At 58.0% G+C, this 461,373-nt stretch carries 399 protein-coding genes, 1 tRNA gene, 3 pseudogenes and 1 riboswitch (2 of these 404 running past the window's edge); of the genes and pseudogenes, 201 read left to right on the top strand and 202 right to left on the bottom strand.

Annotation, left to right across the window (positions count from 1 at the left end; genetic code table 11):
* Nucleotides 1-1,030: the 5' portion of a DUF5666 domain-containing protein gene (locus tag XX99_RS12815; RefSeq protein WP_050059777.1), read on the bottom strand. The gene continues 428 nt to the left of window position 1, outside the view; only the first 1,030 of its 1,458 coding nucleotides appear in the window; it begins with the start codon at nucleotides 1,028-1,030; its stop codon lies beyond the left edge, outside the window.
* Nucleotides 1,031-1,257: 227 nt separating this feature from the next.
* On the opposite strand from XX99_RS12815, the gene XX99_RS12810 reads away from it, so the two are divergent.
* From XX99_RS12810 to XX99_RS12775, 8 genes are all read left to right on the top strand, one after another.
* Entirely contained in the window at nucleotides 1,258-1,854 is a 597-nt protein-coding gene (locus XX99_RS12810) for a ribosome maturation factor RimP (RefSeq protein WP_050059776.1), read from the top strand.
* A gap of 80 nt (nucleotides 1,855-1,934) precedes the next feature.
* Entirely contained in the window at nucleotides 1,935-3,599 is a 1,665-nt protein-coding gene (nusA, locus tag XX99_RS12805) for a transcription termination factor NusA (protein ID WP_050059775.1), read from the top strand.
* A 143-nt stretch (nucleotides 3,600-3,742) separates the two neighbouring features.
* Nucleotides 3,743-7,144: a translation initiation factor IF-2 gene (gene infB / locus XX99_RS12800; protein ID WP_050059774.1), complete on the top strand. Its 3,402-nt coding sequence runs from the start codon at nucleotides 3,743-3,745 to the stop codon at nucleotides 7,142-7,144.
* Between the two features lie 295 nt (nucleotides 7,145-7,439).
* Nucleotides 7,440-7,739, top strand: coding sequence for a DUF503 domain-containing protein (locus XX99_RS12795; protein ID WP_050059773.1), 300 nt, complete (start codon nucleotides 7,440-7,442; stop codon nucleotides 7,737-7,739).
* Between the two features lie 80 nt (nucleotides 7,740-7,819).
* The gene (gene rbfA, locus XX99_RS12790; RefSeq protein WP_050059772.1) at nucleotides 7,820-8,200 is read left to right on the top strand and encodes a 30S ribosome-binding factor RbfA; all 381 of its coding nucleotides are present in this window, start codon (nucleotides 7,820-7,822) and stop codon (nucleotides 8,198-8,200) included.
* A gap of 33 nt (nucleotides 8,201-8,233) precedes the next feature.
* Nucleotides 8,234-9,220, top strand: coding sequence for a DHH family phosphoesterase (locus tag XX99_RS12785; protein ID WP_050059771.1), 987 nt, complete (start codon nucleotides 8,234-8,236; stop codon nucleotides 9,218-9,220).
* 102 nt (nucleotides 9,221-9,322) lie between these two features.
* The gene (locus XX99_RS12780; RefSeq protein ID WP_050059770.1) at nucleotides 9,323-11,068 is read left to right on the top strand and encodes an ArnT family glycosyltransferase; all 1,746 of its coding nucleotides are present in this window, start codon (nucleotides 9,323-9,325) and stop codon (nucleotides 11,066-11,068) included.
* A 264-nt stretch (nucleotides 11,069-11,332) separates the two neighbouring features.
* A complete protein-coding gene (locus tag XX99_RS12775; protein ID WP_050059769.1) occupies nucleotides 11,333-12,310 on the top strand; it encodes a GNAT family N-acetyltransferase in 978 nt (325 codons plus the stop codon).
* Between the two features lie 15 nt (nucleotides 12,311-12,325).
* Here the strand turns inward: XX99_RS12775 and XX99_RS12770 are convergent, their stop codons facing one another.
* The 4 genes from XX99_RS12770 to XX99_RS12755 form a co-directional block, all read right to left on the bottom strand.
* The gene (locus XX99_RS12770; protein ID WP_050059768.1) at nucleotides 12,326-12,505 is read right to left on the bottom strand and encodes a hypothetical protein; all 180 of its coding nucleotides are present in this window, start codon (nucleotides 12,503-12,505) and stop codon (nucleotides 12,326-12,328) included.
* The gene (locus XX99_RS12765) at nucleotides 12,505-12,909 is read right to left on the bottom strand and encodes a DUF6677 family protein (protein WP_050059767.1); all 405 of its coding nucleotides are present in this window, start codon (nucleotides 12,907-12,909) and stop codon (nucleotides 12,505-12,507) included. Before XX99_RS12765 ends, XX99_RS12770 begins: the two co-directional genes overlap by 1 nt.
* A 56-nt stretch (nucleotides 12,910-12,965) precedes the next feature.
* Nucleotides 12,966-14,147 carry a M24 family metallopeptidase gene (locus XX99_RS12760; RefSeq protein ID WP_050059766.1) on the bottom strand — a complete coding sequence of 394 codons (1,182 nt, stop codon included), beginning with the start codon at nucleotides 14,145-14,147 and terminating at the stop codon, nucleotides 12,966-12,968.
* A 134-nt stretch (nucleotides 14,148-14,281) separates the two neighbouring features.
* The gene (locus tag XX99_RS12755; protein ID WP_050059765.1) at nucleotides 14,282-14,899 is read right to left on the bottom strand and encodes a DsbA family protein; all 618 of its coding nucleotides are present in this window, start codon (nucleotides 14,897-14,899) and stop codon (nucleotides 14,282-14,284) included.
* Nucleotides 14,900-14,996: 97 nt separating this feature from the next.
* Between XX99_RS12755 and XX99_RS12750 the strand changes: the two genes are divergently transcribed.
* The 4 genes from XX99_RS12750 to XX99_RS12735 all read left to right on the top strand — a co-directional run bounded on the left by XX99_RS12750 (nucleotide 14,997) and on the right by XX99_RS12735 (nucleotide 18,416).
* Nucleotides 14,997-15,401, top strand: coding sequence for a vitamin K epoxide reductase family protein (locus tag XX99_RS12750; RefSeq protein ID WP_050059764.1), 405 nt, complete (start codon nucleotides 14,997-14,999; stop codon nucleotides 15,399-15,401).
* A 340-nt stretch (nucleotides 15,402-15,741) separates the two neighbouring features.
* Complete coding sequence (locus XX99_RS12745) at nucleotides 15,742-16,998, top strand: cupin domain-containing protein (RefSeq protein ID WP_050059763.1); 1,257 nt, start codon at nucleotides 15,742-15,744, stop codon at nucleotides 16,996-16,998.
* Between the two features lie 281 nt (nucleotides 16,999-17,279).
* Nucleotides 17,280-17,852: a carboxymuconolactone decarboxylase family protein gene (locus XX99_RS12740; RefSeq protein WP_050059762.1), complete on the top strand. Its 573-nt coding sequence runs from the start codon at nucleotides 17,280-17,282 to the stop codon at nucleotides 17,850-17,852.
* 24 nt (nucleotides 17,853-17,876) lie between these two features.
* Nucleotides 17,877-18,416 carry a carboxymuconolactone decarboxylase family protein gene (locus tag XX99_RS12735; protein ID WP_050059761.1) on the top strand — a complete coding sequence of 180 codons (540 nt, stop codon included), beginning with the start codon at nucleotides 17,877-17,879 and terminating at the stop codon, nucleotides 18,414-18,416.
* Between the two features lie 57 nt (nucleotides 18,417-18,473).
* Here the strand turns inward: XX99_RS12735 and XX99_RS12730 are convergent, their stop codons facing one another.
* Genes XX99_RS12730 through XX99_RS12720 form a run of 3 tightly spaced genes read right to left on the bottom strand, consistent with a single transcriptional unit; the run spans nucleotide 18,474 to nucleotide 22,767 of the window.
* Complete coding sequence (locus XX99_RS12730) at nucleotides 18,474-20,975, bottom strand: heterodisulfide reductase-related iron-sulfur binding cluster (RefSeq protein WP_050059760.1); 2,502 nt, start codon at nucleotides 20,973-20,975, stop codon at nucleotides 18,474-18,476.
* A 35-nt stretch (nucleotides 20,976-21,010) separates the two neighbouring features.
* The gene (locus XX99_RS12725; RefSeq protein WP_050059759.1) at nucleotides 21,011-21,961 is read right to left on the bottom strand and encodes an electron transfer flavoprotein subunit alpha/FixB family protein; all 951 of its coding nucleotides are present in this window, start codon (nucleotides 21,959-21,961) and stop codon (nucleotides 21,011-21,013) included.
* Nucleotides 21,958-22,767, bottom strand: a complete 810-nt coding sequence (locus XX99_RS12720; RefSeq protein WP_231581322.1) for an electron transfer flavoprotein subunit beta/FixA family protein — start codon at nucleotides 22,765-22,767, stop codon at nucleotides 21,958-21,960. The genes XX99_RS12725 and XX99_RS12720 overlap by 4 nt, the downstream gene beginning before the upstream one ends.
* Nucleotides 22,768-22,858: 91 nt before the next feature.
* On the opposite strand from XX99_RS12720, the gene XX99_RS12715 reads away from it, so the two are divergent.
* Nucleotides 22,859-24,793 (top strand): alpha-amylase family glycosyl hydrolase, encoded by a 1,935-nt coding sequence (locus tag XX99_RS12715; RefSeq protein ID WP_050059757.1) that lies wholly within the window; start codon nucleotides 22,859-22,861, stop codon nucleotides 24,791-24,793.
* Between the two features lie 2 nt (nucleotides 24,794-24,795).
* On the opposite strand, the gene XX99_RS12710 is transcribed toward XX99_RS12715, so the two are convergent.
* Complete coding sequence (locus tag XX99_RS12710) at nucleotides 24,796-25,995, bottom strand: GGDEF domain-containing protein (protein WP_050059756.1); 1,200 nt, start codon at nucleotides 25,993-25,995, stop codon at nucleotides 24,796-24,798.
* A 196-nt stretch (nucleotides 25,996-26,191) separates the two neighbouring features.
* Between XX99_RS12710 and XX99_RS12705 the strand changes: the two genes are divergently transcribed.
* On the top strand, nucleotides 26,192-27,832 hold the full coding sequence (locus XX99_RS12705) for a hypothetical protein (protein WP_156185964.1): 1,641 nt from the start codon (nucleotides 26,192-26,194) through the stop codon (nucleotides 27,830-27,832).
* Complete coding sequence (locus XX99_RS12700) at nucleotides 27,829-29,151, top strand: MFS transporter (protein ID WP_231581320.1); 1,323 nt, start codon at nucleotides 27,829-27,831, stop codon at nucleotides 29,149-29,151. Before XX99_RS12705 ends, XX99_RS12700 begins: the two co-directional genes overlap by 4 nt.
* Before the next feature lie 10 nt (nucleotides 29,152-29,161).
* Here XX99_RS12700 and XX99_RS12695 read toward each other — a convergent pair whose 3' ends face one another.
* Together XX99_RS12695 and XX99_RS12690 are read right to left on the bottom strand one after the other, a co-directional pair.
* On the bottom strand, nucleotides 29,162-29,974 hold the full coding sequence (locus tag XX99_RS12695) for an SDR family NAD(P)-dependent oxidoreductase (RefSeq protein ID WP_050059755.1): 813 nt from the start codon (nucleotides 29,972-29,974) through the stop codon (nucleotides 29,162-29,164).
* On the bottom strand, nucleotides 29,967-31,007 hold the full coding sequence (locus XX99_RS12690) for a galactitol-1-phosphate 5-dehydrogenase (protein WP_050060115.1): 1,041 nt from the start codon (nucleotides 31,005-31,007) through the stop codon (nucleotides 29,967-29,969). The genes XX99_RS12695 and XX99_RS12690 overlap by 8 nt, the downstream gene beginning before the upstream one ends.
* Before the next feature lie 176 nt (nucleotides 31,008-31,183).
* Here XX99_RS12690 and XX99_RS12685 point away from each other — a divergent pair, with 176 nt between their 5' ends.
* Both XX99_RS12685 and XX99_RS28085 read left to right on the top strand, forming a co-directional pair.
* A complete protein-coding gene (locus XX99_RS12685) occupies nucleotides 31,184-31,762 on the top strand; it encodes a DNA-3-methyladenine glycosylase I (RefSeq protein ID WP_050059754.1) in 579 nt (192 codons plus the stop codon).
* Entirely contained in the window at nucleotides 31,666-32,109 is a 444-nt protein-coding gene (locus XX99_RS28085; RefSeq protein ID WP_082125526.1) for a fibronectin type III-like domain-contianing protein, read from the top strand. The genes XX99_RS12685 and XX99_RS28085 overlap by 97 nt, the downstream gene beginning before the upstream one ends.
* Before the next feature lie 107 nt (nucleotides 32,110-32,216).
* Here XX99_RS28085 and XX99_RS12680 read toward each other — a convergent pair whose 3' ends face one another.
* Nucleotides 32,217-33,599, bottom strand: a complete 1,383-nt coding sequence (locus tag XX99_RS12680) for a hypothetical protein (protein ID WP_231581318.1) — start codon at nucleotides 33,597-33,599, stop codon at nucleotides 32,217-32,219.
* A 362-nt stretch (nucleotides 33,600-33,961) separates the two neighbouring features.
* On the opposite strand from XX99_RS12680, the gene XX99_RS12675 reads away from it, so the two are divergent.
* The gene (locus XX99_RS12675; RefSeq protein WP_231581317.1) at nucleotides 33,962-37,468 is read left to right on the top strand and encodes a TonB-dependent receptor; all 3,507 of its coding nucleotides are present in this window, start codon (nucleotides 33,962-33,964) and stop codon (nucleotides 37,466-37,468) included.
* 26 nt (nucleotides 37,469-37,494) lie between these two features.
* A complete protein-coding gene (locus tag XX99_RS12670) occupies nucleotides 37,495-38,436 on the top strand; it encodes a metallophosphoesterase family protein (RefSeq protein ID WP_050059751.1) in 942 nt (313 codons plus the stop codon).
* Nucleotides 38,437-38,570: 134 nt separating this feature from the next.
* Here XX99_RS12670 and XX99_RS12665 read toward each other — a convergent pair whose 3' ends face one another.
* The 4 genes from XX99_RS12665 to XX99_RS12650 all read right to left on the bottom strand — a co-directional run bounded on the left by XX99_RS12665 (nucleotide 38,571) and on the right by XX99_RS12650 (nucleotide 42,395).
* The gene (locus XX99_RS12665) at nucleotides 38,571-38,996 is read right to left on the bottom strand and encodes a GNAT family N-acetyltransferase (RefSeq protein WP_231581315.1); all 426 of its coding nucleotides are present in this window, start codon (nucleotides 38,994-38,996) and stop codon (nucleotides 38,571-38,573) included.
* A 235-nt stretch (nucleotides 38,997-39,231) separates the two neighbouring features.
* The gene (locus tag XX99_RS12660; protein ID WP_050059750.1) at nucleotides 39,232-40,155 is read right to left on the bottom strand and encodes a DMT family transporter; all 924 of its coding nucleotides are present in this window, start codon (nucleotides 40,153-40,155) and stop codon (nucleotides 39,232-39,234) included.
* Nucleotides 40,155-41,555 carry a galactokinase gene (locus tag XX99_RS12655; protein WP_050059749.1) on the bottom strand — a complete coding sequence of 467 codons (1,401 nt, stop codon included), beginning with the start codon at nucleotides 41,553-41,555 and terminating at the stop codon, nucleotides 40,155-40,157. The genes XX99_RS12660 and XX99_RS12655 overlap by 1 nt, the downstream gene beginning before the upstream one ends.
* 78 nt (nucleotides 41,556-41,633) lie before the next feature.
* Nucleotides 41,634-42,395 (bottom strand): DeoR/GlpR family DNA-binding transcription regulator, encoded by a 762-nt coding sequence (locus tag XX99_RS12650; protein WP_050059748.1) that lies wholly within the window; start codon nucleotides 42,393-42,395, stop codon nucleotides 41,634-41,636.
* Between the two features lie 418 nt (nucleotides 42,396-42,813).
* Here XX99_RS12650 and XX99_RS12645 point away from each other — a divergent pair, with 418 nt between their 5' ends.
* Together XX99_RS12645 and XX99_RS12640 are read left to right on the top strand one after the other, a co-directional pair.
* Entirely contained in the window at nucleotides 42,814-46,071 is a 3,258-nt protein-coding gene (locus XX99_RS12645; protein ID WP_231581313.1) for a TonB-dependent receptor, read from the top strand.
* A 31-nt stretch (nucleotides 46,072-46,102) separates the two neighbouring features.
* A complete protein-coding gene (locus XX99_RS12640; protein ID WP_050059747.1) occupies nucleotides 46,103-46,921 on the top strand; it encodes a glycerophosphodiester phosphodiesterase in 819 nt (272 codons plus the stop codon).
* Between the two features lie 100 nt (nucleotides 46,922-47,021).
* Here XX99_RS12640 and XX99_RS27255 read toward each other — a convergent pair whose 3' ends face one another.
* Nucleotides 47,022-47,183 (bottom strand): hypothetical protein, encoded by a 162-nt coding sequence (locus XX99_RS27255; RefSeq protein ID WP_156185963.1) that lies wholly within the window; start codon nucleotides 47,181-47,183, stop codon nucleotides 47,022-47,024.
* Between the two features lie 517 nt (nucleotides 47,184-47,700).
* Nucleotides 47,701-47,925: a hypothetical protein gene (locus XX99_RS12635; protein ID WP_050059746.1), complete on the bottom strand. Its 225-nt coding sequence runs from the start codon at nucleotides 47,923-47,925 to the stop codon at nucleotides 47,701-47,703.
* 429 nt (nucleotides 47,926-48,354) lie between these two features.
* On the opposite strand from XX99_RS12635, the gene XX99_RS12630 reads away from it, so the two are divergent.
* The 6 genes from XX99_RS12630 to XX99_RS12605 all read left to right on the top strand — a co-directional run bounded on the left by XX99_RS12630 (nucleotide 48,355) and on the right by XX99_RS12605 (nucleotide 55,905).
* On the top strand, nucleotides 48,355-49,512 hold the full coding sequence (locus XX99_RS12630) for a carboxypeptidase-like regulatory domain-containing protein (protein WP_050059745.1): 1,158 nt from the start codon (nucleotides 48,355-48,357) through the stop codon (nucleotides 49,510-49,512).
* A 286-nt stretch (nucleotides 49,513-49,798) separates the two neighbouring features.
* On the top strand, nucleotides 49,799-51,055 hold the full coding sequence (locus tag XX99_RS12625) for an MFS transporter (protein ID WP_231581312.1): 1,257 nt from the start codon (nucleotides 49,799-49,801) through the stop codon (nucleotides 51,053-51,055).
* A 209-nt stretch (nucleotides 51,056-51,264) separates the two neighbouring features.
* Entirely contained in the window at nucleotides 51,265-51,831 is a 567-nt protein-coding gene (locus XX99_RS12620; RefSeq protein ID WP_156185994.1) for a sigma-70 family RNA polymerase sigma factor, read from the top strand.
* Nucleotides 51,828-52,754 (top strand): anti-sigma factor, encoded by a 927-nt coding sequence (locus XX99_RS12615; RefSeq protein WP_050059743.1) that lies wholly within the window; start codon nucleotides 51,828-51,830, stop codon nucleotides 52,752-52,754. Before XX99_RS12620 ends, XX99_RS12615 begins: the two co-directional genes overlap by 4 nt.
* Nucleotides 52,755-53,133: 379 nt before the next feature.
* Entirely contained in the window at nucleotides 53,134-54,996 is a 1,863-nt protein-coding gene (locus XX99_RS12610; protein WP_331386720.1) for an FAD-dependent oxidoreductase, read from the top strand.
* 33 nt (nucleotides 54,997-55,029) lie between these two features.
* Nucleotides 55,030-55,905 (top strand): arylamine N-acetyltransferase family protein, encoded by an 876-nt coding sequence (locus XX99_RS12605; protein ID WP_184084872.1) that lies wholly within the window; start codon nucleotides 55,030-55,032, stop codon nucleotides 55,903-55,905.
* An 87-nt stretch (nucleotides 55,906-55,992) separates the two neighbouring features.
* Here XX99_RS12605 and XX99_RS12600 read toward each other — a convergent pair whose 3' ends face one another.
* Complete coding sequence (locus tag XX99_RS12600; RefSeq protein WP_231581309.1) at nucleotides 55,993-57,774, bottom strand: alpha-L-fucosidase; 1,782 nt, start codon at nucleotides 57,772-57,774, stop codon at nucleotides 55,993-55,995.
* A gap of 252 nt (nucleotides 57,775-58,026) precedes the next feature.
* Nucleotides 58,027-59,085, bottom strand: coding sequence for a LacI family DNA-binding transcriptional regulator (locus XX99_RS12595; protein WP_231581307.1), 1,059 nt, complete (start codon nucleotides 59,083-59,085; stop codon nucleotides 58,027-58,029).
* A gap of 139 nt (nucleotides 59,086-59,224) precedes the next feature.
* On the opposite strand from XX99_RS12595, the gene XX99_RS12590 reads away from it, so the two are divergent.
* Nucleotides 59,225-59,611, top strand: coding sequence for an efflux RND transporter permease subunit (locus XX99_RS12590; RefSeq protein ID WP_050059738.1), 387 nt, complete (start codon nucleotides 59,225-59,227; stop codon nucleotides 59,609-59,611).
* A 189-nt stretch (nucleotides 59,612-59,800) separates the two neighbouring features.
* On the opposite strand, the gene XX99_RS12585 is transcribed toward XX99_RS12590, so the two are convergent.
* Genes XX99_RS12585 through XX99_RS12575 form a run of 3 tightly spaced genes read right to left on the bottom strand, consistent with a single transcriptional unit; the run spans nucleotide 59,801 to nucleotide 65,560 of the window.
* Entirely contained in the window at nucleotides 59,801-63,019 is a 3,219-nt protein-coding gene (locus tag XX99_RS12585) for an error-prone DNA polymerase (RefSeq protein ID WP_050059737.1), read from the bottom strand.
* Nucleotides 63,012-64,526 (bottom strand): DNA polymerase Y family protein, encoded by a 1,515-nt coding sequence (locus tag XX99_RS12580; protein WP_050059736.1) that lies wholly within the window; start codon nucleotides 64,524-64,526, stop codon nucleotides 63,012-63,014. The genes XX99_RS12585 and XX99_RS12580 overlap by 8 nt, the downstream gene beginning before the upstream one ends.
* Complete coding sequence (locus tag XX99_RS12575) at nucleotides 64,523-65,560, bottom strand: P-loop NTPase family protein (RefSeq protein ID WP_050059735.1); 1,038 nt, start codon at nucleotides 65,558-65,560, stop codon at nucleotides 64,523-64,525. Before XX99_RS12575 ends, XX99_RS12580 begins: the two co-directional genes overlap by 4 nt.
* Between XX99_RS12575 and XX99_RS27720 the strand changes: the two genes are divergently transcribed.
* Complete coding sequence (locus XX99_RS27720) at nucleotides 65,559-65,888, top strand: hypothetical protein (RefSeq protein WP_197081883.1); 330 nt, start codon at nucleotides 65,559-65,561, stop codon at nucleotides 65,886-65,888. The genes XX99_RS12575 and XX99_RS27720 overlap by 2 nt on opposite strands.
* Nucleotides 65,889-66,296: 408 nt before the next feature.
* Here XX99_RS27720 and XX99_RS12565 read toward each other — a convergent pair whose 3' ends face one another.
* The 8 genes from XX99_RS12565 to XX99_RS28495 form a co-directional block, all read right to left on the bottom strand.
* Entirely contained in the window at nucleotides 66,297-66,539 is a 243-nt protein-coding gene (locus tag XX99_RS12565) for a DNA polymerase ligase N-terminal domain-containing protein (protein WP_050059733.1), read from the bottom strand.
* A gap of 171 nt (nucleotides 66,540-66,710) precedes the next feature.
* Nucleotides 66,711-68,957 carry a xanthine dehydrogenase family protein molybdopterin-binding subunit gene (locus tag XX99_RS12560; RefSeq protein WP_050059732.1) on the bottom strand — a complete coding sequence of 749 codons (2,247 nt, stop codon included), beginning with the start codon at nucleotides 68,955-68,957 and terminating at the stop codon, nucleotides 66,711-66,713.
* 10 nt (nucleotides 68,958-68,967) lie between these two features.
* Nucleotides 68,968-69,972 (bottom strand): FAD binding domain-containing protein, encoded by a 1,005-nt coding sequence (locus tag XX99_RS12555; RefSeq protein ID WP_050059731.1) that lies wholly within the window; start codon nucleotides 69,970-69,972, stop codon nucleotides 68,968-68,970.
* 15 nt (nucleotides 69,973-69,987) lie between these two features.
* Complete coding sequence (locus XX99_RS12550; protein ID WP_050059730.1) at nucleotides 69,988-70,638, bottom strand: (2Fe-2S)-binding protein; 651 nt, start codon at nucleotides 70,636-70,638, stop codon at nucleotides 69,988-69,990.
* A gap of 24 nt (nucleotides 70,639-70,662) precedes the next feature.
* Complete coding sequence (locus XX99_RS12545) at nucleotides 70,663-71,220, bottom strand: nucleotidyltransferase family protein (protein WP_050059729.1); 558 nt, start codon at nucleotides 71,218-71,220, stop codon at nucleotides 70,663-70,665.
* Nucleotides 71,217-72,335 carry an XdhC family protein gene (locus XX99_RS12540; RefSeq protein ID WP_050059728.1) on the bottom strand — a complete coding sequence of 373 codons (1,119 nt, stop codon included), beginning with the start codon at nucleotides 72,333-72,335 and terminating at the stop codon, nucleotides 71,217-71,219. Before XX99_RS12540 ends, XX99_RS12545 begins: the two co-directional genes overlap by 4 nt.
* A 21-nt stretch (nucleotides 72,336-72,356) precedes the next feature.
* Nucleotides 72,357-74,006 (bottom strand): xanthine dehydrogenase family protein molybdopterin-binding subunit, encoded by a 1,650-nt coding sequence (locus XX99_RS12535; protein ID WP_311732229.1) that lies wholly within the window; start codon nucleotides 74,004-74,006, stop codon nucleotides 72,357-72,359.
* Entirely contained in the window at nucleotides 73,961-74,656 is a 696-nt protein-coding gene (locus XX99_RS28495) for a xanthine dehydrogenase family protein molybdopterin-binding subunit (protein WP_311732230.1), read from the bottom strand. Before XX99_RS28495 ends, XX99_RS12535 begins: the two co-directional genes overlap by 46 nt.
* A 724-nt stretch (nucleotides 74,657-75,380) precedes the next feature.
* Here XX99_RS28495 and XX99_RS12530 point away from each other — a divergent pair.
* A complete protein-coding gene (locus XX99_RS12530) occupies nucleotides 75,381-76,295 on the top strand; it encodes a cation diffusion facilitator family transporter (RefSeq protein ID WP_050059727.1) in 915 nt (304 codons plus the stop codon).
* A gap of 47 nt (nucleotides 76,296-76,342) precedes the next feature.
* On the opposite strand, the gene XX99_RS27250 is transcribed toward XX99_RS12530, so the two are convergent.
* Complete coding sequence (locus tag XX99_RS27250; RefSeq protein WP_156185962.1) at nucleotides 76,343-76,651, bottom strand: hypothetical protein; 309 nt, start codon at nucleotides 76,649-76,651, stop codon at nucleotides 76,343-76,345.
* Nucleotides 76,652-77,081: 430 nt separating this feature from the next.
* On the opposite strand from XX99_RS27250, the gene XX99_RS12525 reads away from it, so the two are divergent.
* Nucleotides 77,082-80,777: a TonB-dependent receptor gene (locus XX99_RS12525; protein ID WP_050059726.1), complete on the top strand. Its 3,696-nt coding sequence runs from the start codon at nucleotides 77,082-77,084 to the stop codon at nucleotides 80,775-80,777.
* A gap of 175 nt (nucleotides 80,778-80,952) precedes the next feature.
* Here XX99_RS12525 and glmS read toward each other — a convergent pair whose 3' ends face one another.
* Nucleotides 80,953-82,833: a glutamine--fructose-6-phosphate transaminase (isomerizing) gene (glmS, locus tag XX99_RS12520; RefSeq protein WP_050059725.1), complete on the bottom strand. Its 1,881-nt coding sequence runs from the start codon at nucleotides 82,831-82,833 to the stop codon at nucleotides 80,953-80,955.
* Nucleotides 82,834-82,908: 75 nt separating this feature from the next.
* Nucleotides 82,909-83,160, bottom strand: coding sequence for a phosphoribosylformylglycinamidine synthase subunit PurS (gene purS / locus XX99_RS12515; protein WP_050059724.1), 252 nt, complete (start codon nucleotides 83,158-83,160; stop codon nucleotides 82,909-82,911).
* 104 nt (nucleotides 83,161-83,264) lie between these two features.
* Here purS and XX99_RS12510 point away from each other — a divergent pair, with 104 nt between their 5' ends.
* Nucleotides 83,265-83,810, top strand: a complete 546-nt coding sequence (locus XX99_RS12510; protein WP_050059723.1) for an inorganic diphosphatase — start codon at nucleotides 83,265-83,267, stop codon at nucleotides 83,808-83,810.
* 138 nt (nucleotides 83,811-83,948) lie between these two features.
* Here the strand turns inward: XX99_RS12510 and XX99_RS12505 are convergent, their stop codons facing one another.
* The gene (locus tag XX99_RS12505) at nucleotides 83,949-85,253 is read right to left on the bottom strand and encodes an APC family permease (protein ID WP_082125521.1); all 1,305 of its coding nucleotides are present in this window, start codon (nucleotides 85,251-85,253) and stop codon (nucleotides 83,949-83,951) included.
* A 225-nt stretch (nucleotides 85,254-85,478) separates the two neighbouring features.
* Nucleotides 85,479-86,453, bottom strand: coding sequence for a hypothetical protein (locus XX99_RS12500; RefSeq protein ID WP_050059721.1), 975 nt, complete (start codon nucleotides 86,451-86,453; stop codon nucleotides 85,479-85,481).
* 225 nt (nucleotides 86,454-86,678) lie between these two features.
* On the opposite strand from XX99_RS12500, the gene XX99_RS12495 reads away from it, so the two are divergent.
* A tRNA-Ser gene (locus tag XX99_RS12495) sits at nucleotides 86,679-86,771 on the top strand.
* A 159-nt stretch (nucleotides 86,772-86,930) separates the two neighbouring features.
* On the opposite strand, the gene XX99_RS27245 is transcribed toward XX99_RS12495, so the two are convergent.
* The gene (locus XX99_RS27245) at nucleotides 86,931-87,161 is read right to left on the bottom strand and encodes a hypothetical protein (protein ID WP_156185961.1); all 231 of its coding nucleotides are present in this window, start codon (nucleotides 87,159-87,161) and stop codon (nucleotides 86,931-86,933) included.
* 122 nt (nucleotides 87,162-87,283) lie between these two features.
* Here XX99_RS27245 and XX99_RS12485 point away from each other — a divergent pair, with 122 nt between their 5' ends.
* The 3 genes from XX99_RS12485 to XX99_RS12475 all read left to right on the top strand — a co-directional run bounded on the left by XX99_RS12485 (nucleotide 87,284) and on the right by XX99_RS12475 (nucleotide 93,412).
* Entirely contained in the window at nucleotides 87,284-87,712 is a 429-nt protein-coding gene (locus XX99_RS12485) for a hypothetical protein (RefSeq protein ID WP_050059719.1), read from the top strand.
* Nucleotides 87,713-88,058: 346 nt separating this feature from the next.
* Nucleotides 88,059-88,676, top strand: a complete 618-nt coding sequence (locus tag XX99_RS12480; protein ID WP_156185960.1) for a hypothetical protein — start codon at nucleotides 88,059-88,061, stop codon at nucleotides 88,674-88,676.
* 20 nt (nucleotides 88,677-88,696) lie between these two features.
* Nucleotides 88,697-93,412 (top strand): RHS repeat protein, encoded by a 4,716-nt coding sequence (locus tag XX99_RS12475; RefSeq protein ID WP_050059717.1) that lies wholly within the window; start codon nucleotides 88,697-88,699, stop codon nucleotides 93,410-93,412.
* Between the two features lie 1,705 nt (nucleotides 93,413-95,117).
* Here the strand turns inward: XX99_RS12475 and XX99_RS12465 are convergent.
* Nucleotides 95,118-95,756: a putative peptidoglycan-binding domain-containing protein gene (locus tag XX99_RS12465; RefSeq protein ID WP_050059715.1), complete on the bottom strand. Its 639-nt coding sequence runs from the start codon at nucleotides 95,754-95,756 to the stop codon at nucleotides 95,118-95,120.
* Between the two features lie 27 nt (nucleotides 95,757-95,783).
* On the opposite strand from XX99_RS12465, the gene XX99_RS12460 reads away from it, so the two are divergent.
* On the top strand, nucleotides 95,784-96,017 hold the full coding sequence (locus tag XX99_RS12460) for a hypothetical protein (RefSeq protein ID WP_050059714.1): 234 nt from the start codon (nucleotides 95,784-95,786) through the stop codon (nucleotides 96,015-96,017).
* A gap of 82 nt (nucleotides 96,018-96,099) precedes the next feature.
* On the opposite strand, the gene XX99_RS12455 is transcribed toward XX99_RS12460, so the two are convergent.
* From XX99_RS12455 to XX99_RS12340, 27 genes are all read right to left on the bottom strand, one after another.
* A complete protein-coding gene (locus XX99_RS12455) occupies nucleotides 96,100-96,372 on the bottom strand; it encodes a hypothetical protein (protein ID WP_050059713.1) in 273 nt (90 codons plus the stop codon).
* Nucleotides 96,373-96,428: 56 nt separating this feature from the next.
* The gene (locus tag XX99_RS12450; RefSeq protein WP_050059712.1) at nucleotides 96,429-98,390 is read right to left on the bottom strand and encodes a phage tail protein; all 1,962 of its coding nucleotides are present in this window, start codon (nucleotides 98,388-98,390) and stop codon (nucleotides 96,429-96,431) included.
* Nucleotides 98,390-98,851: a DUF6950 family protein gene (locus XX99_RS12445; RefSeq protein WP_050059711.1), complete on the bottom strand. Its 462-nt coding sequence runs from the start codon at nucleotides 98,849-98,851 to the stop codon at nucleotides 98,390-98,392. The genes XX99_RS12450 and XX99_RS12445 overlap by 1 nt, the downstream gene beginning before the upstream one ends.
* Nucleotides 98,851-99,411, bottom strand: coding sequence for a hypothetical protein (locus XX99_RS12440; RefSeq protein ID WP_050059710.1), 561 nt, complete (start codon nucleotides 99,409-99,411; stop codon nucleotides 98,851-98,853). Before XX99_RS12440 ends, XX99_RS12445 begins: the two co-directional genes overlap by 1 nt.
* Nucleotides 99,412-99,819 (bottom strand): hypothetical protein, encoded by a 408-nt coding sequence (locus tag XX99_RS12435; protein WP_050059709.1) that lies wholly within the window; start codon nucleotides 99,817-99,819, stop codon nucleotides 99,412-99,414.
* 30 nt (nucleotides 99,820-99,849) lie between these two features.
* Nucleotides 99,850-100,068, bottom strand: a complete 219-nt coding sequence (locus tag XX99_RS12430) for a hypothetical protein (protein WP_050059708.1) — start codon at nucleotides 100,066-100,068, stop codon at nucleotides 99,850-99,852.
* A gap of 71 nt (nucleotides 100,069-100,139) precedes the next feature.
* Nucleotides 100,140-102,542, bottom strand: coding sequence for an SGNH/GDSL hydrolase family protein (locus XX99_RS12425; protein ID WP_050059707.1), 2,403 nt, complete (start codon nucleotides 102,540-102,542; stop codon nucleotides 100,140-100,142).
* A gap of 63 nt (nucleotides 102,543-102,605) precedes the next feature.
* Nucleotides 102,606-104,972, bottom strand: a complete 2,367-nt coding sequence (locus XX99_RS12420; RefSeq protein WP_050059706.1) for a coiled-coil domain-containing protein — start codon at nucleotides 104,970-104,972, stop codon at nucleotides 102,606-102,608.
* Nucleotides 104,969-105,478: an HK97-gp10 family putative phage morphogenesis protein gene (locus XX99_RS12415; protein ID WP_050059705.1), complete on the bottom strand. Its 510-nt coding sequence runs from the start codon at nucleotides 105,476-105,478 to the stop codon at nucleotides 104,969-104,971. Before XX99_RS12415 ends, XX99_RS12420 begins: the two co-directional genes overlap by 4 nt.
* Entirely contained in the window at nucleotides 105,471-105,632 is a 162-nt protein-coding gene (locus XX99_RS27240) for a hypothetical protein (RefSeq protein WP_156185959.1), read from the bottom strand. The genes XX99_RS12415 and XX99_RS27240 overlap by 8 nt, the downstream gene beginning before the upstream one ends.
* A 200-nt stretch (nucleotides 105,633-105,832) precedes the next feature.
* Nucleotides 105,833-106,201: a hypothetical protein gene (locus tag XX99_RS12410; RefSeq protein ID WP_050059704.1), complete on the bottom strand. Its 369-nt coding sequence runs from the start codon at nucleotides 106,199-106,201 to the stop codon at nucleotides 105,833-105,835.
* A gap of 62 nt (nucleotides 106,202-106,263) precedes the next feature.
* Nucleotides 106,264-106,728 carry a phage tail protein gene (locus XX99_RS12405; protein WP_050059703.1) on the bottom strand — a complete coding sequence of 155 codons (465 nt, stop codon included), beginning with the start codon at nucleotides 106,726-106,728 and terminating at the stop codon, nucleotides 106,264-106,266.
* Between the two features lie 63 nt (nucleotides 106,729-106,791).
* Nucleotides 106,792-107,049 (bottom strand): hypothetical protein, encoded by a 258-nt coding sequence (locus tag XX99_RS27235; protein WP_156185958.1) that lies wholly within the window; start codon nucleotides 107,047-107,049, stop codon nucleotides 106,792-106,794.
* A gap of 14 nt (nucleotides 107,050-107,063) precedes the next feature.
* Nucleotides 107,064-107,435: a tail completion protein gp17 gene (gp17, locus tag XX99_RS12395; protein ID WP_050059701.1), complete on the bottom strand. Its 372-nt coding sequence runs from the start codon at nucleotides 107,433-107,435 to the stop codon at nucleotides 107,064-107,066.
* Complete coding sequence (locus XX99_RS12390) at nucleotides 107,432-107,782, bottom strand: phage head closure protein (protein ID WP_050059700.1); 351 nt, start codon at nucleotides 107,780-107,782, stop codon at nucleotides 107,432-107,434. Before XX99_RS12390 ends, gp17 begins: the two co-directional genes overlap by 4 nt.
* Nucleotides 107,779-108,456 (bottom strand): head-tail connector protein, encoded by a 678-nt coding sequence (locus XX99_RS12385; protein ID WP_050059699.1) that lies wholly within the window; start codon nucleotides 108,454-108,456, stop codon nucleotides 107,779-107,781. Before XX99_RS12385 ends, XX99_RS12390 begins: the two co-directional genes overlap by 4 nt.
* A complete protein-coding gene (locus tag XX99_RS12380; RefSeq protein ID WP_050059698.1) occupies nucleotides 108,456-108,635 on the bottom strand; it encodes a DUF7302 family protein in 180 nt (59 codons plus the stop codon). Before XX99_RS12380 ends, XX99_RS12385 begins: the two co-directional genes overlap by 1 nt.
* A gap of 38 nt (nucleotides 108,636-108,673) precedes the next feature.
* Nucleotides 108,674-109,915 carry a phage major capsid protein gene (locus tag XX99_RS12375; RefSeq protein ID WP_156185957.1) on the bottom strand — a complete coding sequence of 414 codons (1,242 nt, stop codon included), beginning with the start codon at nucleotides 109,913-109,915 and terminating at the stop codon, nucleotides 108,674-108,676.
* Between the two features lie 148 nt (nucleotides 109,916-110,063).
* On the bottom strand, nucleotides 110,064-110,801 hold the full coding sequence (locus XX99_RS12370) for an HK97 family phage prohead protease (protein ID WP_050059696.1): 738 nt from the start codon (nucleotides 110,799-110,801) through the stop codon (nucleotides 110,064-110,066).
* Complete coding sequence (locus XX99_RS12365) at nucleotides 110,794-112,512, bottom strand: phage portal protein (protein WP_050059695.1); 1,719 nt, start codon at nucleotides 112,510-112,512, stop codon at nucleotides 110,794-110,796. The genes XX99_RS12370 and XX99_RS12365 overlap by 8 nt, the downstream gene beginning before the upstream one ends.
* Nucleotides 112,513-112,559: 47 nt before the next feature.
* Complete coding sequence (locus tag XX99_RS12360) at nucleotides 112,560-114,221, bottom strand: terminase large subunit (RefSeq protein ID WP_050059694.1); 1,662 nt, start codon at nucleotides 114,219-114,221, stop codon at nucleotides 112,560-112,562.
* 516 nt (nucleotides 114,222-114,737) lie between these two features.
* Nucleotides 114,738-115,091, bottom strand: a complete 354-nt coding sequence (locus XX99_RS28655) for an HNH endonuclease (RefSeq protein WP_082125520.1) — start codon at nucleotides 115,089-115,091, stop codon at nucleotides 114,738-114,740.
* 3 nt (nucleotides 115,092-115,094) lie between these two features.
* Nucleotides 115,095-115,265 (bottom strand): hypothetical protein, encoded by a 171-nt coding sequence (locus tag XX99_RS27230; RefSeq protein ID WP_156185956.1) that lies wholly within the window; start codon nucleotides 115,263-115,265, stop codon nucleotides 115,095-115,097.
* Nucleotides 115,266-115,270: 5 nt separating this feature from the next.
* A complete protein-coding gene (locus XX99_RS12350; RefSeq protein WP_050059692.1) occupies nucleotides 115,271-115,471 on the bottom strand; it encodes a hypothetical protein in 201 nt (66 codons plus the stop codon).
* 173 nt (nucleotides 115,472-115,644) lie between these two features.
* The gene (locus XX99_RS12345; RefSeq protein ID WP_050059691.1) at nucleotides 115,645-116,130 is read right to left on the bottom strand and encodes an RNA polymerase sigma factor; all 486 of its coding nucleotides are present in this window, start codon (nucleotides 116,128-116,130) and stop codon (nucleotides 115,645-115,647) included.
* Nucleotides 116,127-116,255 (bottom strand): hypothetical protein, encoded by a 129-nt coding sequence (locus XX99_RS28350; RefSeq protein ID WP_260315352.1) that lies wholly within the window; start codon nucleotides 116,253-116,255, stop codon nucleotides 116,127-116,129. The genes XX99_RS12345 and XX99_RS28350 overlap by 4 nt, the downstream gene beginning before the upstream one ends.
* A complete protein-coding gene (locus XX99_RS12340; RefSeq protein ID WP_050059690.1) occupies nucleotides 116,252-116,491 on the bottom strand; it encodes a hypothetical protein in 240 nt (79 codons plus the stop codon). Before XX99_RS12340 ends, XX99_RS28350 begins: the two co-directional genes overlap by 4 nt.
* Before the next feature lie 605 nt (nucleotides 116,492-117,096).
* On the opposite strand from XX99_RS12340, the gene XX99_RS12335 reads away from it, so the two are divergent.
* From XX99_RS12335 to XX99_RS12305, 7 genes are all read left to right on the top strand, one after another.
* On the top strand, nucleotides 117,097-117,312 hold the full coding sequence (locus XX99_RS12335) for a MarR family transcriptional regulator (RefSeq protein WP_050059689.1): 216 nt from the start codon (nucleotides 117,097-117,099) through the stop codon (nucleotides 117,310-117,312).
* A gap of 100 nt (nucleotides 117,313-117,412) precedes the next feature.
* Nucleotides 117,413-117,736 (top strand): hypothetical protein, encoded by a 324-nt coding sequence (locus XX99_RS12330; RefSeq protein ID WP_050059688.1) that lies wholly within the window; start codon nucleotides 117,413-117,415, stop codon nucleotides 117,734-117,736.
* Complete coding sequence (locus XX99_RS12325) at nucleotides 117,729-118,901, top strand: helix-turn-helix domain-containing protein (RefSeq protein WP_050059687.1); 1,173 nt, start codon at nucleotides 117,729-117,731, stop codon at nucleotides 118,899-118,901. The genes XX99_RS12330 and XX99_RS12325 overlap by 8 nt, the downstream gene beginning before the upstream one ends.
* 10 nt (nucleotides 118,902-118,911) lie before the next feature.
* The gene (locus XX99_RS12320) at nucleotides 118,912-119,907 is read left to right on the top strand and encodes an ATP-binding protein (protein WP_050059686.1); all 996 of its coding nucleotides are present in this window, start codon (nucleotides 118,912-118,914) and stop codon (nucleotides 119,905-119,907) included.
* Nucleotides 119,908-120,269: 362 nt separating this feature from the next.
* Entirely contained in the window at nucleotides 120,270-120,536 is a 267-nt protein-coding gene (locus XX99_RS12315) for a helix-turn-helix domain-containing protein (protein WP_050059685.1), read from the top strand.
* Nucleotides 120,537-120,805: 269 nt separating this feature from the next.
* A complete protein-coding gene (locus tag XX99_RS12310) occupies nucleotides 120,806-121,009 on the top strand; it encodes a helix-turn-helix transcriptional regulator (RefSeq protein WP_050060111.1) in 204 nt (67 codons plus the stop codon).
* 159 nt (nucleotides 121,010-121,168) lie between these two features.
* Entirely contained in the window at nucleotides 121,169-121,372 is a 204-nt protein-coding gene (locus XX99_RS12305) for a helix-turn-helix domain-containing protein (protein ID WP_050059684.1), read from the top strand.
* Here XX99_RS12305 and XX99_RS12300 read toward each other — a convergent pair.
* Entirely contained in the window at nucleotides 121,359-122,567 is a 1,209-nt protein-coding gene (locus tag XX99_RS12300; RefSeq protein WP_050059683.1) for a tyrosine-type recombinase/integrase, read from the bottom strand. The two genes, XX99_RS12305 and XX99_RS12300, sit on opposite strands and share 14 nt — an antisense overlap.
* A 344-nt stretch (nucleotides 122,568-122,911) precedes the next feature.
* Between XX99_RS12300 and XX99_RS12295 the strand changes: the two genes are divergently transcribed.
* The 9 genes from XX99_RS12295 to XX99_RS12255 all read left to right on the top strand — a co-directional run bounded on the left by XX99_RS12295 (nucleotide 122,912) and on the right by XX99_RS12255 (nucleotide 136,807).
* Nucleotides 122,912-124,117 (top strand): AlbA family DNA-binding domain-containing protein, encoded by a 1,206-nt coding sequence (locus tag XX99_RS12295; RefSeq protein WP_050059682.1) that lies wholly within the window; start codon nucleotides 122,912-122,914, stop codon nucleotides 124,115-124,117.
* Between the two features lie 299 nt (nucleotides 124,118-124,416).
* Nucleotides 124,417-125,505: a PAS domain-containing sensor histidine kinase gene (locus tag XX99_RS12290; RefSeq protein ID WP_050059681.1), complete on the top strand. Its 1,089-nt coding sequence runs from the start codon at nucleotides 124,417-124,419 to the stop codon at nucleotides 125,503-125,505.
* Nucleotides 125,498-126,151 (top strand): response regulator, encoded by a 654-nt coding sequence (locus XX99_RS12285; protein WP_082125518.1) that lies wholly within the window; start codon nucleotides 125,498-125,500, stop codon nucleotides 126,149-126,151. Before XX99_RS12290 ends, XX99_RS12285 begins: the two co-directional genes overlap by 8 nt.
* Nucleotides 126,152-126,503: 352 nt before the next feature.
* Nucleotides 126,504-129,971, top strand: a complete 3,468-nt coding sequence (locus XX99_RS12280; protein ID WP_082125517.1) for a TonB-dependent receptor — start codon at nucleotides 126,504-126,506, stop codon at nucleotides 129,969-129,971.
* A 40-nt stretch (nucleotides 129,972-130,011) separates the two neighbouring features.
* The gene (locus XX99_RS12275; RefSeq protein WP_050059679.1) at nucleotides 130,012-131,028 is read left to right on the top strand and encodes an acetamidase/formamidase family protein; all 1,017 of its coding nucleotides are present in this window, start codon (nucleotides 130,012-130,014) and stop codon (nucleotides 131,026-131,028) included.
* A gap of 51 nt (nucleotides 131,029-131,079) precedes the next feature.
* Nucleotides 131,080-132,225, top strand: a complete 1,146-nt coding sequence (locus XX99_RS12270; RefSeq protein WP_050059678.1) for an alpha/beta fold hydrolase — start codon at nucleotides 131,080-131,082, stop codon at nucleotides 132,223-132,225.
* Nucleotides 132,226-132,397: 172 nt separating this feature from the next.
* Nucleotides 132,398-135,472, top strand: coding sequence for a TonB-dependent receptor (locus XX99_RS12265; RefSeq protein ID WP_221302446.1), 3,075 nt, complete (start codon nucleotides 132,398-132,400; stop codon nucleotides 135,470-135,472).
* 178 nt (nucleotides 135,473-135,650) lie between these two features.
* The gene (locus tag XX99_RS12260; RefSeq protein ID WP_050059677.1) at nucleotides 135,651-136,433 is read left to right on the top strand and encodes a ferredoxin--NADP reductase; all 783 of its coding nucleotides are present in this window, start codon (nucleotides 135,651-135,653) and stop codon (nucleotides 136,431-136,433) included.
* Nucleotides 136,434-136,507: 74 nt separating this feature from the next.
* Nucleotides 136,508-136,807 (top strand): hypothetical protein, encoded by a 300-nt coding sequence (locus XX99_RS12255; protein WP_050059676.1) that lies wholly within the window; start codon nucleotides 136,508-136,510, stop codon nucleotides 136,805-136,807.
* Between the two features lie 78 nt (nucleotides 136,808-136,885).
* On the opposite strand, the gene XX99_RS12250 is transcribed toward XX99_RS12255, so the two are convergent.
* The 4 genes from XX99_RS12250 to XX99_RS12235 are packed head-to-tail and all read right to left on the bottom strand — an operon-like array spanning nucleotide 136,886 to nucleotide 139,442.
* Entirely contained in the window at nucleotides 136,886-137,758 is an 873-nt protein-coding gene (locus tag XX99_RS12250) for a LytR/AlgR family response regulator transcription factor (protein ID WP_184084925.1), read from the bottom strand.
* A gap of 25 nt (nucleotides 137,759-137,783) precedes the next feature.
* Complete coding sequence (locus XX99_RS12245; protein ID WP_231581305.1) at nucleotides 137,784-138,344, bottom strand: zinc ribbon domain-containing protein; 561 nt, start codon at nucleotides 138,342-138,344, stop codon at nucleotides 137,784-137,786.
* 25 nt (nucleotides 138,345-138,369) lie between these two features.
* A complete protein-coding gene (locus XX99_RS12240) occupies nucleotides 138,370-138,759 on the bottom strand; it encodes a hypothetical protein (RefSeq protein ID WP_050059675.1) in 390 nt (129 codons plus the stop codon).
* Nucleotides 138,756-139,442 (bottom strand): RNA polymerase sigma factor, encoded by a 687-nt coding sequence (locus XX99_RS12235; RefSeq protein ID WP_375782548.1) that lies wholly within the window; start codon nucleotides 139,440-139,442, stop codon nucleotides 138,756-138,758. Before XX99_RS12235 ends, XX99_RS12240 begins: the two co-directional genes overlap by 4 nt.
* Before the next feature lie 195 nt (nucleotides 139,443-139,637).
* On the opposite strand from XX99_RS12235, the gene rlmB reads away from it, so the two are divergent.
* The gene (gene rlmB / locus XX99_RS12230) at nucleotides 139,638-140,450 is read left to right on the top strand and encodes a 23S rRNA (guanosine(2251)-2'-O)-methyltransferase RlmB (protein ID WP_050059674.1); all 813 of its coding nucleotides are present in this window, start codon (nucleotides 139,638-139,640) and stop codon (nucleotides 140,448-140,450) included.
* Nucleotides 140,447-142,366, top strand: coding sequence for a M1 aminopeptidase family protein (locus XX99_RS12225; RefSeq protein WP_050059673.1), 1,920 nt, complete (start codon nucleotides 140,447-140,449; stop codon nucleotides 142,364-142,366). Before rlmB ends, XX99_RS12225 begins: the two co-directional genes overlap by 4 nt.
* A 3-nt stretch (nucleotides 142,367-142,369) precedes the next feature.
* On the opposite strand, the gene XX99_RS12220 is transcribed toward XX99_RS12225, so the two are convergent.
* Nucleotides 142,370-143,239 carry an SMP-30/gluconolactonase/LRE family protein gene (locus XX99_RS12220; RefSeq protein ID WP_050059672.1) on the bottom strand — a complete coding sequence of 290 codons (870 nt, stop codon included), beginning with the start codon at nucleotides 143,237-143,239 and terminating at the stop codon, nucleotides 142,370-142,372.
* Between the two features lie 96 nt (nucleotides 143,240-143,335).
* Between XX99_RS12220 and XX99_RS12215 the strand changes: the two genes are divergently transcribed.
* Nucleotides 143,336-144,112, top strand: a complete 777-nt coding sequence (locus tag XX99_RS12215; RefSeq protein ID WP_050059671.1) for an SDR family NAD(P)-dependent oxidoreductase — start codon at nucleotides 143,336-143,338, stop codon at nucleotides 144,110-144,112.
* Nucleotides 144,113-144,163: 51 nt separating this feature from the next.
* Here the strand turns inward: XX99_RS12215 and XX99_RS12210 are convergent, their stop codons facing one another.
* Nucleotides 144,164-144,763 carry a TetR/AcrR family transcriptional regulator gene (locus tag XX99_RS12210; RefSeq protein ID WP_050059670.1) on the bottom strand — a complete coding sequence of 200 codons (600 nt, stop codon included), beginning with the start codon at nucleotides 144,761-144,763 and terminating at the stop codon, nucleotides 144,164-144,166.
* A 140-nt stretch (nucleotides 144,764-144,903) separates the two neighbouring features.
* Here XX99_RS12210 and XX99_RS12205 point away from each other — a divergent pair, with 140 nt between their 5' ends.
* Together XX99_RS12205 and XX99_RS12200 are read left to right on the top strand one after the other, a co-directional pair.
* Nucleotides 144,904-146,520, top strand: coding sequence for a DHA2 family efflux MFS transporter permease subunit (locus tag XX99_RS12205; RefSeq protein ID WP_050059669.1), 1,617 nt, complete (start codon nucleotides 144,904-144,906; stop codon nucleotides 146,518-146,520).
* A 100-nt stretch (nucleotides 146,521-146,620) separates the two neighbouring features.
* Nucleotides 146,621-148,045 (top strand): sigma-54 dependent transcriptional regulator, encoded by a 1,425-nt coding sequence (locus tag XX99_RS12200; protein ID WP_050059668.1) that lies wholly within the window; start codon nucleotides 146,621-146,623, stop codon nucleotides 148,043-148,045.
* 70 nt (nucleotides 148,046-148,115) lie between these two features.
* On the opposite strand, the gene XX99_RS12195 is transcribed toward XX99_RS12200, so the two are convergent.
* From XX99_RS12195 to XX99_RS12190, 3 genes and pseudogenes are all read right to left on the bottom strand, one after another.
* Entirely contained in the window at nucleotides 148,116-149,678 is a 1,563-nt protein-coding gene (locus XX99_RS12195; RefSeq protein ID WP_050059667.1) for a GGDEF domain-containing protein, read from the bottom strand.
* Between the two features lie 307 nt (nucleotides 149,679-149,985).
* A complete protein-coding gene (locus XX99_RS28080; RefSeq protein WP_231581363.1) occupies nucleotides 149,986-150,219 on the bottom strand; it encodes a fibronectin type III-like domain-contianing protein in 234 nt (77 codons plus the stop codon).
* Between the two features lie 177 nt (nucleotides 150,220-150,396).
* Nucleotides 150,397-152,003: pseudogene (locus XX99_RS12190) on the bottom strand (glycoside hydrolase family 3 protein); the annotation flags it as partial.
* A gap of 463 nt (nucleotides 152,004-152,466) precedes the next feature.
* Here XX99_RS12190 and def point away from each other — a divergent pair.
* Complete coding sequence (gene def / locus XX99_RS12180) at nucleotides 152,467-153,054, top strand: peptide deformylase (RefSeq protein ID WP_050059665.1); 588 nt, start codon at nucleotides 152,467-152,469, stop codon at nucleotides 153,052-153,054.
* A 245-nt stretch (nucleotides 153,055-153,299) separates the two neighbouring features.
* On the opposite strand, the gene XX99_RS12175 is transcribed toward def, so the two are convergent.
* The gene (locus XX99_RS12175; RefSeq protein WP_184084878.1) at nucleotides 153,300-153,989 is read right to left on the bottom strand and encodes a hypothetical protein; all 690 of its coding nucleotides are present in this window, start codon (nucleotides 153,987-153,989) and stop codon (nucleotides 153,300-153,302) included.
* An 817-nt stretch (nucleotides 153,990-154,806) separates the two neighbouring features.
* Between XX99_RS12175 and XX99_RS12170 the strand changes: the two genes are divergently transcribed.
* The 4 genes from XX99_RS12170 to XX99_RS12155 all read left to right on the top strand — a co-directional run bounded on the left by XX99_RS12170 (nucleotide 154,807) and on the right by XX99_RS12155 (nucleotide 159,880).
* Nucleotides 154,807-155,421 carry an ECF-type sigma factor gene (locus tag XX99_RS12170; protein ID WP_050059663.1) on the top strand — a complete coding sequence of 205 codons (615 nt, stop codon included), beginning with the start codon at nucleotides 154,807-154,809 and terminating at the stop codon, nucleotides 155,419-155,421.
* Complete coding sequence (locus tag XX99_RS12165) at nucleotides 155,411-158,215, top strand: serine/threonine-protein kinase (protein ID WP_050059662.1); 2,805 nt, start codon at nucleotides 155,411-155,413, stop codon at nucleotides 158,213-158,215. The genes XX99_RS12170 and XX99_RS12165 overlap by 11 nt, the downstream gene beginning before the upstream one ends.
* 69 nt (nucleotides 158,216-158,284) lie before the next feature.
* Complete coding sequence (locus XX99_RS12160; protein ID WP_184084881.1) at nucleotides 158,285-158,974, top strand: rhodanese-like domain-containing protein; 690 nt, start codon at nucleotides 158,285-158,287, stop codon at nucleotides 158,972-158,974.
* A gap of 342 nt (nucleotides 158,975-159,316) precedes the next feature.
* Nucleotides 159,317-159,880 carry a sigma-70 family RNA polymerase sigma factor gene (locus XX99_RS12155; RefSeq protein ID WP_050059660.1) on the top strand — a complete coding sequence of 188 codons (564 nt, stop codon included), beginning with the start codon at nucleotides 159,317-159,319 and terminating at the stop codon, nucleotides 159,878-159,880.
* A gap of 349 nt (nucleotides 159,881-160,229) precedes the next feature.
* Here XX99_RS12155 and XX99_RS12150 read toward each other — a convergent pair whose 3' ends face one another.
* The 6 genes from XX99_RS12150 to XX99_RS12125 form a co-directional block, all read right to left on the bottom strand.
* Nucleotides 160,230-161,390 (bottom strand): acyltransferase family protein, encoded by a 1,161-nt coding sequence (locus XX99_RS12150; RefSeq protein WP_050059659.1) that lies wholly within the window; start codon nucleotides 161,388-161,390, stop codon nucleotides 160,230-160,232.
* Between the two features lie 353 nt (nucleotides 161,391-161,743).
* Entirely contained in the window at nucleotides 161,744-162,034 is a 291-nt protein-coding gene (locus XX99_RS12145; protein WP_050059658.1) for a putative quinol monooxygenase, read from the bottom strand.
* A gap of 126 nt (nucleotides 162,035-162,160) precedes the next feature.
* On the bottom strand, nucleotides 162,161-164,710 hold the full coding sequence (locus XX99_RS12140; RefSeq protein ID WP_050059657.1) for a beta-glucosidase: 2,550 nt from the start codon (nucleotides 164,708-164,710) through the stop codon (nucleotides 162,161-162,163).
* Nucleotides 164,711-164,821: 111 nt separating this feature from the next.
* The gene (locus XX99_RS12135) at nucleotides 164,822-165,919 is read right to left on the bottom strand and encodes an alpha/beta hydrolase (RefSeq protein WP_082125516.1); all 1,098 of its coding nucleotides are present in this window, start codon (nucleotides 165,917-165,919) and stop codon (nucleotides 164,822-164,824) included.
* Between the two features lie 27 nt (nucleotides 165,920-165,946).
* Nucleotides 165,947-166,627, bottom strand: coding sequence for a hypothetical protein (locus XX99_RS12130; protein WP_156185953.1), 681 nt, complete (start codon nucleotides 166,625-166,627; stop codon nucleotides 165,947-165,949).
* Complete coding sequence (locus XX99_RS12125; RefSeq protein ID WP_050059655.1) at nucleotides 166,624-166,965, bottom strand: PadR family transcriptional regulator; 342 nt, start codon at nucleotides 166,963-166,965, stop codon at nucleotides 166,624-166,626. Before XX99_RS12125 ends, XX99_RS12130 begins: the two co-directional genes overlap by 4 nt.
* Before the next feature lie 200 nt (nucleotides 166,966-167,165).
* Here XX99_RS12125 and XX99_RS12120 point away from each other — a divergent pair, with 200 nt between their 5' ends.
* The 3 genes from XX99_RS12120 to XX99_RS12110 all read left to right on the top strand — a co-directional run bounded on the left by XX99_RS12120 (nucleotide 167,166) and on the right by XX99_RS12110 (nucleotide 169,457).
* A complete protein-coding gene (locus XX99_RS12120; RefSeq protein WP_050059654.1) occupies nucleotides 167,166-167,951 on the top strand; it encodes an ABC transporter ATP-binding protein in 786 nt (261 codons plus the stop codon).
* Nucleotides 167,952-168,088: 137 nt separating this feature from the next.
* Nucleotides 168,089-168,835 carry an ABC transporter permease gene (locus tag XX99_RS12115; RefSeq protein ID WP_082125515.1) on the top strand — a complete coding sequence of 249 codons (747 nt, stop codon included), beginning with the start codon at nucleotides 168,089-168,091 and terminating at the stop codon, nucleotides 168,833-168,835.
* A 16-nt stretch (nucleotides 168,836-168,851) separates the two neighbouring features.
* On the top strand, nucleotides 168,852-169,457 hold the full coding sequence (locus tag XX99_RS12110) for a TetR/AcrR family transcriptional regulator (protein WP_050059652.1): 606 nt from the start codon (nucleotides 168,852-168,854) through the stop codon (nucleotides 169,455-169,457).
* A gap of 91 nt (nucleotides 169,458-169,548) precedes the next feature.
* Here the strand turns inward: XX99_RS12110 and XX99_RS12105 are convergent, their stop codons facing one another.
* Nucleotides 169,549-171,417: a hypothetical protein gene (locus tag XX99_RS12105; RefSeq protein ID WP_050059651.1), complete on the bottom strand. Its 1,869-nt coding sequence runs from the start codon at nucleotides 171,415-171,417 to the stop codon at nucleotides 169,549-169,551.
* A gap of 679 nt (nucleotides 171,418-172,096) precedes the next feature.
* Here XX99_RS12105 and XX99_RS26730 point away from each other — a divergent pair.
* Nucleotides 172,097-172,513 carry a MarR family transcriptional regulator gene (locus tag XX99_RS26730; protein WP_082125514.1) on the top strand — a complete coding sequence of 139 codons (417 nt, stop codon included), beginning with the start codon at nucleotides 172,097-172,099 and terminating at the stop codon, nucleotides 172,511-172,513.
* A 243-nt stretch (nucleotides 172,514-172,756) separates the two neighbouring features.
* Entirely contained in the window at nucleotides 172,757-174,166 is a 1,410-nt protein-coding gene (locus tag XX99_RS12095; RefSeq protein ID WP_231581303.1) for a chloride channel protein, read from the top strand.
* A gap of 122 nt (nucleotides 174,167-174,288) precedes the next feature.
* Here XX99_RS12095 and XX99_RS12090 read toward each other — a convergent pair whose 3' ends face one another.
* Nucleotides 174,289-177,084 (bottom strand): PIG-L family deacetylase, encoded by a 2,796-nt coding sequence (locus tag XX99_RS12090; RefSeq protein ID WP_197081881.1) that lies wholly within the window; start codon nucleotides 177,082-177,084, stop codon nucleotides 174,289-174,291.
* Nucleotides 177,085-177,378: 294 nt separating this feature from the next.
* On the opposite strand from XX99_RS12090, the gene XX99_RS12085 reads away from it, so the two are divergent.
* A complete protein-coding gene (locus XX99_RS12085; RefSeq protein ID WP_050059648.1) occupies nucleotides 177,379-177,792 on the top strand; it encodes a nuclear transport factor 2 family protein in 414 nt (137 codons plus the stop codon).
* Between the two features lie 189 nt (nucleotides 177,793-177,981).
* Here XX99_RS12085 and XX99_RS12080 read toward each other — a convergent pair whose 3' ends face one another.
* The gene (locus XX99_RS12080) at nucleotides 177,982-178,935 is read right to left on the bottom strand and encodes a carbohydrate kinase family protein (protein WP_050059647.1); all 954 of its coding nucleotides are present in this window, start codon (nucleotides 178,933-178,935) and stop codon (nucleotides 177,982-177,984) included.
* Between the two features lie 96 nt (nucleotides 178,936-179,031).
* On the opposite strand from XX99_RS12080, the gene XX99_RS12075 reads away from it, so the two are divergent.
* The gene (locus XX99_RS12075; protein ID WP_050059646.1) at nucleotides 179,032-180,054 is read left to right on the top strand and encodes a YncE family protein; all 1,023 of its coding nucleotides are present in this window, start codon (nucleotides 179,032-179,034) and stop codon (nucleotides 180,052-180,054) included.
* 7 nt (nucleotides 180,055-180,061) lie between these two features.
* Here the strand turns inward: XX99_RS12075 and gabT are convergent, their stop codons facing one another.
* The 5 genes from gabT to XX99_RS12050 form a co-directional block, all read right to left on the bottom strand.
* Entirely contained in the window at nucleotides 180,062-181,420 is a 1,359-nt protein-coding gene (gene gabT, locus XX99_RS12070) for a 4-aminobutyrate--2-oxoglutarate transaminase (protein WP_050059645.1), read from the bottom strand.
* 30 nt (nucleotides 181,421-181,450) lie between these two features.
* Entirely contained in the window at nucleotides 181,451-182,923 is a 1,473-nt protein-coding gene (locus XX99_RS12065; protein WP_197081880.1) for an aldehyde dehydrogenase family protein, read from the bottom strand.
* A 10-nt stretch (nucleotides 182,924-182,933) separates the two neighbouring features.
* A complete protein-coding gene (locus XX99_RS12060) occupies nucleotides 182,934-184,391 on the bottom strand; it encodes an APC family permease (RefSeq protein WP_050059643.1) in 1,458 nt (485 codons plus the stop codon).
* Between the two features lie 59 nt (nucleotides 184,392-184,450).
* Nucleotides 184,451-185,821 (bottom strand): aspartate aminotransferase family protein, encoded by a 1,371-nt coding sequence (locus XX99_RS12055; protein ID WP_184084887.1) that lies wholly within the window; start codon nucleotides 185,819-185,821, stop codon nucleotides 184,451-184,453.
* 82 nt (nucleotides 185,822-185,903) lie between these two features.
* Nucleotides 185,904-186,143, bottom strand: a complete 240-nt coding sequence (locus XX99_RS12050; RefSeq protein WP_050059641.1) for a hypothetical protein — start codon at nucleotides 186,141-186,143, stop codon at nucleotides 185,904-185,906.
* A 325-nt stretch (nucleotides 186,144-186,468) separates the two neighbouring features.
* On the opposite strand from XX99_RS12050, the gene XX99_RS12045 reads away from it, so the two are divergent.
* The 6 genes from XX99_RS12045 (at nucleotide 186,469) to XX99_RS12020 (ending at nucleotide 193,861) form a co-directional block, all read left to right on the top strand.
* A complete protein-coding gene (locus XX99_RS12045) occupies nucleotides 186,469-187,548 on the top strand; it encodes an ABC transporter substrate-binding protein (protein WP_156185952.1) in 1,080 nt (359 codons plus the stop codon).
* Between the two features lie 49 nt (nucleotides 187,549-187,597).
* A complete protein-coding gene (locus XX99_RS12040; protein WP_050059639.1) occupies nucleotides 187,598-188,713 on the top strand; it encodes an ABC transporter ATP-binding protein in 1,116 nt (371 codons plus the stop codon).
* Nucleotides 188,679-189,578: an ABC transporter permease gene (locus tag XX99_RS12035; RefSeq protein WP_082125512.1), complete on the top strand. Its 900-nt coding sequence runs from the start codon at nucleotides 188,679-188,681 to the stop codon at nucleotides 189,576-189,578. Before XX99_RS12040 ends, XX99_RS12035 begins: the two co-directional genes overlap by 35 nt.
* Nucleotides 189,575-190,408, top strand: coding sequence for an ABC transporter permease (locus XX99_RS12030; protein ID WP_231581302.1), 834 nt, complete (start codon nucleotides 189,575-189,577; stop codon nucleotides 190,406-190,408). Before XX99_RS12035 ends, XX99_RS12030 begins: the two co-directional genes overlap by 4 nt.
* A complete protein-coding gene (locus tag XX99_RS12025) occupies nucleotides 190,408-191,811 on the top strand; it encodes a flavin monoamine oxidase family protein (protein WP_050059636.1) in 1,404 nt (467 codons plus the stop codon). The genes XX99_RS12030 and XX99_RS12025 overlap by 1 nt, the downstream gene beginning before the upstream one ends.
* Nucleotides 191,812-191,893: 82 nt before the next feature.
* On the top strand, nucleotides 191,894-193,861 hold the full coding sequence (locus XX99_RS12020; protein ID WP_050059635.1) for an NAD(P)/FAD-dependent oxidoreductase: 1,968 nt from the start codon (nucleotides 191,894-191,896) through the stop codon (nucleotides 193,859-193,861).
* A 25-nt stretch (nucleotides 193,862-193,886) separates the two neighbouring features.
* Here the strand turns inward: XX99_RS12020 and XX99_RS12015 are convergent, their stop codons facing one another.
* Together XX99_RS12015 and XX99_RS12010 are read right to left on the bottom strand one after the other, a co-directional pair.
* Nucleotides 193,887-195,293, bottom strand: a complete 1,407-nt coding sequence (locus XX99_RS12015) for an APC family permease (RefSeq protein ID WP_050059634.1) — start codon at nucleotides 195,291-195,293, stop codon at nucleotides 193,887-193,889.
* Nucleotides 195,294-195,427: 134 nt separating this feature from the next.
* Nucleotides 195,428-199,138, bottom strand: coding sequence for an outer membrane beta-barrel protein (locus XX99_RS12010; protein ID WP_050059633.1), 3,711 nt, complete (start codon nucleotides 199,136-199,138; stop codon nucleotides 195,428-195,430).
* A 323-nt stretch (nucleotides 199,139-199,461) separates the two neighbouring features.
* Here XX99_RS12010 and XX99_RS12005 point away from each other — a divergent pair, with 323 nt between their 5' ends.
* A complete protein-coding gene (locus XX99_RS12005; RefSeq protein ID WP_050059632.1) occupies nucleotides 199,462-199,938 on the top strand; it encodes a GNAT family N-acetyltransferase in 477 nt (158 codons plus the stop codon).
* Nucleotides 199,939-199,950: 12 nt separating this feature from the next.
* On the opposite strand, the gene XX99_RS12000 is transcribed toward XX99_RS12005, so the two are convergent.
* From XX99_RS12000 to XX99_RS11985, 4 genes are all read right to left on the bottom strand, one after another.
* Nucleotides 199,951-200,685: a hypothetical protein gene (locus tag XX99_RS12000; RefSeq protein ID WP_050059631.1), complete on the bottom strand. Its 735-nt coding sequence runs from the start codon at nucleotides 200,683-200,685 to the stop codon at nucleotides 199,951-199,953.
* Nucleotides 200,686-200,783: 98 nt separating this feature from the next.
* Nucleotides 200,784-202,112 carry a hypothetical protein gene (locus tag XX99_RS11995; RefSeq protein ID WP_050059630.1) on the bottom strand — a complete coding sequence of 443 codons (1,329 nt, stop codon included), beginning with the start codon at nucleotides 202,110-202,112 and terminating at the stop codon, nucleotides 200,784-200,786.
* 59 nt (nucleotides 202,113-202,171) lie between these two features.
* Entirely contained in the window at nucleotides 202,172-204,559 is a 2,388-nt protein-coding gene (locus XX99_RS11990; RefSeq protein WP_050059629.1) for a PAS domain S-box protein, read from the bottom strand.
* A gap of 341 nt (nucleotides 204,560-204,900) precedes the next feature.
* The gene (locus XX99_RS11985; RefSeq protein WP_231581300.1) at nucleotides 204,901-205,440 is read right to left on the bottom strand and encodes a YybH family protein; all 540 of its coding nucleotides are present in this window, start codon (nucleotides 205,438-205,440) and stop codon (nucleotides 204,901-204,903) included.
* Nucleotides 205,441-205,597: 157 nt separating this feature from the next.
* Between XX99_RS11985 and XX99_RS11980 the strand changes: the two genes are divergently transcribed.
* The 3 genes from XX99_RS11980 to dxs all read left to right on the top strand — a co-directional run bounded on the left by XX99_RS11980 (nucleotide 205,598) and on the right by dxs (nucleotide 210,030).
* Complete coding sequence (locus XX99_RS11980) at nucleotides 205,598-207,028, top strand: dicarboxylate/amino acid:cation symporter (protein ID WP_050059627.1); 1,431 nt, start codon at nucleotides 205,598-205,600, stop codon at nucleotides 207,026-207,028.
* Entirely contained in the window at nucleotides 207,018-207,914 is an 897-nt protein-coding gene (locus XX99_RS11975; RefSeq protein WP_050059626.1) for a DMT family transporter, read from the top strand. The genes XX99_RS11980 and XX99_RS11975 overlap by 11 nt, the downstream gene beginning before the upstream one ends.
* A 226-nt stretch (nucleotides 207,915-208,140) precedes the next feature.
* Complete coding sequence (gene dxs / locus XX99_RS11970) at nucleotides 208,141-210,030, top strand: 1-deoxy-D-xylulose-5-phosphate synthase (RefSeq protein WP_050059625.1); 1,890 nt, start codon at nucleotides 208,141-208,143, stop codon at nucleotides 210,028-210,030.
* A 93-nt stretch (nucleotides 210,031-210,123) separates the two neighbouring features.
* Here the strand turns inward: dxs and XX99_RS11965 are convergent, their stop codons facing one another.
* The gene (locus XX99_RS11965; protein WP_050059624.1) at nucleotides 210,124-210,678 is read right to left on the bottom strand and encodes an SRPBCC family protein; all 555 of its coding nucleotides are present in this window, start codon (nucleotides 210,676-210,678) and stop codon (nucleotides 210,124-210,126) included.
* Between the two features lie 210 nt (nucleotides 210,679-210,888).
* On the opposite strand from XX99_RS11965, the gene XX99_RS11960 reads away from it, so the two are divergent.
* On the top strand, nucleotides 210,889-212,406 hold the full coding sequence (locus XX99_RS11960) for a DUF4139 domain-containing protein (protein ID WP_050059623.1): 1,518 nt from the start codon (nucleotides 210,889-210,891) through the stop codon (nucleotides 212,404-212,406).
* Nucleotides 212,407-212,547: 141 nt separating this feature from the next.
* Here XX99_RS11960 and XX99_RS11955 read toward each other — a convergent pair whose 3' ends face one another.
* Nucleotides 212,548-213,099: a fasciclin domain-containing protein gene (locus XX99_RS11955; protein ID WP_050059622.1), complete on the bottom strand. Its 552-nt coding sequence runs from the start codon at nucleotides 213,097-213,099 to the stop codon at nucleotides 212,548-212,550.
* Nucleotides 213,100-213,339: 240 nt separating this feature from the next.
* On the opposite strand from XX99_RS11955, the gene XX99_RS11950 reads away from it, so the two are divergent.
* The 7 genes from XX99_RS11950 to XX99_RS11920 all read left to right on the top strand — a co-directional run bounded on the left by XX99_RS11950 (nucleotide 213,340) and on the right by XX99_RS11920 (nucleotide 221,871).
* Nucleotides 213,340-213,864, top strand: a complete 525-nt coding sequence (locus XX99_RS11950) for a DUF2127 domain-containing protein (RefSeq protein WP_231581298.1) — start codon at nucleotides 213,340-213,342, stop codon at nucleotides 213,862-213,864.
* A gap of 360 nt (nucleotides 213,865-214,224) precedes the next feature.
* Nucleotides 214,225-214,668 carry a division/cell wall cluster transcriptional repressor MraZ gene (locus XX99_RS11945; RefSeq protein WP_050059620.1) on the top strand — a complete coding sequence of 148 codons (444 nt, stop codon included), beginning with the start codon at nucleotides 214,225-214,227 and terminating at the stop codon, nucleotides 214,666-214,668.
* 21 nt (nucleotides 214,669-214,689) lie between these two features.
* Complete coding sequence (rsmH, locus tag XX99_RS11940; RefSeq protein ID WP_050059619.1) at nucleotides 214,690-215,604, top strand: 16S rRNA (cytosine(1402)-N(4))-methyltransferase RsmH; 915 nt, start codon at nucleotides 214,690-214,692, stop codon at nucleotides 215,602-215,604.
* 294 nt (nucleotides 215,605-215,898) lie between these two features.
* The gene (locus XX99_RS11935) at nucleotides 215,899-216,414 is read left to right on the top strand and encodes an FtsB/FtsL family cell division protein (RefSeq protein ID WP_050059618.1); all 516 of its coding nucleotides are present in this window, start codon (nucleotides 215,899-215,901) and stop codon (nucleotides 216,412-216,414) included.
* A gap of 105 nt (nucleotides 216,415-216,519) precedes the next feature.
* Nucleotides 216,520-218,901, top strand: coding sequence for a penicillin-binding transpeptidase domain-containing protein (locus XX99_RS11930; protein WP_231581296.1), 2,382 nt, complete (start codon nucleotides 216,520-216,522; stop codon nucleotides 218,899-218,901).
* A 73-nt stretch (nucleotides 218,902-218,974) separates the two neighbouring features.
* Nucleotides 218,975-220,483, top strand: a complete 1,509-nt coding sequence (locus XX99_RS11925) for a UDP-N-acetylmuramoyl-L-alanyl-D-glutamate--2,6-diaminopimelate ligase (RefSeq protein WP_050059617.1) — start codon at nucleotides 218,975-218,977, stop codon at nucleotides 220,481-220,483.
* Nucleotides 220,480-221,871, top strand: a complete 1,392-nt coding sequence (locus tag XX99_RS11920) for a UDP-N-acetylmuramoyl-tripeptide--D-alanyl-D-alanine ligase (RefSeq protein WP_050059616.1) — start codon at nucleotides 220,480-220,482, stop codon at nucleotides 221,869-221,871. The genes XX99_RS11925 and XX99_RS11920 overlap by 4 nt, the downstream gene beginning before the upstream one ends.
* A gap of 8 nt (nucleotides 221,872-221,879) precedes the next feature.
* Here XX99_RS11920 and XX99_RS11915 read toward each other — a convergent pair whose 3' ends face one another.
* Nucleotides 221,880-223,283, bottom strand: coding sequence for an amidase (locus XX99_RS11915; protein ID WP_050059615.1), 1,404 nt, complete (start codon nucleotides 223,281-223,283; stop codon nucleotides 221,880-221,882).
* A complete protein-coding gene (locus XX99_RS11910; RefSeq protein WP_082125572.1) occupies nucleotides 223,280-226,657 on the bottom strand; it encodes an FG-GAP-like repeat-containing protein in 3,378 nt (1,125 codons plus the stop codon). The genes XX99_RS11915 and XX99_RS11910 overlap by 4 nt, the downstream gene beginning before the upstream one ends.
* A gap of 109 nt (nucleotides 226,658-226,766) precedes the next feature.
* Here XX99_RS11910 and XX99_RS11905 point away from each other — a divergent pair, with 109 nt between their 5' ends.
* The 3 genes from XX99_RS11905 to XX99_RS11895 are packed head-to-tail and all read left to right on the top strand — an operon-like array spanning nucleotide 226,767 to nucleotide 230,162.
* Nucleotides 226,767-227,876, top strand: a complete 1,110-nt coding sequence (locus XX99_RS11905; protein WP_050059614.1) for a polysaccharide biosynthesis protein — start codon at nucleotides 226,767-226,769, stop codon at nucleotides 227,874-227,876.
* Nucleotides 227,873-229,030, top strand: a complete 1,158-nt coding sequence (gene neuC / locus XX99_RS11900) for a UDP-N-acetylglucosamine 2-epimerase (RefSeq protein ID WP_050059613.1) — start codon at nucleotides 227,873-227,875, stop codon at nucleotides 229,028-229,030. Before XX99_RS11905 ends, neuC begins: the two co-directional genes overlap by 4 nt.
* A 16-nt stretch (nucleotides 229,031-229,046) precedes the next feature.
* Nucleotides 229,047-230,162 carry a DegT/DnrJ/EryC1/StrS family aminotransferase gene (locus tag XX99_RS11895; RefSeq protein WP_050059612.1) on the top strand — a complete coding sequence of 372 codons (1,116 nt, stop codon included), beginning with the start codon at nucleotides 229,047-229,049 and terminating at the stop codon, nucleotides 230,160-230,162.
* A 17-nt stretch (nucleotides 230,163-230,179) separates the two neighbouring features.
* Here the strand turns inward: XX99_RS11895 and moaA are convergent, their stop codons facing one another.
* The 5 genes from moaA to XX99_RS11870 all read right to left on the bottom strand — a co-directional run bounded on the left by moaA (nucleotide 230,180) and on the right by XX99_RS11870 (nucleotide 236,356).
* Complete coding sequence (gene moaA, locus XX99_RS11890) at nucleotides 230,180-231,232, bottom strand: GTP 3',8-cyclase MoaA (RefSeq protein WP_082125510.1); 1,053 nt, start codon at nucleotides 231,230-231,232, stop codon at nucleotides 230,180-230,182.
* Nucleotides 231,233-231,320: 88 nt separating this feature from the next.
* On the bottom strand, nucleotides 231,321-232,163 hold the full coding sequence (locus XX99_RS11885) for a class I SAM-dependent methyltransferase (protein ID WP_050059611.1): 843 nt from the start codon (nucleotides 232,161-232,163) through the stop codon (nucleotides 231,321-231,323).
* Between the two features lie 9 nt (nucleotides 232,164-232,172).
* Complete coding sequence (locus tag XX99_RS11880) at nucleotides 232,173-234,347, bottom strand: beta-galactosidase (protein ID WP_231581295.1); 2,175 nt, start codon at nucleotides 234,345-234,347, stop codon at nucleotides 232,173-232,175.
* A 46-nt stretch (nucleotides 234,348-234,393) separates the two neighbouring features.
* Nucleotides 234,394-235,863: a glycoside hydrolase family 30 protein gene (locus XX99_RS11875; RefSeq protein ID WP_050059610.1), complete on the bottom strand. Its 1,470-nt coding sequence runs from the start codon at nucleotides 235,861-235,863 to the stop codon at nucleotides 234,394-234,396.
* A gap of 217 nt (nucleotides 235,864-236,080) precedes the next feature.
* Nucleotides 236,081-236,356, bottom strand: a complete 276-nt coding sequence (locus XX99_RS11870) for a hypothetical protein (protein WP_156185951.1) — start codon at nucleotides 236,354-236,356, stop codon at nucleotides 236,081-236,083.
* Between the two features lie 425 nt (nucleotides 236,357-236,781).
* Between XX99_RS11870 and XX99_RS11865 the strand changes: the two genes are divergently transcribed.
* Complete coding sequence (locus tag XX99_RS11865; protein WP_050059608.1) at nucleotides 236,782-237,744, top strand: quinone oxidoreductase family protein; 963 nt, start codon at nucleotides 236,782-236,784, stop codon at nucleotides 237,742-237,744.
* 90 nt (nucleotides 237,745-237,834) lie between these two features.
* The gene (gene rpiA / locus XX99_RS11860; protein WP_197081879.1) at nucleotides 237,835-238,554 is read left to right on the top strand and encodes a ribose 5-phosphate isomerase A; all 720 of its coding nucleotides are present in this window, start codon (nucleotides 237,835-237,837) and stop codon (nucleotides 238,552-238,554) included.
* Nucleotides 238,555-238,745: 191 nt separating this feature from the next.
* On the opposite strand, the gene XX99_RS11855 is transcribed toward rpiA, so the two are convergent.
* Entirely contained in the window at nucleotides 238,746-239,027 is a 282-nt protein-coding gene (locus XX99_RS11855; protein WP_050059607.1) for a hypothetical protein, read from the bottom strand.
* Nucleotides 239,028-239,259: 232 nt separating this feature from the next.
* On the opposite strand from XX99_RS11855, the gene XX99_RS11850 reads away from it, so the two are divergent.
* Entirely contained in the window at nucleotides 239,260-239,439 is a 180-nt protein-coding gene (locus tag XX99_RS11850; protein ID WP_050059606.1) for a hypothetical protein, read from the top strand.
* A 201-nt stretch (nucleotides 239,440-239,640) separates the two neighbouring features.
* Nucleotides 239,641-239,871, top strand: a complete 231-nt coding sequence (locus tag XX99_RS11845) for a hypothetical protein (protein ID WP_050059605.1) — start codon at nucleotides 239,641-239,643, stop codon at nucleotides 239,869-239,871.
* A 58-nt stretch (nucleotides 239,872-239,929) separates the two neighbouring features.
* Here the strand turns inward: XX99_RS11845 and XX99_RS11840 are convergent, their stop codons facing one another.
* The 6 genes and pseudogenes from XX99_RS11840 to XX99_RS11815 all read right to left on the bottom strand — a co-directional run bounded on the left by XX99_RS11840 (nucleotide 239,930) and on the right by XX99_RS11815 (nucleotide 246,833).
* A complete protein-coding gene (locus tag XX99_RS11840) occupies nucleotides 239,930-240,634 on the bottom strand; it encodes a mechanosensitive ion channel family protein (RefSeq protein WP_050059604.1) in 705 nt (234 codons plus the stop codon).
* A gap of 22 nt (nucleotides 240,635-240,656) precedes the next feature.
* Nucleotides 240,657-241,907, bottom strand: coding sequence for a hypothetical protein (locus XX99_RS11835; protein ID WP_050059603.1), 1,251 nt, complete (start codon nucleotides 241,905-241,907; stop codon nucleotides 240,657-240,659).
* A gap of 36 nt (nucleotides 241,908-241,943) precedes the next feature.
* Nucleotides 241,944-243,626, bottom strand: a pseudogene (gene treS, locus XX99_RS11830) (maltose alpha-D-glucosyltransferase); the annotation flags it as partial.
* Nucleotides 243,627-243,804: 178 nt separating this feature from the next.
* Nucleotides 243,805-244,773 (bottom strand): quinone oxidoreductase family protein, encoded by a 969-nt coding sequence (locus XX99_RS11825; RefSeq protein WP_050059601.1) that lies wholly within the window; start codon nucleotides 244,771-244,773, stop codon nucleotides 243,805-243,807.
* Between the two features lie 90 nt (nucleotides 244,774-244,863).
* Nucleotides 244,864-245,676, bottom strand: coding sequence for a hypothetical protein (locus XX99_RS11820; protein WP_050059600.1), 813 nt, complete (start codon nucleotides 245,674-245,676; stop codon nucleotides 244,864-244,866).
* Nucleotides 245,677-245,846: 170 nt separating this feature from the next.
* Nucleotides 245,847-246,833 (bottom strand): glycosyltransferase family 2 protein, encoded by a 987-nt coding sequence (locus tag XX99_RS11815; RefSeq protein ID WP_050059599.1) that lies wholly within the window; start codon nucleotides 246,831-246,833, stop codon nucleotides 245,847-245,849.
* 410 nt (nucleotides 246,834-247,243) lie between these two features.
* Here XX99_RS11815 and XX99_RS11810 point away from each other — a divergent pair, with 410 nt between their 5' ends.
* The 3 genes from XX99_RS11810 to XX99_RS11800 all read left to right on the top strand — a co-directional run bounded on the left by XX99_RS11810 (nucleotide 247,244) and on the right by XX99_RS11800 (nucleotide 252,128).
* The gene (locus XX99_RS11810) at nucleotides 247,244-250,654 is read left to right on the top strand and encodes a TonB-dependent receptor (RefSeq protein WP_050059598.1); all 3,411 of its coding nucleotides are present in this window, start codon (nucleotides 247,244-247,246) and stop codon (nucleotides 250,652-250,654) included.
* Nucleotides 250,655-250,827: 173 nt separating this feature from the next.
* Nucleotides 250,828-251,241: a VOC family protein gene (locus tag XX99_RS11805; protein ID WP_050059597.1), complete on the top strand. Its 414-nt coding sequence runs from the start codon at nucleotides 250,828-250,830 to the stop codon at nucleotides 251,239-251,241.
* Between the two features lie 182 nt (nucleotides 251,242-251,423).
* On the top strand, nucleotides 251,424-252,128 hold the full coding sequence (locus XX99_RS11800; protein ID WP_050059596.1) for a helix-turn-helix transcriptional regulator: 705 nt from the start codon (nucleotides 251,424-251,426) through the stop codon (nucleotides 252,126-252,128).
* Between the two features lie 84 nt (nucleotides 252,129-252,212).
* Here the strand turns inward: XX99_RS11800 and XX99_RS11795 are convergent, their stop codons facing one another.
* The 4 genes from XX99_RS11795 to XX99_RS11780 form a co-directional block, all read right to left on the bottom strand.
* Complete coding sequence (locus tag XX99_RS11795; protein WP_050059595.1) at nucleotides 252,213-253,274, bottom strand: threonine aldolase family protein; 1,062 nt, start codon at nucleotides 253,272-253,274, stop codon at nucleotides 252,213-252,215.
* A 51-nt stretch (nucleotides 253,275-253,325) separates the two neighbouring features.
* The gene (locus tag XX99_RS11790) at nucleotides 253,326-255,425 is read right to left on the bottom strand and encodes a S9 family peptidase (RefSeq protein ID WP_050059594.1); all 2,100 of its coding nucleotides are present in this window, start codon (nucleotides 255,423-255,425) and stop codon (nucleotides 253,326-253,328) included.
* 138 nt (nucleotides 255,426-255,563) lie between these two features.
* Nucleotides 255,564-258,332 (bottom strand): TonB-dependent receptor, encoded by a 2,769-nt coding sequence (locus XX99_RS11785; RefSeq protein ID WP_050059593.1) that lies wholly within the window; start codon nucleotides 258,330-258,332, stop codon nucleotides 255,564-255,566.
* Nucleotides 258,333-258,386: 54 nt separating this feature from the next.
* Nucleotides 258,387-258,698: a hypothetical protein gene (locus tag XX99_RS11780; RefSeq protein WP_050059592.1), complete on the bottom strand. Its 312-nt coding sequence runs from the start codon at nucleotides 258,696-258,698 to the stop codon at nucleotides 258,387-258,389.
* 223 nt (nucleotides 258,699-258,921) lie between these two features.
* Between XX99_RS11780 and XX99_RS11775 the strand changes: the two genes are divergently transcribed.
* Nucleotides 258,922-259,548, top strand: a complete 627-nt coding sequence (locus XX99_RS11775) for a trimeric intracellular cation channel family protein (protein ID WP_050059591.1) — start codon at nucleotides 258,922-258,924, stop codon at nucleotides 259,546-259,548.
* A 2-nt stretch (nucleotides 259,549-259,550) separates the two neighbouring features.
* Here the strand turns inward: XX99_RS11775 and XX99_RS11770 are convergent, their stop codons facing one another.
* Both XX99_RS11770 and XX99_RS11765 read right to left on the bottom strand, forming a co-directional pair.
* Entirely contained in the window at nucleotides 259,551-260,333 is a 783-nt protein-coding gene (locus XX99_RS11770) for an ABC transporter permease (RefSeq protein ID WP_050059590.1), read from the bottom strand.
* Nucleotides 260,326-261,018 (bottom strand): ABC transporter ATP-binding protein, encoded by a 693-nt coding sequence (locus tag XX99_RS11765; RefSeq protein ID WP_231581294.1) that lies wholly within the window; start codon nucleotides 261,016-261,018, stop codon nucleotides 260,326-260,328. Before XX99_RS11765 ends, XX99_RS11770 begins: the two co-directional genes overlap by 8 nt.
* 98 nt (nucleotides 261,019-261,116) lie before the next feature.
* Between XX99_RS11765 and XX99_RS11760 the strand changes: the two genes are divergently transcribed.
* The 4 genes from XX99_RS11760 to XX99_RS11745 all read left to right on the top strand — a co-directional run bounded on the left by XX99_RS11760 (nucleotide 261,117) and on the right by XX99_RS11745 (nucleotide 264,810).
* Complete coding sequence (locus tag XX99_RS11760; protein WP_050059589.1) at nucleotides 261,117-261,782, top strand: DUF4142 domain-containing protein; 666 nt, start codon at nucleotides 261,117-261,119, stop codon at nucleotides 261,780-261,782.
* Between the two features lie 80 nt (nucleotides 261,783-261,862).
* Nucleotides 261,863-262,633: a TPM domain-containing protein gene (locus XX99_RS11755; protein WP_231581292.1), complete on the top strand. Its 771-nt coding sequence runs from the start codon at nucleotides 261,863-261,865 to the stop codon at nucleotides 262,631-262,633.
* Nucleotides 262,634-262,675: 42 nt separating this feature from the next.
* The gene (locus XX99_RS11750) at nucleotides 262,676-263,257 is read left to right on the top strand and encodes a LemA family protein (RefSeq protein ID WP_311732232.1); all 582 of its coding nucleotides are present in this window, start codon (nucleotides 262,676-262,678) and stop codon (nucleotides 263,255-263,257) included.
* Between the two features lie 170 nt (nucleotides 263,258-263,427).
* Nucleotides 263,428-264,810: an HD-GYP domain-containing protein gene (locus XX99_RS11745; protein WP_184084893.1), complete on the top strand. Its 1,383-nt coding sequence runs from the start codon at nucleotides 263,428-263,430 to the stop codon at nucleotides 264,808-264,810.
* Between the two features lie 134 nt (nucleotides 264,811-264,944).
* On the opposite strand, the gene XX99_RS11740 is transcribed toward XX99_RS11745, so the two are convergent.
* The 3 genes from XX99_RS11740 to XX99_RS11730 form a co-directional block, all read right to left on the bottom strand.
* Nucleotides 264,945-265,295: an STAS domain-containing protein gene (locus tag XX99_RS11740; protein ID WP_050059586.1), complete on the bottom strand. Its 351-nt coding sequence runs from the start codon at nucleotides 265,293-265,295 to the stop codon at nucleotides 264,945-264,947.
* Nucleotides 265,296-265,308: 13 nt separating this feature from the next.
* A complete protein-coding gene (locus XX99_RS11735) occupies nucleotides 265,309-265,773 on the bottom strand; it encodes an ATP-binding protein (RefSeq protein ID WP_050059585.1) in 465 nt (154 codons plus the stop codon).
* Nucleotides 265,774-265,981: 208 nt separating this feature from the next.
* A complete protein-coding gene (locus XX99_RS11730) occupies nucleotides 265,982-267,520 on the bottom strand; it encodes an APC family permease (protein ID WP_231581291.1) in 1,539 nt (512 codons plus the stop codon).
* A 20-nt stretch (nucleotides 267,521-267,540) separates the two neighbouring features.
* Here XX99_RS11730 and XX99_RS11725 point away from each other — a divergent pair, with 20 nt between their 5' ends.
* Together XX99_RS11725 and XX99_RS11720 are read left to right on the top strand one after the other, a co-directional pair.
* Nucleotides 267,541-268,839 (top strand): magnesium transporter MgtE N-terminal domain-containing protein, encoded by a 1,299-nt coding sequence (locus XX99_RS11725; RefSeq protein WP_050059584.1) that lies wholly within the window; start codon nucleotides 267,541-267,543, stop codon nucleotides 268,837-268,839.
* Nucleotides 268,840-268,912: 73 nt separating this feature from the next.
* The gene (locus XX99_RS11720) at nucleotides 268,913-270,154 is read left to right on the top strand and encodes an Nramp family divalent metal transporter (RefSeq protein WP_050059583.1); all 1,242 of its coding nucleotides are present in this window, start codon (nucleotides 268,913-268,915) and stop codon (nucleotides 270,152-270,154) included.
* A gap of 34 nt (nucleotides 270,155-270,188) precedes the next feature.
* Here XX99_RS11720 and XX99_RS11715 read toward each other — a convergent pair whose 3' ends face one another.
* From XX99_RS11715 to XX99_RS11695, 5 genes are all read right to left on the bottom strand, one after another.
* Entirely contained in the window at nucleotides 270,189-270,650 is a 462-nt protein-coding gene (locus XX99_RS11715) for a (deoxy)nucleoside triphosphate pyrophosphohydrolase (protein ID WP_082125509.1), read from the bottom strand.
* A complete protein-coding gene (locus tag XX99_RS11710) occupies nucleotides 270,631-271,446 on the bottom strand; it encodes an ABC transporter substrate-binding protein (RefSeq protein WP_050059582.1) in 816 nt (271 codons plus the stop codon). The genes XX99_RS11715 and XX99_RS11710 overlap by 20 nt, the downstream gene beginning before the upstream one ends.
* A gap of 139 nt (nucleotides 271,447-271,585) precedes the next feature.
* The gene (locus tag XX99_RS11705) at nucleotides 271,586-273,856 is read right to left on the bottom strand and encodes a TonB-dependent receptor (protein ID WP_082125508.1); all 2,271 of its coding nucleotides are present in this window, start codon (nucleotides 273,854-273,856) and stop codon (nucleotides 271,586-271,588) included.
* Nucleotides 273,857-273,997: 141 nt separating this feature from the next.
* On the bottom strand, nucleotides 273,998-274,387 hold the full coding sequence (locus tag XX99_RS11700) for a DUF2946 family protein (RefSeq protein WP_231581289.1): 390 nt from the start codon (nucleotides 274,385-274,387) through the stop codon (nucleotides 273,998-274,000).
* Between the two features lie 97 nt (nucleotides 274,388-274,484).
* Nucleotides 274,485-275,642 (bottom strand): VWA domain-containing protein, encoded by a 1,158-nt coding sequence (locus tag XX99_RS11695; RefSeq protein WP_050059579.1) that lies wholly within the window; start codon nucleotides 275,640-275,642, stop codon nucleotides 274,485-274,487.
* 244 nt (nucleotides 275,643-275,886) lie between these two features.
* Here XX99_RS11695 and XX99_RS11690 point away from each other — a divergent pair, with 244 nt between their 5' ends.
* Nucleotides 275,887-276,648 carry a CAP domain-containing protein gene (locus XX99_RS11690; RefSeq protein ID WP_050059578.1) on the top strand — a complete coding sequence of 254 codons (762 nt, stop codon included), beginning with the start codon at nucleotides 275,887-275,889 and terminating at the stop codon, nucleotides 276,646-276,648.
* On the opposite strand, the gene XX99_RS11685 is transcribed toward XX99_RS11690, so the two are convergent.
* Nucleotides 276,645-277,199, bottom strand: coding sequence for a carboxymuconolactone decarboxylase family protein (locus tag XX99_RS11685; protein ID WP_050059577.1), 555 nt, complete (start codon nucleotides 277,197-277,199; stop codon nucleotides 276,645-276,647). The genes XX99_RS11690 and XX99_RS11685 overlap by 4 nt on opposite strands.
* 221 nt (nucleotides 277,200-277,420) lie before the next feature.
* Between XX99_RS11685 and XX99_RS11680 the strand changes: the two genes are divergently transcribed.
* Nucleotides 277,421-277,891, top strand: coding sequence for a hypothetical protein (locus tag XX99_RS11680; RefSeq protein ID WP_050059576.1), 471 nt, complete (start codon nucleotides 277,421-277,423; stop codon nucleotides 277,889-277,891).
* 93 nt (nucleotides 277,892-277,984) lie between these two features.
* Here the strand turns inward: XX99_RS11680 and ahcY are convergent, their stop codons facing one another.
* Nucleotides 277,985-279,427, bottom strand: coding sequence for an adenosylhomocysteinase (ahcY, locus tag XX99_RS11675; protein ID WP_050059575.1), 1,443 nt, complete (start codon nucleotides 279,425-279,427; stop codon nucleotides 277,985-277,987).
* A gap of 69 nt (nucleotides 279,428-279,496) precedes the next feature.
* Between ahcY and XX99_RS11670 the strand changes: the two genes are divergently transcribed.
* The 3 genes and pseudogenes from XX99_RS11670 (at nucleotide 279,497) to XX99_RS11660 (ending at nucleotide 281,040) form a co-directional block, all read left to right on the top strand.
* Entirely contained in the window at nucleotides 279,497-280,426 is a 930-nt protein-coding gene (locus tag XX99_RS11670) for an ArsR/SmtB family transcription factor (RefSeq protein WP_050059574.1), read from the top strand.
* A gap of 41 nt (nucleotides 280,427-280,467) precedes the next feature.
* Nucleotides 280,468-280,746, top strand: a pseudogene (locus XX99_RS28075) (type II toxin-antitoxin system RelE/ParE family toxin).
* Between the two features lie 12 nt (nucleotides 280,747-280,758).
* Nucleotides 280,759-281,040 (top strand): HigA family addiction module antitoxin, encoded by a 282-nt coding sequence (locus XX99_RS11660; RefSeq protein ID WP_050059573.1) that lies wholly within the window; start codon nucleotides 280,759-280,761, stop codon nucleotides 281,038-281,040.
* Between the two features lie 247 nt (nucleotides 281,041-281,287).
* On the opposite strand, the gene XX99_RS11655 is transcribed toward XX99_RS11660, so the two are convergent.
* Nucleotides 281,288-281,701: a type II toxin-antitoxin system HicB family antitoxin gene (locus XX99_RS11655; protein ID WP_050059572.1), complete on the bottom strand. Its 414-nt coding sequence runs from the start codon at nucleotides 281,699-281,701 to the stop codon at nucleotides 281,288-281,290.
* A gap of 85 nt (nucleotides 281,702-281,786) precedes the next feature.
* Here XX99_RS11655 and XX99_RS28070 point away from each other — a divergent pair, with 85 nt between their 5' ends.
* The 5 genes from XX99_RS28070 (at nucleotide 281,787) to XX99_RS11630 (ending at nucleotide 288,070) form a co-directional block, all read left to right on the top strand.
* Nucleotides 281,787-281,996, top strand: a complete 210-nt coding sequence (locus XX99_RS28070) for a hypothetical protein (protein WP_050059571.1) — start codon at nucleotides 281,787-281,789, stop codon at nucleotides 281,994-281,996.
* 39 nt (nucleotides 281,997-282,035) lie between these two features.
* A complete protein-coding gene (gene aroF, locus XX99_RS11645; protein WP_050059570.1) occupies nucleotides 282,036-283,091 on the top strand; it encodes a 3-deoxy-7-phosphoheptulonate synthase in 1,056 nt (351 codons plus the stop codon).
* Between the two features lie 19 nt (nucleotides 283,092-283,110).
* Nucleotides 283,111-284,337, top strand: coding sequence for a beta-propeller fold lactonase family protein (locus XX99_RS11640; RefSeq protein ID WP_231581287.1), 1,227 nt, complete (start codon nucleotides 283,111-283,113; stop codon nucleotides 284,335-284,337).
* Nucleotides 284,338-284,477: 140 nt separating this feature from the next.
* Nucleotides 284,478-286,916, top strand: a complete 2,439-nt coding sequence (locus XX99_RS11635; protein ID WP_050059569.1) for a phosphoketolase family protein — start codon at nucleotides 284,478-284,480, stop codon at nucleotides 286,914-286,916.
* Nucleotides 286,913-288,070 carry an acetate/propionate family kinase gene (locus XX99_RS11630; RefSeq protein ID WP_050059568.1) on the top strand — a complete coding sequence of 386 codons (1,158 nt, stop codon included), beginning with the start codon at nucleotides 286,913-286,915 and terminating at the stop codon, nucleotides 288,068-288,070. Before XX99_RS11635 ends, XX99_RS11630 begins: the two co-directional genes overlap by 4 nt.
* Before the next feature lie 120 nt (nucleotides 288,071-288,190).
* Here XX99_RS11630 and XX99_RS11625 read toward each other — a convergent pair whose 3' ends face one another.
* The gene (locus tag XX99_RS11625) at nucleotides 288,191-289,063 is read right to left on the bottom strand and encodes an RDD family protein (RefSeq protein ID WP_050059567.1); all 873 of its coding nucleotides are present in this window, start codon (nucleotides 289,061-289,063) and stop codon (nucleotides 288,191-288,193) included.
* A gap of 50 nt (nucleotides 289,064-289,113) precedes the next feature.
* Between XX99_RS11625 and XX99_RS11620 the strand changes: the two genes are divergently transcribed.
* Nucleotides 289,114-290,073, top strand: coding sequence for a stage II sporulation protein M (locus XX99_RS11620; protein WP_050059566.1), 960 nt, complete (start codon nucleotides 289,114-289,116; stop codon nucleotides 290,071-290,073).
* Between the two features lie 25 nt (nucleotides 290,074-290,098).
* Here the strand turns inward: XX99_RS11620 and XX99_RS11615 are convergent, their stop codons facing one another.
* The 5 genes from XX99_RS11615 to XX99_RS11595 all read right to left on the bottom strand — a co-directional run bounded on the left by XX99_RS11615 (nucleotide 290,099) and on the right by XX99_RS11595 (nucleotide 295,681).
* Entirely contained in the window at nucleotides 290,099-290,575 is a 477-nt protein-coding gene (locus XX99_RS11615; protein ID WP_050059565.1) for a nuclear transport factor 2 family protein, read from the bottom strand.
* Between the two features lie 159 nt (nucleotides 290,576-290,734).
* Nucleotides 290,735-292,693, bottom strand: a complete 1,959-nt coding sequence (locus tag XX99_RS11610) for a M1 family aminopeptidase (protein WP_050060093.1) — start codon at nucleotides 292,691-292,693, stop codon at nucleotides 290,735-290,737.
* Nucleotides 292,694-292,772: 79 nt separating this feature from the next.
* The gene (gene lpxB / locus XX99_RS11605) at nucleotides 292,773-293,963 is read right to left on the bottom strand and encodes a lipid-A-disaccharide synthase (RefSeq protein WP_050059564.1); all 1,191 of its coding nucleotides are present in this window, start codon (nucleotides 293,961-293,963) and stop codon (nucleotides 292,773-292,775) included.
* A 101-nt stretch (nucleotides 293,964-294,064) separates the two neighbouring features.
* Entirely contained in the window at nucleotides 294,065-295,261 is a 1,197-nt protein-coding gene (locus XX99_RS11600; protein ID WP_050059563.1) for an alpha/beta hydrolase family protein, read from the bottom strand.
* A gap of 204 nt (nucleotides 295,262-295,465) precedes the next feature.
* A complete protein-coding gene (locus tag XX99_RS11595) occupies nucleotides 295,466-295,681 on the bottom strand; it encodes a hypothetical protein (RefSeq protein ID WP_050059562.1) in 216 nt (71 codons plus the stop codon).
* 104 nt (nucleotides 295,682-295,785) lie between these two features.
* On the opposite strand from XX99_RS11595, the gene XX99_RS11590 reads away from it, so the two are divergent.
* Entirely contained in the window at nucleotides 295,786-296,361 is a 576-nt protein-coding gene (locus tag XX99_RS11590; RefSeq protein WP_050060092.1) for an elongation factor P, read from the top strand.
* Between the two features lie 382 nt (nucleotides 296,362-296,743).
* Here XX99_RS11590 and XX99_RS11585 read toward each other — a convergent pair whose 3' ends face one another.
* The 3 genes from XX99_RS11585 to XX99_RS11575 all read right to left on the bottom strand — a co-directional run bounded on the left by XX99_RS11585 (nucleotide 296,744) and on the right by XX99_RS11575 (nucleotide 301,818).
* Nucleotides 296,744-297,538, bottom strand: coding sequence for a glucose 1-dehydrogenase (locus tag XX99_RS11585; RefSeq protein WP_050059561.1), 795 nt, complete (start codon nucleotides 297,536-297,538; stop codon nucleotides 296,744-296,746).
* Between the two features lie 448 nt (nucleotides 297,539-297,986).
* On the bottom strand, nucleotides 297,987-299,756 hold the full coding sequence (locus tag XX99_RS11580; RefSeq protein WP_050059560.1) for an SIR2 family protein: 1,770 nt from the start codon (nucleotides 299,754-299,756) through the stop codon (nucleotides 297,987-297,989).
* A gap of 106 nt (nucleotides 299,757-299,862) precedes the next feature.
* On the bottom strand, nucleotides 299,863-301,818 hold the full coding sequence (locus tag XX99_RS11575) for an ABC transporter ATP-binding protein (protein WP_050059559.1): 1,956 nt from the start codon (nucleotides 301,816-301,818) through the stop codon (nucleotides 299,863-299,865).
* Between the two features lie 179 nt (nucleotides 301,819-301,997).
* Here XX99_RS11575 and XX99_RS11570 point away from each other — a divergent pair, with 179 nt between their 5' ends.
* Nucleotides 301,998-302,351: a hypothetical protein gene (locus XX99_RS11570; RefSeq protein WP_050059558.1), complete on the top strand. Its 354-nt coding sequence runs from the start codon at nucleotides 301,998-302,000 to the stop codon at nucleotides 302,349-302,351.
* A 46-nt stretch (nucleotides 302,352-302,397) separates the two neighbouring features.
* On the top strand, nucleotides 302,398-303,582 hold the full coding sequence (hemW, locus tag XX99_RS11565; protein ID WP_050059557.1) for a radical SAM family heme chaperone HemW: 1,185 nt from the start codon (nucleotides 302,398-302,400) through the stop codon (nucleotides 303,580-303,582).
* A gap of 1 nt (nucleotide 303,583) precedes the next feature.
* Here hemW and XX99_RS11560 read toward each other — a convergent pair whose 3' ends face one another.
* Genes XX99_RS11560 through XX99_RS11530 form a run of 7 tightly spaced genes read right to left on the bottom strand, consistent with a single transcriptional unit; the run spans nucleotide 303,584 to nucleotide 312,105 of the window.
* On the bottom strand, nucleotides 303,584-304,714 hold the full coding sequence (locus XX99_RS11560) for a glycosyltransferase (RefSeq protein ID WP_184084896.1): 1,131 nt from the start codon (nucleotides 304,712-304,714) through the stop codon (nucleotides 303,584-303,586).
* 8 nt (nucleotides 304,715-304,722) lie between these two features.
* Nucleotides 304,723-306,084 carry an O-antigen ligase family protein gene (locus tag XX99_RS11555; protein ID WP_050059555.1) on the bottom strand — a complete coding sequence of 454 codons (1,362 nt, stop codon included), beginning with the start codon at nucleotides 306,082-306,084 and terminating at the stop codon, nucleotides 304,723-304,725.
* Nucleotides 306,071-306,961, bottom strand: a complete 891-nt coding sequence (locus tag XX99_RS11550) for a polysaccharide biosynthesis/export family protein (protein WP_050059554.1) — start codon at nucleotides 306,959-306,961, stop codon at nucleotides 306,071-306,073. The genes XX99_RS11555 and XX99_RS11550 overlap by 14 nt, the downstream gene beginning before the upstream one ends.
* Nucleotides 306,958-309,291: a GumC family protein gene (locus tag XX99_RS11545; protein ID WP_050059553.1), complete on the bottom strand. Its 2,334-nt coding sequence runs from the start codon at nucleotides 309,289-309,291 to the stop codon at nucleotides 306,958-306,960. Before XX99_RS11545 ends, XX99_RS11550 begins: the two co-directional genes overlap by 4 nt.
* 12 nt (nucleotides 309,292-309,303) lie before the next feature.
* Nucleotides 309,304-310,290, bottom strand: coding sequence for a GHMP family kinase ATP-binding protein (locus XX99_RS11540; RefSeq protein WP_050059552.1), 987 nt, complete (start codon nucleotides 310,288-310,290; stop codon nucleotides 309,304-309,306).
* On the bottom strand, nucleotides 310,287-311,096 hold the full coding sequence (locus XX99_RS11535; RefSeq protein ID WP_082125503.1) for a sugar phosphate nucleotidyltransferase: 810 nt from the start codon (nucleotides 311,094-311,096) through the stop codon (nucleotides 310,287-310,289). Before XX99_RS11535 ends, XX99_RS11540 begins: the two co-directional genes overlap by 4 nt.
* Nucleotides 311,074-312,105, bottom strand: a complete 1,032-nt coding sequence (locus tag XX99_RS11530) for an NAD-dependent epimerase/dehydratase family protein (RefSeq protein WP_231581284.1) — start codon at nucleotides 312,103-312,105, stop codon at nucleotides 311,074-311,076. Before XX99_RS11530 ends, XX99_RS11535 begins: the two co-directional genes overlap by 23 nt.
* A gap of 270 nt (nucleotides 312,106-312,375) precedes the next feature.
* Between XX99_RS11530 and XX99_RS11525 the strand changes: the two genes are divergently transcribed.
* The 3 genes from XX99_RS11525 to XX99_RS11515 all read left to right on the top strand — a co-directional run bounded on the left by XX99_RS11525 (nucleotide 312,376) and on the right by XX99_RS11515 (nucleotide 315,186).
* Nucleotides 312,376-313,383 (top strand): glycosyltransferase family 2 protein, encoded by a 1,008-nt coding sequence (locus XX99_RS11525; RefSeq protein ID WP_082125502.1) that lies wholly within the window; start codon nucleotides 312,376-312,378, stop codon nucleotides 313,381-313,383.
* Between the two features lie 131 nt (nucleotides 313,384-313,514).
* The gene (locus XX99_RS11520) at nucleotides 313,515-314,321 is read left to right on the top strand and encodes a WecB/TagA/CpsF family glycosyltransferase (RefSeq protein ID WP_184084899.1); all 807 of its coding nucleotides are present in this window, start codon (nucleotides 313,515-313,517) and stop codon (nucleotides 314,319-314,321) included.
* A gap of 31 nt (nucleotides 314,322-314,352) precedes the next feature.
* Entirely contained in the window at nucleotides 314,353-315,186 is an 834-nt protein-coding gene (locus tag XX99_RS11515; protein ID WP_082125500.1) for a transaldolase, read from the top strand.
* On the opposite strand, the gene XX99_RS11510 is transcribed toward XX99_RS11515, so the two are convergent.
* The 3 genes from XX99_RS11510 to XX99_RS11500 are packed head-to-tail and all read right to left on the bottom strand — an operon-like array spanning nucleotide 315,133 to nucleotide 317,419.
* Nucleotides 315,133-315,756, bottom strand: coding sequence for a D-glycero-alpha-D-manno-heptose-1,7-bisphosphate 7-phosphatase (locus tag XX99_RS11510; RefSeq protein ID WP_050059549.1), 624 nt, complete (start codon nucleotides 315,754-315,756; stop codon nucleotides 315,133-315,135). The genes XX99_RS11515 and XX99_RS11510 overlap by 54 nt on opposite strands.
* Nucleotides 315,699-316,343 (bottom strand): SIS domain-containing protein, encoded by a 645-nt coding sequence (locus XX99_RS11505; protein ID WP_050059548.1) that lies wholly within the window; start codon nucleotides 316,341-316,343, stop codon nucleotides 315,699-315,701. Before XX99_RS11505 ends, XX99_RS11510 begins: the two co-directional genes overlap by 58 nt.
* 50 nt (nucleotides 316,344-316,393) lie before the next feature.
* The gene (locus XX99_RS11500) at nucleotides 316,394-317,419 is read right to left on the bottom strand and encodes a glycosyltransferase family 2 protein (RefSeq protein WP_050059547.1); all 1,026 of its coding nucleotides are present in this window, start codon (nucleotides 317,417-317,419) and stop codon (nucleotides 316,394-316,396) included.
* A gap of 217 nt (nucleotides 317,420-317,636) precedes the next feature.
* Between XX99_RS11500 and XX99_RS11495 the strand changes: the two genes are divergently transcribed.
* The 3 genes from XX99_RS11495 (at nucleotide 317,637) to XX99_RS11485 (ending at nucleotide 321,700) form a co-directional block, all read left to right on the top strand.
* Nucleotides 317,637-319,301 (top strand): lipase maturation factor family protein, encoded by a 1,665-nt coding sequence (locus XX99_RS11495; protein ID WP_050059546.1) that lies wholly within the window; start codon nucleotides 317,637-317,639, stop codon nucleotides 319,299-319,301.
* Between the two features lie 45 nt (nucleotides 319,302-319,346).
* The gene (locus XX99_RS11490; protein WP_050059545.1) at nucleotides 319,347-320,762 is read left to right on the top strand and encodes a phytoene desaturase family protein; all 1,416 of its coding nucleotides are present in this window, start codon (nucleotides 319,347-319,349) and stop codon (nucleotides 320,760-320,762) included.
* A gap of 80 nt (nucleotides 320,763-320,842) precedes the next feature.
* Nucleotides 320,843-321,700, top strand: coding sequence for an NAD(+)/NADH kinase (locus XX99_RS11485; RefSeq protein ID WP_050059544.1), 858 nt, complete (start codon nucleotides 320,843-320,845; stop codon nucleotides 321,698-321,700).
* A gap of 2 nt (nucleotides 321,701-321,702) precedes the next feature.
* Here the strand turns inward: XX99_RS11485 and XX99_RS11480 are convergent, their stop codons facing one another.
* The 4 genes from XX99_RS11480 to XX99_RS11465 form a co-directional block, all read right to left on the bottom strand.
* On the bottom strand, nucleotides 321,703-323,973 hold the full coding sequence (locus XX99_RS11480; RefSeq protein WP_050059543.1) for a PQQ-binding-like beta-propeller repeat protein: 2,271 nt from the start codon (nucleotides 323,971-323,973) through the stop codon (nucleotides 321,703-321,705).
* 215 nt (nucleotides 323,974-324,188) lie between these two features.
* Nucleotides 324,189-324,821 (bottom strand): hypothetical protein, encoded by a 633-nt coding sequence (locus XX99_RS11475; protein ID WP_050059542.1) that lies wholly within the window; start codon nucleotides 324,819-324,821, stop codon nucleotides 324,189-324,191.
* Nucleotides 324,818-326,728 (bottom strand): two-component system sensor histidine kinase NtrB, encoded by a 1,911-nt coding sequence (locus XX99_RS11470; protein ID WP_050059541.1) that lies wholly within the window; start codon nucleotides 326,726-326,728, stop codon nucleotides 324,818-324,820. The genes XX99_RS11475 and XX99_RS11470 overlap by 4 nt, the downstream gene beginning before the upstream one ends.
* A gap of 163 nt (nucleotides 326,729-326,891) precedes the next feature.
* Nucleotides 326,892-328,292, bottom strand: a complete 1,401-nt coding sequence (locus XX99_RS11465) for a sigma-54-dependent transcriptional regulator (RefSeq protein WP_050059540.1) — start codon at nucleotides 328,290-328,292, stop codon at nucleotides 326,892-326,894.
* Nucleotides 328,293-328,381: 89 nt separating this feature from the next.
* Here XX99_RS11465 and XX99_RS11460 point away from each other — a divergent pair, with 89 nt between their 5' ends.
* The 5 genes from XX99_RS11460 to XX99_RS11440 all read left to right on the top strand — a co-directional run bounded on the left by XX99_RS11460 (nucleotide 328,382) and on the right by XX99_RS11440 (nucleotide 333,000).
* Nucleotides 328,382-328,723 (top strand): rhodanese-like domain-containing protein, encoded by a 342-nt coding sequence (locus XX99_RS11460; protein WP_050059539.1) that lies wholly within the window; start codon nucleotides 328,382-328,384, stop codon nucleotides 328,721-328,723.
* Nucleotides 328,724-328,777: 54 nt separating this feature from the next.
* Complete coding sequence (locus XX99_RS11455) at nucleotides 328,778-329,767, top strand: hypothetical protein (RefSeq protein WP_050059538.1); 990 nt, start codon at nucleotides 328,778-328,780, stop codon at nucleotides 329,765-329,767.
* Between the two features lie 88 nt (nucleotides 329,768-329,855).
* Nucleotides 329,856-331,232 carry a dipeptidase gene (locus XX99_RS11450; RefSeq protein WP_050059537.1) on the top strand — a complete coding sequence of 459 codons (1,377 nt, stop codon included), beginning with the start codon at nucleotides 329,856-329,858 and terminating at the stop codon, nucleotides 331,230-331,232.
* 99 nt (nucleotides 331,233-331,331) lie between these two features.
* On the top strand, nucleotides 331,332-332,363 hold the full coding sequence (gene mgrA / locus XX99_RS11445; RefSeq protein WP_050059536.1) for an L-glyceraldehyde 3-phosphate reductase: 1,032 nt from the start codon (nucleotides 331,332-331,334) through the stop codon (nucleotides 332,361-332,363).
* A gap of 4 nt (nucleotides 332,364-332,367) precedes the next feature.
* Nucleotides 332,368-333,000 (top strand): molybdenum cofactor guanylyltransferase, encoded by a 633-nt coding sequence (locus tag XX99_RS11440; protein ID WP_050059535.1) that lies wholly within the window; start codon nucleotides 332,368-332,370, stop codon nucleotides 332,998-333,000.
* 68 nt (nucleotides 333,001-333,068) lie between these two features.
* Here the strand turns inward: XX99_RS11440 and XX99_RS11435 are convergent, their stop codons facing one another.
* Nucleotides 333,069-334,079 carry a carboxypeptidase-like regulatory domain-containing protein gene (locus XX99_RS11435; protein WP_050059534.1) on the bottom strand — a complete coding sequence of 337 codons (1,011 nt, stop codon included), beginning with the start codon at nucleotides 334,077-334,079 and terminating at the stop codon, nucleotides 333,069-333,071.
* Nucleotides 334,080-334,449: 370 nt separating this feature from the next.
* Between XX99_RS11435 and XX99_RS11430 the strand changes: the two genes are divergently transcribed.
* The 7 genes from XX99_RS11430 to XX99_RS11400 all read left to right on the top strand — a co-directional run bounded on the left by XX99_RS11430 (nucleotide 334,450) and on the right by XX99_RS11400 (nucleotide 342,636).
* Entirely contained in the window at nucleotides 334,450-335,220 is a 771-nt protein-coding gene (locus XX99_RS11430) for an ABC transporter ATP-binding protein (protein ID WP_050060090.1), read from the top strand.
* Between the two features lie 11 nt (nucleotides 335,221-335,231).
* Nucleotides 335,232-335,714, top strand: coding sequence for a lipocalin-like domain-containing protein (locus XX99_RS11425; RefSeq protein ID WP_050059533.1), 483 nt, complete (start codon nucleotides 335,232-335,234; stop codon nucleotides 335,712-335,714).
* 121 nt (nucleotides 335,715-335,835) lie between these two features.
* The gene (locus tag XX99_RS11420; RefSeq protein ID WP_050059532.1) at nucleotides 335,836-337,059 is read left to right on the top strand and encodes a multidrug effflux MFS transporter; all 1,224 of its coding nucleotides are present in this window, start codon (nucleotides 335,836-335,838) and stop codon (nucleotides 337,057-337,059) included.
* A 39-nt stretch (nucleotides 337,060-337,098) separates the two neighbouring features.
* Nucleotides 337,099-338,748, top strand: coding sequence for an NAD+ synthase (locus XX99_RS11415; RefSeq protein WP_050059531.1), 1,650 nt, complete (start codon nucleotides 337,099-337,101; stop codon nucleotides 338,746-338,748).
* 26 nt (nucleotides 338,749-338,774) lie between these two features.
* Nucleotides 338,775-339,782 (top strand): DsbA family protein, encoded by a 1,008-nt coding sequence (locus XX99_RS11410; protein ID WP_050059530.1) that lies wholly within the window; start codon nucleotides 338,775-338,777, stop codon nucleotides 339,780-339,782.
* Between the two features lie 199 nt (nucleotides 339,783-339,981).
* The gene (locus XX99_RS11405) at nucleotides 339,982-341,427 is read left to right on the top strand and encodes a M48 family metallopeptidase (RefSeq protein ID WP_082125497.1); all 1,446 of its coding nucleotides are present in this window, start codon (nucleotides 339,982-339,984) and stop codon (nucleotides 341,425-341,427) included.
* 195 nt (nucleotides 341,428-341,622) lie between these two features.
* Nucleotides 341,623-342,636, top strand: coding sequence for a hypothetical protein (locus tag XX99_RS11400; RefSeq protein ID WP_050059529.1), 1,014 nt, complete (start codon nucleotides 341,623-341,625; stop codon nucleotides 342,634-342,636).
* A gap of 244 nt (nucleotides 342,637-342,880) precedes the next feature.
* Here the strand turns inward: XX99_RS11400 and XX99_RS11395 are convergent, their stop codons facing one another.
* Together XX99_RS11395 and XX99_RS11390 are read right to left on the bottom strand one after the other, a co-directional pair.
* Nucleotides 342,881-343,114 carry an anti-sigma factor family protein gene (locus XX99_RS11395; protein ID WP_050059528.1) on the bottom strand — a complete coding sequence of 78 codons (234 nt, stop codon included), beginning with the start codon at nucleotides 343,112-343,114 and terminating at the stop codon, nucleotides 342,881-342,883.
* The gene (locus XX99_RS11390) at nucleotides 343,111-343,752 is read right to left on the bottom strand and encodes a sigma-70 family RNA polymerase sigma factor (protein ID WP_050059527.1); all 642 of its coding nucleotides are present in this window, start codon (nucleotides 343,750-343,752) and stop codon (nucleotides 343,111-343,113) included. Before XX99_RS11390 ends, XX99_RS11395 begins: the two co-directional genes overlap by 4 nt.
* Here XX99_RS11390 and XX99_RS28345 point away from each other — a divergent pair.
* The 5 genes from XX99_RS28345 (at nucleotide 343,751) to XX99_RS11365 (ending at nucleotide 353,886) form a co-directional block, all read left to right on the top strand.
* Nucleotides 343,751-344,221, top strand: a complete 471-nt coding sequence (locus XX99_RS28345) for a cupredoxin domain-containing protein (protein ID WP_082125496.1) — start codon at nucleotides 343,751-343,753, stop codon at nucleotides 344,219-344,221. The genes XX99_RS11390 and XX99_RS28345 overlap by 2 nt on opposite strands.
* A 176-nt stretch (nucleotides 344,222-344,397) precedes the next feature.
* On the top strand, nucleotides 344,398-346,854 hold the full coding sequence (locus tag XX99_RS11380) for a lytic transglycosylase domain-containing protein (RefSeq protein WP_156185949.1): 2,457 nt from the start codon (nucleotides 344,398-344,400) through the stop codon (nucleotides 346,852-346,854).
* Between the two features lie 235 nt (nucleotides 346,855-347,089).
* On the top strand, nucleotides 347,090-347,539 hold the full coding sequence (locus tag XX99_RS11375) for a Fur family transcriptional regulator (RefSeq protein ID WP_050059524.1): 450 nt from the start codon (nucleotides 347,090-347,092) through the stop codon (nucleotides 347,537-347,539).
* Nucleotides 347,540-347,734: 195 nt separating this feature from the next.
* Nucleotides 347,735-350,296 carry a multicopper oxidase domain-containing protein gene (locus XX99_RS11370; protein ID WP_050059523.1) on the top strand — a complete coding sequence of 854 codons (2,562 nt, stop codon included), beginning with the start codon at nucleotides 347,735-347,737 and terminating at the stop codon, nucleotides 350,294-350,296.
* Between the two features lie 44 nt (nucleotides 350,297-350,340).
* Nucleotides 350,341-353,886, top strand: a complete 3,546-nt coding sequence (locus tag XX99_RS11365) for an outer membrane beta-barrel protein (protein WP_050059522.1) — start codon at nucleotides 350,341-350,343, stop codon at nucleotides 353,884-353,886.
* 54 nt (nucleotides 353,887-353,940) lie between these two features.
* Here the strand turns inward: XX99_RS11365 and XX99_RS11360 are convergent, their stop codons facing one another.
* The 4 genes from XX99_RS11360 to XX99_RS11345 all read right to left on the bottom strand — a co-directional run bounded on the left by XX99_RS11360 (nucleotide 353,941) and on the right by XX99_RS11345 (nucleotide 361,329).
* A complete protein-coding gene (locus tag XX99_RS11360) occupies nucleotides 353,941-355,644 on the bottom strand; it encodes an ATP-binding protein (RefSeq protein ID WP_050059521.1) in 1,704 nt (567 codons plus the stop codon).
* Nucleotides 355,641-359,996 carry a cobaltochelatase subunit CobN gene (cobN, locus tag XX99_RS11355; RefSeq protein ID WP_050059520.1) on the bottom strand — a complete coding sequence of 1,452 codons (4,356 nt, stop codon included), beginning with the start codon at nucleotides 359,994-359,996 and terminating at the stop codon, nucleotides 355,641-355,643. The genes XX99_RS11360 and cobN overlap by 4 nt, the downstream gene beginning before the upstream one ends.
* A 106-nt stretch (nucleotides 359,997-360,102) precedes the next feature.
* A riboswitch (cobalamin riboswitch) is annotated at nucleotides 360,103-360,293 on the bottom strand.
* 81 nt (nucleotides 360,294-360,374) lie between these two features.
* Nucleotides 360,375-361,097 (bottom strand): CbtA family protein, encoded by a 723-nt coding sequence (locus XX99_RS11350; protein ID WP_050059519.1) that lies wholly within the window; start codon nucleotides 361,095-361,097, stop codon nucleotides 360,375-360,377.
* A gap of 10 nt (nucleotides 361,098-361,107) precedes the next feature.
* On the bottom strand, nucleotides 361,108-361,329 hold the full coding sequence (locus XX99_RS11345; RefSeq protein ID WP_050059518.1) for a CbtB domain-containing protein: 222 nt from the start codon (nucleotides 361,327-361,329) through the stop codon (nucleotides 361,108-361,110).
* 250 nt (nucleotides 361,330-361,579) lie between these two features.
* On the opposite strand from XX99_RS11345, the gene XX99_RS11340 reads away from it, so the two are divergent.
* Nucleotides 361,580-362,194, top strand: coding sequence for a histidine phosphatase family protein (locus tag XX99_RS11340; protein WP_050059517.1), 615 nt, complete (start codon nucleotides 361,580-361,582; stop codon nucleotides 362,192-362,194).
* A 45-nt stretch (nucleotides 362,195-362,239) separates the two neighbouring features.
* On the opposite strand, the gene XX99_RS11335 is transcribed toward XX99_RS11340, so the two are convergent.
* Entirely contained in the window at nucleotides 362,240-362,509 is a 270-nt protein-coding gene (locus XX99_RS11335) for a DUF3311 domain-containing protein (RefSeq protein ID WP_082125494.1), read from the bottom strand.
* On the bottom strand, nucleotides 362,490-363,623 hold the full coding sequence (locus XX99_RS11330) for a GGDEF domain-containing protein (RefSeq protein ID WP_231581362.1): 1,134 nt from the start codon (nucleotides 363,621-363,623) through the stop codon (nucleotides 362,490-362,492). The genes XX99_RS11335 and XX99_RS11330 overlap by 20 nt, the downstream gene beginning before the upstream one ends.
* 627 nt (nucleotides 363,624-364,250) lie before the next feature.
* Here XX99_RS11330 and XX99_RS11320 point away from each other — a divergent pair.
* Both XX99_RS11320 and mtnA read left to right on the top strand, forming a co-directional pair.
* Entirely contained in the window at nucleotides 364,251-364,541 is a 291-nt protein-coding gene (locus XX99_RS11320; RefSeq protein WP_050059514.1) for a YXWGXW repeat-containing protein, read from the top strand.
* A gap of 147 nt (nucleotides 364,542-364,688) precedes the next feature.
* Nucleotides 364,689-365,747, top strand: coding sequence for an S-methyl-5-thioribose-1-phosphate isomerase (mtnA, locus tag XX99_RS11315; RefSeq protein ID WP_050059513.1), 1,059 nt, complete (start codon nucleotides 364,689-364,691; stop codon nucleotides 365,745-365,747).
* Between the two features lie 56 nt (nucleotides 365,748-365,803).
* On the opposite strand, the gene XX99_RS11310 is transcribed toward mtnA, so the two are convergent.
* Complete coding sequence (locus XX99_RS11310; RefSeq protein WP_050059512.1) at nucleotides 365,804-366,097, bottom strand: hypothetical protein; 294 nt, start codon at nucleotides 366,095-366,097, stop codon at nucleotides 365,804-365,806.
* A gap of 26 nt (nucleotides 366,098-366,123) precedes the next feature.
* Between XX99_RS11310 and XX99_RS11305 the strand changes: the two genes are divergently transcribed.
* Both XX99_RS11305 and XX99_RS27225 read left to right on the top strand, forming a co-directional pair.
* On the top strand, nucleotides 366,124-366,870 hold the full coding sequence (locus XX99_RS11305; protein WP_082125492.1) for a CoA transferase subunit B: 747 nt from the start codon (nucleotides 366,124-366,126) through the stop codon (nucleotides 366,868-366,870).
* Nucleotides 366,871-366,962: 92 nt separating this feature from the next.
* On the top strand, nucleotides 366,963-367,208 hold the full coding sequence (locus tag XX99_RS27225; protein ID WP_156185948.1) for a hypothetical protein: 246 nt from the start codon (nucleotides 366,963-366,965) through the stop codon (nucleotides 367,206-367,208).
* 3 nt (nucleotides 367,209-367,211) lie between these two features.
* Here the strand turns inward: XX99_RS27225 and XX99_RS11295 are convergent, their stop codons facing one another.
* The 3 genes from XX99_RS11295 to XX99_RS11285 form a co-directional block, all read right to left on the bottom strand.
* On the bottom strand, nucleotides 367,212-367,724 hold the full coding sequence (locus tag XX99_RS11295; RefSeq protein ID WP_050059510.1) for an SRPBCC family protein: 513 nt from the start codon (nucleotides 367,722-367,724) through the stop codon (nucleotides 367,212-367,214).
* Nucleotides 367,721-368,185 (bottom strand): MarR family winged helix-turn-helix transcriptional regulator, encoded by a 465-nt coding sequence (locus tag XX99_RS11290; RefSeq protein ID WP_050059509.1) that lies wholly within the window; start codon nucleotides 368,183-368,185, stop codon nucleotides 367,721-367,723. The genes XX99_RS11295 and XX99_RS11290 overlap by 4 nt, the downstream gene beginning before the upstream one ends.
* Nucleotides 368,186-368,369: 184 nt before the next feature.
* Nucleotides 368,370-369,074: a CoA transferase subunit A gene (locus XX99_RS11285; protein WP_050059508.1), complete on the bottom strand. Its 705-nt coding sequence runs from the start codon at nucleotides 369,072-369,074 to the stop codon at nucleotides 368,370-368,372.
* A gap of 255 nt (nucleotides 369,075-369,329) precedes the next feature.
* Here XX99_RS11285 and mscL point away from each other — a divergent pair, with 255 nt between their 5' ends.
* Together mscL and XX99_RS11275 are read left to right on the top strand one after the other, a co-directional pair.
* Nucleotides 369,330-369,782, top strand: coding sequence for a large conductance mechanosensitive channel protein MscL (mscL, locus tag XX99_RS11280; RefSeq protein ID WP_050059507.1), 453 nt, complete (start codon nucleotides 369,330-369,332; stop codon nucleotides 369,780-369,782).
* Nucleotides 369,783-369,784: 2 nt separating this feature from the next.
* Complete coding sequence (locus XX99_RS11275) at nucleotides 369,785-370,522, top strand: RNA methyltransferase (RefSeq protein WP_050059506.1); 738 nt, start codon at nucleotides 369,785-369,787, stop codon at nucleotides 370,520-370,522.
* Nucleotides 370,523-370,704: 182 nt separating this feature from the next.
* Here the strand turns inward: XX99_RS11275 and XX99_RS11265 are convergent, their stop codons facing one another.
* From XX99_RS11265 to XX99_RS11215, 11 genes are all read right to left on the bottom strand, one after another.
* Nucleotides 370,705-371,466, bottom strand: coding sequence for a bestrophin-like domain (locus tag XX99_RS11265; RefSeq protein WP_050059504.1), 762 nt, complete (start codon nucleotides 371,464-371,466; stop codon nucleotides 370,705-370,707).
* Between the two features lie 3 nt (nucleotides 371,467-371,469).
* Nucleotides 371,470-373,164, bottom strand: coding sequence for an alpha/beta hydrolase-fold protein (locus XX99_RS11260; protein WP_050060087.1), 1,695 nt, complete (start codon nucleotides 373,162-373,164; stop codon nucleotides 371,470-371,472).
* A gap of 170 nt (nucleotides 373,165-373,334) precedes the next feature.
* The gene (locus XX99_RS11255; protein ID WP_050059503.1) at nucleotides 373,335-374,147 is read right to left on the bottom strand and encodes a MerR family transcriptional regulator; all 813 of its coding nucleotides are present in this window, start codon (nucleotides 374,145-374,147) and stop codon (nucleotides 373,335-373,337) included.
* Between the two features lie 293 nt (nucleotides 374,148-374,440).
* The gene (locus XX99_RS11250; RefSeq protein ID WP_050059502.1) at nucleotides 374,441-376,057 is read right to left on the bottom strand and encodes a S10 family peptidase; all 1,617 of its coding nucleotides are present in this window, start codon (nucleotides 376,055-376,057) and stop codon (nucleotides 374,441-374,443) included.
* Nucleotides 376,058-376,297: 240 nt separating this feature from the next.
* Nucleotides 376,298-376,792 carry a DinB family protein gene (locus XX99_RS11245; protein ID WP_050059501.1) on the bottom strand — a complete coding sequence of 165 codons (495 nt, stop codon included), beginning with the start codon at nucleotides 376,790-376,792 and terminating at the stop codon, nucleotides 376,298-376,300.
* A gap of 125 nt (nucleotides 376,793-376,917) precedes the next feature.
* Nucleotides 376,918-378,219 (bottom strand): UDP-N-acetylglucosamine 1-carboxyvinyltransferase, encoded by a 1,302-nt coding sequence (gene murA / locus XX99_RS11240; RefSeq protein ID WP_050059500.1) that lies wholly within the window; start codon nucleotides 378,217-378,219, stop codon nucleotides 376,918-376,920.
* A 133-nt stretch (nucleotides 378,220-378,352) separates the two neighbouring features.
* Nucleotides 378,353-378,745, bottom strand: coding sequence for a type II toxin-antitoxin system death-on-curing family toxin (locus XX99_RS11235; RefSeq protein ID WP_050059499.1), 393 nt, complete (start codon nucleotides 378,743-378,745; stop codon nucleotides 378,353-378,355).
* Nucleotides 378,745-378,972, bottom strand: coding sequence for an AbrB/MazE/SpoVT family DNA-binding domain-containing protein (locus XX99_RS11230; protein WP_050059498.1), 228 nt, complete (start codon nucleotides 378,970-378,972; stop codon nucleotides 378,745-378,747). Before XX99_RS11230 ends, XX99_RS11235 begins: the two co-directional genes overlap by 1 nt.
* 66 nt (nucleotides 378,973-379,038) lie before the next feature.
* Complete coding sequence (locus XX99_RS11225; protein ID WP_050059497.1) at nucleotides 379,039-380,163, bottom strand: VWA domain-containing protein; 1,125 nt, start codon at nucleotides 380,161-380,163, stop codon at nucleotides 379,039-379,041.
* Nucleotides 380,164-380,271: 108 nt separating this feature from the next.
* Complete coding sequence (murQ, locus tag XX99_RS11220) at nucleotides 380,272-381,246, bottom strand: N-acetylmuramic acid 6-phosphate etherase (RefSeq protein ID WP_050060086.1); 975 nt, start codon at nucleotides 381,244-381,246, stop codon at nucleotides 380,272-380,274.
* A gap of 112 nt (nucleotides 381,247-381,358) precedes the next feature.
* Nucleotides 381,359-382,480 carry a serine hydrolase domain-containing protein gene (locus XX99_RS11215; RefSeq protein WP_050059496.1) on the bottom strand — a complete coding sequence of 374 codons (1,122 nt, stop codon included), beginning with the start codon at nucleotides 382,478-382,480 and terminating at the stop codon, nucleotides 381,359-381,361.
* Between the two features lie 34 nt (nucleotides 382,481-382,514).
* On the opposite strand from XX99_RS11215, the gene XX99_RS11210 reads away from it, so the two are divergent.
* The 5 genes from XX99_RS11210 to XX99_RS11190 all read left to right on the top strand — a co-directional run bounded on the left by XX99_RS11210 (nucleotide 382,515) and on the right by XX99_RS11190 (nucleotide 385,918).
* Nucleotides 382,515-383,462, top strand: coding sequence for a serine hydrolase (locus tag XX99_RS11210; protein ID WP_050060085.1), 948 nt, complete (start codon nucleotides 382,515-382,517; stop codon nucleotides 383,460-383,462).
* A 179-nt stretch (nucleotides 383,463-383,641) separates the two neighbouring features.
* Nucleotides 383,642-384,529, top strand: coding sequence for a hypothetical protein (locus XX99_RS11205; RefSeq protein ID WP_050059495.1), 888 nt, complete (start codon nucleotides 383,642-383,644; stop codon nucleotides 384,527-384,529).
* A gap of 88 nt (nucleotides 384,530-384,617) precedes the next feature.
* On the top strand, nucleotides 384,618-385,202 hold the full coding sequence (gene lepB, locus XX99_RS11200) for a signal peptidase I (protein WP_050059494.1): 585 nt from the start codon (nucleotides 384,618-384,620) through the stop codon (nucleotides 385,200-385,202).
* Nucleotides 385,203-385,287: 85 nt separating this feature from the next.
* Nucleotides 385,288-385,506, top strand: a complete 219-nt coding sequence (locus tag XX99_RS11195) for a hypothetical protein (protein ID WP_050060084.1) — start codon at nucleotides 385,288-385,290, stop codon at nucleotides 385,504-385,506.
* Nucleotides 385,496-385,918 carry a PIN domain-containing protein gene (locus XX99_RS11190; protein WP_050059493.1) on the top strand — a complete coding sequence of 141 codons (423 nt, stop codon included), beginning with the start codon at nucleotides 385,496-385,498 and terminating at the stop codon, nucleotides 385,916-385,918. The genes XX99_RS11195 and XX99_RS11190 overlap by 11 nt, the downstream gene beginning before the upstream one ends.
* Before the next feature lie 7 nt (nucleotides 385,919-385,925).
* On the opposite strand, the gene aroA is transcribed toward XX99_RS11190, so the two are convergent.
* The 4 genes from aroA to hpt form a co-directional block, all read right to left on the bottom strand.
* Entirely contained in the window at nucleotides 385,926-387,230 is a 1,305-nt protein-coding gene (gene aroA / locus XX99_RS11185; RefSeq protein WP_050059492.1) for a 3-phosphoshikimate 1-carboxyvinyltransferase, read from the bottom strand.
* A 120-nt stretch (nucleotides 387,231-387,350) separates the two neighbouring features.
* Nucleotides 387,351-389,162: a SpoIIE family protein phosphatase gene (locus XX99_RS11180; protein ID WP_231581281.1), complete on the bottom strand. Its 1,812-nt coding sequence runs from the start codon at nucleotides 389,160-389,162 to the stop codon at nucleotides 387,351-387,353.
* Between the two features lie 174 nt (nucleotides 389,163-389,336).
* Nucleotides 389,337-390,107 carry a deoxyribose-phosphate aldolase gene (gene deoC / locus XX99_RS11175; RefSeq protein ID WP_082125488.1) on the bottom strand — a complete coding sequence of 257 codons (771 nt, stop codon included), beginning with the start codon at nucleotides 390,105-390,107 and terminating at the stop codon, nucleotides 389,337-389,339.
* A gap of 25 nt (nucleotides 390,108-390,132) precedes the next feature.
* Complete coding sequence (gene hpt, locus XX99_RS11170) at nucleotides 390,133-390,687, bottom strand: hypoxanthine phosphoribosyltransferase (protein ID WP_156185944.1); 555 nt, start codon at nucleotides 390,685-390,687, stop codon at nucleotides 390,133-390,135.
* A 130-nt stretch (nucleotides 390,688-390,817) separates the two neighbouring features.
* On the opposite strand from hpt, the gene XX99_RS11165 reads away from it, so the two are divergent.
* Complete coding sequence (locus XX99_RS11165) at nucleotides 390,818-391,609, top strand: prolipoprotein diacylglyceryl transferase (RefSeq protein WP_050059491.1); 792 nt, start codon at nucleotides 390,818-390,820, stop codon at nucleotides 391,607-391,609.
* Between the two features lie 163 nt (nucleotides 391,610-391,772).
* Here XX99_RS11165 and XX99_RS11160 read toward each other — a convergent pair whose 3' ends face one another.
* A complete protein-coding gene (locus tag XX99_RS11160; RefSeq protein WP_050059490.1) occupies nucleotides 391,773-391,952 on the bottom strand; it encodes an Rcat domain-containing protein in 180 nt (59 codons plus the stop codon).
* Between the two features lie 164 nt (nucleotides 391,953-392,116).
* Nucleotides 392,117-394,651: an EAL domain-containing protein gene (locus XX99_RS11155; RefSeq protein WP_050059489.1), complete on the bottom strand. Its 2,535-nt coding sequence runs from the start codon at nucleotides 394,649-394,651 to the stop codon at nucleotides 392,117-392,119.
* A 545-nt stretch (nucleotides 394,652-395,196) separates the two neighbouring features.
* Here XX99_RS11155 and XX99_RS11150 point away from each other — a divergent pair.
* On the top strand, nucleotides 395,197-396,081 hold the full coding sequence (locus tag XX99_RS11150; RefSeq protein ID WP_050059488.1) for an ornithine cyclodeaminase family protein: 885 nt from the start codon (nucleotides 395,197-395,199) through the stop codon (nucleotides 396,079-396,081).
* On the opposite strand, the gene XX99_RS11145 is transcribed toward XX99_RS11150, so the two are convergent.
* Together XX99_RS11145 and XX99_RS11140 are read right to left on the bottom strand one after the other, a co-directional pair.
* Nucleotides 396,063-397,460: an APC family permease gene (locus XX99_RS11145; protein ID WP_221302449.1), complete on the bottom strand. Its 1,398-nt coding sequence runs from the start codon at nucleotides 397,458-397,460 to the stop codon at nucleotides 396,063-396,065. The two genes, XX99_RS11150 and XX99_RS11145, sit on opposite strands and share 19 nt — an antisense overlap.
* Before the next feature lie 42 nt (nucleotides 397,461-397,502).
* A complete protein-coding gene (locus XX99_RS11140; protein WP_050059487.1) occupies nucleotides 397,503-399,101 on the bottom strand; it encodes a glycosyltransferase family 39 protein in 1,599 nt (532 codons plus the stop codon).
* 105 nt (nucleotides 399,102-399,206) lie between these two features.
* On the opposite strand from XX99_RS11140, the gene XX99_RS11135 reads away from it, so the two are divergent.
* The gene (locus XX99_RS11135; RefSeq protein WP_156185943.1) at nucleotides 399,207-399,665 is read left to right on the top strand and encodes a hypothetical protein; all 459 of its coding nucleotides are present in this window, start codon (nucleotides 399,207-399,209) and stop codon (nucleotides 399,663-399,665) included.
* Nucleotides 399,662-400,087 (top strand): type II toxin-antitoxin system VapC family toxin, encoded by a 426-nt coding sequence (locus XX99_RS11130; RefSeq protein WP_050059485.1) that lies wholly within the window; start codon nucleotides 399,662-399,664, stop codon nucleotides 400,085-400,087. The genes XX99_RS11135 and XX99_RS11130 overlap by 4 nt, the downstream gene beginning before the upstream one ends.
* A 25-nt stretch (nucleotides 400,088-400,112) precedes the next feature.
* Here XX99_RS11130 and uvrC read toward each other — a convergent pair whose 3' ends face one another.
* Nucleotides 400,113-402,020: an excinuclease ABC subunit UvrC gene (gene uvrC, locus XX99_RS11125; RefSeq protein WP_050059484.1), complete on the bottom strand. Its 1,908-nt coding sequence runs from the start codon at nucleotides 402,018-402,020 to the stop codon at nucleotides 400,113-400,115.
* A 318-nt stretch (nucleotides 402,021-402,338) separates the two neighbouring features.
* Between uvrC and XX99_RS11120 the strand changes: the two genes are divergently transcribed.
* Complete coding sequence (locus tag XX99_RS11120) at nucleotides 402,339-403,112, top strand: OmpA family protein (RefSeq protein ID WP_082125486.1); 774 nt, start codon at nucleotides 402,339-402,341, stop codon at nucleotides 403,110-403,112.
* A gap of 83 nt (nucleotides 403,113-403,195) precedes the next feature.
* Here the strand turns inward: XX99_RS11120 and pyrE are convergent, their stop codons facing one another.
* The 6 genes from pyrE to XX99_RS11085 all read right to left on the bottom strand — a co-directional run bounded on the left by pyrE (nucleotide 403,196) and on the right by XX99_RS11085 (nucleotide 410,762).
* Entirely contained in the window at nucleotides 403,196-403,804 is a 609-nt protein-coding gene (pyrE, locus tag XX99_RS11115; RefSeq protein ID WP_050059483.1) for an orotate phosphoribosyltransferase, read from the bottom strand.
* Between the two features lie 48 nt (nucleotides 403,805-403,852).
* Nucleotides 403,853-404,941: a CPBP family intramembrane glutamic endopeptidase gene (locus XX99_RS11110; RefSeq protein WP_050059482.1), complete on the bottom strand. Its 1,089-nt coding sequence runs from the start codon at nucleotides 404,939-404,941 to the stop codon at nucleotides 403,853-403,855.
* Nucleotides 404,938-407,820, bottom strand: coding sequence for an excinuclease ABC subunit UvrA (gene uvrA / locus XX99_RS11105; RefSeq protein WP_050059481.1), 2,883 nt, complete (start codon nucleotides 407,818-407,820; stop codon nucleotides 404,938-404,940). Before uvrA ends, XX99_RS11110 begins: the two co-directional genes overlap by 4 nt.
* A gap of 574 nt (nucleotides 407,821-408,394) precedes the next feature.
* Nucleotides 408,395-409,228 (bottom strand): OmpA/MotB family protein, encoded by an 834-nt coding sequence (locus XX99_RS11095; protein WP_082125485.1) that lies wholly within the window; start codon nucleotides 409,226-409,228, stop codon nucleotides 408,395-408,397.
* Complete coding sequence (locus tag XX99_RS11090) at nucleotides 409,225-410,013, bottom strand: flagellar motor protein (protein WP_050059478.1); 789 nt, start codon at nucleotides 410,011-410,013, stop codon at nucleotides 409,225-409,227. The genes XX99_RS11095 and XX99_RS11090 overlap by 4 nt, the downstream gene beginning before the upstream one ends.
* Nucleotides 410,014-410,273: 260 nt before the next feature.
* A complete protein-coding gene (locus tag XX99_RS11085) occupies nucleotides 410,274-410,762 on the bottom strand; it encodes a hypothetical protein (RefSeq protein WP_050059477.1) in 489 nt (162 codons plus the stop codon).
* A gap of 281 nt (nucleotides 410,763-411,043) precedes the next feature.
* Between XX99_RS11085 and XX99_RS11080 the strand changes: the two genes are divergently transcribed.
* From XX99_RS11080 to XX99_RS11070, 3 genes are all read left to right on the top strand, one after another.
* The gene (locus XX99_RS11080) at nucleotides 411,044-412,975 is read left to right on the top strand and encodes a putative bifunctional diguanylate cyclase/phosphodiesterase (RefSeq protein WP_050059476.1); all 1,932 of its coding nucleotides are present in this window, start codon (nucleotides 411,044-411,046) and stop codon (nucleotides 412,973-412,975) included.
* A 315-nt stretch (nucleotides 412,976-413,290) separates the two neighbouring features.
* Nucleotides 413,291-414,169: a flagellar motor stator protein MotA gene (gene motA, locus XX99_RS11075; protein WP_050059475.1), complete on the top strand. Its 879-nt coding sequence runs from the start codon at nucleotides 413,291-413,293 to the stop codon at nucleotides 414,167-414,169.
* Between the two features lie 24 nt (nucleotides 414,170-414,193).
* Complete coding sequence (locus tag XX99_RS11070) at nucleotides 414,194-415,150, top strand: flagellar motor protein MotB (protein ID WP_082125484.1); 957 nt, start codon at nucleotides 414,194-414,196, stop codon at nucleotides 415,148-415,150.
* 18 nt (nucleotides 415,151-415,168) lie between these two features.
* Here the strand turns inward: XX99_RS11070 and XX99_RS11065 are convergent, their stop codons facing one another.
* The gene (locus tag XX99_RS11065) at nucleotides 415,169-415,504 is read right to left on the bottom strand and encodes a PilZ domain-containing protein (protein WP_050059474.1); all 336 of its coding nucleotides are present in this window, start codon (nucleotides 415,502-415,504) and stop codon (nucleotides 415,169-415,171) included.
* A 564-nt stretch (nucleotides 415,505-416,068) separates the two neighbouring features.
* Between XX99_RS11065 and XX99_RS11060 the strand changes: the two genes are divergently transcribed.
* The 38 genes from XX99_RS11060 (at nucleotide 416,069) to flgL (ending at nucleotide 450,009) form a co-directional block, all read left to right on the top strand.
* On the top strand, nucleotides 416,069-416,776 hold the full coding sequence (locus XX99_RS11060) for a response regulator transcription factor (protein ID WP_050059473.1): 708 nt from the start codon (nucleotides 416,069-416,071) through the stop codon (nucleotides 416,774-416,776).
* A complete protein-coding gene (locus XX99_RS11055; RefSeq protein ID WP_156185942.1) occupies nucleotides 416,766-417,491 on the top strand; it encodes an ATP-binding protein in 726 nt (241 codons plus the stop codon). Before XX99_RS11060 ends, XX99_RS11055 begins: the two co-directional genes overlap by 11 nt.
* A gap of 73 nt (nucleotides 417,492-417,564) precedes the next feature.
* A complete protein-coding gene (locus XX99_RS11050) occupies nucleotides 417,565-418,752 on the top strand; it encodes a sigma-54 interaction domain-containing protein (protein WP_082125567.1) in 1,188 nt (395 codons plus the stop codon).
* Between the two features lie 63 nt (nucleotides 418,753-418,815).
* Complete coding sequence (locus XX99_RS11045; protein WP_050059470.1) at nucleotides 418,816-420,066, top strand: sensor histidine kinase; 1,251 nt, start codon at nucleotides 418,816-418,818, stop codon at nucleotides 420,064-420,066.
* Nucleotides 420,063-421,439, top strand: a complete 1,377-nt coding sequence (locus XX99_RS11040; protein WP_050059469.1) for a sigma-54-dependent transcriptional regulator — start codon at nucleotides 420,063-420,065, stop codon at nucleotides 421,437-421,439. Before XX99_RS11045 ends, XX99_RS11040 begins: the two co-directional genes overlap by 4 nt.
* Nucleotide 421,440: 1 nt before the next feature.
* On the top strand, nucleotides 421,441-421,791 hold the full coding sequence (locus XX99_RS11035; protein ID WP_050059468.1) for a flagellar basal body rod protein FlgB: 351 nt from the start codon (nucleotides 421,441-421,443) through the stop codon (nucleotides 421,789-421,791).
* Nucleotides 421,792-421,793: 2 nt separating this feature from the next.
* A complete protein-coding gene (gene flgC / locus XX99_RS11030; protein WP_050059467.1) occupies nucleotides 421,794-422,243 on the top strand; it encodes a flagellar basal body rod protein FlgC in 450 nt (149 codons plus the stop codon).
* Between the two features lie 21 nt (nucleotides 422,244-422,264).
* Complete coding sequence (gene fliE / locus XX99_RS11025; RefSeq protein WP_082125483.1) at nucleotides 422,265-422,561, top strand: flagellar hook-basal body complex protein FliE; 297 nt, start codon at nucleotides 422,265-422,267, stop codon at nucleotides 422,559-422,561.
* Nucleotides 422,562-422,573: 12 nt separating this feature from the next.
* Nucleotides 422,574-424,163 (top strand): flagellar basal-body MS-ring/collar protein FliF, encoded by a 1,590-nt coding sequence (gene fliF, locus XX99_RS11020; RefSeq protein ID WP_050059465.1) that lies wholly within the window; start codon nucleotides 422,574-422,576, stop codon nucleotides 424,161-424,163.
* A complete protein-coding gene (fliG, locus tag XX99_RS11015) occupies nucleotides 424,160-425,182 on the top strand; it encodes a flagellar motor switch protein FliG (RefSeq protein ID WP_050059464.1) in 1,023 nt (340 codons plus the stop codon). Before fliF ends, fliG begins: the two co-directional genes overlap by 4 nt.
* Nucleotides 425,172-425,840, top strand: coding sequence for a FliH/SctL family protein (locus XX99_RS11010; RefSeq protein ID WP_050059463.1), 669 nt, complete (start codon nucleotides 425,172-425,174; stop codon nucleotides 425,838-425,840). Before fliG ends, XX99_RS11010 begins: the two co-directional genes overlap by 11 nt.
* Nucleotides 425,837-427,144, top strand: coding sequence for a FliI/YscN family ATPase (locus XX99_RS11005; RefSeq protein ID WP_050059462.1), 1,308 nt, complete (start codon nucleotides 425,837-425,839; stop codon nucleotides 427,142-427,144). The genes XX99_RS11010 and XX99_RS11005 overlap by 4 nt, the downstream gene beginning before the upstream one ends.
* A 61-nt stretch (nucleotides 427,145-427,205) precedes the next feature.
* On the top strand, nucleotides 427,206-427,643 hold the full coding sequence (locus tag XX99_RS11000; protein WP_050059461.1) for a flagellar FliJ family protein: 438 nt from the start codon (nucleotides 427,206-427,208) through the stop codon (nucleotides 427,641-427,643).
* Nucleotides 427,644-427,900: 257 nt separating this feature from the next.
* A complete protein-coding gene (locus tag XX99_RS10995) occupies nucleotides 427,901-429,700 on the top strand; it encodes a hypothetical protein (RefSeq protein WP_156185941.1) in 1,800 nt (599 codons plus the stop codon).
* Nucleotides 429,701-429,729: 29 nt separating this feature from the next.
* A complete protein-coding gene (locus XX99_RS10990; RefSeq protein WP_082125482.1) occupies nucleotides 429,730-430,293 on the top strand; it encodes a flagellar hook capping FlgD N-terminal domain-containing protein in 564 nt (187 codons plus the stop codon).
* Nucleotides 430,294-431,535, top strand: a complete 1,242-nt coding sequence (locus XX99_RS10985) for a flagellar hook protein FlgE (protein WP_050059458.1) — start codon at nucleotides 430,294-430,296, stop codon at nucleotides 431,533-431,535.
* Nucleotides 431,536-431,876: 341 nt separating this feature from the next.
* Entirely contained in the window at nucleotides 431,877-432,182 is a 306-nt protein-coding gene (locus tag XX99_RS10980; RefSeq protein ID WP_231581280.1) for a FliM/FliN family flagellar motor switch protein, read from the top strand.
* On the top strand, nucleotides 432,179-432,631 hold the full coding sequence (locus XX99_RS10975; RefSeq protein WP_050059456.1) for a flagellar biosynthetic protein FliO: 453 nt from the start codon (nucleotides 432,179-432,181) through the stop codon (nucleotides 432,629-432,631). Before XX99_RS10980 ends, XX99_RS10975 begins: the two co-directional genes overlap by 4 nt.
* Before the next feature lie 26 nt (nucleotides 432,632-432,657).
* Entirely contained in the window at nucleotides 432,658-433,521 is an 864-nt protein-coding gene (gene fliP / locus XX99_RS10970; RefSeq protein ID WP_231581277.1) for a flagellar type III secretion system pore protein FliP, read from the top strand.
* Between the two features lie 2 nt (nucleotides 433,522-433,523).
* Entirely contained in the window at nucleotides 433,524-433,793 is a 270-nt protein-coding gene (locus tag XX99_RS10965; RefSeq protein WP_050059455.1) for a flagellar biosynthetic protein FliQ, read from the top strand.
* Nucleotides 433,790-434,560: a flagellar biosynthetic protein FliR gene (gene fliR, locus XX99_RS10960; RefSeq protein WP_050059454.1), complete on the top strand. Its 771-nt coding sequence runs from the start codon at nucleotides 433,790-433,792 to the stop codon at nucleotides 434,558-434,560. Before XX99_RS10965 ends, fliR begins: the two co-directional genes overlap by 4 nt.
* A 6-nt stretch (nucleotides 434,561-434,566) precedes the next feature.
* Nucleotides 434,567-435,718: an EscU/YscU/HrcU family type III secretion system export apparatus switch protein gene (locus XX99_RS10955; protein ID WP_050059453.1), complete on the top strand. Its 1,152-nt coding sequence runs from the start codon at nucleotides 434,567-434,569 to the stop codon at nucleotides 435,716-435,718.
* Complete coding sequence (gene flhA, locus XX99_RS10950) at nucleotides 435,715-437,787, top strand: flagellar biosynthesis protein FlhA (RefSeq protein ID WP_050059452.1); 2,073 nt, start codon at nucleotides 435,715-435,717, stop codon at nucleotides 437,785-437,787. The genes XX99_RS10955 and flhA overlap by 4 nt, the downstream gene beginning before the upstream one ends.
* Nucleotides 437,788-437,824: 37 nt before the next feature.
* Nucleotides 437,825-438,622: a FliA/WhiG family RNA polymerase sigma factor gene (locus tag XX99_RS10945; RefSeq protein WP_050059451.1), complete on the top strand. Its 798-nt coding sequence runs from the start codon at nucleotides 437,825-437,827 to the stop codon at nucleotides 438,620-438,622.
* Nucleotides 438,615-439,583 (top strand): flagellar motor switch protein FliM, encoded by a 969-nt coding sequence (locus tag XX99_RS10940; RefSeq protein ID WP_050059450.1) that lies wholly within the window; start codon nucleotides 438,615-438,617, stop codon nucleotides 439,581-439,583. The genes XX99_RS10945 and XX99_RS10940 overlap by 8 nt, the downstream gene beginning before the upstream one ends.
* Before the next feature lie 5 nt (nucleotides 439,584-439,588).
* On the top strand, nucleotides 439,589-440,389 hold the full coding sequence (fliN, locus tag XX99_RS28065) for a flagellar motor switch protein FliN (RefSeq protein WP_050059449.1): 801 nt from the start codon (nucleotides 439,589-439,591) through the stop codon (nucleotides 440,387-440,389).
* Nucleotides 440,390-440,403: 14 nt separating this feature from the next.
* Nucleotides 440,404-441,312 (top strand): hypothetical protein, encoded by a 909-nt coding sequence (locus tag XX99_RS10930; RefSeq protein WP_082125481.1) that lies wholly within the window; start codon nucleotides 440,404-440,406, stop codon nucleotides 441,310-441,312.
* Between the two features lie 15 nt (nucleotides 441,313-441,327).
* Nucleotides 441,328-442,086 (top strand): HDOD domain-containing protein, encoded by a 759-nt coding sequence (locus tag XX99_RS10925; RefSeq protein WP_184084911.1) that lies wholly within the window; start codon nucleotides 441,328-441,330, stop codon nucleotides 442,084-442,086.
* Nucleotides 442,087-442,325: 239 nt separating this feature from the next.
* Nucleotides 442,326-443,063, top strand: coding sequence for a flagellar basal-body rod protein FlgF (gene flgF / locus XX99_RS10920; protein ID WP_050059446.1), 738 nt, complete (start codon nucleotides 442,326-442,328; stop codon nucleotides 443,061-443,063).
* A gap of 114 nt (nucleotides 443,064-443,177) precedes the next feature.
* A complete protein-coding gene (gene flgG, locus XX99_RS10915; protein ID WP_050059445.1) occupies nucleotides 443,178-443,969 on the top strand; it encodes a flagellar basal-body rod protein FlgG in 792 nt (263 codons plus the stop codon).
* Nucleotides 443,970-443,981: 12 nt separating this feature from the next.
* A complete protein-coding gene (locus tag XX99_RS10910; RefSeq protein ID WP_156185938.1) occupies nucleotides 443,982-444,572 on the top strand; it encodes a flagella basal body P-ring formation protein FlgA in 591 nt (196 codons plus the stop codon).
* Between the two features lie 2 nt (nucleotides 444,573-444,574).
* Complete coding sequence (locus XX99_RS10905) at nucleotides 444,575-445,312, top strand: flagellar basal body L-ring protein FlgH (protein WP_231581276.1); 738 nt, start codon at nucleotides 444,575-444,577, stop codon at nucleotides 445,310-445,312.
* Between the two features lie 5 nt (nucleotides 445,313-445,317).
* The gene (locus XX99_RS10900) at nucleotides 445,318-446,475 is read left to right on the top strand and encodes a flagellar basal body P-ring protein FlgI (RefSeq protein ID WP_050059442.1); all 1,158 of its coding nucleotides are present in this window, start codon (nucleotides 445,318-445,320) and stop codon (nucleotides 446,473-446,475) included.
* Nucleotides 446,476-446,886: a hypothetical protein gene (locus XX99_RS10895; RefSeq protein ID WP_050059441.1), complete on the top strand. Its 411-nt coding sequence runs from the start codon at nucleotides 446,476-446,478 to the stop codon at nucleotides 446,884-446,886.
* 70 nt (nucleotides 446,887-446,956) lie between these two features.
* Nucleotides 446,957-447,241 (top strand): flagellar biosynthesis anti-sigma factor FlgM, encoded by a 285-nt coding sequence (gene flgM, locus XX99_RS10890; protein ID WP_050059440.1) that lies wholly within the window; start codon nucleotides 446,957-446,959, stop codon nucleotides 447,239-447,241.
* A gap of 58 nt (nucleotides 447,242-447,299) precedes the next feature.
* Nucleotides 447,300-447,722: a hypothetical protein gene (locus XX99_RS10885; RefSeq protein ID WP_050059439.1), complete on the top strand. Its 423-nt coding sequence runs from the start codon at nucleotides 447,300-447,302 to the stop codon at nucleotides 447,720-447,722.
* A 14-nt stretch (nucleotides 447,723-447,736) separates the two neighbouring features.
* Nucleotides 447,737-449,101, top strand: coding sequence for a flagellar hook-associated protein FlgK (flgK, locus tag XX99_RS10880; RefSeq protein WP_184084914.1), 1,365 nt, complete (start codon nucleotides 447,737-447,739; stop codon nucleotides 449,099-449,101).
* Nucleotides 449,102-449,106: 5 nt separating this feature from the next.
* On the top strand, nucleotides 449,107-450,009 hold the full coding sequence (gene flgL, locus XX99_RS10875; RefSeq protein WP_082125480.1) for a flagellar hook-associated protein FlgL: 903 nt from the start codon (nucleotides 449,107-449,109) through the stop codon (nucleotides 450,007-450,009).
* Nucleotides 450,010-450,302: 293 nt separating this feature from the next.
* On the opposite strand, the gene XX99_RS10870 is transcribed toward flgL, so the two are convergent.
* The 8 genes from XX99_RS10870 to XX99_RS10835 form a co-directional block, all read right to left on the bottom strand.
* Nucleotides 450,303-450,770, bottom strand: coding sequence for a flagellar export chaperone FliS (locus XX99_RS10870; protein WP_082125479.1), 468 nt, complete (start codon nucleotides 450,768-450,770; stop codon nucleotides 450,303-450,305).
* A gap of 9 nt (nucleotides 450,771-450,779) precedes the next feature.
* Nucleotides 450,780-452,195 (bottom strand): flagellar filament capping protein FliD, encoded by a 1,416-nt coding sequence (gene fliD / locus XX99_RS10865; RefSeq protein ID WP_050059435.1) that lies wholly within the window; start codon nucleotides 452,193-452,195, stop codon nucleotides 450,780-450,782.
* A 164-nt stretch (nucleotides 452,196-452,359) separates the two neighbouring features.
* Nucleotides 452,360-453,538: a flagellin N-terminal helical domain-containing protein gene (locus tag XX99_RS10860; RefSeq protein ID WP_050059434.1), complete on the bottom strand. Its 1,179-nt coding sequence runs from the start codon at nucleotides 453,536-453,538 to the stop codon at nucleotides 452,360-452,362.
* 334 nt (nucleotides 453,539-453,872) lie between these two features.
* A complete protein-coding gene (locus XX99_RS10855) occupies nucleotides 453,873-454,931 on the bottom strand; it encodes an ABC transporter substrate-binding protein (RefSeq protein ID WP_082125477.1) in 1,059 nt (352 codons plus the stop codon).
* The gene (locus tag XX99_RS10850) at nucleotides 454,921-455,703 is read right to left on the bottom strand and encodes an ABC transporter permease (RefSeq protein ID WP_050059433.1); all 783 of its coding nucleotides are present in this window, start codon (nucleotides 455,701-455,703) and stop codon (nucleotides 454,921-454,923) included. The genes XX99_RS10855 and XX99_RS10850 overlap by 11 nt, the downstream gene beginning before the upstream one ends.
* Nucleotides 455,700-456,491, bottom strand: a complete 792-nt coding sequence (locus tag XX99_RS10845) for an ABC transporter ATP-binding protein (RefSeq protein WP_231581272.1) — start codon at nucleotides 456,489-456,491, stop codon at nucleotides 455,700-455,702. Before XX99_RS10845 ends, XX99_RS10850 begins: the two co-directional genes overlap by 4 nt.
* A 2-nt stretch (nucleotides 456,492-456,493) precedes the next feature.
* Complete coding sequence (locus XX99_RS10840; RefSeq protein WP_050059431.1) at nucleotides 456,494-457,252, bottom strand: ABC transporter permease; 759 nt, start codon at nucleotides 457,250-457,252, stop codon at nucleotides 456,494-456,496.
* A 163-nt stretch (nucleotides 457,253-457,415) separates the two neighbouring features.
* Entirely contained in the window at nucleotides 457,416-458,795 is a 1,380-nt protein-coding gene (locus XX99_RS10835) for a glycoside hydrolase family 18 protein (RefSeq protein WP_050059430.1), read from the bottom strand.
* 227 nt (nucleotides 458,796-459,022) lie between these two features.
* Here XX99_RS10835 and XX99_RS10830 point away from each other — a divergent pair, with 227 nt between their 5' ends.
* Nucleotides 459,023-459,292, top strand: a complete 270-nt coding sequence (locus tag XX99_RS10830; protein ID WP_156185936.1) for a CsbD family protein — start codon at nucleotides 459,023-459,025, stop codon at nucleotides 459,290-459,292.
* A gap of 17 nt (nucleotides 459,293-459,309) precedes the next feature.
* Here the strand turns inward: XX99_RS10830 and XX99_RS10825 are convergent, their stop codons facing one another.
* Complete coding sequence (locus XX99_RS10825; RefSeq protein WP_221302450.1) at nucleotides 459,310-460,773, bottom strand: DUF58 domain-containing protein; 1,464 nt, start codon at nucleotides 460,771-460,773, stop codon at nucleotides 459,310-459,312.
* On the bottom strand, nucleotides 460,770-461,373 hold the 3' portion of the coding sequence (locus tag XX99_RS10820; RefSeq protein WP_050059428.1) for an AAA family ATPase. The gene runs 374 nt beyond the window's last position; 604 of the gene's 978 nt are visible here — the last part of the coding sequence; its start codon lies beyond the right edge, outside the window; it ends in the stop codon at nucleotides 460,770-460,772. The genes XX99_RS10825 and XX99_RS10820 overlap by 4 nt, the downstream gene beginning before the upstream one ends.

The raw sequence follows: 461,373 nt of genomic DNA, 5'->3' as shown, positions 1-461,373 counted from the left end.
GCTCGAGCGTCACTGCGATGCAGTTGGAGAGGAGGGCCGCGAGCTGCGCCTCGTTGTCGAGCGCCGCCAGTACATTGTCGGGCACGATGACCACGCCGCCCGGACTCGCCGTCGCGTCACTCATCGCTTGCGTCCACAGCGCCTCTTTCCATTTCGCGGGGCGATGTACGACATAGAAACGAAAATCTATCTTGGAGGGATCCGCTGAGGGAAGATCCTTCTGATATTGCGGAACGAGACGGCTGCCCACGCCGCTGACGTAGTTCTGAATGTTTTCATCGGGCACGATCTCGAGCGCCCAGTTCCAATGCCACTTCAGATTGCCCGGAACATGATGTTCGTAGTCAGGCTTCTCGATTTCCGGCTCTGATTTTTCGCGGAACTTTTTCTCCTTATCCTCGATCTTTAGCGGGGACAAGGTGAGAGAAGTGGCGGACAGCGAGTTGTCCGGCCGGCGCGTGGCCTGGTACTCGACCCAGACATTCGTGCCGATATGGTCTGGGGAGAAAGGGCTGCCGTCCTCGGAAGCAAGCTTCGTCTGAGGCGTCAACTGGAGGGGGTATCCATCGATCCAGACGGTTCCCGACCAACTTTGCCCGTCTTGATGAAGCTGCGGAGTTTCCTCGATCAACCCCGCGCCTTCCAGCTTGCGTTTGTTGCTGTCCACGGACTCGGGAAAGGAGTGGATGAGCGTAGCCGTAAATCCGCCGGTCCGCTTATCGACTGTACCCTCCACATGGACATGCGATCCCACATGTAAATCCGTGTCGATCGGGCCAATACTTGTGCTGAGAAAGCCGCCAGGGTCGTGATTGACATACGTTACTTCGTGCTGGGTCTTCGCATCCCAAACGACATGGCGGGCGCCTACGTCGAATTCGTGCGCCGAGGCGATGTTGGTTACGTAGCCGTCAAAAGTTGTGGGTAGCTTGGAAGCGTAGACATTCGGCGAAAAGCCGATGATCAAAATGCCTAAGAGAATGCTTGCAGGGCGAACGTGAACGATCATGAGCCAGCGATAAAATAGCATACCTGCTGGGTACCGCTTGTTAAGTTTGGCCAAGGCCTGTCGGCCGGCAAGGAGTCAATGTCATGCAGATTGAACTCTATTGACAAACGGCGTAGTCTGTAAGAGCAGACGAGTTTGTCCGTGCCTGGCCCGTGAGTTTCCGGCAGCCTCGGAGAGATGAGTGGGCTTATAGCCCACTTTTTATTTGGCCTGAAGAATCTCCGTCAAACTCGCCAGCTGAACTGCCTATGGCCCTCAACCTTGACCAAATTCGCGTCCTTGCCCAGCGTGTCGCGGCCTCTCACGGCCTCGACCTCGTCGAGGTGGAGTATCAGGGAGCTGCGAAGTACCGGACTCTGCGTATTTTCATCGAGAAGAATGCGGAAGAGCGGGCCAAGCTGGCGGCGAAAAGCGGGGAAGCATCCGACGAGAGCGCTCCGTTACCGGAGGGCTTCAAGACGGAGCAACTGGCCGGTATTACACACGATGACTGCACCGCCTTCAGCCGCGATTTTGGAACCGTTCTGGATGTCGAGGAGCTGGTGCCGGGTGCGGAATACACTTTGGAAGTTTCGTCGCCAGGACTGGACAGAAAGCTCTATTCTGCAGCCGATTACCAGCGTTTTTCCGGCAGCCTGGTCAAGCTGCAGACCTTTACGGCAGTGTCTGGGAACCGGCACTGGCAGGGCAGAATCGCCCAGGTGGGCGATCGAGGCATCACAGTTGATTTAAGCGCCCTTAAGCAAAAGGGCAAAGGGAAAAAGGCCAATCAGGCGGTGAATAAGGATGCGGTCGAGATTGAATTCTCGAATATCGAGAAGGCCAGCCTGATTCCTGAGTTTTAACTTTGTCCGGCGTTTGATCCGGGCGTGAATCTTTTGGCCGCGGGGATGCGGCCAACCGAAAAGAGAACCGAGAGAGAAATATGGCAAGCGCGCTGTATCAGAGCATCGAAATCCTAAGCCGCGACAAGGGCATCGACCCCGAGATCGTCGTGGGAGCAGTCGAGGACGCCATCGCCCTCGCCACGCGCAAGTATTACAAGACGCAGGAGAATATGCGCGCCGAGCTGGACAAGGACTCGGGCGAGATCCGTGCCTATGTCTATAAGACGGTGGTCGAAACGCCGGAGCTGATCGAAGACCCGGTGAACCAGATTGCGCTCGATGCCGCGCGGGAACTGGCTCCCGAGGTCGAGATCGGTGGCGAGATTCGCTACTACAAGCCGACTGATGTGCTGGGGCGTATTGCCGCGCAGATGGCCAAGCAGGTCATCTTCCAGAAGGTGCGTGAGGCCGAGCGGGACACGGTATTCAACGAGTACAACCACCGCGTAAACGAGGTGCTGAATGCGACGGTCAAACGGGTCGAACTGCAGGACGTGATCTTCGACCTGGGCAAGGCCGAAGCGCGCATGCCGCGCCGGGAACAGTCCCGTCTGGAGCAGTTTGCCGTAGGCGAGCGGGTGCGCGTGGTTCTGCTGCGCGTCGACCGCGCTGCCAAGGGGCCGCAGGTGATCGTCTCCCGTGCAGCGAAGGAGCTGGTGCAGAACCTCTTCCAGAGCGAAGTGCCGGAGATCTATGACGGCACCGTGGTGATTCGCGCCATCGCCCGCGAAGCCGGCGAGCGAACCAAGATCGCGGTCATGTCCCGAGATAAGGATGTGGATCCGGTCGGCGCCTGCGTCGGCATGAAGGGCATGCGTGTCCAGTCCATCATTCGCGAGCTGCGCGGCGAGAAGATCGACATCATCGAGTTCAGCGAAGAGATCACCACCTTCGCCGAGAAGGCATTGCAGCCTGCCAAGGTGAGCCGGGTCAGCATTACCGACCTTGGCGAAAAGCAGCTGGAAGTGATCGTCGACGATACACAGCTCTCCCTGGCGATTGGAAAGAAGGGGCAGAATGTTCGTCTGGCGGCGAAGCTTTTGGAGTGGAAGATCGACATCAAGAGCGAAGAAGAGAAGCGCCAGGAAGTCGAGCAGCAGATGCAGGGTGTAGGTGGTCCGGCGACGGCGATCGAGCAGGTCAGCGAGCTGGGCGAACAGATCATCCAGAAGCTGGTGGCTGCCGGTATCACCACGGTCGAGGCGCTGGCGGACATGACTCCCGAACAGCTGGAAGAGATTCCAGGGATTGGCGAGAAGACATTGGAAAAGATCAGCATAGCGGTACGCCATTACTTCGGACAGTACGAAGAGGGTGAAGATCGTCCGGCTATCGTCGCCGCAGCTTCGAGCGAAGACAGCGAGGCGGCAGCTGCAGAGGCTGCTTCCAACGCCAGCCTGGATGAAGAAGAAGCGGCTCTCAAACTCGACCTGACCCAGGACGACGGCGAGGATGACGTTGAAATCGATACAGAAGGTGCGGCCGATGAGGGTTCGGGCCTGATCGATGACGATGTTGCCGAGGAGCAGATTGGCGAGATTACCGAAACCGGCGAAGGCGCAGACGATAACGGCGCCGAGGCGGTTGCGCCCGGCGGTCACGATACCAGCCACCGGCTTCGGGAGACCGCGGTTCTCGAAGATGTAGCGGAATCGGCAGAATTGCAGGAAGAAAGCGATCACAACTCGGGAAATGGCGCGTAATATGCGCCACTTCTCCACGTTTCGGGCTCAGAAGATCGATGCGAATCGCGGTTTTCGAGCCATAATAGATAGATCGTCAAACCCCGCAGCCAAGAGGTTGTTATGAACAGCTAGAGGCTTTGGGAGCAGGTACAAAGGGGCGGATGAGTAAAGTTCGAATCAACGATTTAGCGCGTGAACTGGAAGTGAAGAGCAAGGCGATCCTCGACGTGCTCGATGACGTAGGCGTTACCGAGAAGAAGACACACTCCAGTTCGCTTGAGCTCGATGAAGCCGAGCGTGTGCGCACACATTTTCAGCGCGGAAGATCTGGCGGTGCGAGTGCCAATCGCGCCAACGACAATGCTTCGGCCAAGCCGAAGATTGACTGGTCGCGCGTGTCCAAACCTGGCGACGTGCTCAAGGCGATCCAGCAGAGAAAAGAAGAGGCGGCTGCGCCACCGAGGCCCGTTGCTCCGGTTCAAGCTGTTCCGCCCTCCACACAGGTTAGACCCGCCAATCCGGCTGTGGTCACCACCTCTGCCAACGCTCGCCCTGTGGTCTCTGTACCTCCGGTGTCTGCGGCTCAAGCTCCACGCCCAGCAGGAACGGCAACGGTTGCAGCAGCGCCTCCTGCGGCTGCGAGCTCACCCGCAGCAACGCCAGCGGCAGCCAGCCCTTCGGCACCGTCCCCAGCCGTTTCCAACGGGGGTTCCTCAAGTCCTGCTCCGGCTCGTACCGGTGGTCCCGGCCTCGGCACTCCGAATGCGGCAACTCCCAATGTGACAGCTCCGGCTGTAACAACATCAGGCATGCCAACCTCGGGTGTGGCAGGTCAGGATCCGTCGAAGCCAGCTCCGCGGCGCATTGTTCCGCAGCCACGGCAGGCAGCGCCGATTGTCGCGCCGCCTCCGACGCCTGCGATTGCCGCCAAGCCCCCGGCTGGGCCGGTCGTTGCCAAGCCTCCGGTTGGAGCAGTTGCTCCGGTAGCAGCCACTTCAACGGCAGCTACCCCGGCAGAATCAAGACCCGCAGTCAGTGCCGCGGTCCCGGCTGCTCCGGTAGCGGCTAAGCCTCCCGTGGTTGCCGCTGCACCCACGGCCACAGCTCCCTCTACTTCAGCGCCGGCATCTACACCTGAAGCTCCCGCCGCCGCTGCTGAAACTCCGGAAGCTCCAGCGGCAGCTGCGCCCGCTCCGGCGGTGCCGACGGTCGCGCCACGCCGTGTCATCATGCCGCAGACCGGACCGCGGCCGGTTTATACCGCGCCTCCACCGGTTCCGGTTTCACAAAGACCCAATCTGGCACCCAGCGGGCCAACCGCACAGGGCGGTCCTGGCGGATCGATCCAGCGTGGACGTCCGATCTTCGATCGCCGGCCTTCGGGCGGTCCTGGCGGTGGTGGACCCGGCGGTCCTGGCGGTTACGGCCAGCGTCCCCAGGGTGGCCCTCCGGGAGCTCCTGGCGCACGGCGCCCGATGCATCCGACCCGCACTCAGCCTGGCGGCGGACCTCCGGGAGCACGTCCCGGCTTCGGTCAGCGTCCCGGCATGGGAGCGCGTCCCGGCTTCGGCCCGCGCCCTGGCCCCGGCGGCGCACCTGGACTTTTGCCGCCTGGCGGCGGTGAGGCACCGCGTCCGCAGCGTCCGGGACCTAACGCCCGCCGTGGACGGCAGCAATATCCGAAGACTAAAGAAGGCCCGATGAAGGGCTTCTCTCCGCCGTCAAGATTTGGCGGGGCGGTTGTTCCAGCTGAGCCTTTGCCGATCACCCGGACCATTACAGTGACCGAAGGCATCAGCGTGAAAGACCTGGCTGAGAAGCTGGGTGTGCGCGGCAAGGATCTGATCGCCACGTTGCTGATGCGCGGCGTATTCGTCACCGTCAACCAGTCGCTCGATGCGGAGCTGGTCAAGGATGTGGCGCATCAGTTCGGCGCCGACACCGAGATCATCACCTTCGAAGACCAGATGGCGAACGAAGCCATCGAAAATGTGCTGGCGCAGGAAAATCCTGACGAGCATGAGGTCACCCGTCCGCCGGTGGTCACGGTCATGGGCCACGTCGATCACGGTAAGACCTCGCTGCTCGATGCCATCCGCGAAACTGACGTAGCTGGCGGAGAAGCTGGAGGCATTACCCAGCACATCGGCGCTTATAAGGTGAAGATCAACAAGGAAGGCTCTCCGGCATTTGGCCGCGAGATTGTCTTCCTCGATACGCCGGGTCACGAAGCCTTTACCCGCATGCGTGCGCGCGGCGCGAAGGTCACCGATATCGTCGTCATCGTGGTTGCAGCGGATGACGGCGTGATGCCGCAGACGCTCGAAGCCGTGGATCACGCCAAGGCCGCGAATGTGCCGATCATTGTGGCCGTCAACAAGATCGATAAGCCCGATGCTCAGCCAGATCGCGTGAAGCAGCAGTTGGGCGATCGCGGGCTGGTTCCCGAAGCGTGGGGCGGTTCGACGGTCTTCGTCGATGTATCGGCGAAGAAGAAGCAGAATCTCGATCTGCTGCTGGAAATGATCTGCCTGGTCGCCGATCTCGGCAACCTCAAGGCAACTCCGGGACGCTCGGCGGTCGGAACGGTCATCGAAGCCAAGCTGGATCGCGGACGCGGTGCGGTGGCATCGGTGCTCGTACAGAACGGAACGCTGCGCAACCAGGACAGCTTCATTGTCGGCAACACCTTCGGCAAGATCCGCGCCATGTTCGACGACCGAGGTCGTGCGATCGAAGTGGCAGGACCCTCGACACCCGTAGAAATTCTGGGTCTCGAGAGCATGCCGGAAGCGGGCGACACGTTCCTGGTCACGGCGGATCGCGACAAGGCCAAGGTCATCTCGCAGTACCGCAAGATGAAGGAGCGCGAGTCGCAGCTGGCCAAGTCCTCCCGCGTCTCGCTCGAAGGGCTTGCCGAGAAGATCAAGGAAGCCGGCATCAAGGAACTGCCGATCATCATCAAGGGCGACGTCACCGGCTCGGTTCAGGTGCTGGCCGACTCGCTGCAGAAGATGTCCACCGAGAAGGTGCGCATCAAGGTCATCCACTCCGGCGTGGGTGCGATCACCGAGAGCGACGTGCTGCTGGCTTCTGCGTCGAATGCGATCATCATCGGATTCAACGTGCGGCCGGACCGCAAGTCGGCCGATCTTGCCGAGCAGGAAGATGTCGAGATTCGCTTGCACTCGATCATCTACGAGCTGCAGGACGAGATCACCAAGGCCATGCTCGGACTGCTGGAGCCGGTCTTCAAGGAGAACCACCTCGGTCGCGCGGAAGTGCTCAACGTCTTCCGCATTCCCAAGGTTGGTACCATCGCCGGTTGCCGGGTTCTCGACGGCGTACTCAAGCGCGACTCGGAAGCGCGCCTGATGCGTGGCGGAGAATCAGTCTTCAAGGGCAAGATTTCTTCGCTGAAGCGCTTCAAAGACGATGCCAAGGAAGTCACCAACGGCATGGAGTGCGGCGTGGGCATCTCAAACTTCACCGACATCCAGGTCGGCGACACCATCGAGGCTTTCGTAACCGAGAAGGTGGCGGCGGAGTTGACGGCGAGCTAGGTCGGCTAAGAAGCGGCTAGCGAAAGTCCGGTCAGCTAAGAAGCGGTTAGCGAAAAGGCGGTCAGCGATCCTTCGGTCAGCTCAGTGCTGATCCGGTATCGCTGGCCGCTTTTTGTTGAGTATCAGTTGCGCTGGCTCACCGCTGGCATGGGCCAGCGACATTATTCTGAGCGCCAGCGAAAAATCTCGGCGATGTTGGTTGGTCGCAGCTCTGAGATTCTGAATGACGAACAAAGAGCGGAGTTACGAGTCTGTGCAGCCCTTCGATATCCTGTATTAGAAATGGGAGGCGAAGATGCCGGTTGCTGCGATGACCATCGAGCTGCGCATTGAGCATGCACAATCGCTGAAAGACCGGCGGCAGGTCGTCCGAAGCTTGAAGGAAAAGCTTGGTTACGGCTTCAATATCTCAGTCGCCGAGCTGGACGAGGCAGTTACCTGGCGCTCCGCGACCATCGGGATTGCCGCTATCTCCGGTTCGCGCGATTATCTCACTGGGCAGATGCAGCAGGTCGAGGCCGCGGTGAACCGCATCGCCAACGATTTGGGCGCCATCGTCGCCGATGCGTGGTGGGACTTTTTGGAAGATGCGTAAGTGGTTTTATTTTCAACGAGCCGCTTTGTCAGGCATCTTTCATCTGATATTCTCAGAAGTTTAGCTAGGGGAAGTTTTAGATGCCGGAACAGAGGGCTCGGAAGTACCATCAGGATCGTGTCGCGGAGACGCTTCGCGAGGAAATTGGCGCAATGATCGAAGGTGAGCTCTCCGATCCGCGTATCAGCTTTGCATATGTAACCCAGGTGCTGTTGAACCCCGGTGGTAAATCGGCCCTAATCTATGTCGCGGTCGACGGCGGCACCGAGGAAGAAGCGAAGACCATCGATGGGCTGATGGCCGCGCGCGGATACATCCGCCATGAGCTCTTGGAGCGCACCGGGAAGAAGCATGTGCCGGATTTGACCTTCCACATCGACCGTTCCGAAAAAATGAAGGCTCGAATCGATGAGCTGCTGGGCCGCCAGCGCCGGCGCCAGAAGGAAGCGCCGAAGGAATAGTTCGTCCGAGTAGGAGTTTAGGGCCCATACCTGATGCAGAAGTTCGATGACATCCACGCGGTTCTCCAGGCCATCCACGGTGGCGAGCGGTTCCTGATCTCCGCGCACGCGCGGCCGGATGGAGACGCCGTCGGATCGATTCTGGCTTGCGGCATGATCCTGGATCAGCTGGGGAAGCAGGTGGATATGGTGTCATGCGACGGCGTGCCGCTGATCTATCGCGGTCTTCCGTGCGCCTCGTCCATCCGCCAGGTGGAGTGTGTGGAGGGCGACTATGACGCGGTCATCCTGCTGGAGTGCGACGGCATCGAGCGTTCCCGGCTGCAGGGGCTCGAAGACCGCTTCATCATCAACATCGACCATCACGTAAGCGGCCGTATTTTTGGCGCCATCAACTGGATCGACAATGACGCCTGCGCTGTTGCGGAGATGGTCTACGATCTGGCTACCCTGGCTGGAGTGCGCGTAACCACCGAAATGGCGACCTGCTTGTACACGGCGGTGCTCACCGATACCGGTTCTTTCTGCTACGCGGGCACCGACGCTCATACGTTTGAGCTGGCCGGCGATCTGGTGCGCCAAGGGGCAAACCCGACCACCATTGCGCAACATACTTATTTCTCGAACCCGACTTCCAAGATGCTGCTTTTAGGAGCTGCGCTTTCGAATCTGCGGCGCGAAGGGCGACTGGCCTGGATGTGGGTCACCCACAACGACATGATGCGGACCTCGGCTGCCGAGGAAGACTGCGAAGGATTGGTGAACTACGCGATTTCGATTTCCGGGGTCGATGTCGCCGTATTTTTGCGCGAGCTTCCGAATCGACGCGTGCGTCTTTCGATCCGCAGTAAGGGATCGATCGACGTGGCGGGCATCGCGGAGGGGCTTGGCGGTGGCGGCCATCTGCATGCGAGCGGCTGCACCATCGACGGGCCATTGTCTGCGGCGGAAAGCCGTATCCTGGATCTCCTACGGGCGACAGCGCGCAATTCCATGCACTCCGCGGGCGTTGTCGTATGAGCTTCGCCCCACGATTCCGCCTGTAAGACCTGCCGCCTTTACTCTGTTACTCGACTCAATCTGTTAGCCTTGTCGGGAGTTCCTTTCGAGATCAAGAGAACAGTGGGTATTTCTTCCAGAATCAAAGCTCTATCGCAGAATCCAAATAGTCTGCTGGGTCGTTTTCCGTCGCTCGCGACAACCCTCGAAGCGGCTACGCTTTTTATCCTGACTTCGTTCTTTCTCTTTTACGGACTGGTGCCGATTTTTGGCGGCGCCGGCATCGGGCTGGTGGGGGCCGATGAGCCCCGATATGCCCAGGTGGCGCGGGAGATGTTGGCGCGGCGCGACTACGTCACGCCGATCCTCTGGGGCCGGCCGTGGCTGGAAAAGCCCGCTCTCTACTATTGGCGGGCGATGTTTTCCTTCCGGGAGTTCGGCGTGCATGACTGGTCGGCGCGTCTGCCTTCGGCCAGCTTTGCGTTCATTCTCGTAACTCTGATTTATCTCCACATACGGCGATTTCGTCGCGGCGGCCAGCTCGACGCTGCGCTCATTACGGCGGCTTCGGCGGGTATTATCGCCTTCGCCCGGGGCGCTTCGACGGATATGCAGTTGGCTGCGCCGCTCTGTATCGGGATGCTCGGTTGGTATGCCTGGTACGAGACCGACAGCAAGTTCTGGCTCTTCGACCTGTATTTCTTCGTTGGCGCTGCGACGCTGGCCAAGGGACCGGTGGCGCCTTTTCTCGCGCTGGTGATCCTGATTGCGTTTGCGGCGCTGCGGCGCGAATGGTCGATCTTGCGAAGGACTATCTGGTGGCCGGGCGTGGTTCTTTATCTGGCCATGGTGCTGCCGTGGTTTATTGCGGTTCAGAAGCGCAACCCCAATTTCCTGCACGTTTTTTTCCTTGAGCACAATCTGGAACGCTTCGCCACCAATCGCTTCCAGCACGAGCAGTCTTTCTGGTTCTATCTGCCAATCGTTTTGCTTTCGCTGACCCCGTGGGCAGTCATCGCCATTGCCGCTTTCAGCGATGCGGTCCGAGGATCGATTGCGGAGTGGCGAGCGAGACGCGCCAAGGGGCATTACATGGGAACCTTTCGCGCCGGCGATGCCTTTCCGGAGTTTCTGGTGCTCTGGGCATTGGTTCCCATCGTCTTCTTTTCCTTCTCGCAGTCCAAGCTTCCCGGTTACATCCTGCCTTCGATCCCTCCTCTGACCATCCTGACCGGCGATTATCTCAACCGCATGCGCGAGCGCGGGTTAAAGGCATGGCTCCTTATCCCCCATGCGCTGTTGACCGGGCTGCTGACGGCATTTGTGATTCTTCTGCCACTGCATTTGCAGCATCCCGAGGCCATGCCTCCGGCGAGCGCGGTGATTGCGGGAGCAATGACCGCATTTGCGGCAGCGGTCTTTATTCTCATCACCGTCTATCGCTTTGGGCTGAAGCGGCTGCGGATCGCGACCATGGTGCCTTTAGTCATCATGCTGCTTTACCTTTTCGGCGTAGGGCCGTTTTTTGGCATCCATGCCATAGCGGGTACAAAGCGAAACATTACCCTGATCGATCTCACTTATTCCGCGCGGCCTTTGGCAAAGATTATCGACGAGATTTTGCCTCCGGGTGGGACTGTGGCTGTATACAGGGTGCGCCGAGACGTGGAGTATGGTCTCTCGTTCTATCGCAACCATGAGGTCGTGAACTACGAGCATGACGGGGTTCCGCCTCAGCAGCATTTGCTCATTGTTCGCGGGAGTTATGTCGATCAGCTGAATCACCTGTTACAAGGTCGAACCTACGAGCCGCTTTTCACGTATCCAGCACAAGACTTAATTGTGTACTCTGTTTCCACTGCCAAATAAGCGCCTTGTCCCGAGGCGGCTGCCGTACTTGGAATATCTTCGAGATGTGCGAAGTGAAATCAGTAATTTGCACCTTCAGGATGGCATAGCTCGTCTATCTCAACAGGTGACGAAGATGGATTTCGGGCGGAGGCGGCATAGAACGCTCCGTTCCGTTGCTGGATTTGGCGGATGCAGCCTTTCATTCTCAGCACCTCATTGATGCCGGAGGCAAGGATCGCGTTAACGGCAAACGTCCCTTTGCCTTAACATCGAAATACTGCAATGACTCCCGCGCTCCAACTCGAAATTCTCGATTTGCGGCACTTCTCCGCTGCCAGCCTACGCTCCCTGCTGGAAGCTGAAGCGCGGGTATGGAGCGAACGGCTGGAGTGGGATTATCGGGCGTCAGCGAATCTGTTGCTGCAGTATCTCGATTCCCGCGTGCTGCCGGGGTATGTTGCTATCGAGGGCGGACGGATCTCCGGATACGTCTTTTGTGTTTACGAAGATCACAAGGCAGTAATCGGAGATGTCTTTGCGGTGCCCCCGCATAACTCCGATGCCACCGCTACCGAAGTTGAGAACCGGCTGCTGGAAAACCTGATCGAGCTGCTGCAGAATTCGCCCGGTGTGGACCGCATCGAGTCGCAGCTGTTGCTTCATCCCCATGGATTGCACATCGGTGTTTTTCGTTCTGCAGGATTCGAGACTTCCAAGCGTCTCTTTCTGCGTCTGTCCGTCCGGGACAAAACAGGTCCGCGCATCGTGCGCAAGCTGCCCGACGACCTTGTCATGCGGCCTTGGAAAGACGAGGACTTCAACCCAGCGGCCCATCTGATATCCACAGCCTACGAAGGCCATCTGGACAGCCATATCAACGACCAATACAGGAGCGTGGCTGGTTCGCTCCGCTTTCTGCATAACATTGTGCGTTTTCCCGGTTGCGGCTTCTTCGACCCCGCAGCTTCGCGGGTTCTGGTGCGGCCGGGCAGTCATGAGTTGGCCGGAGTACTGCTCTGCTCGCGGGTCCGCGAAGATGTAGCGCACATTACCCAGCTCTGCGTTGCCCGGCCTTACCAGGGCCGCGGTTGCGGCCGCATTCTGATCGATGCGTGTGTGGACGACATCCGTCGCCGGGAGTTTCGGGCGCTGACTTTGACCGTCACCGAGGGGAATGAAGGCGCGGTTTCTCTGTACCGCCATGCCGGCTTCGTGGAGATGCACAGCTTCGATGCGGTTCTGTGGGAACGAAAGAAATAGTGATTGAGTGTCCGGCTAGCGCCGGATAAGCCACATCGCCCAACTGGCGGCAATCACCACTCCGACAAACATCACCCAGCAGTAAAGGCCATAGCGAACCATCGCCTTTGGAGTGGACCGCTGCGTAATCCCGAAGACTACCGAGGCGAAGGTGGCGAAAAGAAGAACGGCGGTGAAGTGTGTGGGAGCGAACATCAGATTTTCCTGCCGATCCGCAGGTTATGCGCGTCTACGGCGGAGATAAAGTTCAGCAAGCCTGCCACCACGATGAACTTGGTGCCGTAGTCTGCGGTGGCAATCTGTACCGCGCCGTGACCAAGGTCGAGAAAGCGTCCCAGCGCATAAAACAGGCCGTTGCCCAGATCGCCGGCAAAGCCGAGCATATCCAGAACGTCACCGGTGTTGGGCAGATAGAGCTTGCCCTGCATCGCGATGCCCAGCCAGAACATCGTCGCGATAGACACGAAGAGCAGCAGGCCGCGGAGCCAGCGGCCAGTCAAAACATGGCCTGCTCCGGGAACCAGCCAGCCTACGATCAGCGCGGAATATTGAAAGCCCTGCGTCTGGGTCTTCGCGGGCACTTGAACCTTGGAGGCCATCTCTTTCTTGAATATACAGGATGCGGCGGCTTTCACGCCTCCGGCGAGAGTCGACTCTAGATTCTCACCAGCTCCTGTTGAATGCGGCCGGTGGCCGAGGCCCTTTCCGCGGTGGTGATCATGTTCAGCTCGCTGCGTATGCCGAAGGTATCGAGATAAACGCCTGGCTCCACGGAAAAGCAGGTGTTAGGCAGGATGAGGCGCTCGTCGTGGGTTTCCAGGTTGTCGAGGTGAGCGCCGCTGCCGTGGATATCGTTGCCGATATTGTGGCCGGTGCGATGGGTGAAATACTGGCCGAAGCCGGCCTCCTGGATGACTGCGCGTGCGGCATCGTCGGCCTGCCATCCAGCGATGGGCTCCCTGGCGTAAAATGCATCCTTGACGGCTTTGACGGCCGCATCGCGGGCGCCTTTGACAACTTCGAAAACTCTCTTCTCGCGCTCGGATGGCTCGCGGCCGACCACGCCCGTCCAGGTGATGTCGTAGAAGCAGGTGCCGGGACGATTCTTGCGCCCCCAGATATCGATGAGCACGAAGTCGCCGTCGTGGATCTCCTTTGACCCTTCGGCGGTCGGCTCGTAATGAGAGTCGGAGCTGTTTGCGTTGACGGAAACATTGGGGCCGTTTTCCCAAACCAGGTCGGAGCGGCGCATCGCCTCCGAAAGCCATTGCACGATGTCGTACTCCGTGACTCGCTGAGGATTGCCATTTGCAGGACGAACCCGCCGCCCGATCTCGCGAAAGCCTTCGGCGAGGATCTGGTCGATGGCTGCCTGAGCCTCGTAGTGACTGGCAATTTGCTCTGGAGTCAAAATCGCTTCGAAGCGGCTGACCAGGTCGGCCGAGCTCACAATATTTTTTCCGAATTCGCGCAGGACCTCGACGGTGCCTGCGTCGACCATCGAGACGTACATGATGGCATTGCGCGGCGAGTACTGCATGGCTAGCGTGGTGTAGGGCTGAAGCATGGCGTCGAGGCCGGTCTCGAGCTCCTGCCACGAGGAATACACACCCTTCGATCCAGGCAGGGAATCCAGTCGTCCGGATTCGATGCGGTGCACCAGCTTACGCGGCTCTCCTTCTGCGGGAATCACATAGTACCAGCGACGGGTGACGTGCGCATTCGCGGGCAGGCCGAGGATGCGGTAAGAAATGGGATCCCGATGGTGGTGATCGTAGAAGAGCCAGGCATCTATGGCCTGTTCGCGAAGAGCGGCTTGGATAGCGTCGATCTGCATGAGAATCTCCCGTGAAGCCCAAGTCTAACCGAGCCCCGTTACGGAAGGTCTTCTTGTGAGGCGAATTTCAAGCGGGTGCATTGCCTGGAGAGGAATGCACCCATCCGCCGCCGGAGCGGCGGCTTCCTGGTCTCTTACTTCTTGCCGTGGCCGGTTTGGGCCACAGCTTGATCGAGCGCGGTGTAGAGCTTGTTGAAATCTGTAACCTCGGTATAAGGCGCAGCTCCGCCGCTGCGGTCGGTCACGATCCAGACGGTCGGGGTCTGATGCACGCCAAGACGCACTCCCAGCGCATAGTCGGCCTTCACTTCCGCCTCCAGCTTGCCCTGGGGATCGAGGACGAAGGGCAATGCCACTCCGTGCTGCTGCGCGAACTTATCCGTAAACGAGCGGAGATCGTCCTTAGTCTCGATGCTGGACTGGCTGGCGAAGACTGCATCCCGGTAATCGTTGCCAAGCTTCTTGGGCTGGGTGTCGAACCAGCGGGCGTTGACGGCGGCCTGGAAGCTCCACACGTGCATCTGCAGCGGGAAGTCATGGCGTATCCACGGTACGTGGTACTTGGCAGACGCATCCTTGAGGACGGGGTTCTGCCGCGCACACATGGGGCACTCCAGATCGGCAAATTCGAACAGCGAAACATGAGAGCCCGGGGACGGCTTCAGGGGAGACATATCCTGCTGGGCGTGGCTCAATTGGCTGCTCAGCGCGAGAACAGCACCGGTAAGGAGAATGGCAACATTGCGTAGCATACGGTGATTTAATCTTATCTCTTTGGTGGGTTGTCTCGCGAGCCAGCCCGCGACGTCAAAAGAATATCGACGAAGCACGAAGGAGAAGGTCAACCTGATGCGATTTTTGGTGTTTTTTCTCGCCTTGGCCGGAGTAATTGTTTCCAGTCTCGCGCTGCATGTTCACTACTCGTATGATGTGCAGCCCTGCGATATCAATGCGCACTGGGATTGCGGGATCGTGAATCATAGCCGCTACGCGGAGATCAAGCATATCCCGGTCGCCGCGATCGGCATCGCCGGATATGTTGCCCTGGGAATATTGGCTCTAGCAAGGCGTCGCGGGGTGGTGCTTCTGGGCGCGCTCGCAGGTCTGGGATTCGCGCTCTACCTGAGCAATATTGAGGCTCACAAGCTCGAGGTCTGGTGCCTCTACTGCGTCATCTCGCAAGGAATTATCGCCCTCATTACGCTTTGTTCGCTGGCTTGGATGTTTATGGGCGGTTCTCGAACTACGGTCTGAGGAAGGGGCGCCGTTCGCTTGCAAAAATGCGGCGATAAGGAAAGCACAAAGGCTCGGAGGTATCTGCCAATATCCGCGGCTCGACTCCGGTGTGCTCCTCCCGGCCAGAAATTCTTTGCGCCCCCGAAGATTTAGCCAGTAGCTTTGAACGAACCCAGCCCCGTCTGTTGATGTAGCGGAAGTTAATGCCCTCTTCCCGCCTTACGGGATAGAAAGGCAGCAATAGCCGCCGATATATTCTCTACGTTCGGCGGCCGCTGGGAGACCGCGCTCCGAGTATGGAAGGCCCCCGAACAACAGCAATGTACACAAAGATGAAGGCGCAATCGGAGGAAGCAGCATGGCAGAGCAAGACAGCAAGGACGGGTTGAGCAGACGGACATTTCTGGGAAGGAGCTCAGCGGTGTTGGCCGCAGCAGCTTCTTTGCCGGTGGTGGCGGCGGCGCAGCAGACGATGGATAAAAGCAAAGACACCCATACCGGTGTCAATGAGCAGCAGCCGGGGCCTAAGAATTCCGTCCTGGACAGCGCCGAGCCCGACTCCGTTTGGCCGCCGACTACCGATGCGGGGGGGCAGCCGCCGTTCAAGTACCCGTTCAGCTATGCCCATAAGCGAGTCGAAGCGGGCGGTTGGACACGCCAGGTGACGGTGCGCGACATGCCTATATCGAAGAAGATGGCCGGCGTGGAGATGCGGCTGGTGAGCGGCGGCATCCGCGAACTGCACTGGCACGTAGGCGCCGAGTGGGCGTTTATGACCGCCGGAAGCGCCCGCATCACGGCCGTTGACGCGAAAGGCCGAGGTTTCGTCGAGGATGTCCACGAAGGTGATTTATGGATCTTCCCCGGCGGCGTTCCACACTCGATTCAGGGGTTGGGCCCTGACGGATGCCAGTTCCTGCTGGTCTTCAACGACGGCAATTTCAACGAATTTGAAACCTTTCTACTGACTGACTGGCTGCACCATACTCCGAAGGAAGTGCTTGCCAAGAATTTCGACACTCCCGAATCGACGTTCGCGAATGTTCCGTCCCGGGAGCTCTTCATCTTCCAGCGCGACCTGCCGCGGCCGCTCGAGGAGGAGAAGAAAGAGGTCTATGCCGCGACCGGCCCGGTTCCCGACAGCTTTGCTTTCTTTACCGACAAGATGAAGCCGACCAAGGTGACCGCGGGCGGAAGCGTGAAGATCATCGATCAATCTAACTTTCCCGCTACCAACATCGCGGCGGCCATCGTGACGCTCAAGCCGGGCGGCTTGCGCGAGCTGCACTGGCACCCGAATGACGACGAATGGCAGTATTACGTGAAGGGGACCGCGCGTATGACGGTCTTCGCCGCGGGCGGTCATGCACGCACGATGGATTTCCATCCCGGCGATGTGGGCTACATCGAGCAATCGAAGCCGCACTTCATCGAAAACATCGGCGACACCGATCTGGTCTTCCTCGAGGTTTTCCCCACACCGGATTATCAGGACATCTCGCTCGGCGAATGGCTGGCTCATACCCCGTCGCGTCTGGTCGATGAGCATCTGGGAACAGGCGAAGACTTCCTTCGCAAGATCAGCAAAAAGGAAGTGGTCATCACACCCGAATAGCTTTTGGGAGTGCGAGTGCGTTTGTTGTACGTTTTCCTTATTACGACGTATGTTCTTTTTGGACGAAGCCGCCAGATTTTCTGGCGGCTTTTTCCATTGCGGAATAGATCTCAATCCAGTTTGCGGTTCGGGGCGGCGGTCTCAACCTTACGGTGGATGCCCGCCCCCACGGCTCTCGCGTAGGATGCTCTTCTGATTTCGCCTTCGATGGAACTTATCAATAACCGAAAACCGGGCGGGTTGTCGGCCAGGTCCTCACACTCCTGAAAGGAAACAAGTCTATGCCACATATTGCATTGCCAGAGGGGCTGCCCGGAATCCGTGGAGCCATGGCTTTTCGCCCGGAAACAGCAAAGCCGCTCAACGAGCTCGTAGAGATATTGCTCCTTGGTCCGAGCACGCTCACGCCCGCCGAGCGCGAGTTGATCGCGACCTATGTCTCCTATCTGAACGATTGCCACTACTGCCAGAGCGCGCACGGCGCGATTGCGGCGGCTCATCTCAATGGGGATGAAGACCTGGTCAAGCAGGTGAAGGCCGACTTTCATTACGCCGCTATCTCAGAAAAACTGAAGACACTCCTGGTGATCGCGGGCAAGGTGCAGCGCGGCGGCAAAAACGTGACTGCGGAAGATATCGCAGACGCACGCAGCGTAGGAGCAACCGACCGGGAGATTCACGATACCGTGCTGATTGCAGCGGCATTCTGCATGTACAACCGCTATGTCGACGGCCTGGGGACAACACAGCCGCAGGACGAAGCACTCTATCGCGAGCGCGGCAAGCAGGTGGCCCGCGACGGGTATATCAGCGTGAGCAAAACGTATCTGCCCACGGAAGCGTTGGCGCGCTAGAACAAACTACCTTGAGGAGAAATCATGGCACACATCGCGCTTCCTGAAGGACTGCCGGGCATTACCGGAGGCTTCGCGTTTCGTCCGGAGACAGCAAAACCGATGCGGGAGTTGGCTGACATCCTGCTTCACCAGCCGGGCAGTCTGAGTGGGGGCGAGCGCGAGCTGATCGCGACCTATGTCTCCTCAAAGAACGATTGCTATTTTTGCCAGACCAGTCACGGCGCGGCTGCAGCCGCTCATCTGGGTGGAGACGCCGTGGTCAAACAAGTGACTGCGGATTTTCAGCGTGCGCCGATTACTCCGAAGCTGAAGGCTCTGCTGGCGATTGCCGGCAAGGTGCAGATCGACGGAAAGCAAGTGACACCGGCAGACATTGCCGAGGCGCGCAGCCAGGGAGCAACCGATCTTGAGATTCACGATACGGTCCTGATTGCAGCGGCGTTCTGCATGTACAACCGCTATGTCGACGGGTTGGGCACCTGGCAACCAACAGATCAGACGATGTACGCCGAGATGGGTAAGCAACTTGCGCAGCGCGGGTACTCGGCGCCCCCTCGTTAGTTGTCTGCGATTCGAATGGAGCGCGGCGGCCATCAGGCCTTGATCTGGGCCTGAGATTTAGGCCTGCGGATTTTTTGACTTAGGCTGCCACTTCTTTCGCTCGGGCGGCTGAGTCGATGGTTCCGGTTCCGCCTTCGCTCCTTCATCCGCTTTGTTTTCGAGCGAAGCTGCATCGGCGATAGGTGTTGTGGGACCGTTCTCTGGGCTGGTTGCAGAAGCTTTGGGTGTCCACTTCTTCCGTGCTAGTAATGGAGGCGGTGCTGAAGCAGTGCTCGGCGTGAGAGCTCCTGCTGGAGGCGCTTGGGCTTCAGTTTTTGCTGCTGGCTCTACTTGAGTTGGCGCAGTCGTGCGTGCGTTCGGCTGCCATTTTTTGCGCTGTACTGTTTCTGCCGGCAGCGGAATTTCATTTGCTGCAATTGGATTGGCCGCTGATTGCTCTGCGACTACGGGCTCTTCTTGAAGGATCGCCGGTGCGGTTTCAACATCTATGTTCGCGGATGACGGTGCAGCTTCAATGAGCGCGACAGAAGCAATGCCGGCTTTCTTCTGCACGCCTTCCAGCAGCAATTCTGCGATGTCTTTTACTACGATCTCATCCGCATCGCCCTTGCCGGGCGTGCTGTTCAACATGCTCTTGCAGAACGGGCATCCGACGGCGAGCGTCTTCTGCTGACCGGCGTCGGCCAACCGCTGCTTGACCTCGCGAAAACGATTTTCGGAAATTCTCTCGGAGCCCGCTTCTTCTTCCTTCCAAAACTGTGCGCCACCAGCGCCGCAGCAGAAGGAGTTCTCGCGATTGCGATCAAGCTCTCTCACGTCATTGCTCAAGACATGAAGCAGATTTCGCGGCGCTTCGTAGACGCCATTGTGGCGGCCCAGGTAGCAGGGATCGTGGTACGTAATGCTGGCGTCCAGCGGATCGGAAGCTAACTTACCATTCGCGACGAGAGACGCCAAATATTCACTGTGGTGCATGACCGGGTAATCGCCGCCGATCTGCGAGTATTCTTTGCCGATCGCATTCATGCAGTGCGGGCAGCTGGCTACGATGAGTTTGGGCCTCGCTGCATTGAGCGTTGCCACATTCTGGTCGGCAAGCTCGCGATAGAGATGCTCGTTGCCGGCGCGGCGTGCGCTGTCGCCGGTGCAGCATTCTTTCTTGCCTAACACTGCGTAGTTCACCTTCGCGTGGTTCAGCAGTTGCACGAAGGCTCGCGCCGTCTTCTGTGCCTGCGGATCATAGCTTGCCGCGCAACCGACCCAGTAGAGCAGGTCGGGCGCAGGATTCTCCTCCGTTGTCTTGACGTCGAGCCCTTCAGCCCATTGCATCCGCCGATCGTGATTGATGCCCCAGGGATTTTTCGCGCGCTCCATGCCGCGAAAGGCGCTCTGCAGCTGCATAGGAAACTCGCCTTCCATCATCACCTGGTTGCGGCGGATGTCGATGATGTCCAGCATCTGCTCGTCTTGCACCGGACAGACTTCCATGCAGGCGCCACAGGTGGTGCAGGCCCAGGCAGCTTCTGGAGTGAGTGCGAACTGGAGTAGTGGCTGCGGGCTTTCTGCGCCGGACGATTGTTTCGATAGCCGGTTCAGCTCCATGCGCTTGTTGATTTCAAGCGCAGCCGGGCTCAGCGATTTGCCGGTGGCCGTGGCCGGGCACACATCCTGGCAGCGATTGCATTGAATACACGCATAGGCATCGAGCAGTCGAGGCCATGCGAGATCCTCCAAACGCTTTGCACCGATCTGCTGGTCTTCTACTTCAAGGTTGATCTCTACGAGAGGCAGCACGCCGCTCGGCTGCCGGCGGGCCAGCAGATAATTTGCCGGGGCCATGAAGATATGAACGTGTTTCGTGTAGGGAAAATACGCGAGGAAGACAAGAACGCTGCCCAGTGCGCCCCAGTATCCGAAGACTCGCCAGGCTTCGGCATTCTGCGCGTCGAAGAGATGCGAGAGCGCCGTGGCGAATGGCTGCCACCGGTCTGGACCGTCCGCAGCGATGCGTGCTCCCGCTCCGATGGCGCGGCTGCCAACGTGAAACAGGATGAACGCCGAGACGATGATCGAATCCCGCGTGATGTAGCCGTGCTGGATGTCTGGATGGAGGAGCGTTTTTTCGTTGAAACGGAAATCGTGCCGTGCGGGGATCAGGAAGCGGCGAACAACGAGAGCGATCACGCCGATGAGCACGAGCAGGCTCAGGATATCGGCGACGAAGTTATAGATTGCTCCCGGCGTCGTTGCTGATGAGATGGCGAATGGTACAAAGCCTTCGATCGCATCGGCGAGATTCACCAGCAGATAGAAGACGAATCCGTAAAAGATGAATGAATGAAAGAAGCTGACCGCTGTCCTTTTGCGGAAGGTGCGGGACTGACTTAGGCTGGTGACGATTGCATACCAGAGGCGAGCAGGGAAGCGGTCGGTGCGGCTTTCCGCGTCGCCGCGCCCTCTGCGAATATGCAGGTAGAGCCGGTAGAAACCGCGTGCTCCGATAACCAGCGTGATCGCTGCAAAGAGGAGGAACGCGTATCTCTGTCTGAGAGGAAGCATGAACCTGCGTTTCTAAATCGATCTAAGCTGAAGCACTACTTGCGCAGGCCGTCGATCAGGGCCGGCACAATCTGCTGCACATCGCCTACGATGCCGTAGTCCGCCACTTTGAAGATGGGAGCGTCGCCATCCTTATTGATTGCGACAATGATCTTGCTCTTGCTCATGCCGGAGAGATGCTGCACCGCGCCGGAAATACCAATGGCGATGTACGCCTTGGGCTGCACTGTCTTGCCGGTCTGACCTACCTGCTCGGAGTATGGCCGCCATCCGGCGTCGACAATCGCGCGAGTTGCGCCCACCGCGGCGCCAAGTTGATCGGCCAGTCCCTCAACCAGTTTCGTAAATCCGTCGGCGCTTCCTACGCCCCGGCCGCCGGCGACGACGATATCCGCTTCACTCAGAGAAATACGCGCGGTCTTCTCCAGCGATCTTCCGATTACTTTTACGCGCCGCTCCGGCAGGTTCAAGTCCACATCGAATTGCTCGGCATGGTTGCTGCCCGGAGCCGCCGCAGCAAAGGATCCCGGCTTCACCGTCGCGACGATGGTCTTGGCCGGCGTCTCGATCTTCTCCGTGACGCGCGCAAGATAGGTGTAGTGCTGGGCGGAGACTGCATCCTTCGCGAAGCGAAGGGAAGTGACATCCTCGAGCAGCGCAGCGTCGAGCCTGACGGCAACCCTGGGGCTATATTCGCGGCCGCTGCGGCTGCCTCCGATGAGGACGGTGTGAGCCTCTCCTTCGGATGCTATCTGCGCGACTGCGGCAGACCACAACTCCGCGTCGTATTGGGCAAACTGGGCTCGATCTGCAACCAGCACCTGATCCGCGACGAGCGCGGCTTCGGCGGCTGCTCCCACGACATCCTTGCCGAGAATGAGAATTGCGATCGGCCCTTCGCGGCCGAGTTCGCGTGCGCACGTCACTATCTCATAGGTGCTGCGGCTTAATTTTCCATTTGCATGTTCAGCGGCGATAAGGATCATGCAATCACCCGGGCTTCGTCACGCAGCAGGTGCAGAAGTTCCGTTGCCGCCGCTGCTGCGTCTTTGCCATCCAATATTTTGCGCAGCCGTTCTTTCACCTGGATCTCTTCCCCCGTGATCTTGACCATCGGTTGCACCTGGAATTGCTCGAGCGTTTCGCTGCGTAATTCTTTTTTCTTGGCCTTGAGGATGTTCGGCAGCGTGGGGTAGCGGGGATCGTTCAAACCTTGCTGCGTGGTAATCACAGCGGGCAAGGCAACAGAAAACTCCTCGCGGCCTTCGTCGACGTCGTGCTTTCCGGTGAGCGTGCTGTCCTGCAGGCTGAGAGCGCTGGTCCACGTCACCTGCGGCCAATTCAGCCGCTCCGCCGTGGCCGCGCCGAGCGCCTGGCTATCCCAGTCGGCCTGCTGTCCTCCGCAAAGGATGAGCTCCGCCTGCTCCTGCCGGGCAATCTCGGCCACGACCTTGCTGAGGGCGATAGGATCGAGTGCAATCTCCGTCTCGACATGAACGGCGCGGTCGGCTCCCATAGCCAGCGCGGTTCGCAGTGCCTCACGAAGCCGCGCGGGGCCTACGCCGACAGCGATCACCTCGGCGTCGATGCCACCTTCGCGCAGGCGGAGCGCTTCCTCCAGGCCGTACTCATCCATGGTGTCCATCACCAGCTTGCTGTTCGCCAGATCGACTGCGCCATCCCGCGTGCGCACGCTCTGCTCGGCGTCCAGGACCTGGCGAATCAGGGTCATCATCCGCATTTCCTTCACTCCGTTCAATCCACCGATGATGGTAGCCGTAACCTCTGCCACCGCACAACTTTGACAGGGATGCGCGGAGCGTGAGCAACAGTTATCCAGCGCTTTTCACGAAATTCATCAAGGGATCTCGGGAAACTGAGGTATGCTCCCGCGTACCGAGGTCCTTCCCATGATCGATCTGAGTGAAGTGGGTGCCTTTCCTGCCGTTACTGGAGCGAATCAGTTCAGCGTTCGCTTCGGCATCTATCTTCCCGGCATTCATTCGAGCGATCAATTCGAGGTGATTGCGCGGGTCATTCACAGCGAAGACCGCTTCGATCCCAGCATTCCTCCCGTGAATTTTTCTTTGGCATGGCAATCGGGCCATCCGCTCGATCTATGGACGGTAACCGTTCCTCTGACTCCAGTGGCGGGCACACACATCGGGTTGGCGGGAATGCATCTGTATCGGTATGAGCTTTGGTGGACGCCGGTCGGCGGAACTCGCCAGTTGGTGAGCCCGTGGATTACCGATCCATTCGCTCGCGATGCCGAAATCGGAAACATGGCGGCGTTCGATGTGGGACCGGCCCCGGCGCCTTTTGCTTGGGCGGACAACGCTTACAAAACACCTGAGCTGGATGACCTGATCGTCTACGAGCTGCAAGTCGAGGAGTTCAACGACACCTTCGACGGTGTGACCGACCGGCTGGTCTATCTTAAAAGTCTCGGCGTCAATTGCGTCGAGCTGATGCCGGTCACCAGCATGAAGCTCGATTTCGATTGGGGCTACGGCCCGCTTTATTATTTTGCGCCGAGCATGCGTTTCGGCGGTAGCGTTGCCTTGAAGCGGCTGATTAACGCCGCGCATGAGCAGGAAATGGCCGTGATCCTCGATGTTGTTTACGAACATGTGGACACGCTGTTTCCGTATTACTGCGTCTACAACGACCTGGCCAATACCACCGGCGCGCCGAAGGTGGCGAATCCGATGATGGATGGCTGGAACATCTATGGATTCGGTCCGAAGCCGGACTTCACCATCGCGTTCACGCAAGATTACTTTCTCAATGCCAACCAGCAATGGATCGACGAATATCATGTCGACGGCTTCCGCTACGACGAGGTGACGGACCTCTACGTTCCGCCCATGGATGCGGGCTACCGGACGCTAGTGGAGCAAACTTATCTTCATTCACTCACCGTGCCGCGGTTTCAGGGAGGGGCTGGCGGCTACAGCCGCATCATTCAATGCGCGGAAGCTCTCGACAGCGCGCAGACCGTGCTGGCGCAGACTTACACCAACAGCGCGTGGCAGAACGGTCTGCTCTATCTTGCCGAGGCGATCGCATCCGGTACGCCACCGGCCGATAGCTACGCGCATCAGCTCGATCCGAGCTTTATGGGGTATCCCGCGACGACAGAGGCTGTGGATGCCGCAGGGAACGCGATCCAGATGCCCGTTGCACCCTTTCAATACCTGGAATCTCATGATCACAGCCAGTTAATTGTCTATGTTGGAACGGGCGGCGACGCGAACGATCCTACGCCGGAAGGCGACCGGAGCCTGTTTTTCAAATTGCAGCCCCATGCCATCGCGCTTTACACACTGCAGGGCATTCCCATGCTCTGGCAGGGGCAGGAGTTTGCGGACAACTACAACCTTCCGGACAGCGGCCTCTCCAGGGTTCATCTCCAGCGGGATATGCACTGGGAGTACTTCTACGACTCGTACGGCTCTCCGCTGGTGAGCCTTTATCGTCGGCTTGGATCGTTGCGCCGCAGCGTGCGTGCCTTACGCAGTCGCTCGTCTTACTACTACTGGCAACAGTCTCTGCAAGGAACAGAAGTCATCATCTACTCGCGCCATGCGGCGGCGAGTGGCACGGATGCAGAATCGTGGGCGCTGGTGCTGCTCAACTTTGGCGGTACTGCAAGCACGGGCGCCGCGCCATTTCCGGTGGCCGGGACGTGGCGTGAGATGGTGGACGATTCCTTCCGTGCAACTCCATACGAAGTTGCGCCAGTCACAGATGGAGGTTCCGTCAGCGTGACGGTGCCGTCGAACTACGGACAGGTCTGGGTCAAAGTCGCCTAGATTTAGGTAGCGAGCAGCTCGGATTGTGGGTCGGCAATCGCGGCTATATTTTCGGCTGGAGTCTGATGAGAAGTAACTGCGTTGCGGCCGGCGCGTTTGGATGCATAGAGAGCATCGTCTGCCTTCTTCAACAGGGATTCGATCGTGTCGGAGGAGTCGCCGACGGCAACCCCGAGGCTGGCGGTGACTTGTATTCCGGCGGGCATCCCGCGAAGAGCTTCCACTCGCATCCGCATCCGCTCCGCTGCCGTCGATGCGTGGAAGGGATCGGTGTCGCGCAGCATCACGATAAACTCTTCACCGCCAAAGCGCGCCAGCGCGTCTGAGCCCCGGGTTCCAGCCTGGAGTGCGGCGCTTACCCGGCGGATCACCTCATCTCCAACAGGATGGCCATGGGCATCATTGATTCGCTTGAAATAGTCAAGATCGATCAGCACCAGGCCGGTGCCTTTGCCGTAGCGGCGGGCGTAAACCAGCTCTCGCTGCAGCGCTTCTTCAAAGGCCCGGCGATTCAGCAGGCCGGTCAATCCGTCCGTAAGCGCCAGCGCCTGCAGGTTATCTCGCTGGCAGCAGAAAGAAAGCCAGATGAGGCTGAGACCTGCTCCGATGCCGAAGGTGAAATTGAAAAAGATGAAATATGCCTGGAAGGGATCGGCGTGCATGATGCCATGCTGGGGCGGACGCACGGTAGCGGCTACGATACGGAAGATATGAATCACGGCAACTGCGGCCATCAGATACCCGGTGGTGCGAATGGCCGAACGTAGCGCGGTATTCCTGCTGCGAAACAGCACGACGGCGGTCATCATGGCCTGGATCGCATCCGCCGTATCGCTAACGTAGATGCGAGTGCGGGCGTGGGCGTGAATCGCGCTGCAAAACAGCAGCCCTGAGAAAACTGCAACGCCTGCAGCGATGCTGAGATATGGATGCTGCGTCTTATGTTCCAGCGTCTCTTCGACTGCGAAACGGAAAAGAACGAGGGCCGCGAAAACGGAGACTTGGGGCAGCGCGGCGGAGAAGAAGGCCGGCGCGAAGGGTTGACACATCGCCAACAGCAATCCAGCGAGGGCGACGCAAAACGCCCGCCTGACCCACCTGACACCGTTCAGGCCAGCCGCGTTCCTCTCGATTGCACTGCAGGCAATGATGAACAGCATCAGCACGACGGCGTATCCGGCTAATAGATGCCTCATGGACATGCTTTTGTCCAAGCTCCTTCGGGCGCTATGTTCTTCAAAAAATAGAAGTGTCTCCAGCATGTCACGACTGGTTTGCCGCCGTCACGGGCAAAGTAGGGGGTAACGAAAAAAACAATAGGTGGAGCCACATCGTGCAACGCCGCCGGACGTGAGTTGCAGCCGGAAAGAGGCATCCGTCTAAACTCGGAAGATACCCATGATGGTGCGCCGAGTCTCCCCCCGAAATTTTCTCTGGTATCGTAAACCGGCTTTCCTGCTGGCCCTGCTCGCGGCCCTGGTGGCGTTCGTTGTTCAATCCGGAGAGCTGGGAACCGCCGATACTCAGCACCGCCTGCAATCCACCCATGCCCTGTGGACCTTTGAGCCGCCGGTCTTTCCTCAGGAGTATCCGGAATTCGGCATTCATGGCCGCGGAGGAAAGCTGCAAAGCTGGTACGGCATCGGCCAATCTTTGCTCATGCTGCCGGCTGACATCGCCGGAACATATATCGAGCGCCTTCCCGTCTTCGCCCGATACAACGGAAACGATCCCAGCGTGCGTGACATCGTCGTCAGTTACAGCACCAATATTTTCGTCACGGTGATAACGGCTCTGGTCTGCTTCCGCTTCCTGCTAAGCCTGGGCTTTGCGGTTGATCATTCCGTGGCCGGCGTGTTGGCTATGCTGTTCGCCACAACCCACCTGCACTACACGCAGAACATGATGGAGAACAATTACATCTTTCTGCTCACGCTCACCGGATTCTGCTATCAATATCGTTGGCTATGCACCGGCAGTCGCCGCGCGCTTGTCCTCGGATCAACTGCTTTCGGTCTCAATCTGCTTACCCGGCTGACCACGGGATTGGATCTGCTGGCCGGGGGCCTCTTTGTGCTTCTCGTGCTGGCCTGCCAAGGCGTGCGCGGAAACGATCTATGGAGTCGCATCCGGATCTATCTGACCACTGCGATCCCGATATACATCTTTTTCGGGCTGATCGATCGCCTCTACCAGTTCTACCGCTTCGGCTCGTTTTTCAGCACGTACCTGGGCATTTACGCCCAGGAGGCGAAACAGCGAAATCCTGCTCTGCCGGTCAGCTATCCCTTTGAGAAGCCTTTTCACACGGGCTTCTTCGGAGCTCTCTTCGCTCCGGAAAAATCAATCTTTCTCTTCGACCCCTTACTCATTCTTGCAATCTTGGTCGCTGTCGTCGGATGGAGGCGGTTCACTCCCGCCGTGAAAGCTTATGTCCTGACTACGGCGCTGCTTCTTCTCGCCTACATCAGCTTCTACGCGCGCTACACGGTGTGGAGCGGCGACTTCGCCTGGGGCGACCGTTATGTTTCGACGGCCGTGGAGTCGGCGTCTCTGCTTGCCGTTCCGCTGCTGCTGCGATTTCGTCGAGCAATAGGCAGGCCGGTCTGGATCGCAGGAATTGCGCTGCTGGCGATCAGCATTGTTATCCAGATCGCTTCACTGGCCTTCTGGCTGCCGCTGGAAATTTACCAGATGGAAACGCTGGGACATCCCACATTCGTCGTCGGGCTGCGCTTCGAGAACATCCTTGCATTTGCATTCGGCAAAATGAACGCGTGGGGACTGACGAACGCGGCGATGACGCAAGATCCGTGGGACTATGTCCACATCACCACCTGGAACGTCCTGCCCTTCCTGCTGAAGCGCAGCGGGATTGCGCCTGCGTGGGTGGTTAACGTCTCGCTAGTAATCTGGTACGCGGGACTCGCGGCCGTGGCATGCACGTTGTTCGCGCTTCTCCGCACGCTGGGCCGTTCAGAGAAATGCGCAGAGACGTCTCCAGCCGCTACACTGCTGCAGGAACGAGGGCATCGTTGACCACTGTAGACCGCCGCGATTCGAAATCTCTATCGCCGTACCGCTGGAACATTGCGTGGTTGCTGGGGCTGGGAGTCCTGGTGAACTACTTCGATCGCGTCAACCTGTCGGTTTCGCACGAAGCACTCATCACCACATTCGGAATTTCCAACATCGTTTTCGGATATCTCTCCGGGGCCTATAACTGGACCTATGCTCTCTGCCAGCTGCCCATTGGCGTATTGCTCGACCGGTTTGGTGTGAAGCGCGTCGGGCGCATCAGCACCTTTCTTTGGAGCATCGCCTCATTCGGCGCGGCGACTACTCCCAACCTTGGCGGATTTTTTGCGGCGCGCCTGGTGCTCGGCGTTGGAGAGGCTCCGACATTTCCTGCGAATGCCAAAGCGATCGGCCAGTGGTTTCCTGCGAAGGAGCGAAGTTTCGCCACGTCAATCTTCGATGCTGCGGCTAAATTCTCGTCAGCCATCGGCGTGCCGCTGATCGGCTTCATGCTGCTCAGCGTGGGATGGCGAATGAGCTTCGCCGTGACCGGCTTGATCAGCCTGGGCTACTTCCTGCTCTTCGTAAAAGCCTATCGCGATCCCGAAGACCAGGCGCAACGAGGCGGTGTCGGACAGACCGCTTCGGCAGATACCACGCAGTCTTCCGATGTCGAGTTGCGCATGTCGGCGGAGTCGTCCTCCTCTCTCGGCTATCTGTTAAGGCAGAGAAAGGTGCTGGGCCTTGCGCTCGGCTTCGGCTCCTATAACTACATCTTTTATCTGCTGCTGACCTGGCTCCCGAGTTATCTCTCCGCAGCTCTGCACATCGATCTCCGGCATTCTTTTCTCTATACGGGAGTGCCGTGGCTATGTGCGACGGTTATCGAGCTAATCGTTGGCGGCTGGCTGGTCGATTTTCTGATTGCGCGCGGGTGGGACGCCAACCGCGTGCGGAAGATCACGCTGATCGGGGGGACCGCATTTGGTCTGGGTATTCTAGGCGCAGCCCATGCACACGATGCGACTCAGGCTCTGCTCTGGATCAGCATTTCCATCAGCGGATTGTCTGCGGCAGCGCCGGTTGGCTGGTCGATTCCGTCGCTCATTGCCCCGCGTGGCAGCGTGGGCAAGGTAGGCGGCATCATGAATTTCTCGAATCAGCTTTCCGGGATTGCTGCGCCTATCGTTACCGGATATGTCGTCTCGGCGACGCATTCTTTCGCATGGGCCTTTGCTATTTCCGCCGGCTATCTGCTGGTCGGCATCGCCGGCTACATCGTTCTCCTGGGACGGATCGAACGGGTACCCGATCAATCGGCAGCCTTGCGGTCCATTTAGGATCTGGCTTTTAAGCTTTATTTCCGGACGATAAAGGTCGATTCACCGTAGCCCGCATGGCTCCAGTGGAGATACCGCCATCGACGAGCAGAGTCTGGCCGGTGACGTAGCGACTGGCTTCGGAAGCGAGAAAGACAACCGCGCCGTCCAGATCATGCGGCTGTCCGGGGCGCTTCACCGGTATGCGGTCGATGAGGTAGTCGACCCACTCCTGATCTTCGTAGAGCACCTTGTTCTGCTCGGTGCGGAACCATCCGGGGGCCAGGCAATTCACGGTGACGCCATGCTTTCCCCAATCGTCGGCGAGGCTCATGGTGAGCTGGCGAATGCCGCCCCGGCTGGCGCCGTAAGGGGCAAGGCCCGCGTAGCCGAAGACGCTGGTCACGGACCCGATATTCACGATGCGCCCGTAGCCTTTGGCGATCATGCGACGCGCCACGGCCTGCGCGACAAAGAAGCTTCCGCGAAGATTGGTATCAACGACGTGGTTCCAGTCGTCCCACGTGACATCGAGCGCGGGCTTGCGCACATTGCAGCCGGCGTTATTCACCAGGATGTGGATTTGCCCGAAGGCCGCCTCGGCCTCCGCGGCCATGCGCTCGATGCTCTCCTGATTCTTTACATCGAGTTCGAGAGAAACGGCTCGCCGCCCTAGCGCATGGACCTCCTTTTCGAAGGAAGCCAGAGACGCGCGATCGCGGCTGGTGAGCACCAGATCCGCGCCAGCCTTGGCCAAGGCCATGGCAAAGTATTGGCCCAGCCCGCGGCTGGTTCCGGTGACGATGGCCACCTGTCCACTGAGATCGAAGAGAGAATTATTCATGGTGTGGCGTCAGCACAATCTTCATCAGGTTCGGCTCGCGTGCATGGAGCCGATCGAACCAGCGTGGACCGTCTTCCAGAGATGCGACTGCGGTAATCAAAGGCTTGACCTGAATCTTTCCACTCGCCATCAGTTCGATGGCCTCCGGATATTCGCCCGACGACGCGCAGGAGCCCTGCAGCCGGATCTGCCGGCTGACCACCTTCTGCAAAGGAAGCGTGACTTCGGGCGTGATGTTGCCGATCAGAGTGACCGTACCGCCTTTGCGAACGCAATCGATCGCTGCCGATATGGTTTCGTTCCTGCCTACGGCCTCGAGAACCATATCGACACCATTGCCGTCGGTGAGCCGCATGATTTCGGCAAACAGCTCGGAGCCGGATGCATGAATGACCTCGGTCGCGCCCACGCGGCGAGCCATATCCAGCCGGGTAGCGTCGACATCGGTGATGATGACTCGCGAATAGCCTGCGGCCTTCGCGGCTTGCAACGTGAGCAGGCCAATCATGCCAGCTCCGATCACCAGTGCGGATTCCCCGTCAGTCACTGGAGTCAGCTTCACCGCATGCATCGCGACCGAAACCGCCTCCAGCATCGCGGCTTCGACGAATGGAATCGTATCCGGCAGCCGATAGGCGATACGCTGCGGGATGGTGATGAATTCTGCGAATGCGCCTGCACGGCGGTAATCGGTGCAGGATACGCCGATTACCTGGCGGTTATTGCAGAGATTGACTTGTCCCCGGGCGCAGAACTCGCAGCGGCCGCAATAAACGGTGGAGTCGAAGGTGACCCGGTCGCCGATAGAGAAATCTTTCACCTCGGCTCCGACAGAGATGACAGTCCCGGCGGCCTCGTGTCCCATGACGATCGGAGGAATGCGTCGTCCCGACGAGCCATCGTAGCCATGCACATCGCTTCCGCAGATGCCGCAGGCTTCCACCTTCACCAGCAATTCGTCCGCTCCTGCAGCAGGAACGGGCACGTCAACGATATCGAAGTGGTTGTATTCGGAGAGAAGTAAGGATTTCATGCAATCGCTCGGAATTCCGGTTGAGGGGCGCTCGCGAGAACGCTCGGTCTGCTGCCAGAAAAGCTTTTCTTGACCACCAGAATACCAAAGCTCCGCTACCCTTTTTCTCAGATCGCGGCGTGCGTACACTGGCACGGTATGTTGAACCACGAACTTTCTTTTCTCCCAGGAGGGATATGAGCGCCGCGTCCACGTCCAAAGGTACCGTCCGCCGCTGTGCCTGGTCCGAGAGCGATCCTCTCCTGCGCGCCTATCACGACGAGGAGTGGGGAGTGCCGGAATACGACAGCCGGGGCCTCTGGGAGAAGCTAATGCTGGATGGTTTCCAGGCGGGCCTCTCGTGGCTCACCGTTCTGCGCAAGCGCGATGCTTTTCGTGAGGCATTCAAGGATTTCGATCCGGAGCGGGTCTCGCGCTTCAAGGAGAGCGATGTTGCTCGGCTGCTGACGAATGCCGGCATCATCCGCTCTCGCGCCAAGATCGAAGCGACGATTGGCGGAGCGCGCGCCTACCTGGAGATGCAGTCCGCTGGGGAAGACTTTTCTGAGTTCGTATGGAAGATGGCGGGTGGCAAGCCGATCCTGAACAAGGGCGACGTTCCGGTTAAAACGCCACTGTCCGAAGAGATGTCCAAGTCGCTCAAGAAGCGCGGCTTCAAATTCGTCGGGCCGGTGATCGTCTACGCCTGGATGCAGGCGACCGGGATCGTCAACGATCACTCCGCGAGCTGCTTCAGGCGAAAAGAGATGCGGTAACAAAGACGGGGCCCGGGTGGGAAACCCTTGGCCAGCGGTCCAGCCGTTGTCAAATTTATCGCGACGGCGATGAGGTCGTCGAAGCATATCTCATCCCGCCGCAAACACCCGGCAATCCTCTCCGTGCGCTGCGAGGCTTCCAGCGCGTACACGTAGCTAAAGGGGCAACTGAGCATGTCAAGCTGATTCTGCAGCCTCGCGACCTGAGTTTTGTGAACGAGGCGGGCGATCGCCTGATTGAGCCGGGTGCGTATGAGTTGGTTATCGGCGACGGACAGCCTCAGACACAAGCTGCGACCACCAGTGCTCAGTTCACGATCGATGGAGAACAGAAGCTTCCGGAGTAGATGTGAACGAGTGTTGTTCACCCGAACTGGAGCGTGGACCGAATCGGGTCAACGCTCTAGTTCGAACTGGAAGTTCAGGCTCGCATCGGGAAGGTTTCTGCGAAGCGCTACTGGGAGTAGACGCGAGTGGCGATGACCTGCGCGCCGGGAGCTGTCGCCCCGATGCTGCTGGTTTCTATCAGCAGCTCGAATGGCTTGATCGTTCCATTCGGCGAAGTCGCCTGCTGCAGGATTGGATTCATCAGCTTGGAATCGAAGAGCGCATCGGCGGCGGCCTGGGTTGCCGCCATATTGAGTCCCTGAATGATCAGGACATGTCCGGCGCCATCCAGCCCGGGCAAAAATGCAATCGAACCATATGTGCGGTTCGATTCCGGGTCGGTGCCATTTCTATAGAAATGCTGCTCCGCGCCGTTTGGATGTTCGTTCTGCACATAGGACTGATCCACTTCCGGCGCGTACTCGAGATTGAAATTGAGCCTCTTCTCGAAAAGCGCAACCCAGGGATTGGTGTGCTTGGATCCGATGAGGATCACGTTCGCATTCTTTATGTCTTCCGCCGTAATCGATCGTGCGTAACGGATCTGCGCTCGATTGGCGATGAACTCTGGAAGACGGGTCAGCCGGGAAGTAATGTCGAGAGAAACGACGCTGGTATAACGCTGGCGGCGGAGATCATTGAAATTGCGCGGATCGATTCCCGGGGGAGCCTTCAGCTCCGAAAGATAGGACTGGTTCGCATACTCTTCCACGCTTACCAGATGATCGGTGAGGTTTTCGATGATGCCCAGGCCGCTATCGCTGGCTACGATCAACGTATTGCGATTGGGTTGAAATACCTGGGACCAGATCGCATGCTCGGGGCTTTGCGCAGCGCTTGATGGGGCGCCCGACCTCACCAAGATCCATGCCAGCGCGGTCAGAAGTATGCCTGCGGATAGCCCTAGAAGCGCTGCAACCCACACTGGATTCCATTTAGGCCGAGGGGTTGCGGTCTCCTGTAAGTCCTTCGGAGTGGCGGCAGCATCCGGGGGATGAGTTTCGCGGCTCGCGAAGTGCACAGGAGGCTGGAAATCGGAACTTTCCGTCTCTGGTTCTGGGAATTCGAAATTGTTCTCAAAGACGGGGAGATAGCCGCCACGCGGTATCGCAATCCGTAGCGATTCGTCGCGTCCCTCGCCTTCGAAGTATTGATCGAGACGCTTGCGCAGCAGGCGCGCGTAACTTCTTACGATATTGTCTTCGCCAGGATTGTAGCCTTCGGAACGATTGAAGACCTGAATGCCGATACGTTGTTCCGTGACCTCATGCGCTCGATCCAGCAGGTACTGCTCGCAAACGTACAGCAGAAACTTGGGCAGCAGCTCGGACTTGTTGAGGCCTTTGCTCGCCGCCACGCGGCACGCAAGCTGCCACTCCGGCTTGGCGAGAAGCCTATTGGCCTCGACCTCTGCAATGTCTTCCTCGAGTAGCACGGCGTGACTCGACATGCGAGCTGGCGGATCTGCGATGCCGTTAGCCCTGCCAAAAGGCTCGCGTGGCCGATCTCCGTGCGACCGTTCTCGATCGCTCTCCATGAGTTTCAATATAGCGGGCGTGGATGAAATTCCTGTAAACAGAACAACCCCGCATCGCTGAATCTCCCCAAAAAATAGGGGGGTAAAGGGGGGTACACACACAGTGTGAGGCGGAAGAGCACCGTAGATCACCCTTTTTTTCCTTTTAGACCACCGGTCATGATCATTCCATCTGTCCCCCAGGGCATGACCCGCTGGCCGGCTGCTGAACGGTTATCTCTACGAGGCCCCGATCACTCTTGAACCAACACAGAGAAAGAAACCTGGAGCGAATTGTGAAACGTTTTGTTCTTACGGCAGCGATGGTCTGCCTGCTATTCCTTAGTGCCGCACCCCTTTTTGCACAATTTGAAACTGCCTCCGTGCTGGGCTATGTGCGTGACACGTCCGGCGCTGTTGTCTCTGACGCAACGGTGTCCCTAATCAGCCAGGAAACAAAGCTGTCCGTTACGGTCAAGAGCAACGCTCAGGGCGCGTACGAATTTCCCGATGTCAAAGTAGGTGAATATAAGGTTACAGCGAGCGCAGGTGGCTTCGACACCAGCTCGACTGAGTCGTTCGTCGTGACAGTCAATGCCAAGCAGCGCGTCGACGTAATGTTGAAGATCGGATCGGCAAATGTAACGGTAACTGTAAATTCCGCCGCGGATCTGCTGGAAACGGATTCAAGCGAACGTGGCCAGGTCATCGGCACCCGCGAGGTCGAAAACCTTCCGCTGAACGGCCGCGCCTATGCCGATCTGGCGGCGCTTGTCCCCGGCGTTCGCCGTAACGTTCTCGAGAACACCACCGACTCCAGCCGCGATGCCAGCTTTAACGTCAACGGCCAGCGCAGTGAGTTCAACAACTTCCTTCTCGACGGTATCGACAACAACGCGTACGGCACCTCGAATCAGGGATTCTCGAACCAGGCAATTCCACCCTCGCCGGATGCCATCAACGAGTTCCGCGTCGAAACCGACAACTACAGCGCGGAATATGGACGCTCTGCCGGCGCTGTAATCAACGTCAGCATTCGCAGCGGCTCAAACCAGTTCCACGGCAAAGCCTACGACTACATCCGTAACACGGTCTTCAACGCAGAAGGGCCCTTCACCCCGCCGAACGACCCACTCACCGGCAAGCCGCTAAAGCCGATTCTGATCCGTAACCAGTTTGGCGGAACCTTCGGCGGACCCATCTGGAAGGATCGCACCTTCTTCTTCGGCGACTACGAAGGAACTCGTCAGTTGGTCCACGCTATCAACCAGGCGACCGTACCGACGGCCGATCAGAGCGGCATCAGTGCCCTGGCCAAGACGAATGGCGGCTTCACGTTTCTCTCGGGGAAAAGCACCGAAAGCGGCGCAGCCGTTCCGTTGCTCAACCCGCTTACAGGGCAGAAGTATCCGAACGGCGTCATCCCTTTCAACGACCCTTCCGTCTCGTCGTTTGCTAAGGGTGTGCTTGCGGCCCTTCCCGCACCCAATGTTCCCGGCGATCCTTTCGCCAATAACTATGCTTCGCTCCCGCCCGACACCATCAATGACGATAAGGGCGATATCCGCGTGGACCAGACCTTCAGCGCAAAGACGACAGCGTTCATTCGCTATAGCGAGCATCAGGGCAAAATTGCCGCCCCACCGAATATTCAGGGACCCGCAGGCGGCAACAGCAACGGCAACGTGAACATCTTCAACCAGCAGATTGCCGGTGGCGTCACCCACACCTTCAATCAGAACTCCATTCTCGATGCGCGCTTCGCTTTCACCCGTACCGATGGTGGCAAGTTCCCCTACGGTCAAAACATGGCCAGCCTGATGGCCGGCATTCCGGGTCTGCCCACCGATCCCGCCGTAGTTCGCAGTCTCAACGTTCAGAGCGTTAACAACTACTCTCAATTCGGCAATCAGGGCAGCAATCCGCAGTTTCAGGATCCTTACATCTTCAATCCCAAGGCGAACTACACCCGGATCGTTGGCCGGAGCACGTACAAAGTCGGTTATGAGTATCAATCCATCTTCACTACCATCGATGACTTCAATCCGGTTTATGGACAGGACACCTACAACGGCGGCTACAGCTTCACCGGAGCTTCCTCCAGCGTTCTGAGTGGATCTGATAGCGGCACCAAGGAAGCCGTTGCTCTCGCCGATTTTCTCTTTGGCGCGCGCGATACCTTCCAGCTCAATAACTTCGTCCACGTCCACCTGAATCAGCGCATGAACTTCATGTACCTCCAGGATGACGTTCGGGTGAATTCGCGTCTTACCGTGAATGCCGGCCTTCGCTACGAGTTGGTCACTCCGCAGTGGGAGTCGAACAACCTGCTCTCCAACTACGACCCGACGACACAATCTCTCATCCAGGCCAAGTCCGGCTCCATCTATGATCGCGCCCTGGTCAACATGCCGAAGCTGGACTTCGCACCGCGCATTGGCTTCGCCTACTCTGCGACTCCCAGAACGGTGATCCGCGCCGGTTACGGCCTCAGCTACGCACAGTTCAACCGGGAAGGCGGCGAGAATCTTCTTGTCTATAACCTGCCCGCCATCGTCAATACGAACATCGTGCAGGGCCCACAGTTTGCCAACCCCGGCGTGCTCGGCAAGCAAGCTGCTCTTGCGGAGTGCACCGCCACTCAAGCCGCTGCACCTTACAGTCCGGCGGATCAGACTCCTTGCTTCCGCACGACGGCCCAGGGATATCCCGGAGGCTTCACCAGCCCGTCGAATGTCACCGCGGCCAGCAATTTGACCACCCAGGCTCGGTATATCCCGAAGAACCTGCCGACTGGTTATGTTCAGGCTTATCACCTCACGGTCGAGCAGCAGCTCGGACCTTCGACTACTTTCGATTTGGCCTACGTCGGATCGCACGGCGTAAAGCTTGAAACCCTGGCCGATCTCAATCAGTCCATCGCCAATCCGGTGACCGCTACCTGCAACGCGCAGGTAAACACTGGCTGCCTGTCCCTTGCGCAACGCCGTCCGATTCAGACCTTCACCACCATTGAAGAGACGCTTCCCGCCGGCCTCCTGCACTACAACGCCCTGCAGGCCAAGGTCGAGCACCGTACCGGCCATGGTCTCTACCTGCTCAACTCCTTCACCTGGTCTAACGCAATCGACAACGCTGCAGGTCACCTCGATACGCCGGACAACGACAACTCCCGTATCAACCTCGCCAATCCGAAGGGGGATATCGGTCCTTCCGCTTACAACCAGCCGCTGAACGACATTCTTTCGGGTGTCTACGACCTGCCTTACGGCAAAGGCCGGACCTGGGGTACCGCTGCTCCTCTTTGGGCGCAGGAAGCCCTTGGAGGCTGGCAGCTGACTGCCATCAACAGCCTCAGCAGTGGCTTGCCGGTCAACGTCAGCTACTCGCCGAACAGCTTCCAGCAGACGAGTCCGCTTCTGGTGCAGCGTCCGAACCAGGTATTCGGCAATCCTGTCATTCCCAAGAGCAAGCGCGTCAAAATCAACGGTAATCAAGACATCCTTGCTTTGAATTCGGCGGTTTATAGCCTTCCTGGACCGAATCAGCCGTACGGCAACGTGGGTCGTAACTCGGTTCGTTTCGATCCCTTCTACCAACTCGATATCGGACTGCATAAGAACTTCGCAATCACGCCCGAGCATGTCAACTTTGACTTCCGCGCCGAAGCCTTCAATGTGCTTAACGTGACCAACTACGCTTTCCCGCAAAGCACGGTTGGTTCCAGCAGCTTCGGTGTCGTCGCCGCGGCATCTACCTTCCCGGCTCGTGTTCTGCAGTTCGCCGGCAAGATCGTTTTCTAACTGCAACTCTCCGGAGGTCGTCACAGATGGATCGCAGGCAATTCACCACCCTCGGCGCCGCATCGCTCGGCAGCGTGCTTGTCCAGAAGCTCTGGGCGGAGCAGGTGCGGACGACGGCCTCCTCGGAGAAGTTTTACTTCGCCCTCGTTGCGGATACCCACATCATCGACAACTTCTACGTCAAAGGCAGTGAGAACGGCGTCGAAGATAACGAGAGCATCCTGGTCACCACGCCGCGTATGACCGCGGCGCGGGACCTCATCAACTCGCTGAGTCCTGCCATCGAACAGGTCTTCCTGATAGGCGACTATTTCCATAACTACCCGTCGACCGACTACGACTTTTACTTCAAGAACACCACGCGCCTGGATAACGCTAAGGTCATCTCCGATGGATTCAAGATGCCCGTGCATCTGGGCTTCGGCAATCATGACTACGATGTTCATCGCGTTCCGCGGGAGATGAGTCACCGGCTCTTCAAGGCCAAGTTCAACGCCGAGCCCTATTCCGTCCTCGATTACAAGGGATACAAGTTCATCCACCTGAATAACTTTCTAGGCAGCACGCAGGACAAGGCATCGACCGATTTCAATCCGGGCATCGGCTCCCTTGGTGAGGAGCAGCTGCAGTGGTTCGAGGCGCAGCTGGCGCAGCGCAAGCCGACTTTCGTGTTCATCCACTATCCGTTGATTCAGGACAAGCCCACGGAATTCGGCGACTACGGCGTGCAACCGCTTCTGCGCAAGTACCAGGACAATATTCAGCTGGTCGTCTCGGGCCACATGCATAAGTGGATCGACTTCGCGCACACCTACGGTCCGCAGCATTATGTAATGGCAGCGACTCGCTATGATCCCAACGCCTACATGCTGATGGAAGTGGACACCAGGCGCGGCACATGGCGCTTCATGAATCAAAGCCTCGTCGAGTGGTCGACTCACTACAGCAAGCCTTATCGAGAGGCTTAGGCCGCGAAAAACAGGGCGGAGGATCGATTCTTGCATCGATCCTCCGCCCTGGCGCTTGTCCCACACGCGAGCGGATTACTTCATTGATAATTGATCGGCACGTGGAGAAATGAGGCAGCGGATCGCTGCCCGGCCTATTGAAGACGCTCCATATATCTGTCACAGGGTGACGCGAAGCGAAAATCCAGACGCAGATAGAAGGTCTGAGCGTCGTGCGTGATGAGGGCCACCCTCTTCAAATGTTTCAAGTCCGGATGCTCAAGGACGGAACGGATCAACCACGATCCCAGGCCCTGCCTTCTGTACATTTCCAGGATGTAAACGTCGCAGAGGTAGGCATACGTGACGTAGTCGGTGATTACCCTGGCGAAACCGATCTGGCTTTCGCCTTCTTTCAGTGAAAAACAGAGAGAATGACGAAGCGCGCGCTCGAGAGTCTCCCGGGTCAGCTCCGCCCACCACTTTGCCTGCTCCAGAAACCCGAAAACCGTATCGACGTCAAGGCATGCCGGATCGGTCGAGATTACAAAGTCATTCTGTTTACGGCGAAAATAATTCACATTCCTCAAGGCGATCTTGGCCTGCTCCTCTCGCTGGCATCGATAGGCTCTACGCATAGACCAATGCAAAGCGGTTCAAAGGAGAAGGATAATCTTTTTCACGCCGGACGGGCGCTGGTCTGTTAAAAATTAACAATCGCGGCTGTTGATAATGGGCTCTGATGCTATAGATTTTTTTACCAAACCACAGCATCGGCAATCCCTGGAAATGGCAGCCGGAAATAGCGGGCCGGCGTTACAACGCGCAGTCGAACCGGAACAGCACGGCTGTGGCGAGGAGAACGATCGCCGATCCAGCCAGCGCCCGAGGCGCAAGCCGCTCTCCAAGAATGCTGAATGCCAGCGCTATGCCGAAGAGCGGCGTTAAGTAGAGGGAAGCAGACGCGATTACCACGTCCACGGACCCCAGCGCTTTGAGAAAAAGTATCATCGACAGTCCGTAAAAGAAGACCGCGAGATATCCGAAAGCGGACCATTGCGTCAAGGTCAGATGTGCCAGGCTGCCGAGGCAATGTCGATCAAGAGCCACTAGAATCGGCAGGCTGAAGACCGTGGTGGATAAATAGCTGAAGAATAGAATCTGCGGCGCCGAAAATTGGTTCAGAAGGCGTTTCGAATAAACGTTATAAAACGCCGATCCGAGACAGCCTGTAACGATCAGAAGGTTTCCGGCAAATTCATGAGGTTGCATTCCTGCGCCGGTCGCGCGCCGCAACGGAGAAAGCAAGAGAACTCCCGCCAGTCCCAGCACTAAAGCGCCGACCCGCAGTAGCGAGAGGCGTTCCCGCAGCAGCCAAACGGCGATGACGGCGCCGAAGATCGGAATCAGCAGGCTGAGTATGGCTCCGTTCGAGGCAGTAGACCAGCTCACCCCAAGCGTCATGCCTACCTGCGCGACAAGCTGGCCGCCGATGCCGGCGAGGAAAAAGCCCCGCCGAAGCCGCCAGGCGGCCTGGAACTGTTGCGCTACCGCTCCACGGATAGATAGAAGACCCAGGCCGAGAACAGTGGCGACATAAAGGGGGAGGAGCGCGGTAGCGAGCGGTGAAAGACCGGTTACCAGGAGTTTGACCGCGACGCCCTGTCCCGCCCACAGGAGGTTCGCCGCTATTAGCAGCAGAATCGGCGCAGCCGCGCGGTTGTCCCGGGGCCAGCGCACTATCGCATTCCTGCAAGAGGAGAAAGCTGCAGGCTGCGAACTCCAAATGCGTCGACTCCTTCGGAGCTTCCTGAAAAAATGTGAGGCATCGTACCTCGCTCCGCCGCGTATTCCTCAGCGATCCGGCGGATGGACTCCCGGTCGCCGGTTCGGCCGAGGATGGCCACCACGCCGCCACTCCCGCCTCCAGTCATCTTTGCGCCGAAAAAGCCGGCCTTGAGCGCACGGGACACCAGCTCATCGCAGGCGTCGGAGCCCAGGCCGCATTCGGCATAGGCGGCATGCGACTGGCAAAGGATCTCGCCGATCAGCCGGGCCGTCGCCTCCGACGGTTCCGCACTCAGAAGCGCGCTTACCATCTGCACGCGAAGATTCTCCTCCGTTGCATATCGAACCGCGGCGCGGACGGGATATTCCGTTTCCGGATGAATGCGCGTAAAGGGATCGACGTGTTCGCCACCCTTGGCCAGAAACTCGCGTCCGGTCATCGACTCGGGCAGCCGGCGCTCATACCTAGCCCGAAATTCGGAAGGTGCAAGATTCGACAGATGGCCTTGCCACCGGGAGTCGGTCCACCGCGGTATTTCCGACTCTGGGTCCGGCGTCACTTTAATGCCATCGAGGTCGCAAAGGAGCTTATATCCGACGAAGGCAGCGGCGCGCGCTGCTTCGTAGGCAAAGCCGCTTGTAGAGCGGGGAGCCATGGAGTCGATGCCCCAGATGCGAAGTCCGGCCGGCAGCCTCACGGGAGGGAAGTGCTGGCACGGTTGACAGAGTAGAGGAAGAAGATGGTTTTCCTGCCCCAGCACGATCGCTGCTTGGTCCATGATGCCGCACGCGGCACCGACGACCACGTTTTCCACCCACTGCCCAGCCGTCGCCAAAGCGACTCCGTCCATGGGTTGACCCCATGCCGCCGATGCTGCTTTAAGCGCTGCTACTTCGAGCGCGGCCGAGGAGCTTACGCCTTTATTGGGCGGCAGGTCCGATGAGATGAAGAGATCGATCCCGCCTTGAGTTCCGCATCTGTAGCGGCTTCGCAAAAAGTGGAGCGCGCCGGCCACATAGCCGGCCCAGCGGGAATGCCCGTCTTTGTTGTAACGGAGACGAAAGCTATCGAGGTCGTCGCAATCCTCGGTCAGAAGGTCGATTGAGGACGCCCAGCCAAACCGGGCGGCGCCAGGATTGAGGATGCGGATGACATCGTCCGATCGAGGCTGGGCTGCGATCCAGACGGCCTCGTTGAGCAGGCCCTGCAGGACCATGCCGCCGGTGTAGTCGACGTTGCCGCCCATCACATCCAGGCGGCCGGGAGCTCGCGCTACCCAGATCGGCTTCTCCGGTGCAAAGAAGTCGTGTGCCGCAACGACACTGGCAACCTGGTCTTCGAAGTGACGCAATTCCGATTAGCTTTCGACAGAAGATGGCAATCTCCCATCAGGTTATCGAATTGCTGTACACACAACGTTAATAGAAGCTCACTCGGCGACCTGCACCTGCGCAATTCGTTTGAGCCGGGCGAGATCCTCGGCGGAAATGCCGTTGTCGGTCAGAACGAGATCGCAATCTTCGACTCCGCAGAGGCGGTAGGTCGCCTCGGTCCCGACCTTGCTGCTGTCCACCACCAGAACCTTTCGCTTTCCCGCCTGGAGCAGTTCGCGCTGCGCGTCAGGATCGTGAACCATAACGCCGCGGGTGAAAGAGATGGAGGCCGCACCGAAGATCACTGTGTCTGCGTAGATCGAGGTCAGGCTCCGTCCGACGGCGTGTCCGATGAGGTCGTGGCTGCTCGATCGATAGACTCCACCGGTAAGTTCGACACGAATGTCTTCCGCTGAAGACAGCTCCTCAAGGACGGCCAGCGAGAAAGTAAAGACGACGACGTTGCGCCGCGCCCGCAGCTCCCGGGCTACATAAAGAGTGGTGGTTCCCGAATCGAGGACCACCGACTCACCATCGTGGACGAGCGCCGATGCTGCAGCGCCGATACTGCGCTTGGCGTGAGACATCTTCTGCAAGCGTTCGAAGAAGCTTCGTTCCGCGCCTCGCCAATGCTCGATCCGCGCGCCGCCAGGAATTCGGATAACCTGCCCGGCCTCCACCAGCTTTTGCAGATCGCGCCGGATGGTCATCTGCGAGACGTGAAATGCCTCTGCGATCTCACCGATCGATGCAGAAGTGTTCACTTTTAACATCTGAACAATGGAATCTAATCGGGAACGCTCAGTAATCTCACTCATTTGGCCCGTTCTCAAGTGCAGATTTCAGCCGCAACTCCAGTATCTTACGCTGCTTGTTGGAATAAGCGGCAAAGAAGAGCTCTCTTCTCCTATAGGGCACCATGTCACTGTTTTTCAGCTCTCGATATGTAATTTTTTATCATTAACCGATCTAAATTTGTCCCTTATTAACATCCGTCGGTTATGTTTCACACATCGCAATTGAATCGCAGCGGGCCTGATGCCTGTCGGTGGCTCAGTCGCGGTCAGATTGCTTCCCGGTCTAACTCCGCTACAAACACACCTTCGAAATTCTGAGGTTCATATGAATTGCGTCTCGCTCGCCCCTTCAGTGACTGCCAGTGTGCCCTCCGGAAATATTCGCCGAACGGGCGGACGTCTTGGCCGCTCTGTCCTTCAGGCCATCTGCGGATGGGCCTTGCTTCTTTTTTTGGCTTTTCCCGCTGCTCTTCTTCACGCCCAGACCTTCTATGGATCGATGAACGGCGTGGTGAAAGATCCCAGCGGCGCCGTCGTGCCGGGCGTAGTCATCACGGTGCATGAGACCACCACCTCCACGGAATACAAAACCGTCACCAACAAGAGCGGCAGCTATCGCATCTCCTTCCTGAAGCCCGGCGGCTATACAGTCCGTTTCGAGAAGGAAGGTTTCGTCCAGTACGTTACCGACCCGCTCGACCTCGTTTTGAACCAGGACCTGGTCGTCGACGAGATGCTGAAGGTGGGAGCAACGGCCGAGGTCGTTACGGTTACCGATGCGGGAAGCGCTCTGAACGACACCAATCCGCAGGTGGGCGGTGAGCTCAGTACTCAGGAGCTGATCGATCTGCCCGAGGTTACGAATACTCACGGTGCGAATGAGTTCCTTATCACCAAGACCTTCGCGGGCGCAGGCAGCGCCACTGCGGACTACTCCAACGTGAACGACCTCACGCTGGGCGGCGGAAGATCGGACTCGAACCCGCTTATCATTGACGGCCTGCCCAGCAATATGGGCGTCGACGGAACCTACGGCTTTGTTCCTACTCCGGACTCCACCGAAGAGCTGCAGGTGCTCACTTCGCCCTTTTCGGCGCAGTACGGACAGAGCGGCGGCGGCGCCGTGCTCACCACCACCAAATCGGGCACCAACCGCTTCCACGGCAGCGCGTTCGAGTCCTACAGCTCGCAGGATCTTGTCGCGCTGAACTATTTCACCGCTCCCCACACGGTCGTCAACCCATCGTCATTCCATTATTTCGGCGGATCGGTCGGCGGCCCGGTCTGGATCCCCAAAGTTCTTGACGGCCGCGCACGCCGTCTCTATTTCTTTACGGACTGGGAAGACACCCTGAGCCATGCAACTTCGCCTTTCAACTCAGTCGTTCCGACGGCGGCAGAGTTAAGCGGAGACTTTTCCGGCACCTCACCTCTGGGTGGTCCAACAAGTGCGATCTATGACCCCCTGACGACTGCCATTGTCGGTGGAAAAGTTGTCCGGACACAATTTCCCGGCAACGTCATTCCCAAGTCGCGGATCGATCCCGTAGGCGCGAATATCGCCTCCTTTTTCCCGCAGGCGAACTGCAGCTTCAATAACGATAACTATTGCATCAATCCGACTGCGGACAGCAGCTATCTCTATAACACCGATCGCGTCGACTATAACTACTCCGACTACGACCACATCTGGGCGAAATTCTCTCGCGATGGTCCGACGAACCAGCCCACCGTTGAAATTCCAAACGCCGCCAACCCCTCGGCACTGGGCGGATGGGTTGACGACCACTATGAGACCTCGTGGAGCCATATCTTTTCCCCCCGGATTTCCAATGAGGCGCGCTTCGGCTACGTCTCGGAAGAAAACTTCAGCTCCCCGATTCCTGTGAACTCAAGCTCCATTGGACTCAAGGGAGTTCCGCTCACGCAGTTTCCTTCTGTCTCGACAACCGAATATGCCAGTTTCGGCGCAGGCTCTTTTGAAAGAACCCGCGATGGTCATTACATCCTGAATGATGCGCTTGCGCTGCAGTTTGGCCGCCACAACCTCTCTCTGGGCGGTGAATTCATGCGCTACGGCTACAGCTACTACGTTCCAGGCGTTCTTAGCGGTAAATACACCTTTACCGGAACCTTCACCACGGAAGGCGCACAATCCGGAATCGGCCTCGCCGATCTCCTGCTGGGCCTGCCCGCAACCACTTCGATTAGCACGACAAATACCGTCTTCCACGAAAACCTGAACTACTTCGCGGGCTACGCCCAGGACGATTATCGAATTACCGAAAAGCTCACCCTCAACATGGGAATTCGCTGGGAGTTCGACGGCCCCTACTCCGAAGAGCACAACAATATGTATACCTTTGACCCGTCCGTCATCGATCCCGCCACGAAGAAGCAAGGCGGAATCCTCTTCGCCGGCTTTAACGGGGCGCCTCACAGCCTGATCCCCAATGTCTATACCGGAATTCTGCCGCGCATAGGCTTCAACTACCACGCCTTTCGCAATACCGTTGTGCGTGGCGGCTACGGTATTTATGAACTACCAAGCATAGGCTTCGGCACGGCAGGCTTTACATCGACCTCAACGGTCAACGCAACCTTCCAAAGCTCCAACACCGTTACCCCTGCTTATGAGCTTTCGCAGGGAGTTCCTGCATATTCTCCCAATGTCGGCCCCAATGGCCAGCCACTGATTCCCACCAGCCTCACCAAGCCGACCTTCAGCCCCACGGAGCTGCCGCGGACGGCGATCCTTCCCTACCTGCAGGAGTGGCAGCTTGGCGTCCAGCAGGATTTTGGCCATGACTGGATTGCCGAGGTCGACTATGAAGGCAATCACGGCGTGCATCAGCCGATCGAGCTGCCCGTCAACCAGATTGCTCCATCCCCGGGCTGCTGCAACGGAGTGGCCAATGCGCAGAGCCTTCGCCCCTATCCTCAGTTCCTTACCGTAACTTCACTGGTCAACGGCGGCGCATCGGCCTACGCGGCCCTGCTGGCAACCCTGACCCATCGCTGGACCAACGGCATCTCGGTGCGCGCCGCTTATACCTGGGCTCACGGCCTGGACGATGTCGATGCTCCGAGGTATTCCAACGCCATTGGAGTCCAGAATGTCTACAACCTGCGTGCGGAGTGGGGAACGGCCATGACCGATATCCCCCAGCGTTTCTCGCTCTCCGCGGTCTATGAGCTTCCCGTGGGCTCAGGCGGCAGGTTCGTTGCGCACACCCCGGTGCTCTCGCAGGCCATTGCGCACTGGAAGGTCAGCACCGTAGCCCAATTCCAGAAAGGCTATCCTTACAACGTCTCGCAGGGAAATACGCTGGGCCTCTTCTCCGGAGCTCAGTACGCCACCAAGCTGGGCAATCCCGACATCGCGCGCGGATCGCGCACCATCGAAAACTGGTTCAACACGGCAGCCTTTGCGATCACTCCTCAAGACACGCTCGGCAATGCCCCGCGCGCCTCGCTCTACGGCCCCGGACAAAATGTATGGGACCTCAGCCTGATGCGGGACATCCCGATCCGGGAACGCGTCAGCTTCACCTTCCGCGCCGATGCGCATAACGCCTTCAATCATCCGCAATTTGACGGACTGGGAACCTCTCTGACCAATCTGGCAACCTTCGGTCACGTCACAGGCGCAGAGGATCCGCGCATGTTGCTCCTTGTCGGCCGTTTTCGCTTCTGAACCGCAGTATTCCAACCTACAAAAGGACAAAATGCGTAACTCAATCCTGCCGCTCCTCCTCTGTTCCACGCTCGCAACCGGCGTCTCTTTTGCGCAGACCGCCTGGACACCGTCGGAAGACGGAAAGAAGATCAAGGTCATCTCGCACCGCGGCGAGCACCTGCACCATCCTGAAAACACCATGCCCGCATTTCAGGCTGCGATCGATGCCGGGGCCGACTACTTCGAGCTGGACGTCCGGACCACCTCGGACCATAAGTTCGTCATCATGCACGACAGCACCCTGGACCGGACCACCAACGGCACCGGCGAAGTCTATAAGCACACCTTCGACGAGATCCGGGCACTCGATGCGGGAGCCAAGTTTTCGCCCGCTTTCGCAGGGACCAAGGTGCCGACGCTTGACGAGGCCTTCGATCTTGCCCACGGAAAGATCAACGTCTATGTCGACACGAAATATGCCGATCCCCAGCAGCTGGTCGACACCATCGTGAGCCATGACATGCAGGACCATGTCGTGATCTACGGAAATCCCTTCTTCCTTTACGATGTGCATAAGATCAACCCGGCGCTGAAGGTCATGCCCGAGGCTCTCAGCCCGGATATCTGCAAATTTCTCGTGCGTGGCATGCAGCCCCAGGTTCTGGCCTTCGACGCCAACGATTTCAAAGATGCGGTCATCGATTGTGCCAAGCAGGCGAATGCGAAAATCTACGTCGACAGGCTGGGCGATGCGGATAACGCCGAAACCTGGCAGAAAGCCATCGACGCCGGAGCGGACGGCATTCAGACCAATCTGCCTGCGGAGCTAGCCACCTATCTGCGTGCGCACAACATGGCCACTCACTAAGAAAGAGGCGGCTGCTCGGGAGCCTGTGCGGCTCCAGGGCAGACATATTTCTCCGTCTTGTTGATCGTTTGAACGAGAAAAGGGCGCGGTGCCAGCATCTTCAATCACTGGTTTCGCGCCCGTAGTTTTTTTTGACCGTCAAGCTATAGGTCGCGGTCAGGGAGTTGTTCCCCGATGTTCCGTTCACTGCGATCGAGTATGTTCCGCGGAGTTGAATTCCTGATCCGCCGCAGCCGATCACCACAGCTGCAGTCAGAAGCATCAGGGCTAGCGCCATACCGAGTCCGATGTACCGCCAGCTCTGGCGTCTTCTGCCCACAGCGTAAGCCCGAAGAGAGCTTCGGCTTCGAGAGACGCTAACGTGTGGTTCTGCGTGGCCTAACTTGCCGGCCGAGCTGGATACCTAGAAGTTGTCCTGTAATTTCGCTGTTATTGGTTATCTCGCTGGTAGGGTCTGGCGTTGGAGCGCTTCCATGCTCCGACCGAGACCGAAAAGATATCGATAAGGATGAGATTGCGTTTCGTTCCCGGCAATACGTTTAGTGGGATCTGAACAGGGTGATGATGCAGGGCCTGAGGATGGCCGATGCCCACATCACTTTAGGAACGGCGCTGAGGGAGTCGCGCGCCATTCCCAGATTGTTGAGACGAGCGGAGCGGGGAAACTCCGTTGCTTGGATGGCATTTCGGACTGCACCCAGGCTAGAGAAACAAAACTCGTGCGTCAGGCACTCTTTTTGCACACAACCCGAAGCCATCTGCCCGAGCCATCAAAAAAGCTATTTGGTAGCTTTTTTTTGCGCGGCCCATCTTCTCCGCTGAGCGTCGGCGATTCGCTTGCGCGCTTCCGGGCTGAGTATTCTCTTGACTCCCGATGTTTTGAGGCCGCCCGATGTTGTGCCCTTCGCCGTCCCATGACCATTGGTGCCCGCCAGTAAGGCGCGAGCCTGGGTCAAACGGGATATCTCCTCATCAATTGCTGCCAGTACCTGTGTGGTTTCCATACGCCTCCCATTAGTCACAACCATTTACGTCATTTCTTGCACACGGTTGTCTCGCCCCCTATCCTAACGGAATATGCATCGAATTTCGCGACAAAATCCCTTTTAAGTATTTTTAGGGAACCAAGTTGAGCTTCCTCAACTATGCTCAGCCTGGCCAGAACCTAGCTGGCGGAGGAGGAATGATCGGTCGCAACCTACCTTTGGACAGGCCAATTTTGACTACGGCGAAGAAATCATCCACTCATCTTCTGTCTGCAACCTCCGTCTAACCTATCGGTGGCTGTTGTGCTGGAAGGCTGATCCCGCCGACCTCTCAACTGATAGATCTCTGCAAACAAGTGGGTTCAGGTCTTGTGACAGCACCATTTCATGTACTGTTGGAGACTCTCTCTGCAGGCATCACTTGTGAAATGCTTGAAGGGACCGAGGGTGGAGCTGATCGCAATTGAAGCAAATCTGGTTCGCAAGTTGAACGGTCCTCGCCTCCGATTTCACAGGGGGATTCCGATCCTCATGTCATTGGCGATCTGCTGGCCGGCGACCTGCGCATGGCCGCAGCAGCAATCGGCATCTGGGCTAGATATGGCATCGGACGCATCTTTTTCAAGTGCACCCGAAGCCCGGCAAGCTCCTGCGCAACAAGCACCTAGCCAGTTTTCAGGCAGCGTTCACGGCACCGTAGTTGATCGAGAAGGAACGGTTTACGAGGGTGTCCGGGTACAGCTCGCGGACACAGTTTCACTTGGCCAGTCTCCGCGGGAGGCGACAACCGACAGCTACGGAAGCTTCGTTTTCACCGGTCTTCCTCCTGGCCCATTCGAGCTCACCATCTCGTCCAAAGGGTTTGCCACTCAGGTAATTTCCGGTTCCCTGAACCTTGGCCAAAGTTATGATGTACAGCCGGTGGTATTGCTGGTCGACACAGCTGTGAGCCAGGTGCGGGTAACGGCCTCGCAGCAGGAGATAGCACTGGCGCAGTTCAAACAAGAGGAAAAGCAGCGGGTCTTTGGCGTTATCCCAAACTATTTTGTTACTTATGCGCCCCATCCCGCTCCTCTTAGCACAAAGCAAAAATTCGATCTGGCCTGGAAGTCATCTATCGACCCGGTTACTTTCGTGGTAGCTGGAGCCTTCGCGGGAATCGAACAGGCCGCCGGCAGTTTCAGCGGATACGGGCAAGGCGCACCGGGCTATGCAAAACGGTTTGGCGCCGTTTACGCTGACAGCTTCATCAGTACGATGATGGGCGGGGCCATATTTCCGGCCCTCCTGAAGCAGGATCCTCGATATTTTTACAAAGGCACCGGATCTACTCGATCACGGGTGCTCTATGCCATCTCCATGTCGGTCATGTGTAAGGGCGACAATGGCCGGTGGCAGGTGAATTATTCTGGCATCATCGGCGGCCTTGCAGCGGGCGGCGTTTCGAACCTCTACTATCCGGCGAGCAATCGCGACGGTGCGGCCCTGACCTTCGAAAATGCACTTATCGGTGTTGCGGGCAGCGCGGTGCAAAATATCTTTCAGGAATTTTTTGTCCGCAAGCTCACTCCTAAAATTCCGAACTATGAATTGTCGAAGCCGTAAAGCGGCAGAAACTTGTTAGATCGGCCTGAGAAAAACCTCGGCCCGCATGAAAGAAAACAGGGGAGTGTTCGATTGACTCCTCAGCCACGGCGCGTTCCCGGCCGCTCCTGATGGCCCGATATGATCAATAGATCCCAGAGATCTGACCCGAGAGAAATTGCAACCGAATACGAACAGTTTCATCTGAAGCGTATCAACTGGATTCAGGCCTGCCACGTCAGATGCGTATTCATGCAACGTCTCGAGGATCTCAACAGTTGCGCATAGAAAGAGACGGCTTTGTACGGTGGCTTTGATCCCTTCGTTCTTTGCACGCACCTTTAGAGCTTTTCGCTATCGCGATTTCCGCATTATGTGGATGGGCGCGTGTGCTTCCACCATTGGCACCTTCGTGCAGCAATTTGCGCAGAGCTGGTTGGTATACGACCTCACGAAAGATCCGTTCTTTCTTGGCTTGGATCTTTTTTTAGGTCAGTTGCCGATCATGATGTTTTCGCTCTTTGGCGGAGTATTCGCAGATCGCATGGATCGGCGAAAGATGTTGCTCACCTCGCAGTACATACAGATGGCATGCGCCTTCCTGCTGGCACTGCTATTCGCGACCCACGTGGTGAAGGTCTGGCACATCCTCACACTTTCTTTTGTGGTGGGCTTAGGACAATCGTTTGGGGGGCCGGCTTATTCGGCACTCCTGCCCACATTGGTCGAACCTGTTGACTTGTCCAATGCGATCGTTATGAATTCCATCCAGTTCAATCTCGCGCGAATCATTGGCCCGACGATTGGAGGCTTGGCTTACACTGCGCTTGGTGCGACCTGGTGTTTCGCTCTCAATGGCGTCTCTTACATCGCGGTTATTGCGACCCTCCTTTTAATCCAAGTTAAATTCGTTCCACCAAAAACCCGGGAGCGAGTCATGACCAGCATGGGGGAGGGTATCCAGTTCATACGGCAACGCGCCGGGATGAGTTCTTTGATCGTGCTCGCATTTTGTACGACACTCTTTGGCTTTTCCTTGAACGGATTCTTACCGGTCTTTGTGCAGACCATCTTTCATCGGGGGCCTGAGACATACACGCTGTTATTGGTCTCATCCGGAGCCGGTTCGATATGTGGGGCGCTTGCTGTAGCGGCAATGGAAAAGACAAAAGGACAAAGACATCTGACGCTGCTGATCCTGATTGGGCTCGGCATCGTAACAGCCGTTTTTGCCCAATCGAAGTGGCTTCCGCTTTCATGCGTTCTGCTCTTCCTAGGCGGAGGAGCGATCATCGCTTCTGCTTCGCTGATGCTGTCCCTCGCGCAGCTCATCGCAACCGACGCGATACGCGGCCGTGTGATGAGCGTTTATAGCTTGGCTTTTCGTGCGGGAATTCCTCTCGGCAGTCTGGCACTCGGGAAGCTGATTCCTGTCTTCGGCATTTCAACTTCTCTCGCAGCTGCGGGAGTGGCGTTGGTAGCCGTTTCGGTATATTTCCTCTTTGCAACGCGAGACGTACTTAGCGCCACTCCATACGCCTCGATCGATGCCCGGATCGATTGAGTTATTGAAAATCGGCGTCCGCAGGCCAGCCGGGTTCAGCCTTCGGGGATTCATATCCCCCTTGACTTATCAATGCATCGTCGATCCTCGCTCAATCATCTCAAGTCAAGCCGCCCTCTTGGGGTTCATTGAGATATCCAGATTGACGGAGGTGTCCCTTAAACGGTGCCCTAGTACAAAATGATCGATCCGTAGAGAATGCAAGAATGATGTCTCAGGAAATCGCCGAATGCGACGAGGCCAGTGCTTTTGGGCTGGAGTATCTGGACGCGCTTTATGGCTATGCTCTGGTGCTGACGCGAAATCGCACAGAAGCAGAAGATCTGGTGCAGGAGACATATGTGCGTGCTTTGCAGGCGCGTGAGCGGCTTCGCAATGACAGCAATATCAAAGGCTGGTTTTTTGCTATCATGCGAAATCTTTGGCTGAATCAGCTGCGAAAGCGAAAGTCCAATCCCGCCCTCGTCGAGGTGGATGGCCAGGAGGGCGGAGCTGATTATTTGCCAGCCAATGACCGTAGCTCGCATGAGATTCTCATCGGTAAAGAGGATGCGCGGCAGGTCCAGATCGCCATTGGGCAGCTTTCTACCGAGTTTAGGGAAGTCATCATGCTGCGCGAGCTTGAGGAGTTGTCCTATCAGCAGATCGCTAGTATCTTAGACTGTCCGATAGGTACGGTAATGTCGCGGTTAGGACGAGCACGAGCAAAACTGCGTACCCTGTTAGCCCCGACGTGGGGTAAGCCCGTAGATTCTGGAAAGGCCGCCCGATCATGAAAGACCATCAAGATTATAAAAATACGATTCAGTTACTTGTCGATGATGAGATCAAAGGCCAAGAGCGCGAAGATCTGCTCAGTCATATCGAATCCTGCGCCGACTGTCGTGAGATATGGGAAGAGGAGAGGGCTCTTTCGCAGCGAATCAGGGCTTCCCGCCCGCAAACCCAGGTGCCGGCAGCTTTACGCGAGAGAATCGAAAAAGAGATCGCCGACTTTTCAAAGAGAGAGAGTAATTCTTACAGCATTGATTCGGCGAAGGCGTACAGTAAAAAGCCGTCCACTCCCACTTATTGGAAGCCGCTTGCGGCTGCTGCGGTGTTTTGCATCGTAGTCGGCGGGATGCTGTCTTTTTCTTACTGGCGACGCCAGGATCGCGCCATGAGATTTGTCGAGGCGGCAATGGCAGATCACAGTAAATCTGCAGATGACGCTTTTCTTGACGTGAGTTCCGACTCTCCTCAAGTCGTTTCTTCCTGGTTTTCTCAACGAGTCTCGTTCCCATTTCGAATGCCGAACGCAGGTATCGCCTCCGATGACCGGGCGAAATACAAACTGGTGGGCGGACGGCTCGTCAACTTCGGTGGCGAACGCGCAGCTCTCCTGGTATTTAAGGTGGGAAACAACCGAATCAGCCTGCTAGTGGCCTCCGATAAGCTCGCAAAAGCGAGTGGGGGGAAGGTCTCTCTTTCCGATGGACTAAGGTTTCATGCCAGAGACATCGACAATCTCCATATTGCTACATGGAATAACAAGGGATTAACTTATGCGCTCGTTTCATCCATGGTCATGGGAAACGGCAGCTCCTGTTCCAGGTGTCACAATGCTTCTCCGTCGGCGACCGCTCCAAGCAAAGATATGACGTCTTCGCTAACGGCGAAACGGGCAATTTTAGAATCATCATGGACGATCGCGCAGTAAAAAAACACGCATGCCGGTTTAGAGCGATGGTGATATCTCTGGTACTGAGAGAGCGATTGTCAGTTCGATTCGCCTGAGTTATCAATTTTTCGCATAGTAGCGGAAACTACTTTTCGCCTTCTACTCGCCTGAGTATCGAAGGCCATGCCCGGAATTGACTCACATCGAATCCTGAAACGGATATCCCCGCAAAGACCCCCTCAGTGAATGAGGCCGGAGATGCCTTGGTCGTCTCGAGAAATCGAGAATTCCGTTGGTCCTGCGAGGAATAATTCTGGCATCCGTGTGTTTTCCCAATAAGGTGAGCTACGGATTGGACAAGCGCTTTCGCTTTGAGCGCTAAAGCGGACTGGCGTCCAAAAATGCGCAGCAGTGTTAAGTGTCACAATTTCGTCCACCTACGCGTGCATATGTGGATTTAAAGATATCGAGGCTTTTCGTGATTCAGACGGATGTACTTATTATCGGGAGCGGTCCGGCAGGCTTGACTGCGGCCTTAGCGTTAAGCACTTACGGTATCAACAATCTCGTTGTTACAAAATATCGATGGCTTGCGGACACGCCTCGCGCGCACGTTACGAATCAACGTACAATCGAGGTCCTTCGCGATTTTGGCCTGGAAGCAGAAGCGCTTTCGCAGGCCACTCCCATGAAGGATTTGCCGTCCCTTGTATTTTGTTCTTCTTTGGCCGGCGAAGAATTCGGCCGGCTTCACGGCTTCGGTGCTCACCCATCACGCAGGTCAGAGTATGTTGCGACGAGTCCCTGTGAGCTTATGGATCTGCCGCAGAATCTTTTAGAGCCGATCCTGGTCAAAGCCGCGGCCGCTCGAGGGACAGACATACGCTTCGGGACAGAATACGTTTCTCATGTCCAGGATGAGAGTGGCGTAACGGCGACTGTTCGCGATCGTCTCAGCGGCGAGTCATACGAGATTCGAGCTCAATATCTTATTGGCGCGGATGGAGGGCGCAGTAAGGTAGCGGAAGACATTGCGCTGCCTATGGAAGGAACGATGGGCAATGCCGGCAGCTATAACATCGTTTTTCATGCTGATCTTACAAAATATGCGGCGCACCGGCCCGGACTACTTTATTTCATCCTGCAAAGTGGCCTCGAGAAAGATGGATTAGGTATCGGGCTTATCCGGCTGGTCCGTCGCTGGTATGAATGGATGCTGGTGAGTGGATACGATCTGAATGGCCCTGCTCCTGACCTCTCCGAGGCGGAAGCGATCCGCTTAGTTCGCAAGATGGTGGGCGACCCTGAGTTAGCGGTGAAGATCACATCGACATCGTTATGGACCGTCAATAATCAATACGCCACTTCGTATCGGGATCGCCGGGTATTTTGCATGGGGGATGCTGTGCATCGGCATCCGCCGAATAATGGTCTGGGGTCGAATACCTCAATGCAGGACGCCTACAATCTGTCCTGGAAGCTTGCTTTCCTGATTCAAGGGAAGTCAGGCGCTGGACTATTGGACAGCTATAGCGCGGAACGCGCGCCAGTCGGCAAGCAAGTGGTGCTGCGTGCCAACAAGAGCATCGAGTCGTATCTGCCGGTGTTTGAAACCATCGGACTTCTCGCTCCAGGGAACGCAGCCCAGAAACAAAGTGCAATCGACGCGCGCAAAGCCGCGACCTCAGACGGGCTTGCACAGCGTGAACAAATTCGCGTGGCAGTTGCGAATAAGACACATGAATATAACGCCCATGGCGTCGAGATGGGACAGTTCTACAGCTCTTCCGCGGTGGTTTCAGACGGAGTGCCTGTTCCTCAATATGAGGACGATCCTGAACTCTACTTCCACCCTACAACTTCTCCTGGCGCGCGTCTGCCGCACGTATGGCTGCAGCGCGATGGAAAGGCTGTATCGACATTGGACATCGCTGGAAAGGGACGTTTTTCTATTTTCACGGGCATCGACGGCAGGTTTTGGGCGAAGGCTGCTGAAGAATCCAGCAACGTGCTTGGCTTTGCGATCACCGTCTGCATAATCGGCCCCGGTCAGGAGATCACCGATCTCTACGGAGATTGGGCTCTGGCAAGAGAGATGGAAGAAGGTGGCTGCCTGCTGGTTCGTCCGGATGGATTCGTCGCCTGGCGAGCGCAGAAACCCGCGTCAAACGTAAATGAGGCACAGAGATTGCTTCTGCAGGCGCTGCGGCAGACACTTAGCTTGCAAGTTGAATCTGAGCAGGACGCCACATCCGCCCGCAGTCTAGAGGTTTTTGCGTAAGTGGGCTTGGACCACGCGACAATTAACGCATACTTGAAGCGCATCGGCGCGGAAAGGCCAGATCGTGCCGATGCTGCCGCATTGCGATATCTCCAGGAGCGGCATGTACTTTCCGTGCCATTTGATAATCTCGCTTTCCATCTGAACGAATCTGTCCCGCACTCTGTGGAGGCGGTCGAGAAGATTGTGTACAGGAGACGCGGAGGTTCTTGTTTCGAGAACAACACCGCATTTGCTCTTCTACTCCAGGAACTCGGCTTTCACGTCGCACTGGTTTACGGTCGAAACTATAGAGATCAAATGCTCTGCGAGCAAATAGGCCACGTTGCGCTCTGGGTGCAGGAGCAAACCTCGCCGTTGTCCGAGCCCGCAGCAGGCCGGCAAGCATTGTGTTGGAAAAGCCAAGAGGCATGGCTCGTCGATGTTGGACACGGCAGCAATAGTAGAACGCCCTTGCGTTTTGATCTGCGGACGCCTCAGGCCGACGCCCATGGAAGCTACCTGTTGTCCGACGCGCCTGAAGGGGATATCGATGTCTTGGTAAACGATAGCCCTATCTATCGCCTCGAGATCAGGCCTCGAGACGCCGAGTTTGGTATACCCAGTGTGTGGTGGCATCGCACCGCGCCGGAATCTCCATTCGCCACTCGCCTGATGTGTGTTCTGCCTCGAGAAAGAGGACGTGCCACGCTTTTCGGTAATTTGCTGATCCTGCAAGAAGATGGTCGCACGACTAAGAAGCGGCTGAATACCGAATCGGATTTGCGCGAGGCTTATCTATCCTGCTTCGGTATGGAATTCGATCGGTTGCCGTCGTTACAAATCTCGCCGGGAGTGGAAGCTAAACAAGTCACCCAACCGATTGAGGTTCGAGTCTCTCGGGATCGATTTGGTTTTCCTAACGACTAAGTTCAACGCAATGTGGGCCACGCGGGACGCCCAGTTGATTCCCTCGACCTGATGTCGCGAAATCGCACCGCCCTCGATCTTAGTTGCTCACGCAAGAGATAGTTTTATTGCGGCAGCATGGTTATTCGCCGAGTGGAATTGAGGGGGAAGCTGCACGCGCAAGCCTTGGGGTGTTTGACGCCACTTGATTTTGGCATCGGTTCCCAAGACTGAAACGTTCGCGACCTTCGGTGCATTTGTTCCGGATGCTGTCCCCAACGAACTAACTACGACCTCTTCCGTCGGCCAACCTAAAATGAGGGCATATAAATTGGTCTTTGCCTTGTTTTGCGTGAAGCGAATATCTTTAGGTCCGAGCTTCGCGATGCTATTGCCCTGGAAGGAGCCGCTGGTTATCGTATCCGGGCCCTCGCCATAAATTGTCCATGGTCTCGTTGCATAGATTGCTTCGCCGTTGATTCTGATCCAGGCACCGATCTGATCGAGAACAGCCATTTCCTTGCTGTCGATGGTACCGTCAGGCTTTCCGGGGACGTTCAAGATGAAAGTGCCATTCTTACTGACCGTGTCGATCATCCAGTGCAGGGCGTCGCGCGGAGACAGATAGCCGCCGTATTCGCCGGGCTTGTCGTAGAGCGCACGGTTGTAATGCCAGTCTCCGATACAGGTCTCTGACTGCCAGGCGTAAGGCATGATCTGGTTGGTCAGGCCCCGTTCGTAATCCGCAACTACGGACTTGGCGAGGCGATCGGGAACCTCTTTGATGTTCACCACGGCCTCCATCTTCCCGCCGCGGGTTTTCAGGTTATGGTTGTAAAAATAAGCGCCGATATTCATGCCGCCCCATCCGAGCGGGAGGAGCGAATTGTCAAAGTAAAGTAAATCGGGATCGTGCTGATCGATCAGGTCGCGGGTGCGATCGTAGAAGTTCTTCACGAATGAAGCGTCAGGGAGAGCCTCGAACGGATGCTTGGGAGCATAGAGCTGTTGCGGGTCATAGCCCTGCCACCATTCTCCCTGCCCTTGCGTCACGGTCTTGTTCCCATCATAGGGAACTCCCGGGGCTGCTCCCGATGCATCGTCTGCGCCGTGCGCGGTTTGAAACCACCACCAGTTCCGGGCCTGATGCACGGTAACGCCGAAGCGAAGATCCTGCTTCCGTGCCGCCGCCGCCCAGGCGCCTATGACGTCGCGATGCGGCCCGATGTTGGCTGAGTTCCAGGGATGAAATTTCGAATTCCAAGCATCGAGTCCATCGTGATGATTGGCCAGCGCGAGGAACAGTCGCGCACCTGCATCTTTGTAGCGTTGGATCAAGGCATCCGGCTCCCAATTCAGAAGGGTCCACTGCGGACACAGGTCCTTGTAGCCGAAGCGTGAAGGTGGGCCATAGTGCTGGGATTGGTAACGGTATTCTCGCGAGTTCTGCGTGTACATATTGCGTGCATACCAGTCGCCGGCTTCCGGCACGCACTGTGGGCTCCAATGGGCCCAGATCCCGAACTTCGCATCGCGATACCATTCCGGCGCGTCATACTGCGAGAGAGAATCCCATGTTGCCTGATAGGGACCCTCCCCCGCGAGGCCGGAAATGGGAGCATCCATAGGGACGCCGTCCCAGGAATCTCCTGGAGTGGGAAGGCTAGGCGGTTTGCCCCACGCGGACGGCTTCCATGTTTTTTCATCGAGTCTTACAGGGACGATCTTGCCGTCAGCTACGACGTAAAACACACGCTTTTCAGGCGGGGTAGCGCAGAAATCTGCATAGTCCTGACTGAGTGTGTGAAAGCCTTGCGGCATGGTCTGTGCCGATGCGACATTCCATCCCAGAGCGGGCGCTATCTTGGCCGCTGCTCCAACGGCAACCAATTTGCAAAAGTCTCTCCGCTGCACGAATCCCCCTTGAGAACACTTCGGCAGCGCAAAGCGACACAGTGGCCGTCACCGCTGTCGAGCCACGCTCGTCCCTCGCAACTATAGGCAATCGATTGAAGCGGTGTCAACGATACAGTTATCGTTAATTAAAGGAGCTTTATGAAATGCAGCTTGTTGCAGGCCAGCGCGCGGATGCTGACGTGTTTTACCAGTTGACTCCATCTTTCCTTTGCCTGAATTGGCCTCTCAGCGGGATTTCGCATTCTTGCTGACAGGCGTCTTGCGTCGATTCGCTTTGCCAGGCGTGGTCCTCTCGGTCGATAGACGCGCGACCAGAGACGGGTCGAGGATGATACTCATCGGCTGCGGGGGAGTCTTCGCCCCTATGGCGTTGAGCAGGATATTGGCAGTACGCTCGCCGATCATCGAGGTGTGCTGATCAACGCTGGATAGCGGAACGCGGAGAGAGGTGTTGTAGTGCAAATTTCCGCAGCCGATCACCGCGATGTCTTCGGGGATGCGTAAGCCGGCGTCTAGAATGGCCTGCATGGCGCCAATGGCCAAGGGGTCGTTATAGGCAAATACGCCATCGGGGCGGCGCTTACGGTCGAGCAAAAGGCGCATGGCCTCAGATCCCTGTCGAATGCTGTCCGTGTCGACACTCGATCTGGAAACGACCAGATCCGCGATGAAGGGCCGTTCACGATTTGCCAGGGCTCGCTTATAGCCTTCGAACCTGCGCGTTCCCGTGCTGTTATCCCGGCCCCGGATATGGGCCACGGTTCGGCACCCGACATCGATCAGGTGCTCTGTTGCGATCTGGCCTGCCACCTCGTCGTTCACACCGACAAAGTTAGCTGAAATTCCAGGAATCTCGCGGTCAATGAGAACATAGGGCACTGTCCCGCGAGTCAGACGCTCAAAGGCAGCTGTCGCTTGGCCGCATGAGGCCACGACCAGTGCATCCAACTGGCGTGCCATCAACTGCTGAATCTCGCGGCCCTCAAGCTCTGGATTTTCTTCAGAAGAAGAAATGATGAGCGAGTATCCACGCTTTGCGAGAACCTGCGAAAGAGCCTTCGCAATTTCGGCAAAAAACGGGTGCAGGAGATCGGGCACGATGATGCCTATCAAATAGCTGCGGCCGGTCACCAGGCTGCGCGCCATTAGATTAGGCTCGTAGTTCAACTCTTTGACACGTTTCAACACTCTTTCGCGAGTGTCCTCGGCAATATCGGGGTGATTGCGAAGTACCTTGGAGATAGTGACAATGGACAGCCCAAGATCCTTGGCAATATCCTTCATGCGAACAGTCATACATCGCACTATACAGCGGAAGGAAGCCAGCAGAATAGAAGGAGAAGTGCACCGCATTGCGGGTGCATGGAAGAGCCAGCCCTGATCCCGATCTGATGGTTGCACATAGTCAAACGTGGTGAACGTCATGAGTAAGGTCGCCGGCGTGAAAGACCTTTGCCTCTTCCGCATCATCGGTCAGCCCAACCTCACCTTCACAGTTGACCGCAAGGCCGCCGCGCGCTGGGGCATCAATGTCGCCGATATTCAAGATGCGCTTCAGACCGCGGTCGAAGGCGCGGTACTCCGGCTGCGACCCATCATGATGACCGTGCTGGTGGCTACATTAGGACTCTTGCCGGCCGCAATGTCCCACGGTATCGGCTCCGATTCGCAGCGTCCCTTTGCTATCGTGATCGTTGGAGGTCTCATCTCCGACCTCGTGATGAGCATCTTCTTACTCCCAACGCTCTATGTCTGGATCGCACGCGACAATGATGTTCTGCCCATGCCGGAGATGGAGTTTGAAAACTAGCGCGGTCCCATGGCCCTTCGTCATCGGACTATGCCACGTCGTGACATCGCGGATAGGAATTTGGGGGAGCGTATCTCCGGCGTCATCGCCCGCGTACTCAGTCTCCAAGGAGAAGAATAGCTATGACCAACTGGGTTCAGGTGTTCACGGCGAGGCTTCGCAAGCCAACGTTTGATCTAGTCAGGTTTGCTAATGAAAATCATGCGAGTAGACTTCGAGTGCCTGATCGGAGAGCGAATATAGCCGCCACGCCTTGACATGAATCACCGAGTCCTGGTTCTGCAGCTGTCCTTCTACCAGCAGAAATTTGCTGCGTGTTACCAGCAGACGGTCTTGGTCATACAAATCGGGCGTGACGATTACGTTGGCGATACCGGTTTCGTCTTCCATCGAGATAAAGATGAATCCCTTGGCTGTTCCAGGGCGCTGTCTTGCGACAACGCAGCCTGCCGTACGGATAAACTCTCCATCTTTACGGTGCACCAGCTCCTTTGCTGACAGAATGCCCTGACGGCTGAGCTCGGGACGGCGATAGTGCATGGGGTGTTTGCCTGTGGTCAAGCCGGTGCCCGCGTAGTCGGCCACCAGGCGTTCTTCCGTGCTCATCTGGCGTAGGGGAAGTGTTTTGCTGTCATCCTTCAGCCATTCGCTTTGCTGCCGGAGCAAGGGGCCTTCCACTTTTCCTGCGCGCTCCACCTGCCACAGAGCATCGCGGCGATGTGCAACTCCATCAATCTTGTTCAGCGCTCCAATGCGGGCGAGCAGCACGAGATCTTTTCTATCCAGCGCGGGAACGCGCAGCGCGAGATCTTCCCCCGAGCGAAATGGGCCGCCTAGGGTGCGCGATTGAACGAGAGCTTCGGCATCCTGCCTGCGCAACCGCCTGACATAACGAAGGCCCATGCGCAGCGATAATGATCCGTCGGCTTCATGCTCGACGGTGCATGGCCATTCGGAAACCTGCGCATCAATCGGTTTCACTTTCAAGCCATGCCGTTGAGCATCTTTCACCAGCACAGCGGGCGAGTAGAAGCCCATGGGCTGGTTATTCAGGATGGCGCAGGTGAAGGCAGCGAGATATTTCACCTTAAAGTAGGCCGACGTATAAGCAATGCGCGCAAACGAAGCGGCATGGGATTCGGGAAATCCATAGAGCGCGAAAGAGCTGATGTTTTGTACGATCGTGTCCTGCGTTTTGGCATCGAGTCCATTCGCCGTCATGCCCGCGCGCAATTTGCCTTCAAGATCTTTCATTCGCTCCCAGCTGCGCCGCATGCCCACGGCACGGCGCAGTTGATCTGCCTCCGCGCCAGAGAAATTCGCCACCGTCATGGCCATGCGCAAAAGCTGCTCCTGAAAGAGCGGCACGCCGAGTGTGCGCTCTAACACGGTCACTAAAGAAGGGTGCGGATACGTGACTTCTTCCTTTCTCTGCCTGCGTCGCATGTAAGGGTGCATCATCTGCCCGACAATCGGGCCGGGACGGATAATCGCGACCTGCACCACCAGGTCATAAAATTTCTCCGGATGATTGCGCGGCAATGAAGCCATCTGCGCGCGGCTTTCCACCTGGAACATGCCGATGGTGTCGGCGCGCTGCAGCGTTCGATAGACCTCATCATCTTCGGGTAATTGCGCTGGATCGGCGGTCTGCCCATAGTGCTGTGGGATCAGCTGCGTGCAGTCGTGAATGACTGCCATCATGCCGAGGCCGAGCAGATCCACCTTGATGATGCCGAGATCGGCGCAGTCTTCCTTATCCCACTGCACGACGGTGCGGCCGGGCATGGAAGCCCGCTCCAGCGGAACAACCTGATTGAGCTGGCCCTGACAGATCACCATGCCGCCCGAATGCTGCCCAAGATGACGCGGCAGATCTTGAATGCGCATGGAGAGCTCGAGATACTTGGCCATGCGCGGATGGTTGATATCGAAACCGGCATCGCGAAAAGAATGGGCCATGGTTTCGCCTTTGCCGCGCCACTCCCATTGGCCGGTAAGGCTCGTCAATCGCGACAACGTCTCTTCATCGAAGCCAAGCGCCTTGCCGGTTTCGCGCGCAGCCGATTTACCGCGGTAGGTGATGACATTGGCTGTCATCGCGGCGCCGAGCTCGCCGTAACGCCGATAAACGTATTGAATCGCCTGCTCGCGTTTCTCCTCCGATGGCAGGTCGAGATCGATGTCGGGCCATTCGCCGCGGCTCTCGCTGAGAAAACGCTCGAAGAGCAGATTCATGCCGACGGGATCGATGATGGTGATCTCGAGTGCATAGCAGACCGCGGAGTTGGCAGCGCTGCCGCGGCCCTGGATGAGAATGCCGTTGCTCTTGCAGTATTTGACGATGTCCCAGACGATGAGAAAATATCCGGCAAAGCCCAGCTTCGCAATCAGCGTCAGCTCACGATCCACCTGCTTCTTGGCTCGCTCCATTAAATCGGGATCGTTCTTCGGTCCGTAGCGGAGCCGGACGCCTTCATCGACGCGGTTGCGTAAAAAGCTGTCCATGGTCTCACCGTCGGGCACTGGATAACGCGGAAACTCATAACCCAAGTCGTTCAGCTCGAAGGGAAGGCGGGAAGACAGCTCGGCCGTATTTTCGACTGCTCCGGGAATATCGCGGAAGAGAGCCGCCATCTCTCGCGCGTGGCGCAGATGGCGCTGGCTGTTGAGTGTGAGCAGGCGACCGGCCTCGTCCAGTGTTGTATGGTGGCGGATTGCGGTGAAGAGATCCAGAACTTCGCGGTCGTATGTAGTTGCATAGCGAACGCCATTCGTAGCCAGCACAGGCAGCTTGAGGGATGTCGCAATGCGGATCGCAGCCTGATTGCGCCACTCCTCTTCGCGCTCGCGATGGCGCTGCAGCTCGACGTAAACATTCCTGCGCCCGAAGATGCGTATCAGCTTCTCGACCGTCTCACGTCCAGCCTCTTCTCCACCGCGTATAAGAGCTGCAGCGAGCGGTCCTTCATCACCGCCGGTGAGGCACACCACCCCGGCCGCGTGTTGATGAAGATCCTCGATGGACGCTGCGCCTTCGCTCTTTGTCTTCTCGCGCATCTTGAACTTCGTAATGAGTTGGCAGAGGTTCTGGTAGCCTTCCCTCGATTCGCAGAGCAGCGGCAGGCGCACAGGCTCCGCCTGATGCTGGTGCGGCAGCCATGCAGGAGGAGCGAGACGCGAGCCGAAGCTGGAGACAGCAATCTCCGCACCAACATGCGCGCGGATCTTGTTCATCTGCGCGCTGTGATGAAAGCGCGCAGAGCCATAAAAGCCGTTGCGGTCGAGCAGGGCCATCGCCGGCATCTCCAACTCGCCGGCTCGCTCGATAAGCTGTTCCGGCTGCGAGGCTCCTTCAAGAAAACTGAATGCGCTGGCGGCGTGGAGCTCTACATAGCGGTCAGTCATAGAGCGCCGTCATCTTCCAGCAGTTGGCCATCTGATCTCTCACGATGCAGCAGCGCAACAGCGCACTATCCTGTGCGCGCGCCTCGATATCCCATTGCTCCACGCCCCACAATGTTGGGTTCCACCAGTCACCGCTGGCAATCCATGGACCGTATGCCCGGTTCACAACATATGATTTATCCCTGAAAACGAAAGCTTTCGGATGTCTCCCCTGAACCGTAACAAGAATGTTCTCCAGCGGACGCAGCCTGCGCGTTGCAGACTGTAGAGTGCTCGGGGAATGCACCGATGGAGAGTCAGAGGGAAGAGTAAAAGGCTCGATGCGAAATGCTTCGGGCCGATGCGTGTCCTGAAGCACCGCGCGGCCTACATTTTCTTCGCCGACTATGGCGCGAATGCGCGCCAGGGTCACGTCGAGCCGCGCCGGCTCCGGCAGCTGCGGCGAGAACAATCCCAGCTGCACCTTGCTGGTGCTGCCCGGCTCCGCTGTCAGCGTAAGAGCCAGGATCGCAGCCAGTAGTGGATGCGCTTCGAGATCGAGATGGAGCAACTTGATCCAGAGCTGCTTGTCGTTGGCTGGCAGCGCGGGACGAACCGTGCGCGTGTGCACAGCACCGCCTTCCAGCATCAAAGTAATGCTGACCGAGGCCAGCGCCAGCACGCGTGATTTCGCACGCAAAATGAGTTGATCGAGCATCACGCTCACAACGAAGAGCAGAGCGTCGAGCAATTCCACCGGGGATTCCAGCTCCATGTGCTCTTCGAGCGTGAAAGCCGGCTCGACCGGCTGGAACAGGTGCGGCATTTCTCCACGCGCCAGCTGGCGCAAACGTCTACCCTGCTGACCCATGCGGGAGATAAGTTCTTTTTCTGGCAGCGCAGCCAGCATGCCCAGTGTGCGGATTCCCCATGCGGAAAAGGTCTCCGCCTGCTCGTCGGTAAGATTTAGGATGGCTAGCGGCAGCGGTGCGAGCGCCGCGCTTTCCTCACCTGCGGGAACGATCTGAACTGCGGACCGCAGCGATAGCCCACGAGCGAGTGCGACAGCTGTTTCGAAATTGCTGCTCATGGCCACGCAAGCGGCTACGCCCAGCGAGCGGACACGGGTAAGCAGATTGCGCGCCAGCGATTCGGGCTTACCGAACAGGCTCTCCGTCCCGGCAATGTCGAGGCCACAGAGAAATGCGCCGTCTTCGTTCCTGTCTTCCACGCGCGGTGAAAATGCGCCCGCGCATTCCAGCAGCACGGTCTTCACCGCTGCTTCTTCTTTCTCTGATCGCGCCAGCATGCTCACCGCAGAGAAAGTATCGACTTCCACCTTGGTCATGCCACGCGTCAACCCCAGGCTGCGCGCTCTCCTGTTGAGCGAGCAGACATGCTGCAAGGGCGGCTCGCCTTCCATCACCACACATGGCTTCTCGCGCAGCTCCGGCCGCAAACGAAGCAGCGCCTGCGCGGGAAACTCCTTGGCATAAAGGCAGGCATAAAGCTCATTACGTCCACTCATCTGGGACCTGCCCACGTTGTCCGGCTTTGCCAATCCGCCGTGCTTACGCTTTGCGGCGGCTTGCGCAGCGAGACGACATTGCTCGGCTCCTGCGTAAACCGGCGCCGCACCACTTCGATGCGGTGCCTGATTCCAGTAAAAACGGTGGCTTCCTCACCGCGCGCGTCGCCAGGTTGAAGGCGCAGCAGCAGCTCTCCGCTGCTCTTGGCACAGGAATGTTGCGTGAGCAGCAGAATGCTGGCCTGGGTTCGCTCGGCGGCCGCACGATAGCGAAACCATGTTGCGAGCGGCACGCGCAAGGCATGCTCCGGGGCGATGCCACCCATATCCAGAACGATGGCGCTGAAACCGCCGGCCTGTAAGAGCAGGTCAGTCACGCGGAGCGCCTGCTCGATGCGCGACCATGGCCTGGCAGGCGAAAGCGGCTTCTGGTTTCGCTGCACTACAGGCTTCATATTCGGCTCGAACACTTCCTTCTGCCGCCGAACACGGCGCTGCGGCTCTGCGCACCGAGGCGCAAGGGACTCGGGTTGCAGCAGGCCCCCGACTGCATCGGAGAGTCCTTTGACCTCATTGCGCGGATGCAATCCGAAGCCGCCACCGTGCAGCCCTTTTTTGGCAGCAGGAGCGACGAGATATGTCTTCGGCAGCGAGAATCCAGGCTGTTCTGGCGTTAATGGCTGAAGCGGTGGCTGCACTCCACACCGCACCCAGAGAAGCCGGCACAGATCCACACCGGCGGCCGCTGCCGATTCAGGATCGAGCGCATCGGAGACGTCGATCCAGGCACAGACCTTGCCGGCCTGCGTCATGCCGGCGAGAAAAGACAGAGCCAAGGAAACGCGCCCGGAGCACTCCGAACCAACCACTTCGGTAATGGCTCCGAGCGGCAGGCCACCCTCGAGCAGTGCATCGATCGCCGGAATGCCCGTAGCTGCAACCGGCCGAATCGTTCGAGGCGCCGGCGTGAGCGCGGAGGGTATCCGGTGGGCAAGGGCGGCTTCGATTTGCAGGCGAACTGTGGCGGCAGGCATGGTTTCTTCGCCTTATGTTCGCTTTCGAAGCTCTAGCCTGTCAATCCATCTTTGCTACAATTTCAGGGCAAAGCGTTCCGATCTATCTGAAAATAAGCGCGCAATTTTGCTCAGAAAATTTACCCGACAGATTATGACCGCCAGTGTAAACAGGTTGCTAGTAGAGGTCGGATTACTGCTCTATGAGGCTATAACGCCGCTTGGTAAACCTGCTACGGAAAGTCGATCGATGCACCCTGAGACGTCTGAATCCGAGGCGTTGCTCCTCGGCTTTGGCGGATTTGATATGCCAACCTTGCAAGATGATTGCGAACATCGGGTGGAATAGGTGTGTGCCAGAAACGTAAACGTATGGTTTGCCCATATTGACTTGCCGGTGTTTGATCCCGCGAAGAAATGGTTTTAGTTAACTTATCTCGTCGAAAAGCCTAGTTTGCTGCTTGTATCTGTCCTTGGGGCTTGTCCAATCTCGAACAATTTCGCTCATAGTCCTTTCAGTGCCGGCACTGTTCGGCAGTTCTTCTAAGACGCACTTGTCGGGGCTGCTTTTGGCAAACGAATCGACTTGCTTCGAGAGTGTCCAAATAGGGCGTGAGGCATTTCCGGCGCTGTTGATTCTGGCGAGCGTCCAGCCACCTTTCAACCTTTCTCCATGTAGCGTAAATCGCAGGACGCCCCCGCGCAGAGCGTTTTGGATATTTTCAGATTCCAGCTGTGGCTCCCAAGTTCCGCGATCCTAGAGCATGATGGGACCTGTCTCATGCACGCCCTCGAACAGCAGGTTCGCCCTGCTGTGATCCTCCATCTCGATGGCTTTACGAATCGCCCCGGCACAGCAACTAGGCCCCTCCGGAAGCGCCCAGCTCAGCAGCACTCCGTTCCACTCCAGCCTGAGGTCGTAATGAAGGCGCGTTGCATGATGTTTTTTCATCGCATAGGCGCGCTCGCGAAGAGCACGACTATTGGTTTGTGCTTCCATATCGCAGCGTCTTCCTCCTTCCTATCGGCATCTCTTGGCAGAGACCGAAACATCCTGATCTCTCCTCTTAACCTGTGTGCGGAGTGATCCTTGAAGTGTCCACTATGACTTTCGTGGGCACCCTAATGAGTGTGTCTAAGCAGCTTGCGCTTTTATAACCCTCATGAAGCTCTATGCCACGCTGAGGCTCTTAGGAGCAAGTAAGTCTTCGATCCGTATTGGCAAATTACGCACGCGGACGCCGGTCGCGTGATATACGGCGTTGGTGATTGCCGCAGCAATGCCCGCAAGACCGATCTCTCCCACACCTCGAACTCCGAGAGCATTTAGCTTGTAGTCGGGATAATCAAGGAATGTGACGTCGATCTTCGGGGAATCGGCATTCACAGCCATCACATAGTCGGCGAGGTTATTGTTGATGGGCGCGCCGGAACGCGGGTCGTACATCGTTTCCTCAAACATTGCCATGCCAACACCCATCACAACCGCGCCCTCGATTTGATTGCGTGCTGGAGCGGGGTTTATGATGCGGCCCGCGTCAATCACTGTGACGACCCGGCTTACACGCAAACGTGCGATCTCCGGCTGCCATGTGATTTCAACAAATTGGGCGCCGTAGGAGTGAAACGAGTATTTCGGCTTCGCCTCTCCAAATGTTCCCTGAGACTTCCCGGACCCTGAAACCGACTTCACTCGCGCGATGCGCAATATCTCAGACATCGGCACCGTGCTTGCCGACTGCCCTTTCAGACGGATAGTCCCATCGATGAATTCGAGATCATCCGGCTTCTTGTCTTTGAAGGGAGAGCCATCTGATTTCACTGCGGCAAGCAGGACAGATTTTGTTGCGTTCTGCGCAGCTTCAAGCACAGATGGAGTTACGGATGCAGTGACCCACGAGCCCCCGGAAATCGGACCGGGAGGCAGCGCCGAATCTCCAAGGACCACTTCGATCTTATTTACCGGAATTCCAGTTTCATGACTGACAACCTGCGCGAGCACTGTATATGTGCCGCCTCCGATGTCCTGCGTACCGCAAGCAACGCGCGCGGAACCATCCTGCCGTAACTCTACAGTTGCTTCCGTCTCCGTCCGCGCGGCTAGCCACGAACAAGCTGCAACGCCCCATCCCAATGTGACGCCGTCCTGTTTTATCGAACCTATTTCGGGCGTCCGACTGGACCATCCAAACTTCTCTGCGCCCACGGTCAAGCATTCCTTCATATGACGCGAAGAGAAAGGGATCTCGAGGCTTTCGTCGACTTCCGGCTCATTTTTTAACCGCAACGCAACTGGGTCCATTTTCAGCGCGATCGCCAACTCATCCATGGCGGATTCCAGTGCATAGAGGCCCGGAACGGCTCCCGGACCGCGCATTGCTGTTGGATTGCCAACATTCCGGCGTGCGAGGCCGCCTGTCACTAACAAATTCGGAGTGCTATAGATGAAGGGCGTTATCTCTCCGCATCCTTCGTCATAGTCATCGAGGATGGAGGTGTGATTGACGTAATCCTGCCCGACGGCCGTCAATTTGCCGTCAGGCGTTGCCGCCAACTGAATGCGCTGATCGATAGCGGGACGATGCCCTACGCTCTGGAACATCATCTGCCGGCTGACCACGAGCTTGACTGGACGCTCGAGGTTGCGCGAACATGCAGCGGCCAGAATGCTTTGTGGCCACGGCCATAGCTTTCCGCCGAAGCCGGAGCCTAGAAATCTGGTGATGACCTGAACCTGCTCTGTGGGCACTCCAAGCATCTGCGCGAGCACATCACGGTGGTTCACGACCGCCTGAGACGTCTCATAGAGCGTATATTTCTGACCGTCATAGACTGCGACAGAAGCATGCAGCTCGATCGGGTTATGGGTTTCTACCGGAATGGTGTAGATCTCGTCTACTTTGACTTGTGCCGACTGCAATGCCGACGCCGCATCCCCGCGTTTGCTCTTCTGATCAGGCTTCTCTGTGGTCAGAGGGGAGCCGAGGAGCTTTTCGCTCACATCCGGCTTCTGGCGGCTATAGGTCACCCTTACACTTTCCGCCGCAGCACGAGCCTGCTCCACGGTTTGCGCGACAACGACAGCCACATACTGACCGTAGTAGCGGACGACATCATCCTCAAGCGGAGGACGCTTTTCATCGAGGATGAGGGAAAAACCCGTTGCCGGAGGAACCCGATAAAGCGGCCCGATATTGGCCCGATGATAAATCGCGACCACGCCGGACATCTTCTCCGCTTCTGACAAATTTAGATTGGTGACTGTGCCATTTGCGATTGTGGCGCATACCGGCCATGCATAGAGAAGCCCCGGGAAATGATGATCCGAAGCATACTTGGCAATCCCGCTGACTTTCAGGGGGCCGTCGACGCGCGGCGTTGAAACTCCAATGATTTTGGACTCGGTTATCTCTTGCATCGTAGCCTCTTTATGCCGCTTGGCTCGCCTGGCTCATCGCGTGCACCAAGCAACGCTTTGCTAGCTCAATCTTGAAACCATTTTGACTTTGAGGCGTTGCGTCACGCAGAACGATCTCCGCGGCATCACGAAAATTTTCGGCAGTAGCAGATTTTCCTCGCAAAGCAGCTTCGGCTTCTGTTGCTCGCCAGGGCTTCGTACCCACCCCACCCATGGCAATACGGATGAAGTCGATCTTGCCGCCTTCCTGCTTCATCACAATGGCAGCGGAAGCCAGCGCAAATTCATAGGAAGCACGGTCACGCAGCTTCAGATATGTGCTTTTTGCTCCAGTGGGGAGCTTCGCCAAAGTCACGTGGGTAATAAGGTCTCCTGGCTCAAGAACGGTCTCACGCTCAGGCGTTGTTCCAGGAACCAGATAAAACTCGGCGATCGGAACAGCACGCTGACCCTTCGTTCCTTGGATGTGTATCACTGCTTCCAGCGCGGTGAGCGCAACGTTTTGATCGGAAGGGTTCGTCGCAATGCAGTGCTCGCTGGTGCCAAGGATCGCTAGCATCCGGTTATACCCACCGATCGCCGAACAGCCGGAACCCGGCTCGCGCTTGTTGCATGCAGTTGCTGTATCCCGGTAGTAGACGCAGCGTGTTTTTTGCAGCAAATTGCCCGCCGTTGTAGCCATATTGCGCAGCTGCGGAGAAGCCCCGGAAAGCAGTGCTAGGGAAAGCACCGGATATTGCTCTTTTACGATTGGGTCGTGAGCCACGTCTGCATTGCGGGCAAGAGCCCCAATACGGAGCCCGCCATCCTGAGTTTTCTCAATGCGATCGAGAGAAAGGCCATTGATATCGATGAGTTGTTTCGGCCGCTCTACATTCAGCTTCATGTAGTCGATCAGGTTGGTTCCACCTGCGATGAAGCGGATATCTGCGCCGTTCTGCGCTGTGTTCGCTGCCGCCTGTGCTTTCACTGCGTCCGGTATATTCCTTGCTGCTACCAGTTTGAAGAGTTCCATTCCGTGGCTCCTTCTCTATGCTGTGTGCCGAATGGATTGCACTGCGGCGACGATGTTCGGATATGCGCCACAACGGCAGATATTGCCGCTCATTGCCTCTTTCACATCTGCATCTGCCGGTCCCCATGGCTCCTTCAGCATGGCAACGGCCGACATGATCTGTCCCGAGGTGCAATACCCGCACTGAAAACCATCATGCTCCACAAAAGCTGCCTGCATCGGATGCAGGTTTCCAGGCTGCCCTAGTCCTTCGATAGTTTCAATTGCGGCAGTCTGCAACATCGCGGCAAAGGTCAGACAGCTATTCACGCGACGGCCATTTACGTGAACAGTACATGCGCCGCACTGACCGTGATCGCAGCCTTTTTTGGTCCCTGTGAGATGCAGCGTTTCGCGCAATGTATCAAGCAGCGTTGCCCGAGGATCGATCTGCACGGAATGTGTCTGGCCATTTACCTTTAAAGTAACCGGCACGGTTCCTGGAATCGCCTGAGCGGCTTCGACATGCGTCTGCGCTTCAGCAACCGAGGCATGGGAAGCGAGTGGAACAACAGTGCCTGCTGCTGTCGCTACGCTCGCTGCCCCCACATGCGACAGAAAGGCTCTGCGGCTCAGCTTGCCTAACGAGGATGCCGGTTCTTTTTCGTCCTTTTCGTCAATCGCCATATTTCTCTCCTGTTGCTCTCGTCGTTAGCTGAATAATGCGCGTGCTTGTTCTACATCTCGCACTGTATCTACGTCCAGCTCTCCGCCCGGCAAACCGACCGTCCGTGCGGATTGCAACAAATCTTTTGCCCCGATGTCGCCTCTCAACTTCACGAGCAGAGGAAACATCGACTGCGGAAAGTAGGCGGGTACTCCGCGTCTTCCCGCATATAAAGATGCGGTTGTTTCGCCGGTCATCATTAACTTCCGCAGATGGCTTGCAGTAACCGCAGGCATATCGCAGGTCATTACCATCGCGCCATCGACATCGCGAAGAGAACGGATGCCGACATTGATCGATGTTCCCATGCCTTCTGCCCAATCATCGTTGATGACCACATCCGATCCGTATAAGTTACAGCTCTTCCCGACTAGCTCTGCAGAAAAGCCCAGAACCACAACGATGGGCAAACAATTTGCCTCTATTGCCACCCTTACCGACCGTTCCAAAAGATTCTCTTTTCCTATCATCACCAACTGCTTCGGCTCCTGCAGTCGGGTGGAAGAACCTGCGGCGAGAATCACTGCTCCTGTGCGGCTCATGAAACATCCCTCGCACAATATGTCCGCAGATATCGCGATGCACCGCCTTCCAAAACATGTCGGGCCACATCCTCTGCGGAGAGGCTTCGCACATTTTTCAATCGTCCCGCGTGGCATGCTTGGATCTCAGCGATCACGGCAAGTGCAATGGCATCTGGCCCTTCACCGCCAAGGTCGAGACCCACCGGCGCACTGATCTGTTCGCAGCAACCCTCCACGGAGCAACCAAGACGTGCAACAGCTTCTGCAATAAGTAAGGAACTGCGATGACGCGCACCCAGCACGCCAAGATATTTCGGACGCCGAGGTAAAAGTGACGCCAGGAGCTCTCGGTCCTGTTCATAACTATGCGTCATGATCACTACCGCATCATCACTTTGTATTTCACGCAACGAGTCAGATGGGGTGCGAATTACCGATACATGTTGTGCGGAAGGAAAGCGCTCTGCTTTGGCGAGCTGTGCCCGTCCATCCATCACTGTAACGCTCCAACCCATCAGCGCAGCCATGCTTACGAGAGGCTTCGCATCATCTCCTGCCCCCAGCACAAATAACCTAGGCGGACCAACCAGCTGTTCAAAAAAGAACTTATCCTGCGACGGTTCAAGGCTGTGCACGGCGCACTTTCTGGCATATTGCGCTGAGCTCTCACTCCACCCCTTGGATACGAAAAGCACGTCGCCTCGGCCATCGAACACCGCGCGCGCCATTTTGCGCTCTTTCGCAGGCAGAAAGGTCAGAATTGTTCTCTCGTGACCGCGAAGAGTGTTCTCCAGAGCTTCCATCAGGGCACGGCACTCCGGAGTTTCAGCCGGCTCGAAAAGAACGTCGATCGCACCGCCGCAGCCCAGTCCGAAAGGAACTTCAGCGGAGTCGTCGAAGAGAGTGGAATAACGCTCCATTACTGCACCATTCCTCACCAGCCATTCGGCTTTGCGAAGAATCTCCGTCTCGAGGCAGCCGCCGCTGATTGTACCGGCGTACTCGCCTCCGCCGCGCAACAGAAGGCGTGCTCCCGATTGCCGGTAGCTCGAGCCTTCCACGCGTACAAGCGTAGCCAGCACCGAGCTTCCGCCCTGCTGCCACAACTGAACGATTTCGCGGCGCTCTCTCATTGCCATAGTAGCTCCAATGGATCAGGCAACGCCCAGTAGATCTTCAATGCGCACCGGGAGGGTCCGGACTCGCACGCCGGTCGCATGGTAGACGGCGGCAGTAATCGCCGGCGCAATGCCGGCGAGGCCGATCTCTCCAATTCCGCGTGCACCGTATTCTCCCATGACCGGATCCGGTATATCGAGAAAGTGAATGTCGATATCAGGATGATCCGCGTTCGTCGGAACGATGTAATCTGCAAAATTATCGTTGATTGGATGCCCATCGCGAGGATCGTACATCGTCTCTTCGAAGAGTCCCATTCCGACGCCCATGACGATGGCTCCGGCCATTTGGTTCGTGGCCGTCCGTTTGTTGATGATACGACCGCCATCGATTACGCTTACCACCCGGCTCACGCGAAGACGAGCAATCAAGGGGTTCCATTCAATCTCTACAAACTGCGCGCCAAAGGAGTGGGTGGAAAAGTTTTTGGCCCGCGGGTCGGCACCCAGGCCTCCGGATTGTCCTCTACCATCGGCCGTACCGACATTGGCCATGCGAAGAATGTCCTGGTAAGGAACGCCCGAAGCTGCGGATTGATTCTTCTCGTGAACACGTCCTTCGCTCAAGGCCAGATCAGCAGGATCTTTTCCTGCAAACGGCGATCCTTTGGCCTTGGTCGCCACGGTAAGAACCACTTTTACCGCAGCATTTACCCCTTCAACCACAGAAGGAAGGATCGTAGCTGTTGCGGTTGACCCGCCGGAGGTCGGTCCGGGCGGCAAGCTGCTGTCACCAAGAACCACTTCGATATTCTTTATGGGAATTCCGGTCTTGTCGCTAGCAATCTGAGCCATCACGGTATAGGTTCCCGTGCCGATATCCTGTGTCCCAGAGCTGACGCGGACGGTACCGTCGCTGCGAAGGCTGACAGCTGTCTCGCTAACTCCGCGACTTGCTCCCCAGGACGCACATGCCATTCCCCATCCGAGGATAGCGTCCCCTTTCCGCATGGAGCCGATGGCCGGCGTGCGGTTCGACCAGCCAAATTTTTCCGCGCCGATCTGCAGACATTCCTTCAAATGGCGGGAAGAAAATGGCTTGTTTTTCTCTTCATCGGTAAGCGTATCGAGCGAAAGACGTAGCTCGACTGGATCTTTGTTCAGCTTGATTGCAAGTTCGTCCATCGCCGATTCCAGAGCGAACAGCCCAGGCACTGCGCCTGGACCACGCATCGGTGTCGGTGTGCCGACATTGCGGCGCACCAGCGCGGAAGTGACTTTCAAGTTGGCGGTACTGTAGAGGAATGGGGTTGCTTCTCCGCAGTTCTCGCGTACGTCGTCCCCGAACGAAGTGTGGTTGCGATAGTCATGCTGCAGTGAAAGGAGCTTGCCATCTGCAGTAGCTCCGAGGCGAATGCGTTGCTGGGTGCGCGGCCGGTGGCCCACATTCGAAAACATCATCTTGCGGTTGAGAGTGAACTTGACCGGACGATTGAGCTTCCGCGCTGCGGCTGCAGCAAGAGCGGAATGCGGCCACGGAAAAAGTTTGCCTCCGAAGCCTGAGCCGATGTAACGCGAGATGATTTCGACGTTTTCCTTCGATTCTCCCAGAACCTGCGCCAAAACGGTCTGATGATTCATCACCCCCTGCGACGACTCATAGAGCGTATATTTCTGCCGTCCCATACGGCAACCGTCGCATGCATCTCCATGGGATTGTGCGTTTCTACGGGAGTGATGTAGGTCTCATCGACCTGCACTGGAGCGGATATGAAAACACCTTCACTATCGCCACGCTGACTTAGCACGCGTGGGCCGCCGGGCTGCCCTTCTGCAGGCAATGCGTCGCCTAGTGAAGTTGCAACGTTGAATTTGTCCGGATCGTAATCGACGCGCACTGTGCCGGCGGCCGCTTGCGCCTGCTCGAAAGTTTCAGCTACAACTGCTGCAACATATTGACCCCAGTAGTACACGGTCTCGTCCTCGAATGGAGGGCGGTCTTCGCTGTTTCGTCCGCCGGAAGCATTGCGATAGAGCGGCATGATGTTGCCGTGATGCAGTACCAGCAGAACGCCGGGCATTTTCTCCGCTTTGCTGCTATCGATGCGTCGAATCCGGCCGCTGGCGACAGTCGCGCGCACGGGAAATAAGTAGACCATACCGGGGAAGTGATAGTCGGAAGCGTAGAGCGCGTTTCCACTGGTTTTTGCAGTACCGTCGATGCGAGGCAAGTCCGCCCCGATAATGGCGGACGGAGGATTCGGATGCATCGCCTCAGGCGAAGGAGCAGGACCTTTGTCGGACTGAATAAACTCGACAAATTCGCGGAACAGCATAGAGAACATCTCCTGCGATCATGCGGGTTATTCGTACATTTCTATTGACCGTTTGACTTACTCGGCGGCAGGCTCAATGTTAAACCTCCAGGAATTATAGTTGGCGGATGAAAAGCAAGGAAAATCAAACAACTATCAAGACCCAAAGGCGAGGAAAGAACACTTTCATCAAATGAAGGTCTTCTAGGGGCTCTCGTTTCTCTAGAGCCCTACCGATTTGAGCTTTGATGCGTCGGTGACCGGGGGCGATCGGTGGCAGATCATGCGGTATGTCCATGTCGATGGGATCTCCGTCGACTTCGATGACCGAAGCGTTTTTTGCTCGCCCGCGAGAAACTGGTACATCGTTCGAGCTGAAGAATGTTGTAGCTTCCTTTCGGAGTAGAAGTTTTGGGGTTAATCTTCTATTTCTCCACGATCTTGAGATGTCCCTACGGTTCGGGGCGCTCAATCGCTTTCTTTCTTTTTAGGCCGAGAAGTTCGAGAGTAGGGCACGGAATGAAGCGAGTAGGGGAGGCGATCTTTCTCGTCTTCTCTTAAGGGATGCTCTCTAAAGAATCATGCTCCTTTTCCTTTTAGGATGTCTGGGGAGGATTCTCGTTGTGATCCTCATTGTGAACGCGTGTCTCCGTCGCTAGGCGCATTTGGGAAGTCTTCAGGGGCCTGAACCCGTAATAAAATCGGAGCTGGACTAAAATTTGCACTTGTCTGGTAAAACGGCGCGGTGGTCGACACTCAAAAACTCGAAGCTCAGGTGCAGAGCGGGCTTAGATCGTCGCTCCTCAGCATTGTCGCAAACGCTCTTCTCGCCATGTGCAAGTGCGCTGCCGGCTTCCTCGGGCACTCGTTTGCCCTAGTGGCTGACGGCATCGAATCCCTTTCAGACGTTTTCAGCTCCGCTGTTGTCTACTTCGGCCTGCAGTACGCCATCAAGCCGCCTGACAAAGAACATCCCTATGGACATGGCAAGGCCGAACCTGTGGCTGCGACGGTCGTTGGCCTGGCTATGGCCGCGGCCGCTGTCTTGATCGCGGTCGAGAGCGTTTCTCTTATTCGCACGCCTCACCCGCTCCCCGTCAGGTATACGCTTTGGGTTCTATTAGCCGTCTTCGCGATAAAGCTCTTGCTCTCCCGCTATGTCTCCCAAGTCGCCAATAGCATCGACAGCACCGCGGTCAGGGGAGATGCCTGGCATCATTTGAGCGATGCAATCACATCGCTTTTCGCTTTCGTAGGAATCTCGATTGCGTTATGGACCAAGGATGCCAGCGCAGACGACTGGGCAGCTCTTTGCGCATCGTTTGTCATCCTATTCAACGCCTGGCGTCAGATCCGCGCGCCATTTGCAGAGATTTTAGATACCGCCCCACCGCCTGAGATCGAGCGCCATGTAAGGGAAGTAGCGGCATCAGTCGCTGAGGTCATTGGGCTCGACAAGTGCTTTGTCCGGAAGGTCGGCTTCCAGTATTACGTAGACCTTCACGTCGTGGTTAGAGGCGACCTGACAGTTCGATCTGGGCATTTAATCTCGCATCAAGTGGAAGACCGAATTCTCGAAAGGGTGGAACGAGTCGCCAAAGTACTCGTGCACATCGAACCCGAGGAAGAGCTTCTTCAACCATCCCATAGTCAGATGTAACTACCAGAGTTCCATAATGCCGCGGTTGCACATCTGGTCGTTGAATATCATACGGTCGAAAGTGTTCCTACTTTACCTTCCGCCGGAGAGTTGCGAAGCAACGCCGGTAAATGTTCGCCTCCGGCGTAGGGCGTCTTCGTATGCGAAACACCATCGACGCTACGGAGGAGTTTTTGTGCTACTGCGGCACCGTTCATCATTAAATGAAACGCGTAAACCAGGAGCCGGCGAAACCCTATCTTAGACATGCACCAAGCTGCGAATCGATCCAGGTTTCCGAGTTTCTGCTTCAGGCTGGCAAGGCTGCCGATCAGCGCCACACGCGCGGTTGATGTCAGCCCAGTTTGTGAAACCATTCCTAACATCTAACAATAACTGCGACAAATTCCTTGAAGGAACATAGCACAGCATAGATAAGACTGGCTTATTTCGATCTTCTGGTTGTGCGCTAGTTTTTATGCATATCAAAATATATAGTTCTTCGTCATAAACAATTCAGAATAGCCAATGATATTAGCCATAAAACGTCAGTAATCCCGCGCGGTTTGATCTCATTAAACTGCGCAGTCATCTATTTATTTCGAAGTGCGAAATATAGTTGACAGTTCTGATTTGACTTATCTATATCTTCACGCTGAGCAAGGTTTTCTAAGAACGACTAGTTGGGAGTTGAAGGAAGTTATGAGGCTGAGAAACACCACGCAAGAAAGAATCCTAAAATCAAACTTTTTACGGATACGCTTTGTTTTTGTCTGTCTACTTACGTCTGCGGCCACGAGCGCGTTCATGCCATCCACCTTTGCCCAGGTGATTAGCGGTACCATCTCTGGAACCGTGCAGGACTCAAGCGGTGCGGTCATCCCCAATGCCTCGGTTGTTCTCACGAACTCGGCCACAGGGGACCATCGCACCATTACGAGCAACAGTGCAGGACTGTTTTCCTTCGCCGGCTTGCCTTCTGGAGACTTCTCCATCAGCATCACGGACTCGGGATTTCAGACTTTTACCGAGAATGGCATTCACCTCGATCCTGGCGACAGCCGTGATCTGACGAATCTCAAGCTGCAAATTGGTGCGGCCAACACGGTTATCACGGTCCAGGCGCAAACATATATCCCGCTCGACACGGGCGAGAATTCTCATCTGATCACTGCTGAACAAATCCAGCATCTCTCCGTCGAAGGGCGCGATGTCACCGAGCTTCTCAAAACCCTGCCGGGCTTTGCGATCGGCGGCCAAAACAACACGAACGTCAATAATTCGGCTCCCGATGCATCGCAAGTCAGCTCCGGAGGCTTAATCGGCAGTTATTCAGCCAACGGCAATCTTGGAACCGGCAACAGCCTGAAGTTGGACGGCGCGAACATCACGGACCCGGGCAGCAACAATCTCGCTTTGCAGACGGTTAACTACGACGAAGTCGCCGAGGTTAAAGTGCAAACTTCCAATTTCGGTCCGGATATCTCTCAAGGGCCGGTGGTAGTTAGCGCGGTCACCAAATCCGGCACGAACCAGTTTCACGGATCGCTCTACACCTATGCTCGGACCTATCAGCTTGATTCGTCGGATGCGCTCAACGGGCCAACGGGGCAAACGAAGGATCCCGATCGGGAAGTGTATCCAGGCGGTACCCTCGGCGGCCCCGTGCTGGTCCCCGGAACGAACTTCAATCATAGTCGCGCTCTCACCTTCTTTATTGGTGGAGAAGACTATGCGCAACGAAACGTATATGCCTACGGAAATGCCGGTAGCGCTCTGGTGCATGCCCTTGTGCCCACACCGGCGATGCGGGGCGGGGACTTCAGCGCGGCTGCGATCCAGAACTACCTAGGGTCCAGCCTCTACAGCAACCCGGCCTATGCTAATGTCGCGACTGTTCCTACCTATGCCAAAGGCGACATTGCCGGCTCGCCTACGCTAGTGAATGGCCAGCTTCCATCTTCGCTTCAGGATCCGGGATTTAAATACATCATGAGCACGTATCCTATCCCGAACAACGTGCCCACGGCATCGAATCCTTACAATTGGCAGAGCGTTGATTACATCAATAATGACAATTGGCAGGCAATCTCCCGGGTTGACCTGGCTATTTCTCAGCGCAATCATTTCTTCGCACGCTACAGCGTCCAGCGCGGCACTTCGGGTGAACCTGCGGCAATCTTCTACAATCCGAACGGAGTCAACACACCGGGCGGTGGCTCGTCTAGTACGAATTCAGAAGCGGCAGCTGCGAACCTTGCCACGGTCATCACCCCTACCCTGACGAATCAAATATTCGCAAACCTTGTTTACCTGAATCTTGTATTCTCCAGCAACAATCCCAGCGCCTTGACGGGTTTTCCTTATCAGGGAGCCTTCGCGAATGGCCGTCATGTGCTGCCCCAGTTGCAGGCATACAACTCGCCTTCAGGATCCGGTGGTCTGCCTCTTGCGATCACCCCTGACTACACGCTAAGCCCGATTTTTACGCGCAAATTTATCCCCGAATTCGGAGACAACCTGACGAAGGTCTGGGGGAAACACACGGCGAGCTTCGGCGTCTACAGCGCACGCACCACAAACAATCAGACCAACGACAATGTGGCCACCAATGGCGCGATCACGAACTACTTCCTGCCCGGCGCCGGCCAGCCGCTTGTCGACCTGCCCTTGCCGGGCCAAAGCACGGGCACCTCTTACACCCTCTCGGGAAACTATGTGACCGACGAGCTCGAGGGTTTCGTTGGCGGATATAGCCAACAAAACATCCTTCCGGATGTCAATCTCTACTTCTGGAATATATCCTTCTTCGCCAATGATTCGTGGAAGGTGACGCCCAGGGTAACCGTGAATGTGGGATCGCGCTTCGAGCATCTGGGGCTCTGGAACGATTCCTATGGCAACGGCGTCGTCACTTTCAACCCCGCCCTCATCGTCAGTGGCGCTGCCACTTCGCCTTACCCTGGCTTCCTCTGGCACTCCATTGACCCGTCTATCCCTAATTCCGGCAATAACTCTTATCCTCTCTTTGTCGAGCCTCGTTTCGGGGTGGCATGGGACATTCACGGGGATGGCAAGACCGTCCTTCGCGGTGGATGGGGCGAGTATCGCGGTCACGACTCCTGGAACGACACGTCTCCATCAGTCGGACTTACCCAGCATGCCACCACGGTGTCCTACGCAGCCTCTTCTCTGAAGGCAATCAGTCAGCAAAATGTCAACCCTGCCAGTGGTCCATTGCCAAATGTCGATAGCTTTGCAACCACAGGAGCGGTTTTCGGCACAACAAGCGGTGATCGTGAGGAACCGCTGACTGATACATATAGCCTCAACCTCAGCCAGGTATTGCCGTCGCATATGATCTTCGAACTCAGCTATGTTGGGGATAACAGCCGGTTTTTAATTAACGGGGGCAGCACCCAGACTGTCGCCTTGGACAACGTGAACGCGATCCCGATAGGCGGCTTGTATAAGCCAGATCCAGATACGGCGAGTCCAAACTTTGGAAAAGTTCTAACTCCAACAGGAACCAATACGGGCAGTACAAATCAGTCCACGACTGCAGGCTCTGCAAGCGCCCAGCAGATCAATGAGTATCGACCGCTCAACACGCCATCGGTCCAATATTCGGCCATTAATGTAACCAATCACAATCTATTCTCAAATTACAACGGCCTGCAGGTGGGTATCGGTCGCCAGACCGGACACGTTTTGTTCAACATCAACTACACCTTCTCAAAGTCTCTTGGCGTTCGGGGTGCAGGCGCGAACGATGCAAACGGCTTTCCCGGGGATCCATTCAACCTACATAACAACTATGGCTCCGAGAGCTTCGACCGTCGCCACATCTTCAATGCGAGCTACACCTTCTTGGTGGGCAATCCTATTCAGAACCGGGTCCTTGGCGGGTTTGCCAATGGGTGGGAGCTATCCGGTATCACCAACATTCAATCAGGCGGGGATATCTCAGCGATCACAACGCCGAACCTCAGCCCGTCCGGCACTATCGGCCCCATCAACCTTCCGAACGTCACGCCGACCACGGCCAATCCAAACGCCATCACCGTAAGCAACACCGTGTACTTAGGTACAACGGATGTGGACCTGCAGCCCACCATTCTCTGCGATCCACGCGCTGGTAGGTCGAAGGGGCAACTTATGAATCCCAACTGCTTTGGATTACCCAACCTTCTGCACAATGGACAGTATCAGCTGCCCTTTCTTTCTGAACCAGCGTTCTTCAACAGTGATCTGAGCGCGCAAAAGTCTTTCCATGTCGTGCGCGAGCAGATTCTCCAGCTCCGCATCTCTGCATTCAACTTCTTGAACCATCCCTTGAATACAATCTCTAACTCTTTCAACAATCAGTTCCAGCTAAACTTCACAAACCCCAATAGTAGCGCCTTTGCTCAGAACGCAAGCAACGGCAGCCTTGGGTTTGGCACCGATCCTTACAAGACCGGCCGGCGCATTGTTGAACTAATGTTGAAATACAACTTTTAACTTCAAATACCCGTTGCGGAAAGATAGCTAAACCTCAGGGCAAGCTATCTTGCCGCGCCAGGAAGACCTTCAGAGTTGCCATCATTGATGAACAGTGGTGGACATTGATATACAGATCCAGTTCGGGATTATTATGCTGCCCGTCTCCAGCAGCACAACACATCAATAACGAGAGCTATTCCACAGTCACCGATTTGGCCAGGTTCCGTGGCTGATCGACATCGCAGCCTCGGCGAACCGCTATGTGGTATGCAAGCAACTGCAAGGGAACGACCTCGAGGACCGGCAACAGCAGTTCGGGCGCGCTCGGCACGTAGAGGACGTGATCCACTAACTGCTTGATCTCTTCATCCCCCTCGATGGCGACCGCGATTACCTTGCCGGAGCGTGCCGTGACTTCCTGAATATTCGAAAGCGTTTTTTCGTAGCGCAGGCGGGAGTCGCGATTGTCGTTGTCCTTGGTAGCCAGGACGACAACCGGCAGTGTTTCATCGATGAGCGCGTTCGGGCCGTGCTTCATCTCGCCGGCAGGGTAGCCTTCCGCGTGAATGTAGGAAATCTCTTTGAGCTTGAGCGCGCCTTCGAGAGCAATGGGATAGTGAATGCCGCGGCCTAGAAACAGAAAATCGCGCGCGGTCGAGTAGGTTTTGGCCAACTGCTCGCAGACCGAGTCCACAGTGCGCAGAATCTCCTCGACCTTGCCGGGCAGAAGACTGAGCGATTCGAGCAGGCGGCTACTCTCTTCGGTCGAGATCGTCTCGCGCTTTTGGGCCAGATGCACGGCGAAGAGAAAGAGCGCAACCAGCTGAGCGGTGAAGGCCTTTGTCGAGGCGACACCGATCTCCGGTCCTGCGTGGGTGTAGATGGTCCCATGTGCCTCGCGCGCGATCATGGCTCCAACCACGTTGCAGATGGCGATGGTCTTCATGCCCTTGGCAACCATCTCCCGTTGCGCGGCAATGGTATCGGCGGTCTCACCGGACTGCGTGATGAGTAGCCCGAGCGCGGAGGGATCGGCAATAGGGTCGCGATAGCGATATTCGCTGGCGTAATCGACCTCGACCGGTACGCGGGCCAGTCGTTCGATCATGAATTTGCCTGCGGTGGCAGCGTGCCAGCTGGTGCCGCAGGCCGCGATGTTGATCTTGGTTGCGTTGCGGAAATCATCCTCGGTGATCTTCATCTCGCTGAGGTAGACCTTGCCGGTATCGAGCGAGATGCGGCCCAGCGTGGTGTCGCGGATGGCGCGAGGCTGCTCGAAGATCTCCTTGAGCATGAAGTGCTTGTAGCCGCTCTTTTCGGCCTGGATCGGATCCCACAGAATGCGCTGTACTGGACGCTCGACATGCTCGCCAGCGAGATTGGTGAGCTGTACTCCGGCCTTGGTGAGGATGGCCACATCGCCGTCGGCCAGAAAGTAAAGATCGCGCGTGTGGTGCAGGATGCCGGGCACATCGGATGCGACGAAATATTCGCCTTCGCCGAGACCGATGACCGCGGGAGGACCGTTACGCGCGGCAACGATTTTGTCTGGATCGTCGGCCGAGATAACACCAATCGCGTATGCCCCAGTCAGCCGGCGAGCGGCGCGGCGCACGGCTTCTTCGAGAGGCATAGTCTTGCCGGATTCCGCAGCCGAGGAGAGTTCCTGCTCGATGAGGTGAGCAATGATTTCCGTATCTGTCTCGGTTACGAATTTGTGCCCTTCGGTGATGAGCTCATGTTTCAGCGCGAGGTAATTTTCGACGATGCCGTTATGCACCACCACCAGGCGGCCGCTGCAGTCGCGGTGCGGGTGGGCGTTCTCTTCGGTAGGACGGCCGTGCGTTGCCCAGCGTGTGTGGCCGATGCCGAAGGTGCCATGCAGCGGATGCTCGCGGATCACCTCTTCGAGATTGCGCAGCTTGCCCGGGGCACGGCGCAGCTCCAAATCCGATCTCGGACTGCCCACAGCGATGCCCGCTGAATCGTAGCCGCGATACTCCAACCGGCGAAGACCTTCAATGATGAGGGGAACTACGGGTTTGTTGCCGACGTAACCGACGATGCCGCACATCGCATCATTATAGGCGGCGGGTCGCGGTCAATATCTTGTAATCCTAACGTGCGGTCCTGCACCAGAAGTCGGGCGTCAGTTGGCGTCTTCCAGGTGAAAGGTAAACTGCTCGATGACCGGATTGGTGAGCACGTCCGTGGCAATGCGCTCCACCTCGGCTTTCGCCGCAGCGGCGTCCAGGGAATCGCTGAGCGTTAATACGAAGTATTTCCCCTGGCGCACCTCTTCGATTCCCTGATACTGCATCTTCGTAAGGGCGCCGTGAATGGCCTGCCCCTGCGGGTCGAGAACGGTTTGCTTGAGGGTTACGTAGACATGAGCCTTCATCGTGACTGATTATAAATGCTGAGACTGGTTGAAAACACGGCTCGAAGATCGCCCACGAGCGACGTACGCAAATTCAGAGACAGAAAGATCGGGAAACGGAACATATGGTCAATTATCTGGAATTACCCGTAGGCGACAAATCGCCTGAAGTCGTCAACGCGGTTATTGAGATTCCCGCCGAAGGCATCAACAAATACGAATACGATAAGCAGCTGCACGTCTTCCGGCTGGATCGCAACCTGTATTCGCCCGTGCACTATCCCGGCGACTACGGCTTTATTCCATCGACGTTGAGCGACGACGGCGACCCGCTGGACGTGCTGGTGCTCGTCGATGCCGCCAGCTTTCCGGGCTGCGTGATGCAGGTACGCCCCATCGGCCTGCTGGAGATGCTGGATCAGGGCGTTCTGGACGAGAAAGTGCTGGCCGTGGGCAAGAACAATCCACGCTACACCGATGTCTGGAATTATTCCGAGATTTATCCCCACATGCTGAAGGAAATCACCCACTTCTTCTCCATCTATAAGGACCTTGAAGGCAAGCGGGTGGAGATTCACGGCTGGCATGATGCCGCCTACGCCCGGGATCAGGTCATCAAGGCCACCAAGAATTTCGAAGACAACAAAGCAGCCCAGGCAGCGAAGAAGTAGGACTGGCCGTCCAGGCTCCCGCGCTTCGCGCCGTTGCCGTGAGGTGAGTGCGACCGGTGTTGATACAGCGTCCAGACAAAAGCGCCCCGGGCTTCCGGGGCGCTTTGTTTGCAGGAGATTTTTTACGCGGCCGCCGGTTCAGTCGCCCGAAGACGCGACCGGCAGTTCTTTCGGCGTCGGTCGCCCCGACCACACGCTGCGCGAAATCCAGTAGCAGACAGGTCCTGCCGCTGCTACCAGCAGGCCGAAGAGTAGAGCGGGCATGTGTCCCATGCGTTCATCGCGCGACGCGAACGCGGCGTACACGATGAGCGCGGTCGGCATCACTCCGAGCGCAATCGCCATCGCGAGGTTCCCGGCGCGGAAGGGCCGCTCCAGATTGGGCTCGCGGATGCGCAGCACCACCAACGCTACGAATTCCAAGATCAGGCTCGCGCCATAGAGAATCAGGTCGATGGAGATGAGGCGCTCGAAGCTGAACTGCAAGGCCAGCGCCCAGGCCGTCCCGCAGACCAGCAGCGCGATCCACGGCACCCCGAAACGGTTACGCGCGGTCATGAAAGAGGGAAGCATGCCATCCTCGGCCAGGGCGACAGGCAGCCGCGCATAGGACATCATGAGCGCATTGAACATGCCGAGGCCGGTGATGGTGCCGCCGAGCACGATGGCCACGCCCAACCACGGTCCGGCCAGCGTGGTTGCCGCGTCCGCCCAGGAGCCCGTAGTGAACTGCGCGATTGCCATTCCGGCAAAGGCCATGGCGGCCAGCGGGAGGACGTATGTCAGAGCAACGACCCCGGCGCTCATCAGCATCGCGCGAGGATAGTTCCGCTGCGGATTGTCGACCTCTTTCGCCACCGTCGACGCATTGTCCCAGCCCATGTAATTCCAGAGAGCGACCAGAATCGCGGTCGAAAGTCCTTCACCCGTGCCTGCCTTGCCGCCGGGTGGAGATGTCCATACCGCGTTGCCATGCAGATGCCATCCATGCCAGGCCGCGGCTGCCACCAGGATTACGAATGGCGCAAGGAGCGTGACGAAGAGCGCGATCGATCCATCGCCTACCGCCGGCGCGCCGCGCAGGTTCCAAAGAACGCAAAGCGCGATCAAAGCCAGCTCCCACATCGTTCCTCGTGACCCTGCGGTCCACGCCGGAAAAAGCCGGCTGAGATAAAGCACGAAAATGGTGGGATAGATCGCCATGTCGAAGATGCTGGCGGTGAGCGAGAGCCACGCTTCCTGGTATCCCCAGAAGGGCCCCAATGCGCGCCGCACCCAGACGTAAAATCCGCCCTCATCGGGCAGCGCGCTGGCCAGCTCGCCGATCATCAGCGCGGTAGGGAAGCTCCACACCAGGGGAAGGATAAGCAGGATGGCGAGAGCTTTGAGATATCCGGCGCCCCCGAGAATGTCTTCAATCCCGTAAGGACCGCCTGAGACCATGAAATACGTGGCAGCGGCAAGCGGAATGAGCCGGAGGAGGCGGCTTTTTTTGGTTGGCGAGGCGGTATGTAGTAAGCGGGTGACTTCCCTGTTCTCCAGTCAAAAGATTATCGCGGAACGACGGGCCGGCATGAGGAAATATTGGAAAAGATGCAGCAAAGCCCCGCCGGGATGCGACGGGGCTTTGGGTGTGGTTTCTAACGTTCTGAAGCCAGCGGATGGAAACTACGATGCTTTGCGGGCTGCCGATCCGGTAGAGGAAACATAGCCCGGATAAACGCTTTGCACCCGGCCGAAGAGCTGCACGCGCCCCTCGCGATTCGCCTCTTCCCACGCGTCTTCGGAGCGAAGGGTAGAGGTTGCTGCAGGAGTGGCTTCTTCGTAGTCCACGATGCCGTGATTGCGCTCCAGAATCTGCTCCGCATCTGCATTCAATCCCCCGGCGTCAACCGTGACAATCGCGCCGCCGCGCGCGATCCTGGACGACAGCTGCCGTGCGTGCGTGGAGGGAATACCCATGCCGAAAAAGGCGCTCTCGAAAGCTGCACTCGAATAGGCAAAATCGTATTCGGGAAGGATGCCGATATGTCCTTCGCCGGTTCCGAAGTTGGTGCTGGTCTTGTCCACAATGTTATTGCTGGTAATCCGGCTGCTGTCGCTGTCTCCGCCGAAGACATGCTTGAGCTTTTCCCACCAGTTTGTCTGCCCGCTCTTGCGCTCCTCATGAAATCCGCCAGTCGACGGATACGCGACCGCACCCTGCGAAGGCAGCGGCGCCGAAGGATTCGGATGCAAAGTGCTGGGCAGCGTGCTCTGAATCGTGTGGGGAAGGGTACTGGGGATGCTGCTCGGAATCTCCGCGCCGGGGATGGGTCCAGGACGATCCGCGCCCGAATTGACCGTGCCCCCGCCAGTCGAAAGCCCCGCCGGTGTCACTGCGCTTGAATCCGATGCCGCACCAGAGACGGTAGACCCTGCGCCCGGAGCATTCGGGCCGACGACGGGCCGCAGCTCTTGTTCGTCCGCGATGGTTTGAGCTGAGGATGAGGATGCTGCTCCGGAATGAAAGGCCGCGCCTATTTCGCTGGGACGAAATCCTGCGGTCAACAAATCGTCGATGGCGCGCTGCGCGTCTTCGCCCTGAGAAAAGTAGCCTACAACGCTGCGACGAGAAGAACTGCCCAAATTGCCGGTTGCCATGATTGACCCTCGAGTCTGAAAATTTATCTCCGCGGCCAGGATCGAAGCCGCAGATTCGAATTCCGCTGCAGAATCTCTTCGGTCAATTGCCGCACAGCATTGTAAGATGCGGGGCGGAACGCGGCAGAGTTCCTCCACGCGCAAAAGTTTGCCCGGAATGGGCCAGGAAAACGATATGGGTGAGGGAATCGCCTCAATCTCCTATATACTTGGGGAGAAATAGCCGGAGAGATGGCCGAGTGGCTGAAGGCGGCGGTTTGCTAAACCGTTATAGGGTCAAAAGCTCTATCGGGGGTTCGAATCCCCCTCTCTCCGCCAGAAACCTTCCTAAATCTCCTAGAATCAAATAAATACAGGGAAATAAACGAGTTACATCGGCCTTCGGTGTTCTCTATATTCTCGATTTTACCCTCCATTTCCCAACTTTCTATCGAAAATCCGTACCACGCGGGAAAAGCCGTACCACGTCATTCCTCTTCAGTAGAGACCGCCTCGCCTGGCGGCGTCGGAAACATTCCCTTCTTTGATCGAATCCTTCCGATCGTCGACCGCCATCTCCAGCCTTCCAATGAGATCGCCCTCGCCCGGATAGTCCCGCCGCCTACGATCCGCAGCCAGCGCCGCATCGCCCGCGCCCGCCTGCGCCAGATGCAGGCCGAGCTCTCTCCCTGCCCCGACTCCACAGTCAGCCCGGCGACCGACGATCACATCATCTCGCTTCTTCTCATCGAGAGGGCGCTCCCGATCGTGGACCGCGTTCTCGCTAAGAAGAATCCAACTCCGGATACTGCAACCTCTCCTTGGGCTGGTCGACAGCTGGGAGGACGGAAATGAGGTACACCATCGCTCAGCTCTACTCAGACATGGAGCGCTATCACGTCAAGGAGCTCTACATCGACGGAGTGCTCGGGCGGCTGCACGTATCACGCGATATGCTCGGGCAGCTCGTGCGGGATGGGTTCACTTCCGATGAATACGCATCGAATCCGGACACCACGTCCCCCTGGCTGCTCGAAGTTCAGGATGGAGTCGGGGTATTGAGGGCGAACCCCGGCGGCAAGCGTAACCGTGACGGGACGCGCGGCGGTGTGCGCATCGCTGGTCTGCGCGAAAGCAGGGCTCATAGGGACCGAACGAAGAATGGCCTGAGTAGTACACGGCGCATGTACCAGGACCGCAAGCCAAGCAGCGATGCTCCGCTGGCCGAGCAAATACAGAGCGTCCGGTCACGGCGAGCGGCGCGTTTGGCTGGTAGGTAAGTGCGGCAATCAACATAACGACAAACATCCCCGGCTCATCGTCGGGGCTGTTTTATGAATATTCCATAACAATCCGCAAATTATTCGAATGTCGCGAAGGGTTTTGGCGGAGCCTTACGATTCTCAAGGGTATACACAAATTTAAGCGTTTTCTGCGGCACACCCCCAAGCCAAAGAGACTGCTCCTGGAGATCGAGTGCAAGTGTGTGCGAAAAAGCTGCGCCTTTGTTTTGCTATTCTTTTGTGCCTCGGATGTGTCCTTTCACCTGCCATCAGTTTCGCCCAAACAAATAGCCTTCAGCAGCTTCTCTCGAAAGCGAACCAGGCTTTCTCGGCGGGGAGCACGGTGTCGTCGATTGCGCTGACCGGCCAAGTAGAAAGCCATATCGGCTCCAGTCAAGAGAACGGCACGATCACGCTGACGGCGCGAGCCGATGGCTCGTCGAGTCTTCAGATGCAACTCGCTTCAGGCGAAAAGACGGAGAGCCAAGACACATTCGCGAACGGTCACACTTGTTCTTGGTCCGGCCCCGACGGCGTGTCTCATACGACTGCGGGGCACAATTGCATCGTTGCCCCTGCCTGGTTCTTTCCTGAAATAGCGCTCTTCAGCGCACAGCTACCCGCTAGCGGCACCTTCAGCCTTTCATCAAACGCGAACGGAAGTAAGCTACCTCTCCACTGGGTGATGCTATCTCCCACCTCAGCGAGCGCCGACCTGACGCAACTGCTGGCCCATATCGGAGTCTACGATCTGGAATTCGACCCCTCAACTTTTCTTCCAGCGACGCTTTCGTATGCAGCCCATCCCGACGATAACGCTTGCATCGATATCCCCGTTTCGGTCGCCTACTCAGACTACCGGGCCGTCAACGGTGTGAATATTCCCTTCCGAATTCAGCGTTATTTCAACGGTGTTCTCTCATTGGACATCACTGTCTCAACTGCCTCGATCAATCAATAACTTCCTGAGAGAACACGATCATGCGATTCTTGAAAGCGCTCTACGTCTGCCTTGTCGCGTTTGGACTCTTCAGCGTGGCTCATGCTCAGGTCACAGGGATTTATGAATTCGGCCCATTTGACACTCCGGGATTCGACACCATCAATCGTGGCAATCTGAACGTTCACTTTTCCATTCCGATCTTTAGCAAGCCTGGGCGAGGTGGCACGAATTTCGTATACGCCCTTAACTACGACGGGCTTGTTTGGAGCCCACGATCATCATCTGGGCTTCCTGGCTGGACGCCAGCCCCTGCGTGGGGGTGGACAGATGCAACAAATGCTGAATGGGGCTACCTCACATACAGCGTCAGCTTGCAATCTTGCACCACGCCATCAGTGCCACATCTTAATGAATTTCTTTCGAGCTACAGCAACTACGTTTATCACGATAACAAGGGCAACAGCCATGCGATTCCGTTTGCCTTCGTCAATACCTGCGGGAACACCGGCAGTCCTACCGGCACCGGAACCTATGCGCTGACGGACAATTCCGGGCTCTCGATTTACCGCGTGAACAACAGCTTCACCATCTTCACAAAGTCTGGCGCTGAATTCTCTGTGCCTGTCTACTCCAGCTTTAATGGCTATCAAGAACAAATCTCCCCAGGCTCTGGCGTCTATACGGACACCAACGGCAATCAAATTTCAGCATCATCCGCTGGCGTATTTACCGATACGATGGGCAAGACCGCGCTCACCGTTTCTGGAGCAGCGCCGAGCCCTGTACTTTACAAGTACACCGACCCAAATGGAAATAGCCAAACGGTCACGGTGAATTACGAAAGCTACACTGTCCAAACAGCTTTTGGGGTCAATGGTATTTCCGAATATAGCCAGTCCAGCATCCCGTTGGTGAGTTCCATCGTTTATTCAGGAGACGGTAGCTCTTATTCGTTTACCTACGAGCCGACACCCGGCAATCCCTCTGCCGTCACTGGCCGGATCGCCAGCATCAAGCTGCGCACCGGAGGAACAATCAGTTACGCCTATACAGGCGGCACCAACAACACGGGCATCGAATCGGATGGAACTATTCCCACCCTGACACGAACGACATCAGATGGCGCTACAACCTACACACGTTCCGGAATCAGCAGCACGCAATCAGGCACCACCTCAACGGACCCTTACGGGAACACCACTACGTCCAATTTTCTCGTGAACTCGGCTGGATATTTCTACGAGTTTGATCATGCTGTTTACGCCGGGGCAGCGAGCGGCACCCCGCTCGCCGAGGTGACAACCTGCTATAACGTCGCAACGAACTGCGCGAGCAGTAATGTGAATTCGGGATTTGCCTCGATCGTGACGACAGGCTATCAGAACGGCACAGCTATTTCGGTCGATACTCAGAACTACACTGGTCCCGAATTGTTGTCCTCCGACGGCAATGCGAGTTCGACTACAACCTATAACTACAATACCTACACCGGTCCCAACGGTATACCCTTCTACCGCGTCGCCTCGGTTATAGCCTCTTCACAGGGGAGTAATTACCAAGAAACGACATACGGCTACGATGAGACCGCACCAACTACATTCTCCGGTTCTCCAGCACCTGTCGCAGTTTCAACTCAACGCGGGAACGTAACCTCTGTTCATCAGTGGATCAACTCGTCCGGTGCGACGCTGAATACCACCAACGCGTATGACACAACCGGAACGTTGTTGTCGAGCACTGGACCAACGGGCATGACCACCTTCGGCCATGACAGCACGGGAACTTTCACGACTAGCGTGACTCCGCCAACACCTTCCAGCGGCGTGACACTGACAACTTCTGCGCAGTACGATCCGAACACAGGATTGCTCAGTAGTACGACTGACCCAAACGGAACTCAGGTGAGGTATAGCTACACAGGAATGCTGGACCCGCTGCAAGTCACTAACCTTGACAGCAGTGGAAACATGGTGGGAGAGACCTATTATAGTCACGAATCAATCAACCAGATCGGGGTATACAACTACCAAAGCGCGAGTGTCCGTGGGGGTGTCGAACCACTGCTGGACGGATATGGAAGAATAACCCGGGCTGCGTTGCTTAATGGCCAAGGTGCCAATCCGTACTATCAGCAAGACGCCTGTTACGACGCTGACGGAAGAATAGCTTTTCAGTCCTATCGCTATCCGGGAACCGGGTGGGGAATGCCGATGGTCTGCTCTGGCGCAGGCGATACTTACAGCTACGATGCACTGGGCCGCGTCACCAAAGTGACACATGGTGACGGCACCGCAGTGAGCTACATCTACAACGCCAACGCGGTCAAGACCACGGACGAAAACGGCGTCAGCCGCATCTACCAACTCGACCCTCTTGGCCGAACCACCAGCGTTTGCGAAATATCAGCAAACAGCACGATGCCCAATTCTGGTTCGCCAGTAAGTTGCGGAGCCACTATCCCAGGGACTGGCTTTTTAACGTCGTATTCCTATAGTCTGCCCAACCATACAACAACCGTGACCCAAGGCGTCCAGACGCGCGTCTTTCAGACGGATTGGCTTGGACGGACAATCATGACACAGGAGCCGGAAAGAGGAACCACGACGTACAGCTACTCTTACAACAGTCAAGGGCTCGTAGTCACACGGGCACGCCCCGCCCCCAATCAAGCGAGCGCATCTACACTGCTAACTACCACGTTTCAGTACGACAGTATGGGAAGGCTTACCGAGAAAAGCTATAGCGACGATGAGGGACCAATCTTCTACGGATATGACATTCCGCAAGTCGTCTTCGAGCCTGTTCCTGCCAACGCATCTTTAAGAGTTGTTGTGCCATTGAGCAATCAGGCAGGCAGGATGGCGTGGACCTGTCATGAGAACTCTGCGCAAAATGGATGCCTGACACAAAATGCATTTAGCTATGACGCAATGGGGCGAGTATTGAATAAGTGGACAGCAGGCCCCGGTTACATGGCGGCTCAAGCGCCAGTACGTGCGCAGATATATACATACGACTGGTTGGGCAATATCCTCACAGCTACCAATGACAATGCCGTGACGTTGACGACCAGTTACACCGTCGCGAACGAGGTCAGCAGTATCACCAGTTCATTGAATGATGCAACGCACCCACCAAACCTTGTGTCATCGATTACGAACGGACCATTTGGGCCGGTCAGCTTTTTACTTGGTAACGGACTGTCCGGTTATAACACTTACGACTCGCTAGGTCGCCTGAACGGGAAATGGGTGTGCACCGGCAATAATCCACAACCTGCTTGTTCCGCTTCGAGCATGGTGAATGGATTCACCATGACCTGGCAGGGGCAGCAATTGAAGAGTTCGACAGACTCCGTTCTTCCTGCAAATGGCGTCTATACCTACGATGACTTCAATCGTCTCTCTCTGACAAACTACGTGGGCTCCAACTATGAATTCAATGAAGTATACGACCGCTATGGAAACCGTTGGCAACAAAATACGGTAGTAGGAAACGGCGGCGAACCTCAGATTTCCTTCGATTCAACGACGAACCGCGTCAACACCGGTGGCTACGTGACGGATGCGGCTGGTAACGTGACTTATGATGGATTTCACTCTTACAGCTTTGATGCAGATGGCAATGTTTTGACCATTGACAATGGCCAAACGGAGACATACACCCGCGATGCTTTCGGGCATATCGCTCGTGCTGATTTTCCTGCAAACATCGCAACCCCAATCGAGTTTTATTGGAGTCCGTCTGGACAGTTAACTACGACCTGGACTCCTAATGTGAACCAACTCATTGAGGGTATGTACTATTGGGGAGGGACTGAGATCGGGGCTTACGCTGATAATGCAATGCATTTTGAACATAAAGACTGGGTCAATACGACGCGGATGACCACCTCCTATAATGGCAGCGTGGAGGCGACGTTCGATTCACTTCCTTTTGGAGACGGCTACACGGACCATGGAGCAAGCTGGGACTATTACCATTTCGGCGGAATGATGCTCGACAGCCTTGCCTTGACACATCTGAGCCAGTTTCGTCAGTACTCCGGGACCCAAGGGCGCTGGCTCTCCCCCGATCCCTACAGCGGAAGCTACGACTTCACCAACCCACAAAGCATGAATCGCTACAGCTATGTGCTAAACAATCCACTCGCCTTCATTGATCCGTCGGGGTTGGAAGTCGTGGATTGTCCGCCAGGCACTGACGATGGAACCATCTGCGTCGACGCGCCGTCTAGTGGTGATCCTGACCCTGGCCCTGAGCCTGACCCGCCGCCCCCCGGACCAGGTATCCCTTCTCAGCAGCCTAGCGGTGGTGGAACGAGACCTTCCGCCCCAAACAACGGGACGACCTGCCCTGCCGTTCCATTCAAAATCACGGGTGTCGCCCCAGGACAAGCGCCCGGTACAACCGCGATCAGTCAAACGCCTCGGGGCGGCATACCTAACGGCGGAGTAGCCATTAAGCCAGGCAACTTCGGTGTAGGAGGTATAAACGGCTCTAACCGGAGCGTATTCCTTGGAATGACGTTCACGGTGAACTGGAGCGGTACTACCGTGCCTTCTGGTATCCCGACTCAAGGGCCATTCTTTCCAGTCGACAATATTGGGCCGGCCTCAGTGCGCAATGCTCCGGGAAACGCTTTCGATGTCTATAACTATCCGTCTTTCAAACAGGCGTTTGCCTCAACGAGAACGGCCATGGTTACGACGTACATTCCAGCCAATACTGCGGGGGTCAGATGCCCACAATAGCTCTCTGCATCGCTATGATTCTGATGTGTGTTTGTTCTTCCGCGCAAGGACAGAACTGTGCCCTCTCCGGCACGAAGGCGTGGAACTCAGAACTCCGCAACATCGTTGCGGACTGTCCTGAAAAGTTCAGTTCACCAAGCGAACGCTTTGTTCTACGGATCGGTAATGAAGGAGCCCTGTCGCTTTGGACAACGTCCGAGCAAAAGCAGTTCCAGTGGGATGCTCCGAGGCTTGAACCTCCCGCAATGATCTCTTGGTCTCCTGGGTCAGGCACGTTTTTTCTGAACGATGGGGACGGCTCCGGCATGTCTAGCGCCTTTCGTCTGTTCAGGCTGAACGATAACAGGGTTGAAGAAGATACATCCATCGAGCGAGCAGCGGTCTCCCTTTACCGTAGCAGGGCACACTGTAATCCATCCGCCGCTGATCCTAATGTATGGGGCTTTGGCTGGGCCGACCATGGTAGGCAGATTCTCTTGCTGGTACAGCCAACGGTAAACGAGCCATGCGGAACGCCTGAAGACTTCATTAGCCTCATAGTTCGTGAACATGACGGCACTATTGTGAAGACACTGTCTAAGGCGCAGACCAAAGCCAGGTTTGGCTCGATGCTACCGTCTACTATGTTTCTCAAGTGACTCTGCAAGCCCCAAGCAAAGGGAGGATTACCTGCACGGGGCCAGCAATGTTTACAGGTGTTGGTGGAAATCAAGCGAAGTATACAGGCCACAGCGGGGCACTATATTCCATTTTTCCTGACAAAGTTGGAGGGTCTATCCCAGGAGGCGCTTTTGGAACGGTAGCTGTTCAGAATGGCTTTTTAGGACTGAGCACTCGCCAACTCCGAACTTATGGGACTCAGATTTTCATCACTCCAAGCAATCAGGGATTGATTAGTCAGTACGGAGGGCCGACTGGTCCATTGTCGGTTTCTGATTACGGGGATGTAAACATCCAAAATACTCCAGGAGTAGCCTTCGACCTATACCGTTTCCCAACTGTGACTGCCGGAAGGCAATTTGGGCGGCAAACAATGAATACAACGATCAGCTTCCCAGCCGCGTCTGGCGGAAGTTGCCCAGCCGGTTTTACTAAGGTTCAGTGATGAAATATCTAATACTTATCATTCTGTCGTTGCTGTTAACAGGGACATCGCGGGCGCAGTGTTCTGGCCCTGTCAGGACGCACGCGAATCTTCACTGGAGCGAAGAAGCAAAGGTTAGCTCTCCGGATCGTGTATGGGAGGTAAAGGTCCATCCCGTTCTGGATGCGGATGAAAACAGGTCGCCTGTCACTATCCGCAAGTGTGGAGAGTCGAAATCGTGGCCGCTCTTTACGCTTCAGCGGAGCGCGGAGGTGTTCTGGAGTCCCGATAGCAAGCATGTCCTTGTAGTCAACCAGCCCTTGAGCGGGACGAACAGGTTACTGCTCTTTCCCGTGCCAGGATCTCCTGCACAGACGAGCGAACCCGCCTCAGACGACCTCGACAAAACGGTCACTGAGACGCTGGCAGAACGGCTGGGGAAAGGTAAGCATGTCCAGTTCTATCTGCCGACGCTGGTTTCTTGGAGGGATAGCAGCATGTTACTGGCAGTGGGTGGGGAGACATACCTTGGGGACTCTGGTCCTCTAGACACCTACTGTTACGGGTTGCGAATAAACAGTAGCACACTGCACGTCGAGAGTGTGTTGTCGGAGAGGGAGCTTAAGGCAAGCACCGGACATGCCTGTCATGTGTCTCCCTAGACATCTCAGCAGCAAGGCCGTCTCTTCGAAGAGACGGCCTTGCTGTGTCTGTGGTGTTGACCCCAAGCCACGCATCCACACGATTGAGCCACCCCTTCAAAAACCGCTGATCGGAGGGCATTGCGGCCACGAGATCCCTGTAATACTGCCCCACCTCTACACAGAACTGATTGAGCAGCAGAGTCGGATTCAGGTCGTTAACCGCCTGAAGCGTGACCAGGCCAACATGCCCGTCAACCACGATAGGCTTGCCCAGCTTTGTCACGGCCTGTTGCAGAAGCTTGATCGGCTTCACGATCCAAGCGTTTACTCCTAACGACAGCACGGCGGTCGCCAGCGCCTGATCGTTGATGTCGGCGATCCGCATCGGAGTCGCATAGGTTTTCTCATATACCTGCTCCGCAATAGCGAGCGCGGCATCACGGTTCACCTTTGCCGGGTCATAGTAGCCCTGAGCAATTAATTCTGGATGAGACGCGGAGGCGAGTCCGAAGCGGGTTGGGCCACCACGGTCGCCGGGGATGGTGGTTATATTCCCGAGGAGGCGCGAATCTTCCTGCTTCAAAACGAAGTCTATAGCAATCTTGAGATTAGACATGGGGTACTCTTGGGGTAGGAGAATTTAATGCAAACTACAGAGATACTTGCGGCGATCGATGAGGAAATCGCTCGGCTTCAGCAAGCAAGGAACCTGATTGGCGGTAGTTCGAGGTCGTCAGAGCTCACCAAACTCGGCCATGGAACAGGCAATGGACTAGCCGCTGCGAAGAAGAAACGGACTTTGAGCCCTGAAGCTCGCAAGAGGATTGCTGATGCTCAAAAGAAACGTTGGGCAGCGGAAAAGAAGGCAGCTAAGTAGCCGTTTCCGTACACGCATGCCGCGAAAAGAGAAACGGCGCTATCCCCGAAGAGACAGCGCCGTGTGATGTGTTTTTCCGTTGTTACGAATGCGTCTGCTTGAACAACTCCCAAACCACTGCGACAACCGTGCTGATTCCAGCACCAGAACCGAGCACCCAATACTTCCATCGGTCAAGACGCTTCACGTCGGATTCGACCTTTGTCAGTCGGCCTGGTTGCCCATTACCCAAAACTGAGTACATCTGCGACTCAAGCGTCGAGATACGGTTTTCAGAGGAGATGGAGAACTCGTCGAATCGTTCGCGGAGAGATCGAATTTCGGAGAGGATGAGTTCGGCGATGTCAGGTGGCATGGGTATGTTCCTTGGAGTCGAATGGTGGAGTCGTGGGCCGGTATACCCAGCCATTTTTAGAAAGTGATCGAAGCTTCGACGGTCGGGGATGTAGCGCCATTCGCCCGTACCGCATAAATTTCGACGTTGTAAGTACCGCTGCCCAGTGGAGCGATACCGGATTGTGTATTGGTCTGCGGCACAGAGCCAGCGCTGATCCAGGTAGTCCCGCCGCTCACCATGTACTGAATCGCAGTCGAAACGACGAAGGCATCGTCTGATGGCGTCCAGGACACGAGAATGCCGGAACCCGATGCGCCGAGTCCAAAGCTCACGCTCTGATGGCTCAGGGTAAGATTGGTCGGAGGGTCGACAGTGTACGGAGGAATCAGAGTCAACGCAGGTACATCATCGATCGTCTGCTCCTCGGTCACTGACCATTCGTAGATCGAAGGATCGGTCTGGTTAACCGTAATGGACGTGCCCAAGGAAGGCGTGCCGTCCTGTGTAGTCACGCTCAAACCAGCCTTATTGACCTCGAGCATCTGGTTGTCCCACCCGATGCCCGCGAAGGTGAAGGTCATGACATCGGTCGGCATCATCCGGTACGCAGCCAGCGTCATCGGCAGCGTGGCCGTTTGCTGGAAGCGGTTCCGCATCAAGTCAACCTTGGCCGCCCGTTGTGCAGTCGCGACCGAAATGCACGCTTGCTGGTTCAGGTCCTTGTAGAGAGTGCGACCGCCATCCTCAGCGAGGAACGCATCGGACGTGAATCCGTGCAATGCGTCTTGCGCATAGTAGGGATAATCCGTAGGCTGCCACGCGAGGTTGAAAAGGTTCGCAGTTGAGCCGTCAAAGAATCCGTTCGAGTCGTATAGGTTGCCAGCAACCGAATAGGGAAACCACGGAGCCACATAGGTGCCCTTCACGCGGTTGTACAGGTCGCGGATGCTCCTGTTCGGCGATAGTTGCGGTGTGCCGGTCAGTGCTGACTGATCGAATGTGAATGAAGGTCCCTGGAAGTAGGCTGGCCAAATGTAATACTGTCCACCGACTCTCGATATCCGGCCCGCAGCGGCGGGCATCATCTGAGCGAGGATGTCGCCCGGCGAAGAACTGGTGTCTCCGGTCCAATTACAGGTCCACTGTGACTCCGTCGCGCCACCCTCGGTGGCTGGGTTCGCGAGTGGTATCTGTTCGTCGCAAACGTTAGCCGCACCGATCAACTGATCGGTGTTGATCTCGGAGGCCGCCGCTCCCAATCCCCAGATAGGATTCTGGAGTACGTCAGCAACGCATAGAGCCCAGTTATCGGTGAAACCGGTTGTGCCGGTACGCGGGTCGAGGATGTCATTCTTTCCCTGAACCACAAACCGAATCTGCGGCTGTTGCGGGAACATGTTCGCGTCGTATTCGATCTTGAGGTAGACGTAGCAGCAGCCACCTACCCAAGGCGATCCGTTCGACGAGGCGGCCCAGGTTGGATCGTTTGCTGTCAAGGATGCGATGACATCACCTTCTACCTGGTCACCGAAACGAGCCTCGCAAAAGACTAGACCGCCGAAGTTGTAGTGCGAGCCATCGGGGCCGACATACGTATTGCTGTTGGCTTGGCCTCCAAAGTTGATACCGTTGCGAGTTGTATTCGCATTACTGCCAACCTCCCAGAAGACCTTGCGACCATCGAGGTACAGACTCTGGATCGCATTTACTTCATGCGCTGCGAGCACAATGACAAAGTTGAATTGATCGTGGTGACTCCCGGTGGTCGACAGATAAATCATCGATCCGCCTACCTGCCGGGTTCCGTAGACGATGGGACGGTATGCGGCTGGCTGTCTAACTGTGACCGCATTGCCTTGGTTCCCAAGTAGAGCGGTCGCAATGGCACCGGCCTCCATACTGATTCCACCAAGCGCGAGCGAGGCAATCGCTTTGTCGAATAGTGGCGACCCGACGAGGGCCGGGTCGAAAAACGCAGCGGTGCCGAGCGCCGCCGCGCCACCGAGAAGAACCGCTCCTTCGATCGCACGGCTCACTAAGCTACCCTCCAGGCGCGTTTTACTTTAGAGATTGAGACACGGTGCAGGCCGTCCTCGGCGACGACGACAACATGGCGACCGTTGAGATGTACGAGACCAGCGACAAGATTGCCCGCGTCCTCCACTACGACGAGGTCACCGCGCTGCGCCATGAGGGGATACTTCCACTCGCTAAGGCCGAACTTATTCGCGCAGTACGCGGCGGCGTCGGCTACCGTCGATCCACCTGTGATCGCTTTGATCGTCGCGAACGCAGAAGCTTGGTCGGTGTACTTTCCACGGAAGTCGGCGGCGATATCGACCCCGGTTTGAACCTTGATCCCATCGGCAGCGGCGAGACAGCAGTCCCACTCGCCCCACTTAAAAGGTTTGTTCGCTACTTCCATCAGCCAGGGATGGTACAGGCGGGTATGCCAGTGGTTGTCTTTGTCTGATCCGATACGTTTGATATTTACCATTACGAGGTGCCCCACTTCAGGGCCAGGAAGTTCAGTTGCGGCACCCAAATCATGCTGATGTCGGTCGGGAAATCAATCTGTTGGTCCGCATTGGTGAGTCGCCGCATCTGACCGCGCTGGAGGTTAATCATCGAACTTTCGAGCGCCAGGGAGATGGTGATTGAGTCCACACCGGGAGTTATGCTCGGCTGATCCACCCAGCCTCCGAACATGCAGGTAGGTGTGCCGATGATGTTGTTGTTCGGGTCGAGGAATGCCAGATAGAGGTTAGCTGTCGCGCCGAGTTGAATGTCGGTGAGTGATTCTTTAAGCAGGTTTGGATCGATACCTGAGAGGGTTACCGATGTTCCATAAGCTTGAATGTCCGTTCCCTCGTTGACCGTGCTCAGGCTCGCTAGATCACCGACACCTAGCCACGTCTGACCGTTCCAAGCGAGATTGAATGGTGTCGAGGAGACGTACACCGTCTGCGACTTGAACGTGATCTGAAGCAGGAAAGCGATGCTTACCTGATTGCTGACCAGTTGAGCTTGATTGAGCGTGTCTACGTTGCGGGGCATCTATCGGTACTCCACGAACTGGATCGACATGGTCGTGTGGAGAGCATTGCTGATCGACCATGTCCGCTTGTTGTTCGCGAGCCTGAATAGGCCTTGCGGATTCTTGAGGATGATCTGTGAGGCATCCGCCGGGGTCTCACGCAAACTAGGCCAGATGCTGATAGCAGCATCGCCAGCGCCGTCAGAGTTGACCTGGTCAAGAACTCGATGAAGCCGAAATCCGACCTGGATCGCATCGCCAGGCAGGAGAAGGCGAAAGCGATTCGGCGTCCAGCCGCGTGTGTAGAGAGTTGTTGTGCCTGCGGTGTTGAAGCCGGTGCCGCCGTCCGTATTCGCGACCGGAGTGCCAGACGGATTACCTTGCGGCGTGACGTACAGCGGATCACCGACCATCACAGCGTTTGACATACCGCGAAGCTCCATGAGCATGGAAGTCCACTACGCGGCCTGCGTCCTTGTAAGCGGCGGAAGCGTCGCGGTAGCCGACCACCAATCCGCGCCCGGCCACGACTGCGTTTGCGTTGTCCCCGTGAAGGGAGAGCGAACAGTCGCGACCGTGTCGTTGACCTCGAACGTGATATCGCGGAAACCGGGTTTAGTCGGCATCGAGACGAGGTTGACCGTGCTCGATCCGACAGTGATCGAAGAAATGCTCATGTTGAAGTGGTCCTTACGGATGGCCGGAGCGGCTGCGTGGTCGGTGGATCAGAGGGTGATGGGGATAGAGACTAAATCTTGGTCACCCACGTCCCTGCATTGCAGAAGGTTGCGTGGCCGTCCTTCGAAAAGACCCAAGCACCACTTGTCGGGCACGCTCCTGATGGCGCGGTGGCAGGCCCAGAGACCCCACCGTTCGGTGTGATGACTCCAGCGACGCCCATGTTTCCGTTGCCGTCGTCCAGAACGCTTAGGATTGTGTCCACTTCTCCGGTATTCATGCGCACTCGAAAGTGAGCATCGAGGCAGTTCAGGAAATCGCCACCCGAAGCTGGCGTATGGACGCAGAAGTCGTTACGACTATTCGCACCGAATACGACACCCGAGTAGTGAGGGTCTGACAGGCCAATGGTGCCAGCGAGATTCAGTCCGTTGCCCGTCTGCCATCCGTAGAAACCTTTCTGTGACGGAATGCCTGGAACCTGATTCCAAACGTATCCCGGTGGTCCAATGAAGCCGCTTACGGCAGGGGAGGTAACGCCGACCACTCCGGGATTCAATCCGGTATCTCCGAACGTTGGATTGATAGGTTGTCCGTGCATCACATCGGTTAGCGCGTTCAGGATCGTGTGCGCCGAGTCAAGATTGCCGCCGTCATTCATGTGGATGTTGTCGTTACCCAACCACCAGCATCCCGTAGTGCAGGAAGTTCCCCAACGGTTTGTCTGATCCACCACAGGCAGGTTTAGAGATTTCGCATAGGACGTGAGATAGGCAAACTCAGGCTGGCTGGCGATAACATCGAGTCCCGGACGATAGGCGAGCACTACAGGAGCGCAAGCCGATCCGCAGTTGCCCTTCGCAAGCTCGTAGCTGAAGGTCGATTGGACATTGGCCTCATATTGCGCAAGCGAGTATCCCAAACCCACATCGTTTGTGCCCATCGCATAGATGACAAGCTGAGCGCTTCCGGTCGTCGTGAATCCGTTGTTGATCAGGCTCTCGAAATCGTTGTGTCCAGCAAACCACTGCGACGGTGCGCCACCTGTGGCAAGGTTGTGGACACGCACGCCAGCCACGCCACCGCCCGTTGATGGGCGGCCTTCGATGCCGTAGACGTAGCAAGGAGCAGTCGTGCAGGTCAGCGTGAGAGTGTGATTCGTGTACGCCGCGATAGGCGTTGATGTTGCAACACGAGCAATCGGAGTGGAGTTCGAAGCGCCACATGCCGTACCGGAAGCAACTCCGTCGATCGCAATGCTCAACGCTCCGGAGGATGTGGTGTCGCCGCAATACACACGCGCAATCGTGTAAGGTAGACCTCCCGCATTCCACGTCAAGACTTGCCCCGCGCTCATTTGGAGCAAACTGGCTGCGCTCGATCCTGAAGGAGAGGAAAACTGCGGACCAAGGATCGTACTCTGCGCGGTCGTTCCGGTGATCGTGTAAAGTTCGGGGTCGGGAATGGCGCAAGACAACGCTTGTGCGAAAACCGGCTGTAGACCTGTGCCACCATAACCATATTGCGCTTGCAGGGCGATGCGAATCTGTTCCGCCTGCCGGTTCTGAGAATACTGAGGCACTGCAATGTTAGCGGGGCTGCAACTTCCCTGAGCGACACTGTTCGCCTGATCTCCACGCCATAGCGAGTCGCCTTGAATGATGACATCCATACCTGCGGACGGATAGTCACCTTGGTACACCTGGGCTGAGTGCAGGTAGCGCCACAGGTTCTGCAATTGACCGGGGTTGTCGCTGACTGTTTTGTATTCAGTGGATGGCAAGTTGTTCACCGAAGGCACATTCAGGTTTCCTGTCATCGTGCCGCCCGCCAGAGGAACCTTGGTCGTATCCGTTGCCGAGGGAGCGAGAGGCAGGGTGATGTTCATCTGGTAGTTGCGCGTGAACTGTGTGGCGCTCGTCTGCACCAAAGCGACAACTGCATCATCAGCGGTAGTTCCCACTGTGACGGTGCCGACAGTAATCGTCGGAGCCTGACCTGCTGGGCCGGTCTGAATCAAGGTTTGCGCCGCGAGGTTCGGCTGATACTGGTCGAAGTCGCAGACACCGGACGCGCACCATGCAGATGTCGTGGTGTTGGCAGAGGGCTGCACACATCCATATCCAGGACCGAGAAGCTGGTTTCCCGATACGTTATCAACGACGGTCACCGCGAAGCAGACATTCTGCGGAGCAGTCAGATTGGTGTCCGCCAGATTGAGACTGAACGCACCATTTGTAACGGTGGCGGATACAGGAGACGATATCGCCTGACCGTTTCCGTTGACCCTGAAGGAAGCGGCAGCCCCAGCAGAGGTTACCGGAGCGAAGGAAATCGTTCCGTTCACGACGGGGTTCCCGCTGGAGTCGGTGAGGTGTGAACCGTTGACGGTGACATAACCGGCAGGGGCCTGAGCCATCAGGGGAGCGATGCACAGACACACGAATGCGAAGAGTTGGAGGAGCTTTTTCATGGAGGGAGGTGTTCCTGTTGCTTATCGCCGGGAGGCGGGATGCGCGAAATACGCTCGGTTACATTACCTAGTGGAGAGTGGAACTCGACGGTTTCGATCTTGTACCGCAGCGACGGAGGCGGCGACGCTTGAGGGTAAGTAACGGCTCATCGCACGATGTACCGCCGCTTCGGTTGCCGCTGGATCGGTTGATCCGCGAGCGTCGATGCTTATGTTGTGATTCGTCGATCCACCGAGTTGGTTGTTGGGTATGATCGTGCCTGCAGAGTGCGGCCAGAAGACTTCGGGGCCTGCCTCACCGATCATGGCTGGTCGATTGGCCACAACATCGCCACCAGCAGCGAAGAAGCCCTGCAGCGGAATGGAGTCGAGGACGGAGCTAACGGCGGATGAGGTCGTGCTCAGCGCTTGTGATGTCATGCTCGGGGCTGTTCCACCGCCGAAGATGCCGCGCACGAAGCCTCCGATTTCACCGGCAGCACCGGATATAGCTCCGCCCGCGCCACTAGCGATGCGGACGTAGAAGGGATTTGCAGAACTGCCATCGGCCTTCTGCGAACCGAAGCCGAGCGACGAGAAGAGCGATCCCTCCGTTGCTTGCAATCCGCGACGGGTGAGGTCGGTAAAGACCGAATGTCCAGCCGCTTCAAATTGCCTACGGGCTGTGTTGCCGCCCCGATCACGAGTCGTGAGCACGTTGACCAGCGTGTCGTTAAGTGTCCCCACCGAGTTCGAGAAGAATCCCGTGATCTGCTGTGAGGCATTCGTCCAGGCCTGGACCATCTGATTGATAGCCATACTCATGGAGCCGGTGACCGTATTGGCACTGGTCGCTTGCTGATCCTGGAGCACCTGGGTGCTGCGCTGGCCGTTCAGTGCGGCGATCTGATTGTTGAGCGCCGCGCTCTGCGCATTCTTATCGAGTTGCGAAAGGCCGGGGTCGTTCGCAACGTTGCCCAATGCGTCCTGCAACTGGGAGAGTGACTGCTCATATTCCTGCGTGTGAAGTGCCGCCTGAATGTTCGCGGCGTCGAAGGCAGAGATACGCCCCGTTGCCACCTCCATCTGCAGTGAAGCTTCGGCGATGGCCTGGGCGTTCTGCCTCTGAAGCTCGATACCTTCGTTCAAGTTCTTCAGGTAATCGGTGGCCGTCTTAGAAGACGACTGGATCGAGGAGCGATCCGTGACCGAAAGGTCATTGGTATCGAGGGGCTCGGCGGAGGTCTTCGCGAAGGCATCTTCGCCACGGCGATTCTCCGCACGTACCTGGGCGATATCCTTGTTCGCTTCGTCGAGTGCCGAGGTGTACGACTTCGAGCCTCGCTGTGCCATCGCCGCGCGAGAGATCCAGAAATCAGCCTCTTGGCTGAGGGTCAGACCTTCTGCGGATTTCAGATCGTCTAGCTGTTGGTGCCATTGCTGAACGATCTGTTCCTGCAGAGCCTTCTGTTGGTCGGCGAACTCTTTAGACGCCTGGATAGACTTCTCGCGGGCGGTCAGCTTGACGTTATCGGTCTGAAGGTTCGCCTGATCTTGCTGATTGTTGAGCAGGTCAAGCTCTCCAGCGTCTATGTTGATATTCGCCTGCTGGTTTCCTGCGTATTCCTCACCGGCACCAGCACCAACCCGACGCAGAGTCAAGTCAGACTGAAACGAGCGAATCGCATCTTGCCGCCTTTGCGTGAGCGCGGCCTGCGCTTGCTGCACGGCGGGAGAATTCGTGTCGCCGCCTGCATTGTGTACCGCCTGATTATAGGCATGCCCGAGATTCGCAAGCTCTTGGTTCCAATAATTGACCTGGCCGGATACGGCGGCGGTCGGAATCTGGTTGGTGAAGATGCCACCCAGGATCGAAACCTGATTGGACTTGAGCAGTTGCTGTATCTGCTGATTATCCCGATCGAGACTCTGAGCCAGCTTATCGGCGTTGATCCGCGCCTCGTCGAGCGTGAGGGCAAGAGTATTCTCATGACGGCCAGATAGCTTGTCGATCTGCGCCTGGAGTGTGTCATTAGTCTTGCGGAGCTCGTCGTTCGCGAGGAGACTGGACGTGCTCAGTTCACGGAAGCCGTTCAGGAGCGCTTGCGGGACCTGATTCGCTTTCCGAATGAACTCGTTGAGTTCAGTACCGAGGCGAACGAGCAGACCGGCAAACGCCAAACCACCAATCAACGGAAATGCCGTCTGGAGAGCTTTTCCAACACCGGGAATCATGGTGATGAACCGCTCGACCGCGCGGACATTGTTCGCCATTCCGCCTTCGAGGGTGCGGATTGCAGCAGAACTAGCCTGCATGGAAGAAACGGTCGAGTGACCGGCTCCGCGAGCCTTCCCAGCAAACGTGTCGATCTGACGTTGAGCGTCCTTGATCGCGGCGGAATACGAGGCGCTGTTCAGGACTAAATTGACTGTTACGCCTTGGGTGCTCATAGTCCTCGCTTCTTCGCTTCCTTATCGATCTCTGTTTGGAGAGTGGTGATGATGGCCGATGTGACTTCCTGGCGCGACTGCTCCCAGGCTTCGGTGACGAAGGGATGAGCCTCGACCGTGCCAACCTGCTGGCCGGGACCGGAGACCTTGCCGGTTCGCTTGTTGATACGGCTCCTGCCGCCTCGAATCAGGCGGTGACCTCGGGTGACCCAAAGTGCCACGTGCCGGGTTAGGCTATCCGGGCCGACGATTGCGGCGAGATTTCCCTGATCGCTACGTGTGTTCCGGATCACGATGTCAGCGGCCATCGCGCCGATTGGCAATGCTGTTCCCGATGGAAGCTCGGGCCGGACCGGCGTCCTAGCAACGATGGCGGACTGCTCGATGATGGCACCGGCGCGGAGCGCGGTGCGGACGCAGCGATCGGCTGCTGTGGTCCCCATCTCGGTCAGCCTCTGTTGAAGCTGGTCGAGCCCCTGGATGTCGATGGTGAGTCCGTCAGCCAATGTTCGTCCTCATGAAGTGAGCCATCGTGAGCCGGAGTTCATCGGCGATGACGGTGCGTTTGCGCCGCTTACGTTTCATCTGCTCGGGAGCGGCAGCCTTGGGCACGCTCAGCATGAAGTCGCTCGGTGAGAACGGCTCTTTCGGTCTTGCCATCGAGAAGTTCGCCGTGACCGCCGTCAGCTGCGCGACAAGAAATTCGTGGGTCTGTAGTTCGCGCTCGCGGCGCTTGACCAGCGCGTCCAGCTGGCGAGGTGTCAGAGAGTAGAACTCTTCCGACGAGAGCTTCAGATCGTATCGGGCAATCGACCAGAGCCGGAGCCATTGCTCCTCGCGGGTGAGAGGCTTTGCCGGGACTACTCGCCCGGCTGAGCTTCCCCCGGTTTTTCATCCGTCGCGGGCATGGCCATCGCGTACGCGATGTCAATGCACTTGGCGATCAGCCAGACAGTATCGAGACGAACCAGCTTGGACGCGTCCTCAAATGCGAGGTCCGGGTGAAAGCGCTGCACGCCGCAGACAAAGAATGCCTTCACGAGTTCAAAACTCAGGCTCGGCATGTGGCGCAGGATGCATACATCATGGCCTGCCCGCTGGAGAGCGGATTCCGCCTCGGCGAGCGCGGCGAAATCCAGACACAACGTATAAGTGGTGCCATCGATCTGGATGGGAAACGTCGGGAGGGTGGGGTCTGCGGGAGTGTCCGCGACTTTGCGCTTTGGCATGGAGATTTCTCCTTATGATTTGGGAACAAGAAGCGCCGGAGCGACCGGCGACCCATAACTGATTAGCTGCCGGTCGTCAGCGTGACGGGGCCGGACACCTTCAACGTGACGGACCACGAGATGGCCTTTGAAACATCGACGGTGAAGTCGCGGGATTCGACCAGCGCCGAGAAGGTATAGGTGTCGCCGGTAGTGGTCTGACCCAGCGCGAGAGGCAGGACCAGCTTAAAGTCGTACTTCGATCCCGATGCGAATGCGGCTTCGACCGCTACCTGACCAGCGTCGGTAGATACGCGGTTGCCGTCGAGACGAAGCGAGCCGTTATTCCGGATCGTGGTAATGAATTCCTGATCCGCGTTCGACTGAAAGTTCGTTACGTCATCGGTGCCCCATTGTGCGCCGCTGATGCCGGACGTTTTGATTTCGCCCACGAGTGTGAAGGTTTCGGTACCGGTCGAGCCGGTTACCCCGCCGATCGACAGAGCACTGCCGCGACCCGATTGGGCCTTCGATCCTGTATAAGACATGGTTCGTTTTCCTTGTGCCCTGGGTGGGCGGAGAGTTAGCCGGAGGACCCGGCGGAGATGGGACTAACTACGGGAAGGTGGTTCCAGATGCAAGGTCCAGCCATTGATGTCCTGGGAGAACAACGAGACGAGAACCTTCAGGCGACGCCACCCGCCGCGATGGATGGAGATGAGCATCGAACGAAGTTCATTTCCAGCAACGGGAGGATCACCGAATTCAGAATGACCGCTGAGGATGATCGTTGAGCCGTGTAGGTCGAATGATGCAATTTCCGCTACGGGCTTTTCGTCAATATGCAGCCAAGTACCCTTTTGTTTCACAACACTTTTTCGCTTCATAGGTCGTATAGAACGAAGAATTCGACAGTCGCGATGTAACGCAAGAGGTCTTGCGCGAAGCTGTCGGACTGGTTCAGGAGTTGCGCCGCGAAGGTGGCAGCATTCTCATACCCGTTGAGCACCGAGATGACTGCTGCGCGGAGCGTGACGGCATCGTTATAGTCCGCCGCCCAGCAATCGATTTGCACACGAGCCTTCACCAGCCCAGAGGTGTCGAGTGTCGGATCGGTGATCGTGCCGACGATGCGATAGGTCAGCGCGGTCGCCGTCGTGTTGATCGGCAGCACTACCGGATAGATGTTCGTGCCGGTGATGGTCGTAATCTGCGTTGCGCTCGACAGAACGGAATAGAGATCGGTCTCGATCATTCAGCGGCGTCCAGTTCGTAACAGATCGCGATGAGTTCACGATTGCGCTGATTCGTATTCAAAAGCGCCTCGATGTTGTAGACGTGCATGACGCCGGTGGTCGCTTCGGTGTAAACGATGCGCATCTGTGGCTGAATCACGACGGATGAGGTCCACCGGATGGTGATCCGGTGCGTTACTTTGGAGACAAAAGCGCTCGTCTCGTACAGAAGCTGCGACCGCTGAAAATCGATCTCTGCCCAGCAGGTATAGATCGTTGTCCATGTCTGCTGCGGCTGGCCTAACGAGTCCTGCGTCGTAGCCTGCTGCTGGATTTGAATCCGGCGATTGAGTTTGCCCGCGATCATGGCCGGTACTCGAAGACTTGCAACTTCTCCGTATCGAGAAGGGCTTGCACGCCAAGGGGAATATTCTTAAGGTTCAACTCCGATGAACCTTCACGATGCTCATACCAGTGGGCGATGAGAAGAAGCATCGCCATCACGATGGTCTGCGGGCAGGTGTTGACGTCTACTCCGTCACCGTAGCTTCCAGCAACATAAGTGATCTTCACGCCGCCGGGCTGATACACATTCACGCTTGGCCAATAAAAACCCTTCGCGGGCACAATGCGGGCTGGCATCGACGTCGTGTCCACCACATAGGTGGATGGATCGAGCGTCTGAGTCGTGCCGGTTGGATCAACGTAAGTGATCGAGGTGACACTGACGGTGCGCGGCCTAGGCAGGTCGATGGCGATGCGGCCCCAAAAGTCGGCATAGTAAGGCCAGTCGCTGCGATAGCGTGGATTGACCGTACCGTCCGGGTTGTACCAAAGCGGAAAGTAATCGAGCGTCCGCAGCCAGGTCTGATTGAAAAACGCGCGATGCGTGTATTTTTCGCAATACTGCCGGGCTGCCGTGATGAGGGCAGCGATTAGAACATCGTCATCCGAAAAGTCCACGCGCAGATGTTGCTTCGCGAGGGAAAGCGAGACCGGCTCCGCTGCGGGCGGAGTGACGAGTTGAAGGGACAGAGGCATTATCGAGTGGCTTGCTCACGCTTACGCTTGGCGGGTTGCGGCACAACGTCGAGAGCAACTGCTTTGCCCTCGCGGATGAGGCGTTGGCCGAGATCGTCGCCGACCTCGAATTTGTGTCCGGCGAAGACCGGCGATGCCGACGACGGGTCGGTGAAAGTCTGAGTGATCTGAATCTTCATAGGGGGATGGGAGCGCCATCGCTGACGCTCCCTCGGTTTTAGGCGTGGGTGACCATCTTCAGGACAGGGTGAGTGCCCGCATCCACGCTGGTGCCAGACAGACGGGAGTAGGCCAGGAAGCCGGTCGCCAGCTTGTCGGCAAAGCGCTCATCGAGGCGCTTCACGAAGAGCGGACCGGAATCCCTGATGACATAGCCCTGGTCATACGCACCGAACAACACACCGGTAGCGCCCGCGACATTGGCCGCAGCCATGGGCTGCGAGATCACGATCTCGTGGCCGAGGATCGAGTCCAGGCTGCCGGTGTTCGGGTTCGGGATGAAGAACGGACGACCGAAGCCGTCGAGCAGGCCCATGAGGTAGCCACGGGTCTTGTTGTTCATCGCCCACTTCGCGTTCGGCAGGTATGCCGGATCGAGGTTCTCCCACGTTGCCACAAAGTCGGAGTAAACCGGGCCGGTCGCGGCGGCGGTCGTCGCGCCGAGAGTCGCACCGGCGACGATCGAAGCGAAGTTGCTGCCGTTACCGTTGATCAGGTAGGTTTCAACACCACGCATGTAGCGCAGGCCAATCTTGTTGCGCAGGAAGGCTTCGAGGTTTGCGCTGGGATTTGAGACGATCTGCGCATCGAAGTCCGCGAGTTCCTGCCACGTCACGGTGATGAGAGTGGCGATGGTGTCGGTTGACTGAAGAGTGATCGTGCCGAAGGACGGATCGGTGTCCGTGATCGACGTGTCCTCGGTCAGGGTCACGAGCGTGTTGCCGGAGTCGTTGATAGAAGAAATCTTCAACGGCGCGGCGTTGCCGGGAGTCGACTTCTTGAAGACCTCCCCAGCCAGGCTGCCGATGGCCTTCTGCGCGTCCCACACGAGCGGACCAAGCTGGCCGATCAGGACGCCCCCAGTGGCCGCGCCGCCGGTCGTGATATCGCGCTGTTCGCGCAGGATCGCACGCTCTTCAGGTTCCATCTCCGAGCGGTCTGCGCCGGTCAGGTACTTGTGCAGGGCGGATGCGCGGATGCGATCGCGCTGCTCGCGCTCATTCCCATCAACATTGGCACCGGGGTTGCCGCGCGGGGGACGCTGGGTGCTGCGGGTTTCTGCTTCGAGCGCTTCAACCTTCTCAATGCGGGCAATGTCAGCTTCCATCTGCTCGACATCGCTCATCATAACGTCGAACTTGGCCCGCTGCTCATTGGTGACGTTCTCAGCGAGAACGATCTGCTGTGCTTCTGTGATAAGCCGGGTGCGGCTCTCGCGAAGCTCTTTAAGATTTGGCATGGTATGTCCTTTTGCGCCGAGAGGATCGGCGTCTTGGGTGGTTTGTGTGTAGCGAGACAGTGGAGCGGCGGGCACCACTTCTTTGCGGCCAGCGGAGACGAAGCAATCGAATGCATCGACGGGAGTCGATCGTCGCAGCTGGGTAAATCTAAGCTTTGGTGCGGGCCTGCGCGAGTCTCAGGCGCATTTCCATCTTGTGTTTCATGGCTCGCTTACTGCGCATATCGGTGCACCGGCATTCGGGAGCGCTGCAAGTCTCGTCGCTGCATTTCTCGCAGTTACCCGCAGTGCATTCCGGGCATGTGCAGGAACAGAAGGAATCGGTGGCGACATCGTCCCCGTCATCGTCCCGCTTCTGCAGCCTGGAGCGAAGCTCCTTCGGTGCAGAGCGGAGTGAAACAGATGTATCCGGGTACGCGGGCTCCGAGGTAATCGTGACCTCATACAAGGTCACGTCGAGCAGTGTGCGAAGCGGCGTGCCGTCTTCGAGTGAAGTCCAGACATCGGAGTTCGTGACGAAACCGAAGCTACATCCATCGATGTCACCGCGTTCGAGGGAGACCGCGAGATCGCGAGCGACGCTCGTGTCAGGCAGAACGCAGGTGAACTTGAGGCCGATGTTGTCTACTTCGAGGGTCAGTGTGCCGGACTTCGTGCGTCCGAGCACCTTTCCCGAAGAGTGGTTGTACAGGCAGAGGACATCGGGCTGCTCGGTCAGGCTACGAGTAAACGCCGTAGGCGACACCATCTCGTTCCATCCCCCGAAGTCCACAGAGAGCAGGTTGAAGACGGCAGAGTATCCAGTGATCGAGCGGGAGCCGTCAGCGTTCTGTGCAACTCTTAGCTCGCGGGCTGGGATGTGTCGCAGTTCGAGTTTCTTATTCATTCGATGTTCCTGGAGTCAGGGCGGAGATGGCTCGCGATGCGGCGATCTCGCGGGTGATATTGGCGTGGATCGAGCGCACGGCTTTCGTGAATTCTGTCTGCGCGAGACTGTCGATCTCTGCATCAGTGACGGATTCCGGCCACTTGGCTGCACGCTTCTCGATGGCCTTGAGCGCATCATCAATAACACCGTCTGCGGGATCGGCAGAGCCGGTAAGCGGCAGGCCGTTATGCTCGATCGAAAGGTTCGCAATCGAGCGCAAAACCGGCTTGAATATGGTCGAAATAGCTTCGAAATCGCGCTTATTGCGATGTGCAAGGCGTCCCATGCCGTCGCGAAAGACCGTGATGCAGCTTCGAGTAAAAGTGCCGAGAAGGTTGCGCTCTTCAGGCGTCGTCGTGACCTGTGGATCGCTGTTGATCGGCTGGTCCTGGAGGCTTTCGGTGTCGAGCAGGCGGGCCGCGTTCTGCATGTTGACGGGCACCAGGTAGACATCTAGTTCCGGACCACCGGGATTTTCCCCGAGTTCCAAACGAACATCATTCGCTGAGTACCAGCCCCAATTTCTGCCGGTAGCGTAACCATCCATGGTCGTCTTGAAGTCGCCGCGCAGACGCTCGGTCACATCGAAGCTGATGAAGTAACGCCCAGAATTGCGTCCAGCGCTCGGCAGCAGCTTGCGTGCGATCTCCGCTTCGATGCGACAGAGATAGGGCCGAAGCGTATCCGTCACGAAGCTCAAAGACATCTGCTCGTGGTTATTGTTCGACAACCGACTGGTGTCGCCGACCATGTTCGGCGGGACACGGAACAATGCAGCGATCTCGGTGCGTTGGAACTGGCGAGTCTGGAGAAACTGCGAATCCTCCGGCGAGAGGCCGATCGAGTCATATTTCCAATTGCCCGGCAGGACAGCGGTAGAGCCTTGTTTGTCTCCGGCCTGCGTCGAAAGCCATGTCTCCCGGACCGCTTTCAGTTCCTCGTCTGACAGATCAGACTCGGTCGATAGTACGCCGCCTGGTTTCGAACCATTGCCGAAGAATCTGGCCCCAAATTTCTCAGAAGCGCGAGCCAGGCCGATGCCTTGGCGTGCAAGCTGAATCGGTGACAGCCCGTGCAGCCCATCGAAGCTGAATAGGGGTATATGCAGTATGTCGGCGGTCCGGATGTACCGCACGTCCCCGGCGTTCATACCGTCGGTGGTCTCGTAGACTAGCTTTCCGGACGAGAGCCGTACCGCGCGGGTAAGCTGTGGATGCAGAGGCCAGAGGGCGATGACTCGCCCACCGGCGTCACGTTGAATCTGTGCGTAGGCGTTGCCCGTGAGGGCCAGAGAGCCGACCAACGACTCCCAAAATGTGAACGCCGCCATTTCCTCGTTCGGCTCGACGGCTAGCAAGTAGGCGAGCGGATGGTCTGCGGCTTCGTGCTTGCCACGTGCCTGGCGCTCATAAACCTTGAGCGGTAGACTCGCAACCGATTCAGCGAGCACCCGAACGCATGCGTAGACGGTGATCTGCTGGAGAGCCGTGTGGACACCAATGGTCTCCCCGGCTGCAGTGGGTTCACCGCCGGACATCGCCGCCCACAGTCCAGCCGAATTGATCGGCACGTCGGGGTTATTGAGCGGATCGCCGCGCAGTTCCAACGATGTGACCTTGGGCTGGCGCAGTTCACCAACAAGCTTAGAGCTGACTGTCCGAATTCCCACGAGGTCCTAAATGTTTTCTGATTAAACGGAAAGTTTATCTTGCAGGGCTAAATTGCGAAGGGTCTGAAACGCTTCTTTGGTGTAGTTGTGGCAGCACGCGATACCGCCATGATCGCGGCTACCGCCGCATCGATCTTCTGCTCAGGCTTTTCTTTACCCGGCTGAATCAAATTGCCGCGACGCAGCGCGATCACGTTCGAGATCGAGTTCTGCAGGACAGGGTCTCCGTTGTGGCGGATGTGTTGCTGGACGATGAGTTCCTGAAGCAGCTTCATCGGGTTCGTCATGCTGATCGCCCGCTGCAGTAATTCGACCTGAGCCACATTCGGAAACAGCTTCGCGATGTCCTGTTCGATAAATGCGGAATTGAACGGATCGAATATGAACTCAGCTAACTTATATTTGGCCGCGTACCCTTCGATGACCTCAAGTATGGCGTCCTTATCGACCACGTTCCCGTCGTTTACATGCAGCAGGCTTTTGGCTGCCCATTGCGCGTACACCGGGTTGTTCGAAACTGCCTCCTCCGACGTGAAGCAGTCAGAGAAGACGTAGAAGTGAGGGTGGCCGTCTATCTCTCGACGAAACACTGTGGACATCGCAGACAGGTCGATTTTTTGAGAGAGATCGATTGCTACCCAGCAATCTTCTCCGGCGAAATCATCCATCTTCACCGTGTCGGTACATGCCCGCCACTTCTCAAGAGAGAAGTATGCAGAGGACGCGCCGACTGTTATATCCAGGTGCTTTGTAGCAAAGCTGGCGTACTTCGCTGGATTATTGATCGCACTGAGTTGCTGCGACCGAAGGTAATCCATGGTGACGGAAATACCCGCGTTAGGATTCGCCATCCGCAGCGCAAGGTCCGACTTCCAATCAACGCCATCGTCGATAGTCCATATCGCGGCGAAGAGTTCCTCGTCTTCGACCGTGCCATACAGGACTTTCTCTGCTTGTAACTGAAGTTCACGGCACGGATTCTCAGTGCCGAATCCAGCCGTACTCACACTTACGAGCAGCGCTTGTTCGCGTGCGCCGGTTCCCGTCTCAAAACTTTCATAAAGTGCCAGGTCACGAAGCTGGTGAGTCTCATCGATGACACCGAATGAGACATTCGACCCATCCTTGGGGCGGCCAATTACTGGCTCGGCCTTGGAGTTAGTGCCGGGGCAAACTATTGAGGCTGCGTTGACTTCGCAGCCGGTGAACTCCCGTATCTCAGGAGTCATAATCAACATCTGCCTGGCAGCGTTGAAAATTTCCTTGGCCTGCTTAAGGTTCGAGGCTCCGCAGAAGCATTCAGCGCCTGTCTCCCCATCGAAGAGGAGATGGTAGATCAGCAGTCCGGCCATCATTAGGGACTTGCCTTGCTTACGGGGAATGACCAGCGTTACCCGACGATACTTGCGTGTGCCGTTGTCCTTGCGAAGCCAACCGTAAAGACTGGTGACCACCCAACACTGCCACGGCTCTAGAAGGAGCTTTTTACCTTGGGCTGCCCACCGTCCCTTGACGTGAGGCAGCATCTGGATGATGTTGCATACTCGCTCTGCCTGATCTGCATGATAGAAGTAGGGGAAGGTCGGATCGCTTTGACGCTCGAATAGCTCTTTGGACCTTCTGCAGGCTTCCTTGATTTGCTTGGACGCCGGGATGGTGCCGGTCAGTACAGCATCAATGTAGGATCGTGCTCTTTCCGTGTGGGTCATGCGGGAGGGGCGGCCTCGGAGGAAGAAGGATCGCCGCCATGTCCGTCGAAGGCTTATCTTTAGCGGGTACCGACACTCGGGAGCGAGCGATCGGTGTCATTCCAAGTTGCTGGAGCGAACTGAGCAGCAGATGCTGCTCCATCGCCTTGATGCTGCCGGATCGCAGTTTCGCGATTAGTTGGCAGACCATCTCTAGGAGGACTCGATCCGATCCGAACAACACATCAGGAGGAACCTGCCTGGATACTTCCTTCCAGATGGCCGCTTGCTCGGGACTGAAATACTTTGGAGCCGCGCCGAGTTTTTTGGTCGGCTTCGGTTCATATTTGCGGTGACCGTATCTGCCTGGTTTGGCCTCAAGTGCGCCGGATAGAGCAAGCTGCGCCGTCGTTTTTCGTGTCGCACCTTTTACATTTGGCATGGGCTGAAAACTTTGATTAACGGTTGCGCGTTTTTTGAACCGGGGCGTGGTCTATAGATTCGAAAGGACTTACGGATTTTGACCCCATACCCCGGTCAGGCGGTCGGTTCTAACTCTTCGTGGCAGTCGTGGCACACACTGAGTAGGTTACTGAGCATGAGACGGAGATGAGGATGAGTCTTGATCTTCGAAAGGTGGTGTACTTCAGTTGCGGCGGTGATGCGCTGCTTAGTCTGGCAGTGTTGACACAGGTATCTGTCGCGCTTGAGCGCTTGACCCCTGACGCGTTGCCAATCGGCATCATAACCGCGTGCGCTACTTGACCCACGCCAGCGTTCCCGTTGTTTTCGATCTTGTTGGCCGAGCGATGCGTGATCGACGCAGTAACCTGAATCGGTCAACGCGGCACATCCCGCCTTTCGGCAGGGCCGCTTTGCTCGTACAGGCACTGATTACTCCTGTTTTCCCTTGTAAAGGGCGAGACCTGCGCTGGTCAGCGACGAGCCGACCTCGAACGTATGCAGCCCGTGGAAAACAGCTACTGCCGCGCCGGTCATGATAATAAGGATCGCCCAGACGTGCTCAGGCACGGCTTCGAAAAATGCTCTGAGTTTATCGATCATGATGATTACAGCGCTTTCTTGATCTCGGCTTCGACGGTCTTTACGTCAGCAAAGACGGTCGTTACGTCGGTCTTCACGGCTTCAGTGATCTTGTCATCGATAGACTTCAGTTTCGCTTCGGCTGCGGCAACGCGGGATGCGAGGCGGGTGTGTTCAGCGATGATGAGCATGAAAGCAACGATTGCGACGAGGATGAGTATGTGCATGGTCAATCGATTAGGTTAAGTCAGTAAGCTTGAGGATGGACCCCGGCGGTCGCAACCACCGGGGCGGGATTTCCCGCGTCAACCACCACGGAGGATAGGGGGAGCGGAAACGTCTCTCTGTAGATGAGTACAGATTTGTGAGTCTGGATTGTCGTTTCTATCAGAAGAAAAATTCAAGCAGCAGGATTGTACTTGACCTTGATCCGATGCAGGAGACGACGGAGCTCTTGAGGAGTGCAATCAAACCGCTGGGCTGTGAGGGAAAAGTCCTTGTCTATAGCGGTCCAATACAGGACAGCACGCTCCTTCATCGTGTACTTCCTCAAGTCCACATGGATAGCGTCGAATGAGACTGTGGTAGGTTCGGGCAGCTCGCCGGGCATGTCCGTGCTGCGGCGCTCCAGGGATGCCATGTCATTACGCACCAGGTTTGTCGCGATGGACTTGATCCAGGGTTTTAAGCTCCCACGAGAAGGATCGTACTCCCCGAGCTTATGCCAGAAGCGCAGCATTGTTTCTTGACCTGCGTCTTCAGGATCGCTGTGACCGGCGTATCGAGATACGTATGCACCGTATGAGCTGACGGCTTGAAGGAGTTCACCAAGGACATTGGGATCGGTCACGTACCGCGCGTACAGCTTATCGAGGTCCTTGATCATGCCTGCATCTCCGGCAGTTCTGCGAGGAGGACGGGATCAACGTTGGACAGGAGGGCCTTGATCTGCTCATCTGTCCAGCCGCTCAAGCGCAGCTTGGCGATCAGGCGTTGCAGGGATGCGCTCATGCCCGCACCTCGATCACGGGGCACGAGAACCTGTACGCGGCGACGATCAACATCGCGGCCATGTCACCGGCAGCGTTGGCTTCGATCACGCGATGATCGGGGCTCAGGGATTGAGGCTTGGGCAGACCCCGGTATACAGGGGCTGCGGCGAGAAGGATGGAATCGGGCAGGGTGCGCCACTTCGGGATGCGGCTGGCTGGCTGTTTGCGCTTGGTGCTGGGTTTGGATTCAGGCATTTTTGTTTTGCCTCCTTAACCAGCACTCGGAAGATGGTTTTCAAAAACTAACTGTGATTTTTTGGCGCAGGTGGGCGGCGGGCGGCAGCCGTCTCTGCTTTTGCCGTTGTCTCTGGGGCAGGATCGTAGTGAGCCTTCAGGCGAACGTAGTCCTGTACCCGTCTTTGCTTTTGCTGTTGCCTTTCCCCTGAAAGGGGAAGCGAGCCGCTCTCTTCTACTCTCTTTAAGCTCTATTCCTACGCACACTGTGCGTAGGTGGTTACGCACAGTGTGCGTAGGTGGTTGCCCATTGTGCGTAACCGGCAGGTGTCAGATACGCACCATGTGCGTAGCCGGTTGGGCCTGACAAACCCCGTTAAACACCCCTGACGCACCTGCCCAATACGCCATCCGTCAGCCGGTTCCATCCACCAGATAAACGCAATCTATAACTGCAACTTGTTTTCTCCTAAGTAGTCACATAGGTGTAAGGAGTTTTTCTCCCGGTTACTAACAAGCTCTCCGACGAGAATAACCACCTAATAATTGGGATACTGCCTCGCCCCCCGGTATTAGCACTTATTGGGGCCGCGATAAGGACCCTGAACTTAAAGGACCTGACTACTATGCCGAAGCTCACTCCTACCGAACGACTCATCTCTCTCGTACTCCGCGAAGGCCCCATGACGGTTGGCGCTATTCTCGACTCCACCGGTACTACGCCGCAGAACATCGTTAAAATCCTCCGGTCGATGGTTAGCGCCGGTATCATCGTCCGCAACGCATCGACAGAAGCCTACTCCCTCACCACTCCCTATACTCCTTCGACTCCCTCCGCATAGCACCATAGGGGACGGGATTACCCGTTCCTAACCACACAGTCCATCACTGGCCGCTGGCCACACAACACCTCTCAGAGAGAGGACGGGAGAGCTTTGTCCTATGAGCTACAACGTTGACGCACGACCGTTTTTCCAGATTCTGCATAACCTTATCCGGCAGGATGAGCTCGACTACGATCCTGTGGAGAGGGTGTTCGGAGTCCTTTTATCCGCCTCTGTCGATGAGTGGGGTAAGTCATTCCCCCAGGGATTGACAATGGCCGAGCTCGAAATCGTGACGCGGATGAGTAGGCGTGAGGTCGCGTATGGACTCGCCGCATTAGAGTTAGCGTTTTCCAACGATCCACGGTATATCCATGAGACGGTGATCGATAGCTCCCTTAAGTACTCTCTCCGCCTCAAGGATGAGGGATCAAATGGCTGAGTCAACCACCGAACATAAGCTTGCCACCTTGCATGGTGTCGTTGTCGGCCAGGACAGGCACCGCACCGGCATGATCTGGGCGTGGGAACGTCTCCCGCGCCTGGTGGAACTGGGAATGGATCGTGCGGAGCGCGATGCTCTAATGGCGATCATGGCGTTCACCAAGATCGGCGATGGTACCGAGGCTTGGCCATCGCAGAAGTCACTTGTTCAGTTGTCTGGTTTGAAGAAGTCGGCGCTGAACGAAGCTTTGGCTAACTTGGAACAGGCTCAGATCATCAAGCGTGAGGTTCGTCCGCGTCCGCAGAACACCCGTTACAAGGTCCTGCCTGAGCAGAATGGACTGGTCTGGAAACAGGTAGTCCGTTCCACGGATACTCCGGGAGACGGAGTATCCGCGCGGCGGAATATCCGCCAAACGGACATTGATACTCCGGGAGACGGAGTATCCGCGCGGCGGAATATCCGCCAAACGGACATTGATACTCCGCGCGGCGGAGTATCGATACTCCGCCAAACGGACATTGATACTCCGCGCGGCGGACACGAACAAGTGTATTTAACAAGTGGAGTTAAACAGGTGTATCCAACACGTGCAACTGCAGGCCGGTCGCCGGAAGACTCCGAACCTTCGATACGTGTGAATCAGGAGATGGAAGAACCTACCGAACCGCTGACCTCAACCCGTGGCAAGTTCGGTGCTGTAATGCAGAGGCCCAAGACAGTCCTGAGACCGACAGGCAAGTTCGCGACCGGGCAGACAACAACTCCTGCTCAATCGTCTAAGCCTGCTCAAACCGTACCTCCTGTACAGAGCACGCCTGAACAGGAGCTGGCCAACTGGTACTTCCGCCTGATCGGGAAGCCGAGCCGTGAAGCCGGAGCCAGCCGGACGACCTGGGCACCGATCTTCCGGAGCCTGATCGACGAATACGGTACAGAGCGCATCAAGCTGACGGCTGAGTATGGAGACGCCGATATCAATGCCGAAGGGCACGGATGGGCTGCTCAGATGGCTCGCTTCTCTGGCTGCTCGGCTACTTGGTTCCGGGAACACTTCGCTTCGATGGACCGAGCACGCCAGATCAAGACGGCCAAGCCGCAGCAGGCCAGCACGCCTGTCGCACAACTGAAACCGCACGTTCCCGACTGGAACGAAATTTAAGGAGACCACCATGAGCATGATCACCGCCCCTACAAACATCTGGTCCGAGCGCGGCCACGAGTGGAAGATGGACACGGCCCGTCCTCACCGCCTCATTCGCACCACAGACGGGATGACGATCCACCCAGATCATGACTTCCTGTACACGCCCGAGTTCATCGCTTTCGTCGAGTCGGAGACCGAATGGACCACCGGCGAAGACTGGATCAAGCCGCCTAGTGAGCACCGGGAAGGAATCGGCATGGGTACAATCGAGTGCCCGAACTGCAAGGGCAACAAGTACCGCTGGTTCCGGCAGGAGGGCAAGAACACCAGGCTGGTGGGTGTCGCTTCGGTGCGGTGCATCTGCTGGCTCAATCGCAACTACTGGCTGAACTGGAACAAGGCCATCGATGGACGCTTCCGCCATGTTCGGTTTGCGACGCTGGCACCGCTCGAAGCCAATCATGTCCGCCTGTCGGTTGGACGCCAGCAGAAGATCATCGACTGGATCAAGGCCAACCCAGAATCCTCGTACCTTTTGTACGGAACTTACGGCAGCGGCAAGACGCACATCTCCGTCGCGTTGCACGATTACCACCTGCGCAAGTGGCTCCCGATGAGCATGTACGGTAATCGCGTTTATTGCCCCGTGATGCGTGCCGGTGTCGGTGAGCTGCTCGACCAGCATCACGCGTGGAAGATGCGCGGCGAGAATCACAACGTGCCGCGCCCGAGCATTGACGTAGCGCTTATCCGGGACATCGTTGCCCAGGGTGATAGGCCGGTGTTGATCCTGGACGAGCTGGACAAGTTGGGTGGCAAGCCTTCGGAGTTCAAGCTTGAGACACTGTTCTCGCTAGTCGATAAGACCTACGCCGCGAATGGAATTGTGATCGCTACGTCGAACCGCGATGTGAAGTGGTTCATCGACACGTGGGGGGAAGCGCTGGGTGGTCCTGTCCTGCGTCGTATCACGAACGAAGGCAGCGCGAAGAAGATTCGGTTTGAGGATCAGCCAGCCTGAATCATAGTTGCCGCGTAGCCGTTCGGAGAGCGGGCTGGAGCCTCACCGAATACGGTTGAACTTTACGTGAAGAAACTTCGTCTTCAACCAAGGGTGTTTTTGAGTCTCGGTGAATTGTGAAATAACAGCTAGTTTCCTGGTGCCGCCTCCCACTTAGGTAGTACTTTTCCACAGATGTGCTACCGAGGACTTCGATCGAAGCCCTCGAACAAATCACCGTTGATCTTCGAAAAAGTTCGAGCAGCGCATCGGACAACGCCGAACAATCACCGAGGATATTCATAGCCAAATGGCTGAAATTCCCCAGAATATCCACATATTTTGATCGAGATTTATCTCAACGCGATTGCTAGGATTGCGCCATGCACAACCTCGCTGAACGTCCCACAGCCGGTGAAGTACTCATCCTCCCACGTTCCTCAACGAATCCAGCGCTCGAACGTCACTACACGGTTGCAGAGATCGCGAAGCTTTGGAACATCTCTCGACAGACCTTAACCAAGTATTTTGCGGACGAGCCCGGTGTCTTGAAGCATGAGAACACGCCTTCCCGGTATCTCAGGTCCTATTGCACCCTGCGAATCCCGGAGAGCGTAGTCATCCGTGTTCACACGCGGCTCAAGCGCTAGGAGCTTTGTATGGGAGCGCCGCCAAGAGCCAATTCTGCACGAGGGCATTGGATGGTATAGTCGACCCAACCCGTTGGTCTTCGCTGGACCCTCGGTTATGGATCACTAGACTCAACTTGATTTACAGAAATGGGAAGGAAAGGCCCTGGCAAAGTCCGGGGCCTTTCCTTGTCTAAATGGCGATCCCGCGATAGGGAACATGAACTTTGCGGTAATTCATAAGCCAGTTTTCCGGGGAAGCATGGGCATTGACCCTCATGGGCGCTGTGATGAAGCTGCTGAAAATCCGAGACGTGCTCGAACGTATCCCGGTATCGCGGGCACACATCTACAATCTGATCGCGGAAGGGAAGTTCCCGCGCCAAATCAAGCTCGGTGGCACTGGCGCGTTCTGGGTCGAGTCTGAAGTTGAGGCCTGGATTCAGGGGCACATCGACGCCGCCGATGCTCGAATCGGTGTTCGAAAACGCTAAGGCGGATCGAAAAGACCTCCGGTATCCTTCTAATCTTTCGAGACGCTATTTGAGAAAGCCTTGAGGCGTCTGCGCCCAGCACAGTCAACCTAGAGCCTGACATGAACTTTGCGGTAACTCATAATTCAGTTTTCCGTGGCAGCATGGGTATTACCCCTCATGGGCGTTATCGAGAAAATCAAGAGTACCGGTCACATGATGACGGTGGACGAACTGTCGGACCTGATCAGCATCTCCAGCAAAACCCTCTATGCGAAAGTCAAAGCCGGAACAATCCCGGCCACACGCATAGCCGGGTCGATCCGGTTCGATCCGGCCCTCGTCGCCGATTGGCTGGAGCGTCAGACCGTCAACGCCATTTGATCGCATTGATGCGATCCTGGACGTGCTTGCCTTCGGCGGGGCGGAGATAGCGCATCACACTTTCGAGGTCTGTGTGGCCGGAGAGCGACATCACGGTGCGAAGGTCGAGTCCGTTGCGCAACAGCGTGGTGATGAAGGTCGCCCGGAACTTATGCAGGAACCAGTGTTCGCACTCGCGCCGAGCCACGCAACCCTTGCACGATCCGCAGTTGAGCCCGGCGTCCCGCGCCAGCACCTTTAATCTGCGCAGCAGGTGGCCGTCAGGAACATCGACTTTCCCGCCCTTTGATCCGAAGACAAGCCGGGCTTCCAGATCATTTTCACGATACGAAAATAGACGAGTCATCAGGTCAGCATTGACCGGAAGCTCGCGCTCTTCAGCGTCCTTCACCTTGAATCCCCAGCGCGGCTTCGATTGAACTTTGAGTGTTCCTCTGACCTTGTTCAAGTCCGTCCACTCCAGATGCATCACTTCCTGCTCCCGCAGACCGCAAGTCAGGAGCACGTCAAAGAGCAGCTGGTCATATTCCTCATCGAGTGAGCCGAAGAACGTGGACAATTCGTCAGGCTCGAAAACTTCGGGGAGGGTCTTTTCGAAGCGCGGTTTCGATCCAGCAATCTCCTTAACGGCGTCGGCATCCAGCTTGAGGAATCTCAGGAATGATCTGAGATGTCCGTGCCGGTTGCTGACCGTGCGATCCGAGAGCTTGCGTTTACGCATTGCAGCCTGAAACTGAGTGACGTCTGCGCTCGTGATCTGGTCGGCGTATTGTTTGCCGGTGACGGTGATGAAGTCTCCGATCGTTCGACCGTAGACCTCGGAAGCCTCCAGCGAGCCCCGAGCCTCGGCAGCCTCTTTGAACTGCTTCAGGGCGCTCTGGAGGCTGATCCGCTTCTCCTCCTCAATCACCCTGATACCGGTCTGCTCGGCTTCGATTCGGAGCGCAGCCTTGCGCTGCGCTGTGCGAAGGGCAGCAAGAGCTTCGGAAGGTCCACCGTTCACCCGGGTCCAAACCGTCTTCGATCCCTGGAACGAGCGCAGCTCATAGTGACCGATGGGGAATTTCTGTTCGCTGTCACCCACTAGCGCAATATCGGGCTTCACTTTTCCATTCGCGGCCATGACTGCCGGATATCGCTTCCATCCCTGTGTCGTCTTGACCTTGCGATACAACTTAACGGCTCTGTTGGCCATTTTTCTTGACATCTCCTCCGGGGAAATCGTACCTTGATCGTACCACGGAGGAAATACATGCAAAATAAGCCTAAAAATGTACTTAGTGGTGGACTCCCCCTCTCTCCGCCAGCATCCTCCCTGAATTCTTCATTCTGCTTTAAATCCAGCAAAACAAAGACAATATGGCTTACGTATTCTATGCGTAAAACGCGCAAGATGCGCCTTCGTAAGGGTGGTGAGGCTGTTTTGCATTACTAAATGGTGCGTGTATTACTAAGCCTTTCGGGGTTGATCCGAAGAAGGCGGCATCTTGGATATGCAAGGATTAGTGCTGCGAGAAGGTTACCTCCGGGGAACGAGTGATGCTGCCTGCACGATTCAAGGACATAACGGCTGGGGATATCCTGCGATTGGTTACAGACAAGATCGCAGAACAAAAAACCATTGAGTTTAAGGAAAAGCTCTCCATCGGAGGCAGAGAAGAGACAGCGGAATTTCTCGCAGACATCTCCTCCTTCGCCAACGCATCCGGCGGAGACATAATTTTCGGCATATCCGATGAACGAGATGCCAGCGGCAATCCCACCGGCATTCCCGCGAAGATAGTAGCCCTCCAAATCGAAAATGCATCAAGCGAATGCAATCGTATAGAGCAGATCGTTGAGACTGGATTACAGCCACGCATCCCAGTTTTCCACGTGAAGGCTATAGACATACCCGAGCATGGACCTGTGATCGTTGCAAGGATCGGAAAAAGCTGGGTTGCTCCCCACATGGTTACCTATGGGAACCGCTCAAGGTTTTATTCCCGCAACAGTAGCACTGGCAAGGTACAGCTCGATGTCCAACAGATAGGGGCTGCCTTTGCCGCTCAACGTGACGTCGGGGAGCGCCTGCGGGCGTGGAAAGCCGGAAGAATCGCGAAGGCAGTTGCAGACGATGGCCCGATAGCGTTGCACGGTTCTAGAATTCTTTTCCATTTCGTCTCCGCAAGAGCACTAATAGGCGAACAAACGTTCCCCAGAATATTTGAGCAGACAATATGGCAACAGCATCAGGTCTACCGCTTAATGAGCCTGAGCATGGAGACTGAGCGCTATAACGCTGACGGGTACCTCGTTGTCTCAAAATTGACAGATGACGGGTTGCAGTCATACTTGCAAATATTTCGTGACGGCAGCCTCGAGTATGGTGATTCGTATTCACTTGCTGGTGGCGAAGATATCTCAGGCAAGGAGCTGGAAGGGAAAATCAAACGCACATTGGTACATGCTCTCGCCCTGTTGGAGCGATTAGAGACAGCAAATCCAATCTACACATCTGTCACACTGATAGCTGTGAAGGGACGGCGACTAAAATTGCCCTCCTTCGGAGCGGACTTTCGCGGATTCAGCGAGGCCTTTGATCGGGATTTGATTACATCGCCCGATGTTCTATTGCAAAATCTATCCGAGGGGCAACCGTATCCAACCTCATTACGACCCGTGGTTGATTCTATTTGGCAAGCCGCTGGACTGGCCGCCACGCCTTTCCTCAGGCAAGATGGCACATGGTATGACCCAACGTAGCTAACTATTCGTACAAAATACGTATGCTGAGAGTTCACATTACCGTAGAGTTTGGCCCTATCGAACTGAGCGCGTGAACTGCCCAGCCACTTGTCCAAATAATCTTGCAGCCCGGGTAATATGCCAGTAATCTCATATTCACGAACCCGTCACGATTCCGGAAGGAATCGTGTCATCTCTTCCACCGAAAGCATAATTTCAAAGCAAATTAGCCGGGCCGCCGGTTCCCGGCAGTTCTTTATCCGCCCAGGGGATCAAGGCGGTTTTTTAAACTCACAGGATTTTGAAGTGAGGTTGAAATGCAGACTCATTGGAATTCTTTGCCGGTGGATTCACCTTTCGGGGGAAACCCCGATTCGGATCGGGCGTATCTGGAACTCTTGATTGAGCACAGCCCGGTTGCGATTGTAATTCTTAACTCCGCCCATCAAGCCGAGCAGTGCAACCCCACCTTTGAGCGCATGTTCGGTTACACGCGCGCGGAAATCGTCGCCCGCAATTTTGATGAACTCATTGCCGCGGAAGAGACCCTAAACGAGGCGCGGGAGTGCACGCTATCCGTCTTGCACGGCGAAAAGATGCATCTGGTCACACGCCGCCGCCGCAAGGACGGTCTTTGGATCGATGTCGACGTTCACGGCATCCCGCTGGTCATCGACGGCGTATTGCGCGGCGTCTACGGGCTCTATATCGACATCACCGACCGGACGCGCGCGGAATCCTCACTGCGTCAGCTCTCGCTTGAACTCATGCACCTGCAGGAAAAAGAGAAGCGCCGCATCGCTCGTGAATTGCATGATGCGACATCTCAGGAGCTTGCGCTCTTGAGTATGAGTCTAGGCAAATTGCAGCGCAAGCTAGGCTCCGAAGATCGCGAGTTGGTGGAACTGGTCGACAACATTAAAGAGCTCACGCGCCAGTGCACACAGAAAATCAGAAGCGCGTCCTACTTGCTGCACCCGCCGTTGCTGCAGGAAGCGGGCCTGATTCCCGCGATCTCCTGGCTGGCCGAAGGCTTCGCTGAGCGAACCGGGATTCGCGTGAATGTGCGCATTTCGTCTAAGCTGGGTCGGCTGGCGGAGATCGCGGAATTAGCCATCTTTCGCGTAGTCCAGGAGAGCCTCAGCAACGTGATTCGCCACTCCACCAATAAAATCGTCGACATCCGGCTCTCCCGGCGCACAGGGAGCATCGAGCTCAGTGTCACAGATCGCGGACGCCAGCATCGCGGCGCGGCGATTGCCGACCCAGTACGTTCCCACGGCGTGGGCATCGCCGGCATGCGGGAGCGCATGCAGGAACTGGGCGGCCATCTGCAGGTGCGCTCCGTAAGCGGCGGCATGACGGTCGTTGCATCTCTCCCTGCGGGGGTGCGTGCGAGTGCGTAAGCTGCGAATCGTGGTCGCGGACGACCACCCGTTGATGCGAAGAGGCATTTGCGATTTGCTGGAAGCGGAGCCCGGCTGGCAAGTGGTGGAAGAGGCGACCAACGGTCGAGAGGCCGTCGAGGCTGTCGCAAAAGCTAAACCCGATGTCCTGGTCATTGATCTGGCGATGCCCGAATTGAACGGGTTGACCGCGACGAGAGAGATCCTTCGCTCGTTCCCAAAGGTCGAAGTGGTGCTCCTGACTATGCACAATACCGACCAGGCGATCCGTGAGGTGTTGGAAAGCGGGGCGCGCGGATATGTGCTGAAGAGCGACGCAGAGCAGGATCTGGTCACAGCGGTGAAAGCCGTGTCGGATGGAAAACCGTTCTTTACTCCGAATGTCGCTGAGGTGGTCCTCAAAGGATATCTCTACCGCAATAAAAAAACGGAAGTGAAGGACCAGCTTCCTGAACTCACCACCCGGGAACGCGAGGTCGTACAGCTGCTTGCGGAAGGCAAGGGCAACAAAGATGTTGCTGTCGCCATGCAGGTCAGCGTAAAGACCGTCGAAGCGCATCGCAGCAACATCAATCGCAAGCTTTCGATCCGCTCTACCTCCGACCTCGTCCGCTATGCGGTGCGCAACGGCATCGTCGCTCCTTAAGATTGCGCAATCGAACACCCCCTCCACGCCTATGCCACTCCGCCGTCGCCGTCCCTAGGGGTTACTAAGGGATAGTTTCCCAAAAAACAGGGAATCTCCTAATTGTCCCCGATGGACCTCGGGTCCACTATCGAACCACGCCTTAATAAATCTGTAACGTGTGAGCTCGGATGCCGATGGCACCCTTCCGCCGAGCTGCATCGTTCCAGCATAGAAAGATCGTCAGATGCGCATGACGCTCGGAGAGCTCCGGGCCTAGATCAAAAACTCAAACCCTCTGTCGCGGAGGACCCCTTTCGAATCGCTGCGCGACCTATGTCTCGGTGTCCCAATTTTGGATTTTGGAGATTCTATGCAGCGCAATAAAAGGCGAATTTCAAGCCTCATAAGTTTCTTTCTTTCGGCTGGCCTGTGTTTATCGTCGGGACTTGCCTCCGCTCAAACCCAGACTACCGGTTCGATCACCGGCCGCCTCACCGACAGCAGCGGAGCAGTGATCTCAAGTGCAAACGTCACATTGACCTCCCGAGCTACCGCGACGCAGAGCAGAACCACGACCGACCAGACAGGAAACTACCGCTTCAATCTGCTGCCTCCCGGAACGTACGAGCTGCGCTTCTCCGCAGCTGGATTTAAAACCGGCGTGCCCGGCGATGTCACCGTCACGGTTACAGAAACCAGCACCGTGAGTCTTTCGCTGTTGCCGGGTCAACAGCAGGAGACGGTACAAGTTCTGGCCTCGGCACAGTCTTTACAGACTGAAAACGCCACGCTGGGCACTACGGTTCAAGGTTCCACGATTCAGTCTTTGCCCCTGACTGAGCGCAACTACACGCAGATTCTTACTCTCTCTCCGGGCGTAGCGGGCAACGTCAACGACGCGGCGCAGCTCGGCAGAGGAACGATCGACGTCTATGTGAACGGCGCCAGCAACATCAGCAACAACTTCGTCATGGATGGCGCGGACATCAACAACTTCGGTAGCGGCCGCGGGGGCGATTTCGTGCAGCAAGGCGGCATCCCGATCCCCAACCCCGACGCCATCGAAGAGTTCAGGATTCAGACCACACTCTACGATGCAGGCTTCGGACGCGACGCCGGAGCCAACGTCGAAGTCATCACCAAGACCGGCACCAATCGGTTCCATGGTGCAGCCTGGGAGTTTTTCCGCAACAACAAGCTCAATGCCAACGATGCCTTTCTCATCTCGCAGGGCTTACCGCGTCCGGACATGAAGCAGAACCAATTCGGCGCCGCTATTGGTGGGCCCATCGTGCGCGATCGCGTTTTCTTCTTCGGCTCGTACCAGGGCACGCGGCAGATCAACGGCCTCAGCCCGAGTTCGTTTTCCAGCAACACCCTCCCCGCGCTCACATCCGACCGTTCGGCAGCAGCTATCGGCAGTATCTTCTGCAACCAGCCCACTCAGTTTGGCGGCGTTCAAGTTAGCTGCGACGGCACGAATATCAATCCTGTCTCACTCTCCTTGCTCAATCTCAAAAACGCAGACGGCAGCTATCTGGTTCCCTCACCGCGAACTGCAACGGCTGGCTCGCCATATGGATTTTCCTCTTACAGTATTCCCGGAAACTTCACCGAAGATCAGGTGCTGGTAAATACCGACTATCAGCTTTCGGAAAAGCACCGCCTGAGTGAGCGGTACTTCTACTCCCGCGACCCGCAGCTCGATCCCTTCAGCAGTTGCAGTCCAGGTTGTCCTCCGGGCTTCGCATTGAAGACGCAGTTCACTAACGACACGGGCTTGCTAAAGCTGACATCGGCTCTTACACCAAACTTCCTGAATGAAGGCTTCGTCGCCTTCATCCGCAACACCGGCGTTCTTAACAGCCAGTCCTCGATCACCGATTCCTCGCTGGGTATCGCTCCCGGCGATCCCGGCTTCCCCTTCCTGCCGGTCACCATCATCCAGGGTCTCTTCAGCTTGGGCGGTGGCTTCAATGACTTCTCAAACTCAGCCGTAAATACCTATCAGGCATCGGATCAGATTTCCTGGTCACACGGCCGCCATAATATTCGTGCGGGATATGAGTTCGAGCGCCAGATTTTTAACTTTGAAGATCCAGGCCCGCGTCGCGGGGAACTAGAGTTCCTTACCTTTTCCGACTTCCTGCTTGGTCAGAGCGCCGCGCAGAATGGAAGCGGCCAAAGCAATATCTTCTTGAGCTACGGAATCGCCGGTGACATTGTGAAGGACTTTCGCGCCGTCGATATGGCCTCCTTCGTCCAGGACGATTTCAAGATCCGTCCGAATCTGACTCTTAACTATGGTCTGCGTTGGGAGATCAACAGTAACATCAGCGAAAATGGCGGACGCATCAGCAATGTCTTTCCTCAGCTTGTAGCGCAGACACCGGCAACTGCGGCCGGAACCTACGCCGGCTATGTCATTCCGTCTAACTTCCCCAGCTCGGTTTCCGTTCCTACAGGAATTGATCGTCTTTCGGGCAAGTCGGTAACGAATCAAGATATGCCCCTGCATAACTTCGGTCCCCGCTTCGGTTTCGCCTGGCAGCCGGGTAACTCGTCACGCACCGCGGTGCGCGGTGGCTATGGCGTCTACTACACACGCCCCAATGGAAACGCAACATTGCAGGTGCTGACGAGTCCGCCGTTTGTCTCCATTCGCGAATTGATCGGTGCGGGCAACGGTGCCGCTACATTCCAAAATCCCTACAATCCCGCGCCCGTGCCCGGTTCGTTTCAAGCACGTACGCCAACCTCCCAGCTTGCGGCTGACATTATCGCCGATAACTACGACTCGCCGATGACCCAGCAGTACAATCTCGACGTGCAGCAGCAGCTGTCACAGTCCACGGTATTCGATCTGGCCTATGTCGGCACCCGTGCGACGCGCCTGCTCGAGGGCCGTAATATCAACGAAGCAGTGCTCGCCAGTTCTTCTGATCCAGTGAATGGGGTAACTACGAACACTGTCGCGAATGCATTTGAACGTGTCCCTTACACGGGCTTTGCACCGGGCGGCCTCACCCGCATCGAGTCCTATGGCACCTCGATGTACAACAGCATGCAGGTCAACCTGCGCCGGCAGATGAGTCATGGAGTCCTGGTCCAGGCTGCTTATACCTGGAGCAAGGCCATGACCGACGTGCAGGGATCGGGTGAAAACGCGGTCTTTGAAGGTGGCAGCGGCGACAGCAACAACTCCGACGACCGTCGTCAGCGCTACGGCCCCGCAGCTTTCGACCGCACCAACCGCGTTGTGCTCGCCTATCGGTGGGAATTGCCTCAGCTCCACGAGGGCAATGGCATACTCCGTCAGGCAGTCAATGGCTGGGCGGTCTCAGGCGTAACCACCATTCAGAGCGGAGACCGCCTTACCATCACGGATGCAACCGCGGGCTCGATTTACGGCTCTGTCAGCACGGCGCGCGCTCAGCTAAGCCCGGGAATCACCAACGATAACATCGAGACGAAAGGATCCCTTCGCAACAGACTGAGCAGCTATTTCAACGATGATGCTTTCTGCACCACATCTGCCGCCAACCCCAACCCGAACTGCGGACTTCCCATCATTGGAGACGGAACTGGCTACGGCAACAGCAGCGTCGGCGTGGTGCGCGGTCCCGAACAAAACAACACCGATCTCACGGTCTCCCGCGTCTTCAAACTCTTTTCGGAAAAGCGTACTCTGGATTTCCGGGGCGAGTTCTTCAACGCCTTCAACCACGTTCAGTATGCAGACCCCGCTACCGCCTATGGAGCGGCTAACTTCGGATTTATCCAAAGCACCTCGGTAGCGCCGCGTATTATCCAACTAGCGGCGAAAATTCAGTTCTGACTCGGGGCAAGCAGAGCTTGCCAATAGATAGGGGTACTCGATGAAGAAAGTTTTCGCTGCGGCGGCGCCGCTCCTGCTTGCAGCCGTTGCCGCTGCCCAGACTGCGCCGATCACGCTGCCTGCTACTCCATCCACTGTCGTCTGGGGTTATTACTCGGCAAAAGCCAAGCCGGTAATTACAGTTCACTCTGGCGACACCGTGCACATACAGACGCTGTCTACCTGCGGTCCTAATGACCGCCTGGAAGAAGAAGGCGTCGCCGCCTCCGATATCCCTTCCTATAACGCAGATATCTATCGCGAGGTAAAAGACAAGGGCCCGGGTGGACATATTCTGACCGGCCCCGTCGACATCGCTGAAGCTGAACCAGGCGATGTGCTGGAAGTACAGATCCTGAAGATCGATATCGATGTGCCCTGGGCTTGCAACGGCTTCGGAGCCGGCCGTGGCTTTCTACCCAATGACTATCCGTATGGTAAGTCTAGAATTATTCCGCTCGATCGCACCAAAATGATTGGACACTTTGCCCCCGGTATCGATATTCCGCTGCATCCATTCTTCGGCAGTATGGGAGACGCGCCCCCTCCTTCCGCGGGCCGCATCGATAGCGCGCCGCCGTGGATGCACGCCGGCAACATGGACAACAAGGAGCTGGTTGCAGGCACTACGCTCTACATTCCGGTGCATGCCAAGGGCGCGCTCTTCGAAGTAGGGGACGGCCACGCGGGGCAGGGGAACGGCGAGGTCGATATTACTGCGATGGAAACCTTTCTCAGCGGAACGTTTCGGTTCATCGTGCACAAAGATCAACATCTGCTATGGCCGCGGGCAGAGACGCCGACCAGCTACATCAGTATGGGCTTCAGTCCCGATCTGAAGGAGGCTACAACTCTTGCGGTGCGCGACATGATTAACTTCTTGGTCGAACAAAAACATCTCAGCCGCGATGACGCATATATGTTGACCAGCGTTGCCATAGACGTCGATATCACACAGCTTGTCGATGGCAATGTAGGCGTGCACGCCATTTGTCCTAAGAACATCTTCACCAAATAAGAGGTCCGAAGCAGAATCATCATGAAATACCGTCTTATAACTCCCCCGCCGATGCCCCAGCGCATCGGCAGCCTCTTGTCTCGAAGATCCTCAAAATTTCCTGTCTCTTTGTTGCTGGTCTTGGCATCTTTAGGGTATCGAAACACTGGGTTTGCTCAGACTGCTCCGACATGGCCCCAGCCCAGAGAAGCTAACTACATTGCAAAGGACTTTCACTTCAAAGATGGTTCTACTATGGCCGAGCTGCGCTTGCATTACCGCGTTCTCGGACAGCCGCATCGTGATAATAGAGGGCATGTAGATAACGCTGTCCTTATCCTGCATGGCACCGGTGGCGCGGGCACACAGTTTTTGGGTCCGGGCTTCGCCGGCGTTCTATTCGTTCCAGGCGGCCTTTTGGATGCATCGAAATATTTCATCATTTTGCCTGATGACATTGGGCACGGAAAATCGTCGAAGCCGAGTGACGGTATGCATGCTCACTTTCCACAATACGATTACGACGACATGGTTCTCGGCGAATACCTTGTCGTAACTCAAGGTCTCGGACTCGATCATCTTCGGCTGATCATGGGCACCTCCATGGGCTGCATGCATTCGTGGGTTTGGGGAGAAACCTACCCCGGCTTTGCGGATGCGCTGATGCCGCTGGCCTGCATGCCTGTACCCGTTGCAGGCCGAAACCGCATGACACGGGAGATGGCGATCGATGCGATCATCAGCGATCCCAGCTGGATGGGAGGCGAGTACAAGACCCAGCCTCGGCAGGGATTGAAGACCGCCGCCGACATGCTTATCATCATGGGCTCCTCGCCTCTGCAGATGCAGAAGAACTATCCCACGCGCGACGCCGCTGATGCATACTTGAAGAAGACCTGGGCGTCTGACCTCGAAACGTTAGATGCGAATGACTTCCTCTATCAGTTCAACTCCTCACGGAACTATGATCCATCGAAAGATCTGGAAAAGATCGCAGTCCCGGTGATGGCGATCAACTCCGCCGACGACTTCATCAACCCCCCGGAGCTGGGCATCGTTCCGAAAGAAATTCAGCGCGTGCCGAAGGGAAAGTTCGTGATTCTGCCCATCACGGATGCAACTCGGGGACATGGCACCCATACGCTGCCGGCTATCTGGTCGCAGTATCTCGCCGAGCTTTTAGCGGAATCCGAACCAGCCGCTTCGACATCAAACTAATTTTGCGGCATTTCTTCCTGTGATGAGTGAGTTGCTCTCCGCAACTCGAGTCAATTGAATCAAATCGAAAAGGGACGTACTTCAATGCGCCTGCCCCGTCAGCCGCGCGTTGCAGTACCCTTCCCTAAATTAAACACGTAACCGTAAATGTGCCAAATTTTTGGGGGTTATCTTGAATTACCGCATCAGAGTTATCGCGAACTTTGTCCTTATCTTCTTCATAGGTGCGCTGCTGGGTCATGCTCAATCGACCGCAACCATTTCCGGCAGCATCGCCGATCCTTCAGGTGCAATTGTTCCGAATGCGCAAGTTATCGTGAGAGCGTTGTCGACCGGTGTCGACCGGGTAGTGACTTCCGATTCGGCCGGAGACTACACCGTTCCTTCTTTACAGCCCGGCAACTATAGTGTGACTGTCACCGTATCGGGCTTTGCGGACTACAAACTCACCAGCGTCACCCTGGGTGTCGATCAGAGCGTGACCGCAAATGTGAAACTCGGGTTGGCGTCTGCAGGCGAGGTGATCCGCGTACAGGGCGCCGCGCCGATTCTCGATGCGCAAAGCATCACCGTGGGTCAGGTAATCGATCAAAAAACTGTGCAGGAAATCCCCCTGAATGGCCGGCATTTCCTTGACCTGACGAACCTCACCCCGGGAACCGTGATTCCACCGGTCACCGGCAGTCTCACCGTAGCCAGCCGCGGCCTTGGTGCGAGCTCGTTTGACACCGCTGGGCAGCGCGAAGACTCCGTAAACTTCATGATCAATGGCATCAACTTAGACGACGCCTTTCTGAACCAGATCACTTTTCAGCCATCGATCAATACCACTGCTGAGTTCAAAATTTCCAACTCCACTTATTCCGCAGAATACGGCCATGCCTCTGGATCGATTGTGAACGTAGCGACTCGTTCGGGCACGAACAGTTTTCACGGCGAGGCGTTCGACTATCTCCGCAACAACTACTTCGACGCGCGCAACTTCTTCAACCGCAAGCCTGCACGGCAAAACTCTTTCATCCGCAATAATTTTGGCGGAGCATTCTCGGGGCCTATCTTCAAAGACCGCACCTTCTTTTTTCTGAGTTATGAAGGTCTGCGCCAGCACCAAGCTCTTCTTTTCAACGGAGATGTATTGAATCCCGCGCAGCGGGCCGCGTTTGCCGCAAGTCCCGCGGGCGCCGCGTACGCACAGTTAATCAATCTCGTACCTGTGGGCAACAACGCGACCGGAAATGTCTTCCAGGGTTCGCAACCGGGGCCGGTAAAGACCGATCAATTCTCCGGGGATCTATTCCACACTATCTCTGCGAAAGACAACCTTCACGCCTACTATGCTTGGCAGCAGGATTCGCGTACCGAGCCTAATCTTCAAGGCAACACCGTGCCCGGCTTTGGCGACCACCGCACCGCGCACCGCCAGGTCGCAACACTGAACGAGGTTCACATCTTCTCGTCGAGTTTAGTGAATGAGGCGCGCCTCGGATTCAACCGCATTGCCATCTCATTTGTGCCCAATACACCCGAAAATCCTATGAATTTCGGCATCGATAATGGTGTCACTTACAACGCCGCTCTACCCCAAATTACAGTGCAGGACATAGGCCTTAATTTTGGCGGACCCTCGGCTCAGCCGAACGGACGCTTTGATACCACCGGTATTTTCTCCGATACGCTCTCATGGAACTACGGAAAGCACACCATCAAGACGGGCGGTGAATTTCGCCGCTTCATCAACGATAATTTGTCGCAAACTGCGGGCACTCTCACCTTCAGTACTACCGCGAATTTCATCGACGGCATCGCCAGCGCTTTCGCTGTAACACCGACGCAGTTCACCAGCCGGGTCTTCGAGAACTCGCTGGGAGCCTTTGTCTCCGACAACTACAAGGTCACGCGGCGCTTCCAGGCGGAGCTGGGTTTTCGCTATGAATGGAACGGCACGCCGACAGAAGGCGGTGGCCGTTTTGTGAACTTCGATCAATTCAGCGGTACGCTCACACCTGTAAGTGAAGCCTACAATCAGAACTTCAACTATGAGCCGCGTGTTGGCTTCATCTATGATTTTCGCGGCAACGGACAGACGGTCCTGCGTGGTGGCTACGGCCTCATGGCGGATGAACCGGTCACCGATGTCATTACCGGTTTGGCCGGCAATCCTCCCGATGCCAACCCAGTGAGCGAGAGCGGATCTCTGCCAGTAGGTACGCTCTATCAAAATGCGCAGTTCGCCGCGCTTGCGCCAAACGCGGTCAACCCCAAGCTGACGAATGCGTATACCGAAAGCTACAACCTGAATTTGCAGCAGCAATTGGGTCAGGACTACGTGTTGGAGCTGGGCTACATTGGTTCCGAAGGCAAGCACCTCCGCATCCAGCGCGACATTAACCAGTTCATTTATCCAGAAGGCGCGGCAACGCGGCCTTTCGCCTCGATTCCGACTACCGCGACAATCCGGCCCGGATCCAATCTGGGCAATATCGCCTACATCGATTCGGATTCGCTCTCCGATTACAACGCCCTATGGCTGACGGTGCGCAAGGCTTTCTCGCACGGTATTCAAATCAACTCCACCTATACCTGGTCCAAGTCCATGGACATCAACTCTCTCGGTTCTGAGGGCGTGTACTCGCTGCAGAACAATTTCGACCCTAAGGGCGACTATGGTCTCTCGGACTTCGATGCCCGCAATCACTTCGTCTTTTCCGGCACCTGGAACCTGCCCTTCCACGGCAATCGTCTTGTCGACGGCTGGCTGCTGGCCAATATTACCCAGTTGCAAAGCGGCAATCCTCTGAATGTGACGACGAACTCCACTTTTAACGGCACGTCGGGAACCATCCGGCCGACCGTGATTGGTCAGTACAGCACCGGCCGCGGCGCAATCCTGTCCGACGGCAATGTATCGTTCATTCATGGCGCCGCATGCTCCACGCCTGTCGCCGGGTGCTCCTTCTTCGCGCAGCCAACTGGTTTCGGCGATCTCCAGCGCAATGCTCTGACCGGTCCCGGCTTTGCCGATTCGGATCTTTCGCTGCAAAAAACGACGAAGCTGGCAGAGGGAGCGGCGCTCGTGACGCGCGTCGATGCCTTCGACCTGTTGAACCACGCCAACTTCGGCAACCCCACCTTAACCGCGACAGGCGCTGCCACCAGCACCTTCGGACAGATATCCTCAACTCGCACGGCTGTCGGCGATGCCGGTTCGTCACGGCAGCTGCAATTCGCCATGCGCGTCCAGTTCTAGTTAACCTTTGTCCTTAACCGGAAGAGGCAGCGCTTCGGCGCTGTCTCTTCCGGTTGTAGGCAGATCCGTTGCTGGCAAGAATGGACACAAATTCAACGCATCGACCGTCAAACCGTTGGAGGAGTCGCTTAGGCTTTCGTACACTGGAATCTAGAAATGTGAAAGCAGGTTCACGCCTTTGGCTCGACAACTCTATACTGCTCGTCTTGAAAACAAGCTTCTACTCTCGGAGCGCGCCCAGTGCTACCATCTCGAATTTTCCGCGCCCGAACTGCCGGCCTTCGATTTCCTTCCCGGACAGTTCGTCTCGATGGTGGCCGAAGACAGCCACGGCAAACAGCAGACGCGTGCTTACTCGATTGCCTCCGCGCCTTCCGCGAACAAATTTGCCGTATGCGTCAACCGGGTCGAAGAGGGATTCTTTTCCAACAAGCTTTGTGACTTCGAGCCGGGCGCCGAGGTCCACTTTCATGGTCCGCATGGCCTCTTCACATTGCGCAAGCCGCTCACCGACAGCATCTTCATCGCCACCGGCACGGGAGTAGCTCCCATGCGCGGCTTCGCCGAATATCTTTTCCCTGAGAGTGGGGAAGATCGCAGCGAGGGCCGCCACATCTGGCTCGTCTATGGCACCCGTCACGAAACCGATCTTTACTACCAAAAGTATTTTCAAAAGCTGGCTGCAGAACGCCCCAACTTTCATTACCTCTCCACGCTGAGCCGTCCGCACGAAGGATGGGAAGGGCTGCGCGGTTACGTGCAGGATCATGTCGCGGAGATCGTCACCCGCCGCGCTCATGAAAATCATCGCGCCGATGTTGTTTCGACCGCTGCCGAACCACGCGGCTACGATATTCACGCCTACATCTGCGGCCTGAACGAGATGGTCTCCGGCAACCGCGATCGCCTGATGGAGCTTGGCTGGGAGCGCAAGCAGGTGATCTTCGAGCGCTACGACTAGAGGAATTCAGCCGTTCCCGGAGAGATCCGTCATACGATGGTTCCTGCCCCTGCAAACCAGGGAGGGATACGACGATGACGAGAAATCTCCGCGCGCTCTTGGTTGTGGTTTTGGTATTTCTTCTGGGATGGCAGCTGCACACTCACCGAACCGTGCAGGCGCAGGCCTCGGACGACAACGTCCGATATCAGCTGCAGAGCGTCGGCGGAGATAGCACCCTGACCCTCTACTATCCCAGCACCCAAACTATCTACGTTTATCCGGGGGCGGTGGTCGGCAACTCGATCCTGAGCTGCGCCTTCATGTACAAACTGGGCAAACCAGGGGAGCAGATACAGCGCGTCCAATGCCCCATCGCCACAATCAAATTTTAGTAAGCGAAAGGATGATTTCTCTGCCCTGAGCGGACAGAAAATGCGTTGATTTAAGCCTTAGTTCGTTTAAGCAATTGACTAAAGCTTGAAAAGCTCGCGCAAACGCTTGGTCTGAGCTCGGCTCACGGGAATTTCCGTCTGCTTTTTGTCGTCCATGCGCAGCTGATAGCTGCTCTTGAACCATGGCACCACTTCTTTGATGTGGTTGATGTTCACCACAAACGACCGGTGTGCCCGCCAGAAAACATTTGGATCGAGCAGCTCCAGCAGCTCTTCCAGGGTGCGGCATTTCGACTGGCCCTCGATCGTCGGCGTGACCACCGAGATGATGCCTTCGTCGATCGACGCAAAGCAGATATCCTTCTGGTCCACCAGCAGCAGACGGCTTTGCGCCTGCAGTACGATCTTGCCGCTATGGTGACGCGGACTCAACTGCTGCTGCTCGATCAGGCGAATCAGCGCGTCGATCTTCAGATCGCTGCCCTTGGTGCCGTCGTTACGAATGTGCGGCTCGGCTTCTGCCTGCGCAATTTCCTGCAGGCGCAGACGGGCGCGGTCAAGAGCCTGCATCACGCGGTTCTTGTCGAAGGGCTTGAGCAGGTAGTCGATAGCATTCACATCGAAGGCGCGCACCGCATACTGATCGAACGCCGTGGCAAAAATGATCTGCGGAATGGGATCGCGGTGCTCGATCAGTTGCTTCAGGACCGCGAAGCCGTCCAGCCCGGGCATCTGCACATCGAGGAAAACGACATCCGGCTGGTATTCGCGAATCAAGTCCACGGCCTCGATGCCGTTGGCGCCCTGTGCCAGGACCTCAACGTTGCCGGTCGTATCGAGCAGATACTTCAGCTCTTCACGAGCCAGCTGCTCGTCGTCGATGATCAGCGCCGTGATGGGTGCGGATGAGGCCAAGCTTTGAGTATAGGAAGCGAAGCCGCGCGCGTCCAGCGTAGCCACTAGGATTGCCGCCTTCTCATCGGCTGAATGCCTGGAGCCGCGCCGGAGGATGATCCGCCGCGAGATCGTGTCCGCAGTGTACGCAGTAGAGATCGGTGATGCGGGCAGTCCTATAGCAGTTTCCGCAGCAGGCGGTTACCTGGTAGGAACATTGCGGGCAATAGTGATAGCTACCGTCGATGTGCGTGCCGCAGGATGGGCAGGAAGAGAGGATCGGCTGCCGTAGCAGGAAGTAGAGAACCGCTCCGATGCCGCCCGGCATGACGACGCAGACCATCCAGAGACGAGTGCTCATGCCGCGACGCGGCGCATCGTTACTGATATAGCCAATCATCAGCACGTAAAGGGAGGCCAGCGCTCCCCACGAAATAAGGAGATAGAAGCGGAGCGCTGTCGGAAGCGGGCTGGGGTTGTGACGGTGTTGGGGTACGATCACCCAAAAGTAATACTCGGTTAATGCGAAAGCCGCCAAGGCTCCGGCGATTGCCCATCGCGGAATGAGACGCAGATCGTCCGTAAGCTCAGCGTCCATTTTCATATCGCGTTTGGGCCCCAGCGTATCCCGTGTACTGTCCATCGTTAAAGCCGATCCTCAACAGGATTCAGTGACCTTCTCGGCCGCTCGATTCTCGATGCCGCCAGGTGACCACCAGCGCTGCGAAAATCGTAGAAAAAAAAGTGACTACCAAAGAAATTGCCAGTGCCGGGGGGTCTTGAAAATGCTCTCCTCCGAACAAGTCATCCGCTACCACCCAGATTGCCGGTGTAAGCAGCATGACGAGCGTTCCCACCGCAAGAAGAATTAGCCCTACCTGGCGGCGTGAGCGCAATTTGGCCGCCCGCAGTTCGTTGGCGGCTGCCATTACTGTGCGACGGGTGCGCTGCACCACCAGCATGTTCGCTTCGACATCGAGACCTGCCAGTGCACGAACCAGATCCGGATCTACGGATGTTCCTGCGGGGCGAGGCTCGCCTGTACCTGGAGTATTCACCTGGCCTCCAGCGCCGGTTGCTGCGCCATCCGCGGCTTGAGCGAGGCCAGGCCCCGATAGAGGCGTGACTTCACCGTAGAAAGGGGAGATCGAGTTACCTGAGAAATTTCATCAAGTGAAAGCTCCTCATGGAATCGCAGCACTAGAACTTCGCGATGCAAAGGATCGAGTGTCAGCAGCGCCTCGGCGACGCGCTCCGCATTTTCACTGCTCTGATATTGGTCGAATGGATTCGGATCGTTGCTCGGGACCTCGAAGGGGCGCTCGTCCCCATCGTTTTCGCACATCTCTTCCAGGCTTGCCATTGTGCGCTTCCGGCGAAAGTCGATGACCAGGTTGCGCGCGATGGTGAAAAGCCAAGTGTCGAAACGCGCCGCGCCGTTGTATTGCGTACCGCGGGTCAGCACTCGCATCCATGTTTCCTGAAAGAGATCTTCCGCTATCTCGCGATTGCCGGTGAGGAAGAGAAGATAGCGCAACAAACGATGCTGATATTGCAGGATCAGGCGATCGAGCAACTCCGCATCGTGCCGCTTCAAGCCCTGCGCGATCAGGACGTTTTCAGTGCGTGACTGTTCTATCAGCGAAATCGAAGCGGTGCTCATCTCATTTTCAGAGACGGATGAAACTCCGCCAAGGACGCTCTTTGCTACAAGATTCTCGAGATTGCGGACGAAACTCATGGGGCGTTCCTTGTGCCTGTCGTGTCAGGACGGAAAGCGAAGTCGTGAGCCCATGAGAAAGAATTCGCTAACACATCTATTATGAAGCGGATGCGCGAGCCATCGCAAGTGCTTCATAATATTTGCTTCCGCCTTCACGAGATGGTCTTTTTTTGTCCACCAATTCGCTGCGAAAGGACCAATTAGACTCAAACAATGGAGATTTTGTACGGCCTGCATCCGGTGGAAGAAGCCCTTCGGTCGGGCAGCAGGCAGTTTGACCATGTGTGCGTGGCCCGGGACCGCAACGACCAAAAACTCCAGCGGATCATCGATACCTGCCGGAAAAACAACATCCGTCTCCGCCTCGAGGCGCGGGAGGAGCTGACTCGCCTCGCCAAAACCTCCGGCCACCAGGGGGTCGTTGCCGTCGTCCGCACCCGGGAGTTTCTGGAGCTCGAGGATCTTTTCCAAGCCGCTCCCGGAGCGGCCGAATCGACGCCGCGCCTGCTCCTCGCTCTGGATGGCGTGGAAGATCCGCAAAATCTCGGCGCGTTATTACGGACCGCCGACGCCGCGGCCGTGGATGGCGTCATCGTCACCGAGCGCCGCGCGGCTCCCTTGAGCGCCGTGGCGGTCAAGGCTTCGGCGGGCGCTGCCGAGCACGTCCGCATCGCGCGCGTCGTCAACATGGTTCGCGCCCTCGAACAGCTCAAAGAGAGAAATATCTGGTGCGTGGGTCTTGATGAGCGCGGCACCCTGGGTTACGACCAGTACGACTTTACGTCGAATACCGTAGTGGTCCTCGGCAGGGAGGGCGATGGCCTTCACGACCTGGTCCGCAAAACCTGCGACCACCTCTTGCGTATACCCATGGCCGGCCGCGTTGCATCTTTGAATGTCTCTGCCGCCGGAGCGGTCGTACTCTTCGAGGCCGCACGCCAGCGCCGCGGACAAAACCAGCCGTCCCCCGTTCCCCCGCCGCGTCCCGACAAGCCGGTTAAGGAGAGAAAAGGTTTAGGTTCATGAGGAATTGGAAGTTTTTCGCCGCAGCCGTTTTGTGCGGCGTGTGCTATACCGCGATAGGCCAGCAGCAAAGCTCCGCGCCACCGCCGTCCCCCGAGCAATCGCAGCAGCCGGGCCCTCCGAAGCCGTCGAATCCGAACGCCAAGATCCTCTTCTCGCGCTCCGACGATGACGCTACAGAGCAAAAGGCCGACGCCGCGAAACCGGCAGCTGATACTCCCCCAGCCAAGGTCACCGATCAGCAGCGCGCGGCCGTGACCTACACCGCTTACGATCTCGATATTCATCTTGCGCCCCAGCAGCATACGATTTCAGTTCGGGCCAGGATTGCGCTCCGGAACGATGGTGACCACCCGCTGCCGGTAATTCCCCTGCAGTTGACTTCAGCGCTCAACTTCGAAGATGTCATCCTCAACGGCAAGCGCCTCAAATTCGGCCAGCAAATCATCAACAGCGATGTGGATCACACCGGCCAGCTTCGCGAGGCGGTCGTAGAGCTGCAGGAACCTCTCGCTCCCAAGGCCGAGCTGAAGCTCGACGTCGTTTACAGCGGCACTATCGAAGCAAATGCACGCCGTCTCGAACAGCTGGGAACCCCGGCCGATCTCGCCGCCCGGTCAGATTGGGACGAAATCTCGGCTGACTTCGTCGGCCTGCGCGGCTTTGGCAACGTGCTCTGGTATCCGGTCAGCTCGGTGCCGGCACTCTTCGGCGACGGAGCCAAGGTATTCTCTGAAATCGCTGCACAGAAGTCGCGCCAGTCCTCGGCCACGATCCGGATGCGGGTGAGCGCCGAATTTTTCGACATTCCTCCGACGGTCGCCGTCCTCGACGGGCAAGTGATGCGGATCGCCAAACCCACGGCGATGCCCACCGAAGGTTTTCCCGGAGTCGTCACCAGCGAACTCGGCCCTATACCCCTGGGTTTCAATCTTCCAACCCTCTTTCTTTCGACCGGCACGCCGAGGGAGGGCAATGGGCTGAGCATCTATCCCCGCAGCGAAGATCAGGCCAATACTCAGGGGTACATGACCGCAGCGACCATGGTGCAGCCCCTGTTGCAACAATGGCTGGTGGCAAAGCCGAAATCCGATCTCACCATCATCGATCTGCCTGAAGCGGAGGACGCTCCTTTTGAGCAGGGGAGCGCGCTTTTTACCAGCCTGGCGGCCGACCCGCCAGAGAAAATCGCTCCGCAGTTGGCCCACGCGCTCGCCCACGTCTACTTCCAGTCGCAGCGTGAATGGCTCAACGAAGGAGTTGCCAACTTCCTCGGAACCCTTTGGACCGAGCAGACCCATGACCGCGATCTGGCGCTCGAAAGCCTGGAAAACAGCCGCGGTGCGTTGACCTTTGCCGAGCCGGCTACCCCAGGCGCGGGTCCCGGCCAGGATCTCCTTCATGCCTCCGATGTTGTCTACTACCGCACCAAGGCTACTTACGTTTTATGGATGCTGCGCGACATCGTCGGCGATAATGCCTTGGCGGCTGCCTTGCAGGCGTACGATCCGGAAGCCGACACTACGCCCGAATATTTTGAGCATCTCGTCGAACGGCCCAGCGGAATCAATCCGGCCGGAGACCTGAAATGGTTTTTCGATAACTGGGTGTATCAGGATCGCGGCCTTCCCGATCTCTCTATCGCCGCTGTCTATCCCAGCCCGGCAGCGCAGAGTGGAGAATACCTGGTCGGCATCGACATTCTCAACGATGGATTCACCGAAACGGAAGTTCCGGTCACCGTGCGCTCGAAGAAGGGAACTCTCACCGAGCGCGTCCGGCTGCCGGGAAAAACCCGGACCGCGCATCGCATGCTGGTGCAGGGAACTCCGCTGGAGGTCATAGTGAACGACGGCACCGTTCCCGAAGTGCAGGCCACCATCCACAGCCATATGCTTGGAGACCAGTCTTCCCAGTAATTTTTACGACGAAGGGATTGCGATCCGAGAGAGGAATTCGGGCAATCCTCGGCCCAAATTTTTAAGACAGAAAAGCCCACCCGCCAGCGGGCCATCTGTTTTTTTGCTGTCTCCGCCGGCCGTCGTCACATACAGGTCGGAATAATCCTCGCCGCCGAAGGTCAAACTCGATGTCTTAGGCGCAGGAATCGCGATCTTGGTTTCGACGGCTCCTTCGGATGAAAGACGCGCGATGCAACCGCCATCCCAGAAGGCGCACCAGAGACGGCCGTCGGCGTCGATCGTGATGCCATCGGGCATGCCATCCGCTTCCCGGAAGCGGGCGAAGACTCTCCGATTGCGAATCGAACCATCTTCCGGTTCGTAGTCGAACAGATAGATTTCGCGAGCGAAGGAGTCGGTGAAGTAGAACCCGCGGCGATCCAGTGTGAAGGCCATGCCGTTAGAGCAGCCCACATCATCGATAACCGGATGCAGCTTGCCGTTGAGATTGAGTCGATAGAGCTTTCCCTTCTGCTCCGCCGTCGACATAGTCCCGCAAAAGACCCTCCCGCGCGGATCGGCGATAACGTCGTTGAAGCGCGAGCCACGCTCTTCGGGTACTTCGTGCACGATTTCCGTCAGCGCGCCATTCTTCCAAAGCGCAACCGTGCCGCGATCCATGAACAGAAGCAGCGAGCCATCGGCCTGTACGGTAAAGCCACCGACCGGTCTTCCCTCATAACACTGCTCATGCCGATCCGATGAAGGGTCGTAGCGGAAGAGTCGTCCGGTCGGAATATCCGTCCAGTAAAGCCGCTGTTCCAGCGGATGCCATAGCGGATTCTCGCCAGTCTCGCACGAGTAATCCGCGATGAGAGTTGCTGTATTCAATTCGAGTGCCTGCCTTCCATCGTAGTTTTTGTCGGAGGGAGTAGTCTGTGAATTTCAGAAGCAATTCGATGTTACTGACAGGGGAGAATTGTCGCTATGGCCAGCCCGGGAAACTTTGCTACCTATCCCAGCCTGCGTGATCGCGTCGTGGTGGTGACCGGCGGAGCAAGCGGCATCGGCGAGGCTATCGTTGAAGCGTTTGCGAAGCAGGGCGCGAGGGTCGTCTTCCTCGATATTCAAGATGAGAAGGCCGCACAGCTGATCGAGAGAGTCGGATCAGTCGGTGCGCCTTCGCCTGTTTACCATCACTGCGACCTTACCGATATCGCCACGCTCGAAGGTGTCATGTCCCAAGTGATGGCGCACTTCTCGACCATCGATGTGCTGGTCAACAATGCCGGCAATGACGCTCGCCATTCCATCGAGGATGTAACCGCGGAGTATTGGGACCGGTCGATGGCAGTGAACCTCAAGCATCAATTCTTCATGGCCAAGGCCGTTATCCCGGCGATGAAAAGCGCGAGCCGGGGCTCGATCATTAACATGGGCTCGATCAGCTGGGTCATTCCCTCGACGGATGTTCCAGTCTACGTGACCGCGAAGGCAGCCATCGTCGGCATGACTCGCGCGCTCGCACATCAGCTTGGCCCGGACAATATCCGCGTGAACTGCGTGATGCCCGGAGCAATTCTGACCGAGCGTCAGCGGCAGCTATGGTTCACGGAAGCTTACAAAGCCGAAATCCTGGCCGGACAGGCACTGAAGCGAATGCTCGCTCCCGAAGAAGTGGCCCGGCTCATTCTCTTCCTCGCCTCCGACGACAGCTCCGCCATCACGAATCAGTCTTACATCATCGATGGAGGTTGGGTCTAACCTTCGGCCCACTTACTCGGGCAGGTCTTATCGAGGCCTGGTATTAGCGAATCACGGATGACCTGCCTGCGGCTCGATCTGTCTTAGAAGGAGATCTAAGGAAGCAGCCACATCGCGAAGGGCACATTTATCGCCCTCGATGCGGCTGATCATTTGCGCTCCTTCGAGCGCCGCGATGATGGTGTTAGCAACCTTCCGAGGCTCGGCGGCAGAGTCGATCTCACCGCGTTCGACGCCGTCTTCGATGATGTTGCACAGTCGCTCTCGCCAGTCGCGGATGCCCTCACGCGCCAGGCGGCGAAGCGTCGGATTGCCGTCGTCCGCATCGACGGCCGTGTTCATCAGCGGACAGCCTCCGGGGATGATCGATGGCCCATCCGTGAAGCGGCGAATGACGCAGCGCAGTTTATCTAAAGCATTTTTGACCTGCTCGAGATTATCGGTTCGAACCTTTACCGACCGGTTTAGCGCGTAGCGAAAGGCCTCGGCGGCCAGTTCTTCTTTGCTCGAGAAATGGCGATAGAGCCCACCCTTTTCGAGGCCGGTGGCGTCTAAAATGTCCTGCATCGACGAGCCGGCGAAGCCTCGTTGATTGAAGATCGGCGCTGCTTCGGCAATGATTTTTTGCCTGGTTGCTTCACCTTTGCTCATCTCGCTGGACCTTCTGCCACGCCCTCTGGCTACGCAAATTTATGATGCGGTGAAAAAACCGCATCGATTGGCTCGCTTTGTGAATCAGATGCTACCAGAGACCATCCGGTCTCTTTTCATCGCAGGAGATCCCCGGAACTATGGCCACAGCCAGCCTATCGATGTCAGCCGACGCTGCGCCGCGAGCTGCCATCAATCCCTGGGTGGTCGCACTTACCGTTACGCTGGCCACGTTCATGGAGCTGCTCGACACCTCCATCGCAAATGTCTCGCTGCCTTATATCGCCGGCGGCCTGGGCCGCTCCTACGACGAAGTTACATGGATACTAACCACGTACCTCGTGGCCAATGCCGTAGTCTTGCCGATGTCCGCATGGCTCTCTCGCGTTTTCGGCCGCAAAAACTACTACATGGCCTGCGTCGCGCTGTTTACCATCACCTCGTTTTTCTGCGGTGTGGCGCCCACCCTGGGAATCATGCTGCTGGCGCGCGTGTTGCAAGGCATTGGCGGAGGCGGTCTCGCCCCGGTAGAGCAGGCAATTCTGGTCGACACCTTTCCGCCAGAGAAGCGGGCTTCGGCCTTCGCCCTTTATACCGTGGCCATCGTCACCGCGCCGGCCATCGGGCCAGTGCTGGGCGGGTGGATTACGGACAACTACACATGGCGCTGGGTCTTCCTGATCAACATTCCCATCGGAATTCTTTCGATCTTCCTTACCAATCGATTTGTAAGTGACCCGCCAGCCTTCGCCGCCGAGCGAAGCAAGGTGCGCTCGGCGAACGGGAAGCTCCGTATCGACGGCGTAGGCATTGCGCTCATCGGCCTGGGATCAGCCGCCCTTGAAGTGCTTCTGGACCGCGGTCAGATTGACGATTGGTTCGGTTCGACATTCATCTGCTGGATGTTTGCCATCGGCATCACCTGTCTCACCGTCGCGGTTTTCTGGGAGCTGCGCCACGATGATCCGGTCATCGATTTTCATCTATTGAAGGGGCGCAACTTCGCCATCTCCTGCGTCTTTTATTTTGTCTTCGGATTCGGTCTCTTTGGATCGACGACGATGATCCCGCAGCTTCTTCAGTCGCTTTATGGCTATCGCGCCATAGATGCCGGACTGGTGCTTGGCCCGGGCGCGCTGGTCATCACATTTTTAGCGCCGGTGGGCGCGCAACTGGTACAGCGCAAAATCGTCAATCCGCGGATTCTGCTCTTCGGCGCGGTGATGGTCGTGGGCATCGCCTTCATTCACTACAGCCACTTCAACCTCGACACCGATTACAACCACTACGCGCTGGCTCGCGCCCTTCAGGGCTTGGGATACGCATTCTTCTTCGTGCCGCTGTCGGTGATCTCCTACTCCCAGCTTCGGCCCGATCAGAACAACAAGGCGTCGTCCTTGACGAACTTCTTCCGTAACTGGGGTGGCAGCTTCGGAATCGCGTTCATCACCACGCTGAGCGAGCGGCGCCAGGACTTTCATCAATCCAGGGTTGGCGGAAACCTGCCGCCATCGTCGCCTTTTCTGCAACAAGCGGTGCAGCAAACCGCGGCCTTCCTCGAAGCTCATGGATTCTCACATGCCGATGCTCTCAACGCGAGCTATAGCCACTACTACGATCAGCTGCAGTCGCAGACGAAGCTTCTTGCCTTCATGGATTGCTTTCACATCATTGGCGTGATTACCTTGATTGCCGCACCTCTCGTGCTTCTGACCAAGAAGTTCAAGGTAGGCGGTAAAGCTCCCGCCGGGCACTGATCGGCGCAGGTTTGAAGGAAACGGATCGAGCTGACTTCCTCTCACGCGAGCCCCTGCGGAATGTCTGCCACTGCTGCGCAGCGTTCGTCTAGAATGCGGCATGGCTTTGCGACGGAATCGCGCCGGCTCGGAGGCTCCGGCGATCGCGCACACATCGCTTCCTGTCGTCTGCATCGTCACTGCGGATGATGACTTCATCCGCGAAGCGATCCTCGAACTGATTCCCTGGTTCCAGGTGGTCATCCGCAATGACTACGAGGATCTTGCGCGGTGGACAAAAGAGGCGCATGTCGTCGCTGTCATCCTGGACATCGACACTGACGGCGAGGATCCTCGCGGCGGTCTTTCCGTTCTGAATGAGCTGCGTAAGCTGAACGGAAATTTTGTGCTCCTCTCTCTCAGCCGCGCTCGTACACGCGCGGTAGAGAAGAGCGCCCTTGAAGTCGGTGCCGACGCGCACTTCCGCAGCCCCGTCGATCTCTCTGAATTGCGTCTTACGCTTGCCGAGACGCTGCGACGCCGCAGCGAAGAGGCCGCTCGCGAGCAGATGCGACGCCAGGTCTTCGAGACCAGCCGCTTTCAGGATTTCGTCGGCGCCAGCGAGCCCATGCGGCTCATGTATGACGCCATTGAGCAGGTGGCCGACAGCAGCATTAATGTTCTTATCCGCGGCGAAAGCGGGACAGGCAAAGAGCTTGCCGCGCGGGCGATCGTGGCGCTGAGTCGCCGCGCGAAGAAGCCGTATATCCGGCTCAACTGTGCAGCGCTGCCGGAAAACCTGATCGAGTCAGAGTTGTTTGGCAGCGAGCGCGGAGCGTTCACCGGTGCTACGGAATCGCGTCCCGGGCAGATCGAACTGGCCGATGGCGGCACGCTCTTTCTCGATGAAATCGCGACCCTCACGCTGCCGCTTCAGACCAAGCTTTTGCGGGTACTCGAAGATCGTCACGTGCAGCGGCTGGGGGGCCGTGCGCAGCGAAAAATAGACTTCCGCCTGATCTGCGCCACCAACGAACCACTGGAAGAGATGGCGCGCACCGGACGCTTCCGCGAAGACCTCTACTACCGCATCCACGTCGTGCCCATTCACCTGCCGTCGCTGCGCGAACGTGCCGGCGACATCCCACTGCTCTGCGAACACTTTCTGCAGATTCACTGCATTGCCAATGGCCTGCCCGTGAAGCAGTTTGCTGCGGATGCGCTGGCCGTCTTCGACGAGCACAGTTGGCCGGGCAATGTCCGTGAACTTGAAAACCTGATCCAGCGCCTCGTAATTACTGTCCGCGGAGAGGAGATTCGCGCCAGCAATCTCCCGCCGCGTCTCCTAGCTCACAGTGCAGCGGTTCAGGAGGCGGTGCTATTGCCGGAAGCGGGTACGGACTTCGACGCCGAGGTGCAGCGACTGGAGATTGCGCTGTTAACGGCCGCTCTGCGTCGCAGCCAAGGTGGAAAGGCCGCCGCCGCACGTTTGCTGCGCCTGGATGGCCAACGGATCAAGTACCTGTGCCGCAAGTACGCGCTCTAGCCGTATTGTCCTGGCGTTTGAGGCTGCATGCTCTTCCTATCTTCGGAAGCAGGCGCTGAGGGACATGATCCTAACTGCAGGCTACTTGGTTTCTCCCGGCACTCTTGGCCACATACAAGGCCTCGTCCGCTAACCTCATGAGGTTGATCGAAGATTGATCGCTCTGCGGCACCAGGGCTGCCACTCCAAGGCTGACAGTTTGTACGCCGCACGGACTGAAGGGATGCTGCAGGGCAAGCCCTATGACAGAGACCCGAATCTTCTCAGCGATATTTCTCGCCTGTTCCGGCGTAGTGCCAGGCAAAATAGCAGCAAACTCCTCGCCGCCGATGCGAGCAGCGGTGCCCGCTGTTTCTTCCACGATGCCGGCGATTGTCTGGGCAATCGAACGTAAGCATGCGTCTCCACCCAGATGACCGACGACGTCGTTGTACTGCTTGAATCGATCGGCATCGACGATCACGACGGCCAGTGGTTCGCCGCTGGCGAAGGCATCGACCCAGGCGCTCTCGAAACGGAGATTGAAGGCGCGCCGATTCGGCAGGCCGGTCAGCTCGTCGATGTGCGCAAGATTGCGGAATCGTTCCTCGCTCGCAGCGAGTGAATTCTTGAGCGCTTCTTTCTCTTCAAGGAGAGCCGCAACCGGGAACATGGTGAAGATTCCGACCGCTGCGAAGATTTGGGCAATTACAACCCGGTGCAGCAACATGTGCTCGCCGGAGATGAGCATCAGCGGGCCATGCCCTTTCACCGTGAAGCCGATGGCCATGAGCGTAACCAGGAGAATGTTGACCACCGTGCCCGGCAATCCCAGGCGGAATGCCACCAGCAGAAATGCCGGGAACATGAAGAAGATCAGAGGGTCTTGGCTGTGCGTGAAGACCAATGCCGCGACCACTACCGTAGTGGAAAGAACAAGCAGCGTGTGGCTCAGGTGCCTGCGATCGAACATCGAGAAAAAGGCCGGCCGCTGCACCATGATGACCAGCGGCGCCAGGACCGCCATGCCGAGCATATCTCCGAGGTACCAGGTGCGAAACATCTGCCACCAGGCAGGACCGGGAACCATGAGCAGAGTCCACCAGGCCCCCAGCGCACTGGTCAGTGCTGTTGCTCCCAGAACCGACACCATGAGGAAGCCAACGAGCGACTTACGCTTCGATAGATCCAAGGGCCAGTCGAACCACAGTGTGAGCAGAAGAGTGGAAGTGATTACTTCGATAGAGTTCGCCAGCGATACGCCGATCGCGATTCGGAAGGAATCGCCGTAAACCATATCGGCAAGCGTATCCGCGGTAAGGCCGGCGATAAAGTAGGCTAGCCACCGGCGCTTCGGCTGCGTGATGAGCAGGCCGAAGATCATGCCATTGGAGAGCCAGATGGTGGCCACGCCCTCCGATTGATGAGAGAGCACGATGCCCAGCCACGAGCAAAGGGCGACAAGCGGAAAGACCCAGGCGAGACGGAGAATGGAGGCGATAGTCCAGGAGTCGCCCTGCCAGCAACCCTGCCAGATCTCCCCGAGCAGAGTGAGCACTCCAGCCTCTGGCTCAGCGACCGGCTTGAAAGATTCTCCCGGTATGAGAACTTCGTCCGGAGAAGGAGTCGTCGCAGAGGTGGAGAAAGTGACCATAGGAAAGGGTCTCTAAAAGCGTTTATTTCGTGTCTGTGTTCCTGGGGAGTAAGGCTCGAATACAAGTGAGAGTGTACAGTTGGTATCGCGCCCTGCAAAAAAATATTGCAATCTTTTCAATGGTTCGTGCGGCTGACCGCCTTACCGGGTAGCGGGACCATGTTTCGAATCCACCCCGTTATCCGGGCAGAACTCTATCGAACTGACTGTCTACGGAGCATTTCGGCCACGCTTAAGTCGCGAAGACCGAAGCCGCTTACTACACCTAAACCCTATCCCCGCACCCTCGTTTCGTGGGCTCACGCGCTTATCGCCTGCCCGGCATCTCGGCCTCTACCTTCAGAGGAAGCGATTGCGACGATCCGCCCACGGCAAAGGTATAGGAGCCGGGCACGATCTTCATCGCGTGGCTAGCCTCGTCGTAGACCGAAAGATAGAGTGGATCGACCTGTACGGTCACCTCACGGCTCTCGCCTGGCTCGAGCATGAGTTTGTCATATCCCACGAGACGCTTGGGAGGTTCGTCGGCCGAAGGCGGCATCGTCACGTATATCTCGGAAACCTCCGCGCCGGCCCGCTTGCCCGTATTCTTGACCGTAAAGCGAACTGCGGTCGTGGCGCCCGGCGTGATCTGCAGCCCCGAATAGGCGAAGCTGGTGTATGACAGGCCGAAGCCGAAGGGAAACAGCACTGCTTTGTGCTCGGCGTCATACCACTTATAGCCGACCTTCAAGCCCTCATCGTAATGAATGGCATAGCTCGAATGGCTATTGCCGCCGGCATTCACTGCATCTGCGCCCGCACCCTTATCTTCGGCTGGAAGAGGCGGGATCGTGGGGTGAGGCAGATCGGCATCGCTGAGAGGAAAGGTCATCGCGAGTTTGCCGGATGGATTCACTTCACCGGTCAGCACCCGGGCCAGCGCCGTAGCGCCACGAGCGCCGCTATACCAGGCCTCGACGATGCCTTCTACTTTGCCAGCCCAGGGCATCAGCGCGGCTGTGCCGGTTTCAAGCACGACAATGGTATGAGGGTTGACTGCGGCAACCGCTTCAACCAGCGCGTCCTGATTATCGGGAAGCGCCAGCGTGGGCAGATCCATCCCCTCCATCTGCCATTGCTGAACAAATACGATGGCCACATCGGAATGTTTCGCAAGCGCCGCAGCAGTGGTCCGGTCGTCACCGGTGTTGAACTGAACCTGAGCTTGCGGCAGCGCTTTCTGTAACTGCTTCAGTGGCGATGTCGGAAAGAACACATGCGTATGGTTCTGAAAGACAATGGCGCCCTGCGACGGATCGACCGCGTTGCCTCCCGGTGGATCTACCTGTGCGGAGCCCCCGCCGGAAAGCATGCCTACATCGGCGTGTGCGCCGATAACGGCGATGGAATGAACATGCGCGCCATCGAGCGGCAGGATCGAACGTTCGTTTTTGAGCAGGACAATAGAGCCTTCCTCGATTTGCTGCGCGATATCAAGGTCGCGCTCCACATCGATCACGCGTTTTTCGACGGGATAGTCGACCACGCCGTCATCGAAGTAGGAGCGCAGGATGCGCCGCGCATGATCGTCGATCTCCGCTATGGAGACCTGTTTCGTTTCGACCGCCTTCCGCAGTGCCGGCCCATAGAACTCGTCGGTGGGCTCTTCGTGATCTAGGCCCGCATGCGAAGACTTCAAGGTCGAATGAACCGCGCCCCAATCGGAGATGACAAAACCCGGATAGTGCCAATCTTCCTTGAGGACCTTTCGCAGTAGATAGTCGTTTTCGCACGCATAGTCGCCGTTGATGCGGTTATAAGAGCACATAACGGCGCCCGGCTGCGCGTCGTGGATGCCGATCTGGAAGCGAGCAGATCCGACTCGCGCATGGCGCGCTCTGAGATCTCGGAGCTCAACACGGAGCGCCCCGTCTCCTGGTCGTTGACCGCATAGTGCTTGATGTCGGAGATGACGTGCTCGGCTCTTTCTGCAGCCATAAGCTGGCCTACAAGGGTGCCCGCCAGTATGGGATCTTCGCCGAGATACTCAAAGGTGCGCCCGCTGCGCGGCTCCCGCGTGAGATTGACGCCTCCGCCGAGCGACATATTGAAGCCCTGCGCGCGCAGTTCGCGGGCAATCAGGGAGCCGTACGCATAGGCAGCCTTGCGATCCCAGCTACAGGCCGCGCCGAGATTGCTCGGCAGTGCGGTTGCGTAACGTCCCATGGAGCCGGCCGCGCGCACCCCGTAAGCGGCGTCGGAGATGTCGATCGCTGGAATACCGAGGCGAGCGATGGGTGCGATGTAACCGGCGCCGCCGTTGGATTGACTGGTGAGAGGCATCGTCCACTGAGGTTCGCGCGCCATGCCGTTGCCGTGAAGCAGCGAAAGCTTTTCATCCAGCGTCATTTCTTTCAGCACCAGACTGGCGCGCTCGTCCGGTGAAAGAGCCCGGTTCATCCATGGTCGATCTTGAGACGCGGAAGTGGTTTGGGCATATGTGCCGATTGCCGCGACGCTGCAGAATGTGGCGAGGGCCAGTGACGCGGAGACGAAAAATCTCTTCATGGACAGGTGCGCTCTCAAGTTCAACAGGAATGTGTTCCAGTCTAGTACAAGGCCGGCGAGGGTTGTAGGAAAGATCTTTTGGATCAATGATCTAAGTGCGATTGCCGTCAGATTTTTCCTGGATTCTCAGCCAATCAAGATCGGGCAACGGATGCAATGGACGCTCGTCTATCTCCGATAACCTTGAACCGCATCGAGATTCGCCAACGAATTTCCCATCTGCGAAAATTGCTGCAGGATGCGAATAAAGATTGCGCACGTCGGAGAACCTGTCCTGAGAAATACAGCCCGCCCTCTTACCGCAGAGGAGATCGCAAGCGGACGGATTCGTGAGTTGATTGAGCACATGCGCGAGACGCTGGCGGATGCGCCGGGTGTAGGTCTCGCCGCTCCCCAGGTTGGCGAGTCGCTGCAGCTCGCCATTGTCGAAGACAAGGCGGAGTACCAAGCGGCGCTCACAGAGTCAGAGCTGGCGGAACGCGAGCGACGGCCGGTGCCTTTTCACGTCTTGATCAATCCCGAGCTTCAATTGCTCTCCGCTCCGGATCGGATTTTCTTTGAGGGCTGTCTTAGCCTGCCCGGTTTCGGAGGATTGGTGCCGCGGTCTAGTCAAGTTCGAGTAAAAGCTCTCAATCACTTGGGAGAACCAGTCCAGATCGAAGCAGAAGGCTGGTATGCCCGCATTCTGCAACATGAAATCGACCATCTCGGCGGAACTCTATACATCGACCGCATGTGCAGTCGCAGCTTCTGCTCCCTTGATAACTACAATCGGCATTGGAAAACGAAACCCGCGTCCGAGCTGGCGAGGGAATTCTGTTCGTAACGGCGGCTGGCAACGGCGCAATAGTTCTGTGGTTTCCGTCGCAGCTTTCGGGAGAGTTGTAGTGATTCGCGATTGAGCCGCTCCAGCTAACGCGGCTCAATCGCATTTCTTGGTGTGGTTATAAACCCCGATCACCGCAAGCACTGCTGCCAGAAATAAATATGGGATGTGGAGAAGTTGAAACGCTCATGCGTTCCTACTTCTCCGCACCCCGACGGCGGTCACCAATCACAGCGATAGCCGCGTTACATCATCGCTGCCAAGGGATTGCCATCTGCGGAAGCCTGCGCTTGCTGGGTCACAGGCCCACTGGTACCGGTCAGATCTTGCTCTACACCTTGTATGTTGCCGCTGCCTATGTCTGCCAGAGCCTTTGCGCCCGATTGTTCACTCATTTGCCCGTTCTGCATCGCAGTCTGAACTTCACCGCGCAAGCGCTCAAGATCGCCGCCGACGTGTGTCGGACGCGAGCTTCCCGAATCACCGGAGGCATCCGATATCAGGTTATTGAGGTCCGGCAACGCGGAAGATTCGTTTCCGCTAAAGGCTGCGGGTTGGGAACCACTACCGCCGCCCTGTCCGCCCGCGGATGGTGCGCCGCCACCCTGTCCTTGTCCGCCGAGCAATTGCTGTAATTCCTGAGCTAGTTGCTCCAGGCCGCCGCCCTGTCCTCCCTGTCCGCCGCCGACCTGTCCGGCTCCACCACCACTCTGCCCACCGCCAAGCTCGCTGGTCAGCCCCTGCAGCGCCTGCTGAACCTCCTGCTCAAGCCCCTGCAGGCCGCCTCCCGGACCTTGACTGCCGGACATGGAAGGAGGTTCGCCCTGTCCGCCGCCGCTCCCTGCTCCTCCCTCGAGCTCCTGCATCCCTTGCATGAGCTCGTCCATGCCCTTCATCATTCCTCCCATATCACCGATCATTCCTAACATTCCCATATGAGGCTCCTTGAATGACTGAGGCCTGCACCGGCTCAGCCAGAAATTTGAATTCTGGTGATAACAACCAACGACCGGCTTCCTTTATTCCTTCTTACTCGGGAATGATTTGAACCAATCGGCGAGAGACGATTGCGGTGTTGAGCGCAAGAAATCAAGCGTCTCAAAACAGGATGCGAAGATTAGCAGGAGGCGTTAATTCATAGCGGGCGATTCGAGCAGATTGCTGCGGGCTGCAGATGAGCGTAGCTCCGCAATGTGTTGAACGCAACGAACGACATCGGCCCCGGCTCTTCCATCGGCACGCACCATCAACAGGAGCACCGGAGCCCTATCCCCCAGCGGCGGCTTGCCCGTTCAGCGGAAGCACAAACGCCAATCCATCGCGTCATGTGCAATTGGCGCTGCGGTTAGCGTCTTAGTTTCCGATGCAACCTTATATAGAGATACTCATCGCATCGTCGCTATCGATCAACTCGCCGCCGGTAGCGAGGTAACCACGGGCGCGTTCCTTTATGTTTATCAGACAAGGGCACCATTTCTGACTCAGAGGCAATTGGCATTGCGGACCAGCATTTATCCGGCGCGTTACACATCAGCTGGATATTTATTCCCGCGATTGTCTGGAAAATTTCTTCTTTATGTAAAAATTCTACGCCTCTCGCACTTTGTATTTACGGATTCTCTTCATCCTTATTCAGGCTCAGCTTTTTCGCCGAAATTATTAAAACGACATTTGATGTAGAGAGCTTAAAGACCCTGATTTCCGGATCATTTCCGGTAAAATCATGGTAGGGCGAGAGAGAGATATTTTTGGATGTCAAATGGCGGTTCTGTCAACACAACACGTGGCGGTTCAAATGTCGTAACCGGCCTGCTCGTGCGCTGGAGCCAGGGAGACCATTCAGCCCTAGAGCAACTCACACCCATCATCTACGATGATTTGCTTCGCCTGGCGCGATCGCGCCTGAGACGGGAATACGGCGAGCATACTCTTGAGCCCACTGGTTTAGTTCATGAGGCTTATCTTCGTTTAGCTGATCAGACGAAGTTGCATGCTGAAAATCGCGTGCATTTCTACGCCATTGCTGCGAACACCATGAGACGTGTGCTGATCGAGCATGCGCGAAAACGCCTGGCGCAGAAGCGAGGAGGAGGCATCAAAGTGACCCTCCAAACCGGAATGGATATTGCTGCACAGCCGGCGCCTGATGTGATTGTGCTCGATGACGCGCTCCGAAGACTGGAAGAAATCGATGAAAGGAAGAGCCGGGCGATCGAGCTCAAGTTTTTCGGTGGAATGACGACCGAAGAGATAGGTCTGGTCCTGGGAATTTCAGTAGCGACTGTCGGCCGTGAGCTTCGCCTCGGGCAAGCGTGGATACGTCGCGAAATGTCACGAAGCCCCAGCATGAAACAAGATGAAGAGTGATCGTTGGAGCTTAGTCGAAGAGATTTTTCAAGGTGCGCTGGAGCGGCCTCCTGCCGAGCGAAGGCGCTACGTGGAGAACGCTTGCAAGAGCGATAAGGGCTTACTCTCCGAGATCGAGTCGCTGCTCGAAAGCGACAATGACTCCGAGAGAACGCTCCGCTCTCTTATAGCGGACGACATTAAAGAGGCAGCACAAGCTTCGAGTCATTCAGAGACGGGTTTACAACTTGGTCCCTACCGCCTGGTCCGCGAGTTAGACAGTGGCGGAATGGGAATCGTCTATCTCGCCGTCCGCTCGGATGATCACTATTTCCAAGTCGTGGCCATCAAAACGATCCGCAGGGGGCACGACTCACCGGAGCTGGTTCACCGGTTTCGTACCGAGCGGCAGATCCTGGCAACTCTGAACCATCCCAGCATCGGAACCATTCTTGATGGGGGCGAGACTGAGGACGGTCGCCCATTCATCGTAATGGAGTATGTAGAAGGCCAGCCGATCACGCAGGCCAGCAAAGGCCGCGCCCTGTCAATCCGGCAGCGCGTTGAGCTGTTTCAGTCGGTATGCTCCGCGGTTCACTACTCGCATCAAAAGCTGATAATCCATCGCGACATAAAACCCAGCAACGTAATGGTGACGCCGGACGGAATGGTCAAGCTCATTGACTTTGGAATTTCGAAGCCTCTGGCGCCGCAATTAGTCTTGAGCGATAACTCTCCAACGGAAACCAGCCTGAGGAGAATGACTCCTGACTATGCAAGTCCGGAGCAGATACAAGGAAAACAACTTACAACAGCAACGGATATCTATTCTCTCGGAGTCTTGCTGTTTGAATTGCTCACCGGTTCACGTCCTTATACGCTGGATAACCTTTCATCGGCTGCAGCTGATCGAGTTATCGCTGAGCAGGGAGGCCGGAAACCAAGTTCGGCTTTGAATATATCGAACGAGGTAAGAAAAGAACTGTCGGGAGATCTGGACAGCATTGTCTTGAAGGCAATGGATATTGATCCGTCTCGGCGCTACCTTACAGTCGAGCATTTTAATGAGGACTTGTCTCGTTATCTCCAGGGAAAACCGGTCTCGGCGAGAAAGACAACCCCAGTCTATGTTTTGAACAAGTTTGTTCGGCGGCATAAGGCTGCCGTATTTGCGGCGTGCGCAATCGCTGTGATTCTTAGTAGTCTTTTTTTTCTCTACTGGAGGCAATCCCGCAGGGTTGATCGCCGGGTCAAGCAAGTTCGAACGCTTGCCGATTCAGCAATTCTGGACATGACGGACAAGCTTCAGCATTCGTCGGCCTCCACCGAAACGCAGGCAGCGCTTTTTCAGAGCGCTCTCAGCTACCTGGGCGAATTGCGGAAGACAACCGGAAGCGATCCTCGGTTATTGCTTGAATTATCAAAAGCCTATGTACGCGTCGGCGATCTGGAAGGATCACCCCTGGTCGCGAATTTGGGCAACTCCGGAACAGCCGTTACCAGTTATCAGGAAGCTTCGCGAATAGCTCTCGAAGCGCAAGCTCGCATGCCCGGAGACGAAAGCACCGAAGCTGTAATTGAAACCTATCAGCGACTGGGCAGCATCGAGTCCTTTCTGGGAAATCTGCATGCCGCAAATGACAACTATGAGGCGGGGCTTACCTGGGCGCGCAAATTCTGGCAGCAGAAGCCTAACGACCCGAATCGTAGGCGCCTCCTGGCAACGAGTTATGCCGGAATCGGCGATGTCAATCTAAACAGCCTTAACCCTGATAAGGCGCTCGAAAATTATTCTTCGGCATTTCAGGTCTTTGGAGAGGCTCCAAATGGTGTCGAAGATCACGACCGAATGCTGATCGACCTCTATCTCGATCGGGGCAGGGCGCTCAACGAATTGGGCAACCAATCGGAAGCCCTTGCGAGCGAGCGGAAGGCCGTTGCTCTTGCAGAAACATTGGTTCAAAAATTTCCGTCATCGGTGCGAGCCCAACGAGCGCTCTTTCTCGCGTGCGAGGAGATTGTTTTTCCTCTGGCAGGCAGAGATGTTTTGAACGTAAGCGACTCAGCCCAGGCGCAGGTTTACTCACGTAAAGCTCTCTCGATCGCGCAGATGCTGGTTGGAGTCGACGGCAAAAATGCCCAGGCGCAGTACGACCTGGCTCTTGTTTACGCATCGATGGGCGATTCCTTCCGCCAGAGCAATCCACAGACCGCGAGCGTCTGGTATCGAAAGTCTATTGCCATGACCAAGCAACTGTCTCCGCTTTACGGGGCGGGGGCGCGACACTGGCTCGCAGTACGGGATGAAGCTCTGGCTGAAGTGCTTGTCAAAAAAGAGAAGTCTTCCGAGCGCCTGCGCCTTCTCCAAGAAGCAAATGTCATAAGGCAGGAATTCGCAGAATCAAGTCCCCATGGACGGCTTCACCTTATGAGGTCGTATTGCAAGCTGAGCGATGTAAAACTGGCGGCGAACGATCTCCCCGCAGCCCGACAATACGCGAACGCAGCCTTGCCCTTTCTTGATGCGTTCAGTGTGAACTCGCCAAGCCTGTTGGTTTTGCGAGATCTAGGATTCTGCTATGAAAGCGAGGGCGCGGTGCCGCGTCGGGTCGCCATGGACCGCAAACTCTCTTCAACAGAGCGACTCGCGGCTGATGCCGAGTCGCGCACCTGGTATACGAAAAGCGCCGAAGTGTGGTCTATGTGGAACAAGCGTGGGGCCGCCACGCCGGAAAGCGAACGCGAACGGCACAAGGTGGAAGCTTTTCTCAGAGAGCCGGCGGCCGTCCCTCAACAGGCGGTGACAAAAAAATAAAAAAAGTGACGGTCACGGTGATCGAAATATGCGAGCTCTTGCGCATATGTAGAGAGAGGAGTGGATCACTTGCCGGAACCGTCACAACTTCAGCAGCTAACGGCAGGGCGACTCGAGAAAGAACGACACCGAGGCGCTCTTATTTTGGATACGCGACCGACAGAAAAATTTGCCTCCTTCCACATCGTTGGATCCATGCAAATCGGTCTCATGGGGTCATTTTCGAGCTGGGCCGCAATCCTGCTGCGCCCCTCGCAAAGAATTCTGCTCATTGCCGAAGATGAGAATAGTGCACAAGAGGCACAGAGCCGTTTGGCCAGAGTTGGTCTTGAAAATGTCGACGGGTATGCTCTGGCAGACAAGGAACAGTGGCAACAGACTGGGATAGAGCTCGGCAGCCTGCCCATCTATCAGTGTGAGGATATCCGCGCTCCGCGAGCAGATTGGCCGCCGCAAATTATCGACGTCCGCAGCCGGGCAGAATGGTTGCAGGGACAATTGTCTGGCGCGATCTCCGTGCCTCTGCTTGAACTGAACCCACGAACAAGATTGATCGATCCTTCCAGGCCAATTTTTGTCTACTGCCAGGACGGATATCGCGCGACAATCGCGGCCAGCCTGTTGTCACGCGAATGCACAGGCCATATCGGTATTTTGACGGGCAGCGTTCAGGAATTGCAGGCCTGCGATACTCCGCCGGAAACGCCCCAGGTCGAGCGGAGCGAATCGTCTTTGCGCCTCATTCGGAGAATTCCCTAAAAGTTATTTTGTAACAGGAATAGGTGATCGATATTCCAGTCCTTCTGCGCACTCTTAAGTACAGGAGAGAACGCTATGAAGATGCGGTTGCCTCAAAAGCTTCAAATGCCCGGGCTGGATAAATTCGAAATCGTGAACTTGCTCCTCTGGTTTATCGTCGTCTGCCTGTAAAAGCGCCACTACTGTTTCTCTAACGAAGTTATGTTTCGATCGAAATATGCAGTTCTTACTACCGTTATCTGCATCGAGATCATGATTGCTAACTCGACGGCTTTATCAGGTAACGACTCATTGTCATCAACCGTGCAAAGTCACGTTGTAATCGCATAGGAAGTGCACATTATGTCCTACCCACACTACGATTCGGAAACGACAGGCATCGAATACTTGGATGGACTGTACAGCTACGCAATGGTTCTGACCCGCAACCATGCGGAGGCTGAGGATCTGGTCCAGGAGACTTACGTCCGCGCGATGCCAGCAATGAAGAGACTGCGGCCGGAAAGCAACGTCAAGGGCTGGTTCTTTAAGATTTTGCGGAACGCATGGCTCAATCAGCTCAGGAAGCGGCGCACCGGTCCTGAAATCTCCTGGATCGATGGAGAAGATGGTTCGGCAAGAGAGATAGCGGAGCCATCTCCAGACTCCTACGCTGCCTTAGTGAGCAAGACTGAGGGAGAACAAGTACGCGCGGCAATTCAGAAACTGCCGGCCAAATTTCGCGAGATCATTTTGCTGCGAGAATTCGAGGAATTACCGTATCATGAGATTGCTGGCCTCCTAGACTGCCCCGTAGGGACAGTGATGTCGCGGCTGGCAAGAGCACGTGCGAAGCTTCGCGAACTTCTTACTTTGACGAAGCCCGAATCGTCCGTGGGGAAAGTGCGAAATGAGGGATTGCGTTGACTATCGCGAGAACATTCTGCTTCATCTCGATAAAGAGCTGTGTGTCTCGCAAGCCGACGAACTACGCACCCATCTAGAACTCTGCGAAAACTGCAGAGAAACGCTCGAGGCGGAAAAAGAGTTATCCCGCGTTCTACGCCGATCGCGGCCCCTTTATTCCGCCCCCGCTAGCCTGCGGGATCGCCTTCTACGCGCAATGAACGAGCCGGACTCTGGATCTCTACCGCGCAAGTAGCCTAATATCCACAATCGTACTGCCCTTCGTCGGTTCAGCAAAGGGTTAGCCTTGGCGCAGCCTTGAAATACCTTGAGGCTCGGCTGGAACCGATCCAAAGAAGCGAAACGACGGTCAGCTCATTGAAACATCGGCCACCGCTGGCAAGGGACTTGTGAGTGCTCGTTTTTGGCTGAGCCTCCTGTTAAGTGCCATCCTGATAGGCCTGTCGAAGTTTCGCGAAATCCAGAATGACAGCAGGCACAACATCGGTATCAGCAAAAGGGCAGTGTAGGGACTCAAGGCCCAGCCTGGCCTGCTCTTCGACGCCGCCGCGACGAAGAAGAGCAGCGGCATATGGATGACGTAGAGAGGATACGAGACCTCACCCATAAGTGCGGCGGTAGGTCGGAATCGATCTCCTACATTGCAGCAGGCGGCCACCCAAACAATTGTGGGGATAATGATCCCGATCATCGCGAGACCATAGATGCCGTCGATAGATTTGGGGACGCGGATCGCGAGCAGGATACCGGTGCCTGTGAGCAGAACAAGTGTCGTCAGAATCAGCGACAGGCCTTTGATTTCTATCCGCACTCCGGCGCGATAGATCCGGAACAACAAAACTCCCGCGAAGAACGAATATCCGACTCGGGCAAAGCCAATGGAATAGGTTCCGGGAAGCACCCCATTATCGAGAGTCGTGGCGTATATCAGGCTCCATACGCTGAGCACACCTAAGCATAAGGTCATCAGGCCCACAACCGACGCATTCGACGCCAGACGCCGCCGCACTAACATCGCAAAAACAAAATTGGCTACCAGTTCATAGAACAAGGACCAGGATGGCGGATTGAAAGAGAACGGAGTAGCTGCAACTCGCGAAGTTGAAAAGCTCGGAAGAAACAGAACGGCCATACCAAATGCTGAAATAAAATGTTGTAGTAGCCCCGGCCCCGGATATACTTCCTGCCTTCCGCTTAAAGTTAGCACGATCCCCATAAGTTTGAAGCAGGCGCCCAATAGCAATCCGAGGAAGTAGAGCGGATAAAGACGGATCAGGCGCGCCAGGCTGAAGGATGAGAAATCCATCCTATCTGCCAGTCGATCCTGGTAGGAGTAGGCAATCACAAACCCACTAAGGCAGAAAAATAAGTCGACGCAGAGATAGCTGCCAAAGGGGACGAGGCTTTTGTTAAGTGTGTCTGGTATATGGCGTCCTACAACCAATACGGCAGCTAACCCGCGCAACACGTCGAGAAGCAGAAACTTATGTCTTTCTGGAGAAACTGTCATGAAGCCCCTTGCAAGCTAGAGGGAAGATACCTTTAGCTACTGGCCTGAAAATTTCTCCTACACTAGCACGATAACCTTCGGATAGTTTCAAAAAAACCTTTAATTATGTGGACGGATATCTGGGAGCCCCGATTAGATAGATAACTGGATACATATTAAGATTGCCAATGTTTTTATGATTGTTACTATCTTCCGTCTAACTGGAGTGGCTTTGTCTTAGCATGTGCAAGTTCTGCCGATTCGGGTAAGGCAAGAAGGTAAACATAAAAAGGAGGGCCGCCATGGCCCTCCTTTTATGCTTCGCACACAGAACGTCGATAGCCCGAGGTTTATCGTGATATCCAGGCCACCACCTAACCAACAGCGGTCAAAAGATTCACTTCCAGCGGTTCGGCCAAAATCTGATCGGCTTTTCCGAAGATCTGCTTAAAGTGACTGCTCGCCGCATGGGCATCCAGATGCGCCTGGCTCTGCCAAAGTTCGTTGAATACAAAAATGCCCGGTAGATTCGATTCGAAGAGATCGTCGTAAACGCAGCCTGCCTCGGCCCGCGTGGGCACGACCAGTCCGCTGAGCAACGCCTTTAGCTCGTCAGCTTTATCTTCGCGAGCCACCGCCCGCGCAATCACACGTACCTCTGCCATTCTGGTTCTCCTAAACGCTGTTGGTTCTTGTCATGGATGCGCGAGATCTGCCTTCGGCGCAAAGACCAATTTCACACGAAAAAAAACGCCCGGAGACTCACTCCGGGCGTGTCTCTCAATCGCTGGTTATTTGACCGTGAAGTCCTTGGTCAAAGGAGTATTTGCCGAAGAATCGCCCACAAACAAGGTGAACTGGCCCGGGTCGACCTTCCATCCATTGGAATCGACATCCCAGTAGGCGAGAGACCGCCGGTCCAGGGTGACGCTCACGCGTTCTTTCTTTCCCGGCTCCAGTCGTACCTTTTGATAGCCTTTCAGCTCCTTCACCGGCCGCTTGATTTTGGCTGAGGGATCGCCGACATACACCTGTGCCACGTCAGCTCCGGCACGATGGCCGGTGTTTTCTACCTCGAAGGACACGGTGATGGGACCATCCGCTGAGGCTGTCTCCGGAGACACTTTAAGACCCGAGAAGGCGAACGTGGTGTAGGAGAGTCCAAAGCCGAAAGGAAACAGCGGCTCCTTGTTCATCGACGTGTAGTAGCGATAGCCCACGAACACGCCCTCGGCATATTTCACATGTGGAGTCTCACCGGCAGGCACCGGAGGCGCGTAGTAATTATCGTGAACCGGATTTTCCTCCCAGCTCTTTTCGAGACTCATGGGCAGGTGACCCTCCGGCGAGCGCTCGCCGAAGAGGATCTCTGCCAGGGCCGTACCTCCCTCCTGTCCCGGATACCAATTGTGCAGCAGCACCGGAGTATTCCCAAGCCAGCGATGCGTATCGACTCCGCCGCCTGCGGTGAGCGTGACAATCGTCTTCTTATTCGCCGCGTTCACCGCCTGGATGAGCTGATCCTGTCCCCATGGCAGTGAGTACGTGCGATCGAAGCCCTCGCTCTCTGTTTGTGGATCGAAGCCGACCGATACGACTGCCGCGTCGGCCATCGCCGCGACCTTCGCAGCCTCAGGAGAGACCAACTCATCGGCGGCTTTGATTCCCACCCCGAGGCGCGGATATGCCGCATCGGGCAGATAGTCGACCTGGAACTTCGCCGGCTTGCCCTTGGTCAGATTCACCTCGGCAAACTGCGGAGCCTGGCCCTCGCGCTTGAGCTGCTCGATCACCTTCTTGCCGTCGATCGTCACCGTGTAGGCATCCGATCCGCCCGCTCCGGCCAACACCAGATAGCTGCCCGTCTTGTTGGGCATATATTCAGCTGTGTACCGGATGCTCTTATGCTCTTTAGCAGACGGCGTCCACTCTTCCGACTTGAAGTTTGCGATGCGCCCGGCATAGGTGAGCGTTGCGGCTCCGCCGAAGTTCTCGCTGTTGAAGGTTTCCACCTTCACCGCATGACTGTCGCGACGGCGCTGCGGCGCTGGCTCGCCTGCGGGCTCGACGAACTTCGTGTCGTTGAATATATCCTCGGTTGAAGGCAGTCCGCGCACATAGAGCACCTTGACGCGCTCGCCAAGATAATTGGAGAGGCCGGTCATGATGCTCACCGGAGCGAACGCGGTTACCGCCGAGCTGCCGCCCGCGCCAGATACCGCGGGCCATGCGTCCGGCCCGATGACCGCTAGCGTCTTAACCCTGCCGGTATCCAGCGGCAGCACATCGCCTTCGTTCTTCAGCAGCGTGATGCTCTCCCGCGCCTCGTCCAGCGCTACCTGCTTGCCGCTTTGCGTGTAAGCAGGAATGCCCAGGTCGGTCTGGTCGCGCTCGAGGAAGTGGAAGCGGATTGCAGTGCGAAAGATGCGCCGCACTTTGTCGTCGATGGTCGCCTCACTTACCTCACTACTCTTTACGGCAGCCGTCAGATTTTTGGGATTCATGAACTTGCCCGACGGCATCTCCAGGTCCAGTCCGCCGTTGGCCGCGCCCACAGCGCTGTAGGTCGCATCCCAGTCCGACATCAGGATGCTGTCGAAAGCCCATTCTTTCTTGAGGATTTCGTTATTCAGATGGATGTTTTGCGTTGCATGTACGCCATTTAAGAGGTTGTAGGAGTTCATCACCGAGCCGACATGCGCATCCTTTACCGCGGCCTCGAAGGCAGGTAGATAGATCTCGCGCAGTGTCCGTTCATCCACATCGGAGCTGACGTTGTGCCGGTCATACTCCTCGTTGTTGGCGGCAAAGTGCTTCACCGTGGCGATCACGCCTTGGCTCTGCACCCCTTCTATATAGGGAACCGCAGTATGCGCGGACAGAAAAGGATCTTCGCCGAAGTACTCGAAGTTACGCCCGTTCATCGGTCCGCGATAGATGTTCACGCCCGGACCCAGCAGGAAGTGAACTCCGCGCGCACGCGCATCCTGAGCGATAGCCACGCCCATGCGCCGGGCCAGTTCCGGGTCCCAGCTTGCTGCCAATGCCACGCCGCCAGCGTGGGCTGTATCCGGACCCCAGGTGCGGATGCCATCCGGCCCGTCCGACATCTTCAGCCGCGGAAAGCCCGCATCGGGCTCCGCTCTGATGAACATGCTGTCTTCGCCGCCAATCAGCTCCAGCTTCTGCTGGAGAGTCAGCTTTTTGAGCATCGACTCGGCCTGCTGGTCGATAGCGGAATTGTCCTCGACGGGGGCCTGCGCCCGCGATGCTGGAACGATGAGGAAGGAAAATATCAGAGTGGAAACAACGACAGCGCGCTGAAGCGTTTGATTACGCAAGAATTAGCCCCCGAAATGCGGGTTAAGGCTAACAAGGGACATGCCATGCAGGCAAGGTACAGAAGTTTCGGCGCTATAGCCGCCAACAATGACTAGACCAGCAGTGCGGCTCTATTCAGAAGCCCGCTCAGAACCCTTCTGAAAAACCAGATGCCGGGCGAAGAAGGGCAGCACCTCGGTATAGACACGGCCGTCGGAACCCCAATTAGGCTCTCCCCAGGTACCGTTGTATTCTTCTGCTTCGTGGACTATGCCGAACTCGTTCAGCTTATGCGTGAATGCCTGGTTCGAATACACGTGATCCTGATTGGTGTCGCTGCGCGCCCAGTCGAATTTGAATCCGCGCAGCGATTTCAGATTCTCCGCGTATTGCGGAATCATCGTTTCAAGAAAAAAGTTATCGCGCAGCTGCTCCGTCAACTTGGCGTCGATCACCAGTTGATTCCCGTCCATGCGTGCCGGTAGATCGACGAAGAGCGGAGGCTTGCTGGTGTCGGGAAGATGAGCCTGGAAGATGCTGGTGAAGATGGTGGAGAAGCCGTCTTTCTTCACATCGTCGAGCGACTTGGCATTGGCCAGAAGATCCCAATTAGGCCGCGAATCCATGATCTGCACGCCCGATCCAGTGCCGACCGGATGCATCGCATAGACCGACCGGAAAGTCTCCGGATGACGCATGCCGAAACGAATGGCGCCGTAGCCGCCCATCCCGATTCCGGCAATGCCGCGCGAATCGCCGCTGGGCAGCGTGCGAAAGCTCGCGTCCATGTAAGGAACTAATTCGTCGATCACGAAATCTTCCCAGTTACCCGTGACCGGAGAATTCACATACCACGAAGACCCAAGCGGCGTTGTCATGTCCACCGAGACGAGAATGAACTTGCCGGTTACCCCCGCCTTGATCGCCCGCTCGAAGAGACTTTGTGCATGGCGTTCGTCGAAGATCGAACGATAGGTTTCTCCGATGGGGCTAGGGAGAAAGTAGATTACCGGATAGCGCTCGGTCGATTCGTCATAGCCTGGCGGTAGATAGATTGCCATCTTCCGCGTGGGGCTGATGCCGAACTTGTTCTGAGAAAACTTCTGCGACTGCAGCTCACGCTCGATCACGTGACTCGGCGACAAGGCCTGAGGCGCGGCGAGAGCAAAAAGGGAAGGGAACACCGTGGCAACGATAAGAGCTATCGCAGTTCGCATCGATCTGGACATAGTGTTCCTCTAGTTATCGCGGTATTTTCAAGCCTGCGTTGTACGCACACTGGATCGCATCGAATTGGACATCAGGTAGAACGTGGGCCAAAGAAGAAAACAGCTAAGCATCGACACTCCACCGTGGTTCCATCTCGCAAGCATCAGTGCTGCGAGAGTCATTGCTAGGGCTGTTGCAGCACCTGGGGCGATGCGCATCTTGCGCCAGCCCATCCATACGCCTGCCAGAGCGGGCGCCAGGAACAGCAGGAGCGAAAGACGCGACAGCGATGGATTATGAAATCGCGTTTCGCAGAAGAGGCAGGGAGCGAGGCATAGAACGGCGCTCGCCCAAAGAGTCCTGCGCGAAATCAAGCCGGTGACATATCCGGCGCTCCATGACCAGCCAATGAGCAACAGACCTTGGCACAAAAGAGAGAGCAAGGTCGTCGTAGGATAGCCGGTCGAATTTGTACTGACGGCATGCAGATAACTCCAACTCACGCCTAGCGACGATCCGATCAACGGAAAGCTGAAGGGGAGGGCGATGCCCAATCCCGCAACCCACGGCCGCCAGCTTTGCCACAGAAGCATTTCACGCCTCAAAACCAGGCCGATTACGGCGAAGATGGCCTTCGATCCGGTCTCTCCGATTTCTAGCATGTCGCCCAGGACGGCATCGCGTTCTTCCCGGGCCAATGGATAAGCGACCATCTCCAGCATTCTCATGACTTCTTCTCCTGTGGCTCGTTTTCCCACGTTGCGGCCCACGGCGCTGCGCGGCTCACGCGCATCACCGCGTCGTAAAAGGTCTTCGCCGCTTTGATGCCTTGTGGAGTTACCTGCACCATGCGCTTGGCGCGGCCGCCACGCTGCGGCGTGGCATCGCCCATCCAGGTTTTGAGCAGGCCCTTCTTCTCGAGACGATCGATGGTGGTATACAGCGCTCCGATGGAGCACACCCGCCCGGTGATCGACTGGATCTCTTCGCGGATGGCCGCTCCGTAAGCATGCTCGCCGAGGCCTGCCGCAGCCGTGAGGGTGAGGTATTCGAATTCACCAAGCATAATTAGAACTACATTGTGATGTTAATCGGCGAAGCTGTCAACGAGTCATTTGTCCAACGTCGCAATCGGGGATTGCGGACGTATTTCTTGAAGCAATTGCCCTGATTGGCGGGTAAAAACCCAGTTGACAAACTAAACTGAACCGTTCAGTATTGCCTATGTCAGGAAGACGTCTGCAAGCGAAGGAGGGACTTCCTCGAATGATTTCCGTCCAAAATCTGGTCAAGACGTTTGGAGATTTCACCGCCGTCAAGGACATCACCTTCGACGTGGCGCAAGGCGAGATCTTCGCCTTCCTCGGTCCGAACGGAGCAGGGAAGACCACCACTATCAAGATGCTGACTACGCTGCTGCGCCCCACCAGCGGACGCATCGAGCTCGACGGCCTTGATCCCACGGTGAAGCAGAGGCAGGCCCGCCAGCGCTTCGGCATCGTCTTCCAGGACCCAAGCCTCGATAGCGAGCAGACGGCGTGGGAGAACATGGACCTGCACGGGGTGCTCTACCACGTTCCGCGCAAGATTCGCGCTGAGCGGACCGAAGAGCTGCTGAAGATCTTCGAGCTCTGGGATCGCAAAGACGCTTATGTGAAAACCTTCTCGGGCGGCATGAAGCGGCGCCTGGAGATTGCCCGCGGTTTTCTGCACACACCGAAAATTTTGTTCCTCGACGAACCTACGCTGGGACTCGATCCGCAGAGCCGCAACCAGCTGTGGACACACGTGAAGCGTCTCAACGAAACGGAAAAAACCACTGTCTTTCTCACCACGCATTACATGGACGAGGCCGATCGTGTGGCCCATCGCATTGCCATCATGGATCACGGAACCATCGTCGCCCAGGGCACGTCGGCGGAGTTGAAGGAGCAGACGAAGACCGAAACGCTCGAAGCCGCGTTCCTGGCGCTTACCGGTTCCTCGTTGCGCGATGAAGGCGCGGATTCGAAGGCCGCATTGCGTCAGGTTGCGCAGATGTTTCGGCGCTAGGACTGGCCGTCCGGGCAACCGCGCGCTATGCGCGCCAGTTCGGCTTCGACCACTGTTTCCGCTCCCGTTGGTCGCGGTCAGAATTTCGCACGCCAGTCGGTCAACACTGAAGGCGATTTTATTCGAAAGGAAGAATCATGGGTGCGATTTACATCTTGTGGCTGCGGGAACTGAAGCGCTATGTGCGCTCGCGTGTGCAGATCGTCGTCTCGCTTGGCCAGCCATGTCTGTATCTACTTGCGCTGGGCTTCGGGCTCGGCCCGGTCTTTCAGCAGGCCGGTCACGGCAGCTATCTGCAGTTCATGGCCCCGGGAGTGGTGGGTATGACTGTGCTTTTCAGCTCTGTATTCTCTGGTATCGCCATGCTCTGGGATCGCCAGTTCGGATTCCTCAAAGAAACGCTGGTCGCTCCGGTCTCGCGCATGCAGATCATGGTCGGGCGCACGCTCGGCGGCGCAACCGTTGCCATCATCCAGGGAACGTTGATCCTTATCATCTGCCTCATCGCGGGATTTCGTCCGCATAGCTGGCTGGCCATCCCCTCGGCGTTTCTTTTCGTGGTCATGATTGCCATCGTCTTCGCGGCCCTGGGCACGGCCATCGGCTCGGTGATCAAGGACATGCAGGGCTTCCAGCTGGTGATGAATTTTCTGGTCATGCCCATCTTCTTTCTTTCTGGAGCGCTTTTCCCGCTGGCGAATCTGCCTCTAGTGATGACCGTGATTACTCGCATCGATCCCTTGGCGTACGGAGTGGACGGCCTGCGCGGCTCGTTGATCAACATCTGGCACTTCAATCTGCTCTACGATGTGGCTCTGCTGGCATGTATCGCCGCGGTCTTCCTGAGCGCGGGCGCTTATCTATTCTCTAAGATCGAAGCATAGGAAACTGAAGTCGCGGATGGCCAGACCGAGAAGCATACAGGCGCACAAAAAAGTTTTGAACTCGGCAGTGCAGCTATTTTCCGAGCGTGGAATCGATGCCACCAGCATGGACGCCATTGCCGAGGCCTCAGGCGTCAGCAAGGCCACCATCTACAAGCACTGGCCGGACAAGGACAGCCTTTGCCTCGAGGTCATGGGCTATCTGCACGGTATCGATGAAGAGCCGCCGGTCTTCGATTCCGGCGACTTTCGCGCCGACCTCATCGCCCAGCTTCAATATCAGCCGGCACTCGATCGCAAGGCGCTGCGCGAGAAGATGGTGCCGCATATGATCGCCTATGCCGCACGCAACCAGACTCTCGGCGCAGCGTGGCGTGAGCGAGTCGTCGAGCCCGCGCGTGTGGCATTGGCCGCCATCCTCAAGCGCGGAGAGAAACGAGGCGTGCTGCGCCGCGGTATCGATCCTGAGGTTGGGATTGCTCTGCTCCTCGGCCCCATGATCTACCGCCATGTCTTTACAAAAAGACTCGGCGAAAAGGGGCCCAAGGATCTTGAAGTTCATGTTGCCGACACTTTCCTCGCTGCGTTCGGAGCCGAGAAGCACAAGCCTGCAGGCCGCTGACACTGCGCAATCGTAGTTTCCGAAAACATCCCAAGCGCAAATAAAAAGGGCATCCTCGCGGATGCCCTTTCTGGTTAAATCCTGCTGCTGACTACGGGAGGTAGTAGCGGAAGGAGGTTTCGAAGAGGTTGTCGGTACCCTTGGCTCCGCCGGTCGGATTCAGAGGGCCACCCGCGCCAGACCAAAGGTTGCGCACGAAGTAGCTGTACTGGATGCCCTGACGAATGCGTCCCATGGGACCGTCATAGATGTTGTACCAGTAGCCGGCAGTGACTTCCTGCACGTCCTTGTTCTGGTTTCCGCAGTTGGCAGGAGTGGAGGGTGAGAAGCCTGTGCCGCCACCACCGTATGCAGCTGCTGCAGCGGCGCCGGGGATGGGCTCCGTGTTGCAACCGCTCATGTTGGTGAAGTACGAGCCATAGCCTTCCTTGCCGAAGGCGCGGCGGCCTACATAGTCGCCGCCGTAATTGAAGTAAAGATTCAGGCGCTTGGTGGGGTTCGCCTCAACCGTGCTCAGAGCGGAGAAGTTATGCAGCGGGGCGATCTGTCCATCGGGTCGCAGCGTGATATCTGCGATGGTCGAGGTGCCGTAGCGTCCGGTGCCCTCTCCGAAGATACCCTTCAGGCCAACGGTCAGCTTTTTCTGGAGGAACGTCGTGCGCCCGCTGGCGCCGACAGCGCCGCCGATGGTGCTGTCGTTATAGGCGCCTACAGAGTTCCCGGTGAGAGTGCCCGCAGCGCCAGCCGCAGCTGAAGCATTCGGATAGATGCGATCGCGGAAGAATCGCGAGATACCGAAGAGTTCGTAGTGTCCTCCCCACTTCGGTTCATATGCGATCTTGGCGATCAAGTCCGGGGCCAGGTTGAAAGAGTAGTTGGCGGATGCGTTATAGAGACCGCCTCCGACGCCGGCTGAGCCGATGATCAGATTCAGGGGCAGTCCAGCACCCGCTGGGTTCAGAGTCTCGGCATTTTCTGCCGATGCGCCGACCCACAACCGGTCGCTGAAGTTCTTCGAGACGCGGAAGCCGTACTGGCGTTCCCACACAAAGCCCGCGGTGTATTGCGGATCGATGGTGCCGGGAAGGATTTCCGTGCCGTTATCCAGACCGTGGGTGGTTTCAGTCGCCAGGGACCACATCTGGCCGCCTGTAAAATTCCAACCGGTATTGAGTGCAACCTGCGCCCAGATCTGCCGCTGGCGCATTACATAGCTATTGGACTGGTTATTGTTGGAGGTGATGCCGGTTCCAAGCCAGTCAGCTTCGTAGTAGCCGGTCAGAGTGGCGTTGGCGGCCTTGCCCGATGCCTTGATGGCGATGCGGGACTGACGGCCCGATCCGAAGAACTCGCTGATCTGCGCGTCGTCGGAGCTTTCCAGCGGAATGGCGGTAAAGGGAGTGTTGATATCTCCACCCGTCGCCCCGCTCCGGAATACAGTCGCGGCTTCAACGAAGCTGCCTCTGGGCGAAATGGTCACACCTTTGTAGTGAATCGAATCCGGGCTCTCGATCGCTTTCTTGACCTGCGCCTGCTGATCCTGGATGGTGGTCACGATCGATTGGGTGTTGCCCTTCAGATCGGTAACCGCACCCTGGAGGCTGGAAACCTGCTGCGAGGTGTCGCTGATTGCGGCCTGCTGCGCCTGCGCAGCCTGTTGTGCCTGCTGGGCGGCCGCCTGGGCTGCTGACGCAGCCTGCTGTGCCTGCTGCAACTGCGAGTCGCGGTCAGTCAGCTGCTGCTTCAGCGAGTCGATCTGCGAACGCTGCGAGGAAAGATCCTGACGCAGCTCATTGATCTGGGACTCGACGGAAGGCTTCTTTTCAACCACTCGATGGGTCTTGCGTGCGGTCGACTTTTTGGCGGTCGTACTCGTGGAGCTCGCCGTGGTCTGTGCTTGTCCGGCGACTACCGCCGTCATCAGCACCAGACTTGCGAGCGCCTTTAAATTCGTATTCATTAGGCCTCTCATATTTTCTTTACAGTTGACGAACAAGTGTTACCGAGGAACTTGAGGTCAAAAGCTGCGCGTGTCATGGCCCGCCTGCAGACTCCCATTTCGAGTTGCATAGCATTCTGCGCGTTGAGGGAGTCGCGCAATCTCAGGGACATAACGACACGAAGCCCGAATGTGATGGTCGCAGTCAAATGTAAATATCCTGCGAATTTTGAGTGAATAACCGGCAAAGTGTTGCGATTCGGCTGTTGAAAATGGAATAAGTTCCCGAAGTAACTACGTTTCAACCCCGCGCAAATGAGGGAGCTGCGGCAAGGGCCCGCTCTTTTTATGGTTTAAGAGGGCGGCTATATGAGGCTGTTACGAAACTGCCTGGCTTGTGATAGCCAGCAATGGTCAACGCCGATGCGTGCAGTCAGCTAAGCCACGACTTGCCGTCGCTATCTCCGAAAATCTGGATGGTGATGATCGCGAACCCTCTTGTCCCTGGCCAGAATCGCTACAGCGCCGATCATCCCGATAAGCGGGAGCAAGCAAAACGCCAGTATGTAGATGTTCATTGAGGCACCCCTCAGCCACAACGGCGGCCGGATGAAAGGCCCTAAGAGTGCTCACAACGGAGGCCGTCCGTTTCACGCCAAATGATATCGTGTTACGATAGATCAAGAAGAAGCTCTTGTCTATGCCCACTGAACGTGATGACATTCAACACTTGGCTAGCTTTCGTCGTGAAATCCGGCGCTTCCTGCAGTTCAGCGAGCAAGCTGCGGCTGAGGCCGGCCTGCAACCACAACAGCATCAACTTCTATTGCAGATTGCTGGAGCTCCTGGCGAGTCTCTGGTTACGATCAGCTACATCGCTGATGTAATGGGCCTTCGACACCATACCGTCGTCGAACTCAGCAAACGGTGTGAACTGGCGGGACTCTTGCGCAGAACTCACGACCCCAACGATCGCCGGTGCGTATTGCTGGAATTGACCCCCCAAGGCAACCGGGCGCTTCGTCAACTCGCCGACGTTCATTCTCAACAATTGCGCGAATTGGCCCCGAGCCTGATCCAGGCGCTTACACGCATACGCAATTCCAATAAACAGTAGCGCGCTGATATACCGCGCGGATGAAAGAAGGCATTCTTGCAGTCGGAGCCATCGATTCTCAGGGATTTTACGGTTGATAGACGGGTCTGGCTACTCTCCAGCGTTTCGGTTGGCATCGGGGCCTGTGCGACTGTCCTCGCCGTACTCCTTCTGCGCTGCATTGCGGTTTCAACAAACATCTTTTATTACCACCGCTTTAGCATCAGTCCGGTGTCTCCGTCCGGAAGCCCTCTCGGGCATTGGATGGTTGTGGTTCCCGTTGTGGGCGGATTGATCGTTGGCTTGATGGCTCGGTTTGGGTCCGACAAAATACGTGGGCACGGAATACCGGAAGCAATCGAAGCGATTCTCCTTCACAGAGCTAAAGTCGATCCGAAGATCGCTGTTCTGAAACCCGTCTCGGCTGCAATTGCAATTGGTTCGGGTGGGCCGTTCGGCGCAGAAGGTCCCATCATCATGACTGGGGGCGCGGTTGGATCGTTAATAGGCCAATGGATGCATGTGACCGATGCAGAAAGAACCACGCTTCTGGTCGCCGGAGCGGCGGCGGGTATGTCTGCAACCTTTGCTACGCCGGTGGCCGCAATTCTACTGGCGGTCGAGCTCCTTCTTTTTGAATGGCGTCCCCGGAGCTTGGTTCCCGTGGCCATCGCCAGCGCCACAGCAGCGCTTCTCCGTGTTTATTGGCTTGGCGCAGGACCGCTCTTTCAGATGCCACACTTGGCGGACACTTCGCACGTCTCGTTTGTAATTGGGGCTCTCTTTCTGGGCGCATTCCTGGGTCTCGTCTCCGCGGGAATGAGCCGGTTGATGTATGCGTTTGAGGATATGTTTGAGCACTTGCATCTCCACTGGATGTGGTGGCCGGCGGTTGGGGGTGTAGGCATTGGAATAGGAGGCCTCTTCTTCCCGCGCGGCCTCGGAGTTGGGTATGACAACATCGCAGAGCTGCTCCGAGGAAGCGCACCCCTGGGGCTCATCGTTGGGATTTTGATCGCGAAATCACTGATGTGGGCTTTTTCGTTGGGATCAGGAACCTCCGGGGGCGTGCTTGCACCTCTGCTCATGATTGGTGGAGCTGTGGGCGCAATGGCGGGGCATCTGGCTCACGCACCAGCCGAGACTCAGGCGTTCTGGGCCTTAATCGGCATGGGGGCAATGCTTGCGGGATCGCTTGGCGTGCCCCTCACCGCGATTTTGTTTAGCTTGGAAGTCACTCACTGTCTGCCTGCGTTGCTGCCTCTAGCGGTCGCCTGCATTGCGTCCTACCTTGTCACGGCACTTATCATGCCCCGCTCAATTCTGACTGAAAAGCTTAGCCGGCGAGGCAGTCATCTTACTCGCGAATATGGTGTCGATCCTCTCGAGCTTGTCCTCGTAAGAGAGGTCATGTCGCCGCTTGCAATAAAAGCTTCGAGCGCTCCTCTACCGGGTGTTTTTACTTACGCTGATTCAACCACGCGAGGAGCGGCAGAGATCATGGCGACAAAGGGCTTGGAAACCATACCGGTCGTAGACCGGGCGACTGGGCAAACATGCGGTGATTTGTCGCTCAAGGATTTGCTTCGTGGGAGAGGTCGATCCCTGGACCGTGAAAGCGAGCGGCTCAGGCTCTTCGGATATGTTCCTCCCGAACTTGGTGGTCACAACTGAAGTACAAGTCACTCGAGCGCCGCAATCAATGCGGTCCGCGGGTTCCAGTATCACTGGAAGACTTTGTGCTTCAGAATAGATTCGTAACGACCTCATACGGGCCCTTATAGCGTCGAAGTTCGTTATTTGGCAGCAGAGTTGAAGGCTGGGTTAGCTCCGAGGCTCACCAGGTTGGCCAGTATCCGATAAGCTCCCGGAATCGCCGCAGGGAACTGCCGGTAGAGTGCAAACGCAGCGTAGATATAGGCGCCCTTTCCATAGCGGGCGTAGAGCAATCCACCCCGCTGCGGGTCCTGACCTGAATCCGCCGTCTCGGCCAGCGCCTGATAGTGTTCGTCCCACGACTGCATGAAGCCGTGGCCGCGCTCTTCTACCCAGCCATCGAAGTCAGCCGAGGAGATGCTGTTCGGCCAGGAAAACAGCGGTTGCGAGGGGTTCTGCAGCTTCACCGCATCGGTCTCGTCCACCACCTTCTCCGCGTTGCCGCTCAATGTATAAGGATAGGGACCGTAATTGTGGTCGAACTCCGGACTCTGGTATTGCACGATCACGATCCCCCCCTGCTTCACATAGTCCAGCAGACGCGGATTGTTCGCCGTCAGATCGGGCCGGTTCGAATAGGCGCGGATTCCCACGAGGATGGCGTTGTAGCGGCTGAGGTCGGCGCTGGCCAGATCGACTGCGCTCAACATGTGCGGATGGATCCCGAGTTGAGAGAGCGCTGCCGGCGTCTCGTCGCCCGTGCCCATCACGTATCCCACGTTGAGGCCGGGCGCGACCTTTACGTCGACGCCGCGAGTCGTATAGGTTGCAGGCTTGTAGAGGAAGTACGGCCGCATCCCCGGGTACCCAACTGTCTCAACGCCCTCGCGAAACTCGCTGTTGCCGCTCTGCGCTACAACCTTGACGTCGTAACTCTGCGCGGCCAGCGCGGCAGGATGAAGGATGAACGCCACCGGCAGTACTTCATTGGGACGCAGGTGAAAGGTCTGGGTCGGTGGATCGGATGTCCAGCCCGCCGGCAGCGTCAGGCGCAACGTTCCGTCTGCGGAATCCTGCTGGTAGTTTTTAACGGAGACGGCGAGCGGAAAAGATGCCGTTCCCAGCGGCACAATCCCCGCCTGCACACTCAGGTTCACCGAAATCCGCGGCATAACTACCAGCGGCTGGAAAAGGTTTCCGTATCCATGCACGCGGTGATTGGTCTGCACGACCTGTCCTACACGCAGCTCAGCGCCGTTGTAGGTAAACTTCGCCCAGCCCGCAACTGGATAGGGTGCGAAAGGCAGATTGAGCAGGCTGGGGTCAGCGATATCGTAATAAGGCTGCTCCGGTGAGGGCCTTGTGAAGTAGGGACGCGTATATTCCGCGTCGCGTGGCGCCGTCACCCGGTACAGCACATCGCCTTCCTGGCTGCTTGCGGTGTCGAGCCCCGGAGCGCCCATCCGCTCCAGCTTCCACCCTTCTTTTTCTGGCGTTGCCAACCAGCTGCCCGTCAGGCGAAGAGGTCCACCCGTCGTCCACGGCGCGGCGCTGGTGATGTGTAGCCGGACATCGAACTGCGCGCCGGGAGTCACCGACGTCGGCGTCTCCTCGGCGCTGATACCCAGCTTGGTCGGCTGATTTCCGGTCTTGGGAATCACGAGCGCGTTCACCTGCAGCCCGAGAGCCTCGACCAGCGCGGTATTGAACTGCGCCAGCTTGATATTCAGCTCGTACACCACATTTGCCTTGTCGTCAGCGCTCAACGAACTGGCGTTCACCGTTTCGATCAGGGCCTTCGTCTCCAGATAGCCCTGCGCTAGTTCGGGAGCGATCTTTGCCGGGTTTGCGGGCAAATAGTTGAACGTCGCAGTCGCCACATGCTGGTCGATTGCCTTCAGTGCCGCGGTAAGAAAGGCCGTATTCCCATGGGCTAGGGAAGCGATGCCCGGAAGCGAAGTGTCGATGCCGTCGAAAAAGTTGGACTCCTGTTCCGGTTGTCCACCAGAGGGCGAATCCACTCGCGACCCATAGCGGTGATACTCCACGTCGAATGCTCCCGCCAGCGGAGGATTGCCCCCGCCGTTCTGCGACTTCTGCTGGCTCCATCCCTCGCGCGACATCTGTATATAGGAGCGTCCCAGGATCGGATCGAAGCGCCCTTCCTCAATCGCGACATCAACGGCCGGGACCTTGTCCGACGATTGCTCCTTCACGTAATCGTAGAAGCGTACCGGCGCCCACTTGTTGGTGGCATAGTCGTACATGCCCTTGCTGGTAATGGAGAAGAAGGGCAACCGCGCATACACTTTCAGCGGAGACCAGGGCCGCAGGCCCGCGGCAATCTGATCGGGAAAGATGGAGGGATCGCCGGCCATCTTGAAGACCTCTTGGGCGGCCTCACCCGACACCTGATGGTGTCCATGCCCGTCGGTAATGTTTCCCGTGAAGACTGAGGTCAGCACGAGGGGACGATACAGCCGCACCGCATGAACTACGTCGTAAAGCACCCGGTCGCGTCCCCATTTCTCATGGGCTTCGTCCAGAGTCTTCGAAAAGCCGTAGTCGGCGACGCGTGAGAACATCTGCTCGGTTCCGGAATATTGATCGGCAAGGAGCAGTTCATTAGTCCGGATCAGTCCCAGAGCGTCGTCCGCCTCACCCGACATCGCATTCTGTCCACCTTCGCCGCGATTCAGCGTCAGAATGGCCGTTCGCGCCCCGACTCCTCGGGATTCAAAAGTGAGCATGCCGCCGTCTTCATCATCCGGATGCGCCACGATCATCATCAGGCTGGCCCAGGTGTGCAGCTTCTTCAATGTCTGCGCGAGGCCGTCCGCCCCGCGATCCTCGGGTAGCGTTTGCGCATCGGGAGAAGCCGTAATCGCCGTCTGCCATGGAGTCACCTGCGCTGAAAGGGCGGGAACAGAAAGCAAGCTAGCAATCGCTAGGACAGACGCTGAGCAGTGGCGAATGAAGGCGGCAACGTTCATATGTATTGCAGTGTACAGTCGTCGTGCATCGCGCCCGTTCGATCGGTTTCATCGATAGCGAATATTAGTATTTGAGTAACTCACAGTGCGAGTTGTTTACCATTTGTTAAATAGTATAAGGCATAGTAAATATTGAGTATTTGTTATTTAAAGGAGTTTGTGTTGACCCGACGTATTAACAGGACCCTTGCGGTTGCGGTCTGCCTGATCGTGGTTCTTGCTAAAGGATACTCAGCAATGGCTCAGCAGCCTTCTGCGGAGCAGCAAAAGGTCGTAGACGTCATGGACACGTTCTTCGCTGCAGCTCATGATGACGACCTCACGAAGTTCCACTCCGTCACCGCGCCGGGGTTCTATATCTACGACAACGGCGCTCGGTTCAATGGTGACTCCATAATGAATCTGATCAAGGGTCTGCACGCCATGGGCAAGCACTATGAGTGGTCCGTGACCGAACCTGACGTTCACATTATGAACGGAAACGTCGCCTGGATCGCTTATGTCAATAAAGGCACGATCACAAGCGCATCCACCACTATGAATCAACAATGGCTGGAGTCTGCGTTTTTCGAAAAGATAGCGGGCCGGTGGAGGATAATGTTCATCCATAGCACGCGTGTTCCCGCACCCCCACCAGCAGCGTCGAAGTAAACGCGTTCTGCACTCTTCTTGTATCGAGATTGTCCGTGTGCTAACGAGCGTTTCCCGGGTGCCCCAGGTCTCGCTTCTGAGACCTGGGCCGACCACATTCCGCTACGGAGCCTGAGGCCGTCCCGATGCGAGCCCCTCCTTCGCGCAATCTTGGGCGAAAGGAGAGACCACTCAACAGCGTTGGTTCCGTCAGAACCTATCAGCTTTCGATGCAAACTCCGCCGCGTCGTGGCGCACGCCAACAGCCAACAGCTCTTCAATGGCTGTTACGGTCTGAATGCCGCCGCGCGCGCCTTCGCCGCTGCAATTCAGAGCGGCTGCCGCACAAGCGAAATCCAGTTGCCGATCGAGTGGCCAGCCCTGCAGCAGCCCATAGATAAATCCTGCATGGAAGATGTCTCCTGCGCCGGTCGTATCCACCACCGGGACATCGTATGCCGGGACGTGATGAAATGCGCGACCATCCCAGGCCAGCACACCCTGCGGACCCAGGGTGGCCGCAGTGATGCGGTTCCCGTAGCGCTGGTGCATCCGTCGCAGCGCCTTCTCGAGATCGCGTTCGCCGGTAAGGCGGCCGGGAAAATCCCTGCTCACAATGAGGTAGTCGATGTTTTCTAACAGCGCTTCGACTCCGGGATAAATCTCGTCCAAATCGGCGACGACCGGAATACCGTCCTCGCGGGCCCAGCCTGCCGCGACCGTGGCCGCGGCCGTGTCGTAGCCATCGATATGCAGCACCCGCGCATTTGCGATCCATTCGCGGTCAAGCTCGGCAGGTTGTAGTGCCAGCCGCTCATCGCGGCGGTTGAGCACGGTGCGCTCGCCCGTGGCGTCGACCAGAATCAGCGATTGCGCGCTCGATCCGCCAGGAACGGTGACGATCCGCGCTTCCACTTCGGCTCGTGCAAATTCCTCGTGATGCAGCAGTGCCGCATCGTCCTCGCCCAGCTTGCCCACATAGCGTGTACGCAGGCCCCACTGCGCGCAGGCCATGATGGCAGTAGCCACCTGCCCTCCCGGCAGCACAACTGCGTTGCGGTACTCGCCCTTCGCGCCCCGCTCGGGGTAGGTCGATACGTGGATCATCGTATCGGTTGCATTTAGCCCCACGCCCACTACATCGACCCTGGAAAACTGCGCCATCTTTTAACTGTAAATGGAATTGCCCCGATTGCGATTGGCGGGCGTGACGGAGTAGCCGGTTCGCCGAAGCCGCAGAGTTGAGAGTAGCCTAGAAATATGAGAGTTGCGTCCGCCGTTCTCGCCGCCATCCTTTGCTTTCCCGGACTCATATCCGCGCAGTCGACGCCGAAGGCCGCACTGCTCGCGTTGTCGAAGCAGGATCACACGCTGGCCATCGTCGATCCTGTCACGCTGAAGGTTGTTGCCAAGGTGCCGGTAGGCGAGGACCCGCACGAAGTAGTCGCCTCGACCGATGGCAAGACTGCTTACGTTTCAAACTACGGCTTCGGCGCCTTTCATACCCTCGCTGTAGTCGATCTTGTAGCGCAGAAGCCGCTGCCCCCGATCGATCTTGGCGCGCTGCGCGGCCCACATGGACTTACCTTTGTCGGAGGCAAGACCTGGTTCACCGCCGAACTTGCGAAAGCCATCGGCCGCTACGATCCGGCGACAAACAAGATTGACTGGATCCTCGGCACCGGCCAGAATCGCACGCACATGATCTATGTTGCGCCGGATATCAAGCGCATCGTAACCACCAACGTGAACTCCGCCACGGTAAGCATCATCGAGCCCACGCCGCTGCCGCGCCCGCCCGCGGCGCTGCCCGGCGAGCCCGCTCCGACGATGGATTGGAATGAAACTGTCGTTAAGGTGGGCAACGGCTCGGAGGGCTTCGACGTCTCGCCTGACGAGAAGGAAATCTGGGTTGCAAATGCCAAGGATGGGACCGTCTCAGTGATCGATATTGCTGCGAAGAAGGTGGTCGATACGCTCGATGCCAATGTGCACAGCGCGAATCGGCTCAAATTCACGCCCGATGGGAAGCATGTGCTGGTTGCGAGTCTAGAGCAAGGCGATCTCACTATCCTCGACGCGGTTACGCGCAAGGTCATCAAGCGCCTGCCTGTCGGTCATGGAGCGGCGGGCATCGTGATGCAGCCGGACGGCAAACGCGCCTATGTGGCCTGCACACCCGACAACGATGTCGCGGTCATCGATCTGCGCACGTTTACAGTCGTAGGGCATGTCGATGCCGGCCATGGACCGGACGGCATGGCCTGGGCCGTGCGCCGTTAAGGCATCTTTAGTGAGTAGCAGCAGCTACTTCGTTGATCTCCGGAGCAATCGCGCTGAGGCTATCTTCGATGACCGTGAGCGCTTCGGCGAAATCCTCTTCCGAGATCGTCAGAGGCATGAGCAGGCGAACGACGTTGTCATACGTTCCAGCGGTGAGGATGAGAACTCCCTTTTGCAGGCAGTGTTGCGCAAGTTTTTTGGCGGCAGCGGCATTGGGCGATCCGTCAGGATGCGCAAATTCCAGCGCCTGCATGGCGCCCACTCCCCGCACGTCAGCGATGAAGGGATGTTGGCGTTGCCACACACGCGCCTTCTGCTGAAAAGTCTTTCCGAGCAGCCGAGCTTGAGCGAGCAGCTTGCCGTCGGCGAACTCTTCGATGACGGCCAACGCTGCCGCACAGGAAGCAGGGTTGCCTCCAAACGTCCCGCCGAGCCCGCCTGGGCCGGGCGCATCCATAATTTCCGCACGGCCGGTAACGGCTGCGATGGGCAGACCTCCGCCCAGGGATTTTGCGGTGAGGATGAGATCGGGTTCTAGGCCGAAGTGGGTGCAGGCGAAGAGCTCGCCGGTGCGCCCGAAGCCGGTCTGCACTTCATCTGCGATGAATACGATACCGTGACGGTGGCAAATATCGGCGAGCGCGTTCAGAAAGCCGTCGGGCGGTACGACGAATCCGCCCTCGCCCAGGACAGGCTCGACGATCACGGCGGCCACATCTTCGGCAGCGACTAGGCGGCGGAAGGTGTGGTCAAGCATGGCCTCGACCTCCTTCTGCTTGACCGGTCCGCGATGACTGAGGCGCTGATCGGCAGGAATGCCGAAGGGGATGCGGTAGACATCGGACATGAAGGGTCCGAAGTGATCCTTGTAGGGATGCGTCTTGCTGGTGAGTGCGAGGCCCAGCATGGTGCGGCCGTGGAAGGCATCTTCCACGCAGAGCACGGCGTGGCGTCCGGTGTGGGCGCGGGCGATCTTGATGGCGTTTTCGACCGCTTCGGCCCCGCTGTTGGCGAGGAAGGTCTTCTTCGCGAAGTTGCCGGGGGTGAGCGCGTTCAGCTTCTCGGCCAGTTCGACATAGCTCTCATAACCGCTCACGGTGAAGCATTGATGCAGGAAGGCGTCGAGCTGCGCGCGGATCGCTTGGATGACGCGCGGGTTTCGATGTCCGACATTTGTGCAGCCGATGCCGCCACCTAAATCGATGAGCCGATTGCCATCGACATCCTCGAGCATGGCGCCTTCGGCGTGCCGGATGAAGAGCGGGGTCGAGGCGTAGAGGCCGCGCGGAACAGCCTGACTGCGCCGTTTGGTGAGAGCGCGGGACTTGGGTCCGGGAATTTCCGTCTTGAGCTTGATGTTGGACATGATTTGGAACCATCTCTGTTGCAAATATTTCTAATACCAGCCAATCGGTTGCTCGTTCAGGTTGATGTGAACCTGTTTTGTCTCTAAGTATTCGTCGATGCCATGCAGGCCGAGCTCTCGTCCAAAGCCGGATTGCTTGTAGCCGCCCCACGGCGCTTCAACGTATGTGGGCTGCATGTGGTTGACCCAGACGATGCCGGCGCGAATAGCCTTGACCATGCGCAGCGCCTTGTAGATGTCGCGGGACCAGACGGCAGCGGCTAATCCGAAGGGCGTGTCGTTGGCAATCCTCAGCGCGTCCTGCTCATCTTCGAAGGGAATGACCGTGGCCACCGGGCCGAAAATCTCTTCGCGCGCGATGCGGGCGGAGTTATCGACGTCATAGAAGATGGTGGGTTCTACGTAGTAGCCGCGTTTGAACGCTGCGGGCTGGCCGCCTCCAATCGCGACCTTGGCTTCCGAGCGGCCGAGCTGTTGATACTTGCAGACGCGCTCATATTGTTCGCGGCTGACCAGCGGGCCCATCTTGGTTTCGCGGTCGAGCGGTGCGCCGAGCTTGATGTTGCGCGCCTTCTCGGTCATGGCTTCGACGAATTTCGAATAGATCGACCGCTCCACCAGCACACGGCTGCCCGCAGAGCAGACTTCTCCTTGGTTGATAAATACGCCGAAGAGCGCGCCATCGATGGCGGCTTCGAAGTCGGCATCGGCGAAGAAGATGTTGGGCGACTTGCCGCCGAGCTCGAGCGTCACGCGCTTGAGGGTGTCCGCAGCCGACTTCATGATGAGCTTGCCGACTGCCGCCGAGCCAGTGAAGGCGATCTTGTCGACGCGGGGGCTTTCAACGATGCGCGCGCCTGCAGTCTCGCCGAATCCGGTGACGATGTTGACCACTCCCGGCGGCACTCCCAGCTCGGGTAGCCATCCGGCGAGCTTGAGAGCGGTAAGAGGGGTCTGCTCCGCCGGCTTGAGCACGCAGGTGCAGCCTGCGGCCAGCGCGGGCGCCAGCTTCCACGCGGCCATCAGCAGCGGATAATTCCATGGGATGATCTGGCCGGCAACGCCGACCGGCTCTTTGAGCGACAGGCTAAGCGCGTTGTCGGGCACGGGATTCACAGTTCCCGAGACCTTGGTCGCCAGGCCGCCGTAATACTCGAAGCACGTCGCCGCGTCGGCGATATCGTATTCGGCTTCGACGATGGGCTTGCCGGTGTTGCGGCATTCGAGCTCGGCAAGCTGCGGCGCCTCGGCGCGCAGCTTCTCGGCGATGCGGAAGAGAATGCGTCCGCGCTCCTGAGCGGTGGTCTGCGGCCATCCATCGAGATCGAAGGCTCGCCGCGCTGCGGCAATGGCCGTGTCCATCTCGGAGTTGGTGGCGTCTGGAATCTCGGCGAGAATCTCTTCGGTCGAAGGATCATAAACCGGAATGCGTTTGGCCGATGAGCTTTCGATCCACTTGCCATCTATAAACATTGCTTCGGGAGTGCTTTGTGTAACTGCCATAGGTCAGTCCTTAGAGAGTTCCTTTGCCAGAGCCGGAGAATGCAGGGGTGACAGCGGCGATGGGTTCCGATGCCGGCGCGGTGTTGCGCGCGTGGCGATAGAAGAGATAAGCGGAGCCGAAGACCAGCGTGCATCCGGCGATCAATTTGGTTTCGTAAAGCCAGATGGAGTTGACCTGCCGCGAGGGCACGAAGGCCACGCAGAGTCCGACGAGCGTGGCCAGCATGCCGGCGAATCCATTGGCCAGTAAATAGGGCTTGGACGCATTCAGCGGCACGCGCTCATCGAAGGTGTGTTTGAGGAGCGCGGCGAACAGATAGCAGGAGGGCAAGAGCTGCAGGATGACTGCGAGATCAAGCAACGTGAGATATGCCTCGCCAACGGAGACACCGAGGAAGCTCATCAACGTAAGTAGAGCGGAGAGAGCCGCATAGACAATGAGGCTGATATAAGGCGTGCCGTAGCGCGGATGCACGCGGCCAACGATGGCGGGCAGATAGCGGTCGATGCCGGCAACGAAGGGCAGACGTCCCGCGCCACTGAACCATGCGGATGCAGTGCCCAGGATCGCAAGGCACTCCAGGAAGGCCAGGGGAGCCACGATGAACAGCAGGCCATTGCGCAAGGACATGACATTGATGGCCTGCAGTATGCCGGAGAGGATGCCGATTTGTTCGTGAGGCAGCGCGATGAGCATGGCCATGGTGGTGCCGAGATAGATGGCAGCCGCGGCGAGCCCTCCCCAGAAGATAGCAACAGGGAGATTGCGCTTGGGCTCGCGAATCTCGTCTCCCATGATCGACGCGAGGTCGAGGCCCACGAGGCTGTAGCAGATCGTCCCGAAGGCTGCCAGCAGACGCCAGTCATGGAACTGCGGACGCAGGTCCGCGCGATGAAAGGCGCTGTCATGATGATGCAGCGTGAGCGCGGCGAGCAGGACGACGACAGCGGCTCCGCCGATGGTGCCGACCCCGCCGAGGTTATTGATCCACTTGCCGAGTTCGAGACCGCGGACATTGAGGATCAGCAGAAACAGCAGCAGGCCGATAGCCATGCTTGCCGTGAACGCGGGGCTGTCAGCGAGCTTTTGAATGCGCGGGCCGAAGACATAAACGCCGACCCCGACACAAGAGAGAACGACTGTAGGCAGATAGAAAACATTCGATAGCCAGTAGCACCATCCAGCGAAGAAGCCATGCTCTTCGCCGAAGCTGCGTTTAGCCCACAGATAGATGCCGCCTTCGCCCGGCCACTTCTGCGAAAGCTCGGTAACGGCTGCGCCCTGCGGCCAGAAGAAGAAGAGCATGGCCGCGATCCACAGCCAAAGAGTAATCGGGCCAGAAGCGGAGATGGGCGGCACCATGTTGAGGTTGGCGACCGCAACGATGAACAGCAGGATGAGGTCTCCGCGCCCGAGGACGCGCTTGAGACCCGGTGTGTGGTTGCTGCCCGGCACGATCTTTCCCAATCGTTGCCTCCTGGAGTTCGGCGAGCCAAGATGAAGCCATCCTGGCCCGCTATTCGTTCTTATACCGCCGCGTGCACTGCACTCTCCTGCTGCGCCTGCGCAATCGCTGGTGCCAGCTCTTCGAAGGCCGAGAGATGGCGATCGATATCGGCCAGGGAGTGCGCGACGGATAGCGTCCACTGCTCGTCCCACCAGTAAGGCTGCGGCATCACACCGCGATTGACCATGCCAAACCAGTAGAGGCGCCAGAGATCGGTATCTACGGTAAGCCATTCGCGGTAGTTGCGAATCTTCTTGTTGTAGAAGAGCAGCGCGCCATTGGCTCCGGCGCTCTCGATGTAGCCCTCGATGCTATTTTTCTTCACGATCTGCTTGTAGCCTTCGACCAGTGCTTCGCCCACCTTCGCGATATGTGCGTAGCCTTCGGGCGTCAGCACATGATGGAACGTCGCGAGTCCTGCGGCCATCACCAGCGGATTCGTCGCGTAGGTTCCGGCGTGGAAGACCTTGTGCTGCGCGATCATGTTCATCACTTCTTTTTTCGCTGCGAAGGCGGCCAGCGGAAAGCCTCCGCCGATGGATTTTGCCAGCGTGACGATGTCGGCTTTGATGTTGAAGTACTCGCAGGCGCCACCGCGGCCGAGCTTGGCCCCCGTCTTCACCTCGTCGAAGATCAGCAGCGCGCCTTCTTTGGTGCAGATCTCGCGCAGCCCTTCTAGATATCCTGCAACCGGTATGCAGATGCCGATGTTCATCATGATGGGCTCAAGGATGATGCAGGCGATCTGGCCCGGATTCTCCGCGAAGAGGCGCTTGATGGCGTCGAGATCGTTGAACTGCGCGACCAGCGTGTTCTTGACCGTGTCATGCGGAACTCCTGCACCGGCCGGCACCTGGGTGGGGCGATCAGGATCGCCATAGTGCTCGGCGCTGGGCTTCATGCTGACCATCACCGAGTCGTGCACGCCGTGGTAGCCGCCCTCCATCTTGATGATCTTGTCGCGGCCGGTGAAGCCGCGAGCCAGGCGAATGGCATGCATCGTGACCTCGGTCCCGCTGCTGCCAAAGCGCGCCTGTTCCAGAGGAAAGCGGGTGCAGATCTCTTCGGCGAGTTCGTATTCGAGAGTGTGGGGCATGCCGTACATCGTTCCCACTTCAAGGCGTTCCTGCACCGCGGCGACCACGGCGGGATGGCAGTGCCCGGCCATGAGCGCGCCGAAGCAGAGGTTGAAGTCGATGTACTCGTTGCCATCGAGGTCGTGGATATGCGAGCCTTTCGCATCTTTTACGAAGAGCGGCCAGGGCTCATAGCTGCGGAAGTTGCTGGCGACGCCGAGGGGCAGGCGCGGCTCCGCTTTCTTTAGCGCGGCGCGCGATGCGGGTGTGCGCGATTCAAACGAAGCGAGTTCTTTCTCGAGAAGCTGGTGCATGGGGATCATCCTTTGCCCGGAAGGGCGTTAGGGTTAACCAGGCAGCGCGAATGCGAATCTTGAAGTACTTGTCGGCTGCGAATCAGGCGCGAGAAGCGCACAGGAGAGACTCGCTGCGGGCGTACCGGACGAACCAGCGCTGACGGCAGTAGGTTCCGGCGATGCGGAAGTGGCGGGCGATGATCTGCGGAAAGATCGCCTTGCCGATGCGAAGGAAGCCGGGAAGGCGACGGAAGGCAGGCTCTCCCGCTCGAACGGGAATGACTCCCGAACGATTGATACCGGAGCGGCGACAACCATCGCATTGAGGAGAGAATGCCACTGCGGTGAGGTCCTTTGCTTACTTCTTCTGGCTATTCTTGTTAATTCGGGCGGATGAGGCCGGCCCGGAAGCCCGCAGAACACAACCCTTTTCCTAGTGTCTCAGGAAAGACGTTGCCACGCGGAAAAGCTTGTAGTAATTTTGCAAAAATTAGTAAATTTCGCATTGCGTGTCAAGTAAAACGTGATCGTCCTTCGCCGCGGCTGGCTTTAGGCTCACTCTTGCCGCACAATGCTTAACGCAGCGCATCTGTCTTCCGTCAATCATCCTTATGGGCCGCCTTCGGTAACTCACGTCGAGCGCTCTGCGATTTGAGGAGCAGCATTTGTCAATCTTGCGAGGGAAGGCACAGCGTCTCCTCCTATGCTGCAGTTTTGTGCTGCTCGCTTTCCTCGCCAGCTGCAAGAAGCCCACGCCCACGCTAAGCCTGCTGGTGTGGGAGGGCTACGCTGATCCCTCTTTCATTCAAGGCTTCGAGGCCACTTGCCGATGCAAGTTGACGGCTGCCTACATGGGCTCGAGTGACGAACTGGTGGCCAAGCTGCGGGGCGGCGCGGCTTCCAACTACGATGTGATCTCGCCGTCGAGCGATGTTGCGACGATGCTGACGCGCTCCGGGCTCGTGGCGGCGTTGGACCTGAGTAAGATTTCCAACTACTCGCAGCTTTCGCCTACGCTGACCGGTATGCCGCTGGTGAAGAATGCCGGCCAGGTCTACGGAGTGCCACTTACCTGGGGACCGAATCCTCTCCTGTACGACAAAACGGCTTTCCCACAGGCGCCCGCAACATGGGCCTCGCTATGGGATCCGAAATACAAGGACAAGCTCTCGCTGTGGGACGATCTCTCGACCGTGTACATGGCCGCGCAGGTGCTCGGCTTCGGCAAGGAAGATCCGGCGGCGATCTACAACCTGAGCGATGCGCAGCTGGAGCAGGTTAAAGCAAAGCTTCTTGCTCTCAAGCCAAATGTCCGCAAGTTGTGGACCACGGGCGGCGAACTCACCAATCTCTTCCAGAACCATGAAGTGATCGCAGCCATGGGCTGGCCGCTGGTCACGAACCAGCTGCACAAAGCCGGCCTGCCGATCGTGGAAGAGATTCCCGCCGAAGGAACAACAGGCTGGATCGACCATCTGATGATCACGTCAGCGAGCGAGAACAAGGAACTTGCCTACGCGTTGCTGAACTATATGATCTCGGCGCAGACGCAGAAGATGCTGAGCGATGTGACCGGGTACGATCCGGCGAATCCGCAGGCTGCGGCGTTGATGACCGCAGAGCAGCGGCATGGGCTGCATCTCGATGACATCGACGCGTATCAGAAGCAGATCGTCTTTTGGCAGGATGTGCCGCGCCGAGCGAAGTACACCGAGATATGGAATGAAGTAAAGGCGGCGCAATGAGCGCGGGAACGGCAGTTTCGATGAACGATGCTCGCAAAAGGAGTGCTGTTTGAGTACTCAGCCTGCCGCGGTCGCTCCCGGTGCGGACTCGGGCAATACCGGACCGGCATTACTGCGGATCGAAAATGTCAGCAAGAGCTTCGGAGCAAATAAGGTTCTTGAGTCCATCTCGCTGGACATCGAACGCGGTGAATTTCTCACGCTGCTCGGAGAGAGCGGATCGGGAAAGACGACGTTGCTGCGCCTCATCGCTGGCTTTGAAGAGGCGACGGAGGGTCGCATCCTGCTTGAGGGGGAACGCATCGACAACCAGCCTGCATATCGGCGTCCGGTGCACACCGTGTTTCAGAGCTATGCGTTATTTCCGCACATGAGCGTCTTCGACAACGCAGCCTACGGGCTGAGCGTGCGCGGCCATGGGCGAGACGAAATCAAAACAAAGGTCGAGATGGCGCTGGGGAAGGTTCGCATGGAGACATTCGCGAGCAGGTATCCGCGGGAGATCAGTGGAGGACAGAAGCAGCGCGTCGCACTGGCAAGAGCTCTGGTGAACAGCCCCAAGGTGCTTTTACTGGACGAGCCGCTCTCCGCGCTGGACGCCAATCTGCGTGTCGAGATGCAGCATGAGCTGAAACAGCTCCAGCGCGAGCTGGGCATCGCGTTTATCTTTGTCACCCATGACCAGAGCGAAGCACTGGCGATCTCCGACCGCATCGTTCTGCTTCACCGCGGAAGGATCGAGCAGAGCGGAGCACCGCGCGAAATCTATGCGCGCCCGCGCACGGTGTACGCCGCAAACTTCCTGGGTAAGAGCAATCTGATTCGGGGATTCGTCACCGACGGCGTCGCGAACTGCAGCATCTTCTCTTTTCCTCTACCGGTCGAAGATGGTCCCATTGCGCTTTCGCTGCGTCCCGAGGTAATGATGTCGGGAGTGATCCCTTCTGAGCCCGGTGTTGTGCGTTTCGAGGCAGAGGTTGTCGATGAACAGTTTCACGGAGCCGCATCGCTGCTCAGGTTGCGCTGTTCTCCTGATTGCGAACTGATGGCGCGAGTAGATGGCGAAGCTCCGCGCGAACGTGTGCGAACGTTTGCATTCCGCATCGCCGATTGCGTGCTGCTGGAGCAGGATGAACCTCGTCCACAACGAACGGAGCGGCCATAAGATGCGGGCGAGCACATTCAGAGCTCGGCTGATGACCATGCTGCCGGTTGCTCCGCCGTTCCTGTGGATTGCCCTTTTTCTCTTCGCCCCTTACTGCCTGCTCTTCTGCTACAGCTTCTGGAGCGTGAATGAGTTCCAGATAATCCAGCGTCACATCACGCTCGCCAATTATCTTCATCTTCTGACGACGCCGCTTTATCTCACCGTCATTCTGCGGTCGCTGCGCATTGCGTTTTCGGTCGTCGTGCTTTCGCTGCTCCTTGGATATCCACTCGCCTACTTTCTGGCTTTTCATGCAGGGCGCCACCGCCACCTGCTTTATCAGGCAGTGATCGTTCCTCTGTGGGTCAGTTATCTGGTGCGCGCGTACGCGTGGAAGGTGATCTTCGGCAACGAAGGCGTGCTGAACACGCTGCTGCTGTGGCTACATGCCACGCAACATCCTTTAGGCTTTCTTCTGTACAGCCCGTTTGCGGTGATCGTAACGCTCACGCATATCTACGTGCCATTCGTCGTGCTACCTGTCGTAGCGTCGCTAGAGAAAATTCCGCGCGAATTGTTGGAGTCCTCAAGTGATCTGGGCGCGCGGCCGTGGCAAACATTTCTACGCGTAGTGCTGCCTCTCTCGTTGCCCGGAGTAATCTCCGGAGCGACATTCGCCTTCTTGTTGAGCTTCGGAGATTTTCTCGCACCACTTCTCCTCGGCGGACCGAGCAGCGTGATGATCGCGAATGTTGTCGCGAATCTGTTTGGCGCAGACTACAACTGGCCCCTCGGTGCGGCCGTGGCGGTTGTCATCCTGCTGATCGTGGTGGCGATCCTGTCGGTGACACAAAGACTCGAGCGGCGATGGAGGACAGCGTGACTGCGCATCGCCGCCCCGTGGCCCTCAGCAGCTTTGCTGCGTGCGCCTATGCGTTTCTCTATCTGCCCATCGCTGTGCTGATTCTCTATTCATTGAATCGCGACGGCGTCGGAGGTTTTCCTCCCCGGCATCTGACTCTCGATTGGTACGCGATGCTTTTTTCCGACTTCGCGATGTGGAATGCGGTGGGAAACAGCGCCATCGTTGCGATTGCCGCGGTCGCGTTATCCATGCTGATCGGTTTCCCCGCAGCGTATACGCTCGATCGTTACGACTTTCCCGGCAAGGCCGCATTCCAGCGATTGATTTTGCTGCCGCTGATCGTGCCCGGCGTCATTACCGGCATTTCTCTGCTGTTGCTCGCGGTGGGCTCCGGCCTGCGGCTTAGCCTGTTGACGGTAATTCTCGGTCATGCCACCGCGTTGACCGCAGTAGCGACGACGGAGATCTTCGCGGGATTTTCAAAGCTTGATCGATCGCTCGAAGAAGCTTCCGCAGATCTCGGGGCGAACGCGTGGCAGACGCTGTGGCGAATCACACTGCCTTTGCTGCGGACCTCGTTGATAGGAACGGCGCTGCTGGTCTTTACGCTCTCGATGGATGAAATCGCCGTGACGTTTTTCTTGATCGGTCGCGAAAATACTTTGCCGCTGGAGATCTGGTCGCGGCTCCGTCGCGGCGCCACGCCGGAGATGAACGCGATCTCCACCTTGATCTTTCTTTTTTCAGTGGCGATGATTTTTGTTTCACAGCGCCTGATCGGTCGCGGCCAGGGCGGTGAACAAACTGCGGCGCTATCGGAGGCGTTGGTGACAGGAGCGGCTGAGTGATGATTCACAGAACCTCATGGATGAAGTCTTCCGCGGTCAGCCGCAGATCTTTTTTGGTCAGCTCCGCTATGGCCGCATGCGGACTATCGCTTGAGGCGCAACGGGTGCGCACTGCGCGGCCACAGCATTCGTGCGTGATTGTCGGCGCCGGGCTGGCCGGGCTTACCGCTGCCTACCGGCTCTCCGCGGCGGGATGGAAGGTAACCGTACTCGAAGCGCGCAATCGCGCGGGAGGCAGGGCGTGGACGTATCGCTTTGCGCAGGCTCCGGAGCTCACCTGCGAGATGGGCGGCGAGTGGATCGGCAAGGATCACAAGCAGATTCTGGCTTTGGCGCGCGAACTGAATGTTGCCCTCGAACCACATACTTATCGAGTATGGCTGCTGCAGCAGGATCAACTTCGTGCGCCGGGAAGCTGGGGTTTCTCGGAGAAGTCGCAGGCCGCGTGGAAAAAGTTCATGGAGCAATATAAGAAATATGACGAACATGAGAAACGCAGGCTCGACGACTACGATTGGTGGACATGGCTGGGCAAGATCGGCATGACGGAGGAGGACCGCCGCATCCGCGAGATCATGGACTCAACCGACTATGGCGAGTCGATCCGCGAGGTGTCAGCCTTCGTGGCCGCCGATGAGTATGTGGACACCGACTACATCAATCCCAACAACACGGATGAGATGGACTACCACGTACGCGGCGGCAACAGCGAACTGGTCAATGCGCTCGTGGCGCGGCTGCCTGCGGGTTCTGTGCATTTGAATTCGGCGGTGACGTCGATCACGCAAAAGCCCGGCAAAGTCACCGCTGCAACCGCCACGGAATCCTTTACCGCCGATGCCTGCATCTTCGCGGCTCCCGCATCGGTGCTCAATTCCATCCAGTTTGAGCCCGCGCTTTCACCATTCAAAGCTCTTGCCGCCGATGAGCTCGAGTATGGGCGAATCATCAAGTCACAAATGCTCTTCGACAAACGCTTTTGGCCGGCGGAAGACTTCTCGTTGATGAGCGATGAGACCTCGCATCAGTATTACCACTCGACGCTGGGGCAGGCAGGGCCGCATGGCATCCTGTGCTCGTATGCGTGCGGTGATAAGGCCGATGTGCTGGCCGCGCAGTCGAAGGCTGATCGGCAGGCGCAGCTAATGCGCGATCTCGCAGCAGTCTCTCCCGATGCCGCTGCAGCATTGATCGACAGCTTCGACCAGCCGTGGCAGAGCGACCCCTGGGTCCACGGCGCGTATGCCATCTATCGTCCAGGACAGTGGTTCCGCATTCGCCCGCTGCTCGAAGAGCCGCACGGCAAAGTGTTGTTTGCTGGCGAACATATCGGCGATTGGCAGGGTTTCATGGAGGGCGCGGTGAGCACCGGAGAATCCGCGGCAGGCCATCTGCTGCATTGATGCCATTTGTAACCGGGAATCGCGCTTAATTTTCATTTCAAAAACTTCGACTAAAACTTCTAGTGATGTTTTGAGGAGACTGATGGGTTTTACGGACAAAGAACTGGGGATGGACCGCAAGATTACCCGCCGCGATTTTATGCAGGGTGCGGCTATGACGATCGGTGCAGCCGCCGCGTCGCACAAATCTCTTTTGGCGCAGACAGGAGCAGCGGGCGAGGCGCAGAACGGAGCGGGCTACGATCCTCCCGCATTGCATGGAATGCGGGGAAGCCATGAGGGCTCCTATCAAGTCGCGCATAGCCTGCGTGACGGAAGCTTCTGGCACAGCGCCGGTGCGCCAATGGAGACCGGCGAAAGCTACGATTTGATAGTGGTAGGCGGCGGTATCAGCGGGCTTTCTTCCGCGCGATTTTTTCGCGAGGCGGCGGGCAAGAATGCGCGCGTCCTCATCCTCGAAAACCATGACGACTTCGGCGGACACGCCAAGCGCAACGAGTTCGAAGTGAATGGCAAATTTATGTTGGGCTACGGTGGAACCTACGCAATCGAGAGCCCTGCGCCCTATAGTGCCGTTGCTAAGCGCGTCATCGGGGAGCTCGGAATTGATGTCCCGTCGTACTCGAAGCACGCCAACGATCAGCTCTATGGCCAGCTCGGGTTGAAGCAAAAGATCTTCTTCGATAAGGAAACGTTCGGCGCGGACCGGCTCGCGATCAGTCCTTATAGCCGGTGGGGCGGCGCGCTGCCTGGCGATGCGGCACGACGTTGGCAGGAGTTCGCCGCGCAGTCTCCGATGACGGATCAGGCCAAGGCGGATCTGAAGCGGCTGTATGAACTGGATAGCGATCCCTATCCGAGCTTATCGTCAGAGGTGAAGAAGGCGAAGCTCGCGCGGATGAGCTATGCAAGCTATCTCAATTATGTGGTGAAGGTCGATCCGCAGGTCGTGGCGCTGCTGAATGCGCATCCGCAACCGTTGTATGGGTTGGGTATCGATGCGGTCTCGGCGCAGGATGCCTGGGGACTGGGGCTGCCGGGATTCAACGGGCTGAAACTAACGCCCGAGTATGGTCCTGGCATGGGCCGGGACGCCAGGCACAATGATGAGGCCGAGGCATACTTCTTCCACTTCCCAGACGGCAATGCCTCGATCGCGAGGATGCTGGTGCGCGGGCTGGTCCCGAATGCCATTGGCGGAAGCACCGCAGAAGATATCGTCTCGCAACAGGTGCGTTACGACCAGCTAGATCAACCCGCAAACCCTACGAGAATTCGCCTGAACAGCACGGTGGTGCGGGTGAAGCACCTCGGCGAGGTGGAGACTGCGCAAGAGGTCGAGATTTCTTATGTGCAGCAAGGCAAGCTTTACACGGTCAAGGCCGCGCACTGCGTGCTGGCCTGCTGGCATCCGGTGATTCCATATTTGACGAACGAGATATCCGCGCACCAAAGAGACGCTTTGCGGCTCGCGGAGAAAGTGCCGATTGTGTATACAAATGTCGCGATCCAGAATTGGACGAGCTTCGCCAAGCTTCAGGCTGCAAGCATTTACTCGCCCGGCTGCTACTTCTCCGAGGCCAGCCTCGATCATCGCGTGAGCATCGGCAAGTACGAATGCACAACCAAGCCGGATGAACCCATTGTGCTCACCATGCATCGCTATCCCTGCCAGCCAGGTCTTTCCGGACGCGAGCAGCATCGCGCGGGACGGGCGGATCTTTATGCCACTTCGTTCGAAACCTTCGAAAGAAATATCCGCGAGCAACTCACGCGCAGCGTGGGCGCGGGAGGTTTCGATTCGGCGAAAGACATTGCCGCGATCACGGTGAATCGCTGGCCGCACGGATATGCTTACCAGTACAACTCGCTATGGGACCCGTTCTGGCTGGCGGGAACCGAAGCTCCGTGTGTCATTGCGCGTCAGTCCTACGGCCGCGTTGCGATTGCCAACGCGGATGCCGACGCCTATGCATATACCGATTGCGCGATCGATCAGGCCTATCGCGCTGTGACGGAATTGAAGGTCGGCAAGGTCGCGGTGAGTTAGCGTCTCGCCGGAGCGGGTATCTCGATCACTTGCCTTCCGGCAGATAGGATGCCTCAGCGAAAGGCCATTCGCTGCGCTTCTTCGCTCGAATGAAATAGAGCGCCGATCCGGTCGCGGCCACAACGAGAGCGTCCAGCAATTCACGCGAGGCTTCATGGCGCGAGAAGACGATGAACAGAAATCCGGCGAGAGCGAGGAGCGGCGGCAAGGGATAAAGCCAGATGCGAAAGGGCCGCGGCATCTGCGGGCGGCGCCGGCGCAGCACGATGACCCCAATCTGCTGCAGCACGTATTGCAGAAGGATGCGAATCGCTACGAGCGCCGCGATGACCTGCGCCAGGCTGAAGAAGCAGAAGATGGTAGCGACTGCTCCTAGTGCCAGGAGCGACGCGGATGGGAATTTGTGGCGCGGATGCAGGCGGGCGAAGATGCGAAAGTAGTTGCCATCGAGCGCCGCTGCATAAGGCGCGCGAGAGTAGGCGAGCAGGAGTGAGAAGACCGAAGCAAAGGCGGTCCACATGACGAGCAAGGCCAGCACGCGTGCGGCGGTCGCCCCGAAGGTCCGCTCCATGAGGACGGCGACGACGGCGAACTTGGCCGCTCCTACATGGGTTAGGTCGGAGAGCGGGATTACGCCGAGCACGCTGACGTTCATCATCAGATACAGCGCCGCCACGATGACGATAGACCACAGAATCGCGCGCGGAATGGTGCGGCTCGGGTCGCGCACCTCACCGCCGAGAAAGCAGACCGAGTAGTAGCCCCAATAGTCGTAGGTGGCGAGCAACGTTGCTGCACCGAGCCCTTCAAAGAAACCGATATTCAGAGTGAACGCTCCCGGCGACGGCGCAAGCAGCGCGGGATGAAAGTGGGTCGCACCGGCAAGGATGACCGCGCCGATGGTAAGAAGCACTCCGCCTGTGAGCACCCACGCGATGCGCGTAATGGCGCTGACGTTGCGATAAAGCATGGTGACGGCGAGCACGCAGGTGGAGGCGGCGAGCAGGCTGCTGGCATGGATGGGACTGCCGAGCACGGATGCATTGAGTGCAGGCCAGAGATAAGCGGCGTACTGCGCGAGGCCGATGCATCCCGAAGCGATGGAAAGAGGAGCGCTGAAGCCGAGCTGCCAGATGTAGAGGAACGAAATCATGCGGCCGGCGCCGTCGCGGTTATAGATCTCACGCAGGAAAGCATACGAGCCGCCAGCTTCGGGCATGGCCGCGCCCAGTTCGGCCCATACCAGGCCATCGCAGATGGCGATGAGCGCCCCGAGCAGCCAGCCGAGGATGGCCTGCGATCCACCCATGGCAACGACCACGAGGGGCAGGGTGATGAACGGCCCCACGCCGATCATGTTCATCATGTTGAGCGAAATGGCGCTGCCCAATCCGATCTTGCGTTCGAGGGCGGTCTGTGCGGAATCGGTCAAGTGGGATCGCGAGGCTCGAAGTCCAGACTACCTCACAGGGAAGGCTTTGCGCGCGCAGATCACCTGATCGTAATTCTGCAACGTCTTGTGAGAATTCTTTTGGCTGAGGGGTGAACCCCAGCATTCAAAACGGCCTATCTCCGGAAGCGAATCGCCAGCTGGATCTGGCGTGGGTCGCGCACCCGCGTGACTTCGCCGAACAGGCCCCCGGCTATGGGATTGCCGTTGCCGTCATACTGCGCGTCGCCCAGTTGTCCATCTGGATTGAGAAACTGCGTATGGTTGAAGACATTGAAGACCTGGAAGACCAACTGCAGCGTTCCTTTGTCTCCGACTGGGGTTAGTTTCTGGACCGCCATATCCGTGCCATCGATGCCCGGTCCGCAACAAATGCTGCGCGGCGCATTGCCCGGCGATCCCAACGCCGGCACCGCAAAGGTAGAGGGATCGAAGTAGTAGCCTGTCACTCCATTCAGTGGCGTGCGCGGATTGCGGTGGGTGAATTGCTTCACAATATCCGGACGTCCGGGGTTCTCGAAGTCGCCGCTGCCCTGGAGCTCCTGGTCCAAATTCGAGTCGAGACGAATGGGAAAGCCGCTCTGCAGGGTGAGAATGCCTGACAGCTCCCATCCATCGGCAAAAACGCCTTTGGGTCCGCCAAACTTACGCACTGGCAGATCCCATACGCCGCTGAAGACGAAGCGATGGCGTGCATCGTAAAGCGACTCCGCGCGGTCGCGGCGAGGATCGGTGGGGTCGAGACTCTGCTCGAAGCTCGACGCATTGTCGATCGATTTCGCGAAAGTGTACGCACCCAGGAATTGCAGTCCGTGCGAGAAGCGCTTCTCGAGCGATGCTTGCAGCGAGTTGTAGTTGGAGTTGGCTACGACATCCTGCGCGAAGATGCTGGAGAAGACCGGCACGCCATCTGCCGGGCAGCCCGAGCCCGACAGCGGATCGCAGTAAGGTGACGAATACTTGCGCAGCCCGACCAGCGTGACGCCCCCGGCCGGCACCGGCGTGCCCCCTTGCAGAAACGTCGTGGAACCGTAAGGCAGGTGCAATCCCTGCGGCGCGATGGTCTCGCCTCCCGGGATGTAGTAGGAGCTGTCTTCGCCAAAGGGGCCGCAGTTATAGCTGCTGTCGCCGTTGTAGGCCGCGGTTGCAGCGAGATCCAGGCAGGTTTGTGGATTGCCGTGGTTCAGATCGTATGTCGCGAGCAGCCGATGTCCCTGTGAGCCCACATAGCCGAGCGTCATTACCAGGTCGGGTGCAATTTGCTGCTGAATCTGCAGATTGTACTGCTCGGTATATTGGGTTCTCAGGTTGGGCTGCAACTCGCCGAACATGATGATGGGGCGGAATGCCGACCAATCCACGGGATTTCCCCGCTTGGGCTCGAGAAATCCATTGAATGCGTTCGGGCTAACTGTGCCTGATTGAGTTACAAATGGGGTCTGGAACAGCGGAGCCGATATGCTGTTGCTTCCGCCGAAGGGCGGCTCGCCTTGGAACTGCTCCAGCACCAGCTGTTCTATGGGGTTGTAGAAGATGCCGAAGCCGGAACGGACGACCAGCTTGCCATGGAAACTGTCCGGAGTCCAGGCCACTCCAACACGCGGCGCGAAGGCCTTGTAGTAGGTGGCCGTTAGTCCAGCAGGCACGCCCTTGTCGCCGGGAACAACCAGTCCGAGAGGAAATACCGATTCGTTGTCGCTGCCCGGTCCGCAATCCGTGTCCGTCGCTCCGAGTGCTGCCTGGCTGGTTGGCGAGAGCTGACAAGGGAATTGCGTATCCGCTTGTCCCGGACGAAAGGTCTGCACGCGATGCGATACGTCGGCCAGCGGCTGATTTAATTCCCAGCGCAATCCGTAGTTCACCGTCAGGTTCGGCCGCACCTTGTAGCTGTCTTGTGCGAAGAGATACACCGCATAGGCACGGATGTTCTCCGTCTGTGGCGAGCCTTGCGCATAGCTGTCGGGAAATCCCAACAGGTAGTTGCCGAAGAGGTTCTCGGCGCCCAGGTCATTCTCGCTGCCCCCGCTATAGCTGAAAAAGCCATTGAGGTTGTAGTAAAGCGTCTGGTCGAAGCGCTGGTTGCGGGCGTCGACTCCGAACTTCATGCTGTGCTTCCCAATCGTCTTCGAAAAATTATCGGACAGAGAATACGTATTGCCGGTTTGCGGCAGTTCGCCCTCGCTGTCGTTGCCGATGGTGAAGCCGCCGCTGACGCTGATATATGGCACTCCCTCGTGCGCCGCGGTTAACCCCGGCGTAATGCCCAACCGGGGATTGTTCGCAATCGGCGTGGCTGTGCCATCGCTGGCATAGGAGATGAGCGGAGTATCGGTGTTGCCGGTAAAGCAGTAGGCTGCTGCGCCGCCGGTGCAGGAAGCCGTTACCAGATTCGTCCGCTGTGGATGAAGAAATGTCTGCTGTCCTTCACGGTAATAAGTGACGCGCACTTCGTTCTGCGTTGCGGCGTTGAGCGTCCAGGTGTCGGAGAAGTTGAACTGCTGGTTGCGCGATGCGTTGTCACTTCCGAAGCCGGGGAGCAGGTTCGGTATTTCGGCCTGAAAGCGGGTGAAGGGATTCGCTTCAAAGCTGTCATCCGCGTAGTAGTATCCGGTGAAAGAGTTGCTGTCGCTGAATTTATGATCGAAGCGGACCGTCCCCTGGCTCTCACGCGCATGCTGCAATGGCGCAGATTGATATTGATCGCCGGCCGTATCTGGAAGCGGTACGTAATTCTGCAGAATGTTCGATGCGACCGGGTCGAAGCAGGATTGCGGAATTACATTTCCCGGAAACACCGAGGCCCACGGTACGGCATTGCCCTGCGCCACGGCGACGGGATCGGGAGGTGTTCCGCCTTCGGCCGAAATCGCGGCCGAGCATCCCGCCCGATTGGCGATGACTGAAGCTGCAGTCGCATCGGTCAGGGAGCCGGAAAAAGGATCGCCTCCGAATGCGCCGGAGCGCTCGTCTGCGGTCGGGACGCGCACACGATCCGAGCTGATGCCTTTGCGCAGCTGCCGGCCTTCATAGGAGAGAAAGAAAAATGTCGTGTCCTTCTTGATCGGACCACCGATGGTCGCGCCGAACTGCTGCTGGTTGTCTTCCGGCGTCGAGAGGTCGAAGTAGCCCTTCGAATCCATTGCCTGGCTGCGTACGTAATCGTAAATGCTGCCATGCAGATCGTTTGTGCCCGACTTGGTGACGACATTGATGACCGCGCCGGAGTTGCGTCCGTACTCGGCATCGAAGGTATTGGTGATGACGCGAAATTCATCGATGGCGTCAGGAGAAGGCTCGATTCCCGGCGAGTTCACGAAGAGGTCGTTGCCATCGCCTCCGTTCACGCTGAAGTTGTTCGAGCGTCCGCGTCCGCCATTCACCGAAACCGCGCCCGCCTGGTCGCTGCCGTAGAACAGATCCGACCCGCTCACCCCGGTGACGCCCGGCTGCAGCTGCAGCAGCTGATACGTGTTGCGCTCATTCAGCGGCAGGTTCTCGACTGCTCGCGTGTTCACCACCGCACCCAGCTGCGTGCTCGTCGTGTCCACCAGAGGAGGCGCCGCAGTTACCTCCACCGATTGTGTATTCGATCCTACGGTCAGCTGCACATCGTAGGACACAGTTGCATTCAACTGCACTACGATGCCGTTCGCGATGAATTCCTCGAAGCCTGCGCTCTTCGCCGTCAACCGGTAGCGCCCCACCGGCACAGAGATGAAGCTGTACTCGCCGCCCTTGGTGGATTCCACCGTTTGCGTCACGCCCGAGTCAGCATTGGTGAGCGTAAGGCTGGCGCCGGGAATCACCGCGCCGCTGGGATCGAGCACGCGCCCTAACAAGCGTCCGCTGGTTGACTGAGCTACTGATCGAGAAGGGAAGCAAAGCAGTGCCAGGGCAAGAAACGTGAAGGCGAGGGCGGAAAAATAGCTTGATCGACAACGACCTGCGGGAGACAGCATTCTCTGCACCTCGGTTGAGGAGGATGAGGACCTGGCAATGCCTGCGAATCTGGTGAGCGACGAAAGCGGTGGAAATATGCAGGGTTGCGAAGCGCAGGAACCTTACATATATTCAGCAAGATTAGTGAAAAATTAATCGCTGTCAAGCAAAACTTAAGAGCTCTTCTGATAGCTGCATCGGACGGAAAAGGATGACCATCCATGGACAGCCGGCGATCATTCGCGCTGCTGCGTTGCCCGACATCGCCGCGTTGACGAAGCTCTACGTGAGCTATCGTCTCTTCTACGGAGAGCCTGCGGCTTCGGAAGCGTCCGAAGAATTCCTTCGCGACCGCATCCAGCGCGGCGCCGGCGCATACTTCCTGGCCTTCAGTTCTTCTGCCGAGAAGGATGCAGAAGCTATGGCCTTCATGCATCTCATGCCGTCGACGAATACGCTGGCCATGCGTCCCATCTGGCTGCTCGAAGACCTGTACGTTGATCCGTCCGCACGCGGCCAGGGAATTGCTATCAGCCTGCTGCGCCATGCCGAAGAGTTCGCGAGCAGCACCGGTGCGGAGCGGATCACCTTATCCACGGCGCATGACAACGCAGCGGCGCAGAGCATCTACCGCAAGCTCGGCTATGTTCGGGAAGAACATTTCTGGTACTTTCATCGCGTGCTTTAGGCTTGACGGAGACTATCTCGCGATGGGCAACTGAAAGTCCACGCCTGCGTCGCGATTCACCTTCGCCGTAGCATCGAGGTCAAGCTCATCCACGGAGATATCGCGACGATGCTCGTCGAGCACGTAGAGCGTGGTGCGAGTCAGAGCATAGTTATGAATCTGCTCCGACGGCCGTCCGTCTCTGAACACGAGTGTGACCGCATCTTCGTTTTGCGGGACCTGAACCGCACTCGGCCCCTGCGCAGAGCCGAAGTAGGGCATGCGAGGCCGCTGGTCTCCGGCAAATTCCTGCTGCGGAGCGTAGGCCTGCTGGACATCGTTGGCTGCAGGAGCATAATCACTCGAGTCAGGCAGCGAGTCGTATCCCGACCACGGATAATAACCTGGATAATAGCCAGGATAAAAGTAAGGCGAGGAGAGAAAGTACGGAGAGTTATAGCCCCTGCGATAGCGGTTGGATCCCGAATACGGTGACCGTCCCCCGGAGTAAGGCGCTCGTCCTGCGGAATAGAAATTACGCGCTGCCGATGCGCCAAAACCAGGTACCGCGGCTGGAGGTCTGAAGGATGCGCTGCCGCCGAAACGGGGAGCGCTCGCGAATCCTGAAGCCGAAGGCGCGCTGAATCCGCTATGGAAGGAAGACGCTGCATGGCCGCTGAATCCGCCACCGTGACCTCCGCCCCGCTGCGCGCACGCGGGTAGTGCGAGTCCGGTCAGAAGCAGCGCAACCGCGGAAAAGCGCCTCATGCGACTATCTTACTCCCCCAATATCGGGGCGGGAACGCCTTTCCAGAACGTAGATGTCCATAAAACGAAAATGCGGCTTTTAAAGACCGTTGAGGACGCTACTCCGTGACAACCGCGCCCGGGCCATTCTCGAGTTCGCGATAAAGATTGCTGCAATCCGGGAGCGACAGGCTCGTATCGTGATCGTCACATTCTTCTAGGAAAGCATCGAAAAGCTTTGCATAAAGCCCCTGCCGGCTGGTCAGTCGCTGTTGCCTCGCGCGAAGAAACTCAAATCGAAAGGGAGAACGCGACTCGGCTTCCTTTAAAAATTCGGGAGAGAAGAACTCATGTGAGTCGGCAACAGCTCGCACGATCAACGATCGCCAGCTCATCTTCAGCAGCCCTTTCAGCGTGGAAGTTCCGTCGGGCAATAAGTCCATCCTGGCGCCTACGGCCTCGCTGAAATTGAGGAGTCGAATCGCCAGCCGATCCAACGGCTGGCCCTGAGCAGCCGCGCGAGAAAACAAGGTCACCGAGCCGCGCCGCAGATCCTCGCGCACATCCTGGAGATCGTCTCCCAATTGCAAGAGGACGCCCCACTCGAACGAGAACCGGCGTTGTTCCTCATCGAGCCAGCCACGAGCCAAACAAGCGTCGGCCAGCACCGAGCTGCCCCCCTTCGCGCAGCTCATGCGCAACACTTCGTCATCGCTGCACTGGCTGGAGCTCGCCAGCTGGGCGATGCTCTCCTCCTGCGCGCGGTGAATGGCCAGCAGACAATCGAAGACCGCAGCGTATCTCGCACGCGGATACTGCGCTTCGATCACGCTCACCAGCCTCCACAGCGCTGCTTCCCGATCGTTTTGTGCAACGGGAATATCACCTCGGAGACGCCTCTGGAAGCGTTCGCTGAAGCTGAGTTTGGCTTCTGCAGAAATGTCCTCACGGTCGAGGTAGTTGTCGCTGTAGGGATAGAGAAGGCTGTATCCCAGAATCGACGGAGTGATTTTTACGGGCTCGCCCAGCAGCGGCTGCAGTCCGCACGCGGTCCACGCGTTTCGGCATGCCTGAATGATGTCGGCCATGCTCAGATTTGCGTCGAAGCGTCTTGCCCACTGCGCGAGCGTGGTGCCAACCGGTAGGAAATCTTTGGTCAGAAGCTCGACCGCCGCCGGGTTCAGATCGAGCGCCGAAGCGGAGAATCGGCCGAACGATGCTATGAGGCGATCCTGCGTTGCAATGCGGTCCGCTCTGTTCCGGGGAGTCTTCTTTATTTCGCGCTCGACGGTTGCCAGTGCCTCGTCATAGGCTGCCTCGCGGACCTCTTGCTCATTCGCGGTATATCGCGGACCGCTTCGCGCTGAGTTCGAGGCGCAGCCCTTCCAGACTTCGATGGTCTGCGCAACCTGGGCTTCGATCCACGACCAGCTATAGAGTTGCTGCATGTCATCGAGGATTACGAAGAACGGAACCGGCAGGTTCCGTGATTGTGTGCGGCTAAAGTCTAATTCACGATCTGTTTCGAGCGATGGCGAGTACGCGGCACTGTGAAGAAGAAGGAACTGCCCAGGCCAACCGTGCTTTCGGCCCAGATCTTTCCTCCGTGCAGCCCTACCAGGCTGCGGCACAGAGCGAGCCCCAGACCGGTGCCACCGCTGGCGCGGGAGTCCGACGCATCGCCCTGCTGGAAGCGCTCGAAGATGTTGTCCAGCATCTCCGCCGGAATGCCGCGGCCCTGGTCCTGAACTTCGATCAGCGCTTCAGTTTCGCTGATGGCTTGCGCTCTCAGGCGAATCTCGCTATTGGGGGGAGAAAACTTGATGGCATTGGCCAGCAGCTTGGTTAGCGTCTGTACGATGCGTTCGCTGTCCACCCACAGGTTGATGGGCTCGGCTTCAATGCGGAAGCGTAGTCCGGCTCGTTGGGCATCGGTAAGTTCGCGCTCTGTCGCTCTCCGCAGCAATTCGCTGGCGGTTATATCGGACGAATCGAGGCGAAGCTTGCCAGTGCCGATTCGCTCGAAGTCCAGAATGTCGTTCACGAGATTTACCAGGCGGTTGCAGTTGCCCATCGCAACTTCGATCATCTGTTCGTTCTTCTCCGGCCGCGATGCGAGTGCTCCGCTTGCGACCAGGCCCAGAGCCGCGCGCAGCGAGGTGAGCGGGGTGCGCAGCTCGTGGCTTACGGTCGAGATAAATTCATCCTTCATGCGCTCCAGCCGCCGCCTCTCGGTAACGTCCTGATAGGCGACCACGGCTCCCGTTATCTTGCCGTCGTCGATCAGGGGACATGCAACATATTCGATCGGAACGGAGCTGCCGTCGCGCCGCCAGAAAACCTCATCGCGAACCCGGGCCGGATGATTCCGGTGGAGGGTGTTCAGGATCGGGCACTCCTCGTCCCGATACGGCGTTCCATCGCTTTTGCTGTGATGAATCAGTGGATGGATCAACTGACCTTGCAGCTCTTCCGGCGTATAGCCGAGAATGTGAGCGCCGACCTGATTTACGAAAACGATGCGGCCCTCCATATCGATTCCATAAATGCCGTCGCCGACCGAGTCGAGAATCGATTCACGCTGACGCATAAGTGCATGCAGCTTGTTCTCGGCATCGATCTTCTCCGTCATGTCGATGCCATGCCCCAGAACGAAGGGAGGAGAACCGGGCAACTGCACCAGCTTATTGCGGAAGGCAATGACGCAGGGAGTTCCGTCTTTCCTGTTGATATAAAGCAAGCCCTGGTCTTCGCCATATTCGGCCATTGCCTTCCAATAAGTCTCCCATCCCTGGCGATGACTGATCTGAATGAAGTCCAGCATGTAGCGGCCGACCAGCTCCTCGGGCGTGTATCCCATGGTTGCTGCTGCATGTGCATTGATGGATAGCAGGTATCCATTGAGGTCGTGGGTGCAGATCATGCCCAGCGAGCCTTCGATCAGCTGGCGGTAGCGTAGCTCGCTGGAGCGCAGAGCCAGCTCCGCCTCACGCTGCTCGGTTACATCCACTCCGGTGGCGATGATGTAGTTGATGGTCCCCGCTGCATCCATCAAGGTGGTTGCGGTCCATGCAATACGCCGCCGGGAGCTCTCTTTCGAAATCCAGTGCAGCTCAAACGGTTCAGCCGCCGCTCCACTCCGTGCGGCATCGAAGAGTTCACGGGCACGAACACGGTCGTCGGGGCCAAAAAGCTCCTCGGGGAAGGGCCGGCCCATTAACTCCGCAAAGGAAAATCCAGAAATCTGTTCGCAGGCGCGATTGAAACGAACGATGCGGCCCGAAGTATCCAGCACCAGAACCAAGGCACTGATCGTATCCAACACGGCGGAGACAAAATTTCTTTCGGCGGTCAGCGCCTCTTCCACTCGCCTGCGCGCTTGCCCCTCTCGGCGGGTGCTGCTGTAGTAATCGAGCCGGGTGAGAATCTGTCGCGTCAAAACTTCGAGGGCCGTCCCGTCGGCGATTCGGAAAGCACCGGGATCGGGAGAAAGCACCGCCAGGGCTCCGAGGACTACGCCGGAAGAAGTCACGAGCGGTGAGGCCAGGTATGATCGGCAACGGATGTTTTTTCCCAATGGAATTGCGCCGGCCGGGAAGCGCGCATCGTTCGCTGCGTCTTCAATCAGCAGAGGCTGCGCAGCAAGCATGGTGAACTGGCAGGCGGAAGAGATGATTGGCTGCTCAGATTCCGAAAAACCAATACACGCTTTGAACCACAGGCGAGAGGCATCTGCAAACCCGATATAAGCGTACGGGGCGTGAGTTATCTGCGCCGCGAGTGCTGCGATTTCGGTCAGCGCAGGGTCCGGAGGGGTGTCCAGAATTTCGTAATGCAGCAGAGCCTTGAGTCGCTCCACCTCACTATGATTTAGGCTTGTCGTGCTGTCTGGCATTCAGCTGAGATGCTTTCTCAGAGAGAATTGTGTCAAAAGCCTGATCCGGGAGACTCTCCCACTTTAGTGGGAACCGGGCGCTCTAAATAAACGCGATTTCACCAAATGTTGATGCGGCTGAAGGGATCGATCCCACTTCGATCTTCTCCCATCGTGTCGTTGTGCTAAACAACGGCACACTCCTTCGGTCCCAGAACAGCTTCGGCCATTCCGGCCGGAACATCATGGAGTGGAGGGACCTGCAGTTCGACTGCGATAGAGCAGATTATAGCCGCTCTGGCGGTGAATCCGCTCCGGATATCCGCTCCAGATATCCGAGGGCGGTAGTGGAAGAAACGCGGCTAAGGCAGCTTGCAGCAATCATCCTTTTGAGCGGGCTCCCGGTTGCTCGCGTCGAGCTCCACTTTCCACGTGCCGTCAGCCTGCCTCTTCCAGACGGTCATGTATCGGCCGCCGGTATCGACTGCATTGCCGTTCCGGTCCTTCCCGTGTCCGGCATAGTGTCCCCAGGTGAATCCCATGTCACCTGCGGGGCTCATTCGGCCCCCATCCGGGGTCCAGATCAGCTGATACTGATCCGCCGACCAGGTCGTATTGGCCGCAATTGCCGCAAGGCCGATGACCGGCGCCTCACTGTCGGCCAACGTCACCGCATCGTCGGCGAACCATTTCGCGAAGGCCGCCCCTCCGCCGGTCGCAGTATCGTGGGCAAACTTCTTCTCGAGATCGAACAGGAACGCAATATCCACCTTATAAGACGGATTGGTCAGTGCATTTGCGGGAGATGGGGAGGACGATAGCGGATCGATTCCAACCTGCGCGCTGGCTGCAAGAGGAGCGGCGAAGACCATCGATAAGCAGAGAAGTGTGAGGCGGCTCACGAAATACCTCCGGTACTATGCAAAGATCAGGTCCAAAAATTCCGATCCCCGACACTATGCTATCCAAACCGATCATTCTGAGATACTCGCCTAGAAACGCCGCGCTCTTCGCGGCGATAAACATGTTGATAGAACGGGATCCAGACGTGCGAAATCGATGCTGAAGAGTCAACGGCACTTATTCATCGCAGTCGGCATTGTGCTCTATGCGTTGGGAGCGATTTTCGCCCAGCAGTCGTTCTCTCACGCCGGAGAGGCGATCCGCTTGGCGGGAATCGCTGCTTTCCTCGCTTACGCGCTGCGTCGCCGCAGCCTCACAGTCTGGATCTTCTTCGGGATGATTGCCGGGGTCGAGCTCGGCCTGGACGCGCCGCATCTCGCCTCGTCGCTCCGTGTGCTTAGCGACATCTTCCTGCGCCTGATCAAGGTCATCGTGGCGCCCCTTATCTTCGGAACGCTGGTTACCGGCATCTGCGGGCACGGACAGCTCCGCAGCGTCGGCCGGCTCGGATTGAAATCCCTGATTTACTTCGAAGTTCTTACCACGGTCGCGCTGGTGATCGGCCTGGTCGCCATCAATATTTCCAAGGCTGGAGTCGGCCTGAATGCGCCGGCTGACTCTAGTGCCATCGTCGCGCAGCATCTTGAAGCTCATCCTGCTCACTCCGAAGCCGGTGCTCTGCCGCAACCGGAAACATTGAACTGGCAGCAATTTCTCCTGCGCATTTTCCCGGAAAACATTGCCAAAGCGGTCGCCGACAATCAGATTCTTCAGGTCGCCGTCTTTGCTATTTTGTTTGGCCTCGCTCTGGGGCGTCTCAGTGAAGAAAAGCGAGCCCCGCTGTTGCGCCTCGCTGAGTCGCTGACTGAAACCATGTTCGCCTTCACCAATCTGGTGATGTATTTCGCTCCGATTGGAGTCGGCGCTGCCCTAGCCTATACCATCGCCCACTCCGGTCTCGGCGTCATCCTCAACCTGGGCAAGCTGTTGCTCACGCTTTATGCCGCGCTGATTGCCTTCGGGCTTCTGGGTATGCTTCCCGCGGCATTGCTGGCCCGCATTCCCGTGCGACGATTTCTCGCCTTTGTGGCCGAGCCTGCCACCATCGCCTTCGCCACCAGCACCTCCGAAGCTGCTTTACCCCGAGCGATGGAGGCGATGGAGGCCTTCGGCGTGCCGCGCAAGATCGTCGCCTTCGTGATCCCCACGGGATACAGCTTCAACCTGGCCGGCTCAGCGCTATATCTGGCCCTGGCTTCGATCTTCGTGGCACAGGCGGCCGGAATCCACCTCAGCCTCTCGCAGCAGATCGTCATGCTCGGTACGCTAATGCTTACCAGCAAGGGCGTCGCCGGAGTGCCCCGCGCCGTCCTCGTTGTCCTGCTCGCGACGGCTTCCATCTTCGGATTGCCGGAAGGCCCGATTTTTGTCCTTCTGGGCATCGACGCTCTCATGGACATGGGTCGGACGGTAGTGAATGTCGTAGGCAACTGCCTCGCCTCCGCCGTCGTCGCGCGGTGGGAGGGTGAATTCGGCTCCGAGCTGCCGTCGCCCGAAGTGCGCTCCATGGTTACGGATGTCCAGTGACCACGGCGTTCGCGCCTATGCCGCATTGGCCGTCGGAGTCATCGCCATCGCATGGTCCGCGATCTTCGTGCGCTGGACTCACATGCCGGGACTCGCCTCGGCCTTTTATCGCGTCTTTTTCGCAGCAGTCGTCCTCTGGCCGCTCGCGCTTCTTTCGAAATCCCCATCACGCCGTTTCGACATGCCTACGCTCCGCCTCGCGGCTCTCGGCGGTCTCTTCTTTGCCGGCGATGTCGGCACGTACAACATTGCCGTTCTTCATACCACGGCAGGCGCAGCGACACTGCTCGGCAACAATGCGCCGGTCTTCGTTGGCCTGCTTACCTGGGCGATCACCCGAAAGTCGCCTCCTCGTACCTTCTGGACCGCTCTGGCCGTCGCTTCGATTGGAACCATGCTGATCATGCGGGTGGATGCGAAGCGCCTGGGACTCGAGTTAACCGGCGACATGCTCGCTTTCTGTACGTCGATCTGCTTCGCGCTTTATCTGATGGTCACGCAGCGGCTGCGGGACACGATGGACAGCGTCGCTCTGCTCGCCATGTCCTCCACCGCATCGGCGATTACGCTTTTGCCCATTGTGCTGTTCACGCATACCTCCTTTCATGTCCCGAGCGTTGCGTCCTGGGGAGCAGTCTTCGGTCTCGCGCTTGTCTGCCAGGTGATCGGCTATCTCTCCTTGACCTATGCGCTTGGCCACCTTCCCGCCACCATCACCTCGGTATTGCTGCTGGCGGTTGCGCCCATGTCCGCGATCCTCGCCTTCCTGCTCTTTGGCGAGCGTATGACTCCCTTGCAGCTTTTAGGCGGCGCACTCGTCCTCCTGGCCATATGGTTGGCAGGACGGTTGCGCGGAGGCGCGCGCTTACCAGCCATCGTTGAATAGCCAGAGCGACGCCATGGCGGCGGCCGCGTTCGTGGCTATCTAGTTGCTGCCAATGCTCTCCTCCCGAACCTATCGCCAACTTGATATACTGAGCGGAGGAAGAAAACCTGTCGACCTGTGCTATGACGGACCCCAAAGAAAGGGGTCTTTTTTGATATTTGGGTTTGCTTAGAGCGACAGGCACTGCTGTCTGGTGTTTAACCAGGAGGGCATCTTCAATTTATACATGGGCAATCTACTCGATCAAGTTCACACCCCCGCGGACATCAAATCGTTCTCTATCCCCCAGCTGGAACAGCTTGCGCAGGAGATTCGCGAGCGACTCATCCTTGCCCTTTCGAAGACCGGCGGCCATCTCGGCCCTAACCTTGGCGTGGTTGAACTCACGCTTGCCATGCATTACGTCTTCGATACGCCTACCGACAAGTTTGTCTTCGACGTCAGCCACCAGGCCTACGTCCATAAACTTCTTACCGGGCGTCGCGAGCGGTTTGAAACCATTCGCCAGCCGGGCGGTCTCAACGGCTTCATGCTGCGCACGGAAAGCGAGCACGATGCTTACGGAGCTGGCCATGCGGGAACCGCTCTTTCCGCAGCGCTGGGCATGGCGGCGGCCCGCGATCTCGCCGGAGGCAAGGAAAACATCGTTGCGCTAGCCGGCGACGCCGCTTTCACTAACGGCATCACCTTCGAAGCGCTGAATAATATTTCGGAGCACACCAAACGCCTCATCGTCGTTCTCAACGACAATGAGTGGTCCATCGATCGCAACGTGGGTGCCATCGCAACTTATCTTCACAAGATCGTCACCAACCAGCACGTCACGCACTTGCATGACAGCGCGGCGCGCCTGCTGCACAAGCTCGGCGGCAAAACCGCAATCAATGTTGTGCGTCGCGCCGAGGAAGCCGCCAAGGGCATGCTCTGGCCGTCCGTATTCTTCGAAGAATTCGGCCTCACCTACTACGGTCCGCTCGATGGCCACAACATCGGCCTGCTCATCGAAACCTTCAAGTTCCTCAAGCAGCAGGACAAGCCAGTTCTGCTGCACGCGATTACCCAGAAAGGCCGGGGTTTTCAGCCGGCGCTCGATAAGCAGAAGAAGTTTCACGGCCTTGGGCCTTATCATCCGGAAACCGGCGAGACCAATCCCACCGGGCAGAAAACTTATTCGGAAATCTTCGCCGACACGCTGGTTAAGCTGGCCAACGAGAACGACAAGATAGTTGCGATTACCGGAGCCATGCCCAACGGCACCGCGCTCGATCTTTTCCGCCCGCATCACCCGGCGAAATATTTCGATGTGGGCATCGCCGAAGAGCATGCCGTCATCTTTGCTGCCGGCATGGCGACGCGCGGATACAAGCCCTTCTGCGCCATCTACTCGACCTTTCTGCAACGAGCCTTCGATCCCATCGTGCACGACGTCTGCCTGCAGAACCTGCCCGTCGTCTTCTGCATGGACCGCGGAGGGCTCAGCGGCGACGACGGCGCAACACATCACGGTCTCTTCGACATCAGCTATCTGCGCAGCATCCCCAATATCATCCACATGGTTCCCAAAGACGAGGACGAGCTCGCCGACATGCTCTACACGGCGATGCTCCACGATGGACCTGCAGCGGTGCGATACCCCCGCGGAACGGGACCCGGAACCGCCGTCAAGGCTCATCCTGCTGCGCTGCCCATCGGCAAAGCTGAAGTCATTCGCGACGGCGAAGAGATTGCGATTCTCGGGCTCGGAGCGTTGCTGCCCATGGCGGATGAGCTGGCCCACCGGTTGGAGGCAGAGGGAATCTCGGCCGCTGTCATTAATCCGCGATTCGTGAAGCCGCTCGACCGCGATCTGCTGGCCAGCTATGCCCAGCGTGTGTCGGCCTTCGTTACCTTCGAAGACCACGTACTGATGGGGGGATTCGGGAGCGCCGTGCTTGAAGCACTCAGCGAGATGAATTTCACAGTCCCCGTTGTTCGCATCGGGTGGCCCGACCACTTCGTCGAGCACGGGAAGGTTGAACAGCTGCGCGCCAAGAATGGAATCAGCGTCGAGGCTGCGCTTGAGAAGCTGGAACCCTACCTCAAGGCCAGCAAAGGAAGAAGACTGGTCGCTCACTAGGTTTTCGACCAGCGGGCTTGTGGCCTTCCGGTTAGGCCGTCAATCTGGGCGCAGCGAAGAATCCCGGCAAGAGCTGCGTACGAATGAGAATGCTCACCGCGCCAGCTTCATCGCGGCAGGTGCGATCCGGTCGAAGATTTCTGCCATCCGTCGCTGCCTATACGCGAATGTCTTTTTGATCTGCCCCTCCATGAAGAGCGAGTGGGCGCGCTCACCCAGCGCGCCGAACTTCATCTCGTAGCTCACGTCGTCGGTGATGGCTGTTCCGTCGCCCGGAGCGCGCCGCTCCGCCTTTACGGAATGACAATGCCGCCACGCGGCGAATGGCCCGCGTTGCTGCACATCGCAGAAACGATCGTTCCACGCGAACTCCGAGATCACAGCCTCCCAGGATAGACGAATGGGAGAAAGGGGAAATGGCCGGAAGCTGAGGGTGATGGTCGAGCCCGCTCCGGCTGACGCTCCGCGCAGCTTACCTGCCCTGAACTCATTCGCAGGGGCCGGAGGTGCGACGATGTGCACCTCTTCCACCCGGGCATTCTGCCATCGCGGCATCAACCCAGGCAGGTTTTGCGGGTCAGCCAGGAACGCGAAGACAAACGGAACGGGGTAGGGGAGCCACTGGCTCGCTGTGAAGCGATGCACCATGCCTTACACCATACACAAATCGAGGTATCGCCCGTCTATTGACCAGGACGAGGTTCATAGGGTGAACACTCCTTGAGGTTTCATGGCGATGTCATCTCATCCAGGATTGCGGGTGCTGCCTGTCTCGCCTCTGAGACATGGGCGCGATGTCGGACCAGGGACAGCCGTTCCCCAAACAAACCTGTATCCTACGGTGTCTAAAGCAATGCATTGTGGAGGTGTGGTCTGAAAGCAAAGGCTCTCGCTGTCTTTCTCCTTGCTGTTTCGATTCCCGGATTCGCGCAGCATAACCAGACCGCAGACTCTTCTCCGGCCAATCAAGCCACCGGCACTTCGCTGACGATCTACAACAGCGATCTGGCGGTCGCACGAACCATGATTGATCTTGATCTCAAGCGGGGAAGCAGCGAGGTGACTACGACCCAGGTAACCCGGCAACTAGAGCCGGATTCAGTTGTGCTGCGCGACCCGAGCGGCAGCAGGGTGATTGACATCCTGGAGCAGAATTACGATGCTGCCGTGATCGATCAGGATGCGCTTCTGCGCCATTTTGAGGGGCAGACAATCGATTTTCAGAACCTGCTTTATCGAAGCGACCAGGAAGGCCAGCGGCTGGTGACGACTCCGGGCAAGATTGTGCGCGCTCCCAGTCCCGGCATCTCCCCGATGATCGAGGTTGACGGTAAACTGCAATTTCAGCTCCCCGGTATACCGGTTTTCCCCGCTTCGATTGACGGCCTGCTGCTTAAGCCGACCCTGCGTTGGCAGATTTTTTCCGACAGCGCCGCGCATTTCCCCGCCGAACTCAGTTACCTCACCCACGGTTTCACGTGGAACGCCACCTACAACGTCGTTGCTTCAGGCGAGGAAGCCTCCACCTCCGGCGACGAAAGGATGGATATGGTCGGCTGGGTGACGATCAGCAACAATAGCGGCACCGATTTCACCGATGCGAAAGTGAAGCTGATGGCAGGGAACGTTGCGACAGCTCCGCCTCCGCCTCGACCGATGTTCCGCGCAATGGCTGGAATGTTAACGATGGATCAAGCTGCGCCATCGCCTGTGACTCAAAAATCCTTCGACGACTTCCACCTCTACGACCTGAACCGCCAGGTGACGCTCAAAGACCGCGAGACCAAGCAGATCGAGTTCATTCGAGCTTCGGCGATTCCCGTTACTCGCAGATACATCTACGACGGCGCCGAGAATTTACCCGGCCCCATCGGCGAAGGCGTCTACACACAATTGGAGTTCGGGTCTGCCAGCGGCAAGCAGGTGCATGTAGAGCAGGAATTCATCAATAGCAAGAAAAATCATCTCGGCATGCCGCTGCCAGCGGGGACCATGCGTTTTTATCGCCGCGATGCCGACGGGCAAATGGAATTTGTCGGAGAAAACGCTATCAATCACACGCCGGAAGATGAAAAGGTCAAGCTCACCACAGGCAGCGCCTTCGACGTGACCGGCGAGCGCAAGCGGACCAATTTCAAAGTCAATAACCAGGAGCATGTCATCGACGAGTCCTACTCCATCACCGTCAAGAACGCGAAGGACAAGCCCGTCAACGTCGACGTCGTCGAGCACCTCTTCCGCGCGGCCAACTGGGATATCGTCGAAAAGAGTATTGCTTTTGAAAAGCGGGACAGCTCCACGATCGCCTTTCCCGTCACCGTTCCCGCTCACAGTAGCCAGGACGTTTCCTACACTGTCCACTACAGCTGGCAATGATCCCATGGCATCCGGATCGGAAAGAGAGCTTCCGGGGTGAAGGACCAGGTGTGATTCCAATCGCTTGCGGACGCATAGCATTTCTGACGGCAAGGAAAGGTCCCGCAGCCTGAGTTGCGGGACTTCCGTTTTGGGACAACATTAGTTAGGCATCAAGACCGAATCGACGACGTGAATTATGCCGTTCGACTGATAGACGTTCGCAATCGTAACCGTCGCCGTGCCACCCTTTTCGTCGGTCAGGATGATCTTGCCTCCGTCTGTGCTTGCCGTGAGCGTTCCGCCTTCGACCGTCTTCAGCTCGGCTTTTCCGCCACCAGCCTTGATCTGCTTCATCAGGTCCTTGGCGGTTACCTTGCCTGCAACCACATGGTAGGTCAGGATCTTGGCCAGCTGGTCTTTGTTTTCAGGCTTCAACAGCGTATCGACGGTGCCTTCGGGGAGCTTCGCGAATGCCTCGTTCGTTGGCGCAAAAACGGTGAAAGGGCCGGCGCCTTCGAGCGTCTGCACCAGACTCGCCGCTTTCACCGCAGCGACAAGCGTGGTGTGATCCTTCGAGTTCAGAGCATTTTCGATGATGTTCTTGGTTGGATACATCGCCGCTCCGCCTACCATTGGATCTTTCTGAGCGTGTGCCGAGGCTCCAGCCAGACAGAGAACGGACGCCAGCGTGATTGCGTAATACTTTTTCATAGGAAATCTTCCTTTCGAGGTTTTGTCGGGCCCTGAATACTTCCGCGAGAGGTACGGCTGGACTTCGCTCGTGGATGGCTTTCCGGTTCGGGGATTTGATTAATCGGAATGGTCTTTTTCGGGCGTGCACAATTCTTGGCGGTCTGTTGATGCGCTCATAAAGCGCCGTAAGCGGTTATCCTAGAGAGAACCCCTTCTCGCCGGTTGGCACGCAGGTCCGCGAGCTAGAATTTGAATTCCATGTCCGCTTCTACCTCGATTGCAAAACACGGGCGAGCTGCTTCCTCAACGGTTTCCTCCATGGACCGCTGGGTTATGGCCATTGGCGCGCTCAAGATGGTCGAGGCGCTGCTGTGCATTCTGCTGGGCATTGGCGCAATCAAGCTGCTGCACAAGGATCTGGTCGACGAGGCCACGCGCATCATCACCGCTCTTCGCCTCGATCCCGAAGGCCGATTCGTCAATCTCGTGTTGGACAAGATCGCGCTCATCAGCCCGCACCGCCTCAAGCAGATCAGCGCGGGGATCTTTTTTTACGCGGGGCTGCACACGCTGGAGGGAACCGGCCTGATGCTGCGCAAAAAATGGGCGGAATACGTGACTCTCATTCTGACGGCGTCTTTCTTGCCGTGGGAGCTTTTCGAGCTCATCCGCCGCTTCACTTGGATCAAAGTTGTTCTCACCCTGATCAACATCGTGGTGGTGCTATTCCTGATGTTCTATGTTCGGATGCGAGAAGAGCAAAGAGCCCGCTCCGAGGATTGAAAAATCGGAATAGTTACAACTTTGGTGGAATACGGCTTACCTTGAAGTGTAGGATCTGGCAAGCTCCATTACGAAGGGAAGAATCAATTCTATAAACACCACCATGTGGTGGTCTTGCCAGGAATTTAGCGCTAGATATAGGGCTTTCTTCCGAGGTTCCCGGCGCTCTCACCGAGCTTTTCCCGCTAATTTCTGAATCCACAGCTTTTCCGCTTTGACGCGATCCATCGCTGCGCTACGATTGTGGACGAAAGGGGTCAAAAAGGGGCCAAAGTGGCTCTTGATGACCTCGAATCGACCTCCTCTAGGACGCTGTGGAAAGATGACACGTCCGGGACAGGAAAGGCAATGTGAACTTCCATGTTTCGCGGCAATCACCCAACTCGAGTCGACGAAAAGGGGCGCCTCAAGCTCCCGGCCGACTTCAAGCGGGTAATCGACGAGAAGCAGTATGGCGACAAGTTTTACATCACGAGCCGGGACGGAGTGGATGCTGAAATCCACCCGATGAAAGAGTGGGAAATCATCGAGCAGAAAATCGCAGCGATTCCCAACTCCAATCCGGCCAAGAAAAAGTTGATGAATTACATCAACTATTACGGCCAAGCCACAGAGATGGATACGCAGGGAAGAGTTCTATTACCCCAGATCCTGCGTGAGAAGACGAACACGTTAGGCGATGTATTGGTTTTCGGCATGCACACGTTTCTCAAGGTCACCAACCGCGGGAGCTTCGAGAAGCAGATCGATGAAACGCCGATGACCGCGGAAGACGAGCAGATGCTCGAAAGTTTTGGGCTGTAAACAACCCCCAAGGGGGAGCGCATGACAGAACGTGAACGCCATGTGCCGGTTCTTTTACAACAAGCGATCCGATACCTGAATGTGCGCCGGGGCGGCACCTATGCAGACGCCACCCTGGGACTCGCAGGACATTCGAGCGCCATCGGGCGGCTGCTTGGTCCCCAGGGCAAGCTGATTGCCTTCGACCGCGACCCCGAAGCCATGGCACTGGCGAAAGCCAGGCTCGAGCAATTGCGAGAAGAGCTCGGCCCGGAGATGCCGGAAGTGATCCTGCACGATGTCGAGTTTTCGCAGGCCGCCGAACTTCTCGAACCGGCCAGCCTCGATGGGCTGCTAGCCGATTTCGGCGTGAGCTCGCTGCAGTTCGACGAAGCGCATAGAGGATTCAGTTTTCAGGCGGACGGCCCCTTGGAAATGCGGATGAATCCGCGCCAGGGCGTCTCCGCCGCACAAGTGGTAAATCAGATGGACGAAAAAGAGCTCGCCGATCTGATTTACGAATTCGGAGAGGAAAGGAGGTCGCGGAGAATCGCCAGAGCCATTGTCAGGGCCCGGCCGATTACGACGACGGCAGAATTGGCCAGAATCTTATCGGCCGCGGCCCCGCCAATGAAACATGACAAATTCCGTCATGCAATTCATCCGGCAACGCGGACCTTTCAAGCTCTTCGAATTTACGTGAACGACGAGCTGGAAGAGATCGAATCATTGCTCAGTGCAGCCCCCCGGTTACTGAAGCCCGGTGGACGCCTGGTGGTGATCAGCTTCCACTCACTCGAAGACCGCCGCGCCAAAGACGCCATCCGGCTAGGCGCGCAGCAGGGAATTTATGAAGTGCTCACCCGCAAGCCGGTTATTGCGGAAGAAGAGGAAACGGATCGCAATCCGCGAGCTCGAAGCGCGAAGTTAAGAGCAGCGGAGAAAAGCCAGGTGTAGGAGACAGGGTAGAGGGTGTAGAGATTTTGACTGCACCCTGAACCCTATCCCCTACACCCTAAATATCGGGTCTGGGTCGTCCTACCGCAGCAAACGGCGAAAGACAAAGCGTACGACGAGCCCCGTAAGACCCTCCCCGAACGTCAGCGGCCCAGGCCCGGTCGCAAGTGGGAGAGAACAGCTTCTAGCTGGAAAAGCTGTGTAAGACAGAGATTGAGTTAGAGCAGCGGGATTGAAGTGAGCAGCGAGTCGGCTAAAGGCTAAAAGCTAGAAGCTGCCGACGGAGGAGGCATTATGGCGACACAGGCAATTGCGGCCCCCACAGGATTCGAGAGCATCACTCGCCGGTCGAAGGACTGGGCGGTGGAACGCAATCTTTCGCTGCTCGCGGCGCAGCAGCGCGCACGCCGCGGCCCCACGCCTGAGATCTTCTTCGTCAAGCGCTTCGACAACACGCGCTTGGTGAAGGCCGCCGATCCGGTGCGGGTCAAGGAGATGCGTCTCTTTGCCTGTGCCATGGCCGTCCTCTTCGGGCTCATCATGATGTACGGCTGGCAGCACCTCAGCTCCATCGAGTACGGCTATCGAATTGAAAGCGAGAAGCAGAAGCTGCAGCAACTGGAGGAGCAGAACCGGCAGCTCCGTCTGAACGAAGCGCAGCTTGGCGACCCCGCGCGCATCGATCACATGGCGCGCCAGCTCGGGCTCACCGCGCCTCAGCCGGGCCAGGTGGTCCGCCCCGATGCGGTATCCGATCCGAATGCGCCGGCGCTCGCAGAAGCCACACCCATATTTCCGTCCGTACGCTGAGAGGAAATGGTAATGATATAGGCCGTCGCTCCGACGGCTGAAGGGAGGAAGAATCGCGGCGATGTTCATTGACCCCAATCGTCGCGACTCTTCAAACCTTGTCGTATGAAACATCCCTCATCGAATCCGCCCATCCCACAAGCTGTTTCGAAGACCGGCGTGGTTACGCCGATGCGCCGCTTTCGCGTGCTCAATGTGCTCGTCTTCTTCAGCTTCTGGTGCATCCTCATTTGTGGACGGCTCTTCTGGCTGCAGGTAGTGTGTCACGGCGAATGGGTTGAGCGGGCCGCAAGGCAGCAGCAGCGCACGTTTGAAGTGGCTCCACGCCGCGGCGTCCTCTACGACCGCGATCTGCATGAACTGGCGATGACCGTTCAGGCCGATTCGATCTTTGCGGTGCCTTCGGAAGTCGGCGCCGATAAGCCGGAAGCTGCGACGGAGCTAGCTTCTCTTCTCCACACTGACCCGACCGACGGCTTCACTTCAGCGTCTCAGATTCTCGCCCGCCTAAATGCCTCACGCAACTTCACCTGGATTGCCCGCAAGCAGGACGCTGCGCTGGTGGCCAAAGTGAAGGCGTTGAACTTGAAGGGCGTCTACGAGGTCAAAGAATTCAAGCGTTTCTATCCGAATAATCAGATTGCAGCGCAGGTGCTTGGCTATGTCGGCATCGATGACAACGGCCTCGGAGGGCTCGAAGAAGATTTCGACGAAGATCTGCATGGCACGCCCGGCCGCATGCTCACCGCTGTTGACGCGCGCCGCCACGTTCTTGGCAGCGAAGAGCGTGAGCCGCTGCCTGGCGAAAATCTGGTTCTGACCATCGACGAAAATATCCAATTCATGGCCGAGAAGGCGCTCGATGCGAACATGGCACGCACGCATGCGTTGAACGGTACTGTAGTTGTACAGGACCCGCACACCGGTCAGATCCTTGCGTTGGCCGTGCGGCCGACCTTCAACCCGAACGACTTTCGCCACGCGACGACAGATTTGCTGAAAAACCTCGCGGTCAGCGATGTCTACGAGCCCGGCTCGACATTCAAACCCGTAACCTATGCGGCAGCGCTGGAGGAAAAAGCCATCACTCCGGACAGCATGGTGGATTGCGGTGGCGGGGCGCTCAACATTGCCGGCCACACCGTGCATGATGCTCCCGGCGAGCACTACGGAATGCTTCCGGCCTGGAAGGCCCTTGCGGTATCAAGCAACGTTTGCGCCATCCGCGTAGGACAGCGCGTGGGCGCGGAGCATCTCTACAAATACATCCGCGCGTTTGGTTTTGGAGACCGCAGCGGCATTGAACTGCCCGCCGAAACAAGGGGATTGCTGGAACCATTGCGTCACTGGGGTCCGGCCTCCATGGGCGCAATTCCCATGGGGCAGGAAGTTGCTGTGACGCCTGTTCAGATCGTCACCATGGTTTCAACCATCGCCAACGGCGGGGTCTACATGCCTCCACACATCCTGCTCAAGAGCACAGAGCTGGCGAAGGGCGATCCCCAGCTGAAGCCCGCGGCTTTCCATCCCGACATCAGCTTGCCCGACCCGTTGCCGGAGGGCGCAAGGCGCGTAGTTTCGGAACTGACCGCCGCCCAGTTGCGAAAAATGATGGAGGAAGTGGTGCTCATCGGCACCGCGCACGACGCCGTTCATCTCAACGGATACAGCGCGGCGGGCAAGACTGGGACGGCCCAGAAGATCGATCCTCGTACCCACACTTATTCGAAGACCAACTTCGTCGCCTCGTTCGTCGGCTTCGCGCCGGTCAACAATCCAGCGATTACCATGGCGATCGTGATGGATTCGCCAGAACACAGCATGCACTTTGGAGCGCAGGCCAGCGCGCCCGTGTTCCAGGAGTTGGCCCAGCAAATCCTCGAATATCTGAGCGTGCCGCACGACGAACCACTCAAGTCACCGGCCGTACTCGCAAAATTGCAGACCCCCGTCGCAAGCGACGAAGATGAGCCTCAGCCTCACGTCGACGATCTTGATTTGCTCTTCGCCGAGGTGAACAATCTGCCCGCAGATGACCCGTTGCGCGCGAATCAGCCAGCACAGGAACGCGCGCCAATTTCAAAGAGCGATCTGGCTCGAGCCTCTGCGCAATCCGGCAATCAGCAAGCCACTTCAATCCCGTCCGCGCCCGCAGGCGCACCTCCGGCACTCGATGCGCATCTGCTGAAGGCCAAACTGGAAGAAGAGAACGCAGAAGCAGCCAAAGCGGCAGATACTTCAGCGCCGCTGGTTGCACCCACTGCGCCCCCGCCTCCGAATGCGGCTGGAGGCGTAGTGCTTGCCGCGGGAAAGCGCATTGCCGTGCCCTCCTTCACGGGTGAGCCGGTGCGCAAGGTCATCGAGCAGGCCGGAGGCATGGGGCTGGGCGTCCAGGTCCTCGGTTCAGGAATCGCCCGCGATCAGGCGCCCGCCGCCGGGACCATGGTCCTTGAGGGAACCGCCGTAGTGGTTCGTTTCGTTCGCTAAAGGAACGCTATTCTTGAAGTCCCCGACGGTACTGTTGGGCAATCGTATCCACATCGATTAATCTCGAACTGAAATGACCTTCAACGACGTTATCGCCGGCATTGAGATCGTGCGCCGGAGGGGAACCGACACCGAGATCGCCGGCGTCGAATACGATTCGCGCCGCGTCGGACCGGGCTCGCTCTTTGTCGCCATGCAAGGCGAAACGACGGACGGCAATCGATATGCCGGCAAAGCCATCGAGCTGGGAGTCGCAGCGATTCTTACCGACTCTGCCGAGGCCTTCGACGACATAGCGCGGCTGCATCCGGAGTTTCCGATCGCAGAGATTGCCCATGGAAGGAATGCTCTGGCTCTGGCCTCGGCGAGTTTCTTCGGGCATCCTGAACGCAAACTCAAGCTCACCGGTATCACTGGAACCAACGGCAAGACCACCACGGCATTTTTGCTCGACGCCATTCTCAACCATGCCGGCCGCAAGACCGTTCTGGTAGGGACCATCGAATATCACGTCGCGGGATCAGTTCGTCCATCGCCGCACACTACGCCGGAATCGCGAGACCTGCTCGAATTATTACGCGAAGGTGTCGATGCCGGAGCCTCAGAAGCGGTGATGGAAGTTTCCTCGCACGCGCTGGCCCAGGGTCGCGTCTACGGCATCGCTTACGACGTCGCGATCTTTACCAATCTCACGCGCGATCACCTCGACTTTCATCGCACCATGGACAACTACTTCGCGGCCAAGCGTCGTCTCTTCGATGGATCGCTCTTGCATCCGCCACGTGAGGCGGTCATAAACATCGACGATCCCCACGGTGCGGAGCTGGCAACGGTCGCTCGCGAGGCTGGCGCAGAAGTATTTTCCTATGGCCTAAATGCCGGCGAGTTTCGCGCCGAACGGGCTCAGATGAGTGCATCGGGCATGACATTCACGCTGCAATCCCCATACGGCCAAGTCGAAGTTCGCACGCGCCTCACCGGAAAGGTGAATGTCTACAATCTGCTCGCAGCATGTGCCGCCGCTACAGCGCGTGGGCTGTCTCTAGAAGAAATTCGCTCAGGAGTCGCCGCTCTCGCTTGCGTGCCGGGACGCTTCCAGACGGTAGATGAAGGCCAGCCCTTCACGGTAGTCGTCGATTACGCTCACACGGATGACGCTCTTCGCAACCTTACTGCGCTCGCGCGGGAATTCGTAACCACGACAGGTGGGAAAGTGATCACACTGTTCGGCTGCGGCGGCGATCGTGATCGGGCTAAGCGGCCTCTGATGGGAAAAGCTGCGGGTGAGGGCAGCGATTTCGTTGTGCTTACCTCGGACAACCCACGCAGCGAAGATCCCCAAGCCATCCTTCAAGACGCCTTGCCAGGACTGGCCGCCACCCACACGCGCTATGCCGTCGAAGCGGATCGCGCCGTTGCTATTCGTCTCGCCATACACGAAGCGAAGGCAGGCGACATTGTCCTGCTCGCCGGCAAAGGGCACGAGAAGACGCAGACCATGCAGGGAAAGACCATTCCATTCGATGACGCGGAAGTCGCAGCTGCAGCACTCCGCGAACTTCGCAGCCAGGGGAGCCGATGAAGCTCGAACTCTTTCAGATCGCACAATGGTGCGGCGCAGAGATTGTCGGCGCCAATTCCGATGCCATCAGCGCGACAGGCTACTCCATCGATTCCCGCACCCTTCAGCCGGGAGATCTTTTCTTTGCTGTGAGCGGGGAGAAATTTGATGGGCATGATTTTGTAACAGCGGCGATAGCAAAAGGAGCGGTCGCCGCCGTTGTCGCCCCGGGCAGCCTCGACAAACTCGGCGCCCGGATCGCGCCCTTGCTGGTCGTTGCCGATCCGTTGGCCGCCTTACAGCGGCTTGCTGCCAGCGTACGCCGCCACTGGGGCAAACGCGTTGTCGGTATCACCGGATCTGCGGGAAAGACCACAACCAAGGAAGCCATTGCCACCGTTCTCGGCGCACGGTTCAATGTGCTCAAATCGCAGGGCAATCTCAACAACGGGTTCGGCTTGCCTCTGCAACTCCTGAAGCTCCAGCCGGAGCACGATATTGCCGTTATCGAGATGGGCATGTCTGCCGCCGGTGAGATCGCGGCTCTCGCCAGGATTGCGGCTCCAGAGTGGGGCGTGGTGACCAATGTCGGCAACGCGCACGCCGAGTTCTTTGCCGACGGAGTCGCTGGGGTGGCGCGCGCCAAATACGAGCTTGTTCAAGCGTTGCCGGAGCACGGCATCGCATTTCTCAATTGCGACGACCCTTTCGTTTCGCAATTTGGCCGCGACTTCACTGGCCGCGTCGTTTACTTCGGCCGCGGACCTTGCGCCGATCCTCGTGCGGAATCGATCGAATCGTTGGGAACCGAGGGCGTTCAGGTTCAGTTGCGATCGGGAGAATCAAAGGCCGCCCTCCATTTGTATCTGCTGGGTGAACACAATGTCTCCAATGCCCTGGCTGCGATAGCCGTTGGAGTCGCCAACGGTATTCCGCTCGAAACCTGCTGCGCAGCGCTCGCGGAGCTGCAGCCCGATGAGAAGCGTGGACGAGTCGTCACTATTCGCGGCGCAAAAGTGATCAATGATAGTTACAATTCCAATCCCGAGGCCCTCAAAGCCATGATTGGCACGCTTGCGGCGATTCCGATTGCCGCCGGAGGCCGCCGCATTCTGGTAGCCGGAGAGATGCTTGAGCTGGGAGCGCAGTCGACGGCGCTGCATGCGGCTTGCGGGGAAAAAGCGGTCGAGTCGGGCATAGACGTATTGATCGGAGTGCGCGGGTTCGCGAAGAACATCACCGAGCAGACGGCGGCGCATGGCATCCCATCGATATTCTTCGAAACGCCCGAGGAAGCAGGCGAATGGCTGCGGCAAAATCTTGGAGCCGAGGATGTGGTTCTGCTGAAAGCCTCTCGCGGAGTTCGCCTCGAACGCGCTCTGGATGTGCTGCTCCACGATCCCGCGTAGTAATTCTGCTAAAGATTTATGAGTGGCGGAGCACGAAACCCGAACGCGCGTTCTACGCAAGCAGCAACTGCCAATACTAGTTCGTCTTCGAAGGCACGGCCGGCAATCTGCACGCCAATCGGTAACCCGTCTTTCGAGCTTCCAACTGGAACAACAGCCGCCGGAGCTCCCAGGAGATTGAACCACTGCGTATAGCGCATGGCGTCGAGATAGCGGACTATCTTTCCGTCGATCTGCCACGCGCGCTCACCGTGCTTGAATGCCGGAATGGAGCAAACAGGCAATAGCAGAATAGGGAACCGCCGCATCTCTTCCAACAGCTTGCCGCGCACGATGTCGCAGTGCGCCCACGCGTCCAAGAGTTGCGCTGCAGTGAGCGGCAGAGCCTCATTCCCAAGCTCAAGAAATTCGCGAAAGATGGGGCTCAGCTCCGCCTCGCGGCCGGTGATGGTAGGCGCATAGAACATCGCGCCGCACTGCATGAAAAACTTCCACCACAGCTCACGCGCCTCTTCGAGCGCGGCCGGACGAAAGCGCTCTACATGAAAGCCCTGCTGCTCGAGCGCCTGCGCCGCATTGCGCACCGCCGCACGAGTCTCGTCCGTTACCGGAATCAGTCCATCGTCTTCAAACCATCCGATGGGAATCCGCTTCGCGTCGTCCAAAGTTACATGTCGATAGGGGACGGGCGGGCTGACGGGATCGAGTATGTCTTGCCCGGCAAGCACTTCAAACAACAGTGAAACATCCGCAACAGTGCGCGCCATGGGGCCCACTGCCCCCAGGATCGAAAACGGACCGACACATGGCGGTACATGCCCACGTCCCGGAATACGCCCCGGAGTCGGCTTGAGGGCGCTGATGCCGCAGAAGTGCGCAGGTTCGCGGACCGAGCCGCCGCTATCGCTGCCAAGGCCTCCAGCCGACATGCCCGCGGCAATCGCCGCAGCCTCGCCTCCGCTCGACCCGCCCGACGAGTAGGCAAGACTCCACGGATTGCTTGTCCGCCCATAAAGCAGGTTGTCCGTTTCGTAAGCCATCAGAAACTCCGGACAATTCGTCGTGCCCAGCAGAGTTGCCCCGGCCGAGCGCAAACGAGATACCGCTTCCGCATCCTGCTCCGCGATTGCCCCGCGATGCAGAGCGCTTCCGATCTCGCAGCGATAACCCTGAACAGAGATGGTCGCCTTGACGCTGAGCGGCAAGCCCGCGAGTGGGCCACCCACGGTGCTCTTTTCGACGAGCCGAGCATGAGTCCGCACCTCATCCGCATCGAACTCGATGAATGCATTCAGTGCAGGATTCATCCGCTCGATCTGCCGGATGTGCTCCTCCGCCAACTCCAGCGCCGAAATCTTTCTTTGCTGAAGGAGCGCAAGTTGTTCTACCGCTGGAAGAATCGTAACCGTCATGGTTCCGTAATCGGTTGCGACACCGTCGGCTTGTAGTCGAACTGGAAGCGTTGGGAGCGATTTCCGGTCTCGAAGCGCTCGTCCCAGTTCAGCAAGTATTGAAGGGTATCTGCATTCTCAGGATAGTGCTCGGTCGCCGGATACGGGTACGTGCTCTCTTCGTGAAACGGCATCTGGGCGACAGTGAAAGGCAATATTTCGTAGAAGTCCATATCTTTCACGAAGCCATTCGCATAGAAGAAGTAATCTCGTTTCCAGTGAGCGGGGAGCGCCGGGAGTGTCTCGGCTGAAAACTCGGCGTCGATCTCCTCGCCGCTGCCGAAGATCACATACTTGTTATCCGGCTTATCCAAGAGCTGTGTCACGTTTCCATAGTGAGTGTAAGGTCCGCGCTGCCACTGGAACGGCCCGGTCTCACTGATCTTCTCGTAGTCATAGTGCAGGTCGCCCGGCGTCGCGCCGTCGATCTGTTGGGGATAACCGCGAAACGCCAGATGCGCCACACTTAGCGGCAATTCTGTTTCTCTCGTCTGCATCGCATTCTCCGGTCCGTTGTCCACCAGCACCTGATCCCAATAAATTTGGAGATTCGTCGCGATGCGAATCTTGGTAGCGCCCGCAGGCAGCTTGCCCGTCAGGTCGACGACGATGGTGCGCGGTAGTCCCGCTGGGAATCCCATGTCGTCCACGATGCGCTTCCAGCTGCCGTCCGGCATCTGCGCTTCGACATACGGAGGAATCGGCTCCAGACCTGCCTGCCATGCCGCATACATCGAGCTGGCGCTGAAATATTCGATGAACCCGTGCATGAATAAACGAATTGGATTGTCCGGAGTCCACTTGCCGACATCCAGAGTCAGCGTGTGCATATTTGCGTAACCGGCGTAGCTGAGATTATCGAAGTCTCGCACATATTGGTGGTCGCGCTTGGCGATCAGTGCCAGTACATCATGCCCACGATCATCCCAGGCGCCAGCTACTGGCCGTGTCTTCGCTGACGCAACTACTGCCTTGCCTGAAGCGAAGGGAGGCTCGCTGAGAAATCTCTCGTCCGGATAAGCGTCCGTGTTCTCCGGATGATCGATGGCCACCAATCGCAGCTGATCGACGAAGTTGATTTCTTCCATAAGCTCGCCAAAGCGCAGGCTCAGATAGCCGTTGCGCGGCTTCAATTGCGATCCATCCACCTTAATCCACTCATCGGGATCCGCCTGGTTTGTAGCCGCTGGAGATACCCAGTGCCCCACTACCGCCGCGCCAATCACATCCGAGATGAACTGATATTTCTTTCCGTCCCAAGCGAACAATACCGGACACGAACTGCCGCGGCGATCGAGCTCTTTCAGTGCGAGCGGCTTTGCGGCCGAGATGTCGATCTCATCCTGAGGCACTCCAGTGGGCCACAGCATGCGTACCACATCCACCTGCTCTGTTTGGCCCAATCCAGCAAGAATATCCGTCGGTCCCTGGCTCAGATAGCCTGCTCCGCCAGTAGCTTCAAACTTCTGCTCCTGCCCATTCGCAAAGACCTCGACCTTGGTTCCGATCGCGGTCTTGTTGTCTGCAAGACCGGTCAATGCGATGCGCAACGAGTGGTTTTTATTTCCGCCGACATTCTTCAGCACGGTTGCCGAACCATCGGCCTCGGTCACGATTAAGTCTGCCGCACCGTCGCCGTCGACGTCTGCTGCAATCAGAGTTCGGGGATTGCTTAAGTTCAGTTTTGTCGCGCCGACCGCAGCGCTCACGTCCTCAAATCCCTCTGGTCCGCGATTGCGAAAGATACGCAGCCCTGGTCCCGTAGAACTTTGGACGATCGCAGCGAGATCGATCCATCCGTCGTTATCAATATCAATCGCCGTCAGTCCCCACGCGGCGGTAGCATCCTTAATCGGCAAGGGAACGCGTTCAAACGCCTTCCCATCCACGTTGCGCCATAGGCTGATGCCAGGCGCACCCGCATGCGTCACCGCAATATCCATCCATCCATCTTTGTTGAAGTCGAAGACCGCCGCACCGCGCGTCGGCGAGAGGGTCGCATCCGAATATAAAGACATCGGCTTGAACTTCCCCTCGCGCTGATTGAGGTAGATGGCGGGTGAGCTATCCGCGCCGGTGACCACCAGATCGATGGCGCGGTCGTTGTTGATGTCGGAGAGCGTAGCTCCCGCGGTGCTTTCCTTGCCGGAGAGACCCGTCAGTCCCGTCCACTCGGTAAAGGTGGAATTGCCGTTGTTTCTCCATAACACGCTGGGCCCAGCGGCGCTATTCGTCGCTGCTCCAGTCACAAATAAGTCGACATCCCCATCGTGGTCGAAGTCCAGAAACAGTACTCCGGCCGGCTTATTTAACTGTTGAATGCCCACAGCCTTTGTCACGTCTTCGAATCTTCCCTTGCCAAGGTTGTGGAAGAGCGCCACGCGATCGCTGAAGGCAATTGCGAGGTCGGGAAGCCCGTCGCTGTCGTAGTCGCCGACGGCACAGGCAATGGCTTGTCCGCTCGTCCGCAGCCCCATCGGCGCGGCTGGCGTTTCGGTGAACTTCCCGCTCGCATCGATCTCATATATTCGTATCGCACGTTCGCCTGAGCCGAGCAGGATGAGCTCTTTGCTGCTTGAGCTGTTGATGTCGAATAAACATGCGCCAGAGCCACGCGGCACTGACGTACTTTCTGGAGCAGGCGAGATGGGTCCCGTAATCGCCTCTGCCACCAGGGTGACGGGAATCATCGGCCCCGGTTTAACCGGCGGCGCCAGCATGTTCTCAACCGTCGCATAACGTCCCTGTTCGCCGTAGGCTGCGCTCAGTGGGCTCGAAATCTTGTTTTCCGTCAGTTCCTGAAAGCGCTTCAAATGTTCCCGCGACGCACTCACATCTCCCATGCGCTGCAGCGCGCGGGCAAGTCCGAAATGTGCCGAGGCATGAATCGGATTTAGAGTCAGGGCCGCCTCGTACTCCTGTTTCGCGTGTGCATAGTCGTTAAGGCTGAGATAAAAAGAGCCCATGAAGTAGTGAGCATCCGCATCATTGGGATCGATCTTCACCACATGTTGCAGGTCATCGATCGCCAGCTTGGGATTGCCGCCGTTCAAGTGCGTCAGGCCAAGCGCATACCAGGTCCGCGCATTGTTGGGATCGGCGGCCGCGGCCTGTTTCAGCGCCTCTTCTGCATCGGGAATCTTCTGCAGATAGAGCAGCGCTATGCCCTTGTTTACGACCGGCACAACCGCTGAGGGATCAGCCGTGTGGGCTGCCTCGAACTTGGCCAGCGCTTTTTCCGTAAGCTGCTGGTTCATGAGCGCAACGCCGATATTGTTCAGCCTTGATGCATCGGCGGCTGTGCTCTGATCGACAGCGAGTGCCAAAGATGTCATCTGGAAGCAAGCGACGAGCAGAAAAAATTGGCGCAGGCGGGTTGAATTACGAAGAATTGTGGGTAACATCGTCGCGGCCAATTATAGAAGAGGGAAAAGATAGACTGGAATGATGCAGCAGGACCAGCCAAAGCAATGGGAATCGATCCTGGCGATGATTCCCGCTCCATCGGTGCCGATGCCTTTGCCGGAAAACATTGCCGGCAAAACCATCCTTATCACCGGAGCAGGCGGGTCTATCGGGTCGACGCTCGCCCATGAGATAAGTGAGCATCAGCCGCGCCGTGTCATCCTTTTCGATGCGTCTGAGCAGAGCCTCTATCGCATCGATCGGGACCTCCGCGCGCCTCATAATGCGGTTTTGGGCAGCGTCTGCGATCAATCTTTACTGGACGAACTTCTCGAACGATACCGTCCGGAGATTGTCTTCCACACGGCAGCCTTCAAACACGTACCGCTGATGGAACTCAATCCGTTTGCGGCTGCTCAAAACAATATCCTAGGAACTTTCACGTTGGTAAAAAGCGCAATCCGGCATCGCGTTCAACAACTGGTAGTAGTTTCCACCGACAAGGCAGTTGAGCCGGCCAGCATCATGGGTGCGTCCAAACGAATCGCGGAGCTGATCGTTCTTGCCATGCAGTCGGACGCGACCCGACTCAAGGCGGTGCGACTCGGCAACGTTCTAGGCTCTCAAGGCAGCGTCCTGCCGCTCTTCCAAAGCCAGATCGATCGCGGCGAGCCGCTCACCGTCACCCATCCGCGGGCCAGCCGCTATTTCCTCACCATGCAGCATGCTGCGCAATTGCTATTGCTCGCGCTTGGGGATGAATTTTCCACCGGCATCTTGGTGCCGATGCTGAGAGATCCGATCCGCATCGAAGAAATAGCCCGCCGCATGCTGGCCAATGTCAAGAATTCGCATCTGTCCGCAGTCACTTTTACCGGCCTAAGGCCCGGAGACAAGCTGACCGAAAAGCTGATCGCAGAGGACGAAGCGTTTCTAGCCGATAGTGAATCCCCGCTGCGTATGATTGCCAGCCCCACTGTACATCGGGAGGAACTTGTACACGCGCTCAGTGATCTGAAACAAGCCGTCCAGGATAGGAACTTGCCTCAGCTGCTGCGCATTGTTTCGCAACTTGTGCCTGCCTACCGGCCGAGCGAGGTCATTCAAGCCAACCTTCAGGAATATGCGACCGGGAGAATCGGTCGATGAAGCGCACTATTGCGGTAATCACCAGCTCGCGCGCCGACTATAGCCATCTCTATTGGCCGCTTAAGGACCTTGCCGCGCATCCCGATGTGGACCTGCGACTGATCGCCATGGCCTCGCATCTCTCGCCGGCCTTTGGATCGACGGTTCAAGAGATCGAGAAAGATGGCTTTCTGCTCGCTGGCCGCGTGGAATGCCTGCTTGGCTCTGATACTGATATCGGCATGGCCAAGACCATCGGCATTGCCGTGCAAAGCCTCGCCGATTTGCTCGGACGCATCCGCCCCGACATCCTTCTTCTCATCGCCGATCGCTACGAAATGCTCGCACCTGCCTCGGTTGCGCTGGCGCTGCGCATTCCCATTGCCCACATCGAGGGCGGCGAAATCAGTGAAGGAGCCATCGATGACGCGGTACGCAACGCGCTCACCAAGATGAGTCATATTCACTTCACTTCGACAGCTCAGGCTCGCGCCCGCGTTATCGCCATGGGAGAGGAGGAGTGGCGTGTGCATCGCGCCGGTGCGCCGTCGCTCGATCACTCGCGCCGCAGCACTCTTCTGAGTCGGCAGCAGTTGGAAGAGCGTCTGGGAATCGATCTTGCGCAGCCGCCTATCCTGGTTGCATATCATCCGGTGACGCTGCGCCGCGAAACTACCGAAGAAGCAGAAGCGTTGTTCTCCGCGCTCGAAAATGTAACCGATCGATTGTTCTTTTGCTATCCCAATGCCGATGCCGGCAGTCATCACCTCATTCAGCGGACAAGCGAACTCCTCGGCCACCGAGAGGGTTGCCGTGTCTTCGTCAATCTCAATGCGGTGACCTATTGGAGCCTCCTTCGCTGTGTGAAGATGCTGATCGGCAATTCCAGCAGCGGCATCATGGAGACTGCGTCCTTCGCACTTCCTACCGTCAATGTCGGATTTCGTCAGAAGGGAAGAGAGAGGGCGAAGAATGTTCTCGATGCCGCTCCCGAGAGCGCGGATATTCTCGAAAAAATGGCTCGGGCAGGCAGTGAGGCCTTCCGAAACTCACTTGCCGGCATGGAAAACCCTTACGGCGATGGTCATGCTACCGAACGCATCGTGCGTGTTCTTACTGAGATCCCGCTCGGCGATGGGCTGTTAATCAAGCGCGCTCCGGAGCTGCCAGTCTGATCGAAAATATATCGGTATGAAGATTCCACTCTCACAGCCCGACATCACCGAGGCCGAAATCGAAGCCGTCACTGCGGTGCTGCGCACGTCACGGCTTAGCCTGGGCCCGAAGCTCGAAGAGTTCGAGCATGCTATGGCATCCTATGTCGGCATGCCGCATGCGGTAGCCGTGAACTCCGGCACCAGTGGTCTTCATCTCTGCGTTCGCGCTCTCGGTATCGGCGATGAAGACGAAGTCATCGTTCCCTCCTTCACCTTCATCGCCGCGGCCAACGCTATTCGCTACGAACGGGCGCGGCCGGTCTTCGTCGACATCGAGCCGCACACCCTCAATCTCGATCCCGAAAAGATTGAAGCAGCAATTACGCCCAGGACGCGTGCCATTATGGCCGTGCACAGCTTCGGTGTACCGCTGCCGATAGATGCGATTCTCGCTATCGCTAAACGCCACGATCTTTTCGTCATCGAAGACGCCTGCGAGGCCGTTGGAGCAGAATACAAAGGATGCCAGGCAGGTAGTTTCGGCCACGCGGCGGTCTTTGCCTTTTATCCCAACAAGCAGGTCACTACCGGCGAAGGCGGGATGATCGTGACTGGCGACGTTGCCCTCGCTTGCAGGATGCGCGCTCTGCGCAACCAGGGCCGCTACGACTCAGACGATTGGTTTCAGCATCAGGAAATCGGCTACAACTACCGCATCTCCGAAATCAACTGCGCCTTGGGCATCGAACAGCTGAAGCGTATCTCAGAAATTCTGAGCAGGCGCGAAGAAGTAGCTAAAGCCTACCACCGCGAGCTCGAAGACATACGTGAACTGATTTTGCCGCCTATTCATGTTGCGGGCAGCCGGATCAGCTGGTTTGTCTACGTAGTTCGACTAGCTGGGAATTTCACCGCACACCACCGCGACAAGCTAATGAGCTATTTGCAAAGCGAAGGCATTGGATGTGCGCGCTATTTCGCGCCTATTCATCTCCAGCCCAGCTATGCGGAGTGGCGGGAGACCCATTTGCCGGTGACGGAAAGCGAGTCGGCTCGCACTTTGGCGCTGCCTTTCTTCAATCGCCTTTCGCAAGCGCAGATCTCCGAGGTCGGCAAGGCCCTGCGAAGTGGGCTGAGAATGCTCGATTAAGCAAGATTGGCGAAAGCTTAGCCGCCGATATGGACCATGCTGCGAGATGGTTTCAGAAAGCCCGGTTCGCCGATGTGGTGCCGGGCTTCTTTCATGGCCACGGTCCGGGCGATAAACAAGGCCAGATCCTCATCGCTCCCGCCACGCTGCATCACTCCGTAGATGTCGTGATCGGTCTGCGAAAAGAGGCAGGTGCGAATCTTTCCGTCGGAGGTCAGCCGGATTCGGCTGCAGGCTCCGCAGAACGCACGCGATACCGGCGCGATGATTCCGATCTCGCCGAGTCCATCGTCAAAGGTGAAGCGCACCGCGGTCTCTCCGGGCGTCGTTGGTGGCAGCTTCACGAGTGGACGAAAGTCTTCGAGCCGCGCGATTACTTCCGAATACGGCACCACGCTGTCGGGAGTCCACAGCCGGTCCTCTTCGAGAGGCATAAACTCGATGAAGCGGACGATGACGCCGTGCTCCCGCGAGAACTCTGCAAAGGGAACAATCTGGTTGTCATTGAAGCCGCGCAGCACTACGCAGTTCACTTTCACAGGACCTAGCTCTGCGCGTTGTGCCGCCTTGATCCCGTCCAACACGCGATTGAAACTGCCGGGAACTCGGGTAATCCGCGTGAAGGTGTCCGGATCGACGGCATCCATGCTTACGGTAATGCGGCTCAAGCCGGCATCTTTCAATCGCTGCGCCTGATCAGCCAGCAGATGCCCATTGGTCGTGATCGCCAGATCCAGCGGCTGGCCTTGTATGGTGCGCAAATCTGCTAGCTGGCGAACAAGATCTATCAGACCTTCTCGAAGCAGCGGTTCGCCGCCAGTCAGGCGCACCTTCTCGATGCCCAGCCCGACAAAGACCCGCACCAGACGCAGATAATCCGCAATGGGCAGCTCCGCATACTGCGCGCCTTCATTACCTGTCCGGCAGTAGACGCAGCGGTAGTTGCAGCGGTCGGTTACCGAGACGCGCAAGTCGGTGATGGAGCGCCCATGACGGTCGATCAGGCCTGTGCGGCGATCGCTCGATCCTTCGATCAGAGTGCCGTCAGACGAAGTGGCTAAAGCTTCCATTCCCTTATATCCACTCTATTGGATGCGGGTCTAAGTGGCTAGACTCGGTATCAGGAGCTCGCCGGGGCCGAACTCGCCGGCATTCGCGCTATCTCCAGGCGCAAAGCATCCGGCCGGATGCGCCCCGCACGCCAAGTTGATCCGAGCGGCCAGCGAAGTAGAGCGCGTTGATCTGATCCGACCCAATATCCTCAACGCTTCGGAACTCGGAGAGCTCCTCGCGAATGTGCTCCGGAGTAAAGAAGAGCTGGAAGGGCTCGTTCGCCAGCTGTACGCGCGCGGCCAGCGAATCACGGGCCAGCTGTTCGAGCGGGGGCAGCATCTCTCGTGGCTGGCCATAGTCCAGAACCACGCCGCTTCCTTCAGGTCTTGCGGCGAGAAACTTCACTGTGGAGCGAAATGCATCCAGTGTGAGATATGGCACCACGCCCAGCCACGCAAAGAAGGCTGGCGCCTGCATCTCGAAGCCTGCCCGCTCTAACTCCGTGTCCAGAGACTGTCGTTCAAAGTTGACCGGCACATGGTGAACATTGCCGGGGATAGAGATGCTGTTCTCCTGCAGCAGCTCGCGCTTCCACGCTTGGGTCGCGGGATGATCGACCTCGAAGACTCGCAACTGCGGATGCGGATTGCGATAGGCAAAGGTGTCGAGTCCCGCGCCCAGCAGCACGTACTGCGTTACGCCTGCGGCAACGGCGCGCGCCAGGTTTGCCTCTGCGTAGAGGCTGCGCGATACGAGAAACGCTCGCAGGCCTACGGAAAACGGCTTCTCCAGCCGGAATCGCGTGAGCGACAGCTCCTCGGCATATCTCTTGCCGAGAATCTGCACGGCGATCGGATCGGAAAAGACTACCGGCGAATCGTAGATCTGGTGCGCGGCCCGCCGTAAAGCTACGCGCAGTGCCGTTCGGGAAGGAAGTGCCTCGTCCATAAGGCATTATCAAGGCAGCGGCGCGTTCTCCTTCACAATGATCAGATCCCACGGGCCAATAGTCTCTGCCTGCCCTTGCGCGATGGAGTGCCCCGTCAGCAGATCGGTTCCTGCCGCGTAAGGATACGTGACGGAAGCGGAGGAGCTCGAATAGTTCAGGTAGTAGTGCATCTTGTGCCCATCGCGGCTGGCTCCATGCTTTACGCGCACTGAGGCAGGCAACTGCTGGTCAGGTCCCGTCAGACCCGCATTGCGAAGTGCATCCCGTACCACGGCTTCCTGCAGCTTGTCGGAGAGGACCGTCCCCTCGTAAGTAAGTGTTCCCGAACCGAAGTGGTTCGACGTAACGGCCGGCCAACGGCCGAAGAAGGGATGATCGTAGAACGCCAGCGGCTTCGCAGTCGTGGGCTGCAGAAACTCTGCCCAGATGCTCACCTGGTTTTCATCGCCGGCGTGAAAGGGATCGCCCTTCAGCGCCAAAGGCTTCTCCAGGTTCGAAAACTCCTGATAGGTGAATCCCGCGGCCTCGCGTAGCGGCCCGGGAGCCATCTCCCAACGCACCGCGGAGTTTTCATTCGCGAATCCGCTCTTGAAGGTCATCAGCACATGGCCGCCGTTGTGAACGTAGTCGGCGATCCTCTTCAACAGCGCATCGTCCGCGATATACAACGCTGGAACTACCAGCAGCTTATATTGCGAAAGTTCCGCAGAGGTCGCGCTGGGGAAGACGAAGTCGCATCCCACGTTTGCCATATAGAGTGAGTGATGAAGCTGGCTGACAAGGCTGCCATAGCTCCCACCGGCCTTGCCTGGAATCCATCCCGTGCTGTTCTGGCGTTCGATCGGCATGAAGCTGAGGCCGTTCAGCGAATCCACGCTATAGAGAATCGCCACCTGATTGCGGATCTTCATGTCGGCCAGCTGTGGTCCGATTTTCTTGAGCTCGTGCGCCACGCGCGAAACCTCGGCATACGCGCGATTCGGCTCCAGGTCGTGGCTCAGCACGCCCTTCCAGTAGGTCTCCTGCCCTGCGTGAATCGAGTGCCAGTGCCAATACTCGACCATGTTCGCGCCGCTCGAAACGTCGGTATAAACATCCAACCGCATCTGTCCGTCATACGGAGGGAACTGCCCCGCCGAATCCCACCCCAGGGTCTGTGCGTTGGTTTCGGTCACCAGATAATTCGTATGTTTGAGCGAGCGGGAGAAATCGCCTTGCAGGGCCTGCCATGCGCCATCCATGTGATCCTGCGTGCCGTGGTAGATGTTGTTGGCGACTACATCGATATTCGCCGCGACATCCGGCTCGTTTACGTCCGCATGCATCATGCCGCCGTAGTCCTGAGTGACGAACTGTCCCGGGCCGCGATTTTTGCGCACCAATTCCGCCTGCCACGCGAGATAACGGGTCACGCGAATCTGCTGCCAGCGTGTCCACTCCAGCTTGTAGCTCGTGCTGGTGGCATTGTCGCGCGTGGGCATGTCCGCCCAGTCGTTCACGTCCTCGCCCCAGTAATTCAGGAACCACGCTTGGTTCAGCGCATCGGTCGTGCCGAACTTTTTCTTCAGGTGATCGACAAACCCGGCGAAGACATCGGGATTCGAAGCTCCATAGGACGAGGTCTCGTTGTCGATCTGCCACCCGATCACCGTTGGATTGCCCTTGTAGTGGCTGACCAGGTTGGTAATCATGCGCTCGGCATAGAAACGGAACTTTGGATTGTCGTAGTCCATGTTCTGCCGCATGCCGTAGCCGACATAGCCATCGCCCAGCGGCCGCGCCAGGATTTCGGGATGCGCATGCGCCATCCATGTGGGAATCGAATACGTCGGCGTACCCATGATGACTTTGATCCCGGCCTTGCCCATGGCGTCCACCACGCGATCCATCCACGCGTACTCGAAATGGCCGTCGGTCGGCTCCCACAGGCTCCAGGTCGATTCGCCCATGCGTACCACGGTGATCCCCGCGGCCTGCATCAGCGCCACATCCTTCTCCAGCCGGCCCGGCTGCAGATCGGCGGGCATGTACTCCTCGTAGTAGGCCGCGCCATACAGAATCGTAGGCTGCGAAACATCCGGCGATCCAGCCTGTGCGGCGACGGAGCACGAAGATCCGAGCATTGCCGCGCCAACAAGTGCGGCGATACTCGCGCGGTATACGTTTCCTGAAAAGTTTGCCATGAATCTCCTGAAGAAAGCAGCTGCCCATTCTAACCGGGGATGAGCTCTATCCGGGTATGAGAAGGGTATTGAACGAATCCGGCTGCATGGTTGCAGCGATCTGTCGCTCGCCCACCGAGACGTTGATAGGCCGCTCGCGATCGCTCTCGTTCCGCAGGATCACTGCCACGCTCCGGTCCCGATTCAGATAAGCCAGCCCGTTCTCGAAGGTGCCATCCGTATCCAGCCGCCGCGCCCCTGGCTGCACGAAGTGGCTCACATGCTTCAGCAGGTAGTACTCGTGGTTGAAGCGATAGTGCTTCGTCCCTGGATCGACCGTCACTAATGAATTCTGCGGCCAGCCCCAATGGCTTTCGCCGCCCGTCTGCAGCGAGAGGTTCCAGTACATGTAGCCGGTCGCGCCATTCTGCAGGTAGTGCCGCATCAGGTCCCAGCAGTAACCGGCATAGCTCCAGTCGTTCTTGCCGTCGCCGCACTCTTGTTCGGACTGATACAGCACCAGTTCGGGATGCTCCCGGTGAATGGTGCGAATCGCATTCTTGCCCGCCCACTGGAGGCCGACACCCTTGATCCAGCGGCCCGAATCGCGATCCGCAAGGACGCGGTCCAGCAGTTGCGGATTTCCGCGCTCCAGCGTGCCGAAGAAGAGCTTCACCCCACGCTCATCCATGGCCGGGCCCAGGTGGCGAACGAAGCGCGCCAATCCCTCCGGAGTCCAGGTGCAGCTCGGAAACGGCTGCGCGGAGTTGAACTCGTTTTGCGGCATCACCATGCCGATGGAAATCCCCTGCTGCTTGTACGCATCGACGAACTTGCCGAAATACTTCGCATACGCCGCGAAGTAGCGCTCCTCCTGGATGAACATGTCCTCGCCTTCGCGGCCCACCTGATCGGGACGTAATCCATTCGGCGCCAGGCCGGGCCGCTGCATGGCCTCGGCATAGTGCTTGTTCTTCTTCATCCACGAAGGAGGACTCCACGGCGATGCCCATACCCGCAGGGCGGGATTGTACTTCTGTGCGTTCTGGATGAAGGGAACTAGGGTCTCCCGATCGTTCGCGATGCTGAAGTGATCGAGCGAGAAATCGCCCGGAGTCTCGTCGTACGAATACCAGCCGCGCGAGAAGTCATTGGCTCCAATGGGCATGCGGCAGAGGGTGAAGTTCGCGCCCGTTCCCACGCCCTGATCCGGAGCGAACATCTCTTTCAGAATGCTTTCCCGGTCCTCCGCGCTCAGTATCTGCAGAGAAGTCCAGCCCAGCTCGTTGAAGCAGGCACCGAAGCCTTCCATCGCGGGACTGCTGCTCTCGGTTGCAATCTGGAGGTCGAGCGTATCCCAGAGCCAGCCAGGAGCCCGCAGATCTTTTCGTTGCCACGGCGAGGTCTCGGTCGTGCTGATGAAGGTTGCGGTGGGATTATCAGCATAGAAGGCATGCGAGCGGGAAGGCAGAGCCAGCAGTGCAGAAGATCCTACCGCGACCTTGGCCGCGTTTTGAAGAAACGCCCGGCGATCCATGGTGAATCCTTCTATAGGATTTTTAGAATTTCCGATCTGGGTTCGTCGCACTCTTTTCACTCCCTCTTTCGGAGCTAGCAAACAAAAAGCAGGGCCGAAGCCCTGCCTGACTTTGTAACACTATGCGTTGTGAACCGGAACATGCTCGCGCCGAAGGCGCAGAGAAGAGACCCGCCGCAGGCTGAGAACGCCTGGACGGCCAGTCCCGGCGAGTCCCCTAGAATTCCGGGGCGCCGCGCTTCAGATAGGATCCGTAAATCCCCAGAATCAGCGCCAGAGCGCCGGCCAGCACGTTGTAATAGAACATCGGGTGCATCCAGTGCGGGGAGTAGGTCAGGTCTTGCCCCGACCACAATGTCAGCAGCACAGCGAAGAACGCGAATTGACCGGCAATCACCTGGAAGGCCAGGCCCCAGCGGCGGCGATTGTCGATTGCCTCAATCTGATCGGGCGATGCGGCTCGCTCACTCACAGGTATTAAAGGATTAGCCATCGTGGTTCACTCCCTTGCAAATCTGGCGAGGCGCGGAATCCACCCGTCCGCCTCTGCCAACCATTAAATCACGCGTTTCGTTCTTTGAGATACGCCCACCGCTTCTTTATTGCCCAGCCATCGGCGCTGCGACCAAAAGATGCGGCGGTTTTTCAGTTATCGGCACATGCCGTTCAGCCGATCACCCGCCGGCCTCACTTTTGATCGTCCAAACGCGGTATTTTGCGGAATCCGCTCCGTCTGCATCGGAGTCTTTTAGCAAGTCATCAGCATGGAGGAATATTCGAGAAAAAATTGATGCAGGCGCACCCTGCCGGTTGCTCACGGAAGGCGGCGAGGATAAAGTTCAGATCGAATCGATCTTCGCGCTTGTGAAACGTGAATCTGCAGACTGATCTAACCTATTTTTTGAGGAGAAAATCCGCGTGAATGCAGCAGTGGTCCAAGCCTTCGATGCCCCGCCTCGCTACACGACATTTCCCGATCCGATTGCGCAGGAGGGCGAAGCCCTGGTCACCGTGACCGCCGCTGGACTGCATGCCATCGTGAAGTCTCTGGCCAACGGCACGCATTACGGCAGTACCGGCGAGCTGCCGTTCATTCCCGGAGTCGACGGAGTCGGCCGTCTCGAAGATGGCACGCGTGTCTATTTCGGGGCATCGCGCAGCCCCTACGGAACATTCGCCGAGCGGGCAGTGGCCGTCGGGTTGATGCGCCTGCCATTGCCCGAGGGACTCGACGACGCAACAGCGGCCGGTATCGCCAATCCCGGCATGTCTTCCCAGGTCGCGCTCGCCGAACGGGCCAGGTTTACCGCGGGAGAAAGCGTGCTTATCCTGGGCGCAACCGGCGTTGCCGGACAGCTCGCGGTTCAAATTGCAAGACGTCTCGGAGCGCGCCGGGTTGTCGCTGCAGGACGCAATCCGCAGGCTCTGGAAGGGCTCAAGGAGCTGGGAGCGGATGCCGTCATCTCTCTCGATCAGCCGCAGGATGCTCTGATCTCCGCCTTTCGCGCCGCACACCTCGAAGGCGGAATCGATGTTGTCCTCGATTATCTGTGGGGGCTGCCGGCTGAGGCCCTGCTCGCAGCTATCTCACAAAAGGGGCTGAGCAAAGCTGCTCCGCGCGTGCGCTTTGTACAGATAGGCTCCAGCGCGGGAGGGACTATCTCGCTGCCCGCCGCCACCCTGCGCAGCTCCGGCCTCGAACTCCTGGGCAGCGGATTCGGTAGTGCCTCGCTGCAGCAGATCGTGAATGCCCTCCGCGACTTCTTTCAGGCCGCCGCAGTCAAGCCCTTCCAATTTAAAGTCACAACCGCTCCCTTGCGCGATGTGGAAGCTCTTTGGAACACCAAAGAACAAGGCACTCGTCTCGTCTTCCAACCCTGACCTTCGGACCGCTAAAAAATCACCGCCGAGAACCTGCGGTGAGCTCACTGCCCGCCAAACTGGAGCTTTTCCGTTCAACGTGATATCACCATGAGCATGAGTTTCCCAAAGCAACAGGATCCGGCCGAGGCCGCGAAACGGAAAGCCGCGGAATGGGCCGCTTCGCAAGTGAAGGAGGGCATGGCCGTCGGGCTCGGTTCCGGCAGCACCTCCGCCCTCGTTATCGAAGAGGTAGGCCGCCGCGTTGCAGCCGGCCTGCACATCACCGCCATTGCCACATCGGAACAGTCCCACCGCCAAGCGCTTAGCCTGGGCATCCCTATCACCGACTTCGCTCACCAGCCCCATCTCGACCTCACGATCGACGGAGCCGACGAGGTGCAGAACGAAACTTTACACCTCATCAAGGGCCACGGCGGGGCGCTGTTGCGCGAGAAGATCGTCGCCATGGCCAGTGGACGCCTGCTCATCGCCGTCGATCCGCGCAAGCTGGTGACCAAGCTGGGATCGGTCTTCACCGTGCCGGTCGAGGTCGTCCCCTTCGGTTGGGAGACTACGGCCGCTCGCCTGCGCGAGCAAGGTTTTGCGCCGGAGTTGCGGGTGAAAGAGGATGGCGAGCCTTACGTCACCGATGGCCACCACTACATCCTGCACTGCAATCTGCCGCAGTCCGGCCTGTCCGCGGAGAACGCCGCCGAGGCCTTTAACCGGACCGTAGGCGTCGTCGAACATGGGCTATTCCTGGGGATGGCAAGCCAGGTGGTCATCGGAAGCATCGAGGGCATACAGATCCTCGAACCGTCGCGCTGATCTGTCGCTTCGCTAAGAACCATTGGCATCACAGAAAACCGGCTCTCATCCTTTCGCAGATCGAGCGAAAAAATGAGAGCCGGTTTTTTGCTCAATAGCTCCAGCTATTCTGAGAAACGATAAGCGTCGAAGGCGCAGACGCCTGGACGGCCAGTCCCGCCGAAGGACACGGTTGCCTGGACGGCGAATCCTTAGGCGGACTGCAGGAAGGCTACCGACTGGATGCCTGCAACTTCAAAGCGCTTTCGGCAGCGGATATTCTTGCAGGCGACCATATCGTCTTTCCGCACCATGTACGACTGGGCTTTGGCGAAGCGCGCGCGATCGCGTTCATCGGCGTTGCGCGGCAGACCGTTCTTCTTGCGGCGGACCAGCCAGCCTAGCTGATATTCATCTGCCTTGCCGCAGTGTGGGCAGGTCAAATTGTGGTTTCGCTGCTCTGCCTTCTCGTCAAAGAAATCGCGCTCTTCCATAAGGGGTACCGTCTCTGCTCCAGCTTCGATTGTATGGATCAGCACCCGTGCAGGGAAGCCCCCAATCTGAAGCTTTGACTCAAGCCGCTTTTTTGCGCATGGCAGAAGCCAGCCCGGCGCAATATTGTTTGCAGAAAAACCACGCTTGATAGGTCCGCCTTCAGAGAATCAGATCGGAAGAAAATGCTCTAGACTTGTCGGAAGCTGGGAAAACAGGATCGGGACGCGCAGAATGGCCGCCAAAAAAGCAAAGAAAAAAACCTTTTCGGCCGTCAAAGCGGTCAAGGCTAACGCCCGCGAGCGTGTGGGCCAGCCCAAACCGGAGAAAATCATCGTCGACAGCCCGCGAGCTCTGAAGCGCAAGTCTAAGCATAGAGAGACTCTGGTCGATATCCTCAGCTCCGACGAATGATCACTGCCTCGGGCTAATGATTACCATCGCTGGCGAATGATTGCCGCTGCCGCCGATTCTTGTAGGGGATCGTGATCGCCGGGCGTATGATCGAAGAATCCGCGCCGTCCGGGTGCGGTGGGCTTTCCTCTCACCCTTTCGGTCCTTCGAATTTCCGGTTGCGACCCTCTTCCCCTTTGTTTGCAATGAATTGAGGCTGCAGTGCGCTCAGAGCTGGTGTTCTCCGCAGGATCACGGGTAGCCAATCGCTTTCTCCTATCCACCATTGCCATGAGAGCCGTTCATGGACTTCATATCAATTCCACGCGCGTTGAAGACACCGCGAACCGCGTTTTCGCCGATCTTGCCAGCGGTAGCTATGTCGCGGTAACCGTGCCGGCAATCAAACCGCTGCCGCTCATCGATCCTCTGCTTCTTTCTCCCTCCATTTAGCCCAACAGGGCCTGCAAGTCATTTCTCCGTCTGGATCGACTCCGGGACCGCTTTTTTTCTAAAAGTGGTGCAGGCGTTCCTCCTGCTGCGTTTCCATGGGGCGGCTGGCCTCGCGCTCAAGCGAGCGGCTCACTAGGTCCCGCGATCCCAGGCCGACGGCGAGGGCCAGCGCCAGGACAATTCCGCCGAAGAGAATTCCGAAGGCCAGGTCCACGATCTGGCCCCCTATCGAGAGATGGTCCAATGCCATGGCCGTGGTGAGGATCAGCACCAGCCATTTGGCGCCTGTCGCCAGCAGCCGGGCGTAGTGCAGGTTCAGATTGACCGCGGTGATCAGCACGCTGCGCGAGAGGAACCGCGCCAGGATATTCCCGACGAAGAAGAGCAGCGCCGCTCCCACGATATGCGGCAGGTAAGTGAACATGTAGGCCGAGACGGCTGGTTCGGCCGATGCTGCCTCAAATGCTGAGACGCCCACCAGCACGCCGATGGCGACAAATCCCCAGAAGACGATGCGCGTGGCCAGCGAGGTAGGAGTGCTGGCCGGCGACCATTCCGTGAGAGTATTGGCTCCGCTGCCCAGCCGCTCGTCGAATTTGACCGCCTTCAGCAGCGCCCGGACCAGAACGGAAAATAGCCACGCCAGGATGAGAAAGATTAAGAGGGCCAGGATAAATGCGAGAATCCCGGGTAGCAGCGTGGCGATCTTCGTAGTCACCCGCCCCATCGAATCCTGAAGCGCCTGCTCGATATGCTCCCACATAACTGTTCCTCCTTGATGGACGCTAGTTAGTTCTGTCCGGCCATCTCCACCGGGATAAGAAATATGGTTTATTGCTTTCGAAGATGCGCGCCAGCCGGTCGAGACGCTGGTCGGCTTCGGCAGCCGAAGTGCTGCCTACGTCCTGTGCGTACGATGCTACCCAGCCGAGATATAACGGCGTAAGTGCGCCGAGCAGATGCGTGCGTCCGATGCGGCGCAGGCGATAGGCCAGCGCGAAATCGTAGACAATGCGGGCCCACAGCTCGTCAGGCATGCGGAATTGCTCGGGAGTGAGACGGGTAAGGCGCTTCAGTTCGAAGAGTGAGACCGGAGGCAGCACCAGCCGCCAGACCTCTTCCAGATTTCGCGAGCCGAGCAGGAAAGAATCGAAGAGTGGATGGGTGTCGAGCGGCTTAACGTCAGCCGGGGTTTCGGTCGTTTCCCCCTCGGGCGGCGGCGCGCCGAATATTTCGGCGGGCTGCGAACCGCGTACCCTTTGCCATTGGGCAGCACAGGCTTCGATTTCCTGAAAGAGGCTGCCAACCAGCTGTCCCAGAACCGCGCTCAGCTCCAGGCCATCGCTCTGGGTGGTATGGCTGGCACGGATATGAGCCTGACCGATCTGGCCGCCTTCCATCGCGACGATATTCGAAGGCCAAAGCAGCTGTGCACCGGGTTGGCTGCGCGGCGGATTGGGATCCACGAGCTTGGGAAGCAGGCGCGCCGAGGCGCAGAAATCGAAGGGTAAAGGAAAGCGGACACGCCGGCCAAATAAAGCGCGGGATAGCGGCGCCAGCAAGCCCTTGTTGATCAGCCCCTCGTACTTGCTCTCCGGATAGATCGGGCTTACCAGGTCGAATTTACCATCGAAAACCGGCGCAACCAGAAAGCGCGATGCCGGATCGAGCAACGCCGCGAGGTCGCTATGGACGACTGCGCAGACCTTGGCCTGGAGCAGCGAAGCCAGTGCCAGCGCACTCCGTTGCGCATTGGCGATTTCCATCCACGGGCCGGTCGACGGATCGCCCTGCGAGGGTGGGTAAGGCACGAACTCAATCACGCCGGCGGGCGGCCTGGTCTGGGCTCTCTCATCCACTCCCATGTAAACGATCACGGTTTTGAGCGGCGTGGTAGCCAGAGAAGAAATCCACTCGATAGCCTTGGCGCGCAGATCTTGCGGATGAACAGGGCCGGCAATCCCCAGCACGAACTCCGTCGTGCCAATTGCTTCGACTCTCTTGCGCGTCTCTTCGGGAAGCTCAATCCTTGCCATCGAACTCTAGGCTCCTACTTCGCTGGCAACGGCTTCGGCTTGCGTTCCAGCCTGCAACTCGAGCCACAGAAACTCGTATGGGCCGAGCGTAACAGGATAACTGTCTCGTCCAATAACCGGGAACTCGATGTATCCCAGCATCTCAACCGGGGTCAGGCCTTCCAGTCCGCTCAGATCCAGCTGTGCGGGTTGCCAGAAGCGCGAAAGATTGGCCACACACAGCACCTGCTCGCCCTGGTATTCACGCACGTAAGCGAGAATCTTGCGGTTGGAAGGCTCGAGAAAGCGCTGCGTTCCGCGCCCAAAGACCTGGAAGAGCTTGCGCAGCGCGATCATGTTGCGCATCCAGTTGAGCAGCGAGGAGGAATCGCTTTGCTGGGCCTCGACGTTGATGGCCTCATAGCCCCATACCGGGTCCATGATGACCGGGCTGTAAAGGCGGGCTGGATTGGTTCGTGAGAATCCGGCATTGCGGTCTCCCGACCACTGCATAGGCGTGCGCACTCCGTTGCGGTCGCCGAGATAGATGTTGTCTCCCATGCCGATTTCGTCGCCGTAGTACAGGATGGGCGTTCCCGGGAACGAAAACAGCAGGCTGTTGAGCAGTTCGATGCGCCGGCGATTGTTATCGAGCAGCGGGGCCAGCCTTCTGCGAATGCCGACATTGATTCTCATGCGCGGGTCGGCGCTGTAGGCCAGGTACATGTAGTCGCGCTCATCGCCGGTGACCATCTCCAGCGTCAACTCATCGTGATTGCGCAGGAACATGCCCCACTGGCAGCCCTCCGGGATGGCGGGAGTCTGCGCCATAATGTCGGTGATTGGCAGCCGGTCTTCCTGGCTTAGCGCCATGTAGATGCGCGGCATCAAGGGAAAGTGAAAAGCCATGTGGCACTCGTCCGCATCGCCGAAATAGGCGCGAACATTGGCAGGAGGCTGGTTTGCTTCGGCCAGGATCATCCGGTTTTCGTAGCGCTCGTCGAGCGCCGCGCGGATGGCCTTAATCATCTGGTGAGTCTCGCCAAGGTTTTCGCAGTTGGTGCCATCCCGCTCGACGAGGTATGGAACTGCGTCCAGGCGCAGCGCATCGACCCCCATATCCAGCCAGAAGCGGAGCACCTTGAGGACTTCCTCCATCACCTGCGGATTGTCGAAGTTCAGATCCGGTTGGTGCGAGAAGAATCGATGCCAGAAATAAGCCTGCGCCACCGGATCCCAGGACCAGTTCGACTTCTCGGTGTCGGTAAAGATGATGCGCGCGTCTTTGTATTTCTGATCGGTGTCGCTCCACACGTAGAAATCCCGCTCCGGCGAGCCGGGAGGAGAACTGCGCGCCGCCTGAAACCAGGGGTGCTGGTCGGAGGTGTGATTGATGACCAGCTCGATCATCACCTGCAGACCCCGATCATGGGCGGCGCCGAGGAATTGGCGGAAGTCCTCGAGCGTGCCGTAGCTGGGATGGACACTCATGTAATCCGAGATGTCGTATCCGTCGTCGCGCAGGGGCGAAGGAAAGAACGGGAGCAACCAGATGCAGGTGGCGCCCAGCTCGACCAGGTAGTCGAGCTTCTGCATCAGCCCCTGAAAGTCGCCGATGCCGTCATTATTGCTGTCTGCAAACGCCTTGACGTGCAGCTCATAGATAATCGCGTCTTTGTACCAGAAAGGATCGGAGACGCTCCCCGGTATGCGGGTCCCGCTGATCGTACTGAGGGCCATCGTTCTGTCGTTCTCCACCGGCGGTCGAGGTGTCGTTGTTTCTGAATGCTGCGCCTGGTCAGAATCCAGAATGCGCGCATCGAACCGTTCTGTCATCTCGCTGGATTAGAAGCGCGAAACCCGAAACTAGCCGCCTCTCAAATCACTGGTAAGTGTAAAGAAAGACGGCCCGAGCAGTTCAGGGGATCAGAAGCACCTTGCCGGTGGTCTTCCGGGAGGCGAGATCGACGTGGACCTGCGCGGCTTCGTCCAGCGGATGAGTGTGTTCCATACGGACCTTGAGCCTGCCGGCAGCCACGGCCTCGAACACGGAGGTTGCCCTAGCCACCAGGTCCTCGCGGGTCGACGTATAGTTCCTCAGCGTCGGACGGGTGACGTAGAGCGACCCTTTGGTGGAGAGCTCGATGAGATCGAAGGGCGGAACCGCCCCGCTCGATGCCCCGAAGAGCGCCATCAGCCCTCGCGGACGCAGTACATTGAGCGACTTCTCGAAGGTCGTCTTGCCGACCGAGTCATAAACCACATCGACGCCGCGGCCGTTGGTCAACTCCTTCGTCCTTTGCTCGAAATCCTCGTGAGTATAAAAAATAATCTCCGAGGCGCCGGCTTCGCGAGCCAGCGCAGCCTTTTCTTCCGTCGAGACAGTGGCGATGACGCGTGCCCCGATCTGTGCTGCCATTTGAGTCAAAAGAAGTCCGATCCCGCCGGCCGCCGCGTGAATCAGAGCCGTATCGCCAGCCTTGAGCGGGAAGGTCGCGTGTGCCAGATAGTGGGCAGTCATGCCCTGCAGGATGACCGCAGCCGCCAGTTTGAGATCGAGTCCGGCCGGAAGCTTCACCAGCCGGTCGGCGGGAGCGATGCCGTATTCGGTATAAGTGCCGAGAACGTTGCACCAGGCGACGGGATCCCCGATGGCGAAACCCTCGACGCCTTCGCCGATGGCCTCGACGGTGCCTGCCGCCTCCTGGCCATTGATGAAGGGAAGCTGAGTCTTATAGCGGCCTTCGCGATAGTAGATGTCGATGAAATTGACGCCGGAGGCGTGGACTTTGACCAGCACTTCGCCGGCTTTGGGCGAGGGAATGGGAAGGTCCACAAAGGCAAGGACTTCCGGACCGCCGATCTGACTGACTTGAATGGCTTTCATCGTCTCTCGATTGTAGAGGACGCTGGAAGTATGCAGATTCTTTGCATCGCGTGCCGATGGGTATGCGATGCACTCTGGGGAGATATCAGGTTAGCAGGGCTGTTCTGGCGACTGAGCGGGGCGCAGGGCGCGACGGAGGCTGGGGATAGCGATTAGCCAGTAAATTGCCGCAACGACCCAATCGCTTTCCGTAATGGACCATTGCGTGGAGTGCGTATGGAGGTGTCGGGTGTAGTGACGCCACGCGCCGTACGTCCAGAGGAGGGAGACCAATGTCCACGCACCCGCCTCTAGCTGTGCGCCACGTGCGGAGCGGGGCTGAGCGGATCGCGCGCGCGATTTCGCGATCTCCGCCTCGCTGGGCAGGAAGTAGGCAGTCTCGAATCTCCGGCGAACAGCTTTGTAAAGGAAGCGGCCGGGCAGAAACAGGAAAGCGGCGGAAATCGCCAGCATTAGTCCTGTAAAGCCGGGTGAGGACGGACACTTACGGAATGCAACAACCGCAGCCAATACTGCAAAGTATGTGAGCATGGCCAGGAAGAACAGGGGCAAGCTCCAAGACCGCAGTTGCGGGCCGAGAGGTTTGCCTGCGCCCATTCTGGCTATGGAATTCGTGCGACGAGCGGCGATCTCGGCAGAAGGCATGAGGAATCTGCCTGTCTTCCATTCGCGGCGCAGTCCTAGGAAGAGCGCACGAAAGATTGCCAACGTGACTACAGCTGAGAATATCCACAGCGGCGCGCTGACCCATAGAGAAATCCGGTTGAGGTCGCGTGAAATGTCGAAAAGCCCCAAAATCATCAGGATAAGACTGGCCACCAGAATGATGAAAGAGATTGGAGACTTGCTCTGACCCTGTCCGGTGGGAGGGACAAGAGCATCGTGCGGAGAAATGTCGGTCATGCCGCTTCCTTCTTGCCCACGGCCAGCAGGCGCCGTTAGGAGCAAGACTTGCGGGGTCGAGGATACCGCAGTTCTGAAGAGGAATACAGTAGATTTCCCAGCCCAGGCGAGCAAGGGACGACCGCGGAGTTTGCGGAACAACTTACCGAAAACTCACCGCAAGCGTGGAATCAATCTTCTTGCAGCATGCTGGGCTCGCCCGGGGCGCGGAGACGGACCAGGCGGTCGATCGTATAGGGGGAGCGTTGCGAGCCGGTGAAGTAGTGACGGACCTGTAATTCCCCCAGCAGCCCGATAGCCAGCATCTGGATGCCGCCGAGGATGAGCACACCGGCAATCACGAAGAGCGGACCGTGCTGATCCATAACGTGCTGGTGAGTGAAGAGCTTCAGAGCGGCGAGGAAAACGGCGACTGCCGATCCAAAAAAAATACCAATCGCACCGAAGACGCCGAAGAAGTGGAGCGGACGGCTCATGTACTTCAGCAGAAAACGGATGGTGAGCAGATCGAAGAAGACGCGGAAGGTGCGTCCGATACCGTAGTGCGACTTGCCCCGCTCCCGGTTTACGTTCTTGATCGGAATCTCGCAGATGCTGGCGCCGTACCATGCGGCGAGCGCAGGGATGAAACGGTGCATTTCGCCGTAGAGGGGGATGTTCTGTATCACTTCGCGGCGATAGGCCTTAAAGGTCGTCCCGAAGTCGTGAATATCCACCCCGGAGAGCTTGGCCATGAGCCAGTTCGCGCAGCGGGAGGGGATGCGCCGCATCACGAAGTTGTCGATACGCTCTTTGCGCCAGCCGCTGACCACGTCATAGCCCTCTTCAAGCTTTTCGAGGAAATTCGGAATCTCATCGGGGTCGTGCTGCAGATCGCCATCCATAGCCAGGATGAAGTCACCCTGCGCGTGGTCGAAGCCGGCGGCGAGTGCGGAAGTCTGTCCGAAATTACGGCGCAGCTTGACGACCAGCACGCGGCTGTCCACGGCCGCGATCTCTTCCAGAAGCTTGTAGCTGCGGTCACTCGATCCATCATCTACCAATACCAGCTCGAAGCTGTCTCCTACCTGTTCCATGACTGCCTTGAGGCGGTCATACATGGCGGTAACGTTCTCTTCTTCGTTGTGGAAAGGGACGACGATGGAATACTTCGGCATACACCAATTCTACAGCTTTACGGAGCTTTTCCTCCCACGGACTGGTGTTTTCTGTAGGTAGAGGTGCCGGGAAGCATGCTTCCCGGCGCGACTTATATATCTGTAGATATGTAACGCTTTCTGCTCTGGAAGGCGAGTTGCTAGTGAAAAACACCAGACCTGCGCCGCTATTCGGTTTTTTCGCGCCGCGAAGTCCTAAGTCCGGACTTTGGAAATGCTCCTCATAAAGTCAACCTTTTAGCTGCGGATAACTCTTGCATCCGTGTCCAGTTGTCTATACATTTTGTGGAACGTAAAAAGTCATGGGAAATTAACCCGTAGATGAGACGTCCGCGAAACCCCCTGTGCCGGGGCTCTATCACTCGGCTCAACGTGTTCGACGAAGTGGCAAGACCTACTTGGAGGCAATAATGAAACGCAAATCCATGTGTTTGGTGTGGACGATCGTCCTTTCGTTAGCTGCTTGTATTCCAGCAGTGACGCAAACCGTGACCGGCGCCGTACGCGGCACCATTACAGATCCCAGCGGAGCGATCGTTCCCGGCGCAAAGGTCACCGCCCTGAACACGGCCACCGGCGTCAAAACCATCGACACGACCAACGGAGCGGGTGAATACTCGATTCGCTTCCTGCAGATTGGCCAATATAAGCTGACCATCGAGGCCTCAGGCTTCAAGAGCGCCAGTTATGGGCCCTTCTCGCTTGAAATCGACCAGACGGCAAAGATTGATATTCCGCTGAACGTAGGTTCTGCGGATACAACCGTCACTGTCAGCGAAGCGTTTCAGCCCATCCTGCAGACGGAGAACGCGACCAACGGCGAAACCTTCACCGAGAACACGATCAACAGCGTGCCGCTGAACGGTCGCGACTTCGCACAACTTACGGCATTTACTCCTGGAGCTGTATCGACTGGATACGGCCAATTCGGAACGGTAAGCGGCAGCTCATCGAACTCGTCAGAGCGCTCGACCAACGACAACAACGAAGCCAACGTCAACGGCAGCCGCCAGCAGTCGAACAACTACCTGCTCGATGGCCAGGAGATCAACGAAAACCTCAACAACACCATCGGCTACAGCCCCAGCCCGGATTCACTTGCTCAAATCCGCGTGATCGCGTCCAACGCGAATGCCGAATTCGGCAACGTAAATGGTGGCGAAGTCGTTATGGTCATGAAGAGCGGCAGCAACAGCCTTCACGGCAGCGCCTTCGGCTTCCTGTCGAACGATAAGCTGAATGCCAACTCATGGGTCAACAATCAGGGCGGCATAGCCAAGCCGGCGTATACACAGACCATCTTTGGTGGAACCATCGGCGGCCCGATCATCAAGGACAAGCTGTTTTTCTTCCTCGATTACGAAGCCTTCCGCTACCACTCTTCCGGTGAGACGAGTTTCAGCGTTGTTCCCGCTGCATTCCGCACCGGCGATTTGTCCGCGCTGCTGACGCCGCCCAACATCGATGCATCGGGCATCAACCATGGTGGTCTGGGTCTGCAACTTTATGACACCCAGGCTCCCGGTCGTCCGGCTTACGTCAATAATCAGGTGCCGATCCTCAGCCCGGTGGCTAAGTTCCTTTTTGCTCACCCCGAGGCGTATCCGCTTCCCAACCGCGTCAACCCGCGCGATCCGTATCTGAACGTCTATCAAAACTACATCGGACCCAACAAAGTCTTCTCGCGCAACGATCAGGGCGATGCCAAAATCGACTGGCATCTGCGCAGCAACGACGTAATCTCCGGCCGCTACTCCCAAGGCTATGCCCAGGACGCAACGGTCAGCGATCCTGTGCCGGTTGAATTTCCGAGTGCATCGAATTATCCCGATCACCTGGGAACCGTCACCTGGACGCACACCCTGTCTCCCGCCATCGTCAACAACGCTCGCGCCTCTTACTCGCGCATCCAGTTCAACAGCGGTGTCACTACGGATCCCAGCGGCATCTTCGGATTGGGCGGCAACGCGCTGGTAGGAATTCCCAGCGTCGCCCAGCAGGCCGCCGGTTTCAGCTTGCAGTCCTTCAACGGAATTGAGAGCACGAAGTCTTCCGGCCCGGGTATCCCGGATGCGGTGGGCGCCAACCCCCAGCCGGAAATCTTCGTCGACAACGTCTTCGAATATGCCGACAACCTCACCTGGCAGCACGGACGCCATCTCTTCAAGTTTGGCGCTGAGTTCACCCGCTATCAGCAGAACAGCTTCTATCCGGGCAACGACGGCGAGCTGGGCGACTTCACCTATAACGGCCAGTACTCCGCGCTTCCCAGTTCCTCCACTTTTTATCCCTTTGCGGACTTCGTCCTCGATCGCGCCAACGACGCCCAGGTCGGCAATGTTACCGGTCTGACCGGCCAGCGTCAGTGGCGTGACGGTATTTTTGCTCAGGATGATTTCAAAGTGACTGAGAAGTTCACCCTCAACCTCGGCATTCGCTGGGAGTATGACCAACCCATCTTTGAAGTGAATAATAAGATGGCCAACGTCAATATGGTGACGAAGCAGATCGAATATGCCGGTGTCAATGGCGCCAGCCGCGCTCTCTACGACCCTGACTACACCCAGTTCCAGCCGCGCTTCGGCTTTGCCTATCAGGCGATGCCGCGCTGGGTGGTTCGCGGTGGCTACGGTATCACCAGCTACCTCGAAGGCATGGGCGCGAACCTTCGCCTCACACAGAACCCGCCCTTCCACACCGATTTCGAGGTACAGGGCCAAAACCCGACTGCGACCTCGAACGGTTCGTTCTCAAGCGCTGCGAACGGCTTCCCGACCACAGTGGTGCCCACCACAACGTTCTATGTATGGCCCAAGGATCTGAAGCCATCCTCGACGCAGGAGTTCACACTGACGACGGAATACGAAGTAACTCCGTCCTCGACCGTCCAGGTCGGCTACGTTGGAATCCTCGGCCATCACCTGACCAACCCTTACTGGGGCAATCAGTTGACGGCTCCGGGAGCGGTCGCTCCCTATGCCAATATTGTCGGACAGAATGGCGTCATCAAGATCAGCGCCACCAATTCGGCGAGCAACTACAGCGCATTGCAGGCCGTCTTCCGGCAGCGTCTTACCTCGGGCCTGGAACTGACGGCGAACTACACCTATGCAAAGTCGCTAACCGACAGCTTCGGATACTACGGAGTTTCACAAATCAGCGGTCAGTATTATCAGCAGAACGCTTATAACATGGCTGCGGAGTGGGGGCCTGCCGGCTTCGACATCCGTCAGGCGTTGAGCATGACCGGCACCTACGATCTACCCTTCGGTCGCGGAAAGCGCTTCGGCGGGAACATGAACCGCATATTGGATGAGGCCGTGGGAGGTTGGAAGCTCTCCGGTACGAATGTGACCTACACCGGCTTCCCGCTTACCGCGAATTCGCCCTCCAACTATTCGAGCCAGGTCTTCGCTGCGGATGCCCGCCCCAACCAGTACAACCCGCTTAAGATCACGAACCACTCGGTGAACGCCTGGTTTGGAACCTATGTGCTTCCCGGCAACCCCGGCGCAGCCTGCGGTCCGACCCAAAACACCAGCACCTGCGTCTTCGGCCAACAGCCCAACACCACCTTCGGCGATGTTCGTCCCATGTCGCTGCGCGGACCGGGCTTCGAGCAGGTCGATATGTCGGTGTCGAAGTCATTCCCGGTCTGGAAGGAACAGCGTCTGGACTTCCGTGGTGACTTCTTCAACGCCTTCAACATCGTCAGCTATGGTGCGCCGGACAGTAACATAACCGACACCAACTTCGGCGCCGTTACCTCAACCAACTCCACCGAACGCCACATTCAGCTCTCGCTGAAGTACGCGTTCTAACTACAACCGCCGCTCCAACGATCGGAGATGTCTTCCCGTTGCGCATATCGCATCGGCCAGGCATCTCCGATTTTTCTTTTGCGCGTCCCGGCCTCTACTGACACCATGCTGTCAGTAGGGGTTCGTTAATGTCTTTCTTGAGCGTGACACTTCACGCCTAAGGAGAGGACATTATGACTACCGCTGCTGCGACTGAACACGAGACCGCATCCGTTCCCGCTGTCCGCAATGCCGTTGTCACCTGGTTCGAAATACTTGCTTCAGACTACGAGCGCGCAGTGCGCTTCTATGAGGAGACGCTGGGCGTAGCCCTGCTCCGCCAGCCGGAGTGGCCGGGAATGGCCATCTTTCCCTATCAACCGCCGGCTGTTAGCGGATGTGTGGTGAAACAGAAGGATGCCAGACCTGCAGATGGCGGCGTGACCGTCTATCTGAATTGCGACGGCAAGCTGGACGCCGTTTTGAGCCGCGTTCCCAAAGCTGGCGGGGCTATTCTCGAAGATAAAAACCATATCCCGAGCGTGGGCTGGGTCGCCCAAATCCGCGATTCGGAGGGCAACCGGGTAGGACTTCATGCTGTCGTGTAGTCTTCACTTCCACGTCTCGAATCCCGAACACAGGATACCCGTAATTTCGAGCTTCGGGATCGAGACATGGACATGGCTGCGTATCCCGCAAGATGTATCTTCGGAGCCCACAACATCGGACTGGCTGCCTTGGCTAGAAGTATTTATGCCTGGCCGGCCGGTCCCCGGTAGGATGAGTCGATATGCGCCGCGCCGATCGTTTATTTCGCATTGTGCAGATGCTGCGCTCCGGCCGGCTTACGACCGCGCGCAGCCTCGCACAGAAACTCGAAGTCTCCGAGCGCACTATCTATCGAGATGTGCAGGAACTGCAGCTTGCCGGCACGCCGATCGAAGGCGAGGCTGGAGTCGGCTACACGCTGCGACGCGACTTCGATATCCCCCCGCTCATGTTTGATCGCCGGGAAATTACGGCTCTGGTGTTGGGCGCGCGCATGGTTCAGGCGTGGGGCGGCCTGGAGATGGCGGAGGCAGCGAACGACGCGCTGCGGAAGATTGAAGCCGTGCTGCCTCTTGATCTGCGCGAGCGCATCGATCAGGTGCAGCTCTACGCTCCCGGCTACAAGCTGGCCAAGGAGCTGCGCCACACGCTCGACCGGCTGCACCAGGCGGCGATCGATCGCCGGGTGCTGGAGACGGAGTATGCGAACGAGGGCGGCGAAGTTACGCAGCGCCGGATTCGTCCGCTGGCGCTGTGTTTCTGGGGTGGCGTCTGGACCCTCATCGGCTGGTGCGAGTTGAGAGATGACTTTCGCAACTTTCGCGTCGACCGCATGCGCTCTTTCGATGTGCTCGTCCAGACTTTCGTGCAGAAGCCAGGACAGACGCTCGCAGATTTTCTCAAGCGCGCGAAAGCCGAGTTGCGCAGTAACACGGCTTCCGGATAAGTCTCGCGGATATCGCCGCTCGCCCGTCAGAATGATATGCGTCGAATGCTTATGAATAGCAACCTCGCATGGTAACAGCGTTGCTCAGTTCCCGTTGAGCACCTCGTTGGTGATGCGGAGCGCCTCTTTGCATGCAGCCTGATTCGCATCTTTGTGGGTTACAAAGCGAATCTGGTCTGCTGCTGCCGAGCCGCCGAGCACTCCCCGATGCTTGAGCTTGGCCAGTAATGGCGCCACGTTCGAAACGCCGCGCACTTTGAAGATCACGATGTTTGTCTGCACTGTCGAGAGATCGATATCCACCATGGGAAGTGCAGCAACTCCTTCGGCGAGGAGACGCGCGTTGGCATGATCCTCATGAAGACGCTTTGGCATCTCTTCGAGAGCGATGAGCCCAGCCGCAGCGATAACGCCGGCCTGACGCATGCCTCCGCCCAGCATCTTGCGCACGCTGCGAGCGCGCTCGATGAACTTGCGGCTGCCGACGAGCATCGATCCCACCGGCGCGCACAGGCCCTTCGAGAGACAAAACATGACGCTCGAGAACCCGCTGGTAAGCTCGGCTACACCTACGCTGAGCGCCGTGGCCGCATTGAAGACGCGGGCTCCATCGAGGTGGACTGGTATGCCTGCATCCCGCGCACCGCACCAGATCTCTTCATAGATATCCGGGGAGGTGACCGTACCTCCCGCCATGTTATGCGAATTCTCCAGGGCAATGAGACCGGTCTGCGCGCGATAGTAGATTTTGGGCGAGAGCGCAGGCTGAATCCGGTCCCAGGTGAGCACGCCTTGCTCGCCGGCGACGGTGCGAAGATGGCATCCGGAGAAGGCGGAGACCATGGCCATCTCCCAATCGACAATGTGGCCGCGTGCTTCGCAGACGACCTCCTGCCCCGGCTGAGTATGCAGCTTGATAGCGATCTGGTTGCCCATGCTTCCGGTGGGGACGAAGATCGCTGCCTCGCGGCCGAAGATTTCTGCGGCGCGAGCTTCCAGACGATTGACGGTCGGGTCTTCTCCGTAGACATCGTCTCCAACCTCGGCTGAAGCCATGGCCGCGCGCATCTCTTCGGTGGGCTTGGTAACCGTGTCGCTGCGCAGATCGATCTTGGTTGTAGCGCTTTCTTGCTCTTCGTGAATCATTTATTCAGTCGTCTTTCTTGAGCGTTTTATAGTTTGCTCTTTGCGCCAGTTTCAGCCTTCTGGCTGCAGTTCGCGCAGCAGGAAGGCATAGTCCATGGCGATTTCGTTGAGATAGTCGTAGCGGCCCGACGCTCCCGAGTGCCCGGCAGTCATGTTGGTTTGGAAGAGAAGGATATTGCTGTCCGTCTTTCGTGCGCGTAGCTTGGCCACATACTTGGCCGGCTCCCAATACATCACCTGGCTGTCGTAAAGGGAGGTCTTGACCAGCATCGCGGGATACTTCTTGGCCTCGACATTGTCGTAGGGCGAATAGCTCAGCATATATTCGAACGCCTCAGCCTGATTGGGATCGCCCCACTCCTCGTATTCGGGAACGGTGAGCGGCAGCGAAGTATCGAGCATGGTATTCATCACATCGACGAAGGGGACGTGAGAAAGCACGGCGCGGAACAGGTCAGGTCGCATGTTATTGACGGCGCCCATCAGCAAGCCACCGGCGCTTCCGCCTTCGATGGCAACTCGTTGCGCATCACCGTAGCCATTGGCGATCAGAAACTCCGTCACGGTGATGAAATCGGTGAAGGTATTCAGCTTCTTCATCAATCTGCCCTCGTCATGCCAGGGCTTGCCGAGATCGCCGCCGCCGCGGATGTGAGCGTAGGCAATCACGAATCCCCGATCGAGCAGACTCAACCGATTGCTGCTGAAATTGTTGGGCAGAGAGTATCCATAGGATCCATAGCCATAGACGTAGAGCGGGTTCGCACCCTTTTTAAATATGTCTTTGCGATAGACGATGGATACCGGAACCCTTGTGCCGTCAGGCGCGGTCGCGAAGAGTCGCTCAGATTTGTACTGCGTGCGATCAAAGCCGCCCGGAACCTCCAGCTGCTTGAGCAGCGTGGATTCGCCGGCTGCGACATCGTACTCGTAAACCGAGCTGGGCGTGACCAGCGACTGATATCCGTAACGGAACTTGTGAGTATCGAAGAGGCGGTTGATATGCGGGTGCGCGCTGTAAACAGGCTCAGGAAAGGTGATCTCCCGTGGCGCCGCCGTGCTTTCGACTACTCCTTCAAAAGTGAAGACACGCATGTGCTGCAGTCCATTCGTTCGCTCGCAGGCTACATAGAAAGGGCCAAAGAGATCGACCTCTTCCAGCATCGTCGCATCGCGGTGAGGAATCACTTCCTTCCAGTTCGAGCGGCTCGCAGCCTCTACGGGCGCAGTCACCAGGCGGAAGTTGCGGCCGGTATCGTTGGTGCGAATGTAGAAGAGTCCATGGCGATGATCGACGTAATACTCGATGTCGTCCTGGCGCGGCTCGATGAGCTTCCACTCGCCCAACGGATCGTCTGCGGCGAGAAATTGCTCCTCGGTCGTGGTGTGGCTCGAACTTTCGAGGATGATGTACTTCCCGTCGCGAGTACGGCCTGAGCCGATGTTGAAGCGCTCGTCCGTCTCTTCAAAGACCAATAAATCTTCGGCGTGCGGCATTGCCAGCGTGTGCCGATAGAATTGAAATTGGCGTTTCTGCTCTTCATCCTCTACGGTGTAGAACAGTGTTTTGTTATCTGCAGCCCAGACAATCGAGCCGACGCGTTCCACCTGCTCTGGCAGCAGTTGGCCGGTGCGCAGGTCTTTCACCTGCAGCGTGTACTGGCGAAATCCTTTGTTGTCGATCGAGTACGCGAGCAAATTCCCGTCGTCGGAAACAGTGAGCGCGTTGACGGCCATATAGGACTCGTTCCTGGCCAGCTCATTGATGTTAAGAATGATCTCTTCGCGCACCGCGTCGCTCGGGAGTTGGTCCTCTGCTCCCGCAGAGATCGGCTTGCGGCAGTAGATGGGATATTGCGCCCCCTGTTCGGTGCGCGAGTAATACCAGAACGCGCCTTCGCGGAACGGCACCGAGACATCCGTCTCCTTGATGTGGCTGACCATCTCGTCGTAAAGAGTTTTCTGCAGGGCCTTGGTTGGTTCCATTACATCGGCGCAGTAGGCATTCTCAGCCTCGAGGTAAGCCGTCACTTCGGGATCTTCTTTGTCGCGCAACCATGCGTAATCGTCGATGAGGGTATGGCCATGCAATTTCTTCTCTGTATGGCGGACGGGGGCAACGGGCGGAACGATCTCGGTGCGGCTAGGCATACTTGTACAGGATATCGTTTGTGGACCGATTGGGTCTGACTAGGTTGGTGAGCGCTATCAACTCCTCGACAGTGCTTCTTCCACACAAAGAAAAAGCCCCGGCGCAGGCCGGGGCTTTTCTTTGCAGAGCGTTTCGATTTAGAAGTGGAATCCAAGCTCGGCCGTCAATGCGCGCGGGGTTACGTAGTGCGTGCCGCTGAAGGTCGAGAGAAAGTTGTAAAGGGCGTACTTGTTGGCGATGTTGACGCCGGTGAATCGCAGGCTCCATTTGTATCTGTCGCCATTGAAGAGGTTGTCCTCGCCAACCGAAGCGTCGAAAAGATTGCGCGGCGCAATGCGCTGCGGATTCTTATCATCATCTTCGGTGTTAGGAGCCGGGATATTGATCAGCTTGGACGTCAGTCCAGCTGCATCGCAGCTGGCGAAGCCCGCGGTCCGAGTGGCGCGAACGCCGTCGCAGATCAGACCGGCTTCGAACTGCTGGTCGAAGGTGAGACCGGTGAGATTAATTCCAGGCTGACCATTGGGAAGGGTGATCGACGGACCGCCGTTAGCGGGATTACAAATGCTGTTCGGATCGACGGTGTTGAAGCAGGGGGCAGAGCCTGCAACCAGGCCGCTGTCATAGCGCCAGTTAAAGCCGATCCACGGCGTCCGTTTCCACGGCATCTGATATTGCACATGCGTGGTTTCGTTATAACGCTCGTCGTGATCGATGCGGAAAGGAAATCCGCTCTGTCCAACGGTCGCACCCGCTCCGGCGATCTGAGCCGGGAAGAAGCGGGCCGAGACCGATGACATTACGACATAGGCGCTTACGTTATGGTAGTTAGGCAGATCGGCGCGCAGTGCGTATCCGGGGATTTTGGAGTTGTGCCAATCGATCGGGAAAGTGATCGGAGTGTTGCCGAGCACACTGAAGTCGAAGGCGCCGTGCGTGTACTTCCAGATATAGTCGCCGCTGATAACCACAAATTTGCCGAATGCCTGCTGAAAACCGGCATGGAATTCGTTGCGGTAACCAGGGGTCAAAGTGCCGGAGACGCCAGGTGTGCAAAGAAGCAGCGGCGAGAGAACTGCATTGGAGCAGCCGTTGCTGGAGAGAACCAGATTCTCGTTGAAGGGAGTTTCGAGCGTACGCGCATACGAAACGCGGAGAACGGTATTGCTGGGCTTGATGTTATAGGCAATGCCCACGCGGGGTTCGGCCTGCCTGGCTACGGTGAGGCCGTTATACAGGTCGCCGCGGATACCGAGGTTGAAAAGCCAGTTGCCGGCCTTGATCTGGTCCTCGATATAGAGCGCCAGCTCCTTCACATCCGTGCGGCCGGTAAAGTTGTAGTCGCTGCCGCCGCGGGTAAGGTCAAACGGCCGAAGCTGGGGTTGGAACGGCCTGAGGCCGGGATTGATTGACCCATCGTTCGGGGCTAACCCAACGCCGGCGCACTGCGACGGATCGTTGAAACCGTTCACCGGATTGCCGTTGAGATCGGTGCAAGGTGAGTTATAGGTATTTTCGACGATGCCCAAGCTGTCGTTTTCACGCAGGAAGGTCTGCTCGTAAACGGCTCCGGCTTTTGCTGTGTTGATGCCCTTCGAGTACGAAATATCCGTATGAAAGCCGGCGTTGGTCAGCGTACGGTTCTGTGCGATCGACGAGGTCTGGAGGTTGGGCGGTCCCAGATCAGCGAGAGGATTGCCGCTCGGGTAGTAGTTATAGGCGTCCCGGCGAACATAGGCGCCGAAGTTGAAGAGCGCGGCATCGCTGATGAGATGGGTATAGGTCGGAGCGATGTTGAAAGTCTCGATCTTCGAATTCTGGTCGGTATCGCCGACGCTGGCAAAGACCGGCGAGGCGCTGGTCCCGCCGCTCACCACATTCTGCACATTGAGGTTGTCGAAGGCGTTCGGGGTCTGGAACCACGACCGGGTGTAGTTCCCATTGACATGGAAAGAATCCTTCGGGGTGAACTGGTAGTCCACGCGATCGAAGAAGTTTTCTTCGTTGCCCTTGTCGTGAAAGACGATGAACTCCGGAGGATCGAGAAAGCGCCCCGTGTTCAGGCCGTCAGCCTCGAAGAAATTGCCCCAGTTCTTCTGGCCGTAGCTGAGGTCGACTCCGGTGGTGGCCGATCCGAAGCTGCCGTAGGAACTGGTCACGCTGCCGGTCGGTTTGGTGATGCCCTGTCCTGAGCGGGTGGTCACATTGATGACCAGACTGGTCTTGTCTCCATACTCGGCTGGTGGTGCGCCGGAGATGACCTCGATGGATTGCACCGAGTTCGAGGGAATCTGATTGGAGAAGACCTTGCTCTGCTGATCGGTGATGGGCTGCCCATCGACGGAGAACGAATTCGAGGCGTGATCCCCCAGACCGTGGAAGAGGCCGTTGGAGTCTGCCGCGACACCTGGCGAAGCCATCGTAACCAATGAACTAAGGGAGGATGACTGGCTTTCGAGCGGGACTTTCTGGAAGAGATCGCGGTCCAGATTGGTGTGCAGAGACGAATCTTGCTCGATCAGGTCACTCCCGGTGACGGTAACCGTAGTTGCCGCGGTGCCTACCTGCAAAGCCACTTTAAGGGTAACGGGCACGGAGGAGCGGACACCCACATCCTGTGCCTGAGAGGCGAATCCGTCCTTCTTGATCTGGACGTGATAGGGATTGAACGGAACGTTTGTGAACTGATATTGTCCGGTGGCGTCGGTGGTGATGGTACGAGTGAGTCCGCTGACCGGGTTTTCGATGGTGACAATGGCCCCGGGAATGACCGCGCCGGATGCGTCGGTCACGGTGCCGACGATGGTTCCGGAATTACCTGCGGATTGCGCGAAAAGCTGGGGAACGACCGCCTGCAAAAACAATGCAAGGAGAGAGACGGTGATGCATCGCACGAGTGTGCGCATGGAACGACCTCCGAAAAGACTGCTGAATTGTGAATTTGAGAAAGGCTGCTTTGACTAGGCGAAAGCAGATTCAGCAGGCGGAGGACGGCAGGAAAGCTTGAAGAAGAACCGTCGATGCGGCAGCGCCAATGCCGGTTCGGAAGTGAGAACGGCGACCGGCAGGCTGACCAGATCCAGTTGTACCGAGGGCGCAATCTGGATGACATGATGCGCCGTGACGCACAGCGAGCAGTCGTGATCCGGTTCACCGGACGGGTGACTGTGAGCCACCTGGACGACGCTGCTGGCCAGCACGAGCGCAATGCAAACGATTCCCAGCAGTGCGAGCCAGGAGCGTGAGCGCGGTCGTGCGTAAAAAACGGACATTTAACAGGACTATAACGTAGTTTGTCGAGGCAAACAACGCGGGGCGGGTAAGTTCCCGGAGTATGGACCAGCTCAGCGGTGCTAGTTGTGAAGTCTCGACGGACAGACAGTCCATCGGAAAACTATGTGGGTGGGGCATTGCGACACTTGTCTGCGAGTTCACAGCCGCCTGCCCGCCACGGGTCGACGTTACAATTCAGGGGCATAACTAAAAGGAGAACATATGCTTAGGCCGAAGGCGGATGCCCTTCTGCTGGCCCTGGATTTTGCCGGAACCTTCCTTTTCGCCATCGAGGGCGGAATGGCCGCTGCGCGGGGGCATCTCGATCTGCTCGGCGCGGCGGTGCTGGCGTTCGCGACGGCGCTAGGCGGAGGCATCATTCGCGACGTGCTGATTGGAGCGATCCCACCCAACTCCATTCGCGACTGGCGCTATGCGTCCATCGCGTTTGCCGGAGCGGCGACGGCGTTTTTCTTTCACTCCGTGGTCCAGGAGCTGCCCGCTTCGCTGCTCGTCCTGCTGGATGCCGCGGGTCTGAGCCTCTTTGCCGTGGCCGGCGCAGAAAAAGCGCTCAATTTCGAGATCCATCCTCTGATAGCGATCCTGATGGGCGGCATCACCGGCGTCGGCGGGGGCACAATCCGAGATCTGCTGCTGGCCCAGGTGCCGACGGTTCTGCGCGCTGACGTCTACGCGACCGCAGCTCTCGCCGGAGCTGCGGTCGTCGTCTTAGGACTCAAGATGAAACTGCCGCGTGCACCCGTAGCCATTGCCGGGGCGATCGTCTGCTTCTTCTTGCGCATGGTGAGCGTGTGGCTGCATTGGAATCTGCCTAAGGTTGGCGGCTGACTTTACCCGCGCAGTAAGAGTTGATCCTGCGGAGAAAAGACTCTTCGGGTGATCAGGTAGCTGGTCACCAGGCAGGAGAGCCCGGCTGACGAAAAGATAGTCGTCAGCACTACGAATTGATAAAGCGCGCCGTACAGCGGCGACTGCCCGGAGAGCACGATGCCCGCCATCAGGCCGGGAATCCACACGATGCCGAGCGAGCGCAGGTTGTCGATGGAGGGAATGAGGCTGGCACGAAATGCCGCCTGCAGGTAACGGCCGACTGCGGTGTCGGCGGTAGCTCCGAGCGCCAGAGCCGATTCGATCTCGCCGATATGCGCCAGGATCTCTCCGCGAAAGCGATCGAGAAACATGGATTGCGTATTCATGGTGTTAGCGATCACCATGCTTCCCACCGGAACCAGGATCGAGATGCGCATCGGGATGACGCCGAGCGCAATCATGAGTCCCAGAATGCTTCCGGCGCCGGCCGTGATGGAGGCCAGGGCGAGCGTATAAACACGCGGAATCTTGCCGGCGCGCTTGCGCACGATGGAAGCTGCGGCAATCGCCATGCCCGCCAGTACGAAAATCGCGGTCCACTGCGGGCCGCGCAGCAGGAAAGCCAGAATCGTGCCGACCGCAATGATTTGGAGCAGGCCGCGCAGCTCGGCGACAAAGACCTCGGTCACCAGGTTCGGAGCGCGCCGGCGAACCAGAAGAATGACCAGCGCCGCGATCAGAGCTGCGATGAGGCATTGCACCGCGCCTCGCTCCATTTGATTGGGAAACCAGCGCTCAAGCATGAAGGATCTCCCCCGGCGTGCCGATGGCTTCGACCTCGCCGGCGCGGAGGGCAAGTACTCGATTGGCCATGGCGCGAGCCTGATCGAGGCTGTGCGTGACCCAAACACAAGTGAGCCGGCGTTCGCGGATGAGCGAAGCCAGAAGGCTCTGAACGCCGTCGCGGGAGACTTCGTCGAGCGCGGAAGTAGGCTCGTCCAGCAGCAGGACCTCAGGCTCATTTGCGAGCGCGCGGGTGATGGCGACGCGCTGCGCTTCGCCTCCCGATAAAGTCAGCGCATCGCGCGAGGCGTAGCCCTCCAATCCGACGCGTGCCAGCAAGTCATCAACCTGCTGCGGGTTCATGGTCTTGCCCTGCTGCGCGGGACCGAAGACGATATTTTCCGAAACTGTGCCGGGAAAGAGATATGCGCGCTGCATCACCATGCCGATGCACCGCCTCAGCTGGAGGACCGGCATCTCCCGGTAATCGCGTCCGTGAAGATAAACCGATCCCTGCGTGGGCTCGTTCAGCCTGTTGAGCAGACGCAGCAGCGTACTCTTGCCCGCGCCACTAGGTCCTATCACTGCAAGGACTTCCGCCTGTTGCAGGGTGAAGCTGACATTCCGTAGCAACAAACGATGTTGAGGCGAAGGCAACTCGCGGCCGAGGTTGCGGCATTCCAAGATGTATCGGGTAGAGTTCACAGGCCTGATCGCAACGACGGCGAGAATCGTAGTTTACATGCTGGGTGAGGTCGCTTCCCCGGCAACGTGCAAAAGCAACGAGCAATGGGAGATTCGAGATGAATTCAAAGAGAATCAGAAGTGGATTCGCCGTTTTCGCAGGAACGGCATTGCTGAGCGGAGCCACGCTTTTCGCGCAGATGGCTCCCGGCGGCGGCGCCCAACAGCAGCAGCCGACCTCCCCGGGCGCTACCGGCTCTGCGAACAATCCGGGCATGGGAACCGATGCCACGCAACAAAATGCCGCAGCCGGCAACGCCATGCAGGATAAGGATTTCGTTCACAGCGCACTCCAGGGAGGCATGGCCGAGGTCCAACTAGGACAACTAGCCGCGCAAAAAGGTTCGAGCGATGACGTGAAGCAGTTCGGCCAGAAAATGGTTGACGATCACACCAAGCTCGGCGAACAGATGAAGCAGGTCGCTCAACAACTAGGCGTCAATCCGCCGAAAGAGGTCTCGAAGAAGGATAAACAGCTGATGGCCAAGTTACAGGGGCTGTCCGGACAGCAGTTCGACGACGCGTACATCGCCGCGATGGTGAAGGATCATAAAAAGGATAGCGACGAATTCAAGGGCGAAATCGCACAGACTCAGAATCCGGCACTCAAGCAGGTTGCCCAGCAGGGCGATCAGGTGATCGAGCAGCATCTGCAGATGATCGAGCAGATCGCAAAGAGCCATAATCTGGTCAACGATAAAGGAAAGCTGGTCTCTGGCCAGTAGAGGACATTCGATCTCCTCTATAACGGCGTTCCTCGCGGGACGCCGTTTCTGTGTCTACTGAAGCGGGTAGAATGAGCACGATGGTAAGAAAGATTGCATTTCGCGGCGTCTTTGCGCTGCTGGCATGTTTTGCCACCGTTTTTGCATTCGCGGAGCCGGTCAAGAGCCTGCCCCGGCCGACAGACTATGTCAGCGACCTGGCCCATGTCATGTCTCCCGAGGTCAAGCAGCGGATCAACCTGCTCTGCGGCCAAGTGGATCACCAGGCCCACGCTCAGATTGCGGTGGTCACCATTCACTCGACGGATGGCGAACCGATTCAACAGTATGCCGTCGATCTCGAAGACGCCTGGGGCGTAGGTCCGAAGAAGTCAGACCGCGGCGTCATCATTCTCCTGGCGGTCAACGACCGCAAGCGCTGGATAGCGACCGGGTATGGCCTGGAAGGCATCCTGCCGGATGCCCGGGTAGGCGACATCGGCCGGCAGATGGTTCCGTATCTGCGTGCTAACGACTTCGACGGCGCGGTCACGGCAGCCGTCAATCCGATATCCCAGATCATCGCGACCGACGCCGGTATCACGTTGACTCCGCTCGGCCGCCGGTCACAGCAGCCGCAGCAGATTCACATCAGCCTGTTCCACATCATCGTCTTCGGGATCTTCCTGATTCTGGTGCTTGTCTTCCTGGTGCGGACGGGAGGATCGGGTCTTATCGGCTTTCTGCTGGGAATGTTTCTCGGCGGAGGTGGTCGCGGCGGCGGGGGTGGTGACGGCGACGGTGGAGGCAGCGGCTTCGGCGGATTTGGCGGTGGAAGCACGGGCGGCGGCGGTGCTGGCGGCGATTGGTAAGATAACGATACTCAAAGGTTTGGAAATCGGGAGAACGATACGATGATGCGTCGCGGCTTGTGGGTTGGAATCGGTATTGTGGCGGTGCTGCTGATCATAGTGCTGATGGTCTTCGGCAGCTATGTCAGCGCCAAGAATCAGATGGTTGCGAAACAGGAGGCGGTGCGCGCCCAGTGGTCACAGGTAGACGTCGTCCTGCAGCGGCGGGCTGACCTGATCCCGAACCTGGTGGCGACGGTCAAGGGTTATGCGACGCACGAAGAGAAGGTCTTCGATGATATCGCGAGCGCACGTTCGGCGTTATTGAACGCCCATGATCCTCAAGGAAAGATCCAGGCCAATGGCCAGCTGGATGGGGCTCTCGGACGGCTACTGGCGTTGTCGGAAAGCTATCCGAATCTCAAGGCCAACGAAAATTTCCTGCAGCTGCAGGACCAACTGGAAGGCACGGAAAACCGCATCGCTGTAGAACGGCGCCGGTATAACCAGACCTTGCAGGACTACAACACCTTCATCCGCCAATTTCCCAACAGCATCTGGGCGGGGATGGCAGGCTTCCAGCCGAACAATGCCTACTTCGAGGCCAGCGAGGCGTCGAAGACAGCCCCAACGGTCAAGTTCTAACTAGAAGATCGAAAACAGCACTATCGAAGCCCGAGGCCTTTGCCTCGGGCTTTTTCTTTTAAATCATTTTTGACGCGGTAGCAGGAGATTCCTTTTATCCCACCATCGAGCCATTTTTGCGCCTCCTGCCCGATGCTAGTCTGCCCTATATATCCCTAGAAATGGCTTCCGTGAGCGCGAAAACGTTAATAGAAGCACCTTATTTATGGCAGCCGCCGCCCGCCGAAGGGTCTAGCATCTCGCTGTCTGAAATCGTGTCGGCGCTCTCTCTGGCTTTGGATCTGACCGAGGGCGCGGTGCCCGGACACGCGTTGCGCAGCTGCGTGATTGGCATGAAGCTTGCCAAAGAGCTGGGTCTGACCTCCGACGAGCGAAAGTCCCTCTACTACGCGCTCCTTTTGAAGGACTCGGGCTGCAGCAGCAACGCCGCGAGGATGTGCGAGATCGTCGGCGGAGACGACCGGGAGATCAAACGCCGCATCAAGCTCGAAGACTGGACCAAAGTGTCCATGGGAACCCTCTCGGTGTTGTGGAAGAACGTGTTGCCCAACGCCAACCCTGTCGCGCGTGCCTTGCGTATTGCCGAAATGGGTATCCATCAACACCGCAACAATGAAGAGGTGATCCAGCTGCGCTGCGATCGCGGCGCGCAGATCGCTCTCAAGATCGGTTTGGGAGAAACCACGGCCAATGCCATCCGTCATCTCGACGAGCATTGGGACGGCGGCGGTTATCCGGGCAGCCTGCGCAGGGACGAAATCCCGCTGGCGTCGCGGATCATGTCGCTGGCACAGAATCTGGATGTCTTCGCCACCGATCGGGGACCGGAGACGGCAGTTCGCGTGGCGCGAGAGCGCAGCGGCCGCTGGTTCGACCCAGAGCTGGTGATGGCGGCCGAGTCGCTCCATCACGCTGGAAATCTGTGGTGCGAACGAAGCGCCGAAGAGGATCGCTGGGAAGTGCTGGATCTCGCCCCGGAGGCCGGAGCGACGACCGCCTCGCAGGTGGACAGAGTTTGCGAAGCCTTTGCTGACGTAGTGGACGCCAAGTCGTCATTCACTTACCGTCACTCGATCGGAGTGACCCGCGCCGCCGTCAAGATCGCGGTGCAATTGGGATTGGCTCCCGAGAGGCAGAAGCTGGTATGGCGTGCCGCTCTGCTGCATGATGTAGGCAAGCTGGCTGTTTCCAACACCATCCTGGACAAGCCAGGAAAGCTCACTGCCGAGGAATGGCAGTCTGTGCGCCAGCATCCGATACACACCCAGAAGATCCTGGAAAGGATCGAGCCCTTCATCGAACTGGCCGCAGTAGCCAGCCGGCACCACGAGCGATTGGACGGCAGCGGGTATCCGAACGGCTTCACCGCAGAACAGCTTCCGCTCGAGGCCCGCATCATAGCTGTCGCCGACGTCTACGGCGCACTCTCCGAGGATCGGCCCTACCGCGCTAGCCTCAGCGACGAAGAGGTCTTCGCCATCATGAGCAAGGATGTCCCAGCCAAGCTGGACCCCATCTGCTTCGAGGCTCTGCGCGCCGCTCTCTTCCGCTAGCCTTGCGCAAAACTGAAAAGCCGCTCCGCGATGACATTGCGTGGAGCGGCTCTTTCGTACTGAATGACGGTCCGGATCTGGCTCGGAATCTGTCGGGATCGGGAGGAGGCTGATCCCTATGTCGAACGAAAGGATCAGGCGCGGGTGTAAGACGCGATGGCGCTGGCTTCGTCGTCCTTGACGTCGAAGACGGTATAAAGCTTCGTGATCTGGAGGAGATCATGAACCTTTTTGGTCAGGTTCAAGAGCTTCAGTTCGCCGCCCTGGTTGCGAACGGTGGTGTAGGCGCTGACCAGTTCGCCGATCCCCGAGCTATCGATGTAATTCACATCGGCGAGGTTCAGCAGGATGTACTTCGAACCCTTGGCCAACAGATCTCTGACGGAGTCGCGCAATTGCACACTGCCCTCACCGAGGGTGATGCGTCCGCTGAGATCAAGAATGGTGATGCCGTCAACCTGACGGGTAGATACCTTCATACTCACGTAAAGTCCCTCCTTAGCTGCCTGTTTGAGCTGTCCCCAGATGTTTAATGAGCGTCATTTCAGTTCCGGGATGTAATTGCTTGAAGTGTACCTCATCCATGAAGGAGCGAATGAGGAAGATGCCGCGGCCGGAGCCACGCAGAAGATTTTCCGGTGCAAGAGGATCAGGCAGGGTGGCGGGATCCAGGCCTTTGCCCTGATCGGCAATGCGGATGACCAGCGATTCTCCGGTGTTTTCGAAGGATGCCGTGATGCGCTTGTCAGGGTCGTACGAGTTGCCATGCAGCACGGCGTTGACGGCTGCCTCGCGCACCGCCATGGTGATCTTGAAGATTTCGTCTTCGTCGATCCCGGCCTTCTTGGCCATCTGCTCGGCGGTCTGTTCCACCTTGTTCACGCTGTCCAGCGAGGACTCGAGTGTGTAAGTGATCCGGCTTGCCTGTTGTCCCGTCAAGTGCTCTTCCTCGCGATGCGGCATGACGTCCTTATTTGGTTAAAACCAAACCAGCCCGTACGAGGCAGTTTGCTTGCTGGGGGCGCTAATGTCAAGCAAGTGTTGATCTAGGCTGCCGCTGGCTTCATTCAAACCAATAAGTTTTTCATAAAAGTAATGCGGCGCAAGCACGCTCTCACCCCATCCAGACCCGAGCCGTTTCAATCAGCATCACCCGATGCTGATTGGCGGTTTAACTGGGCAGCGCTTTCACTTCTTCCCGCACGATGCGTTTGCGTCGCAGGTAAAACAACGTGCCGATGAAATTGCTGACGAGGGTCGTACCGAGGATTTTGGCGGCGTAGGCCTTGGCGTTGATCACGTCGACGAATGGATAGGCTGATATCAAAAGGCTGAACAGAGTGGCGCAGAAACCGACGGCCGAGAGCACCTTGAGCGATGTCGATAACCGCCGTCGAAGCGTGGCGGCTCCTGCTAGCGGTATGGCGAACATGGCCAGATAGGCCAGCTCGTAGTGGGTTGAACTGGCGTTGGCGAGCAGCTGGAACGCCTCCTGCGCATGAACGCCGATGCTGGCCACCACGGCCAGCAAAAAAACCAGGGCGGCGGTGCAGAGGATGGAATTCGACGGCGTCTTCCAGCGCGGGTGCAGGCGCGTGAACCAGGCGGGAACGAGATCGTCCCAGCCCGCGGCCATGGGCAGGCGGGTGATGCCGGTGAAGATGTAGCTGGAGGCTCCGATCAGCCGCAGTTCGAGAAGAAAAATCGCAGTGATCGCGACGGCGCTGCCGATGCCGGTGTTGCCCAGCGCGATGCGCAGGGTCTGCGGAATAGGCGCGATGAAGTCGATATGGCCGGGCCGGCTGAAGGCCAGCACCGAGCCGGTTCCCAGAATGAACATGGCGCAGATGATGGGTGAGGAGATCCAGACGGATCGGCCGATGCTGCGCGCCGGATGCTTGCTCTCCCCAGCCAGGATGGCGATGTATTCCAGGCCGCACTGCGCTCCGAAGATCATCTGCCCGAAGAGAGCGAGAGAACGCAGATCGCGCGATGGAAGCTGGATGGCGAAAGGCGTCCAGTGAATCGGCATTTGGCGGGAAAGCGCCCATACCGGCAGCAGGATCAAAGCGGCGAAGACGATGAGGATCGCGATGCCGCCGATGTTGTGGATCCACTTGCCGATTTCGAGGCCGCGCAGCGCGGAGACGGTGATGCCGGCGATCATGACGGTGACAATGGCCAGGGACGCGAGATGATTCTCCGGCAGCCATGCGGTTGAGGGGCCGGCCAGATAAGCGATCTCTGTAGGCGTCGCGTAGAGGATTGTCGCGGTGACGGCGATCCCATAGACCCAGATATTCCATGCGGTGAGGAAGCCGATGAGATCGCCGAATGCCTGGTGTGCCCAGACATAGAGGCCGCCCTCGAGCGGCATCTCACGATTCAGGCCGATGACGGCTGCGGCCATCGGCACATAGAAAATCAGCATGGCTGCGACCCAGGTCACCGTCTGAGCGCGGCCCAGGCCGGCCGCGACTCCGACCCAGGAGCTGCCTACGACACAGAGGATTTGTGTGAGCACAAGGTCGCGCAGGCCGAGCTGCCGGTGGAGGCGGTGCTCAGCCGCGGAAGAGGTAGGAAGAACTTCGGACATGGTTCGGAAATAGTCGCATAGATTGAGCGCAGCCCATCGGAAAATGCGCAGCGAAACGTTATAGACTTCATCGGAGACAGCGGGTGGAAGCAGCCCGCAAATGACCTTCGCCAAGGAGTAGGGAAACCGCAAAGATGCATGAAAAACAGCCCACGACGACTCTTACCTCGCTGATGGGGACGCCGGTCACCGACGTTCACGGCAAGCTGCGCGGAAAAGTGGCGGACTTAGCTGTGGGCACGGGAAGCGACGCCGGCAAGGTGTTAGGGCTGGTGTTGAAATCCCGGCATGGGCGAGAGCTGGTAGCTGCGACAGAAGTTCGCCAGACGCCAAGCGGCACACTCGAGCTGCGGCCCGAAGCCGGGCTGCGTCCGCTTCGCGGTGACGAGAACTACATTTTGTTGCGCCAGGACCTGCTCGATCGCCAGATCATCGATGTACACGGGCGCAAAGTGGTGCGCGTCAACGATGTCGACCTGCAGTGGTTTGCCGCGGATGCAGTCGCCGGCGATGTCTCAATCGATAGCGGTTCGCGGAGTGGCGCGGTCGAAGACCTGAGGGTGCGCGAGGTCGAAGTTGGCCTGCGCGGTGCAGTGCGGCGGATCTTCCAGGGTGCATTGCCGAAGGCGACCATCGATTCCCTGGCTCGAAAGGTGCCCGCCCGGGTAATCCCATGGGATTTCGTCGACATGATCGAAGTCGACCCCGCCCGCCGCGTGAAGCTGAACATCGAGCACGAACGCCTGGCGCAGCTCCATCCTTCCGACATTGCCGACATCCTCGAGGACCTGGCTCCAGCAGAGCGCGAGGCCATCCTGACCACACTCGATGAAGAGGTTGCGGCCGAGGCGCTGGAAGAGGTCGAACCGAAGCTGCAGAAATCGATGATGGAGTCGCTGGATTCGGAGACTGCTGCGGGCATCGTCGAGGAGATGGACCCATCGGCTGCGGCCGATCTGCTCGCCGAGCTGCCGGAGGCGCGCTCCGAGGCCATTCTCGAGGAGATGGATCCGGAAGACCGGCAAGAGGTCGAAGAGCTGCTGGAGTTCCGCGAGAACTCGGCCGCCGGGCGCATGACCACGGAGTATGTCTCGGTGCCGAACACGGCTATCGTGGGCGATGCGATTCAGGCTCTTCGGGAGTTTGAAGGTGACATCGAAACTATTACCGAGGTGTACTTGCTCGATGCGGAAGAAGTACTCAAAGGAGTAGTTCCTCTAGCCCGCATCGTGCTGGCATTGCCCGAGAGCCGCTTGGAAGTCTTGTCGGAATCTCGTTTCATCACCTGCCCGGCCGACGCGCATCAGGACCGGGTCGCGGATCTTTTCGATCGCTATAACTTGCGGGCGCTGCCCATTTTGGATAGCAAAGGAAGGCTCGCCGGCGTGATCGAGGCCGATCACGTAATTGCCTTCCTCAGAGCAGGCAGATAACGCCGGTCTCTGGTATGTTCGGCTGAGGAACTCCGCTCAAAATTCAATTGAAGAGATTGATGTCACCCTACCCATGCTCAAGCGCTGGCGAATCCGGATTCTGCTGTTCCTCGCCGTGCTGGGGCCAGGTTTCATCACCGCCAATGTAGACAACGATCCCAACGGCATCCTCACCTACTCGCAGGCCGGCGCGCAGTACGGCTACGAGCTGCTGTGGACGATGATTCCCATCACGCTGTCGCTCTATGTCGTGCAGGAGATGTGCGCGCGCATGGGCGCGGTGACGGGCAAAGGGCTGAGCGACCTCATCCGCGAGGAGTTCGGGCTGCGCATCACGGTGATCGTGATGTTCCTGCTGGTGCTGGTCAATTTCGGCAATGTCATCGGCGAATTCGCGGGTATCGCCGAGAGCCTGGAACTGTTCGGGCTGAGTAAATATATTTCCGTGCCCATCTGCAGCACGCTGGTGTGGCTGCTGGCGGTGAGGGGTGACTACAAGAAAGTAGAAAAGGTCTTTCTCGCGGCCTCCGTCTTTTACGTTAGCTACATCATCGCCGGAGTGCTCTCGCAGCCCAGCTGGCACACGGCCCTGGTGGATACGGTCAAGCTTCCGGCGCGATCGACCTGGCAGAATCACGAATACCTGTATGTGGTCATCGCGGTCATCGGCACAACCATCGCGCCCTGGATGCAGTTTTACCTGCAGTCCTCCATCGTAGAGAAGGGTGTCACCGCAAAGAACTACGCGGCTTCGCGGCTGGATGTGATCGTTGGCTCGATCTTCACCGATGTGGTGGCGTGGTTCATCATCGTGGCCTGCGCGGCAACGCTTTACGTCCATGGCATAGGCTCGATCCGCTCAGCGGCAGACGCGGCACAGGCCATGAAGCCGCTCGCCGGAGCTTATTCCTTCCTGCTTTTCGCCGTGGGCCTCTTCAACGCCTCGTTCTTTGCCGCGTCGGTGCTACCGCTTTCTACAGCCTACGTAGTCTGCGAGGGCTTGGGGTTGGAGTCTGGCGTCGACCGTAAGTTCAAAGAAGCGCCGATCTTTTACTGGCTCTATACCATCCTGATCGCCGGGGGCGCTGCGGTGGTGCTCATCCCCAACTTCCCGCTCATCAAGTGGTCTGTTGAATCGCAGGTGCTGAACGGAATTCTGCTGCCGATCGTGATTGTTCTGATGCTGCTGTTGATCAATCGCAAGGACTTGATGGGTGAGCATGTGAACTCCCGCTGGTTCAATGCCATCGCATGGCTGACAGCAATTGTGGTCAGCATCCTGTCAGTGATGCTGATGCTGCACAGCAGCCACTGATAGACCGCCTGCACCCTAAACCCTATCCCCTATTTCAAAGCAACTTGCCCGCGGCCAAATCGCGAATGAGATTGCGGTCGGCGGCGAGAAAGTCGTAAGACGTCAGCTCTCGCAAGGCTACCCAGCGCACATCGTGGAAGATGCGATTGGTCACTTCGCCGCGAAAGGCGTGAACCGCAAAAAATTGCAGGTCAACCGCGCCGCCGCTGCGATAGGTGTGGCGAGTGCGAGCTACGCGCGAGCCAACTTCTGCGGCAATGCCCAGCTCCTCATCCAGCTCCCGGGCCAGAGCCTGTTCGGCGCTCTCGCCGGCTTCGATCTTGCCGCCGGGGAACTCCCATTTGAGCGCCATGGGTTGATCGGGACGCCGCTGGCAGATCAGAACTTCTTCTCCGCGCAGAATCAGACCCGCTGCGACAAAGCGCACCGTCTTGACGCCGTTTTGGGAGACCAGTTCTTCCACCGTATTTAAGAGTTTAGACTCCTGCTGGCACATGTGGCTCAATCTGCCGTCCGAAAGCCGTTGTGATAGTACCAAATACGTCAGGATGGATGGCTTGAGCCAGCGCTTGGAGGCCTTCCAGAAGATTGGGGCCGGGAGTGTTCAGCAGCTCATCCGCAATGCAGTAGACGCGGCGATTCTGAACGGCATCTAACTGCTCCCAGCCGCGCTGCTGAACGATCTTCTCCAGCGGAACCCTGTCTCCCGCTCCGCACCACGCCGCCAGAAATATATCGGGATTGGCCTCCGCGATGGCTTCCGGCTGGGTATGGGTGCCGGGCTCGCCGAGAAAAATCCCACCCGCCGCCTCGACGAGTTCCTTGACCCAAAGCTGGGAGTGGATGAGCGGCTTGCCCCACTCTTCGCAGTAGACGACCGGCTTGGACTCGATCCCGGCTGTGCGCGCACGCACTCCGGCGACGGCCGACTCCATCTCCGTAACCAGAGCCTCGCCGCGAGATGTCGCATCGACCACTGAGGCGATCAGGCGAATGTCCTGGTAGATGTCCGCAAGCGAGTGCGGCGCCAGGGCCAGCACGGGCCGGCCGGAGCGGAGAATTGCCGCCAGCGACTCCTGGCGATAGGGAACCGAGGCGACGATCAGGTCGGCCGCGACCGGCATCAACTCGTCCGCGCGGGTCGACCAGGAATCGTGAACGATGGCCAGGTTACGCTCCCGGAGTGCGGGAACGGCATCGAGACAATACCGGGTGCAGGCGGTCAGCGAGTCGAGAGCGCCCAGCCGATCCAGAATGAGGCTGATGCTGGGCTGCAGGGAGATGATCTTCATGCTTGCGTCGACGCCGCATGGACAACCGGCGCTCCTGCTCTATTTTGCCGCATGTCCCCGGCAGCGCGTCTCAGTAAGCACGAAAACGCCCGAGCCCATCCCTTCCGAGGAGGCCGGGAAGGATGGGACTGCCAGCACTTCAGAAATGAAAGCGGTAACGGACCTCCCCATAAATCTCGCGCGGGTCATTGTAATGGAAGCCGCCGAAGGTGAGGCTGTTGTCCAGCAGTACGCGGGTATTCGCAATATTCAGAGCACTCACCGAGGCCGTGAACTTCTCGCCAAATTTCCGTCCGAGCGAAAGGTCCGCCGTAGTGTGTTCCGGCAAATAGTTTCCATTGAAAGGCGATGGAGGATCGGGAAAGCCATTCGAGAATCCCGATCCGTAGTACACGTTGAACGATCCGAAGATGTTGTAAGGTAGGTTTCCATTGAGGCCCACATTGAGCGTATTGCGCTGGTCGTGATCGAGGGGCGTGTAGTTGTTGTCCGGAGCGCACGCCGGTGAATTGGCCGGCGCGCAGATGAGGCCTCCAGTAATGGCTCCGCGCTGCTGGGCTATCTGGTTCGAATAGGCCAGGTGGAATTGGCCGTAGTGCCAGACCCGCGGCGAATGCAGCGTCAGCTCCCATGCCTGAATGAGCGCTCCATTGACAGTGACCGGAATGAAGATGCTGGATTCACCGACATTGCTGTGGTCGAGGAAGTTGTTGGCGCGAGTCTGGAAGGTGTCGGCATCGAGCAGCCACCCGCGCCAGGGAATCTGCAGGCCAAACTGATGCTCTTCATCGCGCTCTCCGTGCAGCGGAACGAAACCGGTATTAGTGCTGTTCGCAAATTGAAGGAGCGATCCTGAAATGCTGGTGAGTGGCGGCGGCTGATAGAAGTGCCCATAAAAGCCGCGCAGCACCCAGTGAAGTTTTGGGATGAGAATCGTTGCGCCGATGCGTGGGTAGGTCGCGTTGTCGGTAATGGCCGCCTGGAAGTGGGTCTGGCGCATGCCTCCGATGAGCGTGAGCCACGAAGCCGCATGATAATTGTCTTCAACCCAGGCCTCTTCGACTCCGCCTCCGACGATCTGCCGCTCCGAGAAGTTATTGAAGCTGGCATCATTGAACACCGCTCCGAAGAGATCGTTCTCGCGCTGGCCATAGCCGTAGATGCCGCCGCTGAGCGAGTTCTTCGCGACGATGGTGGAGAGAGAGGCCTGACCGCCTTCGTAGTTGCCGGTCTGGTCAGAAGTCGTAGCGGCAGGGAAGTCGTTGGCCTGCGGCTCGTACTGCGCACGGTTGAAGTGATAAAACGGCGAAACGTTCAGCAGGGTGTTGGGGCTGTAAGTGTGCACCCAGGTGAGCGCGGTGTAACCATCCGTCTCATGTTCCCCATCGCGAAGACCGCTCGAGTTATAGAGCTGGTTCTGCCAGTCGTTCACGTTCGGATCGTAGGGAATCTGATAGTAGTTGCGCGAGAGCTGCGTCACCAGGCGAAATTGGTTTGCCGGATCATGGTTGTAGATGAACGATCCGAAGCCGCCATAGCCATTTTCGGCATCGTGAATAGGCTGTTCGATGGGCGGCTGCAGCCCATAGTTGCTGCGATTGCCGTTGGCGCTGGCAAACCAAGCAAATTTCTCGGTGTGATCGCCGAAGCTGACCTGATCGTTGGTCTGGTAGTAATTGCCGAGCGTCATTACCAGCTCGCCCTGGCGGTTGCGCTCGAATCCGCTGCGCGGGACGACGTCGAAGATACCGTAAGTGCGGTCGCCCTCGTCCGCGCCATAGCTGCCGCGATTCACCTGGAGATAATCGATGTCTTTGGGATCGATCTGCGGTCCGACATTGCTGGCGATGTTCGTGTTCGGAATGTTGACGCCATCGATGAGCCAGCTCACCTGGTGACCGCCGCGCATGTGCAGCATGTCATGCGTAACATAGGCACCGGGAACGTAGTCGGTAATCATGGCGAGGCTGTTGGTGCGATCCGCGCCTGGGGTGCGGGCAATATCTTCTCGGCTGATCAGCGTCTCCGGCGTGAACGAATCGGGGTTCGCAGCCAACGCCGTGCCCGTCACTGTCATCGACTGCTCCACGGCTGCTATCGACAGTTGGATATGGAGCACCGCTCCCGAGGACGATTCGACGGTGAGGCCCTCCTCAATGGGCTGATATCCCTTTTCATGGATGGAAATCAGGTAGTCGCCGGGCGTGAGCGAGACGAAGTAGAACTCTCCCTCGCGATTGGTTGTGGTCTCCGCATGAAAGTCGGAGTGTGCGGAACGAACCACTACATTTGCTCCGCCAATGGGACGATGACTGGGATCGTGGATCACTCCATCGATCCTTCCGAAGATTGCGGCAGCGGCAAGGCCGGCCGAGAAAAACAATAAAGCAATCCATGCGAGTCTTCGCATCGAAAACAACCCTCCGCCGCCAGCAGCGCGGCTCTCGTATCTAGAACAGTTACAAATTCCGGAATATGAACCGGCTCACGCCGCTATCTGATCGTCAAAAACAGGAACGGATAGAAACGGAGCGGAGATTCCGCGTAATGCCTAGGAGAGAAGGGAAGGAGGGCCGCGCTTTTGGCGCGCGCGATCGAAAGAGATTCTGCGCCGCGCCTCCGTCTGCGGAGAGACGGCCGTGTGCTTTGCAACTCCGGCGTAAATAGCCGCCGCTGTAGACGGGGCGAAAGATGGCAGCACCACGATGGACAGCGTTGCAGGCAAGAAAGGGCACTTCTCGCCGATAGCGCCGACGCCCTTGTCCTTCGTCGATTGCTCAGCCGTCATCGCGCACTGATGCTTCCCGCCTCTGCGGCAGCAGGCAGGAAGGCTCGCCGCCAGATCTCCTGCTCCAAACAGCGCGGAGACAAGAGGCAGCAGGAACAGCATCAGCATCGGGATGGCAAGCAGGCGGCGCACTGGAGTTCTCGCTTCGAGCATACATCAACGAGATCGGAGCAAGGACCAACCAGCTTCTGTCATGCAGATCGGACTGCGACGGCGTCAAACAAACCGCCGCCGGCTTGAGCTCCCGCCTTTACTGCTCCGAGTAATATCCCTGCCGGGTCTGGACGTATAGATCTTTCTTCTTCGCGGTCAGCGTGATGCGATGGTAGCCGCCCCCGGCAACCGACTTGTCCGGCGTGTAGCCGAGAACGTACTGGCTGCGTAGTTCCTCCGCAATGGAGGTATAGATCTGCTCGGTATTTTCCTTCTTGCTTACCTCGAACATGTGTCCGCCGGTCTCGCCGCAAATCTGCTCGAGAACCTTCTTGCCATCGACATTCGACTTTGCCGGCTGAGGCTGGCCACCGCGGCCGCCTCCTGGATATCCACCCCCTCCGGGATATCCTCCTCCGCCCCCAGGCCATCCACCACCGCCCATGCCGCCGCGCCGGCCGGGAAAGCCGCTGTTGTTGTCGTGCTGTTCCTGGCCCTTGAAGTAGATCGCGTAGATAATCGTGTCGGCGCGCTGCGCGGATTCGATTGCAGTATGCAGCGTCTCCTTGCTGCCGCGGTCCACGCCGTCGGTAAGGATGATGAGCGCTTTGCGCCCCTTCTCCTTGCTCAACAGCTCGTCTGAGGCTAGATAGATCGAGTCATACAACATCGTTCCACCGCCGCCTGCCCGCCGATGGTTCGAATTCTGGTCGGAGCTGTCGTCTCCGTTCGACGAACCGCTGTTCGATCCGTTGTTGAACTGGGGCGCGCCCAGCCGGTCGATGGCGTGGCGGAGCGTGTCTTTATTCGACGTGGGATCAGCCAACAGATCCACCTCGCGGTCGAACTGAATCAAGAATGCACGGTCCTTATCCGTTGTCAGCATCTGGTCGAGGAAGTGATCGCTGGCCGTGCGCTCGTCGTCGAGCACGTTGCGCTGGCTCATGCTGGTGTCGACCAGCAGTCCCATGGTCAGGGGGAGATTCGTGTCGTGGTTGAAATATTTGATGGCCTGCGGATGGTTGTCGTCCTGCAGATCGAAGTCGTCCTTGGTCAGGTTGGAAACGATTGCGCCATGCTTATCGCGGACGGTCACGGCCATGGTGACCACATTGACGTCGACGTGCATGGTGGTCGTGGGAGGGTTTTGCGCCGCGTCGGCGGCGGGGGGCTTAGCCTCTTGAGCTGTTGCCAAAGGCAAGGTGGAAGCAAGGAGCAGGGGCGCCGTCAGCCAGAAGTTCTTCAATACAGTCATAGAAAGGGTATTCCCTGGATTTTGCGCGGAAGCGAAGTATGCGCAGGAGGTTAGACGAGAGAAGCCGGGTCGAAGCTGCAGGTTGATCGCAATCGATTTCAGCCTCAGATGAGCCTCGCAATCGAAATGCCCCGAATTTGGTTCTTACCGTCTACAGGTTCAGCAAATCCGAAAAAAGAATCGATGGAGGCATTTTACCTGGCGATTTCAGAATCTAAGATCGGGAAGCAGAAAGGACAGAACAATGCTCGTACGCGAAAAACTCGGGATTGCCGCAGTAGCCGTTGCTCTTGCGACGATGAACATGCAGTCCCCGGCGCAGACCGACGATAAGGCGCAGCAGATTTTGAACCTCACCAACCAGGATCGCGCCGCGCATGGACTGCAGCCGTTGAAATGGGAGGCATCCCTGGCTGCAGCCGCGGAGACGCACACCGAGCGCATGGCCAACGAGAGGACCTTGTCCCACCAGTATCCCGGCGAACCCGATCCTTCCGCGCGCGCGGCGCAGGCAGGAGCGCATTTCCAGGCCATCGCAGAAAATACGGCCATGGGCCCGAGCCCGGCAGGTATCGAGAAGCAGTGGATGAATTCGGTCCCGCACCGGACCAACATCCTCGACCCCCAGATGAACGCGATTGGGATCGGAGTGGTGGAGCGAGGCGGATATCTCTTCGCAACGGAAGATTTCGCGAATGGAGCTCAAAGCCTGAGCAAAGACCAGATCGAAGACAAAGTTGGTGCTCTCCTTCACGACCAGAACATCGACCCCTCCGGCCCGCGCGATCAGGCGGAGCAAGCCTGCGCGTCCGGCAGCGGCATGCCGCAAGGCGGTGCAGCCCGCGCCATCGTGCGCTTTCAGACATCGGACCTGAAGCAGCTGCCGTCACAGGTGGCGCAGCAGCTGAGGTCAGGGAACTATACCAAAGCCGCGGTGGGATCATGCTCTCCGGGGCCGGGCGAAGGCAGCTTCACCAGCTATCGTGTCGCGGTGCTGCTCTATTAAGCTCCTTGACCCGGCTTGGTCGGCTCCATCTGCAAGGCGTTGTTGAAGCGGTTGAAGTAGTTGAAGATGCCGATGGATGCCATCAACTCCACTACTTCGCCCTCATCGTAAAAGCTGCGCAGGCGCTCCATGAACTCATCGGAAATATGGTTGGAGTCCAGCGTCATCTGCTCGGCCAGGCTCAGAGCGGTCTTCTCGGCGGGAGTAAAGTCGGATCGGGATTCATAGTTTTCCAGATCCTCGATCTGCTCCTTCGACCAGCCTAGTTTGAGAGCAATCTGGCTGTGAGAGGCGAGGCAGTATTCGCAGCGATTGATCTGCGAGGTGCGGACAATGACCAGCTCCTTGAGCTTGACCGGTAGTGTTCCTGTATTGAGGACGGCCTCGAAGTGCGCAATCATCGTCGCCAGGATCTCCGGCCGGTGCGCCATGGTGCGGAACATATTGGGAACGTTGCCGCGAGTGCGCATATAGCGGTCATAAATTTCGGATACAGGCGCCGGGGCATCCGTACGGGCAACGCGGGAGAGACGAGGTGCAGTCTTCAACATGAATTCCTCCTGATCTTCTCAGGGTATCGTGTCATGTTCCCAGAGTAGCGTGTCTGGAAAGCTTTCACTTGACCTGATTCCGGCTCTATCCCTATTCTTCGACCGGGATTGTTCCTTCCCTCGGATCATCTTCCAGTCCGGAGCGGGCATCGAAAAAGTATTTGGAACAATCTCATTCAACGGGCAACATTTTCGTTTTTTTCGGGTTGGAGAAAGTTTGCATGCTAGCTTGCCGCTTATTTCGCAACTCGCTGTGTGGCGTCGTCGCCCTCATCCTGCTGTCTTCAGGGGCAGCGGTCCATGCGCAACGCCTCAACGACAAAGACCTCGAGCGTATGATGAAAAATCTGCGCGACGACTCCAAAGACTTCCGCTCTGCATTCAGCGCCTCGATCCACAAAAGCTCGATCCGGAATACGGGCCAGGATAAGGACGCTCGGGCGCTTGCCGAGCAATTCGAAAAGCAGACGGACGAACTGTACAAGCACTTCAAGGGCTCAAAGGCAGCAGATCCCTATGTATGGCCTGTAGTTCGCTCAGCCGGGGAGCTCGACCGCCTTGTCTACTCCCTCGAACTGGACAGTAAGACAACGCTGAGCTGGGAGAAGGCGCGTTCCGAGATCCACCAGATTGCCACCTCGTACGGAGTGGCCGAACCTTACTCCCAAAGTCAGGTGCCGATCAGGAATTAGGAAGAAGCAAGTTGTTACGGGCGGGCATCAGGGCTACTACAAAAAGAAAAGGCGCGGAGGGATGACCTCCGCGCCTTTTAGTTTTCAAACAGTTTAGTAGCGATAGTGATCGGGCTTGTAGGGGCCTTCCAGCGCTACGCCGAGATAGTCAGCCTGATCCTTGGTCAGAGTGGTGAGCTTTACGCCGATCTTTTCAAGATGCAGGCGCGCGACTTCTTCGTCCAGCTTCTTGGGCAAGGTGTAGACATCGATCTTGTAGGTGTCCTTGTTGGCCCACAAGTCGATCTGCGCCAGAGTCTGGTTGGCGAAGCTGTTGCTCATTACGAAGCTGGGATGGCCGGTGGCGCAGCCCAGGTTCACCAGGCGGCCTTCGGCGAGAACGAAGATCGCGTGCCCGGCGTTTCCACTTGATGCGGGGAAGTTGTACTGATCCACCTGGGGCTTGATGTTGAGCTTCTTCACATCCTTCGCCTGATTAAGCTTGTCCATCTGGATCTCGTTGTCGAAGTGGCCGATGTTGCAGACGATGGCCTGGTCCTTCATCTTCTTCATATGCTCGAAGGTGATAATGTCCAGGTTGCCGGTGCAGGTTACATAAATGTCGCCGCGTCCCAGCGTGTCCTCGATGGTGGTGACTTCGAAGCCTTCCATCGCTGCCTGCAGCGCGTTGATGGGGTCGATCTCGGTAACGATGACGCGTGCGCCCATACCGCGCAGCGAATGCGCCGAACCCTTGCCCACATCGCCGTAGCCGCAGATGACGGCCACTTTGCCGGCTACCATCACGTCGGTTGCGCGCTTGATTCCGTCAGCGAGTGACTCGCGGCAGCCGTAGAGGTTATCGAACTTCGACTTGGTGACCGAGTCGTTGACGTTGATAGCGGGAATGAGCAGCTTGCCCTGCTCCTTCATCTTGTAGAGGCGGTGAACGCCGGTCGTAGTTTCTTCCGAAACGCCGCGCCACTCCTTGGCAACCTTGTGCCAGTGCTGCGGGTCCTTGGCGTGAACCTTCTTCAGCAGATCCTTGATGACCTGCTCTTCATGATTGCCGGAAGGCGTGTTGACCCAGCCGTCGCCATCTTCGAGCTCGTAGCCCTTGTGGATGAGCAGCGTGACGTCGCCGCCGTCATCGACCACCAGCTGCGGTCCCGTGCCGCCCTTGTGCGAAAGAGCCTGATAGGTGCAGTCCCAATACTCTTCGAGTGATTCGCCCTTCCAGGCGAAGACAGGAACGCCGGCTGCGGCAATGGCGGCTGCGGCGTGATCCTGAGTCGAGAAGATGTTGCAGCTGGCCCAGCGCACATCGGCGCCGAGGTCGACCAGCGTCTCGATCAGCACCGCGGTCTGAATGGTCATGTGCAGCGATCCGGTCACGCGCACGCCGGCGAGCGGCTTTTGCGCGGCATACTTGCGGCGGATCGACATGAGACCGGGCATCTCGTGCTCGGCGATGGAGATTTCTTTGCGGCCCCAGTCGGCCAGGGAAAGGTCGGCGACTTTGTAGTCGGCGGTGGTTTCAAGGGTTGCGGTTGCCATTTCTAATCACCTCATGTCCAGATTCATATCGACGAATCGAGATATGTTGATATATTAACCCACAGAGCCATGGCGTCAATTGTGAAAATCCTGCGGGTTGCGGCCGACTCCAATCGGCTGCGTATCCTGCTGCTGCTGGAACGCGAGGAGCTTTCGGTGGCCGAGCTGCAGGAAATCCTGGTCATGGGCCAGAGCACCATCTCCACGCATCTTGCGCAGCTCAAGCAGGCCGGCCTGGTCGAGGACCGGCGCACCGGCAAATACAGTCTCTACCGGCTGACGGCCCAGAATGGCTCGAATCTGTTGACCGGGCTGCTCGATCAGGCGCGCGAGGAGATTTCCGAGGCGAAGATCGATCAAGCCGCGGTGCGAGGCGTGGTGAAGAAGCGCCAGGACAAGATGCGCAGCTTTTTCGATGAGGTAGCCGGGCGCTTCGGCCGGAATTACGTCCCGGGCAAATCCTGGAAAGCGGTGGCCGAGGCCCTTCTGCGGCTGATGCCACCCATGGTCATCGCCGATCTTGGAGCCGGCGAAGGGGCATTTTCTCTGCTGCTGGCGCAGAGGGCGGTCAAGGTGATTGCCGTCGACAATTCGGCGCGCATGATCGAAGTCGGTCGCGAACAGGCCGAGCGCCAGGGCGTGAAGAACCTCGAATACCGGCTAGGCGACATGGAAGAGTTGCCTATCGCGGACGAAACCGTCGATCTCGTCTTCTTCTCGCAGTCGCTGCATCACGCGCTCCATCCGGAGAGAGCGGTGCAGGAGGCATGGCGAATTCTCAAGCCCGGCGGACGGATTGCCATTCTCGACCTGGCCAAGCATCGCTTCGAAGAGGCCCGGGAGATGTACGCCGACGAGTGGCTAGGCTTCAGCGAAGCCGAACTCGACGCTGCGCTGGAAAAAGCCGGTTTCCAGAGCGTGCAGACTTCGGTGGTTCACAGGGAAGCCGAGGCTCCGCACTTTCAGACGCTGTTGGCGGTTGGGGATAAGGTGCTCTGATTTTATCTTGACCGGCGTAACGTAACGCATTACGGTTGGAAATGATCCGGTCGATCCGCCACAAGGGACTGAAGCGGCTTTACGAGGAAGACAGCACCCGCGAGATCATTCGAGAACATGCGGAGAAACTTCGCGACATTCTTGCCCGCCTCGATGCCGCCGGCTCAGTCGCAGATATGGATTTACCTGGTTATCGGACTCCATGAGCTTAAAGGCAAGTTCAAGGTCTGTGGGCGGTAACGGTTCGCGCCAATTGGCGTGTCATCTTCCGGTTCGTCGATGGCGACGCATTCGACGTAGATTACTTGGACTATCACTGAAGGGGTTATGTCATGCCGATGAAGAATCCGCCGCATCCGGGTAGCTTTGTATTACGCCAATGTATCGAGCCTTTAGGGTTGACTATCACCGACGCGGCTGCGGCGCTCGGTGTCACCCGTACGACGCTCTCCGAGCTTGTGAATGGCAAGCGCGGGATTTCGCCGGAGATGGCGGTGCGTCTCTCAAAGGTCTTCGGCGGGAGCGCAGAAACATGGCTGGTTCAGCAGGCTCACTACGATCTTGCACAGGTTCCAGCAGACCGGATCAAGCTCAAGCGGATGGACGTGGCGTAGATCGAAAGAGGCTAAGAGATATGGATTGCAATTGCGGTTGTGGGCAACAAACGTCTGGCGGTCTATTCAAGCCGGGTCATGATCAGAAACTTCGCGCTGACCTGGAACGCCGTGCAAATGGTCTTTTGACAGTACGCGATCTTGTCGACATTTCGTTCAAGTTTGCTCACGGCGAGATATCAGACAAAGACTTCACATTTCAAGTGCGAGAACTGTTTTCGCCAGAACACTAGAAGCTCGCAAGTACTCAAATAGCCCGCACTTCCAAAGTCTTACCCAACGCCCTCATCGCATTCGCGATTCCATCAATCCTCGACGTATGTCGAATGTTGGTGAGCCGGTTCACCTCTTGCGGAGTAGTGCGGAGTCTCCGTGCAAGCTCGGCAGGACGTACCTTCTGCCGGATCATTTCATTTAATAGAAGCACTTTGGCTGCGACACTTGTCGGCAGCTCCACAAACTCCTGGCCTTTCTTGACCCGGGAAGGGAGAGGAATGGCGCGGGAACCTTCGAAGTAGAAATCCAAAGCGGTCTCCAAAGCGGCCGCTGCAACTTTCACGGCCTCTTCCTGCGTTTTCCCCTGGGTGATTGCCTCCGGAATATCCGGAAAGGTGACGAGAAAGAACTTTCCATCCGCTTTAATGTTGATCGGGTAGCGCATTTTTGCTCCTACTTCAGTCCCAGCTGCTTCTTGATAGCCTCGACCAGCCGGTTCCGAGTTCCTTGTTATGCATGGGCAATACCGAATGTTTCCCGTTCAGAAAAATTTTCAGATGCGATCCTTTGCCTGGCTTGAAGATAGCGCCTTGATCGGCCAGCCAACGCTTGAACTCGCTGCTCTTCACTCGTTATGTATAAACAATATTGTTTATATTGGCAAGCGACGGCCGACCGAATCCGTCAATTGTCAAGCGGGAGGAACCATTGCTTCCATCAGCAACCAGCAGCTAAACTGAAAGTTACGGTTTCAGGAAGAGCGAAAGGCAAGGCACAGCATGTTAGTTGTCATGAAGGCGCAGGCGACGCCGGAGGAAGTGCAGGCGGTTTGCGATCACATCACGCAGCTGGGATTTCGCGCGCATCCTATGCCCGGCGCGCAGCGCACCGCCGTGGGCATCACCGGCAATCAGGGGCAGATCGATCAGGGCAATCTGGAAGAGCTCTCGGGCGTTGCTGAAGTCATCGCCGTTTCGAAGCCCTACAAGCTGGTCAGCCGTGATTTGAAGGAAGAAGACACGGTCATCACCTTCCCCGGCACCAACGCCACCATCGGCGGACGCGACCTCGCGGTCATTGCCGGGCCGTGCTCCATCGAAACGCGCGAGCAAGCCTTCGCTGCAGCGGAGCAGGTTGCCGCAGCCGGCGCGCAGTTCTTCCGCGGAGGCGCTTACAAGCCGCGCACCTCGCCTTACGCTTTTCAGGGATTAGGTGAAGAAGCTCTCAAGATCATGGTCGAGATTCGCGAGCGTTACGGCCTGCGCATCGTGACCGAAGCCATCGACACTGAAGCCCTCGAGCTGGTCGATCATTACGCCGACGTGATCCAGATCGGCGCGCGCAACATGCAAAACTACTCGCTGCTCAAGGCCGCGGGACGCAAGCGTAAGCCGGTCCTGCTCAAGCGCGGTCTGGCGGCAACGCTGGAAGAGTTCCTGATGGCTGCCGAGTACGTGATGAGCGAGGGGAACTACCAGGTGATTCTCTGCGAGCGCGGCATCCGCACCTTTGCCGACCACACGCGGAATACTCTTGACCTCAGCATCGTCCCGGCCGTGCAGCGCCTGAGCCATCTGCCCATCATCGTCGATCCCAGCCACGGCACCGGCAAGCGCAACAAGGTGATTCCGCTCGCACGCGCGGCAGTTGCCGTCGGAGCCGACGGTCTCATCGTCGAAGTGCATCACGCCCCGGACAAGGCCCTCTCCGATGGGGCGCAATCGATCTACCCCGAGCAGTTTGTGCAGCTGATGGACGAATGCAGCCAGATCGCGACGGTACTGCGCCGCAATATCCCGCACGGGATCGAGCTTACCGCGGGCGTTAAGGCGTAGGCCGGGCACAAGGACGATCTTGGCAGAGACAAGAAACGGGAAGCATCGGAAAAGGCGGCCTTTCTCGAGCCGCCTTTTCATCGTGCCGCTGATGTTGCCGCTCATCCTGAGCGGCTGCCGCCGCAATCATTTTCCTCAATATCCAGCGGACTATCGCGAATATGCCTATGTCACCAACAGCGGCAGCAATACTGTCTCTGTCCTGGATCTCGTGAATCTTCGTCAGGATCGCGTGCTGGCCGTCGGACAGGAACCGAGCGGCGTGACGGTCAGTCCGGTGCGGAACGAGGTGTATGTCGTCAACGCTGGCGGTACGGGCGGGAACGGATCAGTCAGCGTCATCGATGCCGAAAAGAGTCGCGTCGTGGCTACAATCCCCGTACATCGCCGGCCATTCTCCATCGATGTCGATCGTGAGGGACGGCGCGGCTATGTCGCCAACTCCGGATCGAACAACGTGTCGGTGATCGACCTCGAGAACCGGCGGGAGATTGGCGTGATTGGTGTCGGCGAGGCCCCGGGGTTGGCCAGAATCTCTCCGGACCTCTCCACCTTGGTAGTTACGAATCGCGCCGGCGGCAGCGTTTCGATCGTCGATCCGCTCAAGATGCGAGTTCGCGCCGTCTTTCCTGGCTGTCCGCAGGCGACTGATGCAGTCATTCTGCCGGACTCTTCGAAGGCCTTCATCGCCTGCTCCGGCGGACATCAGGTAATGGCAATTAGTCTGGTGCGTCCAGAGAGCACCAACGAGTCCGACCACACTGACCACCTGCTCGCTTTCCTCGATGTAGGCAAGACGCCGGTACAGCTGGCGATGAAGCCGGACGGCGGCGAGATCTTCGTTTCAAACTTTGACAGCGACTCCATCTCCGAGATCTCCACCGTCACGAATGAAGTGGGCGGCGCGTACCTGGTTGGCGCGCATCCATCCTCCGCCGTCGTGAGCGCGGATAATTCTCTGCTCTGGATCAGCGACTTCAACGCCGACTCGATCAGCGTCTACTCCATCGATGACGGGCGGCTCGTCAAGCCCTCGGTGCGCGTGGGAAGCGGGCCGGATGCGCTGGCTTTCTCGTCCAACGGCTTCCTGCTGCTTGCGGCCGACGCCACATCGGGAGATGTCTCTGTGGTACGAACGCAGAGCTACGCATCGAATGGAGCAATACGGATCGGAACCCTCTTCACCATGCTGCCGGCAGGGAAGCGGCCGAGTTCCATCGCGGTCAAGTCGTTCCGGGCGCCCTGATTTCGCTACGCGTCGCTGCCAAATAAAAAATTCACCGCATTTTTACGGAGGCGGAGGCTTGTGACGCTGCTCACATTACTCCCGCAAATGCAGGCGTAGCATCTAAGCTGCAGGGACACTCTCTTCCAGGAGCTAAGCAGATGGCATCAATCGGTCACCCCGCTGCGGGGCCGCAGGCCCTACCTCTCTCTCCAGAACTTCTGCACAAAATGGATGCCTACTGGCGCGCCGCCAACTATCTTTCCGTCGGACAGATTTATCTCAAGGACAATGCTCTGCTGGACCGGCCCCTGACTTTGGAAGACGTGAAACCGCGGCTGCTGGGACACTTCGGGACCACACCCGGCCTGAACTTCCTGTATGTCCACCTGAACCGCATCATCTGCGAGCGCCAAACCAAGATGATGTACGTGATCGGTCCGGGACACGGCGGGCCGGGAATCGTAGCGAACACCTATCTCGAAGGGTCTTACACCGAGATCTATCCCAACATCGAACGCGATCGCGACGGCATCAAGCGGCTCTTCCGGCAGTTTTCCTGGCCTTACGGAATTCCCAGCCACGTTGCCCCGGAAACACCGGGCTCAATTCACGAAGGCGGAGAGCTGGGCTACTCGCTGCTTCACGCCTACGGCGCGGCCTTCGACAATCCCGATCTGATCGTTGCCTGCATCGTCGGCGATGGCGAAGCTGAGACTGGACCATGCGCGACCAGCTGGCATTCCAACAAATTTCTCAACCCCATCACCGATGGAGCAGTGCTGCCCATCCTTCACTTGAACGGATTCAAGATTGCCAATCCAACTGTGTTGGCGCGTATCCCTCAGGTCGAGCTTGAAGATCTGTTCAAAGGCTATGGGTATAAGCCATTCTTCATCACCGGCGACGATCCCGCGACCATGCACCAGGAGATGGCCGCGTTGTTGGACATTGTTTATGACGAGATTCGCGCCATCCAGAAGAACGCGCATGAGAACAACGATACGACTCGTCCTATCTGGCCGATGATCGTGATGCGTACTCCCAAAGGCTGGACGGGGCCAAAGTTCGTCGACGGCAAGCCGGTCGAAGGCACATGGCGCGCACACCAGGTTCCCATCGCCGACGTGCGCGACAAGCCGGAACACCTGCAGCAGCTGGAAGACTGGATGAAGAGCTATCATCCCGAAGAGCTCTTCGACGCGCAGGGGCAGTTCAAAGAAGAGTTTGCTTCGATCGCTCCGAAGGGCGACCTGCGCATGGGAATGAGTCCCCACGCCAATGGCGGATTGCTGCTGCAGCCATTGCGCATGCCGGACTTCTGCGATTACGAGGTGAAGTTCCCATCTCCCGGAGCGGTGGACGTCGAGGCAACCGAGGTTCTCGGCGAGTTCCTGCGCGACGTGATGAAGTCGAACATGGGGCATCGCAACTTCCGCGTCTTCGGTCCGGACGAAACGGCGTCGAACCGCCTGCAGGCCATCTATGAAGTCTCAGAGAAGCGCTGGATGGCCGAGCTCGAAGAGGTGGACACGGACCTCGACGTTGACGGCCGAGTGATGGAGGTGCTCAGCGAGCATATGTGCCAGGGCTGGCTGGAAGGCTATCTGCTCACCGGGCGGCACGGCTTCTTCTCCTGCTACGAAGCCTTCATCCACATCATCGACTCGATGTTCAACCAGCACGCAAAGTGGCTGAAGGTGACGCGCGACCTGCCCTGGCGCAAGCCGATTGCATCGCTCAACTATTTGCTCTCCTCGCATGTCTGGCGGCAGGATCACAACGGCTTCAGTCATCAGGACCCCGGCTTCATCGATCACGTCGCCAGCAAGAAGGCGGATATCGTCCGCATCTATCTTCCGCCAGATGCGAACACCCTCCTCTCGGTCGGCAACCACTGCTTGCAAAGCCGCAACTACGTCAATCTCATCATCGCGGGCAAACAACCGGCGCCCGTCTGGATGAAGATGGACGATGCGATCCGTCACTGCACGGTAGGCGCCGGCATCTGGCACTGGGCTTCGAATGACGATGGCGGCGACCCGGATGTAGTGATGGCTTGCGCCGGCGATGTGCCAACTCTCGAGACTATGGCCGCTGTCTCCATCTTGCGCAAGCAGCATCCCGATCTCAAAATCCGCGTGGTCAACGTCGTCGACCTGATGGCGCTGCAGCCTCCGTCCGAGCATCCGCATGGACTGCCGGATGAAGACTTCGACCGCATGTTTACTACGGATAAGCCGGTCATCTTTGCCTATCACGGGTATCCGGCGTTGATTCACACGTTGACGTATCGCCGCAAGAACCACGACAACATTCACGTCCGCGGGTACAAGGAAGAGGGGACTACCACCACTCCGTTCGACATGTGCGTGCTGAACGACCTCGACCGTTTCCGGCTGGTTCTGGATGTACACCTCCGCGTTCCAAAGCTCGCTGCGCTGCGGGAAGAGGCGATGCACAAGTTCACCGCGAAGAGGCAGGAACACAAGCTATACGTCTCGCAATTTGGCGAGGACCTGCCTGAAGTCCGGGACTGGCGTTGGAGCGGCAAAGGCTCCGACGCGTCCGCTCTGGACACCGGCGGCGACAACGCGTGAGGCCCATACTGGCAGTGAATAGCGGCTCTTCGACGCTGAAGTTCGGGCTGTTCGTCGAAGACAATGGAGAGCAACGGGCGCTGCTGCAAGGCAGCGCCGAAGGCATTGGAAAAGACGGCGGCAAGCTCGAGATACAAGGCGCTGATGGAAAGCCTCTGCACCAGGAAGAAAGAAAGTATGCTTCGCAAAAAGAGGCTTTACAGCACGTTACCGATGCGATGGCCGCACTCAAGGTGGATCGCCCCATCGCCGTTGGACACCGCATCGTTCATGGCGGACCGAAGCTGGTCGATCATGTGCGCGTCACTCCTGATGTGCTGAAAACGCTGGAAGCGGCGATCCACTTCGCGCCGCTACATATCCCCACTTCGCTCGATCTGATTCGCAGCACCGAGTCGATCTATCCGGACATACCGCAGTTTGCCTGCTTCGATACGGCGTTTCATCAGACTCTCCCCGAAGAGGCCTATCGCTATCCGCTGCCGGCCCAGTTCGCCGAAGAAGGCGTTCGGCGCTATGGATTTCATGGGCTCTCGTACGCGTCGATCGTTCACCAACTCGGCTCCGAGCTGAAAAGCCGCACGGTGATTGCTCATCTAGGCAATGGCTCGAGTCTGGCAGCACTGCTTGACGGCAAGTCCATCGACACCAGTATGGGGATGACACCGACCGGCGGCATTCCCATGGGAACGCGCACCGGCGATCTCGATCCGGGCGTGCTGCTCTATCTCATGCGGGCGCACAAGCTCAACGACCAGGCTCTGGAGACGCTGCTCAATCACAACTCGGGCCTGCTGGCTCTGGGTGGAGCAAGCGACATGCGCAAGCTGCAGAGTTCCGCGGATGGCGGCGATCATGATGCCGCGCTTGCCATCGAGATATTCTGTCGCGCCATCGCGCGCACTGCGGCTGCCTTCGCGGTTTCACTGGGCGGACTCGACGCGCTGGTTTTTGCTGGAGGCATCGGCGAGCATAGCGCCCCGGTGCGGGCCAATATATGCGCGCGGCTCAAGCTGCTTGGCATCGAGATCGACTCCGCGTGCAATCAGGCATCCGAAGCAGTGTTTTCTTCTGGCAATGTGCAGGTTGGCATCGTGCCGAGCCAGGAAGAAGCGCAGATCGCGCGCGAAGTTGGCAAGCTGCTGGCGAATTGATACGGCGTGGTTGGAGCGAGATCCACCATGGCATCATCAACTCGTCATTCTGAGCAACGCGAAGAATCTCAGCGACGTTCGCCGATCAACCATCGCTGAGATTCTTCTTCCCGCCAGTCGTCAGCGTCCGCCTTGGGCGCGCATCTGGTGGACGATGGCCTCGAGTATCCGCTCCGGTTTCCAGTCGTCTGGCATCTCTATTCCCATCTTCGCGGCCATTTGGTGAGTAAGTCGCGCCGCCAGATTTGCCCGCGTCTCCAGGTCCATGTCGAGAACGCGCGAGAAGAAGCGCTCGATCACGCTCAGGTCTTCGACCGAGAGACGTGCGACAGCATCGGCGGGAAGAGTAATTTCCGGAGCAAGCTGGCTCTGTAGAAGCGCTTCCACCGGAGACGGCGCGAAGCTCGCTGCCGTGAAAGTACGCGCACTGTTACCGCTCCAGCCCATCTCGACGCTCTGCCGTTCGTGGACCACCAGCGTTCCCGCCGCAAGGTCACCCAGGCGCTTATGCTGGCGATTACACAGCATGCTGATGACACCCACCAGGTAAAACGAGGGAATCATATCGATCACGCGGATCAGGTTGCGTGTCATCGCCTCGAAAAAGGTAATCTGGCGGCCGGAGTCCTGGATTACGCGCAGCTTGAACAGCATCTTCCCGGGAGTCTGGCCGTTCTTGAACGCCTCGAAGAGCGCGAAATATCCCCAATACATCAGGAAGTGGATGAGGATCACGAGGGCAATCAGCCACTTCTCACCGCTGCGAGTGAAATCCCCGGCGATCGATTTTGGCGCCGAAGCAGTGATCAAAACGAAGACCAGGATCAGGGCAGCATAAGCCGTAATTTGCACGACGGTATCGGCGAAAATCGCGAGGAAGCGGCTGCCTACGCCGGCCACAGGGAAGCGGAGAGCGACCTGCTCCGGCGTGTCGATAGTAAGCTGGTCTTGGCTAAGGGGGCTGGCCGCGTGGTGCTGGGCGAATTCGGTCATTCGTATCTGTTCCCGACGCTCTTCGATTATCCCAGACTCTCATTGACGCTATGATTTCGAATCGGTGGATCGAACAACGGAAGGGTTCCTGGGGACGGCTCGATACGCTCACCCGCCAGGTCGAAAGCTCAGGCATTCGAGTGCTTTCGGGCACTGAGCTGCGTGAGTTAGGACTGCTCTACCGCCAGGCTGCCGCCGATCTCTCAGCCGTGCGCTCCGATCGCGCCTCCGGCACCCTCGAAGAATATCTGAACGGGCTGCTGAGCCGGGCGCACAATCGCATCTATTCCGGGCGCAAGGCCGGCCTGGGCTCGGTCTATCGCTTCTTCTCCAGAGAGTATCCGCCCGTCTTCCGGCAGCTTTTTCCCTACGTTGCCGCTTCCTTTCTGATTTTCCTGGCGGGAGCGGTTCTGGGAACCCTGCTGACTCTGAGCCGGCCGGACTTCATGCGTCTGATGCTGGGTCCGGCGATGCTCGAAACCATCGAGCGCCACGAGATGTGGACACACTCCATCGTCTCGATGAAGCCGCAGGCCTCGAGCGCCATCTTGACTAACAACATCAGCGTCAGCTTCGCCGCTTTTGCCGGAGGCATTCTCGCCGGCCTGGGCACCATTTTTCTGATGTTCCAGAATGGGCTGCAGATGGGCGTGATCAGCACCGCCTGCTCGCGGGCGCACATGGCTCTCGATCTCTTTAGTTTCGTCGCCGCGCACGGAGCCCTGGAGCTACCCAGCATCTTCATTGCCGGCGGAGCAGGGTTACGGCTGACAACTGCGCTGCTCTTCCCGGGTATGCTTTCGCGCCGCGACTCGCTGGCCCAAGGCGGCAGGGAAGCGATCCGCCTGCTCGCGGGTGTGATTCCGCTGCTGGTTGTAGCGGGCATGCTGGAGGCGTTTCTGTCTCCCTCGGGCGCGCCCGCCGGTGTAAAGTTCGCTGTCGGAGCCGCGCTCCTCTCGGGGCTCGCATTCTGGCTCGCCGAGGGAGGGTCGGAAAAATCGGCAGGCTAAAAGCAATTGCGAACCGCATCGCTGCCTACGGCGCATTCCTGTGATTGACCAGAGCCTGGCGAAAGGGCGCCGGCTCACGCTGAACGGGTTTTCCTCCGGCATATCGCTTTTCGTGCATGATCTTCCAGATGGGCTCGTTGTCGGCGTAGACGCGCCATTCGGCGATCTCCTCTTTGCGGATCGTGGCTTGCCATGCCGAAGGAGTCTTCCAGCGATTTTCGCGGCTCAGACGGCCATGGATCAAATAAGTGCCCATGACGCAGCCCGTGATGACCGCAAGATTCCCATTCGCGAAGGCCTGATCCACCTGGATCGAATAATCAGGGAACCACTCGAAGCAGGCGCGCCAGCTTCGCTCCATCTCACGTTTGCCGTGGAACTGTCTTCCCTGAGCATCGATCAAGACGTGATCTTCAGTGATCAGGCCGCACAGCAGGGCGAGGTCGTGAGAGTTGATCCGGTCGATGAATTCGAGCGCAATATCGGCAGAGGTGGTTTTCATGGTTTGCTTATGGGTCAAGCTTGTCATCAGCACACGGCTTTACGCGAGCTGGAAAGCCGATCGGATCATGACCGGAGTCACGTCTCACATCCCAAAATGAAACGGGCATGTTGTCTGCTTTGAGACCACATGCCCGTTTCTTCCGCGCAGATATTTTTGTTATTCCGTATCCGGACGGCGGTAAGGCACCTGTAGATAGTGGCGCGCTTCGTTGAGGGCTCCGGCGGTGTTGTCGTTTGTCTGGATCGCCTGCCGGTATTCGGTGATGGCGCGATCTCTCTGGCCGGTTACGTCGAAGATTTTGCCGATCTGCACGTGGCTCCAGACCTCGGTCCACTTAGGATCGTCATCGCCGCGCAGGCAATCGCGATAAGCATTCACGGAGGACTGGTAATTCCGCTGGTTGAAGAAGACCTCGGCGATGCGATAGCTGGCCAGCGAGCTCTGCGGATTGGCCTGGAGCGCAATCTGGAACTGGGCCAGGCCGCCGGAGACGTCTCCCTGGGCGACCAGTTGCTGGCCTTTCAGGATTGCGACTCGCACCTGCATGTTGGGCGTCGATTTCAGCACCCAGTTGTCGGGATCGATAAGCACATGGCGCGGCCGGCCAAAGGTGTCGACGACATATTGGGAGTCGGTGCCGACGACCGAGATCTTCTTCGTCTCGGTCTTGCCGTCCGTCTCGATGCGCAGCTCTACCGGCATATTGAAGAGATCAAGATCCTGCTGAATCTCGCCGATGGTGCGAAAGCCGCGATTATTACCCAGCCGGTAGATCGCGTACTTATTGGTAAAGGTCGGAGCGCCGGTGCCGTCGAGCCACTGTGCGAAGAAGGGAGTGAGCTGCTGCTGCGACTGGGCCTCGGCAACCTTCTCGAAATCGCTGGTCCTGATACCTTTGTCGGTGTACTGCGAGAGCGCGGCGCGAAGGATCTTGACGAAGCTGTCCTCGCCGACCTCGCCGCGCAGCATATGGAAGACCATGCCGCCCTTGTCCAAGGTCATGGACTGGAACTCGGGTGAAAAGGCGTTCAGCCGACCAGCGCTGGCCAGCGGGATGGTGTCGTAGGCCAGGGCGGCTGCGGAGACGTCGAGGATCGCCGCGTCCAGAGCATTTCTGCCGGAGGCATCTTCGAGATACATCAGTTCGCCGTAACGGGCCATGCCGTTGGTTATCCATGTATCGTTCAGCGATGCCGGGCTGACCTCGCTGCCCCACCATTGATGCGCCACGGTGTTCGCGAGCAGCCGGAAATCGTTCTTGCCGCCGATACGCGCTCCGGCGATAGCTGCGATCTCAGGCGCCCAATAAACCGGCACCGTGTCGTCCGGCAGTTCGACGACATTGAGCCGGCTCGATTCAGGCAGGCCGAAAGTCGAGGTGAAGTAGGCCAGGACACGCAGCGCCTGCTGGCCATAATCCTCAGCGCCCGCCTTGTGCGCGGCGGTGGTGTAGACGTGGATATTGGGAGCGGGCGAGACAGCTGGCTCGAACTTGCCGGCGATGATGGTGCCGGGGAAGCCGGGCTTCTCCCAATTGAAGTCGTATTCGTTTTCGCCATCTCCTGCGGGCTTGGCTGAACCCTGCACGCCGCTGCCGATTACCGTGTATCCAGTAGGCACCTTGACGTGAATCGCAGCCTTGAAGCGGTTCGTCTGGTATCCCACCATCGGGAACCAGCGGCTTGCGTAGAGCAGATAGGTGATCGGATCGCCGATAGAGGCCAGCTTGAGCCCCTCGACCGGTCCGCCTGCATCGCTTTCCAGCGCCCCGGAATAATAAAAGGTCCAGGTATACGATTTGCCCTGGCTGAGCGGGGTGGCGGGGGTGATGCGCAGCGACGCCTGGGCTCCGCGCTCGCCGCTCAGCGGCGTATTTGCGGCGTCCGTAACCTTGTCGACCTTGAGTGCGCCATGCAGTTCGAAGACTGCCGTTTCGACAGGCTCGAGCGCAGTGAAGGTCACCTTGGTGACGGCATTGAGCGTGTGGTCGGCAGGCTTGATCTCGGCGTCGATGGAGTAGCCGGTGACCTGGATGGTGGCCTTGTCGGCCGCGAACAGCCCTGGGGCAGAGAAGAGAAAGATGCCAAGCAGAAGGATGCCGAAACGAGCCGGCAATCGCCCACCGGAAGGAAGATAGGTAGCGGGCCTGAAGGCAGATTGCGGTTTCATCCGGGCTATGGAATGGGCGCTCAAATCATTTTCCGGGCTGCTTCGCATGCAGCATCTGGCTGGTGACGCGGGCCACGCGGTCGACTGCTGTGGTTTCATGAGCCAACGGATCGTCCTTCCCCTTGGCCATGAGCATATCCGATATTGAGCGCAAGCTGCTTTGCATCCGTGCGCGGACGGATTTATCGGTCAGGAGCGGCTGCAAATGTGAGACGACATTCCGGGCGGTAAAGTCACCCTGGATCAGCTCGGGAACGATCCTACTCTCCGCAATCAGATTGACCATAGCAACATGGGGGACATCGACAACCCGCTTGGCGACTGCATAAGTAAGCGGTGAGACGCGATAAACCACCAGAAAGGGATTGCCGATCAGCGCCGCCTCGACCGTGGCTGTTCCGCTGGCAACGATGCTGGCCCGGGCATGGTGCAGCGTGGCGCGGGCTTCATTGGTAATCGTGATCCGAGGGGTCGGGGGCAGCATCGCCTGTACTTCGGCCCGATGCGATGCGGTGAGAGTGGGGGCGAGCGGCAGCAGGAACTCATAGCCCGGTCCGTTTTGGGATAGCAGCTCAGCGGTTCGAAGCATTTCGGGTAGGTTGAGACGTATTTCTTTCGCACGACTGCCGGGCAGAAGACCAATCCAGCCCTTGGACGGATTTAAACCAGCTTCGCGAGCAAAAGTCTCTCGGCTGATGGTAGGAAGGGGCAATTCGGCGAGGGGATGGCCGACGAATTCGGCCTGCACCTTGCGGTCGAGGTAGAAGCGCTCCTCGAAGGGAAAGATCACCAGCATGCGATCGACATATCGCTGCACCTCGCGAATGCGGTATTTCTTCCACGCCCAGAGCTGAGGCGACACGAAATAAATAACCGGCACTCCCGCCCGCTTGAGATGCTTCGCCAGCGAAAGATTCACGTCCGGGAAATCGATGAGCACGGCCGCGTCGGGTTTTTCCGTGGCAATGGACGCCTTGAGCTTGCGGTATTCCCCATAAATACGCGGCATGTGGCGGATCACCTCGGTGATGCCCATCACCGCCACATCTTCGGCGCGAACGATGCGCCGGAAACCGAGCGCCTCCATGCGCTGCCCGCCGAGCCCGAAGAACTCTGCATCCGGCTCCAGGCGGCGGATGGCCGGGATGAGCAGCGTGCCGTAGTGTTCGCCGCTGGCCTCGCCGGCGGAAAGAAAGATTTTGGGATGCGTGCTCATGGGGTGTCTCATCAAAAGCTATCGCATCTCGACGGGTGAGTGCGCGACGATGGAGGTATTTCGGTGATGCTGATGAATTTTCCTTATCATTTGGTCGGGACTCATTTTGAAGGCGCAGTTCGGGAGACGATTTGGCAGGCGGCTCCCTCGGTCGCTGCTTTCCGGCAGCGATCCATGGCATCCTGATCGGCCAGCTGCTGATCGAAGGCGCCGTTTGTACTGCCCCATTCGCCATTGGAAGAAACAGCGAATGCCTTATAGGGACCGTAGACCAGATACCGCTTCCACGCATTGAGCCCACGCTCGCTGACTCCAGCCGGGGGCGGAACATTCGGCGCGGCAGGCAATGGCAGCACCTCGTCACCAAGAGGCAGGAGGTCGCGAGCGCGGAGAAAGGACTCGACCGTCGCCGACCAAGCTTCTACATGGGCGTAGAGATGGTGACCGTCTTCGCCGTCTGGCAGCGCGAGTACGAACTCGACCGATCCACCGGCCTTTCGATACGCGTCCTCGAACTGTGTGGCCATGGACGGCGGAAACCAGTGGTCATTTTGCGAGTAGATCCAAAGCATGGGCACCGCGCCGTGTTTGGCTGCGCCCTTGCCGAAGTCCTGGAAGGCATCGATCGCGCCGCCAAGATTGCATTCATGCTCCTTGCCATCGCCGCCACGGCCGCCGGCGAAGCTGATGGCAGCCTTCAGCTCCTTCGGTGGATCTTCCGTCAAAGCCGCCTGAGCAAAGCCTCCTGTGGATACGCCCGCGCTCACTAAAGTCGAGGCGTCCACCTCCGGCCGCTGCGCCGCCCACTTCGCCACGGCGCGCAGATCCTGGGCCGAGGCTTCGCCCGCCTCGCGGAAGCTTCCGCCTACTTTGCACCCGCCAAGCTTTCTGTCCGGTTCCCCGCCCGAGCGCCCATAGCCCTTGCGCACGATCACGATGGCCACGTACCCACGGCGAGCGAACCACAGAGCCTGCCCGAGCTGAGCCCAGGGCGTCACGTGCTGCCGCTCCTGCTCGATATTCGAGGTGCCGTGTGTCAACAACGCGAGCGGATGTTTTCCTGGGCGATCGGCATAGACCTCCAGCACGTCGAGGCCGCGCGGAAAGGAGTTGGGCACCGGTGCCCACACTTCATCTTCAATGTAACGGAGAACTGCCGGCGGATCCGCGCCAGGTTGTGCCGGGGCGCTGTTGGTCGTGGCCTGCCCCCATGCCATACTGCAAGCCAGCGAAAAGCCGGCAGTAGCCAGAAGTATCTTGCCGGCGCAGCGTCTAGCCGCCGGGGCGCGTTCGTCCATGCGTTCCACCGTATCCGGTCTGATTGTATTCGGACCACGCGTGACGGACGGAAAGCTAGTTCCCTGACTCAGCGATTTCCCGGACAATTCCCCGATAATTCCCGGGTAAATTGTCATCCCGATCGTAGCGAAGGGACTCGCAGTTTTCCACCGTGGCCACCGCAGTTACCGGTGAAAATATGCCGGGCACGCCGGCTCAGCGAGCTAGCTGTCTTTGCGATAAAGCAGGTCGCGGATGGCCTTCTTGCGGGCCTCGTTCACTTCCTTGCCGAGACCATCGGCGCCGACCGCGCCCTGCGTCAGCGCTTCATTCGCCTCGGGAGCGCTGCACTCCGGGCAGCGGTTGGCAAAACCGGGCTTATCCGGCTTCAATTCGAACTCTTCGGAACATACGACACAAACTTTGATAGGGAAGGCCATAGCCCTTCCATTTTATGACTTTCCGCGCTCGCAATCCACGCGCGAACCCGGCCGACTCGCGCAGCCGCGCCGCACTTTATACTGAGACAAAAGTTGAGGAGTTTATGGCCGCACTGATCGATGCCATCGATATCAAGCGTAAAGCGTTCTTCGAATTCGAGAACGCTCCCTATTACTGTCTGGAATCCGACATCTCCACCCCCACTGCGCGCGGCGGCCAGACGCTCGTGCATCTCAAGATGCGCAACCTGCTCACCCAGGCCGTCTTTCAAAAAACCTTCAAGGCAGGCGAGAAGTTCAAGGAGCCGGATCTCGAGATCGTGCAGGCCTCCTATCTCTACTCTGACGGCGACGGCTCGCACTTCCTCGACCAGGCCAGCTTTGAAACGCTCACCCTCTCGGAAAACATGATGGGCGACGATCTGGAGCTGCTCATCGAGGGCGCGATCATCCAATTGCATAAATACAACGGCAACCCCATCGGACTGCAGCTGCCGCTCTTCGTCGAGCTGTCTGTCTCCTATGCCGAGCCGGGCGCGAAGGGCAACTCGTCCAGCGGCAGCGTGACCAAGAACGTGAAGCTCGAGACCGGCCTGGAGATCGCTGTACCGCTGTTCATCAAGGAAGGCGACAAGGTTCGGGTCGCGACCGAGACGCGGGAGTTCGCCGGCCGGGCCTGATTTTCCCTGAAATGTACCGTCATTCTTGTATCTATGGAAGAGCGGCGGGGGTATGTAGGAAACTGTCGCGGTGGGGGAACCAGGGTATGATTCCCCCGCGTGCGTGCGTCTCCCGTACATTCTGAGGTGGACTAGCCACCGTTCGTCAGCTTGGGATCGCAGCCCAACTCCAGGTCGCGTACGACCGAACAGTCGCAAGATACGCAATCGCATCTACAAGGCAGGTTACCGTGACCGGCATCATTTGTGGAGTGGATGTTTCGTCGTCGTTATTGGCTGACAACCGGAGGGAGGAAGAATCTCAGCAATGCTGGATGATCAACATCGCTGAGATTCTTCGCTATGCTCAGAATGACGAGCACAGGGTAATCGTAGAGAGTGCTTACGCTTCGCTGAGCACCGGCTCGGGGCGGTAGATCGGAGCGCCCAGCGGCGCGCCGGTCGCTCCGCCATCGACCACCAGCTCCGCCGCCTGCACGAATGAGGATTCCTCCGAAGCCAGGAAGAGCACGGCTTTGGCCACGTCGGCGGCGCTGTTGACGCGGCCCAGCGGGATGGTCTTTTCGACCTGCTCGAAGAGCGCCTCCCTCTCTTCCGGAGTATGCGCGACCGAGGCCCACAGCGGCGTGTCCGTCGAGCCGGTCGTGATCACGTTCACGCGGATGCCGCGCGGCGACAGCTCCGAGGCCATCACCCGCGACATGGCGCGCAGCGCTCCCTTGCTCGCCGCGTAGGCGGAGAAGCCCGGCCGCCCGTTCAGGCTCATCTGCGAGCCGTTGAAGATAATCGACGCGCCCGGATTCAGGTACGGATCGGCCGCCTGGACCAGGAAGAAGGTCGACGTCACATTCACCTTCAGGATCTCCTCGAAGACCTCGACCTCGGCCGCGCCGACCGGAGTCGGAGCGCCGGTCCCGGCATTGGCGAAGATGACATCCAGATTGCCGAAGCGCTCCACGGTCGCCTCGACCACCCGCTGGGTAGCCGCGAGATCGGAGACATCGGCCTGCAACACCAGCGCATTCGGCCCAAGCTCTTCAGCCGCCGCGTCCAGGGTCGTCTGATTGCGGCCGGTGATGGTCACCCTGGCTCCTTCGGCGATAAACAACTTCGCCGTCTCGAAGCCAATGCCGCTGTTCCCGCCAGTAATCAGTGCAACTTTGTTCAACAATCTCATGCCAATTCCTTCCCGCTTCAGTTCCCCAAGTCATCTCCGAATTGCCTCCGGATCACCTTCAGCTGCGGAGCCGCGCTCTCTCGTCGGAGCGTGATTATTAGATTGCAAAAGGAAGCGGAACGATTCCGCCTGCGCAGCTCAGGATTGCTGCCTCACGCCGAGCGATTTCCTGGGTATGTAAGGAAAACATAAGGATTAGCTGCTTTATTCCGGTCTATGGGATTTGATAGCTGAGGATGGCGAATGGCTGCGGGCGTTGCCGTAGGTATGGGCAATAAAACAGAGGGCACCTGGTGTTTTCTCTTACGAACGAGAACAGAGTGCGGTTATAGAACAGATTGGGTGCGGTGAGGGTGTGAAACGGATGAGTCGTTGGGATTGGAAATTATTGGATGAGCTTACATTCGGTCCAAACTACAGTACGACGGGTTGATTTTTACGGTGCAGATCACCACGGTATTCTAGATAGGATACTGTCGCGATACGTGTCATTGACCTCCGTAAATCTCTTGAAGCTGGAGAATAATCCGTCACGAATTGGCCCCCAATTATCAATTTCCTCTTTACTTTCTTTCGTGATGAGTTCGCTGATATTAGCTCGACTTCCTAGACTTCGTCTCCAGGCGAAACGACCTACGGGAGCCCAATGAGGAACGACACCCTTCTGCGTCCATCTTTTATCGAAATATGTGAGTGTGAAAAAATATTCGAACCTATCGAAATATTCGGCATACTCATCATCGCTTGGTATTAACTTCCGTAGTGGCTCGCGGAGCACATTAAAAATGTGGTCACTTGCGGGAGTGAATGATAACCTGAGATTTTCTGCACCGAGACTGTTACCGTCTATAACTTGCCCCGGCGTAACATGAAAAATCAGATCTTCGCCTTGACTCTCGAAGATGTTTAATCTCGGAGCCTTGGAGTCTCTTAACAGAGATTTAAGGGCTACATATTTTTTTGCCGATGCGGCAGCAATTCCGCCGGCATACAACAAAAGGCTTGATGGATAACGCATTAAATTTAGAAGTAATGTGTCACCCGACAGTACTCGTGACAACCTGGTCATGCTCACAATAGCATCGCGCCAGATTGGAGCTTGCAATCCATTTCCATGGAAGCATCCGTGAGAGATCAAAGCAATAAGCATCTCTAAATTATCGTCATATATTCCAACTCGTTTTAGATATTCCTGTTGCATCTGATCGGAGTCCTGGTGCTTGAATTGAGTGGCAAGCGGGGACAAATTTTTAATCTGCTTCTCGACTTCATCATTAACCAACTCAAATAGCTCAATTCGAAAACGCTCTTCTACTAAGTACCTTTTGAGAGAGGCCACAGCAACTGGTATAGCCAAGGGGTGAGGAGATAAAAAGGAGTCTAAGGATTCAATCTTCTGCTCCAACTCCATGAAAACAGTGTCGGCTGATTTTATTTCCAACAGGGTGGCGTGGCGGAAATGGATCAGCTCAGCCGCTTTGGCCGCAGGGCGATCAATTGAAGTCCAGAAACAAGTAAATCTCCGATTGGGGCTTCGCAGCATGGCACCGCTGAGTGCGTGATCCCATGTTGCGGACCATCCACAGACGAGCAGGCCGTACTCGTCAAATATTCGGTCGAGTAGCAAGTTCATCTCTCCGGAGTAATTCGTGAGCTCCTCGCTTGTGTTCTTAATTCGTGTATCCCTGTAATCGCCGTGTAGTTTTATAAGCGTGCATTGGGCATGAACAAGTGGCATCGCTCCTCGTACCATATCGACAGTGGAAATAACGGTCGGATTGATACCTTCAGCGGCCAGTGCCTGCTCCATTAGTCTGTCGAAATTTGTCGTCAAAATAACCTTGAAATAGCCCATCGCAGAGAGCCTCGCGATTGCTTTATGAGCTTGAGTCGGAGATTTTCTTCCCAATTGCAAATCTTCGCTCGTAGGCTCGAAATATTTGGCAAGTATATTGACGCGCTCGGAAGGCGTAATCGCGACTTTTTCTAAAAGATCTGAGTAGTCCGCTTCCCCACCATATTTTTTCGCATACCAAAGCTCTGGGCTAAGACCACACTTTTCCCCCTCAATAGCCGCAAGCTTCCGAATAAGGTCGAGCGTTATCTCCCAGCCGGTTGGAATTTCTGCGGCCCGCGAAATCCCTGATCCAATCAGAAGTGCGTATACACCCTTATTGGAGTAAATCGAGAAAGCCAGCGACGTAAGCGGGTCTATCATAGGAAACCATGTTACCCGTAAATCCAAAGAGGGATTAGATGGCTTGTATCAATTCGTTAAAAAATGGAGCATCTTATAGGCGAGGCATCTGAGAACGACCAGGGGATCAGTCCGTCCCAAGCGCCAACGTAGGCGTAAGCCCATCGCTCGGCAACCCTAGCTCCTGATCCTTATACTGCAGTTGGTAGAGCTTCCAGTAGAGTCCCCGTTGGGTGAGGAGCTGCTGGTGGCTTCCGGTCTCTCTTAGCTGGCCTTTGTGCATGACCAGAATCACGTCCGCCCGCTGCACCGTCGACAGGCGGTGAGCGATCACCACGGAGGTGCGGCCCTGGATCATCCGATCCAACGCGATTCTTACGCGGATCTCGGTATCGGTATCGACCGACGATGTGGCTTCGTCGAGGATGAGGATGCGCGGGTTGTGCGCCAGAGCCCGGGCGAAGTTGATGAGCTGCTTCTGTCCCGTGGAGAGCGAGTTGCCGCGCTCGCGCAGCTCCTCGTTATATCCCTGCGGGAGCGACGCGATGAAGTCGTGGACGTTGACCTGCTCGGCGGCGCGCTCCATCTCCTCGTCGGTGATGCGGCTGGTGCCCAGCTTGATGTTGCTCCCGATGGTCCCGCTGAAGAGGAACGGGTCCTGCAGGACGACGCCGAAGTGCTCGCGCAGTTGGCGCAGGTCTTGCCGGCGGACGTCCACGCCATCGATCAGAATCTCTCCGTGCTGGATGTCGTAGAAGCGCATCATCAGGCTGATGATGGTGGTCTTGCCGGCTCCAGTGTGTCCCACGATAGCGGCGGTCTGGTCGGGCCGGATCGTGAACGACACGCCGCGCAGAATCCACTCGATGTCTTCCATTCGGCCGATCTCGGCTTCACTCGCCCGGGTTACGCGCGCCGCCCGTTCCTCATCCATACGCTGATAGGTGAACCAGACATTGCGGAACTCGATGCTGCCGGAGTGGTCGCCCTCGATGGGATGCGCGGGAGAAACGATCTCCGGCTCGGTGTCTATCAGCTTGAAGACGCGCTCGCTGGCCGCCATGGCCGCCTGCAGGATGTTGTATTTCTCGCTCAGATCCTGGATGGGGCGGAAGAAGCGCTGCGCGTATTGGATGAAGGCCACCAGCACGCCGACGGTGACTGCGCCACGCATGACGCCGCGGCCGCCGATCCAGATGATCGCGGCGATGGCCATGGAGCTGCAGATCTCGACCGCGGGATAGTACAGGGCGTAGGCCAGGATGGAGTCCTTGAAGGCGTCCATGTGGGTGCGGTTGACGGCTTCGAAGTCGCGAAAGGCCCGATCCTGGCGGTTGAAGAGCTGGATCAGGCTCATGCCGGTGACGTGTTCCTGGGTATAGCTGTTGATGCGGGCAATCGCCGAGCGTATCCGTCGATAGGAGTCGCGAACATGCTTGCGGAAGATGCGGGTGGCAATAAGGATGAGCGGCAGCACGGCAAAAGCGATCAGCGCCAGCCACCACTTCATTCGCAGCATGACGAAGACGATGCCGGCCAGAACAAAGATGTCCTCGAAGATGGCGAAGACGCCGGAGGTGAACAGCTCGTTGAGGGCATCGACATCGCTGGTGAGGCGCGTAACCAAACGGCCTACTGGATTGCGATCGTAGAAACCGACGTGCATGGTCTGCAAATGGCCGAAGATCTGCTTGCGCATGTCGAACATGATCTTCTGGCCGGTCCACTGCATAAGGTAAGTCTGGATGAACTCGAAAAGATAGCTGAGCAGCAGCGAGCCGAGGTAGATCATGGCAATCTGGGTGATGCCGGTGACCGGATTGCTGCTGAGCCAACGCGCCAGAAAGGCCGACTTCGGTGAAGGATGCGCCGACATATAACGGTCGATGGCGATTTCGGTCAGGTAAGGACCGAGGACGTCGCAGGTGGCCTTAATAAGGATGGCGACCAGCGAGACAATAGCCGCAAACTTGTAGGGGTAGAGATAGGTCAGGAGACGGCCCATAAGGCGCGCGTCATAGGCCTTGCCGACGACATCGTCGTCCTGTTGCTGCGGCTGCTTCGGTTTTGCCTGCTCTGCCATTCGGTCGCTGGATCTAGTTTACCGGGTTGCGGAAGGACCGTTTTAGGGATGCGCGGACACACCGGGCGATGCGAAGAGATCGCGAAACAGCCGAAGATTACCGATGGTGAGAAGTATGAGGCGAAACCGGGCTTCGCGCTGGTTTTTCGCCGGACGCAGGCCTACGATGAAAGGAGTAGATGGACCGCGACAGCATGACAGACAACATCCTGCAGACGCTCCAGCAACTCGTGCAAGACGTGATCGCACCGGACGTGCGCGAACTGAAGGTGCGGGTTTCGTCTTTGGAACGGGAGATGAATACGCGATTTAGCGGGGTCGATAGCCGGTTTAGTGCTTTAGAAAAGACGATCGACGCCCGCTTCGATGCAGTCGACCAGCGATTCTCCAGTCTCGAGCAGAAGATGGACATCCAATTCCAGGCTGTGATGGCGGCCATCGCAGAATCCAAAGCCCAAGCAGAGTTGACTAATGTGAAGCTCCTGGCCTCGCTCAGCGAGCGCGTGGCTGTTCTGGAAGCGCGAAATCGATAGAGTCGACAGGTTTGGGGCCGCAATCCTCGTGGGAAAATAGAAGCAGATGGAAAGTCTCGGCGTCTACGTTTCAATCCCGTTCTGCAAATCCAAATGTACTTACTGTAACTTCGCTTCGGGCGTCTTTCCGCTCGCATCCATGGATCGCTACATCGATCGGCTGGAAGAGGACCTGCGGTCGATCCGCAGCCGAGCAGCCGGATGGAAGGCGACGGTTCCAGAGATTGTCGACACTATCTATCTGGGCGGCGGGACACCTTCTCTGCTTTCACCGCAGCAGATGCAAAGGCTATTTGCGGCAATCCGCCGCGAATTTGTCGTACTGCCAGGCGCGGAGATCACCGTGGAGTGCGCTCCAGGCCAAGTCGAAGATGCAACGCTCGCCTCTATGGTGGAATGCGGAGTGAACCGGATCAGCTTCGGCGTGCAGTCGTTCGTCGACGCGGAAGCAAAGCATACCGGGCGCCTGCATACGTGCGAAGTCGCGCTTCGCGATGTGGAGCGGGTCCGCGACGCTGGCATTCCCCACATCAATCTTGACCTCATCGCCGGACTTCCGGGGCAGACGCCTGACTCGTGGCGCCGATCACTTGAAATGCTCGTCGGCGCGAATGTCGATCACGCCAGCGTCTACATGCTCGAAGTCGATGACGACTCGCGCCTGGGGCGTGAGATGGGTAGCGGCGGTCTGAAGTACTATGCGCCGCATGTTCCATCCGACGACGCCATCGCGGAGATGTATCTCGCGGCCTGTAGCTTCCTCGAGCAGCATGGTCTCAACCAGTATGAGATATCGAATTTTGCGCGTGCGGGAGCCGAATCTCGACACAATCTGAAGTATTGGACCCGGGCGCCCTACCTCGGGCTTGGACTGGACGCGCACTCCATGCTGCGGAGCGAAGGCGGAGCCGCGGTGCGGTTTGCGACCGGCGATGAGCTGCAGCCGTTCCTTGATACTCCAGGGGGGGGCGAAGCACGAACGCTTTCCAGCCAGGAAGAGATGGAGGAGGCCTGGTTTCTGGGCCTGCGCTTGAACCGTGGAGTCGATCTTGCGGCGATGCGTGCCGAGTTCGGTGCCGCTGCCACGGGGGAATTCGAGTCTGTTCTGGTCGATCTGGAATGCGATTCTCTCATCGCTTGGATCGGCGATCGCGTAAGTCTCACCGAACGCGGCCGATTGATGTCGAATGAGGTGTTCGCGCGTTTTCTGCTCGAACCGGCGGTTTCTTAGATCACTTTCTGATCCACGCGAAGCGGCTCACCACTTCGTCGTATCGGTCTTCCAACAGCGCCGTCTGCTTTTGAATGTCGAAAAGATTCGCCGCGCGTTGCCGTCCGGCTTCGGCCAACTCTCGATGCAACGCCGGTTCGGTCATGAGTCTCAGGATGGCTTTGCTCAATGCCTGCTCATCTCGTTGCGGCACCAGCAGTGCGGTCTGATTTTCTACGACTGCTTCATTCACTCCCGGCCCGTAGCACGAGACAGCAGGCAATCCCCTCGCCTGAGCTTCGCAGAGGACTATGGGCAATCCTTCCGAATCTCCATCGCCGCCAACGATGCTGGGAGCGGCAAGTACTCGCGCCCGCCTCATCCAATTGCGCACCTCGCATTGCGGGCGCATTCCCAGGAATGTCACGTTCCGCAAGCGAGTGAAGGCATAGCGCTCCAGCTCGGTGCGCAGCGGCCCGTCACCCAGCAAAATGAGCCGCGATGCCGGCAGGATCGCTTCGACCCGCTCCATGGCGCGGAGCAGGTGGATGCATCCCTTCTTCTCCACCATTCTGCCAACGAAGAGGACGATCGGTTCTCGTTCCACCACCGCGTCGTTTTCCGGCAGCTCAATACCAATGGGCAGCATCGCGAGTTTCTCCACGGGATATCCGCGTTCGAGCGCCCGACCGCGTATGTGCTCCGAGACGCAGAGGAAGAGTGATGCCTCCCGCAGCATGGTGTTTCTCCGCTCGAGGTAGATTCGACCGAATACCGTTTGCCGGAATGTGTCGTCGCTTCTGGTGACATCGTATCCGTGGAGGGTGACGACTAGCGGAACCTGAAGCGTTCTCTTCAGAGGAAGCGCCACGCAGGCATCGACTGCGAAATGTGCGTGGATGAGCGATGGTCGAAGATCGCGAAGGCTACGATGAAAATCTGGAGCCACCCCGGTCCGAAGATAGAAACGACGCCGGAGTTTGTCTTTGAGCAGGTTTTCTTTCGTCAGCGAAAGCACACAGCCAGGATCGAGTGGCAGGCCGTCCGGAAGGCGCTTCAGTCCCGCGAACCATGGCGAATACTTTTTGAGCGCGGCGGTTTGAGCAGCGATGAAAGTCTCCGAAGCTGGCAACAGCTCGGTTCGGTAAATCACGATCTGCTTCACGCCCACACCCTATCGATTGTTGATGAGTGAGTGTTCTGCAATGCGCCCGTATTAGAAAGCAGAGTGGAAAGGTTCTCGATGAGTTGCTCTTCAACCTCCAGCAACTCGATATCGACTAAGGTCGCCACGTAGATAACCCAGAACAATCCGTTGTCGATGAGAAGCGAATTCTCATCGAGATCGTAGAGTGCGACGAGCGCCAGGACGAAGAACATCCACGAGACGCGTTCTATGCGTCCCGATCGTAGCCTGGGCCAAAGCTTGCGCCACGCGCGAAGATAGCTGCACCCAAAGATGAAGAGGCCGACAGCGCCGAGCTCAAGCCATATTTCGAGAAACCCGTTATGCGCGTGAAAGATGACAAACCGCATTGCGGCTGCGACTCGAAAAGACTCGCCCTGAATTCCCCTCCAGAAACCCGCATAGCCCCAGCCCAGGATGGGTCGCTCCAAGATAAAGGGCCAGACTTGCTTCCATATCTGCGTGCGCCCGGTGAGTGTTGCGTCTCGTCCCACTAACTGAGACAGAGCAGAAAGATGCATAGCGCCAGCGACGGCTGCTGTGGTGATGGCAATCAGGCTGCCGAGTAGCAGAAGCACTCGGCTCCGGCTGTCCATTAAGCCCAGCACCTTGATCGCAACATAGCTCGCAAAAACAGCGGCCTCGATAGCCCATGCGCCACGTGAACCACTCATCACCAACACGAAGATGAATAATGCAAGGCTCAGGACCTTGCGTCCTGTTCCCTCCGACTGGCTCAACGTAATAGCCGTGGCCAAAACCATCATCCGGCCACACGCATTCTTCGAGGTGAAGACTCCCTGCCAATCGGCGCTGTGTCCGAATGTTGCGTCCAGGCCGATACGTGGAACGAGTACGGCGAGCAAGATCGTTCCCAGCGCGACGGCAAGCATTGCCATAAAAAGAATGGAAAGCTGCCGTCGCACCGGAAACCTCACGGCAAAAAAAAGTCCGAAGAGGCCAGCGAATAAAAATGGAATCGACCGGCGCAAGGTATAAAGCGGAAATTGCGACCAGACAGAAGAGATGATGGCAAGGCAGCCAAAGACCGCGGTCCAGCGCGTCGCCGGAAACCAGTGAACGACTCGCCTCCAATTGGCGCAGAGAAAGAAGCAGATCGTTGCGTAGACCAAAACCTGCGAGGCAATCCCTCCCCAGAAGGTCACACCCGATGCCGGCGAGTTGTTTACTTCCAGCGCCTGGTGAGGGGCGATGAATGGCACCGCTCCCTGCACGGCAAAGAATGCCAGGATGATGGCGCAGACGCAATCCTCGATAGCTAAGGAGCTTCGTCCTATGCGAGGCGTTCCCGCGTTGCCTGGTCTAATGTCCTGCATAAATCAATGCCGAGCTGGCGGAAGCCATGATCGAGCCGCTGCCCATCACAATATGTTTTCCAAAGTTGAAGGGAACGTAGAGAACGTCGTTCGCTTCGAGAAGAGGATCGGGAACAGCCCCTCGTTCTATTTCTTTAAGCGGAATTTGCTGCTCTTCGATCTCACCATCCTTGTTGCGTAACAGCCGTACATGCGATTCCGAAGCGGTGCGGTTAGTGCCCGTCGCCATCGCGATGGCCTGCAAAACCGTCATCCGCGATTCGTTCTGCATAACGTAGCCGCCCGGCCGCCCGACGTCGCCGAGTACGTAAACAATGCCCGCCTTCGGCACCAGAATCTTGTCTCCCGGATAAATCAGGACATTGGCCTCGAGCGCATCGTCTGCCCGGTTCGATACGAAAACTTCAGCTGCTTGTGAACGATCAGCGCGTTCTATGGTGAGATGTCGATCGGCGATGTCGGTGAAGCCTCCTGCCATGGCTAACATATCGATCAGGCTTCTCGGCGCTGGAATTGAAAACGTGCCGGGTTTGACAACCTGTCCAAGCACCGAAACCTGCTGAGTAGTGAATTCTTCGAGGGAGACCGAAACATCCGGATGGCGCAGAAACTGGCCGTCGAGGTATCTCCGCGAGATTTCGGCAGCAGCTTCCGGCACATTCAATCCGCGTACCTCAATCGCACCGATCAACGGCAGAGATATCTCACCGGAGTCGCACACTCTCACTCGACGCTCCAGGTCGGGCTCGCGCAACACGATGATATGAAGCAAATCTCCAGGTGCGATGCGCAGGCTCTCCTGAATTTTTGAATCGCTCTGCGCCTGCGCCTGCAGAGAGGAAACCAGCAGAATTGCAGCAAGCAGCAGCCTGGTCATGAAAACATCCTCCTTTCCTCTGGAGGTCTCGGTGGCGGCGGATCGTGATGCATCGGCTCGTAACCGTAGTACGAGCGAAGATCGTATGAATCAAAATGGACGCCATTAAGTACCACTCGCATCAGGCAGGACTCAGGAATCTGCTCGCGAAGGGTCATGAAGGTTCGATGGATGGCCTGTTTCGGGGTAAATCCGTGGCGCGCAATCAATAAGGTGATGTCACTCATCTGAGTAAGAACCAGCGCATCGGTGGCGGCCAATACGGGAGGGCTATCGAGGAGCACGAAATCGTATTCGTTGCGCCATTCGCTGAGCAGGCGCGCCATCTTTTTCGAGGCAAGCAGCTCGGCTGGCATGGGAGCGATACGCTGTCCGCATAACAAGGAAAGATTGCGCAGTGGCGCATAAGCGAAAATTGGCGGTTCATTATCCGCGATCAACGCGGCGTCGAGTCCAACATCGCCCTCAATGTGAAGCTCGTCGCAGACTGACGGGCGGCGGAGGTCCGCGTCGACCAGCAACACATGAGCGCCAAGCTGGGCGAGCATCCCGGCAAGATTGACTGCAACCTTACTCTTGCCTTCACCCGACACGGAGCTCGTGATCAAAACCACTTGCGAGCGGCGCCCATTTCTCAGCAGAAGAAGCGAAGTCCGCAAGGCACGCAGCGACTCGAGAAACAGCGCATCGCGAGATCCCGCGTTCGAGCCTTCCTCGGATAGGAAGAGCGGTTTGTCCCTGGATGCTTTCCGGCTTACGGGCAGCCGTCGTCTCAAGCGATCAGCTTGCTTCAATTGCGGAAGCACGCCGAGAAGCTGCGAACCGGTAAGTCGCTCCAGGCCATCCAGGGAGCGGACCGTGTGATCCGAGAGCTCGGAAAACACAGCGCCCACGCAGCCGAAGAAGAGTCCACCCACCACGGCAGCTGCGTAGCACAAAGGCAGATTGGGACTCTTGGGGCGATGGGTGGGGGGAATGCGGCCAGGGCTGACAATCGTAAGGTTGGTCGAGTGCAGGCCTTCGAGGACTCCCGCCTCTTTGAGCTTGGTCAGCAGTCCTTGATACACGCCGCGGTTGCCTTCCGCCTCCTGCCGCGCCAGTTGATACCCGACGGCCTTGCTACTGATCTGGTCGGCGAGATCTTGCTGTTTATCGAAATCATCGCGAGCGGAATCTTCAGCCGCCTTGGCTACTTCGAAGCCTGCATGAGCCCGCTGGCCCACGCGAACGATCTCCTCGTGAATGGACTCCTGGACACCATCGAGTTCGGAATGCAGCTCTGCGATCCGGGGGTGCGCGGGACCATAACGAGCGTCGTTCTCGGCAATCTCAGCGCGGACAGAGGCCTCGCGGGAGCGCAAGGTCTGGAGCGTCGCCAGGGAATTGTTCAGAGCTGGAGCTCCTTCGGCGCTTGAGCCGCCCGCCAATGTGGAGATCAGTTCCGGATCGCCCGTCTGCGAAATGCGGTCGATTGCATCCGTCAGCAGACGATTGGATTCGGCCGCCACGAGGCGCTGGTTCAATGCATCGAGGCGCTCCAGAACGATATTGTGCGGGGCATCGTCTCCGTATATCCCGGCCTCCCGCTGCAATCGATTCGCTTTGCTTTGCAACTTTGCGGTCTGCTGCCTCAGATCCTGTAATTCGTTCGCGAGCGACTTCGAGGCCTGTGCGGTGGCGTGAACCCGCGCCTGGTATCCATAGTCGATGAGACCCTGAATCAGTCGATTGACAATCTCCGCAGCCAGCCGTGGTTCGGGATCGGAATATCGGATTTCAATGAGGCGTGTACCTGTCTCGGGTGTGATCTTGAGATGAGAGGCGAAGATTTTCAGGGCTACATAGCGGCGATTGGGTGCATCTTCAAGATCGATAGTAAGCGGCTCGATGGGCCGTCTCCAGAAGAAGATCCATCCCGGAAGCTGAAAGCCGCTCTGCTGCGCGGGGAAGTAATCGTGCGAATTCTCTAGCTTCAGATCCTTGATGGTCTGGAGCGCAAGTGTGGGCGACTCCAGTATTTTCGCCTCCGTCTCCAGGGTCATACTGTAGTCGAGGGAATCTGCGGCTGCTGTGGGCGTATCTCCGGTTACGCTGTTTTCAAGACCGAAGACAGGCGGAGGCTCCTTCTGCACTTCGATCTCTCCTATCGCTTGAAAACGCGGCGTGGCGGCGATGCAGTAGATGGTCGCGAGCGCCAGCATGGTCCCCACGCATCCGATGACGTACCCGCGCCGGCGGCGCAGCACATTTATCAGATCGGTAAAGGTCCACTCCTGCCTTCCTGTCTGAAGCAGATCGGCAAGCTCGAGGATGCGTACTCCGGTCGTCATATTGCCTGCGTCCTATGCGCTTCTGGTGTGAACAACGGATCCGTCGAAATCGAAATTGAACTCCATCTCCGCCAATCCCGCGTCGTTCATGCAGTCGCGTAAGCGCTTGCGGTCTGTCGCCTGAAAGAGCAGAAATCCGCTGCCGCCGGCTCCGACGAGCTTCCCTCCTGAGGCACCGCCTTTGGTTCTTCCCATCTCGTAGATCTCATCGATCTGGTCGTTGCTCATGCCCTTCGACCTGCATCGCTTCCGTTGCCAGTGTTGATGCATCAGAGGGCCGAACTCGCCGATCCTGCCGCTTTCGAGCGTCGCCTGGATCTCGGCTCCCAGCTGCTTGGTGAAATGCAGGCCATCCAGCATCGCGGCATCGGCCTCTTCGGTGCGCTTCTTTTGATCGCGCAGGAGCGAAGATGCCTGACGGGTGCGGCCAATGAAGAAAAGCATCAGCGAGTCGCGCAGCTCGCGAACTTCGGCTTCATTCATCTTGAGAGGATTCAGCGTGACGGTGTCGTCGCAGTGATAGCACTGGCATAAGAGGCCTCCGTAGGCAGCAATGTAGTGGTCCTGCTTTCCAACCGGCTCCTCAAGTCGCTCCATCTCCACCTCCACGGCTTCGCGCGCCAGCCTGTCGGCGGTAACTGGCTCGCGCTTGTAAGCATGCAAAGCGTGGATAAGCCCGACCAAAAATGAGCCCGAGGATCCCAGTCCAGTGCCCGCCGGCACATCCGCGATGCTCACAATTTCGACGGGGTTTTGCACTCCGTGCATCTCGATCGCTCCCTTGAAGAGAGGATGAGAGATGGAATCACTGCTAAACCGATGCTCGTTTTCCGAGTAGCGAAGAAAGTAACCGGGAAGGAAACTTCGATTAATGGTGAGGTAGACATACTTGGTGATCGCAGCCGAGATGACCATGCCTCCGTATTGGCGGTAGTAAGAGGGCAGATCGGTGCCGCCGCCGCCAATCGAGATGCGTAGCGGTGTTCGCGTCATAATCATGCTCGATCCCTCCCGACGGCCGCGGCTCCGATGGAAGGAGCGGAAAAGTCTTGGATCGGCGCAAACCGTCTCCGAAAAGAACCCCTCAAGAATTGATCAGTCTCCTGCAGACCCACGATCGAGCCGATTTCATAGAAACGTTCGGCGACTTGGAAGGTGGCAAGAGCCTGCTCTCCGATCAAACTTTGCAACACCTCGGAAAGACCAAAGCGCGAAGACTGCGGCCAGCGTTGAAAGACTTCCGCGAAGAAGAAGCACAAGCCATAGTCGATATGTTCCATCGCTGGGACCAGACGATCCTTGTCGTAGCGAACGATTTCGCCCGCGAACTGAACGTTGCTTGGCTGCCACTGGTTCCGGTTGCGCAGAAGCGTCATCAGCGCGGGCCTGCCGCATGTGAGAAAAGCCTGAAGCGCCGGGCGAAACGGAGCTGTCAAGTAGCTATCGCCATAAAGCACGGCAAACTGCGGACCCAGGAGCGGCAGCGCCTGACGAATCGCTCCGCCCGTGCCGAGAAGCTCCGATCCGTCCCGGGAGTAACGGACCTGGCATCCGAAGCGAGAGCCGCCGCCGACGAAAGATTCGATCTGCTCCCCAAGATGTCCCAAGCACATAACGACGCTGCAGAAACCCTGCCGCGACAACAGCCGAAGCTGGTGGGCGATAAAGGGTTCGCCGGCAACAGGCACCATTGACTTCGGGATGGTAGTCGTCAGGGGCCGCAGCCGCGTCCCTAAGCCCCCCGCGAGAATCGCTACGGTAGGAGAGTGATCCGTTATGTCGTTACGAAACGAGGACGCGTTCATCGGCCACCATCTCTTCAAGGGAACGTTGGATTGCCTCGAGGCAGTTGAAAGCAGGTTTCCAGCCCAGCGCGCGAATACGAGTGGTATCCAGCCGCACGTTGGGCACATCGCCCTTCCAGCCGCGACTGCCTCCGGTATAAACAAACTGAGGATGTTCGCGCAGGCCTAACGCTTCTACGGCTAACTCCGCGATCTCGGTAACTGTAACCGTCTCGTTCGTGGCAACGTTGAAGACCTCATAGTTCTCCCGCGACCGCTCACAGACAAGCAGGATAGCTTCGATTACATCGGAGATATGAATATAGCTTTTGCTCTGCCTGCCATCTCCCAGAATTCTCAGCCGGGCCGGGTCGGAGCGGAGTTTGCGCAGAAAATCGAAGCCCACTCCGTGGGTTTGCCGGGCTCCGACTACATTGCCGAAACGGAATACCGATGCCGATATCCCAAACATCGAGCAGTAGCTGGCAATCAGCGCCTCGCCTGCCAGCTTGCTCGCCCCATAGGTGGAAATGGGCTTCAGCGGACCGAATTCCTCTTGAATGGCCGAATCGCCCGCTTCGCCGTACACGCCGCTGCCCGAGGCATAGAGCAAGTGGGGAACGCCGGCACGCCTCATCGCTTCAAGTACGTTGTTGGTGAGCACCGTGCCTTGATGGAAGTCGATTTCGGGCTCCTCCACTGCACGCGAGATATCGGGATTCGAAGCTAGATGAACAACTACATCGTGCTCGGACATCGCCTGGATGAGGCGGTCTAGGTCGAGCACGTCGCCTTGCGTGAGTCGGAATCGCTTCTCACCATGCGCGAGGTGCTTCTGAATGTGCCATTCGCGGCCGGAAGAGAAGTTATCGAAAAGCGTCACATGAAGGGCGCGCTCATCCTTCATCAAGCGATCGGCCAGATGGCTGCCTATAAACCCGGCGCCACCGACGATGAAGAATCTGTTGCGCCCCGTCGCGTAAGGCAACTGCTGCTCAGCTTTTTCAGAGGTGTCTGTATCTGCGATCAATGGTCAGTCCCCCTTGACTACAAGTGGAAATAACTATGTTGAGTGGATTGTTTTCGCGAGTCTGGGGAAATGTAGCATGCCGATATTGGGACGCCCAGATTACCTAAGTTATAAATCAACCCTATTGGCGATTGACGCAGGGTAAGTACTTAAGGCTATATAGGCGTAACAAAACATAAGTTAGCTGATGCAGCCGCAACATAGCCTATTTTTGAGGCTAAGTTGTTTGAGATAGCTTCTTCGCAAAGCTGTCGTCGGCACTGGCTGCGAATGAATTACGACTCCGCTGGGACGAGGTGGCTGTTGGATCGAATAACCGTAGGTCTGCCCGTTCATAACGCAATGCCGTACCTTCCGGAGACGATGGCTAGCCTCCTGGGCCAGACTACGGATTGTTTCGAGATCCTGGCGATCGTCGATGGTGGCACCGACGGCAGCCTCGCCTATCTGGAGTCGATCCACGATCCGCGGCTTCGTATCCTGAACCAGCCGCATCAGGGATTGACTTACACGCTCAATCGCATGCTCGAGGAATGCAAGACCGGCTGGCTCGTTCGCCAGGACGCCGACGATATCTCGCATCCAGATCGGCTCCAGAGGATTCTCGGCGCCATCGAACAGTATCCCGATGCAGGAATGTTCTATTCTTTCGCGAACTATCATCCGCGAGGTCACGCAGTGGGTTCGTTTCGCTGCTCGCGTGGAACCCCCGCGGAGCTACGCGACATAGTACGGGATGGCTATCTCCTGTCCATATGTCATTCCACCGTTATCTTAAATGTGCGAAAAGCCATGGGCATAGGAGGTTACAGACTTGAATTACATAATGAAGACGCTGATCTCTGGTGGCGCATGGCTCTGCTCTATGACATTCACTGCATCCCAGAAGAGCTGGTCGGATTTCGTCAAAGCGCAACCAGCATAAGTTCCAGGAACCTTTGCGAGCAAATGGTCGCGGGCATCTATATTCAGTATCTTCTGCTTTCTTACTTATGGCGGCGTCCGCCGCAGTCCGTAGACGAAATTCGCGACCAGTTGGCTGGGCTGCTTCCAAAGGGAGAGTTTGAGGCTAAAGAAGGGCTGAGGGCATTTAATATCCATCTCGTTGCTAGGAACTACGGTGAGGCAGTGCGCTCTCTCTGCGCTTCGGTGAAAGCGTCTCCTGCCTACTTCGTAGGGCGTCTGCGCGACGAGTTATCCTCCTCGCATCGCATCGCGAACGGCGTCCGTCCCCACCTGTTTCTGGAGAGGAAGGAAACACTGTGGCCGCAATGCTAGGTAACGCAGTTATCGCGTCTCCGCCGGAAAGACCGGGGGATTTTGCAGACGCTCTTGTTTTGCTGCCAGTAGATCATCCGAAAAAACGCCAACGGGTGGAAATCGGAAGGGTTCCCATCGATCGCATGACGATGGCTGAATCGGTTCAGTGGGTGATCCAGCGTTTGCGACAGAGAGCATCCACTTCTCCTTTGCTGGTCATGGGCCCCAACGCCCATCTGGTGACGCTGGCAAACAAAAACGCGAAGTTCAGAGCCGCTCTAGCGAGCGCTGATCTGAATGTTCCCGATGGCATCTCGGTGGTGCTGGCGTCAAGATTGCTGGGCCTGCCGATTCCCGAACGTGTTCCCGGCGGCGAGCTCATGGAGTGTCTCTGTGAGGAGTGTGGACGCTTCGGCCTGAGCGTCTTCTTTCTCGGCGGATTATCGGACGCAGCGGCAGGAGCGGCCGAGCAGCTGAAACGCCGTTATCCCTCGCTGCGAATAGCAGGCTGCTATTGTCCGGCGCACGGATTTGAAAATGATCCCAGCGAATTGGCCGCAATCCGCCAGTTAATAGCGGAAGCCAGGCCTGATCTGCTCTGCGTTGCATTCGGAGCTCCGAAACAGGAGATATGGATGCAGGAAAATTGCCCGACTCTTCCGATTGGGGCAGCCATTTCCGTTGGAGCGGCGCTTGATACATATGCAGGCTTGCGCAAACGGGCGCCCCGTTGGACCCATCGAGTCGGCATGGAATGGCTTTATCGTCTGATACGCGAGCCGCGGCGTCTGTGGCGCCGCTACCTCATCGGAAATCTGCAATTCGTCATTCTGCTCGCCGGCCAGTTGGCACAACAGGTTCTTATCTCTCTGGCCAAGGCCTCGTCTTCGATCTATGACTATTCGCCGAAAAAGCAAATATTGAACTGGAAATGTTCAAACGAGAAAGTCGAGTGAGGTGTTTCTTCACTTTAGGAGGAAGAAAATCATGATCAGATTTGAGAACCTGAGCGTAAAGCTGTATTGCGATGGCGCGGACTTAGATAACATCCAAGGTCTTTGCTGTAATCCTTGGATCAGGGGCTTTACCACCAATCCGACGCTGATGAGGAAAGCTGGAATCGTCGACTATCAGGCTTTCGCTCACCGTCTCCTGTGTCTGGTGCATCCGCGCCCCGTATCTTTCGAGGTCTTCGCGGACAATCCCGAAGAGATGGAGGCGCAGGCTTTGGCCATTGCTGGATGGGGCTCCAACGTGAATGTGAAAATTCCGGTGACCAACCCGGCAGGGAAATTCATGGGGCCTTTGATCCACCGGCTCTCCGCCGCTGGTGTGGCCCTGAATATCACGGCGATTCTCACCCTCGGCCAAGTCGAGGAGGTTGTTCGGGCGTTGTACCCGGGAACTCCGGCGATTGTCTCCGTCTTTGCCGGCCGCATTGCCGATACCGGTGTGGATCCCGTACCTATCATGAAACGCGCGGTAACCATCGTCCGGCATCTGCCCAGAGTGGAGCTTCTGTGGGCCAGCCCGCGCGAGGTGCTGAATATCTTTCAGGCCGACGAAGCCGGATGCGACATCATCACCGTGCCGCCAGATCTGCTCAAGAAGCTCGACTTGATCGGGAAAGACCTAAAAGAATATTCGCTGGAAACGGTCGCCATGTTTCACCGCGATGCCTCGATTGCTGCTTATTGCATCGATACCGGCGAGAGTCATATTCGTCCCGATGTTCATCCGCTGATGTCCGCGATGCCTCTGCAGCTTTCACGTCCCGCAGGTGCGAAGCTTCCTGGCCGAGTTGGAGCGCTCAAGAATTAGGCGCGCCGCCTCGGCAAGATGTTTGGCGAAATAATCTGCGTCTGCTTGGCATCTCCGTGCCGGTGCATCGTCGATGAAGATGGTTCGCGTTCCGGCCTTTCTTCCACATTGCATATCCGACTCGCGATCCCCGATCATCCAGGACTCTGCGAGGTTCACATCAAAAGACTGCCGTGCCTGGTAAAGGAAGTAAGGCGACGGTTTGCGACAGATGCACGGTCCGGAATAGTTTGGATTGCTTCCGTCGGGATGATGAAAGCAGTAGTAGCAATCGGCGAAGTGGATGCCGGCCGATGAGGTATTCGAAAGCAGCTTGCGATGGATCGTCGAAGCCGCCTCCGGACTGGACTTACCCTTGGCATAGTTAGGCTGATTGGAGACGACAAACAGCAGGAAATTGGCATTCTGCAATTTCATGAGCGCATGCAAAACGCCTGGCAGCAACTCGAATCTATCCGCCGTCAGCGGCGATTCATATTGCGACGCCGCCGGATTCCAGACGTTGCGGTTGATTACACCGTCGCGATCGAGAAAGACTGCTCGTTTCCCGCCATGTTGGTCCGTTCCCATTTCATTTCGTTCCTTTTCAAAAGCGGATGCGACACGATCAGATGCCAGACGATGGCCTGAAATGATTCGGTATGCGCAGTGATCGTTTCGGATGAGATGGTGGGAATGATCACGCATGCGTCTGCCATCTTGGCGGTGAAGCCGCCATCGCGGCCGACGATTCCGGCAATGCTCGCGCCTACCGCCTTCGCGACCCGCAGGCTTTCGACGAGATTGACGCTGATATTCGCTTTCACATTTCCGCCGCCGACCGAAAGGATGAATACGGTGTCGGCTGCACTCAGCCGGCTGGCGAGCAGCAAATTCGCATAGCAGGTATCCCAGCCGTCGTCGTTGATGCGGGCGGTCAGCTCGGCCACATTATCCGTCGGGGAGTAGCATTCGATTCCTGCGATCTTTCTGAAGTCGTTGGCTGCGTGGCTGGCATTCGCGGCGCTGCCGCCCACTCCCAAGAAAAAGATTCGTCCGCCGCGGTCGCGGGTGTCGCGAAGAAGATAAATGACGTTGTCGATGGCTTCGCCGTCGAGACTGAGTGAAAGCTCCGACGTTTCGATCAGATGATTTCGTGTGTAGTCGGTGATCTGCATTGGGAAGGTCCTCACTTTCTCAGGTTGGGTACGACTAAGGATGGTTCCGGTCACACTCGTTGCGGCGATTGAGCGTCTCGGCGTGACGACGGATGGGGATGGAGATTTCGAAGCCGGCTCTTGATCGCCGCTCGTGTTCTTTCGGGTATCCAAAGAAGACTGGCGATACTCAGCAGGGAACGAGGCGTAGCTCGGCCCTTGGAAAAAAACTCCAAAATTAGCTTGGCGTAAACTCGGCCACCGGCGTGGGCTTTCACCGCACGGGAGATGCACTCGGTTGCGAGGAAGAAGGAGTACGCGCGCGGTGTGAATGAGCCGCGCATCTCCCGGGCCCAGCTTCGTGAAAACTCCCAGTCCAATGACCTGCCTACGCTGGCTCTTCCTTCCTCGACGTTGAAGATGGAAAGCGCTTCAGGGTGCATGTGAAATTCAACGCCAGGATGCGCTGCCGCGCGAAGAAGCCAGTCCCAATCCTGGTGGCGCGCGAGATCCTTCCGGAAAGGAACGTCCAGCATCAGCCTCCGCGGCGTAAGGAGCGTTGACGTCTGCATATAGCGCGCACCATCGATGAACCTCCTGCGGCAGAAGAGGAATTCGCTCATCGCCTCGCGAGAGTCGTAGAGCTCCCGTGGCGAAATCCAGTCGAAGGCTCCGGTGCGAACGATGGTCGGCGACGAGACCACAGGATAGACTGCTCGAGATCCGTATGCGGTCTGAATCTGCTCCGTCACCTTTTGAGGCAGCCATTCATCGTCATCGTCGAGAAAGGCCATCCACTCGCCGGTCGCAGCGTTCACTCCAATATTTCTTGCCTCGGCAGCTCCGACCTTGGCTTTCAATTCGATAACCCGCAAACGTGGCTCATGCATCGCCGCGGCCAGCTCCCGGGTTGGATCGTCCGGCCCGTCGATGACCAGAACAACATCGAGGCTGCGGTAAGTCTGCCCGAGGGCGCTCAAAATCGCTCTACGCGCCAGCAGGGGCCGGCCGCATGTCGGGATGATCGCGGTGACGAAGGCTGCTTCTTCCGGTGACGAAACAGCGCGCCCCGCTTCTGGTTGAGGAGCTGTGGACATACTTTATGTCAATGTTTGTGAAAGTGGCCTCAGCATAGTCGAGACTCAAATCGGACTTCCTTAGCAAATCGGGAAAGCATTGAACTTTTGTAATCAAGAGAGTTCCAAAACAGGACCGAAAGCAGGCAGCGTGACTACCCATAGGGCAATCGGGGTAGCCAACATTCCCGGCGCAAAAGGGTTATTCTGAGCGTCGATGACAACTGAGTCTTCAGCCATGCGATCGCCCCGCGGAGTTCTACGCTGGCTCTTCGATTCGAAGTCGGGAATGTCCAACCGTCTGATCCCGCGCTGGCTGTTTTTGCGGGCGCTGGCGGCGATTTACTTCTCCGCCTTCTACTCGCTCCTCTTTCAGGCTCGCGGCCTTATCGGGCCTGACGGCATCCTGCCCGCTGGGCACTATCTCGACGCGGTCAGCCACGCGCTTGGGCCGGCGCGGTTCTGGTTTGCGCCAACCCTCCTGTGGATCTCGTCATCTTCAGCCATGCTGCTTTTGCTCTGTTGGGCGGGTGTCATCGCATCGATTGCAGCCCTCTTGAATCTCTGGCCCAGGCTGAGCTTCTTTATCTGCTTCTCTTGCTACCTCTCATTCGTCGCCGCCGCGGGAGACTTCTCCGGCTATCAGTCGGATGGCATGCTGCTGGAGGCCGGCTTCCTGGCGCTCTTCTTTGTCCCCGGAGGGTTGCGCCCAGGCTGGGGAGCGGCCTCGCCGCCCTCCCGCGCCAGCCTATTCCTGTTGCAGTGGGAGTGGTTTCGCATCTACTTCGAGTCGGGCATGGTGAAGCTGCTCAGCGGCGATACGCAATGGCGCGACTTCACCGCCATGGACAACTACTATCAGAATGGTCCGCTGCCGACCTGGGTGGGATGGTACGTGCAGCATCTGCCGCACTGGTTCCACGCCGCTACCGTCGCCGCGACGCTGGCGATGGAGTTCGTTGTCGTGCTGCTGCTGTTTTTTCCGCGGCGATGGCGTGTCATCTGCTTCTGCATCGTGACGCCATGGGAGATCGGCGTCATTCTCACCGCGAACTACACCTTCCTGAATTACCTGGTCCTCTCGCTCGGCATTCTGCTGCTCGACGACCGGACTTTGCGGCGATTCATCCCAGGATTTCTGCATCCGCCCGCGCCTGTGACAGAGGATCTTCAAGTAGATGAACCAGAATCGAAGGAAGAAGCACCTCTCTCTCTGCTTGCCGGCGGGCCGGCGCGAAAGAAAACTGCAGGCCGCACGTCGACCTCGCAGCGTCTCGCCGGCCATTGGGACGCGCTGCGGCTCGCCACCTGCGCCGTTATGCTCACATGGATCGCGTACGCCACTACGACCGAGCTGATCGCGATGCCGCAGCACATTCTTCCTCTGCCAGCCGGTCCCGTTCGAGTGCTCGAACCCTTCCGCATCGCCAATCAATATGGGCTCTTTGCCGTGATGACCCGAGGCCGCTACGAGATCGAATTCCAGGGCTCGAACGACGGAGAGCACTGGACGGCCTATCCCTTCCGCTACAAGCCGCAGGCTCTCAACGAGCGGCCGGGAATCTATGCTCCCTATCAGCCGCGCTTCGACTGGAACCTCTGGTTCGCTTCGCTGGGAGACTGGCAGCAAAACAATATCGTTCCTCTCACTGAGGAGCGGCTGCTCGAAAACGACAAAGATGTGTTGGCGCTCTTTCGGGGCAACCCATTTTCCGGAGCTCCTCCGAAGTACGTGCGCGCCCTGCTTTGGCAGTATTGGTTTACTTCGATGAGTGAGAAGCGGCAGACAGGGAACTGGTGGAAGCGGCAGCTTCTTGGCTTGTATGCTCCGGCACTCACACGCCTGCCGGATGGAAAAATGGGCGTAGTGCAGATGCCGCAGCCGCTGCCCCAGCATGATTGATCGCCAGCCTATAGCTGATGCCGGCCATAGCTGATAATGAAGCCTATGCGCTCAGCTTCCGTCATCGGTTCCGGCCCGAATGGTCTTGCCGCGGCCATCGAGCTGGCTCGAGCGGGTTTCAGCGTCGATGTCTATGAGGCTGAGGAGCAGATTGGCGGAGCCTCGCGAACGCTGCCTCTCACGCTGCCTGGCTTCGGCCACGACTTCGGATCGGCAGTACATCCCATGGCGGTAGGTTCGCCGTTTTTCAATTCGATTCCGCTGCACAGACACGGCCTGGAGTGGGTTCACGGCTCTGCGCCGCTGGCTCATCCGTTGGATGACGGCACGGCAGTTGTACTCGAGCGGGACTTGAACGATGCCGTTCACTCGTTTGGAGAAGATGGCCGAAGTTGGAGGCGGATGGTCGAGCCCTTCGTGGCTCGCTGGCCCGCTTTCGCCGAGGAGATTCTCGGTCCGGTTCCGCATCTGCCACGGCATCCGTTTCTGCTGGCACGATTCGGTCCCCAGGCAGTCCTGCCTGCGACGATGTTATCCAAGCTATTTTTCCGCTCCGCCCGCGTTCGCGCGCTCTTTGCCGGTCTTGCCGCGCATTCTTTCCTCAGCCTCGATGCACCACTCAGCTCGGCGGTCGGCATCGTACTGGCAGCAACGGCGCATGCGGTCGGATGGCCCGTGCCGCGCGGAGGCGCGCAAGCGATCCCTGATGCGCTTGCCGGTCATCTGCAGGAACTCGGCGGACGAATCCATCTGTCCAGTCGGATCACATCGGCGGCTGATCTTGAAGACGGCCTCATCTTGTGCGACGTGAGCCCGCGCCAGCTTCTGTCTATTGCCGGCAGCCGGCTCACTCCCGCCTTTCAGGAGAAACTGACGCGCTTCAAGCCGGGGCCGGGGGTTTTCAAGATCGATTACGCATTATCGGAACCCATCCCTTGGACGGCGTCCGGCTGCCACCGCGCCATCTGCATCCACCTGGGCGGATCGTTCGAAGAGATTGCGCGCTCCGAGAGTGCGATGGCAAAAGGCCGCATCAGCGGCCGGCCATTCATGATTCTGGCGCAGCCCACTCTCTTCGATCCCACCCGCGCGCCGCAAGGCAGGCATACGGCCTGGGTCTACTGTCACGTTCCCAATGGATGCACGGCAGACATGACGCAGATTATCGAGAGCCAGATCGAGCGCTTCGCTCCCGGCTTCCGGGATTGTGTGCTGGCGCGCCATGTTTCCACTCCGGCGACACTGGAGTCCAGCGACGCCAACCTGATCGGCGGTGACATCAGCGGAGGCGCCATGAGCGCGGGACAGTTGCTCTTCCGCCCCAGTCTGCGCCAGTACGCCACATCCGATCCCAATCTTTACCTATGCTCGGCTTCCACGCCGCCGGGAGGCGGGGTGCATGGGATGTGCGGTCATCACGCGGCCGAGCTTGCCATCCGAAGAAGCAAAAATCGGAAATGACCCCAGCGACGAATCTTTTGGAAACGAATCCTCGCATCCATAAATATTCTTTACGCGCAGCTTGGGTACACTAAAGGTTCATGCGACCAGTAGCTATCATTTCAAAGCCGCAGAAAGCAGGTCTGGAGACATTGCTTCCGGAGCTCGTGCTCTGGATGAAGGCTCACGACCTCGACCCCATTCTCGATCCCGTCAGCGGAAACTACACTCAGGCAGCGCGGGTCGTTCCGCGCCATCTGCTTCCGGGTGAGAATCCCGCTCTGGTCGTCGTCCTGGGTGGAGACGGCACACTTCTCTCTGCCGCCCGGGTCTTTTCGAAGACCGGAACGCCGATCCTCAGCGTCAATCTCGGCTCGCTCGGCTTTCTCACCGAGGTCCGTCTCGCCGATCTTTATTCGACGCTCGAAGGCTGGTGTACGGAGTGTTTTGCCACAGACTCGCGTTCGATGTTGCACAGCGAGCTCTGGCGCGACGGCAGGCTCTATGCTTCGCATGAGGCGCTCAACGATGTGGTGGTAGCCAAGGGCGCGATTGCTCGCATGGGCGACTTCCGGGTGCTGCTCGACAACCAGCTGGCCGCCGTCTTCCGCGCCGATGGTGTCATCGTCTCCACACCCACCGGCTCGACCGCCTATTCGCTGGCTGCGAATGGTCCCATCCTGGTGCCGGATGTCGATGCGCTGATCGTAACGCCGGTCTGCCCTCACCTGTTGACCATCCGTCCCATGGTGGTGCGCGGCGATGCACGGCTGACTCTGAATATCGAAGGCATTCCCGACCAGACCTTCCTCACCGTCGATGGCCAGGAGGCCATCCCGCTAAAGGTCGGGGACGAGCTGCACTGCTGCCGCTCGGAGTACAAGGTCAATCTCATTCGCTTGGGACACGCCAGCTTCTTCGATGTCCTGCGCGCCAAGCTCAAGTGGGGCGAGCGCTAGAGTCAACTGGCAGGGAGCAGCCCGAAGACGGCCACGCCCGTCTGTGTTGCGACATACACCTTCCCATTGACGATCAGCGGTGTGATGAACTTGTTTCCGTTCCCAAAGCTGTCCCGTGCGTTCGCCGCCTGTCCGCTGTTGTAAAGCTCATGCGCCAGGTTCGTGGCATCATAGGCATGCAGAACACAGGCACTGGTGAGGCTGGATTCGAGCGCCCATACGATGCCATTCTGAGTACCGTTCGCGGAGATGCCGGGAGTGGTTCCAGGGTAGGGAAAGGTAATCGCCGACTGACTCGATGCCATCGCAGCAAGACGCGCATTCGTGACCGGGAAGGCCTTCAGGGAATCGTCCACCGCTCCGTAGTAAAGAGTGTTGTTGAAGAACGCCGGTGAGGAGAAGACTCCGCCGGAGAGCGCCCCGGTAACCTCCTGGTAGATGTTGCTGTCGGTGGAGACGTTCAGGTTGAACTGCCCCAGATCATCTCTGTTGCCGAGATAGATGTTCCCATCTTTGCCCGCGCCAACGATCAGATGATGAACAACGCCGGCGGCATCTGCCACATCTGGCAGCAGCAGTTCACCGCCCGATCCTAAATCGGTGTCGTCGGCTGATTCGCTAACCGTATTGAACGTCTCGAAGTAGTCCGCAACTCCCAGCTTTCCATTCGTGATTGAAAGCTTCAGCATGCCATTGCCGTAATCGCCGTTCACCGGAATGCCGTTCGTGAACGTGGTATCGAAGGTTCCGTTCGCGTCGAGCAAGTAGATATTGTTGTTGCTGTCGGCGGCCATTCCGTCGCCGCTCATCCAGATCGAGCCCTCACTGCCATTGGGAGTGACGTTCAACACCTGCGTCTGCTGCAGCGTCGACTCGCTATAGGCCATTACCCAGCCGGTATAAGGCGAAACGTCGCAGTGCGAGGTCCAGCCAAGGTAGATGTTCCCCTGCGATAACAGCAGTGCGGCACGCTCCGCATACTGCGCCGGGTTGAAGACCACATTGCCATTCGTGCTGTTGGCTCCGGTTCCCGGATAAGTAGCCGTGATCTCGGTTGGGCTGCCGCCGATCTCCGCTCCTGTCGTGATGTCCAACGCGTGCAGGCGCTGGTGATAGGCACCGGTTCCGTCTTTGCTCATGCCGACGACGAAGATCGTGCCGTTTGTGCCTAGCTTGCGATCGATCACCGGCGTCGAGGTGATTCCTATCTGCGGAGTGATCTGTCCGCATCCGTGGTCGTCGCTAGTCGCTTCTCCGCTGCCCAGAACGGAGATCTTCCAGAGCTGCGTACCGCTATCGGCGTCGAAGGCGTAGACGCTGTCGTTTTCGGTAGCGATATAGAGAACGTTATGCAGTGCTCCTCCAATGGTCACACCTCCCAGATACAGAGGTTCCGCGTCCACCTTGCCGTCGACGGTATCGAAGCCGAGCTTGCCGAACTGCGTCGAATTGACATTTGCGAGTGTCAGGATGCTCTCCTGGGCATTCAAGCCGTCCCGCGCATTGTCATAGTGATACGTCGTCACGTCTGGCGTAGTGGCGGTGGTGCCCGCAGCGAGTACGGTCAGGTTCAGTGGGGCAGCGCTGGTGAGGATGCCCGAAGTGCCGGTGAACGTGACCGTCGATGCAGAGGCTGCCGCGGTTGCCGCGGCGGTGAGTGTGATGTTCTGTGCCGTTCCCGGTACAAGGGTCAGAGTAGCGGGATTGGCAGTAACTCCTGATGGGAGCCCCGTAATCGCGACCGCCACCGAACTGGTAAAACCATTGGCCGCAGTTGCCAATACGCTGATAGAGGAGCCGGCTGCCCCAGCGGTTATGGTCGACTCCGTCGGCGTGATGCTCAGCGAAAAGGCGGCCGGCGGCGCGGGAACAGAGACGGTGAGCGCAACAGTCGCGGAATGGCCAAGTGTTCCCGAAACCCCGCTCAGGGTGATCGTAGCGGTTCCGGCCACAGCCGTCGCGCCGGCAGTGAGAGTCACATTCTGCGCTGTCCCGGGCGTCAATGACAGCGTTGCTGGACTTGCGGTGACGCCGGTGGGAAGTCCACTGATTGCGACCACTACTGTTCCGGTAAAGCCATTGGCCGCGACCGCGTTAACGCTGATCGCCTGCCCAGCCCCTCCGAGGACGAGGGCGGCCGTCGCCGGAGATGCGGTGAGAGAAAAATCGGCTGCCGGAGCTGGAGGGGAAGTCTGGGTGGATTTCGACGATCCACCACAAGCTGTCAGAATCAGGCAGAGAATCGAGCAAGCCAGACGCGCATTCTTTGGCAAGGGGCCTCCATCGACGCTTCCCTGCAGTTCTGCCCGTCTGCGGCGAACTCAACATTCTCGACGGCAACTAACCCTGGCAGAAAAAGCGATCAATAAAAGGGGTGAGATGCGAAAGAAATGCATACTGGCCACAAGTTTTTGAGGATTTTGATCCAAGCAACATCCGCGCCTCTATCGGTTGATGTGCGCGGATGTTCTGCTTTCGAAGGACAGCCCTAGCTCTTGGTCAGCTCGTCCAACAGGACTTTTGCCTTGACCGCCAGAGTATGCGCCCCGTCAAGGTCATCCTGAGTGAGAGCCTGCTTGGCTTTGCCGAGAAAGGTGCGAATCTGCATGGTCGTTTGCTGCTCGGCGGGAGAGAGCGTCCGTTTCAGATCGCCGAGACCCTTCTCGGTTGACGCAATGATGTCGAGAACAGTCTGTCGTGTCGGCGTGCCCGTGCTCTCACCCGCCGTCGAAAGCTGGCCGATAGGAGATGTTTCCGGAGCGTCGCCTGCGGCAGCCTGTTGGGTAACAGCGGCAGGAGGAGTTTCCTTGGCCGGGTCCTTCGTCGCCGTGGTCTGGTCGCCGGAAGCCGGAGTGGTGGTTGTCGGTTTCGTTGGCTTGCGGCGCGTTGTGCGCTTCGGCTTGGAGGGCGGAGGCTGAGGAGGTTCATCTGATCCCGGAGGACCGACCTTGGGTACTTCAGGCTGGGGAACTGGAGGAAGCGCAGCGACCTGCCCAATAGGTTTGGGCGGCAGCGGTGGCGCCTGCGCCGCCACCGGCGTAACAACCGGGGTCTTGTGTGTGCAGCCAGCCAGAAGCGTGGCTAGCAGCATGAAGGCCGCCATCTTGCGTGCGGATTTCATTCCAGTGGTCCCTTGAAGGCAGGTAAATTTGTTTCCAGTAAACCGCGAAGTCTTAATTCGGACAGGCTGGCGACGGGAATGCTCAACGTGAAGGTGGTGCCGACGCTTGTTTTCGATTCTACGTCAATCTGCCCGTTATGAAGTTGCAGAATTCGATAGGTCATCGCCAGACCGATTCCGCTTCCCTCGCGCTTCGTGGTGAAGTAAAGATCGAAAATGTGCGGCCGGATATCGTCCGGAATGCCTTCCCCTTGATCTTCAATCCGCAGCCGCGCGGTACGGCCGTCCTCGGTGAGCCGGACGGAAAGCTGGCCACCCTGGTTCATGGCCTGTGCTCCGTTGATCACAACGTTGAGCAGCGCCTGTTTGAAGAGGTCAGCGTCGATTTTGGCGATTACCGGGTGGTCGGGCAGCTCGCTCACCAGGTGGATATTACGTGTTTCCAGTTCGGCGGAGGCCAGCAGGAGAACACTTGACACGATCCTGCGCAGGTCCTGCTCCTGAAGCTGCAGCTCGACCGGACGGGAGAAATCGACCAGCGTCTGCACCACGCGATCCAGCCGGCGGATCTCGCTCTGGATGATCTCCAGGTGCCGCAGCGCGCCGGACTCCGAATCCATCTTGCTGCGGAGCAGCTCCAGGTGGACGACGATGGCGTTGATCGGATTCTTCACCTCGTGGCCCACGCCGGCGGTAAGCCGTCCAATCGCCGCCATGCGTCGCGAGAGCTCCAGCTCGCTCTCGATCTCGCGCACCGATTCAAGATCGTGCAGAGTCAGGAGCGCGCCCAGCGACTGGCCGTTATCGGATGCGCGATCGTCATGAATGAAGTCGAGAGAAATTTCCACGCGACGACCGGTTTCGGTGATGATCTCTTCCTGAACGACGGACATGCCGGCGTCGAAGGCCTGCCGCACCGTCCGTCCCAACAGCGAGTGCCGGTCGAAGATGTCGTGGACTTCGGCGCCCAGGACATCATCGCGGTTCACGCTGAGAAAACGCTCCACCGAGCGGGAAACCAGCACTGCACGCGCGTCCCGCGTAAACAGCATGATGCCGTCCTGCAAGTTGGAGAGAATCTGGTCGAGGTTTTCTTTCAGAGCTGAGAATACCTCTTCGACGTTGCGCATGCGCCGGCCCAAGCGTTCGATCTTGTGCGAAACCTGCAGCACGGTGTCGGTTGAGGCTCCCGAATCGAGTTCGCCTGCCGGTTCGGCCTGGGACAATGCATCGAGGCGGGCGCTGATCTGGGCAAGCGGCTGCAAGGCAAGGTTGGCCACGAAGACCGCCACCACCAGCGAGATTGCGATGGCGAGAGCAATGTACGTGAATGCATCGCTCAGCCACGGATAGAAGGCGTTCTTCAGAAATGTATTGCGGATGCCCACCCGTACGGTGAGAAACGGCTGGTTATCCCGCTCCAGCCCCAGCGTGAGGTTATAAACACGGGGCGCTCCGAAGACCACTCCGATGGTTCGATAGAGCGAGCTTTTGAGCAGAGTTGCGTAATCGGGGCGCACCGGAAGAAGCTGATCTTCCTGTGCCGGATCGGGCGCCGTGATAATTCCGCGGCCGTCGCGGTCGGCGATAGCGACATCGATTACCGTGGGCGAATAGCTGATGACCGAGTTGATGAAAGCTGCGAGCCCGGGATCGCGGCGGAGCGAATCTGCCACCGCCGAACGCAGCGCGGCCGGATCATTCACATTGATCTGGCGGTTGCGCAGGCCATTCTCCAGAGCTTCGCGAGTCGCGAACTGAAGCTGATGGGCAATGACGTCCGTCGACTGATAGGCCTGCTCGATATGCTGCTGCAGCAACTGGGTCATGTATAGCCACGACAGGACGGTGGTTATCACAAGGACCAGAAGCGTGATCGCGGCCGAAAGTTTAGTCTTAAGTCGCATGCGCAGTCGGCTCCATATCGAAGGCGATTTCCGCCCTTTCAAGGTGCCAGCGCTAGTGTAAGCCCGGCAACCCTCGTAAGACGAAGATTCGCAATGGTGGGGAAACCCGGTTGTTGACTTCGCCACGGAAACTTTTAGAGCCTAACAGGCTTTAGAAGCGCATTTACTGTTCCTGCGGCGCGTCGGAGTCGATACTGCTGCCATATTCTTTTAACTTATTATGGAGTGTCTTGAGACTGATGCCGAGTTTCTCTGCGGCTCGGGTCTTGTTATTGCCGGTCGATTCGAGAGTTTTCAAGATGAGAAGCTGTTCGGCCTCGTCCACCGTCGCGCCGACCTTCACCTGAATCGCATTACTATCCACTTCTCCCGAGGGCCTCACCGTTCGAACACCGAAGCCGGGTGGAAGATGATGCGCTTCCAACTGGTCTTCCATAGATAAGACGACGGCGCGCTCGATGGTGTTGCGCAGCTCTCTCACGTTGCCCGGCCAGTCATACGCAACCAGCCGGGACATCATCTCGCTGCCTACTCCGCTTACCCGCCGGTTGTGCTTGCGGTTCATGTCCACCAGCATGGAGTCGACGATCGACGGAATATCCTCTTTGTGTTCACGCAAGGGCGGCATCTGCAAATTAAATACATTCAGCCGGTAATAAAGATCACCGCGAAGATGTCCGTCCTCGACCGCTGTCTCCGGCTCCTTGTTGGTCGCGGCCAGAACGCGCACGTCCACCGGCGACTCGACCTTGCTACCCAGCCGGCGAAGCTTACGTTCTTCAAGAACTCGAAGCAGCTTGGCTTGCGTCCCGATTGGCATTTCGCCAATCTCGTCGAGCAGCAGCGTGCCTTCTTCGGCCAGTTCGAAGCATCCCGCCCGGCGTTCCAGAGCGCCAGTGAAAGCGCCCTTTTCGTGCCCGAAGATCTCGCTTTCGATAAGAGTCTCGGGAATAGCGGCGCAGTTCACGGCGACAAAGGGCTTCGACTTGCGCGGGCTCAGTTCATGCAGCGTACGTGCGACCAATTCCTTACCGGTCCCGCTCTCGCCGGTGATCAGCACCGAAACATTCGACGGAGCTACGCGCTCGATCAGCGCAAAGAGCTCCTGCATCTTCTTTGACGAGCCGACCAGCGGCCCCAGCACGCCGGTATCGCGGAGCTTGCGCCGTGTGACTTCGAGCTCGCGCTCGGTTTCGCGCTGGCGTGTGGCGTTGGAAAGAATGGTGCGCAGCCGCGTCGCGTCCACCGGCTTCTGCAAAAAGTCGTAGGCGCCCATCTTCATCGCTTCAACCGCCAGCTCGATCGAGCCCTGCGCGGTGAGCACTACCACGGCCTGCTTCTCGTTCAGTTCATTGAGGCGCTCGAGCAGCTCGAGTCCGTCCATCCTGGGCATCTTTAAATCGGTGACGACAATGCCCGGCTGCCACGCTTGTACTCGCTCCAGCGCTTCCAACCCATCCCGAGCCGTATCCGTGCGGTAACCCCAACCAGAAACCAACTCCGCAAGACCGGTCAGTGCGTGTAATTCATCTTCGACGATCAGAACTTTCTCTTGATTGGCCATAAAACTGCTAAGGGGTCTTCTTATCTTGTATCACGCAAGGATGGTCTCTCGCGCTCAGGAGGCCGTGTCGAGGTATTCTGAGGAGACGTATGGAATTCGAAATTTCCCCCGCCGAGCTGAAGCAGATCATCGCTATCCCGCCCAATGCCGACGTGCATTCCAGGCCGATTTTGCTGGATGTACGCGAGCCCTGGGAGTACGACGCCGCACACATCGAGGGCAGTACGCTGATGCCTATGGGCGACGTTCCAGGTAGAGCTTTTCAGGAGCTCGATCCCGAAGCGCACATCGTGACCATCTGTCATCACGGAGTGCGCTCGTTGAATGTGGCCGTCTGGCTGCGGAACCAGGGCTTCGAAAATGCTCAGTCCATGCGTGGCGGCATCGATGCCTGGTCGGCGGAGATCGATCCGTCTGTGCCGCGGTATTAACCGAAGATCTCCGGATAGGAATTCTTTCCGGCCAGGAAATTCTGGGGTGGCACGATGGCTCAGAGCAATACATCGCAGCAGACTGGCGACACTCAGCTTGACCTAAGCAAAGTAGCTACGGCAGTGACCGTTTCCGCCGCAGTGGCGTATGCAACCGGCGCGCTTGCCATCAATACCTACCTGTATGAGCTCGGCATCACGGACTTCTCGTTCGCGAAGCCGAAACTGATCCTCACCGGGATTCTGGTGCTGGCTACTTTTCTGCTGCTGGCCTTCTCCCCGATGTTTTTCGCCTGGAGAGTTGCAGGCTCTCGCAAAATTGGAACCCGGACTCTTCCCACCTTCTGGAAGATTGCCCCGTGGACCCTTACCCCCATCGTTCTGCTGGTGGCGGCATCCGCCTCGCTGTGCTTCAAGGACCCTACCGGCCTAGGTCAGATTACCGTCTGGGCCGTGTCGAAACGAATGGGGACGCGAACCCTACCCAAGGAATTCCTGGGAACCTTGGTCGTTGCCGCCGGAATCTATTCTCCGGTATGCATCGCCACGCTCTCCGCCTTCTGGTCCAAGCGGGCATTCGTCCGCATGCAGCAAGATGCAGGCAGGTCGGCGACCGGAGTGCAGATCGTCTCCTTTGCAGTGGCCGTGACCTGCACGATCACCTCCTTCATCGCATACGTCTATCTTTTTACCCTCACGTTCTATCCCGCTGTCCCGCAAGCCTTCGGAGGCGGCCAGCCTTACTTCGAATCCTTAGTCGTAAGCAAGGACGCAGGATGTGAGTTTCAGCAGCTGGGAGTGCCTTTCATCAATGCGCAGCAGACCATCACTTCTCCCCTCCCCGTGCTCCACGAATCGGACATACTCTTCGCTGTCTGGCTGAAGGGAAGTGCTGGAGAGATTGAGAACGGAATGAAGTCCGGTCTCGGCAAGGGTCACTTCGTTGTTGTTCAGCTCGATAAGACCAAAATCAACGCCACCCGCGCGTATTCCTTCGGCGAAGATGCGCCGACTCTGGCATCTCCTCCCGCAGCCTGTGATTGAGCTGGAAACGCGAACCTGGTCAAAGCACATTGAGTCCCACGCGCAATTTATACTCAGCTGTCGCGATTTCAAGCCTTAGGAGTCAAGAATGTCTTCCCCCGCAGTAGACTTTGCCCGCGCAAATCACACCCGCTTCCTCGAAGAGCTCAAGGCGCTTCTGCGCATTCCTTCCATCTCCACGCTCCCCGAACACAAAAAAGATGTGAAGGCCGCTGCCGATTGGCTGGCTGCCGAGCTGAAGCGTATCGGAATGGAAAACGTCGAGGTCATCGCGACTGCCGGCCATCCGCTGGTCTATGCCGACTGGCTGCACGCCGCCGGGAAGCCAACCTCCCTCTGCTATGGACATTACGATGTCCAACCGCCGGACCCGCTCGACGAATGGAAAACTCCGCCCTTCGAGCCTACGGAACGCGATGGCAACCTGTACGCACGCGGTGCGGTCGACGACAAAGGCCAGATGCTGATGCACGTCAAAGCGCTGGAATCGCTGTTCCAGGCGCACAACGGCAAGCTGCCTCTCAATGTCCGCGTCATTCTCGAAGGGGAAGAAGAAGTCGGTGGAGAGCAGATCGCTAAATTCGTTCGTGAGCACGGCGACCGCTTGAAAGCTGATTTTGCCCTGGTCTCCGATACCGAGATGTTCGCCCCGGAGCTGCCCACGCTCTGTGTCGGCCTGCGCGGCATGATCTACACCGAAATCGAAGCGCGCGGCGCCAAAACCGATCTCCACTCCGGAATGTACGGCGGCGCAGCGCCCAACCCCTTTGTCGCGCTGGCGCAGATCATCACCCAACTCAAAGATCCATCAGGCCGCATTCTCATTCCGGGCTTCTACGACGCGATAAAGGCGCCCAGTGAAGACGAGCTGAAAGCCTGGCAGACTCTGCCCTTCGACGAGGAGCACTATCGCACCACTGAAGTCGGCTCGTCCCAGCTCACCGGCGAGCCCGGTTTCTCGGTGCTGGAGCGCACCTGGGCGCGCCCCACGCTTGATGTCCACGGCATGCCCGGCGGCTTTACCGGAGCCGGCGCGAAGACCGTCATCCCAGCCAAAGCGGTCGCCAAGGTCTCGATGCGCCTGGTCCCGGATATGACTCCGCAGCAGGCCTTCACGCAATACAAAAGTTATGTTGAATCGCTCAAGCCCAAGGGCATCGAGCTGGATGTTCGCCTCATTCACTCCGGCGACGCAATCGTCGTGGGCACCGACAATCGCTACATCGAAGCGGCAAAAGATGCGATGAAAGATGTCTGGGGGCGCGATACTGTCTTCGTGCGCGGCGGAGGCTCGATTCCCATCGTCGGCGATTTCGAGCGCCACCTGAAAATCCCTACGGTGATGATGGGCTTCGGTCTGCCTGACGACAATCTCCACGCGCCGAACGAGAAGTTCCATATCGCCAACTACTACCGCGGTATCGAATCGATCATCGTCTTTTTCGAGAAGCTGGGCTCGGCCTAGTAGCTGCTATTGTCATCCCGAGCGAAGCCTAGGAAACTGTGGTTTCTCGGCGGCTGCTACAAGTAACCGCGTGCCAACGCGCATCAGGAGACTGAACCAATGACTTATATTCCCGACTCTAAGCGTTACGACACTGCAACCTTCCGCCGCTGCGGAAAATCCGGCATCGTCCTTCCGCCGGTGTCCCTCGGCCTATGGCAGAACTTCGGCGGCGCCGACGTCTTCGAAACCGGCCGCGCCGTCATCCGCCGCGCCTTCGACCGCGGCGTTACGCACTTCGATCTAGCCAACAACTACGGCCCGCCTTACGGCTCGGCAGAAGAAAACTTTGGCGAGATTTTGCGCAAGGATTTCCGCGGCCTGCGCAACGAGCTGCTTATCTCCTCCAAGGCGGGATGGGACATGTGGCCCGGCCCCTACGGCATCGGCGGCTCGCGCAAGTATCTGCTCGCCTCGCTCGACGAGAGCCTTGAGCGCATGGGCCTCGACTACGTCGACATCTTCTATTCGCACCGACCCAGCATGGATGTGCCGCTCGAAGAAACCATGGGCGCACTGGCCTCCGCTGTCCATCAGGGCAAGGCGCTTTATGTGGGCATCTCGTCCTACAGCCCTGAACGCACCCGGGAGGCGGCGCAGATTCTCAAGAGCGCCGGCGTGCCGCTGCTCATTCATCAGCCCTCCTACTCCATGCTTAATCGCTGGATCGAGCACGGCCTGCTCGCTACGTTGGACGAGCTCGGCGTGGGCTGCATCGCGTTTTCGCCGCTCGCACAAGGATTGCTCACCAACAAATACCTTCACGGGATTCCGGAGAACTCACGGGCCAAGGCCGAAGGCTCCTTGCAGAAGGAGCATCTCAGCGAGGAAAACCTCAAGCGCGTCCGCTCCCTCAATGAAATCGCAAAAGGCCGGGGCCAGACGCTGGCGCAGATGGCGATTGCCTGGGTGCTGCGCGACCATCGCGTCACCTCGGCTCTCATCGGGGCGCGCAATGTTGCGCAGCTTGACGACTCGCTCGATGCGGTGAAGAAACTCGACTTCGGCGATGCCGAGCTGAAAGAGATCGATAGCTATGCGCGGGAAGGCGAACTCGATCTTTGGAAGGGCGCCCGCGAAGGCACAGAATAGCGCGATGAACGCCTTCGTCCTCGCCGGCGGCCTGAGCTCGCGCATGGGGCGGGATAAGGCTCTCCTTGAGTGGCGAGGCCGCCCGCTCATCGAGCATGCGCTCGACAAGCTGCGCAGTCTGGGCTTCACGCCGCGCATCCTCGGCGTGCGGCCCGATCTGGCGCGTTTCGCTCCCGTCATCCCTGACAACATTCCGGCCCGCGGACCTCTCGGCGGTATCGAGGCCGCGCTGAGCCTCACCGATGCCGATCTGAATCTTTTCCTGCCCGTCGATCTTCCACGTCTCCCCGTGGAGTTTCTGCGCTGGATGGCCGCACGTTCTGCAATCGCTGATGCCGCGGCCACCATCCCCTGGCACAGCGGCCATCCCCAGCCGCTCTGCGCTGTCTATCACCGCCGCCTGCTTGCGCATATAAGCGCAGCGCTCTCTCAAGGCGACGGCAAGGTGATGCGCGTCATCGCACAGGCCGCGCAGGCGGAACACATGTCCATCGACAACTTTCAGATTGAACATGTTGCAGCCGCGCAGCGGAGCGGGTCTTTGCCGAGTGAGGATTGGCCTCACAGTCCACCAGCCCACACGTGGTTTGAGAACCTCAACACACCTGCAGATCTGGCGCGGGCTAACGGATCTTGAGAGAGAATTGATTTCGAAATGTCTCCGCGGGCGCAGAGTAGGCAGCCAGAAGGTTCTGCCGATCCGTTCTAGGGCTTTTTGGCCGAGGGGGTGAGATGGCGCAAGAGAAATTCTTGAATTACGCCGTTCGCCATGTTTGCGGCAATATCAATGGCAGTGGTGTTGAAAACCAAGCCCGGTCCGCGATTTCTCTCCGGATAGTAGCTCTCGGCGATGGCTCCCGAGATAAGAAAGCCGCCGATGCTGGAAAAATTAAACTCCGGTTTACCGTTGTCGCCCTTGCAGATAATGGAGCTGGTGAGCGCGTGGCGCAGTCGCGACTTCGTCGTTCCCGTTCCCTGATAGTAATAGCGTGGGTCCTGGTGCAGGAGCGACGGCAAAATCGCTCCGCCGAAGAGGATGTCGGTTACACCGTTGGTGTAGTTGGCTCCGAAGCGCTGGGCGTATCCCTTCGCCCCTTGCCCGTAATCGGGCGTGTCGCCTGCCTGATCGACGGCCGATATGAAAGCCGCGCCGAGGAATGTGACCGGATCGATCGAAGTGTGCAGAGCCAGCTGGAATTTCAGCTTCGCGGTGAGCGGCGCAGGATGCTGGTCATAGACCACGTAAAAATTGGGGACGAAGCCCAGAACACGCTGCTTCTCTTCGATGTGAACCTGTTCGGTAGCGATCTCTTCCGGGCTCAGGACGGCGGTCACCGTGGTTATCGACGCGGCAACCTGCAGCGTGATCTTCGAAAGCTCCAGATATTGCCCTGGCTGCAGCGTGATGGACGGCGAGGTCCACGGCGCGAATCCGGTGGCGCTCACAACGAGGTGATAGGCGATACCTGGTCGAACGTAGTTGATGATGAAAAAACCGTTGTCGTTTGCAGCTACCTTCGCCGCGGGCGTCAACGGGCTATCCGAGTCCTGGCTCTCGAGGGAGACAGCCGCCTCCGGAATGATGTCGCTTCGCACATCCGTTATCGTGCCCACGATGGTTCCGGTTTGTGGTTCGGGCGCAGAGACTTGCTGAGCCGGCAGATGCTGCACGAGCGCACAGATCATTAAGATGGAAAAGAGCAATCTGATGCGCATTTTCGAAAAAAGTTCTCCCCGTGGCCGGATGACCTTCCATAGGACTCTGGAAACCGCGATTTTGGTGCAAAAAGGCAGCTGATAATTACGACCCTGCAAAAAATTCAACGTCCCTGTGTCCGGATAAATGGCTCGCGCCGGATTCGCAAAGCCCAGAGAGGTAATCGCGGGGCTCAATCGGGTTTCATCGATTCGTTACCAAAAGGCTTATCGAATCGCTATGACGGCATTTGAGCTTTTGCCTTACTCTGGAGTGAGGAGCGATTTTTTGGCGAGCAATCCCCATCAGGAACCGGGTTTACCGGAAATCGAAACCGTCGGCGCCAGCAACGGCCGCAATGGCGGCACTTACGGCAACGGGCACTCAGAGATCGCGCGTGTCGACGACAACGCGCCCTATATTGCTTTCGACAAGGTATCGAAGTCCTTCGGCAACCTCACCGTGCTCGATAATGTCAGTTTTTTCGTCAAGCCGGGTGAAACCCTCTGCATTCTCGGCCGAAGCGGCGTGGGCAAGTCGGTTTCGCTGCAGCAGATCATGGGTTTTCTCAGGCCCGATTCCGGAAAAATTCTGGTTGCCGGCCAGAATATCTGCGGCTATTCCGAAGAACAGATGCAGCAGGTGCGCCGCAAGGTCACCATGGTCTTCCAGAACGGCGCGCTCTTCGATTCGCTGAGTGTTGGCGAAAACGTGGCCTTTCCGTTACGTGAGCGCCGCGAACTGGCCGAGGACCAGATCCAGCAAATCGTCAACGGACTTCTCGATATGGTGGGCGTCTCCGGAATGACCGAACTGCTGCCCTCCGATCTCTCCACCGGCATGAAGCGCTCCGTGGCGATTGCGCGCGCCCTTTCCGCGCAGCCCGATGCGATTCTCTATGACGAGCCAACCACTATGGTCGATCCTCTGATCGGCCGCCTCCTCGGCGACCTGATTCAAAAGCTGAAGCATCAGCTGCGCCTGACCAGCATCGTCGTGACCCACGACATGCGCTTCGCCGAGCGCCTCGCCGACCGCGTGCTCTTCCTGCATCAGGCCAAGGCTCATTTCTTTGGCACCATGGACGAGATGAAAGCCTCCGACGACGAAATTCTCAGGCAGTTCCTCGACCTCGACGCCCTGGTTCTACCCAAAGCCTAAATTCTTGACGCATGACGACCTCTCCGGCCACCACAGCAGATTTCATTGGAACCTGGCGGCTCCTCGATTATTCTTTCGTTCACGATGATGGGGTGATTGAAAAGCCCTGGGGCACGGACGTGCGCGGCTACCTCATCTATTCAGCTGAGGGTTACATGAGCGGTAATCTGGGGCCGGCCCGCCGCAAGCGCGGAGTCATCGAGCGCATCAGCCCCGACCCTGCCTCAACAGACCGTCCCCGCCGCAACCGCAGCTACATCGCCTATACCGGCCGTTACACGATCGAAGGCGATAAGGTGATTCATCATGTCGAAGCCAGCCTCTTTCCTCACTGGGTCGGCCGCCCTGAGGTGAGGAATTACAAGTTCGAGGGCGATCGGCTAACGCTTCGCACCGGCCCGCTCAAGCAGGCGAGACACACCATGGTCGCGCAGCTCGTCTGGGAGCGGGTGCAAGAGGAATGTGTGCAGGAAAGCGCTTCGTATGCGGAATGAATCCCGCGAGGGATTGTTGTTATCCAATGTAGAAAGCGTTCGGTGCCGGCGGGCCTGAACAACGCCTCCTAACTCAACCGACAATTTCACCGGAATTTTCCACGGAGCAGATCTGGCGCGGATGGCCTCTTCGAAACACAACCTTACCTGGATCATCGTGCTGCTCGGCTCCCTGTGCGTGGTCACGCCGTTCGCCATCGACATGTATCTGCCGGCATTCGCGCGTATTGCGGCGGAGTTCGGCACCACCACCTCGGCCATCTCCCTTTCGCTCTCGACGTATTTTGTCGGCTTTGCGCTGGGCCAGCTGATTTATGGCCCGATGCTCGACCGTTTCGGTAGAAAAAAGCCGCTCTATGTAGGACTCGTTGTCTACATTCTCTGTTCAGTAGGCTGCGCACTGGCTCCCAACCTCAGAACATTCATCGCACTTCGCTTTCTCGAAGCGCTGGGCGGATGCGTAGCCCAGGTCGGCGCCATTGCCATGGTGCGAGATTTTTTCCCGGCGAAAGAGAGCGCCAAGATCTTCTCGCTGCTCTTCTTGATGATCGGCACCTCGCCGCTTCTGGCTCCGACCATCGGCAGCGCCATGATGGCGGGTCTCGGCTGGCACTGGATCTTCGTTTTGCTCGCAGCCATCGCATTTGTCATTCTCGTGGTTACATTTTTCTTCCTGCCCGAAGGCCATCGCCCAGACCACTCCGTCTCTCTGCGTCCAGGGCCTATCTTTTTCGGTTTTTGGAATATTTTCCGTAATCCGCAGTTCCTTACGTACACTTTGGCCGGAGCCTTTTCCTTCGCAGGATTGTTCACTTTTGTGGCCGGCTCGCCGGTCATCTTCATGGACGGCTTTCACATGGGCACGAAAGCCTTTGGCATCACCTTCGCGGTGCTGGTGATGGGCTTCATCGGCGGCAACAATGTGAATGTCTTCCTCCTGCGCCGTTACAGCAGTCAGGGGATTTTTCTTGCCGCGCTGGTGATGCAGGTTTTCATTGGAGTCGGCTTCGTGCTCGGCGCCCGCGCTCATGTCGTGGATTTGAAAGGAACGCTGGCGTTGTTTTTTGTCTTTCTCGCCTGCATCGGATTCACCTATCCGAATGGAGCCGCTATCGCCCTGGGGCCGTTCTCGCGCGACGCCGGCCGTGCTTCTGCGCTAATGGGATTTCTGCAGACGGGCATCGGCGCGCTCATCTCCATGGGCATCGGCTTGCTCGGTGTTCAGGCAGTTATCACCCTCATGGCGGGCACGGCTCTCGTGGCACTCGTGACCCTGCTGGTTGGCAGGACGCGGGTCGGCGAACTCGTCATTAACGATGAGCGGGAAGTTTTCGTCGCCCACTGACGCTCCTGCAATAAATGCCGCGGTTGTTACACTGGAGCTGTGAAGATCGCGCTAGCCCAGATGAACCCCACCGTCGGTGACTTCGACGGAAACGCCCGCAAAATCCTCGATTTCACCGCTCGCGCGCAGCAGGGCGGGGCGGATCTGGTCATCTTCTCCGAGCTCTCCGTCAGCGGATACTGGCCCGCAGACCTGCTCGAGAAGCCGGCCTTTGTGGCCCGCGCAGGGCAGGTCGTCGAAGAGATCGCCGCGAAGACAGCCAACAGCTCCATCGCTATCATTCTTGGATACGTCACGCCCGCTCCCCACGGGAGCGGCAAGCACGTTCGCAACTCGGCTGCGCTGCTGCGCAACGGGCACATCGAGTTTGTGCAATCCAAGATGCTGCTCCCGTTCTACGACGTCTTCGACGAGCAGCGTTATTTTGCTCCCACAGAAAAACAAAGGCTCTTCTGTCTTAACGGAGAGAACGTCGCGCTCACCATCTGCGAAGATGCGTGGAACGACAAGAGCTTCTGGGAGAATCGTCTCTACACAGTCGATCCCATCGAAGAGCTGATGCGCGCCGGCGGCAACCTTATCCTCAACATCTCAGCGTCGCCTTACTGGCGCGACAAGCGTGAGACGCGCCAGCGAATGCTGGCTGCCATCGCCCGCCGTCACCATGCGCCGGTGCTCATGGTGAATCAGGTCGGCGGCAACGACAGCCTCATCTTCGATGGATCGAGCATTTCACTCAATCGCGACGGCGAGGTGATCGCCCAGGCCAAGTCCTTCGAAGAGGATCTGATCTTCATCGATACCCAGGCGCTCACCGGCGATCTGCACACCTCGAAATCCGCGTCGGAACACGAAGCCATTTTCTATGCACTTGTCACCGGCACACGCGACTACGTGCGCAAGTGCGGCTTCTCGAAAGCCATCATTGGACTGAGCGGCGGCATTGATTCAGCCCTGGTAGCCGCGATCGCCGTTGAGGCGCTCGGCAAAGAAAATGTACTGGCCATCGGCATGCCCAGCCCTTATTCGTCGCAAGGCTCAATCGACGACGCCCGCCATCTCGCCGAGAATCTCGGCATTCGCTTCGAGCTGATCGGCATCTCCGACCTCTTCGCCGAATACAATAAGTCGCTTGGCCCGCTCTTCGCCGGTCTCCAGCCCGACATTACGGAAGAAAATATTCAATCGCGTATTCGCGGCAACCTGCTCATGGCGCTCTCTAACAAGTTCAACGCGCTGGTGCTAACCACCGGCAACAAGAGCGAGATGTCGACCGGTTACTGCACTCTTTACGGCGACATGGTTGGCGCGCTCGCTGTGATCGGAGATGTGCTCAAGACCGAGGTTTATGAGCTCTGCCGCTATGTGAACCGTGACGGGGAAATCATTCCCGAGTCGATCATCGAGAAGCCGCCCTCCGCCGAGCTGCGGCCCGATCAGAAAGACACCGACTCGCTGCCGCCCTATGAGATCCTCGATCCCATTCTCGAGGCCTACGTCGAGCGCTACGAAACGCCCGAGGCCATCGCAGCCTCCCACAACCTTGATCTCGAAATGGTGCGCAAGGTCGTCAAACTGGTGGAACGCAGCGAGTACAAACGGCAGCAGGCAGCGCCGGTACTGAAAGTCACCGCAAAGGCATTCGGAATGGGCCGCCGTTTCCCCATCGCCGTCAAAGTTCAGGTATAAGCGAAGTCGAAAAGGAAGAGGGAAAGATGGGTGTTGTTCTGCGTCTGTCGAGCACGGGTGTGACGAAGATGTTTCTGAGGTCTGCACTTGCCGGAGCGCTGCTGGTGAGCGCGACTCATGGGTCTTTCCTTTACGCGCAGGAGGCTCCCGCTGCTCCAACTCCAGCTCCCGCAACTTCTGCGCCGCAGTTTCCGCCCGTCGGCCCCAACAATTTTTCTGCCACCACGCCGACTCGCGAAACCGTAGAGCAGTTCCTGAAGATTTCCTGGGGATACGACACCGACCGCGTATGGGAGGTCTTCGCAATTGAACCCACGCCCGCGCCGAACGTCAGCAAAGTTACTATCTATGTGGCGCAGAAAAGCAATGCGCAGCAGATTGCTCCGCTGGTCTTCTACGTAACTCCTGACGGCAATCACCTTATCGCCAACGAGGTGCTCCCCTTCGGTGCGCATCCTTATGCCGAAACTCGCCGCGCCCTGCAGGAGCGGGCCGCCGGTCCCAGCCGCGGAGCCAGCGACAAGAAGTTCGAGTTCGTCGAGTTTGCCGATTTTCAATGCCCGCACTGCAAGGCGGTGCAGCCGACCATCGAACGGCTCGTTCAGGATTTCCCCAACGCGCGCTTTGTATTTGAGAACTTCCCGCTGGTCTCCATTCACAGCGAGGCCTACAAGGCTGCGGCCTATGGTGTTTGTGTCGCGCAGCAGGGAGGCGACGCGGCGTTCTTCAAATATGCTGACGCTGTTTTCGCGAATCAGCAGAATCTGACTCCGGAGGGTTCCGACGCTGCGCTTGGCGAAGCTGTCACGAAAGCCGGATTGGACCCCGCCAAGATCGGCTCCTGCAGCTACACCAGCGCCGGGAAAACTCCTGTCGATGCCTCAGTGAAGCTGGCTCGCGATCTAAACGTGAACGAGACGCCGATGCTCTTCATCAACGGCCGCCAGATTCCCGTAGGCGAAGTAGCCAACGGCGAGCTGCCCTATGAAAAGCTGAAAGAGATCGTGGCCTATCAGTTTTCGCTCGACCAGTAGGCGCGCAGAAAACATCTGCGGCGAGGCTGGGTGGAGAACTCGGGGAGTTCCCCCCGGCCTCATCGGTTCAAACTGCTTGATCCCATGAAAACAGGCGAAATTCGTCCGCTCCGCGGCATGCAGCCGGATGACACCCCGCAACAATTGGGCGCATACTACGTCTAATGAAGCAGGGTTCCGACTGCTTCGGGAGTTCTCCATGCGCAATCTATCTTTTTCCGATCGCCGTCCGGCATCGATTCTTCTGGCTGCCACTCTGGCTCTTTCAGGACATGCTTTCGCACAGTCCGGTCAGCCCGCTTCGACGCCCGCGCAAAACGCGCCGCAGAGCACCTCCCCGCAGTCGACTCAGCCAGCAAGCACCCAGACCCCGGCGCAGAAGGGTCCGGTCCAGACTTCGCCGGTGCCGCCAACGGACACCCCGGCCGCCAATTCCGACTCCGCGCCCCCATCCTCTACACCGCCGCCTCCGCCGCCTAGCAAAACGCCCAACGCCGACGGAAGCATGCCCGGAATCAAGCAGGGCAGTATCGAAGATGTGAATGCGGTAGGCACGCGCAATATAGGCGCGCGTGGCATGGGCAACTGGTATTCGACCGAGTCCGAAATCAAGATGGGCAAGTCCTATGCCATGCAGCTCGAGAAGAGCACCAAGTTCATCACCGATCCGATGGTGACCGAGTACATCAACCGCATCGGCCAGAACATCGTAAAGAACTCGGACTGCAAGGTTCCCTTCACCATCAAGGTCATCGACACCGACGAGATCAACGCCATGGCGCTGCCCGGCGGCTTCTTTTATGTGAACTCCGGCCTGATTCTGGCCGCCGATGAGGAAGCGGAGCTGGCCGGCGTCATGGCTCACGAAACCGCCCACGTCTGCGCCCACCACGCGGCCCGCGAGATGACCCGCGCGAACTACGCGCAGCTCGGCACCATTCCTCTCATCTTTATCGGCGGGTGGACAGGCTACGGCATCTACGAAGCGGCGAACATCGCTATCCCCGTGACGTTCCTGGAGTTCTCGCGCGAGTTCGAGGCTCAGGCCGACTACCTGGGGATCCAGTACATGTACCGGGCAGGCTACGATCCGCAGGCCTTCATCACCTTCTTTGAGAAGATCCAGGATCTCGAAAAACACAAGCCCGGCGCGGTCGCGAAAGTGTTCTCCGATCACCCTCAGACACCGGACCGTATTCAACATTCGCAGGAGGAGATCGCCACCATCCTGCCTCCACGCGACGAATACATCGTGACGACGTCGGAGTTTGACGATGTGAAGGCGCGGCTGGCCCGCATCGAAAACAAGCGCAAGTTGACGGACGGCAAGAATGGCCAGAAGCCGACCCTGCGCAGGGTCAGCAACTCTGACTCGAATGGAAGTGGCAGTAGCAACGGCGGCGACGACGAGCGTCCCACGCTCCACCGCCGGGACGATTCCGGAACTGGTTCGGGATCCAACCCCAGCTCGGGCTCTGGAACGGGGACCGGAACCGGAAGCGGCACTGGAACGGGGAGCGGCACGGGCACGGGCTCGGGAAGCGGGACTGGCAGCGGGTCAGGGTCCAGCTCGGGGAGCGGATCTGGAACCAGCGGCGGAAGCACCGGCTCTGGTTCAGGGACGGGAAACAGCTCCAGCAATTAGCAATAGCTCTGCCGTTATCAGGGGCAAACGATACGGTGAGCCCCTGATGCTGCTTTGGTAATCCCTCGAATCGGGTACCCCTCAACAACTTGTGTTACCACTTTTTGTTTGGGTTGCGGCCTGTCACGGGCATATCCTGAAGCTGACCGAGCCGGTTCTGCGACCGGTGACGGCGACTCGAGGTCTCCGGAACCTATGGCATCCACCACCGTCGCAAAAGATCGCGGTACCGATTCAAGCATCTCCCGTCCTCATCTGCCGGCCACCCCCGAGCCCATGATTTCCTGCGATGAGCGGATCTTCCGCGAAAACTTCAACCGCGTCCCCTTTGAGGTTGCGCACCGCTTCAGCGGCCATCCGCTCTTCGAGCTTTCGAGCCTGGTCGAACTGGCGGCGGAAATCACCTCCCGCAACGATCCCCATCGTCCGCACGGCGATGCGTATTGCCTCATCGGCACCCCGGAACATGGCGATAAAGCCCTGGAGTCTTCCAAGCCGATCCGGGCCGTCGCCGAAACCATCGAGGCAATCCAGAATGCCAACGGCTGGATCATGCTCAATCACGTCGAGCGCAACCCGGCCTACCAGAAGGTCCTCGAAGACGGCATTGCCGACGTTCTCCAGCTCGCGGGCCGTCAGGTCAAGAACAAGATCAAGTGGTTCGAAGCCATTCTTTTTGTCACGTCCCCCGGTCGCGCCACGCCTTATCACGTAGACCGCGAGTGCGCCTGGCTGCTGCAGATCCGCGGCGACAAGCAGATCCATCTCTTCAACCGCGCCGACAAAGAGGCCGTTCCCGATGAGGAGTTAGAGCGCTTCTGGGCGGTCGATAACCAGGCAGGCGTCTACAAGCCGCAATTCGAATCGCGCGCATTGGTCTACAACCTGCGCCCCGGCACCGGCGTACATCTTCCGGTCAACACGCCGCACTGGCTCAGGAACGGAGACGACATCTCCATCTCCATGAACCTGAATTTCGTCTTCCACGACAGTCTTTGGGGAAATATCTACAAGGCCAACCACATTCTGCGCAAACGCGGGCTTCATCCCACGCCGCCCGGCCAAAACGCCCTCAAGGACGGGGTCAAAGGCGCTGCATGGTCGGCAGTTCAGCGTGTCAACGGACTCATCAAGAGCCGCCCCTACCAGCCGCAAATCGCGAAAGAGCAGAACGAAAGAATATTCAAATTGATGGAAGGCCGCTGGTGACTGACCGTCACGGGCGTTCGCGCCGGTGGCGCATGAAGTGAGTTTTATTGCTTCACCTGGCTCACCCTAAGAGAGTGGCCATCACCAGCGCGAAACGAAGGCTGTCAGCGGTTGCACGCCGCAGTACTGCTTCCGATCAGACAAAATAACAAACTTTGCTCAGTTACTGAGCCAAACGAAGCGACCAAAGGAAGCGAAGCCTAAACACACGCGCCACCGGCGCAGATGCCTGGACGGCCAATCCCTAGCATTTCTTGCAGCGGTCCAGGATGGCTTTCTGTAGCCGTTCGCGCATGGTGTCGGGCAGTGTATAGAGCTCGTGCTTGCGGTAGATCTCGATGGTCTTGCGCGTGGTGCTGAGGGTCACGACGCAGTGGTCGCATCCGCTCAAATGCTCTTCGAGGTCGGCCCGCATGGTCGCGGTCACATGGTCGTCGATCAGGTCGTCGAGCTGAGCCAAAAACTCTGAGCAGGTCACTTTGCACCATCCTTACCATTTTTGCGGAAGTAGCGGCTGAGCCGCTCCCGCAACTGCAGCCGCGCCCGCAAAAGGCGCGACTTCACCGCTGGAATACTTAAACCCAGGGATTCGGCCGTTTCTTCGGTCGAAAGCCCATCAACGTCGCGCAAGACGAAAACCACCCGGAACCCCGGAGGCAATCCCTGAATCGTCTTGCGTAAGATGTCGGCCATCTCCGACTGCCCGTACTGGGCCTCCGGATCGGGGCTCCAGTCCGCCAGATCGCGCGGCATGGATCCTTCCTCGGTCTCGACATCCTCATCGATCGACACCATCTTGCCGGTGCGACGTTTACGCAGACGCATCAGCGATTCGTTCACCGCAATGCGCACCAGCCAGGTATAAAACTTCGAATTCCCCTGGAACTGGTCTAACTTCTCGTACGCCTTCAGAAACGCATCCTGCATGACGTCTTCCGCGTCCTCGCGGTTCTGCGTGATGTGCTGGGCGATACGAAAGATCTGGCGATCGTATTGCCGCACCAGCTTCTCGTACGCCGCAGTGTCACCTTCACGCGCGCGATTGACCAGCGCTACGTCGGGATGAACTTCTTCCGGCTGAACTTCTTCGGTCCCTTGTGTTTGGATAGTGGACATGGCAGATAGTTTCAGAAAAAGGGCCCTCGGCACTGGCGTGGTTTCCCGCGACAGCTCCTCTTTCCATCCTATATGCGGCAAGGGAGCGAGGGCAAAGTTGTTGGCAACGTTGTTCTTGACGCTTCTGGGATTGGGAGGCTGCAGAACGGCGCCCCGAAATGACGCTCAGCCCGACATAATCAAGCGGATCGTGATGAAAAAATGGACTATCGAGCCCAACCGCATTGAAGTCCCGCAGGGAGGCGAGGTGGAGCTGGTGGTTACTACCACGGACGTCGAACACGGCATCGCCATCCCGGGCCTAGATATCCGCGAACCGGTCCAGCCCGGAAAAGAGACCGTCATCCGCTTCAAAGCCAACACTGCCGGAACTTACCCCATGAGCTGCAGCATATTGTGCGGCACAGGCCACAAGCAGATGACCGGTGTGATCGTGGTGACTGCTGCCGTTCCTGCAGCATCCCATTAGCTGCGTTCGACTCGACCGGGCCGGGTTTCAGTAACAGTCTATTGCCACCACGACTTACCTAACTGGCACCCAATATTTCTCGGTTATCCAGTTTGGAAACATTCTCTCGATTGCCGATAGATCAACGCAAATCCCGAGAGCATTTCGTCATAAAGTAGGAAGAGGGAGTAAAGCCATTGCCAGGCGCGGATTTTTCACGACTGAGGAGATGGACGAAGACGGGAAGCATCCTGCTTCTTGGCTCGTCTCTGCTCATGGGGCAAACCCAGTCCTCAACTACTCATAAGAAAAAAGCGGCCGGCCACTCCGCTTCGAGCACGACGAAGAAGTCTTCCGGAACCACGCACAAGGCCGCTGCCGGCCACGCCTCGCATGCTGCCGCAATTCGGCGCGCGGCTACACGAAAGCGCGCCCGTCGCCCCCTGTCCGCCAAGCAGATCGCGAAGAGCCGCAAGCTGCAGCAGGCTTTTGTCGCGTCCTCGCAGCTCAGGCCGATGGCGCAACAGCTCTCGACCATCCGGACAGCCGCAGCGTATGAAGGTGTAGCCGCATACGCCCACTCGCATACCGGTGAGGCTGCTGCTGCTGCTTATCTCGCGATCGGTCACGCCTATCTGCTCGACCACAAATTCCCCGAGGCAGTCTCCGCGTTGCATTCGGCGAATTCTGTGGGCGATGCGCTCGACGATTACGCCGACTACCTCACCGCGCAGGCTTATCTGCAGAGCAACCAGCTGCCTGCGGCCGAGACGATACTTGATGGCTTCATCGCCAAGCATCCCGACTCCATCTTCGTCGCCAGCGTGCCTGTCTTGCAGGCGAATCTCTATCTGCAGGAGGGCGACCCGCAGGCAGCGCTGAGAGTGCTCGATGCCCATCGCAGCGAAGCCATCGCGGGAAAGGCCGATTTCCAGCTGGCCGATGCGAAAGTGAAGTTGATGGCCGGCCGCTCCGCTGACGCACTGCAGGCCTTCCGCCACATCTATCTCAGCTTCCCGCTCAGCAGTGAAGCGGCTGCGGCGCGCACGCAGCTGGTCTCTTCCGGAGCCATTACGTCGCTTTCCGCCGACGAACGCCGCCACCATGCCGATGCCCTGTACGCGGCCGGCCGCTATGAAGGTGCAGCCGAGGAATACCGCTCGCTCGGCGATGATTCCTCGCTCGACTCCAATGCCCGCAACAGCATGCTGGTGGCTGCTGCCGCCTGCGACTGGAAGCTGAAGCGGCTCGACAGAAGGGAACTGGAGCGCCTGCCCGACACCAGCGACGATGCCGGTGCGCGCCGCCAATACCTGCTGATGGAGCTGGCCCGCGACAAGGATGACACCGAGACGCAGCGCTCCATCGTGGAAGGGATGAAGGCGCGTTTTCCCTCCAGCCCATGGCTCGCCGAGGCCCTCTATTCCAGCGGCAACATGTATCTGTTGCGCAAGGATTTTCCCACCGCAATTCTCTATTACGGCGACCTAGCGCACCGCTTTCCCAAATCCTGCGAATCGCCGCATAGCGGTCCCTGCTCGAACTACTCACCCAGCGCCCACTGGCGGGCCGCATGGCTGACCTACCGGCAGGGCGATTCCGCACAGGCCGCGACTCTTTTCGACGAACAGATCACGCTTTACGCCGGTGGCAAGGAGATCCCCTCCGCGCTCTATTGGCGCGCGCGACTCTATGAAGACGATCATCAGGCCGCGCAGGCTGCGAAGTACTATCGCACACTCACCCGCGTCTATCGCCACTACTACTATGCCGAGCTGGCGCAGGAGCACCTCGCGCGTCTCGCTCAGAGCGATCCATCGTTACTGCTGCAGACCGCTTCCGTCGCGCAGGCGGGGGATGCACCCAGCACCGCTCAACTCGACGCGCTCCAGCCTGAAGACGTTCCGGAGCTGAGCGACGACGTTCCCGATCAGGATCCGCACCTGGTGAAGGCCAAGCTGCTTGCCAATGCCGGTCTGAACGAATACATCACCGCAGAGATTCGTGCCGCCGACGGCAGCGACGAATGGGGAGCCTTTGCCGAAGCCGCCATCTACGCGGCCTATGGCGAAACCGCGCACGCCATGCGCCTGATGAAGCGCGCCGTGCCCTTCTATACCTCGGCGGCGATCGATGCCATCCCCATGGCTTACTGGCGCATCCTCTTCCCGCAGCCGTACTGGCAGGAGATTAAAGACAGCGCCGCTCGCAATGGCCTCGATCCTTACATGGTTGCCTCGCTGATCCGTCAGGAATCGGAGTTTAATCCCAACGCCGTTTCTAACAAAAGCGCCTATGGGCTCATGCAGCTGCTACCCAGCGTAGGCAAGACGATGGCCAAGCAGGAAGGCATGGGCCGCTTCGAGACGAATGAATTGGTGGATCCGGCTACCAACATCCGCCTCGGTACTCGCTACCTCAAACAGACGCTGGACAAATTCGGCGGCCATCCCGAGTACGCCTTCGCGGCATACAACGCCGGAGACAACCGCGTTCTCGATTGGCAGGCGATGGGACACTTCCGCGACATGGACGAGTTTGTCGAGTCCATCCCCTTCACCGAAACCAGGGAATACGTGCAGGCCATCATCCGCAACGAAGAGATTTATCGTGAGCTGGACAAGGCTGCAACGCAGCGAGCGGCTGCCCGCTAACGCGTTCGCTCTCGCATACCGAGCGGTATCCGGCATTGCCTCGACTGCCGCCGCCCTCTCCCGACGCTCTGGAAATACGCTGCCGGCGTGCATGGAGCTCCTCATTTCCGCAAAAAAAATGGCCACCGTGGGGGCGGAAATCATTCATTCGGATGAATTTTCAATGACGCAGTTGTAATCCGACTAAAGTTGTCGTATATTATGTCTATTGCGAATGAGTCGCAACTAGATCGCCATGCTCAAAAGATACGATTTGCTGAATGCCGTAGAAGCACAGGGAGTTCGCCTGACCGCCCAGCGTCGCGCTCTCATCGAGACGATTCAGGAAGCGAAGAGCCATCTGGATGCTGCGAGTCTTCTGGAGCTGGCCCGCAAGCGTGATCCCAAGATCGACCGCGCCACGGTCTACAGAACGCTTGAGCTGCTGAAGCGTCTGGGCATGATCGATGAGCTGGATCTCATGCACCTCAATGGCGAGAAGCACTATTACGAAGTTAAAACGCAGAAGGATCATCTCCACCTGGCGTGCTTCAACTGCGGAGAGATCGAGGAGTTTACCAGTCCAACCTTTGAGCGATTGAAGCGCGAGATCGCAGATAAGAACGAATTCGACATCAAGGTCATGCGCCTCGAAGTCGGGGGGCTCTGCAAACGATGTGCGGCGCGGAAACCAGTTCTGCAGTAAGTCTTTGAACAAAACGCCAGATCCTCGCGGCTGACTCTTGGCGGAGACCGCGAGGACCTGGGAACCACAGCCGGATAGACTGCGGGCTTCCTTCACTATAGGGTCGCTGCCCGCAAAGTTTCAACTGTCAATGATGGTCACAGACTCCCTCGGTGGCCTGAGGACGAACGTGTGCTTTGTGAGGCCGAGTCAGCGATGAGTCAGATTGAACTTCAGCGTAAGCGCAGGCGTGAGCGCCTGTTTGCGAGAGTAGCCTCTTCCATCCTGTTCTTCTGCTTACTCTCTCCATTCGGAGCGATCGCGCGGAACTCCCACCCCGGACGCGGCGCGATATCCGCGCAGGACCTGGCGAAGATGGTTTCGACCGCAGTCACTGGATCAGACGCAGCCGACCAGGTTTGCGCTCGTTACGCGACCGGCTCGGTGGTTTCAGCTCCGCCCGAATTGGAAAGTCAGAATGGCGTGCTCGAAGTCACCTTCACCTTTCAGACCGTGACCGACTCGCAGGGCCTCATCCGCTATTGCTACGTGACCAACACCGGCCTGGAAGCTCCTACGCTGCGAGTGAACCCCGGCGACCAGCTCATCATTCACTTCCAGAACAACCTGCCCCCTGCAACCGCCGCCAGCGACAACATGGCGGGCATGAAGATGACGCTGTCTGCCAACGACACTCCAACCACCAGCACTAGCAGCGCCTGCAATGGAGCGATGGGAACGAGCGTCACCAACATTCACTTCCACGGAATGAATGTTGCCCCGGTCTGTGGCCAGGACGAGGTGGTTCACACCCTGGTGCAACCGGGACAAAGCTTCGATTACAACGTGCAGATTCCCGCCAACGAGCCTCCAGGACTGTATTGGTATCATCCGCATCCGCATGGCATCTCCGAAGGACAGGTGCAGGGTGGAGCAACCGGAGCCTTGATCGTCGAGGGGCTGCAGAACGTAGACACCGCGCTGGCCGGACTGCCGGAGCGCACCTTCGTTCTGCGTGACCAGATCCTGCCCCCTTCCGAGATGAACGATTCCAACATCCCGGCGTGGGATCTCTCGATCAACTATGTGCCGGTGACTTATCCGGGCTACACGCCCGCCGTGATCCAGACCAATCCCGGCCAACAGGAACTGTGGCGTGTGGCCAACACCGGCGCCGACACCATCCTGAACCTGCAATACATCGTCAACGGAGTGGCTCAGACCGTTCAGGTGGTAGCCATCGACGGATACCCGATAGCATCCGGAAGCAGCGGACAGCAGTCAGTGAGCCAAACCAGCATCCTGCTTGGGCCCGGCGCGCGCGCAGAGTTTGTGGTGACCACGCCGAATGTCGGCGATCAGGCGCAACTGGTCACGCAGTATTGGAATACAGGCCCGGACGGAGACTTTGATCCGGCGCGGCCCATCGCAAACATCGTGAGTCAAAATGGCATCGAGAACTCCGCTGCAAAGGGTACCGCTGCTGTTCGCCGCTTGCCATCGCATGCGAAACAGACGAAGGTCACACGCTTCTCCGCGCTGGCCAGCGCAACGCCGGTGGCGCAGCGTAACCTCTACTTCTCTGAGGTTCTGCTCGATCCTACCAATCCCCTGAGCCCGACCACATTTTTCATCACTGAAGAGGGACAGACGCCCACCGTCTTCACCATGGATCAGCAGCCGAACATCGTGGTGCATTCCGGTACGGTCGAAGATTGGGTGGTTGAGAATCGCGCCCAGGAAGATCACGTCTTCCATATTCATCAGCTGCACTTCCAGGTTCTCGAAGTGAATGGACAGCCGGCGAACGATCCTGCCATTCGCGATACCGTCGACATCCCCTACTGGAACGGCAGCGGCCCTTATCCCAGCGTGAAAGTGCGCATGGATTTTCGCGACCCCAACGTCATCGGCACCTTCGTCTATCACTGCCACATCCTCGAACACGAAGACGGCGGCATGATGGGCGAGGTCCAGGTGCTGCCGCAGGGCTCGGCCTCGACGACGACCGCGACGGCCTCCGCATCCAGCATCGATCCGAATGGAAATGTCACGCTGACCGCGAATGTCATAGACGCGGCCACCGGCAACGCGACACCCACCGGACTGGTGCAATTTGAGATCAACGGCACGAATGTTGGCGATCCCGTTTCTCTCGCGAACGGACAGGCCACATTGATGACGCCCGTCAACGGCAATGCGGGCGCCAACACTCTGACCGCGTTCTATCAGGGAGATGCGACATACGGTGAATCGGCATCGGCAGCGATTCCGCTCACTATTTCGAACTTCGCGCTTTCGTCTCCGGGAACAACTGCTGCTGTTGGTTCGGCGGCCACGGCTACGGTCACGATCAATGTCGCTAATAACTACACCAGTCTTATCAATCTCAGCTGCACTATGCCCGCGAACCTGACCGAGTCGGCGTGCTTTGTGAATCCGAACTCGATCACCGGGACAGGACTGGTTTCGCTTACCGTCAACACCACGCCGGCGCATCCGCTGAGCAGTATGCGGACAAGGGGCCCGGGCTGGTTTGCTGCCAGCGGAGGGGCAAGCCTGGCCTGTGTCTTCCTGCTCGCCTTCCCACGGCGCAGATGGCGGAGCAGGGCCATGTTCGTGTCGGCCTTCACGGCGATAGCCTTCACTGCGATGGGATGCGGAGGCACAGCAAAAACAGATCCGGGCACGGCCAAGGGAATTTACATGGTCGTTGTCACCGGAAGTGGGACGGGCCAGGGCCAGGCCAGCGTGAATGTCCCCATCACCATTCAGTAGGCGCGGCCTGCTCGTTATCGGCAAAAGAAATATAGGAGAAGGAAATGTTGAAGGCAGTCGGTGATTTCGTTCGCAGGATGGGCGGCTGGTTGTGCGTGGTCGGGCTTCTGTCCGCCTCTATGGCCTTGGCCAGTGTGGGAGGAAGCATTTCCGGCACGCTCAAAGATCCGTCCGGAAGAGTGATCCCGGGCGCGGAGGTCACGGTCCGCGAGACCAACACCGGCCTCTTGTATCACGCCCGCACCGATAGCAAGGGATATTACATCCTGCCTGTTCTGCCTGTCGGCCATTACGACCTGGACATTCAGACCGCCGGTTTCCGCGGATATGAGCGCAAGAATATCGTGCTCGACACCAGCGCTGCGCTCACCCTCGATGCTTCACTCCAGCTTGGCAGTGTGGCTGAGACGGTGAGCGTGAACGACAACACCTTGCACGCCGAGACCACCAGCACTCAGATGGGACAGGTGATCAGCGGACGGCAGATCACCGCTGTTCCACTGGATGGCCGCGCCTTTACCGATCTGCTCTCGCTGCAGGCCGGCGTGGCGCCGCAGACTTCGATTACCAACACGACCGTCCAGGACGTGGGCGCGACCGTTCTCAATCCCTCCGGCGACCTGAATCCCGGCACGGTCTCGGTCAATGGACAGCGTGAGTTCGCCAACTTCTTCAGCGTGAACGGCGCCGATGTGGAAGAAGACGTGAACGCGGGTACGGCCATCATTCCGAATCTCGACTCGATCGACGAATTTCGCATCATCACCGGCAACTTCGACGCTGAGTATGGAGAATTCAGCGGCGGCCAGATCAACGTGATTACCAAGTCGGGCGGCAATGCCTTCCATGGCAACGCATTCGAGTTCCTGCGCAATACCGACCTCGACGCGCGCAACTACTTCTCGCCCACACGCGGAGCTTTCCGCCAGAATCAGTTCGGTGGAACCTTCGGCGGCCCGATCCGCCACGACAAGATCTTTTTCTTCGTCGACTATCAGGGCACACGGCAGACACAGGGCATCGATACCGGAAACATCAGCGTCCCTTCGAATGCGGATCGCACGGGAAATCTCTCTGACGAGGCCGCAAATTTGACCCAGGCTGTCAGCGGTCCTTACTTTGCCAATCTGCTCACGCAGAAGCTGGGATACTCCGTTGTCTCCGGCGAGTCCTACTATGTTCCCGGCTGCGTAACTTCATCGCAGTGCGTCTTTCCCAACGCCATCATCCCGCAGAGTGCGTGGTCCACTCCTGCGCAGCGCATGCTCCAATACATTCCCGCCCCCAACACCGCGAATGGTTTTGCCACGTCATCGTTCAACCAGACGGTTCGTGACGACAAAGGTGCCGCGCGCGTAGATGCAAACAGCCGGTGGGGATTGCTCTCAGCGTACTACTTCATCGACGATTTCAATCTCGACAATCCTTATCCCGTAGCGCAAAGCGGGGCGAGCGTCCCCGGCTTCGATGCGCTCACCACGGGGCGCGCCCAGCTCATCTCGCTCGGCGACACCAAGACCTTCAGTTCGACAGCGGTCAACGAGCTGCACTTCAGCTATGCGCGCGATGTTACCAATCTTGGCCAGCCGATCGGTGGTCTCGGTGTGAGCCTGGCTTCGCAGGGCTTTACCAATGCCGATGGCACGCCGAGCATCATCGCCCTGGACCCCAAGGGCGAGGGCGTCGAGAACCTCAACTTCAACGGCTACTCCACCGGAGCAGCGGCCAACCAGCTCATACAGACGAACAATATCTGGCAGACCTCGGATATCTTCTCCAAGGTGTTGGGCAATCACACCATGAAGGTCGGCGGAGAGTTTCACGCCGATGAGGTGAACGCCCATCCCATCGCGCAGTTTAATGGCAGCTTCGTCTTTCAAGGGCAGGAGACGGGCGTAGACTTCGCCGACTTCCTCGTCGGCGCGCCCAACGAGTACAACCAGAGCCAGCTCAACCCTTTCTATGCCCGCAATAAATACGTCGGGCTCTTTGCGCAGGACAGCTGGCACGCATTGCCCAATCTGACGTTGAACTACGGTCTGCGCTGGGACCGCATCGCGCCCTGGTCGGAGAAATACAATCAGATTTCGACCTTCGTTCCCGGCGCACAGTCGGTGGTCTTTCCGGGAGCGCCTCCGGGCATTCTCTATCCCGGCGATCCTGGCATTCCCAACACGCTCGCGCCGATCAGCGAACATAGCTTCGCGCCCCGCGTCGGCGTAGCCTGGTCGCCGCAGGCAGAGACGGGCAGCGTGCTTGGAAAGATGCTGGGTGCGCCTGGAACAACCAGCGTCCGCGCCAGCTTTGGAAATTTCTACACCGCTATCGATGCGCTCTCGATCGGCGTGCTGGCAGCCAATGCGCCGTATGGCACCACCTACACCAGTCCGCTGCCGCCACTCTTTGCCACGCCGTTCATCAATGCTGCCGATGGACAAAACAACGGCCAGCCTTTCCCTTATACTTTTGCGCCGCTGAATTCCTCGCGCAGCAATCCCGACCCCAATATCAACTGGAGCACCTACGAGCCCATCTCGGGTATCCCGGGATATGACATCCACAACACCACGCCTTACACCGAAGAGTGGATGCTCTCCATCGAGCGGCAGGCCGGTCCGAATACCGTCTTGAGCGCGAGCTATGTCGGCACGGCAAGCCATCACCAGCGCGTTCTCATCGAGCCCAACCCTGGAAATCCTGCGCTATGCCTGAGCCTCAGCCAGCAGAGCGAGGTTCAGCCGGGAACGGCGACCTGCGGCCCCAACGGGGAAGACGGTGTCTACTTCCCAATCGCTGGCGGAGTCGTGAATGGGACGCGCGGTCCTCTCGGGTCGAACTTCGGCAGCAATGCGCTCCAGTCAACCATCGGCAGCGCCAACTACAACGCTCTCGAAGTCACCGCTCGTCACACCAGCGGCCGCTTGGAAGTCTCCGCGTCTTACACCTATGGCAAGTCGCTCGATCAGTCTTCGAACCCGGGCGAGGAAGTGAATCCGTTCAATCCCGCGCTCAGTTATGCGATTTCGTCCTTCGATGTGAAGCACAACTTCGTCGTCAGCTATGAGTACCAGCTTCCCTTCGATCAGCTGTTTCATCCCAATCGGATCAGTCAAGGCTGGTCGCTCTCCGGCATCACGCATTTTGCCACCGGCTTTCCCATCGACATGGTGAATAACGGAGACAATTCATTGATCGGAACCAATCCCAACGGAGTCAACAACGCCAGCATCGACGAGCCCGATTACAACGGCGGCCCGCTGCACCTGAACCACAATCCCCGCAAAAATAACAACAATTACTTCGATACAACGGCCTTCACCCCGAACGCGATCGGTACGCCAGGCACGGCAAAGCGGCGCTTCTTCTACGGTCCGGGAACGAACAACTTCGACATGGCTGTAGCCAAAAAGCTGCCACTCACCGAATCGAAGTCGATCCTCTTCCGCGTGGAGGCATTCAACGTCTTCAACCACACGCAGTTCAGCGGTCCCAGTTCGGTAGACGGCGATATCGGCAGCTCAACCTTCGGCCAAGCCATCAGCGCGGCTCCGCCGAGAATCCTGCAGGGTGCCGTGAAATTCAACTTTTGAGGATATGCCGCTGGGTACGCAGCAGATGTGCCGCGTATCCAGCGGTTGAGCGATTCAAACTCTGGCTGATTGCGGAAGAGCGATCTGCAGGACATCGCTGTCCTGAAGGTTTTCAAGCGCGACGTACTCGGCTCGCAGTGCCTCCGCTAATTCGCGGGATCGGCCCAGCGGCTGTGCGGCGTCTTCCGTATCGATCACCAGCGATGAACAGTGCAGCTGGCTTGCGATTTGAAGCGCCTCCTGCCACGGATCTTCCGCACCCATGCCAACATTGGCGCGCCCATCGGTCATGAGGATGAGTAGCGTCGATTCAGTCGTGTAGGTCTTCGCCAGATCGAGAGCCTGCGCCAGCGGAGTTCTTCCGCCAGTGGGAAGATACTCGAGTGCGGTCACGGCATCCTGCACGATGCGCGAAGGCTCAAGCAGCACCTGGGCAGCGGTGCCGCGAAAGACGATGATGGCCACCTCGTCATCTTTTCTGAAGGAACGGTTGAGCAGGCTCACAGCCGCGCCCTTTACGCGTCGCATCTTCTCCTGCGCCGCATGGGAGCCGCTGGAATCGATGACCAGGAGGTAGCGCATGCCGGTCTTCGGCTGGCGTACCTTCTCGTGCAAATTCGACAAGCGTGGATGAAGCTGCCCGGTATCGAGCAACGTGTGATTCAAGGTCGCGCGAAGATCCAGTTCGATAGGATTTTCCGTGCGGCGAGTTGCCACGACAGGGCCAGGATTTTCGGTCTGCATTGTTTGGCTGTTGCCGCGCGCAGAATGCTCGTTGAGGGCTGCACGGATTGCAGGAGTCTCGGTCTCTCGCGGCGCAAACACCCGCTCGATTGCTTCCTGAGCCTTGTCTTCTTTTGGAGTCTGCGGTTGTTGTGAAGAAGACGGCGGCTGAGGAGGAGCATGGTTCCTGCCGCTCCTTGCGCGATGGTTCAGCACCAGCGGCAGAACCGTTTCGACATGCTGCGGCTGCACCTCCCCATCGTCCATGAGAGCCGCGAGAGCAATGCTGGCGCGTACCGCGGCAAGGTCAGCCCGCAACGACCGCACTCCCGCATCGCAGATCGCTGTGCTGATCTGTGCAAGGATTTCGCCGGAGCAAACAATCGTGGACAGCCGCTCTCTTCCCGCGCTGATCTTCTCGCGCAGCGTCAGCTGATCCCCTGTCCAATCGTTCATGAACTGCGCAGCGTCACGCTCAAAGGCAATTCGCCGCTCGACGACTCTCTGGCGCTCGCCAGTTTCCATAGGCGCGGCGATGTCGACGGAGAGTGCAAAGCGGTCCAGCAACTGCGGACGCAACAGGCCCTCCTCGGGGTTCATGCTGCCGAGAAGGACGAACTCCGCAGCATGCGATGCGCTGAGGCCTTCTCGCTCGATCACGTTTACGCCGCTTGCTGCCGTATCGAGCAGCGCGTCGCCAAGATGCGCGGGCAGTAGATTGATCTCGTCGATGTACAGCACGCCCTGATGAGCTTCGGACAGAAGGCCGGGCTTCAACACCGGGTCGCCTTTCAGCGTTCGCTCGAGATGTAATCCGCCAAGAAGGCGATCTTCCGTAGCTCCGATGGGAAGATTGATGAACGGCGCTGGTTCAGGTAGAAGCGCGGCGAGACCCCGAGCAGTCGTGGTTTTGCCAGCTCCCTTATCGCCGCGCAGCAGCACGCCCAGGCGCCAGTCGATGGCTGCGAGCAGCAGCGCGAGCTTCATCTGATCCTGGCCGACGATGGCTGAAAATGGATAGATGGGCGGTCTCATTCGACAACCTCCCGTTTGCGCTCTCCGTGAGCCTCGAGCAGCGTTTCGGTCTCAAGTAGGATGCCGCGCAAAGCCTCCAGCGTCTCTGGATTCGGGTTCTCCCATAGCTCGCGATTCGCCGCCTCTAGAAGGCGTTCGGCGATGGCGTTCAGCGCCCATGGATTCGAGGTTCCGAGAAACTCTCGCATCTCCGGGGACAGCGCATAGTGCTCAGCAAGCCCCTCATACACAAAGTCCGGAGCGATCTGCGCGGTAGCATCGAAGCCGAAGATGTAGTCGACCGTCGCTGCGAGCTCGAGTCCACCCTTGTAACCGTGGCGTTTGATGCTTTCAATCCACTTCGGATTGATCACGCGCGAGCGGTAGACGCGCAAAGCCTCTTCTCTAAGATCGCGAACACGAACTGCATCGGGACGCGAGCTGTCGCCGAAATACGCTTTCGGCTGCACGCCGGTGAGCGCACGTATGGAAGCAACCATGCCTCCATGGAACTGAAAGTAGTCGTCCGAGTCGAAGATGTCGTGCTCGCGATTGTCCTGGTTGTGCAGCGCGACCTGGATCGATTGCAGCCGCTCGGCAAAGACTGGCCTTGCATCCACTCCCGCTGCGCTCGCGCTGTACGCATAGCCGCCCCATTCGAGAAAGGCGCGTGCGAAATCTTCGTCGCCCTTCCAGTTGCCGGTTTCAATGAGCGGCAAAATACCTGCACCATATGCGCCTGGCTTTGCTCCGAACATGCGATAGCGTGCCTGCGCCTCGGCCTCATCTGCGGGCAAGTCCTTGCGCTTCTCGAGATCGGCAAGGTAATGCTTGCGCGGAAAATTCTGGTCGAGCGGCTCATCACGGTCGATCACCAGAGAGACAGCCTGGTCGAAAAGATCGATCAAGTGAGGGAATGCATCGCGGAAGAAGCCGCTGATGCGGAGCGTGACGTCGATGCGTGGCCTGCCCAACTGCTCCAGCGGAAGAATGGCGACACTCTCCAACCGCCGCGATTGCGCATTCCATACCGGCTCAACGCCAAGCAGAGCGAAGGCCTCGGCAATATCGTCGCCGTGGGTGCGCATCTGAGAGGTTCCCCACACGCTCAGTCCCATCATCTCCGGATAAGAGCCTTCTTCCTTGCGAAAGCGCTCGATAGCCTCGCGCGCCAGCTGCTGCCCGACCCGCCACGAAGCCTGCGAGGGAAGCGCGCGCGGATCGACAGCGTAGAAGTTCCGTCCGGTCGGCAGAATGTGCGCCATGCCGCGCGTCGGAGCGCCCGCCGGTCCTGCAGGCACATACTTTCCTTCCAGCGCATCGAGCAGGTGCTCGACCTCATCGCCTGCTTGTTCGAGCTTGGGCACAAGCTGAGTACATGCGTAAAAAAGAACTCTGCCGAGATCATCGGACTCGAGTCCAAGCACAGCGCGCTGAACATCGGGCACCGCCTCCGCACGAAAGCCGAGGTTCTCAAGCATCGCATAGAGATCGAGCGCAGCTTTGTCGAGAATTTCGAGAACGTCGGAGTATGTATGAATAGGCTGGCCAAGCAGATGGCCGCTTTGTGGCAAAGGCTCGCCGGGATTCTTGAGGAGCAGGGCAAGATCGAAGCCGAAAGCGGCGGCAAGAGTCGACTGTAGACTGCCGATCCCGGCATTTGAAAGACGAGTCAGAGAGCGAAGCATCTCCGCCATCGGAGGCATCTGTCCGAGAACATGCAGCCCATCGCGAATCTGCGCCATCCCCAGCTCGCAGAGATATCCATCCAGGTCCTCGATGAGATGCGCGACGTCGCTTCCGCTCATCTCCGACAGCGTTGTAGGTACGCCTTCGGGCGTGAGCTCATCGTCCCACTCATGCTTGTGGTCGCCGTGGTCGCGGGTCAGCATGCCTTTGAGATTGAGATCGGCCTGCAGATTTGCCTTCTGCACCAGGTCCCATATCTGCTGCTGAAGGTAGGGCAGCTTCGAAGGATCGAGCTTCTCGACCGCATAATATTCGTTGACCAGCTGATTCAGCTCTGCAAGCAAGCCGTAAGTTTCGGCCGTGGTCATCGGCGGAGTGAGATGGTCGACGATAATTGCATGCGCCCTGCGCTTCGACTGACTGCCCTCGCCGGGATCGTTGATGATGAAGGGATAGAGAAGAGGCATATCGCCCAGTAGCAGATCGGGAAAACATTCCTCTGAGAGCCCAATGCCCTTGCCGGGAAGCCATTCCAGCGTGCCGTGCTTGCCCATGTGGACGATCGCGTCCGCTCCCCATCCTCCATCCGACTGCGGAGTCGCGAGCCAGCGATAGAAGGCAGTGTAGTGATGCGTAGGCGGAAGATCAGGCGTGTGATAGATCGCGTCCGGATCGATTCCGTATCCGCGCGGCGGCTGCAGCGCAATCAAGGCGTTCCCAAAATTGAGGGAAGCGAAGTGATAGTGCTGCGGATCCCCCCACGGCTCATTCTCGAGCGAAGCGATCTTGCCGGCGAGCGAGCCAAGAAGCTTCTTGTCGGTCTTCGGTTTCGCTGCACGCACGCTGAAGCCGCGTTCCTGCGGCTGCCCCCAGAAGTCTTCCATCCTTCGCCTAGAACGTTCGGGAAACGCGGAAAACTCCTTGAGATACGCTGCCCGCGAAAAATGTTCCGCATGGTCAGGATCGAGCGGATGGCGGTCATCGTAGCTTCCGCGCTCGAGCAGCCGCTGCATGAGCGCGTCGGAAGTCTCGGGCAACGCATCGATGGTGTAGCGGCGGCTCCTCATCGCATGCAGCGTGGTCAGCAGGCTGGCAGGCGTATCGAGCCCGACAGCACCGCCAACCTGTGAGGCCTTGGCCGCGGAGTTGGTGAGAACGAAGGCAACTCGCCGCGCGGAGTTCGGCGTGCGGCGCAGCTTTGCCAGGCCCGCAGCGATGCCAGCAACTCGATCGACTCGCTCCTCATGCGCGACATACAAGCCGTCCGACCCCGATGTCCCGCGCTCCTTGAAAGAGATGGGCACCGTAATGATGCGTCCATCGAATTCGGGGATGGCAACGTTGATCGCAGTTTCCAGCGAGTTGAGTCCTCGCCGTGATCCTTCCCACGCGCCTCGCGCCATGCCGCTGGCAATTGCCTGAACCACCGGAATATTGAGACGTTCGAGTGAGGTAATCGCATCGCCTGCTTCTGTAACGTCGCCGGTGTTGACCTCACCCAACGCGAACGAAAGCGTCGAGATCAACACATCGGCGCGGCCCCGAATCCATCGAAAGACTGCGGGACTGCCCGCTTCCTTCGACTTCAGGCTGGAGGTGAAGATGCAAAGCGCATTCATGCCACGCGCCTCGATCGCCTGTGCCAGCGCATCAATGAAAGCAAGGTTGCCGCTCATCCGATGGGCACGATAGAAGAGCACGGCAGCCGTAGGCTTGAGCGGATCGGCGCGCCGCTCCCACTCTTCGATGTCCGCTGCTTCCATGTCCGGCAGATAAACGCCATGCTCGGGCATCGGGCTCGGCAATGCGTAGCCATGCCCGGTCAACAGCAGCCGATCCGATAAAAAGCGGCACATCTCGACAAAGTTGCTCACACCGCCAAGCGAGAGATAACTGGCCGCAGTTTCCATTACGTCGGCAGGTACATTTACGGTCTGCGAAAATTCCGGAGTCAGCTCTCCCGTGCCGCTTATCAGGACCAGCGATTGCCCGCGCTCCACACACACCGCGCGAAGCCGATCGAAGCCAGGGATGCTGCTCAGAGGACCATGAACGCGCAGCACGATTGCACGCGCGCAGCCAAGCTCTCCTGCGAGCAAGACCTCCATCTGGTCTTCGCTGCGGAGCGAATTCAGCGAGTAGCCGTTCACCTCAAACTCCGGAGGCAGCAGCTCGCGCGCCTTCGTCAGTGTGAGCAGATCAGTGTCTGCATGCGAGAGCAGCATGATGCCGCCAGTCGCCTGCTGCGGCTGAGTCGCATCCATCAGCGCTGCTGGCTCTCTCACATCCCAGTCGTAATAGTTGAAGACGTATTCGCTCAACTCCGCCGGGGGCTTCAGGAAACGATCCGCCTGCAGCATGGAGTCGATGTAGTCGAAGATCTGCCTCACTTGCCAGGGGCTGTTGACCGAGTGGAACCAGACAGCCTGGCCATCGAAGACCAGACTGGCGACGTTGGCCAACACGCACGGCCCGAGGCATCCACCTTTGGTGAGATGGACGGCATTGCGCATCTTGCGCTTGGTCCACTCCTCTTTGTAGACATCCACCGGCACTTCGGCGTAGCCGCGATCGGTGCGGCCGCAGCAGCAACCGGTGAAGCAATAGGAGAGATGTCCCCGATGCTGAAGGATGTTCAGCGTGCGGCCGTCGGCGCGAATCACGCGCTGCCGATGTACGGTCATGCGCTCACCGCTGGGGCGTTATCGCCCACCTTAGCCAAGTGAGAATGGAGAGCGGAATTTAGGATGAAGCGAGAAATAGGGCGCATCGTTTCTGTCCTTCGCAGAAAGTTGCTGCTAACCCGTGGCAGGTCTCCTGGCTCAAAGATGGCACTTGCGTGCCCAGCCGCATTCCTTCCCCAACAATTCGCTGAGTGGTACTGTGCGCGGCTACTCTCTGTTACAGTGGCGGGACCGCGCCGGACTTGCACCGGCTTCCCTTTTAAGCCCTGAAAGGGCACCCCGAATCAATGATCTAATGATCAATAATCAATGGATCAGTCTATTTGTACCACGCTGGCATGATCGAGCCCGCACGTTGCTGCGCTGCGTCAAACACGGTCAATTGCGAAGCTGTGTCCATGCGCTGTCTCGTTCTGCAAGCCAGCCGAAGAGAAATCCCAGCGTCGCCCACAGCACAGTCTGCATCTCCAGCGATGCGACACGAAATCGCCACATCAGGGTCACGGGAAAGCCCGCGGGAACCTCGTCGAACTCCGGCAGAAAATGGCAGACGGCTCCCATGATGACGACAAAGAGCAATGCGGAGAGCAGGGAAGCGTTCCAGGCTCCAAAGTGGCTGCGAAGACGGTGCCCAACCTGAAACGAAATAACCATCGCGGCAATCGAGAACGCCATCAGCAGAAAATACGCCGCAGTGCGTATTCCGATCGTGTCGGGATTGCCGACCGAAGGTGGATTTGCCGGGTACTTGAGAGCGGGAACGAGAACGATAGCAACAAAGGCCATGCTGGCCAGCAGAGCTGCAAGCGCGCGAGGACTGGCGATGCGAATTCGGCCGCGAGCGAAGGCGAAGACGATCCCGAAGATGCCGCCGATAGCGGCTCCGTACACGACCGTGCCTGTGAGAAGGCCGAAGCCACGCTGAATCTTGCGGCTCACCATCTCCGGTTCGGCAGCTTTGCCTTCAGCACGGTCCATGCCGGTTTCAAAGGCGATGGCGCGCTCCACCTGCGGCTCACCGATACACCGGGCAAGCGCAAAGACGAGCAGGCCGGCGACGATGCCCACAAGCATCCCGCGCACCAGCAGCGTGCGAGTCATTCAATGCGCCTTAGTGGCAGGGAAAGCCGAGGAGGTGACGCCCGTCGTGTACAAACTCGTGGACACCGCGGCCATGGATGAGCGCCGTCGCACCCTGCTCCGCTCCGACGAAGTAAATCGCGAGCAGCATCAGGAGTCCGCCGAAGATTGCCCAGGGCAATAACTCGCGCACCGGAATGGCGGGAACAAAAATAGGCTCAATGGCAATGGAACCGGCTGCCGACTGCGGCATGATAGAAACCTCCAGGGATCGTGCGTCCCGATGCAGAGCTCAATTGTGGATGAAGGAAGGTCTGACTCTCGAAGATGCTCCGTCGATCACAGCGGCGCGACCGTGCCGGACTCACACCGGCTTCTTTCCTTCGTTTCAAAAGCTGATTTAACCCTATGTCTCCGTATGATTGATGTCAAGCTCCAGGAACGTGCTTTGTGATAGCACTCCAAGAGAGATCGCAGGGAACCGGAGCGGAGAAACGAATCCAGTGACAGCACGATTGACGCTCATCACCCACGCACCGACGAATGCCCAGCGCCAGGCAGCCTTCCCACTCGATGAACCGGTTACGGATCAGGAGCTCGCGAAAGTAGCCGCGTTTAATTGGATCGCGCCCAGGGCGCAACAAACCCTGTCAGGCCCTGAATTGCGAACTCAACAGACCGCCCGCGCTTTGGGTTTGTCCCCTATAGTCGAATCCGGCCTGCGCGATTGCGACTATGGCTCGTGGCGTGGACGCGGCATCGAAGAGGTTCAGTCCGAAGATCCGGAGTGTATCGTCGCCTGGCTCAGGGAACCCGAGGCCTCTCCGCATGGAGGCGAATCCATCGCGACCCTCATCGGCAGGACCGGCCGCTGGATGCAAGAGATAGAGCAGGAGGGTCAGCGCGATGCGGGGCATGTCCTAGCCGTGACGCACCCGGCGGTGGTGCGCGCCGCCATCGTCCACGCATTGGTTTCACCGCCGCAGACTTTCTGGCGGATCGATATCGCGCCGCTATCGCTAACCGACCTTCGCTTCAATGGCAGCGTCTGGACTGTTCGCTCGACTGGCTGTTCTCTGCAAAGGTCGCATCAGGCAAAAGAAGAGGATAGTTTCTAGGCGTAACGTTCGAACTATCGCAGTCCCGATTTTCGCCGGACGGAACTACTTCCGCTCACTGGCAAAGTAGGCGATGGCCGTGAGGAGAGCCGTAACCAGGATCCATACGATCTGGTACCAGTAGAAAAAAGGGAAACCGAAAAGCTCGGGTGCCGACCGGGCATAGAACGCGGGAAAGAGCAATCCGATCGACGGCAGGATCAGGATCCAATACCACGCAGACCGCGATTTAGAGCGGGGCGAACTCACCCCAGGATTGTAGCGCGGCGACGGCTCGCGCCACGAGCATTGAATCTTAGAAAAACTCCCGTTCATGCCGGTGATAGCCCTCGACCTTTTGCTTGCTGCTGTACATGGCGGCGTCCGCGACCAGCTTCAGCTCGTGGGCGTCTCCTCCATCCTCGGGATAGATTGCGACGCCGACGCTGGCGCTTCCCTGGAGGATGAGGTCGTCGATGACGAACGGCGATTCGAAGCAATTTTCCAGTCGGCGCGCGATCTCTTCCGCCTCGCTGCGGTCGCGCACGATGGGAATGAGCGCGATGAATTCATCTCCTCCCACTCTTGCTAGCGTGTCGCGGCTGCGCAGCCGGTCGGTGAGCCGTCTCGCCACCTTCTGCAGAAAGACGTCGCCAATCCGGTGTCCGTATTGATCGTTGATCCTCTTGAACCGGTCGAGATCGATATAGATAAGGGCGAAGCGCTGTTGGTGGCGCTGCGCGCTGGTAAGAGAGCTGGAGATACGGCACTCCAGCAGAAACCGGTTGGGAATCTCGGTGAGCTGATCGTATTCCGAACGATGAATGAGATCTTCATAAAGCCGGCGATTGTCGATAGCCAACGCGGCCAGGCTCACTCCCAGGTCGAGAAGCTCGCTGCCTGCGAGAGGATCGCCGGGTGGGTGAACTCCATCCAGAATGAAGATGCCGAGTTGTTCACCGCTGCTGGAATGAATGTCCCGCCGTGTGTGAGGCATGCCTTCGACCGGCAAGTCGACGCCCCGGGTTTTGTTGCATCCTAAAATGCCGCCGTTGTGGGGAACGCACCAGCAGCAGAGGCCATTCATCTGCTCGCTGATGAAGCTGGTAATCATGCCCAGCACCTGCTCCAGAGGCATGGAGCTATTGATGGCTTCCAGAACCCGGCCGCGCTCCCTCTCCACAAAAGCCCGCCGGCGCTCACGCGCTGCCTCTTCTTCCATCGTTCGGCGCAGAATGTCCGTCTGCTGGCGCATGCGATGGCGCAGAATGGCGCCCCAGGTGAGCGCGGCAACGACTGAGCTGCACAGCGCACACAGAACGAAGAGCAAATGGCGTTCCGTCCACCAGCCAGGAAGTGTTGCAACGCTGACGAGACTCGTCAACGCACGATTGGCTGGCTCCCAGGCAGCAAGGGCCGCAGAGAGAGGGGGGGCTGCTCTGAAAACCATAGGCACAATGTCATCCATGAGAACGTATTGCTCGGTGCTCTTTCAATGATGCTCGTGTCTACCAGGAAGATCATCCATTTCCGGTTGGATACGAAAAACTTTTGTCACAGCGATACTGCTTCGACTGATGTCTGTTGCAAACGTCCATGCTGCGAAGCGATGGAGATGATCCAATACTCCTATCCTCGGCGTCAGGAGACGACACCCGAAGACGGCACCAGAAGACGCTGCGGGCCTTCTGAAGTTGCGAGTCAATCCAGAAGCTTTTCTTCCCCGGTGATCCGGATGGTGTTGCCAAGCTGAGAGTCGAGTGCTGGTCGACTACTCCGGAGATTCGCTTCCACACCGGACAAGAAATCGGGCTGGTTTTCCATCTGCGAACGATGCCGACGCTCTGGCAACAGTGTATATGAGTCGATGCATCTGAGGGTTCTGATTCCGTTTTGCCGGTTGCCTGCCGTTCTTTTGGAGAGAATCTCCTGCGGGCCGCGCATGCGGCGCAACCTGGGAGCGGGGAGCGTGTTATTCAACAGTGAGCGATGGGTGATTCAAGCCGCAGGCGAATATGATTTATGCCATCGCAAACAGGAAAACACTCACGAAGTACGAAGAAGAAAGGAAATTCAAATGAAGAAATGGATGCTGGCTCTGGTTGCCACCGCGATCTTGGGAACAAGTGCTGCCTTTGCGCAGATAGTGGTGCGGGTTGCACCTCCGCCGCCCGTCGTCGAAGCCCGGCCGATTGCGCCTAGCCCCCGCCATGTGTGGATCGATGGCTATCACCGTTGGGATGGTCATCGTTACGTCTGGGTAGGCGGACGCTGGGTAATCCCGCCGCGTCGCGGAGGGGTTTGGATCCCCGGTCATTGGGATCGCCGTCCCGGCGGATATATCTGGATTCAAGGACACTGGCGGTAGGCGATTCAACGCTTTGCGGGCGCCATTACAGACATCAAAATGGCGCCCGCTGAGACCCGGGATTGACTTCGCCTCTCCATTTTTTGACAGCGTGGAACGGGAAGGCCATGCTCTCCGCCCGAGCCAACCGTTTACACTAAAAGAAGTATGATTCCGACACTTGAATGGACCTCGGAAGGCGTTCGCTTTCTCGATCAGACCAAGCTTCCCCTTGAAGAAACCTATGTTCTTGCCACCAGCTACCAGCAGGTAGCCGACGTGATCACCACCATGGTGGTTCGCGGCGCGCCGGCAATTGGTGTTGCTGCAGCCATGGGCGTAGCGCTAGGCGTTACTAGAAGCCAGGCTGCGACGATCGGCGACCTGTCGACCGAAGTGCGGCAGATCTGCCAGGTGCTGGCGGCAACGCGGCCCACGGCAGTCAATCTCTTCTGGGCCATCAGCCGCATGGAAGAGCTCTTCTACACGCTGGAGCGCAAGCCGGACGCGACCATTGACGGCATCCGCGCGGCCATGATCGCCGAAGCTCTCAAGATGTACGACCAGGACATTGCTGCATGCCGGTCGATGGGTGCGCATGGGGCATCCTTGCTTCCCAAAGAAGGCGGGGTGTTGACCCACTGCAATGCGGGCGCGCTCGCCACCTGCGGATACGGCACGGCTCTGGGCGTTATCCGGAGCGCGGTCGAGCAGGGAAGCAAAATCCAGGTTTTTGCCGACGAGACGCGGCCCTTTCTGCAAGGCGCCAGGCTCACGGCCTGGGAGCTGATGCACGACGGCATTCCGACCAAGGTCATCTGCGACAACATGGTGGCCAGCCTGATGCGCAGGGGCAAGATTCAGGCGGTGATCGTCGGCGCGGACCGGATCGCGGCGAATGGCGATGTCGCTAACAAGATCGGCACCTATGGCGTAGCGATTTTAGCCAAGGAGCACGGCGTTCCGTTTTATGTCGCGGCGCCCTGGTCGACCATCGACCTGGAAACCGCGCACGGAGACGACATTCCCATTGAGGAGCGGGCAGCTGTCGAAGTCACGCATCACGCTGGGAAGCAGCTCACTCCGGACGGAGTCGGAGTCGAGAATCCGGCCTTCGATGTCACGCCCGCCAAATATGTAACTGCCATCATTACTGAACGCGGCGTTCTGCGAGCTCCTTATACCGAAGCGCTGCAGAGTCTAGAGACGGCGGCAGTCAACGGCTAGTTCGTCCTCCGGTCCTTTTGCGTGCTTGCGAAAGGACCGAGTGCTTTCTGGGCTTACTAAATCCATCCCGCATAGGGAAAGAGCAGCAGGAAGAAGATCATCGCCAGCGCCATCACGTCCATGTAGAGCAGCAGCAAAACCCCGCCATGGTAGAAGCTCCAGCGAAGCCTCAGGCAGCGCAGCGTTTCATAGGTGCCCCATAGCGCGGTGAAGGCGGGAAAGACAATCGGCCACGCGGGATGAGCGTGGGGGAAGCCGGAAAGAACGAAGGCGGCCAGCAGGCTGCCCAGCACAGTCACGGTGCCGCGCACCAGCGAACGAGCCCGGAGATTGAAGACAGCGTAGGGCATGGGGAAACTGCTAAGATCAGACGCCAATGAGTACTACTCTATCGAATCCGGGCGATTCTTCGCCGGTCTCGGCTGCTTCTCCGAAAGTTGCTGGGGTCCCGGCTCCCATTTCAGCCGAAATCGTCAAACGCGAGCGTATCGTAACTCGCGTAGCGCGTGAATTGCGCGACGGCTTCTACGTGAATCTCGGCATTGGCATGCCTACTTTAGTTGCAAACCACGTCCCGGCTGGCGTCGAGGTCGTGCTCCAGTCCGAGAACGGCATGCTGGGCGTGGGGCCTTATCCGGTCGAAGGCACCGAGGACTCAGACCTCATCAACGCCGGCAAAGAAACAATCTCCGAGCTGCCCGGAACGTCCTATTTTTCCAGCGCAGATTCTTTCGCCATGATTCGCGGCGGCCATATCGATCTCAGCATCCTGGGCGCGATGGAGGTCGATGAAGAAGGGAACCTGGCCAACTGGATGATCCCCGGCAAGATGGTCAAGGGCATGGGCGGAGCCATGGATCTGGTGGCCAGCGCGCGGCGCGTCATCGTAGCCATGGAGCACACCACCAAAGACGGTCGCCCCAAGATACTAAAGCGCTGCACGCTTCCCATCACCGGACTGAAAGTCGTGGATACCATCGCCACCGAGATGGCGTGGATCAAGGTGACTCCCGAGGGCCTGGTGCTCGAAGAGATAGCTCCCGACCTCACCATCGAGGACGTGCAGCGCGCCACAGAAGCCAGGCTGATCGTCAGCCCGGCGATCAAGCAGATGACCTCGTAAGGAGCGCAGCACTGAATCGTCCTGGTTTTCCTTTTCGTCTATTCAGCACGGCAATCCTGTGCCTCCTCGCCGCTGCCGCCTCCGCCTGGTATATGCGGCAGGTAGGAGGAGTCGATTGCAATCATCTGGCTCCCCTGACCGTCCTTGCAACCATCGCCGCATTTCTGATGTCGATCTGCTTTCGCCAGATGGCCAGGCACAAGGAGCGCTCCCAGCGCTGGTTCCTCGCCGTATGCCTGCTGATCGCCGCGACTACGCTTTTTTTTGATTTCCGCTACGTACGACGCTACCGGGATATCTGCGATACGATCCAGCAGCGATTTCATCCCGCGAAGTGAAGCTCAGTCCTTCGGCGTCACATCCTGCCCAGTGGCTTTGCCCATCGCGCGCAGGTAAGCATCGAGCGTCGCCGTCTCTCCCATGATGAAGCGAGTGACAAAGCGAAAGATGGGATTGTAGATCTCTCCATCTTCCGTGATGCGCACCTCGGTTCCATTCGAAGTTGGACTCAGAATGAAGCTCCAGCTACCGGAGTAAGGAAGATTCGGAGTCGCAATCTTGCGCTGGATGGAGTGCGGCGGATCGATGGCCAGCAGTTCGTACGTTATTTTCTCTCCGCGCCGGCTGGTCTCGCGTTGCAGATGACGGCCGCTGCTGTCGGGCACATCCTCGCACTTTGCAACGTCGGGCCGCCATGTCTGCGACCCGGCAATCAGTGTGAAAAGCTGCTCAGCGCTGGCGTTGAAGTGAGCGCTTCGCGAGCTCACATGGCGTTTCGGAAGCAGCGCGCCGGTCACGACAACGATCAGGATCAATAGCACCAGCGCCGCGATGATAATCATCAGAATCTTCATCTTTTTTGTTCCTTCTTTCGCTCGCGCAGCACGATGCGCGCATATTTCGCCAGGCTCTCGATACCGTGTAACGCGCCCTCCATCTCTTCTGCGCGCATCCTGCGCAGAATCTGCCGCACCAGCTCCGGATGCAGCAGCGCATTCTCCTCGCGTACCCGCACCCCGGCCCGCGTAAGCGTGAGCGCAACCGAGCGCGTGTCCAGTGCATCTTTCCTGCGCGCCACATAACCGCCGCGTACCAGCCGCGAAACCGTGATGCTCATCGTCGAGCGGCTTACACCCATGTGCTCGGCCAGCTTAGAAAGCGTTGTCGGCTGCTTCTCGTCCAGATGATCGAGCACGCTGGCCTGCCGCTCCGTAACCGTGTTGCCGCCGCCATCCTCGCGCACATGTTTGCGATGGCACGCGAGAAAGATCGCGGGATAAGCCTGCTGAAGGCGTCTGACTTGCAAATCCAACATAGGCGAAAGCATGCTCGCGATGGTTTGATTCGTCAAACCAAAAAAGGACTGGCCGTCCTGGCGTGCGCACCGGTGGCGCGTGTATCTTCGCTTCCTTCGGTCGCTTCACCCTAAGTTGGGTGCCCATCCTTCACTGCACTATCGTGAAGGGTGGGAGACCGATGCACTATCCGCAAATTGAGATCTAGATAGCCGCAGGCCGCCGCACCGTGCGCCGCTCGATGCGCTTCTCGTAGCGCTCGCCTTGGAGGATGCGCTTCACATAGATCCCGGGCGTGACGACGTGATCCGGATCGATCTCCCCGGGTTCGACCAGCTCTTCGACTTCGGCGATGGTGATGCGCGCGGCGGTGGCCATCATGGGATTGAAATTGCGCGCGGTCTTGCGATAGACGAGGTTGCCTGCCGTGTCGCCCTTCCATGCCTTGATCAGCGCGAAGTCTGCGCGCAGCCAGCTTTCCAGCAGATAAGGCTTGCCATCGAAGATGCGCGTCTCCTTGCCTTCTGCAACCAGGGTGCCAACGCCGGCCGGCGTGTAAAAGGCCGGAATACCCGCGCCACCGGCGCGAATGCGTTCAGCCAGAGTGCCCTGAGGAACGAGCGTGAGATCGAGCTCTCCCTTGATGACCCTCTGTTCGAGCAACTTGTTTTCGCCTACATAGCTGCCCATGTGGGAGACCACCATGCCCGTCTCCAGCATGCGGCCTATTCCGAAGTGGTCGATGCCCATGTTATTGCTGATGGTGTGCAGGTTCTTGACTCCCCGCTCTACCAGCGCGGCGATGAGATTCTCGGGGATGCCGCTAAGCCCGAAGCCCCCAACCATGATGGTGGCGCCGTCCGGTATGTCTACGACCGCCGCTTCGGCGCTGGGATAGACCTTCTTCAACGTAAGCTCCCTTCGATACCACGAAAAGTCTCGACTACGCGTACCGGGAAGAATACGCGAGGGCATTGGAGGAACGCCAACTCGTCTCGACCCACTCATCCCGTCCGATCAAACCCAAGCCGGAAGATGGGCGAAAATCTTCAATGAGAACGCGGACTGCGATAGGATGGCTGCGGGCTGGACACTTCATAACCAGCATCCAAATCAGCATCCAAGAATGATCGTCACTACTGATCGGAACCGAGGAGCGTAGCAATGTTAAAAGGATTTCGCGATTTCATTCTCCGGGGCAATGTCGTCGATCTGGCCGTCGCTGTCGTCATCGGCGCGGCGTTCACCAGCATCGTCAACTCCATTGTTGGCGATATCATCAACCCGCTGATCGCAGCGATCATCAAAAAGCCGAACTTCTCTTATCTGGTAATGACCATCCACAGCTACGGCTGCGTCGCAACCAATGATCCAAAGGCGACGAATGCCTGCGCCGAGATCAAGTACGGCAACTTTCTCAACAACGCCATCTCCTTCCTGCTGGTGGCCGCGTCGGTATACTTTCTTGTGGTCTTGCCGCTCAATACCCTGCTGAAGAAGTTCCATCCCGCGAAGGCCGAGCCGCCCAAGACGCGCCCCTGCCCCGAGTGCCTCAGCGATATCCCGATCGAAGCCAAGCGCTGCTCGCACTGCGCTCAGCCGGTTCTCGCCGTCTGATTTTGGCCGCCCCCGATCAGCTCGACCGTCTGCGCGTGGTACTGGTAGCTACGCGCAATCCTCTGAACATCGGAGCGGCCGCGCGCGCCATGAGCAATTTCGGCTTTTTGCGCCTGCGTGTCGTACAGCCCTTTGACTTGGCATTCCGCGAAGCGCGGTCAGCGGTGGGCGCGCCCGGTCTACTGAGGGATGCCGAGATGTTTTCGACTGTAGCGGAGGCGGTAGCCGACTGCTCCCTCGTTGTTGGCACCGCCGCGGTCGGATCGCGGCAGGTCGAGCAGCCGGTAAAGCGGTTAGAGCAAGGCGCAGGACCGATTCGCACCCACCTTGCTGACCAGCGCGTGGCACTCCTCTTCGGATCGGAGAAGCGCGGCCTCTCCAATGACGACCTCAGCTACTGCCATTGGCTTATGCGTATCCCCACTCGCACCGAGCACGATTCGATGAACCTCGGCCAGGCAGTCGCCGTTTGCCTCTATGAACTCATTCGGACCGATGTCACGCCGAGGAGCGAGCCGCGCCTTGAGTCACCTGCACCCGCGCATGCCGAAGAGCTGGATCGTATGGCTCAATCCTTGCTTGTGGCATTGGCTGTCAGCGGCTACACCAAGCCCGGCACAGAAATAGCAACCGAGGAAAAGGTACGCCGTCTGGTGCGGCGGCTGAACCTGAACTCGTCCGACGCGGAGACGCTCACCGGCATGTTCGCCAAGATGCGAAGAGCGGGCGCCAGGGATTAACCCCGCTTTCGGAATATGCTCAGTCTCGCCTTTTTAGGTGGGGTTGCTGACAAAGTCATAGTCTTGGGAGGGTACGGCCTTCAGGTCGTGTGTAAATCGAGCAAAAGGGTGCGGCTTCAGCCGCTGAGGGAACGCCCGCTCGCATTGCAAAGGTTCGTTATCAATCTCGCCGCCCAGGCGTTTCACTTCATGCTGTCACGCTGATTGACGAGCGTCTTATCGTAGCGGTCGATGCGAATGATCCCAACTCTCGGAAATTCGAGATCAAGAATCGTGTAGATGGTGATGGTAAGCGCCACTGCGTAAACGATCACGTGCAGCCAGGGACGCTTGTTCTGGTCGCCCATGCCGAATCCGGCTACCAGCGAACTGGCCAGGGCGAGAACGAAAAGCAGGATGTAAATCGGCAGCGGCGGGTGGGTCTGCAGAGCGACGGACCGCGTGGTGGTGATGTCGATCATGTCGTTGAGCGACGACAGCACCAGCGAAAGCACCGCCGGGTTCGAATCCTGCCGGGCAGCCGCAATTGATTCCGACCATATCTTCATCTGCAGAGCATTCGACTCCGAAAAATCCCTCGCCGCCTTCCCCGGATCGTCATTCAAATCGCGATAAAAGGCGATGCGATCATCCACATACTGGCGAAAATCCTGACGCAGCTTCGGCTGTGCTGCAGCAGGCAGCAGATCAACGCGGAGCCACGCCGTACCGATGGCGTTGGTCTCCTGCACGATCAACTGTCGTCGCGCCTCGAAGCGCGCATCCGCTCCGGAGAACGCAAACGCCAGCAACAGTCCCAACAGCCCGAAGATCGCGCCGTCGATTACGCTGAGACCGCTGCTCGTTTGTTCCTCCCGCTGGCGCAGACGGATGCGCCGACCGGTCTCTATGCCGGCCAGCAGCAGCGCCATGAGGAAGAGCGTGAGCAGCACGAAGACCGTCATCCGCTAATATCTCCAGCTGGTCAAATCGGCTCCGGCCGGAGCCGTCTTCTCGATGCGATCGAGAATCTTGGGCAGATACATGGTGTTGTAATGCAGTCGCGAATAAGCATTGGGCAATGTAGGATCGCCGTTCCAGCAATGCTCGGCACGCGGCCCATAGGTGACTTCACCGTCGTACGGAGGATTGGTGGTGCTCTTCAGGAAGTCTTCCATGCGATACACCGCATTATTCAGAAAGTACGTATCGTCGCTGCCGACGTAGATGTGAATCTTGCCCTGCAGCTTCGGTCCTAGCGTTGCCCAGTTAGTCTCGAGAATGTGCTCGAGATCATAATGTTGACGCCAGTATTCCGCGACATTGTGATCGATCTCGCCCGTCTCCTTGTTGAAGATCGGCTGCGGATATCCATCCTTGCCCACAGGCCCATACACCGCCTGCCAGATATCGAACTGCTCCCCCGACCGGCCGTGATCGCCCAGAGCCAGCTCATATTCGTTGATCTGTTTGGTGGTGATAAAGGTATGCCCTAAGTAGTCGCGCATCGATGGCTGCTCTACCTGCTTATGCGCGCCGTATAGATAGAATGCGTTTTTATCGTCGTAGAGATCGATGTTGGTGTACTCATGAAAGTCGATGGGGTCTGGGCAGGCCGCGAAGCTGCCGTTGTAGTGGTCCGGATAGAAGATCTGCACAGCGAGCGACTCCCACCCGCCCGTCGATCCTCCATAAACGAAGCGCGACCAGCCTGTACCCAGGCCGCGAAACTGCTTCTCGATGGCCGGAATCAGCTCCGTCTCGATGGCCTCGCCGTACGGTCCCACATTGGCGGAATCCACCGCGTAAGAGTCGTCGTAATAAGGGTTCGCATGCTGGATCTTCACGATCAACACACGCGGAAACTTCGGGCTGATCCATTGCTGATAGAACTTGTACGCCTCTTCCTGCTGAATGCGGTTGTATCCGGCCAAATGAAAGCGGTCGCTGTAAACAGGCTTGAGGTTCGGATCGGGTGGCTCGGTGCGGAAGTCGTCAAAGCCATCCACAAAGTGATCGTGAAAGATGATCAGCGGAAAGTGCGCATCGGCATGTTCGTCGAATCCCGCCGGCACCAGCACGATCGCGGAAAGAAACATCGGCCGCCCCCAGAACTTGGTCAGCACCGCGCTCTGAATCTTGATGTGGCGGATATACTTCGTATCCTTCGCCTTGGGAATCGGCGGAATCTCTTTATCAAGTGAAATAGCAATCGCCGCGCCGCCGGCCTTCAGCGTGATCTTCGCCGGCTTGCTCATCAGATTGCCCGGCGAGATATTCCAGTGCTGTCCCTCTCCCTGATCCATGTGCAGCTTGATGACCTTGCCGTCGGCGCGATGAAAGGTCTCGTATTTGTTGAGCACGGCCTGCACCGTGTACTCGCCGGGCGGCACATCCTTCAAGCTCCGCACCGGATATCCGAAGGCATTTTCGTCCACTGTCACCGGCTGGCCCGGCTTCCATCCATCAACCGTGACACCGAAGACCATCTGAGTCTTCGGTGTGTCGTTGATCTGGTTGCGCGGCTCATCGGAATCGTCAGTCGAAAGCACCAGCAGCACGCGCCCATCAAGCGGCTGCGCGCTCAGCGCCGACGGAAAGGTAACCGAGAAGCTCTGCGCCGCAGCGCATAAGCCAGAGAACAGCGTCGCAAGAAAGATCATCGATACACAGCGAATCTTGAGCATGGAGGGAGTGTAATCGATGTGCGGTCGAGAGCGGAGCAGGATGTTACGTGTCTATCTAGGTGAAAAGGCGTGTCAGTTGGATGTGGGGCAATCATCAAAACCGGGAACCCCACATCTCGACTCTGAGATGTGAGATCCCCTGACCCTCAAGCGCTCTTGCGTACCGGAACCTGAATCTCCGTCACATACGACTCATCATCCTGACGCACCGGCATCGATATCTTGAGGTACAACTCGCGGATCGGTCCCGCCACGGAGTATCCATTCTCCGCAACCCAGCGCAACAGCCCGTCATACGCCTCAGGGAGCCGCTGATACGAGCCATTGTGCATCGCCGATGCGACCGTCGTCTCCGGCAACTCGTACACGCTTACGCCGTCCGCTGCCGGCACGTTTTCTTTGAAGTAGAAACCGGCTTCGGCATCCACATCGCTTTCCTTGAACTCCGGATCATGCCAGAGTGCTACGCCGAACTGACACGCTGCCATCGCCGGCCCCAGCGCAGCCGAGAGCTTGAGATAGAGCGGGCCTATCGTGTTGTAAGCGGAAATTGTCTCGCGCACCGAAGCAATCCACTGTTTCGGTGCCGTCTTGAGAATCACCTCATTCGCCATACTTGCCTCCTGTTCGATCAGCCGGATGCGGCTGTTCAGTCTGCCGAGACGTTCGAGTTCCTCTTCGACCCGCTGCTCCTGCTCTGTCTTTCGCAGTAGCAGCATGCCGCGCATCTGCTCGCCTGTTACGCCCGCATCCAGTGCCTGCCCAATCTGCTCCAGCGTGAAGCCGAAGTCCTTGAGCGCGAGAATGCGGTGAAGCCGGGAAAGCTGATCCGCGGAATAGTAGCGGTAGCCGCTATTGGAATCGATGCTCGCCGGCAGCAGCAGCCCCATCTGGTCATAGAAACGCAGCGTCTTGATCGATACCTGCGCCAGCGTCGAGAAGTCGCCGATCTTCAGCATGGATACCTTTGTAGAGTCTCCAGCAACGGGAGGGTCAAGCTTTTTTTAAAAATAAATGGGGACGAGCCAAAGCCCGTCCCACGAAGATATTAAGATTTGAACCGAAATTCTGACGCCGTAACCTCTGCACGTCATTCTGTCGACCGAAGGGAGGAAGAATCTCGACGAACTGGGCCCCACATCTCGATGTTGAGATGTGGGATTCCAAGATCGCCATTACGACCGCAGATATAGCGCCGAAGGCGCAACCGATGGACGCCCATCCTCTCGTTTCTGAGTTGCTGGGTTTCAGCCTACTTGTTCCCGCCTTCCGTACTGCGGATAAAGGTCGAGACCCGATCGTGCAGCTGCTTCAGCGAATCATCCTTCACATAAACCATGTGTCCCGATTCATACCAATCGAACTCGATGTTCGAGGCCAGGCTCTGCGGAATGGGCAGGTGCTTGTCCTCGTAATACGCGGCATAGAACGGTGTGGCGAGGTCATAGTATCCGCCGTTGACCATCACCTTCAGCCGGGGATTGGTCTTCATCGCTGTTGCCAGATCCGCGCTCACGTTAACCGAGATAGGATTGCCGGCGTGTTTGAAGTCCCATTCGTGTCCATCGAACTGTGCTTCGGGCAGATACGTTTGTCCTTCGCCATACTTCAGGTCGCGGCGCACGTAGTCGTTGAAGAGCGCGACATAGGCCGACGAGATCGCCGAGCTCTGCGGATCGTACTCTGACTCCGAGCTCAAAGGATCGAGCGAAGGCCCGGAATAGCGAGTGTCGAGACGCCCGGTGGTCAGGCCCTCGTCATCCTGCAGGTTCTTGGTGAACCCGCCGCCGCTTACGCGCAAGTCGGCCTTGAGCAGATAGGCTACCGAAAGTCCTGTGTACTCGTGCAGCTTCTCTGCCACCTGCTGCTTCTCGCTGGCCGAAAGATCGGTTCCGAGCGCCAGCGCATGAGCGTATTCGCCGAAGGCGTACTCTTCCACTTCCTTGAGGAAAGGCTCCAGCGCCGCAGGCTGATTGGGCAGCTTATGGTGATACCAAGCCGTCGCCGCATAAGTCGGCAGGCCGGTTTCGAAGGGCAGGTCAATCCCCGGATTCAGGCGCGAAGCATCGATGTCCGCTCCAAAATTGAAGATCTGCGACAGCAGAATTACGCCATTCAGGTCGATGCTTTTCTCGTTCTCGAGAATATTCGATACCACCGATGACCGCGTTGTACCGTAGCTTTCTCCGAAGAGATATTTGGGCGAGTTCCAGCGGTTGTATTTGGTGATGAATCGAGCGATGAATCTCGCGAAGGCGTGGCCATCTTCGTCGATGCCCCAGAACGCCTTCTCCTTATCCTTGCCCACCAGCCGTCCGAAGCCCGTGCCCGGCATGTCGATGAACACCAGATCGCTGGTGTCGAGCAGGCTGTCAGTGTTGTCCACCAGCTTGTATGGCGCGCCGGCCAGATGCTGGTCGCTCGAAGTGACCACATGCTTCGGACCCAGCGATCCCATGTGCAGCCATACCGTCGAACTGCCCGGACCGCCGTTATACAGAAAGGTGATGGGCCGGTCTTCCGTCTTCGTCACGTCCTTCTTGAAGTACGCCACATAAAACATGCGCGCGACCGGGGGCTTGTCCTTGGAATCCTTGTCGGAGGCAGCAGCCAATGCGGCATCCGTACCCGGCTGAGGATTGCCATCGGGGCCTAATTGGGCATCAGCATCTTCGGTCGCGCCGACGGTAATGGTTCCTGCGACCGCCTGATAGGCGATCTTCTGTCCACCCACGGTGACAGATCCGTCGGTAGTGGAGTCGGCAGCGATCGTTGGCGTTGCGGCCTTGGCCGTGTCGTCTGCGGCGAATACAGATGTGGTTAGGGCGGCTGCCATGAAAGCAGCAAGCAAAGGAGCAGATTTATGCATCAGGGTTCGTCCTCGGAGGTTGCGCCTCAAGCCTCATGGGCCTGCGCAAACCGTATGCCGAGTATAAAGCGAGAAGAACGGTGCCCAGATTCGGACACTGAGGGATGGGGATGCAGATGGAGAGATGAGGATCTATGGAAGGATGAGGGCCAGCGCTCGACCGGGTGCCCCACATCTGGATTTTCAGATGTGGGGCTTTCGCGAACTTCGATCAATAGCGCCTGAAATGGACCCGCGAGATTACCCTTTCCATGCCCCAAGCTGCTTGCGAAGCATGGCAATTTGGCCGAGATGATAGCTGTTGTGATCGCCTGCTAAAAGCACCTCGCGCAGCACCGTCTGGCCTTCGCCCCAGGGGATTTTAGCGTACAGGTTCGTAGCCGGATTCTGCACCAGTTTTTCGAACTCCGACATGTCTGCCTTGATCGCCTTTACCGATTTATCCCATTCCGCCGAAGACGCAGGAGCTTCGCGCTCGGGCCAGTAGTCATCCGGCCATTTCGGTGCGATGTAATGAGAGTCGGTGCAAAAGGCGAGCAAGTCGCGCACCGTGAAGCGAAGGTGCTCGAGCAGCTCCCAGGTGCTGTGCTGTGTCCCCGCCGGTTTGCTGCCATAAAGTTCGGGAGGCATCTGGTCGAGACAAGTATCCAGATCTGCGTGTGCACTTCCTCCGCGCAGAAACTCGACTAGTTGATTACGCAAGATGGCATCTTCCATGTTGGTGGGTTCTCCCATGTTCTGCTCCGGATCTTGGCTCACAAACAGTGGGATGCCGGATGGCGGGGCTATGGCAATGAAGGATTACTAGATCACGGATCGCCGGTAACGATACTTTTATCGCGTCGTAACCGGCGGATTCCTCAATCGGCCGCGTGTTCTGCCTTGCTGCCGAAGACGTTGCCCATGCGCCGTATCTGAGCGCCAACGCCGCGCAGCTTCTCTTCGATGTGCTCATAACCGCGGTCCATGTGATAAACACGGTCGAGAATCGATTCCCCGTCAGCGACCATCGCCGCAAGCACCAGCGATGCCGAAGCGCGCAGATCGGAGCACATCACAGCCGCTGCCGAGAGCGGAGATTTGCCGCGAATGGTCGCCGTCCGGCCATCCACTTTGATGTTGGCGCCCATGCGCACCAGCTCCTGCACATGCATGAACCGGTTCTCGAAAATATTCTCCACGACCACTGAAGTCCCCTCGACCTGTGTGGTCAGCGCCATGTACTGCGCCTGCATGTCGGTGGGGAAGCCGGGATACTCTTCCGTGGACATGTCGGCGCCCTTGAGATTGCCTTCGCTGCGCACGCGGATCGAATCCTTGCTGGTGATGTCGATGCGCACGCCGCACTCTTCAAGCTTGGCAATCAACGCGCCCAGGTGAGCGGGATTGCAGTTGGCCACGTTCAGATCGCCGCCCGTGATCGCGCCCGCTACCAGAAAAGTTCCCGCTTCGATGCGGTCTGGGTTGATGCGATGCTTCGCGCCGTGCAGCTTGTCCACACCTTGCACCTTGATGACGGAAGTTCCCGCACCCTCGATCTTCGCGCCCATGGCGATGAGCAGCGCGGCCAGGTCGGTAACCTCGGGCTCGCGCGCGCAGTTCTCCATGATCGTCTCACCCTCGGCAAGCACGGCGGCCATCAGCAGGTCTTCGGTGCCGGTCACGGTGATCTTATCGAAGTTAATGTGCGCGCCCTTTAAGCGCTCGGCGCGTGCCTCGATATATCCATGCTCGTAGCCGATGGTCGCGCCCATAGTCTCCAGCCCTTTGATGTGGAGGTCGATGGGGCGCCCGCCGATGGCGCAGCCGCCAGGCATGGCCACGCGCGCCAGACCGGTACGGGCAACTAGCGGTCCCAGCACAAGAGAGGAAGCGCGCATGGTCTTGACGATCTCGTACTTGGCCACAGGATCGGAGAGCACACGGCAGCTGATGCTGGTGCGATGCTGTGCGCGTCCATAGCCAAGCTCGACCTCGGCGCCCATGGAGACCAGCAGCTTGCGCTCAGTCTCGATATCCTGCACCTGCGGAATGTTCTCGAGGACAACCTCGTCTTCGGTAAGGATGGCCGCAGCCATGCAGGGAAGGGCAGAGTTCTTCGCTCCGCTGACGCGAATAGTTCCGAGCAGCGGATTGCCGCCGCGAATGACAAATTTATCCATAACATCCTGTGAGGTGGCACGTCGAAATCGCACGCTCAGATGATAAGTGTAAACGCGAAGAGGGTGCGAAAAAATGCGTGGCAGTGGCTAGTTTGAGGCGGGCTCGGCGTCTGGGGCTGAAAGGCCTTGATCGCTAGCGTGGAGCGGGCTCGGTATTCGCGTCCAGCCACTGCGCCAGACTACCTTCGGAGAGCTTCCCGGCCGCCAGATCATGGAAGACGAAATACGCTTCCTCCTGGCTGGCGATCACTCGGCTGCCATTCCGCTCGATAAACACAAAGGCAGCCATCAGGCCCGTGCGCTTGTTGCCGTCTACGAACGGGTGATTCCGGACGATGCCTGAGCCATAAGCCGCGGCCAGCACGGCGAGCGCTGGAGCTACTTCCGCATACGCCGCGATGTTTTGGGCGCGCGCCATCGCGGACTCAAGCAGCCCCATGTCACGAATTCCCGAAGCTCCACCATGGTGGGTGAGCTGGAGATCGTGAATGGCAAGTACTTCGCGAAGGGTGAGCCAGTAAAGCATTATTGCGCCAATTTGCGAAGAGTATCGCGGTAACGCCGCATGATGTCCTGCGCCGCCTCCATTGTCTTGGCAAACTGCTCATCATAGGGTGAGAGCTGCAAACCGGTAGGCGTCTCCGTGACATGAAGAGTGTCACCCTTCTGAATATTCAGCTTGGTGAGCAGCTCTTTCGGCAGCACTATACCGGCGGAGCTGCCGACCGTGGTTACCTTCACGCTATAGCTCATAAGACCCTCCGCTGACTTCCTCGATCTTTTGAAATTATAACATTCATTATAACTGAGATGCCTCGCTCACTGACTCGAATCCCCCGAATCGCCACTATCCACCCAATAGGTCTTCCGAGCCGTAATCTCCAAATCCGGATATTCTTTCAGCCGTACATCGAGCACGTGCGGACCCGGCACAGGCGACTGCGGACGAAAGCTCAATACATACCGATTCGGAACGTGATTGGAGATGGTCACCAGCCCTCTTTCCAGGCTGTGATCGTTGTTGAACTTGTAGTATTCGCCGCCGGTGAGTCGCGAAATGCTTTCCGGCGCATTGCTCTTGAGCCCGTCCATGCCCAGCTTGACGACCAGCTGCGCGGCCTTCAGCGGAGGCACCAGCAGGCCCAGGCAGTTCCACGCCTGAATCAGTTTGTTCTGATCGGGATCGGCAGGATCTTTGCCCATGCAGCCGTGCGGCGGTCCGGGACGGTCGTCGTTCAAGATGCGCGGCGCCTCCCGCTTGAATTCACTCTTGGTGCTGGAGAAGGCCAGGCTGTAAATGATCGTATTTGTATCGCTGATGCTGCGCACCGTCTCCGCCAGTCCCGCTTGGCTGCCATGATCGATGGTCTCGCTCAGGAGAAGAATGGCGCGTCGATAGGTGGGCGGCTGCTTCCGCAACAAACCGACCGAGAAGTCCACGCCATCGAGAATGGCCGCGCCCTTATCGCCGGGATACAGCGAGTGCAGAGTCGCAGTCACCTCGCTCCAGTCGGCCGTGAAGCCATGCAGCAGGCGCACTTCGCTGTCGAACTCAACCAGCGCGATGGTATGCGGCACATTGCCAACCAGTCCTTCGATGAGCGGTTCTAGATTGCGATAGAGATCCAGTTGCCGCGTGCCCCCGCCACCGGTCTCGAGAGCGACGACCAGGGCCAGCGGCTGCGCATCCGTATCGTCTTCCAACGCGATCTTCTGTTCCACGCCGTTGTCGGTCACCGTAAAGTCGTCGGCCTTCAGCGTGAATACCGGCTTTCCTGACTTGTCCTTGACCAGCGTAGGAACCAGGACCAGAGTGGACTCGGCGCGGAAAGATGGGGTCTCCTGCTGAACAGGAGCTTCTGTCTGAGCCAGGGCAATGCGGGAGAGTGCGGCAAGCGCGGCTGCGGCGATAAGCCTCTTGCAGGATGGTGTGACGCTCAGCATCGGAACACTGCTCCCTGAAGCAAAAATAACCTGAAGCGAAAATACGAGGAAAAGAAAACCCGCCTGGAAAACGGCGGGTTCTGTGTGTCTGAGGAATAGACGAAGCGCTTAGAAATCCATCACCGTATCTTCAATCGCTAACCGAACATTTCCGCCCGATTTCGTAAGACGGCGGACCGCCTCGGGCTTGTCCACGTTGGCCTTCAACATCACCAGGGCTACCGGCACGCTGCGGCCTGCCGACTTGATAACGTCGACTGCGCGCTCGCGATCAATGCCGCAGGCGCGGATGAGAATACCGATGCCACGCTCCACCAGCTTGGAGTTCTGCATGTGCACGTTGACCATCAGATTTTCGTACACGTAGCCGAGCCGCGTCATAGCGCCGGTGGTGATCATGTTGGTGATCATCTTCTGCGCGGTTGCAGCCTTCATGCGCGTAGAGCCGGAGATCACTTCAGGACCAACCTCGGCGACGATGGCGATGTCCGCGGCCGACGCCAGTGGTGTATTCGAATTGCAGGTGATGCAAGCAGTCTTTGCGCCCCGCGCCCGTGCATAGGCTACAGCAGCGACGACGTAAGGAGTGCGGCCACTCGAAGAGAGCCCGATGACCATGTCTTTGCGCGTGGGACGCCGGCGGGCAATGTCACGCTGGCCCAGCTCTTCGGAGTCTTCATTCACTTCGACTGGCGAGGCCAATGCTTTCGGTCCCCCCGCCATAATGTACTGGACGGTCTGTGGCGTAGTCGAAAAGTACGGCGGGCATTCGCAGGCGTCGAGCGAAGCGATACGTCCGCTGGAACCAGCGCCGATATAGATCAGTCTTCCGCCCTCGCGAAGACTGCGAGCCACGGAGTCGATGACCAGCGCGATTTCGGGAAGAGCTTTCTTTACAGCTGCCGCTACTTTGGAATCTTCATGGTTGATGATGCGCGCAATTTCCAAGGCCGACTTGGTATCGAATCCCTGGGATGCGTCATTGGGGCTCTCGGTGAGGAGATCGTGGAGGTGGGTATGGGAGTTGGCTGGCGAACCATTAGGACTTTTTAAGCCAGCTTGCGGTTCAATCATGGTGACCATTGTCGCCTTCGGCATCCAAACGTGTGCTGCCTCATTCTATCTCTCTTAGACGTCTCTGACACCTGAAATCGCTAAACCGTGCAGATAGTTAACATCTGAGGCTACAGGTTACTTAGATGCAAGGAGCGAGGGCATCGTGAAAAGCGGGACGAATCTGCTGAATCGATTTATTCGAACGGTCCGGCCACGTGCGATTCGTGAGCAGCACTGCAGCAAGCTGGCGGACGGGATCAATCCACAGCGATGTGCCCGCGTATCCAAGGTGTCCGATGGATCGAGAGCTGAAGAACTTACCGGAGGAAGATGTCTCGCTCGGTGTATCCCAACCTAAAGCGCGGGTTGTTCCCGCAGGCTCAGATTGGCACGTCGCGAAGAGCGCCACCGTGCCGGGCTGAAAGAGCTGACGGCCATCGTGTGTGCGTCCGCCGGCTAGAATGCACGCAGCAAACTTAAGCACGTCGAGAGCATTCGAGAAAAGTCCGGCATGCCCGGACACACCGCCCAGCTCATAACAATTTTCATCCTGCACCTCGCCTTGGATCACACGATTGCGATAGAGGTAGTCGTGTTCGGTAGGCGGAATGCTGGTCTTCCAATCGGAAGGCGGGCAGTAACAGGTGCTCTCCAGGCCCAGCGGTTTCGCTACTTCCCGCATGAACACCCGTGATAAGTTGTCTCCGCACAGAACTTCGAGCGCCTTGCCAAGAAGAATGAAGCTGATGTCGGAGTATTCAGTCCGCGTGCCTGGTGCCGCTTCGAGCGGCATCGCCAGCGCTCCCCGCAAGACTCCGGCAGGCGTGGAATGCGATGCGAAGAGCTGCCCGTAGCCGGGCAAGCCGGAGGAGTGAGCCAGCAGCATGCGCAGCGTCACACCGATTCTGCGTTTACCGTCGCCGCCCCCGACCACAAAGCCGGGAAGAATATCGCCTAAACGCGCATCCAGACCCAGGATGCCGCGATCGTAAAGCAGCATGGCAATCGCCGTGGTCGAGAGAACCTTGGTGAGGCTGGCCAGGTCGTAAACCGTCGCAGGGGTAACTGCCGCCGCGTCGTTGTCATAGGTGAAAGCGCCAACCGCATCCAGCGCGACGATCGAATCTCCCAGCAGCACTCCATACGATGCGCCAGGGAAGGCGCGTTCAGCGACGCCGCCGAGCAGCACCTCGCGCACAGCGCGGAAGCGCTCGTGTCCATCGGAGGCAGTATCGGGAATGGAAACGGGTGGAATCGGCATCGGAGGCTCTATATTAGCCGACATGGCAAGATGGATGAGAATTGCGTGTGTCCTGGGGATGTCCTTACTCAGCGCCGGGGCGGCTTCTTCTGAGGCGGATCAGGCGCTGCAGGCGAAGCTAAGCGTTTTGGCTGCAGGCCACCACGGCAAAGTCGCACTCTATGCCGAGGATCTGGTTACCGGGAAAACCGTCGCATTGAATGCGGACACGCCGGTCCAGACCGCTTCGGTCATCAAGCTCACTGTGCTCTACGAAGCTCTCGAACAGGTTCGCGACGGTAAAGTTCATTTTGACGACAAGCTAACTCTGACCCACGGTGACCAGGTAGCGGGATCGGGAGTGCTGGCTTTCTTCGATACTCCTCAGCAGCTAACCTTCAAAGACGCGCTTACGCTGATGATCATCCTCAGCGACAACACGGCGACCAACCTCGCCATCGACCACCTGGGGTTGAAAAGTATCGATGACCAGATAGTGGCATTGGGTTTGAAGGACACTTGGTTGTACAAGAAGATATATCTGCCATCTTCAGGTCCCATGCCTGCGGATCAAAAGACCTTCGGTTTGGGCAAGACGACCGCGTACGAGATGGCGACCGTGATGAAGAGGTTGGTTACCTGCGATCTCGATCCACCCAGCGCCGGGGCAACGGCGCCCAATCCGAAGTCACCCGCACCGCGGGCCGATCAGCCGCTCTGCGACGTAGCCATGCACATGCTGAAAAGTCAGTTCTATCGCAACAGCATCCCGCGCTATCTGGAGGCGCAGGATAGTTCGGAGAAAGATTCGGAAATAGCCAACAAAACCGGGGCGCTCGACGCAGTGCGTAACGACGTCGGCGTGGTAATCACCAGGAATGGTCCGATTCTGATTTCCGAGTTCACCTACCAGAACCAGGATCACAGCTGGACCCCGGATAACGAAGGCGAAGTCTTGATGGCGAAGATGGCCAAGGAAATTGTGAGTGCCTGGGCCAACTGAGCTAGGCCAACTGAGCAAGTCGAACTAAGACGGGCGGAACTTGAACTTCCGGGCGGAAAGTAATCAGAAGCTGCTCACAGTTGGCAGCCGATAGTAAGAAAGTCGAACCAGAGTACAGCGATCTTTCCTTGCGTAGGGGACCGCTGAAGGATATAGAAAAGATGAGGCGAATTCTCTTTATGAAGTTTTGGGTTTTAGCAACGGCATTGACCTCTCTCACCTGTTCGCTTCCGGCACAGACGGCGGCAACTCCAGCGGCCGAGCCGCCCGCAGCCCCAAACAGCGCAGCTCCGACACAGACCAGCGCAGCTCCAATATCTGGCAGCGCAGCTCCAGCTAGCGCCTCGCCAGCGAGTGCAGTCCCTGCGCAGCCCGACGCTCCGGCTGTCGATGAAAAAGCCGTTGTCATTCCCGCGGGAAGCAAGATCCTTCTGGCTCTGAAGTCTGCCGTCGATACCAAGACCGCGCAGCCTGGCGATCCGGTTTACCTCACCTCGACCTTTCCGGTGGTCGTGAGAGACCGCGTGGTGATCCCAGCGGGGATGGATGTCCAGGGCGTCGTCGACAGCGTAGTGCGTCCGGGCCGTGTGAAGGGACGGGCCCAAATCACCATGCACTTCACCACCCTCATCCTGCCCAATGGTTCCGTAGTTGGCATTCCGGGCAGCGTGAATGCCGTGCCCGGCGCCAATGGGCCAACCGTCAAGGGTAAGGAAAACACCATCGTGCAGCCGGGAGGAAACATTCAGGACGCCCGCAACGTCGGCACCGCAACCACCACCGGTGCGGCCTTCGGCGGGTTGGCCACCCTGACCTCCGGCAATGTGGGGGCCGGTGTTGGCATCGGCGCTGCTGCGGGACTTGGCGGCGGCGTGATCTACACGCTCATGACCCGGGGTAAGGATGTGGTCCTGCAGGTCGGGCAACCCCTGGAGATGGCTTTACAGAGACCGCTGATACTGGACCAGAAGGACGTCTACGTTCCTCCGACGCCCACTGGGGTCCAGTTTGTCCCGTCGCCCAACCAGCCGAAGCCCTTACCCAAGCCTCAGCCGCCCGTAAACTGACCAGCCGCGGGGGGCCCGGTTGGAAGGTAGGCTCAAGTGGAATTAAAATAGAGTTGGCGCGTTTAGATCCACAAGAGTCAGGTTCAGAATGACAGACCAGAATCAGGAAGCGGGCCAGCCGCCCCTCCTCGAACAACCCGGTCCTGCACCGCAAAGCCCTGCGCGAGGAAACCTTCGCCTGTGGATGCGCGACATCCTGGTGTCGGTCGCGGCGTCATTCATGATCATCACTTTTCTCTACCAGCCGGTTCGCGTGGAAGGCACCAGCATGCAGCCGGAACTGCGCGACCAGGACCGCCTCTTCATCAACAAGTTTGCCTACCACTTCGAGAACATCTCGCGTGGCGATGTGGTCGTCTTTCACTATCCGCGCGATCCGGAGAAGAGTTATATCAAGCGCGTCATCGCGCTGCCCGGAGACGCCCTGCGCATCGAGGAAGGCCGGGTCTACGTCAACGGCGGGCGAGTGGATGAAGGGTACGTTCCGAAGCGCTACCGGGACAGCCGTTCCATGCCGGAGATCGTGATCCCCCAGGGCGATTACTTCGTCATGGGCGACCACCGGTCGATTTCCAGCGACAGCCGCGACTTCGGCCCGGTCGACCGCCAGCTGATTTACGGCAAAGCGGCCTTCATCTACTGGCCAGCCGACAACATGGGCCTCATCCACTGATTCGATCAAGTTCAGACGGCGACATAAGCGTAATCTCGATTTGCCTGGATTAGTGTGCACGATTCTCGTGTACACTGGACCCGTCGTGAAGAACATCACTTTCAGTGCCGACGAGCACCTTATCGAGCAGGCCCGGGCCAAGGCCCGATCCCAGCGGACGACGCTCAATGAAGCTTTTCGTGAGTGGCTTGTGCAATTTACGTCTACGCCTTCCAGTGCCAAAGAAATCGGCGCCTTGATGAAGCGGCTCAAATACGTAGAAGCCGGGCGCCATTTTTCCCGGGATGAACTGAATGAGCGGTAGGTTTTTCCTCGATACGAATATCTTCATTTATTCGCTTGATGGGACAGCCCCCAAGAAAGCTCATCGCGCGTTAGAACTCATCAGTGAAGGAGTGACTAGCGGCAGGGGAATCATCAGTTATCAGGTAGTGCAGGAGTTCTTCAACTTTGCTTTGCGCAAAGCAAAAACTCCCATGACCATCCCTGACGCCGAGCAGTATCTGCGCATCATCTTGCGCCCGCTCCTTTTTCTGCATTCGTCCGAAGCATTCTTTGGTGAAGCGTTGCATGTGCAGGGGAGTCATCGTTTGTCATGGTACGACTCGCTCATTGTTGCAGCAGCCATACGCGCAGAATCCGCGATTCTCTACAGCGAGGACCTGCAGCACGGCCAGTATTTTGGCCGTCTGCAGGTAAAAAATCCCTTCCTTTAACCGCTGCCTACCGCTCCGTCACCCGATCCAACAAGTCGAAGAACTCCGGGAAAGAAATCGCAGCCGATTCCGCGCCTTGAATCACCGTCTCGCCAGTCGCGCGCAGAGCTGCAACCGAGAAGGCCATCGCGATGCGATGATCTCCCCCGGCATCGATCTCCGCAGCGTGCAGTGTCTGCTTGCCGGGAACATCCAGGCCGTCCTCGAACTCTTCCACCTCGGCTCCCATGGCGCGCAGGTTGCGTGCCACCAGGGCGATGCGATCGGACTCCTTGACGCGCAGCTCCTTCGCATCGCGGATGCGGATGCCGTTCTGCGTGTAAGGTGCGATGGCGGCGATCACCGGCAGCTCGTCGATGAGCTGCGCGGCCAGCGCTCCCGAGATGGTGGTCCCGGTAAGCCCGCCGGCCGGCGCGTTCACCTGCACCGTGCCCACCAGCTCGCCATGCTTGTCTTCAAGATTGAGTACGCCGATGTGCGCTCCCAGAGCGGTCAGTACGTCGAGCAAAGTCGCGCGCGTCGGATTCAGGCCCAATCCTTCGAAGACCAGGTTGGACTCGGGGAAAAGCGCAGCCGCGCAAAGGAAGAACGCCGCCGAGGACATGTCGCCGGGCACCGCCGCTTCAATGCCCTGCAGCTGCTGCCCTCCTTCGATGGAGACGGACTCGAGATTACGCTCTACATTGGCGCCAAAGGCGCGCAGCGCCAGTTCGCTATGGTCGCGCGTGCGAACAGCTTCGCGTACCGTGGTCTTGCCCGCCGCCTGCAGGCCGGCGAAGAGCACCGCGCTCTTCACCTGCGCGCTCGGCACCGGTGTCGTGTAGTCGATGGCTTGAAGTTTGCCTCCGCGAATGACCATGGGTGCATGGCCGTCGGTGAGCTGGATATCCGCGCCCATCTGCATCAGCGGCTTGCGCACGCGCTCCATGGGGCGGCGGCTGAGCGAGGCATCGCCGATGAGCGTGAAGCTCCCGTTTTGCGGGCCCAGCAGGCCGGCCAGCATGCGCATGGTCGAGCCGGAGTTGCCGCAGTCCAAAGGCTGCGCGGATGGCTGAAAGATTCCGCCCACACCCTCGATCTCGATGGCCTCGCCGCTCCGCGTGATCTTCGCACCCAGGGCTTCCACGCATCCCAGGCTGCTCGCGCAATCGGCGCCGGTGGAGAAATTGGTGAGGCGGGTCTTGCCGGCGGCCAATCCGCCCAGCAGTGCATAGCGATGCGAGATGCTCTTGTCGCCGGGCAGACGAAGGCTGCCAAGAATATTGCGCGCCGGCGCAATCACACGTTCAGTCCGGACTTCAGTCGAGGTCAATGCTCACTCCAGGAGGATCTTCTCTTTAGGATGATCTCTTTTAATGACGATCTTCCTCTTTATCCTAAAGCAGGAGCAGCCGCTCGGCCCAGAGCAGCCAGCGGTTCGCGTGCATCCGGTTTAGAGGACCTTCAGCACAACCACGGTTTCGTCGTCGAAGCGTTCCTTGCCACCTTGGAACTTCGAAACCTCGGCCAGGATGGCGTCCGCGATCTTGGACGCGCTTTTCTGGTTGAATTTCTTCACTATGGCCTTCAGCCGGTCGTCGCCGAACATGTCGCCCTCGGCATTCTGTGCGTCCACGATGCCGTCGCTGAAGAAGATAATCGAGTCGCCAGGCTGGGTGGCCAGCGAAAATTCTTCATAGGTGACGTTGGGGAACATGCCCAGCGGGAAACCTTCGGCATGCACCGTCTCTACTTCGCCGCCGCGGCAGACCAGCGGCTGGACAGCACCGGCATTGGCGATCTGCAGAGTGCGGTTGTCGTCGTTCCACAGGCCGTAAAGCATGCAGACGTATTGCGAATCCAGCTTTCGTTCCTGCAAAGCGTCGTTGAGCGTGGCCAGCAGCGCCGAAGGCGAAAGCAGCTGGTTGGCAGCGGAACGCATGATGCCGCTGACCAGGGCGGCATAGAGAGCGGCCGGCGCAGCCTTGCCGCTGACGTCGCCCAGCGCAATGGCACTGCGATTGGCGTCGTAGGAGATGAAGTCGTAAAGGTCGCCGCCAATGGTGCGCGCCGGAATGAAGCGGGCCGAGAACTCGGCCTGCTTGTGCTGCGGCTTCGTGGGAGGTAGTAGCCGCAGCTGTACCTCGCGCGCCATGGCCAGGTCTCGCTCCAGCCGCTGCTCCTGGTGCGCCACACGCTGGTAAAGCTGCGCATTTTCGATCGAGATGGCGATCTGCGCCGCTAGCGTGCTCATGGCCCGCTCGTGATCCTCGTTGAAGTAATTGGTGCGGGTGTGTTCGATGTCTAGCACACCGATGACCTTTCCCTTGTAAACCAGCGGCACGGCCATCTCCGAACGGGCTTCGGGATTGACCATGCGGTAGCGCGGATCCTTCCGGACGTCGGCCACGTGCACCACGCGGCGCTCGGACATGGCCGCACCCACCAGCCCGCGATCAATGGGAATTGTCTCGGTCGGATAAAAGCGCTCTCCGAAACGCACGGCGAAACGGTTCTCCAGCACCTGATCGCTCTCGTTTAACAGCCACACCGAAAACATCTGGAAGTCGATAATCCGGCGCAGCAGTTGGCCGACGCGTTCCAAGAGCGCATCGACATCGAGAATCGAGGTAAGCTCGCGGCTGATCTCGTTCAGCACTTCAAGCGTCTGCGCCTGGCGGGCGACCCGGGTGTACAGGCGCGCATTCTCGATGGCCTGGCCGACGCGCGAGGCTGTGAGCTGAAGCAGGCGAAGATGCTCGGGAGAAAAATAATTGGGCTGTTCCGATTGAATGTCGATCACGCCAATGAGCCGGTTTTTGACGATCAGCGGCACCGCCAGCTCCGATCGGACGCTGGGATTCGCGTTGATGTAGTTCTCAGCCTGGGCTACATCGGGAATGAGGATCGCCTGCCGCTGCTGGGCGACTTGCCCCACCACGCCGTGACCCAGCTTGATGCGCATCCTCTCGATTTCCAGCGTGTGGCCGATCTGAAAGCGCATGCGCAGATCGCTGGTGCGGTCGTTGAGGAGCAGAATGGCGAAGATGCGGTAATCGATCACCGCCCGGACCAGGTCGGCGGTGCGTTTGAGCAGGGTCTGCAGATCGAGCGTGGTGTTGAGCGCATCGGCCAGCCGGATGAGAAACTCCGTAGACAGGGGCTCGATGCGAACCTGGGTAGGTCCCGACGCAGCGGTGGTGGGACGGTAATCGCCCTCGAAGACCTCTTGGCCTGCAGCGGTTTGTGTCGGTTCGTCGGTCACTCGTGTCCTGTTTGCCTGCGTAGTTATAACGCGAAAAGTCCCTTCCGTATTTCCAGAGGACTAAACGGGTTCGTCTTCCAGACGAGCCATCATAGCGCGCCGGGCTGGAAAATCGCACCGCCTGCCGGCATGCGAAATCAGCCCATCAAAATGCGTGGGATCAAGCGCGCTGGATCAATTGCTGTGAAGGGCTTGCACGATGGCCGCACTGGCGCTGGCCCCGATGCGATTAGCCCCGGCTTCGAGCATGGAGCGGGCATCCGCGAGGGTGCGGATACCTCCCGAGGCTTTTACGCCGCAGCGGTTTCCCGCTACGCCGCGCAGCAACGCCACATCCGCCGGGGTTGCTCCGCTGACGGAGAAGCCGGTGCTGGTTTTGAGGAAATCGACCCCGGCAGCGCAGGCGATTTCCGAAGCGCGCAGCTTCTCTTCGGTCGAAAGCAGGCAGGTTTCAAGGATGACTTTGACGAGCGCTCCGGCATCGTGTGCGATCTCCACCACTCCGCGAATGTCCTTCTCGACCCGCGCGTTCTCACCGGACTTGAGCAGCCCGATGTTGAGCACCATATCCAGCTCATGGGCTCCGAGCCTCACCATGGCGGCTGCTTCTTCGCGCTTGGTCGTGCTTAGATTCGCGCCCAGGGGAAATCCAATCACCACTCCCACCGGAACGCCGGTTCCAACCAACGCCGCGTAGGCTGTCGCGACCCAGACGGGGTTCACCATGGCGCATGCGAATTTGTATTCCGCAGCCTCTTGCGCGAGCTGGAGCACCTGGGCTCGTGTCGCCTCAGGCTTGAGCAAAGTATGGTCGATGACCGATGCCAGGGCCTGAGGGGTCGCCAGTGCGTGCCGGGCGAAATCCGCCGCGTCGAAGTGATGAGCGGAGCCGCTCTCGTGCGTAGAAATGTCCGTAGTGTGGGTGTCCACGGTTGTACTGCTCATGGTGAAAAACTCCTTGGTGGCTGCCTCAGTGCATCTCGGGATAATCGGGGGGCATAAGCCGGATGTCACGGACATTGCGAAAGCGCTCCGCATAATCCATACCGTATCCGACAACAAAGTGATTCGGAATCTTGAAGCCGACATAATCGGCTTCGATTTTTTCCAGCCGGCGTGAGGGCTTGTCCAGAAGGGCAGCCACACGCAGGCTCCGCGGCCGATGCTGCTCGAACAGGTTGCGCAGGAAGCACAGCGTCAGGCCGGTATCGAGAATATCTTCGACGACGATGATGTTCTTTCCTTCGATGGGCAGATCCAGATCCTTGATCAACTTCACGGCCCCGCTGGTTTTCTGGCCTTTGCCGTAGCTCGAAACCGCGACGAAGTCGAAAGTGCAATCAACGGTGATGGACCGGGCCAGATCGGCCAGGAAAATGGCTGCTCCCTTGAGCACGCCTACCAGTACCACGCTCTTGCCGGCGTAGTCGGCATCGATCTGGCGGCCGATCTCGGCCGTCCGCTCCGCAATCTGCTGCTCGCTAAAAAGAATAGGAAAGTCTTTATGAATATTCGAAGGGCTCACGTCGTTCCGATCGTCTTTCGTGTTCGCGCTGCTCGTTGCGGCCTTTCGGGGTTACACCCCATTTCGCCACAATCCTTAGGATAGCTCCAAAGCAACCTGTGGGCGATATACTCGAAAAAGTAGAACCTTCATGTATCCCTTTATTCACATCGGCCGATTTTCCATCGGGACCTTCGGCATTATGCTCTGGCTGGCAGCGGTTTCAGCCTGTTTTGTCTTGCATCGCAATTTCCGCCGCTGGAAGATTGACGCAGATGCCATCGGCATCGTTGCAATTGCAACGGTTGCCGGCGTAATCGGAGCCAAATTCTGGCATGTTTTCGAAGATCCCCAGGCGCTGATCCACTCGCCGGTGGCGGCGATCTTCGACCGGGCCGGTTTTGCCTGGTTCGGCGGACTGGTAGCGGGAATCCTGGCCCTGCTGTGGCAAGGACGCAGCTATGGCATCGGCGGGCTGAGAATTCTCGACCTGGCGACTTCTTGCGCAGCCGTCGGATATGGAGTCGGCCGGCTAGGCTGCCTGACCTCCGGCGATGGCGACTACGGTATTCCGACCACGCTGCCTTGGGGCATGAGCTTTCCCAACGGCCTCGTTCCCACCAGTGCGCGCGTCCACCCCACGCCGATTTACGAGTTGATCGCGGCCCTGCTGATTGGCTGGGTGCTCTGGCGTCGCGGCGCTCCAGAACGCCCCAAGCCGCTCGGTCAGCTCACCGGCGAATACCTCATCCTCACCGGCCTGGCGCGATTTCTCGTGGAGTTCATCCGCATCAATCCCAAGCTCTATTGGGGCATGAGCAACGCGCAGGTGGCCAGCGTCGGATCGGTAATTGTCGGCGCCGGACTGATCGTCTGGGCACGCCGTCGCGCGGTTTCCCGCGATCTGCGGAGCACGTCCCCGATCACGACCGTATCGTCCTAATCCTGAAAGGACGGATCAACGCCGGGTCATTCCACCAAACAGAAAAAAGGCTCGGAAAAACCGAGCCTTCTCATGTAGAGGCAAGTTCGAAGCTTTCCTGGGTTTTGCGCCAAGGGCGCGAACGCCTGGACGGCTAGTCCCGAGAACGCCTGGACGGCTAGTCTTAAAGCTTTTCGTGGAAATCGCAAGCGGAGCAGGAGATGTAAACTCCGCCCGGCGTGCCGCGCTCACGATCCTTGACCCGCTTCACGATCCGGGTCGGCTTGCTGCACTTGGGACAGTCGGTGCTCTTCGACGTGTCCATCACTTTTTTGCGGTCTGCGGTCTTGGCAATCTTGGCCATGAAAGGCTAATCTCCTCATCGATACGGTCTTAACGGGCTCTCCCACTCGGAGGCGCACGGCGGCCGCGCTTCGAGATCTTTCACCCTTGATTACATCCTGATTGCAGGAAGGTTGGACCGGGGACGATCGAGAAGAACTTCGGACTCGCAGCCCATAGTTTACATCAAAGTGCGACCGGCGCGGGCATGGCCAGCGGGTAGGCCGTGCGCCGCGAGCCGGTCAGCAGATACTCCACCAGTTGCTCGGCCCGCATCGGCTTGGCGAGATAGAATCCCTGCGCGTCGTCGCAGCCCTGTTTCGACAGATACTTCAACTGCAGCGCGGTCTCGACGCCTTCCGCCGTCACTTTGGCGTTGACGCTGTGTCCCATCTTGATGACCGCCTCCGTCAGCGCCAGGTCATTCTGCGTGCTTTCCATTCCCGTGACGAAGGAGCGATCGATCTTGAGCCGGTCGATGGGAAAGCGCTTGAGATAGCCGAGACTGGAGTAGCCGGTTCCGAAGTCGTCCATAGCAACCTGGATGCCCATTTTGCGAATCTGCGTGATGGTCTCTTCGGCCTCGTCGCTGCTGTCGAGCAGCACGCCTTCCGTAACTTCGAGCTCCAGCTGATGAGGCGCCATGTCGTTGGAATCGACCGCCTCCCGTATCGCATCGATGAGAGTGGCCTCACGGAACTGAACCGGGGAGATGTTCACGGCCATACGCAGCGGTATGCCCGCGGCCCGCGAAAAGAGACCAACCTGGGAGCACGCCGTGCGCAAGGCCCATTCGCCGATCTTCAGAATCAGTCCCGTTTCTTCGGCGAGGGGAACGAATCCTGCCGGCAGAAGAACGCTGCCGTCTGCCTGCTGCCAGCGGATCAGGGCTTCCAATCCGGAAATCCGGCCGGTCGAGACGTTGAAAATAGGCTGGTAAACCAGGAAAAACTCATTCCGCTTAATGGCCCGACGCAATGCGCTGTCCATGGCCAGAAGGCTTGTGGCTTCCTTCTCGAGCTCGTTCGAAAAGACGGCGATGCTGTTGCGTCCGCGGGACTTTGCCTTGTACATGGCACGGTCGGCTTTGCGCAGCAGCGTGTTCAGGTCGTGGCCGTCGTAGGGAAAGGCGCTGATGCCGATGCTGGGCGTGACGTAGAGCTCCTGGCCTTCATAAACCACGGCTTCGGAGAGACCCTGCAGCACCCGCTGCATCACCTCGTTCGACTGGCGCGGGTGATCGATGCCGGGCATCAGGATGACAAACTCATCGCCGCCCAGCCGGACAACCATATCGGACGCCCGAACGGCCTCGCTGAGGCGTCTGGCCAGGGTTATCAGGATCTGGTCGCCCGCATGGCGTCCTAGGGTGTCGTTGATGTGCTTGAAGCGGTCCAGGTCGATGACCGCGAGAGCGACCTGCAGCTTGTGGCGTCCGGCCAGCGCCAGGGAACGCACAATCTGCTCTTCCAGCAAAGCGCGATTCGGCAGGCCGGTGAGAGGATCGTGCAGCGCCAGGTGGCGAACCGAATGCTCAGCTTCCTTCTGTGCCGTGATGTCTTGGGCGATGACCAGAAATCCCAGATCCCCTGCGCTCTCGTCCTGCAACGGGCTTACCGAGAGCCGGACCGGAATGCGCGTGCCGTCTTTCCGGATATAGGTCCACTCGCGCTCATCGATCTTGTCGTTGCCGCCGGGTGTGGTGATGGCTTCGAGGTCGGCAGGAATACCGTATTTCAGCTGAACGCTGAGCCGGATCGCCTGTTCCTCGATCTCAGCGGGATCATGGAGTTCGGTGAGCGAGGTCTTGGCGACCAATTCGGAGGCGGAGTAACCCAGCATCCGCTCAGCAGCGCGATTCACCGATTGAATGATGCCGTTGCGGTCGGTGGCAATGATGGCCAGTAACGCGCTATCAACAATGGCCGCCCGCATCGCGTTGGCTTCCTGCAGCTCTCCTAATATCCCGGCCTTGAGCGATTCTTCGTGCGTCAGGTAGCGGTCGATCGAGGTAGAGATGAGAGCGGCGGCGAGAACCAGAGCCGCGGCTGCGGCCACTCCCAGATCGCTAAGGGAAGAGATTCCTGCGCCCCAGTGGAAATCGAGCGGCGCGTGCGAGCCGGTGAGATGCGCCGCGAACATTCCGCTATAGTGAACGGTTGCGATTCCCAGGCCCATGATGCTGGCCGCCATGGCGCGCACCAGGACACGGTTGTCGCTCAATTTGCGGATGTCGATGGCGATCTTGATGGCGATAGCGGAAAAGGCGATCGCGAAGGCCAGAGAGAGAGCTTCAACGCGCAGATCGTAGGACGAAATCGCTCCCATCTGCATCGCGGCCATTCCGGCATAGTGCATGACCGAGAGGCCGATGCCCATCAGAACCGCTCCGCCGAGAATGTGACGAATGCTGCCCGGCTGCTCAATAACACTCAGCAGCGCGGCGCCCGAGGCGAAGATTGCAGCCAGCAGAGAAAGCGCAGCCAGCGCGGCGGAATAGTTGGCGGGCACTGGAATGTCGAAGGCCAGCATTCCCAGGTAATGCATCGCCCAGATTCCGAAACCCATGGAAGATGCGCCGCCGGCAAGCCATAGCGCACGGCGTCGACCCGTTGAAATTAGCAACACGTCGCTGAATCCGAAGGCGGTGTAGGAAGCGACTATCCCAAGCAGAACTGAGAGAGCGACAAGGTTAAGACGAAAAGATCCGCAAAGCTTCATTGGCGTCATCCCGAGGCAGAAACGTAAAACTTGAAAAGGATCGTCCGTCTGTTTTGCGAGTCGAACTAAGTTCGACTTCTGCGGACTACCCTTAAAACCTGTGTTCGTTAACTTGCAACTGATACAGGAGAAATGGTTTGAAACTCTAACTATTTGTACGGCTATGGAAAGAATGGTATTTCGGTAAGGCGTATGTCAATACAAAACAACAAGTTGTGTGCAGTATGAAGGTAAGATTTCTCCGTTCCAGCCGGCCCCACCCTCCTCAATATTCTAGATCGCTCTATTAAGCCTTTTTATTTCTTCTGCTTGGAGCCAGCTACCGTTACGTAAAGTTACTAATACGGTTTAGTTCGTTACAACAGTTGCTGCTTCATCGATTGATTCAGGATCTTTATCGGCAGAACCATGGTCACGCTACAACTTTTGGGGAGTTATTTTCAAAATTCTTTCCTCGCGGAGACAGTACTCCTGCCCTCCCTGGGTTGGAAAGCCCCGTTCTTACTCGTATTCGAGCGCCTTTCGATATCATCGGCTCATAGCCTATGCTCCTGCTCAACGAAGAAACTGTTCGCCGCCATCTCTCTTACGAGGCTCTGATTCCGGCGCTAGAATCGGCACTTATCCGCTATTCGGGCCGGGAGATCAATCAACCGGTTCGCACCATTGTTCCCGTACCCGCGCATCACGGGCTCTTCGGACTCATGCCCGCAGTCGACGGCGACTTAATGGGAATCAAACTTGTAACTGTTTATGAAGGGAATACCCAACTCCCAACTCATCAGGCAGTTATCCAGCTTTTTCGCGCAACTACCGGGGAACCATTGGCCACTCTCGATGGCCGGCTCATCACCGAAATGCGCACCGCAGCGGTCTCGGCAATTGCTACTCGATTGTTCGCCAGTCCCAATGCGCGCACTCTCGCCATCCTAGGCTCGGGAGTCCAGGCGCGTGCGCATCTGCAGGCGCTGCGCCTCATCGGCAGCTTCCCCGAAGTCCGTATCTGGAGCCGAACCCCACAGCATGCGCAGGCCTTTGCCGCAGAGTGCGGCGGCCGAGCAATGGAATTAGAAGATGCGGTTCGCGGAGCGGATGTAGTCATCGGAGTGTCGAACGTATCCGAACCGTTGATTCGCGGAAAGCACCTCGCCCCGCATGCTTTTGTAGCTGCCGTTGGCGCAATAGGCCCCCACAAGCGTGAGCTGGACAATCGGGCCATGGACGCACACGTGATCGTCGAGTCCCGCGAGGCCGCGTTGAAGGAGTCTGGCGACATCCTGAGCTCCAATGCGCCCATCTACGCGGAGCTGGGCCAGATACTCGCTGGAGAGATCGCCCGTCCGGACACGGGGCGAGTCGTCTATAAATCGCTGGGCATTGCGGCGGAAGACCTCGCTGCTGCTCGCCTTATCTACGAAGCGGTCGCCTGACGCGGCCGCAACGCATAGTACAGCGGAACTCCCAGTAAGATCACTGCCGTTCCCAGTAGCGAATTCTTGAGGTTCTCCGCGTAGGAGTAATAGAGGAGCACCGCCGCCGCGACAACGAAAAGAATCGGAACCACAGGGTAGCCCCACACCCGATAGGTCGTTGCCTGGGGAAGGCTGCGACGGTAATGGAAGATCGTTGTCGCAGTGATCATGTAGAACAGCCATTCTGCAAAGATGGCCAACTCGAAGAGCTGCTGGAAGCGCCCCACTGCAAGCAGCAATCCTGTGGTCAGAAGAGCCTGCACCACAAGCGAAGTCGACGGGCTTTGAAAGCGCGGACTGATATCGGCCATGCGTTTGAAGAAGAGGCCGTCTTTCGCGGCGGCGAACGGCACGCGAGCGCCGGACATGATGGTGCCGTTCAGCGTCACGAAGATGCTCAGCGCCATGACGCCCGAAACCAAAGCCGCTCCCCAGGGTCCAGTGACCACCGAGAGAGCCGATACCGCAGGCCGCGGGGAGGCAGCAATCGCGGCGGCAGGCAGGATGTATTGGATCGCCGCATTCGTCGCCATGTAGAGCACGCCGACGATGCCGAGCCCGGCGATCAGGGCGATAGGCAGGCTCTTCTCCGGCTGCTGCACCTCGCCCGAAACCATGGTCAGGTCATTCCATCCGTCATAGGCCCACAGTGCAGCGATGAGCGCGATCATGAAGCCGCCGAAGCCCCCATGTGCCCCAACGAAAGAGGTTCCGAAGTTGTTCCAATGTCCGGAAGCCGAGGCGAAGCAGAATCCGGCGATCACCAGAATCAGGATGCCCTTCAACCAGGTGAAGACCAGCTGAAAGTCTCCCGCTTTCTTGATGCCCAGGTAGTTCAACCCGGTGATAAGCCAGGTCGCGGCAATGGCGAAGAGCTGCGCCCAGGTGATCGAGAAGGGAATCCGGAACGCGATGGCCTCAAGCCACGCGAAAGCCGGAAAGATGGCCAGCGTGCGCGCCAGCCCGGTGGTAACGCTGGCGATCGACGCCGGCTTGGCCACCGCGAACCACGTCCACATGTAGAGGAAGGCGGTAAGGTCGCCGTAGGCTCCGCGCAGATACACATACTCGCCGCCGGTGTAAGGCAGCATGCTGCTGAGTTCCGCGTACGTCATCGCTCCGAAGAGCGAGAGCAGGCCGCCGACGATCCAGGCGAGATAAACCAGTCCGGAAGATCCCGTAGCCTGCATCATTTCGTGAGGAACGAGGAAGATCCCGCTGCCGATCAGCGTGCCGACGACAATCGCCGTGGCATGTGAGGTACGCAGCACCCGCGGCAGTTCGTGCGTCTGAGAAGCGGACTGATCCGGCGAGGTCTGCGGTCGTTCGATATCCAATACGAAACGGCTCCGACGAGGAGAATCCCCAAGCTGAAACGATCAGTGATAGTACTTGAGGTCTTTCCAGTCTGCCGTATACGCGGTTTTCCTGCTATAGCAAAGATAGATGGGCCCGCGCTCCCAGGGCATGGCCAGCGGATTGGTGCGCATCGCCGCGACTTTGCACGATGCATAATACTGGTTCATATCCGCAAGCGACTCCTCGTTGACAATGATCATCTCCTGCCCGCTATAGCCGCGCGGACCCCATATCCAATAGTTCTGGTGGCCGCTGATAGCCGTGGGCAGGCCGTCATGCTCGCCGAGAATATTGATCGCGCTGGCTTGACCGTAATTGCCCGTGAAGATGCCGGTGACCGCCTGCTCCGATGGCGGCAGCGAGTGGTAGATGGTATTTACCTGCGCAACCATATCGGTCCATCCAAAGCGGTCGGCGTAAAACTGCGGCAGGATCGTGGGGTCGTGAGTCTCGGAGTCCTCCGGCTTGAAGCCGAGCCTGTGTTCATAGGCGAGAAACTTCTGCAGCGGCAGCACGGGAACGGAAAGCGGCAGGAAGACGATCAAAGAGCAAATCAACAACAGGCCGTATACACCGCTGACGGCATTCCGCCAGCGAACATTCTTAGCCCATGAGAACCGCGCAACTGCCCCGCCTGCGAAGTACACCGGATAAATCGGCGCAAGATAGTAGTCCTTCGCATGCAAAGCCATCATCAGCGGCAAAAACAGAAGATAAAGGATGCCGAGAAAACGATAGGGTTTTGCAGTTTTTGCAAAGAGCAGCCACAAAAGCCCGGGAAGCCACAGAATCACAGTCAGTGGCTGGAGCATGAAGAGCTGCGCCTTCAGGAATGCCAGCGGCGGCAGCTTCACATCCTTATCGCTCTTGGCCACGTCGCGCAGCCACTCCAGCGTGGGGAAATGATAGTGAATCTGCCAGAGAAGATTCGGCAACGCCACCGCGACCATGATCAGCACCGCTACGGCGAACCAGCGGCTGGCCAGGATGCGCCGTTGCGGCGTGAGCAGCACGGCAACCAGCGCGCACACCAGGAAGAAGACCACCGAATCCTTGTTCTCCATGGCCAGCCCGGCGCTCACGCCGAGCACGATCCACCAGTTACGAACGGATTGCTGCGACTCGGCCTGCACGATGCGGATCAGCGCCAAAACGCAGGTCATCCAGAAGACCGGGTCGAGGCAGTTCATGGAGAGGAAGCTGTCAATGCCGAGATAAACTCCGACGACGATGACCCCCAGCATGGCCAGAGCCGCGGCACGGCGTCCGCCGCCCAGCGCCCACACCAACATGCCGGTGAGAAAAACCTTCGCGCCGCCTGCCATGGCGGGAATCAGCCGCAGCGACCACATGTGCTGATAGCCGAAGAGAACGTCGGTGATGCGCGCCTGAATCGCCGCCAGCGGAGGCTGGTCGACATAACCAAAGGCCAGATGGCGTCCGCACATGAGGTAGTACATCTCGTCGCGAAAGATGCCATACCCGGCATGCTGCGCCATGATGTTGGTCACGATGTGGATGGCGATCTTGAGCGCAGCGAAGGCGAAGCTCAACTGGACGATGGCGCGTAGATTGGCAGGCTGTGGAAAAACAGAGGCTGCGATGGTCGTGGTGGCCATGTGTGGAGCATACGTCTAATAAATAGGAAAGTTTCGGCACGGAAAAGAAAGAATATTCTTTATTCACAGATACATTCTTGCTAGAGTATCTGAGAGGATAAGGCCATGGATGTTTCTCTGAGTGAAAAAGTGCGAGCAATGGCCTTAAGAAAATACGTGCAGCCTGCAAAAGAGGCCGGTAAGAGCGAGTTATCGATTGCGGTGAAAGATCTACTGAGAGACCTCGACGAAATCAGATTCCCCGGCAACTACGTGCCGCTGGTGTGCAATGCGATCAAGACTCGTGGGTTTCAGCGCGAGAATGACTTGGAGATCACCGGCATTGACGGTCCACAGTCGAAGACCAGCCCAACCGTCGTGGTTCACTACCGAGTCGGGTCCGAGGGACAGGCGAGAAAGCCACAATCCATAGAATCCAAGACTCACCTGCCTGAAGACCCGGCAGCTCGCGCTCATCGATTGACCAACAAGCTGCGTGGCCTCCTGAAGGATGAGATCGCTGCTTATGGCGGGGCCGAGGCGTTCATGCGGTGGGTTCGTGGACACGATGAGGATAGTGAATGAGTCGCATCTATTGGGACACGATGCTCTTCATTTATCTTCTGGAGGGTCATCCGCAGCATTTCCCGCGAGTGCAACAGCTCCTCAAGCAGTCGTATGAACGTGGCGACTCTCTTTATTCAAGTTATCTCGGTCTGGGGGAACTGATGGCGGGCGTGGGAAAAACGGCGAACACTCCTACTGCCTCTGTCATCCGAGAAACGCTGGATGAAATGGGGTTCACCTTTTTGCCCTTCGATGACGGCTCCGTGCAGCCGTTCAGCAAGCTGCGTTCCGTCGAGAAGCTCAAGGCAGGGGATGCTATCCATTTGGCTTGTGCAGCTTCTGCGGGGATTGATTTGTTCCTTACCGGCGACAAGCAATTGCAGAAACTCTATGTATCCGGGGTGCAGTTCATTGCGGACTTTTACAACCCTGTGCTCTAAGTGCATGCCGGGATGTTGATTCGTCTTAGTGCTCAGTAGTCAAGATAGGAAACGGCTCCGCGGCCACCTCTTCCACATGAAAATGCGCATAGATAGCCTCCGCCGTTTTCTGCGGCACCACCGAGGTGAGAGCGACCAGGTCCGCCTGTCGCACGCTGCGCAGGCTGCCGAAGTGTTCGATCAGCCTCGTCCGCGTGCGCGCGCCTACTCCGGGAATGTTGAGCAGCTCGGAATCGCGGTCGCGCATCTCGCGGCGCTTGCGATGGTAGCTGATGGCGAACCGATGCGACTCGTCGCGAACGCGCTGGATAAGGTGCAGCACAGGAGAGCGCCGCTCCAGCACGATGGGCTCGTCTTCCTGCCCGTAGAGGTAGATGATCTCTTCTCTCTTGGCGATCGAGGCCAGCGGCTGTGTCGTCAGTCCCAGCTCTTCCAGGGCCTGTGCGGCAGAGTGGAGCTGGCCCAGTCCGCCGTCGATGAGGATCAGGCTGGGCATGGTGCGCTGCTCTTCGATCACCCGGCGATAACGTCGCGTCACCACCTCGCGCATGGAGGCGAAGTCATCGACACCTTCGACGGTTTTGATCTGGAACTTGCGGTAGTCGGACTTCTTCATATCGCCGTCTTCCCACACCACCATCGACGCGACCGTTTCCGCGCCTTGAATATGCGAGATGTCGAAGCACTCGATGCGTTTCGGCAGCTCCGGAAGCATCAGGATGTCCTGCAGCGATTCCTGGATTGCCTTTTGCGTCGGCTTCATCACGCGGAAGCGCTGATCGTAGCTCTGCTTCGCATTCGTGCCGGCTAGATCGACCAGCGAGCGGCGATCCCCGCGAACGGGCACGGCAATTTCCACACGATGCCCGCTGCGCTCGGCTAGCAGCGCTGCCAACGCGGGCCGATCGGCAAACTCCACTGGCAGATAGACCATGCGCGGAACATATTGTTGATCGATATAAAGCTGCTTGAGCAGCGCGGCGAAGAATGCCCCAGCTTCAAATGGCGCCGCCGTCGAAGCAGGTGCTGCACCAGACTCATCTTCCGGATCGGCCTCTTGCAGAACCAGCTCCTGCAGCTCTTCCCAGAAGAACTCGCGGCGGTCGACGATCTTGCCGCCGCGCATGTGGAAGAGGTTCACCGCCAGCATGCTGTTCTCGTAGTGATAACCGAAGACATCGGCATCGTCGTCGTCGGCCGAGGCGATGCGCTGCTTTTCCTGCAGCTGGCTGATGGTCACCAGCAGGTCGCGATACTTGGCCGCCAGCTCGAATTGCTCGGCGAGCGCAGCCTCTTCCATCCGCTGCTGCAGCGAGCTTTCGAGGTCGGCGCCGCGGCCTTCGAGAAACATCTGTGCGTCGCGCACCGCCTCACGATAGGCCTCCGGCGTGGTCAATCCTTCAACGCACGGCCCCAGGCAGCGTTTGATGTAGTACTGCAGGCAGGGTCGAGGATAGTAGCGCCGCAGATCCACCTTGCAGCTGGGCAGCAGAAAGCTGCGATGAATCAGCTCCGCAATGCGATAGGCAAGATTGCCCGGAAAATACGGGCCGTAGTACGCGCCACCATCCTTGCGTAGTCGCCGCGTGACGAAGACCTTGGGATAGCGGTCTCCAAGCGTGAGCTTCACATAAGGATAGGTCTTGTCGTCGCGCAGCAGGATGTTGAAGCGAGGCTTGCGCTGCTTGATGAGATTGTTTTCTAGCGCCAGCGCCTCATGCTCGTTGTCGACCATGATGTAATCGACATCGACCGCCTCGCGCATGAGCGAACCGGTTTTGGCATTGGCCTGCGAAGCTTCCAGAAGATAGGAGCGAACCCGTGCGCGCAGGTTTTTCGCCTTGCCGACGTAGATGACTTCATCTTCGGCGTTTTTGTAGAGATAGACCCCGGGCCTCGTGGGCAGAGTTCGAATCTTTTCGTGGAGGTCCATAGATCTATTTTCATTTTAGTGGCCGGGAACAAACCCGTTCTCCGCTCAATTTGCCCCGAAGTGCGTAAAAGATACCGGCAAAGTAGATATCTGAAGGTGAGGAATGAGTTTCGGTTTGAAAGTTAACCCTCTGAAAACATACTGGTTGCACCTGTCATTCCCCTTTGGCAAGCGTCTTGCATCTCGAAAGACGAATAACGTCAGTCGACGCGTGTCCAATCTCGATTTGACATGTGTCAGGCTGGATTTAGCAGCATCCAAGGACTTGAACAAAAAACTCGCGCGGCTTTGAACCGCGGAGGTACGGAGTTAGACAAAATGACTCGTATCACAAAGCAATTTCCCATTTTCTCCACCGCTTCTGCGATAGGCACAATCTCTCTTCTTCTGGCCTCCGGCTGCACCACCAAGAATTACGTTCGCAGCCAGACGACTCCCGTCATCAATCACACCAACGAACTGGACGACGCGACAGCCGCCAATAACCGCAATATCCACGACGTCGATCAGCGCGCCCAGCAGGGAATTCAACAGGCACAGAGCTCGGCAAACTCTGCCAATCAGCAGGCGCAGACCGCCAGCCAGTCCGCGACCCAGGCGCAGCAGTCGGCGCAGGAGGCCGTTAACCGCGCCGATTCTCTGGCGAGTGTCGTTGGCAATCTCGACAGCTATAAGCAGGTCGCAATGACGTCGGTAAATTTCGGCTTTGACAAGGCTGATTTGAGCAAAGTTGACAAGGCCGAACTCGACGACTTCGCAGCTCAGCTTAACGGCGCCAGAGGCTATCTGCTCGAAGTGACCGGCGGCACTGATTCAGTCGGCTCGGCGGCTTACAACTATGACTTAAGTCAGCGTCGCGCGCAGGCAGTCGTGCAATATTTAGCTTCCAAACACAACGTTCCTGCACACAAGTTCTATCTCATTGGCATCGGTAAGGATAAGGAAGTTGCGACGAACAGCACTCCCGCCGGCCGCGCCAAGAACCGCCGGGTCGACATTCAGCTTCTTTCCAACGTAAACGGCCAGGAGCCCACGGCGCCCGGCCAGACAACGAGTAGCCTGAGGATGCCCGCTGGTAGCGGCAATCAGTAAGGACTCGGACCTACTGCGGAAAGACATGAAAACGGGAAGTGCCTCCCCGGGCGCCTCCCGCTTTCGTGTCTCTGCAGACTTCCTTACATAGCCATCTGCGCGACGTGAGCAGCTCTCACATCGTCGGCGGTATACAGCCGTAGAAACGGCGCGCCTGCGCATGCTGCTTCCACTGCCGGTCTTCCCTTCGCCTCTTCGCGTTCCACCAGGCACACGGCGGCGATTACGTGCATCCCAGCCTGTCTCGCTGCCTCAATCGCGTTGATCGTCGATGCGCCAGTGGTGCAGACATCATCGACAATCACGACCGGCGCGCCCTTCTCGAAAAATCCCTCGATCCGTCTGCCGGTGCCGTGCGCCTTTTCCGCTTTGCGGACCAGGAAGCCGTGGATGAGCGGCAGATGCGCGTTCGGATGCTCCACCACCCTCCAGGCGCTGGCGGTCGCCACATTCGAGACGATAGGATCGGCGCCCATGGTCAAGCCTCCGACTGCTATAGGCTTCAGCTTGTGCTCATGCAGGAGATCGAGGACCGCAAGGCCGGTGAGCCGTCCCCCCTCGGCATGCAGGGTGGTGGTCCGGCAGTCGATGTAGTAGTCGCTCTTCGCGCCCGAAGAGAGCGTGAAATCGCCCAACTTGAAAGAGATGCGCGAAAGCAGGTGCAGCAGGGCAGCGCGGTTACTGGTAGTCATCACAGAGAATTGTAGCCGCTGGGGCAGCGCAAATCGTAGCTCGCGAGGCTAAGTAGTCAAACGCTCCAGGTGCCGGAAGCCGCCCGTCTGCGCCAGCACTCCGGCAAAGAGCGTGAAATTGTAAGCGGCATGGACGATGACGCCCGCGGCGACCGAGTTCATGGTCAGCCGGACGATGCAGAGAACGATGCTCACGCTGCCGATGAGCACCAGCGGTCCCCAGGCATGCGATACCTGCGGCGAATGCATGAGAGCAAAGCAGGCGCTGGTGAAGAGAATCGAAACAGGTATGCCGATCCACTTCACTACGGCATCGGAGATGACATCCTTCCGCCCCAACCAGCGAAAGGAGTTGACCAGGCCGGGCAGCAGAAATCCCCGGAAGGCGAGTTCTTCCAGCAGCGGCGCCGCGGTTACGCCGAAGACCAGCATCATCCATGCGCCCAGCGGCGACTTCATCATGTCCTGCATGATGGGGGGATCCTGCGGCATGGGTAGAAAGTTCCCCAACGCTCCGATGCCGAAGCCGGAGGCCAGTCCGATGAGGGCGAGCAGAAGAAACTTTTGCCGCGCTTTGCCGGCATTCCAGTGAACGCCTTCGCTGAACGGCTCACGCCAGATCAATCCGAAGACCGGGATCACCACCACGGCTACCAGAATGTATGAGAAAAGCTGGACGGGAAGGCTCAGCCGGGCATCGTCGGCCGAAAGCCGGAAGAGCATCTGGAAGCTGCGATGGCCGAAGAGGTGAGTCTGCTCCAAAAGCAGGATGCCAAGGCCCTGGCCTACAGCCAATATCAGAAGGGCAATCACAAAGAAGAGAAGGGTGTGGCCGAGGTGCGGAATCAGCCGCGGCCACCGGGGCCACGCGTGCGGCGGCTCCGAGAAATCCGGCGCGCCGAAATCAGGAACGACCTGCACCGGGTCCGCGCCGTGAGTGGAACCGTGAGCGGGATTGTGGATAGGATTCCAGTAAGGAACATCTTCGCCGCGAGGTTCGAGTTCCTCGTAGGCGGCGCGGACATCGAAGTCGCGAATCTGGGCGGAAGAATTGCTTCGCGCGGCCGCCAGAGCAGCTTCTTCAATCTCCCTCTGCCACCGTTCGTGTGCCGCGTTCGGATCCGTCTCAGGCGTCATTGCACCCAGTCTTTCTTTGCCTTCCCTCGCCGCTTCGATCCGTTTCCGTTCGTGCCTGTTCCATCGGTCGACGCAGCCGTGCCGGCGACGACTTTGGGCGTAGCGCCGGTCGCCTGATAATACCGCCGCAGGAACTCGCCTGTGTGTGAATCCGATGCGACGGCGATCTGTTCCGGCGTTCCCTGGGCAACGATCTGGCCGCCGCCTTCGCCGCCCTCCGGACCCAGGTCGAGAATCCAGTCGGCATTGCGGATGACGTCCAGGTTGTGCTCGATGATGATGACAGTATTGCCCAGATCGGTGAGCCGGTGCAGCACTTCGAGCAGCTTCCGCACGTCGTCGAAATGCAGGCCGGTCGTCGGTTCGTCCAAAAGATAGAGTGTGCGGCCGGTCTGCCGCTTGGAGAGCTCGCGGGCCAGCTTCATGCGCTGCGCCTCGCCTCCGGAAAGAGTCGTCGCCGCCTGTCCCAAGTGGATATATCCGAGGCCGACATCGACCAGCGTTTGCAGCTTCTGCTTGACCTGGGGAATATCCACCAGCACCGGCAGCGCGTCCTCGATCGCCAGATCGAGCACATCGGCGATGGAGTATCCGTTGAACTTCACGGCCAGCGTCTCCTGGTTATAGCGGCGCCCATTGCACACTTCGCATTGGACGTACACGTCGGGCAGGAAGTTCATTTCGATTCGGCGCTGGCCGTCGCCCTGGCAGGCCTCGCAGCGTCCTCCGGCGACGTTAAAGGAGAAGCGGCCGGCCTTGTATCCCCGCTCGCGCGATTCGGGAAGCATGGCAAAGAGATCGCGTATGGCGGTGAAGACTCCCGTATAGGTCGCCGGATTCGAGCGCGGGGTGCGGCCGATCGGCGATTGATCGATGCGGATGGCCTTGTCGATGTTCTCGAATCCGCTGATCTTTTTATGCTCGCCCGGCTCTTCACGTGAGCCATAGAGCTGTTTCGCCAGCGCGCGATAAAGAATGTCGTTGACCAGCGTGCTCTTGCCCGAGCCGGAGACGCCGGTGATGACGGTCATCACGCCGAGAGGGAACTTCGCTGTCACGTCCTGCAGGTTGTGGCTGCGAGCGCCTTCAAGGGTAATCCACTTGCCGGTGAGCGGCCGCGGCTCATCGCGGTGCAGGATAGCGGTCGCGCCGGAGAGGTACTGCCCGGTCAGCGACGCCGGGACGCGCATAATCTCCGCCGGTGTGCCTTCGGCGACCACGTGGCCGCCCAGCTTGCCCGCGCCGGGGCCGAGGTCGAGAACGTAGTCGGCATGGCGGATGGTGTCTTCGTCATGTTCGACGACCAGCACCGTGTTGCCGAGATTGCGCAGCGATTCGAGCGCCGTAATCAGCCGCTGGTTGTCGCGCTGGTGCAGCCCGATCGATGGCTCGTCGAGAACGTACAGCACGCCGCGCAGCCGCGAGCCGATCTGCGTCGCTAGCCGGATGCGCTGGCCTTCGCCGCCGGAGAGCGTCGCCGCATTGCGGTCGAGCGAGAGGTAGCTCAGTCCGACAGCAGTGAGGAACTCCAGGCGCTCGACGATCTCCCGCCGCAGCCGGTCGGCGATGAGAGCTTCCCGCGTCGAGAATCCGATGGCCCGCGCCGCATTGAGTGCGCGATTGAGCGGGAGAGCGGTGAAGTCGGCGATCGAGAGGCCGCTCACCTTGACCGCAAGAGATTCCGGACGCAGCCGCCGTCCCTTGCAAACCGGGCAGACCGAAGCGGACATGTAGTTCATCATCCACTCGCGATATGCGTCTGATTTCGATTCCTCCAGCGCATCGCGCAGATAAGCCAGGATGCCGTGGAAGCCGGTGCGCGGTCCTTCGCCCTTGGGAGGACCATAAAGCAGCAATTCCTGCTGTTTCGCGGTCAACTGCTCGAATGGCTGTTTCAGGTCGATCTTGTACCGCTCCGCCGCCAGCTTGATCAGCTTCAGCAGGTACTGCGACGCCGAGCCCGGCCCCAATCCGCCATCCAGCAGCGGCTTCGACCAGTCGTTGATGATCTTGGCCGGGTCGAAGTCGTAGATGCTGCCCAGCCCGTGGCACTCCGGACACGCGCCGTAGGTGCTGTTGAAGGAGAAGCTGCGCGGCTCGAGCTTGGGGATGTCCAGTCCGCAATCAGGGCATGCCATCGACGAGGAGTAAAGCTGCTCGTTGTTTTGCGTGGCCACCAGCACCAGTCCATTCGCCATCTGCAGCGCCTTGGCTACCGAAGACTCGAGAGCCTTTTCGATGCCCGGTTTCAGGACAGCGCGATAGACGGCCGCTTCGATGGTGTGGTTCTTGCGCTTTTCGAGCTGAATCGGTTCGGAGAGATCGCGGAGTTCGCCGTCGATGCGGGCGCGAAAGCCCTGCTGCTCGATCTTGTCCAGCAGATCCTTGAATTCGCCTTTGCGGCCGCGTACGACCGGCGCATAGATCGTGACCCGCTCGCCCTGTCCCAGAGAAAGAATGCGCTCGACAATCTGTTCGGCCGACTGCCGCGAGATCTCCCGTCCGCAGCCGGGGCAGTGGGGAACACCGACCGAGGCGTAAAGCAGGCGCAGGTAGTCGTAGATCTCGGTAATGGTTCCGACCGTCGATCGGGGGCTGCGGCTGGTGGTCTTCTGCTCGATGGAGATAGCCGGGCTGAGACCCTCGATCGAGTCCACATCCGGCCGCTCGATCTGGTCCAGGAACTGGCGGGCGTAGGCCGAGAGCGTCTCGACGTAGCGGCGCTGCCCCTCGGCATAAATGGTGTCGAAGGCCAGCGAGGACTTCCCGGAGCCGGACAAACCGGTGACGACGGTCAGTGTGTTGCGGGGAATGCGGACGTTGATGTCCCGCAGATTATGCTGACGCGCGCCGCGCACCGTGATGTGTGTGATTGACATGAGGGGATCAAATAGATGCGGCTAGAAAAATTTCGATCGAACCATCCTAAAAATTTCAGATGAATTGTCGATATAGGCTGGGCATCGCCTTGCAAAGAAGTTACGGAAACGGGAGAATCAGCAACAGAAACCTCTCTCCGTATCTTATTCGGCAACAGAAACGAGGGTCAATTTGCTCTCGTTCTGTCAGAATTGCATCGTAGTCTCTGTGTGCCTGGCAAAGCGGTGTGCCATAAGCGGGAAATAATGAATTCACCGGCCTGAAAGGAAAGCGGGCCAGAAGCGAAGAACATGCAGGACGCAATGAATACACTTATGCTTGTCTGTGCCAGTTTAGCCTCGTTGGCTTTTGGAGTGCTCGCCGCTTACGGAATCTGCAGGGCAGCCTTTGCTCTCTTCCGCATTCACGCCCGGTCGGTTGCAGCCGCACGCCCGGTCAAATTGGCAGCCGAGTCCCCGGTTCCAAACGCCTTCTAGGCGTTTTCGCTGGCCGCAGATTTTCCGCGCCCGCGAATCATAGCTTTTTATTTCCTGTTATTTCTTCCTGATTTCCTCTATTTCTCAAGCCGATCGATTACCTCTTGAAAGAAGAAGCCAATCGCTGAACCAGTGTCTTTTTCTCGGCCGGTGCCGGTGCGGCAGTGGGAGGGACTGGCTTGGTCGCGGCTGCGAGAGCGGCCGACGCTTTGGCAACTGACGCCACCACGACCAAATCCACCCTGCGGTTCTGCTTGCGACCGTCCGGTGTGGAGTTGTCGGCAATCGGCCGGTACTCGCCGTATCCTGCCACCGATATGTTTTTGGGATCGAATCCCGAGTCATCGACGAGCAGCAGCAGCACGGCCATGGCGCGTGCTGTGGACAGCTCCCAGTTGGAGCGGAACTCCGCATTGTGGATCGGCTGATTGTCGGAGTTTCCCTCGACGCGGATAACCAGACCGTGCTGCAGCAGAACGTTGGCAATCCGCTTGATCTTGTCGCCTGCGCCCGGCAGGAGGATAGCCTGACCGCTGTTGAAGAAGCCCATCTCGCGAAGGCTAATGACAAAGCCCTCGGGCGTTACGCGCAGCTCCACTTCGTGATTTTTAATCTCTTGCCCGATGGCTGCTTGAAGCTGCCGGCGAAGCTCCTCGATATCCACCGCCGAAGCCGCTGTTCCGTCGTGTTCTCCCATCGAGGGAGGAGGCGGGGGAAGATTGTTGCCCTTATCAAAGGCGCCCATCTGCTGAAAGCCGGCGTGGATGGCCTGGGCCACCCGGCGAACCTCCTGGCTGTCCTTGTATGCGGAGGCAAACAACACAACGAAGAAGGCGAAGAGCAGGGTGATGAAATCGGCGTACGAAACCAGCCACCGCTCGTGGCCCACATGTTCGTCTGCGTGGGCGTGCCTTCTCCCTCTTCTCCTCATTGCATGACCGCGACTTTCGATGTGCTCTCACGGCTGGCTGGAGGAGCCAGCAGATAGCTGCCAATCTGCAACTCCAGAGCGCGAGGATTGACGCCTTCCATGATCGAGACGACAGCTTCGAGCGTCATCTCCTGGATCACCTGTCTCTCGCGGATCTTGATCTTGAGCTTTCCGGCGCAGGGCAGGAAGAGGAGGTTGGCCGCGCCGACGCCATAGATCGTCGCAACGAACGCGACGGCGATGCCCTTGCCCACTTCGTTGATGTCCTGCAGCTTCTGCATTACCTGGATCAGCCCTAGCACTGCACCGATGATGCCGATGGTTGGAGAGTAGCCGCCGGCTGCTTCGAATACTTTGGCTACGCGCTCGTCCCGCTCGCCGCGGTAATCGAGCTGCAGCTCCATCATTTTGCGCAGGTCGTCGGAGCTGACGCCGTCTACGGCCAGCATCAGGCTTTCGCGCAGGAAAGGGTCTTTAATCCTCTCCAGCTCGGCATCGAGGGAGAGCAGACCTTCTTTTCTGGCTTTGTATGCGTACTGCAGAAGATTCTTAACCAGCGAGTCCGACTCCGGGACTCGGTTCCAGAAAACATCTTTGAGTTGTACGACCGCCTGAAATACGACGCTTAATGGAAACTGCACCATCACCGCGCCGATTGTGCCGCCAAAAACAATTAAGGCCGCTGTTGGCTGCAAAACCTGGGTCAGCTTGCCCCCATCGAGCATCAAGCCGACGCCAATTCCACCCAGCGCTATGACTAGGCCGCCAAGGGTGCTCTTATCCATAGTCATGTCCACCAAGACAGTTAATCAACGCAAGAACGAGAAGCCGGACGGGCCGATAACATGCACTGCAGTTCGCCCGGCATCCGAAAATAGGAAGATCGGATACTCCTGGGTCTCGGCCGTAAAGTCAATCGCGGCCCGATCCAGGAGAGACCTCTCTATCGGCAGATGAAAGCAAACCTTCTAGTCTTCAGACAGGGAGTTGAAAAGACAAAGGGGTGCGGATTCCGCACCCCTTTGCCGGACCCGACCAGCAGTCCCTAGGCGTAGAGCCCGAGGGAGCTGCTATTTGGAAGCAGGGAATTGCTCTGGCCGCTGACCAGCGGATTCTGCTGCAGCGAGCCATACGCTTGCAAAGCCACAGTCAACTGATTCGATTGGCTTTCGACCGCCGATTGCAAGGCTCCGGTCGATTTGGGGTGTTGCGTCTGCGAAACTCCATTGTTATGGGACAGTGTCTGTTTGAGGGTGGCGTAATCGCCCTTCGCGGCGGTGATGTTCCCCGACTTCAAGTCGCTCCCCAACTGAGTCATCTCGGACGAAACGGCGCTGCCGCTGACGTTCAAGCCCTGAGCGGTCAATTTCTGCTGGAGAATGGAAAACATCGATTGAGCACCGGAGAGGTTCCCGGACTGCAAATCCGACTCGAAGCTCTCTGTCTTCGAAGACGAGGTTCCGGAAGGTTTCTGGGTCTGGTGAGAGCCGAAGCTTGAGAAAAGGCTGCTGGCAAGAATTCCTGCGACGGACATGGTCGGTCTCCTGGGTGAGGCTGCTGCTGGCTCGGTTGGTTTGCTGAGTTGCCACTGCATATTGCAATTCGCCTTCCAAGATCGGCGAAAAATTGAGAATTGCCCCTTAAATCATTGAAGCCAATGAGTTTTCACGCAAGCGCGAACAGCTTCGAGAGGCTGTCTTACTAGGCAACAGTTGCCCAGTAAGGACGAAAGATGCCTACGTGGCCGCACCCGCCTTCGGCCCCGGGGGCCTTCGTGCCGTTGAAATTCTTTTGAGAAAAAGCCGATGAGGAACCATGCAAGTCAGCGGCCTCGCAAAAGCTCCTTCTTTCGGTCGAGGCTCAGAACCCGATACCGATCCTGCGAATGGCGAGAAGCAAGCGGGAAATCTGTCTCCCGAAACTGCTCGTCCGCGTTTTTTTCACGAACGCCGGCGCAGCCGTTCCGCGGAAGAGTGGCGCTTTGAAGCGCTGAACTCCGTAAACCGGCTATTTCTTCATTACGAAAAAACCAACGAAGAGCTCCGGGCGTCGGAAGAGAGGTATCGATCCCTCTTTGACGAGGCGCTGGTAGGGATATTTCAGATAAGCCGCCGCGGGCAGCCTCTCACCATCAATCGCCGAATGGCGAGCATCTACGGATACGAGTCGCCCGAGCAGATGATGGCCGAGGTCTCCGATATCGGCCAGCAGCTCCTGGTCTCTCCCTGCAAGCTGAGCGAGTGGAGAGAGGCGATTTCGCGCAATGGCGTGGAGTGCGGTATCGAGACAGAGATTCGCTGCCGCGACGGCGCAACGAAGTGGATTCTGCTGAATATTCGCGCGGTCTTCAATGAGCGCGGCAAGATTCTCCGCTACGAGGGCACGGGCGAAGACATTACCGCGCGCAAGGGAGACGAGCAGAGAATTCAGTTTCTCGCCTACTACGACACGCTTACCGGATTACCCAATCGGACGCTCTTCCGCGATTGGCTCGCAAACGCCCTGGCCGACGCTCGCCGCAGGAAGGGCAAGGCCGCGCTGCTACTACTGGAGCTCGACCGCTTCAAGATCATCAACGACTCGCTGGGACACGCCTTTGGCGACCTGCTCCTCCAGGAGATCGCGCAGAGGATCAAAATTGGCGCAGGCGAGCAGAGCATCGTGGCGCGAATCGGCGGAGATGAATTTGCCATCGTCCTGCCCCACATCGACGACCCTGACGAAGTTGGCGAGATCGCGCAGAGAATTATCGACGCGCTGAGCGTCGAAGAATTTGCCGCCCTGGGCCACTCGCTCAATATTTCGTGCACGATCGGCATCAGCATCTTCCCGGAAAACGGCCTGGACAGCGAGGTTCTGCTGAAAAACGCTGACGTGGCCATGTACTCCGCGAAGGAAGATGGGCCGAACAAATTCCGGTTCTTTACCGAGGCGATGAACGTCGAAATCCTGGAGCGGTTAACTCTGGAAAACGGCCTGCGCCTGGCGCTCGACCGCGACGAACTCTTCCTGGTCTACCAGCCACAGGTCAATATCAGCACCGGAACAATTACTGGCCTCGAGGCGCTTCTGCGCTGGCAGCATCCGCAGCTGGGCCTGGTGCCACCGTCAACATTTATCGAGGTGGCCGAGAACAGCGGCTCGATCGTGCCCATCGGAGAATGGGTGCTGCGGACTGCCTGCGCGCAGGCGAAGAAATGGCAGGACGCCGGACTTCTGGCCGTGCCGATTGCGGTCAACGTCTCGGCCGTGCAGTTTCGCCAGCAGGGATTTCGAGAGCTCATCCGCGAGGTTCTGCACGACACCGGCCTCGACCCGCAATACCTGGAGTTGGAGCTGACCGAAAGCCTGCTGCTCACCAACGCCGACGTGATGTTCTCGATCCTGCAGGACCTGCGCGAGATGGGCGTGAAGCTGGCCATCGACGATTTCGGCACCGGCTATTCGAGTCTCGGCTATCTGCGCCAGTTTCAGGTCAACCGGCTCAAGATTGACCGCTCGTTCGTCAGAGATGTTGCAGTCAATCCCGACGACGCCGCCATCACCACCGCGATCATCCGCATGGCGAAAGCGCTGAACCTCGAAGTGCTCGCCGAGGGCGTCGAGAACGAAGCGCAGCTCTCGTTTTTGCGAGCGCAGCACTGCTATGTGATCCAGGGCTACTACTTCAGCAAGCCGGTTGCGGTCGATCAAGTTGTAGAGAAGCTGCGAGCGGTATCGATCAAGCCTGCTTCGAGCACAGCTTAAACCGGTCTCATGACGGCTTACGGGCGTCGACTCTCGATCATGCTCGAGTCCGGTCGTTCCAGAGTCCGAAGTGACACGATTGAAATCGTGCCTCGATACGAAGCATTGACCACCTCCGGGCCATCATGCCGCGGACTATTTAGCTCCTCGCTATCTCCCACCTTTCGGTTGTTGGCAGATGAGTAATCGGCCTAGAAATCAGTACCCTCCGTGCCGATAGTTGGTGGACCACCCAACACCAGGACAGCCGCTAGTTAAGAGCTCCACCGAAGGGGGGATTACCTTTCAGGCGTACCTTGCCAGGGGACGAGGCTCATGTTTTCAATCATTGGAATTCTCATCGTATTTGGCGCAGTGATCGGCGGCTTCCTGATGGAGAAGGGACCGATCGCGGTGCTTATCCAGCCGTCGGAACTGGTCATTATCGGTGGTGCAGCCATCGGTACGATGCTGGCCGCGAACCCAATGTACGTGCTGAAGAAGATCGTCGCGAGTCTGAGCGGCGTCATTAGTGGATCGAAGTTTTCCAAGCAGAGTTATCTCGACTCGCTGAGGATGATGTTTCATCTCTTCAATAAAGCTCGCAAAGAAGGCTTGACCGCGATTGAGAGCGACATCGAGGAGCCGGAGAAGAGCCAGCTCTTTGCCAAATTTCCGGCCTTCCTCAAGAATCATCATGCGCGGGACTTTGTCTGCGACACCATGCGCATGGCTATTACCGGCGGCGCAAGTTCCTTCGACGTCGACCAGATGATGGATCTGGACATGGAGGTTCATCACAAGGGCGCGACGCTCCCCGCATCGGCGCTGACATCGATGGCCGACGCATTGCCCGGTCTCGGAATCGTCGCTGCCGTTCTCGGTGTGGTAGTGACCATGGGCTCGCTCGGCGGCCCTCCGGAAGAGATTGGCCACAAGGTCGCGGCGGCCCTGGTAGGAACGTTTCTCGGCATCCTGCTGTGCTACGGAATGATCGGACCTTTAGCGTCAAACCTCAGCAAGCTGATTGAAGACGAGCATGGCTACTACCACGTTTTGCGGGTGGTGATGTTGGCTTTCATCAAGGGCATGTCCCCGACCCTGGCCGTCGAAATGGGACGGCGGGCGGTTCCGGAACACGTTCGTCCCAACTTCCAGGAAGTAGAAAAAGCGTGCCGTCAGAAGGATGAACCCACCCCAGCGGTAGCGGCATAAACGCGGTCGAAAAGGCGCTAGACCATGTCAGAGACACCCGAGATCATCGTCATCAAGAAGAAGCACAACCACGGCGGCCATCACGGCGGCGCGTGGAAGGTGGCCTACGCGGATTTTGTCACCGCGATGATGGCATTGTTTATCGTCCTCTGGCTAATGAACACCAGCAAGCCGGTGCAGGAAGCGGTGGGCGGGTATTTCCGGGACCCTCACGGCCTCGCCAAGCAGGCGGGGACGGATAAAAACGGTCCTGGCGACTTCACCAAGCTGAAGAAAGAAGACATGCACAAGCTCAAAGAGCAGCTTCTGCAGTCCATTCATCGCCTCGATCCGCTCGACAAGCTGAAAAACCAGATCGAAATCACCATCACCCAGGAAGGCCTGCGCATCGAGCTGATGGAATCGGCAAAGGGAACCTTCTTCCAGCTGGGAAGCGCGAAGCCCACGCCGGCGTTGACGGAAATCCTCCAGGTCTTATCCGGGGAGCTGGGCAAGTTGCCGAACAAGATCTCGATCGAGGGGCACACGGATTCGACGCCCTACTCGGTCGCTCACACCTACGACAACTGGGACCTGTCCTCGGACCGGGCGAATGAAGCGCGGCGGCTGATGCAGGCTCAAGGAGTCCGGCCAAACCAGATATCGCAGGTGCGCGGCTTCGCCGACCAGCGTCTGCGTCTGCCCCTGCAGCCGCAGAACCCGTCCAATCGGCGAATCTCGCTGATCGTTCAGTATCAGGTGATCGATGGAAGCGAAGTAGCCTCGCCCGAGCTTCTCAAAATCCAGCAGCAGCAGACGAAGAGCGCCGCAGCGGCTCCCGCGGCCCCGGTAAGCCAGAATGCGCCGGCTTCGAAAGCGGGCCCGGCTGCGCAAACGAGCGTAAGCGCTCAGGCTCCCAAGGCGAGCCCGAACACGCAGGTGAGTCAGAATACCCAGACCGCAAAATCAAGCCCGGCTGCTATGCCAATTGCGAAGAAGTAAAACGGAAGTAAATTGCGTTTAGCTTAGAAGCACTGGGCCGAGACGGTTCTGAGGCGTGGCCAGTGCGGAGACGAGGCGGGCCACCGCCAGGCGTTCCTTGTCGGACTCGTAGAGGAACTTGAGGCCGTGCATGTTTCCAGCGTGCGCCACACGCACACTCACTTCAAGCGTCTGATCCTGATAGATCATCGAGACGGTTCCGCGAGAGCCGGCGGCCATCGGCTTAGGAAGCTCGAGCTTCATGCCCTCTTTGCTGATCTCCCGGCAGCGGCCGGTGACGGTGGCGCTCTGCACGGTCAAATGCACGGGAAGATCGACGGGAAATCGCGGGGATCTGTATTCAAATTTCTGCATAGTTGGCTATCGCCTGCCCATGGGTAGGGTGTCGTTGATTTATTAGAGCGTAGTTCGAGCCTTTACTATCGGCATTTCCGGGAAAAGCTGTAAGGTGAGCCATCTGCGCCAGCGATAACTGTCTAGTAACGAGCCGACGTGGCGCGTTTTCCAGCGGCGATGGCTGTTGAGATATTCGATCTGCGAGCATAAGAAGCCGGGGCTCATCGCCTCTTGTCCAGATTTCCTTAGGTTTTCCTAGGGAATTAACCAAAACAAGTTATTGAATGCCCTATCGTAGGTGCAAATTACCCGATTAGGCATCCATGAGATGTGACCAAAGTCATCTCAAATTTGTGCCTTTTGTGTCGCAATTTAGTTCCGATTGGGTAGTATCCACGCAGATACATCCGGTCGAACGGGTGGCATGGCACTTAATATGTATTGATTTATTAGAAGGGCCCAAGTACTAAAGTACTGTAGTTCAGATAACGAATTAAAACTTTGGGAACGGAATTACACATGGAACTCTGTACGCCTTCTGCCAGAAGTATCTCTAATCCACCCGCCCAGGGCATCTCGAATATGAGACGCGCTTCTGAATTCCATCAAGTAGCCGGCCGCCGCATCCTGATCGTCGAGGATGATGTCTCGCTGGCCGGCTTTCTTTGCCGGGAACTTCAGATGGCAGGCTTCACCGTGGAATTGATTCACGATGGGGAAGCGGCCCTGAGCAGCCTGCAGGACCACCGGTACGACCTGCTGATTCTGGATCTCAACCTGCCCAAGCTGGACGGCATCAGCCTGCTCGAACGAGTCCGCCCTGCCCAACCTCGACTGCCGATGCTGGTGCTGACGGCGCGCTGCCGGGTGGAGGACAAAGTTTCCGCCTTCCACAGCGGCGCTGACGATTGCCTCACCAAGCCGTTTTCGCTGGTCGAGCTTCTGGCCCGGGTGCAGGCGCTCATGCGCCGCAACTCCGGCTTGATTCCCAACTGCTCCAAAGTGGGTGACCTGGTTCTTCATCGCCAGGAGCGCCGCGTGGAGCGGAATGGCCGCCGCATCGATCTGACCCCCCGCGAATTCGCCATCCTCGAATACATGATGCGGAATTCCGGCCGGCCGGTGTCGCGGGCCACTCTCTTCGAAGAGGTCTGGAACATGCCGTCCGATCCCTCGACCAATATTGTCGACGTTTACATGAAATACGTACGTGACAAGGTCGATCTTCCGGGAGAGTCCAAGCTGACGCACACCATACGTGGTGTGGGGTACGAACTTCGTGAAGCCTAGCGAGAAGCCAGAGAACGGACAGGCTGCAAGCATGGAGAACGCGGAGTTGGAAAAGTTTTACGCTGATCTTGGGAACGGCCTCCATGCCATGGCGCAGCCGCTCACCATCCTTCGTTCGGCGGTGGTGGCTTGCACCCTGCCGAACTTGCCGCCGGCCGATCACCGGCGATATCTGGATATCTCCGCGGAGCAGGTCGAGCGCGCCTGCGGCCTCTTTCAATCCTTGCAACAGCTGGTGATCATCAGGCAAACCGAAGCGGCCAATCAACCGATCGACATTGCAGAACTGCTAGCGCCGGTTGTGGAAGCGCAGAAGGAAATCCTCGAAGCCGCAGGGCTTCAGCTCCAACCGATAATGGCGGCCGATCTGCCGCTCGTGTTGGGAGACAAGGACAGAACGCTGCAAGCAATTTTCGCTTCGCTGAAGATCGCAGCCTCCTGCTCTTCTGCGGGCGACATTATCGAACTGCTGGTGTTGACCCGCGGTCATGTGATCGAGGCAACGATTCAGAACCTGCGCTCCCACGGAAAGCGCTTGAGTTCGACGGATCGCCTCGACCTGGCTTTATCCGAGGCGAACATCCGCAGCCAGCGCGGCCAATTCACATGTGCCGAAGATCCATTTTCCGTGTCCATGATGCTGCCTCTTCAGGACGCCGACCCGCATTGGCAAGAAGAGCTGTCATCCGAAGTGCAGGCGCACCAAGTTCATTAACTTTTCCAGGGTGCAGAGATTTGGGTTCTAGGTTCTAATGAGTTTTCAGCACAATTATGCAGTCGATAACTCTATGAGCAGTCCTATCACTCAATTCGACCGCTTTGAAGATCGGGTTCCCATCGATGTATTCGTGGTGAGCCCGAATCCCAAGCTTCAGCAGGAGCTCCAGGAAAAGCTGGGGCCGCCGCGCTGGAACGTGATCCAGGCGACCAGCGGCTCAGGCGCGCTCGAGGTCCTTCACAAGCACGGCACCGACGACGGAGTTCTGTTGCTCGATCCTCTGCTGCCGGATCTGGAGCCCAACGAGTTCAACGCCATCGTCAGGGATCGCTTTCCCAATACTCAGATTTTGATGTTGAATTCGCACACCGGCCAGCTGCTGGTCGGAAGCGCCTCGCCGACTCCTATATCGACAAAACTTGTGGACGTCGTTAATCGCAACGGCGCAGTCCACACGAATACTGTCTTACCCACTGTGGTCGATCACGAGAGCTCGCGCCACCATCTGCAGGACGGCAGATTCAAGCTGCGCGGCATGATCGGCGAGTCCGAGCCGATGCAGCGCGTGTCTATCGTGACCCGGATGGTCGCTGTTCGCGACACCACTGTTCTTGTGACCGGAGAGAGCGGAACCGGCAAAGATCTCGTGGCTCAGGAAATCCATCTCATCAGCCCGCGCCGCAAGCAGCCGTTCATCGTCGTGAATTGCTCCGCGATTCCCGAGACGCTGCTCGAAGCCGAGCTTTTCGGCTATACCAAAGGTTCTTTCACCGGCGCCGTTCAATCCCGTATTGGACGCATTCATGCCGCTCACGGCGGCACGCTCTTTCTGGATGAAATCGGGGACATGCCGCTCTCGCTGCAGAGCAAGATCCTGAGATTCCTGGAGCAGGGCGAAGTCCAGCGCCTGGGCGGCAACGACAATCTCAAGGTCGACGTGCGCGTCGTAGCGGCCACCAACGCCGATCTTAAAAAGCTCATCAGTCAGCAGCAGTTTCGTGAAGATCTCTATTACCGCCTGGCGGTTTTTCCAATCCACCTGCCGCCGCTCCGCGATCGCCTCAGCGATCTGGACGAGCTGGCGACGGCGTTCGTCGTGAGATTTCATCCCGGAGTCTCACTCAGCCGCGAAGCGTTGCACGTGCTGGCGCAACATCGCTGGCCGGGAAACGTACGCGAACTGCGCAACGCCATCGAGCGGGCGACCATCCTGGTCGGTTCCGGTCACGAAATCAAGCCCGAACACATCATTCTTTAGCTCAATGACCCATTCCGGGTCGCCGTTCCAGTTTGGCACTCATCGTGCATATGGAATAGGCAAATGCTGCCCGGTTCTCATGTTGCTCCAATAAAGAACGTAGGCCCAGACTCCCTGCGCAGTCCGCGGCTGTTGGCGGATGCCTTCTCGGAGTTCATCTCTGCGTCTTCTCTGCTCGAAGCGTCTTATCGCGACTTGCAGCGCGAGGTTGCGCACCTGGGATTCGAGCTGGCGGAGCGTAACGCTGCTCTTACCCGCAGCCTCGCGGAAAACGACCGCATGCGCGCGGCCTTGCAGCAGATGATCGATTCCATGCCCTGTGGCGTGCTGGTGCTCGATACCGCCGAGATCATTGTCATGATCAATCCGGAAGGGCGCAGATTATTAGAACTTGGCGACGCAGAAGTGAAGAGCCTACGCGATCTCTCTGCAATCAGCAAGATCAACTTCGAGTCTCTGCTGGCGAGATCGGACGATCATCTCGACAACGAGCTGTGCCTGTCGTCGAGCACGGGCAAGCGCTGGCTGGCCATCGGTAATCAAAAATTGTCCTGCGCACCCGCAAGCCAGGAAGTGGGCAGCGGAAGAACGCCGCTGCAGAGCATCTGGATTCTCCGCGACATTACCGCGAACAAACTTGCCGAGCAGGAGCGCGAAGCCGCGCGGAGCGCCATGGCTTTGGCGGAAATCTCGACGATCCTGGCGCATGAAATTAGAAATCCGTTAGCGAGTATGGAATTGTTTGCCGGCCTCATCGCTGAGGATCCGGGGCAGACTTCGCAGTGGGTCTCTCATCTTCGCGCCGGCATTCGCATGCTCTCGGGGACAGTGAGCAACGTCCTTAGCATTCACTGCGGAACCAATCCCCAACTCACGCCGCTGAATCTGATCTCCTGCATGCAGACCGGCGTGGAGTTCGTACGGCCCATCGCCGAGCAGGCTGGCGTATCGCTCTCCTTTATAAGCGAAGACGATAGGCTGACCATCGAGGGTAACGAAGAGGGCCTGCGCCAGATCATTCTCAATCTCATCTGCAACGCGATTCGCCACACGCCTTGCGGCGGAAAGATCATCGTTTCGATTCGGCCATTGGGAACATCTCGCGCGCTGGTCGAGGTCACGGATACGGGCTGCGGAATTCCAGCTTCGCTGATGCAGCACCTTTTCGATGCCGGTTTCAGCGCGAGCGGCGATACACCTGGATTGGGGCTGGCAGTTTGCAAACGGCTCATGATGCAACACGGCGGAGAGATACGAGTCTCCAGCCGTGTGAACTGCGGAAGTACTTTTCAATTGGAGTTTCCAACCTTATGACCAATGACGCACCGTCTTCAGTCATGGTGGTAGACGACGAACCAGGCATTCGCACCGCTCTGCGCGCGAACTTCTTGCGCCACGGATGGCGGGTCGAAACAGCGTCCTGTGTTCGCGAGGCTGTCCGTAATTTCGAGGGCAAGGAATTCGACCTGGTGGTGACTGACATTCGCATGCCTGATGGCACAGGCATGGAAGTGATGCGGTCCGCGCGCCAGTCTTCTCCGGGAACAGCGGTCATTTTGTTGACCGCCTACGGCTCGGTGCCGGATGCAGTCAGCGCCATGCGCGATGGAGCGCTCGATTATCTGACCAAGCCTATCTCCTTCGATCGCTTGCAGGCTACCGCAGCGCAGGTGATGCATCGCGCGAAAGAGATGCCCGCGGAGGAAGAAGTGGCTCCGGCCGGCGACATCGTTGGACGCGCACCCGCGTTGCTGCGTGCGATTCAGCGTGCGCGCGCCGCCGCCAGCACCGGCGCGGATGTTCTCGTCGAAGCGGAGAGCGGCACCGGCAAAGAGCTGCTGGCGCGCTTCATTCATGACTCCAGCGATCGCAGCCGCAAGCCATTCGTTGCCGTGAATTGCGCCGCGGTCCCCGAATCTCTTCTGGAGAGCGAGTTGTTCGGTCACGGGCGTGGCGCCTTTACCGGCGCGGTCGCGGCCAAGCCCGGCAAGTTTGAGCTGGCGGATGGCGGCACGATTCTGCTCGATGAGATCGGTGAAATGCCGCTTCATCTGCAACCGAAGCTGTTACGTGCTTTGCAGGAGCGCGAATTCGAGAGGCTCGGCGAAGGCCGGTCGGTCAAGGTCGACATCCGGGTCATTGCCACCACCAACGTTTCACTGGGGGCGATGGTCGAGCGCGGACAGTTTCGCGCCGATCTCTACTACAGACTGAATGTGATTCCTCTCACGCTGCCTCCGCTGCGCGAGCGCCGTGAAGATATTCCGATACTCGCACGGCACTTTGCCGTTAAGTTCGCCGCGCATCAGCAGACCCAGATTCCGCATCTTCATCAAGAATTTCTGGAGCGATTGCAGTCGCATAGCTGGCCCGGAAATGTTCGCGAGCTGGGTAACTTCATGCGGCGTGTTCTCACGCTCAGTGGAACGCATGAGATCGACGCCGGCTGTTTCGACATGGAGTTTCAAGGGGCAGCCCGGCCGCAGCTCGCACCGCCCGCACCGATGTCGCCATCCGCTGCGGTTGCAGGTATTCCCATCCGCCAGGTGGAACGCCAGCACCTGGAAAACACCTTAGCGCTCACCGACGGAAATCGCACCCACGCAGCTGAGATGTTGGGCATCAGCCTGCGCACGCTGCGCAACAAAATTCGCGAATACGGCCTTCCACCAAGGAGATACGCATAACATGTCAGCATTTTCTTCACTTCAAGTCCTGCAGGGCTATCTCAAGGTGGTCTCCGATCGCCAGCAGATGATCGCCTCGAACATGGCCAACATCGACACGCCTGGATATCACACCAAGGATCTGAACTTTCAGGCGGCAATGAAGCAGGTAATGAACACCGAAGGCGAGCCACGCTTCGAGCCGGCATCGCAGGAAATTGTAGGGCTGCCGGAGCGTCCCGACGGCAACAACGTGAACATCGATCGCGAAAGCATGCTGCTTTCGCAAACCCAACTTCAGTATTCGCTCGGCGTGCAGATGGTGAAGTCTTCTCTTCACACCCTGTACAGCGCCATTAAGGATGGGAACTGACAATGGGCCTGTTTGACATGCTGAACATCAGCGCCTCCGCTCTCTCCGCAGAGCGCCAGCGAGCGGAAATCACTTCGACCAACCTTGCCAACGCCGAGACCACGCATACCGATACCGGTGGTCCCTTCGTTCGCAAGCAAGTAGTTTTCAGCGCCAGCAATGGCTTGCCTTTTCGCAGCGTGTTTAATCGCATCGGCAAATTTTCTCAGCCTCCGACCGGCTCAGTGAAGCTGTCGCAAGTTGTAGAAGACAGCTCTGCTCCGATTCTGCGTTATGAGCCGGGAAATCCGGATGCGAATAAGGATGGCTATGTGGCCTATCCATCGATTAACCCGACCACCGAGATGGTGGACCTGATGGGAGCGGTTCGCGCCTATCAGCTCAACGCGTCGGCAGTGAGTGCAGCGAAGCAGATGATTCAGCAGTCGCTCGACATACTCAAATCGTCATAACAATTTTCCTGGAGCGGAACAATGAGCGTAAGTCTGGGTGGAATTCCGAGTTCGTATCTGCCGGATATGTCCAGTATGGACGGCGGCAGTGACGCCGGCGGCGTAAATTTCGGCGATGTGCTGAAAAATGCCGTCAACAGCGTAAACCAAGTCAACGACGATGCTGCTACACAGGCGAACAACCTGCTGCAAGGCAACGGAGACGTGAACAGCGTAATGATCGCAGTCGAAAAAGCGGATGTTTCCTTCCAGCTCATGATGCAGGTTCGGAACAAAATCGTGAACGCTTACCAAGACATCGAAAAGATGCAGTTCTAGGACTGAAACATTATGCCAGGCTTCAAAGACGCAACTGCGCAGGCAAAACAGTTTTGGGCAAGCCGCAACCCGCGCCAGCGAGGATATCTTCTCGCCGGCGTGGGCGCCACAGTAGCGCTTCTGGCGCTCTTCGTGCGACTGATCGGAACGCCCGACTACAAGCCACTCTTCACCGGTCTGGAACCCGCGGATGCGCAGACGCTCTCTGCGCAGCTTGACGCCGAGGGGATTCAGCACCAGACCAGCGCCGACGGCAAGACCATCAGCGTACCTGCTGACAAGCTTGATGCGGCTCGCATTCAAACTGCTTCTCATGGACAGCCGCACAGCGGACGCATGGGATTCGAGCTCTTCGACAAGATGTCGTGGGGTCAGACAGAATTCGATGAGAAGGTGACCTACCAGCGCGCGCTTGAAGGCGAACTGGAGCGCACCATCCAAACCATGAACGGGGTACAGAGCGCACGCGTGCATCTGGTAATGCCCACCGACTCTGTCTTTATCGATCATCAGCGCAGCGCGAAAGCTTCAGTGATCTTGAAGCTTGATCGGGGCGGCCTTTCGAAAGATGCCATTCAGGCGATTGGCCGATTGGTTTCGGGAGCGGTCGATGAACTGAGGCCAGAAGATGTCTCCATCATCGATGCGGATTCCGACCGGTCGCTAGGCACAGGAAGCGATGGCCAGCCGGACGGCGAAGGCAGTGAGACGGGCCTGACGCAGCGGCTCGTCGCGACCCTCGAGCCGGTGGTGGGGCTGGATAAGATTCGCGCCAGCGTCAACATCGACTACGATCACGGCGCCACCGAACAGAGCGAAGAGAAATACGATCCGGCAGTCAGTGCTCTGCTGAACGTGCAGAGAACTGAAGATCAGGCGGGCGGTGGAGCAGGCTTCGGCGGTGTGCCGGGAACTGCGAGTAACATTCCCTCGCCGAAACAGGCCAAGCCAACTACGACTACGACACAGGATTCCGTTCAGTCGTCGAAGTCGGAGAGCGCGCAATACGGTGTGAACAAAATCGTGACGCATACGGTGACACCTGCCGGACGCATTCAACGGGTAAGTGCAGCCATTCTGGTAGACGATGCCGTGGTGCGAACCGTGAAAAGCGGCAAGGTTAGTTTTGCGATGCACAAGAGAACGCCGGAAGAGCTGGACAAGATTCAGGAGCTGGCCAAGGCGGTGATCGGCTTCGATGCGAAACGCGGCGACACCATCAGCGTCCAGAACATGTCGTTCGATTCGGATGTGAACGACGATCTGGCTCCGAAGTGGACGGACAAGGCACAGAAGATGGTGTCGGATTTCGCGCCTGTTCTGCGGCCCGTTTCACTCCTTGCTGTCTTCCTGCTCGCCTACCTCTTTGTGCTTCGCCCCATTCAGAAGAAAGCGCTTGGTCCCGGTGCGCCCAATCAGGCTCCCCAACCTGTGCTTGCAGCCGCACCTGAGGTGGAACGTCTTACCGCAGGTATTCCCGAGCCCAGCGACGACTCGCGCAGAGCTACGGAACTCAAAGATCAGACGGTTGAGCTTATCAAGCAGAAGCCGGTCAACACCGCGCGTGCCGTCCAGGCATGGCTGCGGGAGGAGCCTTCATGACAAGCATGGAACACGCATCTCTCAGCGGGCCGCGTAAGGCCGCGATTCTGATCTCCGTACTCGGAGATGAGCCGGCCGCAACGATTCTGCGCAACCTTCCCGAAGACGATCTGCAGCGCGTTACGGATGAGGTAGCAAACCTGGGCACGATTCCCTTTGAAGTCGCGCTCAATGTGCTGGAGGAATACCAGCAGATGTTGATGGCTCAGGATTTCTTTGCCGAAGGCGGGCATGATGTTGCGACCCGCCTGTTAATTAAGGCTTTTGGCGAAAACGGCGCGAGGGCCATGGTGCAGAAGATGGCGCGCGCGGACGACCAGCCAGCGGTGAAGCCGGACATGCTGAAGAAGGTGGACCCGCAACAGCTGGCAAGATTTCTGGTCGGGGAACACTCTCAGACCAAGGCCATGATCCTCGGGCACCTCGATGCGAAGCAGGCATCGGCGCTGTTGATGAAGCTCGATCCGGAACAGCGTGCCGACTGCGTGAGGCGTCTCGCGAATCTGGGCCAATATTCTCCGGAGATAGCCGGCAAGGTTTCGGGAGTTCTGCATCGCCGCCTGAGATCAACCGGCGATAACGGAAAGCGGTCGGATACGGGCTTCAGGAATGTCGCCGAGCTGATGAACCGGCTCGACGCCATCTCGGCGCGCGAGATCCTCGATCACATCGAAAGGGAAGAGCCGAAGCTGGCCATCGGCATCCGCGACTTGATGTTTACCTTCGAGGATTTCATGGAGGTTCCAGAGCTGGACCTCCGCGAGCTCCTGAATCTGATCGATAAGAAAACTTTGATGATCGCTCTCAAGGGAGCGAGCGAGGACTTACGGAACCACTTTCATCGCACCATGTCTTCACGCGCTCTCGAGATGCTGAAGGAAGACTCCGAGGTGCTGGGGCCGGTGCGCAATAAGGAAGTAGCCAGAGCCCAGGCGGAGATTATCGCCATCGCGCGCAAGCTCGAATCGGAAGGCAAGATCATATTGAAGAGTGAGGGAGAAGACGAGTATGTCCTCTAGCGCAGAGTTCGGAAATCTGATCTCGCTTCCGGTAATGACGCTGGAATACCGCGACATCTCGGACGCTCCATCTTCCGAGAGCTCGCAGGCGACCCTGGATGCGGAGAGCAAGGGGCCGGCTGAAGTAGAGCTTTCGGAGGAAGAGTTCGCGACGCGCATCAATAACGAGAGAGCCGACGCGATGCGGCAGACCGAACAGCGTCTGCGTCAGGAATACGAAGCCAAGCTGCAGGCGGCTCGCGGAACGATTGCTACTGCCATCTCCGCCTTTGAGACGGAGCGGACCGAATACTATTCGCGAGTGGAAGCGGAGGTTGTTCAGCTTGCTCTGGCCATCGCCAAGAAGATCCTGCACCGGGAAGCGCAGGTGGACCCGATGCTGGTTGCAGCGCTGGTGAGGATGGCCATTGAGAAGATGAGCGAAGGCTCATCCGTGAACATCCGAGTTGCCGCCGCACAGGCAGCCAAGTGGAAGCAATACTTTAATGCGCAGGCCAGCACCGCAAAGGTCGAGATTGTCGAGGATGTGACTTTAACGGACTACGATTGCATTTTGGAAACGGAGCTGGGTTCGGCAAACTTCGGGCTGGATACGCAATTGAAGGAAGTCGAAAAGGGCTTCTTCGACCTTCTCGCGCTGAGGCCGGCGACTCGATGAACCGTCCGCTGCTGGCCTCTTACACCCACTACCTTCAGAATGGCTCGACGCTGCGTTGGAAGGGCCGGATCAATCAGGTAGTGGGCAATCTGATCGAGTCCAATGGTCCCTTCTGCTACGTTGGTGAATCCTGCGAGATCGTTGGCGCGAGCGGACGAAGCTTCTCGGGCGAGATCATCGGTTTTCGCGGATCGACCATGCTGTCGATGGCCGCGGACCATCCGCAGGGTATTCGTTTCGGCGACAAAATCATGACCTGGGGCGCACGCCCCTCAGTCCGAGTAGGACCGGAGTTGATGGGGCGCGTTATCGATCCGACGGGCAATCCCCTGGATGGAAAAGGCGATTATCGCGCAACACATTCGGTGAGCATCGATGGCTCGGCGCCGCTTCCGCTCGATCGCGTTGCTATCCGCGAGCCGCTGGGTTGCGGTATCCGCGCAATCGACGGCTTTCTCACCTGCGGCAGAGGCCAGCGCGTCGGCATCTTTGGCGGCAGCGGCGTTGGAAAGAGCACGCTCATCGGCATGATGGCGCGCGGCACCGAGGCCGACATGACGGTGCTTGCGCTGGTCGGAGAGCGCGGCCGTGAGGTCGGCGAATTTCTGGAGGTGCTTGGCGAAGAAGGTTTGCGCCGCGCCGTCGTTCTTGTCTCCACATCCGATCAATCGCCGCTGCTGCGTATCCGCGCAGCTTTGGCGGCCACTGCGGTCGCCGAATATTTTGCAAGCCTGGGCAAGAATGTGCTGCTCATCGTCGACTCGCTGACCCGCTTCGCCATGGCGCAGCGCGAGATTGGACTGGCGGCCGGTGAGCCTCCTACGGCCAAAGGCTACACGCCATCGGTATTGAACATGCTGGCCCGGCTGGTCGAGCGAGCGGGAAATTTTTCGCAGGGCAGCATCACCGCTTTCTATACCGTCTTGATGGAAGGCGACGATCAACAGGATCCAGTCGTGGATACTGTTCGCTCGCTCCTCGACGGACACGTCGTGCTGGATAGAAATCTCGCCATGCGCGGCCATTATCCACCCATCTCCATTCTGGAAAGCCTGAGCCGATTGATGTCGAGCATGGTTTCGGAGCAGCATCTTGCGAAGGCCAAGTCGCTGCGCCTGGCGCTGTCGACGTATGCGCGATCGGAAGATCTGATTCGCATCGGCGCCTATCAGAAAAATACCGATCCGGTTCTGGATAGCGCGGTGCAGAATCTGCCCGCGCTCAATGGGTTTCTGCAACAAAAACCGAACAATCTCCCTAAGTACGCAGAGGTTGTGAAGCTCTTGATGGAACTGCCCGGTTAGGCCGGTTGAGATAGTGGCGTCCGATATTTGTGGCGCGATGTCGAGAGGAGCATGACAGGCGATGGGCTTTCAATTCCCACTGGCGACGGTTCTTCGGGTTCGCGAAAGTATCGAGAAGCGCGAAGAGCGCGCGCTGCAAAAAATTCTGATCGAGATAACCCGTGTAACGCAGATGATCGAAGCTCTGAACGCAATGATCGCCGGTGCTCACATCGATCGCGAAGATGCGATGCGGCTGATGATTCCAGCAGGCCACCTGCACACCATGCAGTGGGAGATGCAATCGGCGGCCGAGAAAAAGCAGACCCTCCTGCAGATACTTCAAACTCTCGAACAGCAGCGCGGCGAACAGATGAAGGCATACCAGGCTGCGCATCGCGACCGCGAAACGCTCACCGACATGATGGATCGTCAGCGCGGCCTGTACGATCTGGAGCAAAATCGCGCGCAGCAAAAGCGCCTCGATGACATCGTCATTGCCCGCCATCACCGCAGCTAAATTTCAATCCCTCTCTCTTCCGCGCGACGAGTATTCCTCGTCGCGCGTTTTTTATTTTGCAAGTATCTGCGGCTCGAGTTGCCATGCTTGCGATCAACTAGGCAGACATTGCCCAGTGCATTCGGCAACGGTTGCCGATTGCTCGATTTGCTTTGCATGGCCGAAAAATCGGAAGCATAGAAGTGCTTTCGAATCAGTGGATTCTGTGGCCGCAGATGGCACGCAGATTGGTCCGATGCTGGCGCGCAACGTGCAATATGTCAGGCGTGCGAATCGCAGCGTCATCGACGAACTCCAGTACGGCAGCACCGCAATCGGCGGCGGCGGCCCATTCTGCGGGAGGCGCCTTTCAGGCGCTTCTCGCCAGCGTCGCCGAAGTGGCGGCTCCCGGAAACGGCTTGATCAAAGGCGATGCGAAGACGCTCGCCGCATTCGATCAGAAGAACGCCGCGGCAGAGGCGAAGTCAGGCACTCAAGATGGGGATGCCTCATCCGTGATTGAGAATGGGCAGACTTCGGGTGCAGCGTCCGACGAAACCGGCGTGTCGACTTTGTCGACAGCGACAGGTTCAGCGGCCACTACAGGTTCGGCGCAATTGACATCGACGCAGAACATTCCCTCCAACCTCATCCTGCAGGCGGTCGTTGCGAACGCCTCCGGACAGGACGCTACAGAAGACAGCTCTGCGCTCGCAGGCGCGAAGGCGCACTCTGTTGCGAATGCAGGAAGCGGCGGGCCGGCCAAGCAGGAAAAGACACAAGTATCTGCGGCAGTTACAAATGCGGGCGCCAATGTGGCCTCGCCGATTCTTCCCACTGATAAAGCCGTATCCCTTCCATGGAATCTGCCCAACGGTGTGGCCAACTCGCAACAGAGCGGCCAACAGGCCAGCGGCGGCGCTGTTTCTGGCGGAACGGCCGCGAACGGGTCGTCATTGTCCGCCACCGAAACCCTCGACGCACGCCTCGCCTCCTTGATGCGCAATGTGCCGCAGCAAGCGGTTACGCCTCAAGTGGAAGCGGGCCCCGCGGAACATGCCGTACCGCAAGCGAAGCCCTCGGCATCTTCTCCCGATGCGACTCTCGATGGACAGACATCTGCAGCGACTAGCGCGAATGCGAGCGCACAAGCAAGTGTCGCGCAGCAGGATGGGGCGAATGCTGCAACGCAGCTCGCGGGCCAGACCTTTACCTTGCCGATCAACCTGGCGGCAACCACCGGTCTCGCCGGTAACAGCGATGCCGGCCAGGCGATGGATAAATCGGTGCAGAAGCTGTCTTCTGACTCCGCCTCCAAGAATCCCGATGTCACCAGCGTTGCGGATCTGGGCAAGAAGCCTTCAGGCGACGCGGTCAGCGGTACAGCCGATGCCTCATCGCAAAGCGCCCAGAACAACGGGCAGCCCACGCCGCATTCGCAATCCGGAGCTTCCGATCCGGCGTTGCCGGCGGTAAAGGTTGCAGATGGCGGCGCGGCGATGCAGGTGCAGGCTCAGACAATTCAGGCGCACGTGGCCTCTCACGAGACGGCGTCCGCGAGCCGTGCGACCGATGGCGCGGACATCGCTCCTCGCCAGAGCGAGACAAAAGCGGAGACGGTGCCGGCTCAAGTAGAGAGCGGCGAGGCCGCGGCAACCTCCGGAGTGAATACCGCAAAACTCATTCAGACCATAAACGAGTCCGAGATTCGTGTGGGAATGCACTCGAACGAATTCGGCGATATCTCGATTCGCACCTCGGTTTCGCAACAGCAGATGCTGGCTCAGATTTCTCTGGATCACGGCGATTTGAGCCAGGCTATCTCTGCTCATATCTCCTCGGTGCAGACGAAGCTTGGAAATGAATATGGGCTTCACACGGTGATCGAGGTCAATAACCAGGGTTCATCGTTCTCCGGCAATTCGGGACAGTCGTCGCAGTCGCAGCAGGACCACAGAGCATATGCGCGGTCTGGGCAGGTTGAGAGTGTTGAGGCTTCCATGGAAGCCGACAGCAGCTTGAGTCCGGTGGCAATGGCAGCAACGGGCGATGGCTATCGGTTGGATATCCAGGCATAACGAAAAGTTTTTCAAGAGAGGAAAGGCAAATGAGTATTCAAGGATTTACCCCGCTTATGTCCGCTCCGGTGCATGCACAGACAGCCAATTCTGCTGCGGCAACGAGCAATGCGAATAGCTCGAGCGGTTCGAACAGCGCGGGCAACGGCACTTCGGCGGCCAGCCTTCAGCAGACTTTTCTCAGCCTGCTGGTGACTGAGTTGCAAAACCAGGATCCCACGGCTCCGGTTAATCCCACCGAGATGGTCGGTCAGATGGTCTCTCTCAACCAGCTGGATCAACTTATCTCCATCAACTCGACGTTGACGAGCCTCACCGGCGGCGCATCGGGAAGTTCCGGCTCTGGTTCAGGTTCCGGTTCGGGCTCTGGCTCCGGCTCCGGCTCTGGTTCCGGCACTCCTGACGTCGTCGGCTCATCGAACGCAATCAACGGAGCAGCTTCCCCCCACTCCGCTTCTGCTGCTGCTGCTGCGGCCCTCGGCCAGATGCCAGCAGCAACGAACGGCGTAAATACGAATGGGTTCATGAATCTGTATGGCAACGTCGGGACCCAAGCCACGACTTCAAGCTCCACACACCTAGGAGGAAGATAAATGTCCGCATTCTCGATTCCACTGTCTGGTCTTTCAGCAACCTCGTCAGAGCTGAACGTCATCGCGAACAACCTGGCCAACCTCAACACGGATGGCTTCAAAGATGAAACGCTCAACTTCGGCGACATCATGAATGCCGCGACAGGCAATTCTGGAAATGGCGATCCCATCCAGATCGGCTCCGGCGTAGAGGTTGAAGGCACCACCTCCAATTTCACCAACGGCAGCCCCACTTCGACCGGTGTTCCTTCGAACATGGCGCTGCAGGGCAACGGCTTCTTCGTGGTGCAGAATAGCAATGGCACAGAGAGCTACACACGCGCCGGCGACTTCACCACCAATAATGCCGGTCAGCTTGTCACTCCCAGCGGTCAGTTGGTCATGGGATTCCCCGCGACGAACGGTGTGGTTTCGACCAGCGGTGCGCTTGCACCGATCAACGTAGGTGAATCGAACACGGTTCCAGGCACGGCCAGCACGAGCTTCTCCGTGGAAGCGAACCTCAATTCGAATGCCGCGGCCGGCACTACCTTCAACGCGCCTATCACCGTTTATGATTCGCTGGGCAATCCGCTGCAGCTGAATGTGCAATTCACCAATAACTCGGCCGGTAATTGGAGCTATAGCGTTACCGTCCCCTCTTCTAACATCACCGGCGGAACCGGAACTACTACCCAAGTGGGCAGCGGAACTCTTACCTTCAATTCCAGCGGCCAACTGACCTCTCCTGCCGGCAGCGTTACCGGCATCAACGTTACCGGCCTGGCGGATGGCGCAGCCAACATGAGCATGAGCTGGAACCTGAATGGCACCGGCACCAGCCCGATCATCACGCAGCTGGCGTCCGACAGCACTTCGAGCAACCCGACGACAAACGGCTTCCCGGACGGAACGCTTACCAGCTACACCGTCGAGTCCAACGGAACCGTGGAAGGTACGTTCAGCAACAATCAGACCCTGGCTCTCGGACAGGTCGCGGTGGCGCAGTTTGCCAACGTCCAGGGACTGCAGCAATCCAGCAGCACCGACTACCAGGCCACGCTTGCCTCGGGACAAGCCGCTGTCGGACAGGCCAATGGCACCACCAGCGTCATCACTGGCGGATCGGTCGAGGGTTCGAACGTGAACCTCTCCGCCGAATTCGCTAACATGATCGTCGCGCAGCAGGGCTATGAAGCGAACGCCAAGGTGCTGACTACGCTCGATCAGGTGTCACAGGCAACGATTCAGCTCATCAGCTAGTCGAGGCTCGTGTCTCGCAGTGGTTAGCGTACGATTAGAAACTCCCGCCAGGCGGATTCTCTGCCTGGCGGGCTACTTCCACCGCCCCGCCTATCTCATCGCTGTCTCACCGGCAGCGGGCTTGCGCAGCTAACACGCAGCCATCCGCAAATCTTTTAAAAACAATGATCTAGGCACCGCGCAATGCACATGCGCGGATGCCCGTGCTGCGCTAAAAATTCCGGCCCTTCGATTGCATTTACATCGGCACAATCGCTCCACTCATTGCCTTCCAGTTCAGACCGGTATCTTATCGGCCAAATCTCGGGGGGTAAGTGTGGCGCCAGGACGCGCGAGGACGAATGAGTACTGCAATGCCGAACCCGGAAGTAAAGCCTGCTGAGACCTATCCACCGGCTACCCCGATTCCGAGTGGGGGCGATCTGCTCGACACCATGCCTTGGCTGCCATGCACGTTGAGTCTCGACCTGCCTGTGGTGCAGTTTACGATCGGCGATCTTCTCAAGCTCACCAAGGGCTCGATCGTCGAGACTGCTTGCCATCACACCAGCGACGTTCCGCTGCGTGTGAATCAACTATTGATTGGCTGGACCGAGTTTGAAGTTATCGGAGACTGCCTCGCCGTACGAATTACGGATCAAGTATGAGTGCTAAGAATCGTAAGCGCCGCTCTTCTGCGCCGGCCTCGCGCCCGCGCATGTCCTCACCGATGCCGCAGTTTGCGACCGCAGGCGCCTCCTTTCGAGCCTCGTTGTCTCAGATTGCACAGAGCCACTCCGTATTACAGTGGCCCCGCCTGCAGATAGCTCCGGATTTTCTCGCGAGATTCAAGCAGCAACAGCAGCCGCTGGTGAATACGGTGACTCGCGTATGGGCATGGCTGCATAAGAAATACACCGTGACGACCAACAAGCGGCTTCGCGTAGCGGAAACGGTCTCGCTCGGAGAGAAGCGATTCGTCGCTCTGATCACGATCGAAGGCCGGGAGTTCCTGATTGGCGGCGGCACGGCCGGCGTTTCGCTGCTGGCCCAACTGGGAGCGGGGCAGGAGACTGCGAATGCTTCCGCGCTGCGCATCGAAGGGATCTCTGAATGAACCGCTTCAAGGCCCGGCGACTTGTGATGATCGTTTCTTTGCTCCTTTCCGCCACCATTCCCGGTGCGGCGCAGGCACGCTTTTCTCTGCCCGGAATCGAGACATCGCAATCGCTCGGCCGCCAGTTTCAATCATCCAATGCTTCCTCATCCGCGATGAGCCAGCTTTCCAAGATGCCATCGAATTTCGGCAACTCACAGTTGTCGGCTAGTCCCGCGCCTGGCGGGCTCAACTTCCAGATGCCGAACGCACCGGGTGTGCCGGGGCAATCGCTCCCCTGGCCGATCATCGTCACGCTTACTGGGCTGACGCTGATTCCTTCCATCCTGCTGTGCATGACTCCGTTTGCGCGGCTGCTCATCGTCTTTCACTTTCTGCGTCAGGCTCTGGGACTTCAGACCACGCCGTCCAACCAGACGCTCATCGGACTTTCGCTGATCATGACCTTCTTTGTCATGCAGCCCATTGCCGCCAAGATCTATAGCGATGCTTTTGTGCCTATGGAATCGGGTCAGATCTCCGTTCTCGATGCATTGAGCCGAGCGGAAGAGCCGATGCGCGGGTTCATGGCCCACTATGTGCGCGAGAAAGACGTAGCCCTCTTTATCGATCTGGCCAAGGAACCGCGCCCGGCTTCCGTGAATGATCTATCGATGCGCGTACTCTTGCCGGCTTACATTCTTTCCGAGCTGAAGGCCGGCTTTCAGATCGGCACCGTGTTATTCCTGCCGTTCCTGATCGTCGACATGGTGGTGGCATCGATCACCACCTCGGTAGGCATGCTGCAACTGCCGCCGGTGGTTATTTCCACCCCGCTCAAACTTCTGCTTTTTCTGATGGTGGATGGTTGGCATCTGCTGGTGAGTTCGCTGATGAGGAGCTTCAACTAACCATGGGTGTAGATCAGGTCGTACTGCTCGGACGACAGATGCTGCAGGAAGTGATGATCCTGGTCGGCCCGATCTTGGTCGTCGCAATCGTCGTCAGCCTGGTGATCAACATCCTGCAAGTGCTCACTTCGCTGCAGGACAACACCGTTTCGACAGTGATTCGGCTTCTTGCTACAGGTTCCGCGTTGTTCTTCATGATGCCGTGGATGTGGCGTCATCTGGCCAACTACACATTGACCATGCTGTCTAACTTTCAAAGTTATTTGCAATGATTCAGATACCCCTACTCACGATCATTAGCGGTCTGCTGACCATCGGCGTGCGCCTGACTGGGCTCATGCTGTTCGCGCCGTTCTTTGGAAGCGTCGTGATTCCGTCGCGTGTGAAGGCCATCCTGGTTCTTGCTCTCAGCGTGCTGTTATTTCCCACCTGCGGGCAGCAGCTTGGCGTTCATGCGCTGTCGGATTGGCCGTTCCTGGTCTTCACTGAGTTTCTGATCGGCGTGGGCATGGGCATCGCGACCAACGTTGTCTTTGAAGCAGTGCAATTGACCGGACAGGTGCTCGGCATTCAAATGGGCTACTCGCTCATCAACATCCTCGATCCGCAGACGCAGGTAGACACCACGGTCGTCGCGCTCTTCTATCAGAGCATCGTGATGCTGCTGTTTCTTCGCATGGATGTTCACTACTGGCTGCTGCATGCAATCGGTAATAGCTATCTGTATCTGCCCGCGGGCGCCACGCACCTGAGCAGCCTGTTTACGACGAATGTATTCAAGACAGGCGGAGAAGTGTTCGCTTTGGGCATCCAGATTGCCGCGCCTGTTTTATCGGCAACCCTGGTAGCGGATATCGTCCTCGGCTTGCTGGGCAAGGCCTCACCGCAGATGCCCCTCATGATGCTGGGACCGGCCGTGAAGAGTTTGCTGGGGCTGCTCATTCTGATCGCAACGCTGAAGTATTGGCCGGATCTTTTCTACCGCTTGTTTCTGGGCTCCATACAAAACGGCGAACGTTTACTGCATTTGGCACATTGAGACACCATGGCTGATTCGAGCAAAACAGAACAGGCGACACCGCGGCGGCGCCAAAGAGCGCGGCAGCAGGGCCAGGTCACGCGTTCGCGCGAATTGACCGGCTCTCTGTCCCTGGTTGCCGTCGCCGCGGTGCTGTCGCTGGTCGGCCGTCAGGTCGGACCTCATTGGACAGACTTCTTCAGAAACACATTGGACTCGGCGAGCACCGACACGATCGAGCCGAATGGACCGCTCTTGTTCTGGACCAGCGTCGAAGTATTCCGCTGGATGGTCCCTATCTTGATGACTGGTCTCGTCGTGTCGCTGGCCTCGGGAGTGGCGCAGGGAGGTTTCGTCTTTGCCGCCGAAGCCATGGCTCCGAAGTTCGAGCGCTTCAGCCCGGCCAACAAGCTGCAGCAGATGTTTTCGCCAGCCGCGCTCAGCAACGTTCTCAAGTCGCTGCTGCCATTCGCCGCTATCGTGTGGGTGGGTGTGGCCTGTATGCGCAGCCACTGGGGCGAAATTCTGGGCAGCGCCTTTATCGATGGCCGCGCCTTCGCGAATCTGGTGAGCGCCATGCTGGTCGAGGTCTGTTGGAAGTCCAGCCTGATCCTCCTGCTGTGGTCGGGCGTGGATTATGCGCTCCTGCGGTTGAAGAGCGAGGGTGACCTCAAGATGAGCCGCCAGGAGATCCGCGAAGAGGTCAAGGATACCGACGGCAATCCCGCCAACAAGGCGAGAATTCGAAAGATGCAGCGAGCCGCGCGGCGCAAGCAGATGATCAAGGCTGCGGCAACTGCAACTGTCGTGGTTACGAATCCGACGCACTACGCGGTTGCCCTGCGTTACGAAACAGACATGGCCGCTCCCATCGTCGTGGCCAAGGGGCTCGACCTGCTGGCCGCGAAGATCAAGGAAATTGCCCGGGAAAACGATATCCCGGTGATGGAAAACAAGCCTTTGGCGCAGGCGCTTTACAAGGGCGTCGAAGTTGGCGACACCATTCCCGCTGCTCTTTATCACGCCGTTGCCGAAATTCTGGTCCTGGTCTACAAGGCACAGGCCGAGGTGAAGCAGCGCGAGGCACAAAGAAGAGCGTATGCGAATCCGTCTGCGGCTAAGCCGCCCGCACCCAAACCGCCAACACCCAATCCGCAAGGAGAAGTGAGACCGCTGTGAACAAAAAATCCGGACTGCTCAATTCGCTTCGCACCTCATCCGAGTGGGTCATTCCCACAGCGGCAGTGGCCCTGGTGTTTGTGATGCTCGTGCCGCTGCCGAGCTTCATCCTCGATATGCTGCTCACGCTGAATATCGTGGCCTCGGTGCTGGTGCTGCTGACCGCGATTCAGATCCTGCGCCCGGTGGAGTTCTCGGTATTCCCAAGTCTCATCCTGCTGCTGACGTTGATGCGATTGTCGCTGGATCTGGCCAGCACCCGGCGCATCCTGCTGCACGGCAATGAAGGTCCGTCAGCAGCCGGAAAGGTGATCGAGGCCTTCGGCCAGTTCGTGGTCGGCGGAAACTACATCGTCGGCTTCGTCATCTTTATAGCGCTGATCGCCATTCAATATCTCGTCGTCAGCCACGGCGCGGTTCGTACCGCTGAAGTGACGGCGCGCTTCACGCTCGACGCCATGCCCGGCAAGCAGATGGCGATCGACTCCGACCTGAACACCGGCCTCATCACTGCGGATGTGGCGCGCACCCGCCGCGAAGCGGTGTCACGCGAAGCCGAGTTCTGCGGCTCCATGGACGGCGCAGCGCGCTTCAGTCAGCGAGATTCGCTGGCCACCATCCTCATCATGGCCATCAACATCGTGGCCGGCTTCCTGATCGGCGTCTTTCAACAGGGCGTGCCGTTTGCGCAGGCGCTCAAGACCTACACCATTCTCACCGTCGGCGATGGACTCGTCGCAATCATTCCTTCGCTGCTGGTATCGGTCGCCGGAGGCATTGTCGTCACCCGCGCCGCTTCGGACCGCTCTCTCGGCGTCGACATCACGAAGCAGGTCTTCAGAACATCGCGACCGCTGTGGATTGTCAGCGGCGTGCTGGTGGCTCTGGCGCTCATTCCCGGCATGCCAAAGATTGCATTCCTTGCCTTGGGCGGAGCCACTATGTACGCCGCCAGTAAGATGAAGCCAGCCGCTGCAACCGACGCCGTAACAGCCAAAGGAGCGGCAGGCAAGGGCGCAGTTCCGGGCGCACCCTCCATCGATCCGATGGATGCAGTGCTCAAGCTCGACGAGCTGATGCTTGAGGTCGGTATCGGCCTGGTGCCGCTGGTCGACGCGAAGCAGGGTGGCCAATTATTGGCGCGAGTGAAGTCGCTGCGCAAGAATCTCGCGCAGCAGCTGGGATTTCTGGTGCCTTCGATCCATATCACCGACAATCTTTCGCTCAAGGAGCGTGAGTATGTCGTCTATCTCCGCGGCGTAGAGATTGCGCGCTGGGAGATGCGCCGGGACCGGCTGCTTGCAGTGAATTCCAATCCGAAGCCCGGAGATATTCCCGGCCAGGAGACGCGCGAGCCGGCCTTCGATTCGCCCGCGAAGTGGATCACTCCCGACTTGCAGGCGCAGGCTATCTCCGCTGGATATGCGGTCGTGGACCACACTGCGGTGCTGGCTGCTCACCTCGCCGAGCTGATCAAGCAGAACGCGCATGACCTGCTTACCCGTTCGGAAACGAAGCGCCTGGTAGATCGCATTGGAGATTCGCATCCCAAGTTGGTCGAAGAGCTGACGCCGAAGCTCATGAGCCTGGGCGAAATTCAGAAGGTGCTGCAGCAATTGCTGCGCGAGCAGGTTTCCATCCGCGACATCGGAAGCATTCTCGAAGCGCTGGTCGAGACGGCAGCGATCAACAAGAATCCTGTGGCCCTGGTCGAGTCGGCAAGACACTCGCTGGGACGCGCCCTGATTCGTCCTCTGCTCAACGAGCGCGGCCAGCTGAAGGTGGTCACTCTGGATAGCTCGATTGAAGAAGAGTGCTCGCGCACGCAAAACCCGCAGTTGATCGCCGGTGGCGCGATGCAGATTTCCGTAGCCCGCAGGGTGCTCGATGGTTTGCGCTCGATGCTTGGCGATCAGGTTACGATGGCTCCCCCTGTGCTTCTCTGTGCTTCACCGGGACGCTTCTACCTGAAGCGGCTCCTGGAGCCATTCATTCCAAAAATCGTGGTTATTTCACCCTCGGAGATTCCACCGATGACGCAGGTACAGTCCTTAGGTTCTGTTCGATGAAGCTACTTGATATTTACACGTTGAATGAGGTGAACAAATGACGCCAGCCGAAGTGGCATACAAAACAAGCTTGGCAGAAGTGGACCAGGGTAATGATCTGGTGATGCAGGAGCTTTCACAGGTCTATTACATTGCATCGCGCATCCGGGAGCGCCTTCCCCAGCATGTGGAGCTGGAGGATCTGGTGAATGCCGGTGTGATCGGATTACTCGAGGCCAGCCGGACCTTCGATAGCTCGAAGAACGCCCAGTTCAAGACCTATGCGAAGTTCCGCATTCGAGGCGCCATCCTGGACAGCCTGCGCGAAGCGGATTGGGGATCGCGCTCGCTGCGCCGGCGTGGACGCGAAATTGCGGACACCACGGCGAAGCTCGAGGCCCGGTATGGGCGGCATCCTGCCGAGGCGGAGATCGCGAAGGAGATGGGCATCGAGACCGATCACCTGCGCAAGATCATCCAGCAGCTCGATGGGCTGCATCTGGCCGGCCAGCAGCTGGTCGCGTCCAATGATCGCGCCGAGGCACTGGACGTGATCGAATCGGCGCCGAATCTCGACGACCCCGATCCATTCGATCTTTGCCTGCAGGGTGAGATGAAGGCGCATCTCGCCGAGGCAATCTCGAAGCTCACCGAGAGGGAACAGCTGATCATCTCCCTCTACTACCGCGAAGAGCTCACCATGAAGGAGATCGCGGAGGTCGTGGGCGTGGCGTTGTCGCGGGTATCGCAGATACGCCAGGCGACGATGAAGAAGCTGCGCGAATCACTCGCGCATTTGAAAGCACGGCCAATACCGGCGGAAACGGCAGTAGGAGGCTATCGTGAGCATGTTTGATCAGGAGCAGATTGACTCGATGCTGAAAGCGTCGCGCCAGGCGGACTCGCGCAAGCCGGGTGGCAAGCCGCGATCTGTCTATCCCTGCAATTTCCGGTCGGCGGGGCGATTGTCCAATGAAAACGCCCGCGCACTGACTGCGATCCACGAGACGTTTGCGCGGCATTTCGCGAGCGCTCTCGACGTGTATCTGGGCTCCGGATTGGAAGTGAAGTTCCAGGCGCTGGATCAGCTGCCGATCAAGGATCATATCTCCAGCATTCCACCGCTTAGTTACATCGCACCCTGTTCTTTGAGCACGGTCCCGAGCACCATGATCGTTGAGTGCGACATCCACCTGGTTTTTCCCATCATCGATCTGCTCATGGGCGGCAACGGTGGCGGACCGGTCAACGAGACGCGCGAGCTCTCGGAGATCGAAGAAGAGATCATGCACGATGTGACGACGCTGATCGCGCGGCAGGCGGAGAATGCGTGGCGCATGCCCAGTATGTCTCTCGTTCCCAATCGCCGCATCAAGGCGTCGGTGCTGCATCAATACTGCCCGCCCAACGAAAAAGTCACGCTCGTGAAGTTCGAGATAGAGATTGCAGGCGTCACCGGTTCGCTTCAGCTGGTTTTTCCAACGCTGTTCCTGAATATTTTGATCAAACAGATCAAGATGGAGCAGCCGCAGAAGAAGCGCGGAGCTCGCTTTTTCCCCACACCCAGCCTGCGTGATCGCATTCTCGATTGCGACTTCGAAGTGGCGGCTGAGTTACTCAATATCAAAGTAGCGGTAAAGGATCTGATCTCCCTGCAGCCCGGATCGGTCTTGAAGCTGCGTGCGCCGGTTCGTAGCCCTGGAAAGTTGACGGTAAAAGGAGAAGAAGTATTCGAGGCGGTGCCAGTCAGGAATGGCACTCAGAAGGCGGCGCAACTCGGCCGCAGGGCGCAACGGTCAAGCTGGGAAGGGGAATAGACATCGTGGATAACCAGAGCAATAAAAATGCCGCGCATGTATTTGCAGCGGCTTTCGCAGAATCCTTTGCCGATTCGCTCACTCAGTTGGTTGGGTCGGAGTGGCATCTCAAAACTTTAGACAGCCCCGACCTTGCCACTCGTCAGGGACAGCCGGTCCACTATCGTTTGACTGTCGATGGAGCGCGCCAGGGCGAATGCTTCATCGAGTCCTACGAGCCGCAGGTGGCTCTTCTCGGTGCGAAGATCTTGGATCACCCTGAGGAGGCTTACACCGACGACCATGCGGATGCACTGCAGAAAGCGATCGTGTCCGCCACGCCAGGATTGTCGGCTGCACTCTCCGATCAATATGGAGAGCTGACCTTCAAGGTCGAGAAGGTGAAGGGCCTGGCTTTCGGGGGAATGTTTGTCGTTCCTCTCGAAGCTTCCGAAAAGGGAAGTGCCGCCATTCCCGTGCTGCTCTACTTCGACGGCCAGCTTCTGAACGAGCTTACGTCTCAATCGGAATCGAAGGCTGCTTCCGAGTCCGAGCAGATTCTGATTGATCCCACCAATCTCAAGCTGGTGATGGATGTGGAGCTGAATGTGTCTCTGCGCTTCGGTCAACGCCAGTTGCCGCTTCGCGAGGTGCTGGAGCTGGAGAGCGGTGCGGTCATCGAGCTGGATCGTCTTGTCGACGAGCCTGTGGAGCTGTTGTTGGATGGCAAGCTGATCGCGCGCGGAGAAGCCGTCATCGTCGACGGCAATTATGGTCTCCGCGTCACCGAAATCACCCAACCCATTTCGTCGCATTTCGCACGTTGAAAGAGGTAAGTCCGATGAGATTGTCGCTTGGATCTTTCCTGCCATCGATGAGCCGGGGATGGAAAAACATGCGCGCGGTATGCGGGTTGCCCACGTGTCATAACAAGATGCTGATGCGGAGCGTTCCCCAGAGCCGCATCGGCATCACCATCGGCGACTCCTGGTATTGCGGCGTTGATTGCTTCATTGTATCGGCGCGTACCCGGATCTCCGCATTGTCGCGGCGCCGGGTAATGGAGATGCCGCGGGACCCGCGGCTGTCCATCGGTCTCATCATGCTGTCGAAGAATTATTTGACGGACGATCAGCTTCGCTTTGCGATTGTGGAGAGTGAGCGCAACGGCGAAAAGCTGGAAGGCACGCTGATTCGGCTGGGCATTGCGAATGAGAAGCAGATTGCCGCGGCCAGGGCCGCGCAGTGGGGATATCCCTTTTGCGGAAGTGACCGCGTGACGGAGCCGATCGAAGCCGAGATCCCCACAACTTTGATGCAAACCTATGCTGCAGTTCCTCTGCATTACGCGGCGGCAGCCAAGCGGTTGGTTTTGGGTTTTGTTTATCGTGTCGATCATAGCTTCCTGCAGTCGCTCGAGCAGATTACCGGGTGCCGCGCGGAACCCTGCTTTATCACTCCCTCGCAATTCGGCGAGCAGATGGACCATCTGGCCGTAACCTCGGGATGCGAAGAGGCGGTTGTCGAAGATCCGGGCACTCCGACTCAGATGGCAAGAACTTTGGGAGGATATGCGTCGGAGATAGCGGCGCGAGAGGCCAGTTTTGCTTACTGCCGAAATTACATTTGGGCAAGGCTGGCGGGAAAGAGCCGCCGAATCGATCTCCTTTTTCAGCTCAAAAACGCTGCAGATGTACGGTATGTGAAGAATTCCGTGATTCTTGATGAATGCGTCGGCTCTTTAGGGTAAAAGGATTGCAATAAATTGCCGATAACTGTGCCAGGTGGTGGCACAGTGCTCAAGAATTCCGTTTTCCATACTGAAGTAGGGCGCAAGCCACCTGAAGAAAAACACCAGCTATTGCAGGTCGATTTCTCCTGCGATTTTCCTGACGTTCCTGTCCTGCCGGAGACGCTACTGCTTCTCGACATCAGGATGCAGGAGATGTCCGTCGATCTCGCCGAGATATCTCGATTAGTGCTCGGAGATATGGGCGCTGCGGTGCAGATACTGCGTCTGGCCGGACGCGAATACGGCAATGCTGAAGGCCGTCCCACACGCATTGAAGATTGCATCTCGGACCTGGGGCTGGTGACCTGCTTCGGGGCCGTGTCCGCAATGACCGTGTCTCGCGATGGTGGCGGTCATGCCATTGCTGAAACCTGGGCCCACTCCAAACAGATTGCGCAGCATGCGAAGCTGGTCGCAGACGAGATGCCCGACGTTAACCCCGACGAAGCGTACTTGGCCGGCCTGCTTCATGGGATCGGCTTGCTGCCGTCTATCCTGGGATGGGACTGGATGGAATCTCCTTCCGACGATAGCGTCGCCACCGGCTTCAGGATCGCCAAGCAGTGGTCGCTGCCCCGTTGCGTGATGGAGCTCTTCTGCGAAATGCATCTCGCCGGCTATCCCGTCCGATGGTCGGGGATCGTGCGCACCGCACATCAGCGCGCCGATCGATCTTCTATCGATTGCCCCTTCGAATACAGCATCCGGCCGCAGCTGCATCGGCGCGGCTAAGCTCTCCGGGCTTAGGCCGATCACGCTTGATGGTGCAGGCCATCACACTCCCCGAAGATGATTGCCTCTTGATGAGCGACTCGGCACGATCTTAGAACAGCGTTCGACAGGTTCTGAACGATTCTCATTGAACCCTCATCAAACTCCTGGTTTTTGCCGCAATCTGGCCTGTTTTTTGGGCAAAGATTGCCTATCGGGATGGCACGCCCCGTGCACTCTCCTGTAGCCGAGAGGGCCAAATGGACAGTGGTTACTACGCAGCATGCACAGGTTTAGTTTCGCGCATGCAGGCTTTGGATACGATCGCGAATAACCTGGCCAACGCAAGCACCGCCGGTTATCGGGCCGAGAAGAATATCTTCAGCTCCGTGCTTGCGTCCGCCAACGGCGCGCCGAGCTCGCTATTGAACCAGGCGATCAACAATTATGGGGTTCTCGGCGGAACGACCCTGGACTTCAGCCAGGGCGCACTGCAGAAGACCGGCAACGATCTCGACATGGCGCTCGAAGGCTCGGGCTTTTTCGTGGTTCAGACTGCGAACGGTCCGATGTATACGCGCAACGGCAGCTTCCAGGTTTCGAGCAAGAGACAGTTGATCACCAGCACCGGTGACGCCGTCATGGGGGAAAAGGGAGTTATCACTCTGCCGCCGGGGCCGGTCTCGATCAGCTCCGACGGAACCATCTCGCAGAATGGAGCCATCCTCGGCAAAGTGAAGGTTGTGGATTTTACTGCCGGAACGGATGTAACCAGCGCCGGCAGCAACTACTATGCGGCGCCTGCCACTTCCGTGATCGCGGCTACAAACACCGAGGTGCGGCAAGGCGCGGTGGAAAGCTCGAACGTCAATCCTGTCTCCGGCATGGTGGAGCTCATCACCGCGCAGCGGCAGGCGGAGATGATGCAGCGCGCTCTGTCGATGTTCAACTCGGAGATCGATAAGACCGCAACTCAGGATTTACCCAAGATCGGATAAACATCTCTTCCAGCGGGAACGAGCGGAGAAGAGAGATCTGCTGTTCGGTGAAGAAAAGCTAACTACTCCTGGTAGGAAATACCACGAGAGAAATGTCTTAAAAGGAGCTCGACCATGTTTCATGCACTTTATACGGCGGCCAGCGGCATGACCGCACAGCAGATCAACCTGGACAACATTGCGAACAACCTTGCCAACTCCAGCACCAATGGCTTTCAGTCGCGTCGCATGCAGTTCTCCGATCTCCTTTATCAAAGCGACGTGATGCCCGGCGCCGCGGCAACGCAGCAGACGACGGTCGCTGCCGGACTGCAGCTTGGATTGGGCACGCGCCCAGGCAATACCGAGATCGTGCAAACTCAGGGAGACTTCACGACCACCGGCAATAGTCTCGACTTCGCCATTCAGGGCGCCGGCTTTTTCCAGATCCTTCTACCCAACGGCCAGATCGGTTACACGCGCGCCGGCTCCTTTCAGCCCGATGCGCAGGGGAACCTGGTTACCGCCAACGGCAATGCTCTGCAGCCCGGAATCACCATCCCGCCCTCGGCAACAAACATCACGGTCGGCAGCGATGGAACGATCAGCGCCACGCTCCCGGGACAGACCCAGGCACAGCAGATCGGCACCATTCAGCTGGCTTCGTTCCAGAACCCCGGCGGCTTGAACAGCATCGGCAACGACATCTATCTGCAGACCACGGCTTCCGGCAATCCAACCGTCGGCACGCCGGGCGGCACAGATGGTTTGGGAACGATCAACCAGTACATGCTGGAGCAGTCGAACGTCAACGTCGTCGACGAATTCGTGAACATGATCCTGGCGCAGCGTTCGTATGAAGCGAATTCGCGCGTAGTCAAGGCCTCCGACGAAATGCTTCAGCAGTTAAATCAGCTCGCTCAGTAGGACGGTAATGCGATGACGATACGCAACTCAATCTCGGCTCTTGTTCTCTCCGCGGCATTAACATTGCCGGCTGGGGCGGCGGCAGGACGCGAAGTCATTACGGCAGAGCAGGTCGCTGCCACGATGACCAACGCCGGCATGCAGGTATCTGCGAAGCAAGTCGAACTGCTCACGGATGTGGTGGCAACCACCGCCACTCCGACGCTCAAGATCCGTTCGATGGAGCCGTGGGGAGATCATCGCATGATGGTCCGCCTGGATTGTGCTAGGTCCGAAGAGTGTGTGCCGTTTTTCGTCGCTGTCCGCTTCAATCCGATCGGTCAGGCGCAGCCCGTCTCATCCGATTCAGCTCATCTATTACCTGCAGCCGCTACGGTGCCCATGACTGCTCCGGCGAGATCGATAGCCACCGCCGCACCCGCAGTGCGCGCCGGTTCCATTGTGACGCTCCTGCTGGATGGCCCCCGCGTGCATATCAAGCTTCCCGTTGTCAGTCTCGAGAATGGAACGATCGGCCAAACCATCCGGGTTGCCACCAAGGATCATCGTCTGACCTATGTCGCCGAGGTAGTGGACGGAACCCTGCTGCGAGGAAGCCTATGAAGATGATGAAGAAACACCTCGCTGCACAGATTTTGTCGACCGGTCTCGTTCTCGGTATGGCTGTCGCGCCGATATCGCATGCCGATACTACCGATACCTCGAAAGCGGCCAAGCAAAAGAAGAACGATCCGGCCCAGCTGCGCGCGGACTATCTCGCCCGGCTCCAGGAGCATGGCACGCCAGATACGGGTCAGACAGTCGGCAGTCTCTGGTCGGCAGGCGGACAGTTGGCGGATCTCTCCATCGACTACAAGGCGCGCAAGCTGAACGACACCCTTGTGATTCTGGTCGCGGTGCAAACCACTGCGGCGCAGAGCGGCGACTCGAACTATCAGCGCACGGTGGCCACCAGCTCCGGTATTACCGGCCTGGCTGGGGATATCAGCACCAAGACGCTCGGCTCTCTGTTCAATGCCAACTCTTCGACCGCATTGAAGGGGACCGGTTCGACGGATTCGAACACGACTTTTCAAACCAGCCTGACCGGCCAGGTGATCGCCGTGCTGCCCAGCGGCAATCTGGTCGTCGAGGCGCAACGCAAGATCTTCATGAACAACCAGCATGAAGATATAACCGTCCGCGGAGTGGTGCGGCCCAACGATATTGGTCCGAGCAACACCGTAGCCTCTTCGGCACTGAGCAATCTGGAGATCGAGATGAAAGGCAAGGGGATCATCTCGGATGCCACCCGTCCTCTTAACCCCATTACCAAGGCCATCCTGTGGCTCTTTGGATTCTGATATCGATGAAGCTGAAACTCTCCAATTCGAAAGCAAGGCTCCGGTCGATGATCGGATATTTTGTGGCCATCAACCTTGCGTTGTCCGTGCTCACGCCGAGTGTTGCCGCTGCTGACACCAATCGCCAGGTTCTGGTTCGCGACATCACCAGCATTGAAGGCGTGCGCGACAACATGCTGGTGGGCTACGGACTGGTTACCGGTCTCAACAGAACAGGCGATAGCCAGCAGACCTTTCTGACCGTGCAAACGCTGGCGAACGCAATGCAGAAGATGGGAGTGCTCATCCAACCCAGCGTCGTGATCGTGAAGAATGTGGCCGCGGTTTTCATTACCGCATCGCTTCCACCCTTTGCCCGGCCGGGCGCCAAGCTCGATGTCACCGTCTCTTCCGTTGGAGACGCCAAGAGCCTCGAAGGCGGCGTTCTGCTGATGAGCGCGCTTCATGGTCCGGACGGCCAGGTCTATGCCGAGGCCCAGGGGCCGCTTGTCCTGGGAGGATATTTGGCCGGCAACGGCCAGAACAACCGGGAGGTGAACTCGACCACGGTGGGTTCGATTCCCAACGGCGGCATCGTCGAGCGCGACACCGCCGTCGATCTCCACGACTTCAAAACTGTCTCGCTGCTGCTGCACAATCCCGATTTCACTACCGCCAAGTCCATCGCCGACGTGGTGAACCAGGATTTCCATCGCCCCGTGGCTACCGTTCTCGACAGCAGGCGCGTGGATATCAGCGTGGCCGAGGCCTCTTCACCCTCCGTGCCCCTGCTGATTTCCCGAGTGCAAAATTTGATGCTGAGTGTTCACACGCCGGCCAAGATCGTAATCAACGAACGCACCGGCACCATCGTGCTGGGCGGCGATGTCAAGCTGTCGCCGGTCTCGGTGATCCACGGAACCCTCTCGATTCAAGTGGTAACCGACTATGGTGCGGCGATCGTTCCGGACAACAAGGGCAGGCCGCAAACGGTTCTGGTGCCGCAGACGAACCTCAATGTCAATGACGGACCGGCCCAGTCGATGCGGCTCGACGATGGCGCCAACGTGGAAGAGCTGGTGAACGGTCTGCACGCTATCGGTACGACAGCTCACGACGTAGTGGCAATCCTTCAAGCCATCAAGGCTGAGGGTGGCTTACAGGCCGATTTGGAGGTCCAGTAAATGGGAACCAGCATGATGGGGTTGGGTTCACTCGCCGCCCAGAGCAGTGCCCTCCAGTCCGGGCAGGATCGCTTGATTCAGCAGGCGCGGTCGGAGAAGGCCGAGACCGACGACGCCAAGATCGAAAAGGGATCCAAGGAATTCGAGTCGGTGCTGCTGGGGAGCTGGCTGCAACAGGCGGAGCAGTCGTTCGCCAGCGTTCCGGGCGCAGAAGACGATGAGGATGAGGCGGGAAGGGACCAGGTGATGAATTACGGGGTGCAGGCGCTGTCGCAATCCCTGGCGGCTTCCGGAGGGATTGGGATCGCGAAAATGGTCTCAAAAGCCATGCACGCCGCGGCGGACAAGGCCTACGCGCAGCATGCTGCGCCGGCGGCGACAGATTCTAAACAGGTTGACGGAAAACACTGAGGATTTCATTAAACTCCAGCATGGGACGTGCCGATAGTAACGGCGGTTCAGTTCATATGAGGGAGTTGAAATGAGAATCGACCTATTTAATTCGTCAGCAGATCAGATTTCGAGTGGGCCGAGTTCGCAAAAGGTAAACGCGCACAGCAGCGCCGCCTCGAGCTCGGTGAGCGGGGAAGACCGGGCGACACTCACGTCGAATTCGACGTCGGTGGCTTCCCTGGTTAGCACGGCCCTCAGCACCCCTGAGGTCCGGCAGGACAAAGTGGATAGCCTGCAGCAGGCCATCAGCAGCGGGCAGTATGTTCTCGATCCGGTGAAGATCGCCGCATCGATGATTGACGAAAAAGCCTGAAACTGGAACGTTGTGACTCGTTCCAGGAGAAGGATACCTACTAAAGGGGCGAGGAACAATGACAGGCATTCTGGATCGAAATGAGAAGGCGGCGTCGCATCTGCAGCTGCTCCGTTCTCTCGCCAATGAGCTGGAACGAGCGATGCAGGCCATCGCTCACAATGCTCTCTCAGAACTCGAGGAGAGCGTCGCTAACCAGCAGGTGTTAAGCGCCCAGCTTGATGAGTGGGCGGACGACCTGGATGCTCCCGTGGATGCGAGTCCTGCGGCCTCGCAGACTCGCATCGACGAAGACCTTATGCAGCAGATCTACGCTGCCAACGACAGGCTCCAAAACCTGAATCACCGTTATTCGATTTTGCTCAAGCTTTCCAGCCATTCCGTTGCACTGATGGCATCACTTTTCAGCTCATTCAAAGGACAATTTCAGGAGGCTCCTGGCGCCGGGTTGAAGCATCACACCTGGTCCTGCCAGATGTAAACGCTATGAGTGGATTGAATACTTCTCTCTCGATCGGCATGCAGGCATTGGACGCGTCGGAAGCAGCATTGAACGCGACGAGCAACAACATCTCCAACGCGAACACCCCCGGCTATACTCGCGAAGAAGCGCTGTTGAGCGAGAACGCCGAAACGTTCAACGATGGCCAGGTGACCGGCGGCGGCGTCAATATCGACGCGATTCAGAGCGTCCGCGACGAGCTGCTCAACCTGCAGATTGCGCAACAGACCTCGGCCCAAAGCGCGGCTAACACGGAGTCCGCCAGCATGAGTCAGGTGCAGACTTTCTTCTCGACGAGCGGCGGCGACATCGGTACGGCTCTCAGTTCGCTTTCCAGCAGCCTCGCGGCGCTTTCGGGCAGCTCGTCGACCGTGGCGGATCAGCAGGGCGTTCTTTCTGCCGCCCAGAGCCTCGCAGAAGCCTTCAATACCACAGCTCAGGGCTTGACCGGCGCGCAATCGACGGCAGACAGCCAAGTAACGCAGACGGTCGCCGAGATCAACAACCTGACCCAGCAAATTGCGCAGCTGAACGGAGAAGTCTCGCAGGTTCCGGCTTCCCAGGACGGCGGCACGGTTGAAGATCAGAGGGATCAACTGGTGCAGCAGCTCTCCACTCTGACGGGGATCTCCGTTACGCAAGGCAGCAACGGAGAAGTCATCACCACCGGCAATGGAACGCCGCTCGTCTCAGGTACGCAGAGCTTTAACCTGCAGACTTCGACCGGCACCAATGGCTTCCAGCAGGTGATGGATTCGAACGGCAACAACATCACCACCGCCATTCAGGGCGGTCAGCTCGGCGGAGCAATCCAGGTTCGCGATCAGACGATTCCTGGAGTTCTCACCCAGCTGAACACGCTGGCCAGCCAGTTCGCCACGGCATTCAATGCCGCTCAAGCGAAGGGCACCGATTCGAACGGCAACGCAGGACAGCCCTTCTTCACGGTTCCGACGACTGGTGGAGCGGCAGCAGGCATCAGCGTAGCGCTCACCAATGCCTCGCAGATTGCGGTCAGCTCGGATGGCGCCTCGGGCAGCAACGGCAACGTGGCCAATCTTTCTGCCGCGCTGACGACCGCGCTCCCCTCCGGAGAGACGGCAGCCAATGCCTACTCCACTCTGGTCTTTCAGGTCGGCGAAGCCGCCTCCAATGCCAGCTCGCAATCCACCGCGATCGGTCAAAGTCTGTCGCAGCTTACCAACCAGCAGGGCTCGGAGTCGGCTGTGAGTATCGACGAAGAGACCACCAACTTGATTCGTTACCAGACCGCCTACGAGGCGGCTGCGCGAATTGTAAGCACTATCCAGCAACTCAGCACGGATACCCTTGACATGGGATCCTCACAGAGCTTTTGACTGATATGCGCGTTAATCCAAACATGGCCCCTGAAATTCTCGCGGACTTGCAGCAGAGCCAGATGTCTCTCAATACGGCGCTGCAGCAACTGTCCACTGGCAAAACCGTAAGCGTGCCATCCGACAACCCGGCTGCTGCCGCCGCGATGGTGCAAAACAACATAGAGACGCAGAACGTCGACCAGTACACGCAGAACGTTACCAGTGCATTGTCGACGGTCGAGACGGCCGGCGCGGCGTTAAGCTCCGTGGCCACTGCTCTGACCCAGGCGGTGTCGGTTGCGACGGAAGCCGCGAATGGCACGAACAACAGTGCCAATTTGCAGGCTCTTGCCGAACAGGTACAGGGAATCCTGACCAGTGTGGTGAGCGAGGCCAATACCTCGGTCGGAGGCACGTACCTCTTCGGGGGAACAGCCAGCGGCAGCGCTCCGTTCACCGTAGACTCGAGCTCGCCGACCGGCTACACCTACAACGGCAATACCGACACCAACTCCGTGGCCGTCGGCGATCAGAGCAGCATCCAGGTCAATCTGCCCGGTAGTCAGATCTTTACCAACTCCTCTAGCAGCATCTTGGGGTCTCTGAGCTCGCTGCTGACTGCGATACAAAGCGATAACACCGCGGATATCAAGACAGCGTCGAGTTCCATAACCTCAGCCCTGGGCGTCCTGGGCCAGCAGCAGGCCTTTTACGCCAACACGGAAAATCAGCTCAATGCTCAGGATTCGTTCCTGCAGCAGGACACCGTCTCCCTCGCCTCGCAGGAGAACAATCTCATCGGCGTGGATCCGGCAACGGCCGCAACGAACCTGAGCCAGGCGGAGGCCGACAACAGCGCCGCGCTGGCTGCCACAGCGAAGGTTCTGCCCAATACCCTGCTCAACTTCCTGAGCCCTCCAGACTAAAGCGGATGACGGTGGGTAGATCGCCCACGGGAAACGCTTCAAAACCTCGGCATACGAGCCCGGACGAGTATCCCTCGTCCGGGCTTTTCATTTGTTTTTCGGAGGGAGGGTGAGGGATCGGCCTCACGAATGAGCCGGTCCAATTCCGTGCGCTTGAGCCCCGATGCCTCTGCCCAATGTTGTGAGTGCAAGGTCTTTTGCTTCCTAAACCCGATACAACTTTGTCAGCAGCAAAAAGCCCTTCTTCTTTCGAAGAAGGGCCTTTCGTTTTGTCTGTGTTGATGGAAAAGAATCTATGCCGACCAGCTGGAGGCCGTCCGCGGCTCTTGCGCCGGCGATCCGGCAGGATGACTCTGCTGCTCGCCCCACGCCGGTGTTTCGGGAGGAGTGGCCGCGCGCCGCTCGACCGCTTGCCAGGTCTCGCGAATCTTTAGAATCTCCGCCATCATATCGTCCAGCATCTTGGGCGATCTCTTGGCCTGGGCCAGGATAAGCTTGCGACGCAAGGAGGCATAGAAGGAAATCAACTTCTGTGACAGCTCTCCGTCATCTCCGCGATCGATCCGGTCCTTCAGGAAGCCGATGACCAGAAAGGCGTGGTTCAGTTCGCGGCAGCGTGTCTCGATATCGCCGCGGCGCTCGGCCTCCGCGCCGCGGCGCAGATTGCCCGCCAGGGTGTCGTAGAGGGCGATCAACAGGCCGAAGCCGCTGGCGCCCTCGATCGAGGTTTTACGGTATGCAAGTTCTGAGGGACCCATCATTGTCTCCGGCTAGTTGCTTGAGGAGTTATTCTCGCCCAGCTCGGCGTCGATGTTCTTGATCTCTCCCGGCAGCTGCTGCAGTGCGATCTCGGCCTGGCTGAATTCGCTCTGCAACTGTGTCTGCAGGGGACTGATGACGTTGGTCTGGAAGTTGTTGATGTCGCTCTGCAGGGAAGTGTTCTGGGTGCTCATGCTCTGCAGATCCACCGTGAATGCGCCATCGGCCGGGCTGAGGAAGCTGGTGAGCTGCTGATCCAGCGTGTTGGCGAAGCCGTTCAGCGCGGTGCCCTGGAAAAAGCTCTGAACGTCGCCGAAGTTATTGGCGAGAACGCTGTTCAGAGTCGTGCTGTTCACGCTGAGCGTGCCGTCCTTGTTCACGGATATGCCCAGGGAAGTCAGGTTGGGGATGGTGGTGGTTCCAGTGGTCGGCGTGTTGGTGTAGTCCAATGCCTGCTGGAGATCGTTCTGCAGATCGGTAATCGTGGAGTCGCCGGCCAGGGGACCCTCGCCTGAACCAGTGTCCGTAAATTGCGCGTTCACGGCGTTGATCGCCGTGTTGTAGTCCGAAACAAACTGGTTGATGGCCGAGGAGACCGCGGACGTATTAGCAGAAACGTCAAGGGTGACTGGACTCGTGCTGGTGCTCAACAGGTTCAACGTGACGCCCGGCAACGCGCCGGTCACTGTATTTGACGCGCTGGAGATGTCAACCCCGTTCACCTTCAGCGACGCATTGACAGCATTTACCGTTTGGGTAAAGCCGAAGTCCGCCGAATCTGTCGAGCTGACAGTGAAATTCGAAGCGCTGCCCGAAGCGCTGGCTACGATCGACAGGCGAGAGCCGGTGGTGTCAGTAACTACGCTGGCAGTAACTCCCAGACCGGCGCCGCTGATCTCGCTCGCCAGGTCGCCCAGTGTCTGCGTGCCGTCGGTGGTGAAGGTTTTGGAAGTACCGCTGCCATTGGTGATGGTGAAGCTCTCGGCCGGCAATGCGGTTGTTGAGTCCGCGACAGCGCCTGAGGTCCAGGCGGCCGTCGTTGCTAGATTGTTGACCGTCACCGTGTTGTCTCCAGCAGAGGTTCCGGGAGCCGCCGATGCCGTTACCACGCTTGAATTGGAAGAGGTAACGCTCACACCCGCCAATGGTCCGGTGAGGCTGTTCAGCGACTGCATGTCGTTGTCGAGATTTGTAATGTCGGTTTGGATCGCGGTCAGGGCAGTAGCCTGGCTTTGCAGTGTGCTCTGCTGCGCCTCCCACTGTTTCTCCGGCGCTTCGGCGGCACTGATCGCCGCATTTACGGCACCGGTCACGTCGATACCGGGCGTCGATGCGCCGGTGAGCGCCTGCAGAATGTCGCTGATGTTGATGCCCGTCGACGAATTGGATGATCCTAAAAGTGAACTAAGCAGGGAAGATGAGCTCATAAATTTGACCGGTTCCTTTGCTCGGAGCGCGAATCTTGTCACGCGTCCGAATTCATCGATTTAACCGCACTTCTCTATCGGCATATTTCCCCGTCGCTTTCAGTCAGCGGGGAAACAAAAAGCCGTGGCGCATAAGCGCCACGGCTTGGGTGAAAGGGAAGAGTTTACTGCAGGAGCTTCAGGACGTTCTGCTCGGCGGAGTTCGCCTGCGACAGAGCATCGAAGCCGGTCTGCTCCAGGATGTTGAACTGGGTCAGCTTGGAGGTTGTAGAAGCAATGTCCGCGTTCTGGACGTTGTTCTGCGCGTTGGTCAGGTTCTGGACTTCGGTGTTCTCGACGTTGCCTACGGCGGTCAGCTGGTTGACTGAGGCGCCGATGTCGCCGCGCTGTGCGGCAATGGTGCTGATCGCAGCCGTGATCGCGGTCAGAGCGGTCTTGGCATCGGTAGCGGAGGTGAGGTCGACGCCGGTCGCAGTCAGGCCGAGTGCCGCCGCCGAGAGGTTGCTGATGGAGGTGGTTGTGGTGGAGGCGCCGCCGCCGGTGCCGTCACTGGTGAAGAACGACGCATTATCCGCGGAGTTGGTGGAAGCGGCAAAGGTGCCCAGCGTGGGATCGTTGCTGGTAATCTGCAGCGAGTCGCCGGTTGTGGTCGTCGCGATGACAACCTGGCCTTGGTTGGCGGCTGCGCCGCCGGCGGTGGGGATGGTCAGCGTGGTGCCGGCGCTCAGCGTTCCAGCGGTTACCGCGTTGTTGATCGCAGTCTGCAGGTCGCCGACGGTGTCTCCCGCAGCAGCGGTGAACTTGAAGGTGCCGCCGGTTGCGCTGTCGTTGATGGTGACCGAATCGCCCGTGGTCAGGACCGTGGTCAGGGCCAGAGGAGAGGCTACCGAACCCTGAGCGGAGGCGAGCGAGTCCGTGTTGTTGTTGTTGAAGACCGAGGTGCCGTTGAAGTTGGTGGTCTGGCCGATGGTATTGATTTCGCTCAGGATCGCGGTGAACTCGGTGTTCAGAGCGGTCGCCTGGTCGGTGGTAAGACCGCCGTTCGAGGCTTCCGTCGCGATGGTGACTGCCTGGTTGAGAACGTTGGTGACCTGCGAGAGCGCGCCGTCGGCGGTCTGCAAGAGACCGATGCCGTTGGAGGCGTTCTGGCTCGACTGGGTGAGGGCAGCGATGTTGGCGCCGAGGCCGTCAGCGATCGACAGGCCGGCCGGATCGTCCGCGCCGGAGTTGATCTTCAAACCGGTGGACAGCTGGGTGAGCGTGTTCTGCAGGCTGGCCTGCGTGTTGGAAACGGCGTTCTCTGCGACCAGTGCAGAAATGTTGTTCAGCAGGGTGATGCTCATGTGGTATTGCTCCTTATATCGAATTCCGCCTGCACCGAACCCTTCCGCCATCGAGGTCCAGAATCGTTACTTGGAGCAGGTGGTTTGTTGTTACGGGCAATCTATCGGCTTCTCGTTTTCGGGATTCTAGTGCGGGTCTGAAAAATCTCGTCCGTGGAGATCTCCCATCGATTCATCGATCAACCGTATGTCGAGGAGTTTTATCGCAAAAGATCCCGCTGCCTGCGAAGCTATAGGCGACCTGGAGTGGCCGGGCAAATCAGAATGCGAAGAGGAGTTAAAACGGAGAAATCACCCGACTACGGAGAGCAAAGCCTTGATCAATGATCCACGATCAACGCGCCGTTGCGATGCCCGCTTGATATCGCCACGCCGTCTGGCTGGTGGCTCCATCGGAGAAGCGTGTGTCGGTGTATTCGTTGAACTCGATCTTTTTGTCCAGCACGCCGGTCTCGATCATCATGTCGCGCACCAGATCGAAGTCGCGCTTCCTCGGTGCGAGGGGGCTATAAACGACGCGGTCCATCGGCTTGGTCAGGGCCCATCGCAGCAGCGCGGGCTTCTGGTTGTAATAAAAGCGTCCGACAAAATCGGCGGCGTCTTCGCGATAGGGCTTTCCCTGGTCCAGCCAGAGGCCGGATCTGGCAATGCCATCCACTAATGTCTGCACTTCATCGGGACGCCTGTCGATCAGGTCCTGGCGGACGACGAGGATGCAGGACATATAGTCCGGCCAGTATTCTCTCGCCTGAAAAAGTACGCGGCCAAAGCCCGACATCTCGGCCTGCGAGGGAAAGGGCTCTCCCATGGAGAACGCATCGATGGCGCCCGCAGCCAGTGCCCCGGAGACATCGGGCGGAGCCATTTCCACCATCTTGATATCTCCCGGCTTCATCCCCCAGACCTTCATCGCGCGGAACAACAACAGCCGCTCATCGGAGAAGCGGCTGGGTATGGCAACGGTGCGCCCGCGCAGATCGGTGAAGGTCTTCACCGGCCCGTTCCTTCGAACCACCACAGCGCTGCCGTAACGATGGCCGAGATACACAACCTTGATCGGCACGCCCTGCGCCTTGAGAGCGATGGCCATGGGAGCGACGATGAAGGCAGCCTGCACCTTATCCGAGATGAGAGCTTCTTTGATCTCGGGAAATCCCTGGAACATACGCGGCAGAAAGATTTCGCCGTTCTGCGAATACTTCGAGATGTAATCGGTGACCGGGCAGGTGAGCTGACAGGTGACGGGGATATACGCCACCGTAATCTTTCGTTTGGCGAGCGGCTGATAGTCATTGAGCAGCGCCGGCCAGTTGACGTTCAGATAGCCGTGCATCGCGGTGATGAGCACGAGCCATCCGCAGCCGAAGAGAATGATCTTGCGCTTAAGACTCATAGCGGAATCCCCAGCGAACCGATCTCATCTTCTCCAGCCTTCGAAAGCCGAGATCGAGAATCAGTCCGATGACGCCGATCATCAGCATGGCCGCCACCACCAGATCATAATGCTTTCCGGAATTCCGCGAGTCGATGATGAGGTAGCCGAGCCCGGAGTCGACGGCAATCATCTCCGCTGCGACCACCACCAGCCATGCGATGCCCAGCGAGATGCGTAATCCAATCAGGATGCGTGGAAGCGCCGCCGGAAAGACCACCTTTGCCAGCAACTGCAGAGGAGAAAGCCCGAAGTTACGACCCGCGCGGCGAAACATCGACGGCACATTGGACACTCCGTCGATGCACGCGACAACGATAGGAAAAAAAGCGCTCAGAAAAATCAGGAAGACAGCAGAATCGTCGCCGATTCCGAAGAAAATGATGGCGACGGGGATCCACGCGATCGGACTGATCGGCCGCAGAATCTGCATAGCCGGATTCACCACCTGGTTGATCGCTGGATACCAGCCGAGAATCAGGCCGATCGGAATGCCGAGAACGACCGCCGCACCATATCCGATCGCAACGCGGCGCAGCGAGTCGCGTATATCGAGCCAGAGAACATTTTTGTGTGCCAGCGTAACAATGCCTCGCTCGACATCGAGGGGCGATGGAAAAATCTTCGTCGCCGTCCACACGACAGCGAAGTGCCACAGCGCGAGGAATGCCGCGACGGTGAGCAGCGGCCAGAAGAAGCTCTCCCATTTGCGCGGCTGTTGCAGCGAGTTCATATTCTGTGGGCCAGCCCAATCTGGTCGTAAATGCCGGCTCGCAGCTCGAGATATCGCGGCGAGCTGATGTCGCGTGGATGGGGAATGTCGATGTCGACGATCTGCTGAATCCTGCCTGGGCGGCTGCTCATGACGGCTACGCGGTCCGCAAGCTGCACCGCCTCATCGATATCGTGAGTGACGAAGATGATGGTGTTGCCCTCCGTCTCCCAGATGCGAAGCAGCTCGCCGCGCATGGTCAGGCGTGTGATCGAATCCAGTGCGCCGAATGGCTCGTCGAGAAAGAGCACATCGGGGTCGACGGCCAGCGCCCGTGCCACTTCCAGCCGCTGCTTCATGCCGCCCGAAAGCTCGCTTGGATAAGCCTGCTCGAAGCCCTTCAATCCGACCATCTGGATATAGTGCGCGATGCGCCGCTCACGCTCTTCGCGCGACAGCTTGAAGAGACCAAAGCCGATGTTGCCTTCGACCGTGAGCCAGGGAAAAACTCCCCGCTCCTGGAAGACGAAGATGCGGCGCGGATCGGGGCCGCGCACGATTTCGCCGTCGATACGAATCGCACCGCTGGTCGGCGGAAGAAAACCTCCCATCAGATTCAGCAGCGTCGATTTGCCGCAGCCCGAAGGACCCACGATGCAGAGAAACTCCCCGCGGCGAACATCGAGATCGATATCCGCGAGCACCGGCACGCTCTTGCCATCGCGCGCGAAGATCATACTCACGTGCTCGACGACTAACTTTGTCTCTGGTGACGGCGAAATAGCGCCCTCCTTAATCGATGACGACAAGATTAATCCTCCGCATAGCCCCAGCGCAGCGATCTGACACGTTCCAGAGAGCGCATACCCAGATCGAGCAGCCATCCAATCACGCCGATCATGATCATGCCCGCCACCACCAGGTCATAACGGCTGCCGGCGTTGCGCGCATCGACGATGAGAAAGCCCAGCCCGGAGTTGACCGCGATCATCTCTGCCGCAACCACCACCAGCCACGCGATGCCCAATGTAATTCTCAATCCGATGATGAGCTGCGGCATCACCGCGGGATACAGCACGCGACCGATCATGGCTGCAGGACTCAATCCAAAATTGCGTCCGGCGTGGATATACACCGCAGGAACACTGCGCACCGCCTGAATCGAAGTCAGGAGCAGCGGAAAGAAGCAGCAAAGAAAGATCAGAAAGACGGCAGCGAGATCGCCGACGCCAAACCACAAGATCGCGATTGGAATCCAGGCCAGCGGCGATATCGGACGAAGGATCTGGAGGAGCGGATTGAAGGCCATCTCGGCGCGGCTGTACCAGCCGATCAATAATCCGAGCGGGATGGCCAACAATGCGGCCAGCGCGAATCCCCAGGTGACGCGAAAGAGCGAAGCGACGATGTACTTCAGCAGAAGGCCATGCTGTAGAAGATCGCCGATGCCGCGCAAAACCTCAAGCGGTGTGGGCAGCAAGTGACCCGGATGAAGGCTCACGGCAATCTGCCAGGCCAGCAGCAGGACGCCGATAAACGCAATCGGGCGTAACCGGAGACTCAGCTTCAACGTGCTTCACCTCTTTGGATTCCATCTATGGTCGGCGCGGCCATGACTTCCCCCTCCCGGTAACCGACAATAGCACGCTCCGGAAAGGTGAAGTAATCCATCGGAATGTTGAGTCGCACTATCCGGCGATTCGAGGAGCTGTTCGTGCGGGGAATGGCGGGTGCTACGGAGCCAGAGTCTTGTCGGCGGAGATGGCAGGGATGCCTACGTCCGGTCGATTTGCTGCTGAATGCCGCTGCAGACTCGACCGCGCTGCGCGCAGCAGCGTTGCCCTCGCCGTGTCTTCGCTCAACTCCCATGCCATCACGCCTCCCAGGTGTTGCTCGATTGCAAATTGCACCTTGAAGCGGATGGAGGTGGGATCGTCGAAGGTCCAGAATGTATTTCCGTCGTAAAGCCAGGGCGCCTGCGACCGCGGATCACGGTAAATGGCAAATGGCTGCGCCGCTGTTGTAGGACGTTTCTCCCCGGCATGCGCAGGCGAGACCGGCGGCGTTGCGGGTGGGGGATCGTCGTCATCATCAGCATCTGGATCAAGTGCAGGCGCAGACGTGGTAAGGGTTTCAAGAAAACTATAGGGGCGATCTTCGTGAATGGCGTGGCCCTGCTGAAACAATCCGTGGCCATCGCTTCCCACCTGCTGCCATCCATAGCCGTAGAACGGCATGCCCATGAGCAATTGGTTCGATGGCACACCCGCCTCGCGATAGGCGAGAAGGCTGCGCTCGACGCTGCCACCGGAATTGGAATAGAGCGGCGCAAGAAAGCCTGTCTTGGGATTCCACGGCCCCGTGTAGTCGTAGTTCATCATGCCGATCTGGTCGGCGATGTAGCTCACGACTCTCATATCGACGCCGGGATACATGCGCGGCGAAGCTCCTACCGCGACAGAGAGTAGCAAGCCCGGCCGAACCATATTCATGGCTTCGCGCAGCTGGGTTAAAAACTCGATGTAGTTGGCAGCGTCCTCGGTTTTGGGATACTCCCAGTCGACATCGATGCCGTCGAAGAGGTTCGCATCCTCCGCGCCGGGCGCGAAGTGGCCGCGAATAAAAGTATCGATGCAGGAGGCGACGAACGCAGAGCGCCGGGCGGGCTGCGCACCGGCTGCAAAATCGTTGGGACTGCCTTCGAGCGAAATCAAAATTTTGAGATGAGGAAAGCGTTTCTTGAGTGCGGCGAGTTGATGAAAATTGCCGCGAAATGCGTTACTCGGATTGTCCGCTATGCCGTCAATCGAGTCCTCGGCGTGAAAGGTCAGATTGAGATCGGCGTTGGGATCGGCTACGCTGCAGCGCCCGCCCCGCACCGCGCCCTGCGAGTAATTGATCTGATCGAGCTGGTCCGCCGCGCCGCTGGTCAATAGATTCTTAACGAAAAAGTGATCGTATACACCCCATTGTCCGAAGTAGCCGACAAGAATGGGCTCGCCGCCAGCCGGAGCATCCGCTGCCCGCGCTTGAAATCCGCCAGCGTGAAGCGCAAAAAGCGACGTGAGCACCGCAGCGCGAATGCCATTTGGAATGAAAAAAGAAAAAGACACATCACTATAGACGCGAAAGAGTGGGGCGAAGGATGCGAAACCTTACTCTCTGCGCATCTGTATCCATCGTTCTCCCATATGACGATCGTTTGATTCGTTGAACGTACTGTTACAACATTCGAAGCAGTGTGAAAGCTTTTCGGCAAGCATACATTCTTCGCAATCGCATGCGAGCCAACCTTGAGGCCTTCGGCCGCACCTTATCAGGGTGGTTGAAGGAGCTATCGATGAATGACGACAAGATAAAGGGCGTGCTGCAAAAGGTTGGCGGTCGAATCGAAGAGGCGGCAGGCGCGCTAGTGGGCGATCAGGGACTAAAGATCGCTGGGCAGGAAGATCAGATCAAAGGCGACGCGCGCGAGGCGTGGGGAAATCTTAAAGATGCGGGCGAAGCCCTCATCGATAGAGCCAGAGTCGCCAAGGCCGACGCAGAATTGAAGGCCGCACGTGCCAAGGAATTCGATCGCGAACACGGGCTCGGAGACGAACGGAAGTAAAAAGTCTCAATTTGGATTTATAGCTGTCCGCGCGCTTTGATTTCAAGGTATTGATTGATGGCATCGGTCTTCATCGCTCCGGGTGTGGTTTCGATAACCAGAACTCCTTGCGCGCGCAGTCGCATGACCGTCTCTCGCCGCCGCTCCAAGATCTCGGTTGCGGCGGTGGAGATGAACATCTCTTCGACGTTCGCGGGCTCGCGGCTGGATAGCCGGTCAAGTTCCGGATGAATGAGGATCACAAGAAGGACAAGATGGCGGCGGGCAAGGTCGACGGCGGCGTCAACCACTTCGGGACGTCGCGCGCTGTCCGCAAGCTCAGTGATCCAGAGAATCAGCCCACGCCGCCGTTGAAGATTCTTCAAACGCGCGGCCGCACCGAGATGGTTGGCCTCCGCGCTCTCGGCTCGAACCTGAGAGAGCGAATCGACAAACTGGCGGAGATGGCCTGGGCCCGATGCTGGCAGAAGTTGCTGCTGGATCCCGCGTCCATAAACCAGTAACGCTGCTTTGTCTCCCGCCTGCATCACCGTCTGTGCCAGCGCAAATGCAGTGCCCGAAGCTTGATCCAGCTGCGTGACCGTGAGACGAGTATCCGAAAAAAGCTGCTGCGGGATCGTTGCACTGCCCGCGTCGACTCGTTGCGGGCTTGGCTGTAACTCGAACGCGGTCCGTGACAATCTTCCCGCATCGAGAACGACCCACACCTGCTGGCTGCGCTCCGTCGTGAACTCGCGAGTGATGACTTTGCCGCGCCGGGCCGTAGCAGGCCACGCGATATTGCGCAGCTCGTCGCCGCGCTGGTATTCGCGCAGGCTTTCGAATTCGCGGCCCGTACCGCGCAGCCGCAGACGGCGCTTTTGCAGTGCGATCTGCCGAATTCGTAACAGATAGAGTGCCGTATCCTCGGGCGACCGCTCCATCGGCGGATAGACGCGAACATTTTGTTCGAGATCGGCCGCAGCCCAGCGCTCGATCAGCCGAAACGGGCCGCGGTAGCGGAGGAAAACTTTGCCGAGAGCGATGTCGCCGCGAGTATTCGGTGTACAGCCGATCGTCGCGCGCGCCGGATCGCGTGGATACGCGGCGACTCGCTTCGTCGCCGGCATGGGGATGAGTGCGGGATGCAAAGCATCGGTGATTCGTATGTCGAGGATGGTATTCGAAGATTGTGTGACCTCGACCCGGATCGTCAGAGGCTCACCGAGAACCGGCGAGTTATCGAAGCTGCGCTCGATCTGGATCGCCGCCGGCGCCGGTAGCGTTGCCGCTTCATATGCTGCGAGCAGCAGCACCAGGGCATCCCAGGCGAACATGGTCCATATCCACTTGGCGTAGAAGAATCCGGGGACAGCGAGCAGGCAGCCGCCGGCCAGCAGAAGGAGAGCCCGCGGCGTGAGCGCGTAGCCGAAGATCTTTCCCCACCGGCCCTGCGGACGTGCCGCAGCTTGTACCGGCAGCGGGACGAGTGTCTGAATCATTTCGGAAGCGGCACCGCGGCTAGCAGATCGGCAATGACGCGATCCGGATCGAAGCCCTCCAGCTCGACCTCCGGCTTCAGGATGAGGCGATGACGCAGGCAAGGCGGCGCGGCTTCCTTGATGTCGTCGGGCAGCAGATAGTCTCGTCCCTCCTTCGCCGCATTGCCTTTCGCGACGATGAGCAGCGCGGCCGCAGCGCGTGGGCTCGCTCCGAGCGATATGGCCGGCCACTCACGGGTGCGGCGCACGATGGCCAGCAGGTAATCGAAGATCGCAGGCTCGATGCGCACTCTACGAACTTCCCGGCGAGCGGCAGCGAGTTCCGGGACAGAAATCGATTCGATCGCCGTTTGTTCGAGATGAGTGCTATCGAGTGCGGCGTGATGCCGTTCGAGGATCGCTCTCTCTTCCAATGCCGAAGGATAGCCGACGCGAATCTTGAGCAGGAATCGATCGAGCTGCGCCTCGGGCAGCGGATAAGTGCCCTCGAACTCCAGCGGATTTTGCGTTGCGAAGACAGTGAAGTATTCGTCCAGCGCGTTGGTCTCGCCGTCCATCGTTACTTGGCGCTCTTCCATGCTTTCCAGCAGCGCGGCTTGG

Source organism: Silvibacterium bohemicum, from assembly GCF_001006305.1.
GTDB lineage: Bacteria > Acidobacteriota > Terriglobia > Terriglobales > Acidobacteriaceae > Silvibacterium > Silvibacterium bohemicum.
This window is presented reverse-complemented; position numbering and strand designations above follow the sequence as displayed.

Excerpts from the sequence above, each read along its gene's own strand:
- XX99_RS11770 (WP_050059590.1), bottom strand. The coding sequence starts at position 260,333 with ATGCTTGAGCGCTGGTTTCCCAATCAAATGGAGCGAGGCGCGGTGCAA.
- XX99_RS11695 (WP_050059579.1), bottom strand. The coding sequence starts at position 275,642 with ATGACTGTATTGAAGAACTTCTGGCTGACGGCGCCCCTGCTCCTTGCT.
- XX99_RS12410 (WP_050059704.1), bottom strand. The coding sequence starts at position 106,201 with ATGCCAAAGCGCAAAGTCGCGGACACTCCCGCAGACCCCACCCTCCCG.
- XX99_RS11660 (WP_050059573.1), top strand. The coding sequence starts at position 280,759 with ATGCCGATGAAGAATCCGCCGCATCCGGGTAGCTTTGTATTACGCCAA.
- XX99_RS10955 (WP_050059453.1), top strand. The coding sequence starts at position 434,567 with ATGGCTGATTCGAGCAAAACAGAACAGGCGACACCGCGGCGGCGCCAA.
- XX99_RS11540 (WP_050059552.1), bottom strand. The coding sequence starts at position 310,290 with ATGATTATGACGCGAACACCGCTACGCATCTCGATTGGCGGCGGCGGC.
- XX99_RS12125 (WP_050059655.1), bottom strand. The coding sequence starts at position 166,965 with ATGCTTGGTGAATTCGAATACCTCACCCTCACGGCTGCGGCAGGCCTC.
- XX99_RS12130 (WP_156185953.1), bottom strand. The coding sequence starts at position 166,627 with ATGAGAATGCTGGAGATGGTCGCTTATCCATTGGCCCGGGAAGAACGC.
- XX99_RS11225 (WP_050059497.1), bottom strand. The coding sequence starts at position 380,163 with ATGCTGAGCGTCACACCATCCTGCAAGAGGCTTATCGCCGCAGCCGCG.
- XX99_RS12145 (WP_050059658.1), bottom strand. The coding sequence starts at position 162,034 with ATGGCAGAGGTACGTGTGATTGCGCGGGCGGTGGCTCGCGAAGATAAA.
- XX99_RS12505 (WP_082125521.1), bottom strand. The coding sequence starts at position 85,253 with ATGGTCTCAGGCGGTCCTTACGGGATTGAAGACATTCTCGGGGGCGCC.
- XX99_RS12175 (WP_184084878.1), bottom strand. The coding sequence starts at position 153,989 with ATGGGAATGTTAGGAATGATCGGTGATATGGGAGGAATGATGAAGGGC.
- XX99_RS12005 (WP_050059632.1), top strand. The coding sequence starts at position 199,462 with ATGACCATCCATGGACAGCCGGCGATCATTCGCGCTGCTGCGTTGCCC.
- XX99_RS12020 (WP_050059635.1), top strand. The coding sequence starts at position 191,894 with ATGGGTTTTACGGACAAAGAACTGGGGATGGACCGCAAGATTACCCGC.
- XX99_RS12200 (WP_050059668.1), top strand. The coding sequence starts at position 146,621 with ATGGCTTTGCGACGGAATCGCGCCGGCTCGGAGGCTCCGGCGATCGCG.
- XX99_RS11910 (WP_082125572.1), bottom strand. The coding sequence starts at position 226,657 with ATGACATCTTTGGCACTCGCTGTCGATCAGAGCACAGCCGCCGATGCA.
- XX99_RS11370 (WP_050059523.1), top strand. The coding sequence starts at position 347,735 with ATGAGTCAGATTGAACTTCAGCGTAAGCGCAGGCGTGAGCGCCTGTTT.
- XX99_RS11150 (WP_050059488.1), top strand. The coding sequence starts at position 395,197 with ATGCTCCTGCTCAACGAAGAAACTGTTCGCCGCCATCTCTCTTACGAG.
- XX99_RS11490 (WP_050059545.1), top strand. The coding sequence starts at position 319,347 with ATGCGCTCAGCTTCCGTCATCGGTTCCGGCCCGAATGGTCTTGCCGCG.
- XX99_RS12785 (WP_050059771.1), top strand. The coding sequence starts at position 8,234 with ATGCAGAAGTTCGATGACATCCACGCGGTTCTCCAGGCCATCCACGGT.
- XX99_RS11065 (WP_050059474.1), bottom strand. The coding sequence starts at position 415,504 with ATGCAGAAATTTGAATACAGATCCCCGCGATTTCCCGTCGATCTTCCC.
- XX99_RS27230 (WP_156185956.1), bottom strand. The coding sequence starts at position 115,265 with ATGATCGATAAACTCAGAGCATTTTTCGAAGCCGTGCCTGAGCACGTC.
- XX99_RS11095 (WP_082125485.1), bottom strand. The coding sequence starts at position 409,228 with ATGAGGAGAAGAGGGAGAAGGCACGCCCACGCAGACGAACATGTGGGC.
- XX99_RS12430 (WP_050059708.1), bottom strand. The coding sequence starts at position 100,068 with ATGAGCATTTCTTCGATCACTGTCGGATCGAGCACGGTCAACCTCGTC.
- fliD (WP_050059435.1), bottom strand. The coding sequence starts at position 452,195 with ATGAGCTCATCTTCCCTGCTTAGTTCACTTTTAGGATCATCCAATTCG.
- XX99_RS12075 (WP_050059646.1), top strand. The coding sequence starts at position 179,032 with ATGAGAGTTGCGTCCGCCGTTCTCGCCGCCATCCTTTGCTTTCCCGGA.
- purS (WP_050059724.1), bottom strand. The coding sequence starts at position 83,160 with ATGAAGGCTCATGTCTACGTAACCCTCAAGCAAACCGTTCTCGACCCG.
- def (WP_050059665.1), top strand. The coding sequence starts at position 152,467 with ATGCGAATAAAGATTGCGCACGTCGGAGAACCTGTCCTGAGAAATACA.
- fliP (WP_231581277.1), top strand. The coding sequence starts at position 432,658 with ATGATCGTTTCTTTGCTCCTTTCCGCCACCATTCCCGGTGCGGCGCAG.
- XX99_RS12465 (WP_050059715.1), bottom strand. The coding sequence starts at position 95,756 with ATGTCTAATCTCAAGATTGCTATAGACTTCGTTTTGAAGCAGGAAGAT.
- XX99_RS10985 (WP_050059458.1), top strand. The coding sequence starts at position 430,294 with ATGTCCGCATTCTCGATTCCACTGTCTGGTCTTTCAGCAACCTCGTCA.
- XX99_RS12085 (WP_050059648.1), top strand. The coding sequence starts at position 177,379 with ATGGCTCAGCAGCCTTCTGCGGAGCAGCAAAAGGTCGTAGACGTCATG.
- fliR (WP_050059454.1), top strand. The coding sequence starts at position 433,790 with ATGATTCAGATACCCCTACTCACGATCATTAGCGGTCTGCTGACCATC.
- XX99_RS12535 (WP_311732229.1), bottom strand. The coding sequence starts at position 74,006 with ATGGGACGGCAGAAATATACGCTCTATGAGTCGTCGCAGGGGGTGATG.
- XX99_RS11310 (WP_050059512.1), bottom strand. The coding sequence starts at position 366,097 with ATGCCCTACGCTGTCTTCAATCTCCGGGCTCGTTCGCTGGTGCGCGGC.
- XX99_RS28495 (WP_311732230.1), bottom strand. The coding sequence starts at position 74,656 with ATGCTGTTCCGCGAATTTGTCGAGTTTATTCAGTCCGACAAAGGTCCT.
- murA (WP_050059500.1), bottom strand. The coding sequence starts at position 378,219 with ATGGATAAATTTGTCATTCGCGGCGGCAATCCGCTGCTCGGAACTATT.
- XX99_RS11345 (WP_050059518.1), bottom strand. The coding sequence starts at position 361,329 with ATGCCGCAGTCGGCAGCCGGTTCCATTGCCATTGAGCCTATTTTTGTT.
- XX99_RS10975 (WP_050059456.1), top strand. The coding sequence starts at position 432,179 with ATGAGTGCTAAGAATCGTAAGCGCCGCTCTTCTGCGCCGGCCTCGCGC.
- XX99_RS11920 (WP_050059616.1), top strand. The coding sequence starts at position 220,480 with ATGAAGCTCGAACTCTTTCAGATCGCACAATGGTGCGGCGCAGAGATT.
- XX99_RS12000 (WP_050059631.1), bottom strand. The coding sequence starts at position 200,685 with ATGAGGCGCTTTTCCGCGGTTGCGCTGCTTCTGACCGGACTCGCACTA.
- XX99_RS27240 (WP_156185959.1), bottom strand. The coding sequence starts at position 105,632 with ATGGCAAGACCGAAAGAGCCGTTCTCACCGAGCGACTTCATGCTGAGC.
- XX99_RS11600 (WP_050059563.1), bottom strand. The coding sequence starts at position 295,261 with ATGGACGAACGCGCCCCGGCGGCTAGACGCTGCGCCGGCAAGATACTT.
- XX99_RS11450 (WP_050059537.1), top strand. The coding sequence starts at position 329,856 with ATGTCTTCCCCCGCAGTAGACTTTGCCCGCGCAAATCACACCCGCTTC.
- XX99_RS12210 (WP_050059670.1), bottom strand. The coding sequence starts at position 144,763 with ATGAGCAAAGGTGAAGCAACCAGGCAAAAAATCATTGCCGAAGCAGCG.
- mgrA (WP_050059536.1), top strand. The coding sequence starts at position 331,332 with ATGACTTATATTCCCGACTCTAAGCGTTACGACACTGCAACCTTCCGC.
- XX99_RS12525 (WP_050059726.1), top strand. The coding sequence starts at position 77,082 with ATGCCATCCACCTTTGCCCAGGTGATTAGCGGTACCATCTCTGGAACC.
- XX99_RS11110 (WP_050059482.1), bottom strand. The coding sequence starts at position 404,941 with ATGACGCCTGAGACGGATCCGAACGCGGCACACGAACGGTGGCAGAGG.
- XX99_RS11715 (WP_082125509.1), bottom strand. The coding sequence starts at position 270,650 with ATGTGCCAGCAGGAGTCTAAACTCTTAAATACGGTGGAAGAACTGGTC.
- XX99_RS11955 (WP_050059622.1), bottom strand. The coding sequence starts at position 213,099 with ATGAAAAAGTATTACGCAATCACGCTGGCGTCCGTTCTCTGTCTGGCT.
- fliF (WP_050059465.1), top strand. The coding sequence starts at position 422,574 with ATGCCAGGCTTCAAAGACGCAACTGCGCAGGCAAAACAGTTTTGGGCA.
- XX99_RS28350 (WP_260315352.1), bottom strand. The coding sequence starts at position 116,255 with ATGAGCGCATCCCTGCAACGCCTGATCGCCAAGCTGCGCTTGAGCGGC.
- XX99_RS12540 (WP_050059728.1), bottom strand. The coding sequence starts at position 72,335 with ATGAGAGAGCGCCGCGAAATCGTTCAGTTGTGGCAGCAGGGCGGAAGC.
- XX99_RS11410 (WP_050059530.1), top strand. The coding sequence starts at position 338,775 with ATGGGTGTTGTTCTGCGTCTGTCGAGCACGGGTGTGACGAAGATGTTT.
- XX99_RS12690 (WP_050060115.1), bottom strand. The coding sequence starts at position 31,007 with ATGAAATCCTTACTTCTCTCCGAATACAACCACTTCGATATCGTTGAC.
- XX99_RS12310 (WP_050060111.1), top strand. The coding sequence starts at position 120,806 with ATGAAGCTGCTGAAAATCCGAGACGTGCTCGAACGTATCCCGGTATCG.
- XX99_RS11810 (WP_050059598.1), top strand. The coding sequence starts at position 247,244 with ATGAAACGCAAATCCATGTGTTTGGTGTGGACGATCGTCCTTTCGTTA.
- XX99_RS10885 (WP_050059439.1), top strand. The coding sequence starts at position 447,300 with ATGACAGGCATTCTGGATCGAAATGAGAAGGCGGCGTCGCATCTGCAG.
- XX99_RS11010 (WP_050059463.1), top strand. The coding sequence starts at position 425,172 with ATGTCCTCTAGCGCAGAGTTCGGAAATCTGATCTCGCTTCCGGTAATG.
- XX99_RS11735 (WP_050059585.1), bottom strand. The coding sequence starts at position 265,773 with ATGCCGCATCGCGAGGAAGAGCACTTGACGGGACAACAGGCAAGCCGG.
- XX99_RS12280 (WP_082125517.1), top strand. The coding sequence starts at position 126,504 with ATGCAGCGCAATAAAAGGCGAATTTCAAGCCTCATAAGTTTCTTTCTT.
- XX99_RS12325 (WP_050059687.1), top strand. The coding sequence starts at position 117,729 with ATGGCTGAGTCAACCACCGAACATAAGCTTGCCACCTTGCATGGTGTC.
- XX99_RS11965 (WP_050059624.1), bottom strand. The coding sequence starts at position 210,678 with ATGGTGCATCGCTTCACAGCGAGCCAGTGGCTCCCCTACCCCGTTCCG.
- XX99_RS12345 (WP_050059691.1), bottom strand. The coding sequence starts at position 116,130 with ATGATCAAGGACCTCGATAAGCTGTACGCGCGGTACGTGACCGATCCC.
- XX99_RS11805 (WP_050059597.1), top strand. The coding sequence starts at position 250,828 with ATGACTACCGCTGCTGCGACTGAACACGAGACCGCATCCGTTCCCGCT.
- XX99_RS10945 (WP_050059451.1), top strand. The coding sequence starts at position 437,825 with ATGACGCCAGCCGAAGTGGCATACAAAACAAGCTTGGCAGAAGTGGAC.
- XX99_RS12485 (WP_050059719.1), top strand. The coding sequence starts at position 87,284 with ATGAGGTACACCATCGCTCAGCTCTACTCAGACATGGAGCGCTATCAC.
- XX99_RS11885 (WP_050059611.1), bottom strand. The coding sequence starts at position 232,163 with ATGGACGAGGCACTTCCTTCCCGAACGGCACTGCGCGTAGCTTTACGG.
- XX99_RS12360 (WP_050059694.1), bottom strand. The coding sequence starts at position 114,221 with ATGACCCACACGGAAAGAGCACGATCCTACATTGATGCTGTACTGACC.
- ahcY (WP_050059575.1), bottom strand. The coding sequence starts at position 279,427 with ATGGCAACCGCAACCCTTGAAACCACCGCCGACTACAAAGTCGCCGAC.
- XX99_RS11850 (WP_050059606.1), top strand. The coding sequence starts at position 239,260 with ATGGCCGCCAAAAAAGCAAAGAAAAAAACCTTTTCGGCCGTCAAAGCG.
- XX99_RS12575 (WP_050059735.1), bottom strand. The coding sequence starts at position 65,560 with ATGCCTGCCGCCACAGTTCGCCTGCAAATCGAAGCCGCCCTTGCCCAC.
- flgG (WP_050059445.1), top strand. The coding sequence starts at position 443,178 with ATGTTTCATGCACTTTATACGGCGGCCAGCGGCATGACCGCACAGCAG.
- moaA (WP_082125510.1), bottom strand. The coding sequence starts at position 231,232 with ATGGAAGCTTTAGCCACTTCGTCTGACGGCACTCTGATCGAAGGATCG.
- rbfA (WP_050059772.1), top strand. The coding sequence starts at position 7,820 with ATGCCGGAACAGAGGGCTCGGAAGTACCATCAGGATCGTGTCGCGGAG.
- XX99_RS11335 (WP_082125494.1), bottom strand. The coding sequence starts at position 362,509 with ATGAACGGGAGTTTTTCTAAGATTCAATGCTCGTGGCGCGAGCCGTCG.
- XX99_RS11475 (WP_050059542.1), bottom strand. The coding sequence starts at position 324,821 with ATGAAATCCGCACGCAAGATGGCGGCCTTCATGCTGCTAGCCACGCTT.
- mscL (WP_050059507.1), top strand. The coding sequence starts at position 369,330 with ATGTTAAAAGGATTTCGCGATTTCATTCTCCGGGGCAATGTCGTCGAT.
- XX99_RS11515 (WP_082125500.1), top strand. The coding sequence starts at position 314,353 with ATGATCAGATTTGAGAACCTGAGCGTAAAGCTGTATTGCGATGGCGCG.
- XX99_RS11425 (WP_050059533.1), top strand. The coding sequence starts at position 335,232 with ATGACGACCTCTCCGGCCACCACAGCAGATTTCATTGGAACCTGGCGG.
- XX99_RS12065 (WP_197081880.1), bottom strand. The coding sequence starts at position 182,923 with ATGGCAGTTACACAAAGCACTCCCGAAGCAATGTTTATAGATGGCAAG.
- dxs (WP_050059625.1), top strand. The coding sequence starts at position 208,141 with ATGGGCAATCTACTCGATCAAGTTCACACCCCCGCGGACATCAAATCG.
- XX99_RS11035 (WP_050059468.1), top strand. The coding sequence starts at position 421,441 with ATGTCAGCATTTTCTTCACTTCAAGTCCTGCAGGGCTATCTCAAGGTG.
- XX99_RS28070 (WP_050059571.1), top strand. The coding sequence starts at position 281,787 with ATGTTTCCCGTTCAGAAAAATTTTCAGATGCGATCCTTTGCCTGGCTT.
- neuC (WP_050059613.1), top strand. The coding sequence starts at position 227,873 with ATGAAGCGCACTATTGCGGTAATCACCAGCTCGCGCGCCGACTATAGC.
- deoC (WP_082125488.1), bottom strand. The coding sequence starts at position 390,107 with ATGAGCAGTACAACCGTGGACACCCACACTACGGACATTTCTACGCAC.
- XX99_RS11250 (WP_050059502.1), bottom strand. The coding sequence starts at position 376,057 with ATGCATAAATCTGCTCCTTTGCTTGCTGCTTTCATGGCAGCCGCCCTA.
- XX99_RS11820 (WP_050059600.1), bottom strand. The coding sequence starts at position 245,676 with ATGACCGACATTTCTCCGCACGATGCTCTTGTCCCTCCCACCGGACAG.
- XX99_RS12750 (WP_050059764.1), top strand. The coding sequence starts at position 14,997 with ATGCGATTTTTGGTGTTTTTTCTCGCCTTGGCCGGAGTAATTGTTTCC.
- XX99_RS11990 (WP_050059629.1), bottom strand. The coding sequence starts at position 204,559 with ATGCCAGACAGCACGACAAGCCTAAATCATAGTGAGGTGGAGCGACTC.
- XX99_RS12695 (WP_050059755.1), bottom strand. The coding sequence starts at position 29,974 with ATGAATAATTCTCTCTTCGATCTCAGTGGACAGGTGGCCATCGTCACC.
- XX99_RS12580 (WP_050059736.1), bottom strand. The coding sequence starts at position 64,526 with ATGAGTGGACGTAATGAGCTTTATGCCTGCCTTTATGCCAAGGAGTTT.
- XX99_RS11210 (WP_050060085.1), top strand. The coding sequence starts at position 382,515 with ATGAGAATTGCGTGTGTCCTGGGGATGTCCTTACTCAGCGCCGGGGCG.
- XX99_RS12055 (WP_184084887.1), bottom strand. The coding sequence starts at position 185,821 with ATGCACCAGCTTCTCGAGAAAGAACTCGCTTCGTTTGAATCGCGCACA.
- hemW (WP_050059557.1), top strand. The coding sequence starts at position 302,398 with ATGGAAAGTCTCGGCGTCTACGTTTCAATCCCGTTCTGCAAATCCAAA.
- XX99_RS11005 (WP_050059462.1), top strand. The coding sequence starts at position 425,837 with ATGAACCGTCCGCTGCTGGCCTCTTACACCCACTACCTTCAGAATGGC.
- XX99_RS12745 (WP_050059763.1), top strand. The coding sequence starts at position 15,742 with ATGGCAGAGCAAGACAGCAAGGACGGGTTGAGCAGACGGACATTTCTG.
- XX99_RS11160 (WP_050059490.1), bottom strand. The coding sequence starts at position 391,952 with ATGGCCAAGATTGCCAAGACCGCAGACCGCAAAAAAGTGATGGACACG.
- XX99_RS11295 (WP_050059510.1), bottom strand. The coding sequence starts at position 367,724 with ATGAAGATTCTGATGATTATCATCGCGGCGCTGGTGCTATTGATCCTG.
- XX99_RS12235 (WP_375782548.1), bottom strand. The coding sequence starts at position 139,442 with ATGAGTTTCGTCCGCAATCTCGAGAATCTTGTAGCAAAGAGCGTCCTT.
- flgC (WP_050059467.1), top strand. The coding sequence starts at position 421,794 with ATGGGCCTGTTTGACATGCTGAACATCAGCGCCTCCGCTCTCTCCGCA.
- XX99_RS12755 (WP_050059765.1), bottom strand. The coding sequence starts at position 14,899 with ATGCTACGCAATGTTGCCATTCTCCTTACCGGTGCTGTTCTCGCGCTG.
- XX99_RS11550 (WP_050059554.1), bottom strand. The coding sequence starts at position 306,961 with ATGACCAGGCTGCTGCTTGCTGCAATTCTGCTGGTTTCCTCTCTGCAG.
- XX99_RS12730 (WP_050059760.1), bottom strand. The coding sequence starts at position 20,975 with ATGCTTCCTCTCAGACAGAGATACGCGTTCCTCCTCTTTGCAGCGATC.
- XX99_RS12225 (WP_050059673.1), top strand. The coding sequence starts at position 140,447 with ATGAGGAATTGGAAGTTTTTCGCCGCAGCCGTTTTGTGCGGCGTGTGC.
- motA (WP_050059475.1), top strand. The coding sequence starts at position 413,291 with ATGTTTTCAATCATTGGAATTCTCATCGTATTTGGCGCAGTGATCGGC.
- XX99_RS11290 (WP_050059509.1), bottom strand. The coding sequence starts at position 368,185 with ATGTTGGATTTGCAAGTCAGACGCCTTCAGCAGGCTTATCCCGCGATC.
- XX99_RS11485 (WP_050059544.1), top strand. The coding sequence starts at position 320,843 with ATGCGACCAGTAGCTATCATTTCAAAGCCGCAGAAAGCAGGTCTGGAG.
- XX99_RS11680 (WP_050059576.1), top strand. The coding sequence starts at position 277,421 with ATGCTAGCTTGCCGCTTATTTCGCAACTCGCTGTGTGGCGTCGTCGCC.
- XX99_RS12585 (WP_050059737.1), bottom strand. The coding sequence starts at position 63,019 with ATGACTGACCGCTATGTAGAGCTCCACGCCGCCAGCGCATTCAGTTTT.
- XX99_RS12475 (WP_050059717.1), top strand. The coding sequence starts at position 88,697 with ATGCGATTCTTGAAAGCGCTCTACGTCTGCCTTGTCGCGTTTGGACTC.
- XX99_RS10980 (WP_231581280.1), top strand. The coding sequence starts at position 431,877 with ATGAGTACTGCAATGCCGAACCCGGAAGTAAAGCCTGCTGAGACCTAT.
- XX99_RS11535 (WP_082125503.1), bottom strand. The coding sequence starts at position 311,096 with ATGAACGCGTCCTCGTTTCGTAACGACATAACGGATCACTCTCCTACC.
- uvrA (WP_050059481.1), bottom strand. The coding sequence starts at position 407,820 with ATGTCAATCACACACATCACGGTGCGCGGCGCGCGTCAGCATAATCTG.
- XX99_RS12305 (WP_050059684.1), top strand. The coding sequence starts at position 121,169 with ATGGGCGTTATCGAGAAAATCAAGAGTACCGGTCACATGATGACGGTG.
- XX99_RS12670 (WP_050059751.1), top strand. The coding sequence starts at position 37,495 with ATGGATCGCAGGCAATTCACCACCCTCGGCGCCGCATCGCTCGGCAGC.
- XX99_RS11090 (WP_050059478.1), bottom strand. The coding sequence starts at position 410,013 with ATGGATAAGAGCACCCTTGGCGGCCTAGTCATAGCGCTGGGTGGAATT.
- XX99_RS12300 (WP_050059683.1), bottom strand. The coding sequence starts at position 122,567 with ATGGCCAACAGAGCCGTTAAGTTGTATCGCAAGGTCAAGACGACACAG.
- XX99_RS12385 (WP_050059699.1), bottom strand. The coding sequence starts at position 108,456 with ATGCCTCTGTCCCTTCAACTCGTCACTCCGCCCGCAGCGGAGCCGGTC.
- XX99_RS11190 (WP_050059493.1), top strand. The coding sequence starts at position 385,496 with ATGAGCGGTAGGTTTTTCCTCGATACGAATATCTTCATTTATTCGCTT.
- XX99_RS11545 (WP_050059553.1), bottom strand. The coding sequence starts at position 309,291 with ATGACGACCGGAGTACGCATCCTCGAGCTTGCCGATCTGCTTCAGACA.
- XX99_RS12380 (WP_050059698.1), bottom strand. The coding sequence starts at position 108,635 with ATGAAGATTCAGATCACTCAGACTTTCACCGACCCGTCGTCGGCATCG.
- XX99_RS10930 (WP_082125481.1), top strand. The coding sequence starts at position 440,404 with ATGAGATTGTCGCTTGGATCTTTCCTGCCATCGATGAGCCGGGGATGG.
- XX99_RS12195 (WP_050059667.1), bottom strand. The coding sequence starts at position 149,678 with ATGGTCACTTTCTCCACCTCTGCGACGACTCCTTCTCCGGACGAAGTT.
- XX99_RS12330 (WP_050059688.1), top strand. The coding sequence starts at position 117,413 with ATGAGCTACAACGTTGACGCACGACCGTTTTTCCAGATTCTGCATAAC.
- XX99_RS12135 (WP_082125516.1), bottom strand. The coding sequence starts at position 165,919 with ATGTCCAGATCGATGCGAACTGCGATAGCTCTTATCGTTGCCACGGTG.
- XX99_RS12255 (WP_050059676.1), top strand. The coding sequence starts at position 136,508 with ATGACGAGAAATCTCCGCGCGCTCTTGGTTGTGGTTTTGGTATTTCTT.
- fliG (WP_050059464.1), top strand. The coding sequence starts at position 424,160 with ATGACAAGCATGGAACACGCATCTCTCAGCGGGCCGCGTAAGGCCGCG.
- XX99_RS11835 (WP_050059603.1), bottom strand. The coding sequence starts at position 241,907 with ATGGCAAGGATTGAGCTTCCCGAAGAGACGCGCAAGAGAGTCGAAGCA.
- XX99_RS11265 (WP_050059504.1), bottom strand. The coding sequence starts at position 371,466 with ATGACGGTCTTCGTGCTGCTCACGCTCTTCCTCATGGCGCTGCTGCTG.
- XX99_RS11620 (WP_050059566.1), top strand. The coding sequence starts at position 289,114 with ATGATTTCGAATCGGTGGATCGAACAACGGAAGGGTTCCTGGGGACGG.
- XX99_RS11205 (WP_050059495.1), top strand. The coding sequence starts at position 383,642 with ATGAAGTTTTGGGTTTTAGCAACGGCATTGACCTCTCTCACCTGTTCG.
- XX99_RS11305 (WP_082125492.1), top strand. The coding sequence starts at position 366,124 with ATGAGTACTACTCTATCGAATCCGGGCGATTCTTCGCCGGTCTCGGCT.
- XX99_RS11085 (WP_050059477.1), bottom strand. The coding sequence starts at position 410,762 with ATGTCCGTCGCAGGAATTCTTGCCAGCAGCCTTTTCTCAAGCTTCGGC.
- XX99_RS11350 (WP_050059519.1), bottom strand. The coding sequence starts at position 361,097 with ATGACTCGCACGCTGCTGGTGCGCGGGATGCTTGTGGGCATCGTCGCC.
- XX99_RS12035 (WP_082125512.1), top strand. The coding sequence starts at position 188,679 with ATGAACCTCGTCCACAACGAACGGAGCGGCCATAAGATGCGGGCGAGC.
- XX99_RS10910 (WP_156185938.1), top strand. The coding sequence starts at position 443,982 with ATGACGATACGCAACTCAATCTCGGCTCTTGTTCTCTCCGCGGCATTA.
- nusA (WP_050059775.1), top strand. The coding sequence starts at position 1,935 with ATGGCAAGCGCGCTGTATCAGAGCATCGAAATCCTAAGCCGCGACAAG.
- XX99_RS11575 (WP_050059559.1), bottom strand. The coding sequence starts at position 301,818 with ATGGCAGAGCAGGCAAAACCGAAGCAGCCGCAGCAACAGGACGACGAT.
- XX99_RS11935 (WP_050059618.1), top strand. The coding sequence starts at position 215,899 with ATGGCGACACAGGCAATTGCGGCCCCCACAGGATTCGAGAGCATCACT.
- XX99_RS11930 (WP_231581296.1), top strand. The coding sequence starts at position 216,520 with ATGAAACATCCCTCATCGAATCCGCCCATCCCACAAGCTGTTTCGAAG.
- XX99_RS12770 (WP_050059768.1), bottom strand. The coding sequence starts at position 12,505 with ATGTTCGCTCCCACACACTTCACCGCCGTTCTTCTTTTCGCCACCTTC.
- XX99_RS11130 (WP_050059485.1), top strand. The coding sequence starts at position 399,662 with ATGAGTCGCATCTATTGGGACACGATGCTCTTCATTTATCTTCTGGAG.
- XX99_RS12725 (WP_050059759.1), bottom strand. The coding sequence starts at position 21,961 with ATGATCCTTATCGCCGCTGAACATGCAAATGGAAAATTAAGCCGCAGC.
- XX99_RS12705 (WP_156185964.1), top strand. The coding sequence starts at position 26,192 with ATGATGGTGCGCCGAGTCTCCCCCCGAAATTTTCTCTGGTATCGTAAA.
- XX99_RS11500 (WP_050059547.1), bottom strand. The coding sequence starts at position 317,419 with ATGTCCACAGCTCCTCAACCAGAAGCGGGGCGCGCTGTTTCGTCACCG.
- XX99_RS10900 (WP_050059442.1), top strand. The coding sequence starts at position 445,318 with ATGAAGCTGAAACTCTCCAATTCGAAAGCAAGGCTCCGGTCGATGATC.
- XX99_RS12590 (WP_050059738.1), top strand. The coding sequence starts at position 59,225 with ATGAGTAAGGTCGCCGGCGTGAAAGACCTTTGCCTCTTCCGCATCATC.
- XX99_RS12765 (WP_050059767.1), bottom strand. The coding sequence starts at position 12,909 with ATGGCCTCCAAGGTTCAAGTGCCCGCGAAGACCCAGACGCAGGGCTTT.
- flgF (WP_050059446.1), top strand. The coding sequence starts at position 442,326 with ATGGACAGTGGTTACTACGCAGCATGCACAGGTTTAGTTTCGCGCATG.
- XX99_RS12715 (WP_050059757.1), top strand. The coding sequence starts at position 22,859 with ATGCTCCCGCGTACCGAGGTCCTTCCCATGATCGATCTGAGTGAAGTG.
- XX99_RS11140 (WP_050059487.1), bottom strand. The coding sequence starts at position 399,101 with ATGGCCACCACGACCATCGCAGCCTCTGTTTTTCCACAGCCTGCCAAT.
- XX99_RS11460 (WP_050059539.1), top strand. The coding sequence starts at position 328,382 with ATGGAATTCGAAATTTCCCCCGCCGAGCTGAAGCAGATCATCGCTATC.
- XX99_RS12115 (WP_082125515.1), top strand. The coding sequence starts at position 168,089 with ATGGGTGCGATTTACATCTTGTGGCTGCGGGAACTGAAGCGCTATGTG.
- XX99_RS27250 (WP_156185962.1), bottom strand. The coding sequence starts at position 76,651 with ATGGTTTCACAAACTGGGCTGACATCAACCGCGCGTGTGGCGCTGATC.
- XX99_RS11700 (WP_231581289.1), bottom strand. The coding sequence starts at position 274,387 with ATGCTCGAAGCGAGAACTCCAGTGCGCCGCCTGCTTGCCATCCCGATG.
- XX99_RS11950 (WP_231581298.1), top strand. The coding sequence starts at position 213,340 with ATGTCCGCTTCTACCTCGATTGCAAAACACGGGCGAGCTGCTTCCTCA.
- XX99_RS11135 (WP_156185943.1), top strand. The coding sequence starts at position 399,207 with ATGGATGTTTCTCTGAGTGAAAAAGTGCGAGCAATGGCCTTAAGAAAA.
- XX99_RS12155 (WP_050059660.1), top strand. The coding sequence starts at position 159,317 with ATGTCCTACCCACACTACGATTCGGAAACGACAGGCATCGAATACTTG.
- XX99_RS12340 (WP_050059690.1), bottom strand. The coding sequence starts at position 116,491 with ATGCCTGAATCCAAACCCAGCACCAAGCGCAAACAGCCAGCCAGCCGC.
- XX99_RS11050 (WP_082125567.1), top strand. The coding sequence starts at position 417,565 with ATGAGCAGTCCTATCACTCAATTCGACCGCTTTGAAGATCGGGTTCCC.
- XX99_RS11570 (WP_050059558.1), top strand. The coding sequence starts at position 301,998 with ATGGACCGCGACAGCATGACAGACAACATCCTGCAGACGCTCCAGCAA.
- XX99_RS11895 (WP_050059612.1), top strand. The coding sequence starts at position 229,047 with ATGAAGATTCCACTCTCACAGCCCGACATCACCGAGGCCGAAATCGAA.
- XX99_RS12510 (WP_050059723.1), top strand. The coding sequence starts at position 83,265 with ATGGTCAATTATCTGGAATTACCCGTAGGCGACAAATCGCCTGAAGTC.
- XX99_RS12150 (WP_050059659.1), bottom strand. The coding sequence starts at position 161,390 with ATGACAGTTTCTCCAGAAAGACATAAGTTTCTGCTTCTCGACGTGTTG.
- XX99_RS12270 (WP_050059678.1), top strand. The coding sequence starts at position 131,080 with ATGCCCCAGCGCATCGGCAGCCTCTTGTCTCGAAGATCCTCAAAATTT.
- XX99_RS12440 (WP_050059710.1), bottom strand. The coding sequence starts at position 99,411 with ATGCCCCGCAACGTAGACACGCTCAATCAAGCTCAACTGGTCAGCAAT.
- XX99_RS27225 (WP_156185948.1), top strand. The coding sequence starts at position 366,963 with ATGCGGCAGGTAGGAGGAGTCGATTGCAATCATCTGGCTCCCCTGACC.
- flgL (WP_082125480.1), top strand. The coding sequence starts at position 449,107 with ATGCGCGTTAATCCAAACATGGCCCCTGAAATTCTCGCGGACTTGCAG.
- XX99_RS12760 (WP_050059766.1), bottom strand. The coding sequence starts at position 14,147 with ATGCAGATCGACGCTATCCAAGCCGCTCTTCGCGAACAGGCCATAGAT.
- XX99_RS12460 (WP_050059714.1), top strand. The coding sequence starts at position 95,784 with ATGCAAACTACAGAGATACTTGCGGCGATCGATGAGGAAATCGCTCGG.
- rsmH (WP_050059619.1), top strand. The coding sequence starts at position 214,690 with ATGACAGAACGTGAACGCCATGTGCCGGTTCTTTTACAACAAGCGATC.
- XX99_RS11120 (WP_082125486.1), top strand. The coding sequence starts at position 402,339 with ATGACTCGTATCACAAAGCAATTTCCCATTTTCTCCACCGCTTCTGCG.
- XX99_RS10940 (WP_050059450.1), top strand. The coding sequence starts at position 438,615 with ATGTTTGATCAGGAGCAGATTGACTCGATGCTGAAAGCGTCGCGCCAG.
- XX99_RS11790 (WP_050059594.1), bottom strand. The coding sequence starts at position 255,425 with ATGCCTAGCCGCACCGAGATCGTTCCGCCCGTTGCCCCCGTCCGCCAT.
- XX99_RS12215 (WP_050059671.1), top strand. The coding sequence starts at position 143,336 with ATGGCCAGCCCGGGAAACTTTGCTACCTATCCCAGCCTGCGTGATCGC.
- XX99_RS11980 (WP_050059627.1), top strand. The coding sequence starts at position 205,598 with ATGCTGAAGAGTCAACGGCACTTATTCATCGCAGTCGGCATTGTGCTC.
- XX99_RS11235 (WP_050059499.1), bottom strand. The coding sequence starts at position 378,745 with ATGCTTTACTGGCTCACCCTTCGCGAAGTACTTGCCATTCACGATCTC.
- infB (WP_050059774.1), top strand. The coding sequence starts at position 3,743 with ATGAGTAAAGTTCGAATCAACGATTTAGCGCGTGAACTGGAAGTGAAG.
- XX99_RS11510 (WP_050059549.1), bottom strand. The coding sequence starts at position 315,756 with ATGGGAACGGACCAACATGGCGGGAAACGAGCAGTCTTTCTCGATCGC.
- XX99_RS11995 (WP_050059630.1), bottom strand. The coding sequence starts at position 202,112 with ATGCAGCAACTCTATAGCTGGTCGTGGATCGAAGCCCAGGTTGCGCAG.
- XX99_RS11495 (WP_050059546.1), top strand. The coding sequence starts at position 317,637 with ATGCGATCGCCCCGCGGAGTTCTACGCTGGCTCTTCGATTCGAAGTCG.
- XX99_RS12350 (WP_050059692.1), bottom strand. The coding sequence starts at position 115,471 with ATGCACATACTCATCCTCGTCGCAATCGTTGCTTTCATGCTCATCATC.
- XX99_RS12565 (WP_050059733.1), bottom strand. The coding sequence starts at position 66,539 with ATGGAAGCACAAACCAATAGTCGTGCTCTTCGCGAGCGCGCCTATGCG.
- XX99_RS12650 (WP_050059748.1), bottom strand. The coding sequence starts at position 42,395 with ATGAGTGAGATTACTGAGCGTTCCCGATTAGATTCCATTGTTCAGATG.
- XX99_RS11945 (WP_050059620.1), top strand. The coding sequence starts at position 214,225 with ATGTTTCGCGGCAATCACCCAACTCGAGTCGACGAAAAGGGGCGCCTC.
- XX99_RS11705 (WP_082125508.1), bottom strand. The coding sequence starts at position 273,856 with ATGCGAAGACTCGCATGGATTGCTTTATTGTTTTTCTCGGCCGGCCTT.
- XX99_RS11905 (WP_050059614.1), top strand. The coding sequence starts at position 226,767 with ATGATGCAGCAGGACCAGCCAAAGCAATGGGAATCGATCCTGGCGATG.
- XX99_RS11595 (WP_050059562.1), bottom strand. The coding sequence starts at position 295,681 with ATGGCCTTCCCTATCAAAGTTTGTGTCGTATGTTCCGAAGAGTTCGAA.
- uvrC (WP_050059484.1), bottom strand. The coding sequence starts at position 402,020 with ATGGACCTCCACGAAAAGATTCGAACTCTGCCCACGAGGCCCGGGGTC.
- XX99_RS11405 (WP_082125497.1), top strand. The coding sequence starts at position 339,982 with ATGCGCAATCTATCTTTTTCCGATCGCCGTCCGGCATCGATTCTTCTG.
- XX99_RS11375 (WP_050059524.1), top strand. The coding sequence starts at position 347,090 with ATGCTCAAAAGATACGATTTGCTGAATGCCGTAGAAGCACAGGGAGTT.
- XX99_RS10995 (WP_156185941.1), top strand. The coding sequence starts at position 427,901 with ATGTCAGGCGTGCGAATCGCAGCGTCATCGACGAACTCCAGTACGGCA.
- XX99_RS12245 (WP_231581305.1), bottom strand. The coding sequence starts at position 138,344 with ATGGACAGTACACGGGATACGCTGGGGCCCAAACGCGATATGAAAATG.
- XX99_RS10905 (WP_231581276.1), top strand. The coding sequence starts at position 444,575 with ATGATGAAGAAACACCTCGCTGCACAGATTTTGTCGACCGGTCTCGTT.
- XX99_RS12170 (WP_050059663.1), top strand. The coding sequence starts at position 154,807 with ATGTCAAATGGCGGTTCTGTCAACACAACACGTGGCGGTTCAAATGTC.
- XX99_RS11255 (WP_050059503.1), bottom strand. The coding sequence starts at position 374,147 with ATGCTGAAGATCGGCGACTTCTCGACGCTGGCGCAGGTATCGATCAAG.
- XX99_RS11320 (WP_050059514.1), top strand. The coding sequence starts at position 364,251 with ATGAAGAAATGGATGCTGGCTCTGGTTGCCACCGCGATCTTGGGAACA.
- XX99_RS12165 (WP_050059662.1), top strand. The coding sequence starts at position 155,411 with ATGAAGAGTGATCGTTGGAGCTTAGTCGAAGAGATTTTTCAAGGTGCG.
- XX99_RS11590 (WP_050060092.1), top strand. The coding sequence starts at position 295,786 with ATGGCCGCACTGATCGATGCCATCGATATCAAGCGTAAAGCGTTCTTC.
- XX99_RS27720 (WP_197081883.1), top strand. The coding sequence starts at position 65,559 with ATGGTTTCTTCGCCTTATGTTCGCTTTCGAAGCTCTAGCCTGTCAATC.
- XX99_RS12455 (WP_050059713.1), bottom strand. The coding sequence starts at position 96,372 with ATGCCACCTGACATCGCCGAACTCATCCTCTCCGAAATTCGATCTCTC.
- pyrE (WP_050059483.1), bottom strand. The coding sequence starts at position 403,804 with ATGACTACCAGTAACCGCGCTGCCCTGCTGCACCTGCTTTCGCGCATC.
- XX99_RS11855 (WP_050059607.1), bottom strand. The coding sequence starts at position 239,027 with ATGGAAGAGCGCGATTTCTTTGACGAGAAGGCAGAGCAGCGAAACCAC.
- XX99_RS11685 (WP_050059577.1), bottom strand. The coding sequence starts at position 277,199 with ATGTTGAAGACTGCACCTCGTCTCTCCCGCGTTGCCCGTACGGATGCC.
- XX99_RS11245 (WP_050059501.1), bottom strand. The coding sequence starts at position 376,792 with ATGGGAGAACCCACCAACATGGAAGATGCCATCTTGCGTAATCAACTA.
- XX99_RS11690 (WP_050059578.1), top strand. The coding sequence starts at position 275,887 with ATGCTCGTACGCGAAAAACTCGGGATTGCCGCAGTAGCCGTTGCTCTT.
- XX99_RS12205 (WP_050059669.1), top strand. The coding sequence starts at position 144,904 with ATGGCCACAGCCAGCCTATCGATGTCAGCCGACGCTGCGCCGCGAGCT.
- XX99_RS12315 (WP_050059685.1), top strand. The coding sequence starts at position 120,270 with ATGCACAACCTCGCTGAACGTCCCACAGCCGGTGAAGTACTCATCCTC.
- XX99_RS11615 (WP_050059565.1), bottom strand. The coding sequence starts at position 290,575 with ATGAAAACCACCTCTGCCGATATTGCGCTCGAATTCATCGACCGGATC.
- XX99_RS12425 (WP_050059707.1), bottom strand. The coding sequence starts at position 102,542 with ATGAAAAAGCTCCTCCAACTCTTCGCATTCGTGTGTCTGTGCATCGCT.
- XX99_RS11775 (WP_050059591.1), top strand. The coding sequence starts at position 258,922 with ATGCTTAGGCCGAAGGCGGATGCCCTTCTGCTGGCCCTGGATTTTGCC.
- XX99_RS12640 (WP_050059747.1), top strand. The coding sequence starts at position 46,103 with ATGCGTAACTCAATCCTGCCGCTCCTCCTCTGTTCCACGCTCGCAACC.
- gabT (WP_050059645.1), bottom strand. The coding sequence starts at position 181,420 with ATGTCCAACATCAAGCTCAAGACGGAAATTCCCGGACCCAAGTCCCGC.
- XX99_RS11440 (WP_050059535.1), top strand. The coding sequence starts at position 332,368 with ATGAACGCCTTCGTCCTCGCCGGCGGCCTGAGCTCGCGCATGGGGCGG.
- lepB (WP_050059494.1), top strand. The coding sequence starts at position 384,618 with ATGACAGACCAGAATCAGGAAGCGGGCCAGCCGCCCCTCCTCGAACAA.
- XX99_RS12110 (WP_050059652.1), top strand. The coding sequence starts at position 168,852 with ATGGCCAGACCGAGAAGCATACAGGCGCACAAAAAAGTTTTGAACTCG.
- XX99_RS12595 (WP_231581307.1), bottom strand. The coding sequence starts at position 59,085 with ATGAAGGATATTGCCAAGGATCTTGGGCTGTCCATTGTCACTATCTCC.
- XX99_RS11070 (WP_082125484.1), top strand. The coding sequence starts at position 414,194 with ATGTCAGAGACACCCGAGATCATCGTCATCAAGAAGAAGCACAACCAC.
- XX99_RS12370 (WP_050059696.1), bottom strand. The coding sequence starts at position 110,801 with ATGAATAAGAAACTCGAACTGCGACACATCCCAGCCCGCGAGCTAAGA.
- XX99_RS12080 (WP_050059647.1), bottom strand. The coding sequence starts at position 178,935 with ATGGCGCAGTTTTCCAGGGTCGATGTAGTGGGCGTGGGGCTAAATGCA.
- XX99_RS12735 (WP_050059761.1), top strand. The coding sequence starts at position 17,877 with ATGGCACACATCGCGCTTCCTGAAGGACTGCCGGGCATTACCGGAGGC.
- XX99_RS11880 (WP_231581295.1), bottom strand. The coding sequence starts at position 234,347 with ATGGCAAACTTTTCAGGAAACGTATACCGCGCGAGTATCGCCGCACTT.
- XX99_RS11060 (WP_050059473.1), top strand. The coding sequence starts at position 416,069 with ATGAGACGCGCTTCTGAATTCCATCAAGTAGCCGGCCGCCGCATCCTG.
- XX99_RS11760 (WP_050059589.1), top strand. The coding sequence starts at position 261,117 with ATGAATTCAAAGAGAATCAGAAGTGGATTCGCCGTTTTCGCAGGAACG.
- XX99_RS12500 (WP_050059721.1), bottom strand. The coding sequence starts at position 86,453 with ATGGCAACCGGCAATTTGGGCAGTTCTTCTCGTCGCAGCGTTGTAGGC.
- XX99_RS12320 (WP_050059686.1), top strand. The coding sequence starts at position 118,912 with ATGAGCATGATCACCGCCCCTACAAACATCTGGTCCGAGCGCGGCCAC.
- XX99_RS11870 (WP_156185951.1), bottom strand. The coding sequence starts at position 236,356 with ATGGCTAATCCTTTAATACCTGTGAGTGAGCGAGCCGCATCGCCCGAT.
- XX99_RS12105 (WP_050059651.1), bottom strand. The coding sequence starts at position 171,417 with ATGAATACGAATTTAAAGGCGCTCGCAAGTCTGGTGCTGATGACGGCG.
- XX99_RS11625 (WP_050059567.1), bottom strand. The coding sequence starts at position 289,063 with ATGACCGAATTCGCCCAGCACCACGCGGCCAGCCCCCTTAGCCAAGAC.
- XX99_RS10825 (WP_221302450.1), bottom strand. The coding sequence starts at position 460,773 with ATGATTCAGACACTCGTCCCGCTGCCGGTACAAGCTGCGGCACGTCCG.
- XX99_RS11780 (WP_050059592.1), bottom strand. The coding sequence starts at position 258,698 with ATGTCCGTTTTTTACGCACGACCGCGCTCACGCTCCTGGCTCGCACTG.
- XX99_RS11520 (WP_184084899.1), top strand. The coding sequence starts at position 313,515 with ATGGCTGAATCGGTTCAGTGGGTGATCCAGCGTTTGCGACAGAGAGCA.
- XX99_RS12290 (WP_050059681.1), top strand. The coding sequence starts at position 124,417 with ATGCAGACTCATTGGAATTCTTTGCCGGTGGATTCACCTTTCGGGGGA.
- XX99_RS12120 (WP_050059654.1), top strand. The coding sequence starts at position 167,166 with ATGATTTCCGTCCAAAATCTGGTCAAGACGTTTGGAGATTTCACCGCC.
- XX99_RS11525 (WP_082125502.1), top strand. The coding sequence starts at position 312,376 with ATGAATTACGACTCCGCTGGGACGAGGTGGCTGTTGGATCGAATAACC.
- rpiA (WP_197081879.1), top strand. The coding sequence starts at position 237,835 with ATGAGCATGAGTTTCCCAAAGCAACAGGATCCGGCCGAGGCCGCGAAA.
- XX99_RS11080 (WP_050059476.1), top strand. The coding sequence starts at position 411,044 with ATGCAAGTCAGCGGCCTCGCAAAAGCTCCTTCTTTCGGTCGAGGCTCA.
- XX99_RS12445 (WP_050059711.1), bottom strand. The coding sequence starts at position 98,851 with ATGGTAAATATCAAACGTATCGGATCAGACAAAGACAACCACTGGCAT.
- XX99_RS11040 (WP_050059469.1), top strand. The coding sequence starts at position 420,063 with ATGACCAATGACGCACCGTCTTCAGTCATGGTGGTAGACGACGAACCA.
- XX99_RS11045 (WP_050059470.1), top strand. The coding sequence starts at position 418,816 with ATGCTGCCCGGTTCTCATGTTGCTCCAATAAAGAACGTAGGCCCAGAC.
- glmS (WP_050059725.1), bottom strand. The coding sequence starts at position 82,833 with ATGTGCGGCATCGTCGGTTACGTCGGCAACAAACCCGTAGTTCCCCTC.
- murQ (WP_050060086.1), bottom strand. The coding sequence starts at position 381,246 with ATGGTCACCATGATTGAACCGCAAGCTGGCTTAAAAAGTCCTAATGGT.
- XX99_RS11795 (WP_050059595.1), bottom strand. The coding sequence starts at position 253,274 with ATGATTCACGAAGAGCAAGAAAGCGCTACAACCAAGATCGATCTGCGC.
- XX99_RS11365 (WP_050059522.1), top strand. The coding sequence starts at position 350,341 with ATGTTGAAGGCAGTCGGTGATTTCGTTCGCAGGATGGGCGGCTGGTTG.
- XX99_RS10990 (WP_082125482.1), top strand. The coding sequence starts at position 429,730 with ATGAGTATTCAAGGATTTACCCCGCTTATGTCCGCTCCGGTGCATGCA.
- XX99_RS26730 (WP_082125514.1), top strand. The coding sequence starts at position 172,097 with ATGCCCACTGAACGTGATGACATTCAACACTTGGCTAGCTTTCGTCGT.
- XX99_RS11915 (WP_050059615.1), bottom strand. The coding sequence starts at position 223,283 with ATGACGGTTACGATTCTTCCAGCGGTAGAACAACTTGCGCTCCTTCAG.
- XX99_RS11260 (WP_050060087.1), bottom strand. The coding sequence starts at position 373,164 with ATGATCTTTCTTGCGACGCTGTTCTCTGGCTTATGCGCTGCGGCGCAG.
- XX99_RS28080 (WP_231581363.1), bottom strand. The coding sequence starts at position 150,219 with ATGCCGCCTTCGGCCGACGAACCTCCCAAGCGTCTCGTGGGATATGAC.
- XX99_RS12615 (WP_050059743.1), top strand. The coding sequence starts at position 51,828 with ATGAAAGACCATCAAGATTATAAAAATACGATTCAGTTACTTGTCGAT.
- cobN (WP_050059520.1), bottom strand. The coding sequence starts at position 359,996 with ATGACCGTACATCGGCAGCGCGTGATTCGCGCCGACGGCCGCACGCTG.
- XX99_RS11750 (WP_311732232.1), top strand. The coding sequence starts at position 262,676 with ATGATGCGTCGCGGCTTGTGGGTTGGAATCGGTATTGTGGCGGTGCTG.
- XX99_RS11360 (WP_050059521.1), bottom strand. The coding sequence starts at position 355,644 with ATGAGACCGCCCATCTATCCATTTTCAGCCATCGTCGGCCAGGATCAG.
- XX99_RS12420 (WP_050059706.1), bottom strand. The coding sequence starts at position 104,972 with ATGAGCACCCAAGGCGTAACAGTCAATTTAGTCCTGAACAGCGCCTCG.
- XX99_RS10855 (WP_082125477.1), bottom strand. The coding sequence starts at position 454,931 with ATGAGTCTTAAGCGCAAGATCATTCTCTTCGGCTGCGGATGGCTCGTG.
- XX99_RS11785 (WP_050059593.1), bottom strand. The coding sequence starts at position 258,332 with ATGCGCACACTCGTGCGATGCATCACCGTCTCTCTCCTTGCATTGTTT.
- gp17 (WP_050059701.1), bottom strand. The coding sequence starts at position 107,435 with ATGATCGAGACCGATCTCTATTCCGTTCTGTCGAGCGCAACGCAGATT.
- XX99_RS11875 (WP_050059610.1), bottom strand. The coding sequence starts at position 235,863 with ATGGATCGCCGGGCGTTTCTTCAAAACGCGGCCAAGGTCGCGGTAGGA.
- flgM (WP_050059440.1), top strand. The coding sequence starts at position 446,957 with ATGAGAATCGACCTATTTAATTCGTCAGCAGATCAGATTTCGAGTGGG.
- XX99_RS12275 (WP_050059679.1), top strand. The coding sequence starts at position 130,012 with ATGAAGAAAGTTTTCGCTGCGGCGGCGCCGCTCCTGCTTGCAGCCGTT.
- XX99_RS11000 (WP_050059461.1), top strand. The coding sequence starts at position 427,206 with ATGGGCTTTCAATTCCCACTGGCGACGGTTCTTCGGGTTCGCGAAAGT.
- XX99_RS11400 (WP_050059529.1), top strand. The coding sequence starts at position 341,623 with ATGGCATCCACCACCGTCGCAAAAGATCGCGGTACCGATTCAAGCATC.
- XX99_RS12375 (WP_156185957.1), bottom strand. The coding sequence starts at position 109,915 with ATGCCAAATCTTAAAGAGCTTCGCGAGAGCCGCACCCGGCTTATCACA.
- XX99_RS27255 (WP_156185963.1), bottom strand. The coding sequence starts at position 47,183 with ATGCTTCTGACTGCAGCTGTGGTGATCGGCTGCGGCGGATCAGGAATT.
- XX99_RS12710 (WP_050059756.1), bottom strand. The coding sequence starts at position 25,995 with ATGTCCATGAGGCATCTATTAGCCGGATACGCCGTCGTGCTGATGCTG.
- XX99_RS11230 (WP_050059498.1), bottom strand. The coding sequence starts at position 378,972 with ATGAGCTATAGCGTGAAGGTAACCACGGTCGGCAGCTCCGCCGGTATA.
- XX99_RS11435 (WP_050059534.1), bottom strand. The coding sequence starts at position 334,079 with ATGCGCATCAGATTGCTCTTTTCCATCTTAATGATCTGTGCGCTCGTG.
- XX99_RS11465 (WP_050059540.1), bottom strand. The coding sequence starts at position 328,292 with ATGGCCAATCAAGAGAAAGTTCTGATCGTCGAAGATGAATTACACGCA.
- XX99_RS12635 (WP_050059746.1), bottom strand. The coding sequence starts at position 47,925 with ATGGAAACCACACAGGTACTGGCAGCAATTGATGAGGAGATATCCCGT.
- XX99_RS10895 (WP_050059441.1), top strand. The coding sequence starts at position 446,476 with ATGGGAACCAGCATGATGGGGTTGGGTTCACTCGCCGCCCAGAGCAGT.
- XX99_RS11635 (WP_050059569.1), top strand. The coding sequence starts at position 284,478 with ATGGCATCAATCGGTCACCCCGCTGCGGGGCCGCAGGCCCTACCTCTC.
- XX99_RS10860 (WP_050059434.1), bottom strand. The coding sequence starts at position 453,538 with ATGAGCATCACCCTGCTGAACAACATTTCTGCACTGGTCGCAGAGAAC.
- XX99_RS11755 (WP_231581292.1), top strand. The coding sequence starts at position 261,863 with ATGGTAAGAAAGATTGCATTTCGCGGCGTCTTTGCGCTGCTGGCATGT.
- XX99_RS12095 (WP_231581303.1), top strand. The coding sequence starts at position 172,757 with ATGGTTGTGGTTCCCGTTGTGGGCGGATTGATCGTTGGCTTGATGGCT.
- XX99_RS12550 (WP_050059730.1), bottom strand. The coding sequence starts at position 70,638 with ATGGCGATTGACGAAAAGGACGAAAAAGAACCGGCATCCTCGTTAGGC.
- XX99_RS11470 (WP_050059541.1), bottom strand. The coding sequence starts at position 326,728 with ATGCGACTTAAGACTAAACTTTCGGCCGCGATCACGCTTCTGGTCCTT.
- XX99_RS11825 (WP_050059601.1), bottom strand. The coding sequence starts at position 244,773 with ATGAAAGCCATTCAAGTCAGTCAGATCGGCGGTCCGGAAGTCCTTGCC.
- XX99_RS11725 (WP_050059584.1), top strand. The coding sequence starts at position 267,541 with ATGCATGAAAAACAGCCCACGACGACTCTTACCTCGCTGATGGGGACG.
- XX99_RS12680 (WP_231581318.1), bottom strand. The coding sequence starts at position 33,599 with ATGTCGAGTCACGCCGTGCTACTCGAGGAAGACATTGCAGAGGTCGAG.
- XX99_RS12390 (WP_050059700.1), bottom strand. The coding sequence starts at position 107,782 with ATGATCGCGGGCAAACTCAATCGCCGGATTCAAATCCAGCAGCAGGCT.
- XX99_RS12620 (WP_156185994.1), top strand. The coding sequence starts at position 51,265 with ATGTCTCAGGAAATCGCCGAATGCGACGAGGCCAGTGCTTTTGGGCTG.
- lpxB (WP_050059564.1), bottom strand. The coding sequence starts at position 293,963 with ATGAGCACGCATCCCAAAATCTTTCTTTCCGCCGGCGAGGCCAGCGGC.
- XX99_RS11390 (WP_050059527.1), bottom strand. The coding sequence starts at position 343,752 with ATGTCCACTATCCAAACACAAGGGACCGAAGAAGTTCAGCCGGAAGAA.
- XX99_RS12775 (WP_050059769.1), top strand. The coding sequence starts at position 11,333 with ATGACTCCCGCGCTCCAACTCGAAATTCTCGATTTGCGGCACTTCTCC.
- XX99_RS11925 (WP_050059617.1), top strand. The coding sequence starts at position 218,975 with ATGACCTTCAACGACGTTATCGCCGGCATTGAGATCGTGCGCCGGAGG.
- mtnA (WP_050059513.1), top strand. The coding sequence starts at position 364,689 with ATGATTCCGACACTTGAATGGACCTCGGAAGGCGTTCGCTTTCTCGAT.
- XX99_RS12555 (WP_050059731.1), bottom strand. The coding sequence starts at position 69,972 with ATGGAACTCTTCAAACTGGTAGCAGCAAGGAATATACCGGACGCAGTG.
- XX99_RS10965 (WP_050059455.1), top strand. The coding sequence starts at position 433,524 with ATGGGTGTAGATCAGGTCGTACTGCTCGGACGACAGATGCTGCAGGAA.
- XX99_RS11710 (WP_050059582.1), bottom strand. The coding sequence starts at position 271,446 with ATGAAGATCATCTCCCTGCAGCCCAGCATCAGCCTCATTCTGGATCGG.
- XX99_RS11330 (WP_231581362.1), bottom strand. The coding sequence starts at position 363,623 with ATGGTTTTCAGAGCAGCCCCCCCTCTCTCTGCGGCCCTTGCTGCCTGG.
- XX99_RS11840 (WP_050059604.1), bottom strand. The coding sequence starts at position 240,634 with ATGTGGGAGCATATCGAGCAGGCGCTTCAGGATTCGATGGGGCGGGTG.
- XX99_RS11580 (WP_050059560.1), bottom strand. The coding sequence starts at position 299,756 with ATGATAGACCCGCTTACGTCGCTGGCTTTCTCGATTTACTCCAATAAG.
- rlmB (WP_050059674.1), top strand. The coding sequence starts at position 139,638 with ATGGAGATTTTGTACGGCCTGCATCCGGTGGAAGAAGCCCTTCGGTCG.
- XX99_RS11800 (WP_050059596.1), top strand. The coding sequence starts at position 251,424 with ATGCGCCGCGCCGATCGTTTATTTCGCATTGTGCAGATGCTGCGCTCC.
- XX99_RS11670 (WP_050059574.1), top strand. The coding sequence starts at position 279,497 with ATGGCGTCAATTGTGAAAATCCTGCGGGTTGCGGCCGACTCCAATCGG.
- XX99_RS12560 (WP_050059732.1), bottom strand. The coding sequence starts at position 68,957 with ATGCAAGAGATAACCGAGTCCAAAATCATTGGAGTTTCAACGCCGCGC.
- XX99_RS28345 (WP_082125496.1), top strand. The coding sequence starts at position 343,751 with ATGGCAGATAGTTTCAGAAAAAGGGCCCTCGGCACTGGCGTGGTTTCC.
- XX99_RS12685 (WP_050059754.1), top strand. The coding sequence starts at position 31,184 with ATGAGCGCCGCGTCCACGTCCAAAGGTACCGTCCGCCGCTGTGCCTGG.
- XX99_RS11420 (WP_050059532.1), top strand. The coding sequence starts at position 335,836 with ATGGCCTCTTCGAAACACAACCTTACCTGGATCATCGTGCTGCTCGGC.
- XX99_RS11155 (WP_050059489.1), bottom strand. The coding sequence starts at position 394,651 with ATGAAGCTTTGCGGATCTTTTCGTCTTAACCTTGTCGCTCTCTCAGTT.
- XX99_RS11215 (WP_050059496.1), bottom strand. The coding sequence starts at position 382,480 with ATGCCGATTCCACCCGTTTCCATTCCCGATACTGCCTCCGATGGACAC.
- XX99_RS11555 (WP_050059555.1), bottom strand. The coding sequence starts at position 306,084 with ATGCAGGACATTAGACCAGGCAACGCGGGAACGCCTCGCATAGGACGA.
- XX99_RS10870 (WP_082125479.1), bottom strand. The coding sequence starts at position 450,770 with ATGATGGGTCCCTCAGAACTTGCATACCGTAAAACCTCGATCGAGGGC.
- XX99_RS12295 (WP_050059682.1), top strand. The coding sequence starts at position 122,912 with ATGCTGCCTGCACGATTCAAGGACATAACGGCTGGGGATATCCTGCGA.
- XX99_RS12795 (WP_050059773.1), top strand. The coding sequence starts at position 7,440 with ATGCCGGTTGCTGCGATGACCATCGAGCTGCGCATTGAGCATGCACAA.
- XX99_RS12810 (WP_050059776.1), top strand. The coding sequence starts at position 1,258 with ATGGCCCTCAACCTTGACCAAATTCGCGTCCTTGCCCAGCGTGTCGCG.
- XX99_RS11505 (WP_050059548.1), bottom strand. The coding sequence starts at position 316,343 with ATGCAGATCACCGACTACACACGAAATCATCTGATCGAAACGTCGGAG.
- XX99_RS11815 (WP_050059599.1), bottom strand. The coding sequence starts at position 246,833 with ATGCCGAAGTATTCCATCGTCGTCCCTTTCCACAACGAAGAAGAGAAC.
- XX99_RS11975 (WP_050059626.1), top strand. The coding sequence starts at position 207,018 with ATGTCCAGTGACCACGGCGTTCGCGCCTATGCCGCATTGGCCGTCGGA.
- XX99_RS12545 (WP_050059729.1), bottom strand. The coding sequence starts at position 71,220 with ATGAGCCGCACAGGAGCAGTGATTCTCGCCGCAGGTTCTTCCACCCGA.
- XX99_RS11455 (WP_050059538.1), top strand. The coding sequence starts at position 328,778 with ATGGCTCAGAGCAATACATCGCAGCAGACTGGCGACACTCAGCTTGAC.
- fliE (WP_082125483.1), top strand. The coding sequence starts at position 422,265 with ATGAGCGTAAGTCTGGGTGGAATTCCGAGTTCGTATCTGCCGGATATG.
- XX99_RS10850 (WP_050059433.1), bottom strand. The coding sequence starts at position 455,703 with ATGAACTCGCTGCAACAGCCGCGCAAATGGGAGAGCTTCTTCTGGCCG.
- XX99_RS11655 (WP_050059572.1), bottom strand. The coding sequence starts at position 281,701 with ATGCGCTACCCGATCAACATTAAAGCGGATGGAAAGTTCTTTCTCGTC.
- XX99_RS12025 (WP_050059636.1), top strand. The coding sequence starts at position 190,408 with ATGATTCACAGAACCTCATGGATGAAGTCTTCCGCGGTCAGCCGCAGA.
- aroF (WP_050059570.1), top strand. The coding sequence starts at position 282,036 with ATGTTAGTTGTCATGAAGGCGCAGGCGACGCCGGAGGAAGTGCAGGCG.
- XX99_RS12405 (WP_050059703.1), bottom strand. The coding sequence starts at position 106,728 with ATGTCTTATACAGGATCGAAGGCCCAATCGGGTCGCGGCAGTGCTCTG.
- XX99_RS12335 (WP_050059689.1), top strand. The coding sequence starts at position 117,097 with ATGCCGAAGCTCACTCCTACCGAACGACTCATCTCTCTCGTACTCCGC.
- XX99_RS11720 (WP_050059583.1), top strand. The coding sequence starts at position 268,913 with ATGCTCAAGCGCTGGCGAATCCGGATTCTGCTGTTCCTCGCCGTGCTG.
- XX99_RS11585 (WP_050059561.1), bottom strand. The coding sequence starts at position 297,538 with ATGAGATTGTTGAACAAAGTTGCACTGATTACTGGCGGGAACAGCGGC.
- XX99_RS12435 (WP_050059709.1), bottom strand. The coding sequence starts at position 99,819 with ATGTCAAACGCTGTGATGGTCGGTGATCCGCTGTACGTCACGCCGCAA.
- XX99_RS10830 (WP_156185936.1), top strand. The coding sequence starts at position 459,023 with ATGAATGACGACAAGATAAAGGGCGTGCTGCAAAAGGTTGGCGGTCGA.
- XX99_RS11165 (WP_050059491.1), top strand. The coding sequence starts at position 390,818 with ATGTATCCCTTTATTCACATCGGCCGATTTTCCATCGGGACCTTCGGC.
- XX99_RS12740 (WP_050059762.1), top strand. The coding sequence starts at position 17,280 with ATGCCACATATTGCATTGCCAGAGGGGCTGCCCGGAATCCGTGGAGCC.